404 protein-coding genes, 3 tRNA genes, 1 other RNA gene and 1 pseudogene are annotated in these 379,332 nt (G+C 58.0%); 244 read left to right on the top strand and 165 right to left on the bottom strand.

Annotated features, from left to right (window positions below):
- Window positions 1-61: 61 nt before the first annotated feature.
- Together HGT1_RS15340 and mddA are read right to left on the bottom strand one after the other, a co-directional pair.
- Window positions 62-685, bottom strand: coding sequence for an OsmC family protein (locus HGT1_RS15340; protein ID WP_176250817.1), 624 nt, complete (start codon window positions 683-685; stop codon window positions 62-64).
- A gap of 1 nt (window position 686) precedes the next feature.
- Window positions 687-1,424: a methanethiol S-methyltransferase gene (mddA, locus tag HGT1_RS15335; protein WP_176250816.1), complete on the bottom strand. Its 738-nt coding sequence runs from the start codon at window positions 1,422-1,424 to the stop codon at window positions 687-689.
- A 151-nt stretch (window positions 1,425-1,575) separates the two neighbouring features.
- Here mddA and HGT1_RS15330 point away from each other — a divergent pair, with 151 nt between their 5' ends.
- Window positions 1,576-2,280, top strand: coding sequence for a helix-turn-helix domain-containing protein (locus tag HGT1_RS15330; RefSeq protein WP_176250815.1), 705 nt, complete (start codon window positions 1,576-1,578; stop codon window positions 2,278-2,280).
- 94 nt (window positions 2,281-2,374) lie between these two features.
- Here HGT1_RS15330 and ccoS read toward each other — a convergent pair whose 3' ends face one another.
- The 10 genes from ccoS to fnrL all read right to left on the bottom strand — a co-directional run bounded on the left by ccoS (window position 2,375) and on the right by fnrL (window position 11,583).
- Window positions 2,375-2,530, bottom strand: a complete 156-nt coding sequence (ccoS, locus tag HGT1_RS15325; RefSeq protein ID WP_176250814.1) for a cbb3-type cytochrome oxidase assembly protein CcoS — start codon at window positions 2,528-2,530, stop codon at window positions 2,375-2,377.
- Window positions 2,527-4,677 carry a heavy metal translocating P-type ATPase gene (locus HGT1_RS15320; RefSeq protein ID WP_176250813.1) on the bottom strand — a complete coding sequence of 717 codons (2,151 nt, stop codon included), beginning with the start codon at window positions 4,675-4,677 and terminating at the stop codon, window positions 2,527-2,529. The genes ccoS and HGT1_RS15320 overlap by 4 nt, the downstream gene beginning before the upstream one ends.
- The gene (locus tag HGT1_RS15315; RefSeq protein WP_176250812.1) at window positions 4,674-5,126 is read right to left on the bottom strand and encodes a FixH family protein; all 453 of its coding nucleotides are present in this window, start codon (window positions 5,124-5,126) and stop codon (window positions 4,674-4,676) included. Before HGT1_RS15315 ends, HGT1_RS15320 begins: the two co-directional genes overlap by 4 nt.
- Complete coding sequence (gene ccoG, locus HGT1_RS15310) at window positions 5,127-6,674, bottom strand: cytochrome c oxidase accessory protein CcoG (protein WP_176250811.1); 1,548 nt, start codon at window positions 6,672-6,674, stop codon at window positions 5,127-5,129.
- A gap of 150 nt (window positions 6,675-6,824) precedes the next feature.
- Complete coding sequence (gene ccoP / locus HGT1_RS15305; RefSeq protein WP_255200218.1) at window positions 6,825-7,688, bottom strand: cytochrome-c oxidase, cbb3-type subunit III; 864 nt, start codon at window positions 7,686-7,688, stop codon at window positions 6,825-6,827.
- Window positions 7,681-7,875: a cbb3-type cytochrome c oxidase subunit 3 gene (locus tag HGT1_RS15300; RefSeq protein ID WP_176250809.1), complete on the bottom strand. Its 195-nt coding sequence runs from the start codon at window positions 7,873-7,875 to the stop codon at window positions 7,681-7,683. Before HGT1_RS15300 ends, ccoP begins: the two co-directional genes overlap by 8 nt.
- A gap of 11 nt (window positions 7,876-7,886) precedes the next feature.
- On the bottom strand, window positions 7,887-8,612 hold the full coding sequence (ccoO, locus tag HGT1_RS15295) for a cytochrome-c oxidase, cbb3-type subunit II (RefSeq protein WP_176250808.1): 726 nt from the start codon (window positions 8,610-8,612) through the stop codon (window positions 7,887-7,889).
- A gap of 12 nt (window positions 8,613-8,624) precedes the next feature.
- Window positions 8,625-10,226, bottom strand: a complete 1,602-nt coding sequence (gene ccoN, locus HGT1_RS15290; RefSeq protein ID WP_373029788.1) for a cytochrome-c oxidase, cbb3-type subunit I — start codon at window positions 10,224-10,226, stop codon at window positions 8,625-8,627.
- 118 nt (window positions 10,227-10,344) lie between these two features.
- On the bottom strand, window positions 10,345-10,752 hold the full coding sequence (locus HGT1_RS15285; RefSeq protein WP_176250807.1) for a universal stress protein: 408 nt from the start codon (window positions 10,750-10,752) through the stop codon (window positions 10,345-10,347).
- A 96-nt stretch (window positions 10,753-10,848) separates the two neighbouring features.
- A complete protein-coding gene (fnrL, locus tag HGT1_RS15280; protein WP_176250806.1) occupies window positions 10,849-11,583 on the bottom strand; it encodes a transcriptional regulator FnrL in 735 nt (244 codons plus the stop codon).
- Window positions 11,584-11,632: 49 nt separating this feature from the next.
- Between fnrL and hemN the strand changes: the two genes are divergently transcribed.
- Window positions 11,633-12,988, top strand: a complete 1,356-nt coding sequence (gene hemN / locus HGT1_RS15275; protein ID WP_176250805.1) for an oxygen-independent coproporphyrinogen III oxidase — start codon at window positions 11,633-11,635, stop codon at window positions 12,986-12,988.
- 2 nt (window positions 12,989-12,990) lie between these two features.
- Here hemN and HGT1_RS15270 read toward each other — a convergent pair whose 3' ends face one another.
- Together HGT1_RS15270 and HGT1_RS15265 are read right to left on the bottom strand one after the other, a co-directional pair.
- Complete coding sequence (locus HGT1_RS15270; RefSeq protein ID WP_176250804.1) at window positions 12,991-13,947, bottom strand: acetamidase/formamidase family protein; 957 nt, start codon at window positions 13,945-13,947, stop codon at window positions 12,991-12,993.
- Between the two features lie 155 nt (window positions 13,948-14,102).
- On the bottom strand, window positions 14,103-14,717 hold the full coding sequence (locus HGT1_RS15265; protein WP_176250803.1) for a response regulator transcription factor: 615 nt from the start codon (window positions 14,715-14,717) through the stop codon (window positions 14,103-14,105).
- Between the two features lie 445 nt (window positions 14,718-15,162).
- Between HGT1_RS15265 and HGT1_RS15260 the strand changes: the two genes are divergently transcribed.
- The 6 genes from HGT1_RS15260 to HGT1_RS15235 all read left to right on the top strand — a co-directional run bounded on the left by HGT1_RS15260 (window position 15,163) and on the right by HGT1_RS15235 (window position 22,282).
- Window positions 15,163-15,669: an oxidoreductase gene (locus HGT1_RS15260; protein ID WP_176250802.1), complete on the top strand. Its 507-nt coding sequence runs from the start codon at window positions 15,163-15,165 to the stop codon at window positions 15,667-15,669.
- A 54-nt stretch (window positions 15,670-15,723) separates the two neighbouring features.
- Entirely contained in the window at window positions 15,724-18,294 is a 2,571-nt protein-coding gene (locus HGT1_RS15255) for a PAS domain-containing hybrid sensor histidine kinase/response regulator (protein ID WP_176250801.1), read from the top strand.
- Window positions 18,295-18,571: 277 nt separating this feature from the next.
- Window positions 18,572-18,952 carry a hypothetical protein gene (locus tag HGT1_RS15250; protein ID WP_176250800.1) on the top strand — a complete coding sequence of 127 codons (381 nt, stop codon included), beginning with the start codon at window positions 18,572-18,574 and terminating at the stop codon, window positions 18,950-18,952.
- 179 nt (window positions 18,953-19,131) lie between these two features.
- Window positions 19,132-20,121: a glycosyltransferase gene (locus tag HGT1_RS15245; RefSeq protein ID WP_176250799.1), complete on the top strand. Its 990-nt coding sequence runs from the start codon at window positions 19,132-19,134 to the stop codon at window positions 20,119-20,121.
- Window positions 20,122-20,189: 68 nt separating this feature from the next.
- Complete coding sequence (locus tag HGT1_RS15240; RefSeq protein ID WP_176250798.1) at window positions 20,190-21,659, top strand: cobyric acid synthase; 1,470 nt, start codon at window positions 20,190-20,192, stop codon at window positions 21,657-21,659.
- A gap of 77 nt (window positions 21,660-21,736) precedes the next feature.
- Window positions 21,737-22,282, top strand: coding sequence for a biotin transporter BioY (locus tag HGT1_RS15235; protein ID WP_176250797.1), 546 nt, complete (start codon window positions 21,737-21,739; stop codon window positions 22,280-22,282).
- A 21-nt stretch (window positions 22,283-22,303) separates the two neighbouring features.
- On the opposite strand, the gene HGT1_RS15230 is transcribed toward HGT1_RS15235, so the two are convergent.
- The 7 genes from HGT1_RS15230 to HGT1_RS15200 form a co-directional block, all read right to left on the bottom strand.
- Window positions 22,304-23,701 (bottom strand): M20 family metallopeptidase, encoded by a 1,398-nt coding sequence (locus HGT1_RS15230; RefSeq protein WP_176250796.1) that lies wholly within the window; start codon window positions 23,699-23,701, stop codon window positions 22,304-22,306.
- Window positions 23,688-25,109, bottom strand: coding sequence for a mannose-1-phosphate guanylyltransferase/mannose-6-phosphate isomerase (locus HGT1_RS15225; protein ID WP_176250795.1), 1,422 nt, complete (start codon window positions 25,107-25,109; stop codon window positions 23,688-23,690). Before HGT1_RS15225 ends, HGT1_RS15230 begins: the two co-directional genes overlap by 14 nt.
- A 112-nt stretch (window positions 25,110-25,221) precedes the next feature.
- A complete protein-coding gene (locus HGT1_RS15220; protein ID WP_176250794.1) occupies window positions 25,222-26,394 on the bottom strand; it encodes a DegT/DnrJ/EryC1/StrS aminotransferase family protein in 1,173 nt (390 codons plus the stop codon).
- Window positions 26,391-27,320 (bottom strand): GDP-L-fucose synthase, encoded by a 930-nt coding sequence (locus HGT1_RS15215; protein ID WP_176250793.1) that lies wholly within the window; start codon window positions 27,318-27,320, stop codon window positions 26,391-26,393. The genes HGT1_RS15220 and HGT1_RS15215 overlap by 4 nt, the downstream gene beginning before the upstream one ends.
- A 3-nt stretch (window positions 27,321-27,323) precedes the next feature.
- Window positions 27,324-28,445, bottom strand: coding sequence for a GDP-mannose 4,6-dehydratase (gmd, locus tag HGT1_RS15210; protein WP_176250792.1), 1,122 nt, complete (start codon window positions 28,443-28,445; stop codon window positions 27,324-27,326).
- 160 nt (window positions 28,446-28,605) lie between these two features.
- Window positions 28,606-29,532 (bottom strand): isoaspartyl peptidase/L-asparaginase family protein, encoded by a 927-nt coding sequence (locus HGT1_RS15205; protein WP_176250791.1) that lies wholly within the window; start codon window positions 29,530-29,532, stop codon window positions 28,606-28,608.
- Between the two features lie 72 nt (window positions 29,533-29,604).
- Complete coding sequence (locus HGT1_RS15200) at window positions 29,605-31,818, bottom strand: NADP-dependent isocitrate dehydrogenase (RefSeq protein ID WP_176250790.1); 2,214 nt, start codon at window positions 31,816-31,818, stop codon at window positions 29,605-29,607.
- A gap of 181 nt (window positions 31,819-31,999) precedes the next feature.
- On the opposite strand from HGT1_RS15200, the gene HGT1_RS15195 reads away from it, so the two are divergent.
- The 3 genes from HGT1_RS15195 (at window position 32,000) to HGT1_RS15185 (ending at window position 34,480) form a co-directional block, all read left to right on the top strand.
- Window positions 32,000-32,827 (top strand): class II aldolase/adducin family protein, encoded by an 828-nt coding sequence (locus HGT1_RS15195; RefSeq protein WP_176250789.1) that lies wholly within the window; start codon window positions 32,000-32,002, stop codon window positions 32,825-32,827.
- A 114-nt stretch (window positions 32,828-32,941) separates the two neighbouring features.
- Window positions 32,942-33,529 carry a histidine phosphatase family protein gene (locus tag HGT1_RS15190; protein ID WP_176250788.1) on the top strand — a complete coding sequence of 196 codons (588 nt, stop codon included), beginning with the start codon at window positions 32,942-32,944 and terminating at the stop codon, window positions 33,527-33,529.
- Between the two features lie 33 nt (window positions 33,530-33,562).
- Window positions 33,563-34,480, top strand: coding sequence for a 3-hydroxyacyl-CoA dehydrogenase NAD-binding domain-containing protein (locus tag HGT1_RS15185; protein WP_176250787.1), 918 nt, complete (start codon window positions 33,563-33,565; stop codon window positions 34,478-34,480).
- Window positions 34,481-34,491: 11 nt separating this feature from the next.
- Here the strand turns inward: HGT1_RS15185 and recR are convergent, their stop codons facing one another.
- The 3 genes from recR to HGT1_RS15170 form a co-directional block, all read right to left on the bottom strand.
- Window positions 34,492-35,085 (bottom strand): recombination mediator RecR, encoded by a 594-nt coding sequence (gene recR / locus HGT1_RS15180; RefSeq protein ID WP_176250786.1) that lies wholly within the window; start codon window positions 35,083-35,085, stop codon window positions 34,492-34,494.
- 73 nt (window positions 35,086-35,158) lie between these two features.
- Window positions 35,159-35,503 carry a YbaB/EbfC family nucleoid-associated protein gene (locus HGT1_RS15175; RefSeq protein ID WP_176250785.1) on the bottom strand — a complete coding sequence of 115 codons (345 nt, stop codon included), beginning with the start codon at window positions 35,501-35,503 and terminating at the stop codon, window positions 35,159-35,161.
- 92 nt (window positions 35,504-35,595) lie between these two features.
- Entirely contained in the window at window positions 35,596-37,353 is a 1,758-nt protein-coding gene (locus tag HGT1_RS15170) for a DNA polymerase III subunit gamma/tau (protein ID WP_176250784.1), read from the bottom strand.
- Window positions 37,354-37,508: 155 nt separating this feature from the next.
- Here HGT1_RS15170 and HGT1_RS15165 point away from each other — a divergent pair, with 155 nt between their 5' ends.
- A complete protein-coding gene (locus tag HGT1_RS15165) occupies window positions 37,509-38,345 on the top strand; it encodes a neutral zinc metallopeptidase (RefSeq protein WP_176250783.1) in 837 nt (278 codons plus the stop codon).
- Between the two features lie 240 nt (window positions 38,346-38,585).
- Here HGT1_RS15165 and ffs read toward each other — a convergent pair.
- Together ffs and HGT1_RS15155 are read right to left on the bottom strand one after the other, a co-directional pair.
- Window positions 38,586-38,683: signal recognition particle sRNA small type (gene ffs, locus HGT1_RS15160), an RNA gene on the bottom strand.
- 37 nt (window positions 38,684-38,720) lie between these two features.
- On the bottom strand, window positions 38,721-40,514 hold the full coding sequence (locus tag HGT1_RS15155; protein WP_176250782.1) for a bifunctional UDP-sugar hydrolase/5'-nucleotidase: 1,794 nt from the start codon (window positions 40,512-40,514) through the stop codon (window positions 38,721-38,723).
- A gap of 211 nt (window positions 40,515-40,725) precedes the next feature.
- Here HGT1_RS15155 and nudC point away from each other — a divergent pair, with 211 nt between their 5' ends.
- Window positions 40,726-41,694, top strand: coding sequence for an NAD(+) diphosphatase (gene nudC, locus HGT1_RS15150; protein WP_176250781.1), 969 nt, complete (start codon window positions 40,726-40,728; stop codon window positions 41,692-41,694).
- Between the two features lie 32 nt (window positions 41,695-41,726).
- Complete coding sequence (locus tag HGT1_RS15145) at window positions 41,727-42,194, top strand: SRPBCC family protein (protein WP_176250780.1); 468 nt, start codon at window positions 41,727-41,729, stop codon at window positions 42,192-42,194.
- 39 nt (window positions 42,195-42,233) lie between these two features.
- Here HGT1_RS15145 and HGT1_RS15140 read toward each other — a convergent pair whose 3' ends face one another.
- Window positions 42,234-43,079 (bottom strand): prephenate dehydratase, encoded by an 846-nt coding sequence (locus tag HGT1_RS15140; protein ID WP_176250779.1) that lies wholly within the window; start codon window positions 43,077-43,079, stop codon window positions 42,234-42,236.
- 132 nt (window positions 43,080-43,211) lie between these two features.
- Here HGT1_RS15140 and HGT1_RS15135 point away from each other — a divergent pair, with 132 nt between their 5' ends.
- The 6 genes from HGT1_RS15135 (at window position 43,212) to HGT1_RS15110 (ending at window position 49,930) form a co-directional block, all read left to right on the top strand.
- Window positions 43,212-43,721, top strand: a complete 510-nt coding sequence (locus HGT1_RS15135; RefSeq protein ID WP_176250778.1) for a cytochrome c family protein — start codon at window positions 43,212-43,214, stop codon at window positions 43,719-43,721.
- 270 nt (window positions 43,722-43,991) lie between these two features.
- Entirely contained in the window at window positions 43,992-45,836 is a 1,845-nt protein-coding gene (locus HGT1_RS15130; protein WP_255200219.1) for an extracellular solute-binding protein, read from the top strand.
- A gap of 9 nt (window positions 45,837-45,845) precedes the next feature.
- The gene (locus tag HGT1_RS15125; protein WP_176250777.1) at window positions 45,846-46,934 is read left to right on the top strand and encodes a microcin C ABC transporter permease YejB; all 1,089 of its coding nucleotides are present in this window, start codon (window positions 45,846-45,848) and stop codon (window positions 46,932-46,934) included.
- Between the two features lie 4 nt (window positions 46,935-46,938).
- Entirely contained in the window at window positions 46,939-48,045 is a 1,107-nt protein-coding gene (locus HGT1_RS15120; protein WP_176250776.1) for an ABC transporter permease, read from the top strand.
- Entirely contained in the window at window positions 48,042-48,341 is a 300-nt protein-coding gene (locus HGT1_RS15115) for a hypothetical protein (RefSeq protein ID WP_176250775.1), read from the top strand. The genes HGT1_RS15120 and HGT1_RS15115 overlap by 4 nt, the downstream gene beginning before the upstream one ends.
- On the top strand, window positions 48,338-49,930 hold the full coding sequence (locus tag HGT1_RS15110; protein WP_176250774.1) for an ABC transporter ATP-binding protein: 1,593 nt from the start codon (window positions 48,338-48,340) through the stop codon (window positions 49,928-49,930). Before HGT1_RS15115 ends, HGT1_RS15110 begins: the two co-directional genes overlap by 4 nt.
- Before the next feature lie 95 nt (window positions 49,931-50,025).
- Here the strand turns inward: HGT1_RS15110 and HGT1_RS15105 are convergent, their stop codons facing one another.
- Window positions 50,026-51,525, bottom strand: a complete 1,500-nt coding sequence (locus HGT1_RS15105; RefSeq protein ID WP_176250773.1) for a D-alanyl-D-alanine carboxypeptidase family protein — start codon at window positions 51,523-51,525, stop codon at window positions 50,026-50,028.
- A 250-nt stretch (window positions 51,526-51,775) separates the two neighbouring features.
- Window positions 51,776-52,468 (bottom strand): HAD family hydrolase, encoded by a 693-nt coding sequence (locus tag HGT1_RS15100; RefSeq protein ID WP_176250772.1) that lies wholly within the window; start codon window positions 52,466-52,468, stop codon window positions 51,776-51,778.
- 89 nt (window positions 52,469-52,557) lie between these two features.
- On the opposite strand from HGT1_RS15100, the gene clpS reads away from it, so the two are divergent.
- From clpS to hemF, 4 genes are read left to right on the top strand one after another with little or no spacing between them, the layout of a single operon-like run.
- Window positions 52,558-52,899 carry an ATP-dependent Clp protease adapter ClpS gene (gene clpS, locus HGT1_RS15095; protein ID WP_176250771.1) on the top strand — a complete coding sequence of 114 codons (342 nt, stop codon included), beginning with the start codon at window positions 52,558-52,560 and terminating at the stop codon, window positions 52,897-52,899.
- Window positions 52,900-52,902: 3 nt separating this feature from the next.
- The gene (locus HGT1_RS15090) at window positions 52,903-53,895 is read left to right on the top strand and encodes a class I SAM-dependent methyltransferase (protein WP_176250770.1); all 993 of its coding nucleotides are present in this window, start codon (window positions 52,903-52,905) and stop codon (window positions 53,893-53,895) included.
- A 31-nt stretch (window positions 53,896-53,926) separates the two neighbouring features.
- Complete coding sequence (locus HGT1_RS15085) at window positions 53,927-54,727, top strand: SDR family NAD(P)-dependent oxidoreductase (RefSeq protein ID WP_176250769.1); 801 nt, start codon at window positions 53,927-53,929, stop codon at window positions 54,725-54,727.
- 56 nt (window positions 54,728-54,783) lie between these two features.
- On the top strand, window positions 54,784-55,677 hold the full coding sequence (gene hemF / locus HGT1_RS15080) for an oxygen-dependent coproporphyrinogen oxidase (RefSeq protein ID WP_176250768.1): 894 nt from the start codon (window positions 54,784-54,786) through the stop codon (window positions 55,675-55,677).
- 140 nt (window positions 55,678-55,817) lie between these two features.
- On the opposite strand, the gene HGT1_RS15075 is transcribed toward hemF, so the two are convergent.
- On the bottom strand, window positions 55,818-56,384 hold the full coding sequence (locus tag HGT1_RS15075) for a fasciclin domain-containing protein (protein ID WP_176250767.1): 567 nt from the start codon (window positions 56,382-56,384) through the stop codon (window positions 55,818-55,820).
- 102 nt (window positions 56,385-56,486) lie between these two features.
- The gene (gene hemC / locus HGT1_RS15070) at window positions 56,487-57,440 is read right to left on the bottom strand and encodes a hydroxymethylbilane synthase (protein WP_176250766.1); all 954 of its coding nucleotides are present in this window, start codon (window positions 57,438-57,440) and stop codon (window positions 56,487-56,489) included.
- Window positions 57,441-57,549: 109 nt separating this feature from the next.
- On the opposite strand from hemC, the gene hemE reads away from it, so the two are divergent.
- From hemE to HGT1_RS14995, 15 genes are all read left to right on the top strand, one after another.
- Window positions 57,550-58,599 (top strand): uroporphyrinogen decarboxylase, encoded by a 1,050-nt coding sequence (hemE, locus tag HGT1_RS15065; protein ID WP_176250765.1) that lies wholly within the window; start codon window positions 57,550-57,552, stop codon window positions 58,597-58,599.
- 62 nt (window positions 58,600-58,661) lie between these two features.
- Window positions 58,662-58,738, top strand: a tRNA-Met gene (locus HGT1_RS15060).
- A gap of 414 nt (window positions 58,739-59,152) precedes the next feature.
- A complete protein-coding gene (locus tag HGT1_RS15055; protein WP_176250764.1) occupies window positions 59,153-60,187 on the top strand; it encodes a TRAP transporter substrate-binding protein in 1,035 nt (344 codons plus the stop codon).
- Between the two features lie 85 nt (window positions 60,188-60,272).
- The gene (locus tag HGT1_RS15050; RefSeq protein ID WP_176250763.1) at window positions 60,273-60,854 is read left to right on the top strand and encodes a TRAP transporter small permease; all 582 of its coding nucleotides are present in this window, start codon (window positions 60,273-60,275) and stop codon (window positions 60,852-60,854) included.
- A 1-nt stretch (window position 60,855) separates the two neighbouring features.
- Window positions 60,856-62,175: a TRAP transporter large permease gene (locus HGT1_RS15045; protein ID WP_176250762.1), complete on the top strand. Its 1,320-nt coding sequence runs from the start codon at window positions 60,856-60,858 to the stop codon at window positions 62,173-62,175.
- 81 nt (window positions 62,176-62,256) lie between these two features.
- On the top strand, window positions 62,257-64,071 hold the full coding sequence (locus HGT1_RS15040; RefSeq protein WP_176250761.1) for a feruloyl-CoA synthase: 1,815 nt from the start codon (window positions 62,257-62,259) through the stop codon (window positions 64,069-64,071).
- Window positions 64,072-64,157: 86 nt separating this feature from the next.
- The gene (locus HGT1_RS15035) at window positions 64,158-65,702 is read left to right on the top strand and encodes a benzoate-CoA ligase family protein (protein ID WP_176250760.1); all 1,545 of its coding nucleotides are present in this window, start codon (window positions 64,158-64,160) and stop codon (window positions 65,700-65,702) included.
- Window positions 65,702-66,526 (top strand): alpha/beta fold hydrolase, encoded by an 825-nt coding sequence (locus tag HGT1_RS15030; protein WP_176250759.1) that lies wholly within the window; start codon window positions 65,702-65,704, stop codon window positions 66,524-66,526. Before HGT1_RS15035 ends, HGT1_RS15030 begins: the two co-directional genes overlap by 1 nt.
- A complete protein-coding gene (locus tag HGT1_RS15025) occupies window positions 66,527-66,955 on the top strand; it encodes a DUF309 domain-containing protein (protein WP_176250758.1) in 429 nt (142 codons plus the stop codon).
- A 145-nt stretch (window positions 66,956-67,100) separates the two neighbouring features.
- Complete coding sequence (gene boxC, locus HGT1_RS15020; protein WP_176250757.1) at window positions 67,101-68,759, top strand: 2,3-epoxybenzoyl-CoA dihydrolase; 1,659 nt, start codon at window positions 67,101-67,103, stop codon at window positions 68,757-68,759.
- Window positions 68,760-68,829: 70 nt separating this feature from the next.
- On the top strand, window positions 68,830-70,281 hold the full coding sequence (boxB, locus tag HGT1_RS15015) for a benzoyl-CoA 2,3-epoxidase subunit BoxB (RefSeq protein ID WP_176250756.1): 1,452 nt from the start codon (window positions 68,830-68,832) through the stop codon (window positions 70,279-70,281).
- A gap of 94 nt (window positions 70,282-70,375) precedes the next feature.
- Window positions 70,376-71,548 (top strand): benzoyl-CoA 2,3-epoxidase subunit BoxA, encoded by a 1,173-nt coding sequence (boxA, locus tag HGT1_RS15010; RefSeq protein ID WP_176250755.1) that lies wholly within the window; start codon window positions 70,376-70,378, stop codon window positions 71,546-71,548.
- Complete coding sequence (locus tag HGT1_RS15005) at window positions 71,549-71,974, top strand: thioesterase family protein (protein ID WP_176250754.1); 426 nt, start codon at window positions 71,549-71,551, stop codon at window positions 71,972-71,974.
- Window positions 71,975-72,051: 77 nt separating this feature from the next.
- Complete coding sequence (locus HGT1_RS15000) at window positions 72,052-72,942, top strand: helix-turn-helix transcriptional regulator (RefSeq protein WP_176250753.1); 891 nt, start codon at window positions 72,052-72,054, stop codon at window positions 72,940-72,942.
- Entirely contained in the window at window positions 72,939-73,982 is a 1,044-nt protein-coding gene (locus HGT1_RS14995) for a 3-hydroxyacyl-CoA dehydrogenase family protein (protein WP_176250752.1), read from the top strand. The genes HGT1_RS15000 and HGT1_RS14995 overlap by 4 nt, the downstream gene beginning before the upstream one ends.
- Window positions 73,983-74,049: 67 nt before the next feature.
- On the opposite strand, the gene HGT1_RS14990 is transcribed toward HGT1_RS14995, so the two are convergent.
- From HGT1_RS14990 to hmgA, 6 genes are all read right to left on the bottom strand, one after another.
- The gene (locus HGT1_RS14990; RefSeq protein ID WP_176250751.1) at window positions 74,050-75,717 is read right to left on the bottom strand and encodes an ABC transporter substrate-binding protein; all 1,668 of its coding nucleotides are present in this window, start codon (window positions 75,715-75,717) and stop codon (window positions 74,050-74,052) included.
- Window positions 75,718-76,132: 415 nt separating this feature from the next.
- Window positions 76,133-76,327, bottom strand: a complete 195-nt coding sequence (locus tag HGT1_RS14985) for a DUF2783 domain-containing protein (RefSeq protein ID WP_176250750.1) — start codon at window positions 76,325-76,327, stop codon at window positions 76,133-76,135.
- Window positions 76,324-77,928, bottom strand: a complete 1,605-nt coding sequence (locus HGT1_RS14980; protein ID WP_176250749.1) for an FAD-dependent oxidoreductase — start codon at window positions 77,926-77,928, stop codon at window positions 76,324-76,326. Before HGT1_RS14980 ends, HGT1_RS14985 begins: the two co-directional genes overlap by 4 nt.
- A gap of 12 nt (window positions 77,929-77,940) precedes the next feature.
- Window positions 77,941-78,891, bottom strand: coding sequence for an MBL fold metallo-hydrolase (locus HGT1_RS14975; protein ID WP_176250748.1), 951 nt, complete (start codon window positions 78,889-78,891; stop codon window positions 77,941-77,943).
- 81 nt (window positions 78,892-78,972) lie between these two features.
- Window positions 78,973-80,226, bottom strand: a complete 1,254-nt coding sequence (fahA, locus tag HGT1_RS14970) for a fumarylacetoacetase (RefSeq protein WP_176250747.1) — start codon at window positions 80,224-80,226, stop codon at window positions 78,973-78,975.
- A gap of 46 nt (window positions 80,227-80,272) precedes the next feature.
- On the bottom strand, window positions 80,273-81,586 hold the full coding sequence (hmgA, locus tag HGT1_RS14965) for a homogentisate 1,2-dioxygenase (protein WP_217902988.1): 1,314 nt from the start codon (window positions 81,584-81,586) through the stop codon (window positions 80,273-80,275).
- Between the two features lie 118 nt (window positions 81,587-81,704).
- Here hmgA and HGT1_RS14960 point away from each other — a divergent pair, with 118 nt between their 5' ends.
- Both HGT1_RS14960 and HGT1_RS14955 read left to right on the top strand, forming a co-directional pair.
- Entirely contained in the window at window positions 81,705-82,154 is a 450-nt protein-coding gene (locus HGT1_RS14960; RefSeq protein WP_176250745.1) for a MarR family winged helix-turn-helix transcriptional regulator, read from the top strand.
- Between the two features lie 26 nt (window positions 82,155-82,180).
- Window positions 82,181-83,050, top strand: coding sequence for a DMT family transporter (locus tag HGT1_RS14955; protein ID WP_176250744.1), 870 nt, complete (start codon window positions 82,181-82,183; stop codon window positions 83,048-83,050).
- On the opposite strand, the gene HGT1_RS14950 is transcribed toward HGT1_RS14955, so the two are convergent.
- The 13 genes from HGT1_RS14950 to HGT1_RS14890 form a co-directional block, all read right to left on the bottom strand.
- Window positions 83,040-83,849, bottom strand: coding sequence for a division plane positioning ATPase MipZ (locus HGT1_RS14950; protein WP_176250743.1), 810 nt, complete (start codon window positions 83,847-83,849; stop codon window positions 83,040-83,042). The two genes, HGT1_RS14955 and HGT1_RS14950, sit on opposite strands and share 11 nt — an antisense overlap.
- A 205-nt stretch (window positions 83,850-84,054) precedes the next feature.
- Window positions 84,055-84,336, bottom strand: coding sequence for a hypothetical protein (locus HGT1_RS14945; protein WP_176250742.1), 282 nt, complete (start codon window positions 84,334-84,336; stop codon window positions 84,055-84,057).
- Window positions 84,337-84,569: 233 nt separating this feature from the next.
- Window positions 84,570-84,791 (bottom strand): 50S ribosomal protein L31, encoded by a 222-nt coding sequence (rpmE, locus tag HGT1_RS14940; RefSeq protein WP_093731702.1) that lies wholly within the window; start codon window positions 84,789-84,791, stop codon window positions 84,570-84,572.
- An 11-nt stretch (window positions 84,792-84,802) separates the two neighbouring features.
- On the bottom strand, window positions 84,803-85,186 hold the full coding sequence (gene rplS, locus HGT1_RS14935) for a 50S ribosomal protein L19 (protein WP_176250741.1): 384 nt from the start codon (window positions 85,184-85,186) through the stop codon (window positions 84,803-84,805).
- 236 nt (window positions 85,187-85,422) lie between these two features.
- The gene (locus HGT1_RS14930) at window positions 85,423-86,382 is read right to left on the bottom strand and encodes a phosphoribosylaminoimidazolesuccinocarboxamide synthase (RefSeq protein WP_176250740.1); all 960 of its coding nucleotides are present in this window, start codon (window positions 86,380-86,382) and stop codon (window positions 85,423-85,425) included.
- Window positions 86,379-87,218, bottom strand: coding sequence for a tRNA (guanosine(37)-N1)-methyltransferase TrmD (gene trmD, locus HGT1_RS14925; RefSeq protein WP_176250739.1), 840 nt, complete (start codon window positions 87,216-87,218; stop codon window positions 86,379-86,381). Before trmD ends, HGT1_RS14930 begins: the two co-directional genes overlap by 4 nt.
- Window positions 87,215-88,003, bottom strand: coding sequence for a hypothetical protein (locus HGT1_RS14920; protein ID WP_176250738.1), 789 nt, complete (start codon window positions 88,001-88,003; stop codon window positions 87,215-87,217). Before HGT1_RS14920 ends, trmD begins: the two co-directional genes overlap by 4 nt.
- Window positions 88,003-88,812 carry a hypothetical protein gene (locus tag HGT1_RS14915; protein ID WP_176250737.1) on the bottom strand — a complete coding sequence of 270 codons (810 nt, stop codon included), beginning with the start codon at window positions 88,810-88,812 and terminating at the stop codon, window positions 88,003-88,005. Before HGT1_RS14915 ends, HGT1_RS14920 begins: the two co-directional genes overlap by 1 nt.
- Before the next feature lie 9 nt (window positions 88,813-88,821).
- A complete protein-coding gene (gene rimM, locus HGT1_RS14910) occupies window positions 88,822-89,343 on the bottom strand; it encodes a ribosome maturation factor RimM (protein ID WP_176250736.1) in 522 nt (173 codons plus the stop codon).
- A gap of 301 nt (window positions 89,344-89,644) precedes the next feature.
- Window positions 89,645-90,046: a 30S ribosomal protein S16 gene (rpsP, locus tag HGT1_RS14905; RefSeq protein ID WP_176250735.1), complete on the bottom strand. Its 402-nt coding sequence runs from the start codon at window positions 90,044-90,046 to the stop codon at window positions 89,645-89,647.
- Between the two features lie 44 nt (window positions 90,047-90,090).
- Window positions 90,091-90,387 (bottom strand): chorismate mutase, encoded by a 297-nt coding sequence (locus tag HGT1_RS14900; protein WP_176250734.1) that lies wholly within the window; start codon window positions 90,385-90,387, stop codon window positions 90,091-90,093.
- Between the two features lie 151 nt (window positions 90,388-90,538).
- On the bottom strand, window positions 90,539-92,038 hold the full coding sequence (ffh, locus tag HGT1_RS14895; RefSeq protein ID WP_176250733.1) for a signal recognition particle protein: 1,500 nt from the start codon (window positions 92,036-92,038) through the stop codon (window positions 90,539-90,541).
- 204 nt (window positions 92,039-92,242) lie between these two features.
- Window positions 92,243-92,836, bottom strand: coding sequence for an FMN-dependent NADH-azoreductase (locus tag HGT1_RS14890; RefSeq protein ID WP_176250732.1), 594 nt, complete (start codon window positions 92,834-92,836; stop codon window positions 92,243-92,245).
- Window positions 92,837-92,967: 131 nt separating this feature from the next.
- Here HGT1_RS14890 and HGT1_RS14885 point away from each other — a divergent pair, with 131 nt between their 5' ends.
- Together HGT1_RS14885 and HGT1_RS14880 are read left to right on the top strand one after the other, a co-directional pair.
- A complete protein-coding gene (locus HGT1_RS14885; protein ID WP_176250731.1) occupies window positions 92,968-93,843 on the top strand; it encodes a LysR family transcriptional regulator in 876 nt (291 codons plus the stop codon).
- Window positions 93,843-94,742: a DMT family transporter gene (locus tag HGT1_RS14880; RefSeq protein ID WP_176250730.1), complete on the top strand. Its 900-nt coding sequence runs from the start codon at window positions 93,843-93,845 to the stop codon at window positions 94,740-94,742. Before HGT1_RS14885 ends, HGT1_RS14880 begins: the two co-directional genes overlap by 1 nt.
- A 217-nt stretch (window positions 94,743-94,959) precedes the next feature.
- On the opposite strand, the gene HGT1_RS14875 is transcribed toward HGT1_RS14880, so the two are convergent.
- The gene (locus tag HGT1_RS14875) at window positions 94,960-95,316 is read right to left on the bottom strand and encodes a helix-turn-helix transcriptional regulator (RefSeq protein ID WP_176250729.1); all 357 of its coding nucleotides are present in this window, start codon (window positions 95,314-95,316) and stop codon (window positions 94,960-94,962) included.
- A gap of 251 nt (window positions 95,317-95,567) precedes the next feature.
- Here HGT1_RS14875 and HGT1_RS14870 point away from each other — a divergent pair, with 251 nt between their 5' ends.
- The 5 genes from HGT1_RS14870 to HGT1_RS14850 all read left to right on the top strand — a co-directional run bounded on the left by HGT1_RS14870 (window position 95,568) and on the right by HGT1_RS14850 (window position 98,163).
- On the top strand, window positions 95,568-95,897 hold the full coding sequence (locus HGT1_RS14870) for an AtpZ/AtpI family protein (protein WP_176250728.1): 330 nt from the start codon (window positions 95,568-95,570) through the stop codon (window positions 95,895-95,897).
- Window position 95,898: 1 nt separating this feature from the next.
- Window positions 95,899-96,657, top strand: coding sequence for a F0F1 ATP synthase subunit A (locus tag HGT1_RS14865; protein ID WP_176250727.1), 759 nt, complete (start codon window positions 95,899-95,901; stop codon window positions 96,655-96,657).
- A gap of 67 nt (window positions 96,658-96,724) precedes the next feature.
- Window positions 96,725-96,961 (top strand): F0F1 ATP synthase subunit C, encoded by a 237-nt coding sequence (locus HGT1_RS14860; RefSeq protein ID WP_008227326.1) that lies wholly within the window; start codon window positions 96,725-96,727, stop codon window positions 96,959-96,961.
- A gap of 86 nt (window positions 96,962-97,047) precedes the next feature.
- Window positions 97,048-97,599 (top strand): F0F1 ATP synthase subunit B', encoded by a 552-nt coding sequence (locus HGT1_RS14855; protein ID WP_176250726.1) that lies wholly within the window; start codon window positions 97,048-97,050, stop codon window positions 97,597-97,599.
- Window positions 97,600-97,602: 3 nt separating this feature from the next.
- Entirely contained in the window at window positions 97,603-98,163 is a 561-nt protein-coding gene (locus HGT1_RS14850) for a F0F1 ATP synthase subunit B (RefSeq protein WP_176250725.1), read from the top strand.
- Window positions 98,164-98,237: 74 nt separating this feature from the next.
- On the opposite strand, the gene HGT1_RS14845 is transcribed toward HGT1_RS14850, so the two are convergent.
- A complete protein-coding gene (locus HGT1_RS14845; protein ID WP_176250724.1) occupies window positions 98,238-99,008 on the bottom strand; it encodes an FCD domain-containing protein in 771 nt (256 codons plus the stop codon).
- Window positions 99,009-99,113: 105 nt separating this feature from the next.
- Here HGT1_RS14845 and HGT1_RS14840 point away from each other — a divergent pair, with 105 nt between their 5' ends.
- The 3 genes from HGT1_RS14840 to HGT1_RS14830 all read left to right on the top strand — a co-directional run bounded on the left by HGT1_RS14840 (window position 99,114) and on the right by HGT1_RS14830 (window position 103,481).
- The gene (locus HGT1_RS14840) at window positions 99,114-99,521 is read left to right on the top strand and encodes a hypothetical protein (protein ID WP_255200217.1); all 408 of its coding nucleotides are present in this window, start codon (window positions 99,114-99,116) and stop codon (window positions 99,519-99,521) included.
- Between the two features lie 118 nt (window positions 99,522-99,639).
- On the top strand, window positions 99,640-103,095 hold the full coding sequence (smc, locus tag HGT1_RS14835; protein WP_176250723.1) for a chromosome segregation protein SMC: 3,456 nt from the start codon (window positions 99,640-99,642) through the stop codon (window positions 103,093-103,095).
- A 32-nt stretch (window positions 103,096-103,127) separates the two neighbouring features.
- Window positions 103,128-103,481 (top strand): hypothetical protein, encoded by a 354-nt coding sequence (locus HGT1_RS14830; RefSeq protein WP_176250722.1) that lies wholly within the window; start codon window positions 103,128-103,130, stop codon window positions 103,479-103,481.
- 4 nt (window positions 103,482-103,485) lie between these two features.
- Here HGT1_RS14830 and HGT1_RS14825 read toward each other — a convergent pair whose 3' ends face one another.
- Both HGT1_RS14825 and HGT1_RS14820 read right to left on the bottom strand, forming a co-directional pair.
- Entirely contained in the window at window positions 103,486-104,658 is a 1,173-nt protein-coding gene (locus HGT1_RS14825) for a lytic murein transglycosylase (protein WP_176250721.1), read from the bottom strand.
- Between the two features lie 168 nt (window positions 104,659-104,826).
- Window positions 104,827-105,801 carry a glutathione S-transferase family protein gene (locus tag HGT1_RS14820; RefSeq protein ID WP_176250720.1) on the bottom strand — a complete coding sequence of 325 codons (975 nt, stop codon included), beginning with the start codon at window positions 105,799-105,801 and terminating at the stop codon, window positions 104,827-104,829.
- A 164-nt stretch (window positions 105,802-105,965) separates the two neighbouring features.
- Here HGT1_RS14820 and HGT1_RS14815 point away from each other — a divergent pair, with 164 nt between their 5' ends.
- Window positions 105,966-106,325, top strand: coding sequence for a hypothetical protein (locus tag HGT1_RS14815; RefSeq protein ID WP_176250719.1), 360 nt, complete (start codon window positions 105,966-105,968; stop codon window positions 106,323-106,325).
- 1 nt (window position 106,326) lies between these two features.
- Here HGT1_RS14815 and HGT1_RS14810 read toward each other — a convergent pair whose 3' ends face one another.
- Window positions 106,327-107,496 (bottom strand): MalY/PatB family protein, encoded by a 1,170-nt coding sequence (locus HGT1_RS14810; protein ID WP_176250718.1) that lies wholly within the window; start codon window positions 107,494-107,496, stop codon window positions 106,327-106,329.
- Between the two features lie 99 nt (window positions 107,497-107,595).
- Here HGT1_RS14810 and def (HGT1_RS14805) point away from each other — a divergent pair, with 99 nt between their 5' ends.
- Genes def (HGT1_RS14805) through HGT1_RS14785 form a run of 5 tightly spaced genes read left to right on the top strand, consistent with a single transcriptional unit; the run spans window position 107,596 to window position 110,235 of the window.
- Window positions 107,596-108,114, top strand: coding sequence for a peptide deformylase (gene def / locus HGT1_RS14805; protein WP_176250717.1), 519 nt, complete (start codon window positions 107,596-107,598; stop codon window positions 108,112-108,114).
- On the top strand, window positions 108,111-108,578 hold the full coding sequence (gene def, locus HGT1_RS14800; RefSeq protein WP_176250716.1) for a peptide deformylase: 468 nt from the start codon (window positions 108,111-108,113) through the stop codon (window positions 108,576-108,578). The genes def (HGT1_RS14805) and def (HGT1_RS14800) overlap by 4 nt, the downstream gene beginning before the upstream one ends.
- Window positions 108,575-109,072, top strand: a complete 498-nt coding sequence (def, locus tag HGT1_RS14795; RefSeq protein WP_176250715.1) for a peptide deformylase — start codon at window positions 108,575-108,577, stop codon at window positions 109,070-109,072. The genes def (HGT1_RS14800) and def (HGT1_RS14795) overlap by 4 nt, the downstream gene beginning before the upstream one ends.
- 4 nt (window positions 109,073-109,076) lie before the next feature.
- Window positions 109,077-109,991, top strand: a complete 915-nt coding sequence (gene fmt / locus HGT1_RS14790) for a methionyl-tRNA formyltransferase (protein WP_176250714.1) — start codon at window positions 109,077-109,079, stop codon at window positions 109,989-109,991.
- Between the two features lie 4 nt (window positions 109,992-109,995).
- A complete protein-coding gene (locus HGT1_RS14785; protein ID WP_176250713.1) occupies window positions 109,996-110,235 on the top strand; it encodes a hypothetical protein in 240 nt (79 codons plus the stop codon).
- 2 nt (window positions 110,236-110,237) lie between these two features.
- On the opposite strand, the gene HGT1_RS14780 is transcribed toward HGT1_RS14785, so the two are convergent.
- The 6 genes from HGT1_RS14780 to HGT1_RS14755 all read right to left on the bottom strand — a co-directional run bounded on the left by HGT1_RS14780 (window position 110,238) and on the right by HGT1_RS14755 (window position 114,136).
- Entirely contained in the window at window positions 110,238-110,861 is a 624-nt protein-coding gene (locus HGT1_RS14780) for a trimeric intracellular cation channel family protein (RefSeq protein ID WP_176250712.1), read from the bottom strand.
- Window positions 110,858-111,313 carry a ribonuclease HI gene (gene rnhA / locus HGT1_RS14775; protein WP_176250835.1) on the bottom strand — a complete coding sequence of 152 codons (456 nt, stop codon included), beginning with the start codon at window positions 111,311-111,313 and terminating at the stop codon, window positions 110,858-110,860. Before rnhA ends, HGT1_RS14780 begins: the two co-directional genes overlap by 4 nt.
- Window positions 111,301-111,894, bottom strand: a complete 594-nt coding sequence (locus tag HGT1_RS14770; RefSeq protein WP_176250711.1) for a bifunctional 2-polyprenyl-6-hydroxyphenol methylase/3-demethylubiquinol 3-O-methyltransferase UbiG — start codon at window positions 111,892-111,894, stop codon at window positions 111,301-111,303. The genes rnhA and HGT1_RS14770 overlap by 13 nt, the downstream gene beginning before the upstream one ends.
- Window positions 111,891-112,343, bottom strand: coding sequence for a DUF3429 domain-containing protein (locus tag HGT1_RS14765; protein ID WP_176250710.1), 453 nt, complete (start codon window positions 112,341-112,343; stop codon window positions 111,891-111,893). Before HGT1_RS14765 ends, HGT1_RS14770 begins: the two co-directional genes overlap by 4 nt.
- On the bottom strand, window positions 112,340-113,290 hold the full coding sequence (ispH, locus tag HGT1_RS14760) for a 4-hydroxy-3-methylbut-2-enyl diphosphate reductase (protein WP_176250709.1): 951 nt from the start codon (window positions 113,288-113,290) through the stop codon (window positions 112,340-112,342). Before ispH ends, HGT1_RS14765 begins: the two co-directional genes overlap by 4 nt.
- A gap of 300 nt (window positions 113,291-113,590) precedes the next feature.
- A complete protein-coding gene (locus HGT1_RS14755; protein WP_176250708.1) occupies window positions 113,591-114,136 on the bottom strand; it encodes an NYN domain-containing protein in 546 nt (181 codons plus the stop codon).
- 126 nt (window positions 114,137-114,262) lie between these two features.
- On the opposite strand from HGT1_RS14755, the gene folK reads away from it, so the two are divergent.
- The 11 genes from folK (at window position 114,263) to recO (ending at window position 123,007) form a co-directional block, all read left to right on the top strand.
- Window positions 114,263-114,865, top strand: a complete 603-nt coding sequence (gene folK, locus HGT1_RS14750; RefSeq protein WP_255200216.1) for a 2-amino-4-hydroxy-6-hydroxymethyldihydropteridine diphosphokinase — start codon at window positions 114,263-114,265, stop codon at window positions 114,863-114,865.
- A gap of 69 nt (window positions 114,866-114,934) precedes the next feature.
- Window positions 114,935-115,288, top strand: a complete 354-nt coding sequence (gene rpoZ, locus HGT1_RS14745; protein WP_093731733.1) for a DNA-directed RNA polymerase subunit omega — start codon at window positions 114,935-114,937, stop codon at window positions 115,286-115,288.
- Between the two features lie 36 nt (window positions 115,289-115,324).
- On the top strand, window positions 115,325-117,475 hold the full coding sequence (locus HGT1_RS14740) for a bifunctional (p)ppGpp synthetase/guanosine-3',5'-bis(diphosphate) 3'-pyrophosphohydrolase (RefSeq protein WP_176250707.1): 2,151 nt from the start codon (window positions 115,325-115,327) through the stop codon (window positions 117,473-117,475).
- A 34-nt stretch (window positions 117,476-117,509) separates the two neighbouring features.
- The gene (locus HGT1_RS14735; protein WP_176250706.1) at window positions 117,510-118,205 is read left to right on the top strand and encodes a DUF2062 domain-containing protein; all 696 of its coding nucleotides are present in this window, start codon (window positions 117,510-117,512) and stop codon (window positions 118,203-118,205) included.
- Window positions 118,189-118,941, top strand: a complete 753-nt coding sequence (locus HGT1_RS14730; protein ID WP_176250705.1) for a pyridoxine 5'-phosphate synthase — start codon at window positions 118,189-118,191, stop codon at window positions 118,939-118,941. The genes HGT1_RS14735 and HGT1_RS14730 overlap by 17 nt, the downstream gene beginning before the upstream one ends.
- Window positions 118,942-118,950: 9 nt before the next feature.
- Window positions 118,951-119,364 (top strand): holo-ACP synthase, encoded by a 414-nt coding sequence (gene acpS, locus HGT1_RS14725; protein ID WP_176250704.1) that lies wholly within the window; start codon window positions 118,951-118,953, stop codon window positions 119,362-119,364.
- A gap of 103 nt (window positions 119,365-119,467) precedes the next feature.
- Window positions 119,468-120,304 (top strand): signal peptidase I, encoded by an 837-nt coding sequence (gene lepB, locus HGT1_RS14720; RefSeq protein ID WP_176250703.1) that lies wholly within the window; start codon window positions 119,468-119,470, stop codon window positions 120,302-120,304.
- Window positions 120,301-120,987 carry a ribonuclease III gene (gene rnc / locus HGT1_RS14715; protein WP_176250702.1) on the top strand — a complete coding sequence of 229 codons (687 nt, stop codon included), beginning with the start codon at window positions 120,301-120,303 and terminating at the stop codon, window positions 120,985-120,987. The genes lepB and rnc overlap by 4 nt, the downstream gene beginning before the upstream one ends.
- On the top strand, window positions 120,984-121,892 hold the full coding sequence (era, locus tag HGT1_RS14710) for a GTPase Era (RefSeq protein WP_176250701.1): 909 nt from the start codon (window positions 120,984-120,986) through the stop codon (window positions 121,890-121,892). Before rnc ends, era begins: the two co-directional genes overlap by 4 nt.
- A 60-nt stretch (window positions 121,893-121,952) precedes the next feature.
- Window positions 121,953-122,282 (top strand): DUF1491 family protein, encoded by a 330-nt coding sequence (locus HGT1_RS14705; RefSeq protein ID WP_176250700.1) that lies wholly within the window; start codon window positions 121,953-121,955, stop codon window positions 122,280-122,282.
- The gene (gene recO, locus HGT1_RS14700; protein ID WP_176250699.1) at window positions 122,282-123,007 is read left to right on the top strand and encodes a DNA repair protein RecO; all 726 of its coding nucleotides are present in this window, start codon (window positions 122,282-122,284) and stop codon (window positions 123,005-123,007) included. The genes HGT1_RS14705 and recO overlap by 1 nt, the downstream gene beginning before the upstream one ends.
- Here the strand turns inward: recO and HGT1_RS14695 are convergent.
- Together HGT1_RS14695 and HGT1_RS14690 are read right to left on the bottom strand one after the other, a co-directional pair.
- Window positions 122,991-123,386 carry an META domain-containing protein gene (locus HGT1_RS14695; protein WP_176250698.1) on the bottom strand — a complete coding sequence of 132 codons (396 nt, stop codon included), beginning with the start codon at window positions 123,384-123,386 and terminating at the stop codon, window positions 122,991-122,993. The two genes, recO and HGT1_RS14695, sit on opposite strands and share 17 nt — an antisense overlap.
- A gap of 55 nt (window positions 123,387-123,441) precedes the next feature.
- Window positions 123,442-125,127 (bottom strand): acyl-CoA dehydrogenase family protein, encoded by a 1,686-nt coding sequence (locus tag HGT1_RS14690; protein WP_176250697.1) that lies wholly within the window; start codon window positions 125,125-125,127, stop codon window positions 123,442-123,444.
- A gap of 146 nt (window positions 125,128-125,273) precedes the next feature.
- Here HGT1_RS14690 and HGT1_RS14685 point away from each other — a divergent pair, with 146 nt between their 5' ends.
- Window positions 125,274-126,041 carry a sulfite exporter TauE/SafE family protein gene (locus HGT1_RS14685; RefSeq protein ID WP_176250696.1) on the top strand — a complete coding sequence of 256 codons (768 nt, stop codon included), beginning with the start codon at window positions 125,274-125,276 and terminating at the stop codon, window positions 126,039-126,041.
- Window positions 126,042-126,045: 4 nt separating this feature from the next.
- Here HGT1_RS14685 and HGT1_RS14680 read toward each other — a convergent pair whose 3' ends face one another.
- Window positions 126,046-126,405 (bottom strand): helix-turn-helix domain-containing protein, encoded by a 360-nt coding sequence (locus HGT1_RS14680; RefSeq protein WP_176250695.1) that lies wholly within the window; start codon window positions 126,403-126,405, stop codon window positions 126,046-126,048.
- Between the two features lie 153 nt (window positions 126,406-126,558).
- Here HGT1_RS14680 and HGT1_RS14675 point away from each other — a divergent pair, with 153 nt between their 5' ends.
- The gene (locus HGT1_RS14675; RefSeq protein WP_255200215.1) at window positions 126,559-127,488 is read left to right on the top strand and encodes a LysR family transcriptional regulator; all 930 of its coding nucleotides are present in this window, start codon (window positions 126,559-126,561) and stop codon (window positions 127,486-127,488) included.
- Window positions 127,489-127,533: 45 nt separating this feature from the next.
- Entirely contained in the window at window positions 127,534-128,250 is a 717-nt protein-coding gene (locus tag HGT1_RS14670) for a hypothetical protein (protein WP_176250694.1), read from the top strand.
- A gap of 59 nt (window positions 128,251-128,309) precedes the next feature.
- Here the strand turns inward: HGT1_RS14670 and HGT1_RS14665 are convergent, their stop codons facing one another.
- Window positions 128,310-129,908: a phosphoenolpyruvate carboxykinase gene (locus HGT1_RS14665; RefSeq protein WP_176250693.1), complete on the bottom strand. Its 1,599-nt coding sequence runs from the start codon at window positions 129,906-129,908 to the stop codon at window positions 128,310-128,312.
- A 357-nt stretch (window positions 129,909-130,265) separates the two neighbouring features.
- On the opposite strand from HGT1_RS14665, the gene HGT1_RS14660 reads away from it, so the two are divergent.
- Genes HGT1_RS14660 through HGT1_RS14630 form a run of 7 tightly spaced genes read left to right on the top strand, consistent with a single transcriptional unit; the run spans window position 130,266 to window position 135,632 of the window.
- Entirely contained in the window at window positions 130,266-130,967 is a 702-nt protein-coding gene (locus HGT1_RS14660) for a response regulator transcription factor (protein ID WP_176250692.1), read from the top strand.
- Between the two features lie 8 nt (window positions 130,968-130,975).
- Window positions 130,976-132,688 carry a sensor histidine kinase gene (locus HGT1_RS14655; protein WP_176250691.1) on the top strand — a complete coding sequence of 571 codons (1,713 nt, stop codon included), beginning with the start codon at window positions 130,976-130,978 and terminating at the stop codon, window positions 132,686-132,688.
- Between the two features lie 3 nt (window positions 132,689-132,691).
- Window positions 132,692-133,135 (top strand): HPr kinase/phosphorylase, encoded by a 444-nt coding sequence (locus tag HGT1_RS14650; RefSeq protein WP_255200214.1) that lies wholly within the window; start codon window positions 132,692-132,694, stop codon window positions 133,133-133,135.
- Window positions 133,128-134,021, top strand: coding sequence for an RNase adapter RapZ (gene rapZ, locus HGT1_RS14645; protein WP_176250690.1), 894 nt, complete (start codon window positions 133,128-133,130; stop codon window positions 134,019-134,021). The genes HGT1_RS14650 and rapZ overlap by 8 nt, the downstream gene beginning before the upstream one ends.
- Window positions 134,018-134,410 carry a PTS sugar transporter subunit IIA gene (locus HGT1_RS14640; RefSeq protein WP_176250689.1) on the top strand — a complete coding sequence of 131 codons (393 nt, stop codon included), beginning with the start codon at window positions 134,018-134,020 and terminating at the stop codon, window positions 134,408-134,410. Before rapZ ends, HGT1_RS14640 begins: the two co-directional genes overlap by 4 nt.
- Window positions 134,411-134,422: 12 nt before the next feature.
- Window positions 134,423-134,692, top strand: coding sequence for an HPr family phosphocarrier protein (locus HGT1_RS14635; RefSeq protein WP_176250688.1), 270 nt, complete (start codon window positions 134,423-134,425; stop codon window positions 134,690-134,692).
- Between the two features lie 49 nt (window positions 134,693-134,741).
- The gene (locus HGT1_RS14630; RefSeq protein ID WP_375708110.1) at window positions 134,742-135,632 is read left to right on the top strand and encodes a lysophospholipid acyltransferase family protein; all 891 of its coding nucleotides are present in this window, start codon (window positions 134,742-134,744) and stop codon (window positions 135,630-135,632) included.
- A gap of 65 nt (window positions 135,633-135,697) precedes the next feature.
- Here HGT1_RS14630 and HGT1_RS14625 read toward each other — a convergent pair whose 3' ends face one another.
- Window positions 135,698-136,573 (bottom strand): 3-hydroxybutyryl-CoA dehydrogenase, encoded by an 876-nt coding sequence (locus HGT1_RS14625; RefSeq protein WP_176250687.1) that lies wholly within the window; start codon window positions 136,571-136,573, stop codon window positions 135,698-135,700.
- Window positions 136,574-136,730: 157 nt separating this feature from the next.
- On the opposite strand from HGT1_RS14625, the gene HGT1_RS14620 reads away from it, so the two are divergent.
- A complete protein-coding gene (locus HGT1_RS14620) occupies window positions 136,731-137,561 on the top strand; it encodes a DUF6473 family protein (RefSeq protein WP_176250686.1) in 831 nt (276 codons plus the stop codon).
- Between the two features lie 64 nt (window positions 137,562-137,625).
- On the opposite strand, the gene HGT1_RS14615 is transcribed toward HGT1_RS14620, so the two are convergent.
- From HGT1_RS14615 to HGT1_RS14590, 6 genes are all read right to left on the bottom strand, one after another.
- On the bottom strand, window positions 137,626-138,552 hold the full coding sequence (locus HGT1_RS14615) for an electron transfer flavoprotein subunit alpha/FixB family protein (protein ID WP_176250685.1): 927 nt from the start codon (window positions 138,550-138,552) through the stop codon (window positions 137,626-137,628).
- Complete coding sequence (locus HGT1_RS14610) at window positions 138,552-139,310, bottom strand: electron transfer flavoprotein subunit beta/FixA family protein (RefSeq protein ID WP_176250684.1); 759 nt, start codon at window positions 139,308-139,310, stop codon at window positions 138,552-138,554. Before HGT1_RS14610 ends, HGT1_RS14615 begins: the two co-directional genes overlap by 1 nt.
- 145 nt (window positions 139,311-139,455) lie before the next feature.
- Window positions 139,456-140,028, bottom strand: coding sequence for a cob(I)yrinic acid a,c-diamide adenosyltransferase (locus HGT1_RS14605; protein ID WP_176250683.1), 573 nt, complete (start codon window positions 140,026-140,028; stop codon window positions 139,456-139,458).
- Window positions 140,028-140,234: a twin transmembrane helix small protein gene (locus HGT1_RS14600; RefSeq protein ID WP_176250682.1), complete on the bottom strand. Its 207-nt coding sequence runs from the start codon at window positions 140,232-140,234 to the stop codon at window positions 140,028-140,030. The genes HGT1_RS14605 and HGT1_RS14600 overlap by 1 nt, the downstream gene beginning before the upstream one ends.
- A 59-nt stretch (window positions 140,235-140,293) precedes the next feature.
- The gene (locus HGT1_RS14595) at window positions 140,294-141,121 is read right to left on the bottom strand and encodes an SDR family NAD(P)-dependent oxidoreductase (RefSeq protein ID WP_176250681.1); all 828 of its coding nucleotides are present in this window, start codon (window positions 141,119-141,121) and stop codon (window positions 140,294-140,296) included.
- Window positions 141,122-141,182: 61 nt separating this feature from the next.
- Complete coding sequence (locus HGT1_RS14590; RefSeq protein ID WP_176250680.1) at window positions 141,183-141,842, bottom strand: SH3 domain-containing protein; 660 nt, start codon at window positions 141,840-141,842, stop codon at window positions 141,183-141,185.
- Window positions 141,843-142,049: 207 nt separating this feature from the next.
- Here HGT1_RS14590 and parC point away from each other — a divergent pair, with 207 nt between their 5' ends.
- The 3 genes from parC to HGT1_RS14575 are packed head-to-tail and all read left to right on the top strand — an operon-like array spanning window position 142,050 to window position 146,785.
- Window positions 142,050-144,371, top strand: a complete 2,322-nt coding sequence (gene parC, locus HGT1_RS14585) for a DNA topoisomerase IV subunit A (RefSeq protein WP_176250679.1) — start codon at window positions 142,050-142,052, stop codon at window positions 144,369-144,371.
- Window positions 144,372-144,383: 12 nt separating this feature from the next.
- Window positions 144,384-145,694 carry a YjgN family protein gene (locus tag HGT1_RS14580; RefSeq protein WP_176250678.1) on the top strand — a complete coding sequence of 437 codons (1,311 nt, stop codon included), beginning with the start codon at window positions 144,384-144,386 and terminating at the stop codon, window positions 145,692-145,694.
- Window positions 145,691-146,785, top strand: coding sequence for a M48 family metallopeptidase (locus HGT1_RS14575; protein WP_176250677.1), 1,095 nt, complete (start codon window positions 145,691-145,693; stop codon window positions 146,783-146,785). Before HGT1_RS14580 ends, HGT1_RS14575 begins: the two co-directional genes overlap by 4 nt.
- Here HGT1_RS14575 and HGT1_RS14570 read toward each other — a convergent pair.
- Complete coding sequence (locus HGT1_RS14570; protein WP_176250676.1) at window positions 146,782-148,134, bottom strand: cytochrome P450; 1,353 nt, start codon at window positions 148,132-148,134, stop codon at window positions 146,782-146,784. The genes HGT1_RS14575 and HGT1_RS14570 overlap by 4 nt on opposite strands.
- 128 nt (window positions 148,135-148,262) lie before the next feature.
- On the opposite strand from HGT1_RS14570, the gene HGT1_RS14565 reads away from it, so the two are divergent.
- From HGT1_RS14565 to HGT1_RS14495, 15 genes are all read left to right on the top strand, one after another.
- Complete coding sequence (locus tag HGT1_RS14565) at window positions 148,263-148,862, top strand: hypothetical protein (protein WP_255200213.1); 600 nt, start codon at window positions 148,263-148,265, stop codon at window positions 148,860-148,862.
- Between the two features lie 132 nt (window positions 148,863-148,994).
- Window positions 148,995-150,170, top strand: a complete 1,176-nt coding sequence (gene tuf, locus HGT1_RS14560; RefSeq protein ID WP_176250675.1) for an elongation factor Tu — start codon at window positions 148,995-148,997, stop codon at window positions 150,168-150,170.
- A gap of 121 nt (window positions 150,171-150,291) precedes the next feature.
- Window positions 150,292-150,783 (top strand): N-acetyltransferase, encoded by a 492-nt coding sequence (locus tag HGT1_RS14555; protein WP_176250674.1) that lies wholly within the window; start codon window positions 150,292-150,294, stop codon window positions 150,781-150,783.
- 73 nt (window positions 150,784-150,856) lie between these two features.
- Window positions 150,857-150,932 (top strand) — tRNA-Trp (locus tag HGT1_RS14550).
- A 118-nt stretch (window positions 150,933-151,050) separates the two neighbouring features.
- The gene (locus HGT1_RS14545) at window positions 151,051-151,698 is read left to right on the top strand and encodes a hypothetical protein (RefSeq protein WP_176250673.1); all 648 of its coding nucleotides are present in this window, start codon (window positions 151,051-151,053) and stop codon (window positions 151,696-151,698) included.
- An 86-nt stretch (window positions 151,699-151,784) separates the two neighbouring features.
- A complete protein-coding gene (secE, locus tag HGT1_RS14540; RefSeq protein ID WP_176250672.1) occupies window positions 151,785-151,982 on the top strand; it encodes a preprotein translocase subunit SecE in 198 nt (65 codons plus the stop codon).
- 207 nt (window positions 151,983-152,189) lie between these two features.
- Complete coding sequence (nusG, locus tag HGT1_RS14535; protein ID WP_176250671.1) at window positions 152,190-152,723, top strand: transcription termination/antitermination protein NusG; 534 nt, start codon at window positions 152,190-152,192, stop codon at window positions 152,721-152,723.
- Window positions 152,724-152,882: 159 nt separating this feature from the next.
- The gene (gene rplK, locus HGT1_RS14530) at window positions 152,883-153,308 is read left to right on the top strand and encodes a 50S ribosomal protein L11 (RefSeq protein ID WP_176250670.1); all 426 of its coding nucleotides are present in this window, start codon (window positions 152,883-152,885) and stop codon (window positions 153,306-153,308) included.
- A gap of 1 nt (window position 153,309) precedes the next feature.
- On the top strand, window positions 153,310-154,008 hold the full coding sequence (gene rplA / locus HGT1_RS14525; RefSeq protein ID WP_176250669.1) for a 50S ribosomal protein L1: 699 nt from the start codon (window positions 153,310-153,312) through the stop codon (window positions 154,006-154,008).
- 183 nt (window positions 154,009-154,191) lie between these two features.
- Window positions 154,192-154,926, top strand: coding sequence for a CatB-related O-acetyltransferase (locus HGT1_RS14520; protein WP_176250668.1), 735 nt, complete (start codon window positions 154,192-154,194; stop codon window positions 154,924-154,926).
- 402 nt (window positions 154,927-155,328) lie between these two features.
- A complete protein-coding gene (gene rplJ / locus HGT1_RS14515) occupies window positions 155,329-155,844 on the top strand; it encodes a 50S ribosomal protein L10 (RefSeq protein WP_176250667.1) in 516 nt (171 codons plus the stop codon).
- A gap of 75 nt (window positions 155,845-155,919) precedes the next feature.
- On the top strand, window positions 155,920-156,291 hold the full coding sequence (rplL, locus tag HGT1_RS14510) for a 50S ribosomal protein L7/L12 (RefSeq protein WP_176250666.1): 372 nt from the start codon (window positions 155,920-155,922) through the stop codon (window positions 156,289-156,291).
- A 289-nt stretch (window positions 156,292-156,580) separates the two neighbouring features.
- Window positions 156,581-160,720, top strand: coding sequence for a DNA-directed RNA polymerase subunit beta (rpoB, locus tag HGT1_RS14505; RefSeq protein ID WP_176250665.1), 4,140 nt, complete (start codon window positions 156,581-156,583; stop codon window positions 160,718-160,720).
- A 94-nt stretch (window positions 160,721-160,814) separates the two neighbouring features.
- On the top strand, window positions 160,815-165,062 hold the full coding sequence (gene rpoC / locus HGT1_RS14500; protein ID WP_176250664.1) for a DNA-directed RNA polymerase subunit beta': 4,248 nt from the start codon (window positions 160,815-160,817) through the stop codon (window positions 165,060-165,062).
- A gap of 184 nt (window positions 165,063-165,246) precedes the next feature.
- Window positions 165,247-166,113, top strand: a complete 867-nt coding sequence (locus tag HGT1_RS14495) for a DMT family transporter (RefSeq protein WP_176250663.1) — start codon at window positions 165,247-165,249, stop codon at window positions 166,111-166,113.
- Here HGT1_RS14495 and HGT1_RS14490 read toward each other — a convergent pair.
- Together HGT1_RS14490 and HGT1_RS14485 are read right to left on the bottom strand one after the other, a co-directional pair.
- The gene (locus HGT1_RS14490; protein WP_176250662.1) at window positions 166,102-166,911 is read right to left on the bottom strand and encodes a putative rhamnosyl transferase; all 810 of its coding nucleotides are present in this window, start codon (window positions 166,909-166,911) and stop codon (window positions 166,102-166,104) included. The two genes, HGT1_RS14495 and HGT1_RS14490, sit on opposite strands and share 12 nt — an antisense overlap.
- Window positions 166,908-167,720, bottom strand: a complete 813-nt coding sequence (locus tag HGT1_RS14485; protein WP_176250661.1) for a putative rhamnosyl transferase — start codon at window positions 167,718-167,720, stop codon at window positions 166,908-166,910. Before HGT1_RS14485 ends, HGT1_RS14490 begins: the two co-directional genes overlap by 4 nt.
- A gap of 407 nt (window positions 167,721-168,127) precedes the next feature.
- On the opposite strand from HGT1_RS14485, the gene rpsL reads away from it, so the two are divergent.
- The 11 genes from rpsL (at window position 168,128) to HGT1_RS14430 (ending at window position 176,713) form a co-directional block, all read left to right on the top strand.
- Window positions 168,128-168,499 carry a 30S ribosomal protein S12 gene (rpsL, locus tag HGT1_RS14480; protein ID WP_005849863.1) on the top strand — a complete coding sequence of 124 codons (372 nt, stop codon included), beginning with the start codon at window positions 168,128-168,130 and terminating at the stop codon, window positions 168,497-168,499.
- A gap of 160 nt (window positions 168,500-168,659) precedes the next feature.
- Window positions 168,660-169,130, top strand: coding sequence for a 30S ribosomal protein S7 (rpsG, locus tag HGT1_RS14475; protein ID WP_176250660.1), 471 nt, complete (start codon window positions 168,660-168,662; stop codon window positions 169,128-169,130).
- 83 nt (window positions 169,131-169,213) lie between these two features.
- On the top strand, window positions 169,214-171,340 hold the full coding sequence (gene fusA / locus HGT1_RS14470; protein ID WP_176250659.1) for an elongation factor G: 2,127 nt from the start codon (window positions 169,214-169,216) through the stop codon (window positions 171,338-171,340).
- Window positions 171,341-171,444: 104 nt separating this feature from the next.
- Window positions 171,445-172,620 carry an elongation factor Tu gene (gene tuf / locus HGT1_RS14465; protein ID WP_176250658.1) on the top strand — a complete coding sequence of 392 codons (1,176 nt, stop codon included), beginning with the start codon at window positions 171,445-171,447 and terminating at the stop codon, window positions 172,618-172,620.
- 191 nt (window positions 172,621-172,811) lie between these two features.
- Window positions 172,812-173,354, top strand: coding sequence for a hypothetical protein (locus tag HGT1_RS14460; protein ID WP_255200212.1), 543 nt, complete (start codon window positions 172,812-172,814; stop codon window positions 173,352-173,354).
- A 58-nt stretch (window positions 173,355-173,412) separates the two neighbouring features.
- Window positions 173,413-173,934: a hypothetical protein gene (locus HGT1_RS14455; protein ID WP_176250657.1), complete on the top strand. Its 522-nt coding sequence runs from the start codon at window positions 173,413-173,415 to the stop codon at window positions 173,932-173,934.
- A gap of 224 nt (window positions 173,935-174,158) precedes the next feature.
- Window positions 174,159-174,476: a 30S ribosomal protein S10 gene (rpsJ, locus tag HGT1_RS14450; RefSeq protein ID WP_005849850.1), complete on the top strand. Its 318-nt coding sequence runs from the start codon at window positions 174,159-174,161 to the stop codon at window positions 174,474-174,476.
- A gap of 18 nt (window positions 174,477-174,494) precedes the next feature.
- Complete coding sequence (gene rplC / locus HGT1_RS14445) at window positions 174,495-175,337, top strand: 50S ribosomal protein L3 (RefSeq protein ID WP_176250656.1); 843 nt, start codon at window positions 174,495-174,497, stop codon at window positions 175,335-175,337.
- Window positions 175,334-175,951, top strand: coding sequence for a 50S ribosomal protein L4 (rplD, locus tag HGT1_RS14440; RefSeq protein WP_176250655.1), 618 nt, complete (start codon window positions 175,334-175,336; stop codon window positions 175,949-175,951). Before rplC ends, rplD begins: the two co-directional genes overlap by 4 nt.
- Complete coding sequence (locus tag HGT1_RS14435) at window positions 175,948-176,244, top strand: 50S ribosomal protein L23 (RefSeq protein WP_176250654.1); 297 nt, start codon at window positions 175,948-175,950, stop codon at window positions 176,242-176,244. The genes rplD and HGT1_RS14435 overlap by 4 nt, the downstream gene beginning before the upstream one ends.
- A gap of 262 nt (window positions 176,245-176,506) precedes the next feature.
- Complete coding sequence (locus HGT1_RS14430) at window positions 176,507-176,713, top strand: cold-shock protein (protein WP_176250653.1); 207 nt, start codon at window positions 176,507-176,509, stop codon at window positions 176,711-176,713.
- Between the two features lie 156 nt (window positions 176,714-176,869).
- Here HGT1_RS14430 and HGT1_RS14425 read toward each other — a convergent pair whose 3' ends face one another.
- On the bottom strand, window positions 176,870-177,313 hold the full coding sequence (locus HGT1_RS14425) for a PepSY domain-containing protein (protein ID WP_176250652.1): 444 nt from the start codon (window positions 177,311-177,313) through the stop codon (window positions 176,870-176,872).
- Between the two features lie 505 nt (window positions 177,314-177,818).
- On the opposite strand from HGT1_RS14425, the gene rplB reads away from it, so the two are divergent.
- From rplB to HGT1_RS14395, 6 genes are all read left to right on the top strand, one after another.
- Window positions 177,819-178,661, top strand: coding sequence for a 50S ribosomal protein L2 (gene rplB / locus HGT1_RS14420; protein WP_176250651.1), 843 nt, complete (start codon window positions 177,819-177,821; stop codon window positions 178,659-178,661).
- 3 nt (window positions 178,662-178,664) lie between these two features.
- Window positions 178,665-178,943, top strand: coding sequence for a 30S ribosomal protein S19 (gene rpsS / locus HGT1_RS14415; protein WP_005849833.1), 279 nt, complete (start codon window positions 178,665-178,667; stop codon window positions 178,941-178,943).
- Window positions 178,944-178,946: 3 nt separating this feature from the next.
- Complete coding sequence (rplV, locus tag HGT1_RS14410) at window positions 178,947-179,327, top strand: 50S ribosomal protein L22 (RefSeq protein WP_008228597.1); 381 nt, start codon at window positions 178,947-178,949, stop codon at window positions 179,325-179,327.
- The gene (rpsC, locus tag HGT1_RS14405; RefSeq protein WP_176250650.1) at window positions 179,327-180,034 is read left to right on the top strand and encodes a 30S ribosomal protein S3; all 708 of its coding nucleotides are present in this window, start codon (window positions 179,327-179,329) and stop codon (window positions 180,032-180,034) included. The genes rplV and rpsC overlap by 1 nt, the downstream gene beginning before the upstream one ends.
- A 13-nt stretch (window positions 180,035-180,047) precedes the next feature.
- Window positions 180,048-180,461 carry a 50S ribosomal protein L16 gene (gene rplP / locus HGT1_RS14400; RefSeq protein WP_008226768.1) on the top strand — a complete coding sequence of 138 codons (414 nt, stop codon included), beginning with the start codon at window positions 180,048-180,050 and terminating at the stop codon, window positions 180,459-180,461.
- 248 nt (window positions 180,462-180,709) lie between these two features.
- A complete protein-coding gene (locus HGT1_RS14395; protein ID WP_176250649.1) occupies window positions 180,710-180,907 on the top strand; it encodes a hypothetical protein in 198 nt (65 codons plus the stop codon).
- 60 nt (window positions 180,908-180,967) lie between these two features.
- Here HGT1_RS14395 and HGT1_RS14390 read toward each other — a convergent pair whose 3' ends face one another.
- Window positions 180,968-181,588: a TIGR02466 family protein gene (locus tag HGT1_RS14390; protein WP_176250648.1), complete on the bottom strand. Its 621-nt coding sequence runs from the start codon at window positions 181,586-181,588 to the stop codon at window positions 180,968-180,970.
- Between the two features lie 161 nt (window positions 181,589-181,749).
- Between HGT1_RS14390 and rpmC the strand changes: the two genes are divergently transcribed.
- The 28 genes from rpmC (at window position 181,750) to HGT1_RS14250 (ending at window position 202,379) form a co-directional block, all read left to right on the top strand.
- Window positions 181,750-181,956 (top strand): 50S ribosomal protein L29, encoded by a 207-nt coding sequence (gene rpmC, locus HGT1_RS14385; protein ID WP_093917642.1) that lies wholly within the window; start codon window positions 181,750-181,752, stop codon window positions 181,954-181,956.
- Window positions 181,957-181,971: 15 nt separating this feature from the next.
- Window positions 181,972-182,211 carry a 30S ribosomal protein S17 gene (gene rpsQ / locus HGT1_RS14380; RefSeq protein ID WP_176250647.1) on the top strand — a complete coding sequence of 80 codons (240 nt, stop codon included), beginning with the start codon at window positions 181,972-181,974 and terminating at the stop codon, window positions 182,209-182,211.
- Between the two features lie 157 nt (window positions 182,212-182,368).
- The gene (gene rplN, locus HGT1_RS14375) at window positions 182,369-182,737 is read left to right on the top strand and encodes a 50S ribosomal protein L14 (protein ID WP_176250646.1); all 369 of its coding nucleotides are present in this window, start codon (window positions 182,369-182,371) and stop codon (window positions 182,735-182,737) included.
- Complete coding sequence (gene rplX / locus HGT1_RS14370) at window positions 182,737-183,048, top strand: 50S ribosomal protein L24 (RefSeq protein ID WP_093731778.1); 312 nt, start codon at window positions 182,737-182,739, stop codon at window positions 183,046-183,048. Before rplN ends, rplX begins: the two co-directional genes overlap by 1 nt.
- On the top strand, window positions 183,041-183,604 hold the full coding sequence (gene rplE, locus HGT1_RS14365) for a 50S ribosomal protein L5 (RefSeq protein ID WP_176250645.1): 564 nt from the start codon (window positions 183,041-183,043) through the stop codon (window positions 183,602-183,604). Before rplX ends, rplE begins: the two co-directional genes overlap by 8 nt.
- 19 nt (window positions 183,605-183,623) lie before the next feature.
- Window positions 183,624-183,929 (top strand): 30S ribosomal protein S14, encoded by a 306-nt coding sequence (rpsN, locus tag HGT1_RS14360; protein WP_176250644.1) that lies wholly within the window; start codon window positions 183,624-183,626, stop codon window positions 183,927-183,929.
- A 12-nt stretch (window positions 183,930-183,941) separates the two neighbouring features.
- Window positions 183,942-184,334, top strand: coding sequence for a 30S ribosomal protein S8 (gene rpsH, locus HGT1_RS14355; protein ID WP_008225584.1), 393 nt, complete (start codon window positions 183,942-183,944; stop codon window positions 184,332-184,334).
- Between the two features lie 10 nt (window positions 184,335-184,344).
- Complete coding sequence (gene rplF / locus HGT1_RS14350; RefSeq protein WP_176250643.1) at window positions 184,345-184,878, top strand: 50S ribosomal protein L6; 534 nt, start codon at window positions 184,345-184,347, stop codon at window positions 184,876-184,878.
- Window positions 184,879-184,889: 11 nt separating this feature from the next.
- The gene (gene rplR / locus HGT1_RS14345) at window positions 184,890-185,249 is read left to right on the top strand and encodes a 50S ribosomal protein L18 (RefSeq protein ID WP_176250642.1); all 360 of its coding nucleotides are present in this window, start codon (window positions 184,890-184,892) and stop codon (window positions 185,247-185,249) included.
- Between the two features lie 109 nt (window positions 185,250-185,358).
- Complete coding sequence (gene rpsE / locus HGT1_RS14340) at window positions 185,359-185,940, top strand: 30S ribosomal protein S5 (RefSeq protein ID WP_176250641.1); 582 nt, start codon at window positions 185,359-185,361, stop codon at window positions 185,938-185,940.
- Between the two features lie 2 nt (window positions 185,941-185,942).
- Window positions 185,943-186,131, top strand: coding sequence for a 50S ribosomal protein L30 (rpmD, locus tag HGT1_RS14335; protein WP_093917651.1), 189 nt, complete (start codon window positions 185,943-185,945; stop codon window positions 186,129-186,131).
- 564 nt (window positions 186,132-186,695) lie between these two features.
- Window positions 186,696-187,178, top strand: coding sequence for a 50S ribosomal protein L15 (gene rplO / locus HGT1_RS14330; protein ID WP_176250640.1), 483 nt, complete (start codon window positions 186,696-186,698; stop codon window positions 187,176-187,178).
- Window positions 187,179-187,298: 120 nt separating this feature from the next.
- Window positions 187,299-188,663, top strand: coding sequence for a preprotein translocase subunit SecY (gene secY, locus HGT1_RS14325; RefSeq protein WP_176250639.1), 1,365 nt, complete (start codon window positions 187,299-187,301; stop codon window positions 188,661-188,663).
- A complete protein-coding gene (locus HGT1_RS14320) occupies window positions 188,660-189,307 on the top strand; it encodes an adenylate kinase (protein ID WP_176250638.1) in 648 nt (215 codons plus the stop codon). Before secY ends, HGT1_RS14320 begins: the two co-directional genes overlap by 4 nt.
- Before the next feature lie 325 nt (window positions 189,308-189,632).
- Entirely contained in the window at window positions 189,633-190,001 is a 369-nt protein-coding gene (rpsM, locus tag HGT1_RS14315) for a 30S ribosomal protein S13 (protein WP_176250637.1), read from the top strand.
- Window positions 190,002-190,014: 13 nt separating this feature from the next.
- A complete protein-coding gene (rpsK, locus tag HGT1_RS14310; RefSeq protein WP_008226467.1) occupies window positions 190,015-190,404 on the top strand; it encodes a 30S ribosomal protein S11 in 390 nt (129 codons plus the stop codon).
- Window positions 190,405-190,521: 117 nt separating this feature from the next.
- Complete coding sequence (locus HGT1_RS14305) at window positions 190,522-191,538, top strand: DNA-directed RNA polymerase subunit alpha (RefSeq protein ID WP_176250636.1); 1,017 nt, start codon at window positions 190,522-190,524, stop codon at window positions 191,536-191,538.
- Window positions 191,539-191,673: 135 nt separating this feature from the next.
- Window positions 191,674-192,093 (top strand): 50S ribosomal protein L17, encoded by a 420-nt coding sequence (rplQ, locus tag HGT1_RS14300; protein WP_176250635.1) that lies wholly within the window; start codon window positions 191,674-191,676, stop codon window positions 192,091-192,093.
- A 135-nt stretch (window positions 192,094-192,228) separates the two neighbouring features.
- Complete coding sequence (locus tag HGT1_RS14295) at window positions 192,229-193,599, top strand: trypsin-like peptidase domain-containing protein (protein ID WP_176250828.1); 1,371 nt, start codon at window positions 192,229-192,231, stop codon at window positions 193,597-193,599.
- Between the two features lie 3 nt (window positions 193,600-193,602).
- A complete protein-coding gene (locus tag HGT1_RS14290) occupies window positions 193,603-194,910 on the top strand; it encodes a replication-associated recombination protein A (RefSeq protein ID WP_176250634.1) in 1,308 nt (435 codons plus the stop codon).
- A gap of 31 nt (window positions 194,911-194,941) precedes the next feature.
- Window positions 194,942-195,322 carry a fluoride efflux transporter CrcB gene (crcB, locus tag HGT1_RS14285; RefSeq protein WP_176250633.1) on the top strand — a complete coding sequence of 127 codons (381 nt, stop codon included), beginning with the start codon at window positions 194,942-194,944 and terminating at the stop codon, window positions 195,320-195,322.
- Window positions 195,319-196,368, top strand: coding sequence for an RluA family pseudouridine synthase (locus HGT1_RS14280; RefSeq protein ID WP_176250632.1), 1,050 nt, complete (start codon window positions 195,319-195,321; stop codon window positions 196,366-196,368). The genes crcB and HGT1_RS14280 overlap by 4 nt, the downstream gene beginning before the upstream one ends.
- On the top strand, window positions 196,365-197,042 hold the full coding sequence (locus HGT1_RS14275; protein WP_176250631.1) for an HAD-IA family hydrolase: 678 nt from the start codon (window positions 196,365-196,367) through the stop codon (window positions 197,040-197,042). The genes HGT1_RS14280 and HGT1_RS14275 overlap by 4 nt, the downstream gene beginning before the upstream one ends.
- A 2-nt stretch (window positions 197,043-197,044) precedes the next feature.
- Window positions 197,045-197,770: an ATP12 family chaperone protein gene (locus HGT1_RS14270; protein WP_176250630.1), complete on the top strand. Its 726-nt coding sequence runs from the start codon at window positions 197,045-197,047 to the stop codon at window positions 197,768-197,770.
- 170 nt (window positions 197,771-197,940) lie between these two features.
- A complete protein-coding gene (locus tag HGT1_RS14265) occupies window positions 197,941-198,957 on the top strand; it encodes an amino acid ABC transporter substrate-binding protein (RefSeq protein ID WP_176250629.1) in 1,017 nt (338 codons plus the stop codon).
- Window positions 198,958-199,081: 124 nt separating this feature from the next.
- Window positions 199,082-200,296: an amino acid ABC transporter permease gene (locus tag HGT1_RS14260; RefSeq protein WP_176250628.1), complete on the top strand. Its 1,215-nt coding sequence runs from the start codon at window positions 199,082-199,084 to the stop codon at window positions 200,294-200,296.
- Between the two features lies 1 nt (window position 200,297).
- Window positions 200,298-201,593 carry an amino acid ABC transporter permease gene (locus HGT1_RS14255; RefSeq protein ID WP_176250627.1) on the top strand — a complete coding sequence of 432 codons (1,296 nt, stop codon included), beginning with the start codon at window positions 200,298-200,300 and terminating at the stop codon, window positions 201,591-201,593.
- Between the two features lie 15 nt (window positions 201,594-201,608).
- The gene (locus HGT1_RS14250) at window positions 201,609-202,379 is read left to right on the top strand and encodes an amino acid ABC transporter ATP-binding protein (RefSeq protein ID WP_176250626.1); all 771 of its coding nucleotides are present in this window, start codon (window positions 201,609-201,611) and stop codon (window positions 202,377-202,379) included.
- A gap of 35 nt (window positions 202,380-202,414) precedes the next feature.
- Here the strand turns inward: HGT1_RS14250 and HGT1_RS14245 are convergent, their stop codons facing one another.
- The 10 genes from HGT1_RS14245 to rpmH all read right to left on the bottom strand — a co-directional run bounded on the left by HGT1_RS14245 (window position 202,415) and on the right by rpmH (window position 210,632).
- Window positions 202,415-202,918: a histidine phosphatase family protein gene (locus HGT1_RS14245; protein WP_176250625.1), complete on the bottom strand. Its 504-nt coding sequence runs from the start codon at window positions 202,916-202,918 to the stop codon at window positions 202,415-202,417.
- A gap of 1 nt (window position 202,919) precedes the next feature.
- Window positions 202,920-203,783: an acetylglutamate kinase gene (argB, locus tag HGT1_RS14240; RefSeq protein WP_176250624.1), complete on the bottom strand. Its 864-nt coding sequence runs from the start codon at window positions 203,781-203,783 to the stop codon at window positions 202,920-202,922.
- 29 nt (window positions 203,784-203,812) lie between these two features.
- Window positions 203,813-204,463 (bottom strand): ribosome biogenesis GTP-binding protein YihA/YsxC, encoded by a 651-nt coding sequence (gene yihA, locus HGT1_RS14235; RefSeq protein WP_176250623.1) that lies wholly within the window; start codon window positions 204,461-204,463, stop codon window positions 203,813-203,815.
- Window positions 204,463-205,215, bottom strand: a complete 753-nt coding sequence (locus HGT1_RS14230) for an MOSC domain-containing protein (RefSeq protein WP_176250622.1) — start codon at window positions 205,213-205,215, stop codon at window positions 204,463-204,465. The genes yihA and HGT1_RS14230 overlap by 1 nt, the downstream gene beginning before the upstream one ends.
- Window positions 205,215-207,068: a membrane protein insertase YidC gene (gene yidC / locus HGT1_RS14225; protein WP_176250621.1), complete on the bottom strand. Its 1,854-nt coding sequence runs from the start codon at window positions 207,066-207,068 to the stop codon at window positions 205,215-205,217. The genes HGT1_RS14230 and yidC overlap by 1 nt, the downstream gene beginning before the upstream one ends.
- Window positions 207,069-207,183: 115 nt before the next feature.
- Complete coding sequence (locus HGT1_RS14220) at window positions 207,184-208,731, bottom strand: bifunctional diguanylate cyclase/phosphodiesterase (protein WP_176250620.1); 1,548 nt, start codon at window positions 208,729-208,731, stop codon at window positions 207,184-207,186.
- A 125-nt stretch (window positions 208,732-208,856) separates the two neighbouring features.
- Window positions 208,857-209,684, bottom strand: a complete 828-nt coding sequence (gene ttcA, locus HGT1_RS14215; protein WP_176250619.1) for a tRNA 2-thiocytidine(32) synthetase TtcA — start codon at window positions 209,682-209,684, stop codon at window positions 208,857-208,859.
- Window positions 209,685-209,837: 153 nt separating this feature from the next.
- Window positions 209,838-210,059 carry a membrane protein insertion efficiency factor YidD gene (gene yidD, locus HGT1_RS14210; protein WP_176250618.1) on the bottom strand — a complete coding sequence of 74 codons (222 nt, stop codon included), beginning with the start codon at window positions 210,057-210,059 and terminating at the stop codon, window positions 209,838-209,840.
- Window positions 210,056-210,451 (bottom strand): ribonuclease P protein component, encoded by a 396-nt coding sequence (gene rnpA / locus HGT1_RS14205; protein ID WP_176250617.1) that lies wholly within the window; start codon window positions 210,449-210,451, stop codon window positions 210,056-210,058. The genes yidD and rnpA overlap by 4 nt, the downstream gene beginning before the upstream one ends.
- A 46-nt stretch (window positions 210,452-210,497) precedes the next feature.
- A complete protein-coding gene (gene rpmH / locus HGT1_RS14200) occupies window positions 210,498-210,632 on the bottom strand; it encodes a 50S ribosomal protein L34 (RefSeq protein WP_008228036.1) in 135 nt (44 codons plus the stop codon).
- 314 nt (window positions 210,633-210,946) lie between these two features.
- Between rpmH and HGT1_RS14195 the strand changes: the two genes are divergently transcribed.
- From HGT1_RS14195 to HGT1_RS14180, 4 genes are all read left to right on the top strand, one after another.
- Window positions 210,947-211,681, top strand: coding sequence for a TVP38/TMEM64 family protein (locus HGT1_RS14195; RefSeq protein WP_176250616.1), 735 nt, complete (start codon window positions 210,947-210,949; stop codon window positions 211,679-211,681).
- On the top strand, window positions 211,678-213,096 hold the full coding sequence (locus tag HGT1_RS14190; RefSeq protein WP_176250615.1) for an NAD(P)/FAD-dependent oxidoreductase: 1,419 nt from the start codon (window positions 211,678-211,680) through the stop codon (window positions 213,094-213,096). The genes HGT1_RS14195 and HGT1_RS14190 overlap by 4 nt, the downstream gene beginning before the upstream one ends.
- A gap of 12 nt (window positions 213,097-213,108) precedes the next feature.
- Window positions 213,109-214,494: a HAMP domain-containing sensor histidine kinase gene (locus HGT1_RS14185; protein ID WP_176250614.1), complete on the top strand. Its 1,386-nt coding sequence runs from the start codon at window positions 213,109-213,111 to the stop codon at window positions 214,492-214,494.
- A 78-nt stretch (window positions 214,495-214,572) separates the two neighbouring features.
- Window positions 214,573-214,649 (top strand) — tRNA-Arg (locus HGT1_RS14180).
- Window positions 214,650-214,708: 59 nt separating this feature from the next.
- Here HGT1_RS14180 and HGT1_RS14175 read toward each other — a convergent pair.
- Window positions 214,709-215,641, bottom strand: coding sequence for a hydrogen peroxide-inducible genes activator (locus tag HGT1_RS14175; protein WP_176250613.1), 933 nt, complete (start codon window positions 215,639-215,641; stop codon window positions 214,709-214,711).
- A gap of 97 nt (window positions 215,642-215,738) precedes the next feature.
- Here HGT1_RS14175 and HGT1_RS14170 point away from each other — a divergent pair, with 97 nt between their 5' ends.
- Window positions 215,739-216,704, top strand: a complete 966-nt coding sequence (locus tag HGT1_RS14170) for a sodium-dependent bicarbonate transport family permease (RefSeq protein ID WP_176250612.1) — start codon at window positions 215,739-215,741, stop codon at window positions 216,702-216,704.
- 41 nt (window positions 216,705-216,745) lie between these two features.
- On the opposite strand, the gene HGT1_RS14165 is transcribed toward HGT1_RS14170, so the two are convergent.
- Window positions 216,746-217,612, bottom strand: a complete 867-nt coding sequence (locus HGT1_RS14165) for a MurR/RpiR family transcriptional regulator (RefSeq protein ID WP_176250611.1) — start codon at window positions 217,610-217,612, stop codon at window positions 216,746-216,748.
- Between the two features lie 114 nt (window positions 217,613-217,726).
- Between HGT1_RS14165 and HGT1_RS14160 the strand changes: the two genes are divergently transcribed.
- From HGT1_RS14160 to HGT1_RS14130, 7 genes are all read left to right on the top strand, one after another.
- Entirely contained in the window at window positions 217,727-218,476 is a 750-nt protein-coding gene (locus tag HGT1_RS14160; RefSeq protein WP_255200211.1) for an N-formylglutamate amidohydrolase, read from the top strand.
- Window positions 218,473-218,994 (top strand): TRAP transporter small permease subunit, encoded by a 522-nt coding sequence (locus tag HGT1_RS14155; RefSeq protein ID WP_176250610.1) that lies wholly within the window; start codon window positions 218,473-218,475, stop codon window positions 218,992-218,994. Before HGT1_RS14160 ends, HGT1_RS14155 begins: the two co-directional genes overlap by 4 nt.
- Window positions 218,984-220,309: a TRAP transporter large permease subunit gene (locus tag HGT1_RS14150; protein WP_176250609.1), complete on the top strand. Its 1,326-nt coding sequence runs from the start codon at window positions 218,984-218,986 to the stop codon at window positions 220,307-220,309. Before HGT1_RS14155 ends, HGT1_RS14150 begins: the two co-directional genes overlap by 11 nt.
- A gap of 69 nt (window positions 220,310-220,378) precedes the next feature.
- Window positions 220,379-221,416, top strand: coding sequence for a TRAP transporter substrate-binding protein (locus tag HGT1_RS14145; RefSeq protein WP_176250608.1), 1,038 nt, complete (start codon window positions 220,379-220,381; stop codon window positions 221,414-221,416).
- A 74-nt stretch (window positions 221,417-221,490) separates the two neighbouring features.
- Window positions 221,491-222,852 (top strand): glutamine synthetase family protein, encoded by a 1,362-nt coding sequence (locus HGT1_RS14140; RefSeq protein WP_176250607.1) that lies wholly within the window; start codon window positions 221,491-221,493, stop codon window positions 222,850-222,852.
- A gap of 3 nt (window positions 222,853-222,855) precedes the next feature.
- Window positions 222,856-224,232 carry an aldehyde dehydrogenase family protein gene (locus HGT1_RS14135; protein ID WP_176250606.1) on the top strand — a complete coding sequence of 459 codons (1,377 nt, stop codon included), beginning with the start codon at window positions 222,856-222,858 and terminating at the stop codon, window positions 224,230-224,232.
- Window positions 224,233-224,236: 4 nt separating this feature from the next.
- Window positions 224,237-225,382 (top strand): iron-containing alcohol dehydrogenase, encoded by a 1,146-nt coding sequence (locus HGT1_RS14130; RefSeq protein ID WP_176250605.1) that lies wholly within the window; start codon window positions 224,237-224,239, stop codon window positions 225,380-225,382.
- A 104-nt stretch (window positions 225,383-225,486) separates the two neighbouring features.
- On the opposite strand, the gene HGT1_RS14125 is transcribed toward HGT1_RS14130, so the two are convergent.
- A complete protein-coding gene (locus HGT1_RS14125) occupies window positions 225,487-226,605 on the bottom strand; it encodes a Do family serine endopeptidase (protein WP_176250604.1) in 1,119 nt (372 codons plus the stop codon).
- A gap of 157 nt (window positions 226,606-226,762) precedes the next feature.
- Between HGT1_RS14125 and HGT1_RS14120 the strand changes: the two genes are divergently transcribed.
- The 5 genes and pseudogenes from HGT1_RS14120 to HGT1_RS14100 all read left to right on the top strand — a co-directional run bounded on the left by HGT1_RS14120 (window position 226,763) and on the right by HGT1_RS14100 (window position 230,205).
- Window positions 226,763-227,434: a response regulator transcription factor gene (locus tag HGT1_RS14120; RefSeq protein ID WP_176250603.1), complete on the top strand. Its 672-nt coding sequence runs from the start codon at window positions 226,763-226,765 to the stop codon at window positions 227,432-227,434.
- Entirely contained in the window at window positions 227,431-228,798 is a 1,368-nt protein-coding gene (locus HGT1_RS14115) for a HAMP domain-containing sensor histidine kinase (RefSeq protein ID WP_176250602.1), read from the top strand. Before HGT1_RS14120 ends, HGT1_RS14115 begins: the two co-directional genes overlap by 4 nt.
- A 30-nt stretch (window positions 228,799-228,828) precedes the next feature.
- Window positions 228,829-229,040 (top strand): annotated as a pseudogene (locus HGT1_RS14110) (cytochrome ubiquinol oxidase subunit I); the annotation flags it as partial.
- Between the two features lie 22 nt (window positions 229,041-229,062).
- A complete protein-coding gene (locus HGT1_RS18470) occupies window positions 229,063-229,125 on the top strand; it encodes a hypothetical protein (RefSeq protein WP_375708111.1) in 63 nt (20 codons plus the stop codon).
- 114 nt (window positions 229,126-229,239) lie between these two features.
- Window positions 229,240-230,205, top strand: coding sequence for an NADPH:quinone oxidoreductase family protein (locus tag HGT1_RS14100; RefSeq protein ID WP_176250601.1), 966 nt, complete (start codon window positions 229,240-229,242; stop codon window positions 230,203-230,205).
- On the opposite strand, the gene HGT1_RS14095 is transcribed toward HGT1_RS14100, so the two are convergent.
- On the bottom strand, window positions 230,202-231,182 hold the full coding sequence (locus HGT1_RS14095; protein ID WP_176250600.1) for a DMT family transporter: 981 nt from the start codon (window positions 231,180-231,182) through the stop codon (window positions 230,202-230,204). The genes HGT1_RS14100 and HGT1_RS14095 overlap by 4 nt on opposite strands.
- Before the next feature lie 111 nt (window positions 231,183-231,293).
- On the opposite strand from HGT1_RS14095, the gene HGT1_RS14090 reads away from it, so the two are divergent.
- The 10 genes from HGT1_RS14090 (at window position 231,294) to HGT1_RS14045 (ending at window position 239,961) form a co-directional block, all read left to right on the top strand.
- On the top strand, window positions 231,294-231,818 hold the full coding sequence (locus HGT1_RS14090; protein WP_176250599.1) for a CoxG family protein: 525 nt from the start codon (window positions 231,294-231,296) through the stop codon (window positions 231,816-231,818).
- A gap of 64 nt (window positions 231,819-231,882) precedes the next feature.
- Complete coding sequence (locus tag HGT1_RS14085) at window positions 231,883-232,812, top strand: ABC transporter ATP-binding protein (RefSeq protein ID WP_176250598.1); 930 nt, start codon at window positions 231,883-231,885, stop codon at window positions 232,810-232,812.
- The gene (locus HGT1_RS14080; protein WP_176250597.1) at window positions 232,809-233,570 is read left to right on the top strand and encodes an ABC transporter permease; all 762 of its coding nucleotides are present in this window, start codon (window positions 232,809-232,811) and stop codon (window positions 233,568-233,570) included. Before HGT1_RS14085 ends, HGT1_RS14080 begins: the two co-directional genes overlap by 4 nt.
- Window positions 233,571-233,622: 52 nt before the next feature.
- Window positions 233,623-234,420, top strand: a complete 798-nt coding sequence (locus HGT1_RS14075) for a S49 family peptidase (protein ID WP_176250825.1) — start codon at window positions 233,623-233,625, stop codon at window positions 234,418-234,420.
- Window positions 234,421-234,592: 172 nt separating this feature from the next.
- Window positions 234,593-235,546, top strand: a complete 954-nt coding sequence (locus HGT1_RS14070) for a calcium/sodium antiporter (protein ID WP_176250596.1) — start codon at window positions 234,593-234,595, stop codon at window positions 235,544-235,546.
- 13 nt (window positions 235,547-235,559) lie between these two features.
- Window positions 235,560-236,339 carry an SDR family oxidoreductase gene (locus HGT1_RS14065; RefSeq protein ID WP_176250595.1) on the top strand — a complete coding sequence of 260 codons (780 nt, stop codon included), beginning with the start codon at window positions 235,560-235,562 and terminating at the stop codon, window positions 236,337-236,339.
- A 286-nt stretch (window positions 236,340-236,625) separates the two neighbouring features.
- Window positions 236,626-238,491 carry an excinuclease ABC subunit UvrC gene (gene uvrC / locus HGT1_RS14060; protein WP_176250594.1) on the top strand — a complete coding sequence of 622 codons (1,866 nt, stop codon included), beginning with the start codon at window positions 236,626-236,628 and terminating at the stop codon, window positions 238,489-238,491.
- 120 nt (window positions 238,492-238,611) lie between these two features.
- Window positions 238,612-239,271 (top strand): CDP-diacylglycerol--glycerol-3-phosphate 3-phosphatidyltransferase, encoded by a 660-nt coding sequence (gene pgsA, locus HGT1_RS14055; protein WP_176250593.1) that lies wholly within the window; start codon window positions 238,612-238,614, stop codon window positions 239,269-239,271.
- Window positions 239,271-239,516 carry a molybdopterin converting factor subunit 1 gene (moaD, locus tag HGT1_RS14050; RefSeq protein ID WP_176250592.1) on the top strand — a complete coding sequence of 82 codons (246 nt, stop codon included), beginning with the start codon at window positions 239,271-239,273 and terminating at the stop codon, window positions 239,514-239,516. The genes pgsA and moaD overlap by 1 nt, the downstream gene beginning before the upstream one ends.
- 1 nt (window position 239,517) lies before the next feature.
- Complete coding sequence (locus HGT1_RS14045; RefSeq protein WP_176250591.1) at window positions 239,518-239,961, top strand: molybdenum cofactor biosynthesis protein MoaE; 444 nt, start codon at window positions 239,518-239,520, stop codon at window positions 239,959-239,961.
- Here HGT1_RS14045 and HGT1_RS14040 read toward each other — a convergent pair whose 3' ends face one another.
- From HGT1_RS14040 to ubiA, 3 genes are all read right to left on the bottom strand, one after another.
- The gene (locus tag HGT1_RS14040) at window positions 239,962-240,288 is read right to left on the bottom strand and encodes a hypothetical protein (RefSeq protein WP_176250590.1); all 327 of its coding nucleotides are present in this window, start codon (window positions 240,286-240,288) and stop codon (window positions 239,962-239,964) included.
- A gap of 3 nt (window positions 240,289-240,291) precedes the next feature.
- On the bottom strand, window positions 240,292-242,181 hold the full coding sequence (locus HGT1_RS14035) for an OmpA family protein (protein ID WP_176250589.1): 1,890 nt from the start codon (window positions 242,179-242,181) through the stop codon (window positions 240,292-240,294).
- Window positions 242,182-242,244: 63 nt separating this feature from the next.
- Complete coding sequence (gene ubiA, locus HGT1_RS14030) at window positions 242,245-243,219, bottom strand: 4-hydroxybenzoate octaprenyltransferase (RefSeq protein WP_176250588.1); 975 nt, start codon at window positions 243,217-243,219, stop codon at window positions 242,245-242,247.
- Window positions 243,220-243,231: 12 nt separating this feature from the next.
- On the opposite strand from ubiA, the gene HGT1_RS14025 reads away from it, so the two are divergent.
- The 3 genes from HGT1_RS14025 (at window position 243,232) to HGT1_RS14015 (ending at window position 246,035) form a co-directional block, all read left to right on the top strand.
- Entirely contained in the window at window positions 243,232-243,954 is a 723-nt protein-coding gene (locus tag HGT1_RS14025; protein ID WP_176250824.1) for a 16S rRNA (uracil(1498)-N(3))-methyltransferase, read from the top strand.
- A 94-nt stretch (window positions 243,955-244,048) separates the two neighbouring features.
- Window positions 244,049-244,576 carry a hypothetical protein gene (locus HGT1_RS14020; protein WP_176250587.1) on the top strand — a complete coding sequence of 176 codons (528 nt, stop codon included), beginning with the start codon at window positions 244,049-244,051 and terminating at the stop codon, window positions 244,574-244,576.
- An 88-nt stretch (window positions 244,577-244,664) separates the two neighbouring features.
- The gene (locus HGT1_RS14015) at window positions 244,665-246,035 is read left to right on the top strand and encodes a glutamate--cysteine ligase (RefSeq protein ID WP_176250586.1); all 1,371 of its coding nucleotides are present in this window, start codon (window positions 244,665-244,667) and stop codon (window positions 246,033-246,035) included.
- 3 nt (window positions 246,036-246,038) lie between these two features.
- Here the strand turns inward: HGT1_RS14015 and HGT1_RS14010 are convergent, their stop codons facing one another.
- From HGT1_RS14010 to HGT1_RS13980, 7 genes are all read right to left on the bottom strand, one after another.
- The gene (locus HGT1_RS14010; protein ID WP_176250585.1) at window positions 246,039-246,296 is read right to left on the bottom strand and encodes a hypothetical protein; all 258 of its coding nucleotides are present in this window, start codon (window positions 246,294-246,296) and stop codon (window positions 246,039-246,041) included.
- 6 nt (window positions 246,297-246,302) lie between these two features.
- Window positions 246,303-246,914: a glycerol-3-phosphate 1-O-acyltransferase PlsY gene (gene plsY / locus HGT1_RS14005; RefSeq protein WP_176250584.1), complete on the bottom strand. Its 612-nt coding sequence runs from the start codon at window positions 246,912-246,914 to the stop codon at window positions 246,303-246,305.
- A gap of 2 nt (window positions 246,915-246,916) precedes the next feature.
- On the bottom strand, window positions 246,917-248,194 hold the full coding sequence (pyrC, locus tag HGT1_RS14000) for a dihydroorotase (RefSeq protein WP_176250583.1): 1,278 nt from the start codon (window positions 248,192-248,194) through the stop codon (window positions 246,917-246,919).
- Between the two features lie 126 nt (window positions 248,195-248,320).
- Entirely contained in the window at window positions 248,321-248,857 is a 537-nt protein-coding gene (locus HGT1_RS13995; protein WP_176250582.1) for a hypothetical protein, read from the bottom strand.
- Window positions 248,854-249,369, bottom strand: a complete 516-nt coding sequence (locus HGT1_RS13990) for a hypothetical protein (RefSeq protein ID WP_176250581.1) — start codon at window positions 249,367-249,369, stop codon at window positions 248,854-248,856. Before HGT1_RS13990 ends, HGT1_RS13995 begins: the two co-directional genes overlap by 4 nt.
- The gene (locus HGT1_RS13985; protein ID WP_176250580.1) at window positions 249,366-249,806 is read right to left on the bottom strand and encodes a hypothetical protein; all 441 of its coding nucleotides are present in this window, start codon (window positions 249,804-249,806) and stop codon (window positions 249,366-249,368) included. Before HGT1_RS13985 ends, HGT1_RS13990 begins: the two co-directional genes overlap by 4 nt.
- The gene (locus tag HGT1_RS13980; protein ID WP_176250579.1) at window positions 249,803-250,750 is read right to left on the bottom strand and encodes an aspartate carbamoyltransferase catalytic subunit; all 948 of its coding nucleotides are present in this window, start codon (window positions 250,748-250,750) and stop codon (window positions 249,803-249,805) included. Before HGT1_RS13980 ends, HGT1_RS13985 begins: the two co-directional genes overlap by 4 nt.
- Window positions 250,751-250,938: 188 nt before the next feature.
- On the opposite strand from HGT1_RS13980, the gene HGT1_RS13975 reads away from it, so the two are divergent.
- The 5 genes from HGT1_RS13975 (at window position 250,939) to HGT1_RS13955 (ending at window position 257,827) form a co-directional block, all read left to right on the top strand.
- Window positions 250,939-251,712 carry a uracil-DNA glycosylase family protein gene (locus tag HGT1_RS13975; RefSeq protein WP_176250578.1) on the top strand — a complete coding sequence of 258 codons (774 nt, stop codon included), beginning with the start codon at window positions 250,939-250,941 and terminating at the stop codon, window positions 251,710-251,712.
- Window positions 251,705-252,310, top strand: a complete 606-nt coding sequence (locus HGT1_RS13970; protein WP_176250577.1) for a LysE family translocator — start codon at window positions 251,705-251,707, stop codon at window positions 252,308-252,310. The genes HGT1_RS13975 and HGT1_RS13970 overlap by 8 nt, the downstream gene beginning before the upstream one ends.
- Window positions 252,307-252,849: a molybdenum cofactor biosynthesis protein B gene (gene moaB, locus HGT1_RS13965; RefSeq protein WP_176250576.1), complete on the top strand. Its 543-nt coding sequence runs from the start codon at window positions 252,307-252,309 to the stop codon at window positions 252,847-252,849. The genes HGT1_RS13970 and moaB overlap by 4 nt, the downstream gene beginning before the upstream one ends.
- 124 nt (window positions 252,850-252,973) lie before the next feature.
- Complete coding sequence (locus HGT1_RS13960) at window positions 252,974-254,422, top strand: efflux RND transporter periplasmic adaptor subunit (protein ID WP_176250575.1); 1,449 nt, start codon at window positions 252,974-252,976, stop codon at window positions 254,420-254,422.
- Window positions 254,423-254,425: 3 nt separating this feature from the next.
- The gene (locus HGT1_RS13955; RefSeq protein ID WP_176250574.1) at window positions 254,426-257,827 is read left to right on the top strand and encodes an efflux RND transporter permease subunit; all 3,402 of its coding nucleotides are present in this window, start codon (window positions 254,426-254,428) and stop codon (window positions 257,825-257,827) included.
- Here the strand turns inward: HGT1_RS13955 and HGT1_RS13950 are convergent, their stop codons facing one another.
- Window positions 257,828-258,625: a protein-disulfide reductase DsbD domain-containing protein gene (locus tag HGT1_RS13950; protein ID WP_255200210.1), complete on the bottom strand. Its 798-nt coding sequence runs from the start codon at window positions 258,623-258,625 to the stop codon at window positions 257,828-257,830.
- A gap of 138 nt (window positions 258,626-258,763) precedes the next feature.
- Between HGT1_RS13950 and HGT1_RS13945 the strand changes: the two genes are divergently transcribed.
- The gene (locus tag HGT1_RS13945) at window positions 258,764-259,318 is read left to right on the top strand and encodes a YqgE/AlgH family protein (RefSeq protein WP_176250572.1); all 555 of its coding nucleotides are present in this window, start codon (window positions 258,764-258,766) and stop codon (window positions 259,316-259,318) included.
- Here the strand turns inward: HGT1_RS13945 and HGT1_RS13940 are convergent, their stop codons facing one another.
- Window positions 259,319-260,251: an L-threonylcarbamoyladenylate synthase gene (locus HGT1_RS13940; protein ID WP_176250571.1), complete on the bottom strand. Its 933-nt coding sequence runs from the start codon at window positions 260,249-260,251 to the stop codon at window positions 259,319-259,321.
- Between the two features lie 155 nt (window positions 260,252-260,406).
- Between HGT1_RS13940 and HGT1_RS13935 the strand changes: the two genes are divergently transcribed.
- The 5 genes from HGT1_RS13935 to HGT1_RS13915 all read left to right on the top strand — a co-directional run bounded on the left by HGT1_RS13935 (window position 260,407) and on the right by HGT1_RS13915 (window position 264,600).
- Window positions 260,407-262,122: an acyl-CoA dehydrogenase gene (locus HGT1_RS13935; protein WP_176250570.1), complete on the top strand. Its 1,716-nt coding sequence runs from the start codon at window positions 260,407-260,409 to the stop codon at window positions 262,120-262,122.
- On the top strand, window positions 262,122-263,183 hold the full coding sequence (locus tag HGT1_RS13930; RefSeq protein ID WP_176250569.1) for an MBL fold metallo-hydrolase: 1,062 nt from the start codon (window positions 262,122-262,124) through the stop codon (window positions 263,181-263,183). Before HGT1_RS13935 ends, HGT1_RS13930 begins: the two co-directional genes overlap by 1 nt.
- A complete protein-coding gene (locus HGT1_RS13925; RefSeq protein WP_176250568.1) occupies window positions 263,176-263,661 on the top strand; it encodes a DUF6173 family protein in 486 nt (161 codons plus the stop codon). Before HGT1_RS13930 ends, HGT1_RS13925 begins: the two co-directional genes overlap by 8 nt.
- Before the next feature lie 91 nt (window positions 263,662-263,752).
- Complete coding sequence (locus tag HGT1_RS13920; protein ID WP_176250567.1) at window positions 263,753-263,887, top strand: aa3-type cytochrome c oxidase subunit IV; 135 nt, start codon at window positions 263,753-263,755, stop codon at window positions 263,885-263,887.
- A 32-nt stretch (window positions 263,888-263,919) separates the two neighbouring features.
- The gene (locus HGT1_RS13915) at window positions 263,920-264,600 is read left to right on the top strand and encodes a hypothetical protein (protein ID WP_255200209.1); all 681 of its coding nucleotides are present in this window, start codon (window positions 263,920-263,922) and stop codon (window positions 264,598-264,600) included.
- Here the strand turns inward: HGT1_RS13915 and HGT1_RS13910 are convergent.
- Both HGT1_RS13910 and HGT1_RS13905 read right to left on the bottom strand, forming a co-directional pair.
- Complete coding sequence (locus tag HGT1_RS13910) at window positions 264,511-264,837, bottom strand: AzlD domain-containing protein (RefSeq protein WP_176250566.1); 327 nt, start codon at window positions 264,835-264,837, stop codon at window positions 264,511-264,513. The two genes, HGT1_RS13915 and HGT1_RS13910, sit on opposite strands and share 90 nt — an antisense overlap.
- Window positions 264,834-265,556, bottom strand: coding sequence for an AzlC family ABC transporter permease (locus HGT1_RS13905; RefSeq protein WP_176250565.1), 723 nt, complete (start codon window positions 265,554-265,556; stop codon window positions 264,834-264,836). The genes HGT1_RS13910 and HGT1_RS13905 overlap by 4 nt, the downstream gene beginning before the upstream one ends.
- A gap of 48 nt (window positions 265,557-265,604) precedes the next feature.
- Between HGT1_RS13905 and HGT1_RS13900 the strand changes: the two genes are divergently transcribed.
- From HGT1_RS13900 to glp, 4 genes are read left to right on the top strand one after another with little or no spacing between them, the layout of a single operon-like run.
- Window positions 265,605-266,492: a formate dehydrogenase accessory sulfurtransferase FdhD gene (locus HGT1_RS13900; protein ID WP_176250564.1), complete on the top strand. Its 888-nt coding sequence runs from the start codon at window positions 265,605-265,607 to the stop codon at window positions 266,490-266,492.
- The gene (gene mobA, locus HGT1_RS13895) at window positions 266,489-267,091 is read left to right on the top strand and encodes a molybdenum cofactor guanylyltransferase MobA (protein ID WP_176250563.1); all 603 of its coding nucleotides are present in this window, start codon (window positions 266,489-266,491) and stop codon (window positions 267,089-267,091) included. The genes HGT1_RS13900 and mobA overlap by 4 nt, the downstream gene beginning before the upstream one ends.
- Complete coding sequence (mobB, locus tag HGT1_RS13890; protein WP_176250562.1) at window positions 267,088-267,579, top strand: molybdopterin-guanine dinucleotide biosynthesis protein B; 492 nt, start codon at window positions 267,088-267,090, stop codon at window positions 267,577-267,579. Before mobA ends, mobB begins: the two co-directional genes overlap by 4 nt.
- A 20-nt stretch (window positions 267,580-267,599) precedes the next feature.
- Window positions 267,600-269,648, top strand: coding sequence for a gephyrin-like molybdotransferase Glp (glp, locus tag HGT1_RS13885; RefSeq protein ID WP_176250823.1), 2,049 nt, complete (start codon window positions 267,600-267,602; stop codon window positions 269,646-269,648).
- Between the two features lie 20 nt (window positions 269,649-269,668).
- Here the strand turns inward: glp and HGT1_RS13880 are convergent, their stop codons facing one another.
- Together HGT1_RS13880 and greA are read right to left on the bottom strand one after the other, a co-directional pair.
- Window positions 269,669-270,718: a hypothetical protein gene (locus tag HGT1_RS13880; RefSeq protein WP_176250561.1), complete on the bottom strand. Its 1,050-nt coding sequence runs from the start codon at window positions 270,716-270,718 to the stop codon at window positions 269,669-269,671.
- Window positions 270,719-270,733: 15 nt separating this feature from the next.
- Window positions 270,734-271,204, bottom strand: a complete 471-nt coding sequence (gene greA, locus HGT1_RS13875; protein ID WP_176250560.1) for a transcription elongation factor GreA — start codon at window positions 271,202-271,204, stop codon at window positions 270,734-270,736.
- A gap of 331 nt (window positions 271,205-271,535) precedes the next feature.
- On the opposite strand from greA, the gene HGT1_RS13870 reads away from it, so the two are divergent.
- The 3 genes from HGT1_RS13870 to HGT1_RS13860 all read left to right on the top strand — a co-directional run bounded on the left by HGT1_RS13870 (window position 271,536) and on the right by HGT1_RS13860 (window position 275,920).
- Window positions 271,536-273,185 (top strand): electron transfer flavoprotein-ubiquinone oxidoreductase, encoded by a 1,650-nt coding sequence (locus HGT1_RS13870; RefSeq protein ID WP_176250559.1) that lies wholly within the window; start codon window positions 271,536-271,538, stop codon window positions 273,183-273,185.
- 162 nt (window positions 273,186-273,347) lie between these two features.
- A complete protein-coding gene (locus HGT1_RS13865) occupies window positions 273,348-275,063 on the top strand; it encodes a tetratricopeptide repeat protein (RefSeq protein WP_176250558.1) in 1,716 nt (571 codons plus the stop codon).
- Window positions 275,063-275,920 (top strand): 4-(cytidine 5'-diphospho)-2-C-methyl-D-erythritol kinase, encoded by an 858-nt coding sequence (locus HGT1_RS13860; protein ID WP_176250557.1) that lies wholly within the window; start codon window positions 275,063-275,065, stop codon window positions 275,918-275,920. The genes HGT1_RS13865 and HGT1_RS13860 overlap by 1 nt, the downstream gene beginning before the upstream one ends.
- Here the strand turns inward: HGT1_RS13860 and HGT1_RS13855 are convergent.
- Window positions 275,913-276,911, bottom strand: coding sequence for a polyprenyl synthetase family protein (locus tag HGT1_RS13855; protein WP_176250556.1), 999 nt, complete (start codon window positions 276,909-276,911; stop codon window positions 275,913-275,915). The genes HGT1_RS13860 and HGT1_RS13855 overlap by 8 nt on opposite strands.
- A gap of 59 nt (window positions 276,912-276,970) precedes the next feature.
- Between HGT1_RS13855 and HGT1_RS13850 the strand changes: the two genes are divergently transcribed.
- The 3 genes from HGT1_RS13850 to HGT1_RS13840 all read left to right on the top strand — a co-directional run bounded on the left by HGT1_RS13850 (window position 276,971) and on the right by HGT1_RS13840 (window position 278,224).
- Window positions 276,971-277,192 carry a DUF2007 domain-containing protein gene (locus tag HGT1_RS13850; protein ID WP_093916049.1) on the top strand — a complete coding sequence of 74 codons (222 nt, stop codon included), beginning with the start codon at window positions 276,971-276,973 and terminating at the stop codon, window positions 277,190-277,192.
- A gap of 4 nt (window positions 277,193-277,196) precedes the next feature.
- Window positions 277,197-277,946 (top strand): tRNA1(Val) (adenine(37)-N6)-methyltransferase, encoded by a 750-nt coding sequence (locus HGT1_RS13845; RefSeq protein ID WP_176250822.1) that lies wholly within the window; start codon window positions 277,197-277,199, stop codon window positions 277,944-277,946.
- Between the two features lie 113 nt (window positions 277,947-278,059).
- Window positions 278,060-278,224, top strand: a complete 165-nt coding sequence (locus HGT1_RS13840) for a YdcH family protein (protein WP_176250555.1) — start codon at window positions 278,060-278,062, stop codon at window positions 278,222-278,224.
- A gap of 4 nt (window positions 278,225-278,228) precedes the next feature.
- Here the strand turns inward: HGT1_RS13840 and HGT1_RS13835 are convergent, their stop codons facing one another.
- Both HGT1_RS13835 and HGT1_RS13830 read right to left on the bottom strand, forming a co-directional pair.
- The gene (locus tag HGT1_RS13835; RefSeq protein WP_176250554.1) at window positions 278,229-279,098 is read right to left on the bottom strand and encodes a DMT family transporter; all 870 of its coding nucleotides are present in this window, start codon (window positions 279,096-279,098) and stop codon (window positions 278,229-278,231) included.
- Window positions 279,095-280,033 carry a transcriptional regulator GcvA gene (locus tag HGT1_RS13830; RefSeq protein ID WP_176250553.1) on the bottom strand — a complete coding sequence of 313 codons (939 nt, stop codon included), beginning with the start codon at window positions 280,031-280,033 and terminating at the stop codon, window positions 279,095-279,097. Before HGT1_RS13830 ends, HGT1_RS13835 begins: the two co-directional genes overlap by 4 nt.
- A 109-nt stretch (window positions 280,034-280,142) precedes the next feature.
- Between HGT1_RS13830 and HGT1_RS18350 the strand changes: the two genes are divergently transcribed.
- Window positions 280,143-280,277, top strand: a complete 135-nt coding sequence (locus HGT1_RS18350; RefSeq protein ID WP_255200208.1) for a hypothetical protein — start codon at window positions 280,143-280,145, stop codon at window positions 280,275-280,277.
- A 58-nt stretch (window positions 280,278-280,335) separates the two neighbouring features.
- Here the strand turns inward: HGT1_RS18350 and phbB are convergent, their stop codons facing one another.
- From phbB to HGT1_RS13815, 3 genes are all read right to left on the bottom strand, one after another.
- Entirely contained in the window at window positions 280,336-281,058 is a 723-nt protein-coding gene (phbB, locus tag HGT1_RS13825) for an acetoacetyl-CoA reductase (protein ID WP_176250552.1), read from the bottom strand.
- 179 nt (window positions 281,059-281,237) lie between these two features.
- Window positions 281,238-282,413 (bottom strand): acetyl-CoA C-acetyltransferase, encoded by a 1,176-nt coding sequence (locus HGT1_RS13820; RefSeq protein ID WP_176250551.1) that lies wholly within the window; start codon window positions 282,411-282,413, stop codon window positions 281,238-281,240.
- Window positions 282,414-282,532: 119 nt separating this feature from the next.
- Window positions 282,533-283,375, bottom strand: coding sequence for an EAL domain-containing protein (locus tag HGT1_RS13815; RefSeq protein ID WP_255200207.1), 843 nt, complete (start codon window positions 283,373-283,375; stop codon window positions 282,533-282,535).
- A gap of 135 nt (window positions 283,376-283,510) precedes the next feature.
- Between HGT1_RS13815 and HGT1_RS13810 the strand changes: the two genes are divergently transcribed.
- The gene (locus HGT1_RS13810) at window positions 283,511-284,083 is read left to right on the top strand and encodes a DNA-3-methyladenine glycosylase I (protein ID WP_176250550.1); all 573 of its coding nucleotides are present in this window, start codon (window positions 283,511-283,513) and stop codon (window positions 284,081-284,083) included.
- A gap of 18 nt (window positions 284,084-284,101) precedes the next feature.
- Here HGT1_RS13810 and HGT1_RS13805 read toward each other — a convergent pair whose 3' ends face one another.
- Complete coding sequence (locus tag HGT1_RS13805) at window positions 284,102-285,133, bottom strand: fatty acid desaturase (RefSeq protein WP_176250549.1); 1,032 nt, start codon at window positions 285,131-285,133, stop codon at window positions 284,102-284,104.
- A 514-nt stretch (window positions 285,134-285,647) separates the two neighbouring features.
- On the opposite strand from HGT1_RS13805, the gene rpsD reads away from it, so the two are divergent.
- The 3 genes from rpsD to HGT1_RS13790 all read left to right on the top strand — a co-directional run bounded on the left by rpsD (window position 285,648) and on the right by HGT1_RS13790 (window position 288,445).
- On the top strand, window positions 285,648-286,268 hold the full coding sequence (gene rpsD / locus HGT1_RS13800; RefSeq protein ID WP_176250548.1) for a 30S ribosomal protein S4: 621 nt from the start codon (window positions 285,648-285,650) through the stop codon (window positions 286,266-286,268).
- 172 nt (window positions 286,269-286,440) lie between these two features.
- Complete coding sequence (hisC, locus tag HGT1_RS13795) at window positions 286,441-287,523, top strand: histidinol-phosphate transaminase (RefSeq protein ID WP_176250547.1); 1,083 nt, start codon at window positions 286,441-286,443, stop codon at window positions 287,521-287,523.
- A 1-nt stretch (window position 287,524) separates the two neighbouring features.
- Window positions 287,525-288,445 (top strand): prephenate/arogenate dehydrogenase family protein, encoded by a 921-nt coding sequence (locus tag HGT1_RS13790; RefSeq protein WP_176250546.1) that lies wholly within the window; start codon window positions 287,525-287,527, stop codon window positions 288,443-288,445.
- 56 nt (window positions 288,446-288,501) lie between these two features.
- On the opposite strand, the gene HGT1_RS13785 is transcribed toward HGT1_RS13790, so the two are convergent.
- Entirely contained in the window at window positions 288,502-289,506 is a 1,005-nt protein-coding gene (locus tag HGT1_RS13785; protein ID WP_176250545.1) for a DUF2125 domain-containing protein, read from the bottom strand.
- Window positions 289,507-289,576: 70 nt separating this feature from the next.
- Here HGT1_RS13785 and HGT1_RS13780 point away from each other — a divergent pair, with 70 nt between their 5' ends.
- From HGT1_RS13780 to HGT1_RS13770, 3 genes are all read left to right on the top strand, one after another.
- Window positions 289,577-290,107, top strand: a complete 531-nt coding sequence (locus HGT1_RS13780) for a gamma-glutamylcyclotransferase (protein ID WP_176250544.1) — start codon at window positions 289,577-289,579, stop codon at window positions 290,105-290,107.
- 74 nt (window positions 290,108-290,181) lie between these two features.
- The gene (locus HGT1_RS13775; RefSeq protein WP_176250543.1) at window positions 290,182-291,384 is read left to right on the top strand and encodes a biopolymer transporter ExbB; all 1,203 of its coding nucleotides are present in this window, start codon (window positions 290,182-290,184) and stop codon (window positions 291,382-291,384) included.
- A gap of 2 nt (window positions 291,385-291,386) precedes the next feature.
- Window positions 291,387-293,147, top strand: a complete 1,761-nt coding sequence (locus tag HGT1_RS13770; protein ID WP_176250542.1) for a peptidoglycan -binding protein — start codon at window positions 291,387-291,389, stop codon at window positions 293,145-293,147.
- Window positions 293,148-293,149: 2 nt separating this feature from the next.
- Here the strand turns inward: HGT1_RS13770 and HGT1_RS13765 are convergent, their stop codons facing one another.
- The 3 genes from HGT1_RS13765 to gloB form a co-directional block, all read right to left on the bottom strand.
- On the bottom strand, window positions 293,150-294,121 hold the full coding sequence (locus HGT1_RS13765) for a M23 family metallopeptidase (RefSeq protein WP_176250541.1): 972 nt from the start codon (window positions 294,119-294,121) through the stop codon (window positions 293,150-293,152).
- Entirely contained in the window at window positions 294,118-296,439 is a 2,322-nt protein-coding gene (gene clpA / locus HGT1_RS13760; protein WP_176250540.1) for an ATP-dependent Clp protease ATP-binding subunit ClpA, read from the bottom strand. The genes HGT1_RS13765 and clpA overlap by 4 nt, the downstream gene beginning before the upstream one ends.
- A 175-nt stretch (window positions 296,440-296,614) precedes the next feature.
- Window positions 296,615-297,382, bottom strand: coding sequence for a hydroxyacylglutathione hydrolase (gloB, locus tag HGT1_RS13755; protein ID WP_176250539.1), 768 nt, complete (start codon window positions 297,380-297,382; stop codon window positions 296,615-296,617).
- A 187-nt stretch (window positions 297,383-297,569) separates the two neighbouring features.
- On the opposite strand from gloB, the gene HGT1_RS13750 reads away from it, so the two are divergent.
- The 7 genes from HGT1_RS13750 (at window position 297,570) to HGT1_RS13720 (ending at window position 303,948) form a co-directional block, all read left to right on the top strand.
- Entirely contained in the window at window positions 297,570-298,316 is a 747-nt protein-coding gene (locus tag HGT1_RS13750) for a hypothetical protein (protein ID WP_176250538.1), read from the top strand.
- Between the two features lie 276 nt (window positions 298,317-298,592).
- The gene (locus HGT1_RS13745) at window positions 298,593-299,153 is read left to right on the top strand and encodes a F0F1 ATP synthase subunit delta (protein ID WP_176250537.1); all 561 of its coding nucleotides are present in this window, start codon (window positions 298,593-298,595) and stop codon (window positions 299,151-299,153) included.
- The gene (gene atpA / locus HGT1_RS13740) at window positions 299,154-300,692 is read left to right on the top strand and encodes a F0F1 ATP synthase subunit alpha (RefSeq protein ID WP_176250536.1); all 1,539 of its coding nucleotides are present in this window, start codon (window positions 299,154-299,156) and stop codon (window positions 300,690-300,692) included. It begins immediately after the preceding gene.
- Between the two features lie 14 nt (window positions 300,693-300,706).
- Window positions 300,707-301,585, top strand: coding sequence for a F0F1 ATP synthase subunit gamma (locus HGT1_RS13735; RefSeq protein ID WP_176250535.1), 879 nt, complete (start codon window positions 300,707-300,709; stop codon window positions 301,583-301,585).
- A 19-nt stretch (window positions 301,586-301,604) separates the two neighbouring features.
- Entirely contained in the window at window positions 301,605-303,029 is a 1,425-nt protein-coding gene (gene atpD, locus HGT1_RS13730) for a F0F1 ATP synthase subunit beta (RefSeq protein WP_176250534.1), read from the top strand.
- A 12-nt stretch (window positions 303,030-303,041) separates the two neighbouring features.
- Entirely contained in the window at window positions 303,042-303,479 is a 438-nt protein-coding gene (locus HGT1_RS13725) for a F0F1 ATP synthase subunit epsilon (protein ID WP_176250533.1), read from the top strand.
- Window positions 303,480-303,606: 127 nt separating this feature from the next.
- Window positions 303,607-303,948: an H-type lectin domain-containing protein gene (locus HGT1_RS13720; protein ID WP_176250820.1), complete on the top strand. Its 342-nt coding sequence runs from the start codon at window positions 303,607-303,609 to the stop codon at window positions 303,946-303,948.
- 18 nt (window positions 303,949-303,966) lie between these two features.
- On the opposite strand, the gene HGT1_RS13715 is transcribed toward HGT1_RS13720, so the two are convergent.
- Window positions 303,967-304,986, bottom strand: a complete 1,020-nt coding sequence (locus tag HGT1_RS13715) for a ribose-phosphate pyrophosphokinase (RefSeq protein ID WP_176250532.1) — start codon at window positions 304,984-304,986, stop codon at window positions 303,967-303,969.
- 109 nt (window positions 304,987-305,095) lie between these two features.
- Between HGT1_RS13715 and HGT1_RS13710 the strand changes: the two genes are divergently transcribed.
- Both HGT1_RS13710 and HGT1_RS13705 read left to right on the top strand, forming a co-directional pair.
- Window positions 305,096-305,692: a 2-hydroxychromene-2-carboxylate isomerase gene (locus HGT1_RS13710; protein WP_176250531.1), complete on the top strand. Its 597-nt coding sequence runs from the start codon at window positions 305,096-305,098 to the stop codon at window positions 305,690-305,692.
- Window positions 305,689-306,471, top strand: a complete 783-nt coding sequence (locus tag HGT1_RS13705) for an alpha/beta fold hydrolase (RefSeq protein WP_176250530.1) — start codon at window positions 305,689-305,691, stop codon at window positions 306,469-306,471. Before HGT1_RS13710 ends, HGT1_RS13705 begins: the two co-directional genes overlap by 4 nt.
- 9 nt (window positions 306,472-306,480) lie before the next feature.
- On the opposite strand, the gene HGT1_RS13700 is transcribed toward HGT1_RS13705, so the two are convergent.
- The 6 genes from HGT1_RS13700 to HGT1_RS13675 form a co-directional block, all read right to left on the bottom strand.
- Window positions 306,481-307,518: a low specificity L-threonine aldolase gene (locus HGT1_RS13700; RefSeq protein ID WP_176250529.1), complete on the bottom strand. Its 1,038-nt coding sequence runs from the start codon at window positions 307,516-307,518 to the stop codon at window positions 306,481-306,483.
- The gene (locus HGT1_RS13695) at window positions 307,518-307,988 is read right to left on the bottom strand and encodes a YcgN family cysteine cluster protein (RefSeq protein WP_176250528.1); all 471 of its coding nucleotides are present in this window, start codon (window positions 307,986-307,988) and stop codon (window positions 307,518-307,520) included. Before HGT1_RS13695 ends, HGT1_RS13700 begins: the two co-directional genes overlap by 1 nt.
- The gene (locus HGT1_RS13690; RefSeq protein WP_176250527.1) at window positions 307,985-308,917 is read right to left on the bottom strand and encodes a bifunctional riboflavin kinase/FAD synthetase; all 933 of its coding nucleotides are present in this window, start codon (window positions 308,915-308,917) and stop codon (window positions 307,985-307,987) included. The genes HGT1_RS13695 and HGT1_RS13690 overlap by 4 nt, the downstream gene beginning before the upstream one ends.
- Window positions 308,918-309,032: 115 nt before the next feature.
- A complete protein-coding gene (locus HGT1_RS13685; RefSeq protein ID WP_176250526.1) occupies window positions 309,033-309,476 on the bottom strand; it encodes a MaoC family dehydratase in 444 nt (147 codons plus the stop codon).
- A 91-nt stretch (window positions 309,477-309,567) separates the two neighbouring features.
- The gene (locus tag HGT1_RS13680) at window positions 309,568-310,440 is read right to left on the bottom strand and encodes a TIGR01459 family HAD-type hydrolase (protein ID WP_176250525.1); all 873 of its coding nucleotides are present in this window, start codon (window positions 310,438-310,440) and stop codon (window positions 309,568-309,570) included.
- Between the two features lie 84 nt (window positions 310,441-310,524).
- Window positions 310,525-311,097: a TetR/AcrR family transcriptional regulator gene (locus HGT1_RS13675; protein WP_176250524.1), complete on the bottom strand. Its 573-nt coding sequence runs from the start codon at window positions 311,095-311,097 to the stop codon at window positions 310,525-310,527.
- 99 nt (window positions 311,098-311,196) lie between these two features.
- On the opposite strand from HGT1_RS13675, the gene HGT1_RS13670 reads away from it, so the two are divergent.
- Window positions 311,197-311,763 carry a carboxymuconolactone decarboxylase family protein gene (locus tag HGT1_RS13670; protein WP_176250523.1) on the top strand — a complete coding sequence of 189 codons (567 nt, stop codon included), beginning with the start codon at window positions 311,197-311,199 and terminating at the stop codon, window positions 311,761-311,763.
- 94 nt (window positions 311,764-311,857) lie between these two features.
- On the opposite strand, the gene HGT1_RS13665 is transcribed toward HGT1_RS13670, so the two are convergent.
- Window positions 311,858-312,778 carry a manganese-dependent inorganic pyrophosphatase gene (locus HGT1_RS13665; protein WP_176250522.1) on the bottom strand — a complete coding sequence of 307 codons (921 nt, stop codon included), beginning with the start codon at window positions 312,776-312,778 and terminating at the stop codon, window positions 311,858-311,860.
- 133 nt (window positions 312,779-312,911) lie between these two features.
- On the opposite strand from HGT1_RS13665, the gene HGT1_RS13660 reads away from it, so the two are divergent.
- From HGT1_RS13660 to HGT1_RS13645, 4 genes are all read left to right on the top strand, one after another.
- Window positions 312,912-313,592, top strand: coding sequence for a DUF2161 domain-containing phosphodiesterase (locus HGT1_RS13660; protein ID WP_176250521.1), 681 nt, complete (start codon window positions 312,912-312,914; stop codon window positions 313,590-313,592).
- 175 nt (window positions 313,593-313,767) lie between these two features.
- A complete protein-coding gene (locus HGT1_RS13655; RefSeq protein WP_093915555.1) occupies window positions 313,768-314,055 on the top strand; it encodes a co-chaperone GroES in 288 nt (95 codons plus the stop codon).
- A gap of 75 nt (window positions 314,056-314,130) precedes the next feature.
- Window positions 314,131-315,774 carry a chaperonin GroEL gene (gene groL / locus HGT1_RS13650; RefSeq protein WP_176250520.1) on the top strand — a complete coding sequence of 548 codons (1,644 nt, stop codon included), beginning with the start codon at window positions 314,131-314,133 and terminating at the stop codon, window positions 315,772-315,774.
- Window positions 315,775-315,883: 109 nt separating this feature from the next.
- Entirely contained in the window at window positions 315,884-316,732 is an 849-nt protein-coding gene (locus HGT1_RS13645; protein WP_176250519.1) for a DMT family transporter, read from the top strand.
- Here HGT1_RS13645 and HGT1_RS13640 read toward each other — a convergent pair.
- Complete coding sequence (locus HGT1_RS13640) at window positions 316,698-317,150, bottom strand: NUDIX domain-containing protein (RefSeq protein ID WP_176250518.1); 453 nt, start codon at window positions 317,148-317,150, stop codon at window positions 316,698-316,700. The two genes, HGT1_RS13645 and HGT1_RS13640, sit on opposite strands and share 35 nt — an antisense overlap.
- A gap of 71 nt (window positions 317,151-317,221) precedes the next feature.
- Between HGT1_RS13640 and HGT1_RS13635 the strand changes: the two genes are divergently transcribed.
- Both HGT1_RS13635 and HGT1_RS13630 read left to right on the top strand, forming a co-directional pair.
- Window positions 317,222-318,031, top strand: a complete 810-nt coding sequence (locus tag HGT1_RS13635) for a triacylglycerol lipase (RefSeq protein WP_176250819.1) — start codon at window positions 317,222-317,224, stop codon at window positions 318,029-318,031.
- Window positions 318,018-319,160, top strand: coding sequence for an alpha-D-ribose 1-methylphosphonate 5-triphosphate diphosphatase (locus HGT1_RS13630; RefSeq protein WP_176250517.1), 1,143 nt, complete (start codon window positions 318,018-318,020; stop codon window positions 319,158-319,160). Before HGT1_RS13635 ends, HGT1_RS13630 begins: the two co-directional genes overlap by 14 nt.
- Here the strand turns inward: HGT1_RS13630 and HGT1_RS13625 are convergent.
- The 3 genes from HGT1_RS13625 to HGT1_RS13615 all read right to left on the bottom strand — a co-directional run bounded on the left by HGT1_RS13625 (window position 319,150) and on the right by HGT1_RS13615 (window position 320,994).
- A complete protein-coding gene (locus HGT1_RS13625; RefSeq protein WP_176250516.1) occupies window positions 319,150-320,217 on the bottom strand; it encodes a 5-(carboxyamino)imidazole ribonucleotide synthase in 1,068 nt (355 codons plus the stop codon). The two genes, HGT1_RS13630 and HGT1_RS13625, sit on opposite strands and share 11 nt — an antisense overlap.
- On the bottom strand, window positions 320,210-320,698 hold the full coding sequence (purE, locus tag HGT1_RS13620) for a 5-(carboxyamino)imidazole ribonucleotide mutase (protein ID WP_176250515.1): 489 nt from the start codon (window positions 320,696-320,698) through the stop codon (window positions 320,210-320,212). Before purE ends, HGT1_RS13625 begins: the two co-directional genes overlap by 8 nt.
- Before the next feature lie 71 nt (window positions 320,699-320,769).
- Window positions 320,770-320,994 (bottom strand): YdcH family protein, encoded by a 225-nt coding sequence (locus HGT1_RS13615; protein ID WP_176250514.1) that lies wholly within the window; start codon window positions 320,992-320,994, stop codon window positions 320,770-320,772.
- A gap of 162 nt (window positions 320,995-321,156) precedes the next feature.
- Here HGT1_RS13615 and HGT1_RS13610 point away from each other — a divergent pair, with 162 nt between their 5' ends.
- The 3 genes from HGT1_RS13610 (at window position 321,157) to HGT1_RS13600 (ending at window position 322,759) form a co-directional block, all read left to right on the top strand.
- Complete coding sequence (locus HGT1_RS13610) at window positions 321,157-321,573, top strand: Hsp20 family protein (RefSeq protein WP_176250513.1); 417 nt, start codon at window positions 321,157-321,159, stop codon at window positions 321,571-321,573.
- A gap of 1 nt (window position 321,574) precedes the next feature.
- Complete coding sequence (locus HGT1_RS13605) at window positions 321,575-321,793, top strand: DUF1150 family protein (protein WP_176250512.1); 219 nt, start codon at window positions 321,575-321,577, stop codon at window positions 321,791-321,793.
- Between the two features lie 105 nt (window positions 321,794-321,898).
- Window positions 321,899-322,759 (top strand): glycosyltransferase family 10 domain-containing protein, encoded by an 861-nt coding sequence (locus HGT1_RS13600; protein ID WP_176250511.1) that lies wholly within the window; start codon window positions 321,899-321,901, stop codon window positions 322,757-322,759.
- A gap of 41 nt (window positions 322,760-322,800) precedes the next feature.
- Here HGT1_RS13600 and HGT1_RS13595 read toward each other — a convergent pair whose 3' ends face one another.
- Window positions 322,801-324,513, bottom strand: a complete 1,713-nt coding sequence (locus HGT1_RS13595; protein ID WP_176250510.1) for a bifunctional sulfate adenylyltransferase/adenylylsulfate kinase — start codon at window positions 324,511-324,513, stop codon at window positions 322,801-322,803.
- A 168-nt stretch (window positions 324,514-324,681) separates the two neighbouring features.
- Entirely contained in the window at window positions 324,682-325,686 is a 1,005-nt protein-coding gene (gene trxB / locus HGT1_RS13590) for a thioredoxin-disulfide reductase (RefSeq protein ID WP_176250509.1), read from the bottom strand.
- A 222-nt stretch (window positions 325,687-325,908) separates the two neighbouring features.
- Here trxB and HGT1_RS13585 point away from each other — a divergent pair, with 222 nt between their 5' ends.
- Window positions 325,909-326,409 (top strand): Lrp/AsnC family transcriptional regulator, encoded by a 501-nt coding sequence (locus HGT1_RS13585; protein WP_176250508.1) that lies wholly within the window; start codon window positions 325,909-325,911, stop codon window positions 326,407-326,409.
- A 13-nt stretch (window positions 326,410-326,422) separates the two neighbouring features.
- Here the strand turns inward: HGT1_RS13585 and HGT1_RS13580 are convergent, their stop codons facing one another.
- The 5 genes from HGT1_RS13580 to lgt form a co-directional block, all read right to left on the bottom strand.
- Window positions 326,423-327,106, bottom strand: a complete 684-nt coding sequence (locus HGT1_RS13580; RefSeq protein WP_176250507.1) for a Hint domain-containing protein — start codon at window positions 327,104-327,106, stop codon at window positions 326,423-326,425.
- Between the two features lie 329 nt (window positions 327,107-327,435).
- Window positions 327,436-327,579, bottom strand: coding sequence for a hypothetical protein (locus tag HGT1_RS13575; RefSeq protein ID WP_176250506.1), 144 nt, complete (start codon window positions 327,577-327,579; stop codon window positions 327,436-327,438).
- Between the two features lie 304 nt (window positions 327,580-327,883).
- On the bottom strand, window positions 327,884-328,639 hold the full coding sequence (gene pgeF, locus HGT1_RS13570; RefSeq protein ID WP_176250505.1) for a peptidoglycan editing factor PgeF: 756 nt from the start codon (window positions 328,637-328,639) through the stop codon (window positions 327,884-327,886).
- Window positions 328,636-329,727, bottom strand: a complete 1,092-nt coding sequence (locus tag HGT1_RS13565; protein ID WP_176250504.1) for a class I SAM-dependent methyltransferase — start codon at window positions 329,725-329,727, stop codon at window positions 328,636-328,638. Before HGT1_RS13565 ends, pgeF begins: the two co-directional genes overlap by 4 nt.
- Window positions 329,724-330,608: a prolipoprotein diacylglyceryl transferase gene (gene lgt, locus HGT1_RS13560; RefSeq protein WP_176250503.1), complete on the bottom strand. Its 885-nt coding sequence runs from the start codon at window positions 330,606-330,608 to the stop codon at window positions 329,724-329,726. Before lgt ends, HGT1_RS13565 begins: the two co-directional genes overlap by 4 nt.
- A 97-nt stretch (window positions 330,609-330,705) precedes the next feature.
- On the opposite strand from lgt, the gene HGT1_RS13555 reads away from it, so the two are divergent.
- The 5 genes from HGT1_RS13555 (at window position 330,706) to HGT1_RS13535 (ending at window position 333,917) form a co-directional block, all read left to right on the top strand.
- Window positions 330,706-330,948 (top strand): accessory factor UbiK family protein, encoded by a 243-nt coding sequence (locus tag HGT1_RS13555; protein WP_176250502.1) that lies wholly within the window; start codon window positions 330,706-330,708, stop codon window positions 330,946-330,948.
- Window positions 330,949-331,285: 337 nt separating this feature from the next.
- Complete coding sequence (locus HGT1_RS13550) at window positions 331,286-331,786, top strand: YbjN domain-containing protein (RefSeq protein WP_176250501.1); 501 nt, start codon at window positions 331,286-331,288, stop codon at window positions 331,784-331,786.
- Between the two features lie 37 nt (window positions 331,787-331,823).
- On the top strand, window positions 331,824-332,639 hold the full coding sequence (proC, locus tag HGT1_RS13545; RefSeq protein ID WP_176250500.1) for a pyrroline-5-carboxylate reductase: 816 nt from the start codon (window positions 331,824-331,826) through the stop codon (window positions 332,637-332,639).
- The gene (locus HGT1_RS13540; RefSeq protein WP_176250499.1) at window positions 332,632-332,970 is read left to right on the top strand and encodes a tRNA-binding protein; all 339 of its coding nucleotides are present in this window, start codon (window positions 332,632-332,634) and stop codon (window positions 332,968-332,970) included. The genes proC and HGT1_RS13540 overlap by 8 nt, the downstream gene beginning before the upstream one ends.
- A complete protein-coding gene (locus tag HGT1_RS13535; protein WP_176250498.1) occupies window positions 332,967-333,917 on the top strand; it encodes a D-glycerate dehydrogenase in 951 nt (316 codons plus the stop codon). Before HGT1_RS13540 ends, HGT1_RS13535 begins: the two co-directional genes overlap by 4 nt.
- An 8-nt stretch (window positions 333,918-333,925) precedes the next feature.
- Here the strand turns inward: HGT1_RS13535 and HGT1_RS13530 are convergent, their stop codons facing one another.
- Together HGT1_RS13530 and HGT1_RS13525 are read right to left on the bottom strand one after the other, a co-directional pair.
- Window positions 333,926-334,504 (bottom strand): thymidine kinase, encoded by a 579-nt coding sequence (locus HGT1_RS13530; protein ID WP_176250497.1) that lies wholly within the window; start codon window positions 334,502-334,504, stop codon window positions 333,926-333,928.
- Window positions 334,505-334,626: 122 nt separating this feature from the next.
- Window positions 334,627-335,751 (bottom strand): beta-ketoacyl-ACP synthase III, encoded by a 1,125-nt coding sequence (locus HGT1_RS13525; RefSeq protein ID WP_176250496.1) that lies wholly within the window; start codon window positions 335,749-335,751, stop codon window positions 334,627-334,629.
- Window positions 335,752-335,920: 169 nt separating this feature from the next.
- On the opposite strand from HGT1_RS13525, the gene HGT1_RS13520 reads away from it, so the two are divergent.
- On the top strand, window positions 335,921-336,634 hold the full coding sequence (locus HGT1_RS13520; protein ID WP_176250495.1) for a hypothetical protein: 714 nt from the start codon (window positions 335,921-335,923) through the stop codon (window positions 336,632-336,634).
- Between the two features lie 76 nt (window positions 336,635-336,710).
- On the opposite strand, the gene carB is transcribed toward HGT1_RS13520, so the two are convergent.
- From carB to HGT1_RS13505, 3 genes are all read right to left on the bottom strand, one after another.
- Complete coding sequence (gene carB / locus HGT1_RS13515; RefSeq protein ID WP_176250494.1) at window positions 336,711-340,043, bottom strand: carbamoyl-phosphate synthase large subunit; 3,333 nt, start codon at window positions 340,041-340,043, stop codon at window positions 336,711-336,713.
- Between the two features lie 139 nt (window positions 340,044-340,182).
- Window positions 340,183-341,415, bottom strand: a complete 1,233-nt coding sequence (locus tag HGT1_RS13510; protein ID WP_176250493.1) for a cyclopropane-fatty-acyl-phospholipid synthase family protein — start codon at window positions 341,413-341,415, stop codon at window positions 340,183-340,185.
- A gap of 18 nt (window positions 341,416-341,433) precedes the next feature.
- On the bottom strand, window positions 341,434-342,198 hold the full coding sequence (locus tag HGT1_RS13505; RefSeq protein WP_176250492.1) for an alpha/beta fold hydrolase: 765 nt from the start codon (window positions 342,196-342,198) through the stop codon (window positions 341,434-341,436).
- A gap of 54 nt (window positions 342,199-342,252) precedes the next feature.
- Here HGT1_RS13505 and HGT1_RS13500 point away from each other — a divergent pair, with 54 nt between their 5' ends.
- Window positions 342,253-342,627: a hypothetical protein gene (locus HGT1_RS13500; RefSeq protein ID WP_176250491.1), complete on the top strand. Its 375-nt coding sequence runs from the start codon at window positions 342,253-342,255 to the stop codon at window positions 342,625-342,627.
- On the opposite strand, the gene HGT1_RS13495 is transcribed toward HGT1_RS13500, so the two are convergent.
- Window positions 342,618-343,019 carry a cupin domain-containing protein gene (locus HGT1_RS13495; protein ID WP_176250490.1) on the bottom strand — a complete coding sequence of 134 codons (402 nt, stop codon included), beginning with the start codon at window positions 343,017-343,019 and terminating at the stop codon, window positions 342,618-342,620. The two genes, HGT1_RS13500 and HGT1_RS13495, sit on opposite strands and share 10 nt — an antisense overlap.
- 283 nt (window positions 343,020-343,302) lie before the next feature.
- Window positions 343,303-344,580, bottom strand: a complete 1,278-nt coding sequence (glyA, locus tag HGT1_RS13490) for a serine hydroxymethyltransferase (protein ID WP_176250489.1) — start codon at window positions 344,578-344,580, stop codon at window positions 343,303-343,305.
- A gap of 169 nt (window positions 344,581-344,749) precedes the next feature.
- Here glyA and HGT1_RS13485 point away from each other — a divergent pair, with 169 nt between their 5' ends.
- A complete protein-coding gene (locus tag HGT1_RS13485) occupies window positions 344,750-345,505 on the top strand; it encodes an NAD kinase (RefSeq protein WP_176250818.1) in 756 nt (251 codons plus the stop codon).
- A gap of 104 nt (window positions 345,506-345,609) precedes the next feature.
- Window positions 345,610-345,810 (top strand): CsbD family protein, encoded by a 201-nt coding sequence (locus HGT1_RS13480; RefSeq protein WP_176250488.1) that lies wholly within the window; start codon window positions 345,610-345,612, stop codon window positions 345,808-345,810.
- Window positions 345,811-345,874: 64 nt separating this feature from the next.
- On the opposite strand, the gene HGT1_RS13475 is transcribed toward HGT1_RS13480, so the two are convergent.
- A complete protein-coding gene (locus tag HGT1_RS13475; RefSeq protein ID WP_176250487.1) occupies window positions 345,875-346,120 on the bottom strand; it encodes a peptidase in 246 nt (81 codons plus the stop codon).
- A 172-nt stretch (window positions 346,121-346,292) separates the two neighbouring features.
- Entirely contained in the window at window positions 346,293-348,188 is a 1,896-nt protein-coding gene (locus HGT1_RS13470; protein ID WP_176250486.1) for a propionyl-CoA synthetase, read from the bottom strand.
- A 274-nt stretch (window positions 348,189-348,462) separates the two neighbouring features.
- Here HGT1_RS13470 and HGT1_RS13465 point away from each other — a divergent pair, with 274 nt between their 5' ends.
- On the top strand, window positions 348,463-348,591 hold the full coding sequence (locus HGT1_RS13465; RefSeq protein WP_176250485.1) for a malic enzyme: 129 nt from the start codon (window positions 348,463-348,465) through the stop codon (window positions 348,589-348,591).
- A gap of 87 nt (window positions 348,592-348,678) precedes the next feature.
- Here HGT1_RS13465 and HGT1_RS13460 read toward each other — a convergent pair whose 3' ends face one another.
- On the bottom strand, window positions 348,679-350,952 hold the full coding sequence (locus tag HGT1_RS13460) for an NADP-dependent malic enzyme (RefSeq protein WP_176250484.1): 2,274 nt from the start codon (window positions 350,950-350,952) through the stop codon (window positions 348,679-348,681).
- Between the two features lie 228 nt (window positions 350,953-351,180).
- Between HGT1_RS13460 and HGT1_RS13455 the strand changes: the two genes are divergently transcribed.
- From HGT1_RS13455 to HGT1_RS13435, 5 genes are all read left to right on the top strand, one after another.
- Window positions 351,181-351,576 carry a cytidine deaminase gene (locus HGT1_RS13455; RefSeq protein ID WP_176250483.1) on the top strand — a complete coding sequence of 132 codons (396 nt, stop codon included), beginning with the start codon at window positions 351,181-351,183 and terminating at the stop codon, window positions 351,574-351,576.
- Between the two features lie 3 nt (window positions 351,577-351,579).
- On the top strand, window positions 351,580-352,884 hold the full coding sequence (locus HGT1_RS13450; RefSeq protein WP_176250482.1) for a thymidine phosphorylase: 1,305 nt from the start codon (window positions 351,580-351,582) through the stop codon (window positions 352,882-352,884).
- Window positions 352,884-354,077, top strand: a complete 1,194-nt coding sequence (locus HGT1_RS13445; RefSeq protein ID WP_176250481.1) for a phosphopentomutase — start codon at window positions 352,884-352,886, stop codon at window positions 354,075-354,077. Before HGT1_RS13450 ends, HGT1_RS13445 begins: the two co-directional genes overlap by 1 nt.
- A gap of 146 nt (window positions 354,078-354,223) precedes the next feature.
- Window positions 354,224-354,865, top strand: a complete 642-nt coding sequence (upp, locus tag HGT1_RS13440) for a uracil phosphoribosyltransferase (protein ID WP_255200206.1) — start codon at window positions 354,224-354,226, stop codon at window positions 354,863-354,865.
- A gap of 92 nt (window positions 354,866-354,957) precedes the next feature.
- The gene (locus HGT1_RS13435) at window positions 354,958-356,256 is read left to right on the top strand and encodes an SPOR domain-containing protein (protein WP_176250479.1); all 1,299 of its coding nucleotides are present in this window, start codon (window positions 354,958-354,960) and stop codon (window positions 356,254-356,256) included.
- A 3-nt stretch (window positions 356,257-356,259) separates the two neighbouring features.
- Here the strand turns inward: HGT1_RS13435 and HGT1_RS13430 are convergent, their stop codons facing one another.
- Entirely contained in the window at window positions 356,260-356,982 is a 723-nt protein-coding gene (locus tag HGT1_RS13430; protein WP_176250478.1) for an SGNH/GDSL hydrolase family protein, read from the bottom strand.
- Between the two features lie 9 nt (window positions 356,983-356,991).
- Complete coding sequence (locus HGT1_RS13425) at window positions 356,992-358,005, bottom strand: hypothetical protein (RefSeq protein WP_176250477.1); 1,014 nt, start codon at window positions 358,003-358,005, stop codon at window positions 356,992-356,994.
- Between the two features lie 110 nt (window positions 358,006-358,115).
- Between HGT1_RS13425 and HGT1_RS13420 the strand changes: the two genes are divergently transcribed.
- Window positions 358,116-358,580 carry a GNAT family N-acetyltransferase gene (locus HGT1_RS13420; protein ID WP_176250476.1) on the top strand — a complete coding sequence of 155 codons (465 nt, stop codon included), beginning with the start codon at window positions 358,116-358,118 and terminating at the stop codon, window positions 358,578-358,580.
- 60 nt (window positions 358,581-358,640) lie between these two features.
- Here the strand turns inward: HGT1_RS13420 and HGT1_RS13415 are convergent, their stop codons facing one another.
- Window positions 358,641-360,263, bottom strand: a complete 1,623-nt coding sequence (locus HGT1_RS13415) for an AMP-binding protein (protein ID WP_176250475.1) — start codon at window positions 360,261-360,263, stop codon at window positions 358,641-358,643.
- 182 nt (window positions 360,264-360,445) lie between these two features.
- Between HGT1_RS13415 and HGT1_RS13410 the strand changes: the two genes are divergently transcribed.
- Both HGT1_RS13410 and HGT1_RS13405 read left to right on the top strand, forming a co-directional pair.
- Window positions 360,446-361,102 (top strand): sulfotransferase family 2 domain-containing protein, encoded by a 657-nt coding sequence (locus tag HGT1_RS13410; RefSeq protein WP_176250474.1) that lies wholly within the window; start codon window positions 360,446-360,448, stop codon window positions 361,100-361,102.
- A 237-nt stretch (window positions 361,103-361,339) separates the two neighbouring features.
- Window positions 361,340-361,981 (top strand): Hint domain-containing protein, encoded by a 642-nt coding sequence (locus HGT1_RS13405; RefSeq protein WP_176250473.1) that lies wholly within the window; start codon window positions 361,340-361,342, stop codon window positions 361,979-361,981.
- 224 nt (window positions 361,982-362,205) lie between these two features.
- Here HGT1_RS13405 and HGT1_RS13400 read toward each other — a convergent pair whose 3' ends face one another.
- The 9 genes from HGT1_RS13400 to HGT1_RS13360 form a co-directional block, all read right to left on the bottom strand.
- On the bottom strand, window positions 362,206-364,407 hold the full coding sequence (locus HGT1_RS13400) for a 3-hydroxyacyl-CoA dehydrogenase NAD-binding domain-containing protein (protein ID WP_176250472.1): 2,202 nt from the start codon (window positions 364,405-364,407) through the stop codon (window positions 362,206-362,208).
- Window positions 364,408-364,432: 25 nt separating this feature from the next.
- On the bottom strand, window positions 364,433-364,732 hold the full coding sequence (locus tag HGT1_RS13395; RefSeq protein ID WP_176250471.1) for an acetyl-CoA acetyltransferase: 300 nt from the start codon (window positions 364,730-364,732) through the stop codon (window positions 364,433-364,435).
- Window positions 364,732-365,943 (bottom strand): acetyl-CoA C-acetyltransferase, encoded by a 1,212-nt coding sequence (locus HGT1_RS13390; RefSeq protein ID WP_176250470.1) that lies wholly within the window; start codon window positions 365,941-365,943, stop codon window positions 364,732-364,734. The genes HGT1_RS13395 and HGT1_RS13390 overlap by 1 nt, the downstream gene beginning before the upstream one ends.
- 2 nt (window positions 365,944-365,945) lie before the next feature.
- The gene (locus tag HGT1_RS13385; RefSeq protein ID WP_176250469.1) at window positions 365,946-366,140 is read right to left on the bottom strand and encodes a hypothetical protein; all 195 of its coding nucleotides are present in this window, start codon (window positions 366,138-366,140) and stop codon (window positions 365,946-365,948) included.
- An 18-nt stretch (window positions 366,141-366,158) separates the two neighbouring features.
- The gene (locus tag HGT1_RS13380; RefSeq protein WP_176250468.1) at window positions 366,159-366,797 is read right to left on the bottom strand and encodes a glutathione S-transferase family protein; all 639 of its coding nucleotides are present in this window, start codon (window positions 366,795-366,797) and stop codon (window positions 366,159-366,161) included.
- Window positions 366,798-367,091: 294 nt separating this feature from the next.
- The gene (locus tag HGT1_RS13375; RefSeq protein WP_176250467.1) at window positions 367,092-367,304 is read right to left on the bottom strand and encodes a hypothetical protein; all 213 of its coding nucleotides are present in this window, start codon (window positions 367,302-367,304) and stop codon (window positions 367,092-367,094) included.
- Window positions 367,305-367,354: 50 nt separating this feature from the next.
- A complete protein-coding gene (locus HGT1_RS13370) occupies window positions 367,355-369,136 on the bottom strand; it encodes an acyl-CoA dehydrogenase C-terminal domain-containing protein (RefSeq protein WP_176250466.1) in 1,782 nt (593 codons plus the stop codon).
- A 49-nt stretch (window positions 369,137-369,185) separates the two neighbouring features.
- The gene (locus HGT1_RS13365; protein ID WP_176250465.1) at window positions 369,186-369,587 is read right to left on the bottom strand and encodes a MerR family DNA-binding transcriptional regulator; all 402 of its coding nucleotides are present in this window, start codon (window positions 369,585-369,587) and stop codon (window positions 369,186-369,188) included.
- 291 nt (window positions 369,588-369,878) lie between these two features.
- The gene (locus HGT1_RS13360) at window positions 369,879-370,253 is read right to left on the bottom strand and encodes a MerR family DNA-binding transcriptional regulator (RefSeq protein WP_176250464.1); all 375 of its coding nucleotides are present in this window, start codon (window positions 370,251-370,253) and stop codon (window positions 369,879-369,881) included.
- Window positions 370,254-370,371: 118 nt separating this feature from the next.
- Here HGT1_RS13360 and HGT1_RS13355 point away from each other — a divergent pair, with 118 nt between their 5' ends.
- Genes HGT1_RS13355 through HGT1_RS13345 form a run of 3 tightly spaced genes read left to right on the top strand, consistent with a single transcriptional unit; the run spans window position 370,372 to window position 372,660 of the window.
- Window positions 370,372-370,794, top strand: a complete 423-nt coding sequence (locus tag HGT1_RS13355) for a PaaI family thioesterase (protein WP_176250463.1) — start codon at window positions 370,372-370,374, stop codon at window positions 370,792-370,794.
- Window positions 370,791-371,303: a PaaI family thioesterase gene (locus tag HGT1_RS13350; RefSeq protein ID WP_176250462.1), complete on the top strand. Its 513-nt coding sequence runs from the start codon at window positions 370,791-370,793 to the stop codon at window positions 371,301-371,303. The genes HGT1_RS13355 and HGT1_RS13350 overlap by 4 nt, the downstream gene beginning before the upstream one ends.
- The gene (locus HGT1_RS13345) at window positions 371,296-372,660 is read left to right on the top strand and encodes an MATE family efflux transporter (RefSeq protein WP_176250461.1); all 1,365 of its coding nucleotides are present in this window, start codon (window positions 371,296-371,298) and stop codon (window positions 372,658-372,660) included. The genes HGT1_RS13350 and HGT1_RS13345 overlap by 8 nt, the downstream gene beginning before the upstream one ends.
- 48 nt (window positions 372,661-372,708) lie before the next feature.
- Here the strand turns inward: HGT1_RS13345 and arsC are convergent, their stop codons facing one another.
- Genes arsC through HGT1_RS13325 form a run of 4 tightly spaced genes read right to left on the bottom strand, consistent with a single transcriptional unit; the run spans window position 372,709 to window position 374,865 of the window.
- Complete coding sequence (gene arsC, locus HGT1_RS13340; protein ID WP_176250460.1) at window positions 372,709-373,056, bottom strand: arsenate reductase (glutaredoxin); 348 nt, start codon at window positions 373,054-373,056, stop codon at window positions 372,709-372,711.
- On the bottom strand, window positions 373,053-374,096 hold the full coding sequence (locus HGT1_RS13335) for a quinone-dependent dihydroorotate dehydrogenase (protein WP_176250459.1): 1,044 nt from the start codon (window positions 374,094-374,096) through the stop codon (window positions 373,053-373,055). Before HGT1_RS13335 ends, arsC begins: the two co-directional genes overlap by 4 nt.
- Complete coding sequence (locus HGT1_RS13330; protein ID WP_176250458.1) at window positions 374,093-374,524, bottom strand: DUF1330 domain-containing protein; 432 nt, start codon at window positions 374,522-374,524, stop codon at window positions 374,093-374,095. Before HGT1_RS13330 ends, HGT1_RS13335 begins: the two co-directional genes overlap by 4 nt.
- A complete protein-coding gene (locus HGT1_RS13325) occupies window positions 374,521-374,865 on the bottom strand; it encodes a DUF952 domain-containing protein (RefSeq protein ID WP_176250457.1) in 345 nt (114 codons plus the stop codon). Before HGT1_RS13325 ends, HGT1_RS13330 begins: the two co-directional genes overlap by 4 nt.
- A gap of 166 nt (window positions 374,866-375,031) precedes the next feature.
- On the opposite strand from HGT1_RS13325, the gene HGT1_RS13320 reads away from it, so the two are divergent.
- Window positions 375,032-376,588: a bifunctional UDP-sugar hydrolase/5'-nucleotidase gene (locus HGT1_RS13320; RefSeq protein ID WP_176250456.1), complete on the top strand. Its 1,557-nt coding sequence runs from the start codon at window positions 375,032-375,034 to the stop codon at window positions 376,586-376,588.
- A 98-nt stretch (window positions 376,589-376,686) separates the two neighbouring features.
- Here HGT1_RS13320 and HGT1_RS13315 read toward each other — a convergent pair whose 3' ends face one another.
- Window positions 376,687-377,937: an MFS transporter gene (locus tag HGT1_RS13315; RefSeq protein ID WP_176250455.1), complete on the bottom strand. Its 1,251-nt coding sequence runs from the start codon at window positions 377,935-377,937 to the stop codon at window positions 376,687-376,689.
- A gap of 126 nt (window positions 377,938-378,063) precedes the next feature.
- On the opposite strand from HGT1_RS13315, the gene HGT1_RS13310 reads away from it, so the two are divergent.
- Window positions 378,064-378,729, top strand: coding sequence for an SOS response-associated peptidase (locus tag HGT1_RS13310; protein ID WP_176250454.1), 666 nt, complete (start codon window positions 378,064-378,066; stop codon window positions 378,727-378,729).
- 37 nt (window positions 378,730-378,766) lie between these two features.
- Here HGT1_RS13310 and HGT1_RS13305 read toward each other — a convergent pair whose 3' ends face one another.
- Entirely contained in the window at window positions 378,767-379,147 is a 381-nt protein-coding gene (locus HGT1_RS13305; protein WP_176250453.1) for a hypothetical protein, read from the bottom strand.
- Window positions 379,148-379,332: the final 185 nt, after the last annotated feature.

Raw genomic sequence — 379,332 nt, 5'->3', positions numbered from 1 at the left:
GGCCGGCAGAGCGGACTAAGCTAGCTTTCGCCGAATGAATCTGAAGGCCCGCTTTGGGAAATTACAAACCACGGCTCTGACCGGTTCCTAGCTGAACGGAATCACTCAGACACCGCTCAATGTTCACGTTTGGCGGCGCGCGTAGCGTTTGCAGAATGACGCAACTCCGTTCTGCGGCGTCGATCAGCGCGTTCAGATGAGGCTCTGACAAATCACATTCCGTCCTCAGATCGACCCTCATGTGCGCATTCTGAAACCCAACAGGCACACTGTCACCTGTCATGAGCGCCCCACGGACGTCTGCACCAAGACTGACCTGCACTTCAAGGTGGTTCAGCTTTATCTCCTTGAGGTTGGCAATCATGCGGATCGCCGTATCGAGGCAACCAGCCAAAGCAGCGGCGAGGAGTTCGCCGGGACACGGAAAATCGCTTTCGCCTCCGACCGCTTTGTGGACGGAAACGGGGATATCCAACGGTATTCCTTCGCCGCAAACGACATGGCCATGGATCGGGTGATTGGCGGGAACCTGAGTATCAACCGACTTTGCATGATCATATACCCACGCGGAATCCGGCGTGACATGATATTGCTCGCGCAATGGCAATTGCCGGTCGAAAATGTTGGTCGGCTTTCCTTCTGCGAAAGCATGAATGTGGTTCAGGTGATTGGGGTCCAGTGTCATTTTACCGCCCCCTTCCAAGTCCGGGAACAAACGCAGGCACCTCACGCTGATATGCGCGGTAGTCCTCGCCAATCTCGGCGATCAGGTCCTTTTCTTCAAGATGAAGCACAGCGATGACAATGTATCCCGTGGTCACCAATGTGAACAAAAGATGCCCGACTGACATGGTTGGTGCCGCCCAAAAGGCAATCAGAAACCCGGTCATAATGGGATGACGCACCAATCGATACAGACCAACTTTGATGAACCCCGGTTGTGCTGCGTCACGATCTTTCAGGTTCGCATAGATCTGCTTCAGGCCGAGCAGATCAAAGTGATCGATCATGAAAGTCGAGGTCAGAACGACCAGCCAGCCAACCCAGAACAGCGCGGTCAATGCCGTGCCGGCAATCGTATTGCTGACGTCCCATATTGGTGTCGTTAGCGGTTGCCAGAACATAAAGATCAGGATCAGGGCAACGCATGTCATCAAGATGTAGGTGCTGCGTTCAGCGGCTTTGGGTATGATTCTTGTCCAGATACGTTTGAAAGCGGGACGCGCCATGATGCTATGCTGAAGCGCGAAGACGGAAAGCAGCGCCAGATTGATCATGAGTGAATTTGCGACCGGCCCCTGTGTGCCGGAATCAATGGATTTTGGCACTAGAATGTTGCCAACAAAACCAATAGAATACAGGAACGTTACCAGAAAAATGGCGTAGGCAGCGACGCCATAGATGAATGTAATTGAACGGCCCATGGAAAACTCCTTTCAGTGCGAAACCACCCGTGAAATCGGGCTTGCCTCAATGATGCGCGCTTAAATAGGTGGGAGATACTTCGCATTCTGTATCAAACCACTACATGATCCGTAGTAGCCAAGTCGCCCATGAGCACTGTACGCTTCGTAGATGGATGAAAAATCGAAGAACATATCTGGCAGCCTATGCCCGGCAATGGCATCCGCAGACATCTTGGGGGACAAATGGACCCTATTATTGCTCCGCGAGATGTTCCTAGGAACGACGCGGTTCGGACGATTTCAAAAGGCCATCCCTAGGATGTCACCTTCGATCTTGAGCAAGCGGCTCAAGACGCTTGAAGCCGCTGATATTATCATTCGAAAGGCTGCGCCATCTGGTCAGGCGACTGAATATAAACTAACGCGCTCTGGCAGAGAACTTGGGCCCATTGTCGAAAACATGGCCGTCTGGGGAATGCGGTGGCGCAAACGCAGTATCGCGGCGCAAGATTGTGATGTTGGCGGGTTCATGTGGGATTTCCACCGAACGCTGAATACCGCAGGCTTGCCCGACGGGGAAACCGTGATCCTCGTGCAAATTTCCGACCGCACTGATCTCAATTCATGGTGGGTGATTGCAAATGGCGATGCGACCGACCTTTGCGTCGACGACCCGGGGCATGAGGTTGATGTCTATTTGACGGCGACGCTCGCAAATCTGATAGCGCTTTGGTTGGGGGATGTGGATCTGCAATCGGCAGTGGGTGACAAAACCATCTATTTGGACGGGCCAAGGCATCTAATAAGTACAGCGCAGGATTGGATGGCACAGTCTCCACTTGTTGGGGTCAGGCCTGCTTCTTTGGCTCGATAATTTTTCTTGGCCAGCTTTATTCCCCAACCGTTGGTCGAAAACCGACATTCGCTGGGAAGCGGAAAATTGGTGGATCGTATCAAAAAAACTGCTGTTATTCGTCGCACGGCTCTTCGTCGTCCAGCAACAGGCGTGCTGCGCTTCCTGCGGCGTCGTCGTATTGACCGCTGCGCAGGGTCCACAAGAAGCCGCAAAGGCCCAAGCCGCCCAGAATGATCGAAACAGGGATCAGGATAATAAGAACATTCATTTGATGAACCTAACCCGCATTGCATTGGCGATCACGGTGATGGAGGAGGCTGACATCGCGATTGCGGCGAGCAGGGGGGTGGCATAGCCCAGAAGCGCGACGGGAATTGCGATGGCATTGTAACCGGCGGCAATCGCAAAGTTCTGTTTTGACAATTGCGACGTGCTGCGGGCGATCCGGATCAGCAGCGGGAAGCCGTCAAGGCTTTCGCGCAGCATCACCACATCCGCCGCGTTGCGCGATGCGTCCAGCGCGGATGACGGGGCGACGGACGCATGGGCGGCGGCCAGCGCTGCGGTGTCATTCAACCCGTCCCCGACCATCACGACATGGTGGCCCTCGTGCTGGAGCTTGCTGAGGTAGGCGTGCTTGTCCGTTGCACTGATCTCGGCCTGGATGTCTTTCACGCCAAGCTGAAGCGCCAAGGCACTGACCGCGTCCTGCTTGTCACCGCTCAAAATCTGGGAGGGAACCCCGAGGTCACGAAGGCCGTTCAACGCGGCCTCGACGCCTTCGCGCGGGGTTTCCCGCAGGGGCAGGGCGATGGCAGGGTCATCCCCGACTTTGAGGCCAAGACCGTTGAAGGAAGCGCCGATCCAATCGCCACGGCCAAGCTGGACGGTTTGCCCTTTATACAACGCCTGCATCCCGCTTCCGCCGACCTCTGCAATGTCGGTCAGCGGTGCGGCAACGGCAGTTGGCAGGGCAGCGACCAAAGCGCGAGAAACCGGATGGTCGGAGGCCTGTGCCAAGCCCTTAACGATGGCGGCTTGCTGGGAGGTCAGGCTGTCAAGCCGGGCATTGGCCCCCGCCAGTGTCAGCGTTCCGGTTTTGTCAAAGATCGCAATGTCGACTTCGGCCAGGCGTTCAAGCGCGGTGCCGGATTTCACCAGAAAACCCATTGAATACAGCCGCCCGATCGCCGCTGTGGCGACCGCAGGGACGGCCAGCCCGAGGGCGCAGGGGCAGGTGATGATCAGCACGGCCACCGCAATATTCAGGGCATGGCGGACATCGCCGTTGATCCAGACCCATGCCAGAAATGATATGAAGGCCAGCAGATGCACGGCGGGCGCATAGATGCGTGCCGCACGGTCGGCCAGGTTGGTATAGCTGTTGCGGCTGTTTTCGGCCATCTCGACCAATGTGGCCACGCGCCGCAGGGTGGTATCATCCCCAACGGCTGTGGCTGTCATTTCGAACGGGGCACCCAGATTGATTTCCCCGGCCTGAACCTGTTGGCCTTGGGCAAGGGTGATGGCGGCGGATTCACCGGTCAGAAACGAGCGGTCCGATATGGCTTGGGTACTGTCGAGTGTTCCATCAACAGGAACGCGCACGCCCGACGGAATAAGCAGCCGATCCCCGACGGCAAGCTCCGATACCGGGGTCTTGACCGCTTCGCCGTTTTCGATCCGTTGTGCTGTGCGCACTTCCAGCGCCGCCAGTTCTTTGGCGGCAGAACGCACGGAACTGCGGGTGTGATGATCCAGATAGCGACCGATCAGCAAGAAGAAGGTCAGCGACAGGGCCGCGTCGAAATAGGCATGGGCCCCGCCGTTCATGACTTCGAACAGTGACATCCCAGTGGCCAGCAGAATAGCGAGCGAGATCGGTACATCCATATTCAGCCCGCGCACCCGCAATGCAGACCATGCGCTGGCAAAGAACGGTTGCCCGCAATACAGCACCGCCGGTAGCGAGATCGTGGCCGATATCAGATGGAATAATTCGCGGGTGGTATCAGATGCACCGGACCAGATCGCGACAGAGAAAAGCATCACGTTCATCATGGCAAAGCCGGCAACGGCCAGCCGCACCATAAGGTTGCGCCCGACAGTATCCTGACGGGTCTCCAGCAGCGTGGCATCAAGCGGATAGGCCTCGTATCCAATCGATTTCAGTTGGGCGACGATGGTGTCGGCATCAACATCCGCGCCATGCACCGACAGCTGTTTAAGCGACAGGTTGACCCGCGCGGTGTCAACTTGGGGCAGGGCATTCAGCTTGCGTTCGACCTTGCCGATACAGGCGGCGCAATGGATCGTCGGCAGTGACAAGACCAGCGCAGGTGCAGCATGGTTTTCGGCGTGTTTCAACGCCATCGGGGCCGCTGCACAGCCCGGACATGCCGCGACCATTGTCATTTTTGCACCTTAACAATCACCCGCTGCTGAAACAGCGTCCCGTCAATCGCCCTCATTTTCAGGCGCAGATTCCAGTTTCCCGCACCGGCTTTGACATCGGCGACAAAAGCCTGGCCGTTGAACCTGAAATCGGGGGTCTGGTCTGCGGCGACACTGGTCGCACGGCCAAAGATGGCTTCTTCGATCACGGGGGAAACCGGGGCATCGCCCTTGAGGATGGTCAGCACCAGATGATCGCCGTTCAGGGTTGCCGCGACATCCCAGTCCAGCGCCAGCTGTGTTGCGCGGTCAACATCAAAGCTTTGCGAGGCAACATAGGAGTTTTTGACCTCGAGGCCCGGGAAGGTCCGTACGGCGTTGAAAGCCAATGTCAGGTTGACGGCGATGATCACACCAAAGGCCATCGCGAAGCCGGTGAAAACATGCCATCCTTTAAGTTCGCGCTGCATTTAATTCCCCTGTCCGTTGAAAGTTGTCGCCTTTGAGGCGCGTGTCTGTGCCGAGGTGTCTTCCACCCAAAGCCGCAGGTCGGTTGCCGCAGACTTGGCTGCCGGATCTTCCGGGCGGGCCGTGACATAGACACGCTGCAAAACGGTTGTATCTGCGGGGATGCTCAAAGTCAGGTCCTCTGTCCCCTCAAGTTCTATCCGCAAGATTTCGTCGCTGGTTAGTTTTAGCCTGAAATCGCGGGCCTCGCCGGATTTATTGCGCAGACGTACATCATAGATGTTGCGGATCGTGCCATCTGAAAGGGTCACATAGGTCGGGTTGCGCACAGGGCTGACCGTCAGTTCGATTTCGGATCTGATGAACAACGCATAGACAAGCCCAAGGCCGATCAGCAGCCAGACGACTGTGTACAGGATCGTGCGGGGCCGCAGGATATGCCTCCACAACGGTTTTACGGGTTCGCCAGCACGTTCGGCAGTTTCGTCTGACAGGGCCAGATAGTCGATCAAACCGCGCGGCTTGCCGATCTTGTCCATGACATCGTCACAGGCATCAATGCACAGCGCACAGGTGATACACTCCATCTGCTGGCCGTTGCGGATGTCGATGCCCATGGGGCACACGTTGACGCAGGCCATGCAATCGATGCAGTCGCCGGTTTCGGCAACAGGTTGAATGACGGGGGCTGCCGGTTTTGCCGCCTGACGATACGGCGTGCCGGGATAGCGCGCCTCGCCGGGGCCAGCTGCTTGTGCATCCGCCTCGATCTGGATGGCTTCGGCTTTGCTGCGGCGGCGGTTGTTGCTTTTGCCGCGGGGTTCGCCGCGCCAGTCGCGATAGGCGACGGTAATGGTATCAGGGTCCATCATCGCGGCCTGAATGCGCGGCCACGGGCACATGTAAATGCAGACCTGTTCCCGCAGGAACCCGCCAAAGATAAAGGTCGTCGCGGTCAGAATTGCGATGGTGATATAGGCCGCCGGATGTGCGGTCAGGCGAACCAGATCAACGGCCAGTGTCGGCGCATCGGTGAAATAGAACACCCAAGCCCCGCCTGTCGCAACAGAAATGGCCAGCCAAACTGCCCATTTGGTCAGGCGCAGCCGCCATTTGCGCAGGTTCCAGCTGGCTTTGTGAAGCCGGACACGGGCGTTGCGGTCGCCTTCGATCCAGCGTTCGACAAGAATGAAAAGATCGGTCCAGACGGTTTGGGGGCAGGTATATCCGCACCACACGCGCCCAAGCGCCGATGTGAACAGAAACAGGCCAAGCCCCGCCATGATCAAAAGGCCCGCCACGAAATAGAATTCATGGGGCCAGATTTCGATCCAGAAGAAATAGAAACGGCGGCTGGCAAGATCAACCAGAACGGCCTGATCCGGCAGGCTGGGGCCACGGTCCCAGCGAATCCACGGGGTGATATAGTAAATGCCAAGGGTGACGATCAATATCGCCCATTTGAAACGGCGAAAAAATCCGGTGACACGCCGTGGGAAGATCGGTTCGCGCGCTGCGTATAAAGAGGGTGGAGTCGTTTGATCAGTCATATGTTTATTCCTGTTTGCCCTCCCGACCTAGCTGTCCTCAGAACGATAAACCTTGATCTTGATCAACAACATCCCCGAAGCGACGCATTTTGCGAACAGGCGCGCTTTCGGGGATGTGAGCCAGTTATCAGGTAACTGGTTGCTTTCGCGTTACTCTCCGCCTCCCAAAGAGTGCACGTAGGCGGAAACGGCGCGAACATCGGCCTCGGTCAGGCGTGGACCCCAGGCGGGCATCACACCAAAGCGGGCGTTTTTCACGGTTTCGGTCAGGGCATTGCGGTCGCCACCATAAAGCCAGATCGCATCCGCCAGATTGGGGGCCCCTTGTGCGCGGTCCCCGAGACCGGTTTCACCATGACATGCCGAACAATTGTCAGCAAAAACAGTGGCCCCGGCTTCAGCAAGCGTGGCGTCAAATTCGGCGTTAGACAAGGACACGACATGTTCGACCACGGCGGTGATTTCGTCCTTTTCAAGGAGTTCGCCAAAGGCTGGCATCTGCGAATACCGCGCGTCAGCGTCCTGTTCGTTACGGATGCCGTGGCGCACGGTGTATTCGATGTCTGCCATCGCACCGCCCCAAAGCCATTCATCATCCAGCAGGTTGGGATAGCCTTTGGCCCCTGCCGCACCCGACCCGTGACATTGCGAACAATTGGCGCGGAACACCGCACCGCCACGTGCAACAGCATAGCGGTTCAGATCGGCACTGGCTGGCAAAACATCCATATCTGTCGCCAAAAGCGCGGTCGCCAGATCGGCGTTCTTGCTTTCGTGCGCGGTAATTTCAGCCGCCACATTTGCACGGGTCGACCAGCCCAAAACGCCCTTGGTCGCACCGGACACCATCGGCCAGGCGGGATAGGCGATGGTATAGATGATGCCCCAAATGATGCAGAGGTACAGTGTCCATAGCCACCAGCGGGGCAGCGGTGTGTTCAACTCTTCGATGCCGTCCCAGCTGTGGCCGGTGGTCTCGGTGCCTGTGACGTCGTCAGTTTTGCCCTTAGACATTGTCATCCCCTTTTTGTTTCGCGTGTTTGGGTTGGGTGTCGTCGCCCAAGGGTATCTTGGCCACATCGGTGTATATTTCTTCGCTGCCGGGGCGGAAGGCCCAGACGATGACGCCGGCAAAGAACAGGAACATCACCAACAGGATCCAACTGTCGGCAAGTTCGCGGAGGAAAGAATAGGTTTGCATTTCAGGCCTCCTTAACGGCTGGCATCTGGGGTGAAGGTCGAGAAATCAACCATGGTGCCAAGAATCTGCAGATACGCGATCAGCGCGTCCATCTCGGTCAGTTCCGGTTGGCCATCAAAGTTGGCCACCGCCGCACCGGGATAGCGTTCCAGCATGCCGTCATAATCAGCTTCGGGGTCGGCCTGGGCACGGAAATCCGCGCGGGCTTCTTCGATCTGTTCATCCGAATACGGAACACCGACAAAGCGATGGGTCTTTAGCAGCGCCTCGATATGGGTCGGTTCGATCGGGGTTTCCTTGAGGAACGCATATTTCGGCATGATCGATTCCGGCACCACGGATTGCGGATCGCTTAGGTGATCCACATGCCAGGCGTCGGAATAGCGCCCGCCCACACGTGCCACATCGGGGCCGGTCCGTTTGGACCCCCATTGGAACGGATGGTCGTACATCGATTCAGCCGCCAGCGAATAGTGGCCATAGCGTTCCACCTCGTCGCGCATGGGGCGGATCATCTGGCTGTGGCAGACATAGCAGCCTTCGCGCACATAGATGTCGCGCCCGGTCAGTTCGAGCGGCGAATAGGGCCGCACGCCTTCGACTTCCTCGATGGTGTTTTCCAGCCAGAACAGGGGGGCAATTTCCACGATGCCCCCCACGGTAACGACCAGCAGCGATGCAACCAGCAGCAAGGTAGGGCTTTTCTCAAGGATGGCATGTTTGTCGATAAAGGCCATTGTTTCAGCTCCTTATTCTGCAGGGGTTGCGTTTGAGGGCAGGGCTGTGGTGACCGGTTTCGCACCGCGAATGGTCATCCACATGTTCCACACCATGATCAGTCCGCCAGAGAGGTAGAGAACCCCACCCAAACCGCGCACCACATACATCGGGAACTTGGCGGCAACAGTGTCGGCAAAGGAGTTGACCAAGAAACCCTGATCATCGACTTCGCGCCACATCAGACCTTCCATGATGCCGGTGACCCACATCGACGAGGCGTACAAAACGATACCGATCGTGGCCAACCAGAAATGCCAGTTGATCGCAGACATCGAATACATCTTGTCACGTCCCCACAGTTTCGGCGTCAGGAAGTACAGCGCGCCAAAGGTGATCATGCCGTTCCAGCCAAGCGCACCGGAATGCACGTGCCCGATGGTCCAGTCGGTGTAATGCGACAAGGAGTTGACCGCGCGGATCGACATCATCGGACCCTCGAAGGTGGACATGCCGTAGAAGCCGAGCGAGATCACGAACATCCGCAAGATCGGGTCGGTGCGTAGTTTGTCCCATGCCCCTTGCAGGGTCATCAGGCCGTTGATCATGCCACCCCAGCTGGGCATCCACAGAACGATCGAGAACACCATGCCAAGGGTCGCAGCCCAATCGGGCAGGGCGGTATAATGCAGGTGGTGTGGACCGGCCCAGATGTACAAAAAGATCAGGGACCAGAAGTGGATGATGCTGAGTTTATAGGAATAGACGGGACGGTTGGCCTGTTTCGGAACGAAGTAATACATCATTCCCAGGAAGCCGGCGGTCAGGAAGAAGCCCACGGCGTTATGGCCGTACCACCACTGCGTCATGGCGTCTTGGACACCCGAGAACACCTGAACGGATTTTGAACCCCAGAAGCTGACCGGGATCGACAGGTTGTTGACGATATGCAGCATCGCAACGGTGATGATAAAGCTGAGGTAGAACCAGTTGGCCACATAGATGTGACGTTCGCGGCGTTTGAAGATCGTGCCAAGGAACACCACCAGATAGGCGACCCAGACAATGGTCAGCCAGATGTCGACGTACCATTCGGGTTCTGCGTATTCTTTCGACTGGGTTGAACCCAGCAGATATCCGGTTGCGGCCAGAACGATGAACAGCTGGTACCCCCAGAACACGAACCACGACAGGTTGCCGCCGAACAGACGCACAGAACTGGTGCGTTGCACGACATAAAACGATGTACAGATCAGCGCGTTGCCCCCAAAGGCAAAGATCACCGCAGAGGTGTGCAGCGGGCGCAACCGGCCAAAGTTGGTAAAGGGCTGGCCCCAGTCAAAGTTCAGTTCGGGAAAAGCCAGCTGAAAGGCGATGAAGGTGCCGACCAGAAACCCTGTGACGCCCCAAAAGGCGGTCGCGATGACACCGGCGCGGATCACGCCATCGGCGTATCCCGTTTCGGCGGCAGGCACGGGTTCGTCAATGCCCCGCAGGACCCAGACAAACATGCCAGCGGCCACAGCCATGATCACAAAAGCGTGGAATTGATAGGCCAGATCATGGCCCCAGTTCATGCCCATAGCGGCAAATACGGCGATGAGCCCTAATATAATGAGTTTAACGTAATTCATAATGCACCTTCTTATTGGCGCAGCCCTGTCCGGGTTGCGCACACCTGTTCGCAATCATCGGGTAGCCGCTGGTCAGACGGCCTTCCTTGATCTGTATCAAGTTTGTCGAATCAACAAATCAGCGTATCACGTGTACCGCACATTTCGCATGGCGCACGACATGATGCGCGACTGACCCCAACAAAATGTCGGAGAACACCGGTTGATGGGATGCGATAACGATGCAATCGGAATTGTTTTTTTCGGCCCAGCTCAGAATTTCCGATCCGGGACGGCCTTCGGTGGTGGCCGCGTGACAATTGGGAAGCGTTTTGGCCAGATCTTTCAGCTTGGTTTTGACGGTATCGCGGGCCTCGGTCATGAAATCCGTAGGGATGTAGTCGGAGACATAGACCGGGATCGATTCGATCACGTGCAGCAAGGTGAAATGCGCCCCTTCATCAGCAAGCGTGCGGGCGGCCTCAAATGCGATGTCAGTTTTCTCGGGGTTATTCAGAATAACGGGAATCAGGATATTGGAATACATCAGATTATCTCCTCTTGGGTTCAGAGGAGATAATCACTTTGATGTACCTATAGCTTTGATGCAGATCAAGTCGGCCAATGTCAGGCAATGTGCCCGCTAGACCAGCATACCGCCGTCTGAATCGTCGCCCGTTGCCAGATGCAGCGCGGGGAAATCGACGACCTCGAAACGGCGCCGGTCCGAAAACTGCAAAATGCCTTCTTTTTTCATCGCGCCCAGTTGCCGGCTGACAGTTTCCAGCGTCAGGCCAAGGTAATTGGCGATCTGTTCCTGTGTCAGGGGCAAAACCAATGCCTGTTGGGCAATCTCTGCGCCGCCCAGATGCTGGCGTTGCACAAGCATATGAATAAACGTCGCAATTTTTTCGCGGGCGGTTTTGCGGCCCAGCAACAGCATCCATTCGCGGGCGACATCCAGTTCGTCCAATGCCATTTCAACAAGACGTTGGGCGACATGCGGGGTCGACGCAATCAGCGCCTCAAAGGGTTTGCGCTGGAAACAGCACAGCGTCACATCGGTGACGGCAACCACGTCAAAATCAATCTGGGACCGGCCGGGGCGACCGATAAAGTCGGATGGCAACAGCAAGCCGACCATTTGTGTGCGGCCGTCTTCCATCGTTTTGCCCAAAGTCGCCACACCTTGAACCAGCGACGCGACAAAGGTCAGCGTATCGCCACGCCACAAAATGGGATCGCCCGCCTTAAAGGTCTTATAGCTTTTCAACTGCTCCAGAACATCCAGCTCGTCGCCGCTGCAATGGGCACAAACCGCGCGATGCCGGATCGGGCATTCGCTGCATTTCGTGCGCGAGAGTAAATCGATTGTCATAGTTGATCTAAATCAAGGAATATTGTCTGCATCTTTGCAAGTTACCCGTATGACACAACTTAAGCAACTCCGCCGCTACGGCATCTTTGATGCAAAAGTGCCACGCTATACCAGTTACCCTCCCGCCAATCATTTTGGCGCTCAGGTCGGGCAAGACGACCAGTCCGAATGGCTGCGCGCGGTGCCCGATGGTGCCAGTGTATCGCTGTACGTTCACGTCCCGTTTTGCAAACGCCTGTGCTGGTTCTGCGCCTGCCGGACCCAAGGCACGACAACGCTCCGCCCGGTCGAGGCATATGTCGGAACGCTTTTGCAGGAAATTGATCTGGTGCGGGCGCGTCTGCCCGGTCGGGTATCATTGTCACGTCTGCACCTCGGGGGCGGCACGCCAACGATTTTAACCCCCGATCTGATGGCGCGGTTGCTGGATAAGATATTCGAACATTTCGACTTCGGTGATGGTTCTGAATTCTCGGTCGAGATTGACCCGACCGAAGCATCCCCCGCGTTGCTGGACACCTTGCTGGAATATGGCATGAACCGTGCCAGCATCGGCGTGCAGGATTTTGACCCGCGCGTGCAAAAGGCAATCGGCCGGTTGCAGTCGTTTCAGCAAACGTCAGATGTGGTCCACCACCTCAAGTCGGGCAATCTGGACAGCCTGAACATGGACCTGCTTTATGGTCTGCCCTTCCAAACCCACGAAAGCCTTAGCATGTCGCTGCAAGAAGTGATGTCTTTGCAGCCGGATCGTCTGGCGCTTTACGGGTATGCGCATGTGCCATGGATGTCGAAACGGCAGGTTTTGATTGATGAATCCGCCTTGCCTGATCCCGAAACACGATTTGAACTCTCTGAACTGGCGCGGGTCTTGCTGACCTCGGACGGCTTTGAGCAGATCGGTTTCGATCACTTTGCCCGCCCCGGCGACGGGCTTTCCATTGCCAAAGAAAACGGTCATCTGCGGCGGAATTTCCAGGGTTACACCGATGATACTGCCGAGGTCCTGATCGGGCTTGGTGCATCGGCGATTTCCAAATTCCCCCAAGGCTACAGCCAGAACCAACCCGCAACGGCAAAATATGTCGCCGCAATAGAGGCGCAAACCCTTGCTGGGGCACGCGGTCATGCCCTGTCTGACGCGGACCGCTGGATTGCCTTGGCCATCGAACAGATGATGTGCGGATTTCAGGTTGATATCGCAAAATTGCAGGCTGATTTCCCAGCCTATGCGCCCGTGATCTCGACGACATTCGCGCAGCTTGCGACCACCTTTCCGTTGGGTGTTGATCTGGATGGCCAGCAGATGAAGGTAAGGCCGGGGTTCGAACCTTTGGTGCGTATTCTGGCGGGGCAACTGGATGCGTTCCAATCCCCCCAAGTGGCCCATAGCAGCGCGATCTGATCTTAGGGAAATTGCAGCAGCGACTTGCGCAGGCGTCCGTGTACGCCCTTTTCCTGGTTCACCGACTGGGTCACGGCAAAATCCGCAGCCAGTGAACACAGCTGATAGGCTTGTGTTTCGCTGATGCGGGTGCGTTCGCAGATCATCGCGATCATTTCACGCAAGGCAATTTGCAGCGCCGTATCCAGACTGGCGTGAAACCCCATCGAGATAATCTCCTCCGCGGTTTCCGCCCGTGGCAGGGTCATCTGCGCACCGGCCCCTTTCATCACCTCAAAGCGGAATGTGCCGGTCAAAGCAGTCTCTAATGCGGTAATACATACCTCTCCGTCGCCCTGGCAGCCATGGCCGTCGCCGCACGAAAACAACGCGCCTTTGGCGTGGACGGGCAAATAGAGCGTGGCCCCTTCGGTCAGCAGTTTCAAATCCATATTACCGCCATGCAGACGTGGCTGGATCGACGTGACCTCGCCCCATTCGGGGGGTGGTGCCACGCCCATCACGCCAAAGAACGGGTTCAGCGGCAAGACCGCCCCCCAAGGCAGGCGTGCTGTTTTGTTGGCCCGATCAATCGGAATATGCGTGATCGTTTCGGTCGAGACCGGAAATTCGCCGGGCAGGGTGCCCGCCGTGGGGCGCACAACATTAAAACCCCAATCGGCCCCAAGTGCTATCTTTTCGATGGTGATTTTCAACACGTCACCGGGCAGGGCCCCGTCAATCGCGACAGGGCCGGTCAGCAAATGCGCCTGCCCTTGGATATCTGCCGCCAGTATCGCGCGATGTTCCGGTGCAACCGTCATGCCGGACCCTTCGGGCGGCAAAACGACAGCGCGCCCCGAAAACGTCTGAATGGTGACCCGGTCCCCGTCTTCGATGGTCAGAATCGGCGGATGATCTGACCAGAACCGCCCCCAATGGACGGTGTCAGGGGTGGCAGGCAGGGAATGATCGTTCATTATCGGGGCCTTTTGTTGCGCGTGTGAACCTGACTGTCACGCCTGAGCCGGCTGCGGTAAAGGGTTTTCCGGCGCTGTCTGATCCTCGGCCACTTCGCGCAGGGGGGGCGCTATGGATATTTGGACGGCGACCCTATCCGTTCGGATAGGCTGTCTCAGAACAAACCCGATTCGCGTGCGATCAATGCGGCCTGGGTGCGGTTGGCGGCACCGACCTTGCGGTACAGCGTCTTCATATGCAGCTTGACGGTGGGCTCTGTAATATCAAGATCGCGGGCGATTTCCTTGTTCGATTTCGCCTCCGTCAGCCCTTTTAGCACCTGCAACTCGCGCGGCGACAGTTTTTCAGCCAGCGGGTGGTCTGGGGTATCTTCGATTGCGGTCATGAAATCGATCGGCGCGTATTGTTCCCCCATGGCCATAAACTTGACCGCATTGATCATGGATTTGGCAGGAAGCGTCTTGGGCACAAATCCGGCGGCTCCTGCTTCTAGCGCTTGTTCAGCGATTTCACGAGTGGCTTCGCCAGATAACAGGGCGACCCGCTGGCCACCGTTCATGGCAATTGTGGTGCGCAGACCGTCCAGACCGTTCATGCCTGGCATATTCAAATCCAGCAAAATCAGATCATATGGGTCCTGTGTCTCGATAAGCTGGTGCGCCTCGCTCAGATTAGCGGCCTGACTGACGACGATGTCCCCTTTCGCTTCAAGAAACATCGCCAATGTATCTCGAAGCAGGTCATGGTCGTCAGCGATAAGTACGCGCATTCCGGTCTCCTTGGTTAATAATACACGTAAACGGTGATTGCGACTGTTGCACGCTAAAACTAGGGCGCATTCGTGGCAGGCCCAACACCTCTTTCGGATAGGTCTGTCGTCCTTCGGGTTGAACCCAGCCCCCTAGTGGGGTTCTGTTAACCAAAGCGTCATCGTGCTGTGCCGCCGCTCAGTTGAGCGTATGAGAGCGATCCATCGGGCTGAGGACAACTGAGCCCCTCAGGGATTTCCCTGATGACACGCGCCAACTTTCACACTGGACCGCCCGGAGTTGGAAGCAGAGCGGATCGAATTCCTGCGCAACTGCACCGCGCCCCTGCGTCAGGTTGCCTGAAGGACGAACCTATCCGAAAGGATAGGTTCGTATCCCTCTGCCCATTCGCGCGGGTGGTGAAGCCGTGCGATAACGCGCATGGTCAGGAAGAGGATCCTTTTAATGCTGCCGTCGTTCTTGAAAGCCCTGTTTTTTATAACGATTTTCAATGTGCCGGTATGGGCAGACGATCTTGGCGCAGCGCAGGGTGAAGTCTTGTTGACTGTGTCGGGTGCCATCGAAGTGACAAATGCTGACGGCGTGGCCCAGTTTGATCTGGCTATGCTGGAGGCGCTTGGCAATACAGTGATCGATACGTCGACCATCTGGACCGATGGCACCCAATCTTTTCAGGGCGTTCCGCTGAATGTCCTGATCGACCACTTGGGCATCAAGGGTGAAAACCTGCGGGCCGCCGCGATCAATGACTATGCCGTTGAAATACCTACCTCTGATGCGGTCGAGGGTGGCCCGATTATTGCCTACAGACTGAATGGTGATCTTATGTCCGTCCGCGACAAAGGCCCGCTTTGGATTGTGTACCCTTACGATCTGGATCAGGAATATCGCAGCGAAGTGATCTATTCGCGCAGCATCTGGCAGCTCGACCGTATCGAAGCGTTGGACTAAGGATATAGGAGAGAGCACCTCGGTATGGTGCAACCGATGCCGGGAGCCTCGCCAATGTCACGCTTTGCGAAGATTTCTTTGCGGTTTAAAGTAGCGTTTTTCGTGCTGCTGGGACTGATCGGCGTTGCATCGGTTGTCTATCTTTCCACAAATGTCACGCGCGACCTGAAGCTTTTGAGCTCTGACAGTTCGGACAATGTCCAGTGGACGTTGGCACAAGCCGAGGTGGAGTTCATTGAATTCAAGCTGCATCTGGCGACGATCAATTTGGAAGACGCCGCTGACATCAGAACGCTTCGACGTGAATACGACATCTTTTACAGCCGCATCCGAACCCTCAAGCAGTCGTCGATCTACGCCAACCTGCGCAAGCAATTCGATTTCTCGAACAATCTGTCCCTTGTTCAGCGTTTTCTGGATCAAACGGTCGAGATCATCGACGCAGATGACGCGGAACTGGTCGCGCGCCTGCCGGAACTAAGCGAACGCGCCACTGGCATCAGGCAGAGCGTCCGCCGGCTGTCGAATTCGGCCTTGGATTTCTTTGCGCGCGATTCAGACGAGCGGCGCAGGAGTGTCGCGGTCACCCTAAGCCAGATGGCCTTTGGTGTTACGGCTCTGCTGGTCGCTTTGCTGCTTTTGTCGCTGTATCTGAATTTCCTGAACCGCGTCAATATTCGCCGCCGGGCCGAGGCGATCGAGGCAAGCGAGCGTATGAATGTCGTAACCAGCACTGCGCTGGACGCCGTGATTGTGGTGGACACCCAAGGCAAAATTCTCGATTTCAACGCAGCCGCCGAACAGATTTTCGGGTATCCCGCAACAGAAGCGATCGGTCAGGGACTGGGCCCATTGATTGTTCCAGATCATCTTCGCGAAGCGCATGAACTGGGTATGAAACGCATGCGCAAGTACGGTGAGAAACGCGTTGTCGGCCAGGGCCGTGTCCAGCTCGAAGCCAAACGCTCGTCGGGCGATGTGTTCCCCGTTGAACTGGCAATCCAGTCGGCGACGACCAAAGAGGGCGAGATATTCATCGCCTTCTTGCGCGATATCTCGACTCAGGTGGAGGCCGAGCGCGAACTGGTCAGGGCGCGTGACATGGCGATGGCCGGTGAAAAAGCCAAGACCGATTTTCTGGCCACGATGAGCCATGAAATCCGCACGCCCTTGAACGGGTTGATGGGCAATCTGACCTTGCTGAGCGACACCAAGCTCAGCGCGAAACAGGCCCGCTATATCAAGAATATGAACACCTCCGGCAAACTTCTGATGAGCCATATTTCGGATGTTCTGGACATTACGAAATATGACGCGGGCAAGCTGCGATTGCGCCCTGTGGCGATGAACATCAGCATGTTGTTACAAGATATCGTGGATAATCAAAGCGGTGCTGCCTTGGCGAATGGCACCACATTGGAATGGGACTGGGTGGGGGCACCCGCAAATTGGATTTGCGCAGATCGCGACCGCATCCAGCTTATCTTGATGAATGTGATCGGCAACGCAGTCAAATTCACCCGCGACGGGCGGGTCGTTATCCACGCCGAAGTGATTGGCAACTTGAACAACACGCCGGAATTGCAGATCGTTGTGTCAGACACGGGCATCGGCATGACCGAAGAGCTGCAGGCCGAAATATTCAATGACTTTACGACCGGCGACAGCTCTTATGATCGCGATGTGGGGGGCACGGGGCTGGGTCTGGGGATCGCGCAGCGGTTTGTTCAGGCGTTGGGCGGCGATATCGACGTGGCGAGCACCTTTGGTGAAGGCAGTTCTTTCAGTATCCGCTTTCCCATCGTTCCGATCGAAGCCACTGATGACCACGCCAAAAAACGCCGCGATTTGCAGATGGCCAATGGCCGCAAGATTTTGCTGGTGGAAGATAACGAGATTAACCGCCTTGTCGCGCGTGAACTGTTGGCAGCCGCAGGCCACGATGTGACCGAGGCGCATAATGGTCAGGAAGCTTTTGAAGCGGCTCAGGACACGCGCTTTGATCTGATCTTGATGGATATCAGTATGCCGGTCCTGGACGGGCGCGGTGCGACCCGTGCAATCAGGAGCGGGGGCGGCGTGAATGCCAAGACCGCCATTGTGGCACTGACCGCAAACGCCATGGCCGAAGAACAAGAGGCATTCCTGTCCGACGGGATGAACGATATCCTTACCAAACCTCTGGTCCGCGAACACCTGTTGCATCTGGTCACCCGTCATTTCCAAGGTGACGACATAAAACCCCAGTCAGTCGAGGCCGCAACGTCGGCTGTCGCGACGCAGAATCTGGCTGATTTGCGCGAGACACTGGGCCTTGAACGGATGGCGTCCGTGCTTGACCGTTATGAAACCGAGATCGCAGATGCGATTGCTGCTTTGTCGGGTCCAATGGTCGGGACCCTCGATGAGACAGCGCAGCTGGCGCACCGCTTGGCCGGATCCTCGGCGGCTTTGGGCGCGGTGGAAATGCGGGCGGCGCTCGTCGAGATCGAAAACGCTGCGAAAGCAAACGATCCGGCGCGTCTGCGCAAAATGATCGCGCGGCTTGCAGCTGTCTGGGCCAATACCCAACCCATGCTGCGCGCTGACCGGCGCGACACGCCCAGGGATGTGGCGGGGCGCTAATTTTTACAGTGCAATTTTCCCGAACATGCGACCAGCTTTGCCATGCGTGAAAGGGGCTTTAGGTGTCTGACAACATTGCAAAACCGTCCTGAGCGATAGGGTTTAACGCCGGATCGGTGAGCCAATTTTTGACGGTCCAACCTACCTATGTATCAGTCCCCCTATCCCAACGGATAGAACGCTAGTCGATTGTGTTGGCGACCTGTCCTGTGGCGTCCGTTAAATGCGTCAGGGCGTTGGTTAAAACGGGTCTAACAGATTTGATTGGACCCTACACATGTTGGCAGAAGCACACACAGCTTCAAGGATTGCGCAAAACCTTTTCGCCCCTGGCGTCTTAAAGGTTACAGCCAAGGCATCGCGCCTGCTGGTGCAACCGCTGTGCGCCATGTCGAACATGCCCATCCGCAATACGGCGTTTGTTGCGCCTGGCGGCTGTGACCGTGGTCTGGTCCGCTACGAAAATTTTGATTGGTTGATCCGTGTCGTCGTCAAAGGCACACGGTTGACCGGTTTGGCGTCCCTCCAGACGTGGCATCGCACCAACATCGGTACTCTCTCGACCGATCTTGGTGCGATCCTGTCTGGCCGCACCCAGGCGATTAGAACCTCCGCCCACTTGGGCATCCGGTTCGCGGCCCTGCGCCAATTCTCTTAATCCTGATCTGCCTGAAAGGTTTCTCCGATGATACGTGCTTCGACTGCTGTTCCTGCTTTCAATGTTTCAGCATTGCTCGGTCAGGCCGCGCGTGGGCACGTCTGCGTGCTGCGTCAGGCGAACTGCGGTCTTGCTGGTCCACGCAACATCGATATTTCGGTGGCGCGGGGGGCGATTCTGTGAAGCAAACCAAGATCGTCCATCTTATCGACGACACGACAGCCGGTGGCGTGATGCGCGTACTGGCGCACATCAAATCCGCACCTGCACTGTCCCGGAATGCGACCCATGAACTGCGCTGCGTGTCACGTGACAGTCGGTGGATCGGCCAGATCAAGGCCGATATCATCGTGTCGCATCTGGCGATCAGCTGGCGCGCGCTGCCGATGTTGACGGCTTTGCGGTTAAGCCATCCAATCACAGCTCTGGTTCATGTTGAACACAGCTATACTTGCGGTTTTGGCAAGCATAACGTCAACCACCCGCGGCGGTTTTCGGCATTGTTGCGGGTCTCGTACCAGTTGTTCAACAAGCTTGTTGTCGTCAGTCACGCGCAAGGTGCATGGTTGGTCCACACCAGAGCAGTGCCCAAGCGCAAGTTGGTTGTGATCCAGTCTTGTGTCGATCTGTCGGCGTTTCGCAAGATTTCTCCACCGCGCAACCGGGTGCGGGTCATTGGTGTGATCGGACGGCTGGACCGTCAAAAGGGGTTCGACACCTTTATCCGTGCGTTTCGCCAGACGATTAACCCCGGCTTGAGCCTGTATATCTATGGCGAAGGGCCGGAAGAACCCGCCCTGCGTGAACTTGCAGGGACGGATGAGCGGATCAAATTCATGGGATGGGCGAAAAATCCGGTACACGCCATCGCATCGGTCGATGCGGTTGTCATGCCCTCCCTCTGGGAATCCTACGGACTCGTTGCAATCGAAGCATTGGCAGCGGGGCGGCAATTGGTGGTCAGCGGGATCGACGGACTGTCCGATCACGTCGCATACGGGGCGCATATCGCTGAAACCCCCACGGTAGAAGGCTGGCAGATGGAAATACAGACATTGACCCGGCTTGATCTGGCGACACTGCCCAAGCCCGCGTCGTCTTGCGATCACCTTGAATCCGTTTTCAATGCACGGTGGCAGTCATTGATCGCCGAACTGGCCCCGCAATAACCCGCAGGCTTGACGCCGGGGCTGGCGGCTGACACGACATCGACGCAGCCATATGTCAAGGACCCGTCATGCCCACACGCGCCATCATGATACAGGGCACAGGCTCTAACGTGGGTAAATCAATGCTGGTCGCGGGGCTGTGTCGCGCGGCTTTCCGGCGCGGCATATCGGTGGCCCCATTCAAGCCGCAAAACATGTCGAACAACGCCGCCGTCACTGCTGATGGCGGGGAAATTGGCCGCGCCCAGGCTTTGCAGGCCATGGCGTCGGGGCGCGAGCTGTCGGTGCATATGAACCCGGTCTTGCTCAAGCCGGAAACCGACACCGGATCGCAAGTGGTCATTCAGGGCCGTGCCCAAAGCCGGCTTGAGGCGCGCGATTTCGGCGGTGCCCGTGGCGTGTTGCTGAAACCGGTGATGGAAAGCTTTGGCATCCTTGCGAAAACCGCTGACCTGATCATCGTCGAAGGGGCGGGCAGCCCGGCCGAGACAAACCTGCGCAAGGGCGACATCGCGAATATGGGCTTTGCCCGTGCGGCCAATGTGCCGGTGATCCTGGCGGGCGACATTGATCGGGGCGGAGTGATCGCCCAGATCGTTGGCACCAAATCGGTGATAGACCCCGATGACGCCGCCATGATCGCGGGCTTCCTGATCAACAAATTCCGCGGCGACGTGCGCCTGTTCGATGACGGATACGACGATATCATCCAGCGCACCGGCTGGGCCGGCTTTGGTGTGCTGCCGTGGTTTTACGGGGCGCATCTGCTGCCCGCAGAAGATGCCGTCGATCTGGCCCGCGCGCGGTCGGATGGGGCGTTTCACATCGTCTGCCCGATGCTGTCGCGCATCTCCAACTTTGATGATCTCGACCCCTTGGCGGCAGAGCCGTCGGTGCGGTTGACCATGATCCCGCCGGGCACCCCGCTGCCCGCTGATGCCGATCTGGTGATCTTGCCGGGCACCAAATCCACCCGAGGCGATCTGGCATTTTTGCGGTCGCAAGGCTGGGATATCGACCTGCTGGCCCATGTCAGGCGCGGCGGGCATGTCTTGGGGATTTGCGGCGGGTATCAGATGCTCGGCAAGGTTGTGGATGATCCGGCCGGGCTGGAAGGGCCGGCGGGGCAAGACGCGGGGCTGGGTCTGCTCGATGTCGAAACCCGCATGGCAGCGGATAAAACCCTGACCCGTGTTGCCGCGCTGCATTGCGCCACGGCGGCGCAGATCGACGGCTATGAAATCCATATCGGTCAAACAACAGGGCCCGACTGCCAGCGCCCGTTCAGCCGGATCGGCACGGCACAGGACGGGGTGCCGGATGGGGCCGTTTCACGAGATGGCAAAATCGCGGGCACCTATCTGCACGGGTTGTTTTCCAACGACGGGTTCAGGGCGGCGTGGCTGGCGCAGTTCGGGCTGGTCGCGGCCCCGGTATCCTATAGCCAAACGGTCGAGGATACGCTGGACCAGCTTGCCGAACATATGGAGCAACATCTGGATGTTGCAGCGCTTTTGGATTGTGCCGGATTGGTCTGAAAACCGGACCAATAGAATGCTTGCATCTTGGTTTATTCGAGGGAATACACCTGCAACTGAAACTGGAGACTAAATAATTGGAACGTAATCTGACCCTCGTTGCCTTGTTTGCCGCGCTTATCGCTGCACTTGCGCTGATCCCTCAATTCACCCTGGCCTTTGGTGTGCCGATCACGGCGCAAAGCCTTGGTATCATGCTGTGCGGAACCGTTCTGGGGTCCAAACGCGGTGCCCTTGCGGTTTTGTTGTTCATGCTGCTTGTCGCGATGGGCCTGCCCTTGCTGGCCGGTGGTCGTGGCGGTCTTGGCTCGTTCATGCTGCCCTCGTCGGGCTTTTTGATCGGCTTTCCTTTTGCTGCCTTCGTAACCGGCCTGATCGTTGAAAAATGGCAGGGCCCGTCGCTGGCGATCGTTGCTGGTGTTGCATCGGTTATTGGCGGCATCGTTGTGCTGTATATCTTTGGTATTGCCGGGCTTGCCATCGCGCTGGACAAATCCGTGCTGGAAGCCGCTGCACTGGTCACGGTCTTTATCCCCGGTGACATCATCAAGGCGGTATTGGCCGGTCTGATCACCGCCGCCCTGTTCAAGGCACGCCCTGCAAGCGTGTTGTCGCGCGCCTGAAACACTGTGAAAGCGCCCTGATTACGGGGCGCTTTCGCCTATGTCCCAGAACAGCCCTGTCATGATTTGCAGCCCGCTTTGACAGACGGATTGCAGCGCATGTTCGTTCGGGGCGTGCTGGTTGCAGCCTAGATAGCTGTGGGGAATCCAGACCGTGGGCAGCCCCAGAATATCCGCAAAACATTCATTCGGCAGTGAACCGGCAAGGTTTGGCAGCACATGCGGTGCCATGCCGGTCGTCTGCGTGATCGACGTTTTGACATAGGTGACCCAAGGATGGGTCGGGTCCAACCGCGTGGCGGGAAAAATCTCGGCGTGGGGGACGATCTGCACCTTTTGCAAACCCTGTGCATCCAGATGGTCGCGCAGGGCAGGCAGCAACGCTTCGGGGTCGGTACCCACCACATAGCGCAGCTGGCAGGTCGCCCGCGCCTTGCCCGAAATGGCATTCACCGGCGCATCCGGCACGCCGCTGGTCATGGCCAGCACTGCAAAGGAATTCCAGCCATAGGCCCGCTCTGCCGGGGTCAGGGTTTCCTCGCCCCAATCCTCGTCAACGGGGGGAAAGCTGCCTTCGACAATGGGCAAGCCGTCCAGCGCATCGCGGATGGTCTGGGTCAGGCTGTCGGGCCGCCACTGCGGAATGCGCAACTGCCCGCGTGCATCGGTGATCGACGCGATAGCATGACACAACAAGATCGCCGGATCGGCCAGCAAGCCACCCCAATTGCCAGAATGATGCGCGCCTTCGCGCAGGTCTACGACCAGATCAAAACTTGCACCGCCGCGTGCGCCCATGAACATCGTCGCCCGATCCGGCCGCAAACGCGGCCCGTCCGAGGCAATCAACACATCCGCCGCCAGCAGGTCTTTGTTGGCGCTGATAAAGCCCGCCAACCCCGGTGATCCGATTTCTTCGCTCATCTCGAAGATGACTTTGACGTTGAACCCAAGGCTGCCGCGCGCGGCCAATACGGTTTCCAGCGCCTTGAAGTTGATCAGATGCTGAACCTTGTTATCCGCCGCACCACGGCCATACAGACGGTCGCCGTCCTCGGTCAGCTCGAACGGGGTTAACCCTTCGCGCCATTGGTCGGTTTGCGCGCGGGTCACGTCGCCATGGCCATAGGTCAAAACAGTGGGCAGGGATGGGTCTTCGATCCGCAAGCCCACCAAAAGCGGCCCGCCGGACGGGTCGGGGTTGTCATGGATCTGGCAGGCAAAGCCCATCGCGCCCAGCCGCGGTTCAATCGCCTCGTGCAGATACCGCGCCAGTTGCGGCTTTTGGTCGGGCGTCTGGCTTTCCGTCTGAAACGCAACAAGCGCAGCGAGGTCTGATTTCAGCCGCCCGCTGTCAAAATATGCCTGTGCATCTGCACGCGCACCGTCGCGGGGCGTGCCTTGGTCAACTGCGGGCATAGACATCCTCATAGCGGATAATATCGTCTTCCCCCAGATAGCTGCCGGTCTGGACTTCGATCAACACCATCGGCACCTTGCCGGGGTTTTCCATGCGGTGAACGGCCCCCAGCGGGATATAAACCGACTGGTTTTCGCTGATCAGCTTTACGCTGTCATCAACGGTGACCCGTGCCGTGCCTTCCACGACGATCCAGTGTTCGGACCGGTGGTGATGGCTTTGCAGGCTCAGCGATGCACCGGGGTTCACCACGATGCGTTTCACCTGAAAGCGGCCCCCGATCACAAGGCTCTCGTACCAGCCCCAAGGCCGGTAATCGCGGGGCAGTTGCACGGCCTGACCCGACCCCTTGGCCTTGAGCGCATCAACGGCTTCTTTCACCCGCTGCGCTTTGGATTTGTCAGCGACCAGCACCGCATCCCCCATGGCAATGGCGACGATATTGTCCAGCCCGATGCCGACCAGTTGCAAGCCGTCGGTCTCAGACCGCAGCAGCGTATCGGTACAATCAATCGCGGTGGCATTGGCGGAACAGACGTTGCCCTGGGCATCGGGGCCGGATTCCATCCAGACGGCATCCCAGCCCCCCAGATCGGACCATCCCGCCCCAAAGGGCATGACCGCCAGATTATCGGCCTTTTCCATGATCGCATAATCGATCGAGATATCGTCGGCCTTGGCCCATTCGTTAGGGTCCAGACGGGTAAAGCCAAGATCGGGATCGGCCTGTGTCAAGGCATGGGTGACAGCGGTCAGCAAGGCGGGCGCGTGTGTTTCATAGGCGGCGATGATGGCATCGGCGGTGAATAGGAAAATACCGGCATTCCACAGGAAATTGCCTGCCGCCAGCATTCTGGTCGCGCGGTCTGCATCCGGTTTTTCAACAAAGCGCGCCAACGTCTGCGGTATGTCTGCCCCGGCATCCGCACCCGCCGCCAGCTCAAGATAGCCGTATCCGGTTTCGGGGCGTGTGGGCGTGATGCCAAAGGTCACCAGATCGCCCGACTGCGCCCGCGGCACGGCAGCCTGAACCGTGGCGGCAAAGGCGGCGGTGTCGGGAATGACGTGATCCGAGGGGGCCACCAGCATCAGCGCGGCGGGGTCGGTCTTGGCGATCCACAGCGCAGCGGCAAGGATCGCAGGCGCTGTATTGCGGCCATCGGGTTCGATCAAGATACCCATCGCAGCCTGTTCGACCTGCGCCAGTTGCTCGGTCACGATAAAGCGGAACGGGTCACCGGTGACAATCACCGGGGCTGCATATTCCGGGCCGGACAGACGCCGGGCCGAGGCCTGAAACAGGCTTTCGTCCCCCATCAGCTTTGCGAACTGCTTGGGGTATGATTTGCGCGACAGCGGCCACAGGCGCGTACCAGAACCGCCACAAAGAAGGATAGGATGGATCATGATGCAAACCTTAACAGCGATTAATCTAACGAGACATTAATAAAAATAGATCCGGTCGCCCCTGCGGCATCCCGCCCGCCGCATCGGCAGGGGCGGGATACGGTTGAGAGCATCAGACCCGCAGATCGGCCAGCGCGTCGACGGCTTCGGGGATCGGATAATGATGGTTGCCGACAAACAGCCCGTTCACGTCAATATACTGCGCATTCGGCAGGGTCCCGTGGATCACATGGGGGATATGCTCCATCACCGGGTTCTTGGTGAAATTGCCGGCCACGATGGGGCGACATTCAAACCCAAGGCTGCCCAGCTTGGTCACCAGCTCACTGCGCGTGATGCCGACATCAGGGCGCAACAACAGCGAAAACCCGAACCAGCTGCTTTCCCCGATTTCTTCTTGCAGGGTAAACAGCGGATGGTTCGACAGCCCCTTGACGAACAGCTTGGCATTGTCGCGCCGTCCCTTGATCAGGTCGGGCAATTTCTTCAACTGCTCTTGGCCCAAGGCACCCGACATTTCCAGCGGACGCAGGTTGTAGCCGGGCAGCACAAAGTTGAAGCTTTCCTCGAAGGGATCATCGCTTTTGGTGCCTGTCACGCGGTTTTCTTTGGGCAGGTGCCGCGTCCAGCCATGTGACCGCATCGACAGCATGATGTGGTACAGTTCTTCGTCGTCGGTGGTGACAAGCCCACCTTCCATCGTGGAAATATGATGCGAGAAAAAGCTGGAGAAACTGCCCACATGGGCGAATGTTCCGGTCTGCTTGCCGCCGAAAGTCGCCCCCATAGATTCGCAATTGTCTTCGAGCAGCACGATTTTGCGGTCGCCGATGATTGCCTTGATCCGGTCGAAATCATTGGGGTTGCCCAGCAGGTTCACAATCATGATCGCGCGGGTTTTGTCGGTCACCGCCTCTGCCAGTGCATCCAGATCATAGTTCAACGTGCCGCGGTCGATATCGACGAATTTCTGCACCAGACCGTATTGGGCCAGCGGATAATATGTGGTCGACCAGCTTACCGCAGGGACGATGATCTCGTCTCCGGCTTTCAGGCGCAAATCCTCGTTCTTGGAATAGAATAACGCGCCCGTCATCAGCAGGTTCGCAGAGGAACCGGAGTTCACCATAACAGCGTATTTCGCCCCGAAAAACGCGGCGAACTGTTCCTCAAAGCTGCGGACCTCGGGGCCCATTGAATACATGTCTGACTTGATCACCCGTTGCAGGGCATCTTGCTCGGCCTGATCCCAAGACGAGGTGGCAAGAGGAAAGCGCGGGCTCATGATTTTGATGTCTCCAGATAGTATTGATAGGTCTTGGTAATGCCATCCTCGAGCGAGGTTTGCGGCTGCCATCCCCATGCGGTTTGGCGCGATGTATCGGATAGCTTGCGGGCCATGCCTGTGGGTTTGCTCAGATCATGGGAAAAGCTGCCCTGCCATCCGATCACCCGCGCCACGGTCGCGTAAAAGTCGTTGATGCTGTGGTCATGGCCGACGCCGATGTTCATCAGATCGGGGATGTTTTCGATGTCATCCGCCGCCCGGAACACCGCATCGGCCAGATCGGCAGAATACATGAATTCGCGCCGCGCCATCCCGTCGCCCCAGATTTCGACCGTCGGATCGCCCGCCAGTTTGGCATCATGCACCTTTTGAATGATCGCCGGCAGCAAATGCGACACTTCGGGGTCAAACTTGTCATAGGGCCCGAACAGATTGCAGGGGATCAACGTCTTGTATTGAAATGTCGGATCTTCGCGGCGGATATACTGGCACAACCGCAGCGCAAAAATCTTGGCAATGGCATAGCCCTCGTTGGTGGGCTCAAGCTCTCCGGTCAGCAGCAAATCCTCGCTTAGGGGATTGGCGGCGGCACGCGGATAAATGCAGGTGGAGCCCAGATTGATCAGCTGTTTCACGCCAGCCTCATAGGCCCCCATGATCACATTGCGGCCAATGGTGATGTTACGATCCAGAAAGGCGACAGGTTGTGCCATATTGGCACTGATGCCACCGACCTTGCCGGCGGAATGCACAATCAGATCGGGCTGCTCTGCCTTGATGAAATCCGCCACAGCGGCGCTGTTCATCAGATCAAGCGCGCTGCTGGACGGGGCAATGATCTGCCAGTTTGCGGCGGCTGCGTGATCCTGAACATTCCGGCCCACCATACCGGCCCCGCCGGTAAGGAAAAGTTTTCCTGCCATGGATTAATCCTCGCGCGCGATGAACGCATCAAAACCGTGATCGACCAGCAGGCGCGCACGTTTGGCAATTTTCAGATCGCTTTTCACCATCTCGGCACACATTTCCTGCGTGGTGATCTGCGGCTCCCACCCCAGTTTGGCCTTGGCTTTGGCGGGCGAGCCGAGCAGCGTTTCCACCTCGGCGGGGCGGAAATATTTCGGGTCGATTTTCAGCACCACATCACCGGGTTTCACGCCGGGGGCATCGTCGCCCTTGATGCTGTCCACGATGGCGCGTTCATTGATGCCGGTCCCCTCAAAGCGCAGGGTGATCCCCAGCTCGGCGGCGGACCATGTGATGAACTGGCGCACCGAATATTGCACACCGGTCGCGATCACGAAATCTTCGGGTGCGTCCTGCTGCAACATCATCCATTGCATGCGCACGTAATCCTTGGCGTGGCCCCAATCGCGCAACGCGTCGATGTTGCCCATGTACAGGCACTGCTCCAACCCTTGCGCGATATTGGCCATGCCACGGGTGATCTTGCGGGTCACGAACGTCTCGCCACGGCGCGGGGATTCGTGGTTAAAGAGGATCCCATTGCAGGCATACATGCCATAGGCCTCGCGGTAGTTCACCGTGATCCAATAGGCATACATCTTGGCCACCGCATAAGGGCTGCGCGGATGGAAAGGCGTGGTTTCTGTCTGCGGGGTTTCCTGCACCAAACCGTAAAGTTCGGAGGTTGACGCTTGGTAAAAGCGCGTCTTTTTCTCCAGCCCCAGAAACCGGATCGCCTCCAGCAGACGCAAGGCACCGGTGGCATCCACATCTGCGGTATATTCGGGCGACTCAAAACTGACTGCCACATGGCTTTGCGCGCCAAGGTTATAGACCTCGTCGGGCTGCACTTCGCTGATGATCCGCGTCAGGTTAGAACTGTCGGTCAGATCGCCGTAATGCAGGTGCAGCTTGGGGTTTTCCTCGTGCGGGTCTTGGAAAATATGGTCGATCCGCTGGGTGTTCAACGATGACGCCCGGCGCTTGATCCCGTGCACCTCATATCCCTTTTCCAGCAAAAATTCCGCCAGATAGGACCCGTCCTGTCCTGTAATTCCGGTGATAAGTGCGCGTTTGGTCATGGAGGCTCCGGTGCAGTCAATTACATTTCGTTCAACCCGACATTGGCCGAACAGTAGGTTGTTTTAAACAGGATACCGCTGTGGTGGCAAACCTATGGTGTGGATTCGCGCAATCTATTTGGCAAACCGGACGACCCTGCACCTGCGCACAGATACCGTGTCACCGGTATATAAGCGTCTCGAAACGATTTTCATGGGTGACCGACCCGCGATACATGCCCTCGCAATTGAACGGCATCGCGATATTGCCCTGTGCATCAACGGCAATCACGCCGCCCGACCCGTCGTTTTGTGCCAGATCGTCGTTCACCACATGGTCCGCCGCATCGGCCAGCGACTGGCCGGCGTGGCGCATTCTGGCGGCAATCTCGGAGGCGGCGGTAAAGCGGATGAACACCTCGCCATGGCCGGTGCCAGATACCGCGCAGGTGGCATTGTCGGCGAAAGTACCCGCGCCGATCAGCGGCGTATCGCCCACGCGACCGGGGGCCTTGGCAGTCATCCCGCCCGTGGATGTGGCGGCGGCCAGCGTGCCATGCACATCGCAGGCGACAGCGCCAACCGTGCCGTGACGGCGGGCAGGGTCGTCATCAAGCGTGCCGTCGCTGCGCATCTTGAGCGTGGCTTGCAGCGCGTCCCAGCGGGGCTGGGTAAAGAAATAGGGGGCGTCCTCGAACGGCAGGCCCGCGTCGCGGGCTGTTTTCAGCGCGTTCGGCCCGATCAGCAGCACATGGTCGGTCCGTTCCATCACCGCACGGGCCGCGCGGATCGGGTTGCGCGGGCCGAAAATGCCGGCAACGGCACCGGCCCGGCGAAATTCACCTTCCATAATGGCGGCGTCCATTTCTTGTTGGCCGTCACTGGTGAATACCGCCCCGCGCCCGGAATTGAACAACGGTTCGTCCTCAAGCGCGCAAACGGCGGCGGTAACTGCATCCAGCGCGCTGCCTTGATCGGCCAGCACAGCATGGCCCGCATCCAGCGCGCGGCGCAGACCGGCGTGATAAGCGGCCTCAAGCTCTGGCGTCATGGAGGATTTCAGGATCGTGCCAGCACCACCATGCACGGCAAGGGAAAAGCGGGTCATGGGCAAGCCTTTGCTCTGGGGGGCATTAAAGAAAAACCCCGCCCCCTAAGCTAAGGGGCGGGGCTGGACCGTTTAGCCGATGATGGCGTTCAGCGTGGCCGAGGGGCGCATGACCGCTTCGGTTTTGGCCGGGTCCGAATGGAAGTACCCCCCCAGATCAACGGCTTTGCCTTGGACCTCGGCCAGTTCGGCCATGATCTTGTCTTCGTTCGCGGCCAGCTTTTCCGCGATAGGGGCGAAATGCTTGGCCAGATCGGCATCACCGGTCTGTGCGGCCAAGGCCTGCGCCCAATACATCGCGAAATAATAGTGGCTGGCGCGGTTGTCGGGCTGGCCGACTTTCCGCGACGGCGATTTGTTGTTGTCGAGGATGCCTTGCGTGGCATCATCAACCGCCTTGCCCAAAATCCGTGCCTTTTCGTTGTTCTTTTGATCGGCCAGGAACTTGAGGCTTTCACCCAAGGCGCAGAATTCACCCAAGGAATCCCAACGCAGGTGGTTTTCGTCGACCAACTGCTGAACGTGCTTGGGGGCAGACCCGCCAGCACCGGTTTCAAACAAACCACCGCCCTGCATCAGCTTCACGATCGACAGCATCTTGGCCGAGGTGCCCAGTTCGAGGATCGGGAACAAATCGGTCAGATAGTCGCGCAGCACGTTGCCGGTGATCGCGATGGAGTTCGCACCCGTGCGGATCGTTTCCAGCGTTTGACGCGTGGCCTTGGCGGGCGACAGGATCTGGAACTTGTCAGCCACGCCTTTGGCTTCGAGGATCGGCTTTACATAGGCGATCAGTTCGGCGTCATGGGCGCGGTCTGCATCCAGCCAGAAGATGGCTTCGCAGCCTTCGGCCTTTTGACGGTCGATGGCCAGTTGCACCCAATCTTCGATCGGTGCCTTGCGGGCCGATGCGGCGCGCCAGATGTCGCCCGCTTCAACGCTGTGTTCGGAGATCACATCGCCATTGGCCGCGATCATCTTGACCGTACCATCGGCAGGAATTTCAAACGTGGTGGGGTGGGAGCCGTATTCCTCGGCCTTTTGGGCCATCAAACCGACGTTCTGCACAGTGCCCGAAGTTGTCGGGTCCAGCGCGCCGGTTTCTTTGAAATACTTGATGCTTTCGTCATAGACGGGGGCATAGGAATTGTCAGGGATCACGCAGTTGGTGTCGTGTTCCTTGTTGTCCGGGCCCCAGCCCTTGCCACCGGCGCGGATCAGCGCGGGCATCGACGCGTCGATAATCACGTCAGACGGCACGTGCAGGTTGGTGATGCCCTTGTCCGAGTTGACCATATACATTGGCGGCTGCGCGGCCATGGCGGCTTCGACTGCAGCAACAATCTCGGCGTTGCCCTCAATACGGGCCATCATGTCGCCGATACCGGCGTTGGGGTTCACGCCCGCGGCTTTCAACTCATCACCGTATTTGTCGAAAACGGGCTTGAGGAATTCACGCACAGCATGGCCGAAAATGATCGGGTCCGACACCTTCATCATCGTCGCTTTCATGTGGAGCGAGAACAATGTGCCGTCTTTTTTGGTTTCTTCGATCTGCTCGGCCAGAAACTTGTCCAGTGCCTTGGCGGACATGAATGTCGTGTCAACAACAGTGCCGGCTGGGAAGGTCACGCCGTCTTTCAGCACGGTCTCGGACCCGTCAGCGGCCACGTGCACGATTTTGGCAGCGCCTGCTTGGGCGTCCGTCAGCGTCAGGGATTTCTCGTTCGAGAAGAAATCACCGCCCGACATCGCGGAAACCTTGGTTTTGCTGTCCTTGGACCATGTGCCCATCGAATGCGGGTTTGCCATCGCGTATTTTTTGACCGCAATCGCCGCACGGCGGTCAGAGTTGCCTTCGCGCAGAACCGGGTTCACAGCCGACCCTTTGATCGCGTCATAGGCAGCGCGGGCTTTTTTCTCGGCGTCGGTGCTGGGGGCCTCGGGGTAATCGGGCAGGGCGTAGCCTTGGGATTGCAGTTCCTTAACGGCGGCCACCAATTGCGGCACCGATGCGGAAATGTTCGGCAGCTTGATCACGTTGGCATCAGGTGTTTTTACCAGTTCGCCCAGAAAAGCCAGATCGTCCGACTGTCTTTGATCGGCTGTCAGCGCGTCGGGGAAGGCGGCCAGAATACGACCTGCCAGCGAAATGTCGCGTGTGCCAACGGACACGCCCGCCGCATCGGCAAAGCTGCGAATGATCGGCAGCAAGGAATAGGTCGCCAGTTCTGGTGCCTCGTCGACCTTGGTATAAATGATGTCAGGTGTGTTCGTATCAGCCATGGTTTCAAGCCTTTCAGGAAGTTTGGTATGCGATAGTACACTAAAGCAGAAATATCCACCTCAACTGCGCAAGATATACCGTTAATTTAGGGAGGCGACAGCTGGATTTCCGGGAATGGCGCTTGCTTACTGCACCCTACGGCGCGCTATAGTTGCCCCAACTTTAAGGGAGGAGTGAGCGATGAATGATCAATCAGCGATGCAAAGGGGGACGGGTTTCGACATCCCCGATCCGGCTGATCTGCCCAGCTTGAAGGGCAAAGTATCTGAGACTGAATGGAAATTGCGCTGCGAACTGGCCGCGACCTACCGGCTTTGCGCGATGCACGGCTGGACCGATCTGGTCTTCACCCATATCTCGGCGCGGCTGCCGGACGAAGACGGGCAGGAACGGTTCCTGATCAATCCCTACGGCCTGATGTTCGACGAAATGACTGCCTCATCGCTGGTGAAAATCGATCTTGATGGCAATATCTGTCAGGAAACGCCGTATTTCATCAATCCGGCGGGGTTCACCATCCACTCTGCCATCCATGCCGCGCGTCATGATGCGGGCTGTGTGATCCACGTGCACACACCTTACGGTGTGGCCGTGTCGGTGCAAAAAGGCGGGCTGCGGCGCTATACGCAATTCTCGATGATCGTGAATAATGATCTGGCCTATCACGACTACGAAGGCATCGCGCTGAACCTTGATGAACGCGACCGCATCGTGAACGACATGGGCGACAAAAGCCTGCTGATGCTGCGCAATCACGGCACGCTGACCGTGGGGCCGAACTGTGCGCTGGCTTTCTTGCGGATGTATTTCCTTGAAAACGCCTGCAAAACCCAGATTTTCGCCCAAGCGGCGGGGGGTGAGGAACACCTGCACGAAGAAACCCAAGGCATGGCCGATCTGGTGGCGAGCCAAGCGGCAGGTGCCTTTACACCCGGATCAGGCGATAATCTGGTCTGGCCGGGTTTGATGCGCAAACTCAAGCGGACCAATCCGGGCTACGACAGCTAAGAACCCCGCGCCGCTGCGCCGCCAACGGGTGGCGCGGCGCAATCACCGGCTTGGCCTTTGCGCGGCCATGGGTCAGACTGCGCGTGAATAGCAGTTTCAAAAAGGCACGTGACGATGAAATCCTATCCCAAAGTCTGGTTCTTGCGTCACGGTGAGACCGAATGGAACGCCGAAGGGCGTGTGCAGGGCCAAACCGAATCGGTGCTGTCGCCACGCGGGGTCCAGCACGCCCATCAGCAAGCGCGACTGATGGCCCCCATCCTCGCGCACAATCCGCCCTGCATCGTGTCGCCGCTCAAACGCACGCGCCAGACAGCTGATATCGCGCTGGGCGGGCGTGATTATGACATGGATGACCGCCTCAAGGAGGTCTTTGCTGGCGATTGGGAAGGCCATTTGCGCGCCGATATCTTCAAGAACCTGCCCGAGGGCATCACGCCCCAAAGCCCCCATATCGAATTCTACGCAGCCGCCCCCGGTGGCGAAGGGTTTGATACATTCCAAGCCCGTGTGCGGGATTTCGTGGCGACGCTGACGCAGCCCACCGTGATTGTTGCCCATGGCCTAAGCGGTCAATTGCTGCGCGGCGAATTATGCGGGCTAAGCCGCGCTGAACTGGGACAGCTTACGAACCGTCAGGGCTGCGTCTATGTGCTGGAAAACGGGGTCGAGACCGTGCTCGAGCTGGACGAAGTTGTTTAACGGCGGCGCATTATTTTCGGAAAGAGACCCTTGATGCCTGAAAAAACCACTGTCGCTGTTTTGGGGTGTGGTCTGATCGGGGCCAGTTGGACGGCGTTGTTTTTACGCGCGGGCCATGATGTGCGCGCTTGGGACCCGGACCCGCAGGTGCTTGCCGGATTTCGCGAAAGGGTGTCCGTGCCCTTGGCGCAACTGGATGAAATCGGCGGGGCGACTGGCCCCCAAGGCAGCTTGCACCTTTGCACCGATCTGGACGCAGCGGTTCAGGACGTGCGCCTGATCCAGGAAAACGCCCCCGAAAATGTACCACTCAAACAAGACCTCTATGCCCGGATCGAAGCGCTTGTTGCGCGGGATGTGATTATCGCCTCAAGCACCTCGGCGCATCCGTGGTCGCATCTGTCTGTGGGCATGAAACACCCCGACCGCCTGATCACCGCGCACCCGTTCAACCCGCCGCATCTGGTGCCACTGGTCGAAGTCTTTGGCACCGATGACACCATCGTCGCATGGGCCGAGGCATTTTACACCGGCTTGGGATCGGTGCCGGTCAGGTTGAAAAAAGAAGCCGTCGGTCATATCGCCAACCGCCTTGCATCGGCGTTGTGGCGCGAGGCGGTGCATATCGTTGCCGAAGGGATTGCCGATGTCGAAGCCGTGGACAAAGCGCTGGTAAACGGCCCCGGTCTGCGCTGGTCCGTGCTGGGCGCGCATATGGCCTATCATCTGGGCGGCGGTGCGGGGGGCATGGCAGGCTATCTGGACCACCTCGGGGCCAGTCAGGAAAAACGCTGGGCAAGTTTGGGCACCCCCAGCCTGACCCCTGAAGTGCGCGATAAACTGGTGCAGGGCGTTACGGCCGAGGCCGCAGGGCGCAGCATTGCCGAACTGGAAGCAGAACGGGACGCGGCACTGATAGCCTTGGCAAAGCTGCGTCAGAAACCGGATTGATCTGATCTGATCTAGATTGCTTTGCGCGCGCGCATCGCTGCGGTGATCGTGCCGTCATCCAGATAATCCAGTTCGCCACCAATCGGCACACCTTGGGCCAGCGATGTCAGACGTACCTGCCCGTCAAGCTGGTCGGCGATGTAATGGGCGGTGGTCTGCCCGTCGATTGTGGCGTTCAGGGCAAGAATGACCTCGGTGATGTTTTCCGTCGCCACGCGGTCGATCAGACGGGGAATGCGCAGTTCCTGCGGGCCGATGGCATCAAGCGCCGACAAGGTGCCGCCCAACACGTGATAGCGCCCCTTGAACACGCCCGACCGTTCCATCGCCCAAAGATCGGCCACGTCTTCGACGACGCAAAGTTCGCCATTTGCACGTTTTTCAGAGGTGCAGATATCGCAGACATCGCTGGTGCCGACATTGCCGCAATTCAGACATTCACGTGCCGTCACGGCGACGGTCTGCATCATATCGGCCAGCGGGGTCAGCAGCAGGGCGCGTTTTCGGATCAGATGCAGCACCGCGCGCCGCGCCGATCTGGGGCCGAGGCCCGGAAGCCTCGACATCAGATCAATAAGGGCGTCGATATCGCGTGTGCTGCTCAAGGGGGTGGGCCTCGCGTGGGTTTCAAAAAGAGATTTTATGCCTTCGGCGAGGATTTAGAACCATTTGGAAGGATCAGAAGGGCAGCTTCATGTCGGCGGGCAGGCCCATCCCTTGGGTGAGTTTGCTCATCTCTGACTGGGCGCGATCGGTGGCTTTGGCTTGCGCATCCTTGATGGCGGCAAGGATCAGGTCTTCGACGACTTCTTTTTCGTCGCCGTTAAAGATCGACGGATCAATGTCGAGCGATTTCAATTCGCCCTTGGCGGTGCAGGTCGCTTTGACAAGGCCGGCACCGGATTCACCTTCGACGATGATATTGTGCATGTCTTCTTGCATCTGCGCCATTTTGCCCTGCATTTCCTGCGCGGCTTTCATCATCTTGGCCATGTCACCCATGGCACCCAAACCTTTTAACATTGTGACGTCTCCTGAATTTCGTGTCTTAGCTTATATGCGAATTGCGGGGGCGTGGGACAAGGGGCGGCTTGTCTGCCCCTTTGGTGTCGGGCCTAATCGTCCTCGAAAGGATCCCATTCGTCTTCGACCTCGGGCAAGGCTTCGGACACGGCGGCGGCTGCGATGTCTTCGGGGGTGCGGATCGACAGGATTTTCGCCCCTGGAAAGGTCGCCATCACGGCCTGCATCAAGGGATGGTTTTCAGCCTGCGATTTCAGCGCGTTTTCCTTGGCATCGCGGATCTCCGCGATGGTTTTCGCATCACTGTTGCCGACGATGATGACCGCCCAGCGGTTGCCCGTCCATTGTTGCAGGCGCGTGCCCAGACGTTGCGCCAGATCTCGTGGGGCATCATCGGTGGGTGCAAATTCGATGCGGCCGGGTTGGTAGGCGGCCAGTCGCACGGTGTTTTCGACTTCGACCAGCAGTTTCACATCACGGTAGGTGCGGATCAGTTCGACCACATGTTCAAAGCTGGGAAACCGCGCGAGCGCCTGATCGATCGCCGGGGCGGTTGCGGTCATGGTGACGCCGGTGGACCCGCCGGATTGCACATGCTGCCCGGCCATCGCCGACGCGGTCCCACCGCCGCCGCCGCCACCAGCACCGCCACCGTTTGGCGCGGGTGCGTGCGGGGCCGCGGGGGGCGGTGTTGCATTGCCAAGCTTGCGCACCAGTTCTTCGGGGCTTGGCAGGTCGGCCACATGGGTCAGGCGGATCACCGCCATTTCAGCCGCCATCATTGCGTTGGGCGCGCTTGCGACCTCGTCCAGCGCCTTGAGCAGCATCTGCCACAGCCGCGTGAGCACGCGCATCGGCAGGGTGTCGGCCATGGTCAGGCCACGGTTGCGTTCTTCGGGCGACACGGTCGGGTCTTCGGCGGCGTCGGGGGTGATTTTCACGACTGACACCCAATGGGTGATCTCGGCCAGATCGCGCAGCACCGCCATCGGGTCGGCCCCGTCCGAATACTGGCTGCTGAGTTCGTTCAACGCGCCCGCCGCATCGCCGCGCAGGATCATGTCAAACAGGTCCAGGACCCGGCCACGGTCGGCCAGCCCCAGCATCGCGCGCACCTGAACGGCGGTGGTTTCGCCTGCGCCGTGGCTGATCGCCTGATCGAGCAGGGAGGTCGCATCGCGGGCCGATCCTTCGGCGGCGCGGGTGATCAGCGCCAGCGCGTCATCGGCAATTTCCGCGCCTTCGGAGGTTGCGATTTTTCGCATCAGGGCGATCATCACCTCGGGTTCGATCCGGCGCAAATCAAAGCGCTGGCAGCGCGATAGCACCGTGACCGGCACCTTGCGGATTTCCGTGGTCGCAAAGATGAACTTCACATGTTCGGGCGGTTCCTCAAGCGTCTTCAGCAGGGCGTTGAACGCACCTGTCGACAGCATGTGCACCTCATCGATGATGTAGACTTTGTACCGGGCCGAGGCCGCACGGTAATGCACGGAATCGATAATCTCGCGGATATTGCCGACACCGGTGTTTGATGCGGCGTCCATCTCCATCACGTCGACATGGCGGCCTTCCATGATGGCCACGCAATGTTCGCATTCCCCGCAGGGTTCGGTGGTCGGGCCGCCCTGACCATCCGGCCCGATACAGTTCATTCCCTTGGCGATGATCCGCGCGGTGGTGGTTTTGCCGGTGCCCCTGATTCCGGTCATGATAAACGCCTGCGCAATGCGGTCTGCGGCAAAAGCATTTTTCAGGGTCCGCACCATGGCATCCTGTCCGACAAGATCGGTAAAGGTCTCAGGCCGGTATTTGCGGGCAAGAACGCGGTAGGCAGAGGGTGCTGACATGAGGATCCTTCGGGGATTCGGTTTGTGGCCCAAGATAGGGCGCGGGCAGGGCAGCGTCCACCGCTGTTGGGCATGGCAGTGTTAGGCGTTGAACGGGGGGGCTGCTAAAGGTTAAACATACCTCAACTGAATGGATATTAGACCGGGGGCACGCGATGCGACTGCGAGGGATACGGCGAAGCAAGAATGTTGAACTGCGCGGCGGTCGAGGTGGCGGCGGCGGTGGCAAGGGTGGTCTGGGGCTGGTCGGCGTGCTGGCGGTTCTGGCGATCGGGTATTTCACCGGCATTGACGTGTCGCCCTTGCTCAATGGCGGCGGACAGACCCAGCAGGGAACACAGGTCACTGAGGCAGATGCGCAGGCGACGCAGTTTTCGGCGCAGGTTCTGGCAACCACCGAAGACGTCTGGGGCAATATCTTTCCCGATCAGCTGGGGCGCGACTATGTGCCGCCGAAGCTGGTGGTCTTCTCGAACGTAACGCAAAGCGCGTGTGGGGGTGCGTCGGGCGCGTCGGGGCCGTTTTACTGCCCTGCCGATGAAAAAGCGTATCTGGACACGCAGTTTTTCAACATGCTGGCGCAGCGCATGGGGGCGGGCGGCGATTTCGCTGCGGCTTATGTGATTGCCCATGAAGTGGCACATCACGTGCAAAACCAGTTGGGTATCCTGCCGCAAGTCGATGCGCTGCGTCGGCAATCCTCAACATCTGAGGCGAATGCCCTGACCGTCCGGTTGGAGCTGATGGCCGATTGTCTTTCGGGCATCTGGGCGAAAAACGTCAAAGGCTTGATGGAGCGTGGCGATCTGGACGAGGCCTTGAATGCGGCGCGCAAGATCGGCGATGATTACCTGCAAAAGCAGGCCGGGCGCGCACCGCAGCCGCATACCTTTACCCATGGCACATCGGCGCAAAGATCGTCGTGGTTCCAGCGCGGGTTTGACAGCGGTCAGGTCGGGCAATGCGACACCTTTGCGGCTGAACGGCTGTGAGCGCGCCCTTGTGGTCTTTGCTGTAAGGTAAGAGTTGCGTTTATAAATGGATGGTTAAGTTGTCTTTGGGTAACTTAACCGGCGTCTGTACGCTCGTGAAATTGCGGATGGCCGAAAAGGGCGAAAGCATCGCATTAGCATCACGGGGGCCGTGGAATTTTTGGGGCTATTGCCCCTCTCGTGCCATCCTTTGGATGACCCTGCCGGGGCGACGCGCATCTTGCTTTGCAAAATACGCTAAGGTGAGAGGCTGATAACGACCCAAGTGGGGCTCGTTACGGCTGCTTCCTTCCGGATCTGACCGGGTTGGCGAGGCACCTGCCCGCACCAACCTCTCGAGGTCCATATAGTACGGTGTTTTTCAAAGTGCAAGGTTCACAAGGTGATCTGGACGCGGTCGAATCCGGTTTCGGTGTGGCCCAGTATTTCGGGGGAAAGCGTGCGGATCTGATCAAAATAGCGCAGGGCAAGCGGGCTGCATTCGAACACGGCCTTGCACCGGCCCGAACAGTTCAGTCGCCACGGGGCGGTGTGCGTCCATTCGGCCAGATCATCGCTCTGCAACGCCTGCACGAATCCCTGAACCGGGGATAGGTCACTTTGAAACAGCGGCGCGGACAGGTTCAGGTCGCTATATCCGCCACCGCCTGCGGCCCTGAAATGGTTCGTCGCAAGAACAAAGCGTTGGTCCGGCGTGACCGCTTTGCTGTCGTGATGCAGGGTCGTGATCCGCTGCCCGACCGGGCGTGACGGGTCGATCCGGTAGTCCAGCCCATAGATCGTATCGAAAATGAAGCTGGGGTTGGTGTGATCCAGCAAGGGTTGTTCTGGCGCGTCGGTTGATATCTGGCGGTACACAGATGCGGAGTGCTCCAGCCAGTTTCGAAGGGTGTCGCCGGTCACCAGCATGGCGCAGGTCCGGTTGGTGGAGGGGGCGAAATTGGCCAGATGTCTGCGCAACACCGGGCCTTTGGGGATGTGAATGTAATTCGTCGGCCCGTTTGGTCCTCCGGCGGCACGGGCGGTCGCTGTGGCCAGCAGGGGAAGCTGCCCAAACGGGGTGGTCGCCAACGCCTGTCTGACCTCGATCGCTTTGGCGCGCGCCGAAAGGGCATGGGCGTCGCTGGGGCAGACCATGCCGAAATAGCTGTGCAGGTCATGGGAAATCTCCGCGATGGTTTCGGACAGATAATCCCGTGTTGCGTGGTGGGCCGGGGCGCTGATCTTGGTGATGGTACGATCTGCCGCGACCGTATTCGTGTTCGGCCAGAGGGCAGTTCTCTGTTGCGCGATCCGCCATTTGCCATCGGCACCGCGTTCCAGATCAAGGTCGATAACCCCCAGATCGGCCCCTGCATATCCGGGCATGACGATCGGGCAGGCGGTGCTGATGACCGTTTCGCCCGCATCACCCTGCGGATGGCGCTGATGGGTGTGGCCCGCGATGACCACGTCGATATCTGGCAATTGCGCCAAGACCGCCGCGCCCGAGTTTCCGCAGGTGTTAGCGGTTTTCGACGGGCCGATCCCCATATGTGCAAGGGCAATGACCAGATCCGCCCCGCGCGCGCGCAACAGCGCGGCGGCATCGGCGATGGAGTCTAACGGATCCTGGATGGTGGCGTCATCGGGCAGTTCAAGCTTGTTCCAGATCGCCGTCTCGATCGGCAGTGCCGACACAACGCCAATGTTCAAGGTTGCGGTGCCTTCGGATGTGCCTTGGGTTGTACGGACCTGCCGCGCGATCATGATGTGTTTTCTGACGCCGGCAAGCGCGCCGCACGCGAGGTTCGTTGAAATTGCCGGGGAATCCAGACCCTTGATCGCAGTGGCCAGATAGGTGGTGCCGTAATCCAGATCATGGTTGCCCAGGCCGACTGCGTCATATTGCATGGCGTTAAAAGCGCGAATAATCGGGTGGTCCTTTGTTGGCGGGCGCGTGCTGTGCCAGTCGGCCAGCGCGGTGCCTTGCAGAAAATCGCCATTGTCCAGCAGAACAACAGCCCGCCCACCTGCTTGGGCCATCGCGCGGGCCTTGGCGACAAGCGTGCTGATCCCCGCAATGCCGTTGGTAAGGGCTTGGCTGTCAGTGGCATAATCGAATCCGAGCAGGTTCATATGCAGATCCGTTGTCGCAAGAAGGCGCAGTTTTGCAGTGATGCGCATCATGAATGGTGCCCACTGCCAAACTGGGCACAACGATCCGTTCCAAACGTCTGATGTCCGCTAGGTACCAAGGTGCCTCCGAGATTCGTTAGGGTAGAGTAGCCAGATATCATTCCAGCGCTAATTGAAATTTTAACCCTGATGTATTTTGCCTAGGCTTGGCTTTGACTCTGATGCTGACTACTCAGTGGGTAAACAGGGAATGGGAAACGACATGAAGCACGCGGAAACGGTTACATTTGGGGGTTCATCGCTGGACCGCGCAGGCGAGGTGCGGGGCGACAAAGACGCAGTTGCGGCGCTGAAGGCGGATGATGCTGCACGTGCGATCCTGTTTTGGCGGGGCAAGGTCATGATTGATCCGACGCGCCCGGCGTCGCTTGTGCGTTTGCCGCTGGATCACCCCGCGCTTGAGGACGCAAGCGGGACGCCGATCCTGCTGGGTCGGGAAGACGGCGCGGCGCGGTTCGCCTATGATCTTTCGCAATGGATGCCCGACGACGTTGATCCGCGACAGCTGGGCCAGTTTATGGACCCAAGCGAGCAACACCATCCAATGTTACCGCAAGACTATGTTTTTGTCGAATTGCGGCGGGTGATGACGTGGTTGGCCCCCCGCGATGCGGAGCTGGCCGCGACGGGCAAGGCGATCCTATCCTGGCATGACAGCCACGGGTTTTGCGCCCGCTGCGGGTTTGAAACCGTGATCAATGATGCGGGCTGGCAGCGCAATTGCCCGGCATGTCGCGGGGCGCATTTCCCGCGCACCGATCCGGTGGTGATCATGCTGATTACCCATGGCAATTCTGTCCTGATGGGGCGGTCGCCGGGCTGGCCCGCGGGGATGTATTCGCTGTTGGCCGGTTTTGTCGAACCGGGTGAGACGTTGGAAGCGGCTGTGCGCCGTGAGGTGTTCGAAGAATCCGGTGTGACTGTCGGCGAAGTCACCTATTTGGCGAGCCAGCCCTGGCCGTTTCCCGCATCGCTTATGTTTGGCTGTGCCGGTGATGCAACAAGTCGGGAAATTAAAATTGATCCGAAAGAAATCGAAGACGCGCTTTGGGTCAGCAGAGAAGAGATGATGGACATATTTGCAGGGCGACACAGGACGATCTTGCCCTTACGGAAAGGGGCGATTGCCCACTTCTTGGTGGAAAACTGGCTTGCAGATACGCTGGATTGAGGCGATGATTCACAAAATGATCGGGCGGTAGCATGAAGTTTTCGACAAAAGAGGATATTGAGGCACCCATTGATGCCGTGTTCGGCATGTTGTGCGAGTTCGACACGTTCGAACGCGCGGCCATGCGGCGCGGTGCCGAGGTGCATCGTGTGGACAAAATGACCGCCCCCGGAAACGGGATGAAGTGGGAAGCGGCTTTTGACATGCGCGGCAAACGGCGCGAAATCGAGGTCGAGATGGTGACCTTCGAGCAGCCTACCCAAATGCGTCTTGAATCAAAGTCGCCCGGATTGCTGGGCGACATGTATTTCGAATTGCTGGCCCTGTCGCGAAGCCGGACGCGCATTGTGTCGACGCTCGAGATCAAGCCGAAAACCCTGTCTGCGCGCCTGCTGGTGCAATCCTTGAAGCTGGCCAAGACGTCTTTGACCAAGAAGTACAAAGAGCGGGTCAATGAATATGCCAAGGATATGGAAGAACGCTATCAGCAGGCCAGATAAGGCCCGCTGATACTGCCGTTCGCTAGCTCTGCCGGGTCGTTAGCTCTGTCTGTCGGGATCGGCAGGATAGACGCCCAGAATTTCCAGCATGTTGGTGAAATAGCCCAATTCTTCCAAAGCGCGCTGTACGGCCGGATCCTCGGGATGCCCTTCGATGTCGGAATAAAACTGCGTCGCGGTAAAAGATCCACCGACCATATAGCTTTCCAGCTTGGTCATGTTCACACCGTTTGTCGCAAACCCGCCCATGGCCTTGTACAAGGCCGCAGGAATGTTGCGGACCTCGAAGACGAATGTCGTCAGCATTTTCTCGGCGCGGCGTGTGGTGTCGATTTCAGGGGCCATCAACAAGAACCGGGTGGTGTTATGGTCCAGATCTTCGATGTCGCGGGCCAGAACAGTGAGGCCGTGAATATCTGCGGCGACTTCGCTGGCCAGCACGCCGACGTCACGTTCGCCTGACGCGGCCAGTTCCTGGGCGGCCCCTGCGCTGTCAGTTGCAGATTCCGATCCGATACCATGGGCATCCAGCCAGCGGCGGGCCTGCGGGATCAAGACCATATGCGCGCGCACATGTTTGATGTCTTCGAGCGCGACACCGGGCCGTGCCATCAGACTGATGCGAACCCGTACAAAAGCCTCATCGATGATGTGCAGGCCGCTTTTGGGCAGCAAGCGGTGAATATCGGCCACCCGCCCGTAGGTCGTGTTTTCGACAGGCAACATGGCCAAATCGGCCCGACCGTCGCGCACGGCGTGAAAAACATCTTCGAATGTCAGGCAGGGCACGGGAATCATGTCAGGGCGCGATTGAAGGCATGCCTCGTGGCTGTAAGCGCCCAAAGCGCCCTGAAAAGCGATGCGAGGTGCATTTTTTTGGCTCATTTTGCGCGTCCTTTATAAGACCTTTACCAATGTGGGCGTTTCGTCGCGCTAACTACACCTTGCCCCGAGGGAGGGAAAGCAATAGATACGCGGACAACGCAATGCCCGAATACCAACGATGGACCTACACGCATGTTCGATACAATGACGATCACTAAAGTAGCTGCCGGCCTTTTTGGCGCTTGGCTTGTTCTTTTGCTTGGCAAGTTTGCCAGCGAAGAGGTTTACCACAACGAAGTACACGGTGAGGCTGGATACGTTGTTGAAGTTGCCTCGGATGGCGGCGATGCCCCGGCCGACGATGCCGTTGATTTCTCGGCGGTGCTGGCCTCTGCCGATGTTGGCGCGGGTGAAAAAGTTTTCCGCAAATGTGGCGCATGTCACAAAGTGGGCAAAGGCGAAAACGCCGTGGGCCCCTACCTGTACGATGTTGTTGGCCGCGCGGTCGATAGCGCCGAAGGATTTTCAGCCTATTCCGGCAACCTTGAAAAAGCGGCCGATGTCTGGACCCCAGAGAACCTGAACGCGTTCCTGACAAAGCCGGCGGCATTTGCGCCCGGTACAACAATGGGCTTTGCCGGTCTGAACAAGATCGAAGACCGCGCGAACGTGATTGCGTATCTGGACAGCCTGGACAACTAAGCCGTCTCACAGATTTCACAAAGGCCGCCCCTTGTTGGGCGGCCTTTTGCGTTTGGGGGTCAGATTTCAACCAGATAACATATTCGCAACTTGTATTCGGGCGTTCTGGGCCGTTAGCTTGGAAAAAGGGTCTAAACCGCCCACCCCGAGAATTTTGCAAAGGAAAATCTGATGCCCCGGACAATTGCCCGCGCCCGCATGATCGCGTCTGCCCGCGCCCGCAAGACATATTCGCAAGCCTTTTGGGTGGCATTTCTGGCTTTGGGGGCGATGCTGGTCAGCGTTTCAGCCTATGCCCAAGAGGGCAAGATGATCCGCAGTCACGGCTATTCGTTTTACGGCGATCTGAAATATCCGGCGGATTATCCGCATTTCGATTATGTGAACCCCGATGCCCCCAAGGGTGGCGAGATTTCGATTTCCACATTGGGCACGTTTGATTCGATGAACCCCTATTCCCGCAAGGGCCGTGGCGGCGCGTTAAGCACCATCATGTTTGAAAGCCTGCTGGGCGAGGGGACGGGCAACGAGGCCGCACCTGCGGATGTCTATGGAGAGGCCTATTGCCTGCTGTGTGAAAGCCTCGAATATCCCGACACCAAGGATTGGGTGATTTTCCACATGCGCAAGGATGCCAAGTTTTCGACTGGCGACCCTGTGACGGCGCATGACATCGCATTCAGCCACAACCTGTTGCTGGATCAGGGGCTGAAATCCTATGCGGATGCTGTGCGCCAGCGAATTCCCAAGGTCGAGGTGATCGACGACCATACCGTTAAATTCTATTTCACCCCCGGCATTTCGCGCCGCAGCCTGATTGATCAGGTGGGCGGCGTGCCTGCGTGGTCCAAGAAATGGTACGAGGAATCCGGCGCGCGGCTGGACGAATCCCGTTTGATGACATCGCCGGGGTCCGGCCCTTATGTGATCGACACGGTCGATGTGAACCGGCGCATCGTCTACAAGCGCAACCCCGACTATTGGGGGGCCGATCTGCCGTTCAACGTGGGCCGCAATAACTTTGATACGATTCGCGTTGAGTATTTCGGCGATGAAAACTCTGCCTTCGAGGCGTTTAAAGCCGGTGAATACACGTTCCGCACCGAAGGAAATTCCAAACAATGGGCGTCTGCCTATGATTTCCCCAAGGTCGATGCGGGATATGTGGTCAAGGAAGACATCCCCGACGGGTCGCCCCCGACGCCTTCGGGGATCATTTTCAACCTTGGCCGCGAGGTGTTGAAAGACAAGCGTATCCGCGAGGCCGTTGCATTGGGCTTCAACTTTGAATGGACCAACGAATCCCTGCAATACGGGTTGTTCAAGCCACGCGCGTCATTCACCCAGGACACGCCCTTGATGGCCACCGGCAAACCCCAAGGCATGGAACTGGCGCTGCTAGAGCGGCTTGGCGATGTGATCGCGCCTGAAATGCTGACCCAAGACGCGGTTGTGCCGCATGTGTCGGACCCGTCCCGCCTGCTCGACCGCCGCAATCTGCGCCGCGCGATGAAGCTGCTGGACGAGGCCGGTTGGGCCGTGGGCACCGATGGCAAACGCTATGACGCAACCGGCAAGCCGCTGCGCCTGACGTTTTTGCTGAATTCGTCGGGGTCGGCCACGCTGTCTGCGGTTATCGAAAACTTTATGTCGAACCTGACGAATATGGGCATCGACGCGGTTCTGGAGAAAGTCGACAGTTCGCAATATACGGCCCGCGAACGCGATCGCGACTATGATCTTGTGTTCGATGGCTACCGTCCGTTCCTGGGCACGGGCACCGGATTGGCGCAGCTTTACGGGTCAGAGGCAGCCAGCTATTCCCTGTTTAACCCCGCCGGTCTGGCCAGCCCGATGGTTGACGCGATCATCGAAGCGTCATTGGCCGCACAAACCAAGGAAGAGGAAGACGCCAGCATGATGGCGTTGGACCGCGCCTTGCGGCACGAATTCATCATGATCCCGACCTGGTACAACGACAGCTTCTGGACCGCCTATTACAACCAGTATGAACACCCCGAAACCCAGCCCGCCTATGGCTTGGGATACCTCGATTTCTGGTGGTACAATGCCGACAAAGCGGCGGCCTTGCGTGCCGCCGGTGCGCTGAGGTAAACGCCACATATGGGCGCTTATATTCTTCGACGGCTTTTGCTGATTATACCGACGTTGATCGGGATCATGTTGATCAACTTTGCGCTGGTGCAGTTCGTGCCCGGCGGCCCGGTTGAACAAGCGATCGCGCGTATTCAAGGCGGCGGTGACGTGTTCGAAGGGTTTTCGGGCAGTGGCAATGATGCGGGCAATGCCGATGCGGCCACAGCCAATGAAAACTATGTCGGGGCGCGTGGTCTGCCGCCCGAATTCATCGCAGAGCTTGAGAAAGAATTCGGTTTCGACAAGCCCCCGGTCGAGCGGTTCCTGAACATGATGTGGAACTACATGCGCTTTGATTTCGGAGAGAGCTATTTCCGGTCGATCAGTGTGATCGAGTTGATCAAGGAAAAGCTGCCGGTGTCGATCACGCTGGGGCTTTGGTCGACGGTGATCGCCTATCTGGTGTCGATCCCGCTGGGCATCCGCAAAGCGGTCAAGGACGGCACGGCCTTTGATACATGGACATCCGGCGCGATTATCGCGGCTTATGCGATCCCCGGATTTCTGTTCGCGATTTTGCTGCTGGTGTTGTTTGCGGGTGGTTCTTACTGGCAGGTCTTTCCGCTGCGCGGACTGACGTCGGATAATTTCGATCAGCTTAGCCCGTTGGCCAAGGTTGGCGATTACTTCTGGCACATTGCCTTGCCTGTTCTGGCCTCGACCATCAGTGCTTTTGCGACGCTGACCCTGCTGACCAAAAACAGCTTTCTCGACGAGATCAAAAAACAATATGTGATGACGGCGCGGGCCAAGGGGTTGTCGGAACGCAAGGTGCTCTACGGCCATGTTTTCCGCAACGCGATGCTGATTGTGATCGCCGGTTTTCCGGCGGTGTTCATCGGTGTGTTCTTTGGCGGATCACTGATTATCGAGACGATATTCAGCCTTGATGGGCTGGGGCGACTGGGGTTCGAGGCCGCCGTGGCGCGCGATTATCCGATCGTGTTTGGCACGCTGTTCATCTTTGGCCTGATCGGTCTGGTTGTCGGCATTCTGTCGGATTTGATGTATGTACTGGTCGATCCGCGTATCGACTTTGAACGGCGCGAGGGTTGATCTGATGGCCTTGTCCCCCCTGAACCAACGCCGTTGGCACAACTTTACCCGCAACCGCCGCGCGTACTGGAGCCTTTGGATTTTTGCGATCCTGTTCGGCATCTCGCTGTTTGCGGAATTTGTGGCGAATGACAAACCGATCCTGGTGAACTATCGCGGCGAATATTTCATGCCGATTTTCAAGTTCTATCCCGAAACGGCCTTTGGCGGGGATTTCCAGACCGAGGCCGTGTACCGCGACCCCGAGGTGAAATGCCTGATCGCCACAGGCGGTATGGACGCCTGTTTCGACGATCCGGAACTCATGATCGAGGACGCGCAAGACGGTCAGATTGACGGTGCCGCGATTGAAAAAGGCTGGTCGGTTTGGCCGCTGATTCCCTATTCGTTCAACACTGCCGTTGACCGCCCCGGTGCGGCACCCTTGCCCCCCAACCGGCAAAACCTGCTGGGCACCGACGGGACGAAACGTGACGTTCTGGCACGGGTGATCCACGGTTTCCGGCTGTCGATCATCTTTACCCTGATCGTGACCGGCGCTGCATCGCTGATCGGCATTATGGCCGGCGCGGTTCAGGGGTTTTTCGGGGGCTGGACGGATCTGATCTTTCAGCGCGTCATTGAAATCTGGTCCTCAACCCCGTCGCTTTATGTGATTATCATCATGTTCGCCATTCTGGGGCGCAGTTTCTGGCTGCTGGTGTTTCTGCTGGTGCTGTTCAGTTGGACATCACTGGTGGGCGTGGTGCGTGCCGAATTCCTGCGCGCGCGCAACCTTGAATATGTGCGGGCCGCCCGTGCGCTTGGGGTGGGGAACGTGACGATCATGTTCCGCCATATGCTGCCCAACGCAATGGTGGCCCTACTGACAATGCTGCCGTTTATCATCACGGGCACCATCAGCACGCTGGCGATCCTCGATTTTCTGGGCTTTGGGTTGCCGTCCTCGGCCCCGTCACTGGGCGAGCTGACCCTTCAGGCCAAACAGAACCTGCAAGCGCCCTGGCTGGCTTTTACGGCGTTCTTTACCTTTGCTATCATGTTGTCATTGCTGATCTTCATCTTCGAAGGAATCCGCGATGCGTTTGACCCAAGAAAGACGTTTTCATGAGTGCCGAAACGCACCGCTCTGCGCCCGATATCCTTGCCACGATCATCTACGCGATTTCGGTGATTGTCGCCGTTGGCGTTACCCTGTGGTTAAGCCGCGCGATTTTTATGGCACCGGGGGACACGGTGGGTTTCTTGTTCAGGGTTCTTGAAACACAGTTCTTTCCCAGTACCCTTGTTCTTCTTCTTGGATGTTGGAGCGTTGCCTTGATGAAATTGCCACCAGTCTGGCTTCGGCTGATCTGTGCCCCGATGGCGGCGTGGGGTGTCTATGCCGTGACACAGTTTGTGCCATGAACCAGCCAACCTCCGCCTTGCTTGAAGTCAAAGACCTGAATGTATCCTTCCGTCAGGAGGGGGCGTTAACCCATGCGGTCAGGGGTGTGAATTTCACGCTGAACCGTGGTGAAACCGTTGCCTTGGTGGGGGAATCCGGGTCCGGTAAATCGGTATCAGCGCTGAGCACCGTGTCCTTGCTGGGCGACAGCGCGGAGGTGTCCGGCTCCGTTCTGTATGACGGGCAGCAGATGATCGGGGCAGGGGACAAGCTGTTGCGCAAGGTGCGCGGCAACGACATCAGCTTTATTTTCCAGGAACCGATGACATCGCTGAACCCGCTGCATACGATTGAAAAGCAGTTGGGTGAATCACTGGCGCTGCATCAGGGGGTTGTTGGTGCTGCCGCGCGGGGGCGTATCCTCGAGCTGTTGGCAAAGGTTGGGATCAACGACGCCGAAAGCCGTTTGGGGGCCTATCCGCACGAGCTGTCAGGCGGGCAACGCCAGCGCGTGATGATCGCCATGGCGCTGGCAAACAAACCTGACGTGCTGATCGCGGATGAACCTACGACGGCGTTGGATGTGACCATTCAGGCGCAAATTCTGGACCTGCTGAAAGAGCTGAAAGACAGCGAAGGCATGGGCCTTTTGTTCATTACCCACGATCTGGGTATTGTGCGCCGGATCGCCGACCGCGTTTGCGTGATGCAAAAAGGCGAGATCGTAGAGCAGGGCCCGACGGCTGAAATCTTCGACAATCCCCAGCATCCCTATACCCAAACACTCCTGGGCGCAGAGCCATCGGGCCGTCCTGACCCTGTGGCCGAGGATGCCGAGGTCATTGCAAGCACGGATCATCTGAAGGTCTGGTTCCCGATCAAGCAGGGATTTCTGCGCAAGACGGTCGATTATGTAAAGGCCGTGAATGACGCAAGCCTGACGGTTCGTGCTGGAGAAACCATTGGGATCGTTGGTGAATCCGGGTCTGGAAAAACGACAATGGCCCTGGGTATCATGCGGCTGATCGCGTCAGAGGGTGGGATCACCTATATGGGGCAAAACGTGCGCGACTGGTCGACCCAGGAATTGCGGCGGTTGCGCAAGGACATGCAAATCGTGTTTCAGGACCCGTTTGGCAGCCTGTCCCCGCGCATGACCTGTATGCAGATTATTGCAGAAGGCCTGACCGTTCATAACGTGGACCCCGACCGCAACCAGCGCGAACTGGTGCGCGATGTGATGGTCGAGGTGGGGTTGGACCCTGCAACGATGGACCGCTATCCCCATGAATTTTCCGGCGGGCAACGCCAGCGGATCGCGATTGCGCGCGCCATGGTGCTGCGCCCGCGTTTGTTGGTGTTGGACGAACCGACCTCGGCGTTGGATATGACGGTGCAGGTGCAAATCGTCGACCTGCTGCGCAATCTTCAGCGCAAATACGGGCTGGCCTATTTGTTCATCAGCCACGACCTGAAAGTCGTGCGTGCAATGTCACATAAGGTGCTGGTCATGAAACGTGGTGACGTTGTGGAATACGGCGATGTCGATGTGCTGTACGATAACCCGACATCGCCATACACACGCGAATTGTTGCAGGCCGCGACCTAAGCTTTGGTCTGCCTTGAAAACGTCTGGAAACAGGGTGTTAGGCTTGATTATCAGGGGGTATGCGCGCCGTTTGTGGCGGCGCGCGAGAAGGCGGTTCAGCCGGGCCCGATCATAAAGCAGCTGACGTTTCGGGCGGCCAGTCTGCGGCAGGCAAGGTCAGCAGTTTCGCGTGTCATGCCCAGAAAATTCGCATCAAAGCCTTGGGGCCGCTGGACGACCTTGCGCAAGGTGCCATCAAGCGTGGAAATCTCGGAAAGGGCGGTTTTCACCAAGACTGTTTCGGCGGCATAGCGGCTTGGGAAACGACCGACGTTGACCCCCCAGTGACGCCCGCCCGATGTGGAAACGCGGCTAACCACTTCTTGTTGTTGCGGTCTTTTCAAGGTTTTGGCGGGATTGATCGATGCAATCAGGCCTTTGGGCCGCGATGCGGGTCGGGGCGATACCGTCGCGAGGCTTGCAGTTTGCACGACTTCTGCTGATTGAACGACCTCTGCCGTTTGTACAGGCGCGGTGGCAACCGCTTGTTTGATCGCGGCGTTGATGTCTTGGGCAAGCAGGGGTGATGTCGCCTCTGGGGCTTGGGCGGTGGCCACGACCACGGCACTTTCGGTGGTTGGGCGCAAATGTGGGCGTTTTGATGTGGTGACTGCGCCAACCAGACGGATGGTCTTGCCTGCGCCGCCCGGTGTGCTGGCGGAATTATGGGCGACAGGTGTGTCTTCGACATCGGCAAAGACAGGTTTCGTGGGCTTGATCAGCGGCGCTTTCGACGGGGCGCGGCGGAAGCCCATATCCATCAGTTCCGCGACCTTGGCATTGCGCGCTGTGGTCGAGGTGCCGCCGAAAACAGTCACGATCACCCGTTCGCTTCCACGTTCTGCCGAGGCGGTCAGGTTAAAGCCCGCGGCGCGTGTATATCCGGTTTTGATCCCGTCGGCACCTTTGTAGGAGGCCAGAAAACGGCGGTTGGTGTGGCTGACCTTGCGCACACCGGCATCTGCGGTGATGCGGGAAAACAGGTTATAATATTCGGGGAAGTCATAAAGCAGATGACGGCCCATGGTGGTCATGTCGCGGGCGGTCGACATATGCCCCGATTCAGTCAGGCCGTGGGCGTTCTTGAAAGTGGTATTGGTCATGCCAAGCGCTTTGGCGGTGCGGTTCATCCGGCGGGCGAATTTCGCCTCTGATCCGGAAATCGCTTCGCCGATGGCGGTGGCGGCGTCGTTGGCCGATTTTACCGCAGCGCCGCGGATCAGATAGCGCAGGGCGATGGTTTGCCCCGGCCGCATGCCAAGTTTGCTGGGCGGTTCCGATGCAGCGTGCTGGCTGATCTTAACTTGTGTATCGAGCGAAATTTCACCGCGTTTGATGGCGTCGAAAGCGATGTAAAGTGTCATCATTTTTGTCAGCGAGGCAGGGTGCAGTCGGGTGTCGGCGTTGCGAGCGTGTAGAACCTCGCCCGTCCGTGCATCGATGACATAGGCGGCATAGGGGGCTGCCATGGCGCTGAGCGGAAGCACCACCAGAATCCAAATAGCCGCAAGAATGAATAGCCCATACCGGGCCGGCTGCACGCGCCGCGCTCTCATGATAACTGCCTTTGCTCTGCCTCGGACCGCCGATTTTTCGACTGGCCACTAATTATTAAGGTAAGCATACCACATGTCGTTTTTTCGATAAACCCTTTGGAAACAAGGATTGCATCAAAAGGTGAATTTTGTGTGAGGCATATTTAGCGGCGGGGCAGCGCGACACCACTACTGGGGCGATTGTGGCGGGAATGTGGCAGGAATTGGGCGGAAATAATGCGAATCTTACGCCGGTCGGGCTGCGCAAATTTTAGGCTAAAACTTGTTCCAATTTTGACAGATCCGCGATTTGGCGAAAGCGCGGAGAATCATCGGGTGTTTCGGCATGCTCAAGCGCCCAGGTTTGACCATGCGGGACATGCACGCCCCATCCGCCGGCATCGACCATCGGAACAACGTCGGATTTCACCGAATTGCCAACCATCATGCCCCGCGTCGCCCCGTCACCGTATTGGTTGAAAATACGCGTATATGTCGCGGGATTTTTGTCGGACACGATCTCTATCCCGTCGAACATGCCGCGCAAACCCGAGAGCGCGAGTTTGCGTTCCTGATCCAGCAAGTCGCCCTTGGTAATGAGCACCAGTTTATAGCGCCCCTGAAGTGCCTCGAGGGTTTCCCAGGCGTAGGGCAGCAGGTCAACGGGGTGGGACAGCATTTCGCGCCCGGCATTCAGGATTTCGGCGATGACGGGGGCGGGGACCTTGCCGTTGGTGACCTCGATCGCGGTTTCAATCATCGACAAGGTGAAACCCTTGATGCCAACGCCGTAGTGCGGAATGTTTCGCCGTTCCGCAACAAGAAGCCGGTCCATCAACGTGGATGGGTCGGTGTGGTCGTGGAGCAGGTCGGCGAAATGATCCTGGGTCAGGACAAAATAATGCTCGTTGTGCCAAAGAGTGTCGTCGGCATCGAACCCGATCATGGTTACCCGTTCGGCCATCTTCTCAAGACCCTCTTTTCTAATTACCGTTACAGTCTATATAGACCCACACACGACTCACTTGAACCTCCCTTGTAACAGGAGCAGCAATGCGCCTTGATGACATATTGATGGCTGGCAAGGATCGCGACGACGAAGACGTCGATCTGTTGACCAAAGTCAAACCCAAGACGAAACGGCCGCCGCTTTACAAGGTGATGCTGCTGAACGACGATTTCACGCCGATGGAATTTGTTGTGCACGTTCTTGAACGTTTCTTTGGCCTGAACCATGCCCAAGCCTTCGAGATCATGCTAACGGTTCATAAAAAAGGGTTGGCTGTTGTTGGCGTATTCAGCCACGAAATCGCGGAAACCAAAGTGGCCCAGGTCATGGATTTCGCCCGGCGGCATCAGCATCCGCTGCAATGCACCATGGAAAAAGAAGAGTAGCGCTTGATTGATGCACGTTTGGAGCTGGCGCTTGACGGCGGCGGCCTTGATTTACCGGCCGAGGGGACGATTGCCGTCTTCCAGCCGCCCCGAGACAGCGATCTGCCCGGTTTGGCCAAAGATCGCGTTCAGATTATCCAGGATTTTAAACCCGATTACGACGCATGGGTCGCTCGTGGCTATGATGTGGTGCACAGCATCGCGGGCCGTTATGCGGCCTGTATCGTCTGTCTGCCCCGCGCCAAGGCCGAAGCGCGCAAGATGATCGCTGACGCCTGCGAGGCGTGCGACGGTATTGTCGTTGTTGACGGTCAAAAGACCGACGGTGCTGACAGTATCCTGCGCGAGATGCGCGCCCGCGTCACGATCCAGGGTCCGATCTCGAAGGCCCACGGCAAGATGTTCTGGATCAGCGAGCCCGCCGCCGATTTTTTTGTGGATTGGAAGCAAGGGCCCGAAATGACCGAGGGCGGGTTCTGGACCGCGCCGGGTGTTTTCTCAGCGGATGGCGTCGATCTGGCTTCGGCGCTTTTGGTGGATGCACTACCGGAAAAACTGGGGGCCGAGGTCGCCGATCTGGGGGCTGGCTGGGGTTTTCTTTCTGCCCATCTGCTGACCCGCGAAAGCATCAAAAAGCTGTACGTGGTCGAAGCCGGACATATGGCGTTGGAATGCGCCCGCCGGAATGTCAGTGACGACCGCGCCGAATTCCTGTGGGAAGACGCGACCACCTGGAAGCCGCCACACCAGCTGGACGCTGTTGTGATGAACCCGCCGTTTCACACCGGACGCGCCGCCGAACCCCAGATCGGGCAGGCATTTGTTGCAGCCGCAGCGCGTATGCTGTCAGGTCAGGGCAAGCTGTGGATGGTCGCGAACCGTCACCTGCCCTATGAGGCCGAGCTGAAAACCCGCTTTGCCCATGTCGAGGAAATCGGCGGGGATGCGCGGTTCAAGCTGTTTCACGCCGCGCGCCCTTTGCGTAAACGTCGCTAAGCGCCGGTTGGCGTCATAAGGAACGAGTTTCATGTCATTTTCGATAAAAGGCAAAAACGTCATCGTGACAGGCGCGGCAAACGGGATTGGCCTCGCTATTGCGCGGCAGTTTGCTGACAAGGGTGCCAATGTGATGTGCGCCGACACCGATGAAAAGGCGTTGGCCGAAGAGCTGGGCGATGCAAAGGACGAGGGCAACATCCGTTTCTTTGCCGGCGATCTGCGCCAGCGCCTGACCATTGCCAATCTGGTTTCAGCGACAATCGACGCCTTTGACGAGGTGGATGTGCTGGTCAACGCATCGCGGCAGTTCTTGCCGACCGAGGCGTTGAACGGCGAGGACACCAGCGTTGAAACGCTGTGGCAGGAAAACGTGATGACCGCGCTGCAACTGACGCAGCAAGTGTCGAAACGGATGATCAAGCAATCCGAAGACCGCCCGGATGGCCCGGTGGGCAGCATTATCAACCTCAGCTCGATCGCGTCGCGGCACACGCGGCCGGAATTGATGGCCTATTCAATGGCCGCCGCCGCGCTTGAACAGATGACACGGTCGATGGCGTTGGCATTGGCCCCGCACCGTATCCGCGTGAATGCCGTGGCTTTCGGGTCGGTGATGAGCGGATCACTAAAGGCATCGGTGGCAGAAAACCGTGAATGGCGCGATGATATCCGCAGCCATACGCCACTAGGTCGCATTGCATCGCCGTCAGAACTGACCGACACCATTCAATATCTGGCGGCGGACAGCTCGAGCTTTATGACGGGCGGAGTGATCGTGGTGGACGGGGGCCGTTCGCTTCTGGATGCGGCGGATGCGCCTGCGCATTAGCGGTTCGTTCCCTTTCGCAGGCATTGCGCAGCGTGAGCACAGATAAGGTACGAGATATGACAGACAGTTTCGACACAGAGAAATCACGCGCGGCGGCCTGGTTTCACGAATTGCGCAACCAGATTGTGGATGCGTTTGAAGGGCTGGAAAACAGCCATGATGCTGGGCCTTTGGCCGATGCGGCCCCCGGCAGGTTCGAGGTCACCCAGACGACCCGCAGCAGTGAAGACGGGTCGGATGCTGGCGGCGGGTTGATGAGCGTCATGCGGGGCGGCCGCGTGTTCGAAAAGGTCGGGGTCAATATATCGACGGTCTATGGCACTTTGGGCGAACGCGCGCAGAATGCGATGGCGGCGCGCAAGGGCATTCCGGGGATGAAGGACGACCCGCGGTTCTGGGCATCCGGCATCAGTCTGGTCGCGCATATGCAAAACCCCCATGCGCCTGCGGTTCACATGAACACCCGCATGTTCTGGACGCCCCATGCGTGGTGGTTCGGGGGCGGATCGGATTTGAACCCTTGCATCGAATATGCCGAAGACACTGCGCATTTTCATGAGCAGCAAAGGGTGCATCTGGATCCGCATGGCGCGGAGCTGTACCCCAAGCTGAAGGCATGGGCGGATGAATATTTCTATATCCCGCACCGCAACCGCGCCCGGGGTGTGGGCGGTATCTTTATGGATGATCATTGCACGGGCGATTGGGGCGCGGATTTCAAGCTGACCCAGGACATCGGCCGCGCCTTCCTGCCCGCCTATCTGCCCTTGGTGGAAAAGCGGCGCGTGCAGGATTGGACCGAGGCTGACAAGGATGCGCAGCTTGTGCATCGCGGGCTCTATGCGGAATATAATCTGGTCTATGACCGCGGGACGAAATTCGGGCTTGAGACGGGGCATGATGCCAATGCCGTGTTGATGAGCCTGCCGCCTTTGGCGAAATGGGTGTGACCTGCCGCTAGGGTCGATGGGGGCCAGCCCCCGTCCTTGCGGACTCCCCCGGGATTTTTGACCATTTGGAAGATGTAGAAAGGGCCTCCCGCGTTTGTGTAACGGGGAGGCCCTTGGACGTTTAATAGAGCCGTTGCGCTTTATTGTTTGGGCAGCATCACGCCGTCGATGACATGGATCACGCCGTTGGATTGTTTTACATCCGCGATTGTGACGAAGGCAGCGTTGCCGTTTTCATCGACCAGTTTCATTTTGTCGTCGGCATAGGAGGCTTGCAATACGCAGCCGCCCAGTGTCGGAACGGGGTGTTCGCCGCCGTCATCATTGATCATGCCTTGCAGGGCTTCGGCCATCACGGCTTTGCCGACCACGTGGCAGGTCAGAATTTTTGCCAGGGTGTCTTTGTTTTCCGGCTTGAGCAGCATTTCGACTGTGCCTGCTTCAAGGCGGTCAAAGGCGGCGTTGGTTGGGGCGAACACGGTGAACGGGCCTTCGCCGGACAGAGTTTCGACCAAGCCGGCAGCCTGGACCGCTGCGACCAATGTGGTGTGGTCTGCGGAGTTAACAGCGTTTTCAACGATGTTTTTTTCAACGGACATTTCTGCGCCGCCGACCATCGGGTTCATGGCATGTGCATCTGCGAATGCAGCGCCGGCGGTGAGGGCCAAAGCTGCTGTGGCGGTCATCATTTTTTTCGTGAAAGTCATGGTATGCTCCTGAGTTTCTATGTGCCGACCGTTGATCGGTCATGTCCTATTCACGGGCAGGGCAGACAGAGAGTTTCAGGAGATTGATAATATTTTGAAAAATTATTTTGGCCCATGCCAGTCAAAGAAATGTGGGCCTGCCTGGGACAGCAGTTCCTGGGCCAGATCGACGCCCATTTGCCCGCCGTCGGATATGGGGCCGCTGCGGCTGCCTGCGATCACTTCGGAGCCATCGGGGCGCAGCACCTCGCCGCGCAGGTACAGTGTGTCACCGTCGAGCGTGGCCAGCCCGGCGATAGGCGTTTCGCAAGACCCGTCAAGCGTCAGCAGGAAGGCGCGTTCGGCGATCAGGCGCTGGCCTGTGGGCGCGTCATGGATCGCGGCAAGCAAGGCTTGGGTGTCCACGTCACCTGCGCGGCGTTCGATGCCGATGGCCCCCTGGGCGACGGCGGGCAGCATGTCGGTGTCGTCGATCGGGGTGGCGGGGACGTTTTCCATGCCCAGACGGTTCAGGCCCGCCATGGCAAGGAAGGTGCATTCGGCCACACCGTCAGCCAGCTTGCGCAGACGGGTTTGAACGTTGCCGCGGAATTCGACGACCCGCAAATCTGGGCGTTTGTGCAGCAATTGCGCCCGGCGGCGCAGGCTTGAGGTGCCGACGACCGCGCCGTCGGCCAGTTGATCCAGCGCAGAGAGCAGCGGGGCGACAAAGGCGTCGCGCGGGTCTTCGCGCGGCAGGAACGTATCCAGCAGCAGGCCGCCGGGCTGGATCGTCGGCATGTCTTTCATCGAATGGACGGCGATGTCGATCTTGCCGGCCAGCAGGTCTTCTTCGATCTCGCGGGTGAACAGGCCCTTGCCGCCGATTTCCTTGAGGGGGCGATCCTGAATAAGGTCGCCGGTGACCTTGATCACCACAATCTCGAACGCGGTCAGCGGCAGGTCGAAGGCGGTGGACAGGCGCGCGCGGGTTTCGACCGCTTGAGCCATCGCAAGAGGGGAGCCACGGGTGCCGATGCGCAGGGGGTTCTGAGGGGTGGGCAGGGTCAAGGTCATGAAGTTCTCTTTGGGCAAGTCAATTTTGTGCGACAATGGGGCACCCGCGCCTTGACTTCCAGCCCTCACATCTTGACCAAAGGCAAAAGTTTTCCTGAGGAGCCGACACATGGCGCAGACAACAGCCCCAACCAAAACCATTTTGCGCGCCTTGGCGGGTGAAACGCTGCCGACACCACCGATCTGGATGATGCGTCAGGCGGGCCGCTATTTGCCCGAGTACAAAGCCACGCGCGCCCAGGCAGGGGATTTCCTGTCGCTGTGCTATAATCCCGACCTTGCGACCGAGGTGACCTTGCAACCGATCCGGCGGTACGGATTTGATGCGGCGATCCTGTTTGCCGATATTTTGCTGGTGCCCCAAGCCTTGGGCGCTGATCTGTGGTTTGTCACGGGCGAAGGGCCGCGGTTGTCGACGGTTACAACCCAGGCCGATTTCGACAAGCTGAAACCTGTCGATGTGATTCACGAGACGCTGAACCCCATCTATCAGACCGTGCGCAACCTTGCGGGGGCCTTGCCGCCGGAAACCACGTTGATCGGCTTTGCGGGCGCGCCATGGACTGTGGCGACCTATATGATCGCGGGGCAGGGCACCAAGGACCAAGGGCCGGCGCATCAGTTGCGGATCAATGACAACCCGTTGTTCGAATCGCTGCTGAACCTGATCACCAAGGCGACGATCGAATATATGTCGGCCCAGATCGAGGCCGGTGCCGAAGTCATGAAGATTTTCGACAGCTGGGCGGGGTCGCTGTCGGGCGAGGCCTTCCAGAAATATGCGTTGGAGCCAGCCCGCGAGATCACGCAGGAGCTGAAGAAACGTCACCCCGGTATTCCGATCATCGGTTTCCCGCGCGAGGCGGGCGACCAGTACATCGGTTTCCACAAAGCCACCGGTGTGGATTGTGTGGCCTTGGATAACTCCGTCTCTGCTGAATGGGCTGCTGCGAATGTGCAGGTTGACGGCTGTGTGCAGGGTAACCTTGCGTCACGCCATATGGTCACCGGCGGGCAGGATCTGATCGACGAGACACGGGCGATTGTGAAGGCGTTTTCCAAGGGCCCGCATATCTTTAATCTAGGTCATGGCATCACGCCGGACGCCGATCCGGACAACGTTCAGTTGATGATTGATACGGTTCGCGAAGCAGGTTGATGACATTAGATTGGTTTTGGCCCTTGACGGGGGCCAAGGCCCGTCATATTCGAAGCGCCGATGGCGTTATAGCTCAGTTGGTTAGAGCGAACGACTCATAATCGTTAGGTCCCTGGTTCAAATCCAGGTAACGCCACCATCACCCCCTCCGCTCAGATTTGCCTTTGTGACTGTGTCACCGCAAAATATGTGAATTATTCTGCATTTTTGCGTCATTTCGTTTGACGGTTACAAAATCCCGGCAGTTAATTTGCATGAAAGTGCAGAATTGCACTTTTCAAGAAACGTTGGAGACGCAGAGCGCAAAAAGTAGCATCGAAAAGATAATGACAAAGATTGTTAGATGGCCTAACAATATTGCGAAAGAAACGCTAGGTCACCTGATCCAATTCAGGGACATGCTGTTCAGGGGAGGTTGAGCTGATGGATTCTCGTACAGTGCTTATGTGCGATGGTTGTGCATCTGATCTTTTTCCCCCAACTAATGCGATCCAATCGGAAAGCCCGCCGTCGAGCGGGAACCGTAACGACCAACAATAACGGGAGAGATCAAATGATGATGAGAAGAACTATGATGGGTGTCGCAGCAGCCGCGCTTGCCGTCGGGATGAGCGCAACAGGTGCTTTCGCGCAAGACGTCACTTTGCGCCTGCACCAGTTCCTGCCGCCACAAGCCAATGTGCCAAAGCAGGTTCTGGACGTGTGGGCCGACAAGGTTCAGGCAGACAGCGGCGACCGCATCAAGATCGAGCGTTACCCCTCCATGCAGCTTGGCGGTAAGCCACCGGAGTTGATGGACCAGGCGATTGATGGCGTGGCCGATATCGTATGGACCGTTGTCGGGTATACACCGGGCCGTTATCCGTCGACCGAAGTGTTTGAACTGCCCTTCATGGTGGGCGACGCGCGCGCTGCCAGCTCTGCTTATTGGCAGATGTTTGAAAAGCACATGAAAGACACCGAATTCAAAGACGTGCACATCTTGGGCACATGGGTTCACGGCCCCGGCTTGCTGCACACCAACAAGGAAGTGCGTACACCTGCCGATATGCAGGGCATGAAGATCCGTGGCGGTTCGCGTCTGGTGAACCAGCTTTTGGAAACCACCGGTGCAACGCCTGTTGGTATGCCCGTTCCGGCGATTCCCGAAGGCCTGTCCAAAGGTGTGATCGACGGGACAACCATCCCGTGGGAAGTCACCACAGCCCTGAAAGTGCCAGAGCTGGTCAAGAACCACACCGAATTCGCGGGGTCTGCCTTGTACACGCTGACATTCGTGCTGGCGATGAACAAAGACAAGTATGACAGCCTGCCAGACGATCTGAAAAAAGTCGTTGATGACAATTCGGGGCTGGAATTCTCGGTCTTTGCTGGTGGTACGCAAGCGGATGCCGATGGCCCCGCGCGTCAGATCGCCGTTGATCTGGGCAACAACATCGTGACCTTGTCCGATGAGGAAACCCAGGTTTGGCGCGAAACAGCGCAGCCGATCTATGACAGCTGGGTTGCCGACATGAACAGCAAAGGCATCGACGGCCAGGCGCTGATCGACGAGGCCAAGTCACTGATGGACGCTTACGGCAAATAAGCTGCCGACGATAAAAACAGACCTGTGGCGCGACAAACGCCGCAGGTCTTTCGCCTTAAAGATTTCCAAACATAAGAGATGTCACATGCATCGGCTGATCCAGTTTCTTGCCCGGTTTACCGCTGTTATCGGGGGGATCGTTCTGACGGCGTTGATCCTGATGACAACGTTTTCGATCATTGGGCGCGCAATCAACAAAGTGCTGCACAATGAATTCTTTCAAACCCAACTCAGTGGTCTGTCGCAAGCCTTGCTTGATCTGGGCGTCGGCGAAATCAACGGCAATTACGAACTGCTCGAGGCCGGCATCGCCTTTGCGATCTTCTCGTTCCTGCCGATTTGCCAGTTTAACGGATCCCATGCGAGCGTGGATGTTTTCACCTCGTTCCTGTCACGCAAGGTGAACCGTTGGATTGCGGCCTTTTGGGAAGTCGTTATGGCCGTGGTGATCATCCTGATCATCTGGCGCCTGTTCGAGGGGATGCAACGCTACATCGGCAATGGCGAGACGACGTTGTTTCTGCAATTCCCTGTCTGGTGGGCCTATGCCGCCAGCTTTGTTGCCGGGATTATCTCGTGCATCGTGGCGGTCTATTGTGCTGTGATCCGGGTGATCGAAGCTCTCAGAGACGAAAATTTTCTTCCTAGCGAACAAGGGGCACACTGACGTGACCAATCTAGAAATGGGCTTTTGGTCCTTCCCTGTGCTGTTGTTGATGATCTTTTTGCGCGCGCCGATCGGCCTTGCCATGCTGCTGTGCGGCTTTGGCGGCTGGTTTTTCGCGATGGGCGGTAATCCGACCCCGCTGTTGGCCAAGCTGAAATCAGAGACATACACGACATTCTCGAGCTATTCCTTGTCGATCATTCCGATGTTCCTGCTGATGGGGCAATTCGCGACCCTGTCCGGCATGTCCACCGCCTTGTTCAAAGCGGCAGAAAGCTTCCTTGGGCATCGTCGCGGCGGCGTTGCGATGGCCGCTGTGGGGGCCTGTGCGGGCTTTGGTGCCATCTGTGGCAGTTCGCTGGCGACAGCGGCAACCATGTCCAAGGTCGCCCTGCCGGAACTGCGCCGCTATGGGTATTCGGGTGGGTTTTCCACCGCGACACTGGCAGCGGGCGGCACCTTGGGCATCTTGATCCCGCCATCGGTGATCCTGGTGATTTACGCGATCCTGACCGAACAGAACATTGCCAAGCTTTTCCTGGCGGCGTTCATCCCCGGTATTCTGGCGGCCCTTGGCTATATCGTCACGATCTCCATCTATGTGCGGCTGAACCCGAACTCTGCCGGTACGCGCCCTGCGGTGCCGATGGCAGAGCGGTTCAAGGCCTTGGCAAACACATGGCCGGTTCTGGTGATCTTTTTCATCGTTGTCGGTGGTATCTATCTGGGGTGGTTCACCCCGACCGAAGGCTCTGCCATCGGTGCGGCGGGTACGGGTCTGGCGGCGTTGCTGGCGGGCAGCCTGAACTGGTCGGTGCTGCGCGAAAGCCTGCTGGGCACGGCGAAAACCACCGGCATGATCTTCTTTATCGTGCTGGGGGCGGGGTTCTATAACGGGTTCCTTGCGCTTTCGGGTGTGCCGCAGTTCATGGCCGACTGGGTTGTCAATCAGGGCTATAGCCCGTGGTTCGTGCTGACGATCATTCTGGTGTTCTACCTGATCTTCGGCTGCCTGATGGACAGCTTGTCGATGATCCTGCTGACGGTTCCGATCTTCTTTCCCGTCATCTCGGCGATGGATTTCGGGATGAGCACAGAACATCTGGCGATCTGGTTCGGTATTCTGGTGCTGATTGTGGTCGAGGTGGGGCTTATCACGCCGCCGGTGGGGATGAACCTGTTCATCATCAACTCGATGGACCGCGAAACCCCGATGACCGAAACCTACAAGGCGGTGATGTATTTCGTCGGGTCCGACATCGTGCGCGTGATCATTCTGGTGATGTTCCCCGCGATCACATTGTTCCTGTTACCCGGCTAGATCTGGCCCTTTCCCCGCGCTTCGGCGCGGGGCGCTAACGTTTATCAGGTCCGCCTTGTCCGGCGCGGCCAAGGAGGATTCATGACCAATAGTTCCAATCTTATACCGCATAAGGTCATTCGAACCGATCGGCCTGACGGGTCCATTTTGTTGGAGTCAGGTTACGATCTGGGCCCCGTTGCCCGCTGCACAGGCGACTGGTTGCATGAATGGGCGGCATCGGCCCCCGACAGGGTGTTCCTGGCAGAGCGGTCGGGCAGTGGCTGGCGCACGGTCAGCTATTCTCAGGCGCTTGAAATGGTGCGCAGCATTGCGGGGCATCTGTTGTCGCGCGATCTGGGGCCGGAAAAGCCCATTCTGATTGTGTCGGGCAACAGCATTGATCACGGGCTGCTGTCGCTGGCGGCGCAATATGTCGGCGTGCCGACCGTCCCCGTGGCCGAGCAATATTCGTTGATCCCCGCCGCCCTGCCGCGTCTGGATTATGTGGCCAAGCTGGTAAAGCCCGGCATGGTCTATGCCTCTGATGCCACCCAATACGCAGGTGCCTTCGGGCTGGAGAGCCTGAGCAGTGCTGAAAAGCTGTCGTCCTTGCCCGGTGCCACGGGGGCGACTGATTTCACCAGCCTGCTGACCCCAAGCGACGCGGATGTGGATGCGGCCTTTGCCAAGATCACACCGGACACCTTGGCGAAAATCCTGATGACCTCGGGGTCCACGTCGGACCCAAAGGGGGTTTTGACCAGCCAAAAGATGATGACCACGAACCAGGCGCAACTGGCGCAGGCCTTGCCTTTTGTGACGGCACGGCCCCCGCAACTGGTGGACTGGCTGCCGTGGAACCACGTGTTTGGCGGGTCGCATAACTTTAACCTGATGCTGGCAAACGGTGGCAGCCTGTATATCGACGAGGGCAAGCCCGCGCCGGGGATGTTTGACAAGACCCTTGCCAATCTGCGCGAGATTTCCGGCACGATCAGCTTCAACGTGCCGGTTGGATTTGCCCAGCTTGTCAGCGCGCTGAACGACGACAAACAATTGCGCGACCGCTATTTCGCCGAGCTGGATATGATTTTTTACGCCGGTGCGTCCCTACCGCAGGCGACATGGGCCGAACTGGAACGGCTTGCCATGGAAACCCGCGGGAAGTTGCCGCTGATCAATTCGTCTTGGGGGTTGACCGAAACCGCGCCTGCCGCGCTTTTGCAGCATGAACCCGCAAAAGGCGCTGGTATCGTGGGCGTGCCGTTGCCCGGTGTGAAGGTGAAACTGATCCCCGATGCCGACGGGCGCTGCGATGTGCGCGTGGCGGGGCCGACAATCACCAAGGGCTACCACGACAACCCCGCAAAAACAGCCGAGGCATTTGACGAAGAAGGGTTCTTTGTCACCGGCGACGCGATGCGGTTGATTGATCCGACCGACCCTGCGCGGGGGCTGATGTTTGACGGGCGCATGTCCGAAGACTTCAAACTGATGACCGGCACCTGGGTGCGCGCGGCGCAGTTGCGGCTGGATCTGCTGGCCGCCTTGGCCCCTTATGTGTCTGATCTGGTGCTGACGGGGCAGGGCCGCGAGGAAGTGGGCATGTTGCTGATCCCCAACCGCGCGACGATTGCCGCGCAAGGCTGGGATGTGTCCGACGATGGCGGGGCACTGGTTTGCGCGCCGCTGATGGACAAGATCGGTGCCGTGATGAAAGAGCTGGCGGCAAAGACAACCGGCAGCGCGGCGCGGGTGACGGGGGCCGTGATTATGGCCGATATTCCGTCCATGGGCGACGGCGAAGTGACCGCCAAAGGCAACCTGAATTTCCCGAAAATCCTGATGCGCCGCGCCGATCTGGTTAACCGTATCTATGACAGGGCTGATCCCGCGCGGATATCGGCGGTTTGATGCAATAAAATGCCCAATGTCGCAGGTTTGCTTGCGACATTTTGTCATAAGTGCACAATAAAGCATCTACGTTTGGGAGGACTAAGATGACCGTCGTCACCGCGCATGCGAATGCTGTTACCTATTTTGTCGACCGCCACCCCGAAGAAGGGCGCGGGGACAAGATTGCCTTTCGCGAAATTGGCAGCGGCAGGGCGCTGACCTACGGCGATATGGCTGTGGGTGCGGGGCAGATTGCTGGTGCCTTGGCACGCGCTGATATCCGCCCCGAAGAACGCGCCGCGATGCTGGTGCTGGATCAGATCGAATTTCCGCAAATCTTTTGGGGCGCGATAAAAGGTGGCGTTATTCCGGTGCCGTTGAACACGCTGCTGGCGACGTCGGTCTATGACACGATCCTGCGCGATTCTCGCGCTGCTATTCTATTTGTCTCGGCTGAACTGTGGGATGTCGCCAAGGGCGCGGTCGCGGGCAACCCCTATCTGCGTCATGTGGTCGTGATCGGGGATGCCCCTGCCGGCACAACCAGTTTTGAGGATTTCAAGGCAGGGGCTGAGGCCCGCGAAACCATGGCTGTCAGTCCCGACGAGGTGGCATTCTGGCTCTACTCCTCGGGGTCTACGGGGCAGCCGAAAGGCGTGGCGCATGTGCATTCGGCCTTGCGCGCGACATCGGACACTTACGGCAAACAGGTGCTCGAGATTGCCGAAGATGATGTGGTTTTTTCGGTCGCCAAGCTCTTTTTCGCCTACGGGCTGGGCAACGCGATGACCTTCCCGCTGTCGGTCGGTGCCACGGCCCTGTTGCTGGCGGGGCGTCCGACACCGGATGGTGTGGTCGCCTTGTTGAACGCTGAAAATCCGACGGTGTTTTGCGGTGTGCCAACGCTTTATGCGGCGATGGTTGCGCATATGGATAAATCAGGTGGCCTGACGGCACCGTTGCGCACCTGTATCTCGGCTGGCGAAGCGTTGCCCGAAGAGGTCGGCCTGCGGTGGGAAAAACATGTCGGCACCAGCATCCTTGACGGCGTTGGATCGACCGAAATGCTGCACATCTTTCTGAGCAACAGGAAGGATGATCTGGTCTATGGCACCTCGGGTGTTGCGGTGCCGGGATATGCGCTGCGTCTGGTGGATGAAACGGGCGAGGAAGTGCTGCCCGGTGGGGTCGGCGAATTGCTGGTCAACGGGGCCTCGTCTGCCAATTCATATTGGAACCAGCGCGAAAAATCCCGCAGCACATTCGAAGGTGTCTGGACCCGCACGGGCGACAAATACGAGTTGGGCGAAGACGGCAGGCTGACCTATTGCGGGCGCACGGACGACATGTTCAAGGTGTCCGGCATCTGGCTGTCACCCTTCGAAGTGGAGGGTGCGCTGGTCAGTCATCCGCGTATCCTTGAGGCCGCCGTGGTGGCCGTCGAAGACGCCGATGGTCTGGAAAAACCCAAGGCATTCGTGGTGTTGAAAGACGGCGAGGCGGACGAGGCCTTACTGCTTGAGCTGAAAAATCACGTCAAAGACAAGATCGGTAAATGGAAATATCCGCGCTGGATCGAGGTGGTGCAAGACCTGCCCAAAACGGCGACGGGCAAAATTCAGCGGTTCAAACTGCGGGAGGAGAAGTGATGGGTGTGACTTGGTCAAACGAGGCGGGCTTGCATCTGACGGCGGGCGGAAAATCACTGGAATATGCGGCATGGGGCCCCAAGCCCGCTGACGCACCAACATTGGTTTTGCTGCACGAAGGCTTGGGCAGTGTGGCGCTGTGGCGTGATTTCCCGCAGGCTTTGGTTGATGCCACGGGGTTTGGCGTGCTGGCCTATTCAAGGGCCGGCTATGGCGCGTCCGATCCCGTCGATCTGCCACGCCCGTTGGATTATATGACCCAAGAGGCCCTGCATTCGGTTGGCGACGTGCTGGACGCCGCAGGGATCGAACACGCGGTTCTGTTGGGTCATTCCGACGGCGCAACAATCGCCACGATCTATGGCGGTTCGGTGTCTGACATGCGTGTTCGGTCGCTGATCCTGATGGCCCCGCATTACTTTACCGAACCGATGGGTTTGGCCGCGATCAAGGCGGCGGGCGATGCCTATGCCAGTGACGGGCTAAAGGAAAAGCTGGCCAAATATCACACAAATGTCGATGTCGCATTCAACGGGTGGCATGGCGCGTGGACCGACCCCAAGTTCGAGGCGTGGAATGTCGGCGACAGCATTGACCATCTGCGCATTCCGGTTCTGGCCATTCAGGGGCGCGATGACCCCTATGGCACACTTGCCCAGATCAACGAGATCGAAACGCGGATTTACTCACCCGTCGAGACATCGATTTTGGACAACTGCGGCCATGCTCCGCATCTGGATCAACCACATGCGACACTGGATGCAATCCGCGAATTCTGCGCCCGCCTTGACCGGATCGAGCGTGAAGTCGTGCAGATCGCCTAGATGTTTCGCGCCGTGGTCCCCTCGCACGCCTATGTGCCGGGTCAAACCGCGCGGCATCCGGACGATTGGTTCGATGTGATAAAGGCCAGCGTGTCCAGCGGTGTTTCGGTGGACACGCTGGACCAGACGGAGGCGTGGAAGGCCGGGCTCTATTATTTCCACGCCGGGTATTTCTGGGAATGTCACGAGGTGCTTGAGGCCGTCTGGATGCGCACAGGCGATCCGTCGCCCGAAAGAGCCATGACACAGGCGGTCATTCAACTGGCCAACGCGCGGCTGAAGTTGCGGATGGACCGACCGAATGCAACGCAAAGGTTGTGCGGCATTGTCGATGATCTGCTGGCGCAATGCGCAGGGGCCAAGACGATTCTGGGGATTGAGGTCAGGGATGTGGCAAGCTGGATGGCTGAGACACGCAAAATGATTTAGATGCGATATGATGCATAAAACTGTGGAGATATCGACCAGTTTGCAGATTTTTGTGGCAATATGATGCCATAATTGGGATTGATCTAGAAATTGGCCGGGCCTGATATGCGATGTATCGGGTGGGGCCCGCTTAGGGAGACTGCACTTGACCAAGATTATTGATTTCCAAACCGACCCCTCGAAATACCGCCATTGGAAGATCGAATATGACGGTCCGATCGCGAATCTTTACATGGATGTCGATGAAAAAGGCGGGCTGTTCGAAGGCTATGAGCTGAAGCTGAATTCCTACGATCTGGGCGTTGATATCGAGCTGGCCGATATCGTGCAGCGGATGCGGTTCGAACACCCCGAAGTCAAAGTCGTGGTCATGCAGTCGGCCAAGGACAAAGTGTTTTGCGCCGGTGCAAACATCCGGATGTTGGGCGGTGCCGCGCATAGCCACAAGGTTAACTTTTGTAAGTTCACCAACGAGACCCGCAACACATTCGAGGCAGCGCTTGCCGACAGTGGCCAGAACTACATCTGCGCTGTCAAAGGGGCTTGCGCGGGTGGTGGTTATGAACTGGCGCTGGCGTGCAACTATATCATGCTGACCGATGACAGCACATCGTCGGTGTCCCTGCCCGAGGTACCTTTGTTGGCGGTTCTGCCGGGCACAGGCGGTCTGACCCGCGTCACAGATAAACGCATGGTGCGCCGTGACCGTGCCGATGTGTTCTGCTCGATCGAGGAAGGCATCAAGGGCAAGCGCGCCAAGGATTGGCGTCTGGTGGATGAAGTTATCCCGAATTCCAAGTTCAACGAAACCGTGGTCGAGCGGGCCAAGGAAATGGCTGCAAAGTCCACAAAGGCCGATGTGGCGCAGGGGATTGAACTGACACCGATCACGCGGACATTCGCGGCAGATGGCATCAGCTATTCCACTGTCGAAGTCGTTCTGAACCGCGATGCGAAACGTGCGACGGTGACGATCAAAGGCCCAGATGCGGCAGCCCCTGCGGATATGGATGCGCTGGCAGCACAAGGTGCGAATGCATGGATTTTGCGCTGCGCCCGAGAGCTGGACGATGCCATCCTGCACCTGCGCAACAATGAAAAAGAACTGGGCCTGATCGAATTCCAGACCCAAGGCGACCCTGAACTGCTGGTCGCGCATGAGGCGCTGTTGCTGGCCAACAAGGACCACTGGCTGGCCAATGAAATCCTGCAATACTGGAAGCGCCTGCTGAAACGTGTCGACATGACGTCGCGCAGCTTGGTCGCGATTGTCGAACACGGATCGTGCTTTGCCGGGCCTCTGGCCGAACTGCTCTGGTCAGTCGATCGCAGCTATATGATGCTTGAGGAGTTTGACGGCGATAACCGCCCCTTGGCGACAGTGACCCTGACCGACGGCAACTTTGGCACCTATAAAATGGGCAATGACCTGACCCGTCTTGAAACACGTTTCCTGGGTACGCCCGAAGACATCGCCAAGCTGGAAGCGCTGAAAGGTGAACCACTTGAGGCCGAGTCCGCCGACGAGGCCGGTTTGGTCACTTATGTCTATGACGACATCGATTGGGAGGACGAGGTGCGCCTGTTCATGGAAGAGCGCGCCAGCTTTAGCCCCGATGCAATGACGGGAATGGAAGCGAACCTGCGCTTTGCCGGCCCTGAAACGATGGAGACCCGCATTTTCGGCCGCCTGACCGCTTGGCAGAACTGGATTTTCCAGCGCCCGAACGCGGTAGGGCCAAATGGTGCGCTGCAACGCTACGGCACAGGCGTGCGTGGCGAATATAATATGGAACGTGTGTAACGGGCCCGGATTTTTCAAAAAATCCGTCCCAAAATCTTTGAAAGATTTTGCCCCACCGAGGAGAAAACGAATGCTCGACCTGATCAACGTAAGCTACGACACCCAGATCCCCAATAACGTGAACCTGAGCCAGGACAAGAAGGTGCTGAAGGCCCTTGAGAAATGGCACCCCGGATACATCAACTGGTGGAACGACCTGATCCCGCAGAACTTTCAGGAATCGATGGTGTATCTGCGCACAGCCGTGTCGGTAGACCCCAAAGGCTGGGCGAAATTCGACTATGTGAAGATGCCCGAATACCGTTGGGGTGTTCTGCTGGCCCCCGCCGTCGAAGATCGCAAGATCCCGATGGGTGAACATTACGGCGAACCCGCATGGCAGGAAGTGCCGGGCGAATACCGCAACATGCTCAAGCGCTTGATCGTCATTCAGGGCGATACCGAGCCGGGGTCTGTTGAGCAGCAACGCTTCCTTGGTCTGACCGCGCCGTCGCTTTATGACATGCGCAACCTGTTTCAGGTCAACGTCGAGGAAGGCCGCCACCTGTGGGCGATGGTCTATCTGCTGCAAAAGTATTTCGGTCGCGATGGCCGCGAAGAAGCGAATGATCTGCTGGTCCGGTCCTCGGGGTCCGAAGACAGCCCCCGCATGTTGGGTGCCTTTAACGAAGAGACGCCGGATTGGTTGTCCTTCTTCATGTTTACCTATTTCACCGACCGCGACGGCAAGATGCAGCTGGAATCTCTGGCGCAGTCCGGTTTCGATCCGTTGTCCCGCACCTGCCGTTTCATGCTGACCGAAGAAGCACACCACATGTTTGTCGGTGAAACCGGTGTGGGCCGCACCATTCAGGCAACGCTCGAGGCGATGAACAAGGCGGGCATCACCGACCCCTATGACATCAACAAGATCCGCGATCTGGGCGTCATTGACCTACCCACGATCCAGAAAAAGCTGAACCTGCACTATACCTTGTCGCTGGACCTGTTCGGCCAAGAGGTGTCCACCAACGCAGCGAACGCCTTCAACTACGGGATCAAGGGTCGCTATATGGAGCAGCGGATCGACGACGATCACAAGCTGCAAAACGACACCTATTCGGTGACCTCGGTCAAGGATGGCAAGATCATCACCGAAGACGTGCCTGCGCTGACCGCGATCAACATGCGTCTGCGTGACGACTATGTGCGTGATGCCGCCGGTGGTGTTGGCCGCTGGAACAAGCAGATCGCCAAGGCCGGCGTTGATTTCGAATTCAAGATGCCGCACGAAGGGTTCCACCGTCAGATCGGCGTGTTCAGCGCCGTGGCTGTTGACCCCGATGGCAACATCATGTCGTCTGACGAATGGCACAAGCGCAAGGACGAGTGGCTGCCGACCAAGGCGGATGGCGACTTTATCCAGTCGTTGATGGTACCGTGCTACGAGCAGGGCAAATACGCCAGCTGGATTGCGCCACCCAAGGTCGGGATCGACAACAAGCCCGGCGACTTTGAGTATGTAAAGTTGCACATGGCCTAAAGGGCGCGGTGGGGTACACCCACCCTACGAAGACAACACAGGTGGGTGGGCTTTGGTCCGCCCATCCGCACATAAAGCCGCAGGAGCCGTCGCCATGAACCAGCCCGTCAAACAGCACCTCATTGATCCCGAAATTTGCATCCGGTGCTATACCTGCGAGATGACATGTCCCGTGGGGGCCATCGAACATGACGACAACAATGTCGTGGTCAATTTCGATACCTGCAATTTCTGCATGGATTGCATTCCGGTCTGCCCCACGGGGTCGATTGATGAATGGCGCGTGGTTGATGTGCCCTATTCTCTGGAACAGCAGTACGAGATGGACGAGCTGCCCGATCAGGAAGACATTCAGGTCGCGACCCCGTCGGGCGACGAGGCTGACCCCATTGCGGCGCTGCTGGCCGAGGCGCATAAAGGGGCTGGCGGCAAGGCCAAGGCCCCCGCAACCGCCAGCAAGCCTGCCGTGAACATGTACAACCTTGGCAAGCCCGCCAAGATGAAGGTGCAGGGCAATTATCGTCTGACCGACGATCCGGACCATGACGTGCGCCACATCATCCTTGATCCCGGTGCGTTGCCGTTTCCGGTGCTCGAAGGGCAATCCGTCGGCATCATTCCCCCCGGCACCGATGCCGAGGGCAAGGCGCATCTGCCACGGCTATATTCCATATCCAGCCCGCGTGACGGCGAACGCCCCGGCTATCACAACATTTCACTGACCGTGAAACGCGAGGCCAAGGGGCTTGCGTCGAATTTCCTGTGCGACCTTGAAACCGGTGCCGAGGTCGAGGTGACAGGCCCCTTTGGTGCGACCTTCCTGATGCCCAGCGATCCGCAAGCGCATCTGTTGTTGATCTGTACCGGCACCGGGTCTGCGCCCATGCGTGCCTTTACCATGCAGCGTCAACGCAGCGGCGCGACAGGCGGCATGACCATGTTCTTTGGCGCGCGCACGCCCAAAAGCCTGCCCTATTTCGGCCCGCTCAAGAAGGTGCCCGAAAGCTTGATGAAGCAGCATCTGGTGTTCAGCCGCGAGGCTGGCAAGGACAAGGAATACGTTCAGGATCGCATCATTTCCGAACAGGATGCCGTGGCCGAACTTTTGGCGGATGACCGGACCTATATCTATATCTGCGGGTTGCGGGGCATGGAAGAAGGTGTTGAAAAGGCGATGACTTCAATCGCCGAAAGCATGGGGCAGCAATGGACCGCATTGCGCGATGCCATGCGTGAAGACGGCCGCTACCATGTGGAAACCTACTGAATGACCGATACCCCCTTTGTGCATGAAATCCGCGTAACCTGGGGCGATTGCGACCCTGCGCAAATCGCCTATACCGCGCGTTTGCCGTGGTTCGCGCTGGATGCCATCAATGCGTGGTGGGAGGAACATTTCGACGGTGAAGGTTGGTTCCAGATGGAAATCGACCGCAACATGGGCACGCCCTTCGTGAACCTGTCGATGGATTTCCGCAGCCCCGTCACCCCGCGCCACCGTTTGATGTGCGAGACCTATCCGACGCGGCTGGGCGAAAAGTCGATCACCTTCGGGATGAAAGCCTATCAAAACGAGGTGCTGTGTTTCACGGGCAGTTTCACCTGCGTGTTCACCCAAGCAGATGTGTTTAAAAGCATGCCCGCCCCCGACCGTATTCGCAAAGTGGTTGAGCCGTTGATCCGCGACGCCTGATGCACTTTTTTGCAGATTTTGGTTGATCCGTTGGGTTGACGGTCTAATCTTGCATTATTGTTCATTAAGGGATGCCTATGTCCGACACGGTTCTTCCGGCAAACCCCGGTGACGCATTAATTCAGCGGCTTGCGGCGCGGGTGCGTGATGCGCGTAAATCCAGAGGATTGCCAAGGCGCGTTCTGTCCGAGATGTCAGGCGTGTCGCCGCGCTATCTTGCCCAGCTTGAGGCGGGCGAAGGCAATATATCCGTCATTCTGTTGCAGCGGGTTGCAGCGGCGCTGGACCTCAAGGTCGAGACATTGCTGGCCGAGACTGTTCCGCTTGATCGTGACGTCGAGCGGGTCGCGCAATTGTTCAGCAAAGCCAGCGCCGATGTGCAGCAACAGGTCCGTGCGCTGCTGTCGACCCAAAGCCCCGCCGCCTTGCGGGCAGGGCGGATTTGTCTGATCGGTCTGCGTGGCGCTGGAAAATCAACGCTTGGAAAGCAGGCAGGCGAGGCGCTTGGCCTGCCGTTCGTCGAGTTGAACAAGGAAATCGAATCCGCGTCCGACATGCCCATCGCCGAAGTGATGGCGCTGTACGGGCAGGAAGGATATCGCGAGCTGGAAGCCGAGGCGCTGGACCGCGTGGGTGCCAAGCATGACCGGATGATTCTTGCGGTCGCAGGCGGGATCGTCGCCGAAAGCGCGACCTATGCCCGGCTTTTGCAGCGGTTTCATACCATCTGGGTCCACACCAGCCCTGCGGAATATATGCAGCGGGTGCGTGCCCAGGGGGATGTGCGCCCGATGGAGGGCAACCCGATCGCGATGACCCAGCTCAAGAACCTGTTGGACACGCGCACCCCGCTGTACGAGCGCGCGGATGCGCAGATCAATACATCCAACCGTCCGGTCAAAACCTCGTTGAAAGACCTGCTGCGTATCATCGAAAAGCGCCATTTTCTGGACGTGCACGACGGGTGACGGCATCGTCTGAAAGCCATGTGGTTTTGTACGGCCTTGGCAGCGCCAGCGCGGATTTGATTCAGGCGTTGTGCAAGGCGGGGGTCAAGACAACGGTGGTTGAACAAGACCCCGACGATGCGACCCGTGTGCGCGAGATTTTGGGCCGGCGGCTTGCTGACGCGACAGTTCCCGTAGCCACCATCGTGGGCCCGGCATGCAGCGTGTTTTTGTGCCGGTCGGTTGATGCATCCAAAGCGCCAAAGGGGGCGTTGGTTGTGGTGCTTGACGGGCCCCATGAATTGGCTGCCGTTCCAGATCAAACCCGTAGCGTTGCGATGGACCTATTTGACCCGCGACTGGTCGAAATCGATTTGGGAAGCGCCTCTGCCGACCGGCAAGCCGAAGCTGTTGCCTTTGCCAAGCTGCTGGGTGTTCCAGTCCTGCAAAGCACCGGGCATGCCTTCGCCGGAACGGTGTTGCAGGACGCCGCACTTGCTTTGGTGGATCGGCTGTTGCTTGTCGGGGTAACCCCGTGGGAGCTGGACGAAGCGTTGGAGGACGCGGGCTTTACCGAGGGGCTTTTAAAGGCGCAGGATCATATCGGCCTTGAAGTCGCCTTTGCCCGTCGCAGGATGGCAGGCACCGATCTGTTGGTGGCCGACCGCATGGTCCGCGAGGGCCGCTTGGGGCGGTCGATCGGCGTGGGGTGGTATCGCTACCCGGGCGGGGGCGGGGCCGTAATCGACCCGCTGATGGAAGACATGATCGTCGAGGAAGCCCGCTTTGCCCGGATCGCGGAGCTTGATATTTCCCCTCAAGACGCCGCCGGGGCGCTGATACTCGGCGTTATCAATGCGGCAAGTTCATTGCTACAGGAAGGCGTGTCGCTGGAAGAACTGGACCAGTTGGCGTTTTACAAACTGGGCCTGCCGCAGATCACGGCGCGCGCGCGCGCGATTGGATACACCGCGCTTGTGCAAAGGCTAAAGGCGCTGGAGCGTATCGACATAGGCCTATGGGGCGCGTCCCCTTGTCTGCCCCGGATTTTCGCGGCCTGACAGGAAGCCCGACACCAAAAAAGGGCCACGAAATCGCGGCCCCTTTCCCAAAATTATGTCGGTCGGTTTACATGGTCCACGCCATACGTGCCGGGTGGTATTCAAACCCGATGTGGTGACCTGCGCCAACCAGACCGTCTTTGGTGTGGTTGTACAGCGAACGCCAATACGGCTGGATCGTCACGCCTTCGCTCTGGATCATCGCTTCGCCTTCGGCCATCAGCTTGCGGCGTTCTTCGACGTCGGCCACGGACAAAGCTTTGGTCAGCAAGGCGTCGAATTCGGGGTTGGACCAACCGAATTCATTCCATGCTTCACCCGAACGATAGGCCAGCGCCCAGATTTGCACACCCAAGGGCCGCGCATTCCAGTTGGTCGAGGAGAACGGGTATTTCGTCCAGTCGTTCCAGAAGGTGGAACCGGGCAAGATCGTCCGCTTTACCTTGATCCCTGCATCGCGCAGCTGTGCGGCAACCGCATCGGTGGTGTCCTTGCGCCACGCATCGTCGATCGAAAACAGCTCGTGTTCGAAATCGGCCATGCCTGCCTCGTCCATCAACGCCTTGGCGGCGGCAGGATCGACCTTGCGCGGAGGAAGTTCTGCGTATTCAGGGTGCATGGGGCCGACATGGTGGTTTTCCGCAACCAGACCGCGCCCGGCATAGCCAAGTTCGAGCAGGACAGCGTTATCAACGGCCATCGCAATCGCCTGACGCACACGTTTGTCGGCATAAGGCATTTTGCCGTCAACTTCGGCCAGCTGGTTGGGACGCACGACGATGGTCGCAGCCGTGGCGATTTCGTTTTCGTTCCAGCCGTCCAGCGTGCTGAACACGTCGATGAATTCACCCTCGATCGAATAGGTCGCGTCGATCTCGTCGGCCTCGGCCGCCGCAACAAAGGCGGAAGGGTCTGTGCCGTAATCGACGTATTCCAACCGGTCGATGTAGGGGCCGCCATAGACTTCGGTGCCCCACCATGTGTGGTCGGCGTTCTTGACCAAGACACTTTTGACCCCGACCTCGAGGGATTCAGGCAGGTAGGCACCTGTGCCAACCGGATTATCCAGCATCGTTTCCGCGTCGAACCCTTCGGGGACGATTGCGGCAGGATAGTCGGCCATACCCGGGATCAAGGTGATGTCGGGACGTGGCAGCATCAGCTTGACCGTGTGATCGTCCACCGCAACGATCGCACCTTCGATCGCTTTGCCTGTGGCCTCGTCTACCAGTGTCGCAAACCGGCCGGCCATCGAGTTGCCTTCGACGGATTTGTCACACCATCCTTCGATGTTGCGCACAACGTCGGCAGACGTAAAGGCGGTGCCATTGTTCCACATCACACCCTTGCGGACATGCAGTGTATATTCAGTGGCATCATCGTTGATTTCCCAGCTTTCCAGCAGGGCGGGGGTGAATGTACCGTCGTTTTCCCAGATGGCGAGATATTCCAGCCAGCCGCGCGAGAAGTTCGCGATCTGGGACCAGTCATAGGTGCGGGGGTCTTTGAGGGCGCGCACTTCCATTTGCATCCGCACGGTACCACCTTCCTTGTGGGCGGCAGCGCTTGCCGGTGTGGGCAGGCCAATCATCGCATAGGCGGTGGCAGTGGTTGCTCCAAACGCGCTTGCCAGCGCCAGAAATTCGCGGCGGTTTACCGGGTCTGTCTTGGCTGCCTCGGCAGAGTTCAGAATGGCTTGTGGCAGGGGTTTACCAGTACGGGTCAAAAAACTCATGATCTTCCTCTCTGTTGATGTGGCCACGTCTTTTGCCGTTCGCCACTTTCGATACCCAAAAGGTCGAAGCCCAAAGGATGGTGATGCAGTTGATCTGCGCTCGTTGCTTGATAGAAACTAAGCTTGGCCGGTCGAGTGTCAACTTTGAGGTTCCATGCGTCAAGGCTGGAGCGGGCCCAAAACCGGGCGAACCTTTGGAAATAGGGGGAGAGGCCGTGGTAATTTCGGTTGACGTTACGGAAAGCGGGCGTGGATGACCCGAAATCAGCACCGCGATGGGCAAAGCCGGGGTTTCGGGGGTTTCATCGGTGACGTTGTGGGGAAGCCTAAGGAAGCGCTGGCGCGCTGCACGATATTTTGCATCTGCCAGAGGCAGATGCGTGCCTCCGGCGGGGATATTTGAGAGCCAGAGAAGTCAGGATGTCGTGTTTTGCCGTGCTGTGGTCAACAGGGTTTTGAGCCTGTCCAGATCACCGATTTCATTCGCGAAAATCAGCACCAGTCGCGCGTTCAGCGCGTGGCTTTCGGTTTCATCGAGGCCTTCATGGGCATCCATGAGCGCGTTGTAGAAGGCGTCTGCATCGCGGCCGAGCTTGTCATCGAGGATCATAATGTTGCTCCCAGAGCGCGGTCGCGGGCCGCGATGATTGCGGTTGGGTCTGGGGTGTCGAACACCGCGCAGACATGGCCGTCGGGGCGCAGAAGGTAGATTTTAACTGTGCCATAGCGGGTTTCGACATGCCCGTCTTCGGAGCGGTAGCAGGGGTAGTCGTTGGATTGGTTGATGCCGATCCGTGCGATGCCTGCAATATCGGGAAGATATGCCGGGCCAGCGGTCAAAAGGGTGAAGCTGCCCTGTGCTTTGGACAACAGCCAGGCCGGGCCCTGCGCGTCCAGGATCGGGGCGTCGAGCAGCGGTGTGCCGGGTGGAACCGGGGCATCCCCCGGGGTTTGCAGCGGGGATTCGGCAAGGGTACAGGGTTGGGACAGCCTGCCGGAGTTGATCAGTTTGCGGGCAAAGGGGTGATCGGCGGCGAGGTCGAGCACCTGATCGCGAAAGAGGGCTTCGATCGGGGATTTGGGGGTCATGAAATTCGTCGCGCGCGACGAGTTCAGGATGTTTTCGGCAGAGCCGTGCACCCGTTCGGTGTTATAGGTCTCGAGCAGCGATTGCGCGGCCTTGCCTTGCAATACAGCGGCGAGTTTCCAGCCCAGATTGTCCAGATCCTGAATGCCACCGTTGCCGCCACGCGCGCCAAAGGGGCTGACCACATGGGCGCTGTCGCCGACAAAGATCACGCGGTTATGCACGAAGCGGTCCAGTTTGGCGCAGCGGAATTTATAGACGCTCATCCAGTCGAGGCGGAAGGGGGTGTCGCCAACGATGGCCTTGATGCGGGGGATGACTTTGGCTTCGGTCGCTTCTATCTGCGGGTCGGTGTCGGGGCCGAGTTGCAGGTCGATGCGGTAGATATTGTCGGGCTGTTTGTGCAACAGCGCGGATTGGCCGTTGTGGAAAGGCGGATTGAACCAGAACCACCGTTCGGGCGTGTCGTGGTTGCCGAAGGGCGAGGTTTCCATTTCCACGTCAACGATCAGGAAATGTTCCTCGAAGGTTTGGCCCTTGAACGGCAGGTCCATGCGGGTGCGTGTTGCCGATCCTGCGCCGTCGCAGGCGAGGTAGTAGTCAGCCTCGAGCGTGTAGTTGCCGTCGGGGGTGGTGATGTCGAGGGTGACGTGGTCGCCGTGATCGGCGTGGTCTGTGACCTTGTTGAGGAAACGCAGGTCGATCAGGTCGGGGAAGTCTTGCGCGCGTTCGGCGAGGTATTGTTCGACATAATATTGCTGCAAGTTGATGAAGGCGGGGTATTTATGGCCCGGTTCGGGCAGCAGATCAAAGGCGTAGACTTGTTCGTTGTGGTGGAAATTGCGGCCCACTTTCCATGTCACGCCTTTGGCCAGCATCCGTTCGCCAACGCCAAGACGGTCAAAGATTTCGAGCGTCCGTTTCGCCCAGCAGATCGCGCGCGACCCCACCGACACCACATTGTTATCGTCCAGCACAACGGAGGCGATTCCCTGTTGTGCCAGATCGATCGCCATGGCCAGCCCAATGGGGCCTGCGCCCACGATGACGACGCGGTGCCGTGGTTCGGGCTGTGTCAGGCCGGGGGGTGGCGTGTAGGGGAAAGGGGCGTAGTCGTAGGCCATTGTCTGTTCCGATCAGCTTTGCAGTTGTTCCCACATTTCGATGTCGCGCTTGTCGGTCCAGATGCGGGGGTGGCTGATGCCGCGGGCTTCGTCATAGGCGCGGGCGACGTTGAAGGGCAGGCAATGTTCGTAGATCGCGTAATCGGCGAATTTCGGGTCACATTCGGCGCGTACGGCATCCCATGCGTCTTTTAGCGTGCCGTTGCGCGCTGCGACGCGGGCGGCGGGGCGGTAGGTGCTTTCGACAAAGTCGCGGGTGTTTTCGATGGCGGCGTTGACCATGTCGGCACCGACCAGCGCGTCACCACGACCCGGCGCGATGGCCGAGACATCATAGGCTTTGATCGCGTCCAGCGTATTGCCCCAATCGGCGAAATAGCCGTCGCCGCAGTAGCAGGCAGAGTGATATTCGACGATGTCACCGGTAAACATGACGTTTTCATCGGGGACATGAACCACGATATCGCCAGCGGTGTGGGCGCGACCCAAGTGCATCAGGTCAACGCGGCGGTTGCCAAGGTAGACGGTCATGCGGTCGTTGAAGGTGGTGGTGGGGTAGGTCAGGCCGGGGATGGATTCATGGCCCTCGAACAGGCGGGGGAAGCGTTGGAATTCGCTGTCCCAGTCTTCCTGCCCGCGTTCATTGACCATGCCACGTGCCATTTCGGACATGATGATCTGGTCTGCGTTGAAAGCCGAGGCCCCGAGGACGCGCACGGCGTGGTAGTGGGTCAGCACGACATGGCTGATGGGCTTGTCGGTGACTTCGCGGACTTTTTCGATGACCTTGTTGGCAAGGCGTGGGGTAGCTTGGGCCTCGATGATCATGACGCTGTCATCGCCGATGATCACGCCGGAGTTCGGGTCGCCTTCGGCGGTGAAGGCCCAGAGGTCTTGGCCCACTTCGGTGAAGGAGATTTTCTTTTCGGTCATATCCCCTTGGGAGGCGAATTTCTTGGACATTGGTGTTCCTTTTTGAACGTCGGTGCGCGGGGCGATCTGGGATGCCTCCGGCGGGAGTTTATCTGGCAAAATGAAGCGGGGTCAGGAGAGGGTTTTCGCGGGGAGGATCGTGCCGGAGCAGGCCCCGAACCCGATGCGGTAGCCGTCACCCTGGGCGTGGCCGGTGAGGATCATGGTGTCGCCGTCCTCGACAAAGCTGCGGGTGGTGCCATCGGACAGGGTGATCGGTTCCTTGCCGCCCCAGCTGAGTTCCAGCAGGCTGCCGCGTTCGTTTTTCTCGGGGCCGGAGATGGTGCCGGAGCCGAGCAGATCGCCCGCGTTCATCGAACAGCCCGAAGATGCGTGGTGGGCCAGTTGCTGGGGAGCAGAGTAATACATCGTATTGTAATTGGTCCGCGCGAGGACTTCCTGCGTGCCACCCTGGGGCTGGATCAGCACCGACAGGTCGATGTCATAGAGCATCGGTTTTGGTTCTTGCAGATAGGGGAGGAGTTCCTTTTCCCGCTCGGGCGTCGAGGTGCGGAAGGGTTCAAGCGCTGCGGTTGTCACGATCCAGGGAGAGATGGAGGTGGCAAACGCTTTGGCCTGGAACGGGCCGAGCGGCTGGTATTCCCACGCTTGAATGTCGCGCGCGGACCAATCGTTGAGCAGGACATAGCCAAAGATCATTTCATCGGCTTCCGCGACGCTGATGGTATCGCCCATTTCGGTAGAGGTGCCGACGATGGCCCCCATCTCGAGTTCGATATCAAGGCGCTTGCAGGGACCAAAGCTCGGCGCATCGGCGTCAGGGGCCTTTAGCTGCCCGTTGGGGCGGCGGATATCGGTGCCCGAAACAACCACGGTCGAGGCGCGGCCGTTATAGCCGATGGGAATGTGCAGCCAGTTCGGTGGCAACGCGTTTTCGGCACCGCGAAACATGGTGCCTACATTGGTGGCGTGGTGGCGGCCTGCGTAGAAATCGGTGTATTCCGAGACCACCAGCGGCATGTGCAGGCGGATGTCGGACATCGGCACAAGATGCGGTGCGACTTTGGCCTGATCTGCGCTGCCGGAGGACAGCAGTTCGATCAAGCGCGCGCGCAGGGTCGCCCATGCTTTAGGGCCAAGGTCCATCACGTCGTTCCAGTAGGGGACGTCAAAGACCGGATCGAAATGCAGCAAAACCAGATCTTCGGCCTCGAGGGCTGCCATATCCAGCACCATGTCACCAATGGCCACTCCGCAACGTGGCTCAAGGCTGTCGGTCGAGAACACGCCGTAGGGCAGGTTGTTGAGAGGGAAATCGGTGTCGGCGCTGTTCGCGCTTTCCACCCATGAAGTGAGTAGGGTCATGGTCAGTCCTTGAATTCTTGTGCCTGCGCAGTCTGTGCGTCAGCGATTATTTCTTGCCCGGTGTGCCGTCGAACTTTTTCTCGAGGTTGTCCCAGCAGTCGATGTAGTCATCCTGCAAAGGGGCCTCTTTCGCTGCGAATTCGGTCAGGTGTTGCGGGAACCGCGTTTCGAACATGAAAGACATGGTGTTGTCGAGCTTTTCCGCTTTCAGGTCCGCGTTGGACGCACCTTCGAAGGCATTTTTGTCGGGGCCGTGGGGCAGCATCATGTTGTGCAGGGACAGGCCGCCGGGGATGAACCCTTTGGGTTTGGCATCGTATTGGCCATAGATGTTGCCCATCATTTCGGACATCACGTTTTTATGGTACCATGGGGGGCGGAAAGTGTCTTCGGCGACCATCCAGCGTTCGCGAAACAGGACAAAGTCGATGTTCGCGGTGCCTTCGACGCCGGACGCTGCGGTCAGCACGGTAAAGATCGACGGGTCGGGATGGTCGAACAGCACCGCGCCGACGGGACAATAGGTGCGCAGGTCGTATTTCACGGGTGCGTAATTGCCATGCCACGCGACGACGTCCAAAGGTGAATGGCCGATCTTGGTTTCGTGGAACTGGCCGCACCATTTGATGGTGACGGTTGAGGGTGCGTCGCGGTCTTCGAAAGCGGCGACGGGGGTCTTGAAATCCCGGCGGTTGGCCATGCAATTGGCACCGATGGGGCCGCGACCGGGCAGTTCGAATTTCTGACCGTAGTTTTCGCAGACAAAGCCGCGCGCCGGGCCTTCGATCACTTCGACGCGGTAGACCAGACCGCGCGGGATGATCGCGATTTCCTTTGGTTCAAGGTCGATCACGCCCAGTTCGGTGCAAAAGCGCAAACGGCCTTCCTGCGGGACAATCAGCAATTCACTGTCAGCGGAGTAAAAATACGCGTCGACCATGCTGTCGGTGACCAGATAGATGTGGCTGGCCATGCCGACCTGGGTGTTCACATCACCTGCGGTGGTCATGGTGCGCATGCCGGTCAGCCATGTAAGTTTCTCGGTCGAATGCGGCACCGGATCCCAGCGATACTGGCCAAGGCTGGTCACATCCTGCGGGATATGCGGCGCGGATTTCCAATAGGGTAGGTCGATTTTTTCGTAACGGTGTGAATGCTTTACCGAAGGCCGGATGCGGTAGCACCATGTGCGTTCGTTCTGGTGGCTGGGGGCGGTGAACGCGGTGCCTGACAGTTGTTCGCCATACAGACCGTAATTGCATTTTTGCGGGCTGTTCATGCCTTGGGGCAGGGCACCGGGCAGGGCTTCGGTCTCAAAATCATTACCGAAACCGGGCATGTAGCCGATGGTTGTTCCCATCGGGCTGGTGGCGGATGTCAGGTCTGATGGGGTTACTTGGCGGTTCACGAAAGCCTCCCTTGCAAAATATGTTGCGTTTGTAATAGTTGTTTTTGTAACTAACAAGCGGTCCGTTTACATGCCTGACGACAATTTCCAGTTAAATCAGTTCCTGCCCTATCTGTTGAACCAGGCAGCCGAGGCAAGCAGTCTGGAGTTCCAGCAAATCTATAAAGACCGCTACGGGATGCTGAGGACTGAATGGCGGGTGCTGTTCCATCTGGGGTTGTACGGGCGCATGACCGCAAGCGAGATCGGCGCGCGTGCCAATATGCACAAGACCAAGATCAGCCGCGCGGTGCAAAAACTGACCGAGCGCCGGTTTGTGACGCGCGCGCGCGATGATGCCGACCGCAGGGTCGAACATCTGGCCCTGACGGCACAGGGGCAGGCGGCTTATGACGATCTGCATCAGGTTGCCCAGCGGTATGACTGGGATTTGACCGCAGATTTGAACGAGGCGGAACGGGCAGCGCTGAAAAAGATGTTGGTGAAACTGTCGGGCAAACGTCCTGCGGGCTTTACTTGAGCCGTGCTTGGCGTCACCGATAGCGGATGAATGATCAAGCCCGCGGCCTTTTGATTACCCTGATCGGCATCCTGTGTGTGGTGCCGGATTCGCTGTTTGTGCGGCTGATCGATGCGGCCCCGTTGACGATCGCCTTTTGGCGGCTGGCACTGGCGGGCGGTTTGATTTGCTGTTGGATTTTGCTGACCAAAGGAACGGGGCCGTTTCGGGCGGTGCTGAAAACTGGCCGTTACGGTTTGGTATATATGGTCGGCACCGGGGCAAGCGGGGTCTTGTTTGTGCTGGCGGTCAGTCTGACGTCGGTTGCCAATGTGGTGTTTATTCTTGCGTCGTTACCTATCTTCGCCACGGTCTATAGCCGGATATTTCTGGCCGAACCGATCAGCCGGCGCATGTTGATCACCATTGCTGTTGTCATGGTCGGCATCGCGATCATTGCCTACGGATCGGGGGAAACGGCCCATGCGAGCCTTGTCGGGGATTTGCTTGCGCTGGCGGTGTCCGCCTTGTTTGCGGCGGGTCTGACAGCGGCGCGCCACGCAAAGGCCATTTCGATGGTGCCGGGGGTGGGGTTGGCCTATCTGATCGGTGCCGCGTTGATCGCGCCTTTTGCGCATCCACTGGCTATGCCGGTTGATCAGGCACCGCTGGTGCTAACCCACGGTGTGTTCATCATGTTCAGCTCGATGTTTCTTGCGCTTGGTCCGCGCTACATCACCTCGGCCGAGGTCGGGTTGCTGGTGTTGCTGGAATCGGTGCTTGCACCGCTGCTGGTCTGGGCTGTGGTGGGCGAAGACCCGGGCCGCTATGCGCTGGTCGGCGGGTCAGTGGTCATTGCGGCGCTATTCGCGTCGAACATGATCGCCCTGACCCGCCGGAAACGGATCAGAAGTTGATTTCAACGCCCGGCAATTTCAGCGCCTTCATCAGGTCGCGCAGTTCCTGACGGGCTGCCACGTTCGAGATGTTCAACTGTTTGACGCCAATGTCCTTGAGGTCCAGCAGGGTCAGCCCGCGCGGGAACAATTCACGGAAAATCACACGCTCGTTAAAGCCGGGCGCGATGCGGAATCCGATGCGTTTGCTCAGGTTGAGGATGGCGCGTTCCATCTTGTCTTTGTTGACCATGCGCTGCGCGCCCATGCGGTTGCGCACGACGATCCAGTCAATCGGGTCAAGCCCGGCTTGGGCACGCAGTTGCCGCGCGTTCCAGACCATTTCGGAATAGACCGACGGGCCGGTGATCTTGTCGCCGCTGGCGTCGGTATGGGCCAGCAGGTCAAAGTCGATAAAGCTGTCGTTCAGCGGCGTGATCAGCGTATCGGCCAGCGAATGTGCAACCTGGCTCAGCCGTGTGTGCGAGCCGGGGCAGTCGATCAGGATGAAATCGCTCACTGGTTCAAGTTCGGCAATCGCGGCGCTCAGGCGGTGATCGTAAATGTTTTCACCGGGCTTGAGGGCGTCTGCTTCGACTTCGGGCAGCTCGTGCATGACGGGGGAAGGCAGATCAAGTTCAGCCGACGCAAGAAAGGATTTGCGGTTATCAACGAAGCGCCCGAAGGTGCGCTGGCGCAGGTCCAGGTCCAAGACGCTGGTCTTGTGGCCCATCCGCGCAAGGGCGGTCGCGACATGCATTGAAACGGTCGATTTGCCCGCTCCGCCTTTTTCATTTCCGACGACGATAATATGCGCCATTGCAAGCTGTCCCTTTTACTCCCCGACTTTGCCGGGGCCACATTGCCGTAAACCATATGGTAGATATGGCGCATTTGGAAGCACTTGCGCGTCCAGATTGTGGTTATTGTATCAGGGTGTTGCACGCATTTTTTCCACGTGTTGCGATTTGCAATCCGACTGCTGGCGTTCCCGCCTGTTTCCCTTTGGCACGATGCGAGAGCCGTCAGTCCTGTAGTTCAAGTTGGCTGCGGCAGGCCGAGATCACATCGCAGAGTTCATTCCTGTCGCCATGAAGCCGTTGCAAGGCCCCGGCCAGAACCAGCGCTTGCGCGTATTGGCGTTGGTTCAGCAGGTTTCGGGCCGCTGTCAGGTCTTGCGACCACAGGCTGTTTTGATCCGCATCGGGCCGGTTCAATTCCCCAGACGGGCCGCGCGGGGTTTGGGCGTGTCGCGGGGCCGGGGTGCCCACCGGATCAGCGCGAAGGGAGAGGCAAGACGTGGTCATCAGGGAACCTTTCTGAGGAAGACAAAAGCAAAGGTGACGCGAATGTCTTTCCAAAACCTAAACAGATATCGAATGGTTCCTGAAATATTTGAGCGTTGCGGGGGCGGGCGGAATTTACCGCCTTGGGCGGTGTCGCTGACCGGAAAATGACATCTTAAAATAGGGGCGGAGAAATGAAAAATGGCGCGCCCGAAAAGGACACGCCATCATTTGTTCGACAAAAGCAGAAGGGTTTAGAAGCCCAGACCTGCATATTTGTTCTTGAACTTGGACACGCGGCCGCCGGTGTCCATCAAACGGGATGTGCCGCCGTTCCATGCAGGGTGCACGGAGGGGTCAATATCCAACGAAAGCTGGTCGCCTTCTTTGCCGTAGGTCGATTTCATTTCCAAGATCGTACCGTCGGTCATTTTGACGTTGATCGTGTGGTATTCGGGGTGTGTATCGGCTTTCATGACAGCTCTCCTTACGCGTTCGCGCCAGATTTTGGCTTGTAATGGGCGTTCTCGACGATCCGTGCCGATTTACCACGACGGCTGCGCAAGTAGTACAGCTTGGCGCGACGAACGCGACCACGACGGACGACTTCGATGCTGTCGATGTTGGTGGAGTGCAGCGGGAATACGCGCTCTACGCCTTCACCAAAGGAAATCTTGCGCACGGTGAACGAACCGGCAATGCCGTGGCCGTTGTTGCGTGCAATGCAGACGCCTTCGTAGTTCTGAACGCGGGTACGTGTACCTTCGGTCACTTTAAAGCCCACGCGGATGGTGTCTCCGGCGCGGAAATCTGGGATCACTTTACCCAGTTCGGCGATTTGTTCCGCCTCGATCTGTGCAATCAGGTTCATCTGATCGTCTCCTATGAATGCTCGCGGTTAGTCCACGAAGTTTTGCGCGATCCCATAGCTTCGGTCTGTCTGGCGGGCCTGCCGTGGCAGCCCATCGAAGATAGCATCGTCTTTGCTTTGGATTTCTGCGAAAGCAGAAAAGGCTGGAGCCGCGAAAGCGATTCCAGACTTAGGCGTCGTATAGGTCGGATGCCCCGCTGGATCAAGAGGGTATCACCGCCTAACGTCGTCGCCTTTCAGGTGGTGAAATACGGGGCCAGATTGCTGCGTACGCGGTCCAATACGGTGTCGCCATCCATGTTGGGCACAAACTTCTGGCCGGTGATCGCCTCATAGGCGTCGATATAAACCTGAGACGTCGCCGCGATCAGTTCTGCCGGAATTTCGGGAATGTCATCCTTGTAGGGATCGCAGCGGGCATCGACCCAGGACCGGATCACGTCCTTGTCAAAAGACGGGGGGCGGGTGCCGTTTTCCAGTGCCGCCTGATAGCCGTCCGCCAACCAGAACCGCGAGCTGTCGGGGGTGTGAATCTCATCGGCCAGCAGGATATTCCCGTCTGCATCGGTGCCGAATTCATATTTGGTATCGACCAGGATCAGACCATTCTTGGCTGCCATTTCCTGACCGCGGGCAAACAGGCGCAGCGCGATATCGCTGATCTGGTCCCATTGCGCCTGGGTCAGCAGGCCCTGTTCAACGATTTCGGTCTCGGTCAGCGGGGCGTCATGGCCGCCGTCGAATTCTTTGGAGGTGGGGGTGATGATCGGGTGGGGCAGCGCCTGGTTGTCGCGCAGACCATCGGGGAAGCTGTGGCCGTACATCTGGCGTTCGCCCTTTTTGTAGAGCGTCAGAACGGATGTGCCGGTGGAACCCGCAAGATAGCCACGCACGACAATTTCGACCGGCAGGATGGTCAGGCGTTTGCCGATCACCACGTTGGGGTCGGGATATTCCAACACATGGTTGGGGCAGATGTCGGCGGTGCGATCAAACCAGAACCGTGCGGTTTGGGTCAGAACCTGACCCTTGAACGGGATCGCCGTCAGGATGCGGTCGAATGCCGATATCCGGTCGGAGGAAATCAGGATGCGGCGACCGTCTGGCAGATCATAGCAATCACGCACCTTGCCGAAATAGGGGTTCGGAAGTTCGTCAATGCGGGCGTGGTCAAGGGTGCGGGTCAGGTCTGTCATGATTTGCCTTTTGGTTTTGGCGTGTATTTTGCCCACATATCAGGGCGGCGCTGCTGTGTCAGCAGCTCGCCTTGGGCAAGCCGCCATTTGGCGATTTCGCCGTGGTTGCCCGACATCAGGACGGGCGGTATCTCGCGGCCCTTCCATTCGGCGGGGCGGGTGTATTGCGGGTGTTCCAGCAGGCCGGAGGAGTGGCTTTCCTCGACCGTGCTATCGGCATTTCCCAGCACGCCGGGCAGCAGGCGCACGGTGGCGTCGATCATCGCCTGCGCGGCGAGTTCACCACCGGTCATCACAAAATCACCCAAGGACACTTCGGTAATGCCGTAATGTTCGATCACACGTTCGTCGACGCCCTCGAACCGGCCGCACAGCATGGTCACGCCTGAACAGGTGGCAAGATCGGCGGCCATCGCCTGATCAAAACGCCGTCCGCGCGGCGACATGTACAGGATCGGCCAACGCCCTGCGGCCCCGGCCATCGCCGCTTCGATTGCGGGGCCAACCACATCGGCGCGCATGACCATGCCGGCACCGCCGCCTGCGGGCGTATCATCGACATTGCGGTGTTTGCCGATGCCATAGTCGCGCAGATCGTGGGTGCGCAGCTGCCATTTGCCTTCTTGCAGGGCGCGGCCCGTCAGGCTGGCCCCCAGCACACCGGGAAAGAGTTCGGGAAACAAGGTCACGATTTCAGCCCGCCAGACGCCGGCATAGTCGGGCGTGTCCTGCATCAATTCGCGTGGTTTCAGTGTCGGGCGTACCGATTGGCGACCGTGGGAACGGGCCTGCCTGGGGCGATCGGGGTCGGTCGTCTTGTCCGGCGGTGTTGTCATGTCACATTGGCCTTTTCCAGAATGGCCTTTTTGGTGGCCATGCGGTTTTCGGGGTCTTTGACAGTTCTGTTGACGTCGAGCAAGGCCAACAAGGTTTCCATGTCGGGCCGGATATTCTGGGCAGGCGCGGGCTGCAGGCTGTCGCGCAGGTCTTGGGGGATGTCGCACAGATCAAGCAGCGGGTCGGCGGGGCCAAGCGGACGGTGCTTGCTGTCTTCGATGGCGCAGTGATGGGTCGGGCAGGGGACGCGGCTGGCGATTTCATTAACCATGAAGTCCAGATCGCCGGCAGCGTGGTACTTTTCAACAAACGCCTCAAGGTCCAGCGTCATGGAGGATGATTTCACATGCTGCCAATAGGCCGAGACCAGCCAGTCTGCGGGCTTGCGGGTGGACAGGTAAATCTGGATGTCCGCTGCGGGAAACTTGGCTTTTGCGATGGTCCAGAAACTGTACAGGATGATCGGCATGGCACTGTAATCCATCAGATCGCCACGGCCGGGCAGGTGGCCGCCCAGTTCTTCGGACGTAATGATCAAGCTGCGGCGGGGCATTGCGGGTAAATCCTCCAGCAAGGCGTGAAACCGGGTTTCGGCCTTGATCAGGGTCAGCGGGTCGCGCCATGTCGAATAACCGCGCGTGGCGCTGATCAGCTCGCGCATTTGAGGGGGCAGGCGCAGGGCAACATGCCGCTTGAGCGCCGCACGGTTGGCGCGCAAGGTTGAGGTCAGGCTGGTCGTGCCGGTTTTGTGAAATCCGGTGTGCAGGATAATCCGGCGCGGCATCAGACGATTTCCCTGTTCAGTTTCAGACGTGCGGCGCAGGCGTCCTGATCGCTCAGGCCCGAGCGGTTGATGTCAAGCAACGCCGAAAGTTGCGCGGGCGAGGGTGCCCTGTTTGTGACGGGTGCTGGCGACAAGGCGCTGCGTTTGCTGTCGGGATAGTCTGCCAGATCCAGCAGGCTGTCCAGCATACCCAGTCTGGTTTTTGCGCAGTCCTCAAGCCGGATGCTGGCAAGACACGCCAAAGGCAGCGCGGCAGTGCAGTCCGTGACCACTTGGGTCAGGTTTGAAGAGGGTCTGAACGTTTCGACATAATCCTGTTTGTCCAGCTTCATACGAGAGGCGCGCAGATGTTGGGCATAACAACTTTCCAGCCAATCTTCAGGGCTGCGCGTCGAAAAGAGGAAGGTTAGTTTTGCGTCGGGGCGCGTTTGCGCAAATGCGGTGCAAATTGCTGTCAGCAGATCGGGGGCTGCGCGGTAATCCTGCACGCCATTGCGGCCGGGGATATAGCCACACAGGCTTTCCGAGCTGAGGATGAGTGTGCGGGGGGCCGGATTGATCTGTTCGGCGATCAAGGCGGCCTCGTAGAGGACCAGGCCCAGATCAAGGTCAGTGCGGCTGGCGGAATAGCCCTTGGCGGCACCCGACAGGCCGGGAATATCCTGATCCAGAAAAATCCGGATATCCGGGGCAAGGGTGTCGCGGTTCGCCCTGAGGGAGGCTTGCAAGGTGGAGGTGCCGGTTTTGTGAAACCCCGGATGTACGATGACCTGCGTCACGCGCGATAGGCCCGTATCGGGCAGAAACATGCAGAACGGTTAGTCAGCCTTGGCATCGGGGAGTATCCCGTCGGGGGGATCGGCGATGATCCGACCGGAGGCGAGATCGACCGTCGGCACCGCCGCCTTGGTGAACGGCAGGAACACAGTGGCCGAAGTGCCCGCGAGCTGCGTTTCCAGCAGATCATCCGCGCCGTGGTTCTGGACGGTTTTGACCTTGCCGATCAAGGTGCCGCCGGTGTCGAACACCTCAAGCCCGATCAGATCGGCGTGATAGAATTCATCATCGGGCAACGAGGGCAGCTGGTCGCGGTCCGCATAAAGCACGGTGCCGCGCAGGGCGTCCGCTTCCTCCTTGGAGGTGACATCGGTGATGCGGGCAACAAAGCCGTTCTTGATCGGGCGCACAAGGGCGATTGCAAAGCTGCGTTTGCCGTCTTCGGATGTCAGGGGGCTGTAGTTTTCGATGTCTTCGGGAACCGCGCAATAGCTTTTGATGCGCAATTCGCCGCGTACACCGTAAGATCCGGCAATCGCACCGACTGATACTTTTTCGCTCATTGCAGTAACTCCGAATCCAGACAGATTGTGCCGGTCCATTGGCCTTCGCCGGCCGTGCATTCGCTTTTCATCAACATGCGTTCAAACCAGATGCCAATGGCGATACCTATGCCAAGAACAAGAACGAGACGCAGCAATCGGAACATGATCGGCTTTCGGGTCGGGGACAACGTCAGGACGCGGTCGGTAATGGAATGATGGTAAAGTACATCGGACCGGCAGGATTGGCAAAGGAATGCTGACTGTCAAATATACCTGTTGGATCCCGGCGCAGCGAAAACCGCGCCGGGAAACCGTTTGATTATTCTGCTGCTGCTTCGTCTGCGGCAGGTGCTTCGGCCGGTGCTGCTGCGGCTTCTGCTGCGGCGGCTGCCTTGGCGGCTTTCTCTTCGACGCGCGCTGTGGCTTTCTTGCCCGGTGCACCCTTCTTGGGGTTGCTGCGCTCTGTCTTTGGGGTAACGCCAGCGGCTTCCAACATGCGTGCAACACGGTCTGTTGGCTGTGCGCCCTTGCTCATCCAGTACTGAACGCGCTCGACGTTCATTGTCACGCGATCTTCGCTGTCTTTGGCCAGCAACGGGTTGTATGTGCCCAGCTTTTCAATGAAGCGGCCATCACGTGGCATGCGGCTGTCGGCAGCAACGATGCGGTAGAAAGGGCGCTTTTTGGAACCGCCACGGGCGAGACGAATTTTCATGGACATGATGTGTTTCCTTTAGGGTTAGGCGTGGTGGGGTGAACCCCACCCTACGATTGGTGGCTTTTGTGGTGCTGAATGACTTCAGCGATGATGAAGTTCAGAAACTTCTTGGCAAATTCGGGATCGAGGTCAGCCTCTTTCGCCAAATCTTCGAGCCGGGCAATCTGGTTCGCTTCGCGATCCGGATCGGACGGGGGAAGGTCGTGTTCGGCTTTGAGTTTCCCCACAGCCTGGGTGTGTTTGAACCGCTCGCCCAAGGTATAGACGAGGATGGCATCAAGCCGGTCGATGCTGGCGCGGTGGCCTTTGAGGATTTCCGCAGCGCGGGTCACGGCGTCGGTCATACGGTGGCCTTTTTCGTTAGGATGCGGGCGCGCTGGCGCGCGACGACATTCTTGGCGCAGGGGGCAAGGTGAGCCAGCCCGCGCGGCGGTGTGGGTGTTGCGAGGGCGGGATGCCTCCGGCGGGAGTTTATTTGGCAAAACGAAATCGGGGTCATTTCTTTTTCCCGAAGCCGGACAGCCCGCCGGGCAGGCCCATGCCGCCGCCCATGCCGGGCAGTTTGCCGCCCATTTGTCTGGCTGCGGCTTCGAGGGCTTTTGGGTCCATGCCCTGGGCCATTGCGGCCGGGTCCATGCCGCCCTTGCCGCCCATCATGCCTTTCATGGCCTGTTTGAGCATGCCGCCTTTGCCCATTTTGCCCATCTTTTTCATCATGTCGCCCATCTGGCGCTGCATCTTCATCAGTTTGTTCAGTTCGGAGACTTCGAGGCCGGCACCTTTGGCGATCCGTTTCTTGCGGCTGGCTTGCAGCAGCGCGGGGTTGGCGCGTTCCTTTTTGGTCATCGACTGGATCAGGGCGATCTGGTGTTTGAGGACCTTGTCGTCAAAGCCGGCTTCTTCGACCTGTTTGGCCATTTTACCCATGCCGGGCATCATGCCCATCATGCCTTGCATGCCGCCCATCTTGAGCATCTGTTCGAGCTGCATTTTCAGGTCGTTCATATTGAACTGACCTTTGGCCATGCGGCGCATCATCTTTTCGGCTTGTTCGGCCTCGATGGTTTCCTGCGCCTTTTCGACGAGGGCGACGATGTCACCCATGCCAAGGATGCGGCCCGCGATGCGTTCGGGTTCAAAGGTTTCGAGCGCGTCCATCTTTTCGCCAAGGCCGACGAATTTGATCGGCTTGCCGGTGACCGCGCGCATGGACAGGGCTGCACCGCCGCGACCGTCACCGTCCATACGCGTCAGCACGACGCCGGAAATGCCGATGCGGTCGTTGAAGTTTTCAGCCGTTTGCACGGCGTCCTGACCGGTCAGGCCATCGACCACCAGCAGGGTTTCGCGCGGGTTGGCAACGTCACGGACGGCTTCGACCTGTTGCATCAGTTCTTCGTCGATGGACAAACGGCCAGCGGTGTCGAGCATGTAGACGTCGTAGCCGCCCATTGCGGCTTGGGTCTTGGCGCGTTTGGCGATCTGGACGGGGTTTTCACCCTTGACGATGGGCAGGGTGTCGACGCCGATTTGCACGCCGAGGATCGCAAGCTGTTCCATCGCGGCGGGGCGGTTGACGTCAAGCGATGCCATCAGCACGCGCTTGCCGTCGCGGTCCTTGAGACGTTTCGCCAGTTTCGCGGTCGTGGTGGTTTTACCGGAGCCTTGCAGGCCGACCATCAGGATCGGGGCGGGGGCATTGTCGATTTTCAGCGCACCGGGTTCGCCTTCGCCGCGCAGCACATCGATCAGGGTGTCATGGACGATTTTGACGACCTGCTGGCCGGGGGTGATCGATTTGGTGACCGCCTGACCTGTGGCCTTGTCCTGGACGGCTTTGACGAAATCACGGGCGACGGGCAGGGAAACGTCTGCCTCAAGCAGGGCGACGCGGACTTCGCGCAGGGCGGTTTTGACGTCTTCTTCGGACAGCGCACCTTGTTTGGTGAGGCGGTCAAAGACGCCGGAAAGGCGTTCGGATAGGTTCTCAAACATGGGCCATGGCCCCCTTCGGTCGGTTGCGGATGATCCTAATCTAGGAAGCCCGCGTTAAATACACAAATGCCCCCACGGGCGTAACACGCTGGTGGGGGGCGATCTCTGGCCGCGCCAGAGACCGGAAGGCATAGTGCTTCCGGGATTTGTGGGTCGTTTAAGTGAGGGGCGGGTTTGAGTCAACCCGCCCGTCGTTTTGGCTGGTCAGGCTGCTTTGGCGACCGGAGCCAGCCCGTCGATGGCGTTATTGGCGCGCTCGATCGTGCCTTCGGGGTCTTTGGCCAATGCGTCGGCGGATACGATTGTAACGTCGGTCATCCCCATAAAGCCAAGCACAGCCTTCAGGTAGCCGGTGTTGAAATCCGCCTCGGAGCCGGCGGGAACGCCACCCGATGCCATGGCGATGATCACGCGTTTGCCTTTGACCAGACCTTCGGGGCCGGTTTCGGTGTAGCGGAATGTAACGCCCACACGTGCGACCAGATCAATCCAGGCTTTCAGGGATGCAGGCACGCTGAAGTTATAGAGGGGGGCACCGATGACGATGGTATCTGCGGCCAGCAGTTCGGCCACCAGTTTGTCGGATTCGGCCAGCGCCTCGATCTGTTCGGCGGAGCGGTCGGCCTCGGGGGTGACACGCGCGACCGCCCAGGTCTGGGTGATTTGTGGCAGCGGTTCATGGGCAAGGTCGCGGACGGTCACATCACTATCGCCCAGTTTGGCGACAATACGGTCCGTCAGGGCGCGGGTCACGGAATCGGTGGTGTTGGCAGATGAATCGATACGCAAGATAGACATGGGAGGAGGTCCTTTATTAGGAATTTGATTGACACCTGTTAAATGCGCCTTGCACGGGCGAACACAACTTGCGAAAATGCGGGTGAAGTGTTCGAATTTGCACATAAATCCGGATTGAACGGGGTGGCGTGATGGATAACTGGGACGAGATCAAGACCGCCTATCAGGTGGCGCGCATGGGCACTGTCAGTGGGGCTGCCGAGGTTCTGGGCGTGCATCATGCGACGGTGATCCGTCATATTGATGCGTTGGAATCGCGGCTGGCGGTCAAGTTGTTCCAGCGCCATGCCCGCGGGTACAAAGCGACCGAGGCAGGCGAAGACCTGTTGCGGGTGGCAGAGGCGACCAATGACCAGTTCAGCCAGCTTGCCAGCCGGATCAAAGGGCGGGGCGAGAACGTATCGGGTGAGTTGGTGATCACATCCCTGCTTGAGATTGTGGGTTGGGTGACGCCCTTGCTGGTTGCCTTTCAAAAGAAGAACCCGGATATCTCCATTCGTTTTCTGACCGGCGAACGCTTGTTCCGCCTTGAATACGGCGAGGCCCATGTCGCGATCCGTGCGGGCAATGTGCCAGAGCAGCCGGACAATGTTGTGCAGCCCTTCAAGACGCTAAAGGTCGGGCTGTTTGCCCACCGCAGCTATATCGAGAAATTCGGCAAGCCGTCCGGGGTCGAGGAGTATGGCAACCACCGGTTTGTCAGCCACGATGACATGCAGATGCGGGCACCGTTCTTTAAGTGGATGCAGGCGGTTGTTCCGAAAAGTGCGATGACCTTTCGCTGTCTGGATACCAATGCCCTGACCGAAGCCATTTTGAACGGTGCCGGGATCGGGTTCATGGGCTACGAGGACGGTCTGAAAAACCCTGACCTTGTCGAGATACATCCGCAGTTGTCTGAATGGGATTCGCCGCTTTGGCTGGTGAGCCATGTGGATTTGCACCGAACCCCCAAGGTGCAGGCGATTTTGAAGTTCCTGAAAGACAGTGCGAAGGGTGCCGCTTAATGAGGTCTGATCTTCAGGGGCATTTGGCGATGCTGACGTTTTCGGCCCTTGTTGCGGGGTCGTTTTCATTGGGGTCGATGTCGGCGAACATGATATCGCCTGCTGCGTTGAATGCGGCACGGTTCGTGATTGCGGGGGTTGTGATTGCAGTCGCGGTTGCCGCAACAACGGGGATCACCCGCGAGGCAGGCCGTGCGCCGTGGCGCTATGTGATTTTGGGCGGTTTGTTCGCTGTCTATTTCGTGCTGATGTTCGAGGGGCTAAAGACCGCCCGTCCGGTCAGTGCGGCAGCGGTGTTTACCCTGACGCCGATCATTGCCGCCGGTTTCGGCTGGCTGTTGTTACGGCAAAAGACCACGCTGCGGATGGCTATGGCGCTGGCGATCGGAGCAGTCGGGGCGCTTTGGGTGATCTTTCGCGCCGACCTTGCGGCCCTGCAAGGGTTCGAAGTCGGGCGCGGCGAGGCGGTGTATTTCGTGGGCTGCGTCAGTCACGCGCTTTATACGCCGATGGTGCGCAAGCTGAACAGGGGCGAACCGGCGGTGGTGTTCACGCTGGGCACCTTGATCGGTGGTGGGGCGTTATTGTTCATCTATGGTTGGCGGGACGTGTTGGGAACCGACTGGCTGGCGCTGCCGCTTATCGTCTGGATCACGATCTTTTACGTGGCTGTGGCCGCGTCCTCTGCCACCTTTGTTTTGCTTCAGTTTGCGTCGCTCAGGCTGCCCTCGGCCAAGGTGATGGCCTATACCTATCTGACGCCAAGCTGGGTGATCCTGTGGGAGATCGCATTGGGGAACGGTGCGCCGACACCGATCGTGTTCGGGGGCGTTTCGCTTACCATTCTTGCGCTATATCTTTTGCTGCGAAATGATGAGGTTATCGGCAAAAGTGATTAATAAACGCACAATCGCTGGAACCATTGTGCGCATTCCCGAGTTTGGATCACAGAAAGTTCATAAAGGAATGGTTAAATGCGTAGCATTATTTATCTAGTTGGTTTGGTTGTAGTTGTTCTTGCCATTTTGCGCTTTGCGTTCGGCATCATCTAACTACATCACGCCTGGCTCTTCCGTGTAATACCTCGTCATGGAAGAGCCAGTTAAACTACTTAAACTACTCCGGCTCTTCCCCGCTAGCGTCTGACGATCCCGTTTTGATCTCCGCTGCCAAGAATTTCTCAAAATCATCCAGATTTATCGGGTCAAACTGACCGAACCCCTGCATCCACACCGATGGCAGCTTTAGCGCCGAGGGTTCAAGTTTGCACCACTTCAGACGCCCGCGTTTTTCCTGTGCGATCAGGCCCGCCCGTTCCAGCACGATCAGGTGTTTCGAAATCGCGGCCAACGACATGTCGAATGGTTCGGCTACGTCCGTTACCGCCATGTCGTCCTCAAGAAGCATGGATAGGATCGCCCGACGGGTCGGGTCGGCCAGGGCGGCAAAGATTGCGTCTAACAGGGCGGACATCTGATTTGGGTACTTCTGTTCAGGGGCGGGAATGGTGTTGGCTATCCATAGCGGATCGTATCCTCAACCAAAAGGTTGAATAATAAACGGGCGCGTTTGCAGGGGTTCTGGATACCGTGATTGACGATTTGTCGCAGCTTTCGAAATGCCAAATCGTTCAAAATCAACGGGTTAATTCGATTTGGTAACCTGTTGACTCGGATGGGTAGTGAAAGTAGCTAAGCACCAACACATCCAAAGGGATATTTGGCGTGACCGATCCGGACCAACAGCAGCGACTAGAGCAGCTTGAGGCAAAGATTGCAGCGGCAAAGAAGGCTCAAGAGCCGAAACCCCGAGTAGATGAACATTATTCTCAGGCATCGCTTGCCTGGCGGATGGTGATTGAACTTTGCGCCGGTCTTGGGATCGGTTTTGGCATCGGATACACGTTGGACTGGTTCTTTGGAACGCTCCCGTTGTTTATGGTGCTGTTTGTGATGCTGGGCCTTGCGGCCGGGGTAAAGACGATGCTCCGCTCTGCGCAGGAAATCCAGGAAAAGAAGATGGCCGAAACGGTCGAAGAAGATAAAGGGCCCTGACATGGCGGCAGAAGCACACGGCGAAGAAGCGGGCGGCTTGGTTTTCCACCCGATGGATCAGTTCATCGTTAAGCCGTTCTTCGGCGACGGCGCTGTTTCTTGGTACACAATCACCAACGCAACCGTCTGGATGGCACTGGCCGTTCTTGCAGTGTTTGCCTTGCTGGTTCTGGGCACCTCCAAGCGGTCGGTTGTTCCAACGCGGATGCAGTCGGTAGGCGAACTTGCTTACGGCTTTATCTACAAGATGGTCGAAGACATCTGTGGCAAAGACGGGGTCAAATATTTCCCCTACATCATGACCTTGTTCATGTTCATCGTCTTTTCCAACTTCCTTGGCCTGCTGCCAATGGCCTTCACGCCAACGTCGCATATCGCAGTTACCGCGGTCATGGCCTTTGCAGTATTCTTTGGTGTCACCATCCTTGGTTTCGTCAAGAACGGCGCTTCGTTCCTGAGCCTGTTCTGGGTCTCCAGCGCACCGCTCGCGTTGCGCCCCATTCTGGCACTGATCGAAATCATCTCGTATTTCGTGCGCCCCGTCAGCCACTCCATTCGTTTGGCGGGTAACATGATGGCCGGTCACGCTGTGATCAAGGTTTTCGCCGGCTTTGCCGCGATCGCTGCCATCGCACCGTTTTCCATCGTCGCGATCACCGCGATGTACGGTCTCGAAATCCTGGTGTCCTTTATCCAGGCCTACGTGTTCACCATCTTGACGTGTGTCTATCTGAAAGACGCGCTTCATCCGCATCACTAACAACGGGCGTGGGTCATTCTGACCTGCCCCACTTCATCACCTCAATTCCATCGTAAGGAGAATTCTCATGGAAGGCGATATCGTACAAATGGGCGCATACATTGGCGCGGGTCTGGCATGCATGGGCATGGGCGGCGCGGCAGTCGGTGTGGGCAACGTCGCAGGCAACTACCTTGCCGGCGCACTTCGCAACCCTTCGGCAGCTGCTGGTCAGACTGCAACACTGTTCATCGGCATCGCGTTTGCAGAAGCCCTGGGGATCTTCTCGTTCCTCGTTGCTCTGCTGTTGATGTTCGCCGTTTAAGCGTCAGACTGACACTTCCTTACGCTTCGGGCAGCGCGTTACGGCGCGCTGCCCAAGGGATTTGAACGTTTTGACAGGAGGCCATAATGGCAACTGAACCACTTGATATGGAAGTCGCTGGCACATGCGTTAGCGAATTCGGCGGTGCCATTGGCATGCCCCAACTTTGCGGCGAATGGTTCGGCAACCAGATCTTCTGGCTGGTCGTAGCACTTGTTGCGATTTACTTCATTCTGTCCCGCATTGCTTTGCCACGCATCGGTTCTGTTCTGGCTGAACGCCAGGGCACGATCACCAATGACATCGCTGCTGCCGAAGACCTCAAGGTCAAGGCAACAGAGGCAGAAGCAGCTTATGACAAGGCCCTGATCGATGCCCGCGCAGAAGCGCAGCGTATCATCTCAGCCGCCAAAGCAGACATTCAAGCCGATCTCGACAAAGCGATTGTGACAGCAGACGCAGAGATTGCCGCGAAAGCTGCTGAATCCGAAAAAGCGATCTCCGAAATTCGCGCAGGTGCGATGCAGAACGTCGAAGAGGTGGCGAAAGACACCGCTCAGGCGATTGTTGCAGCCTTGGGTGGTTCCGCAGATGCGAAAACTGTTTCCGCGGCCGTCGAAGCCCGGATGAAAGGATAAGCCATGCGTTTGACTTTCTCAGCTTTGATTGCAGGTTTGGTGGCATCACCGGCTTTTGCAGCGGGCGACGTTTTCTTTTCGCTGAAAAACACAGATTTTATCGTGTTGTTGGCCTTCATCCTGTTCATCGGCGTTTTGTTCTATTTCAAAGTGCCATCCTTGCTGTCGGGCATGCTCGACAAGCGGGCTGACGGGATCAAGTCGGAACTGGAGGAGGCACGTGCCCTTCGCGAAGAAGCGCAGACGCTTCTGGCCAGCTACGAGCGCAAGCAACAAGAAGTAAAAGATCAGGCCGACCGGATCGTGACGGCTGCCAAAGCAGAAGCAACCGAAGCTGCCGCACAAGCCCGCGCTGACCTGGAGAAATCCATCGTACGCCGGTTGGCTGCTGCCGAAGAACAGATCGAATCTGCTCAGGCTGCTGCCGTGAAAGAAGTACGCGACCAAGCCATCGTGATCGCAATCGCCGCTGCCAAGGATGTCATCGCCAAGAAGATGACTGCCGCAGAAGGCAATGCCCTGATCGACAGCGCCATCGCGGATGTAGATGCAAAGCTGCACTAAGCTTTTCACTCCTGACGAAAAGGCCTCGGAGTTTCTCCGGGGCCTTTTTTCGTTTCCGGACGTCTCGTTCTTAATCAGTCTTGCTGCGTTTCGTGCTGCAGGCGTTGGTGTGCGACGACTTCGTTGCGCTCGGCGCGTTGCTGGTCCCGCAGGGCGTTTTCGACATAGTTCAAATGCGCCTCCACGGCCATCCGCGCGCCTGCCGGATCGCGTGCTTGCAGGGCGTCATTGATGCTGCGGTGCTGGTCCAGCAGGGCCGAACGTGTGGTCCGCTGTTTGAACATCACCTGGCGGTTGTAAAATACGCCGCCCTGCAACAGGTCGTACATCGACCGCATCATATGCAGCATCACGACATTATGGCTCGCCTCGATAATCGCCATGTGGAACTGCGCATCCAGTTGCGCCTCGTCCTCGTTCGCCCGCTTGTCTTGGGCCGCCTCCATCTTGCTGAAAATCGTATCTACAACTTTCAGGTCGGTGTCTGATGCCAAACGCGCTGCGCGCTCTGCCGCCAGCCCTTCCATATCGCGGCGGAATGACAGATAGTCGAACACGGCCTCGTCATGACGGGCAAACAGTTCGATCAGGGGCGGTGAAAAGGCCCCGCCCAGCACATCGGCCACATAGACCCCCGCGCCAGGCTTGGCGGTCAAAAGCCCCGACTGTTCAAGCTGCGCAATCGCATCGCGCAACGAGGGGCGCGACACGTCAAGGCGCTTGGCCAATTCGCGTTCGGCAGGCAGGCGTTCCCCCGGGCGCAGGATCCCGCGCAAGATCAGTTGCTCTACCTGCCGGACCACAGCATGTGACAGCTTTTCAGATGATACGGGTTTAAATGGCATTGGGTCCCTCTTGAATTGGTCAAAATATATGACCACGAGCAGGTGGCGGCAATGTCTTTGTCAAAGGTTCACAGATTGTTAAGTACCGTGGGTTAGCCATTTGGCATGAAACCTGCATTTTTGTTCATCGCCATCTTGTTCGGCCTTGCGGCTTGCAACACCCCTGGGCCGCATTTCAGGGGCCTGACTGCCACACGGATCGAAGTGGACGGATCGCTATTCGACGTGCGCATTCGGGGTGAAATGGCCGAAGCGATGCGCGTTAATCCGGAATACGCCCCCCGTTTCGGGCCAATCAGAAACCGTGCGGCGCTGGCGATGTTTGCGGTCAGCGGCTGCGAGGTCAGGGACGTCTTGGGCGATCAGGCATTGGCCACCGGCGTTCTGGATTGTCGCGGGAATGGGCTAAAGTCACGGCAAACGACCCCGCCAACCTGTGTGGAGGGGGCACCACGACTGACCAAAAATCATGACCCGCCGGTCCGAAAACTGTCCTGCATGGCCCCTGCTTAACGCAATATCTTGTGGATAAGCGGCGGTAGACGGCCTTCCCTAGAGTGTTTGGATTGACAGGGCGCGGCGGATCGCGCCAACTGGCGGACATTCTAGGAATCAGCCACACGAGGGACGTTTGCGGTTTTCAAAACTCAGACTGACGGGGTTTAAAAGCTTTGTTGATCCAACCGATCTGATCATCGCCGATGGTCTGACAGGTGTGGTCGGCCCCAACGGCTGTGGAAAATCCAACCTTCTTGAAGCCTTGCGTTGGGTGATGGGTGAAAACCGGCCCACAGCGATGCGGGGCGGCGGGATGGAAGACGTCATCTTTGCCGGTGCTTCGACCCGTCCGGCCCGCAATTTTGCCGAAGTGGCGTTGCATATTGATAACACCGAACGCCTGGCCCCTGCGGGGTTCAACGACACCGACCAGATCGAAATCATCAGGCGGATCACGCGCGATGTCGGCAGCGCCTATAAAGCGGCAGGCAAGGATGTACGGGCCCGCGATGTTCAGATGTTGTTCGCAGATGCTTCGACCGGGGCACATTCCCCCGCTTTGGTACGGCAGGGCCAGATTTCGGAACTGATCAACGCAAAGCCGAAAAACCGCCGCCGCATTCTGGAAGAGGCGGCAGGGATATCCGGCCTTTATGCCCGGCGTCACGAGGCCGAATTGAAACTGAACGGTGCCGAGACAAATCTGGCCCGTGTCGATGATGTGATTGAACAGCTTGCGGCGCAACTGGCGCAACTGGCCCGTCAAGCACGGCAGGCCGCCCGCTATCGTGAAATCGGCAATGACCTGCGGAAATCCGAAGGCATGTTGTTGTACCGCCGCTGGCGCGAAGCCGATGATGCGCGCGCCACTGCGGCGGATGAACTGCGTGCCCGCGTGACAGCGGCGGCGCAGGCTGAAGGCACGGTCCGCCAAGCAGCCAAAGCACGCCAGATCGCCGAAGATGCCTTGCCGCCGTTGCGCGAGGAAGATGCGATTGCCGCAGCGGTGCTTCAGCGGCTCGGGGTGCAGCGTGATACGCTTGCCGATCAGGAAGCCCGTGCGCAGGAAACCATTGACGCGCTGACCAAGCGGATTGCACAGCTTGCCCGCGACATAGAACGCGAAGCAGGGTTGAACCGCGATGCCGGTGAAACAATCGAGCGGCTTGAGTGGGAGGCGCGGGAACTTGCAAAAGCGGGCGCTGGCCATGGCGCTGCGTTGGAAGCCGCCGCCGAAGTTGCAAGCGAGGCGGCGTCGGTTCTGCAAGCGCAAGAAGCGGGATTGTCGGAGATGACCGAGGATGTGGCCCGGCTTGCGGCCCGTCACGGATCTGCGGAACGATTGCTGGGCGATAACCGGAAAACCCTGGCCAAGTCGGAGGCCGAGGCCGAGAAAGCGCGCGACGCTGTGGCACAAAGCAAGGCTGCGCTGGTCAAAGCCGCCGCTGATTTTGATCTTGCCACTCAAGCTGAGGCGGCCGCGACACAGCAGGCGACCGATGCCGAACAGGCGTTGAATGCAGCGGAGGAAGCCCGCGCCCAGACCCAAAGCCGCGAAGCTGACGCGCGCGCGGAGCGATCGGAAGCCGAAGGCGAGATGAACGCCTTGCGGGCGGAAGCGGGTGCGCTGGCCAAGCTGGTGGAACGGGACACGGCAGAGGGCGGCCAAATTCTGGACCGTTTGCAGGTCGAACACGGGTTTGAAAAAGCGCTTGGTGCTGCCTTGGCGGATGATCTGCGCGCCCCCCAAGTCGACGCGGATGGCCCCTCGGGCTGGGCGGTCTTGCCTGCCTATGACGTGGTGCAGCCCTTGCCTGATGGGGTGACAGCATTGACGGCGCATGTGTCATTGCCCGATGTTCTGGCCCGCCGGATGAGCCAGATCGGACTGGTCGAAGCCGATGATGGCCCGCGTTTGCAAGCTGCATTGAAGCCGGGGCAACGGCTGGTATCGCCCGAAGGGGATTTGTGGCGGTGGGACGGGTTCAGGGCCTGGGCCGAGGATGCGCCTTCGGCTGCCGCGCTAAGGTTGCAGCAAATCAACCGCTTGGAAGTATTGAAACAATCGCTGGAGCAAGCAAGCCAACGGGCAGACGGCGCGCGTGATGCCCATGATGCGTTGCAGCGCACCTTGGCCGCGCAAACGCTTGCGGACAAACAGGCCCGTGAGGCGCGGCGCGATGCCGACCGCGCAGTTGCGGATGCAGGCCGCGCCCTGAGCAGGGCTGAAGCCGATCGCAATCTTGCTCAGGGGCGGTTGGAAAGTCTGGGTCTGGCCGTATCGCGCCACGAGGAAGAGGCCATGGCCGGCCGCCAGCAGGTGATGGAGGCAGAGCGCGCGCTGGCCGATCTGGACGATGTGGCAGAGGCCCGCGAAGGCGTCGAGACATTGCGCATGAGCGTTGAGGGGGCACGGATTGCGATGATGTCGCGCCGGTCTGCCCATGACGAGTTGCGCCGCGAAGGCGATGCCCGCCTGAAGCGGTCGCAAGAAGTCACCAAGGAGCTGAGCGGTTGGCGGCATCGCCTTGAGACTGCGGAAAAGCGCAGCGCGGAGCTGGTGGACCGCAAAACCGGGTCCGAGGCCGAGCTGAAAGAAGCGAACGCGGCACCAGCCGAGATTGCCGCCAAGCGGGATGAGTTGACGGAGGCGATCACAATCGCAGATGCCCGCAAGGCTGAAGCCGCAGATCGTTTGTCGGTCGCGGAGGGGACGTTGCGCGAGGCGACGATAGCAGAGCGCGATGCAGAGCGCCTGGCCTCGGAGGCGCGGGAGGCCCGCGCGCGGTCCGAGGCGCGGGCGGATGCGGCCAAGGAAACCGTGGCCTATGCCGCAGAGCGGATTGCCGAAGACCAGCAAATGACGCCGAACCAATTGTTGACATCTCTGGACGTTGATCCTGACCAGATGCCGGCATCTGAGGCTTTGGAAACCGACGTGAACCGGCTCAAGCGTCAGCGGGAGGCATTGGGGGCGGTGAACCTGCGCGCCGAAGAAGACGCCCGTGAGGTTCAGGAAGAGCACGACAATCTTACAAAAGAAAAAGACGACCTGACCGAAGCGATCAAGACGTTGCGCAGTGGCATTTCGAGCCTGAACCGAGAGGGGCGCGAGCGGCTTTTGACGGCCTTCGAGCAGGTGAACAGCAATTTCACGATGTTGTTCCGACACCTGTTCAACGGTGGCGAGGCGAATTTGGTCATGGTCGAATCAGAGGACCCGCTTGAGGCAGGCCTGGAGATCATGTGCCAGCCACCGGGCAAAAAGCTGAGCACCTTGAGCTTGCTGTCTGGCGGAGAGCAAACCCTGACGGCGATGGCGCTGATCTTTGCGGTGTTCCTGGCCAACCCCGCACCGATCTGTGTGCTGGACGAAGTCGACGCCCCGCTGGATGATGCGAACGTAACGCGGTTTTGCGATTTGCTGGATGAAATGTGTCGTCAGACGAATACGCGGTTTTTGATTATCACCCATCACGCGGTCACGATGGCACGGATGGACCGCCTGTTTGGTGTCACCATGGCCGAACAAGGCGTCAGTCAGCTGGTATCGGTTGATTTGAAAAAGGCCGAAAAACTGGTCGCCTAGTTATTTGGCGCTGGCTGCCCTAGGGTGCTGGAATGCGTCTTTTGATCCTTTCGTTTTTCATCGTCTTTTCAACCTCTGCCGTGGCCCAGAATTGGGCGGAACGTCAGGGTGATGTGGTCTTATCTATGGATGAGATTACCGATCTGATATCAGGCAAGGTGCTTGGGTTCTATGATGACGGGCAGTCCAGTTACCGTGCGGATGGCGGGTACAGATATACTTACGCCAATGGCGATACGGCTGAGGGTCGGTTCACGGTCAAAGACGATGGCCGTGTTTGTGTGACATTCGAGAACGGGCGCAGCCGCTGCGACAGGTTCGTATCGAGCGGCGGGCGGATGACGCTTTTGACCGCGCAGGGCGACCGTTTCCCGGTCAAGCCGTGAGGCCCTAAAGCCCCGTCAAAAGCGTGATTGTGGGCCAGCCGTCGGCGGGCATGCCAAGGCGCTTTTGTTCTGCACGCACCGCGCTACGGGTTCCGGCCCCCAATATCCCGTCAATGGCACCAACATCATATCCTTTGGCACGCAGCTGGGTCTGGAGCTGTTTCATCTGATCGCTTGATAAACCCTGATCCGGATTTCCGGCCTCGTAAATCGGGGCACCCTTCAGGCGGTTTGCGAAATAGGCAGCGGTCAGAACGTAGGTAAAGCTTTGGTTCCATTCAAAATAGACGTTGAAATTGGGATAGGCCAAAAAAGTCGGCCCCTTGTGCCCTTGCGGCGAAAGAAGCGACGCTTGCAGGTTTTCCGCCAGCCCACCATCGCGCGCCGTCAGACCCAGTGCAGCCCATTCCGCCCCCGTCAATGTCGTCTCAAGCCCGCTGAGCGACCAGTCGAAACCGGCTGGTACAACGACTTCTTCAAGCCAGGGTTGGCCAGCCGTCCAGCCAAGGCTTTGCAGCATTTTGCCGCCAGACATCAGCGCATCCGCCACTGACGTTTTCAGGGATACCTGGCCATCCCCATCCCCGTCGATCCCGTTTTCAAGGATGTCTTTTGGCAGCATCTGGACCATCCCGATCTCGCCTGCCCAAGCGCCCGTTGTGGTGGCGGGATCAAACGCACCGCGTGCAAAAAGCTTGATTGCGGCAATGACCTGGGGGCGGAAAAGTTCGGGGCGGCGGCAGTCGTGGGCCAAGGTAACAAGCGCATTTGCGGTGTTGTTGTCGCCCTGAAAAGTGCCGTAATCGGTTTCGAACGCCCAAAACGCCAGCAGCACGCCGCGATCGATGCCAAATTCGGTTTCGACGCGGGTGAAAATGGCATCATGTTTTTGCCCGTTTGAAATGCCCCGGTTCAGGCGATCCGTCGAGATAAGCGCGCGGGAAAAGTCGATAAAGGGTTTTTGAAAAACCCCTTGCGCGCCATCCGCCCGCAACACTTCAGGGTCGTGGCGTACGGTTTGGAAAAACGCATCGGCTTGGGCGCTTGAAATCCCTTCGACGACGGCGTCGGCCTTCAGGCCTTGGATAAACGCGTTGAAATCACCGCCGCAGGGTGTTTCTGCTTGGGCTGTTGCCGCAGCGAGGGTCATACAGGCCCCCCAAAGTAATTCGCGCATAACCGTTTCCTTTTCAGCACTTCGCAATCCTGCTGAAAGTAGTATCGAAAACGAAGACGTCAAAACTTTGACCCGTATAGGGGCTAAGCGGGTCAATCGGGGGCCGGGTATGGGCAAAGGTATGCGCAGCACGACAAGCATGCATCGTGCTGGCATGGTGTTTTCGAACTAGCCCCGCCCGTGTGGTGCAGTGAAATCCAGTGCCGGATTGATCGGGATGATCCGGTTGGGGTTAATCGTATCGTGGCTATAGTGATAATGGCGCACGATGTGGTCCATCTTGACGGTGTCAGCGACGCCGGGCGTTTGATACAATTCGCGGGTGTAGGCCCAAAGGTGCGGGTAATCGACGATCCGTCTGCGATTACATTTGAAATGCAGATGGTAGACATTGTCGAAGCGCACCAAGGTGGTGAATAGCCGCCAGTCGGCTTCTGTCAGCGTGTCACCGGCGAGATATTTTTGGGTGGCAAGAATGTCTTCGATCCAGTCGAGGCTTTCGAAAAGAGGATGGACCGCATCGTCATAGGCGTCTTGTGTCGTGGCAAAGCCGCATTTGTAGACGCCGTTGTTCACCGTGTCATACACACGGTCGTTGACCGTCTCGATCCGGCTGCGCAGGTGTTCAGGCCAGAAATCGGCGGTGTTACCGGTGATCCCGTCAAAAGCACTGTTGAGCATACGGATGATTTCGGAGGATTCGTTGGAAACGATGGTTTCGTTGATTTTGTCCCACAAGATCGGAACCGTCACGCGGCCGCTGAACTTGGGGTCCGCGCGGGTATAGATGTCGCGGGCATAGGGCAGGTCATACAAGGCGTCACCTGTGGCACCGGGAAAACCGGTGTCAAAGGTCCAGCCTTCACCCAGCATTTCAGGATGTACGGCAGAAATGGATATATGGTCCTCGAGCCCTTTGAGAGCGCGGAAAATCAGCGCGCGGTGCGCCCAGGGACAGGCATAGCTGACATAAAGATGGTAGCGCCCGCTTTCGGCTTTGAACCCGCTGTCGCCGCTGGGGCCGGCACTGCCGTCCGACGTCACCCAATTGCGAAACTTTGCAGCCGAGCGTTCGAATTTCCCGCCGGTTGCGCTCGTATCGTACCATTGGTCTTTCCAGACGCCATCTACCAAAAGTCCCATTGATCACTCCTTTACCTTGAGAGGCTAAACTAACGGTCACTGGGAATAAGAACACCGGTATGAATGCACATCAGCCCTGCAAAGATGCACCACATTAATCTTTTTGGGCACATCGGTTGATTTCATCCTGTATCACGTCATTCTGTTTAAAAACGGGGGGTAAGATGGAAATTTCACTATCAAAGGATATTCAAGCCGGCCTTGATGCTGCGCGTCTGCAAAGCCTGCGCAAGGCGTCCAGATTGCGAATCGATGTGGATGGAACCCGGCATCAGGTGCTGCGCCATTGGAGCACCGGTTTCTCGATGGACGCCAAAACCGCCCCAAAATTGCGCGGTCTGGTTGATCTCTATGATGGGTCGATCCACTTGCTTCAATGCCTGGTTGTCGCCACCCAAGAGGAAAGCGGCGAGATGCAGTTCGAATTCAAACGCGCCACCAAAGTATCCGAGAAAGCGGCGCTTGATTTTGAACGGGCATCCGACGCGCCCGTGGCTTTGATTGCCATGGACGCACCGGTTTAGGTTACTGAAGGTCGCTGAACGCCTCGCGCAGTCGGGTGCAGGCTTCCTCCACCCGTGCGCGCGGGGTGGCGATGTTGAAGCGCATGAACGTCTCGCCGCCTTTGCCAAAGGTCGGGCCGTGGTTGGCGGCGATTTCGGCGTTTTGTTCGACCCTTTTGGTGAATTCTGACGGGTCCATGCCTGTCCCTTCGAAATCAACCCAAGCCAGATAGGTTGATTCCAGCGGCATCGACTGCAAGCCGGGAATGGAATTGACCGTCGCGTCGAAAATTCTGCGGTTGTCATCCAGATAGGCGACCAGTTCATCGACCCATGCGGCCCCTTCAGGCGAATAGGCCGCAGTCGCCATCACCAGACCGAATGAATTTGGCGACACCCCCATTGCGTTCATACGTGCTGCAAAGGTCGCGCGTAGCGCGGGGTCGGGGATGATCACATTGCCCGAATGGCTGCCCGCGATGTTGAAGGTTTTTGTTGTCGCGGTCATCATCACCAGACGATCCTGCACATCGTCGATCAGTGCCATCGGAGTATGTTTCGTGCCGGGGAAAACCAGATCGTGATGGATTTCGTCTGAAACCAGCACCAGATCGTGACGCTTGGCAAAGGCTGCGACCTGCGCCAGTTCGTCCTTTGTCCAGACGCGGCCACCGGGGTTATGCGGCGAGCAGAACACCAGCATGGTTTCGTTGCCGGTCATTTGCGCGTCATAGGCATCGAAATCCAGCGTGTAGCGGCCTTTGTTGTTGACCAGTTCGCATTCGACAACCTTGCGACCCGCAGCCGAGATAACCCGCGCAAAAGCGTGATAAACCGGCGTGAAAAGCACCACCCCGTCGCCGGGCTTGGTAAAGGCATCGACGCACATGGATGTACCGTTCACCAACCCATGTGTTGTGAAAATCCAGTCTTGATCGACTTTCCAGCCGTGACGGTTTTCCATCCACCACTGGATCGCGGCCAGATATTTGCTGTCATCCCCGAAATAGCCGTAAACACCATGATCCAGCATCCCTTGCAGGGCGTTTTGCACGACCGCAGGCGGGCGGAAATCCATATCAGCGACCCACATGGCAATACCTGTGTCTGCGGGCACGCCATAGATCGGCTCCATCTTGTCCCATTTCGCGCAATGGGTCCCGCGGCGGTCGATGATTTCGTCAAAATCCATGGGTCGCTCCTGATATATTTTGGCGATACGCTAAACGTAATCTGCCTGACCGCAAGCCCTGAGGTTGCAGCGGGCCACGGGTTACCCTAAATCAACTTCATGAAACGCAATATCCTTCTTCACCCCGATCCTCGTCTGAAAAAGCTCTGCGCGCCTGTCACTGATATGACAGACGAATTGCGCAGCTTGGCTGATGATATGCTGGCAACCATGTATGATGCACCGGGCATCGGCCTTGCTGCACCCCAAGTGGGTGTGCTGGACCGCTTGATCGTGATGGATTGCGTCAAGGAAGAAGGCGAGCCCTCACGCCCGTTGATCATGTTCAACCCCGAAGTCATCGCGGCCTCGGATGATCTGAACACCTACGAGGAAGGGTGTTTGTCGATCCCCGATCAATACGCGGATGTGACCCGGCCAGCCGAGGTTGACGTGCGTTGGATCGACCGCGACGGCAAGGAACATACCGAGACATTCAGCAAGCTTTGGGCGACCTGTGTGCAGCACGAGATTGATCACCTGGATGGCAAGCTGTTCATCGATTACCTCAAGCCGTTGAAGCGTCAGATGATCACCCGCAAGATGACCAAGCTCAAACGCGAACTGGCCCGCGGATGAGCGTGCTGGACATCGTCATCTGGCCGGATGCGCGGTTGACGCAGATTTGTCAGCCGGTCGACGCGATCACGCCCGAAATTGAGCGGTTGATGGCTGACATGTTCGACACGATGTATGACGCGCCCGGGCGTGGCTTGGCGGCCCCGCAGGTGGGCCGGACCGAACGTATTTTCGTGTTTGATGCGAACTGGAAAGACGGCACGCCGACGCCGATCGCATGTGTGAACCCTGAAATTATCGCCCTGTCCGAGGATCGTCTGACCGGAGAGGAAGGGTGCCTGTCTATCCCCGGTGTCCCGATGGACATCGCGCGTGCGGCCCAAGTTACCCTGCGGTGGACCGACCTTGAGGGCACCCACGAGCGTAGCTTTACCGGAGCCGAGGCCGTGATCATCCAGCATGAATACGACCATCTGGATGGCATCGTGATCTATGACCGTGTTGAAAAGGATGCCGCCCGATGACGGTTCGCAAGATCGTGCCATGGCCCAATGTCTGCCTGCGCACAGCTGCGGCTGACGTCACCGAGATTACGGATGAAATCCGCAGTCTTTGGGATGATATGATTGATACGATGGATGCCATGCCCGGTGTCGGTCTTGCGGCGACGCAGATCGGGGTGATGTTGCGCGTTGCTGTGGTCGATGCATCGCAGGGGCGCAACAAGCGGATCAGGCTGGCTAACCCCGAGGTGCTGGATGCCTCTGCCATCATGAACGAACATGACGAGGCCAGTCCGAATCTGCCCGGTGTATCGGCCAAGGTGAAACGCCCGCGTGGCGTGACGGTGCGCTATCTTGATGAAAACGGCGTTGTGACACGCCGCGATTTTGTGGGCCTCGAGGCGACCAGCGTGCAGCACCAGATCGACCATCTGGCCGGCAAGATGTATTTCGATAATCTAAGCAAAACCCGCCGGGATATGGTGCTGCGCAAGGCGCGGAAATTCAAAGGATAGCCACATGCGCGTGATCTTTATGGGGACGCCTGAATTTTCAGTGCCGGTTCTGGATGCATTGGTATTGGCGGGTCACGAGGTCGTTTGCGTTTACTGCCAGCCGCCGCGCCCTGCGGGACGTGGCAAGAAAGATCGCCCCAGCCCCGTGCAAAGCCGGGCCGAGGTTTTGGGCCTACCCGTGCGCCATCCCGTTTCGCTGAAAACGCCCGAAGCACAGGCGGAATTTGCTGCGTTGAACGCGGATGTTGCCGTGGTGGTTGCCTATGGGCTGATCCTGCCGCAGGCGATCCTTGATGCGCCGGCGCAGGGCTGTCTGAACATTCATGCCAGCCTTTTGCCGCGCTGGCGGGGGGCGGCACCCATTCACCGTGCGATCATGGCGGGCGATGCCGAAACCGGCGTTTGCATCATGCAGATGGAGGCCGGTCTGGACACAGGCCCCGTCATCTTGCGCGAAGCGACCCCGATCCGGACAACGGAAACAACGATCCAGTTGCATGACCGGCTGAGCGAAATGGGCGCGCGGTTGATCGTGGATGCTTTGGCTCGGCTGCCTGATCTTGCGCCGGAAAAACAGCCCGAAGACGGCGTGACCTATGCCGCCAAGATCGACAAATCAGAGGCGCATATCGACTGGACCAAGCCAGCGATTGAGGTCGACCGGCTGATCCGTGGCTTGTCACCCTTTCCAGGGGCGTGGTTCGATCTGGAGGGCACGCGCATCAAAGTATTGGGGTCGTCGCTTGCCCAGGGCAGCGGTGCCGCGGGCGAGGTACTGGACCGTACCCTGCGGATTGCCTGCGGCGAGGGTGCTGTGCAACTGACACGCTTGCAACGCGCGGGCAAAGCAGCGCAAGATATCGATGTATTCCAGCAAGGTGCGCAAATCGCGCCGGGCACGATTTTGGGCAAAGGATAGCCAGATGTTTCCATCCATGATCGGTACTGTCGTGATCGCCGGGATCGTCGGCTATCTGGCGGAAAAGTCGGGTTTTACCCGCAACGGCATTCTGGCGTCGATCATCATTTGTGTGGGCGGGGCGTTCTTGTTCTACTTTGTGCGCCTGATGTTCGGCTTTGGGTTCAATTCTCCCGGGGTGAATGCGATTGTGTCGTCCATCGGCGCATTGATCATTGTGCCTTTTCACTGGCGTCGCAAATAGGTTTAGACGCGGGGCGGACGGCTTTTGTAGACGGGCAGGTTCCACCCGAAATACAGTGACCCTGCGCGCAAGACCCATGTCACACAGGCCCCTGCAAAAAGCGCTATGGCATCGTCGCCAACAAAGCTGCGAGTGACGACAGCCGTGGCAGACCCTGCAAAGGCTGCCGTGACATAAAGCTCACCTTGGGTCAGAACCAGTGGCACTTCGCCTACCACCACATCACGCATGAGGCCGCCCATGCAGCCGGTGATCATGCCCATCAGCACCACGATCGTTGGCGATTGATCCAGCGACAAAGCCACACCGGCCCCCGCTGCAACGGCGACCGCCAGCGCGAAACTGTCCAGCCAGATCAAGGTGCGATAGCGGCTTTCAAGCAGATGCGCGGTAAAGAAGACGACCATTGAGGCAAAGGCGGCAACCCCCAGATAGGTCGGGTTGTCGATCCAGAAGATCGGGTTGCGGTCCAGCAACAGGTCGCGCAGCGTGCCGCCACCCAAAGCGGTCAGACATGCGATAAACGCAAATCCCACCAGATCAAGCTGGGCGCGGCTGGCGACCAAGGCACCGGTGATCGCAAAGACCAGAACCGACGCGTAATCAAGAAGGCTGATCAGGCTCATTTGCCTTTGAACGGGGCCATGCCCGCCCTTGCCAGTTCATCGGCACGTTCGTTTTCGGGATGGCCCGCGTGGCCCTTGACCCATTCCCACGTCACCTTGTGGCTTGCGTTGGCCGCATCCAGACGTTGCCACAGCTCGGCGTTTTTGACGGGCTTTTTAGCAGCGTTCTTCCAGCCGTTTTTCTTCCAGCCGTAGATCCAGCCGGTGATGCCATTTTTGACATAGTTGCTGTCGGTCACGATGGTGATTTCCGTGGAACGCGCCAGTGCCTCAAGCGCGCTGATCGCGGCCATCAATTCCATCCGGTTGTTGGTGGTGTTGGCTTCGCCGCCCTTAAGCTCGCGTTCCTTGATGATTTTTCCGTCTTCGATTGCGCGCATCAAGACGCCCCAGCCGCCGGGGCCGGGATTACCTGAACAGGCCCCATCGGTGTATGCAATCAGTTTCGCCATGCGCGCAGGCATAGCCAGTCTGCATCGGTGCCGTCCAGCCCCTTATCGCATCCTTTTGCATGGTCTTTCACAATCAGCCCCGCATCGGCGATCAGCCCTGTCAATTCGTCTTGGGTGAAATAGGTGTATAGCCTGCCAAGCGCGTCCCGACCGGACCCGGTGCCGGTTTTCACGGCGATATGAAAAACACCGTTGGGGCGCAGGGCCTTTGCGATGTTTGACAGATGGCGCGGCATCTCGCTGCGCGGTGCATGGAGCAAGCTGAAGTTGGCCCATATCCCGTCATAAAGACCGGTGCCTGTCAGATCATCAAAGCTGGCAACCCTGGCGGTAACGCCGGTCTTTTGTGCCGCAAGTTCGACCATTTCCGGTACCGGATCCGTCGCGGTGACCGTAAGGCCAGCAAGGGCCATTTGTTCTGCTGCAATCCCCGGACCGCAGCCCAGATCCAGAACAGCGCCACCGGGTTTTACGGCGTCAATAAACGCGCGCAGTTGCGGATCGCGGGCAAGATTCCGGGTGACTTCGGCATATTCCAGCGCTTTGGCCGCATAAACGCCAAGGGTCTCAGGATCGCTCACAGAAATACGCCAGTGGCGAGGCAGATCAGGACGATTGCCGTCAGCAACACGCGCAGTTTCATCCACCATTCAGGGGCAAGCCCCCACCGCCAGAATGCGAAATCCAGCACCAGCAATCCCGCGAAGCCGAACATCAGGTTCATGCCCGCGCCCACAGGGCCGCCACCGGTCATGAAAAACGCCCAGAGTGCCGGAATGACGGCAAGGGTGTAACCTGTCGCCGCCTGCGCGCCATCGGCTTTGGTTGCAAAACCCCACAACACGCCAGACATGAAAGACAGGATCACAGCGCCATAGAAAAGCTGGATATAGGGGCCAACAAATCGACCGCCCAGATTATCGGCGGCCCATGTGGCAAGCGGTTCGTTCACCACGGTCAGCGCACCCCAGATGAAGGGGGTCAGCCCGGCAAGGCCCAGGATCAGCGGGGCGCGGGGAATGGTCATCATGCGGGCACCCGAAGCACGCGGGGGACTTTGAATTCGACATTCTCGATCGCGGTCTCAATCAGTTCTTCGGTGACGGCATAGCGCGACTTAAAGGCGTCGATGACCTCGTTGATCAACACTTCGGGGGCCGAAGCACCGGCAGTGATCCCGATGCTTTTGATCCCGTCCAGCGCCCGCCAGTCAATGTCATCGGCCCGTTGCACAAGCTGGGCATAGGAACAGCCGGCGCGCGCGCCGACTTCGACCAAGCGTTTGGAGTTGCTGGAGTTCGGGGCCCCAACCACCAGCATCGCATCGCATTTGGGTGCCATCGCCTTTACCGCTTCCTGGCGGTTGGTCGTGGCATAGCAGATGTCTTCTTTGTGCGGGCCGACGATGGCAGGGAAACGCGCGTTCAGCGCTGCCACGATATCGGCGGTGTCGTCGACGCTCAGGGTTGTCTGTGTGACATAGGCCAGTTTCAGCGGATCGCGGACCTGAACCTTGGCGACGTCTTGCGGGGTTTCGACCAGCAGCACCTCGCCTTCGGGCAACTGGCCCATCGTTCCAACGGTTTCGGGATGCCCCTCGTGACCGATCATGATCATCTGAAGCCCCGCATCCGAATGACGTTGCGCTTCGATGTGGACCTTGCTGACCAAGGGGCAGGTGGCGTCGACAAAGACCATGTTGCGGGCTTGTGCGGCATTGGGGACCGATTTTGGCACGCCGTGCGCCGAAAAGATCACCGGACGGTCGTCGGGGCATTCGGACAGTTCCTCGACGAAAACCGCCCCCTTGTCGCGCAAACCGTCGACGACAAATTTGTTATGAACGATTTCATGGCGGACATAGACAGGCGCGCCCCATTTTTCGATCGCCATCTCAACAATCTTGATGGCGCGGTCCACGCCTGCGCAAAACCCGCGCGGGGCTGCCAGATAAAGGGTCAGCGGTGCTTTTGACATGTCCAGCTCCTTGGTTCGCACGTTAGATAAGTGTTGAGGGCATCTTCGTCCAGACCGCGAGGGGACGGGGCCGCGCCGCAATCGCGGCACTGGTAAAAAACCAACAGTGATCCTGCGCGATAGGCCACTTCGCACAAGCGCGGCTTTGTACGGCAAAGGCATCCCCCAAAAAAGGGGATCAGACGAATCAGAAAATATGGTAAGTTCCATGCGCAGTGTTCATTTTTAGCTGCGTCAAAACATTTCAGAATGGGTGCCCGCGCCGCCTGTTATGCAGGTGTTGCGGGCTTTTTCGACCGATTACTCGTCGTTGGCCTCGCGCGGTGGGCGGCCGATCACGTCACGCAGGTCTTCCAATTCGATAAAGTTGTCCACCTGGCGGCGCAAATCGTCCGAGATCATCGGCGGCTGGCTGCGGATGGTGCTGACAACAGACACGCGCACACCTTGGCGCTGCAAGCTTTCAACCAGTGGACGGAAGTCGCCATCACCCGAGAAGATAACGATGTGGTCCAGATGTGGCGCAAGTTCCATCGCGTCTACAGCCAGTTCGATGTCCATGTTGCCTTTGACTTTGCGGCGGCCCATGCTGTCTGTGTATTCTTTCGCGGGCTTGGTCACCATGGTGAAGCCGTTGTAATTCAGCCAATCGACCAAGGGACGGATCGGGGAATATTCTTCGTTTTCAAGCAAGGCTGTATAATAAAACGCGCGCAACAGCTTGCCGCGGCGCATAAATTCAGTCCGTAGCAGTTTGTAGTCGATATCGAAGCCAAGGCTTTTTGCGGCCGCATAAAGATTTGAACCATCAATGAATAATGCTAGTCGCTCGTCTTTATAAAACATCAGATGTCCTTAGAAATAAACTTGAGAAGAAATATCCTCAAAACAAGATACCATAAACTACGGGTTTTTTGCCTGAAAACAATATTACCCTAAAAGCACCCCTAACAATTTTTGAGGAGGCAGCAAGTGGGAAACAACCATGAAACAAGCCAAAACACCGCGCAGAATCTGAAAACTGCTTTGGTTGCCTTGGGAAGCAATCAATCATCGGTTGAGGGTGGTCCGGCAGAGACGATCTTGAGGGCTATTCAAATTATGGAATGTAAAGGGTTTAAAATCCAGGCAGCAAGCCGGATGTATGTAAACCCTGCTTTTCCGGCCGGATCGGGACCGGAGTATACTAACGCAGTGGTTGCAATTTCCACAAATCTGGCTTGCGACGAAATTCTTGAGATTTTGCATGAGATCGAGGCCGAGTTGGGCCGCGAACGGGATGTCCGGTGGGGGTCACGTACTGTTGATCTGGACCTTCTGGCGGTCGAGGCGCTCGTCTTGCCGGATGTGCAGATGCAGAATCACTGGCGTGCCCTGCCGCTTCCCGATCAGATGCGCCAAGCCCCCGAGCAGTTGATACTTCCGCATCCCCGCCTCCAAGACAGGGCTTTTGTGCTGGTTCCTATGGCCGAAATCACGCCGGACTGGCTGCATCCGACACTAAAAAAGACTGTTTTGCAGATGTTGAATGACCTGCCACAACAAGATAGGGATGAAGTCAGACCGACTGAATAAGCCCTTGTAAATCTCGCAAAGGGCTTCTAAATAGTCGGCTTCTTGCAGCATTCATGATTGGAGCATCCTATGGCCCGCGTCACCGTTGAAGATTGTGTGGACAAAGTTCCAAACCGGTTCGAGCTTGTTATGCTTGCTGCGCACCGTGCCCGTGAAATTGCAGCAGGTTCGCCTGTTACAGTTGACCGTGACAATGATAAAAACCCTGTCGTTTCCTTGCGCGAAATCGCTGATGAAACGCAGTCTGCCGACGATCTGCGCGAGCGTCTGATCGAAAGCAACCAGAACCAGATCGAAGTCGACGAGCCCGAAGAAGACGCAATGGCGTTGTTGATGGGTGCCGAGCAAGACAAGCCGGAAGAAGACAGCATGTCAGAAGAAATGCTGCTGCGGCAGTTGATGGCAGCGCAAGGGCAGGGCTAAGACCCGCGCCCTTCGGGGCAATGAGGCAGAACAGGCATGAACACCGCCGACATTACGGCTGACGATCTTGTTGCGCTTGTCCGCGCCTATAACCCTAAATCCAACGAAAAGCATATTCGTCTCGCCTATGACTATGGCGAGAAGATGCACCAGGGGCAGTTCCGTCATTCAGGCGAGCCCTATTTCACGCATCCCGTGTCTGTTGCCGCCATTTTGACGGAACAGCAGCTGGACGATGCCACGATCATCACCGCATTGCTGCATGACACCATCGAAGACACCAAGGCATCTTATGCCGAGGTGGAAAAAATCTTTGGGCGTGACGTTGCCGAGCTGGTGGATGGCGTTACCAAGCTGACAAACCTGCAGCTTAATTCGACCGAAACCAAGCAGGCCGAGAATTTCCGCAAGCTGTTTATGGCGATGTCCAAAGACCTTCGGGTGATCTTGGTCAAGCTGGCGGACCGTTTGCACAACATGCGCACGATCAAATCGATGCGCCCTGACAAACAGCTTCAAAAGGCCCGCGAAACCATGGATATTTATGCGCCGCTAGCGGGCCGCATGGGTATGCAATGGATGCGCGAAGAGCTGGAGGATCTAGCCTTTCGCGTCTTGAACCCCGAGGGGCGGCAGTCGATCATCCGCCGCTTTATTACGTTGCAGCGCGAAACAGGTGATGTGATCCAGCGGATTACCGGCGACATGCGCCAGGAGCTTGAGAAGGCGGGGATCGAGGCCGAGGTCTTTGGTCGCGCCAAAAAGCCGTATTCGATCTGGCGCAAGATGCAGGAGAAAGACCAGTCGTTTTCGCGGCTGTCCGACATCTATGGGTTTCGCGTGATCACCACATCTGATGATGAATGCTATCGGGCACTTGGTGTCATCCATCGACGCTGGCGGGCGGTGCCGGGCCGGTTCAAGGATTACATCAGCCAGCCCAAAACCAACGGCTACCGGTCGATCCATGCCACGGTTTCCGGGCGTGACGGCAAACGGGTCGAAGTCCAGATCAGAACGCGCCAGATGCATGACGTGGCCGAAACCGGCGTGGCCGCGCATTGGTCGTATCGGGATGGTGTCCGCTCGCGGAACCCCTTTGCCGTTGATCCGGTGAAATGGGTCGCCCAACTGACCGAGCAACTGGATTCCGAGGAAGATCACGAAGATTTCCTCGAGGCGGTCAAGCTTGAGATGTACGCGGATCAGGTGTTCTGTTTCACGCCCAAGGGCGAAGTGGTCAAACTGCCCCGTGGCGCGACGCCGATTGATTTTGCCTATGCGATCCACACGCGGATCGGGTCTGCCTGTGTCGGGGCCAAGATTGACGGGATGCGGGTACCGTTGTGGACGCGGGTGAAAAACGGTCAATCCATTGAAATCATTACGGCCCAAGGTCAAACCCCGCAGGTCACATGGCTGGATATCGCAACCACTGGCAAGGCAAAGACCGCGATCCGCCGGTCCCTGCGCGAGGTAGACCGCGCGCGGTTTGTCAGCCTTGGCGGCGAATTGGCGCGCTCTGCCTTCGAGCAGATTTCCAAACGTGCCACTGACAAGGTGCTGCGCACTGCGGCGCGTAACCTGCGGCTGTCCAGCCCCGAAGAATTGCTGGCCCAGCTGGGGTCGGCGCATTTGACGGGCAGCGAAGTCGTGCAGGCTGTTTACCCGCATTTGCAGCCAAAGCCCGGCGAGCAGGTCGACCAGAAACGTGCGGTTGTGGGTCTGCAACCGGGGCAATCCTATGACCGGGCCTCGTGCTGTCAGCCGCTGCCGGGGGAACGGATCGTCGGCATCACCTATCGTGGCAAAGGTGTCACGATCCACTCGATTGATTGCGAACGTCTGTCGGCTTACGAGGATCAGCCGGAACGCTGGCTGGATCTGCGGTGGCACGAGGGCCCGCACCCTGCGGCCTACGGCGCGACCCTTGATTTGACCATCGGCAATGGCGCAGGCGTTTTGGGGCGGATCTGCACCTTGATCGGTCAGTCGGGGGCCAATATCTCTAATCTAGAATTTTTGGATCGCAAACCTGACTTTTACCGGTTGCTGATCTACGTAGAACTGCGAGACATTGCGCATTTGCATTCGTTGATGCCGACCCTAGAAGCTGAAAGCGAAGTTGCCGAGATCAGCAGGCACAGAAACATGAAAGCTTTGAAGGCTAACGAGAAAGACGCTTGAGCGCACGCAGTTTGCCAGACCCAAGGACGATGAGTTGATTTTTAAACGTCGCGATCCAAAACCCGCATTACGCGCCATGGCTGAGTTCATGTGGCCGCGTGGTGGTTGGACGCGCGCGTTTCATTACGTCAAGCATCGGATGCGGCGGTTGCCCGACACGCCGGAACGTATCGCACGGGGCATTTGGGCGGGTGTTTTTACAACCTTCACGCCGTTTTACGGAATGCATTTCATCGTGGCCGCACTGGTGGCGCGCGTGATGCGGGGCAACATTCTGGCAGCCTTGATGGGGACATTCTTTGGCAACCCGTTGACCTATGTGCCGATTGGGTTGTCGTCATTGTCGATGGGGCACTGGATCTTGGGGTCACCGATGGTCCGGGGGGAGCACCGGTCGTTCGGGGGCAAATTCATTGATGCAGGCCATGATCTATTCGCCAACTTCGTGGCGTTTTTCACCGGTCGCGAGATGGATTGGTCGGGGCTGACGGTGTTCTGGCATCAGGTGTTCTATCCCTACCTGATCGGTGGCATTTTGCCCGGTATCATCTGTGCGACGATTGCGTATTATTTGTCAGTGCCCTTGCTGCGCGCCTATCAAAAACGCCGCAAAGGCGTGATCAAGGCCAAGTTCGAGGCGCTCAAGAAAAAAGCTGCGGCCAAGGCCGAGGCGAAACGAATTGCAGAGCAGACGGCTCAGAAGGGGAAAGATCATGGCAGCGCAAGGTAAGCTGAGACTTGGGGTCAACATCGACCATGTCGCCACGGTAAGAAACGCGCGCGGCGGGGCATATCCCGATCCGTTGCGCGCTGCCCGCGCCGCGCAGGAAGCCGGTGCAGATGGCATTACCGCACATCTGCGCGAAGACCGACGCCACATCACCGACGCCGATATCGAAGGGTTGCTGGATGTTCTGACCGTCCCGCTGAATTTCGAGATGGCCGCCACGGATGAAATGCAGGCAATCGCGCTGCGTCACAAGCCACATGCGGTGTGCATTGTGCCCGAAAAGCGGGAAGAACGCACAACCGAAGGCGGGCTGGAAGTTGCGCGCGAAGAGAACAGGCTGGCGCATTTCATCGCTCCGCTGCGCGAGGCAGGTTGCCGCGTCAGCATCTTTATTGCCGCCGACCAGCGCCAGATCGAAGCCGCAAACCGCATCGGTGCCGAAGTGATCGAACTGCACACCGGGGCCTATTGCGACGCTTTCGCGGAAGGGCATTGGGCCGAGGCGCAAAAGGAACTGCAAAAGCTGGAGGAAATGGCCAAGTTCGGGCATGATCTGGGGCTGGAAATTCATGCCGGACACGGTCTGACCTACGATACCGTGTCACCCGTTGCCGCATTCCCCGAGGTGCAAGAACTGAACATCGGTCACTTCCTGATCGGCGAGGCGATCTTTCTTGGGATTGGTCCGGCCATCGTGGAAATGCGCCGGCTGATGGACGACGCGCGTGACGGGTAAGCCTGAGGCATGATCCTTGGTATCGGCACTGATTTGGCAAACATAGAACGCATCCAAGGGACGCTGGACCGTTTCGGCGACCGGTTTCGCGACCGTGTGTTCACGCCTGTCGAACAGCAAAAGGCAGAGCGGCGGCGCGATGTTGCGGGGACCTATGCCAAGCGTTGGGCGGCAAAGGAAGCCTGTTCAAAGGCGCTTGGTACCGGGTTACGCATGGGGATCGCGTGGAAAGACATGGCCGTCAGTAACCTGCGCACCGGGCAACCGGTGATGGAGGTTACAGGTTGGGCGGCAGAGCGTCTGGCGGAAATGACCCCCGCCGGTCACGAGGCGATCATTCATGTAACTTTAACCGACGATCACCCCTGGGCGCAGGCCTTTGTGGTGATTGAAGCACGTCCGGTCGCGTTAACGGCTGGATAACCTGTATTTACGGGCCGAACAGGGGCTCATGGCGGGTGCCATCGCTTGACTTGGCGCTGTCCTGCCCGCATGTAACCCGAAACGGATCATCAGGAGCGCCAGCATGGCTGCTAAGGAAAATACCGGCAACGCCTTTGTCGAAACCATCAAAACAATCGTCTATGCGCTGCTGATTGCAGGGGTGTTTCGCACGCTGTTTTTCCAGCCTTTCTGGATTCCGTCCGGGTCGATGAAAGAGACGCTTTTGATCGGTGATTTTCTGTTCGTGAACAAGATGGCCTATGGCTATTCCTATGCCTCCTGCCCCAGCATTATCGTGCCCCGTTTCGGCATCCAGGTCGATGCAAAAGACATTTGCGGTGTCTTTGACGGCGACAACACGCGGCTGTTCGCATCCGAGCCGGAGCGGGGCGATGTGGTCGTGTTCCGCCACCCCGTATCCGGGCGCGACTATATCAAACGCTTGATCGGTCTTCCGGGTGAAAAGGTTCAGATTACAAACGGTGTGATCAGCATCAACGGCACCGCGGTCGAGCTGCGCGATGACGGCGGGTTTGAGGAAGTCATGACACGCCAGGGCCCGCAGGGTATGCGGCCGCGTTGTGAAAACGGCGCTGTGGGTGAGGGCGGGATTTGTGTCAAATCGCGTCAGATCGAAACGCTGCCCAACGGTGTGTCCCACCCCATTTTGAATATCGGCAATCAAGCATCCGATAACACAGGCATCTATACCGTCCCCGAAGGGCACTATTTCTTTATGGGTGACAACCGCGACAACTCGGCCGATAGCCGTTTGGCGCAACAAGCGGGCGGTGTTGGTTTTGTCCCGTTCGAAAACCTGATCGGGCGCGCCGACCGGATTATGTTCAGCTCGGGCGGACGGTCCATGCTGTTCTTCTGGACATGGCGCAGCGACCGTTTTTTCAAAGCGATCAAGTGAAGTTAAGTGCGGATCTGAAGGCCTTTGAGGGCCGCATCGGGCATAAGTTCGCCAAGCCCGAGTTGCTGAATCGCGCGGTCACGCATGCGTCTATGTCGTCGGCCAACCGCGATGACAACCAACGGCTCGAGTTTTTGGGCGACCGTGTGCTGGGGCTGGTCATGGCCGAAGCCTTGCTTGAACTGGACCCCGGTGCGACCGAAGGGCAGCTTGCGCCCCGGTTTAACGCATTGGTGCGCAAGGAAACTTGTGCCGATGTTGCGCGCGAAATCGACATGGGGGCGGTGCTCAAGCTGGGGCGGTCCGAAATGCTGTCGGGGGGGCGTCGCAAGCAAGCCTTGCTGGGCGATGCAATTGAGGCGATAATCGCGGCTGTCTATATGGATGGCGGGTTTGAACCGGCGAAAAAGCTGATTCTGCGGTTATGGGGCGATCGGGTCCAGACCGTAAAGCAGGATGCCCGCGATGCGAAAACGGCGTTGCAGGAATGGGCCCAAGCCCGCGGATACCCGCCGCCATCCTATGTGCAGATTGACCGTCAGGGGCCAGATCACGCGCCCGTCTTTACGATATCTGCACAAGTTGAAAATGGGGCCAGCGCACAAGCGACTGCGCCCTCGAAACGTCAGGCTGAACAGGCCGCTGCCAAATTGCTTTTGACGAAACTGGAGAAGAACTCATGACCACCCGCGCTGGCTTTGTCGCCCTGATCGGTGAGCCCAATGCGGGCAAATCAACGCTGCTGAACCGGATGGTTGGCGCGAAAGTGTCAATCGTGACCCATAAGGTGCAGACCACCCGTGCCCGCATCCGGGGTGTTGCGATGGAAGGGGACAGCCAGTTGGTGTTCGTCGACACCCCCGGCCTGTTCCAGCCGCGCCGCCGTTTGGACCGCGCAATGGTCGCAGCCGCCTGGGGCGGTGCCGCGGATGCCGATATCGTTGTGCTGCTGATCGAGGCAAACCGCGGTCTGACCGAAGGCGTCGAGCGCATTCTTGAAGGGCTGGAGGGTATTGCAGAAGGCCGTAAAGTCGCCTTGGCGATCAACAAGATTGACCGAGTCGATGCACCGGTTCTGCTGGGCCTCAGCAAAGAGATGAACGAACGGTTTCCATTTGTTGAAACCTTTATGATTTCGGCTGAGCGCGGTCATGGCATCGATACGCTGCGCGAATGGCTGGCGGGCGAACTGCCCGAGGGGCCATGGCTGTACCCGGAAGACCAGATTGCCGATCTGCCCATGCGGATGATCGCCGCTGAAATGACCCGCGAAAAACTGACGCTGCGTTTGCATCAGGAATTGCCGTATCAGATCACGGTCGAAACCGAGAATTGGGAAGAACGCAAAGACGGTAGCGCGCGGATTGACCAGCTGATCTATGTTGTCCGGGACGGCCACAAAGGCATCGTTCTGGGTGCCAAGGGCGAGACGATCAAATCCGTCAGCAAGGCAGCCCGCGCGGAGCTGGAAGAGTTTCTGGGCCGCAAGGTGCATCTGTTCTTGCAGGTCAAAGTGCGGCCGAACTGGCTGGACGATGCAGAACGCTATACCGAGATGGGGCTGGAGTTTAAGGACGGCAATGTCTGATTGCCGGGCTAAACGGCCCTGCGGGGCGGATTTTTTTCCATTTGGAATTGGGGCTGGCGCATGGCGCGGCTGACGGCGCGTTTCTGGGTCGACGCCTATTTGGCGCGGCTTCGGGTCTATGATATTCCGGCGTTTGTTGTGGCACATGGCGATGACACGGGCGGTGCCGTTTTGGTGAAGCTTGCCACGCTTGATGGCAAGGCTGTGCTGTTTCACAGAAGCTTTGATCTGATGACCGGCGAACGTGCCTGGGTTGAGATGGCCCACGGCGCTGAGGCCGAGGTTGATGCGTCAATTGGAAGGCAGCGCGGTTTTGACCCAGATCTTTGGGTGATTGAAGTTGAGGACCGGCAAGGGCGGCATTTGTTATTTGACGAGGGGCTGAGCTGATGGAGTGGCGCGATCAGGGGATATTGCTGAGCGCGCGGCGACATGGGGAAACCTCGGCGATCATCGAGGTTTTCACCCCGACCCAAGGACGTCATGCAGGGATTGTGCGGGGCGGGACCAGTCGTAAGATTGCACCGATCTTGCAGCCCGGTGCCCAGTTGGATGTCGCCTGGCGCGCGCGGCTAGAAGACCATATCGGTGCATTTACGGTTGAGCCTGTACGCAGCCGCGCGGTGTCGGCCATGCAAGACCGGTTGAGCCTTGCGGGGCTGAACACCGTCACTGCATTGTTGGCATTCTGCCTGCCGGAACGCGAGCCACACCCGCCTTTGTATCACCGCACGCAAGCATTGCTGGATCTGCTGGATCAGGGGGAACTCTGGCCGCTCGCCTATCTGCAATGGGAGTTGAGCCTGCTTGAGGAGCTGGGTTACGGGCTGGATCTGGCGACCTGTGCCGTAACAGGTGCGACCGAGGGGCTGGTGTTTGTGTCGCCCAAGTCGGGCAGGGCCGTGACGCAGGAAGGCGCAGGGGAATGGGCGGATAAGATGTTGCCCCTGCCGCCGGTTTTGCGGGGGGAGGGGGAGGCCACAGACGACGAGATCGCGTTGGGGTTCAAGACGACAGGGTATTTTCTGGAGCATCGTCTTGCCCGCGACCTGGGCGGCAAACCCCTGCCGGAGGCGCGCGGGCGTTTTATCGACGCGTTCAGTCGGCAGCGTTGAAGACCATGGTTAACCCATCAGGGTTTGACAGGATCAGGGTGTTGCCAAGGACTTCGGACAGGGATGCCGCCGACAGGCTGTCAAAGAACAGCGTTTCCTGGTCAAAGGCGGGGCAGGTCATTTTGGTCGAGATCAGTTCCGTGACCTCGAACCAGGGATATGGAACATTCAGGGTCGCGGCGAAATGATTGCAGGGGCCTTGGCCCGCGATTTTGTTTCTGTCGGGAAATGTGAGGGTTGCGGTGTCTGGAAAGGCCGCGCCGTTCAGTTCGACCAACTGCCATGTCTTGTCAGCCGCCCCGTAGCTGCGCAGGGTTTGATCGCCCTCGCAGGCGCTGAGGAGTGCAAAGGGTAGGCCGAGTGCTGCGGTACGAAACATGGCTATTCGCGGTTGGGTGGCTGCCCGATACGACAGTCTATCGGGCAGCCATTGGTTAACCAAGCAGGCGACGCGCGATGACCTGCGCCTGAATTTCTGCAGCACCTTCAAAGATATTCAGGATACGCGCATCACACAGAACGCGGCTGATCTTGTATTCCAGAGCAAAACCGTTGCCGCCATGAATCTGCAAGCCGTTATCGGCTGCGGCCCATGCAACCCGTGCGCCCAGCAGTTTCGCCATGCCGGCTTCTACGTCACAGCGGCGGCCTTCGTCTTTTTCGAATGCCGAGAAATAGGTCAGCTGACGGGCGATCATGATTTCCACCGCCATCATCGCCAGCTTCGACGAAACGCGAGGGAAGTTGATCAGGGATTTGCCAAACTGCTTGCGGTCGATCGCGTATTGCATGGCAATATCCAGCGCAGATTGGGCAACGCCGATCGCACGGGCAGCGGTTTGGATGCGCGCCGATTCAAAGGTTTCCATCAGCTGTTTAAAGCCTTTGCCTTCCTCGCCGCCCAACAGGTTTTCGCCTTTTACCTGAAAGCCGTCGAATGCCAGTTCATATTCTTTCATGCCGCGATAGCCCAAGACTTCGATCTCGCCGCCGGTCATGCCATCGGTAGGGAAGGGGTTGGCATCGTCGCCGGGCGTTTTTTCGGCCAGAAACATCGACAGGCCTTTGTAATCTGTCGTGTCGGGGTCAGTGCGCGCCAGCAGCGTCATCACATGGGTCCGCGCAGCGTGGGTGATCCAGGTCTTGTTTCCGGTGATGGTATAGTTTTCGCCATCTTTAACGGCACGGGTCCGTAGGGAGCCAAGATCCGAGCCGGTGTTGGGTTCGGTGAACACGGCAGTGGGCAGGGTTTCAGCGCTGGAAATCCGTGGCAGCCATTTGGCTTTTTGTTCGTCCGTACCGCCAGCGATGATCAGCTCAGCCGCGATTTCAGAGCGGGTGGCGAGCGATCCGACACCGATATAGCCACGCGAAAGTTCTTCTGACACGACACACATGGATGCTTTGGACAGGCCGAAACCGCCGTATTCTTCGGGAATGGTGAGGCCGAACACGCCCATCTCGGCCAGTTCGTTGATGATTTCGATGGGGATCAGTTCGTCCTTGAGGTGCCATTCATGGGCAAAGGGTTCAACTTTGTCGACGGCATAGCGGCGGAACTGCTCGCGAATCATCTCGAGCTCTTCGTCCAGACCGGAGCGGCCGACCATGATATTCGCCGAGTGTTCCTGCATCAGATCGACCAAGCGGGTGCGGGCGGCTTGGGTGTTGCCGTTTTGCGTGAGTTTCTGGATTGCCGGGTTCATCAGGCCGCGCTGTGCATCCTGGCCCAGGCCCATATCCTGAAGGCGCAGAATCTCGCCCTGGTTCATCTGGATGCCGCCAAAGATCTGCCACAGGTATTCACCGAACGCGATCTGGTGGATCAACTGTTCGGTTTCGCCGAAGTGCCCGTCAGCAGACAGTTTTTTTGCCCAGAGATGCATCTGGTTCAGGGATTGCGCATATGTCGCGAGCCATGCCAGGCCATGCGCAGCGGTCTGGTTCGCCTCGACCAGTGCGTTTGAAACACGTCCATCAACGGATACCATTTTGCGCACGGACGCTTTGGCTTGTTCAAGAATTTCATCAACGGGGGCCAATGCCTGGCCTGTCAGTTCAAGAAGGTCATCGAGTATGATCTGCGAGCCCATCATCAAGTCTTGTCCATCATGCGCCATTTCATAGAGTCCTTTTCCAGCTTGCGAGGGGGATACTCCTTTCGCAGGTGCAGCACAATAAAGATACGTTTCAATGCGTCAATTTGGTTGAAAATTGCGCGATGAATTTTTCGTGCGTTCGCTAATACAGCTGATATGAGAGCATTATGGATATATTTTTTGCATTTCTGACACCGCAGCAGATGGTATTTGCCTTTGGTATCGCGCTTGTGGCGGGGTTTATTAAGGGGGTCGTGGGATTCGCGATGCCTTTGGTCCTGATTTCCGGTCTTACCCTCTTTTTGCCGCCAGAGCTGGCGTTGGCAGGGCTGATATTCCCGACCGTGGCCACAAACCTGTTTCAGGCATTGCGGCAGGGGGTGCAGGCGGCCTGGGCATCTACACGGATGTTTAAGGTGTTCCTGATATCCGGGGGAATAATGCTGGTGTTATCTGCACAAATGGTACGTTTTTTGCCAACGCAGGTGATGGTACTGGTGATCGGGGTGCCGATTACGCTGTTTGCCCTTTGGCAGCTCAGCGGGCGGTCATTCACGCTTGCGCAGCGATCAACCAAGGTTGAGGTGCTTGTCGGCGGTTTTGCCGGTGCTGTGGGCGGTGTGTCGGGTGTATGGGGGCCACCAACGGTCGCATATCTGACGGCGCTTGGCACAGCAAAGCAAGATCAGATGCGGGTTCAGGGGGTTATTTACGGGCTTGGCGCGGTTGCACTGTTGTTTGCGCATTTCGGATCAGGCGTCTTGCGGTCCGAGACCGTCCCGTTTTCAATCGCCATGATCGTGCCTGCACTTGCCGGAATGTGGCTCGGCAGCCAGATCATGGATCGAATCGATCAGGCGTCGTTTCGCAAAGCGACGCTTGTCATTCTTTTAATTGCCGGCGTGAACTTGGTGCGCCGGGGCCTGATGGGCTGACGCGCTAGCCTTGGCGCGCAACGGTGACGCCGGAAACGTCTTCGATGAATGTCACGATACGCGATTTGACGGCGTCATCCTTGATCGATGCCAATGCGCTTACGATTTCAACGCTCGGATCGCTTTTGGGCGCATCATTTGTGTTATCGTGCAGACCTTCGAAAAAGTACGATGGTGCAACGTCTAAAATAAGAGACAGTTCAAAAAGACGGCTGGCAGCAACGCGGTTTGATCCGATTTCATATTTTTGGATTTGCTGGAAAGACAGATTAAGCTGCTTGGCAACATCTGTCTGAGATAGGCGACGTAGGGTGCGGATTTGCTTCAGCTTTTTTCCTACGTGGACATCTACGGGATGGGACATATTCACTAATACCTCTGGTTGTCGTTACTTATTCATCGCTAGAACTCGTATTCCGATCAATTGGGTAGTTTCGTTCAATTTGTGGTTATCAATTCACCCTGTATGTGTTATCTATAAGACATTAACGTATTATTAATTTACCATAGAGCCATCATGAATAAAGAATCAACAATCGCAGCTCCGGAAAGCCAGCGCGTGAAAGCGCCTGCCTTGCTGTACGAAATGATCCGGTCCTTCGTCACCTTGGCTGATACGCTCAACCTCAGTCAGGCGGTTTTACAGCTGGAAAGTACCCGCCAAACAGTCAGGCGGCACATCAGTCTTTTGGAGGAATTGACGGGTCGTCAATTGTTCATTGTCAATGACCGAAGGTACGAAATTACCTCTGAAGGCAATGAAATGCTTGAAGACGCTCGCGATTTGATTGCCAGATCAAGAAACTGGCTGGAGGGAAGCACAACCCAAATCGGCCACCTTCAGCGCGTTTCAAAAAATGTCGGACAAGAATGGTATTTCCACCAGCAGCAAAATCCGCTTAGCGATATTTTCGACTCCAAAGCGCCCCTTCTGCGAGAATCCTTGAGAGGTTGGACCTTAGCAGGCGGGTATCTTGAACACGAAGCAATGGCGCATGTGCGACCATATTTCATCGTGTACCGACCGACGCAAGCGGGCTGGATTTCCGTGGAGTTTGGCGAAGAATCATTCTACGTAAAATGGTTTGGTTTGACCAAGGCGCGGAGCAGCATTGGTCGGTCAATCGGAAAAATGCCCGGAGGGGAGGACTTTGCATCGCTGATAGAGCAGCCTTACACAGAGGTGCTGCATACGCGCAGTGTTCGATTGGACCACATATCAACCGTTGTTCCTAGAGAGGAAGATGGGGAATTAATTCCCATTAGTTATAAACGGCTTATGATGGCAGGTAGATTTCCTGACGGATCATTTGCATTGATCGCTGTCGTTCAGCCCGATCGAAACGTGAATATATCCGGTATCGAAAATATTGATTTGGATGACTTCCCTCAGGAGGTGAATTCGACATTTTCCACAAATTTAGCAAAATACGAGCAGAAGAAATAAAATTGCGCTAACCTTGGCAGAGATGAGTCTGCAAAGGAACCAGCTATGTCGATCCAAATGATGAATGAGGGCGCGCATTTTCTCGCCTCAAGCCAAGACATTTTGCTTCAAAACCGTATTTCTGTATCTGTAGGAACTGATTTTAAGGCCTATTCAAAAATCCTCGAGGAAGAGCGCCCCCAGCAGGTGATTGGCGCACCTTTTGATCCAACTTTGCACAACTTGAACGAGGGCAATGCGTTCTGGCTGGTCGCCCGGGACGATACTGGCACCCTCATGCATACGCAGGCCGCAAAGACATTGAGAATGAAGGGGCGGGCGCTAAGCCAATACATGTTGCAGGGCTTTCGTGAATTTCCACCAGCAATACCCGACCTTGACTTGGATCGGTCGCGTTATCGTGCTGGCCCTGGGGCGCACCGCATTCGTGGTACGGTCGTCTACCATGGTGAAGTCTGGATGGGCGGCGATGCGAATAGATATCGTGGTACGGGCCTCTCTACCGTTTTGGCGCGCTATGGAATGATGGTCGCAATGGATCGCTGGCAGCCGGACTATCTATTTGGCTTCATGGCAAAGGCGGTGGCGTATAAGGGCTTTGCTGAGCGCATGGGCTATATGCATAACGAGCCTGGAAGTTTACGCTGGTATCGTAAAGGAAATGATACCCCGCTTGAAGGATTTCTCAGTTATCTTAGCAACGAAGACATTCGCTTCTTGTTAGAAATGCCGTTGCAGGAAATCGAGGCACTGGCCGCCTGATCCAACAAAAAAGAGCCGCAGAAATCTGCGGCTCTTTTTTGTTTCTCATCGCCTGACGATCAACCGATTGCGGCGGCTTTCACGTCTTCGTCGATGTAAGGCATATATTGTTCAAAGTTCTCCGAGAACATTTTGACCAGCTTCGCGGCCTGGCGATCGTACGACTCAGGGTTGTCCCATGTGCGACGTGGGTCCAGCAAGATGTCGGCAACGCCGTTCACCGATACGGGGACCTGAAAGCCGAAATTCGCGTCTTTGCGGTACTCTACATCTGCCATCGCGCCCTCAAGGGCCGCTGTCAAAAGCGCGCGTGTCGCCTTGATTGGCATACGGCTGCCCGTGCCATAAGCGCCGCCGGTCCAGCCGGTGTTCACCAGCCAGCATGTCGCGCCATGGGTTGCGATTTTTTCGCGCAGCAGGTTGCCATATACCTCGGGGCGGCGGGGCATGAACGGTGCGCCAAAGCAGGTGGAGAATGTTGGCTCGGGCTCGGTTACGCCGCGCTCGGTGCCCGCGACTTTGGAGGTGAACCCGGACAAGAAGTGGTACATCGCCTGTGCAGGTGTCAGCCGTGCGATGGGGGGCAGGACGCCGAATGCATCGCAGGTCAGCATGATGATATTCTTGGGATGACCGCCCGTCGCCTTGGCCGATGCATTGGAGATATAGTGCAGCGGATAGGCGCAGCGCATGTTTGCGGTCAGTGAATCATCGTCAAAGTCGAGCTCTTTGGTCTCTTCGTCAAAGATCATGTTTTCGATCACGGTGGCGAATTTTTCGGTCGTGGCGTAAATCTCGGGCTCTGCTTCACGGCTCAGGTTGATGGTCTTGGCGTAACATCCCCCTTCAAAGTTGAACGTGCCGTTGTTTGACCAGCCGTGTTCGTCGTCGCCGATCAGGGTGCGGCCCGGGTCGGCGGAAAGGGTGGTTTTGCCCGTTCCCGACAAACCAAAGAACACAGCCGTATCGACCGGGTTGCCTGTGGCGTGGTTGGCCGAGCAGTGCATTGGCATGATGCCTTTTTCCGGCAACAGATAGTTCAGCAGGGTAAAGACGGATTTTTTGTTTTCGCCCGCGTATTCAGTGCCGCCGATCAGGATCAGCTTTTTGTCAAAGTTCATCGCGATCACGGTTTCGGACCGGCAGTCATGCTTGGCGGGATCGGCCGAGAAACTGGGGCAGTTGATGACAGTAAAGTCAGCGATGAAGTCGTTCAGCGCCTCCCGCTCGGGGCGGCGCAGCATGTGGCGGATAAACAGGCCGTGCCAGGCCAGCTCGGTTACCATCCGCACGTTGATTGCGTGTTTCGGGTCAGCGCCGCCTACCAGATCCTGCACAAAGTAATCGCGGCCCTGCATGTGGGCCAGCATGTCTTTGTGCAACGCGTCAAACCCTTCGGGTGACATTGCGGCGTTGTTTTCCCACCAGATCGTATCGGCAACGCTGTCGGTTTTTACGACATGTTTATCCTTGGGGGACCGGCCTGTGAACTTTCCGGTTGTGACCAGAAACGCGCCACCTTTGCCCAATGTCCCCTCGTCGCGCTTGAGCGCGGCTTCCACCAGCGCAGGTTCGATCATGTTGTAATAGACATTACCTAGCCCGCTCATGCCTTGGTCTTCGAGGCGGAATTGCGGATTTACGCGGCCTAATGTCATGTGATGTCTCCTGTAGCTGCGTCGGGATTTGACGCCAGTTAGTGCACAAAATGCTTGGTCTGATCGACCGTAGGGGCCTCTTAGCACGTCAATTTACAATATGAACAGGCGGCTTTGACGCAGTTAGCGCCATCATCCCCTTCTTTGTGAGCCGGCCGCCAAAACGAGCGGGTTTACGCAAAGGCATGTTTTGCATTTATGACACATCAAGTGCGGCAATTTAGTCATTCCTAACTAAATTATGGCGGAATTAGGGCCGGAAGCTGGGGTGATTCGCAGTTTGGGATTGATTCGGCGCTGCAAATTGATGATCAGTAAAAGAAAAAATGATAATTGAGCAGTATAAGGAAACAGGCGATGTCCAGAATTGCATTGGTGGATGACGACAGGAATATCCTGACGTCAGTTTCGATGACTCTAGAAGCCGAAGGTTTCGAGGTAGAAACCTATAACGATGGTCAGGCCGCGCTGGACGCTTTCAACAAGAAGCTTCCGGACATGGCGGTACTGGATATCAAGATGCCCCGGATGGATGGCATGGATTTGTTGCAGCGGTTGCGCCAGAAGACGGCAATGCCGGTGATTTTCCTGACATCCAAAGATGACGAGATCGACGAGGTGCTTGGTCTGCGCATGGGGGCCGACGACTATGTCAAAAAACCCTTTAGCCAAAGACTGTTAGTTGAACGCATCCGCGCGCTTCTGCGTCGCCAGGAAGCCGTTGAGACGAATGAAGTCGGCGATACCGAAGAGACCAAGGTTATCGACCGCGGCGATCTGCGGATGGACCCGCTTCGCCATGCGGTCAGCTGGAAGGGTAACGACGTTTCCTTGACGGTTACCGAATTCCTGCTGTTGCAGGCCTTGGCGCAGCGTCCGGGATTTGTGAAATCGCGCGATCAGTTGATGGATGTGGCCTATGACGATCAGGTTTACGTCGACGACCGCACCATCGATAGCCACATCAAACGCCTGCGCAAGAAGATGCGCACCGCCGACGACTCGTTCTCGGCGATTGAGACGCTTTACGGTATCGGCTACAGATATAACGAGGATTGATCTGAAGCATGGCGATTGCCGAGAGGAATTTTGTGCGAGACACGGCCACCAATGTTCGGGACGGCGATGTTGTGCTGGGCGACGATTGGGTCGCCCCGGACAAAACCGCGACCGATGAATTGCGTAGTCACCGTGCACGTCGGGGGCTGTTTTCTTTGCGGGGGTCGCCGCTTACGCGCAAAATCATTACATTTAACCTCATTGCGTTGAATGTTCTGGTTGCGGGTATCTTGTACCTCAACTCCTCTCGCGACAGCCTTGCGGTCCAACGGGGCGCGTCCCTGGTATCCGAAGCGGAACTGATCGCGGATATCTTCGAGGCGCAGTTGCCGGCAGATGGGATTGTCGATCTGGCGACGAATGCCCCCGTTGATACGGCCGCGAGCCTTGAGCGGCTGGACCTGCGCAGTGGCATCGAAGTATTCGTTTATGCCCCTGACGGCAGCCTTTTGGCGCGGTCTGAAGGGCGTTCGCCCAAGGCGGCAGGCGGCCAGCCCAGAAAAACGCTTTTGACGGACGGGCTGAGCTGGCTTTGGTCAAAGGTATCTCATCCGTTTGGTGAGAGCGCACCTGCCGACGTCTTGTTGATTGAGGATCAGTTGAAGGCGATGGTCGCAGGATCGCTTGGCAGCGGAACACAAATTCATAACAATATTGATGCAGTGGGCGGCACTTTGTTTACCGTGACCACGCCAATTTCGCAAAACGGCGTGCCAATTGGCGTCGTTGCTGTCACCTCTGCTGCCGGTGAAATCGACAAGCTTGTCCACGGCGAACGCGAACGCGTGCTGCAAATGTTCGTGATCGCGACTCTCGTTTCTATCGGTCTCAGCCTTGTGTTGGCCTCGACGATCGCCAATCCGCTGGCCGATCTGGCTGCGGCGGCCGAACTGGGTCGTGACAAAGATGCGCGGAAAATGAACCCCGGCCGCATCCGCATTCCCGATCTGACCGCCCGCCCTGATGAAATCGGCAGGCTCTCTGGCGCATTGCGCGGGATGGTATCGGCGCTTTATAACCGAATTGACGGCAACGAACAGTTTGCGGCTGATGTGGCGCATGAAATTAAAAATCCGCTCGCGTCCTTGCGTTCTGCTGTTGGGACGCTGCGATTGATCAAGCGCGAAGACCAGCGCGACAAGCTTCTGGATGTTATCGACCACGATGTGCGGCGGCTTGACCGGTTGGTCAGCGACATTTCAAACGCGTCGCGTTTGGACAGTGAATTGGTCAAAGAAGAGGAAGAACCGTTCGATCTCCTCTCGATGATTGGTAATCTGGCGCAATATCTGGGCGAGGATGCTCGAAAGAAAGGCATCGATTTCATCACGGATCTGCCCAGTGAGCCGATCATCGTCCATGGGCTGGAGGCTCGGCTGGCCCAGGTGTTCGTTAACCTGATTACCAACGCTGCATCCTTTTGCGAGGATGGTGACGCGATCCGTGTTTGGGCGCGCAAGCGTGAAAACCGTGTCCTTGTCGTTGTCGAAGACACAGGTCCCGGTATCCCCGATCAGGCCCTGTCCAAGATCTTCAAACGGTTTTATTCCCAGCGGCCCGACGAACATTTCGGCAATAACTCGGGCCTTGGCCTGGCTATCTCAAAACAGATCGTCGAGGCACATGGCGGTGTTATCTGGGCTGAAAACATTCGTCCAACCGAGGCAGATATCACGTCAGAGCCGCTTGGCGCGCGCTTTGTCGTAGGCTTGCCCATCTAAGACGTGGCTGACCTGCCCACAGATGAACAGACTATTCACGCGACAACGGTGAGCCTTGATGGCCGTGGGCTTATCATTTTGGGGCCTTCCGGTTCCGGGAAATCCGCGCTGGCGTTGCAACTTTTGGCACTGGGCGCTGTCTTGGTCTCTGATGACCAAACAAGGCTGACACTGACGCCGCAAGGTTTGATCGCGAATTGCCCGCCCACGATTGCTGGCATGATTGAAGCAAGGGGTGTGGGAATTCTGACCGTGCCTTTTGACCGTGACGTCCCAATCTGTCTGGCTGTTGATATGGGGCGCAATGAACAAGAGCGGCTCCCCGAGCCTCACCGGATAGAGCTGATCGGGCATAGCTTGCCGTGTTTACACAAAATTGATGGGCCACAGTTCGCAGCGGCCCTTTTACTCTTCCTCAAGAATATGCAACCACAGCGCAATGAGTGATCCCATCAAAAAAATCAGACGCGTTGTTTTGGTGACCGGACCTGCGGGTGCCGGCCGTTCCTCTACCCTTAACGTTCTTGAGGACGCAGGTTTTGAGGTGATTGATAACATTCCTTTGCGGATGTTGTTGGCCTTGCTTGATGCGCCCGACCAGATACGACCAATGGCTTTGGGAATTGATCCCAGAAATCGCGATTTCTCGACCGATACGGTAAACGACGTCATCGCCAAGATGCGTGCGCGCCCAGAGATACAGGTGGAACTGCTGTATCTGGATTGCGCGACACATGTGTTGCTGCAACGCTTTTCGGAAACCCGAAGGCGTCATCCGTTAGCCCTGTCGGATGCACCCTCTGAAGGGATCAGGATTGAAAAAGAGCTCCTTGCGGCGGTACGTGCCCAGGCCGATATCCTGATCAATACAAGCGATCTCAACATTCACCAGCTTCGCGAAGAAGTCGAACATTGGTTCGCGGCTGGCGGGTCCCACCACCTGAGTGTTTCCGTTCAATCCTTTTCTTACAAACGGGGCCTGCCGCGCAGCGTCGATATGGTCTTTGATTGCCGGTTTCTGCGAAACCCCTTTTGGGAGCCGAGACTGAGGGGCTTGAATGGCACGGACGAGGCTGTTCAGGCCTACGTCAAGCAAGACCCGCTGTATCAGACTTTCGCGAAACAGGTCCTCGACCTAAGCCTTTTGATTTTGCCCGCTTGCAAGTCAGAAGGGAAATCCCACATGTCAATCGCGTTTGGGTGTACGGGCGGGCAACATCGTTCGGTGACTTTGGCCGAAGCCCACGCTTTCAGTCTTGCGGAAGCGGGCTGGCAGGTGTCAATTAGGCACCGCGAACTGGATCAGAAAAAGCGGGAAGAGACGGCGCGTTGATAGGGATTGTAATCGTAGCACATGGGGGGCTGGCCAAAGAATACTTGGCCGCGATCGAACATGTCGTTGGGTCCCAAAATGGTGTCCGCGCGATCTCGATTGCCGCAGATCATGACCGGGCAGCGAAAGAGCAGGAAATCTGCGAAGCCGCCAACGCGGTCGACACAGGCGACGGGGTTGTGGTCGTGACGGATCTGTTCGGCGGGTCCCCCTCCAACCTCAGTTTGATGGCCTGTCGCCCGGATGACCGGCGCATTATCTATGGTGCCAATTTGCCGATGCTGATCAAGCTGGCCAAATCACGCGACCTCGATGTTCCCGAAGCGGTGCGCGCAGCGCTTGCTGCGGGTCGAAAATATATTGACAGCCAAAATGTCAGTGCAGGATAGCAAGGCCCCGAGATGACCCAAGTTTCACTGAAGATCGTCAACGAAAAAGGGCTGCATGCCCGCGCGTCTGCCAAGCTGGTCGAGGTCGTCGAAGCGTTCGACGCCCGTGCAGAGGTCAGCAAGGACGGCATGTCCGCCTCCGGGGACAGTATCATGGGATTGCTCATGCTGGCAGCCTCCAAGGGGACAACCATTGATGTGCAGACCTCTGGCCCCGATCAGGATGCACTTGCCGAGGCATTGACAGTCCTGGTGGCCGACAAATTCGGCGAAGGCCACTAGGGTCTCGAGGATATGCGGATGAACAGATTAGCGTCAGGGGCCCTTCGATTTGATCGATGAAACGCACTCCATCCAAGCGCGGCAAGTGGGCGAAAGGGATGTGGATACCGTCTCTTTCACCAAATATGATCGCCGCAGCCTGTCTTATGCGTCGACCTTTGATCATCCGGTCAAGTCACGTGTCATCAGCCTGATCGAGCTTTTCACCGGCAAGTTTGCTATTTTACGTATGATCCGCAAGTTCGAGAAAAACGGCGCACCCGTCGGGCAGGGCTTTTGGCGGGCGGCCCTTGATACGATGGGCATCGATCTGACGACGCCGCAACACCAATTGGACCGGATCCCGAAATCAGGGCCCGTTATCGTGGTCGCGAACCATCCGCACGGCATGGTGGATGGCATGATCTTTGCGGATCTGATTGGCCGCGTACGCCCGGATTACCGGATTTTGACCCGCTCACTGCTCACTTCAATTGACGAAGTCGCTGGCAGTTACATGATCCCCGTCCCGTTCCCACATGATCCCGATGCCCAACGCAAGGGGGTGGAAATGCGCGCAAACGCGATGTCCTTCCTCAAGGAAGGGGGGGTCGTCGCACTCTTCCCGTCCGGTGTTGTTGCCTCATCAGGCACCTATTTCGGGCCGGCAATCGAAGCCGAGTGGAACGTGTTTACAGCGAAAATGATCCGCCGTTCAGGTGCGCAGGTTGTCCCGATGAAATTTCCGGGGTCCAACAGCCGCGCCTATCAGATCGCAAACAAAATTTCGCCCATGCTGCGCCAGGGGCTTTTGCTGCATGAAATCGTTCACGCCTGCAATAAACCTCAGGGCCCGATCGTCGGTGACCCTTTGACCGATGCGCAACTCGATGCGTTCAAAGATGACCCGCGCGGCTTCATGGCCTGGTTGCGCAACCATACACTCAATCTAAAAGACTGATCTCATTCCAAATGGGTCTAAATCCCGGGGGTCTGGGGGCTGGCCCCCAGACGCTTGTGTTTTGATCACCGTGTAGGAACGGGAACTTCCCCGCGGTAGTCATAAAACCCCCGCTGGGTTTTGCGCCCAAGCCAGCCCGCTTCGACGTATTTGGTAAGCAAGGGGCAGGGACGATATTTTGTATCGGCCAATCCATCATGCAGTACGTTCATAATGGCCAGGCAGGTGTCCAGCCCGATAAAATCAGCCAGTTCAAGCGGCCCCATCGGGTGATTCGCACCGAGCTTGAGCGAGCTATCGATGGATTTCACCGATCCGACGCCTTCGTACAGGGTGTAGACGGCTTCGTTGATCATCGGCATCAAGATCCGGTTAACGATGAAGGCAGGAAAGTCTTCGGCTGAAGCGGCGGTTTTGCCCAGCTTGTCGACCACAGCCTGACAGGCGGCGAATGTTTCCTTGTCCGTGGCAATGCCGCGGATCAGCTCGACCAGTTGCATCACAGGCACGGGGTTCATGAAGTGGAACCCCATGAACTTTTCAGGCCGGTCCGTCCTGCTGGCAAGCCGCGTGATGGAGATCGACGATGTGTTGGATGTCAGGATCGTTGTGGGTTTTAGATGCGGGATCAGGTCCTCGAAAATCGCCTGTTTGACCGTTTCGCGTTCTGTTGCTGCTTCGATCACCAAATCGCTTTGACCCAAATCGCTTAGGGTTTGGGTCGTTTTGATACGTGCGAGTGCCGCATCGCGATCGGCCTCGGCGACTTTGCCCCTGCCGACCTGGCGGTCAAGGTTGCCGGTGATGGTGTCAATGGCCGCCTGCAAGGCGTCTGCGCTGACGTCGGTCAACAAGACATCGTACCCTGCAAGTGCCATAACATGCGCAATACCGTTGCCCATTTGGCCCGCTCCAACGATGCCGATTGTCTGGATATCCATGCGCTGTCCTTTGTTGTTTGGGCGCAGCATAGGGCGCACAAGGTAGGGCCTGCAAGGGGCCGAATTCATGACAAGTTCTTGCAAATCCAATCTTTAAGCACTTCGCAAACCTTTGCGGCCATCTTCGCTTCTGGGTGAGTTTATAAAGGTGGGTGTAATGACCTATATTGCGATGGGGCCGGGTGCCCTTGACTATCTGCCGTGCAGATATGGCACGTCAAAATTACTGTTCAGGGGGCCAAGGCGCAAGCTTGACCGCCCGTATATTGCCTTCGTTGGCGGGACCGAAACCTATGGCCGTTTCATCGAAAAGCCGTTTTCCAAGCTGGTAGAGGATGAAACCGGCCAGCGGTGCGTCAACTTTGGCTGCATGAACGCTGGCATCGATGTGTTTTCCCGTGATCCTTACATTCCCATGGCGACGGCCGGGGCGATGATTACGGTGGTTCAGGTGATGGGCGCGCAAAACATGACCAACCGGTTCTATTCGGTTCATCCCCGCCGCAATGACCGGTTCGTGGCCCCGTCTGATTTGCTCAAGACCATTTATCGGGAAATTGATTTCTCGGAATTTCACTTTAACAAGCACATGCTGACGACCCTGAAAAAAGTGTCCCCGGACCGGTTTGAAACGATCCATAAAGAACTGCAATCTGCGTGGGTTGCCCGAATGCGGCTGCTGGTGGGGCAGATGCGAGGCAAGGTCATATTGCTATGGTTTGCCGATCACCCCCCGAGCGAGGGCGTACTTCCCTGTGATGGACTTGGGGAGGACCCGTTGTTTGTGACACGGGCAATGATCGACGAAATATCACCTTACGTGACCAGTGTCGTGGTCGTTGTCCCCTCCAAAGCGGCCCGCGAAGAGGGAACCGAAGGCATGGTTTTCACCCCTCTTGAGGCACATATCGCGCAGGGGCTCCCCAATGTGTGTGCTCACGAGGAAGCGGCCGCTGCAGTGGCGCAGGCCATTGCGGCGCTTGGCTAACCGCGCAAATGCGAAAAGGCCCGCCATTTCTGACGGGCCTTTTGCGAATAGCGTCTAAAGTGGCTTACAGCTTTTCGATCAGCTCAGGCACGGCTTCGAACAGGTCGGCGACCAACCCGAAGTCGGCAACCTGAAAAATCGGCGCTTCTTCGTCTTTGTTGATTGCGACGATGATTTTGCTGTCTTTCATGCCGGCCAGATGCTGGATTGCGCCGGAAATACCGACGGCGACATAAAGCTGTGGCGCAACGACCTTGCCGGTTTGGCCCACTTGCCAATCGTTCGGGGCATAGCCCGAATCGACCGCAGCACGTGACGCGCCAACGGCGGCACCCAGTTTGTCCGCCAGCTTCTCGATCAGGGCAAAGTCTTCCTCTGAGCCGACACCACGGCCACCGGAAACAACCACACCAGCCGACGTCAGTTCGGGGCGGTCGCTGGCTGCGACGTGATCTTCCAACCAGGAGGACAGACCAGGGTCAGCAACTGCCGAAATCGTCTCGATCGAGGCAGAACCACCGGTTCCGGCCGCGTCGAAGGTCGATGTACGGAAGGTGATAACCTTTTTCGCATCAGAGGATTTAACCGTCTGAACAGCGTTGCCGGCATAGATCGGACGCTCGAATGTGTCTGCATCCACGACGCCGGAAGCGTCAGAGATGATCATCACATCCAGCAGCGCCGCAACGCGTGGCATCACGTTTTTTGCGTCGGTCGTGGCGGGGGCAACGATGTGGTCGTAATCGCCGGCCATCGACACGATCAGTGCCGCTGTCGATTCGGCCAGGCGGTGACCCAAAGATGCGTCTTCAGCAACGATAACCTTGGACACGCCATCGATCTTGGCTGCCGCTTCGCCCGCTGCCGCAGCAGAGCTGCCGGCGCACAATACGGTTACGTCGCCGATTTGCTTGGCTGCTGTGACCGCTTTTGCGGTCGCATCCATCGCCAGTTCGCCATCGGTTACTTCTGCAAGGAGTAGAACAGCCATTACACAGCCCCCGCTTCTTTGAGTTTCGCCACAAGCGCATCGACGCTATCAACTTTGATACCGGCGGCACGTTCTGCTGGCTCGACAGTTTTCAGGATTTCCAGACGGTTGCCGACCTCGACGCCGTAATCGGCAGGGGTCTTTTCATCCATCGGCTTTTTCTTGGCCTTCATGATGTTTGGCAAAGACGCATAGCGCGGTTCGTTCAGGCGCAAATCAACAGTCACAACTGTCGGCATCGACACCTTGATCGTTTGCAAACCACCGTCAACTTCACGGGTGACAACGGCGTTGTCGCCTTCGATTTCGACTTTGGAAGCAAAGGTTGCCTGCGACCAGCCCAGAAGGGCAGACAGCATCTGGCCTGTTGCGTTCATGTCGTTGTCGATCGCTTGTTTGCCACACAGAACCAGCCCGGGCTGTTCTTCGTCCACAATCGCCTTGAGAATTTTGGCAACGGCCAGCGGTTCGATGTCATTGTGAACATCGTCGGTTGCGACAACCAGAATTGCCCGGTCAGCGCCCATAGCCAAGGCGGTCCGCAGTGTTTCTTGCGATTGCTTTACGCCGATGGATACAACGACGATTTCATCAACCTGACCGGCCTCTTTCAGGCGGATCGCCTGCTCGACGGAAATCTCGTCGAACGGGTTCATAGACATTTTTACGTTGGCAAGATCAACACCCGTGCCGTCCGCTTTTACGCGCACTTTTACGTTGTAGTCGATCACGCGCTTTACAGGTACCAATACCTTCATGGGCGTTATCTCTCCTCAGTTTACGACTCGGAAGTTTGGCCCAAGTCATTTGAACTCTTCGTGTGTGTAACGAAGCATTTCGGATCAAAACAGCAAAAAAACGGCGTTTCACGTCCTTTGGACGCGGCGTTTCAAGCTGCTTTTGTTATCTATTTGCCCCTGGCACCCACAGGACATCGTCCTTGCCACTGTTATTCGCCATACGGGCGGCCACAAAAAACCAGTCGCTTAGGCGGTTCAGATAGCGCACGACGGCCTCGTTTACGTCTTCTTGTTCCGCCAGCAGAACGGTCAGACGTTCAGCACGCCGCGCCACTGTGCGACAGACATGCAGATGCGCGGCCAGTTCGCTACCGCCGGGCAGGATAAAGCTGCGCAAGGCCTGAAGCTCTTTGTTCATCACGTCGATTTCACGTTCCAGCCGGTCCACCTGTTCGGGGGCGATGCGCAGGGGCTGGTATTCAGCTTTGGCATCGGCGCTCATGTCGGGGCGGCACAAATCTGCGCCAACATCAAACAGATCGTTCTGGATGCGCGACAGCGCAATGTCCGTTTCACCTGTCGCCGCCAGACGCGCCACACCGACAAAACAGTTCAATTCGTCAGCGGTGCCATATGCCTCGACCCGCGCGTTATGTTTGGGAACGCGCGATCCATTGCCAAGGGCCGTGTCGCCTTTGTCGCCGGTACGGGTGTAGATTTTGTTCAAAACGACCATCAGCCAGCATCCTTACGGAAATATACATAAATTAGGATCAAAACGACTGCGATAAACTGGGCGATAATCCGCATGCGCATCAGTTTGTTCGAATTGCGCTTGTTAAAGGCACCGCCGCCAGCAAAACCGCCCAGCCCCATGATCAGGATGATCACAACGGCCAGCACCGCGATGACGACAAGGATGAAAAGAGGATCTGAAGGCATGGGGTTTCCTTTATATTACGCCCAGATGTAGCGGGGCAAACGCGTAGCGCAACCCGAATTTACCGCGCCAGGACCCAGTCGAGCGCCCGCGTGGGCAATATCCGCCGTAAAATGCCCGAAATATAGGTCGGGGTCGTGACATAATATCGCGGGCGGGGCTTGGGAGCCTCTAACGCATGAACCAGCTTTTTCACGACGGCTTCGGGGGGCAGTTCAAATGTGTCCGGCCCGCTGCTTTCGTAGAGGCGTTTTCTGAGCTTGCTTTCATACTGATCCCTGCGCGGGGATGCCTCCCAGTTGATCCAGCGTTCGAAATGCGGGATCGAATTCACGCGGATTTTCGACGTCACAGGGCCCGGTTCGATCAAAACGATGTGGATCGGTGTGTCGCGCATCTCGATTCTGAGCGTATCCGTCAGCCCTTCGAGCGCGAATTTCGTAGAGTTATAAGCCCCGCGCCACGGCATTGTGACAAAACCCAACACCGATGAACATTGCACGATCCGTCCGTGCCCTTGGGCCCGCATGACCGGCAAGACAGCGCGGGTCAGTTCATGCCAGCCGAAAAAATTGCTCTCAAAAATCTCGCGCAGCGCGTCTGTCGGCAGGTCTTCGACGGCACCGGGTGTGCCATGAGCGCCGTTGTTATACAGCGCATCCAGTGTGCCGCCTGTCTCGACCAGCACATGGTTCAATGCCGCGTGGATGCTTGCCGTGTCTGTGTAATCGAGCAACGGGCTGTCAAAGCCTTCGGCGGCAAGCCGGTCACAGTCTGCTTGCTGGCGGCAGGCAGCAAAGACACGCCACCCCCGCGCACGCATGCCATGTGCAGCGGCATATCCGATCCCGGACGAACATCCGGTCATCAAAACGGTTTTCGCGGTCATAAAAAAGGCCCCCATGCTGGAGGCCTTTCATTGCGTGTTGTGGTGTTGATAGCAACGCGCCTTAGCTGTCGGTGAGCAGAAAATCAGCCATCCAGCCCTCGGGGCCACCGTTCAGGGGGCGCATCTGAACCCAGCCGCTTCCGTCATCGCTGATGATTTCGACCGTTTCACCACGCGTCAGGCGAGAGACAATGCCGTATTCCGTGCCCGGCCCGCCGCGCACATTTACACTGTTGCCTGCGACCGACCGCAAATCGCCCGATCCGCTGGCGTTGATGGTCGCAGCGCCCGTGTCATCGGGCGTGATCAGGCTGGGAATGATTGCGGGTGTGTCCTGGCTGGATATCAGGCTGCCTGCATTTACGGGGACAAGGCTCACTTCGTTCACCAACGGGGCCTCGGCCTGTATAACCGCATTTTCCACGGTGGTCAGACTGACCGATACCCGGCTTACCTCTTCCGTTTTGGCGACAGCAATTGTTTCGGCACCCTCAAACCCGGGTGGTGTTGTGTCGGCCGGCACGATTTTGGCAAGTTTCTGTTCAACAGCCTGAGGGGCTAGGGAGGCAACCTTTGGGGTTGGTTCGGCCGTTTCAATGCTTTGCGGAGCAGGCGAAGCTGCAGCGCGTTGGGCACTGGCAGGTTCGAAATCAGCGCCGCCGCTCATTTCATAAAAAGCCCAGCCCAAAAAGCCGAAGGTCAACAGTATAAACCGTTTCATTGTCGCGTTCCCAGTGTAGCAGCGGTCCGGACGCCATGCAGCTGGCATCCTCCAAAATACTCTTTTATCAAGTTTAACACGGATTGCGCCTATCGGTTCCCAGAAACTTGAGAACGTTGCAGGACGGTGACAGTTGGATAGCGTCCAACACCCGTTTCATGCAAACAGCCGCTTGCCGCGTCACGCACGCTTGGCTAAACAGCTTTCATGTCAGATGTTACCGACCCGCCACAGCTTGATCCTCGGAATGTGTCCGAGCCACTGCGCATTGCGCTGGGTGACCGCTATCTGACCTATGCATTGTCGACGATTATGCACCGCGCATTGCCGGATGCCCGCGACGGGTTAAAGCCGGTTCACCGCCGAATCCTTTATGCCATGCGCGAGCTGCGGCTGAGTTCGACAGGCGGCTTCCGCAAATCGGCCAAAATTTCCGGCGACGTGATGGGCAACTATCACCCCCATGGCGATGCGGCGATTTACGATGCGATGGCCCGTTTGGCGCAAGATTTCAACGTGCGCTATCCGCTGGTCGACGGGCAGGGTAACTTTGGCAACATTGACGGCGATAACCCCGCCGCAAGCCGCTATACCGAAGCCCGCATGACCGCCGTCGCCGAGGCGATGCTGGAAGGGCTGAACGAAAACGCCGTTGATTTTCGCGAGAACTATGACGGCACGCTGACCGAACCGGTCGTGTTGCCTGCACAATTCCCGAACCTGCTGGCGAATGGATCGTCCGGTATTGCCGTGGGCATGGCGACCAACATTCCGCCGCATAACATCACGGAACTGGTGGATGCGTGTATTCACCTGATCAAATTTCCGAATGCCGGCGATGACAAGTTGCTTGATTTCGTACCTGGCCCCGATTTCCCCACCGGCGGGATTATCGTCGAGCCGGCGGAAAATATCGCCAACGCCTATCGCACGGGCAAGGGCGGCTTTCGTTTGCGCTGCCGCTACGAGGTCGAAGATCTGGGGCGTGGTGTATGGCAGATTGTCGTCACCGAAATCCCCTATCAGGTCCAGAAATCCAAACTGATCGAAAAGATCGCCGAACTGATCCAGCTCAAGAAAATACCGATCCTTGCGGATGTCCGCGACGAATCGGCCGAAGATATCCGCCTGATCCTTGAGCCGCGCTCGAAAAACGTGGACCCGGAGGTGTTGATGGGGATGCTGTACCGCAGCTCTGACCTTGAGGTGCGGTTTTCGCTGAACATGAACGTGTTGATCGACGGGCTGACGCCGAAAGTCTGCTCGATGAAGGAAGTGCTGCGCGCTTTCCTGGATCACCGCCGCGAAGTATTGCAGCGTCGTTCGGCCCACCGGATGGAAAAGATCGACCACCGGCTTGAGGTGTTGGAAGGCTTTATTGTCGCCTTCCTGAACCTTGACCGTGTTATTGATATCATCCGCTATGACGAGGACCCCAAAGCCGCCTTGATGGCCGAGGATTGGGGTAAGAAACACGTTCGCGCGATGGACGAAGCCGATTACGTGCCGCCTGCGCCGACGACTGAAAATTCCCTGTCCGAGGTTCAGGCCGACGCGATTTTGAACATGCGTCTGCGGTCGCTGCGCCGTCTCGAAGAGATGGAGCTGCTGCGCGAACAATCCGAATTGATGGAAGAACGCGCCGGTCTTGAGGACCTGTTGGACAATGACGCCTTGCAATGGGACAGCATCATTGACCAGCTGCGCGCCACCAAAAAGCAGTTCGGCAAAGACTGGACGCTGGACGGCAAGAATATCGGCAAGCGCCGCACGACCTTTGCCGAAGCGGGCGAAATCGAAGAGGTGCCTCTTGAGGCGATGATCGACCGTGAACCGATCACTGTCGTCTGTTCCGAAATGGGATGGATCCGGGCGATGACCGGCCATATCGACCTGAACCGCGAGCTGAAATTCAAAGACGGCGATGGACCGCGTTTTATCTTTCACGCCGAAACGACCGACCGTTTGTTGGTGTTCGGGTCAAACGGGCGTTTTTATACCTTGTCTGCCGCGACCCTGCCGGGCGGGCGTGGCATGGGTGAACCGCTGCGTTTGATGGTTGATTTGCCCAATGACGTGCAAATTGTTGATATTTTCATTCACAAGGCCGGTCGCAAACTGCTTGTGGCGTCATCCGCTGGCGATGGCTTCGTGGTGCCAGAGGACGAAGTTCTGGCGCAGACCCGCAGTGGTAAACAGGTTCTGAATGTGCGCGGCGATGTCAAAGCAATGATCTGCGCCCCCATCGCAGGCGATACTGTTGCCGTGGTAGGCGAGAACCGCAAAGTGCTTGTGTTCGGTCTGGACGAACTGCCCGAAATGGCGCGCGGCAAAGGTGTGCGGCTGCAAAAATACAAAGACGGCGGCATGTCTGATGCGACGACTTTCATGCGCGCCGACGGGCTAAGCTGGCATGATCCGGCAGGGCGCACACGCACCGAAGCCGACCTGACCGAGTGGACCGGCAAGCGTGCCAGCGCGGGGCGCATGGCCCCTCGTGGTTTCCCGCGGGACAATCGTTTTGGCTAATCGGGTTGCCCGATGACCGACGCCACACTGACATATCCAGCGTCAGGGCCTGAGGGCCTTCCTGTTCAGTTTGTTGGTAAACGCAGTGCCCTGTTCTGGTTGGCGTTGAAAACCGGATTTCTGACAGTCATCACGCTGGGGTTTTACCGCTTCTGGATGAAGACAAGGTTACGGCGCTGGTTCTGGTCCGCGATCCGGCCCGGCGGACATCCGATGGAATATGTGGGCGACCCTTGGGAAAAACTGCTGGGGTTTTTCATCGCGGTAGTGGTCCTGACCTTTTACATCGGCGTCGTTAATCTGATGGTCATGTTCGTCAGCTTTTCTGTTTTTGCCAGCGCATCTGTCGGCTATCTGGCAAGCGCGATCGGGGTGATCCCGATCTGGTTCTATGCAAGGTACCGCGCGCGGCGCTATGTTCTGGCCCGCACCCGTTGGCGCGGTGTGCGGTTTGGCCTTGAAAAGGGCGCTTGGGGCTATGCGTGGCGCGCTTTGATGCATTGGGCGGTGACCATCCTGACGCTTGGCCTGCTGTGGCCGCGCATGACCTTTGCGCTTGAAAAATATGTCACTGACCGCACCTATTTCGGCTCTGCCCGACTGCATCAGGACGGGCGTTGGACAATGCTGTACCGCGCGGCGATTCCGATTTTCGTGTCGCTTCTGATCTTGGCTGCGGGCGCGGGCTGGCTGTTATGGTGGGATCCAGTCGTGGTATCGGCAGACATCACGGCGGAAGGGGTGGCCCGGTCATTCGAGGAAATAATGGATGGCGGCGTACCCGCATTTCCGGTTGTCGGCGCTGAGCGTTTGGCAATTTTTCCATTGGGGATCATGGGGTTGCTTTACGGCGCGATCCATTACCGCTTCGCCTCCAAACGGCTGATGGCGAACCATAAAACCTCCGAAGGGATTAGTTTGCAGTCAAGGCTAAGCGGCCCGCGCGTGGCCAGCATTTATGTTCTGGGCAGCTTTATTGCCTATCTGGCGCTGCTGGTCGGGATCGTCGGGCTGGTGATTTTCGCGTTTGTAACGCTGGGGCCAAGCGCGATGATGGACGGCGCATTTGGCGATTTTGGTGCAGATGTTGATATCCCTTGCGGTATGGCGCTGGCATTGGTCGCGGTGTTTTACCTGTCGGTTTTCCTGATGTGGAACGTGCTTTACAGCACTTTCGTGACCTTTCCCTTAATGCGTCACATGACCAAGACGCTGTCGCTGCCACAGCGCTATGGTTTGCAGGTCATCAGCCAGCGCGACCGTGATGAATTCACCGAGGCCGAAGGCTTTGCCGAAGCGCTGGACCTGGGGGCTGCGATATGAGCGCAGGGTTCAACGGTTTCGGGTCTGCCTATTTCGACGGTGATCGCCCGATCAGCGAAGAAGTCAGCCTGCACATTGCCAACCAGAACCTGCAAATCGGGCTGGACGATGGCAGCACGCTGTTCTGGCCCGTCAAGGACATCCGTGTGCTGCAAGACGGGGCCGACAAAAACAGCTATAGTTTGCGGCTGATCACCGACCCTTTGGCGCGCCTGTTTGTCACCGACAAAACCCTGCTTGGATATTTGCCGAATGCCACGCGGCGTGCCCCGCCCAAGGGGCGTGGTAGACTGGCCGCCTGGGCCGTTGCTGCGGTTGCGGCAGTGGCGCTTCAGGTCACGGTCCTTGTGCCGTTGCTGGCGGATCGCCTTGCCGTTTTCATCCCGCCCGCCGGCGAACGCGCCTTGGGCGAGGCGACGTTTGAACAGATCCGCAACGCGTTGGACGAAACCGGCATGGCACCGTTGGCCATGTGCGAAAACCCCGCAGGCGTCAGGGCACTGGCGCAGATGACCGCCGCATTGAACGCGGGCGAGGGGGCACTGGAGGGCCTGAGCGTCACGGTGCTGGACCACGAAATGATCAATGCCTTTGCGCTGCCGGGCGGGTTCGTCGTGATCTTCAAGGGGCTGATTGATCAGGCGAAAACCCCTGACGAAGTTGCCGCCGTACTGGCCCACGAGATCGGCCATGTGGTCAGCCGTGACCCCACACGGCATGCATTACGGTCGGCCGGGTCAATCGGCATACTGGGCCTGCTGTTCGGGGATTTTGCTGGCGGTGCTGCGGTCTTGTTTCTGACCGAGCGGCTGATCAGTGCGACCTACAGCCAGCAGGCCGAAACCGATGCCGACACCTTCGGCTATGCCAGACTTGAGGCGGCAAATGTCTCGCCTGCAGCCCTTGGGACCATGTTTGAACGGCTGCGCGACGAACATGGCGAGGGCAACGAATTGCTAAACCATTTTCTAAGCCACCCCAGCCTTGGGGACCGCATTGAAAACGCCCGCGCCGCTGCCGACGCAACCCGCGACTACGCCGCCATTCTGGACGATGCCGCTTGGGCCGATCTGCAAGCGATCTGCGATTAGACCGGTTCTGCCGTCAGCCAAACACCGCCATCCGGGCGCAAGGTCAGGATCATCACGGGTTCGGGGTCTTTCCCTTTGACGGCGGTGAATTTGAACCGTGATAGCAGGGTCGCAAGGATGATAACCGCCTCTTGCAGGGCAAAGCTGGCCCCGATGCAGATGCGCGGGCCATCGCCAAAGGGCAGATAGGCATAGCGGTCAATCGATTTGCGGTCCTCGAACCGTTCGGGCTTGAAGGCATCGGGATCATCCCAAAGCTGTTCGTGGCGGCCCAGGGCGTAGATCGGGATGATCACCGTATCGCCCGGTCTGATTTCCCGCCCGCCCAAAGTGTCCGGTTTCTGTGCTGTTCGCGAAATCATCCCCGCAGGGGGGTAAAGGCGCAGCGCCTCGTCGATGATCTGGCGGATATAGGGCAGGTTTTCGACATCATCGCCGGTGGCCGCGCGGCCCTGCAACACCGATTGCGCCTCGGCGCGGGCCTTGTCCTGGGCGTCTTGGTCGAACCCCATCAGATAAAGCGACCATGACAGGGTCAGGGCCGTCGTCTCGTGTCCCGCGACGATAAACGTCAACAGGTTGTCGCGCAGTTCGGCGGTGTTCATCTGCCGTTTGGTCTTGGGATCGACCCCTTCAAGCAGCAGGTCCAGCAGATCGGGCGTGCCGTCATGGCCGCGCTTGGCCCGCGCCTCGATAGCAGTATCTGCAATTTGTTTCATTTCCTTCAGGGCTTTGCCCGACAAAATCCGGTCGGGGCGCGGCACCCAGTCGGGAAGGCCCAGCACGTCGAAAAGGCTGATCTTGCCGGCCTGCGCGATGTAATCGTCGATCGCATGGTGCACCGCGTCGCGGTCAAAAGTATCGCCGCCCGAAAACGTCACATCGGAAATCACGTCAAAGGTGGTCGTGACCATTTCGTCCAGCATGTTGATTGCGCGGGGGCCAGCGGCGGCGATGCGGTCACAAGACCGCTCTGCGGCAGCGGTCATGATGGGGGCCAGGTTCAACATATTGCGGGGGGAAAAGACCGGGGCAGCCGCGCGGCGCTGCCAGCGCCAATGCGCGCCTTCGGCAATGAACAGCGATTCCCCGATGGCGGGTTTCAGCAGGTTCTTGGTCACGAGGGATTTGGGGTAATCATCCAGGCGGTCCAGCAGCATCTCGCGGATGGCGGCGGGGTCCACGACCATATGCCAGCGTTTACCGGTTTTGCCCGACACCATCGGCTGTTTGGTCGCGATGGCGGGGATGATGCTCAGGATATTGCGCCGCGCCATTTGCAGGCTTTTCAGAATGCCCAAAGGTTTGGTCACAAGAGGAACGCGGACAGGAAGGGGCGGTTGGCTCATGATGGGTGCCTTTCAGAGACATATCACAGATAGGATGGCTGGTGCCGGTTACAAACGCGGCAAAAGATTGCACCCAAGAGGGGCTTGCGGTATCGCCTTGAGTAACTTTTCGCCGATGGAGGCTTTGAATGTTTCGTGTTTTTGCCATTTTGATGACCGTTACCTTTTTGGCCGCCTGCAATGGCGCAGCCGATCTGAACAAGCCGCCAGTGCCGCTGGGTGACTTCAACCTGTACCACAATATCGTGGTGGCCCCCAAAGTCCAAAAGCTGCCGATCAGCCGCGTGGTCACCGAAGAAGTCCTGACCACAGCCGTAAAGGATGCGATTGCAGAGCGGTTCGACCGTTATGATGGGGCGCGCAATTATCACTTTGGCGTCAGCGTCGAAGGCTATGTTCTGGCCCCTCCGGGCATTCCGCTGGTTCTGGCCCCAAAATCAATCATGATTATCAACCTGACTGTCTGGGATGATGCCGCTGGCGTCAAACTGACCGACAAGCCGCATCAGATTACAGTTTTCGAATCATTCGATCAGGGCCCTATCATCGGGTCCGGTTATACCAAGACCGCCCAAGAGCAGTTGAAGAACCTGAGCCAGAATGCGGCCAAGTCGATTGAGACCTATCTGGTCAAGCAAAACGCTGCCGAAGGGTGGTTCAATCGGCCCGCTGATGCGGTGATTGTACGGGCCAAGACCACGAATGCCCCCGCCGCCAAGACCGAATAAGCGCAAATTACTTTGCCGATGCCGGTATCAAGCGCGAACAGGCGCTTGATTTTATGCGTCAGACCCAATACATCGCCCGCCAGATAGGTTTGGGTCTGACGTAGGGCCCTCATTAATATAAAGGGCTGCTCCATGGCTAAGGCAAAGTTTGAACGTAATAAACCACACGTTAACATCGGCACGATCGGTCACGTTGACCACGGCAAAACGACGTTGACAGCTGCGATCACCAAGTATTTTGGCGATTTCAAAGCGTATGACCAGATTGACGGCGCGCCCGAAGAAAAAGCACGCGGCATCACCATTTCGACCGCTCACGTTGAGTACGAAACCGAAGCACGTCACTATGCACACGTCGACTGCCCAGGTCACGCTGACTATGTAAAGAACATGATCACCGGTGCGGCACAGATGGACGGCGCGATCCTGGTTGTGAATGCGGCTGACGGCCCAATGCCACAAACCCGCGAGCACATTCTGCTGGGCCGCCAGGTTGGTATCCCGACCATGGTTGTTTACATGAACAAAGTTGACCAGGTTGACGATGCGGAACTGCTGGAATTGGTGGAAATGGAAATCCGCGAATTGCTGTCTTCCTACGACTACCCTGGCGACGACATGCCGGTTGTTCCTGGTTCCGCTCTGGCAGCCATGGAAGGCCGCGACCCAGAGATCGGTGAAAACTCGATCCGCGCGCTGATGAAAGCCGTTGACGAATTCATCCCGACACCTGCACGCGCTGTTGACCAGCCGTTCCTGATGCCAGTGGAAGACGTGTTCTCGATCTCCGGTCGTGGTACCGTTGTGACAGGCCGTATCGAGCGTGGCGTGATCAACGTTGGCGACGAAATCGAAATCGTTGGTATCCGCGACACCAAGAAAACCACCTGTACCGGCGTTGAAATGTTCCGCAAACTGCTGGACCGCGGTGAAGCTGGCGACAACATCGGTGCCCTGCTGCGCGGCGTTGACCGTGAAGGCGTTGAGCGTGGTCAGGTTCTGTGTAAGCCAGGTTCGGTTAAGCCACACACCAAGTTCACAGCCGAAGCGTATATCCTGACCAAGGAAGAGGGTGGCCGTCACACGCCGTTCTTCGCGAACTACCGTCCACAGTTCTACTTCCGGACCACAGACGTCACCGGTACAGTTCAGCTGCCAGAAGGCACTGAAATGGTTATGCCAGGCGACAACCTGCAGTTCGACGTTGAACTGATCGCACCCATCGCGATGGAAGACGGTCTGCGCTTTGCGATCCGCGAAGGCGGCCGCACTGTTGGCGCGGGCGTTGTGTCCAAGATCAACGAGTAAGCTGCTGTCTGGGGGCACGCCCCCACGCACGTCACATCAAACAAGGCCGTCCCACACCGGGGCGGCCTTTTCTTTTGCGGAGGCCGGGGGATAGAATACGCGCAGCGTGAAAGGCCACAGCATGGACATTACCCACGATTTCTTTCCGGGCGCGATCGGGCAAATCATTCAACTGCACGGAACCCACTATGCAAAGCATTGGGGCTTCACCAGCTACTTCGAGGCCAAGGTGGCGCACCAGCTTGCCGAGTTCGCCCATGGCAGGAAGGACCCGGATCTGGTGCTGCTTGCCCGTGATGATCAGGGGGTCGCGGCTTCGTTGATCCTGAACCTTCATGATCCGGAATCGCAGGCGCGTGGCGCGCATCTGAGGTGGTTCATCTGTGCGGACCGCTGTCGGGGCTCGGGGATCGGGCGCAAGCTGTTAAGCATGGCCGTGGCCCATGCCGAGCAGCACAGCCAAGGCAGAATGTGGCTGCACACCTTTGCCGGGCTGGAACCAGCCTTGCATCTTTACCGCAGTTTCGGCTTTGTGTTGCACGCAGAGCAAGAAGGCGATGTCTGGGGAACGGTCGTGAAAGAGCAGGAGTATCGACGCTCGGGCGACAGCTAGAAGGATTTTCCCGCCCTTTGGTGCATATGCTCTTGATCCCCTCGCGATTCCAGACTACCTCACCACTCGGCATAGGGGTTTAGCTCAGTTGGTAGAGCATCGGTCTCCAAAACCGAGGGTCGTGGGTTCGAGTCCCTCAGCCCCTGCCAATTTTCCTGACATTGATCTTTTGCGATATGCCTTTGAGTGGTCATAATATGGCCGCTGAATTGCCGTAGCATGGCGCGACACTTTCCATCTCGTTTTTTAAAAGGTGGATGTCTTTATATGTTGCGCAAAAACAAGCCTGCCGATTTGGACCATTTCACAGGTATGTCCCGTTATGATGATTCAGGTCATCAGAACGCGCCGCATCCAGCCGCGCAGCCGGGCCTTGTGCGCCCCTCCGTCCCCGAGACCCCCGAGGCAGGGGGCATCAAACGCATTGTCGGCAGGATCACGGGCGCGGTGCAAACCAAGCTTGCGCGCGGCGGACAGCCCGCCGAAATGCCGGCCGAGGAAATCGCTGCGCAACAGGCACCTGTATCGCTGCGTGCAACGGCCGCCGGATTTGTCTGCGGGTTTGCGGTGGTCTCAGCCGCGATATTTCATCCGGTCCTGTTCTTGGTTCTGACCCTGTTTCTGGCGGCGGTCGTTTCGGCGCTCTATGTGGCCTATGGCTATGACGGGTTCTGGCAGATGATGCTCAAACCCTTGCGCTGGTATGTTGCACGACACCCTGAAAAAGCAGCGGCAATCCATGCAGAGATAGACCGGGTCGCGATGCGTTGGGATGCGATCCTGGACCGTTTCCCCGAAGGCTGGGTCGCGGCGCTTTATTTGCCTGATGTCAGCGATATTGCCGCTTTTGCGCAGCAGGATTCGGAAAAGTTTGAATTGCGGATGGATGACCTGGCCCATGCGCGGAATGCCTAGGCCGACGGGCTGATACGATTGACGTCTTGAATTCGGTCGCATTGGCGGCTACATCGCAGAAACCTTTGAAAAACAGGAAACGCGTCATGGCCACAGTCAATCCACTCCAGTTCATTCAGCAAGTGCGCTCGGAAGTGTCCAAGGTCGTATGGCCGACCCGCCGCGAGGTGATGCTGACAACCGTGATGGTTTTCATCCTTGCGGCACTGACAGCGGTGTTTTTCGCAATCGTTGATATCTTGATCCGTGGCGGCTTGCAGTACGTGCTTTCCTACTTCGGCTGATCGCGACGGGGATGTGCAAAACCTTGCTCACCCCCTTGAAACATTTGGATATGCGGGCTATCCCGCAATCCTAACCTGACAAAGGGCGTGCGGCGATTCGAGTTGCGCGCCGATTTTTTGTTCAGGAAAGGCAGGCAAGTGCCTGTCGCTTTATTGAGAATTTGATGCTGCAAACATGCGCATCGCAAGACAGGGACCAGAGTTCAGATGGCGAAAAGATGGTATTCGGTCAGTGTTTTGTCGAATTTCGAGAAAAAGATCGCCGAACAGATCCGCACAACGGTCGCCGAGCAAGAGCTTGAGGACCAGATCGACGAAGTGCTGGTTCCCACCGAAGAGGTGATCGAAGTTCGGCGCGGCAAAAAAGTCACGACAGAGCGGCGCTTTATGCCCGGCTATGTGCTGGTGCACATGGAAATGTCCGACCGTGGCTATCACCTGATCAACTCGATCAACCGCGTTACAGGTTTCTTGGGTCCACAAGGGCGCCCGATGCCGATGCGCGATGCAGAAGTGACCGCGATCCTGGGCCGTGTCCAGGAAGGCGAGGAAGCACCACGCACATTGATCCACTTTGAAGTGGGCGAGCGCGTCAAGGTTGCTGATGGTCCGTTCGAAGACTTTGACGGTATGATCGAGGAAGTCGACGAAGAGAACCAGCGCCTCAAGGTGTCTGTGTCGATCTTTGGCCGTGAAACACCGGTCGAATTGGAATTCACTCAGGTCAACAAACAGATCTGAGCGGGTCGGCGGGGCAACCCGCCATGCGGTGGCGACACCGTTCGTTTGTGGGAGGCAAAGCTGCGCGCAGCCACGCCGGACCACGCTAGCAAGCGATCACAACGCGTTGTGGTTGTGTAGGGTGGGTGCAAACCCACCGACATAAAAAGGAGAAGGCCAATGGCCAAGAAGCTCGTCGGTAAGATGAAGTTGCAAGTTAAAGCGGGTCAAGCGAACCCATCCCCACCTGTTGGTCCTGCATTGGGTCAGCGCGGGATTAACATCATGGAATTCTGTAAGGCGTTCAACGCCAAGACAGCGGACCTGGAGCCAGGTGCCCCTTGCCCGACCGTGATCAGCTATTACCAGGACAAGTCCTTTACCATGGACATCAAGACGCCTCCTGCGTCCTATTACCTGAAAAAAGCTGCCAAGATTAACTCTGGTGCGAAAACACCGAGCCGTGAAACTGTTGGTACAGTGACCACCAAGCAACTGCGCGAAATCGCAGAAGCAAAGATGGCCGATCTGAGCGCCGTGGATGTTGAAGCCGCGATGAAGATCATTCTGGGCTCCGCCCGTTCCATGGGCATTGAGGTGAAGTAAGATGGCAAAATTCGGAAAACGCACCCGCGCCGCACGCGAAGCATTCGCCGGCAAAGACAACCTGTCTGTTGAAGAAGCGGTAACGCTGATCAAGGCAAACGCAAACGCGAAGTTTGATGAGACCATCGAAATCGCCATGAACCTTGGTGTTGACCCACGTCACGCTGACCAAATGGTTCGCGGTGTTGTTGGCCTGCCAAACGGCACAGGCAAAACCGTACGTGTTGCGGTATTTGCACGTGGCGCAAAAGCAGACGAAGCCACAGCAGCTGGTGCCGATATCGTTGGCGCAGAAGACCTGATGGAAGCGGTACAAGGCGGCAAGATCGACTTTGACCGTTGCATCGCGACACCTGACATGATGCCAATCGTTGGTCGTCTTGGTAAGGTTCTTGGTCCACGCAACCTGATGCCAAACCCAAAAGTTGGCACAGTTACAATGGACATCAAAGAAGCTGTTGAAGCTGCCAAAGGCGGTCAGGTTCAGTTCAAAGCTGAAAAAGGCGGCGTTGTGCATGCTGGCATCGGCAAACTGTCCTTCGACGAAGCCAAGCTGGTTGAAAACATCCGCTCTTTCGTTGGTGCCGTCTCCAAGGCGAAGCCTACGGGTTCCAAGGGTACCTACATGAAGAAGATCGTCCTCAGCTCCACAATGGGCCCAGGCGTATCTGTTGAAGTGGACAACGCTGTTACCGAGTAACGCGTTTCTTAAATTGACGTTATCTTGATTTGGCCCTCCGTACCCCGTGCGGAGGGCTTTTCCATATGTCGCTTTTGCCCGTGGCCGTTTCGGGATCTCGAAGGGGTTGTCGAAGGCGCAGACAAAGCGCAAACTGGCCCGAACGCAGACCAGGTAGCAGCCCGCATAGAGAGAAGTTTTTTCTTGAGCCTCAATCTCACAAAAGATCAATTGCGGTGGCTTGCCAAGAAAGGCGTACGTATCAACGCGCCAGCTGGTCCCGATCCCCTGCGAATTCCCGAGCCGGCTCATGGTCTTGAGGCGCATTCCACGCATTCGGCAGATGGCGTCATGCCGCTTGGAGCCTACAGCTATTCGCATTCCTTTGCGCGGCATGTCGAATACGTTGGTCGCTACTGTTCGATTGGGGCTGGTCTTCAGACCTTTACCAATACGCATCCTATTGACCGATCCTCGACCAGCCCGGTTTTTTACCAGCGGCGCAAATTTCGTGAATGGGGGGGGGATATGGAACAGAGCGATTTAATGGTCCCGTTCGACGCGCCTTCGGCCAAGGTCCGGATTGGCAATGACGTCTGGATCGGAGAGACTGTGCGCATCAGGGAAGGGGTCAGCATCGGTGACGGTGCAATCATTGCTGTCGATGCTTTGGTCACACAGGACGTGGCTCCTTTTTCAGTTGTTGGCGGCGTGCCGGCACGTGTTATCCGACATCGCTTTGATCCTCATCTATCGTCTGCATTCCTGCAGCTGGAATGGTGGCGGTATGCAGTGTCTGACCTCATTCCCCTTCATCCGGATCAGCCGGCGCGGTTTGCCGTTGCGCTTGAGCGGGCGGTGGCAAGCGGACAGTTGCAGCCCATGGCTGAAGATCGTTTTCTTCTCCGCGACTTGTTACGAACACAGGTATCAGGTTGAGACGGGCACTATCCTGACGCCGTCATCGCTGATGGTTGGTCCATGCTTTCCCAGTATGCGCCCGTTTCATCGCTCCGGTCGTCAGGAAATATGCAGTCGAATATGAACACCTTTGCAACGGCGGCACTGCTGTGGCTGAAATAGCTTTATTGCCCCTTGGCATCCCTGAAAACTCTTTATATAGAGGCCCTCGATTCACCTGAAGTTTCTTCGGGTGAGTCTTCTGTCCGAGACGAAGGGTGGCGATGAGCCTTAATTTCCTTTCCGAGATGGGAGACGTTAGAATTACCAAGCGCGCAAGCGTGAGGGCATTTTGGCTTATTCCCGTAAAATGGACCAAGACTGTTTGCGAAAGCAAACTTAATTGAGCCGGGGGGTAACCCCCAGATTTGGAGTGAAACTGTGGATAGAGCCCAGAAAGAACAGTTGGTCGACGAGCTCGGCCAAATCTTTGAAAGCTCTGGCGTCGTTGTGGTAAGCCACTACGTCGGCCTGACAGTTGCTGAAATGCAGGACCTTCGTGCACGCGCTCGCGCTGCAGGTGGGGCCGTGCGTGTTGCCAAAAACAGGCTCGCCAAAATTGCCCTTGATGGAAAGCCATGCGAAAGCATTGCGGAACTCCTGACGGGTATGACCGTTCTGACCTATTCCGAAGATCCCGTAGCCGCCGCTAAGGTTGCTCAGGACTTCGCCAAAGAGAATCAAAAGTTTGTGATTCTCGGTGGTGCAATGGGCGAGAACGCACTGGACGCCGCCGGTGTTGAAGCCGTGTCCAAGATGCCTTCGCGGGAGGAGCTTATCTCCACCATCGCGGGCATGCTGGGCGCACCTGCTTCCAACATCGCTGGGGCCATTGGCGCACCTGCAAGCAATATCGCATCCATCTTGTCCACGATCGAGGACAAGGCGGCTGCGTAAAGCAATATCGTCAAGCTGGCGCAGGGTTGAACACTCGCGTTGGAACACACATATCGTTAACGGAAAGAGCTGAACATGGCTGATCTGAAAAAACTGGCAGAAGACATCGTTGGTCTGACACTGCTTGAAGCACAAGAACTGAAAACCATCCTCAAAGACGAGTATGGCATCGAGCCCGCCGCTGGTGGCGCTGTGATGATGGCTGGCCCTGCCGATGCAGGTGCTGCTGCTGAAGAGAAAACTGAATTCGACGTCGTTCTGAAGAACGCCGGCGCATCCAAAATCAACGTGATCAAAGAAGTTCGCGGCATCACCGGTCTGGGCCTGAAAGAAGCCAAAGACTTGGTCGAAGCTGGCGGCAAGATCAAAGAAGGCGTCGACAAAGCCGAAGCCGAAGAAGTAATGGCCAAGCTGGTTGCAGCTGGCGCAGAGGTCGAACTGGCGTAAGCCATTTGATCTGGGTGCCGTTTTCTTTCAAAGAAAACGGACCGGAATTTTTGACAAATTCCGGGGCAGCCCGCAAATGACAAGGCTGGATGGGGATATTTCCCTGTCCAGCCTAACCTGTTTTGACAAGTATTTCGCGCGAAATACTTCTCTGGATAGGTCCTAAGGGTCGGAAGAGGTACGGTGGGACGTGCTTCAAGAATTGACCAGGATTTACCGCTCTTATGGGCGCGCATCACGGCCCCGGTGATGGCGTGCTCGGCAAGAGACACGAAAGGTGACATGACACATGGCGCAATCCTTCCTTGGCCAGAAACGTCTACGTAAATACTATGGCAAAATCCGTGAAGTTCTGGAGATGCCGAACCTGATCGAGGTTCAAAAATCCTCTTATGATCTGTTCCTGCGCTCCGGCGATGCGGACACACCGACAGATGGCGACGGCATTCAGGGCGTCTTCCAGTCGGTATTCCCGATCAAAGATTTCAACGAGACTTCGGTGCTTGAGTACGTCAAGTACGAGCTTGAGAAACCCAAATACGATGTTGAGGAATGTCAGCAGCGTGACATGACCTACAGCGCGCCTTTGAAGGTGACGTTGCGTCTGATCGTATTTGATGTGGACGAAGACACCGGCGCGAAGTCGGTAAAAGACATTAAAGAACAAGACGTGTTCATGGGCGATATGCCTTTGATGACCCCGAACGGGACCTTCGTTGTGAACGGCACCGAGCGTGTTATCGTTTCGCAGATGCACCGTTCGCCTGGCGTTTTCTTTGACCACGACAAGGGTAAAACCCACTCTTCGGGCAAGCTGTTGTTTGCCTGCCGGATCATTCCTTACCGCGGGTCCTGGCTGGATTTTGAATTCGACGCAAAAGACATCGTGTTCGCGCGGATCGACCGTCGTCGCAAATTGCCTGTGACAACGTTGCTCTATGCGCTTGGTCTTGACCAAGAAGCGATCATGGACGCTTATTACAACACAGTGAACTTCACGCTGAAAGCCGGTGAAGGCTGGGTTGCGCCGTTCTATCCGGACCGTGTGCGGGGCACACGTCCGACCTATGATCTGGTTGATGCCGCGACAGGTGAAGTCCTGTTTGAAAAAGGCAAGAAGATCACGCCTCGTGCCGTTAAGCAGTTGGTTGACGAAGGTAAAGTAAGCGAGTTGCTTTTGCCGTTCGGTCACATCGAAGGCAAATTTGTTGCACGTGACATCATCAACGAAGAAACCGGCGCGATTTATGTCGAAGCCGGCGACGAGATGACGCTTGAGTACGACAAAGACGGTACGCTTATCGGCGGCACCGCCAAAGAACTTGTTGATGCTGGCATTACCGAGATCCCACTCTTGGACATCGACAACATCAATGTCGGCCCCTACATGCGCAACACCATGGCGAACGACAAGAACATGAACCGCGACACCGCGCTCATGGATATCTATCGCGTCATGCGCCCGGGTGAGCCGCCCACAGTCGAGGCCGCGTCGAACCTGTTCGACACGTTGTTCTTTGACAGCGAACGCTATGACCTGTCTGCTGTTGGTCGCGTAAAGATGAACATGCGTCTGGCGCTCGACAAGGAAGACACTCAGCGCACGCTGGATCGCGATGATATCGTATCGTGCATCAAGGCGCTGGTTGACCTGCGCGATGGCCGTGGCGATATCGACGATATTGACCACCTTGGTAACCGTCGTGTTCGTTCCGTTGGCGAATTGATGGAAAACCAGTATCGCGTTGGTTTGCTGCGTATGGAACGCGCAATCAAAGAGCGTATGTCCTCGGTCGAAATCGACACCGTCATGCCGCAAGACCTGATCAACGCCAAGCCAGCAGCCGCTGCGGTGCGTGAATTCTTCGGCTCTTCGCAGCTGTCGCAGTTTATGGACCAAACCAACCCGCTGTCCGAGGTTACGCACAAGCGTCGCCTTTCAGCGCTTGGACCAGGTGGTCTGACACGCGAACGCGCCGGCTTTGAAGTACGTGACGTTCACCCGACCCACTATGGCCGGATGTGTCCGATTGAAACGCCCGAAGGCCCGAACATTGGTCTGATCAACTCGCTGGCGACATTCGCCCGTGTGAACAAGTACGGCTTTATCGAAACACCTTACCGCAAGGTATCGAACGGTGTTGTTTCCGACGAAGTTCAATACATGTCCGCGACCGAAGAAATGCGTCACACTGTGGCGCAGGCCAACGCGAACCTTGATGAGAACATGAAGTTCGTCAACGATCTGGTTTCGACACGCAAATCGGGTGACTACACGCTGTCGCCTTCCGAAAGTGTTGACCTGATCGACGTTTCGCCAAAGCAGTTGGTGTCCGTTGCGGCATCGCTGATCCCGTTCCTGGAAAACGACGATGCGAACAGGGCCTTGATGGGCTCGAACATGCAACGTCAGGCTGTTCCATTGCTTCAGGCCGAAGCCCCGCTTGTCGGGACCGGTATCGAAGAAGTCGTGGCACGGGACTCCGGTGCGGCCTATATGGCCAAACGTGGCGGTATCATCGACCAGGTCGATGCATCGCGTATCGTTTTGCGTGCGACCGAAGACCTTGAGCTGGGCGATGCAGGGGTAGACATCTACCGCATGCGCAAGTTCCAGCGTTCCAACCAGAACACCTGTATTAACCAGCGTCCGCTGGTGAAAGTGGGCGACACGGTTGTTAAAGGTCAGGTTATCGCTGACGGTCCATCGACCGACATGGGTGAACTGGCCCTTGGTAAAAACGTGATCGTCGCGTTTATGCCTTGGAACGGCTACAACTACGAAGACTCCATCCTGATCTCCGAGCGGGTTTCGCGCGATGACGTGTTCACGTCGATCCACATCGAAGAATTCGAAGTGGCTGCACGCGATACAAAGCTCGGGCCAGAGGAAATCACACGCGATATTCCAAACGTTGGTGAAGAAGCGCTGCGCAACCTCGACGAGGCGGGCATCGTGTACATCGGCGCGGATGTTGAACCGGGTGACATTCTGGTCGGCAAGATCACACCAAAGGGCGAAAGCCCGATGACGCCAGAAGAAAAACTGCTGCGCGCCATCTTTGGTGAAAAAGCGTCTGACGTGCGTGACACATCGTTGCGCGTGAAGCCGGGCGATTTCGGTACAGTTGTCGAAGTCCGCGTCTTTAACCGTCACGGTGTTGAAAAAGACGAACGTGCCTTGCAGATCGAGCGCGAAGAGGTTGAACGCCTTGCTCGCGACCGTGACGATGAGCTTGGTATCCTCGATCGCAACATCTATGCGCGTCTGCGTCAGATGATCCTTGGCAAAGTTGCTGTCAAAGGTCCGAAAGGCGTCAAGTCGAACAGCCAGATCACCGAAGAGCTGCTGGATGATCAATTGTCCCGCGGTCAGTGGTGGCAGTTGGCTTTGGCGGACGAAGACGATGCGAAAATCGTCGAAGCGCTGAACGAACAGTACGAAATCCAGAAGCGTACGTTGAACAACCGCTTTGAGGACAAAGTCGAAAAAGTACGCCGTGGCGATGATTTGCCCCCAGGCGTGATGAAAATGGTCAAAGTATTCGTGGCGGTGAAGCGCAAGCTGCAACCGGGCGATAAAATGGCCGGTCGTCACGGCAACAAGGGTGTTATTTCCAAGGTTGTACCGATGGAAGACATGCCATTCCTTGCGGATGGTACGCCAGTCGACTTCTGTTTGAACCCGTTGGGCGTTCCTTCGCGTATGAACGTCGGTCAGATCCTTGAAACCCACATGGGTTGGGCTGCACGCGGGCTGGGCATCAACATCGACGAAGCATTGCAGGAATATAAGCGCTCCGGCGATTTGACACCTGTACGCGATGCGATGAGCCACGCTTACGGCGCAGACGTTTACGAAGAAGGCATCGCCGACATGGACGAAGCAACGCTCTTGGAGGCGGCGGGCAATGTGACCCGCGGTGTGCCAATCGCGACGCCCGTCTTTGACGGTGCCAAGGAAGCAGACGTGAACGACAGTTTGACACGGGCCGGGTTCGATACCTCGGGTCAGTCGGTGCTGTTTGACGGCCGCACAGGCGAGCAGTTTGCCCGCCCCGTGACCGTTGGCGTCAAATACCTGCTGAAACTGCACCACCTTGTGGATGACAAGATCCACGCGCGTTCCACCGGTCCATACTCGCTGGTCACCCAGCAGCCATTGGGCGGTAAAGCGCAGTTCGGTGGTCAGCGCTTTGGTGAGATGGAGGTCTGGGCTCTGGAAGCTTACGGCGCTGCATACACCCTGCAGGAAATGCTGACTGTGAAATCGGATGACGTTGCAGGCCGCACAAAGGTCTATGAAAGCATCGTCAAAGGCGAGGACAACTTCGAAGCCGGTATTCCGGAATCGTTCAACGTTCTTGTCAAAGAAGTCCGTGGCCTTGGCCTGAATATGGAACTCCTGGATGCGGAGGAAGACGAGTAAGGGCACCGCCGGAATTTTCGAAAATTCCGGCCCGATTTCTTCGAAGAAATCGGGCCCCCTCCTTTCGCTTTCGAGATTAATCTAAGGATTTAAGATGAACCAGGAACTGACAAACAACCCGTTCAACCCCGTCGCACCGATGAAGACGTTCGACGAGATCAAGGTATCTTTGGCATCGCCAGAGCGTATCCTGTCGTGGTCGTTCGGTGAGATCAAGAAACCCGAAACCATTAACTACCGTACGTTCAAGCCAGAGCGTGACGGCCTGTTCTGCGCGCGTATCTTTGGACCGATCAAAGACTACGAATGTCTGTGTGGCAAATACAAGCGCATGAAATATCGCGGCGTTGTCTGCGAAAAATGTGGCGTTGAAGTCACGTTGCAAAAGGTCCGCCGCGAGCGGATGGGCCACATCGAACTGGCGTCTCCTGTTGCGCACATCTGGTTCCTCAAGTCGCTTCCATCGCGGATCGGCCTGATGCTGGACATGACATTGCGCGATCTGGAACGTGTTTTGTATTTCGAAAACTACGTCGTGATCGAACCCGGTCTGACTGAACTCACCTATGGTCAGATGATGACCGAAGAAGAGTTCATGGAAGCGCAAGACATCTATGGCATGGATGCATTCACCGCCAACATCGGTGCCGAAGCGATCCGCGAAATGCTGGCCGCGATCGATCTGGAAGCTGAAGCAGACACGCTGCGTGCGGATCTGAAAGAAGCGACTGGCGAATTGAAGCCAAAGAAGATCATCAAGCGTTTGAAGGTTGTTGAATCCTTCCTCGAGTCTGGCAACCGGCCCGAGTGGATGGTCATGACCGTCATTCCGGTTATCCCGCCAGAACTGCGCCCGCTGGTGCCGTTGGATGGTGGCCGTTTTGCGACGTCTGACCTGAACGACCTGTATCGCCGCGTGATCAACCGGAACAACCGTCTCAAGCGTCTGATCGAACTGCGCGCGCCCGACATCATCGTGCGCAACGAAAAGCGTATGTTGCAGGAATCTGTCGATGCGCTGTTCGATAACGGCCGTCGTGGCCGCGTGATCACGGGTGCCAACAAGCGTCCGTTGAAATCGCTGTCCGACATGCTGAAGGGTAAGCAGGGTCGCTTCCGTCAGAACCTTTTGGGTAAGCGCGTCGACTTCTCGGGTCGTTCGGTTATTGTGACTGGTCCTGAGCTTAAACTGCACCAGTGTGGTTTGCCGAAAAAGATGGCGCTCGAACTGTTCAAGCCGTTCATCTATTCGCGTCTTGAGGCCAAAGGTCTGTCTTCCACTGTGAAGCAAGCCAAGAAGCTGGTCGAAAAAGAGCGTCCCGAGGTTTGGGATATCCTGGATGAAGTCATCCGCGAACACCCCGTCATGCTGAACCGTGCACCTACCTTGCACCGTCTTGGCATTCAGGCGTTCGAACCGGTTCTGATCGAAGGTAAGGCCATCCAGCTGCACCCGCTGGTCTGTTCCGCGTTTAACGCTGACTTTGACGGCGACCAAATGGCTGTTCACGTGCCGCTTTCGCTGGAAGCCCAGTTGGAAGCCCGCGTCTTGATGATGTCCACGAACAACGTTCTGTCGCCTGCAAACGGCGCACCGATCATTGTTCCGTCGCAGGACATGATCTTGGGTCTGTACTATACGACTCTCGAGCGTGAAGGCATGGTCGGTCAGGACATGGTGTTCGGTTCGGTCGAAGAGGTCGAGCACGCTTTGGACGCGGGTGCGATCCACTTGCACTCCAAGGTCAAGGCACGGATCAAACAGATCGATGCCGAAGGCAACGAGATCATGAAGCGTTTTGATACGACCCCTGGCCGTGTCCGTCTGGGGGCGTTGCTGCCGCTGAACGCAAAAGCGCCGTTTGATCTGGTGAACCGTTTGCTGCGCAAGAAAGAAGTGCAGCAGGTCATCGATACGGTCTACCGTTATTGTGGCCAAAAGGAATCCGTCATCTTCTGTGACCAGATCATGACAATGGGCTTCCGCGAAGCTTTCAAGGCAGGCATTTCGTTCGGTAAGGACGATATGTTGATCCCTGACAGCAAATGGCCACTGGTTGAAGAAACCCGCGATCAGGTGAAAGACTTTGAACAGCAGTACATGGACGGCCTGATCACTCAGGGTGAAAAGTACAACAAAGTCGTCGATGCATGGTCAAAGTGTAACGACAAAGTCACCGACGCGATGATGGGTGCGATTTCCGCCACGACCTACGGCGAAAACGGCTCTGAAAACGAACCGAACTCGGTTTACATGATGGCGCACTCCGGTGCGCGTGGTTCGGTTACTCAGATGAAACAGCTGGGCGGGATGCGCGGTCTGATGGCGAAGCCGAACGGCGACATCATCGAGACCCCGATTATCTCGAACTTTAAAGAAGGTCTGACCGTTCTGGAGTACTTCAACTCCACCCACGGTGCCCGTAAGGGTCTGTCGGATACCGCTTTGAAAACAGCGAACTCGGGTTACTTGACCCGTCGTCTGGTGGACGTGGCACAAGATTGTATCGTTCGTTTGCATGACTGTGGCACCGAAACAGCAATCACTGCCGAAGCCGCGGTTAACGACGGTGAAGTTGTGTCGTCGCTGGCAGAGCGTCTGCTGGGTCGCGTTACGGCTGATGATATCCTGCGTCCGGGCACTGACGAAGTGTTGGTCCCTGCGCAGACAATCATTGACGAACGTCTGGCGGATATCGTGGATGAGGCGGCTGTATTGTCCGCACGCATCCGCAGCCCGCTGACCTGTGAGGCCGAAGAGGGCGTCTGCGCCATGTGTTATGGTCGTGACCTTGCACGTGGTACTTTGGTGAACCAAGGTGAAGCTGTCGGCATTATCGCCGCACAGTCGATCGGTGAACCCGGCACCCAGCTGACCATGCGTACATTCCACATTGGTGGTGTTGCACAAGGTGGCCAGCAGTCCTTCCTCGAGGCATCCCAGCCCGGTAAGATCGTGTTCGAAAGCGCCATGACCCTTGAGAACGCCGCTGGCGAGATCATGGTGATGGGCCGGAACATGAAACTGTCGATCGTGGATGAAAACGGCGATGAGCGTGCCAACCACAAGGTCGGTTACGGTACCAAGCTGTTCGTCAAGGAAGGCCAGTCGGTCTTGCGCGGCGACAAGCTGTTTGAATGGGATCCGTACACGCTGCCAATCATCGCCGAGAAATCCGGTATGACCAAGTTCGTCGACCTTGTGTCGGGGATCGCGGTCAAGGATGAAACGGATGATGCGACAGGCATGACCCAGAAAATCGTGATCGACTGGCGCGCTGCCCCCAAAGGCAACGAGTTGAAGCCTGAAGTCATGATCCTGGATGCCGATGGCGAGCCGGTCCGTAACGATGCGGGCAACCCGGTGACCTACCCAATGTCCGTTGATGCCGTTCTGTCCGTTGAGGACCAGACCGAAATCAAGGCCGGTGACATCGTTGCGCGTATCCCGCGCGAAGGTGCCAAGACCAAGGACATTACCGGTGGTCTGCCACGTGTGGCCGAACTCTTTGAGGCACGTCGCCCCAAGGACCACGCCATCATCGCGGAAATCGACGGCTATGTGCGCTACGGCAAAGACTACAAGAACAAGCGTCGTATCTCGATTGAATCGTCCGAGGATCCGGATCACAAAGTTGAATACATGGTGCCTAAGGGTAAGCACATTCCGGTTGCGGAAGGTGACTTTGTCCAAAAGGGCGATTACATCATGGATGGCAACCCGGCACCGCACGACATTCTTGCGATCATGGGTGTAGAGGCCTTGGCCGACTACATGATCGACGAGGTGCAGGATGTTTACCGTCTGCAAGGCGTTAAGATCAACGATAAGCACATCGAAGTTATCGTACGTCAGATGCTTCAGAAGTGGGAAGTTCAGGACAGCGGCGACACCACGCTGCTGAAAGGCGAACACGTCGACAAGCAAGAGTTTGACCAAGCTTGTGAAAAGGCGATTTCCAAGGGTGGCCGTCCGGCAACGGGCGAACCGATCCTTCTGGGTATCACCAAGGCAAGCCTGCAAACCCGCAGCTTTATCTCGGCGGCATCGTTCCAGGAAACCACACGCGTGCTGACCGAAGCATCGGTTCAGGGCAAGCGCGACAAGCTGGTCGGTCTGAAGGAAAACGTCATCGTTGGCCGTCTGATCCCAGCCGGTACCGGTGGTGCGACCCAGCAGATGCGCAAAGTTGCAGTGGATCGTGACAATGTGGTGATCGAAGCCCGTCGCGAAGAAGCTGAAACAGCGGCACGTCTGGCTGCGCCAGCGGCTGCTGCCAATGATGTGGTCGGTGGGGATGTGTTCAACACTGTCCCAAGCGATGACGAAAGCCGCAACTGATCTTTGATCTGAGCTAGAAAATGAAAGGCCCCCGCGGAGACATCAGCGGGGGCCTTTTTCTTTTGAAACATGATTTCCAATAGACTTGCATTGCCAGCCCCTGCCACCTGCCGGGAACGGGCTGGTACTTTCGCGATCTATCGGGCAATGATCGCGACATAGATAGTCAACCGAAAGCCCGCCCATGTCGCCAAATCTGATCGGAGCCCTTTTCATGATGGGCTCAATGGCGGCGTTTACGCTGAACGACACGATGACGAAAACAACCGGCGGCGAAGTCCCGTTGTTTCAACTGTTGTTCTTGCGCGGGCTGATCTCGATCTCGCTTTTGCTGGTCTTGTGGGGGCGTCTTGGCCCGATGCATCTGCGGCTTAGCCGTCGCGACTGGAAGCTAGTGGGCATAAGGTCCGCGTCCGAAGTCGGGGCCAGTTATTTCTTTGTGACCGCGTTGTTCAATATGCCGCTGGCAAACCTGAGCGCGATTTTGCAATCCCTGCCGTTGACGGTGACCCTGGGGGCCGCGCTGTTTTACCGCGAGGCTGTTGGCTGGAAACGGATGTCGGCCATTCTGGTCGGCTTCATGGGGGTGATGCTGATCGTCAAACCCGGTACCGACGGGTTCAACATCTGGTCGGTCTATGCGCTGGTCGCGGTGGTGTTTGTCACGGTGCGCGATCTGAGTACCCGGCGGCTGTCACGGGATGTGCCGTCGATGACCGTCACGCTGGCCGCGGTTCTTTCGGTCACGATATTTTCGGGCTTTGCGCAACTGGCGACACCTTGGGCTGATGTGTCGAATGCCCATTGGACCGCGATCGGGGCCGCTGCTGTTTTCGTCTTGATCGGGTACTATTTCAGCGTTCAGACCATGAGAACGGGCGACGTGTCGTTTATCGCGCCCTTCCGGTACACGGGGCTGATCTGGGCGTTGATCCTGGGGTGGTTTGTCTTTGGTGACTGGCCGCTGCCATCGACCCTTGTTGGGGCCGCGATCGTGGCGGCCACGGGCCTGTTCACCCTGTACCGCGAACGCAAGCTGTCATCGCGCTAGGAAAACGCTGCGCACATGGTCGTCATCAATGCCAAAGGTCTGGCGGATGTGGCGGGCCTGTTCGGGTGACATCACCTGATAATCAAAGACGTTCTTTTTGCCCTTCAGGCGGCTGTCGTTGAAATCATTATGCCCGCGCATCATCATGTCTTCGCCGGTAAAGGTCATGGTCGGCATCGTCTTCCACAGGTTCTGGTGGCCGTGGCTCATGATGGTGTCGTCTGATCCGGCTTGCACCACCATGCCAAGCGCCACGGCGGAATAGGGATAGTGATAGGCCCAAAGCTTTAGCCCCTTGGCCCCGGCCGTATAGATGTACCCCTGATTGAAATCCACCGCGACCGAAGAATGTCGGGCACAGATTGGCGCGATGTCATCCGCCGTCTGCTTGAACTTTTCGACAAAGCTGAGCGCCATGGCGTCGTCGTCATCAAGCCGGAATTGCAGGCAGGGTTCATCCGTCCCGCCGCGCCAGTCCTTGATCGCCTTGCTCATGATGCGGCGATGGGGGCGGGGCAGGTATTGTTTGACCACGCATTGCGGGATGTCTTTGGTCAGGTCCAGCAGCCGTTCAAGATAGGGCGTTGGAAAGCCGGTACCCGTGACGATCAGGAACGTAAAATCGGGGTCTGTCTGGCCTGCGACACTGGGCAGGGTGATCGTCTCGAACAGACGAAAGCGTTCTTCCATCCGGTCCTTGCCGTACAGAAAGGTCTCGAGCGCGGCAAAATCGGGATGCCCCACTTTGAACCCGCCTTCACCGGCATAGGAGAAACGGCAAAGGCCAACGGTTCTCATGTCGGCTGACCTTTGCTGAAAATGGCACGGACGGCGTTCGCATCAATGGCAAAGCGTTTGCGGAACATCTTTTCGCCCTCGGCTGTCAGGGGCACGACATCGGCGGGCGCTTCGCCCTTTTGGCGGCTGTCGTTTGATGCGTTGTGCCCCCGCACGAACATATGTTGGGTGTCGAATGAGACTGACGGCATAAAGCGGTTAATCTTGTTATGCGCGTAGTTCATGATGGTCAGCGGGCACCGTGGCCGGACGTACATGGCCAGTGCGGCTACATCAAAGGGGCGAAACACCTCGGTCGCGGCGATGCCATCGGCACCGTATTCCGCGATCAGCCCGCGATTCCAGTCAAAGGCGACGGTCCTATGCGCCTGCGTCAGGCCGAAACAATCGTCCGACGCGGTGCGCAGCCGATCAATAAAGTCCACAGCGACGGCGTCATCGTCGTCAAAGCGGAACTGCAAACAGGGCAGATCGGGGTTGCGCGCGTTGTTGAGGATCTCTTTCATCACCTCGCGGTGCTTGCGGGGCGGTTCAGCGTGGAGACGGGCCTGCGGCAGATCGGCGGTGATGTCGCGCAGACGGTCCACATGATGCCTGGGCATCATATCACCGATCACGATGATCAGTTCGAAATCGGGGTCGGTCTGCGCTTTCAGGCAGGGCAGGGCGACGGTTTCGAACAGTTGAAACCGCTCTTCAAGCCGCCCCTCGTGGTAAAGATAGGCGATGCGGTCCTCGACCGTGTCGTGCCCGACCTGAAATCCGCCAAGGGCAGGATAGGAAAACCGGCAAAGACCAATGATCTGCATCGAATAGGGGCCCTTGACCAACCACGAGAACGGTTCAAATATGGCGGGGTCAGGCGTGTTATTGCAAGCAGCAATTCGACTTTTACGCGTAACGCGGCCCATCGGCACCGCTGGTGTTGACAGTGGGGGCGACTCTGCATATACGCGCCATATCTCGGATGTGGGGGTCGCCCTGCAGTGCCGAAATCATACCACCTGTGGTCACGATCCGGTCTAATGCTGACCCGATCCTCTGTTACCCCACCGCCTCGTTTTCCTCGGTACGGAAACGCTGCGGTGATTTTGCTTTGCGCCACTTGCGCCTGGTAAAGACAGCTTCGCGGACGCGCGAGGGGACCGAAACTTAAACCGCACTGGGGTCCGCCCCGCTGCACCACATATGTGAGCTAAACGGGGATAAAACCGGAATGCCAACGATCCAGCAGCTGATCCGCAAACCGCGCCAGCCTAAAATCAAACGTTCGAAATCCATGCACCTGCAGGAATGCCCGCAAAAGCGCGGCGTTTGTACACGTGTTTATACAACAACACCTAAAAAGCCGAACTCGGCCATGCGTAAGGTTGCCAAAGTGCGCCTGACAAACGGTTTTGAAGTCATCAGCTATATTCCAGGTGAATCGCACAACCTCCAGGAACACTCTGTTGTTCTGATCCGCGGCGGTCGTGTAAAAGACCTTCCCGGTGTGCGTTACCACATCCTGCGCGGTGTTCTGGATACTCAGGGCGTTAAAGACCGTAAGCAGCGTCGCTCCAAGTATGGTGCAAAGAAGCCAAAATAATTTGGGTGGGTCTTGGGCGTTATCTAATCGCCCAGGACCGTCCAGCATACTTTCCCTTTAGGGGTGAGCTGGGGTTGAGACGCACGCCGAAATCCATGCCGCAGGGCAACGGATACACCGGCCAGATCCAACCTTGGCGCAAGAACATTAGGAGCCTTAAATGTCACGTCGTCACGCCGCTGAAAAACGCGAAGTTCTGCCAGATGCCAAATACGGTGATCTGGTCCTAACAAAATTCATGAACAACCTCATGATCGATGGTAAAAAATCGGTCGCTGAGCGTATTGTTTACAACGCAATGAGCCGCGTTGAAGACAAGATCAAACGCGCCCCCATTGAGGTTTTCCACGAAGCTTTGGACAACATCAAACCATCCGTCGAAGTGCGTTCGCGCCGCGTTGGTGGTGCAACCTATCAGGTGCCTGTCGAGGTACGCCCCGAGCGTCGCGAAGCATTGGCGATCCGTTGGTTGATCAAAGCATCGCGTTCGCGCAACGAGAACACCATGGAAGAGCGCCTTGCAGGCGAGCTGATGGATGCTGTTCAGTCGCGCGGCACTGCTGTTAAGAAACGCGAAGATACGCATAAAATGGCCGATGCGAACAAAGCATTCAGCCACTACCGCTGGTAATTCGGGCGGCATAACCCGCCTTCGTCGCGCCCCACGCTGGGGCGCGATTTATCCGTTTCAGATATATTCGAGGAAGCAGCCCCATGGCACGCGACTATCCGCTCACACGCTACCGTAACTTCGGCATTATGGCCCACATCGATGCAGGTAAAACGACCTGTTCCGAACGTATCCTGTTTTACACCGGCAAATCCCACAACATTGGCGAGGTGCACGATGGTGCAGCGACAATGGACTGGATGGAGCAGGAGCAGGAGCGTGGTATTACTATTACCTCCGCTGCGACCACCACATTCTGGCAGCGCCAGGAAGAGCCGACAGCCGATGCGACATCCGACACAAAGTACCGGATGAACATCATCGACACCCCTGGCCACGTTGACTTCACCATCGAAGTTGAGCGTTCCTTGGCTGTTTTGGATGGCGCGGTTGCCGTTCTTGACGCCAACGCCGGTGTTGAGCCGCAGACTGAAACAGTTTGGCGTCAGGCCGACCGTTACAAGGTCCCGCGCATCGTTTTCGTTAACAAAATGGATAAAATCGGCGCTGACTTCTTCAACTGTGTGAAGATGATCAAAGACCGTACCGGTGCGACACCTGCGCCGATCCAAATTCCAATCGGTGCCGAAACCGAATTGGAAGGCATGATCGATCTGGTCACCATGAAAGAATGGGTCTGGGCCGGCGAAGATCTGGGTGCAAGCTGGGAACAGCGCGAAATCCGCGCCGAGCTTAAAGACCTGGCAGACGAATGGCGTGCACATCTGATCGAGACTGCGGTCGAGATGGATGACGAAGCCATGGAAAACTATCTGATGGACGGCGCAGAGCCTGACGTTGATACGCTGCGCAAGCTGATCCGCAAGGGTACGCTGGCCATCAAGTTTATCCCTGTTCTGTGTGGTTCCGCCTTTAAGAACAAGGGTGTTCAGCCGCTGTTGAACGCTGTTATCGACTATCTTCCATCCCCGATGGACGTTGTTGACTACATGGGCTTTAAGCCAGGCGATGACACAGAAACACGTAACATCCCGCGCCGTGCGGACGATGATATGGCGTTCTCTGGCCTTGCGTTCAAAATCATGAACGACCCTTTTGTTGGTACGCTGACATTTACACGCATCTACTCCGGTAAGTTGAACAAGGGCGACACGCTCTTGAACTCGACCAAAGGCAAGAAAGAGCGCGTTGGTCGTATGATGATGATGCACTCGAACGATCGTGAAGAAATTCAAGAAGCGTTCGCGGGCGACATTATTGCTTTGGCGGGTCTCAAGGACACCACAACAGGCGACACATTGTGTTCTGTTGCCGATCCTGTGGTCCTCGAAACAATGACCTTCCCTGATCCGGTTATCGAAATCGCGGTCGAGCCAAAGACAAAAGCGGACCAGGAAAAAATGTCCGCCGGTCTGGCCCGTCTTGCTGCCGAAGATCCATCCTTCCGTGTTGAAACTGACATCGAATCCGGTCAGACGATCATGAAGGGCATGGGCGAACTTCACCTCGACATCCTGGTTGACCGCCTGAAGCGCGAATTCAAGGTTGAGGCGAACATCGGTGCACCGCAGGTTGCTTACCGTGAAACGATCTCTCGTGAAGCCGAAGTGGTTTATACCCACAAGAAGCAGTCGGGTGGTTCGGGTCAGTTCGCTGAAGTTAAAATGATCTTGATGCCAACAGAGCCAGGCGAGGGTTACTCGTTCGAAAGCCGCGTTGTTGGTGGTTCGGTGCCTAAGGAATACATCCCGGGCGTTGAAAAGGGTATTAAATCGGTCATGGACTCCGGTCCTTTGGCTGGCTTCCCGGTCATCGACTTCAAGGTTGCGCTGATCGAAGGTAAATACCACGACGTTGACTCCAGCGTTCTGGCATTCGAAATCGCTGCCCGTATGGGTATGCGCGAAGGTATGAAGAAAGCTGGCGCGAAACTGCTCGAGCCGATCATGAAAGTCGAAGTTGTCACACCTGAAGATTACACAGGCGGCATCATCGGCGATCTTACATCGCGTCGCGGTCAGGTTCAGGGTCAAGACACACGTGGCAACGCCATCGCGATCGAAGCGCAGGTGCCATTGGCCAACATGTTCGGCTACATCAACACTCTGCGGTCGATGTCTTCGGGTCGTGCGAACTTCAGCATGCAGTTCTCGCACTACGAACCTGTGCCACAGAACATCTCGGACGAGATCCAGGCCAAATTCGCGTAAGCGAGCAATAGCAATAACTGGGATGGCGGGGAAAACCCCGCCCTACCCAAACCGTAGGGTGGGTTTTACCCCCACCATCCAAATTGAAAATCAAGGAGGCCACCATGGCTAAGGCAAAGTTTGAACGTAATAAACCACACGTTAACATCGGCACGATCGGTCACGTTGACCACGGCAAAACGACGTTGACAGCTGCGATCACCAAGTATTTTGGCGATTTCAAAGCGTATGACCAGATTGACGGCGCGCCCGAAGAAAAAGCACGCGGCATCACCATTTCGACCGCTCACGTTGAGTACGAAACCGAAGCACGTCACTATGCACACGTCGACTGCCCAGGCCACGCTGACTATGTAAAGAACATGATCACCGGTGCGGCACAGATGGACGGCGCGATCCTGGTTGTGAACGCGGCTGACGGCCCAATGCCACAAACCCGCGAGCACATCCTGCTGGGCCGCCAGGTTGGTATCCCGACCATGGTTGTTTACATGAACAAAGTTGACCAGGTTGACGACGACGAGCTGCTTGAGCTGGTCGAGATGGAAATCCGCGAATTGCTGTCTTCCTACGACTACCCCGGCGACGACATGCCCGTCATTCCTGGGTCGGCATTGCACGCAATGAACGGCACGCGTCCAGAAATCGGCGAGGAATCCATCCGCGCTTTGATGAAAGCCGTCGACGAGTACATCCCGACACCTGCACGCGCTGTTGACCAGCCGTTCCTGATGCCAGTGGAAGACGTGTTCTCGATCTCCGGTCGTGGTACCGTTGTGACAGGCCGTATCGAGCGTGGCGTGATCAACGTTGGCGACAGCATTGAAATCGTTGGCATTCGTGACACCAAGACCACCACATGTACCGGTGTTGAGATGTTCCGCAAGTTGCTGGATCGTGGGGAGGCTGGCGATAACGTTGGCGTTCTGCTGCGCGGTATCGAGCGTGAGGGCGTTGAGCGTGGTCAGGTTCTGTGTAAGCCAAAGTCGGTGAATCCACACACCAAGTTCACAGCCGAAGCGTATATCCTGACCAAGGAAGAGGGTGGCCGTCACACGCCATTCTTCGCGAACTACCGTCCACAGTTCTACTTCCGGACCACAGACGTCACCGGTACAGTTCAGCTGCCAGAAGGCACTGAAATGGTTATGCCAGGCGACAACCTGCAGTTCGACGTTGAACTGATCGCACCCATCGCGATGGAAGACGGTCTGCGCTTTGCGATCCGCGAAGGCGGCCGCACTGTTGGCGCGGGCGTTGTGTCCAAGATCAACGAGTAAGCTGCTGTCTGGGGGCACGCCCCCACGCACGTCACATCAAACAAGGCCGTCCCACACCGGGGCGGCCTTTTCTTTTGCGGAGGCAGGGGGATAGAATACGCCCAGCGTGAAAGGCCGTTTCGGCAACGTTCCGGAGGTATTTTTTCAGGATCGTTACTGGTCAAGTCTGTGAAATAGGATAACCTTGATCCATGAGAAAATTTTCAATTCCAGTTTCCCGTCTTTTTGCGCTGGTGTTATGCCTGTTGCCTGCATTCGCATTCGCCGGTGATTTCGACCGTTTCGCCGGAACTTTCACGGGTGCGGCAGAATTCTCGTTCGACGGTGAAGTCAGGTACCGGGACATGAGTACCACGATCGAGCCAACCAAGGACGGGTTCGTGCTGACCTGGACATCGGTCAGCCGCAAGGATGATGGGCGCGCCAAGGCCAAGACCTATAAGATCAAGTTCGCGCCAAGTGTCCGGCCCAATATCTACGGCTCTGCCATGCGAACCAATGTGTTTGGCAAGGCAATTCCCCTTGATCCGCTGAAGGGTGACCCCTTTGTGTGGGCACGGCTGATTGGCGATACTTTATCTGTCTTTTCGCTTTTCATTGACGAGACCGGGGAATACGAAATGCAGGAATACCATCGGACCTTGGTCGATCAGGGGCTGGAACTGGAATTCCTTTTGGTCCGTGATGGTAAGCCCCTCAAGACGATCAAAACGCTTTTGAAGCGGGCAAACTGACGGGACTGCCGATTTTTGACGGGTCTGATTGCCCCAATACCCCAGCGGATGTTGTATCATGTCGACTGTTCCCCAACCTGATCTTGCGATGCAGCGTCAGTACCTGTTGGTGTCCCTGGAAGAGGCGCAGGCCACGGTCCGGGCCTATGATACCAAAGCGCAGATCGTGGGAATCGGCTACACCTTCGCCTTGAACATCGTTGCAAATGTGATCGGCGGCTTGCCCGGGGCCGGCGATGAGGGCGCGGTTTTTGTCGTTCTGTTCTGGGCGGTGGTCATGGCCCCGTTGTTCTTTTTCGGCTATGTGCTTTACCCCTCCAGACGATCGGCCCCCAAGGTGAACGATGACAGTGAAAAGGGGGTCGAACGGGCATTGTACATCCAGACTGCCCGACACCGCACCGTCGCCGACCTGCAAGCGGCAGCAGCAAGGGCGGATTGGCACGCCGAACTGGCCTATGAGGTTTTGAAGGTTTCAAAGCTGCGCGAGCAAAAACGCATGAGGTTCATCGCGGCGCTCTATATGACCGTCGCATCCTTTGCCTTGCTGGCGGGCAAACAGCTTTGGTCCGTCATTTAACCGGTTTCGCCCCCGGTTGCGGCAGATTCTTGCGACATCACGACGTGTACAGGTCTGAACGGCCAATTGCCCCTTGCCACAAGATGCGACTCGACCTATAGAGCGCAAGTCTCAGCGGGGTGCGTTTTTACGCGCCCCGTTTGACTTACGACAAAACGCAATGAAGGGCCGTGATGAGGCGTCTCTTCCTCTTCGTTTCACCTCCCAATGAGGGATGATGACATATGGCACAAAGCCAAAACATCCGCATCCGTTTGAAGGCGTTTGATTACCGCGTGTTGGATGCGTCCACACAGGAAATCGTAAACACCGCCAAACGTACCGGTGCATCTGTTCGCGGCCCAATTCCGCTGCCGAACAAGATCGAGAAATTCACAGTTTTGCGTGGCCCCCACGTTGACAAGAAATCCCGTGACCAGTTCGAAATCCGCACGCACAAGCGTTTGCTGGATATCGTTGATCCGACCCCCCAGACCGTGGACGCGCTGATGAAGCTCGACCTGGCCGCTGGTGTGGACGTCGAGATCAAGCTGCAGTCATAAGCGTAGGAGGGTAATATTATGTTGCGCTCAGGCGTTATTGCAAAAAAGATGGGCATGACCCGTTTGTTCATGGAAGATGGTAAGCAGATCCCTGTTACCGTTCTTCAGCTCGACAAACTTCAGGTTGTTGCACAGCGTACCACCGAACGGGACGGCTACACAGCTGTTCAGCTCGGCGCAGGTACAGCCAAGGTTAAACGGACATCGGCACCCATGCGTGGTCACTTTGCTGCGGCAAAGGTTGAACCAAAGCGTAAGGTTGCGGAATTCCGCGTTGATCCAGAAGCTATGTTGAATGTTGGCGAAGAAATCATCGCCGATCATTACTTTGCTGGTCAGTATGTTGACGTTGCAGGCACATCCATCGGTAAAGGTTTTGCCGGTGCGATGAAGCGCCACAACTTTGGCGGTCTGCGTGCGACACACGGTGTTTCCGTGTCTCACCGTTCGCATGGCTCCACCGGTCAGTGTCAAGATCCGGGCAAAGTTTTTAAAGGCAAGAAAATGGCCGGTCACATGGGTTCCGCCCGTGTCACCACTCAGAACCTCGAAGTTGTCAAAACTGACACCGTTCGTGGCCTGATCATGGTCAAAGGCGCTGTTCCCGGCTCCAAAGGTGGTTGGGTGACTGTTAAGGATGCGGTTAAGAAACCATTCCCTGACAACGCCATTCTGCCAGCTGCTCTGCGCTCCGCCGCAGAAGAAGCATCGAAAGCCGCTGAAGAAGCCGCCGCAGCCGCCGCAGCCGAAGCAGAAGCCGCCGCAGCAGAAGCCGCAGCAGCCGAGCAGGCCGCAATGGAAGCCGCAGAAAGCACTGACGCAGCCGCGCCAGATGCAGAACAGAAAGAAGGTGACGCATGAAACTTGATGTCATCAAACTAGACGGCGGTTCTGCCGGATCGATCGACCTGGACGAGGCCCTGTTCGGTCTTGAGCCACGCGCTGACATCCTGCACCGCGTCGTCCGCTGGCAGCGTAACAACGCGCAGCAAGGTACGCACAAGGTCAAGACACGGTCCGAGGTTAGCTATTCGACCAAGAAGATCTATCGTCAGAAAGGCACCGGCGGCGCACGCCACGGCGCACGTTCTGCACCGATCTTCCGTTCGGGTGGTATCTACAAGGGTCCAACCCCTCGTAGCCACGGCCATGAACTGACCAAGAAGTTCCGCAAGCTGGGTCTTCGCCACGCTTTGTCTTCGATGGCAAAGAACGGCAACCTGGTTATCATCGACGATGCCGCATCCGATGGGAAAACCGCAGCACTGGCCAAGCAGGTTAAGAACCTCGGCTGGAAACGCGCGTTGATCATCGATGGCGTGTCTGTGAACGAAAACTTCTTGCAAGCCGCGCGCAACATCGAAGGTCTGGATATCCTGCCAACGATGGGTGCAAACGTCTATGACATCCTCAAGCGTGACACACTCGTGATCACCAAAGCGGGGATCGAAGCACTGGAGGCCCGTTTGAAATGAGCACCAAGCACCAGCACTATGATGTGATCCGCAAGCCGATCATCACCGAGAAAGCAACAATGGCGTCTGAGAACAACGCCGTGGTTTTCGAAGTGGCAATCGGTAGCAACAAGCCAATGATCAAAGAAGCTGTTGAAGCTCTCTTTGGTGTCAAGGTGAAGGCCGTGAACACGACCATCACCAAAGGCAAGTCCAAGCGTTTCCGTGGCCAGATGGGCCGCCGCAAGGACGTCAAAAAGGCTTATGTTACGCTCGAAGAGGGTAACGCCATCGACGTATCCACCGGCCTGTAATCAGCCCGGTTGACGCTAACGAAAGGCCCCTCGCTGCAAGGCGGGGGGCCTTTTGCATGCGCATGTCCCGTTTCGGCGGCATCTATCCGCTTGTTTTGCCCATTCTTGTTTAAACGCTTGTGTTCTGGTCAATAAGGGCAGAGGGGTAGGGGGCAACGTTACGTCTATCGTCATCACTGCTCCTTACGGCTCAGTCTTTCGATCTATTATTGACTTAGCCGCCCTGCCGCATTCCGCGGGCAGATTTATAAGGAATACGATAATGGCTTCTGGCACAGTAAAATGGTTCAACACCACAAAAGGTTTTGGTTTTGTAGCACCCGAGGGTGGCGCAAAGGACGTATTCGTCCACATCTCCGCAGTTGAGCAAGCAGGCCTGACCGGTCTGTCCGATGATCAAAAGATCACTTTCGACATCGAATCCGGCCGTGACGGTCGTGAATCAGCAACAAACATCAAACTGGCGTAAGCCGGTCGGTCCCTGCGGGGGCTGATGTTTGAGAGTTTTGGAAAGGGCGTGGCCGCGAGGCTGCGCCCTTTTTGTTTCAAAGGTGTGTTACAGCCCTAGCTGAAGGCACAGGCAACCGGACACCAAAGCAAGCCAGCGCTTTGGTGTCCGTACCGCTTAATCGTCCTCGCGCGATTCCCGCAGGATTTTGCCGGTCACTGAATCGACATAAAGCTCCATCTTGACGCCTTCCGAATTCGTGGCCTCGACTTCGTAGTGGCCCCCTTCGAAATCGATGTCGCGGATATCGGTATAGCCAAGCGCCTGTACCGTCGCGACGATCTGGCGCAGACCCATGTAATGTGGCCGGTTGAACTTGCCGCCCCAGCCAAATCTGCCATTGGCTGGCCCGGCGGCCTCCATTGCTGTGCGGCATTGCGTCGATACCTCCGAGATATGCTCGCCCAGGCAAAGCTGAACGGCCCCACCGATATGCGATATGCCGGAGCAGTACCGTTCGATGTCATCAGCGCAGGCGGTTCCGATCACGCCGGACTGGGCGTATGCCGCCCCTGACCAGGAGAGTGCGGAGCAAAGTAACAAAGCGGGAATGCGTTTCATGTTGAATGTCCTCTTAGGGGTTATGGATAGGGGGCGTCGCTATGGGGCGGTACCCTATCAGAGCATTCCTAGCAGCGGCGTTGCGGGCCATATTGACCTAAGTCAAAGGTGATCTGGATCGGCTTTTTTGGGCCGCGTGTTGAGCGATGAAGCGAGTGCGTGGGGCAGAAAAGACAAGCGGATCATGATCCGCCTTGCGACCGATCAGGGGGGTGACTTGGGGCGATGCAAGCAGGACGCATGTGATATCCGCGCAGGCTTAATGCGTGGCTCGAACCTTCTCCCTTGACCCTCCTGCCATCCTAACCTAAACGACCCCATCGGCAGCGCCCCGGATTCGTCCGGGGCTGTGTCGTTTTGTGCGTTGGTGGGTTTCACCCACCCTACGCCGGTCCGGCAAAGGGGTTCTTTGCCAGACATTCAAATTGGGGACCTTCGGGGCCCTATAACCATCTCGGCTTCAACTTGTTGAAGTCGGGCACAAGCAAAACGGAAGACAGAAAACATGGCACTAAAGTCGTATAAACCGACGACGCCAGGCCAGCGTGGGCTGGTACTGATCGACCGTTCGGAGCTTTGGAAAGGTCGCCCGGTTAAAGCCCTCACAGAGGGTCTTAGCAAGCACGGCGGACGGAACAACACCGGACGGATCACAATGCGTCGCAAGGGTGGTGGTGCAAAGCGCCTCTACCGCATCGTCGATTTCAAGCGCAACAAGCTGGACATGTCCGCGGTTGTCGCACGTATCGAATATGACCCTAACCGGACCGCATTCATCGCACTGATCCAGTACGAAGATGGCGAACAGGCTTACATCCTGGCACCGCAGCGTCTTGCTGTTGGCGACAAGGTGATTGCATCGGCCAAGGCCGACATCAAGCCTGGTAACTCTATGCCATTCTCGGGCATGCCTATCGGTACGATCATTCACAACATCGAAATGAAGCCAGGCAAGGGCGGTCAGATCGCTCGTGCAGCCGGTACCTACGCCCAGTTCGTAGGCCGTGATGGTGGATATGCTCAGATCCGTTTGTCCTCGGGCGAACTGCGTCTGGTGCGTCAGGAATGTATGGCCACCGTTGGTGCCGTATCGAACCCTGACAACTCCAACCAGAACTACGGTAAAGCGGGCCGCATGCGTCACAAGGGCATCCGCCCATCTGTGCGTGGTGTTGTTATGAACCCGATCGACCACCCACATGGTGGTGGTGAAGGCCGGACATCGGGTGGTCGTCACCCTGTTACGCCTTGGGGCAAGCCAACCAAGGGTGCAAAAACCCGCAACAAGAACAAAGCGTCCAGCAAGCTTATCCTACGCTCGCGTCACGCCAAGAAGAAGGGGCGTTAATAGATGTCTCGTTCAGTATGGAAAGGTCCTTTTGTTGACTCTTATGTCCTCAAAAAGGCCGAAGCCTCCCGCGAAAGCGGTCGCAGCGAAGTGATCAAGATTTGGTCGCGCCGTTCAACGATCCTGCCACAGTTTGTTGGCCTGACGTTCGGTGTGTACAATGGTCACAAGCACATCCCTGTAAACGTCAGCGAAGAGATGATCGGTCAGAAGTTTGGTGAATATTCGCCAACTCGCACCTATTATGGTCACGCAGCCGACAAAAAAGCGAAGCGGAAATAAGCCATGAGCAAGGATAAAAATCCCCGCCGCGTGGCCGACAACGAAGCCCGTGCAAAACTGCGCATGCTTCGCACAAGCCCGCAGAAACTGAACCTCGTCGCCGCAATGATCCGCGGCAAGAAGGTAGACAAGGCCCTTACGGACCTGACCTTCTCCAAAAAGCGGATCGCCGCAGATGTGAAGAAATGTCTTCAGTCTGCAATTGCGAACGGTGAAAACAACCACAACCTTGACGTGGATGAACTGGTCGTTGCCGAAGCATATGTCGGTAAGAACCTGATCATGAAGCGTGGTCGTCCACGTGCACGTGGCCGTTTCGGCAAGATCATCAAGCCGTTTTCGGAAATCACGATTGTCGTGCGTCAAGTTGAGGAGCAAGCATAATGGGTAATAAAGTAAACCCGATCGGCATGCGTCTTCAGGTCAACCGCACCTGGGACAGCCGCTGGTACGCCGACACCAAGGATTACGGTGATCTTCTTCTTGAAGACCTTGCCATCCGCAAGTTCATCAAAAAAGAATGTGCACAGGCCGGTATCGCCCGTGTGATCATTGAGCGCCCACACAAGAAGTGCCGCGTTACGATCCACACAGCACGCCCAGGTGTGATCATCGGTAAAAAAGGTGCGGACATCGAAGGTCTGCGTCAGAAAATCGCCAAGATCACCAAGTCTGACCTGCACCTCAACATCGTTGAAGTTCGCAAGCCAGAGCTGGACGCCGCACTTGTTGGTGAATCCATCGCACAGCAACTGGAACGCCGGGTATCTTTCCGTCGCGCCATGAAGCGTGCCGTACAGAACGCCATGCGTATGGGTGCCCTTGGTATCCGCGTTAACGTTGCTGGTCGTCTGGGTGGTGCAGAAATTGCGCGTACCGAATGGTACCGTGAAGGCCGCGTGCCGCTCCACACACTGCGTGCTGACATCGATTACGCACATGTCGAAGCGATGACTGCCTATGGCATCATCGGGATCAAGACCTGGATCTTCAAAGGCGAGATCATGGAACATGACCCGGCAGCGCGTGACCGTAAGGCACAAGAAATGCAAGACGGCCCAGCACCTCGCGGTGCCGGCGGTCGTCGCTAAGGGGGAATGAAAGATGCTACAACCAAAGCGTACGAAATTCCGCAAGCAGCACAAAGGCAAAATCAAGGGTCTTGCAAAGGGCGGGTCTGACCTGAACTTTGGTACCTTTGGCCTGAAGGCTCTGGAGCCTGAGCGCGTAACAGCGCGTCAGATCGAAGCTGCACGTCGTGCCATGACGCGTCACATGAAGCGTCAAGGCCGTGTCTGGATCCGGATTTTCCCGGATCTGCCAGTCACATCGAAGCCTACCGAAGTCCGTATGGGTAAAGGTAAAGGTTCCGTTGATTACTGGGCATGCCGCGTCAAGCCTGGCCGCGTAATGTTTGAAATCGATGGCGTTAACGAAGACATCGCTCACGAGGCCCTGCGCCTTGCTGCGATGAAGCTGCCGATCAAAACACGCGTTGTGGTCCGCGAGGACTGGTAAAAGACGCTCCGGCGCAAGCCGGAGCTGTCGCGGCGGCGGCAGGGTATTTCCCAGAAATGCCCGTTCCGCCCCGGTGAATTAGAAAAGCCCCCGCTGAGTGATCAGCTGGGGCTTTTTTGTCTGGCTCTCATTTAATGGCGATAGCTAATCAATCGGCACCATCAATCTGGCCCCCGCGTTCACTGGCCAATGCTGCCCCTCGGGGCTAAGGTGGTGAAAAGACCACCCCCAGACAAAGGTCACGCCTCATGAAACAAGTCCCCAAGCCCACCACTGACGAAGACCTCATCAAAGAGTTCCTCAACAAAGGCGGCACGATTAAGAAGGGCAAGACCAAGCCGATGCCGGATGATCTTGGCCTGTCTAACAATCAGTGGGGCAATAAGTTGACCAAGGAAGAGAAAGCCGCGGTCAAGGAGCAGGAAGCGGCGCGCAAGAAGCCGTAGGGTGGGTGAAACCCGCCGCGCCGTTATCTGAATGCCAGCACCCCGTGGGGTGCGGCAACCTTACGCCCAGGCGTAGTTGAACGACACCGAGATGCGGTCTTCTTCGGCCATGTTCATCGGCACTTCGTGGCGCAGCCAGCTTTCCCATAGCAGAACATCACCGACAACCGGCTTGGCATAGACGAACTGGCGCAATTCCTGCGGGGCGTCCTTCAGGCGGCCGGGGGCGGCCATCATCATCGGCAGGCGCGGGTCTTCGAGCTTGAGCGCGCTCGTGCCTTCGGGCATCGCCACATAGGTCGTGCCCGAGATCACCGAATGCGGGTGGATATGCGCGGTATGAATGCCGCCTTCGGGCAGGATGTTGATCCAGAGGTCTTCCAGCTTCAATTTGCGACCGTCCAGATCAAAGGCCAGATCCTTGGCGAAGGCTTTGACGTGTTTATCCAGCGCTTTCTTCACGGTCTTGAAGATCGGAAATCTCCAGGGCAGGTCGGTCAGCGACGCATAGCTGGTGTATCCGGGAAAGTCGTTTTCATCGCACCATTGCTGGCCGGCCTCGTCATCTTCGGCGATGCTCAGGCACGCGGCCTCAAGCTCGGACGGGTCGACGGGTTTGCCGTGCTCGGACAAAGCGGCGCGGTAGAGGCGGGTGACGAAAAGGGATTCTATTTGTGACATGAGGCATCTTCTACATGAGGTGGGGCAGGGTGGCGATAGGTTTTGCGCAAAGGCTGCTTGCCAACTGCGTGTAACGGCTATAGAGGAACCTTTCACATGAACTCCACCAGAATCATGGTCACCCCTCAGGGGCCTACTGGTGATGTCGAAAGGAACAGGCGATGAACGCCAAGGAACTGCACGACAAGACACCCGACCAGCTTCGGGATGAACTTGTTAACCTGAAAAAAGAAGCCTTCAACCTGCGTTTTCAGCAAGCCACTGGCCAGCTGGAAAACCCCGCACGTTTGAAGACCGTCAAGCGTGACGTCGCACGTGTCAAAACCGTTCTCAACCAGAAAGCCGCAACCGCGGCTTCTGCTGAATAATAGGAGCCTGAGAGTATGCCCAAACGTATCCTGACAGGCACCGTGACAAGCGATGCCAACGAGCAAACAGTAACTGTATCGGTAGAGCGTCGCTTTACCCACCCGGTTCTGAAAAAGACCATCCGTAAGTCCAAGAAATACCGGGCTCACGATGAGAACAACACATTCAAAGTGGGCGACAGCGTTCGCATCATCGAATGTGCACCAAGATCGAAAACCAAACGTTGGGAAGTTCTGGAAGCCGCTGAGGCCTAAAGAACGGCTTGTTCGGGTGTGGACCCCTTGTTTCCCTTGACTCTGAGGGAGGCAGGGGTCACACGCACGAGCGAGAAGCCCGTTATGGGCAGACCAATTTAATCGAAACCCTGGGGAACGGGCACGCATCGCCCCCCAGAAGGTCGGGAGAAACCAAATGATCCAGATGCAGACCAACCTGGATGTTGCTGACAACAGCGGCGCTCGCCGTGTTCAGTGCATTAAGGTATTGGGTGGTTCCAAGCGTAAATACGCATCCGTCGGCGACATCATTGTCGTGTCGGTCAAGGAAGCCATCCCTCGCGGTCGTGTGAAAAAGGGTGACGTGCGTAAAGCCGTCGTCGTTCGCACTGCCAAAGAAGTTCGTCGTGACGATGGCACAGCCATCCGTTTCGATCGCAACGCAGCAGTTATCCTGAACAACGCAAACGAGCCCGTAGGTACACGTATCTTTGGACCAGTTGTTCGTGAATTGCGCGCCAAAAACTTCATGAAGATCATCTCGCTTGCGCCGGAGGTGCTGTAATGGCTGCTAAACTTCGCAAAGGTGACAAGGTCATCGTGCTTGCTGGCAAGGACAAGGGCAAGACGGGTTCCATCTCGTCTGTTGACCCAAAGGCCAACAAAGCAATCGTAGACGGTATCAACATGGCAATCCGCGCCACGCGTCAGTCCCAGACGTCGCAAGGCGGCCGTATTCCCAAAGCGATGCCAATCGATCTGAGCAACCTGTCGCTGGTTGATGCCAACGGCAAGGCAACGCGCGTTGGCTTTAAGATCGAAGGCGACAAGAAAGTGCGCTTTGCAAAAACCACGGGGGACGTAATCGATGCTTGATACTGCAACATACACACCCCGCCTGAAGGGCGTCTATAACGACACGATCCGTCCTGCCCTGAAGGAAGAGTTCGGTTACAAGAACGACATGATGATCCCTCGCTTGGATAAAATCGTTCTGAACATCGGCTGTGGCGCTGAAGCTGTCCGTGACAGCAAGAAAGCAAAATCCGCTCAGGAAGATCTGACAACGATTGCCGGCCAAAAAGCGCTGACAACCATTGCCAAGAAATCCATCGCTGGTTTCCGCGTTCGTGAAGACATGCCTTTGGGTGCGAAAGTTACCCTGCGTGGCGAGCGGATGTATGAATTCCTGGATCGTCTGATCACGATCGCAATGCCTCGTATCCGCGACTTCCGCGGCATCAGCGGCAAAAGCTTTGACGGTCGTGGCAACTATGCCATGGGCTTGAAAGAGCACATCGTGTTCCCTGAAATCGACTTTGATAAAGTTGATGAGACCTGGGGAATGGACATCGTGATCGCCACCACGGCGAAAACCGACGCTGAAGCGAAGGCACTGTTGAAAGCGTTCAACATGCCCTTCAACTCATAAGCGCGGGGAGGATTTAGATATGGCTAAGAAATCCATGATCGCACGCGAAATGAAGCGTGAAGCACTGGTCAAGAAGTTCGCTGCAAAGCGCGCTGCCTTGAAAGAGATCGTAAGCGATCAAGAAAAGCCAATGGAAGAGCGTTTCCGCGCGTCCCTGGCTTTGGCGAAACTGCCTCGCAACTCCAGCGCTGTGCGTCTGCACAACCGCTGCCAGCTGACAGGCCGTCCGCACGCTTACTATCGTAAACTGAAAATTTCGCGGATCGCGTTGCGGGATCTTGGCTCAAGCGGCCAAATCCCCGGCATGGTCAAGTCGAGCTGGTAAGGAGCGCATCAGATGAACGATCCTATCGCAGATATGCTGACACGCATCCGTAACTCCTCGATGCGCGGTAAATCCACAGTCATGACCCCAGCTTCCAAGCTGCGTGCATGGGTATTGGACGTACTCGCAGACGAAGGTTACATCCGCGGCTACGAAAAGATGACAGGCGCCGACGGCCACCCTGCCATCGAAATCAGCCTCAAGTATTACGAGGGCGAACCTGTTATTCGCGAATTGAAGCGGGTTTCCAAACCCGGTCGTCGCGTCTACATGGGCGTCAATGACATTCCCGTTGTCCGTCAGGGCCTCGGTGTGTCGATTGTCTCCACCCCCAAGGGTGTGATGTCGGATCAGAATGCACGCAGCCACAATGTTGGCGGCGAAGTGCTCTGCACCGTATTCTAAGGAGAGCAAAATGTCTCGTATTGGTAAAAAACCGGTCGACCTGCCCAACGGTGTTTCTGCATCGGTCAGCGGTCAGACCATCGAAGTCAAAGGCCCAAAGGGTACACGTACCTTTAAAGCAACTGACGACGTTACAATGACTGTCGAAGACAACGTGGTAACAATTACACCACGTGGCAAGTCCAAGCGCGCACGCCAGCAGTGGGGCATGAGCCGCACTATGGTTGGCAACTTGGTTACAGGTGTCACCGAAGGTTTCAAGAAAGAGCTTGAGATCCAAGGTGTTGGTTATCGTGCTGCCATGACTGGCAACTCGTTGAAACTGAACCTGGGCCTGTCGCACGACGTAGACTACATACCGCCAGCCGGTGTGACCGTCACGGTACCGAAACAGACCGAGATTGTGGTAGAAGGCATTGACGAACAGCTTGTTGGTCAAGTCGCCGCGAACATCCGCCAATGGCGCAAACCCGAGCCCTATAAGGGCAAAGGTATCCGCTATAAAGGTGAGTTCGTCTTCCGCAAAGAAGGCAAGAAGAAGTAAGGATAGCTCAGATGGCAAACAGCAAAAGACAACTGTTTCTGAAACGCCGCCTGCGCGTTCGGAACAAACTTCGTCGGGTCAACGCAGGGCGTCTTCGCCTTTCGGTTCACCGTTCGAACAAAAACATCAGCGCCCAGCTGATCGACGACGTAAACGGGGTCACATTGGCTTCCGCTTCGACGCTCGAAAAAGATTTGGGTGTTGTTGGCAAGAACAACATCGAAGCAGCGACAAAGGTCGGGACGGCAATTGCCGACCGCGCCATCAAAGCTGGTGTAACCGAAGCCTATTTTGACCGTGGTGGTTTCCTGTTCCACGGCAAAGTCAAAGCTTTGGCCGATGCAGCCCGCGAAGGCGGTCTGAAAATCTAAGACAGCGCAGGCGGCACGCGATGTGCCGCCTCGATGATCCGGGGGTCGCTCAGACCCACCAGGATTGACCAAGAAAGGCGCTTGCGCCGTACCAAAAGGATGATGCCGCATGGCAAGAGATGACAACCGGGGTGGCAATCGCCGCAACCAGCGCGAAGAGACTCCAGAATTCGCCGACCGCCTAGTGGCGATCAACCGTGTTTCCAAGACCGTTAAGGGTGGTAAGCGTTTTGGCTTCGCCGCACTTGTCGTTGTTGGTGACCAAAAAGGCCGCGTAGGCTTTGGTAAAGGTAAAGCGAAAGAGGTTCCTGAAGCCATTCGCAAAGCCACCGAGCAAGCGAAGCGCCAAATGATCCGCGTTCAGCTGCGCGAAGGCCGTACATTGCACCACGACATGGAAGGCCGTCACGGCGCCGGTAAAGTGGTTATGCGTACAGCACCAGAAGGTACCGGTATCATCGCCGGTGGTCCAATGCGTGCCGTTTTCGAAATGCTGGGCATCAAGGACGTTGTGTCCAAGTCCATCGGTTCGCAGAACCCTTACAACATGATCCGCGCCACGATGGACGGTCTGCGTAAAGAATCTTCGCCTCGCTCTGTTGCACAGCGTCGCGGCAAGAAAGTTGCGGATATTCTGCCCAAGCGTGAGGACCATGTTGAATCGTCCGCACAAGTGGCTGAGGAGGCATAAGCATGGCTAAGACTATTGTAATCAAGCAGGTTGGTTCGCCAATCCGCCGCCCCGCCGACCAGCGCGCTACGTTGATCGGTCTGGGTCTGAACAAAATGCACCGTGTACGCGAACTGGAAGACACACCTTCCGTACGCGGCATGATCCGCAAGATCTCTCACATGGTAGAGATCCTCGAAGAAAAGGGCTGAGTTGGCGGTGGGTTTAGCCCACCTCACCAATTTGCAGTCGGATGGGTGTAACCCATCTTGAATTAAGCGCCTCGCGGGAAACTGCGGGGCGTTTTTACATGGACAATAGTTAGCAAGAGGTTAACGCTTGAGAAGTGCGCTCTCTTTCGACGCACCTATTTGTTCATGGAATTATTATGAAACTTATTCTCAAACCGTTTTCCGTCTTCGTTTTACTCAATGTTATTAGCCTCCCCGTCAGCGCCTCGTCCTTCGTAACCGTCGGTATAAGCCAGACGGTTATCGAACATGGTGGTGGCTGCAGAAAGTCGTCTCCTCCGGGTCAGTGCTGTCATGGCGGGTCCAAGCCGGTGCATTGCCACTAGAAGAGCGCGCTTGGAGCCTGACATCGGGGGGGCCGTGCCAAAATGGCCAAGACGGCGATAGTCGACAGTCGTGACTTGATAACTCTGCTGGGGGTGGCTATACGCCCCCAGTGGCCACCAATCCGCCACAAGAATCATGAAACGCCGCGTTTGGCCGCTCCCGTCGCTGGGGGCCACATCCGGCAAAAGGAGAAGCGACATGAAACTGCATGAACTTTCAGACAACCCAGGTGCAACGAAACCACGCAAGCGCGTTGGCCGTGGTCCTGGTTCCGGCACCGGTAAAATGGGTGGCCGTGGTATCAAAGGTCAGAAATCCCGTTCGGGTGTAGCGATCAACGGGTACGAAGGCGGTCAGATGCCATTGTACCAGCGTCTGCCAAAGCGCGGCTTTACCAAGCCGAACCGCAAATCCTACGCTGTTGTGAACCTTGGTCTGATCCAGAAATTCATCGACGCGAAAAAGATCGACGGCGCTGCTGCGATCACCGAAGACGCGCTGATTTCTTCGGGTCTGGTACGTCGCAAGCTGGACGGTATCCGCGTTCTGGCAAAGGGCGACTTGACTACCAAAGTTGACCTTCAAGTCACTGGTGCGTCCAAGTCCGCAATCGAAGCAGTAGAGAAAGCGGGCGGCAAATTGACCGTCACAGCACCTGCCGCGGCGAACGCAGACGCGTAACCAAACCCTTTTGCCTTGTGAGCGGGCTGCGTCCCGCTTACATAGACAATCGAGTTTTCCCAAATGCCGCCCGCCGGAAAACGGCTCGGGCGGCGTTTTTGCAAAGAAAGAGCCCTAATCATGGTATCAGCCGTCGAAAGCATGGCCGCCAACACCAGTTGGTCCGCGTTGGGCAAGGCGACAGACCTTCGCAACCGGATTCTATTCACCCTCGGTTTGCTGATCGTTTATCGCCTTGGCACGTTTATTCCGGTTCCCGGCATTGACGGCAGCGCCCTGCGCCAGTTCATGGAAAGCGCAGGTCAAGGCATTGGCGGTATGGTTTCGATGTTCACCGGTGGTGCGCTTGGCCGTATGGGCATTTTCGCCCTCGGTATCATGCCTTACATCTCGGCATCGATCATCGTTCAGTTGATGACCTCGATGGTTCCCGCGCTTGAGCAGCTCAAGAAAGAGGGCGAGCAGGGGCGCAAGAAGATCAACCAATATACACGGTTCGGTACTGTGGCTTTGGCGACCTTGCAGGCCTACGGGCTGGCTGTGTCGCTTGAGGCAGGCGACATTGCCGCCGATCCGGGCATGTATTTCCGTCTCGCTTGTATGATTACGTTGGTGGGCGGCACCATGTTCCTGATGTGGCTGGGCGAGCAAATCACCGCACGCGGCATCGGTAACGGCATTTCGCTGATCATCTTTGTGGGCATCATCGCCGAAGTTCCTGCAGCCATTGCTCAGTTCTTCTCGTCGGGTCGTTCCGGCGCGATCAGCCCTGCGGTGATCGTTGCGGTGTTGGTGATGGTCATTGTGACGATCATGTTCGTGGTCTTCATGGAGCGCGCCCTGCGCAAGATCCATATCCAGTACCCGCGCCGCCAAGTTGGCCAAAAGATGTATGACGGCGGGTCCTCGCACCTGCCAGTTAAGGTTAACCCAGCTGGTGTTATCCCTGCGATCTTCGCCAGCTCGCTTTTGTTGCTGCCGGTGACGATCAGCACGTTCTCGGGGAATTCCACAGGGCCGATCATGTCGGTCTTGCTGGCAAACTTCGGGCCAGGGCAGCCGCTTTACCTGCTGTTCTTTGTCGCGATGATCGTGTTCTTTGCGTATTTCTATACCTTCAACGTCAGCTTCAAGCCTGACGAAGTTGCCGATAACCTGAAAAATCAGAACGGTTTTGTCCCGGGTATCCGTCCAGGCAAGAAAACAGCCGAATATCTTGAGTACGTTGTAAACCGTATTCTGGTGCTCGGGGCTGCGTATTTGGCAGCGGTCTGTATTCTTCCTGAAATTCTTCGGGGTCAGTTCGCCATTCCTTTCTACTTTGGTGGTACTTCGGTTTTGATTGTTGTGTCGGTGACCATGGATACAATTCAACAAGTGCAAAGCCACCTGCTTGCACATCAATACGAGGGGTTGCTTGAGCGCTCGCAGTTGCGTGGCAAAACAGGCAAATCCCGCAAAAAACGGAGCCCGGCACGTAAATGAACATTATTCTGCTTGGACCGCCCGGAGCGGGCAAAGGAACACAGGCGCGTCACTTGGTTGAGACCCGCAATATGGTGCAACTTTCCACCGGCGACATGCTGCGTGAAGCGAAAGACAGCGGCACCGAGATGGGCAAGATGGTTGCCGAGGTTATGGCGCGCGGCGATCTGGTCACCGACGAGATCGTGATCGGTCTGATCCGGGAAAAGCTGGAAGACACGTCCGAACACGGCGGCTTTATCTTTGACGGTTTCCCACGGACGCTGGCCCAGGCCACCGCATTGGGCGAGCTGTTGAAAGCAACGGGCAAGCCGCTTGATCATGTGATCGAATTGCGGGTGAACGACGAGGCGCTGGTCAAACGTATTTCCGGCCGGTCGACCTGCGGTAATTGCGGCGAAGTCTATCACGACGAGACAAAGCCACAGCCTGCTGACGGCAAATGCGTCAAATGCGGTTCAACTGATTTCAAACGCCGGGCTGACGATAACGAAGAAAGCCTGCGCAACCGTTTGATGGAATACTACAAAAAGACATCGCCGCTGTTGGGCTATTACTACGCCCATGATCTGCTCAAGCGGGTCGATGGTCTGGCCGATATCAACGTGGTTCAGGCCAGCATCGCGGCCATTCTGGACGCCTGATCGGCACGTTCTACCAGCATTCGGAAAACGGCACCCCTGCATCGCACGGGTGCCGTTTTCTATTTGTTTAACAACATTTTTCAGGCGCGATTGACGAACAACCGCTTCAATGCGGGTCACATGTCCAATCGTGGGTTGACGCTTGTTGGAAATGGCAATAACCAGCCGTATCTCGTATGAGAATCGAATTGCAAAAGGGCACCGATCACGCTCTGCGCAAGAACACCTGATCAGCTGCAGCCCGATGGCAAGAAACGCCTCGGGCTTCACGTTGTGAAAAAAGGGTCTGGTATCACGGACCCGCAACGAAAAAGGAATAGCACACGTGGCACGTATTGCCGGCGTAAACATCCCGACTGCAAAGCGGGTTCCAATCGCCCTCACATATATCACTGGTATCGGTAACTCTTCGGCTGCGCAAATCTGCGAAGCTGTTGGCATCGACATCACCCGTCGTATCAACGAACTTTCGGATGCAGAAATCCTGAAGATCCGTGAATACATCGACGAAAACTTCTCTGTTGAAGGCGACCTGCGTCGCGAGACACAGATGAACATCAAGCGTCTGATGGACCTTGGTTGCTACCGTGGCCTGCGTCACCGTCGTAACCTGCCGGTTCGTGGTCAACGCACCCACACCAACGCTCGCACTCGCAAAGGCCCTGCAAAGGCCATTGCTGGTAAGAAGAAATAAGGGGGTCTGATCAATGGCACGCGAAAAGACAAAAACAAAGCGTAAGGTCAGCAAGAACATCGCCGCAGGTGTGGCGCATGTTAACAGCTCCTTCAACAACACAAAAATTCTGATCTCTGACGTTCAGGGCAATGCGATTGCATGGTCTTCGGCAGGCACAATGGGTTTCAAAGGGTCGCGTAAATCGACACCTTACGCAGCCCAGATGGCAGCAGAAGATGTGGGCAAGAAAGCCCAGGATCACGGCGTGAAAACGCTGGAAGTCGAAGTGCAAGGCCCGGGTTCGGGTCGCGAAAGCGCATTGCGTGCTTTGGCCGCTGCGGGTTTCAACATCACATCGATCCGTGACGTGACGCCAATGGCGCACAACGGCTGCCGCCCACCAAAGCGTCGCCGCGTCTAACGACATATATTATTTATGGGGTCGTGCCGTTGGGTGCGGCCCCGTACTGCTTTTCTGAAACCTCGGGAGTTTCTTCGCCGTTTGGACATGGGGCAAGAGACAAGAATGGAGGGACGTATGATCCACAAAAATTGGGCTGAATTGATTAAACCACAGCAGCTGGACGTGAAGGTGGGCAATGACCCGGCACGTCAGGCGACTGTGATCGCAGAACCGCTTGAGCGTGGTTTTGGTTTGACGATGGGCAACGCGCTGCGCCGCGTTCTGATGTCTTCGCTGCAAGGCGCTGCCATCACATCCGTACAGATTGACAACGTTTTGCACGAATTCTCCAGCGTTGCTGGTGTACGTGAAGACGTGACCGACATCGTTCTGAACCTCAAGGGTGTTTCCTTGCGTATGGAAGTCGAAGGGCCAAAGCGCCTGTCGATTTCTGCAAAAGGCCCTGGCGTTGTGACAGCTGGTGACATCTCTGAGAGCGCCGGGATCGAGATCCTGAACCGCGATCACGTGATCTGCCACCTGGATGACGGTGCCGATGTCTACATGGAACTGACCGTAAACACGGGCAAGGGCTATGTTGCAGCGGACAAAAACAGACCGGAAGACGCGCCAATCGGGTTGATCCCGATCGATGCGATCTATTCGCCAGTGAAAAAAGTGTCTTATGACGTGCAGCCGACCCGCGAAGGTCAGGTGCTGGATTATGACAAGCTGACGATGAAAGTCGAAACCGACGGTTCGATCACGCCAGACGATGCAGTCGCATTTGCTGCGCGCATTCTGCAAGATCAGCTGGGCATCTTCGTCAACTTCGACGAGCCTGAATCTGCGTCGCGTCAGGATGATGATGACGGCCTGGAATTCAACCCGCTGCTGCTCAAGAAAGTAGACGAGTTGGAACTGTCCGTGCGTTCCGCAAACTGCCTGAAGAACGACAATATCGTGTATATTGGCGATCTGATCCAGAAGACCGAAGCCGAAATGCTGCGCACGCCGAACTTTGGCCGCAAGTCCTTGAACGAGATCAAGGAAGTGCTGTCGGGTATGGGTCTGCACCTTGGTATGGACGTCGAGGACTGGCCACCGGACAACATCGAAGACCTCGCCAAGAAGTTCGAGGATTCGTTCTAAGAATTCATGCGGTGGGGAGCGATCCCCACCACATGCAAGACTGGGCCACGAGGGCCCCAAGGAGAGTTGGCGCTACGCACGTCAGCCGGACAAAGCAAAACCGCCCGTAGAGGGCATATCGTTGGAGACTAGAAAATGCGTCACGCACGTGGTTACCGCCGCCTGAACCGTACTCATGAACACCGCAAGGCGTTGTTCTCGAACATGGCAGGCTCGCTCATCGAACATGAGCAAATCAAAACAACCTTGCCAAAAGCAAAAGAATTGAAGCCGATCATTGAAAAAATGATCACGCTTGCCAAGCGCGGCGATCTGCACGCGCGCCGTCAGGCAGCAAGCAAGCTGAAGCAGGACCAGTATGTCGCGAAATTGTTCGACATCCTTGGACCCCGCTACAAAGACCGTCAGGGCGGCTATGTGCGCGTGCTGAAAGCGGGCTTCCGTTATGGCGACATGGCACCGATGGCGATCATCGAATTCGTAGACCGCGACCGCGACGCGAAAGGCGCAGGCGACAAAGCCCGCGTTGCAGCATACGAAGTTGCCGAAGACTAAAGCCATCTGCCTTGCAGATGATTATAAAGCCCCTGCCTGCGCAGGGGCTTTTTGCTTTTATGCCTTCGGCGAGGATTTTGGACCATTTGGAATATGGGTGTTGCGAAAGCACCTATGGCTGCGCATATCTGGTGTATGAAATATATCCTGATCCTGCTCGCCCTGATTTCCTTGCCCGTCCATGCGCAGACTGTTCCAAGCTCTGCGGTGCAAATGCAGCTTAGCTTTGCGCCCTTGGTGAAAGAGGCCACGCCAGCCGTCGTGAACATCTATGCGCGCACGATTGTGCAAAGCAGTCGCACGCCGCTGCAATCCGACCCGTTTTTTGAACGCTTTTTCCAAAGCCCTGACGCGGGTCGCCCACGGGTGCAAAATTCGCTCGGGTCGGGGGTGATCTTGTCAGAGGACGGGATTGTCGTGTCGAATTATCACGTGGTGGGGATGGCGACGGACATTCGTATTGTCCTTGCTGACCGGCGCGAATTTTCCGCCCGCGTGATGTTGAGCGATGCCGATAGCGACCTTGCCATCCTCAAGATTGACGATGTGGCCGACCTGCCGTTTCTGTCCTTACGCGACAGTGACGGGGTCGAGGTCGGCGAACTGGCTTTGGCCATCGGGAACCCGTTCGGCGTGGGGCAGACTGTCAGCAGCGGCATCGTATCTGGCCTTGCGCGGTCCGGGGGCATGAACGGCGGTGGGCAGGGGTATTTCATCCAGACCGACGCGCCGATCAATCCGGGTAATTCAGGCGGGGCATTGATTGATATGCAGGGGGACCTGATCGGCATCAACACGTCAATCCTGACCAGTTCCGGCGGGTCCAACGGCATCGGTTTTGCCATTCCGGCCAATCTGGTTGCAGAGTTTATGGGGCAGGCGCGCAGCGGTGCGACGCGTTTTGCACGCCCTTGGGCGGGGCTGAGCGGGCAGGCCGTTGATGCGGATATGGCTGCCCCCTTGGGGTTGGACCGGCCGGGCGGCATTATTCTGTCGGGGTTACATCCGGTCAGCCCGTTTCTGGCCGCAGGGTTTCGGGTGGGCGATGTGATTATCGCGGTCGACGGTGAGGATGTGCATTCCCCCGCCGAGATGATCTACCGGATGAGCGTGGCGGGGCTGGGCAAGCAGGCTGTGATCACGCGCCTGCGTGATGGGGCGCAGACCGATCTGGTGGTGTCCCTGATCGAAGCGCCGGAAGAGCCTTCGCGCGACACACTTGTTTTGGGCGATCGCGAACTGCTGCCAGGGCTGGAACTGGCGCGGATCAATCCTGCGGTACTGGCCGAGCTGAATTTGTCACTGGAAATATCCGGGGTCGCGGTAATGGGCGTGGGGCCCTTTGGCATGCGGGTCGGTTTGCGCCCCGGCGATGTTATTCTGGGTGTGAATGGTCAAGAGGTCGAATCCCCCGATCAGGTGCGCGAGGCATTCAAGGGGCGGCGGCAGGCCGAACTGGTTGTGCAGCGCGGCGGGCAGCGGTTGTCGCTGCGGTTTCGGATCTGATCCTTGAGCGATTTATTTGGCAGCATTGAGACGGTAACCGAGGGGGGGCATCGCCCGCTTGCGGACCGGTTGCGCCCGAAAACATTGGCCGAAGTGATCGGGCAAGGTCAGGTCCTTGGGCCAGAGGCACCGTTGACTGTGATGCTGGAGTCGGGGTCCTTGGGATCGTTGATCTTTTGGGGGCCGCCGGGCGTTGGCAAGACGACGATTGCGCGGCTGTTGGCCGATGAGACCGATCTGCATTTTGTCCAGATCAGCGCCATTTTCAGCGGCGTGCCCGAATTGCGCAAAGTATTCGAGGCGGCCAAGATCAGGCGGCAGAACGGTCAGGGGACATTGCTGTTCGTCGACGAGATCCACCGTTTCAACAAGGCGCAGCAAGACGGGTTTTTGCCGCATATGGAAGACGGCACCATTCTGTTGGTGGGCGCGACCACGGAGAACCCGTCTTTCGAGCTGAACGCCGCGGTGTTGAGCCGCTCTCAGGTGTTGGTGCTTGAACGCTTGCCGCTTGCCGATCTGGAGAGTTTGGCCCGGCGGGCCGAGGCGGAATTGGGCCGTGGTTTGCCGCTGGACAGTGCTGCACGCGAAAACCTGCTTGAGATGGCGGATGGTGACGGGCGCGCCTTGCTGAACCTGATCGAACAGGTTGCGGCGTGGAAGGTTGATGGCGTGCTGGATGGCAAGGCGTTGTCGGGCCGTTTGATGCGCCGTGCCGCCCAGTACGACAAGGGGGGCGACGCGCATTACAACCTTATCTCTGCGTTGCATAAATCGGTGCGCGGGTCTGATCCCGATGCGTCGCTGTATTGGCTGGCGCGGATGCTAGAGGGCGGCGAAGACCCGCGTTATCTGATGCGGCGGATCACGCGCATGGCTGTCGAAGACATCGGGCTGGCCGATCCTCAGGCGCAGGCAATCTGCCTGCAATCATGGGAAACCTATGAACGGTTGGGATCGCCCGAGGGCGAATTGGCGCTGGCGCAGGCTGTGACCTATCTGGCCCTGGCCCCGAAATCGAACGCCGCTTATGTGGCCTATAAATCCGCGCGCCGTGCTGCAAAACAGACAGGGTCGGCCCCGCCACCCAAACATATCATGAATGCGCCAACCAGCATGATGAAAGACCAGGGCTATGGCGCGGGTTATGCCTATGATCATGATGCAGAGGACGGGTTCTCGGGGCAGAACTATTTTCCCGACGGGATGGACCGGCCGCAACTCTATCAACCGGTGGAACGCGGGTTCGAGCGCGACTTGAAAAAGCGGCTCGATTACTTTGAAAAGCTGCGCAGCGCGCGCAAAACTTGACAATCCGCGCACAAAGCGTGAGAGACCGCAGATGATTTCATCCCTGTTCCTTGTGGCTATTGGTGGCGCTATCGGTGCGTCCTTGCGATTTTTGTCGGGCGTCGCTGTGTTGCGCGCTTTCGGCCCGCAGGATTTCCCCGTTGCGGTGCTGGGCGTGAACATTCTGGGGTCGTTCCTGATGGGGCTGTTCGTCGTCGTTGCAGCGCAAAAGGGGCTGACACAGTACAGCCCGTTTGTGATGACGGGCGTTCTTGGCGGGTTTACGACGTTTTCGGCGTTCTCGCTGGAAACGGTAACATTGATCGAGCGCGGCCAGATCGCATCGGCGGGGATATATGTGGCACTGTCAGTCGGACTGTCGGTGCTAGGATTAATGCTGGGCCTGTATGTGGCCAGAGGAGTATTTGCATGAGCCGGGTTCAAAACCTGATCATTGAGCAGGGTGACGGGGATCAGCGGTTGGACCGCTGGTTCAAACGTATGTTCCCGCTGATCAGTCAGGGGCGCATCGAAAAGATGTGCCGCAAGGGTGACATTCGCGTTAATGGCGGGCGTGTCAAAGCGTCAACACGGCTGGAGGTGGGGCAGGAAATTCGCATTCCGCCGCTCCCCGATACCGAAGCCCCGCCGCCGCCAAAGCGCACGCGGATTTCGGACGCGGATGCCAAGTTCATCCGGTCGTGTGTGATTTACCGCGACGATTATATCATCGCGCTGAACAAGCCTCCGGGGTTGCCCGTTCAAGGCGGGTCGGGCCAGTCGGATCGCCATGTCGATGCCTTGGCTGATGCGCTGATGTTCGATCTGGATGAAAAGCCGCGGCTTGTGCACCGTCTTGATAAAGATACCTCCGGTGTCTTGATCATGGCGCGCACGCGGTCGATTGCGGCTGATCTGACGTCGTCGTTCCGGCACCGCCAGACCCGCAAGATCTACTGGGCAGCCGTCGCAGGCGTGCCGCATCCCAAGAACGGGACGATCAAGTTCGGCTTGGTCAAGGCGTTCGGTCACGGGGCGCGGGGCGAGGGCGAAAAGATGTACTGTGTCCACCCCAAGGATATGGACACCACCGAAGGGGCCAAACGTGCCACGACCGACTATGCGACACTGGCGCAAGCCGGCACGCGCACCTGTTGGGTCGCGCTGATCCCGGTGACGGGCCGCACGCACCAGCTGCGCGCCCACATGGCCGAGATCGGGCACCCCATTGTCGGTGACGGCAAATACGGTGGCTCCGGTCAGGAAAACATGGGCGACGGTTGGGGCGCACAACTGGGCGGCGACATCTCGAAAAAGCTGCACCTGCATGCGCGGTCCCTGACGCTTGAACACCCCGTGACCAAGGCTACGCTGAACCTGATCGCGCCAATGCCGGATCACATGGCGCGGACATGGGATACGTTCCAGTGGTCGCCCTCCGATGTGCCTGCCGACCCGTTCGAGGAGGACTGGGCGTGAGCTCAGACCTGCGGCTGGTGATCTTTGATGTCGACGGGACGCTCGTTGACAGTCAATCGGATATACTGGCCGCTTTTGCGCAGGCGTTTGCCCATGCGGGGCGGACCTTGCCTGCGCCGGCGCAGATCATGTCGATCGTCGGGCTGTCGCTGGATGTTGCGATCGCGCGGCTTGTGCCGGACATCTGCGATGCGGACGGCGCTGCGATGGTCGAGGCCTATAAAGACGCCTATGTCACCTTGCGCGCATCGACACCCGCGCAGCAGTCATCGCCCTTTTACCCCGGCGTGCACGAAGGGCTGACCCTTTTGAAGGCCATTCCCGAAATGCTGTTGGGGGTGGCGACCGGCAAGTCGAAACGCGGCCTGGACAAGCTGATCGAAGCGCATGGCCTTGAGGGCATGTTCGTGACCCGACAGGTGGCGGATTTTCACCCGTCCAAACCGCATCCGTCGATGATCTTGCAGGCCATGGCTGACACGGGCGTCGGGCCGTCGCAAACTGTGATGGTCGGGGATACCAGCTATGACATGGATATGGCCGCAGCAGCGGGTGTGGCGGGCATTGGCGTCAGCTGGGGCTATCATACCCGCGATGCGCTGACTGCGGCGCGGCACATCATTGACCGTTTCGATGAGCTACCTGCGGTCTTGAGAAAAATTTGGAGCGTTTGAGAATGAGTGATTGGAAAGCGAAACGGTTTTGGAAAGACGCGCAGGTTGTCGAAGCTGATCGGGGTTACACGGTTGAACTTGACGGTCGCCCGATAAAAACGCCGGCCAAGCAATTGCTGGTGTTGCCGACAGCCAAGATGGCCGAAGCGATTGCCGCAGAATGGCAGGCGCAGGACGGCGTGATCAATCCGCAGACCATGCCCTGCACCAAAACTGCCAATGCCGCGATTGACAAGGTCGCTGTCCAACATGCCGAGGTCGCCGACATGCTGGCGGCGTATGGCGATTGTGATCTGCTGTGCTACCGCGCGGACAGCCCGCAGGAACTGGTTGACCGGCAGGCTGCTATCTGGGATCCGATGCTGGACTGGGCAGACCAAATGCTGGGCGTCCGGTTGCAGACCCGCGTTGGCATTATGCATGTCCCCCAAGACCCTGATGTGGTCGCCGATCTGACCCGCCGCACCCATGCACTGGACCCCTTTGAACTGGCTGCGTTTCACGATCTGGTCAGCCTGTCAGGATCGCTTATTTTGGGGTTTGCCGCCGCGATGTCAGCCCGCGATATGGATTCGCTTTGGGACATGTCGCGCCTGGATGAGATCTGGCAGGCCGAATTATGGGGCAAAGACGATGATGCCGAGGCATTGGCAGCAGTCAAAAAGGACAGTTTCTTGCATGCCAAGTGGGCGTTTGACCTGAGTAATGGAAGATTATTGCAAATGTAGGCTCGGGCAGGGGGCTCAGTCTGTTTTTTGGGGTTAAAGCCTTGACGTTCTGGCGCTAAATCGCCCAAACTTCGTCGCACTAATGGGATCAATCCATTAAGATAACCTCCGACCCAAAAGGTGTCGGTTTAACCGCCCATTAACGTGGCGGAAATCAGGAAGAGGTAACTATGAATAAATCCGTATTTTTTGGTGCGATGACAGTGGCTGGCCTTATCGCCGGTGCGTCTGCTGCAGCAACACTTGACGACGTAAAAGCGCGCGGCAAGCTGAACTGTGGTGTGACAACCGGTCTGGCCGGCTTTGCTGCACCAAACGCCAGCGGCGAATGGGAAGGCTTTGACGTCGCGGTATGCCGCGCTGTTGCTGCCGCCGTTCTTGGCGATCCGGCTGCCGTTGAATTCATCCCGACAACCGGCAAGACACGCTTTACCGCGCTTGCTTCGGGCGAAATCGACTTTCTTGCACGCAACACCACATGGACATTCTCCCGTGATGTTGACCTGAAGTTCGACTTCATCGGTGTGAACTACTACGATGGCCAAGGCTTTATGGTTCCAAAATCCCTGGGCGTTTCTTCCGCCAAGGATCTGGACGGCGCGACTGTCTGCATTCAGACCGGTACAACAACCGAACTGAACCTCGCTGACTTCTTCCGCTCCAACAACATCTCGTACGAGCCCGTGCCAATCGAGACAAACGCCGAAGGCCAGCAGCAGTACCTTGCCGGTGCATGCGACACATACACAACTGACGCATCCGGTCTGGCCGCGACACGTGCCACATTCGAGGCTCCTGGCGATCACATCATTCTGCCAGAAATCATCTCGAAAGAGCCTTTGGGCCCACTCGTACGCCACGGCGACAACGAATGGGGCGATATCACGCGCTGGACGCTGTACGCTCTGATCGCTGCTGAAGAGCTGGGTGTGACATCCGCAAACGTCGAAGAGATGGCTGCAAGCACAACAAACCCTGAAGTTGCCCGCCTGTTGGGTACCGAAGGTACGTTGGGTGAAATGCTGGGTCTGGACGCCGCATGGGCCAAGAACGCAATCGCGTCTCAGGGCAACTACGGTGAAATCTTTGCCAAGAACATCGGCGAAGAAACTCCAATCGGTCTGGCTCGTGGCCTGAACGCTCAGTGGACAGACGGCGGCCTGATGTACGCGCCTCCTTTCCGCTAAGAACCTTGCCAAAGGGCGTGGAGTTTTCTCCGCGCCCTTTGCGCTTTTCAAGACCAACTAACAAACCCGGCCAGAGACATCGAATGATGCGCAAGAAATGGGTCCGGAACACAGGGATAATCTGATGACGACAATGTCCGACCCTCAACGGGGCTCGTTCCGGCTGTCGATGTTGCTAAACGACACCCGCTATAGATCCTACACCTTCCAATTTATCGCTTTGCTGCTTTTGATTGCGCTGATGGCCTTTTTGGGCATCAACCTTGTGCGCAACCTAGCCGAAGCCGGTCTGAACATATCGTATGATTTCCTGGGGGTTCCCGCAGGTTACGATATCAACCAGACGCTTATTGATTACAACAGCCAGTCGTCGAACCTGCGCGCTGCTGTGGTGGGGATCATCAACACCCTGCTTGTTGCGTTCCTTGCCTGTCTGACTGCCACAGTGATCGGTGTCATCGCCGGTGTTGCGCGCCTGTCCAAGAACTGGCTCGTGTCCAAGCTGATGTCTGTCTATGTCGAGATCTTCCGCAACATTCCTGTGCTGATCTGGATCTTGATGATCTACACGTTGATGACTGCGGTGCTGCCGGCACCAAACGCATTCCGCGGTGATAATGCCACGTCCAGCATGGTGTTTGACGCCTTCGCCTTTACCAACCGTGGCGTTTATATCCCTGCGCCTGTTTGGGGTCCGGGGTCGATGTTGGTCGTCGCGACCTTCATCCTGTCGATTGCCGCAATTTTCTTTTATCGCCGCTATGCCGTCAAACTGCTGTTTGAAACGGGCAGGCTGCTGCCGACAGGCTGGCCGACCTTGGCGATCCTGATCGTACCGACCCTGTTGATGTTCTTTATCATGGGCAGCCCCATCGGATTGGAGATGCCCGAGCTCAAAGGCTTTAACTTTAAGGGCGGTATCCAGATCGGTGCGCCGTTGATCGCGCTGTGGCTGGCCTTGTCGGTCTATACCGGCGCTTTCATCGCTGAAAACGTGCGCGCGGGTATCCAGGCGATTTCCAAAGGCCAGACCGAGGCCGCGTCGTCGCTGGGTCTGCGTCCCAAGCGCGTTATGAACCTTGTCGTGTTGCCGCAAGCGCTGCGCGTCATCATTCCGCCGCTGATCTCGCAATACCTGAACATCACCAAAAACTCGTCCCTCGCGATCGCAGTTGGCTATGCCGACATCACGGCGACGCTGGGCGGGATCACCTTGAACCAGACGGGCCGCGCGATTGAATGCGTGCTGTTGCTGATGCTGTTCTATCTCACGATCTCGTTGTCGATTTCTGCGATCATGAACGTCTACAACAACAACGTCAGCCTGAAGGAGCGGTAATATGTCAGATACACATGCCCACACCGTTACCTATGTCCGCGAGACGATGCTGCCCCAGTCGGCACCGCCATCCACGGCACAGGGCCCGGTCAAATGGCTTCGCGAAAGCCTGTTTTCGTCGATCCCATACACGATCCTGACACTTGCATCGCTCTACGTGATCTACGTCGTTTTGGCGGGCTTCCTGCCCTGGTTGCTGGGGGGTGTTTGGAACACGTCGAACATCCGCGAATGCCGCGAAGTGCTGGATGGCGCTGCGGGGGGCTGTTTCTCGGTCCTCTCCGAGCGCTGGAACCAGTTGTTGTTCGGTATCGCATATCCGCAAGACGGGTACTGGCGCCCGACACTGGCCTTTGTGCTGTTGTTTGTCGCAATCGCGCCGGTCTTGTTCTCGTCGGCACCACGCAAGCTGCTGGTCGTTACTGCGGTCTATCCGTTTGTTGCCTTCTGGCTGATCTGGGGCGGGTCCCTGCTTGTGCCTTTGGCCGCGCTTGTCAGCGTCGGCGTTGGCTATACCGTCTATAGCAAGCTTGTGAAAACCAGCTTTGCTGCGGGTCTGGCCGGTGGCATCGTTGCCGCTGCGGTGATCTGGACCATCTTAGGGTTCATTACACCCAGCCTGTCAGGTGTCCTCGCGCTCGAGGAAGTGGTGTCGCGGAACATGGGTGGCTTCATGCTGAACATGATCCTCGGGGTGATCTGCGTCTCGTTGTCCTTGCCGTTGGGTATTTTGTTGGCCCTTGGCCGTCAGTCCCGCCTGCCCATCATCAAGATGATCTGCGTGGTCTTCATCGAATTCATTCGTGGCGTCCCGTTGATCACCCTGCTGTTTGTTGCAAACGTGGTTCTGGCGTACTTCCTGCCACCGGGTACCAACTTTGACCTTATCCTGCGCGTGATTATCATGATCACCATGTTCGCCTCGGCCTATATCGCCGAAGTGATCCGGGGCGGGTTGGCCGCATTGCCGCGTGGCCAATACGAAGGGGCCGAAAGCCTTGGCCTTGATTATGCGCAGTCCATGCGTCTGATCATCCTGCCGCAAGCGCTGAAAATCTCGATCCCGGGTATCGTTAACGTTGCTGTGGGCCTGTTCAAGGATACCACACTGGTCTCGATCATCTCGATGTTCGATCTGGTTGGGATGATCCGTGGACCGATCCTCGCTTCGACCGATTGGAACGGCGTTTATTGGGAACTCTGGGGCTTTGCCGCCTTGTTGTTCTTCGTCGTCTGCTACGGCATCTCGCAATATTCACAATGGCTGGAACGTCAACTCCAGACCGACCACCATTAAGGAAAGGCTGTAATCATGGCTGAACAAGCAAAAGCATTGAAGGTCTCTGACGAGGTCGCAATCAGCATCGAGAAGATGAACAAATGGTATGGCACTTTCCACGTGCTGCGCGATATTGATCTGACCGTATATCGTGGTGAACGTATCGTTATCGCGGGCCCGTCCGGTTCGGGTAAATCGACGCTGATCCGTTGCATCAACGCATTGGAAGAGCACCAGAAAGGCCGCATCGAAGTGGACGGTACGGTGTTGTCGTCGGATGTGAAAAACATCGACAAGATCCGGTCAGAGGTTGGCATGTGCTTTCAGCACTTTAACCTATTCCCGCATCTGACCATCCTCGAGAACTGCACGCTGGCACCGATCTGGGTTCGCAAGACACCCAAGAAAGAAGCCGAAGAAATCGCGATGCATTTCCTTGAAAAGGTTAAGATCCCCGATCAGGCTGACAAGTATCCCGGTCAGTTGTCCGGTGGTCAGCAGCAGCGTGTGGCCATCGCGCGCAGCCTGTGCATGCGTCCGCGCATCATGCTGTTCGATGAACCCACATCCGCGCTTGACCCTGAAATGATCAAGGAAGTTCTGGATACCATGGTCGAACTTGCCGAAGAAGGCATGACCATGCTCTGCGTGACCCACGAGATGGGCTTTGCCCGTCAGGTCGCCAACCGCGTGATCTTTATGGATGAAGGTCAGATCGTTGAGCAGAACGAACCGGAAGAGTTCTTTAACAACCCGCAAAGCCCACGGACCAAGCTGTTCCTGAGCCAGATTTTGGGTCACTAAATCATGAAGTAGGGCGGGGGTGACCCCGCCTTATTTTATTCCGGCGCAGATAAATCACGCGGAACGACGATCTGGCTCATCTTGCCCATGCGCCAATCAATGTCAGACCAATCATCCACATCAAAAGTGACAGCAAGGGTTGCGCCCGTCGGGTAATGGCTGATGCCATCCCTGTTTGGCGGCGTCTTGACGATCATTTCAGCCATGGCTGCGATGCCGGGGTTATGCCCGATCAGCAGAACCGTTTCACCAGTGGCCTGCTGCACCTGCGCCATGATCTGTTCCGGGGCAGCAAGGTACAGATCGCGGATGAATTTCACATCAACGGTGCTATCAAGCCCAAGGTTCTTCAGCGTTTCCACGGCTCTGGTCGCCGTGGAACACAAGACCGTATCGGGACGAAGCCCCTTTTCCTTGAGCCACACCCCCAGCAAAATCGCATTTTGGTGCCCACGGGCATTTAGGGGGCGGTCATGGTCGGATGACAGTCCTGCGGACCAATCCGATTTCGCATGGCGCATGAGGATGAGACGTTTCATCTTAACCCTGGCGGATAATACTGCCGGCACCATGTTCGGTAAACAATTCCAGCAAGCAGGCATTGGGCGCACGACCGTCAAGGATGACCGCAGCGCGAACGCCGCCTTCAATCGCTTGAAGCGCGGTTTCGGTTTTCGGGATCATACCGCCCGCAATCGTGCCGTCCGCGATCATCTCGCGGATTTGCGCGGCGGTCAGTTCGGTCACAACCTCGCCGGCCGCGTTTTTCACACCAGCGACATCGGTCAGCAGCAACAAGCGATCCGCCTTGAGCGCGGCCGCAATCGCGCCGGCTGCGGTGTCGCCGTTAATGTTAAACGTCTCGCCGTTGCGGCCCATACCAAGGGGCGCAATCACCGGAATGATGCCCTTGTCCGCCAGGTCACGCAAAAGACGCGGGTTAACCTCTGTAGGGGCCCCTACAAGGCCCAATTCGGGGTCTTCCTGGTCGCAGATGATCAGGCCGCTGTCCTTGCCAGAGACGCCCACACAGCGCCCGCCTTGGGCTGTGATGGCTTGCACGATGCGCGCATTCACAAGCCCGGACAAAACCATTTCGACCACTTCCATGGTCGCGGCATCTGTAACACGCTTGCCGTTAATAAACTCTGACTTGATATTCAGCCGCTTGAGCATGTCGTTGATCATCGGGCCACCGCCATGGATGATCACAGGGTTGACCCCGACCTGACGCATCAAGGCGACATCGCGCGCGAATTCTTCCATCGCTTCGTCGCTGCCCATGGCGTGGCCGCCCAGCTTGATGACGACTGTCGCGTCTGCATAACGTTGAAGATAGGGCAAAGCCTGGCTTAGGGTTTGCGCCGTGGCGATCCAATCGCGGTTCATGTCTTGTTTTCTCATTCTATACCTAAGGCTTCCACCAACGCACATTATTCCAATGTGCTAATGATCGCACGCAATGTAGGAATTCCCCAACCCTTTTCCGAGGACGTAACGACGATCTCGGGGTAGGCGGCGGGGTGTTTTGCCAGGGCCGCGCGCACTTGGTCCAGTATCTTGGCGCGCTCCGCCTCTTTTACCTTATCTGCTTTGGTCAAAACGCATTGAAACGTGACAGCAGAGCTATCAAGCAACGACATGATTTCGTCGTCGACCTTTTTGACGCCGTGGCGGGCATCGATCAGAACAAAGGCACGGCGCAGGGTCTGCCGACCCGACAAATACTGCTTGAGCAGGCGTTGCCATTTCTCAACCACGGGCAGCGGGGCGTTGGCATAGCCATAGCCGGGCAAATCGACCAGATAATGGTCTTCACCCGCCGTGAAATAGTTGATTTCCTGGGTGCGCCCGGGGGTGTTGGACGCACGCGCCAGTGCTTTCATGCCGGTCAGCGCATTGATCAGGCTCGATTTGCCAACATTCGACCGCCCGGCAAAGCAGACTTCCATCCGGTCAGCCGGCGGCAAGCCGTCCATGGCAACAACGCCTTTTACGAACAGGGTCTCGCCTGCGAACAGCATGCGACCCTTTTCAGCGGTAAACGCGTCCGGCTCATCCGCGATTTTGAATTGAATTTGCATCAGATTACCTCTGCTTTGTCACCAAGCGCGATGTCGCCTGATTGAATGATCTCAGCATATACGCCAAAATCCTGATGGCCAAATGCGCTGTTCAGGATATCAAGAGTTGCCGTGTCGCGCTGGCCGGTGATCGGGTTGGTATTGGTGACGGCGCACCGCTCGATAGGTTCGCGAATCCGCAAAACAGCCGATCCCAGCTTGATGTCGCGCCCGATCCAGCCAAATTCGGCCCAGGCAGCGGCATCATCCAGCCAGATATTCCCGCGCCAGCGTTCTTTGGTGATCTTAACGCCCAATGCATCGGCGACCGCACGATGCGACGCTGCATTCATGATGGATACCGACGGGTAGGGGCTGTCGGTCATGCCACGATCCGGGGCCGCGACAATCGCCGTAGGTGCAGCCCGATCTGCGGGGCAAAGCGGGGCGACCCAGTCAAGAAAGCGCGCGGCATCCGTCGCGTCATCGGGGGCGAAAGTCAGCGGTTCAAGATCTTGGTGGGTCAAGGTTACACGGCGGTTGACCGTATCCAGCTTGGCCCAGATGCCGACAAGACCGGGCGTGCGGGACCCGATCATGAAGTTATGGCAGCTCGCCCATTCGGGGTTGTCCGCGTCAAACTTTGCGGCCTCGTGGGTCACTGCCCACACCCGATCCCAGGGCATCGTTTGCCCTTGGATCAGGTGCACCAGTTCAATTGCCTCGCGCCCGTGGCTTTTTATTGGATGCCGGTAAAGGGCGCAGACTTGCATTACTTTTTGCCTTTGGACGGTGCCTTGGTATCGTTGGCAGCCGTCTTTTTTTTGCGTTTCAGCCCGCCGGTGATGTTGCCCAGAATGTCTGGTTTATATCCCTGACTGCGCATGATCAGATATTGCTGGGTAAAGGTGATCGTGTTGTTCGCAATCCAGTAGACGACCAGACCCGATGCAAAACCACCAAGCATGAACATGAACACCCAAGGCATCCAGGCAAAGATCATCTGCTGGGTTGGATCGGTGGGGGCAGGGTTCAGCTTTTGCTGCAAGAACATCGAGATGCCCAAGAGCAATGGCAAGATACCGATGAACACCAACGCCATGACCGAACCCGCATCGGGGGATGCCCAAGGCAGCAGGCCATAGAAGTTGAAGATCGACGTGGGATCAGGCGCGCTGAGATCCTGGAAGGGACCAAAGAAAGGCGCATGGCGCAGTTCGAGCGTGACAAAGATCACCTTGTACAGCGAGAAGAAAATCGGGATTTGCATGACAATCGGCAAGCAGCCCGCAGCGGGGTTCACTTTTTCCCGCTTGTACAGTTCCATCATGTTTTGCTGAAGCTTCTGACGGTCGTCGCCGGCATCTTTCTTCAGTTTTTCCATCTGCGGCTGAAGCTCTTTCATCTTTGCCATCGAAACATAGGATTTATAGGCAAGCGGGAACAACAAGGCTTTGATCAACAAGGTCAGGCCGATAATCGCGATGCCCATGTTGCCGATCAGAAGGTTCAGGTGATGCAATACCCAGAAAATCGGTTTTGTCAGGAAAAAGAACCAGCCCCAATCAATGGAGTCGATGAATTTATAGACGCCTTTTGCCTCGTACTCGCGCAGGATTTCCCATTCTTTCGCCCCGGCAAACAGCTGTGTCGTTACCGTCGCAGTGGCACCTGATGCAATCGTTTGTGTCGGCAGGACCGCTTCGGTCTGGAAAATATCTGTATTGGGCAGGTATTTTACGGTCAGACGGGAGGCCTGTGCAGGATCGGGAATAAGGTTGGTCATGAAGTAGTGACCGGTAAAGCCGATCCAGCCGTTCGTGACACCGTCAATACGCTCGGAAGGGACGCCATTCACGGGATCAAGATCGGGGATATCCTCCCAACCTGTCTCCAGAAGTTCGCCATTGTTCATGGCGACCATACCTTCGTGCAGGATAAAGAAGTTCTGTGCGTCCGTCGGAATGCCGTGCCGCGCGATGATCCCGTAAGGGGCCATCGTGACAGAATTTTCTGCCGTGTTTTCAACGGATTGTTCGATGTTGAACATATAGTTTTCATCGATCGAGATCACGCGCGAGAAGACCTGTCCGGCACCGTTGTCCCAGGCCATTGTCACAGGGCTGCCGACGGCCAGAGTTTCACCCTCGACCAAAGACCAAAGGGTGTTCGGGCCTGGAACCTGCTCGGGGGCGATACCGGCACCCGCCGCCCAACCGTAAAGCGCATAATAGGCATCTTCGGTCCCGGCGGGCGACAAAAGCGTCACGATGGGCGCATCGTCGTCGATCGTTGTCTTATAGTCCTTGAGCATCAGGTCATCGACCCGGCCGCCCAAAAGCGAAATCGAACCGGTCAAACGGGCCGTTTCAACGGGAATGCGTGGTGCCTGTTCAAGCGCGTCTGCGCGGGTTTCGGTAGAAGTGCCGACGGTCGCCGTGTCGGTCCCGATGGGAACAGTCGCCGTGGGCGCAGTCGCGCCCGTCGGAGTTTGCGCCGCTGTTTCGGTTGTGACCCCGTCGACGGGGGTGCCTGTTTCAGGAGGCGGAAACAACACAAACCACCCAAGGATCACTATGAAACTTAGGACCGTCGCTAGGATGAGATTCTTGTTCTGATCGTCCATATGACCGCCACCTGATGTCAATAATATCAGCGTGGGTTCAACAGAGTGCAGCACCAAAGGTCAAGCGGATTCGGCCTTTCTTCTGTTGTAATGATCCCGGTTCGCGGCTTTAACGTTAGGCTTTCCCGCTCATGATCCTCGGGACATCGCGCAGTTTGGCATTGTGGGATTTGATCCAATCAACCGTTTGATCGGCGGGCATCGGATGTGCGATGCCGTATCCCTGAACATGATCGCAGCCAAGTTGGGCAAGGATTACATGTTCTCCGACGGTTTCGACACCCTCGGCCAATGTTTCGACCCCAAGGCGTTCAGCCATCGTAAGAATGGCGCTGATCATGCGTTGCTGTTCTGGATCCCGGTCGGCTTTGATCACAAAGGAGCGGTCGATCTTGATGCGATTAACGCCAAAGCGCCGGATAGAGGTGATAGAGGCATGGCCTGTGCCAAAATCGTCCAGATCAATGCGGCAGCCCAATTCGCCAAGCGCATTTATGTTGCGAGTGATCATATCGTCAGGTGCGCTTGCCACGACTGTCTCCAGAACCTCGATCGCCAGTCTGGCAGGGGTCAGGTCAAAACGATCCAGTTCCCAGCAGATTTTCTTGATCAGCAGTGGATTGCTCAGTTCGGAACCGGCGAAGTTCACGCCGATTTGGGGTACGTGCAGCCCTGCATCATCCCAAGACTGAACGGCTGAAAATGCGTGAAACATCATAACGTCCGCCAGCCGTTCAAGGAGGTCGGCCTGTTCCAGCGCGGGCAGGAAATCCGATGGCAGCAGCGTGCCGCGGGTCGGGTGGGACCATCTCGCCAAGGCTTCGAAACCACTGATCTGGCCGGTCTCCGTCGATATTTGGGGTTGGAACCACGGCATGATCTGGCCGTTTTCCAATGCGCTTGCGACCTCATCAATCAATGCTGCAAAATCGGCAGTTGGGGTCACCATTCGGTCAGTAAAGGCGCGAATGCCCGATGGTCCGTGGCGCGTCGCTTCTTTCAATGCCGTGGCGGCGGCAGCAAGCCAGCCTTCGCCGCTTGGTGCAGGTGAACGTGTATGTTGGCAAAATCCGACGGAAACAGAGGCGTAGATGACTGTTCCATCAATCGAAATTGGTTCTTCAGAGACCCGCTGCAACCGGGCGGCCATCTGGATGCACAGTTCGAGGTCAAGGTGCCGTACGGGGTCAAGGCAGACACCAAAGGTCACGTCATCGATTTTCCCCACGCTGTCCTTGTCCCGCAGGGCCGCGATCAGCCGTTCTGAAATTTCCGTTTGAACCTGATCGGCCGCAGATTTTCCAAAGCGGTCCTGCAATTCTGCAAAATCCTCAATCTCGAATAGAAAGACCGCTGATTTCCAGCCGAATTCGGACGTTTTCTGAAGTACCTGGGTTGCCAAGTCGTTGAAAGCATTGGTCTGCAACAGGCCAGTCACCCCTTCGCGGGCGAGCAAAAGCTGGTTCGTTGTGCCGTAAAATCCGCCCAGGCAAAGATACGCGATGGGAATGGCGATCGCGCAAATCAGTAAGGCCCCTTCGCCGCCGAACCAATAGGTAGAGAGGCAAAGCGCGGGCACAAACGCCAAGGCGGGCGGGCCAGTCATGACGTTTGAAATATTGCGCCCCAAGTGAAGAAGCTTTGTCTGCAAACTGCGCGCCATCGTCTAACCCCCATCTGACGCAGAATCCGCGCCTTTGGGGATATGCCTAAGGGCTTTGACGTATCAAACAGGTTAATGTTCCTGTTTTCTTCCGGCCTATTTAAAGAAGATTAGCAGAAATTCCGCTATTTGTTTCTTGTCAAAGCGGCGAAATCGAACAGCTTCGGGTCCAGCAGATGCGAGGGGCGTGCGTTCATAAGCGCCCTGAACATGACTTGCCGACGGCCAGGGCTGTTTGCCTCCCAACCGTCAAGAATCGCCTTGACCTGTTGGCGCTGCAACCCGTCTTGCGACCCGCAAAGATCGCAAGGAATAATGGGGTAATTCATCGCGTTGGAGAATTTTTCGCAGTCGGCTTCGGCGACATGCGCGAGGGGGCGATACACAAATACATCACCTTCTTCGTTCAGCAGCTTTGGCGGCATTGTTGCAAGGCGACCGCCGTGAAACAAATTCATGAAAAATGTCTCTAGAATGTCATCACGGTGATGGCCCAACACGACTGCGCTGCACCCTTCTTCGCGTGCGATGCGGTACAAGTGACCACGGCGCAACCGGCTGCACAGCGCGCAAAATGTCCGGCCGGCAGGGATTTTATCCATCACAACCGAATAGGTGTCTTGGTATTCAATCCGATGTTCGACGCCCATTTTCTCTAGAAATGCGGGCAAAACGGTTGCCGGAAAATTTGGCTGACCCTGATCCAGATTGCAGGCAAGCAGTTCGACAGGCAGCAATCCGCGCCATTTTAGCTCGTGCAGAATCGCAAGCAAGGTATAGCTGTCCTTGCCGCCTGACATGCAAACCAGCCATTTGGCCCCCGGTTCAATCATGCCATATTGTTCAATGGCCTCGCGGGTATACCGCACAAGCCGCTTGCGCAGTTTGCGAAACTCGGTGCTTTGGGGCGCACCGTAAAAAAGCGGGTGAATATCGTCAGGTTGATCCAGCATGGCTTTGGCTTAGTTCAACTGAATGCGCCGATCAAGCGGCGGTTTCACCAGCGGGGATGCCTTATTGAATTTTAGCGTAATTTCCGGCTTTGTGGCGCGCCGATCCGCCCTGCGGGTGTGGCGGGGCCGATTGGCAGGGGGGGCACGAGCCGTTTAATCCGGAACGTTGTCGATGCCGCTGCTGCCCCAGGGATGGCAGCGCGCAATGCGGCGGATCGCCAGCCAGCCGCCTTTGATGCCGCCATGTTTGTTCAATGCCTCGAGCGCATAGGCGCTGCATGTCGGCTGAAACCGGCAGTTCTGACCCAGCCACGGGCTGAAAATCAAACGGTATGCCCGTACCGGAACAGCAAGAATGCGTGCGAGAACAGTCATTTCGTTTTGCCGTGCAGGATGTTCAGGGCTTTGGTCAGGTCGGCCTGTAATTGGGAAAAGGGCAGGGTGGCTGTGGCCCCTTGCCGCCCGACCAAGACATAATCCATGCCGTCGCGCCCCTGTTCGGGCAAGATCAGACGCGCGATTTCGCGCAGGCGGCGCTTGGCGCGGTTGCGGGCAACGGCGTTTCCGACCTTTTTAGAGCAGGTAAAGCCAACGCGTATTCCTTCGGCCTCGCCCTCGGGGCGTTTGCGCATCTGAAGGATGAAGCCAGGCATCGCCACGCGCGGCGATCTGGTGGCCCGCTGGAAATCCGGTCTGTTTTTAAGCGTAGTCAAACGCAAAGAAACCGCCGGATGCGTTTCCCTTGGGGTGGCTTCTGTGCCATCCATGGGTGCCTCCGACGGTGTCATATCTTGCAAGAACCGAAAGCGCGAATTACGCGCTCAGTTTGGCCCGGCCTTGTGCGCGGCGCGAGTTGATGATCTTACGGCCCGCTTTTGTTGCCATACGTGCACGAAAACCGTGGCGCCGCTTGCGCACAAGGTTTGAAGGTTGAAAGGTGCGTTTCATCGCTCCGACTCCACTTTAATACATAGGGTTGCACCAGATTCGGCGCATCACTGTCAATTCAAGCCCTGCCTCTAAAGCTGCTAGGCTCGCAAGTCAAACCCTTGAGGCCGCTAATTTGGCTATGCTGCAATAAAAACAGTAAATATCGCGGCCGAGTGTTTCAATTCAGTGCCATATCCCTGGTTTTCTGCAACATACAGGGGGGCTGCGATCAAGCACCCGTGATGCCCCTATCTGCCCGCGGCACAATGGCCCATCTATAAGAGAGCAAGGGCCACCGGACTATCGCCCGAATATGGAAAGCATAAAGATTAATGGCAGATCAGAACCAAAACAGGCCTGTATGGCTCAGATATCTGCCTATGATCGCCATCGTGCTGGTAGCGGTTGCGGGGTTTTTCACATTGCGCGATTATCTGAGCTTTGAAACCCTGCGCGACAACCGTGAGGCGCTGATCGCGTTTCGGGATGCGAATTATCTGCTGACTGTGATTGGATTTATTGCCGCTTATATCTTGATCGTGGGGTTTTCGCTGCCCGGCGCGGGGATCGCGACCATCACCGGTGGGTTCTTGTTTGGCACCCTGTTCGGGGTGATCTTTAGTGTGACAGGGGCCACAATCGGTGCTGTGATGATCTTTCTGGCGGCGCGGCTGGGATTTGGGGAAAACCTCAAGGCGCGGATGGAGGCGTCGGATGGGATGGTGCGCAAGATCAAAGAGGGAATCGACAATAACCAATGGTCGATGTTGTTCTTTATCCGTCTGGTGCCTGCGGTGCCGTTTTTCGTGGCCAACCTGATTCCTGCGTTTCTGGGCGTGATGCTGTACCGTTTTGTGATCTCTACCTTTTTGGGGATCATCCCCGGATCGCTGGTCTATACGTCAGTCGGCGCAGGGCTGGGGACAGTGTTTGCTCGTGGTGAGACGCCGAATTTCGGAATCATCTTCGAACCCTATATATTGTTCCCCCTCCTTGGCCTGTGCGCCTTGTCGCTTCTTCCCGTCATGATCAAAGCCGTTACCGGCAAAAAGGGACTGCTGAAATGAACCGCATCAAAACCGACCTGTTGATCATTGGCGCTGGCTCTGGCGGGCTGTCTGTCGCTGCGGGGGCATCGCAAATGGGGGCGGATGTCGTGCTGCTTGAGGGGCATAAAATGGGCGGTGACTGCCTTAACTATGGCTGTGTCCCGTCCAAGGCGCTGATTGCAACCGGAAAAGCGGCTTATGGCCAGCGCCACTCGGCGCAATTCGGTGTGGCCGACGCCGCCGGAGAGGTGGATTACGCCGCTGCCAAAGACCACGTGGCCGATGTGATCGCGCAGATTGCGCCCGTCGACAGCCAGGAACGGTTCGAAGGCTTCGGGATCAAGGTGATCCGCGAATTCGGGCGCTTTATCTCGGAGGACGAGGTTCAGGCGGGCGATACGATCATCAAGGCGCGGCGTATCGTGATCGCGACGGGGTCATCGCCCCTGGTGCCGCCCATTCCGGGGCTGGACACAACCCCGCATGAAACGAATGAAACGCTGTTTGATCTGCGCGAAAAGCCCGCGCATCTGTTGATCATCGGGGGCGGTCCCATCGGTATGGAGATGGCGCAGGCGCATATTCGCATGGGCTGCAAGGTGACGGTCATCGAAGGGGACAAGGCGCTGGCCAAGGACGACCCCGAGATGGCCGCGGTCGTGTTGCAATCGCTCAAGGACGAAGGCGTGGAGATCGCGGAAGGCGCATTGGCCGCCGAGATTCGCGGCGATGTCGGTGCGATCGAGGTTGAGGCCAAGGACGGGCGCATCTTCAAAGGGTCGCATCTGCTGGTCGCGGTGGGACGCAAGGCCAATACCGAAAGGCTGGACCTTGAAAAGGCAGGCATTGAACCGATCAGGAACGGCGTCAAGGTCGACGCATCCCTGCGCACGACCAACCGCAAGGTCTATGCCATCGGGGATGTGGCGGGCGGGCTGCAATTTACCCATGTTGCCGGTTATCACGCCGGTGTGGTGATCAGATCGCTGATGTTTGCGATTCCGTCCAAGGCCAAGACGGCGCATATTCCCTGGGCAACCTATACGGACCCTGAATTGTCGCAGGTCGGCCTGACCGAGGCGCAAGCCAAGGACGCACATGGCGACAAGGTCGAGGTCGTGCGTTTTCACTATAATCACAACGACCGTGCCATCGCTGAACGCAAAACCAAGGGGCTGATCAAGGTCATGGTCGTCAAGGGCCGTCCCGTGGGTGTCAGCATTGTCGGCTATCAGGCGGGCGAGCTGATCAATCTATGGGCATTGGCGCTGGCAAATAACATGAAAATGAGCCAGATTGCCGGCATGGTTGCACCGTATCCCACGATTGGCGAAGTCAACAAACGCGCAGCGGGTGCCTATTTCTCGCCGCGCTTGTTTGAAAGCGATATGGTCAAGACTGTTGTGCGCTTTGTGCAGCGTTTCATTCCCTAGAGCACGTCCAGAATGTTGAAATCCTTTTCAGGCCGGCTGCTTATCCTGACCACCATCTTTGTGATGCTGGCCGAAGTTCTGATTTTTGTGCCGACCATCGCGCGGTTTCGCGAAGAATATCTGATGAACCGTCTTGAACGGGCGCAGATCGCATCGTTGACCTTGCTGGCGAATGACATGATCGATCCCGCGCTCGAGGCTGAATTGCTTAGAACGGCCGAGGTTTTCAACGTGGTGTTGCGGCGGGACGAGGTGCGGCAACTGGTGCTGTCCTCCCCCATGCCGCAATCCATTCTCAAGACCTATGATCTGCGTGACGCCTCTGCGCTGACGCTGATCAAGGATGCGTTCATGCAGCTGGCCGACACGCAAGACGGGGTGATCCGCGTGATTGGCGCGCCGGTTCAGGATGCCGGGTCACTGATCGAAATTACCATGCAAACGGTGCCCCTGCGCGATGCCATGGTCGATTACGGCTTTCGGATCTTGCTGCTGTCTGCCGTGATTTCGATCATCACCGCGACTTTGCTGTTCATCGCGTTGCGGGATTTGTTGCTGAAACCGATCAAAAGCGTGGTGGGCCATATGCAGAACTATGCGCTGGCCCCCGAAGACGCGCGGCGCATTATTGCGCCATCGGCCGATGTGACCGAAGTCCGCGAGGCCGAAGAGGCGTTGATGAAGCTTGAGACAGAGCTGACCCAAGCCTTGCGTCAAAAGGAACGGCTGGCGCAACTGGGGCAGGCGGTCAGCAAGATCAGCCATGATTTGCGTAATATCCTGACCACCGCGCAACTGTTCACTGACCGGATAGAGATGTCGGAGGACCCGAGCGTAAAGCGGATGGCCCCCAAGCTGGTCAGTTCGATCACGCGGGCCGTGCATCTATGCGAATCGACGCTGGCCTTTGGCAAAGCCGAGGAGCCCAGCCCGACATTGACGGTCGTGGCACTGGATCACATCGTCCAAGACGTCGTGGACAGCGAAAGCCTTGCCGTGGACGGGGCGGGGATCGAATTTGTGCTGAATGTCCCCAAAGACCTGCAAATACGGGCCGACCCCGAACAAATGTTCCGCGTGCTGGCCAATCTGGTTCGCAATGCACGCCAAGCCATTGTTGCCACAGGGCATGGCGGAGAGATCCGCGTGATGGCCAGCGACCACCCCAAAAGCTGGGTGATCGAGGTGCAGGATAACGGACCCGGCCTGCCTGCCAAGGCGCAAGAGCATCTGTTCACCGCATTCCGGGGCGGGGCGCGCAAGGGCGGCTCCGGTCTTGGACTTGCGATTGCCGCCGAATTGGTGCGCGGCCACGGTGGGACGCTAGAGTTGACGGAAACCGGTGCCACGGGGACGGTTTTCCGGATATGTCTGCCCAAAGGCGACGGTACTTTTTGAGCCAAATACAGGAAATTTCATTTCTTGCCAAACAAGGGGTTGCAAAGCTCTGCGCCCAGAACTAAACCGCGCCGTAGTGCACCCGTAGCTCAGCTGGATAGAGTACCTGACTACGAATCAGGGGGTCAGAGGTTCGAATCCTCTCGGGTGCACCATACTCCTCCCAGCGTGAATTTTGTCTTATCCAGCACGGCATATTGCCGTTTCGCGCGCGTTATGCGGCCGGGGTGTCTTGTTTGTCATAGCCGCGCAGGTCCAGCCGTTTGGCAGCAGACCTAAGCGCCGCAGCAAGCAGCGCTGGCCCGACACCTGTTTTCTGGCCTGCACGAAACAGCAGCGCGATGTCACGGTTGGCAAAGGGCAGATCTAGCGGCTTGATCACCACCTCTTCGCGGTAGATTGCCTGGCGGCGGGCGAAAAGTTCGGGGATCACCGCCACACCGGTGCCTGTGGCCGCCATCAGCAAAATCGAATCAAGGCTGGTCCCTTCGTAGTCATCGGAAACCACACCGCCGATATCTGCCGCCAGCGCATAGACGATGCGCGACAATCTGTGACTGTTGTCCAAAGTCAGCAGCAACCGTCCTGCAAGGGTCTCGGCTGTTGCGGCGTCCTGGCTGGCCAGCGGATCATCGACCGCCACAGCGACCCAAAGGCTTTCGTTGAACAGGCGCTCCTGATGGGTGTTGGGGTGATCTTCGGGGGTGGAGATGATTGCATCAAACCGGCCGCTGCGCAGGCCTTGTTCCAGATCGCGGGTGTTTTCTTCGCGCACGACAATGCGCAGGTCGGGTTGCTGGTGGTGAATTTCCTTGACCACTTGCGGTAATAGATAGGGGCCGATGGACGGCAAGACGCCAAGGCGCAAACGCCCCGAAAACGGCGCGTCGCTTGTCATAGCCTGACGCAGGTCCTGAACCTCGGCCAGAATCTTTTGGGCGCGTGCGACAAATTCCTCGCCCTTGCTGGTGATCTGCACACCGCCACGGCTGCGCTCAAACAGACGGATGCCCAATTCGTCCTCGACCGCCGCGATCTGGGCCGACAGGCTGGGCTGGCTGACATTCAAAAGATCAGCGGCCAGCCCGAACCTGCCCAGACGTTGGACCGTCACAATATATTCAAGCTGGCGAAGTGTTGGGCGCATAACATAGCTTGATACTATGAAATACTTTGTTAGCAAGTATTTTTATTATCTATCGCTGTCTGCGAAAGCCCCATGACATTCTGATTGGAGCAGACACATGCACAGCATCTTCGATACACTCTTGGGCAACCTTTTGGTCCCGACCATCCTGTTTTTCGTTCTGGGTCTGATTGCAGCCTTTGCACGAAGCGATCTGTCAATTCCGGCAGGTGCGGCCAAATTCATGTCGCTGTATCTGCTTTTGGCGATTGGGTTCAAAGGCGGGAGCAGTCTGGCCACCTACGGGCTGCATGCAGATATGTTTGTGACCATCGGGATCGGGGTCGCGCTGTCATTCGTGATACCTTTCATCGCCTTTGGCCTGCTGCGCTCAATGACGCGGCTGGATACGATGAATGCAGCAGCGGTTGCGGGGCATTACGGGTCGATCTCGATCGTGACCTTTGTGGCGGCAAGTAGTTTGCTAGAGCTGACGGGCGTGGCATTCGATGGCTACATGATCGCCGTGGCCGCCGCGATGGAGGTGCCGGCCATCTTGTCCGCACTCTGGATCGCCAACAAGTTCTCGGGCGAGGGCAAGGCGGGCCCCGGTCTTTACCGCGAGCTGTTGGCGAACGGGTCAATCGTGCTGCTGGTCGGTGCCTTTGCCATCGGTGCGCTGACCGGCGATCAGGGGATGACGATGATCGCCCCCTTTGTGGTCACACCGTTCACCGGCATCTTGTGTCTGTTTCTGCTGGATATGGGTCTGAATGCCGGGCGCAGTGTGATCGCCAACCGGCATCTTCTGACCACGGGCCTGTTCGCTTTTGGCATGCTGATGCCGCTGATCGGTGCCATCCTCGCTTGGGCGCTGGGCGCGGCGGTTGGTTTGCAACAAGGCAGCTTGTTCCTGCTTATGGTGCTGTCGGCATCGGCATCCTATATCGCGGTGCCTGCTGCCATGCGGATCGCCCTGCCCAAGGCAGAGGCGGGGATTTACCTGACCCTGTCGCTGGGCGTGACCTTTCCGTTCAACATCACCATCGGGTTGCCCGTCTATCTATGGCTGGCGCAGCTTTGAAACTGACAGGTGGGGGTGGGGCATCCAAAGCCTGCCCCACCCTAATTGCTGCGAAAGATCTTTGATTCGCCGATCATTTGCTCAAGCGCGGCGATACGTTCGGCGCTTTGATCGGAACTGCGCGATTGCACCTCGGCAACCAAGGCTTCGATCAGGAAATTGATCGCAAGGGTCGAATCCCAGCTTGAGGGGACCTCGACCATCGCGCGGAAACAGAACCGCGCGTATTTTTCGATCGGCGACCCCCATGCGTCTGTGAAAAGGACAATGCTGGCCCCCTGTTTGACGGCAAGATTGGCCAGCTTTTCCAGCTCTTTCTCGTAGCGGCGAATGTCAAAGATCACCAAGACCGCACCTGCATCCATATCCAGCAAGGACTGCGGCCAGACGCTTGGCGACGAATCCAGCAATGTCACTTGGGGGCGGATGATTTGCAGGTGGTTGAAAAAGTAATGCGCGTTGGACCGCGTGATGCGCCCGCCCAACAAATACAGGCGATGCGCAGGGTCGGACAGCAGTTCGGCCACCTGGTCGAATTCGGTCAGGTCCAGACGGTCAAGGGTGCGGTTGATGTTGTCGGACACCGCTTCGATAAAACGCGACACGATATGATCGCGGCTGTCGGACGGGGGGGCTGCGTCAAGCTTGGCAAGCGGTTGCTTCATCCGCGCGCCGATTTCCTCGCGGATGGCGTCTTGCATATCCGAGAACCCGTCAAAGCCCAGCTTGCGCGCCAATCGGATAATCGTTGGCGACGACACCTCGGCGCATTCGGCCAAACGGTTGATGGATTGCAGCCCGGTCAGCAATGAATCGTCAAGCAGAACGGCCGACAGCTTCCGCTCCGCAGCGGTTAACTCTGTCTGCTTTTCTTTGAGCAAATCGCGGACCAGTGCTTTTTTGTGCAAAGGCTGTTCCTTTCGGTACAGAGTTTCAGTTTGTGAAGCAAAGGTTACAGAAAAATTCTTGACTTGCTAGAAAAATCTGTAGTGATGGTGGCAAGCCAAGGGGGTATTTTCGGTTTGAACAGCGATTGGACGGCAGTGCAGGTGACAAACGGCAGCGGGCGGGGGCCTGTATTGCTGATCTGCGAACATGCGTCCGATTTCATCCCCCAAGACTTTGATCTGGGGCTTAGCCCGGCTGCGCAGGCCTCCCATGCGGCGTGGGATATCGGAGCGCTTGATGTGGCGGTTGCGCTGTCGGGGATGCTGGACGCTCCATTGGTGGCAGGCGGAATTTCGCGGTTGGTCTATGATTGCAACCGACCTTTGACCGCGCCCGATTGCATTCCGGCCCGCAGCGAAGTTTTTGACATTCCGGGGAACGCAAACCTGTCGGATCAGGAAAAGCAAAGCCGCTTTGACCGCGTGCACACGCCGTTTCACGATGCGGTGGACGAATTGCGCAGACAGGCAGCGCCGCAGTTGGTCGTGACCATTCACAGCTTTACCCCGATTTACAACGGGACCAAGCGTGACGTTGAATTGGGTTTCCTGTTTCACAGCGACCCGACCACAGCACAAGCATTGCTGGCCCAAGAGCAGCTCAACGGCACCTACCGGGCCGCGTTGAACGAACCTTATGCCGCCACGGATGGCGTGACCTATTCGCTCCAGAAACATGGCGAAGCGCATGGGATACCTGCGGTGATGATCGAAATTCGAAACGACCTGATCGACACGGGCGATACGGCCCATGCCATGGCGCAACATCTGAATGAAGTGTTGCGCGCCGCGTTTCCCACCCTTTTTCAAGAGGCATCCGAATGAAGGCGATGCGTAAATATATCTCGCTGGTGGATGGCTTTAACTATGGGTTGGGCCGGATCGCGATGTACGGCATTTTCGTCCTGATGGGCATTTTGCTGTGGTCCTCCTACAATAAAACCTTTGCATCACCGCAACTGTGGACGCTGGAAATGGCGCAGTTTGTGATGGTGGGCTATTACATTCTGGGTGGTCCCTATGCGCTGCAAATGGGGTCGAATGTGCGGATGGATCTGTTCTATGCCGAACTTACCCCGCGCAAGAAAGCCTGGACGGACAGCATTACCGTTATGTTTTTGCTGATCTATCTGGTGATCCTGCTGTGGGGCGGCATCGAATCCACGCTGTATTCCTTTAAATATGGGGGTGAACGCAGCCCGACGGCGTGGCGTCCCTATATGTGGCCGGTCAAGGTGACCATGTGCATCGGTATTTTCCTGATGCTGCTCCAAGCTGTCTCTGAATTGTTCAAAGACATCCTTTTCCTCAAATCCGGTGAGGACACACGTGATGCCCTATGAACTGATCGCCATATTGATGTTTTCGACGATGATGCTGATGCTGCTGACGGGGCAGCGGGTGTTCGGTGCCATCGGCTTTGTCGCGGTGATGGCTGCGCTGTTTTTGTGGGGCGACCGGGGTGGCTATGACATCGGGTTTTCCGCCGCGATCAAGCTGATGCGCTGGTATCCGTTGCTGACGCTGCCGATGTTTATCTTCATGGGCTATGTGCTGTCCGAATCCAAAATCGCGGATGATCTGTACAAGATGTTCCACGTCTGGATGGGTGGCCTGCGCGGTGGTCTGGCGATCGGGACGATCGGCCTGATGGTGCTGATTTCCGCGATGAACGGTCTGTCTGTTGCAGGCATGGCGATCGGGGCCACGATTGCGCTGCCCGAATTGCTGAAACGGAATTATGACAAGCTGATGGTGACCGGTGTCATTCAGGCCGGGTCCAGTTTGGGCATCCTTGTGCCGCCGTCGGTGGTGCTGGTGCTTTACGCAATGATCGCGCGGCAACCGGTCGGGCAGTTGTGGCTGGCCGGTGCCATTCCGGGCCTGATGATGGCGACGATGTTCATCATCTACATCGCCATCCGCTGCCGGTTGAACCCTGAGCTTGGGCCTGCCTTGTCCGCAGAAGAACGCGATGTCGGCTGGCCGGAAAAGCTGCGCCTGTTGCGTGCCGGGCTGCTGCCTGTGGTGATCTTTGCCGTGATGATGGTGCCGTTCGTGAACGGCTGGACCTCGCTGGTGGAAAGTTCGGCCATCGGGGCAATCGCGGCGTTTCTGGCGGCTGTGCTGAAAGGCCGGATGACACGTCAGGTGTTCGAGACATCCGTGCGACAGACCCTTGCGATCACCTGCATGTTCATGTGGATCATCCTTGCGGCGCTGGCCTTTGGTGCCGTGTTTGACGGGCTGGGCGCGGTCAAGGCGATCGAGAGCCTGTTCACCGAACAATGGGGCCTGAACCCTTGGGTGATCCTGATCCTGATGCAACTGTCCTTCTTGGTCATGGGCACGTTTCTGGATGATACGGCGATGCTGGTTATCGTGGCCCCGCTTTATGTGCCGCTGGTCGGTGCGTTGGGGTTCGATCTGGTGTGGTATGGTGTGCTTTATACGATCACCTGCCAGATCGCCTATATGACCCCGCCGTTCGGCTATAACCTGTTCTTGATGCGCGCGATGGCCCCGCCCGAGATCACGATCACGGATATCTACCGGTCGATCATTCCATTCGTGGGCGTGATGGTGCTGGCCTTGGCTGTTGTGATGCTGTTCCCGCAGATCGCACTTTGGCTGCCCAACTATGTCTACGGCAATTAACCGAAATAACCACCACGTGGCCGGATGAACCGGCCCTTCAAACCCGAAACCCAACAAGGAGTATGTCAGATGACAACCAGACGTAAGTTTCTCAAGGGGGCCGCAATCGCTGGTCCCGCAGCCCTTGCCACCCCGTCGATCCTGCACGCGCAGGAAACGATCCGCTGGCGCTTTCAGACCTATGCCGGTGCGGCCCTTGGTGAAGAAGTAACAAAACCCGCCATCGATGCGATCAACGCGGCCTGCCAGGGCCAACTTGAGATCGAACTGTTCTATGCCGACCAGATCGTTCCAACGGGCGAATTGTTCCAGGCGCTTCAGCGCGGCACCATCGACGGTGTGCATTCGGACGACGATTCGATGGCCTCCCCGACACCTGTGCGGTCCTTTGGCGGGTATTTCCCGTTGGCGACCAAACACGCGTTGGATGTGCCTGTGCTGTTCAACCAATACGGTCTGGCTGACATCTGGCGCGAAGAATACGCCAAGGTCGGCGTGCATTGGCTGTCTGCTGCGGGTCAGGATCCGTGCAACTTCAACACGGTCAAGCCGATCAGATCGCTGGCCGATATGGACGGGCTGAAACTCTATACCTTCCCGACGGCGGGTCGGTTCCTGTCTCAGTTTGGCGTTGTTCCGGTGAACATCCCCTACGAGGACGCCGAAGTTGCCGTTCAAACAGGCGAACTGGACGGTATGGCGTGGTCGGGCATCACCGAAGACTACACCGTGGGTTGGGCCGATGTGACCAACTATTTCTGCACCAACAACATTTCGGGTGCATGGATCGGGTCGTTCTTTGTGAACGCCGAAAAATGGGCAGAACTGCCGGATCACCTGAAACAGATCGTGTCTTCGGCGATCGAGGCAAGCCACACCTACCGCAACCAGTGGTATTGGGGCGGCGAAGCGCGTCTGCGCGCGTCTGGCGAAAAGCTGGAACTGACATCCGTTCCGCAGGAAGAATGGAAAACCGTTGAAGAAGCGGCGGTTAAGTTCTGGGACGAGATGGCTGAAGAAGGCGAAACAGCTGCGAAAATCGTTCAGATTTTCCGTGACTATAATAATGTGACGTCGAAAGCGGGTCCGCCCTATACCTTCGGCTGATCGCTGGTCCGACACAGATCAAAAGGGGCGGCGCGTTTGTGCCGCCCTCACACATGCAAAAGGAACGTCTGCACATGGGCAACTTAACATTCGATACGCTCAGGGAAATGGCCGATAACGGCGAGGTCGACACCGTCTTGGTGGCCCTTGTCGATATGCAGGGCCGCCTGATGGGCAAGCGTTTTCACGTGACCAATTTCATCGACCATTCCCACACGGAAACCCATTGCTGCAACTATTTGCTGGCCACCGATCTGGTGATGTCCACGCCCGAAGGCTTTGCATCTACCAGTTGGCAAACCGGCTATGGCGACTATGTCTTGCGCCCCGATATGTCGACGATGCGCCAGGTGCCGTGGCTGGATAAAACCGTTCTGGTGCTGGGCGATGTACTTGATCACCACACCCACGAACCTGTGCCCCATTCCCCGCGTTCGATGCTGAAAAAGCAGATTGCGCGGCTTGATGCCTTGGGCTTTGACGCGATGATGGCGACCGAGCTTGAATTCTTTTTGTTCGAGGGCGATTACCGCACCCTCCAGAAAGAAAAATACGCAAACCTTGTGCCGTTGAATGGTCATAACGAAGATTACTGCCTGTTCCAGACCACCAAGGAAGAAGCTTTCCTGCAACCCTTGCGCAACCATCTGGTGGCTGCGGGCGTGCCGATTGAATGCACCAAAGGCGAGGCCGAAACCGGCCAGCAAGAGTTGAACATCCGCTATGCCGATGCCCTTGATTGCGCCGATAACCACACGATTTCGAAACAGGCGATCAAGGAAATCGCCTTTCAGCAGGGCTTTTCGGCGTCGTTCCTACCGAAATGGGCGGCGGATAAGGTCGGGTCCTCCAGCCACGTGCATATGTCACTGTGGAAAGACGGCACACCTGCGTTTTTCGACAAGGACGCCAAGCTGGGCATGTCCGGGCTGATGGGGCATTTCATGGCTGGGCTGATCAAATACGCGCCCGACATCACCTATTTTCTGGCCCCCTATATCAACAGCTACAAACGCTTTGCCAAAGGCACATTTGCGCCCACGAAAACGGTTTGGTCCGTTGATAACCGCACCGCCGGTTTCCGGCTGTGTGGCGATGGCACCAAGGGCATTCGCGTTGAATGTCGCATCGGCGGATCCGACCTGAACCCCTATCTGGCGCAGGCGGTTTTGCTGGCGGCGGGCCTGAAGGGGATCGAGGAAAAGCTGCCCCTGCAAGAGCCCACAATGGGGGATGCCTATGAAGACGCAAGCGTGACCGAAATTCCGCGCACCTTGCGGGCTGCAACCGAAACCTTGCGCAACTCTGCCATGCTGCGCGAGGCCCTTGGCGACGATGTGGTTGACCATTACACCCGCGCAGCCGAATGGGAGCAGGAGGAATACGACAAGGTCGTAACCGACTGGGAAATCAACCGCGGATTTGAGCGAGCATAAGCAATGACAAAGACCCTGAAATGTATCTCACCGATTGACGGATCGGTTTATCTGGAACGCCCTGTCCTGTCGCTGGAGGCTGCCCGTGACGTATGTGCACAGGCGAAATCGGCGCAGACCTTGTGGGCGGCACGCCCGCTGGCTGAACGCGTTGATCTGGTGCGCGCCGCCGTCGCCGAAGTGGGCAAAACGACCGACCGCATGGCGGTTGAACTGGCCCATCAGATGGGCCGTCCCGTGCGCTATGGCGGGGAATTCGGCGGGTTCAACGAACGCGCCAGCTATATGGCCGACATCGCGGAACAGGCGCTGGCTCCGATGATCATCGAAGACAGCGAAAAAGCCACCCGCAAGATCACCCGTGAGCCGCGCGGCGTTGTGCTGGTCGTGGCCCCGTGGAACTATCCTTACATGACGGCGATCAACACCGTTGCCCCTGCCTTGATCGCGGGCAATACGGTTGTGCTGAAACACGCCACGCAAACCTTGCAGGTGGGCGAACGTCTGGCCGAAGCGTTTCATGCGGCGGGCATTCCGGAGGATGTATTCCAGAACGTGTTTCTGGATCACGACACCACATCGGCGCTGATCGCTGAACGCCAGTTCGGTTTCGTCAACTTCACCGGCTCGGTCGGGGGCGGCAAGGCGATGGAAATTGCAGCAGCCGGCACATTCACACCCGTCGCGACCGAACTGGGCGGCAAAGACCCCGGTTACGTGCGTGCCGATGCCAATGTGGATGCGGCGGTTGACGGGTTGATGGACGGCGCGATGTTCAACGCGGGGCAATGCTGCTGCGGGATTGAACGGATTTATGTACACGAAAGCCTGTATGATGCCTTTGTCGAAAAAGCTGTGGCTTGGGTGAATGCCCTGAAGCTTGGCAACCCGCTGGAACAGGAAACCACCATCGGGCCGATGGCCAACGTGCGCTTTGCCGCCGAAGTGCGCGCCCAGATCGCCGAAGCTGTGGCCGATGGCGCAACTGCACTGATCGAACCCTTTGCCGAAGATGACGGTGCCGCCTATCTGACGCCGCAAATCCTGACGAACGTAAACCACAACATGCGCGTCATGCGCGACGAAAGTTTCGGTCCCGTGGTTGGCATCATGCCGGTCAAGGATGACGCCGAGGCGATTGCGTTGATGAACGATTGCCAGTTCGGTCTGACGGCTGCGATTTTCACCAAGGATGCAGATGCCGCTGACGCCATCGGTGCGCAGTTGGAAACCGGCACGGTCTTCATGAACCGCTGCGATTACCTTGATCCGGCGCTGTGCTGGACGGGCTGCAAAGACACCGGCCAGGGCACAGGATTGTCCGTGCTGGGCTTTCAGGCGCTGACGCGTCCCAAATCTTACCACCTTAAAAAGGCTTGATCCTATGGAGCTGAAAAACAACTGGTCCTACCCCACCGCGATGCGTTTTGGTGCGGGCCGTATTTCCGAGATCGGCAAGGCCTGCGAGGCCGCCGGCATCAAGAAACCGCTGCTTGTCACCGACAAGGGGCTGGCATCGATGGCCATCACCACCAAGACGCTCGATCTGCTCGAGGCTGCTGGCTTTGGCCGGGCCATGTTCTCCGAAGTGGATGCGAACCCGACCGAAATCAACCTTGCTGCGGGGCTTCAGGTGTACCGTGACGGCGGTCATGACGGCGTAATCGCCTTTGGCGGCGGGTCGGGCCTTGATCTGGGCAAGATGGTTGCATTCATGGCGGGCCAGACACGCCCCGTTTGGGATTACGAGGATGTCGGCGACTGGTGGACCCGCGCCGATGCAGATGCCATCGCGCCGATCATCGCCGTGCCGACCACGGCTGGCACCGGATCGGAAGTCGGCCGCGCATCGGTGCTGACCAATTCTGAAACCCATGTGAAAAAGATCATCTTCCACCCCAAGGTTCTGCCAACGGTCGTGATCTGCGACCCCGAACTGACGGTCGGGATGCCCAAACACATCACCGCAGGCACAGGTCTTGATGCCTTTGCCCATTGTGTCGAGGCATTTAGCAGCCCGTTTTACCACCCGATGAGCCAGGGTATCGCGCTAGAAGGCATGCGTCTGGTCATTGACTATCTGCCCCGCGCCTATGCGGATGGCACCGATATCGAGGCGCGCGCGCAGATGATGTCAGCCGCCGCGATGGGGGCAACGGCATTTCAAAAGGGTCTCGGCGCGATCCATGCGATGAGCCATCCCGTCGGCGCGGTCTTCAACACCCACCACGGGACCACCAACGCGGTGTGCATGCCTGCGGTGCTGGACCTGAACGAACCGATGATCCGCGAACGGTTCGACCGTGCGGCTGGATACCTGCGTATTGACGGCGGCTATGACGGGTTCCGCAGCTTTGTTCAGGATTTCAACGACAGCTTTGCCATTCCGCGCAAACTGTCTGAAATGGGCGTGACCGCTGATCGCATGGATGATCTGGTCGCCATGGCACTGGAAGACCCGTCTTGCGGCGGCAACCCCGTCACCTTGACCACGGAAAACCTGCGCAAGCTGTTCGAGGCGACCATCTAAGCGGGTCTGAAACCACACATGCCCCGATAGATGTCTCTATCGGGGCATGTGGGCCGGAGTGTCATTGCCAGCCCTGGACGAGGTAAGCCCGCTGGCAGATGTGCTTAGGCGTCTTTGGCCGCCAAAGTGCCGATCTTGACGGCGCGGGTTACTTCCTTGCCTTTGTGCAAGATCACCACATCCGCCGTTTGATCGGGGTCCGTGTCCGCCACGGCGCGGGTCAGATCGCGCAATTCGTCGATCGCGGTGCCGTTGAAGGACAAGATGATATCCCCCTTTTCAAGGCCGGCTTTCTTGGCCGGGCTTTCGTCGCTCACCGCTTCGATCACCGCACCTTTGGGAACGTCATAGCCCAAGACCTGTGCGACTTCTTGTGTCATCGGGCGGATTTGCACCCCGAGCCAGCCGCGTGTGATGGTGCCGTCATCGGCCAGATCGGCGACGATGTTTTGCACCAGATCGGAGGGCACGGAAAATCCGATGCCAACCGACCCGCCACCCGGCGACAGGATCGCGGTGTTCACGCCAATCACTTCGCCAGCGTTGTTGAACAGCGGCCCCCCCGAATTGCCACGGTTGATCGCCGCGTCGGTCTGGATGAAATCATCATAGGGGCCCGCGTTGATATTGCGCGATTTGGCCGACACGATGCCGGTGGTCACAGTGCCCCCCAGACCAAAGGGGTTGCCCATCGCCACGACTTCATCGCCCACGCGCATGTTTTCAGACGATCCGAATTTGACGGCAGGCAGGTCAACATCGGCTTCGATTTTCAGCAGGGCAATGTCGGTCATCGGATCGCTGCCGACGACTTTTGCCTCAAAGCTGCGCCCGTCCGACAGTTTTACGGTGACCTTGTCCGCACCTTCGACCACGTGGTTATTTGTCACGATCTGCCCGTCGGTCGAAATGATAAAGCCCGAGCCAAGACCCTGAACAGGCTGCGCCTCGGCACCTTGGCCGGGCATCATCTGTTCAAACCGCTTGCGCAATTCTTCGGGCATACCTTGGGGCATTTCCATCTGGACGGGGGATTTCGCGGTTGTGCCAGAGACTTCGATAAACACCACCGAAGGGGATATCGTTTCAACCAGATCGGCATAGCCACCCGCCGGAACGGCCAGTGCAGATGTCGGGGCAATCGCCACCAAAGAGGTCGACGCCAAGGCAGCGGCCAATACAAATGGCATCGCGCGGCGGGGGGATTTCATAATAGATGTCATGTTTGCTTCCTTGCATCATCGGTATGACACCCAAATGGCAGCCCGTTGTTACAGGGCGTTTTTGCCCCATATACAAATCTGTAAGATTGCTGTGCAGGGCTGCCAGACGCCTGATTTTAGGCTATCGCCGTGTCATGGTTCATACGGAACGGATGAAATGAAACTGCTTGTAGTAGAAGACGATGCCACCACCGGCACCTATATCGCCCGCGGCCTGCGCGAAGAGGGGCACAGTGTTGATCTGGTGACGGACGGGCGCGAAGGCCTGTTTCAGGCGACATCGGGCAGCTATGACGTGCTCATCATCGACCGGATGCTGCCAGAGGTGGACGGGCTGACGCTTGTCAAGACCTTGCGCGGCGCGGGCAATACCACGCCGGTGTTGTTTTTGACGGCGATGGGCAACGTCGATGACCGGATCAGCGGGTTAAATGCGGGCGGCGATGATTATCTGGTCAAGCCCTTTGCCTTTGGCGAATTATCTGCGCGGGTCGCGGCGCTGGCGCGTCGGCCCCAAGCGATCGAACAGGAAACCGTTCTGCGGGCTGGGGACCTTGAAATGCATCTGATCACCCGCAAGGTCACGCGGGGCGGTCAGGAAATTGATCTGCTGCCGCGCGAATTTGCCCTGCTGGAACACCTGCTGCGCCGCAAGGGCAGGGTCCAGACCCGCACCATGCTGCTTGAGGCCGTCTGGGACATCAGTTTCGATCCCATGACCAATGTGGTCGAAACCCACATCAGCCGGCTGCGGGCCAAGGTGGATAAACCCTTTGACCGCGAACTGATCCAGACCGTGCGCGGCGCGGGCTACAGGATGGATGCATGAGGGGGCGCATCCGGCAGCTTTGGCGGTCGATGCCGGTTCGGTTGGCACTGTTACTGGTGCTGCTGTTTTCCACCGTGAGCCTGATCAGTCTTCTGGCCAGCTATGCGGTGACCCGCAATTCGTTTGAAACCGCGATCCGCGCCGATCTGGAACAAGACATCGCAGGGTTTCGGGCCGCGCCCAATTCGCGGGCTGTGGCCTTGTTGGTGGATGCTGAATCGCGCGGCACCGATCCGGGCCGCGTGATCCTGAGCTATATCACCCCGAACGGGCAGATCTTTGGCAACGGGGCCATCGCGCGGGACGACGAAGGTTATCATATCGTGTCGCTCGCCAAGAGCCGGACAGAATATGACGGCGATTATCTGTCCCTGACAATCCGGCTTTATGGCGGGCAGTTGACCGTTGCACGCAGCCTTGCCCAGATCGAGGCCTTGCGGGTCGTGTTCTTTAACATCCTGTTGCTGAGCCTGTTGCCGACGATCCTGATCGCCTTGTCGGGTGGGCTGTATCTGGCGCGGCGCAGCAAACGCCACGTCGAGGTGATTGGCGGCACATTGGATGATCTGACCAACGGCGATCTGACTGCACGGGTGACCATGGGGCCCCGCTGGGCGGATGATCTGGTGCGGATTGGCGACAAGGTAAACCAGATGGCCGGTGCCCAAGAGGCACAGACCCAGATGTTGCGGCAGGTGTCGTCGGATATTGCCCACGATCTGAAAACGCCGATCCAGCGGGTTGCCGTGTATCTGGATGATATGGCCCGCACCGTTCCCTCTGCATCGGACGAAGGCGCGTTGCTGGGCAAAGCACAGGACGAGGTCGCGGGGATTGCATCGGTGTTTCAATCGTTGTTGCAGATTGCATCGGTCGAATCCGGTTCACCCAAGGCGCATTTCAAACCCGTCAATCTGAACCAGCTTTGCGAGACGATGACCGAGGTCTATGAACCCGCCGCCGCCGCCAAGGGGCAGTCGCTTGTCTGTGCGGTGCCTGATAAGATGGTACAGGTGGTGGGCGACAAGAACCTTCTTGGGCAAGTGCTGGCAAATCTGGTTGAAAACGCCATGCGCCATACCCCCGAAGGCAGCAAGATTACCGTAACGCTTGCGCAAAACGCGGGCCGCGCGATTCTGGAAATCGCCGATAACGGCCCCGGCATCCCGGCAGCAGAGCGCGAAAAGGTGGTGCGCCGGCTTTACCGTCTGGACCGCAGCAGAAATACCCCCGGCAATGGCCTAGGGCTTAGTCTGGTGGAAGGGGTGGTGAAACTGCACGGCGGTCATCTGTCATTGCTCGACAACGCGCCGGGGCTCAGGGTCAGGATCGAATTCCAAACAGATAGATCTGAGGCAATTTGATGCTGTGACACGACCCATATTTCGCTGCGGGGCCAGTTTATCCGGCTGGATTGGTGGAAGATCGTCTTTACCTCGTCCTTCGCCACCCGTTTGCTGCACATGGTGCTTGCGGCCTATCTGACCACAGGGCTTGTGGTGGGGGCCGTGGGGGCATCAACATCCTTGAACACCAGCCCGCAAAAGTCACGGCAATGGAAAGCCACTTTGACAGCCCCCCGCTGATCCTGTTCGGCATCCCGAACCGGGTGGCTCTTTGCGATCTGTGTGCTGAGCGTTCTGGCGCTTGGCATTGCCGCCTATGCGATCCGGCCGGAGATTGTGCCGTAACGCAAGGTAACGGCGCTGAACCGAAATGGGCCAGATGTGGGGGTTGCAAAACCGCAAAACCTCTGGCCCTTTTGCGGTCAAACCTGTCGTTCGACCCAGCCAAGGAATACCCCCATGCGCGCCATGCAAGTCACCGCCTATGACCAGCCGCTTCAATTGCAAGAACTGGAGATACCGGTGCCCGGCCCCGGCGAGGTCTTGGTCAAGGTTGAAACCTGCGGTCTGAACTTTGGGGATCTGTTGCTGATCAAGGGGACCTATCAGGAAAAGCCGGCTTTGCCCTTTACCCTCGGGATGGAACTGGCGGGTACTGTGACTGCCTTGGGCGCGGGCGTCGATGGGTTGGAAACCGGGCAGCGCATCGCGGCGTACAGCGGGTTTCACGGGCTGGCGGACTATGCCGTGGTGCCTGCCGATATCTGCGTTGCCATTCCAGACGAGATGAACGCGGTTGATGCCGCTGCCTTTCTGATTGCCTATGGCACCAGCCATGTGGCGTTGGACTATAAGGCGCGTTTGCAACCCGGCGAACGGCTGCTGGTGCTGGGCGCATCGGGTGGGGTGGGTCTGACGGCGGTCGAGCTGGGCAAGCTGATGGGAGCCGAGGTGATCGCCTGTGCCCGTGGCCAGGCCAAGCTGGATATCTGCCGCGCGGCAGGGGCCGACCACCTGATCGATTCCGAGGTCGATGATATCCGCGAGATCGTCAAAGCGCTGGGCGGGGCCGATGTGGTGTATGACCCGATTGGCGGCGACCAGTTCAAAGCTGCGATGCGTGCATGCAACCCTGAAGCGCGGTTGCTGCCGTTGGGGTTTGCATCAGGCGAGGTGCCGCAGATCCCTGCCAATATCGTGATGGTCAAGAACCTGAATGTCTTGGGGCTGTTCTGGGGCGGCTACAAAAAGTTCAAACCCAAAGTGCTGACCGACAGCTTTCGGGCGCTGATCGACTGGTATGTTGCGGGCAAGCTGAAACCCCATGTCAGTCATGTCCTGCCGCTAGAGCAGGCGAACGAGGCGTTGGAACTGCTGCGCAGCCGCAAGGCAACCGGCAAGGTCGTGGTGCGCGTTTCGGATTAACCGCCGCGCATCGGTTGGTTGCGCAGGGATGCGCGGGCCTTTTGACGCTCGCGCAGGAACACGAACAGGCCCGACCCCAGGATCAATCCGATGCCGACCCAGACCTCCCAGACCGGCAGGTCACCAAAGATCACCAGCCCCCAGAACACGGCCAGCGGCAGGCCGATATATTCAAACGGCGCGACTGTGGCCGCATCTGCGATGCGGTAGGCCTGGCTTAGGCAATAGCCGATAACGGCAGCATTCAGGCCAAGGCCCAGAAACACCCAGATGTCCCCCCTTGCTGGCCAAACCCAAGCCCGCAGCAGAAACTGCATCGATGGCGCGCTGGCGTCATTTGTAAAACGGCCATCGCCTGCGATCAGGAAAAACCCGATCGACACGATCAGGAACGTGCCTTGGATGTAAATCGCCAAGGCCGATGCCTTGCTGCGCACACCCAGCTTGCGGGTCATCAACTGGTTCAGCGCATAGGTGAGCGCCGACACGACGGGCAGCAACAGCACAAGCCGCGAGGCTTGCAGGCTTTCTACCGATGCCCAAGGGCGCTGCATGATCACCACACCGGCAAAGCCGACGGCCACAGCCCCCAAGCGCATGATGCCGACCTTTTCCCCCAGAATCGGGATCGACAGCAGCGTGATGAACAGCGGGGCGACAAAGAACAGGGCGGTCGCGTCCGCCAGGGGCAGGGCGGCCAGCGCCAGAAAAAACGTCATATTGGCGATCACCACCAGCAACCCGCGCAGCAAATGCCAATGCCACTGCGAGGTTTTTAGAATGCGCCATCCCCCTTCGAGCTGGACCAGGCCGAGGCCGAAAAGAATACCGATAAAGGCGCGCGCAAAGACGATCTCGTGCAGGGGATAGCCGCCCGACAATTGCTTGATCAGCATGTCGTTGATCGAAATCGCAAACACGCCTGCAAAGATAAAGGCGATGGCTGCGCCGGATTTGTTATGTGCATTTGCATTCATATTGCATGACCTATCAGCTATCCGCATCCTGTCCAGCGTGTTTCCACCTTGGCGCGGGCATATTACCTGCGTTAGGCTTGCAGAAATATCGCCCCTCAGGAGGACACCCCGATGCAAATGTCAGACACCCGCCAGATCGCTGCCACCCCCGAAGAGGTTTACGCAGCCCTGCTAGACCCCGACATGCTGATCAAATGTGTGCCGGGTGCCACCGAAGTCACCGGATCACCCGAAGCCGGCTATGAGGCGACGGTGGTGCAAAAGGTCGGGCCGGTGAAGGCCACATTCAAAGGGCAGGTGACCATGTCGGACATGGTGCCGGGGCAATCCATCAAGATCAGCGGCGAAGGCAAGGGCGGTGCTGCGGGCTTTGCCAAGGGCGGGGCGGATGTCAGGCTGGTGGCCAAGGATGGCGGCACCGAACTGAGCTATGACGTCGAGGCCAAGATCGGTGGAAAACTGGCGCAGCTTGGCAGCCGCATCATCGACGGCTTTGCCAAGAAAATGGCGGATCAGTTTTTCAACAACCTGCAAGAAACCCTTGAGGGGCCAGCCGATGCCGAGGCCGCGACGGGTGACGAAGCTGCCGCCGATGCGCCCAAAAAGAAGGGCTGGTTCGGGCGGGAAAAGTCCTGAACCGACCCCCTGTTAACTTGGCCTCATTCAGTCTAGTTTCCGGCAAAATAAACCGGAGGCCTTGATGCCAGATATTGTTGAAATCCAAGACCTGCGCAAAGCATATGGCGACGGGTTCGAGGCCCTCAAAGGGGTCAGTCTGAACATCAGGCAGGGCGAGATTCTGGCCCTGCTTGGCCCCAATGGCGCTGGCAAAACCACATTGATCTCAACCGTTTGCGGTATCACCACTGCGACCGGCGGGTCGGTCAAAGTGGGCGGGCATGACACGATTACCGATTACCGCGCTGCACGGTCGATGATCGGTCTGGTTCCCCAGGAAATCAACCTTGAACCGTTCGAGACCGTGATGAACACCGTCCGCTTTTCGCGCGGCCTGTTTGGCAAACCCAAAAATAACGCTGCGTTGGAAAAGATCCTCAGGCAGCTGTCGCTTTGGGATAAGAAAGACACCCAGATACGGGCCTTGTCCGGGGGGATGAAACGGCGCGTTCTGATCGCCAAGGCGCTGTCTCATGAACCGCGGGTGCTGTTTCTGGACGAGCCGACCGCCGGCGTTGACGTCGAATTGCGCCGCGACATGTGGGAGATCGTGGCAAATCTCAAGGCGGATGGGGTGACCATTATCCTGACCACCCACTACATCGAAGAGGCCGAAGCGATTGCAGACCGGATCGGTGTGATTGCCAAGGGTGAATTGCTGCTGGTCGAAGACAAAGACAAGCTGATGGCGCGCATGGGCAAGAAGCAACTTACCGTGCAACTGTCCAAGCCGATTGACGCGTTGCCCGCCAGCCTGACATCCGATGCGCTGGTTCTGTCGCCGGACGGGGACAGTCTGATCTATACCTATGACACGCGGGCCGAACGGACGGGCATCACCAAACTGCTGTCCGATGTGGCCGCTGCGGGTCTGGTCCTGACCGATATCGAGACATCGCAAAGCAGTCTGGAAGACATTTTCGTGGATCTGGTAAAGGAGGATGCAGCATGAACTGGATCGCTGTTTCATCCATCTATAAATTCGAGATGGCCCGCTTTTTCCGCACGATCACGCAAAGCTTTGTGTCGCCGGTATTGTCGACCTCGTTGTATTTCGTCGTCTTTGGCGCGGCCATCGGCAGCCGCATCCAAGAGGTCGAGGGGATCAGCTATGGCGCGTTCATCGTGCCGGGCCTGATCATGCTGAGCGTCATCACCCAGTCGATTTCGAACGCGTCCTTTGGCATCTATTTCCCCAAATTCATCGGCACGGTTTTCGAACTGCTCTCCGCGCCGGTGAACTTTATCGAGATCGTGCTGGGCTATGTCGGTGCTGCCGCGACCAAGGCGCTGTTTATCGGGGTCATCATCCTGGCCACCGCGTTCTTTTTCGTTGATATCACCATTCAGCATCCGGTCTGGATGGTGCTGTTTCTGGTGCTGACCTGTATCAGCTTTTCCCTGTTCGGCTTCATCATCGGGATTTGGGCAGGCAGTTTCGAACAGCTGCAACTGGTGCCGCTGTTGATCATCACCCCCCTCGTTTTCCTTGGCGGGTCGTTTTATTCGATCTCGATGTTGCCGCCCGTGTGGCAGGTGATTTCGCACTTTAACCCTGTGGTTTACCTGATCTCGGGGTTCCGGTGGTCGTTTTTTGGCGCTGCCGATGTGCCGATTTTGACCAGCCTTTTCGCGATTGCAGGGTTCACTGCGCTATGTTTGGCCGTGATCTGGTGGATTTTCCGGACCGGCTGGCGCATTCGGCAATAAGTATCTTGGCAACTGCCTTGTTTGAGAACGATGGGCGCTCTACATGCAAACTATGAGAAAATACATTCCTTTCCTGTCGTCGCATCCGATCGTTGCGGTTGTTCGTTTGTCTGGTGTGATCGGCGGCCGCGGCCGTGTCGGTCTTAGTGACGAAACCATCGGGCCAGTCATTGAAAAAGCGTTCCGGCGGGGCAAACCTGCTGCTGTCGCGCTCGAGATCAGCTCCCCCGGGGGGAGCCCGGTGCAGTCGTCGCTGATCGGCGCGCGGATCAGACGCTTGGCGCAGGAAAAGAACATACCCGTCATCGCCTTCGTCGAAGATGTGGCGGCCTCGGGTGGGTATTGGCTGGCAGCGGCAGCCGATGAAATCTATGCCGACCCCAATTCGGTTGTCGGGTCTATCGGGGTGATTTCATCATCCTTCGGGGTGAACGAACTGATCAACCGCTATGGCATCGAACGGCGCGTCTATACGGCGGGCCAGTCGAAATCCATGCTGGACCCTTTCCGCCCGGAAAAGGCCGAAGACGTTGCGCGGCTGAAGACATTGCTGGGCGATATTCACACCAATTTCATCGAGCACGTCAAAGACCGGCGCGGCGACAAGCTGAACACTGAAACCGATCTGTTCACGGGCGAAATCTGGCTGGCAAAGCGCGCAGCCGAATTGGGGTTGATTGACGGCATCGGCCATCTGACCCCGATGCTGAAGGAGCGGTTCGGTGACAAGGTCATCTTCGCACGTTACGGCAGCAAAAAGCCGTTTTTGTCGCGCTTCGGGGCCCAGATTTTCGGTGACGCCGTTGATGGCATCGAAGAACGCGCGGCCTATGCAAAGTTTGGCCTCTAGGCATGGTTCTTAAGGTCGTCTTGTTATTCCTTGTCGCCATGGGCGTCCTTGCGTGGTTCGGCAAGATGCATTGGCTGGGCGGCAAACGTTTCAGTCAGGCAAAGTGCAGGTCCTGCGGCCGCTATCGCATAGGCAAAGGCCCCTGTGGCTGTGGGGGGAAACGCGGATGATCATGCCATGGCTTTACAGTTTCTTGGGGCTGGTTATCCTGCTTTTGGCAGGGGATGCGCTGGTTAAGGGGGCGGTAAACCTGTCCTTGCGTCTTGGCGTGCCGGCGTTGATTGTCAGCTTGACGATTGTGGCCTTTGGCACCTCGGCCCCGGAATTGCTGATTTCGATCAAGGCGGTGCTGGATAATGCATCGGGGATTGCGCTTGGCAATGTCGTCGGGTCGAACACGGCGAATATACTGTTGGTTCTGGGGGTGCCCGCCTTGATGGCGACGATGCACACCTCTGAATGCTCCACCCGCAAGACATTCAACATGATGATCGCGGCTTCGGTGATCTTTATCCTTTTGGCATTGCGCGGTGTGTACGATCTTTGGGCCGGTGGCGTCTTGCTGGTCTGTCTGGCCTTCGTGCTATTCGATGCCTTTCGCGACACCCAAAAACACCGGCAGGAATGCAAGGGCCTTGCCCCCGACGAGATGGAAGAACCCGAAGGGGCGGACCCCGATATGCCGGGCTGGCGCATTGCGGTTTTCCTGATCCTGGGGCTGATTGGTTTGCCTTTGGGCGCAAGCCTGCTGGTCGATAATGCGTCCATCATCGCGCGGGCCTATGGCATCAGCGATACGGTGATCGGGCTGACCCTTGTTGCGATTGGTACGTCTTTGCCGGAACTGGCGACAACAGTGATGGCGGCGTTGCGCCGTCAGGCCGATGTGGCATTGGGCAACGTCATCGGGTCGAACATGTTCAACCTGCTGGGCATCATTGGCGTGGCAAGCCTGGTTGGCCCGATCGAGGTTGATCCGCAATTCATGCGCTTTGACTTCTGGGTGATGTTGGGGGCGTCTTTGCTGCTGATCCCCTTTGTCTATTTGCGTCAGGATATCACGCGGGTCTGGGGTATCGTCCTTTGCGGACTATATGCACTGTACCTGCTTGTTATTTTGATCTGAGAAAGGCCGTATCATGAAGACTGCATTGGTAACGGGGGCCGGTGCGCGGCTGGGCCGTGCGATGGCACTGTATCTTGGGGCCCGTGGCTATGATGTGGCCGTTCATTACAATACATCCTCCAAGGGTGCCGATGACGTCGTGGCCGCGCTTAACGCCGCCGGTCAGCGTGGCGTTGCCGTTCAGGCCGACCTGCTGAACGAGGACGAGACGCAAAGCCTGTTTTCCCGCGCGGCAGAGGCATTGGGCGGGCCGATCACATGCCTAATCAACAACGCATCCATCTTTGAATATGACACGATCACCACGGCCACCGCCGAAAGCTGGGACCGCCATATCGGCAGCAATCTGCGTGCGCCGTTCATCTTGACCCAAGCGATGGCAAGGCAGGGGCTCAAGCCCGTTGCCGACCATAACGGCGAATCGATGGCCGCTGGCCTTGTGGTGAATATGCTCGATCAACGGATGCGCAAACTGACCCCCGAGTTCATGACCTATACCATCGCCAAGATGGGGCTGTGGGCGATGACGCAGACCACTGCGCAGGCTTTGGCTCCGGCGATCCGTGTGAATGCGATTGGCCCCGGCCCGACCTTGCAAGGGGCCAAGCAAACCGCCGAGCATTTTGAAAAACAGCGTGCGCGGGTGATTCTGGAACGTGGCGCGAATCCCGACGATATCACGGCAGCGCTCGGCTATTTTCTGGACGCGCCATCGGTCACGGGGCAGTTGCTATGCACGGATGGCGGGCAACATCTGGGATGGAAAACGCCGGATGTGCTGGGGCTCGAGTAAACATCAACCAAAAAGTTTTGCACTTTTCCTGATAAGTTAACAAATCCGTTACAAATTACGTCATGTTTTCAGGGGTTTGTAGGAGGTTGATAAAAATATCTTTTGTATTCAGTAAGTTAAGAAATTGCCTAAAAAATGAGCATTTGGCGGAAGTCTGCTGAAAACAAGGGAAAATGAAACCTCGGAGAAAGTTATATGCAGGGTTATCCACAGGAGTCGGGGGTATGTTTGCTCTTGTTCTTGAGAGCCAACCATTGCAGCAAATCACCCAGAGAACCGCGAATCAATGACTGACACATCAGACACACCAAAGACCGGCTATGAGGTCATCCAAGGATACCTGAAGACCATCGACGGGTCGCCGGGGGTGTACCGTATGCTCGATTCCGAAAGCCGGGTTTTGTATGTCGGCAAGGCCCGTAATCTGCGCGCGCGCGTAAGCAATTATGCGCGGCCATCGGGGCATTCGGGGCGCATTGCGCGGATGATTTCCAACACAACCTCGATGATGTTCCTGACGACCAAGACCGAAACCGAGGCGCTGCTGCTTGAACAGAACCTGATCAAGCAGCTCAAGCCCAAGTTCAACGTGCTGCTGCGCGACGACAAAAGCTTTCCCAATATTCTGGTGACTGCCGATCAGGACTATCCCCAGATCAAAAAACACCGTGGCGCGAAAAAGGAAAAGGGCAACTATTATGGCCCCTTTGCCAGTGCAGGTGCGGTGAACCGGACCTTGAACCAGTTGCAGCGGGTATTCCTGCTGCGCGACTGTTCGAATGCGATGTTCGAAAGCCGGACCCGCCCGTGCCTGCAACACCAGATCAAACGCTGCTCGGCCCCTTGCGTGGGTAAAATCAGCCCGGAAGAATATCAAAGGACCGTTCAGGATGCGCAGAAGTTCCTGAACGGCAAATCAACGGACATCCAGGGCCGGTTGGCGGCCGAAATGGCCCAAGCCTCCGAGGATATGGAGTTCGAGCGCGCCGCGGCCCTGCGGGATCGGATCAAGGCGCTGACGCAGGTGCAGACGGCGCAAGGGATCAACCCGCAAGGCGTCTCGGAGGCGGATATCATTGCGCTGCACATGGCGCAGGGACAGGCCTGCGTTCAGGTGTTCTTTATCCGGGCGAACCAGAACTGGGGGAACCGCGACTATTACCCCCGCGTTGGCCCCGATGTGGACGCCGCCGAGGTTCTTGAGGCCTTTATCGGCCAGTTCTATGACACCCGCGAACCGCCGCGCCAGTTGATCCTGTCAAACGAGATCGAGAACATGGATCTGATGGCGGATGCGCTGTCGGGCAAGCTGGGGCGCAAGGTTGAACTGCTGGTGCCGCAACGGGGCGAAAAGGCCGAGCTGGTGGATGGTGCCCTGCGCAATGCGCGCGAATCCCTTGCGCGCAAGATGGCCGAAACCGCCACACAGTCGAACCTGCTGCGGGGGCTGGCCGATGCCTTTGAACTGGACGCGCCACCGCAGCGCATCGAGGTCTATGACAACTCGCATATCCAGGGGACCAATGCGGTGGGCGGCATGATTGTTGCGGGCCCTGACGGGATGATGAAAAACCAGTACCGCAAATTCAATATCCGCGGCGAAGACCTGACGCCGGGCGACGACTTTGGCATGATGAAAGAGGTGCTGACCCGGCGGTTCAAACGGCTGCTGAAAGAAGACCCCGATCGCAAGCTGGGGATGTGGCCCGAGCTGCTGCTGATTGATGGCGGGGCAGGGCAGGTCAGTGCGGTTGCGTCGATCATGCGCGAATACGGGGTCGAGGACATCCCCATGGTTGGCGTTGCCAAGGGCATCGACCGCGATGCGGGCAAGGAAGAATTCCACCGTGTCGGCAAGCGCCCGATGGCCCTGCGTCACAATGATCCGGTGCTGTATTTCATCCAGCGTTTGCGCGACGAGGCGCACCGCTTTGCCATCGGGACGCACCGGGCGAAACGCGCCAAGGCCGTGGGGGCCACGCCGCTGGACGAGGTGCCGGGCGTCGGGGCCGCGCGCAAACGGGCCTTGCTGGCGCATTTCGGATCGGCCAAGGCCGTGGGGCGCGCGAACCTGAGCGATTTGCTGGCGGTCGAGGGCGTATCACGTGCATTGGCTGAACGGATTTACGGTTTTTTTCACGAGCGCGGCTGATTGAACGCAAGGCGCTGTTTTCGGTATCGGGGGCGGACGCTCCGCGGGGAGTTTATTTTGCAAAATGAAGACGATATGTTGGTGCTTTCCCCTTGCCGGATCACGCTGTAGAGTGTCGAAATGAAGTGGAATATTCCGAATACGCTGACGCTGATCCGTCTGATTGCGGCCCCTGGTATCGCGATGCTGTTTTTGTTTCTGTCGCGGCCTTATGCCGACGGATTTGCAATGCTTTTATTCATTGCGGCGGCGGTGACGGACTGGTTTGACGGCTATCTGGCGCGGGCGTGGAAACAGGAAACCAAGCTTGGTGCGATGTTGGACCCGATTGCCGACAAGGCGATGGTTGTGATCGCCCTGATGGTGATTGTCGCGTTTTCCAGCTGGTCGCCGTGGCTTGTTTTGCCAGCCACCGTGATCTTGTTCCGCGAGGTTTTCGTATCGGGCCTGCGTGAGTATCTGGGGGATGTGTCGGGGACGCTGAAGGTCACAAACCTTGCCAAGTGGAAGACCACGGCGCAGATGGTCGCGATTGCGGTGCTGTTCAGCCAGGGCGTGTTCGAACATTATTTCGGGATATCCGTTGTGGGTGTGGATGTGGTCACGGGCGAGGTGACAGGCATCGGGCTTGAGCATGAGCTGACCGGCGTCGATATGGATCTGGAAATCTGGGCCGGTTTTGTGGGGCTTGTCTTGTTGTGGATCGCCGCCGCTTTGACCGCCATTACCGGCGCGGATTATCTGCGCAAGGCCTTGCCGCATTTGACGGAGCCGAATTGATGGACATTCTTTATTTTGCCTGGGTCCGCGAACGCATTGGCGTGCCGCGTGAACAGATCGACACAGCCGCGGCGACAGTGGCGGATTTGGTCGCAGAATTGCGCGCCCGCGAGGAACGCTATGATATCGCGTTTTCCGATCTTTCCAGTCTTCGGGTGGCGGTGGACCAAGAGCTTGTCGATTTTGATGCGCCCCTGGCCGGTGTGCGCGAGGTTGCGTTTTTTCCGCCGATGACGGGAGGCTGACATGCATATCTCGGTGCAGCAGGAGGCGTTTGATCTGGGCGCTGTGTCAGCGGATTTCGCAGGCGGGCACAAGGATATGGGCGCGATTGTCACCTTTACCGGCGTTGTGCGGGATCTGCCGGATGATCCGCTGGAGGCGATGGAGATCGAGCATTATCCCGGCATGACGGAAAAGGCGTTGCGCGGTATGGCCGAGCAGGCGATGGCGCGGTTTTCCTTGGGGGATGCGCTGGTTATTCACCGCTATGGCCGATTGGTACCGGGCGAAATGATCATGATGGTCGCGACTGCGGCCCGTCACCGCAAGGATGCGTTTCAAGCGGCAGAGTTTCTGATGGATTATCTGAAATCCCGTGCGCCGTTCTGGAAACGTGAAATCACAAAGACCGGCGCAGGGTGGGTTGAATCAAAGGATGAGGACGAGGACGCGTTGGCCCGCTGGTAATTACCCGGCCTGTTGGCGTTCGATATAGGCGCGCATTTCTTCGGCTTCGTGGCGTGCATCGCGCAACCCGTCCATCGCCGCGCGCAATTCCGCTTCGGTTTGGCTCAGCTGGTTGGTCAGCTCTGCCTCGCGTTGTTGCAGATAGGTGATCGCCTGATCTCGGGTTTCTTCGGCTTCGTGCAGTTCCTGGCTCATCCGGTCCAGCTGGGCCACATCATCGGCTGCGACGCGCGTAAAGCGGTGCAAAAGCCAATTGGCAAACCAGCCCATGCAAAAGGCGACGAACAGGATAATCGCAGTAGCGATAATAAACTCGGTTCTGCTCATGTGTTAGTTGCCTTCCTGCGTGGTCGTAGATGCGCCAGCTTCTGTATCGCCTGTATCTTCGGTGTTTTCCAGCGCTGTTTCGTCCGTTTCCGGCCGGATTAGCCGGAACTCGATCCGGCGGTTGGCTTCGCGACCTTCTTCGGTATCGTTCGAGGCGACAGGCTCTGCTTCGCCAAAGCCTTTTGCGACAAAGGACGCGGTCAGCACACGACGGGCACGCAGTTCGTTCAAGACCGATTGGGCACGCGATTGGCTGAGGGCAAGGTTCATTTCCTCGCGGCCCTGACTGTCGGTATAGCCCTGAACCTCGAGCGCGATATCGCCGCAGTCTTTCAAAATCTCGGCGATCTTGTCCATCGTGCCAAGGGCAGACGAATCGATGGTGGCGCTGCCCGGCTCAAAGTTGATCTTGCCTTCGGCTACGACAGCGCCGATCTGTTTTTCGCATTCTTCGGGGGTCGGAAGACCCAGCACCGGATCAAGCTGCTTTTGATAGACCACCTTGACGTCGTAGTCTTGGCCTTCGCCCAGCTTGCCGGCCAGCAAGGTCGCGATTTCCGATCCGGCATCAGGGTTGCCGGTGTTGCCGGTGACGCTGATCGTGTCGGGGCTGACAATCACCGTGCCATTCGAAAGCTTTGACAGGGCGTCCAGACCGGACAGCACGCGGGTTGGCCAGTCACTGGGCAGATCATCAACGATGCGGGCCGCAGTATAGACCTTGTCCGAGCCGAAGCTGGCCTTGGCATAGCTGTCGGCCAGTTCACGTAAATCGTCGTTGCTGAGCCGGCCGCGCAGTTGCACATCGCCTTGGGGGGACAGGGTCGCGACGAATTCCGGCGGGCCGGCATTCGGGTCCGATGTCACGGGCAGTTTCGCTGACAGGGCAAAGACATCCGGCAATGCGTTTTCAAGTTCCCCGATCACACGGTCGAACAGGGCCTGATCGGTGCCTTCCTTTGCTGTCAGATGAATGTCGGCATCCACAAAACTGACGGATCCACCGCCGATTTTGTCCAGCGCGGCGATTGCTGTTTGAACGGCATCGGCCCAACGGGGGGTTGGCACACCCATCCCGATGGTACAGCGCTGGCCTTCGGATGCGCCGGCCTTGACCGCAGCCTTGAGGATCTGATCACGGGCCGCTTCGGTATCGGCGCTGCACCCGTCAAAATCCGTTGCCTCGTCGCTGATCTGGAAGCGCAGGGTAAAGGGGGTGATCACGGGGCGCGGGGCGGAAATATCCATGGTGACGATCAAGCCCGGAGGCGTCGCGCGGCGCAGTTGGGCTTCGAGGCGGGCTTTGGCCTCTGAGCTGTCAGAGATCGCGGTAATGGTGACGCGCCCTGCGGCAACGGAAACTTTGGCGCGGGGCAGTTTTTCCATCGCTGCAATGGCAAAGCCGAACGCGTCTTCCCACCCGTCGGGGGACGGATAGTTTGCGGATTCCAGAAAATCCGCGACGTTTTCCTGACCTGCCATCGCATAAAAGCGATCCATGGCGGCGTCCCGGTCTGTCGTTGTCGGGATCAACCCGCTGATGGACACGCCGGAATCATTGCGCAATATCTCGGCCGAAAACCGAGGGGCCGCGATCGCCGCTTGCGATTCGACCGCCATCAGATCAATCACACGGGCCGCATCGACGACGGAGCCTGCTGTGCTGAGCGCATTAAAGCGGATCACCTCGTTCGGGGCGGTTCCCGAGAGGGCAACCTGAAGGCCGTCTGCTTCGACTTCTGCCCATGTCATGCCTTTTTCATCCAACGCATCGCGCACGCCGATTTCAGAGTTTTCCTCGATCAGCTTGACCGAGAAATTTGCAGCAACGAGGGATAACATTGCCGCCGCTGAAAAGGTCAGCGCGATGATCAGAAGGGCAGACAGACGCATAAGCTCATTTCTGGGATCGTTAACGATAAACTAGTTGATACGCGTCGGGGCAGGGCTGTGCAATCAGGCCAGCAGTGCCGCTGCGAAAAATAACAGCGGAATTATGCCGGTATCGCGGTTAACGCGAAACAGTTGCAACAGCTTGTCGTTATTGTTGATGTCCAGACCGCGCAATTGCCACGCCATGTGCCACCCCATCGCCCAAGGCCCGCCGATGGCCAGGACCATCGCCAGAAAGGATGCATTCTCGCGCAGGGCGAAAATGACGGCCAGCCCCATCAGCCCGACCGTCGCCATCAGAAAACGGCGCAACCATTGCGAGGTGTTGTCGCCAAACAGGCGGGCCGTGGATTTGACCCCGATCAAGGCGTCGTCTTCGGTGTCCTGGTGGGCATAAATCGTGTCGTAAAACAACGTCCAGGCGATGCCCGCCAGATACAAGACCACCGCAGGCGCGCCCAGTGATCCGGTATGGGCTGTCCATGCCAGTAGGGCCCCCCAGTTGAACGCGATGCCCAAAAACACCTGTGGCCACCATGTAATCCGCTTGGCAAAGGGGTAGATCGCAACCGGCAGCAAGGCCAGAATGCCCAGCGAAATGGCGGCGTAGTTGAAGCTGAGCAAGATGCAGAATGCGATCAGGGCCTGTGCGACCATCCACGCAACGGCACCTTTCACACTGACCTGACCCGAAGGGATCGGACGCGACCGTGTGCGGGCAACCTGCGCATCGAAATCGCGATCGGTGATGTCGTTCCAGGTGCATCCCGCACCGCGCATCAGCCATGCCCCCAGGCCGCAGCCGATGAAGATCCACAGATCGAACAGGCGCGGTTGCTGGTCAGACAGCATCGCAAGCGCCAACCCCCACCAGCATGGCAGCAATAAAAGCCAGGTGCCAATCGGGCGGTCTGCCCGGCTCAGACGCAGATAGGGGCGCGTAAAGGCAGGGGCAAAACGGTCAACCCAATTGTCAGATGCCGCATCCGCCACGCGATCATTGTCAGTGCCATCTGGTACAGGGGAGCCGTCTTGCATATATCATTGCCTATGAACGCGAAAATCAGACTTTATGTAGAGCATCCCTTGGGGCCGGGGCAATCCGTTCCTTTGGACAAAGCGCAAGCGCATTACCTTTTCGGGGTGATGCGGCAAACCGAGGGCGCGCATGTGTTGCTGTTCAACGGCAGCGATGGCGAATGGCTGGCGCAGGTTGCCCAAGCGGGCAAACGTGGCGGCATCCTAAGCTGTGTGGAGGCGACGAAGCCTGTGCAGATGCCGCCCGACCTGTGGCTGATCTTTGCGCCGATCAAAAAGGCGCGGACAGATTTCATCGTCGAAAAAGCCACCGAGATGGGCGCGCGGCGCATCGTGCCGGTGCAGACCGATTTTACCAATTCGGGGCGGGTCCAGCGCGACCGCCTGCAAGCCCATGCCGTCGAAGCGGCAGAGCAATGCGGCGGGACATTCGTGCCCGAAGTGGCCGAGATGGTAAAACTGGACCGGCTGTTGGACCAGTGGGAGCCTGATCGGTCCTTGATGTTTTGCGACGAGGCGCTGGTGGGGGGAGAGGCCGGGCCGGGGCTGACGAAAGCCGGACCCTGGGGCATTCTGATCGGGCCTGAGGGCGGCTTTTCAGAGCGCGAGCGGGCGCGGTTGCGCGGGTTGGATTTTTCGCAGGCGGTTCCCTTGGGGCCGCGGATCCTGAGGGCGGATACTGCTGCTGTTGCGGCGATGACGGTTTGGCAGCAGGCGTTGGGGGATTGGTCTTGAGCGCCGAGCTGTTGGTTTTGGGCGTGCAGGCGGGGGTTTCACACCCCCACACCCCCGTGGAGTTTATCTGGCAAAATGAAAACGGGGTTGGGGTATGAGTTTTTTACGGCCTGAGGCGAAAGCCGAGTTGTGGCGTTGGCGCGAGGTTTTGGGCGGCGCGGCGGTTGCCTTGTTCGGGCTGTGGCTGGTCATGGGGCCGGGTCTGTTGTTGGCTGTGCCGGGATATGCGCTGATCGCCGCGGGTATTGCCTTTGTCTGGTTGGGTGTGCAGCGCGGGCGGTTTCGCAAATCCGGGCTTGGCGCGGGGGCCGTTCAGGTGGACGAGGGACAGATCGCCTATTTCGGTCCGCTGACGGGCGGGGTTGTGGCTCTGCGCGAGATGGAGCGGCTGAGTTTGGAGCGCGGGGCCTATCCTGCTCATTGGAAGCTGGAACAGCCCGGACAAAATGCCGTGATGATACCGGTGGATGCGGCCGGATCTGACGCGTTGTTTGATGCCTTTGCAGCGCTTCCGGGGTTGAAAACCGAGCGCATGCTGGCGGAGCTTGCCGATGACAAGACGCTTTCGGTTGTGATCTGGGAGCGGCAATCCATGCGCCCTGCGCGTGCCCTGTTGCATTGACACCCCCACGAATTCGCACCATCCCTACTAATTGAGCGAAATCATTTTCGCACCGACATTTAGTGAAACAATCCCGGAGCCTCCCCTTATGTCTATCCCTCAATCCGGCGGTGGCCCGATCGAAAATCACGCGCAGTTGGCAGAATATCTGGCTGACGGCTGCAAGCCCAAAGAAGACTGGCGCATCGGGACCGAGCACGAGAAGTTCGGCTATAACAAGGAAACGCTGTTGCCGCTGCCCTATGAGGGCGACTGTTCTATCCTGGCGATGCTTGAAGGCTTGCGCGATGGCCATGGCTGGGCCCCCGTCGAGGAAGGCGGCAAGCTGATTGGTCTGGTCAAGGACGGTGCCAATGTGTCGCTTGAGCCGGGCGGGCAGCTTGAGCTGTCGGGCGCACCGGTCGAGACCATCCACGAGACATGCGACGAGGTGAACGCGCATTTGCGCGAAGTGCGCGATGTGGCAGACCGGATCGGCGCGGGTTTTATCGGGCTGGGTGCAGCACCGGTATGGACCCACGAGCAGATGGATCTGATGCCCAAGGGGCGTTACAAGTTGATGAACGAATATATGACCAAGGTCGGCACGATGGGCCGGGTCATGATGCGCCGGACCTGCACCGTTCAGGTGAACCTTGATTTCGGATCAGAGGCGGACATGGTGCAAAAGCTGCGGGTCGCACTGGCGTTGCAGCCGGTTGCCACCGCATTATTCGCAAATTCCCCGTTCTTTGAGGGCAAGCCGAACGGCCATAAAAGCTGGCGCAGCCGGGTGTGGCGGGATCTGGACCCTGCACGCACCGGCATGTTGCCTTGGGCCTTCGAAGACGGCATGGGGTTCGAGCGTTGGGTTGAATATGCGTTGGATGTGCCGATGTATTTTGTCTACCGCGACGGGCAGTATATTGACGCGCTTGGCCAGTCTTTCCGTGATTTCCTGAAGGGCAAGCTGCCTGCATTGCCCGGCGAAAAGCCGACGTTAAGCGATTGGGCGGATCATCTGACAACCGCATTCCCCGAGGCGCGGATCAAAAAGTTCATCGAAATGCGCGGCGCGGATGGCGGCCCTTGGCGGCGTCTATGTGCCTTGCCCGCGTTTTGGGTCGGGCTGATGTATGACCAGACCGCACTGGATGGCGCGTGGGATCTGGTCAAGGGCTGGGATGCCGAGACGCGCGAAGGGTTGCGGGTCGCGGCCTCGGTTGACGGGCTTCAGGCGGAGTTCAACGGCGTAAAAATGCATGATCTGGCGCGCGAAGCCGTGGCACTGTCCGAGCATGGTTTGAAAGCGCGTGCGCGGACGGGGGCCGGTGGCATGGTCCCTGACGAGACGCATTTCCTGAATGCGCTGAAGGAAAGCATCGAGACCGGCAAGGTTCCGGCCGATGAGTTGCTTGAGGATTACAACGGCAAGTGGCACGGCGATCTAAGCCGCATCTACGCCGACTATTCTTACTAACGATCAGCCGACCTGTTTCAGCCCGCAGACGAAGTTTACCACTTTTTCTGCGGGCATTTCGCACGGGTACAGGCGCGGGCCGCTGGCCAGATCATAAAGGTTCAAGCTGATATAATCGGTGCCGCCCAGTTCCTCGGCGACCAGTTTCCAGCTTTTGCCATGTGCGAAGCTGCTTTTGGAAAAGACATAAAGCCTGCCCTGAAACGACCCTTTATGTGTGCCCGGGGGCAGCGCATGAAAGGCCGTTAAAAACTGCTGCATTGCGGCTTAGGCCTTTTTTGCGCCGATCTTGGGTTCTGTTCCGGCTTTGATCCGTTTGATGTTCTCGCGGTGGCGCCAAAAGATAATCAGGGTCAAAAAGATGCCAAGGAAAAACGCGTTGCCGTAGCCCAGAACGACCAGAAAGAAGGTCGAGGTGGACGCGGCGGCAATGGCACCCATGGAAGAAATGCGGGTGGCAAACGCACCAATCAGCCAGGCCAGGCAGCAGGCCAGCCCGGCGGGCCATGCCAGCGCCAAAAGCACGCCAAGAAATGTTGCCACGCCCTTGCCGCCTTTGAATTTCAGCCATACCGGATAGCAATGCCCCAACATCGCAGCAAGCGCGGCAATCTGTGCCGCGTCTTCGCCGGCAAAACCACGGGCCAGCAGAACGGCAACCGCCCCTTTGGCCCCGTCCAGCAGCAAGGTCAGCGCGGCGGCGGTTTTGTTGCCGGTGCGCAAGACATTCGTCGCCCCGATATTGCCCGACCCGATCGACCGCAAATCGCCAAGGTTCATGGCGCGCGCCAGCAGCAATCCAAAGGCGATTGATCCGATAAGATAGCCAATTACGGCCCAAAGGGCGAGCACGTTGAGCGAACTGTCAAAGATGGGCATGATTAAGAGGCCTTATAAATACACTGTCCGGAAACATAGGTTTCCAGGACCTTACCTTGCATGCGCATCCCGTCAAAGGGGGTGTTGCGCGATTTCGACCGCAACGTTTCGCGGTCCATGACAAAGGGGGCTCCATCGTCGAACAACACCAGATCAGCGGGGGCACCTGCGGTCAGCCGGCCACCGGGCAGGCCAAGACGTTGGGCAGGATTAAAGGACAGCGCACGCCACAGGGTGGCGATGTCCATCATTTCGGAATGCACCAAGCGCAAGGCGGCAGGCAGCAAAGTCTCAAGGCCGACGGCACCGGATGCGGCTTCCTCGAAGGGCAGGCGTTTGGATTCCTCGTCTTGCGGGGTGTGCATGGAACAGATGATGTCAATCAGGCCCGATGCCACGGCTTCGACCACGGCGATGCGGTCGTCTTCGTCGCGCAGCGGGGGCTTGAGCTTGAAGAACGTCCGGTAGTCGGCCACATCAAGCGCGTTCAAAGTCAGGTGGTGGATGCCCACACCTGCGGTAATATCCAGCCCGTTCTTTTTCGCACGCTCTAGCGCGGGCAGGGCGCGGGCGGTGGTGATCTGGTCGGCGTGATAGCGGGCACCGGTCATTTCAACCAAGGCGATGTCGCGGTCCAGCCCCATGCGTTCGGCCATGGGCGATACCGCGGGCAGTCCGCGCAGGGATGCAAATTTTCCGGAAGTTGCGGCGGCACCCTTGCTCAGGATCGGTTCCTGGGGGTGGGCGATGACCAGCGCGCCCAGACTGCGCGCATAGGTCAGCGCGCGCGAGAATACTTTGGTGTCGCTGATCACGCGGTCGCAATCGGTAAAGGCGATTGCCCCTGCATCCATGAGAAAGCCTATCTCGGTCATCTCGCGGCCTTCGCGGCCCTTGGTCAGGGCGGCCATGGGCACAACATTGACCGGCGCTGCCTCGTTTGCGCGGCGGGTGACAAATTCCAGCACTTCGGGGCTGTCGATGGTCGGATTGGTGTCGGGGCGGGTGACCATCGTGGTGACACCGCCTGCCGCGGCCGCCAACCCGGCGGAGCGAAAGCTTTCCTTGTGACGTTCGCCCGGCTCGCAAACCTTGACGCCCAGATCGACGATGCCGGGGGCCAGATATTTGCCGCGACAATCGACAATCGCACTGTCTGCGGGAATGGGCGCATCATCGGGCAGGATCGCCGTGATCTGGCTGCCTTCGACCCGCAAGGTGCCACGGGTCACGGTCCCTGCTTCGGGGTCAATCAGTTTCGCGTTCACAAAATGCAGCATGACGTTGTTATCTTTCACAAAAGGCTTAACCGCCGATCCATACCATCATTGCCACGACACCAAAGGCGACGAGCAGGGCGACGGTGGCGACGCGACCGGACATTTTCGGATCAGGTTTGGGTTCTTTCACAGCAGCCACCATAGGATAAGGCCAACAGCCACGATCAAGGCAAGGGCGATCATCGCCCCGCCCGCGCGGCCGCTTGGCGGGTTTCTGGGCGTCGTATTGGGCACGCCAGTATAGGGTTGTGCAGCCTCAGCCGTCAGGGGCGGTGCGGCCATTGCCGGTTGTTCTTCGCCATAGGTGCCGATCAACGTCAGGTCAGGGCCGATATCAAGCGTGGTTTCAGCCCCATCAAAGGCGGAGGAAAACAGCATCAGAACATAGCCGTCCAAGGCCTCAAGCCGGGCGCGGTCGGCGCTGATCTGCGCCTGCGTCACGGTGTACCCGTCCGACAAATAGCGCGGCAGCCCGACGCCGGTCAGATCGGATACCGCAAACAATTCGGCAGACCCGTCCGGCACGTCAAAGCCCACAAGATCACGGATCACCGCCGCTTTGCCGTCGCTTTGTACGGCGGCACCCATGGCATCAACCGGGCGGTTGACGGCAAATACCCTGATCTGTCCGTATTCGCCTTTGGGGATGGTAAGCGTGGTCATTGTTTCGCCCCTTTATATGCGGTGGCCATCAGAGTGCATAAACTGTCGCTACCCTCGATATATTCAAACCCAAGATGTCCCGCGATGGCAGGATTGTCACCGCGTTCCTGACGGATGAAAAACACTGAAGGCGGGCTGGTCGGTTTGACATCGGGTTTGGTTTCGGCGCTGCGCGAAAACGCTTTGACGCGGGTCTCGCCCTTTTGCAGACGAAAGAACAACGCGCGATGGGTGGTCAGCGCATAGCGCGTGCGTGTCAATTCGGCCCAGCGGTTCAGCCCTTTGACCAGCGACAGGACAACCAGCGCGATCACAACGGCCAGCACCACGGATTGCGACACCGGCAGGCTGTTATAGGTCAGCAACAGCCCCCCCGCGATCACGGTCCCCGCTGCCCCGACAAACGGGCCCAGCAATTGGAAGTTCCGGATTGAAATGCGCGGCTTGGGGCGGCCTGTCCATAACAGTTCTTCGCCGTCCTCAAGCAGGTTTTGCCAAAAATCCTCGGTCATAATGCGGCCTCGCGTGCGGCGGCGATCCGCGCTTTGGTGGCGCGTATGTTTGGCACCAGCGGTAGGGTGATGCTTTGCCGGTTGGGTAAACGCAAGGTGATCGACCACACCGACAGCTTGCCAATTGCGGCGATGTCCGTCAGCGCCAGTTCCAGCGGTTCGATCGTGTCGGGTTCATTGATATAAAGCGCGCGGTTTGTCAGACGCCAAACGGTCTTGCGGTTGCTGTACCAGATCTGGAATTCTTCGAATATCCACATGTAAAACAACGCGGTCAGGGCCGATGCTAATGTCCATGTCAGAACATTGAAATAGGGCAGGATCGGAGAGCAGACGAGCATCGTCAGCAGCATCAACACAAACGTCCGCGCAAGAAATGCCCGCCGTGAAATACGCCAGCTTAGCAGGTCGCGTTCTTCGGAGGGCGGGACCGTCATGCGGTGGCCTTGCGGCTGTTGGCAAGGTTTTGCGCCAGAAGGTCCATCGCGGCCATGCGCACGGCCACACCCATTTCGACCTGATCCTGAATAACGCTGCGGTTGATGTCGTCGGCAAGGGTGCCGTCGATCTCTACGCCGCGATTCATCGGACCGGGGTGCATGACAATCGCGTCCGGCTTGGCATGGGACAGTTTTTCGGCATCCAGACCAAATCTGTGATAATACTCGCGTTCGCTGGGGATAAATCCGCCATCCATGCGTTCTTTTTGCAAGCGGAGCATCATCACCACGTCGACGTCTTTCAGGCCTTCTTCCATATCATCGAAGACTTCGACGCCAAATTCACCGATCTGGGCGGGCATCAGCGTTGGCGGGCCGATCAGGCGGATACGGTTCTCCATCTTGCCAAGCAGCATGATGTTGGACCGCGCGACGCGGCTGTGGGCGATGTCACCGCAAATGGCGATGGACAGGCGGTGCAGGCGGCCCTTGGCACGGCGGATCGTCAGGGCATCCAGCAAGGCCTGTGTCGGGTGTTCATGCCGCCCGTCGCCTGCATTCAACACGGCGCAATTTACCTTTTGGGCCAGCAGATCAACGGCACCGGATTGCGGATGGCGCACCACCAGCAAATCGGGGTGCATCGCGTTCAGCGTCATCGCCGTGTCGATCAGGGTTTCACCCTTTTTGATCGAGGACGCCTGCATCGCCATGTTCATCACATCGGCACCAAGACGCTTGCCCGCGATCTCGAAGCTCGCCTGTGTGCGGGTCGAGTTCTCAAAGAACATGTTGATCTGCGTCAGGCCCTTGAGCGCATCACTGTGCTTGTGGGGCTGTCGGTTCAGATCGGCATAGGTATCGGCCAGATCCAGCAAGGTTGTAATGTCTTCTTGCGACAGCGGTTCGATGCCAAGAAGATGTCGGTGTGCGAAACTCATAAGGCGACCCCACGCTATTTGTGGCGTTATAGGCGGCGGGGCGGGGCTGGGCAAGTCACTGGGAAAGCCACTGGGCAAGTCGGGGGGAAACCCGCAGGCCGGGGCATCCGGTCGTGAGGGCGGATTGGATTTAAGGCCATTTGGAAGTTGGGATTTTTATTGCGGGCGGCAGCGCGTAAGTTGGGATCATGGAATCAGTCGAATATCATCAGGCGCTGGCACTTTTGCATTGGCAGATCGAACTTGGCGCGACCGAGGCGATCTGTGATGCGCCGGTCAACCGCTACGAGGTCCCCGCCGCCGTCGAAAAGCCCAAGGCCCCCAAACCGGGCGCGCCGCGCATTGTGCCGATGGTCGCAGGTGTTGATGCGGTGTCCGAAGCCGAACGTGCCGCCGCCGGGGCCGGAACGCTGGAAGAATTGCGCGCTGCGATGGAGGCCTTCGAGCATTGCGAGCTCAAGCGGGGTGCGCGCAATATGGTGTTCAGCGATGGCACGCCGGGCGCGCGGGTGATGATTGTGGGCGAGGCACCGGGCCGTGACGAGGACCGCGAAGGCAAGCCCTTTGTCGGGCGCGCGGGGCAGTTGCTGGACAAGATGCTGGCGGCAATCGACATGGGGCGCACCCATGAGACAGCGCCAGTTTACATCACCAACGTCTTGCCGTGGCGCCCGCCGCAGAACCGCGACCCCAAGCCCGACGAAATCGCGATGATGAAGCCGTTTCTGGCGCGGCATATTGCATTGGCCAAGCCCGAGGTCTTGGTGATTGTGGGCAATTGGTCGGCGCAGGCGCTGCTGGGCAAACGCGGCATAACTCGGTTGCGCGGGCAGTGGACGCAAGCCCAAGGTTTGCCCGCCTTGCCGATGTTCCACCCCGCCTATCTGCTGCGCAGCCCTGCGTTCAAACGCGAGGCATGGGCGGATTTGCTGGCGCTGAAGGCAAAGTTGAACGATGGTTGACCCGCTCACGCTCTTGGCTTTTGTACCGGCGGCTTTGGCGCTGAACCTGACGCCGGGGGCCGATATGATGTTTTGTCTGGGGCAGGGCATGCGCTTTGGCCCCAAGGCATCGGTGGCGGCAAGTGCAGGGATTTCGCTGGGCGGCATGGTGCATGTCACGCTTGCGGGTCTGGGTTTGGGGGCGCTGGTGGCTGCCGTGCCCTGGGCCTTTGATGTGATCCGCTGGGTTGGTGTTGCCTATTTGCTGTGGCTGGCCGCGCAGACCTTTCGGGGCGGCACAAAACAACAAACCGGCGCGGTGCCGCCATCGGCGTTTCGCGGGGCGCTGATCGTGAGCCTGACCAACCCCAAGGTGATCTTGTTCGTGCTGGCCTTTGTGCCGCAGTTTGTGGTGCCCGAGGCTGGCCCGGTTTTGACACAGTTCCTGATCTTTGGCGCGGTTTTGTCCTTGGGTGGTTTCGTCATCAACGCCTTGGTTGGCATTTTTGCCGGTGGGTTGGGGCGTAAACTGGCCGGGGGCGGTCAGGCCTTGCGCTGGATCAGCAGTGGAATTTTCGTGGCCCTTGCGGCGCGACTTGCAGTATTGGAGCGGGCATGAGCCGTATTGACGAGACCAAAGAATTTATCCCCGTGCGCATCGCCGTGCTGACGGTTTCGGACACCCGCGCCCTGGCGGATGACCGGTCGGGCGATGTGTTGGTGGCGCGGATTGCCGAAGCCGGGCATCATCTGGCGCATCGTGTAATCATCCGTGACGAGCGCGCCCAGATCGCGGACCAGCTGCGTGCATGGTGTGCGGACGATGCCGTTGATGTGATCATCAGCACCGGCGGCACAGGATTAACGGGCCGCGATGTCACGGTTGAGGCGCACCGCGATGTCTATGAAAAGGAAATCGACGCCTTCGGGACGGTCTTTACCATTGTGTCGATGCAAAAGATCGGCACCTCGGCTGTGCAAAGTCGCGCGACGGCCGGTGTGGCCCAAGGTACCTATCTTTTTGCGCTGCCCGGATCGCCCGGTGCATGCAAGGATGCGTGGGATGAAATCCTGCTCAAACAGTTGGATTACCGCCACAAGCCCTGCAATTTCGTCGAAATCATGCCGCGTCTGGATGAACATCTGCGGCGCAAATAGCGAAATATGCGTTTTTCCGACAATATTGCGACGGAAAGGCGTAGTGCGTGCGTATCATAACTGTGATTTGGTTTTTCCAAAGGCCGGGTTACCTTTGGCCCAAACGGTTTAAGATCGGACAAAGATGCGTTTTCTAAGACAAAGTATGATTGGGCTGTTTCTGGCAGCCACGGCCTTGGGTCTTTTGGTATTTGCGGCTGATATGATCGGCGGTGCCGTGCAAAAGCGGATGGCTGATGCGCCGCCCCCGCAGGCCCCGCGCGAGCGGATTTTTTCTGTCAACGTCGTCGAGGCCAGCCCAGGCACCGAAACACCGGTTTTGGAAAGCTTCGGGGCGATCCAAAGTCGGCGGACGCTTGAATTGCGTGCGGCGGTTGGCGGGCGCGTGGTCGAATTGGCCCCGGGCTTCGAGGATGGCGGCGCGGTTGAGGCGGGGCAGGTCTTGGTCCGGCTGGACCGCGCGGATGCATTGGCCGAAGTGGCGCGCGCCAAAAGCGCGGTTCTGGATGCCGAGGCAGAGGGGCGCGATGCCGCCCGCGCATTGGTTCTGGCCCGCGACGAACAATCGGCTGCCGAGGAACAGGCGGCCTTGCGAACCCGTGCTTTTCAACGTCAAAGCGATCTGGCCGACCGCGGTGTCGGGACGGCGACAGCGACGGAAACGGCAGAGCTTGCGGCGTCAAGTGCGCGGCAGGCCGTGTTGGCACGCCGTCAGGTGGTCACGCAGACCGAGGCGCGGATAGATCAGGCCGCCAGCCTATTGTCGCGCAGCCAGATTGCGCTGGAGGATGCACAGCGGCGGCTGGATGAAACAACGATTGCCGCGCCGTTTTCGGGCACGTTAAGCAGCGTTTCGGTTGTTGAGGGGCGGTTGGTGTCGGCCAATGAACGTCTGGCAGAGCTGATCGACCCCAACGATCTTGAGGTGTCGTTTCGCGTGTCGACGGCGCAATATGTCCGTCTGATTGATGCTGAAGGGCAACTGATCAAGGCGGATGTCACGGCGACGTTGGATGTGGCGGGCCTAGACCTTGAGGCGACGGGCAAGATCACCCGCGCCAGTGCGGCAGCGGGCGAAGGTGCGAGCGGGCGGTTGATCTTTGCATCCTTGACGCAGGCACCGGGGTTCAAGCCGGGGGATTTTGTGACCGTGCGTATCCGTGAGCCTGAACTGCAAAACGTCATCCGCTTGCCCAGTTCGGCCCTGGATGCGCAGGCGCGCGTCTTGGTGCTGGACGGCGAGAACCGGCTTGAGGCCGTGAACGTCGAGGTCATGCGCCGTGTCGGCGACGAAGTTCTGGTGCGCGGTGAAATCGCAGGCCGCGAGGTTGTCGAAGCCCGTTCGCCCTTGCTGGGGGCTGGCATTGCCGTGAAACCCTTGCGCCCCGGCGCGGCCCCCGAAGAACCCGCGATGATCGAGCTGACCGAAGAACGCCGCGCCAAGCTGGTGGCCTTTGTCGAGGCCAATACACGTATGCCCGAGGCCGCCAAGGCACGGGTGCTGGCGCAACTGGCAGAACCGCAAGTGCCCGCGCAAATGATCGAGCGTCTTGAAAGCCGGATAGGGGGATAGACGATGGCCCGCAGCGTGTCGCGTACCACCGGGGGCATCCTGTCCTATTTCGTTCGTCACAAAACCGCAGCCAATCTTTTGCTGGTTGTGCTTTTGGTGTGCGGTGCCGTTGCCGCGCCGAACATGCGGGCGCAGTTCTTTCCCGATGTGATCATCGACAATGTCACCGTGTCCACCGTCTGGAGCGGGGCAGGTGCCGAAGATGTGGACAGTGCCATCGTTCAGGTGCTGGAACCCGCGCTGCTGACGGTCGAAGGGGTCGAAAGCTCTGCTGCGGCGTCGCGCGAGGGGGGCGGGACGATCACGCTGGATTTCGAACCCGGTTGGGACATGGCGCGCGCCGCCGCCGATGTGCAGACGGCTGTTGATGCGATCACGACCTTGCCCGAAGACGCCGAAGACCCCGTTGTGCGCCGTGGCATCTGGCGGGACCGGGTGACCGATGTTGTGATCACCGGCCCGATCAGCCCCGAACAACTGGGGCGTTTCGCCGATGAATTTGTCACACGCCTGTTCGCGGCGGGGGTGACGCGCAGCACGATCCAGGGTGTGGCATCGCCGCAAACCCTGATTGAGGTGCCGTCGAACAAGTTGATCAGCTATGACATCTCAATGGCGGAAATCGCCAGCGTTATCGCGGCCGAGGTTGATGCCGACCCTGCGGGGGATGTGACGGGCGCGAATGCGCGGGTTCGCACCGGCACCGCCAAACGCACAGCCGAGGCGATTTCCGGTGTCGTGTTGCGCACAAACGCGGACGGGTCTTCGCTGACCGTGGGCGATGTGGCCCGCGTGATCGAAAAGGGATCAGACCGCGAGGTCGGGTATTTCGTGGGGCAGGACCCGGCGATTTCGGTTCGGGTGGACCGGTCTGACGGGGGCGACGCCATTGGCATTCAGCACAGCGTTGAAAAGGTCGCAGCCGAGATGGCTGTCATGCTGCCTCAGGGGGTCACAATCGAGCTGATCCGCACCCGTGCCGAAGCGATCACCGGGCGGCTTGATCTGTTGATCGACAACGGGTTGATGGGTTTGGTTCTGGTGGTCAGTCTGCTGTTTTTATTCCTCAACGCCCGCACGGCGTTCTGGGTTGCGGCTGGTATCCCTGCGTCGATGGCTGCGGCAATTGCGCTGATGTATGTGGGCGGGATCACGATCAACATGATCTCGCTGTTCGGGTTGATCATTACCTTGGGCATTGTCGTTGATGACGCGATTGTTGTGGGTGAACACGCCGATTACCGTCACAAGGAACTGGGCGAAAGCCCCATGGTCGCTGCTGAAAACGCTGCCCGCCGCATGGCGATGCCGGTGTTTGCCGCCACGTTGACAACGATCATCGCGTTTTTCGGGCTGCTGGCTGTCGGGGGGCGGTTTGGCAGTCTGATTGGCGACATCCCCCTGACGGTGATTGCCGTGCTGGCCGCATCGCTGGTGGAATGCTTTTTGATCCTGCCGAACCACATGGCCCATGCAATGGCAGCGGGGGCCAAAGAGCATTGGTATGACCTGCCCAGCCGTGTGGTGAACAAAGGGTTCTTATGGGCCCGCGAAAAGCTGTTTCGCCCCTTTATCGCAGGCGTGATCATCGGCCGTTATGTCGTGTTGGCGGGGGTTGTTGCGGTGCTGGCCTCGCAGGTGGCGCTGTTCATTCAGGGTGATGTGCAGTGGCGGTTCTTTAACGCGCCCGAGCGCGGCTCCGTCACCGGCAACTTTGCCATGGCCGAAGGGGCCACCCGTGAAGATACGCTGGACATGATGCGCGAAATGCAGCGCGCGACCGAGGCCTTGGGGGCCGAATACGCCGAGCGCCATGGCACCAATCCGATTGATTATGTCATCGCGCAAGTCGGTGGCAACGCAGGGCGCGGGCTTGATGGTGCCGATAGCAAAGACGCCGATCTGTTGGGGGGCATTTCGATCGAACTGATCGACGCCGATCTGCGGCCCTATTCCAGCTTTGCCTTTGTGGCCGACCTGCAAGATGCGGTTGTAAATCATCCGTTGGTGGAAACCGTCAGCTTTCGCGGCTGGCGCTCTGGCCCCGGTGGTGATGCATTGGATGTGCAGTTTTACGGTGCCGACACCGATGTCTTGAAAGCCGCATCCGAAGATTTGCAAAACGCCCTGCGCCGCTATCCCGAAGTCAGCGCCGTGCAGGATAATCTGGCCTATGACAAAGAAGAGCTGATCCTTGATCTGACGCCGCAGGGGCAATCGCTGGGCTTTACCATCGACACGCTTGGCCGCGCGCTGCGCAACCGCCTTGGCGGGATCGAGGCCGCGACCTATCCCGACGGGCCGCGGTCTGCCACGATCCGGGTTGAACTGCCCGAGGGCGAGCTGACGGCGGATTTTCTGGACCGCACCCAGATGCGCACGCCTGATGGCCACTATGTGCCGCTTGCCGATATTGTCAGTGTCGAGCGGCGCACGGGCTTTAGCACGGTACGTCGTGAAAACGGGATCAGGCTGATTTCGGTGACGGGCGATATCTCTGAAGACGATCCCGCCCGCGCGACCGAAATCACTACAGCGCTGCAAGAAGAGATCCTGCCCACCATCGCATCAGAGCGGCAGGTGGAATTCCGCATCAGCGGGTTAAGCGAGCAGGAAAACACCTTCCTGTCAGAGGCGCTGACAGGTCTGATCTTGGTGCTCACGGGCATTTATCTGGTGTTGTGTTGGGTCTTTGGCAGCTGGACACGGCCTTTGGTGGTCATGTCGGTGATCCCGTTCGGGTTGGTCGGCACCATCTATGGCCACGCGGTCTGGGATGTTCCGCTCAGTATGTTCACGGTGGTCGGCCTGTTAGGGATGACGGGGATTATCATCAACGATTCCATCGTCCTGATCGGCACGATTGACGAATACGGCGAAACGCGCGGGGTGATCCCTTCGATCATTGATGGCGCGTCCGACCGGCTGCGGCCCGTGATGCTGACCACACTGACCACCGTTCTGGGTATGGCCCCACTGCTTTACGAGCAAAGCCAACAGGCGCAGTTTTTGAAGCCGACGGTCATCACATTGGTCTACGGTCTGGGCTTTGGCATGTTTCTGGTGCTGCTTGTGGTGCCTGCATTGGTCGCCGCACAGCATGACATATCGCGGCAGGTGCGCGCCATGCGCCGTGGCCTTGGGGCGCGGGCAAACGGCTTGCGTTTCGGGCTGATGGCGCTTTGGGTACTTGTGATCGGGTGGGCCGCGCTGACGCTGGGCTGGGCTGGTTGGCACGGCGCGTTGCACCCTGTGGTGCTGGCGCTTTTCCCCGGATTGTCGGCGATGTCACCACTTACGGCGGCCCTGCTTTTGTTTGTCGCAGGGGCGGCTGTGTTGTCGCTGGCAGGTTATGTCATCGGTGCTGTGGTGTTCACGCGGGCGCAGCGCAAACCTGCTGCGTAATCAATCGGGCGTGCAGCCCAGAATATCGACCGCATGTTTGTCGCCCAGAACCGTCATGCGGATTTGTGACCGGTTCAGGGCAATCAGCCCGCCTGTGGAATGAGCCACATCCACCTTGGAGGTCAGGGTTTTGCCTTTGCGCAACGTATCGGCTTCGCTTACCCATAAATCAGGTTGTCCGGTTTCGATCACGACCAGTTCCTGACCGCCCGCATCGGGCAGGGTGATCACCGTCTCAAGCTCAAGATCGCCATTGTTAAAGCTGATCATGCAGGTGGCTTTGGAAACGCCGCCTTCCTTCGCGGAATAGGGGCGCTGGGCAAGCGAGGCCGCAATCGCAGGCACCGCGCGGGTCGCATCGGTGTCGATGATACCGTCCAGATGCAGTTGCGCGGGCACGCAAATGTCGCTGCACACGCCCATATCGATGGTGGTTTTCAGATGAACGGCCGCGCCCTTTTTCGGGACGCTGATGACCAGGGGGAGAACCACCTGATCTTTGTAGCCGATCGTTGTCAGGTTCTTTTCGCGAAACACGGTGGGGGCCGGCCATTCGACCGCGACCCCCGACAGGTTTTGTGACCCGTTCCAGTCAAACTGCGGCGGGATGCCCATATCGCCGGGGGCGCGCCAATAGGTCTTCCACCCCGGGGCCATCGTCATACGGATCGCGGCAACGCGGTTGCCATCGGGCAGCACCCAACCTTGCAGGATTTCGCCCTTGATCACATCCATTGCGGATGCGGGCAGGGGGGCAAGCAGAGCTGCGACAATCAACGGAACAAGTTTACTTTTCATGGGTCTTTCATGGGCCAAAGGCGGAAGCCTGCCAAGTCACTATTGTATTATGAAACGTTACAGAACGGTGGGGTTGAAACGAAAGGGCCGGCGCGTCATGCTGATCTGACATGGTATTGAGGACGAAAGAGGATGGAAATGGATCTTACAGGTCAACTGCTTGTGGCGATGCCCGGCATGGGGGACCCGCGGTTTGACCATTCCGTTATTTTTATCTGCACCCATTCCGCCGAGGGCGCGATGGGGTTGATTGTCAACAAACCCGCCGTCGACCTAAAGCTTACGGATGTTCTGGATAAGCTTGGCGATGTGGATTTCAGCGATACATCGGGGCTGGGTGTGCATTTTGGCGGGCCGGTCGAAACATCGCGCGGGTTTGTTTTGCACAGTGCTGAATACCGGTCTGTGCTGCACACGCTTGATGTTGCTGACGGGTTCGCGATGACGGCCACCCTTGATATTCTGGAAGACATCGCCCGCGGCAAGGGCCCCAAACAGGCGTTGCTGATGTTGGGCTATGCCGGTTGGGGCGCAAACCAGCTTGAGACCGAGATCGGCCAAAACGGCTGGCTGACCTGTGATCCGACGCCCCAGATCGTGTTTGATCTGCCCGATGCCGAAAAATGGGCTGCGGCGCTGGCATCGCTTGGAATTGATCCGCTGGGGCTCAGCGGGACAGCAGGGCACGCGTGATCAGCGCGGGGCTGCCGCCCGGCGCAAACGGTCGTTGATTGCCCTGCCAAGCCCGTGATCGGGAATCGGGGCAACGGCGATCGGTTTGGCCAGTGCATCCAAGGCATGTAGACAATCAAACAGGTTGGCGGCGGCTTCGCTCAGATCACCGGAGGGGGACAGGTTAAGGTCGCCGTCCACCGCTCCGAACCCCAGCATGACTTCACCGTCCAGCGCGGTTTTTGCATCCAGACGAACCTGGGCGGCGGGGGCGTAATGTGACGCCATTTGCCCCGGCGCGATGATTTCCGCCCCGTCAGCCACGTCGATCTGCATGCCAAGGGCCGCCTCGATCGCCTCGACGGGCAGGCCCCCTGCGCGCAGCAATGTGGGGGTCGCGTGGTTCAGCCCGATGATGGTGCTTTCCACGCCGACGGCGCAAGGTCCATCATCCACAACCGCGTCGATGCGCCCGTCCAGCCCGGCCAGCACATGGGCGGCCGTCGTGGCGCTGATACGGCCGGACGGATTGGCAGAAGGTGCCGCAATGGGGCCGTCAAACGCCTGCAAGATCGCCCGTGCGGTGGGGTGGGCGGGCACGCGCAGGGCGACGCTGTCCAGCCCCGCCGTCACAAGCGATGACAGGCCGTGATTATCCGCCAAGGGCAAAACCAGCGTAAGCGGGCCGGGCCAGAATGCAGCAGCAAGGATTTCGGCATTGTCAGACCAGACGCCATAGCGCCGCGCGTGTTCGGCATCGGCCAGATGCACAATCAGCGGATTGAAACTTGGCCGGCCCTTGGCCTCGTAAATGCGGGCCACAGCGGTGCCATTGCGGGCGTCTGCGGCCAGCCCGTACACCGTTTCGGTGGGCAGTGCGACCAATCCGCCTGCGGTCAAAACGGCGGCGGCGCGGGCGATGCCCCGGGCGTCAGGCTGCAAGATCTCGGTCATAGGGTCGGTCAAAGCCTTTGTGACGCTGTGTTTCGGGTTGCGGTGGCGGGCCAGTCGCAGCATCCTTGGAAAACTGCCCCCGTTTCATGTTTATGGGCTTATCAGGTCGTTGCTCTGTTTGCCAAGCAGACGCGCAGGCCCAAGGAGGAATTACGATGCCATACCGCGCCCCCGTTGAGGATTATAATTTTCTGTTCAACCATATTGTCGGGTTTGATGACGTGCGTGCCACGGACAAGTTCGCAGATGCCACAGATGATGTGAGCCGGGCGATTCTGGAAGAAGCGGGCAAATTGTGCAACGATATCATGGCCCCCTTGCAGCGCCCCGGTGACCTTCAGCCGGCCAGACTGGAAAACGGTGTTGTGCGCACGTCGCCCGGTTATGCTGACGGGTTCAAAGCCATCGCAGAGGGCGGTTGGATCGGGATCAGTGCGGACCCGGAATATGGCGGGATGGGCCTGCCCCTGACCATGGCCAGCGCCGTGAACGAAATGATGAGCGGCGCGTGTCTATCGCTGCAACTGGCCCCGTTGATGAGCCAGGGCCAGATCGAGGCGCTGGAACACCATGCCAGCGACGCGATCAAGGAACTGTATCTGCCCAAGCTGATCAGCGGCGAATGGACCGGCACGATGAACCTGACCGAACCGCAGGCCGGGTCGGACGTGGGCGCGCTTTCCTCAAAGGCCGAAGACAACGGCGACGGGACGTTCAGCATCTCGGGTCAGAAAATCTATATCAGCTGGGGCGACAATGATTTCGCCGACAACGTCTGCCATCTGGTGCTTGCGCGTCTGCCCGGTGCGCCTGCGGGCACAAAAGGGATCAGCCTGTTTCTGGTGCCCAAGTTCCTGCCAAACGAAGATGGCAGTCTGGGGGCCAGAAACACGCTGCAGGTTGTCAGCCTCGAGCATAAGATGGGCCTGCACGGATCGCCAACATGTGTGATGCAATATGACAAGGCTATCGGTTGGCTGGTTGGCCCCGAACAAGGCGGTATGGCTGCGATGTTCACCATGATGAACAACGCGCGACTTGGGGTTGGCGAGCAAGGTATCGGTGTTGCCGAGGCGGCCTATCAACATGCGCTGTCCTATGCGCTGGACCGCAAGCAGGGCAAGAATATCAAACCCGACGGGTCTGGCACCATCGTTGACCACGCCGATGTGCGCCGGATGCTGATGACGATGAAGGCCGAAACCTTTGCGGCGCGGGCCATCGCGGCCAGCTGTGCCGTGGCCATCGACATGACCAATGCCACCGGAGAGGCCGAGTGGAAATCGCGCGCGGCCTTCCTGACCCCGATCACCAAGGCGTTCGGCACCGATGTCGGGATCGAGGTGTCGCAAATGGGGGTGCAGGTGCATGGCGGCATGGGCGTGATCGAAGAAACCGGCGCTGCGCAATTCTGCCGCGATGTCCGCGTGACGGCGATTTACGAGGGCACGAACGGCATTCAGGCGATGGACCTTGTGGCGCGCAAGATGATGGATGGCGGCGAGGCGGCAAACCGTCTCATGGACGAAATCGAAGCCCATGCCGAAGCCGCGCGCGAGGCGTTCCCGAACATGGCTGACGCGGTCTGGCAGGCGACAGAAACCCTGCGCGAGGCCACCGAATGGCTGGTTGCCCAAGACAACATGGACACGCGTTTTGCCGGTGCCGTGCCGTATCTGCGGGCTTTTGCACGGGTCTTGGGCGGGCATTTGCACCTCAAGGCGGCGCTGGCCGACAAGGGTGGTGCGCGTGAAAAACTGGCGCGGTTCTATATTCTGCGGTTGTTGCCCGAACATGCGGGGCTGTTGGTGCATGCGCAGTCGGGCGCAGATGACCTCTTTGCGCTGTCCATTGACGAACTGACCGCTTGATGACCGTTAAAAAGCACGTGGGCCTGCGTTATCCTTGGGATATGCCGCCTGCCGGTAACGAGGCGGTCGAGGTCGCCCCCGGTGTTCTGTGGATGCGCTTGCCGTTGCCGATGAAGCTGGACCATGTGAACGTCTATGCCTTTGACGAAGGCGACAGCTGGACGATCATCGACACCGGATTTTCGTCCAAGAAGGCCAAGGCAACTTGGTCCGATCTGATGGCAGGCCCGCTTGGCGGCAAGCCGGTTTCGCGGGTGATCGTGACACATCACCACCCCGATCACATCGGGCTGGCGGGCTGGTTCCAGACCGAACACGGGGCCGAACTGGTTACAACGCGCACGGCCTGGCTGACGGCGCGCATGTTGACGCTGGATGCCCAAAAGACCCCGGCTGCGGAAACACTGGCGTTTTACAAGATGTCGGGCATGGACCCTGACCTGTACGCAAAACGCGCGACGGAGCGGCCCTTCAACTTTGCCGATATCGTCGATCCGCTGCCTTTGGGGTTCACCCGTATCAAGCAGGATGATCAGATCACCATTGGCGGTCGGGTGTTTGACGTGCACATGGGCAATGGTCACGCCCCCGAACACGCAACATTCTGGAGCAGGGATGACAATTTGGTCATTGCGGGCGATCAGATTTTGCCGTCGATCAGCCCCAATGTCGGTGTCTATGCGACCGAACCCATGGCCGACCCGATTGGCGAATGGCTTGAGGCTTGCGAACGGCTGGCCCCGATGGGCCGCGAGGATCATCTGGTGCTGGGCGGGCATAAACTGCCCTTCACGGGGTTGCCCACGCGGATGCGCCAGTTGATCGACAACCACCACGGCGCGCTGAAGCGGTTGGTCAAATATATCGATACGCCGAAATCCGCATCCGAATGCTTTCCGACCTTGTTCAAACGCAAAATCGGCGAAGAGGAATACGGGCTGGCGTTGGTCGAGTCTGTCGCACATCTAAGTCATCTGTACCAAACCGGGCTTGCCACACGTGACTTGCGGGCCGAAGATGGCGCATGGGTATATCAGGCAACGGACCAAGCGCATGGATGATATGATCAGAACCGCAGCAGAGGCTGCGGAAGCCGATGTTTTGCCCCGCCTGCACGAGGTTCACACCGACCCCGCGCAGCGCAATGCAAGCGAACAAGCGGTGCCAAGCGGCATGACCGATACGCCCGCAGCGCGGAAATCTCCGGCGCAATGGGCCTATGAACGGGTTGTGCTGTACCTCAAGAATTTTGAGGAACAGCTGGATGGGGATCACGAGGTCGCCATGGGGTTTGCGGGGGGTGACGCCGGTGTTTTGCGCATCGAAGGCATGGGATATTTCGACCCCGACATCGTTACCTTTTACGGTCAGGACGGGGGCGGGGGACGAATGCAACTGGTGCAACATGTCAGCCAGCTGAACGTCGCCCTGCGTGCCTTGCCCAAGACCGAAAGCGAAAAGCCCGCGAATCGCATCGGATTCCGGCTGATCGCGGATATCGAGGCTGATGCAGCCAAGACGCAGACAAAAAACTCATAAGATCGTGCGCGTTGACATCGTGACATGGCTGTCCGAATGCAGTAACCACGTTTTCAAATTGGAACGAACACCAAGTCAAAGGATTACGAATATGGCCAAGCATGAACACGGCTCCATGGATACCACGTCGCAGGAAAAGACCTTTGACAGCTTCATGAACTGGGTCAAATGGTCCTCCATCGTGATCATCGGTATTCTTGTCTTTATGGCGATCTTCGCCCGCTAAGACGTATCGACCCTATTTTGCAGGACATTCACATGCGCATTTGGATGGCATTGGCCTGCGTAGCCACGCTTTCGGCTTGTGCCAACGATACCGGCACCGACAATTCCCTGGCCGAGGTCGCATCTGCGGCCTACTCCGCGCCGGGGCCCAAATCCCTGACCCTGATGACCATGGTGAACAACCGGTCTGGCAACGGCGGGCATACGGCGTTGGTTGTCAACGGATCCCAGCAGGTGATCTTTGATCCGGCAGGGTCCTTCCGCGACCCCCGCGTGGTCGAGCGGGGCGATGTTTTATACGGGATGTCTCCGAAATGGATACAAGCCTATAAATCAGCCCATGCCCGCAGCACATTCCACGTGATCAGCCAGACTGTTCCAGTCTCCGACGCCCAAGCCGAACAGGTGCTAAAGCTGGTGATGGCGAATGGTCAGGTGCCCGGTGCCTATTGCGCCAATTCAACCTCGGCATTGCTGTCTCAGATTCCCGGTTTCGAGGGGATCAGCAAGACATTCTATCCGGTCAGCCTGTCCGAGCAATTTGGCAGTCTGCCAAATGTCAGCACCGACAAATATTACGAAAACGACGATGGTGATGTGATTGATGCGGTGCGCGCTGGCCAGTTATCCCAGCAGCCACAAGAGACTGTACAAGGTCCCGGCCCCGCTAATAATCGCCAGCAAAACGTTCTTGGTAAGAACGCCAACGGCTAGGGCAACAGCCGCTGCTGCGAAACGCGCGGGGTCAAATTGGCCCCCCGTCGCAGCAGGGGCAATGACCTGCGGGGCCACCAATGCGGGCAGGATGGCAACGGCGGTATAGCGCAGATGGCGCAGCAGCCATGCGGGCATCTCGCGGTCGCCCACCAATCCGGTAAAAACAAAGCGCAAGCCAAAGCTGCCGATGCCAAGGCAGATGATCACGATCCATAATGTGGTTTTGTCGATCATCCTGCGGTCCTCTCTGCGCGGCGAACCAGCCAGACTTCGGTCTGGGCCCCCGCGATCATGCCTGCCATCCCCGCCAGAATCAGGCCCAGCGAATAGGGCACGCTTGCGGTTGCAAGGGCTGCAATCGATGCAACGAGCGCTGCAACCACATGTGCAGGCGTGCGAAACATCGGTGCGATCATTGCCAGAAACGTGATGGGCAGGGCAAAGTCCAACGCCCAGCTGTCGGGGATTTGTGTGCCCAGCAATGCGCCGACCAGCGTGAACAGATACCAAAGCGGCACGATCGGCGTCACGCAGCCAAAGAAATACGACATCCGCTGCGGGATCGTCATGTCCGGCTCTTTCTCATATTGCGCCATCGAGCAGACATAGGATTGGTCAACCGTCAGATAGGCCGCCAGCGCGCGCTGCCAAAGCGGGGCGGCACCGATATAGGGGGTCAGGGACGCCGAATACATCGCCATGCGCAGGTTCACCGCAAGGGCCGACGCCAGCACAATCGCTGTCGGTGCGTGTTCCTGCATCAGCTGTAGGGCGGTGAATTGAGCGGCACCTGCGATCACGACAACGGAAAACGCCAGCGTTTCAAACACGCTCAGCCCTGCTTCGGTGGCAAGAATGCCGAACAGGGACGAGAAAGGGATGATGACCAGGACAAAGGGTGCCGCATCGGCCAGCCCCTTGCGGAAGGCCGATTTCGTGGTGGTGATGGCCATGGTTTACCCCTAGATTACCTTCATATCCTTAGCCGCCGTCCGAGGGGGATGCAATTGTCTGCAGACACTGACACCGACGCCTATCTGATCGCTCCGCAACCGGGGGCCGCGCGCCTGACCCGTGCTGTAAAGGGGCGCGATCACACGGGCGCTGAATTGACCATCAATGTGGTTGAAGAACGGCCCCTGACGATTTTTCTGAATTCACAGGAAATCGTGACGGCCATGACCATCGGGGACTATCCCGAATACCTCGCGCTTGGGTTTTTGCGCAATCAGGGCATGTTGCGCGACAATGACGAAATCACCCGCGTAGACTATGACGAAGACCTTGAGGTCGTTGTGGTGCGCACCGCCCGGAAAACCGATTACGAAGACAAGATGCGCAAGAAAACCCGCACCAGTGGCTGCGCTGTCGGCACGGTGTTCGGTGACATGATGGAAGGGCTCGAGGGCGTCAGCCTGCCCGCAACGCCCGTGCATACCTCGTGGCTCTACCGTCTGAGCGCGCAGATCAACCGCACACCCAGCCTGTATCTTGAGGCAGGTGCAATTCACGGCACCATCCTGTGCCAAGGCGACAAGCCGTTGGTTTATATGGAAGATGTCGGGCGTCACAACGCCGTCGATAAAATCGCAGGCTGGATGCTTTCTGAAAAAGTGCGCGCCGATGACAAGATTCTTTATACCACGGGGCGTCTGACCTCGGAGATGGTGATCAAGACCGCGATGATGGGCATACCTGTGCTGGCGTCCCGCTCCGGGTTCACCGCATGGGGTGTCGAAATCGCCAATCAGGTCGGGTTGACCTTGATTGGCCGGATGAAAGGCAAACGCTTTGTCTGCCTTGCTGGCGAGGACCGTCTTGTGCGCGACGCCGACCCCGATTTGATCGTGGATGAACCGAAACGCGCAGGCCGAAAGGGGTCGGAATGAAACAACCACTTGGGGTTATTCTGGCTGGCGGTCAGGCGACGCGCATGGGGGGCGGCGACAAGGGGTTGCTGACCCTTGGTGGCAAGACATTGCTGTCCCATGTCATCGAACGCCTGTCGCCGCAGGTCGCTGAGCTGGCCTTGAATGCCAATGGCGATGCGGCGCGGTTTGACGGCCTGAATTTGCCGGTTCTGCCTGACAGTATCGACGGTTTCGTTGGGCCCTTGGCAGGGGTGCTTGCCGGGATGGATTGGGCCGCCGCGCGCGGGGCGGATACGATTGTGACTGCCGCTGCGGACACACCGTTTTTTCCCGGCGATCTGGTGCCCCGTCTGCTGCTTGCCAGCGAAGGCATGACCCATCCGCTGGTTCTGGCCGCAACGCCTGATGCGACCCGCGGCACTGCGCGCCACCCGACATTCGGGCTGTGGCCCGTTGCCTTGCGCGATGATCTGCGTGCCGCCTTGCAGGGGGGCTTGCGCAAGGTGGTCATGTGGACCCAGCAGCATCAGGGCCGCGAAGCACTGTTCCCTCACGAGGCCGCGTTTTTCAATGTGAACACGCCGGAAGATCTGGAAATTGCAAAGGGCATGCTATGAGGATTTACGGCGTCACTGGGTGGAAGAACGCGGGCAAGACCGGCTTGATGGAACGGCTGGTGGCCGAGATCACGGGCCGTGGCTTTAGCGTGTCCACGGTCAAACATGCCCACCACACGTTCGAGGTCGATCATCCGGGCAAGGACAGCCACCGCCACCGCATCGCCGGTGCCCGCGAAGTTCTGCTGGCCTCGCGCAATCGGGTCGCCTTGATGCATGAATTGCGCGACGAGGACGAACCCACGCTCGAGACATTGCTGACACGGCTAAGCCCGGTCGATCTGGTGTTGATCGAAGGCTACAAGCGCGACGTCCACCCCAAGGTAGAGGCCTATCGGACCGAGCCGGGAAACCCGCTGATCGCGCCGGATGATCCGACCATTCGGGCCGTCGCAAGCGACACGCCTCTGACGCTGGACCGCCCCGTGTTCGATCTGGATGACACCGCTGCGATTGCCGATTTCATTCTGGCCGAGGTCGGGCTTTGACGGGTTTCGATACAATTGTGATGATCGACTGGTCGGGCGGCAATGATACCGGCGCGCGCCCGCGTAAGGATGCGATCTGGGCGGGGATCAGTCGTGGGGGGCAACCCCAAGACCCGGTTTATCTGCGCAACCGGATCGCGGCAGAGGCGTGGATCGCTGATCTGATAGAAACCGAATTGGGCACCGATCGCCGCGTCATGATCGGTTTTGATTTCCCCTTTGGCTATCCCGCCGGTTTTGCCGAGGCTTTGACCGGCGCGCCCGACCCGCTGGCACTTTGGGACTGGTTCGAGGCACGGATCAAGGACACGGGCGATGCGAACAACCGTTTTGATCTGGCCGGAGAGTTGAACCTTGCGCTTGGCGACGGGCGCGGCCCGTTCTGGGCCAACGGCCTGCCCAAGCGTGACATTCCCGGCTTGCCGCGCACAAAGGCCGATTATTCGAACCCTTTCGCGGACAAGCGCCAGTCGGAAGCCCAAGCCAAGGGCGCGTTCACCTGTTGGCAAATGGCCGGTGCGGGGGCGGTCGGATCGCAGGTTTTCATGGGCTTGCCGGTTCTGTCGCGGTTGCGCAGCAGGTTTCGCGAAAAGGTCAGCGTTTGGCCCTTTGAGCCCCTGACGTCGCAGGTGGCGTTTGTTGAAATCTGGCCCTCGCTTACGGTGGGTGCCGCCCCGCAGGGGGTGATCAAGGACGCGTGGCAGGTGCAGGAAGCCGCGCGCCAGATCAGCGGCCAGTCGGGCACTGCATTGGCAGAAATGCTTGACGTCTCGGCCCCCGAAGAAGGCTGGATTTTCGGGCTTGGTTTCGAGGACCGTCTGCGGTCTGCCGCACCGTTGCGCAATGATTGCTTTGCCCTGCCACCGGGCGTGCATTGGACGCCGGTAGACGAAGCGCTGAAGCTGTTGCGCGCAAGATTGTCGCGGGTCGTTGCGGTCGAAACGGTCGGGCTGGGCGATGCCTTGGGGCGTGTCGTGGCACGGGACGTGATTGCAAAACGCGCAAACCCGCCGCTGCCGAATACTGCTGTTGACGGCTATGGTTTTGCAGGCGGGCGGGGCGCGGGGCCGCATCGGTTGCCTTTGGCCGCTGGCCGCGCTGCTGCGGGTGATGCGCCGGGGGTTGTGCCTGATGGGCAGGCAATCCGTATCCTCACCGGGGCGGCATTGCCCCAAGGGGTTGATACGGTGGTGTTGCAGGAAGACGTCCGCATTGATGCGGGTGCCGTGCATTTCAACGGCCCGATCAAGGCGGGGTCAAACACCCGCAAGGCGGGCGAGGACATAACGCAAGGCGAGGTGACCACAGGTGCGGGGCGTCGCGTGACGGCTGCCGATCTGGCGCTGATGGCCGCCACCGGAAATGCCGCGCTGGACGTGTACCGGCCCTTGCGGGTTGGCGTGATTTCGACCGGGGACGAGATCGTGCAACCGGGCGATACCGCCGCGGATGGCCAGATTTACGACGCGAACCGGCCGATGCTTTTGGCGCTGATCGCCCAGTTCGGCTATCACGCCGTTGATCTGGGCCATGTGGGCGATGACCGCGCGGCTTTGCGTGCGCGGCTGGACGGTGCCACGGGCCGCGTGGATGCGATCTTGACCAGTGGCGGCGCGTCGGCGGGGGACGAAGATCACGTGTCGGCGCTGCTGGAGGAAGCCGGTGCCTTGTCGCTTTGGCGGATCGCGGTCAAGCCGGGACGGCCTTTGGCTTTGGGGATGTGGCAGGGGATGCCGGTTTTTGGTCTGCCGGGCAATCCTGTCGCGGCAATGGTGTGCACCTTGATTTTTGCGCGCCCCGCTTTGGCCGTGATGGCCGGGCAGGAATGGACCACACCGCAAGGGTTCAACGTGCCGGCGGCATTTGAGAAACGCAAAAAACCGGGACGTCGCGAATATCTGCGCGCCCGCATGCGCGACGGTCAGGTCGAGGTGTTCGCCTCCGAAGGATCGGGCCGGATCAGCGGGCTAAGCTGGGCGGAGGGTCTGGTGGAACTGCCGGACGGCGCGGTCCATGTGCGCCCCGGCGATCCGGTGCGGTTCATCCCCTACGGATCCTTCGGGATTTAGGGCCTCAAGGCACCCGCGCCCTAGTCGAAGGTGCCCGCCACACGGCCCAGCAACATGAACGCCCGCGCGGTGCGTGTTTCAGCCAGAGCCGAGATTTCAGCATCCGATGCCTGCGCCTCAAAGCTGGCGAAAACACGGTCAAAGCGCCGCAGGAAATGATGTGCTGCATCCCGAAAAATCGGGTCCTGCTTCATGCGTGCATTGGTTAACGCAAGCGATGACCGGTCCCGCACACCGCCAAGGGCCGCAATCGTCCGGCCACGGGCCCCTTGTGCAAATTCGCGCCAGACTTCGGGGCGGGCACGGTCAGGGCGCAGGTCATCCATGTAGATGCCATCATGGCTCAGCAGGGTCAGCACGTCTTGGGATGCCTGCACCAATTGGGATGCGTTGCGGTCTTTCAGGGCTTTGCGCAGGGCGTTAAAGCCTTCGGTGTCGTCCGCCGTTTCGGGGAAGTTCAGCGCCCGAATGAAATCGTCATGCGACAGCGCGGGGGCCATATCGCTGGCTTGGGTGCCAAGGGCCAATGTGGGCTGATCGTCAGACAGCGCAACGACAGGCACGGGGACTGCGGCGCGGGGTGCCGCATCACGGCGGGTTTGAAACGTCGCCAGCGCGGTTTCGGTTTTGCGGGCGGCGGCGGCGATTTCGTCAAGTTTACGATTGACCGAGGCATCGCCATCAAAGGGTTTGCCTTGCTGCTGCGCGATATAGGCCTGCCGGATGGCGTCGATTGCAGATTGCAAACGCTGGCTTTCCTCGCGCATCACGCGGCTGGCCCGTGCTGCCGTGGCGGCAACCCAGATCATCGCGACGGGCATGAAAATCGCCAGCATCGTCATCAAGAACCGAAGGCCGCTATCCCCGGCGTCGGGGTTGGGGTTGGCAGGTTGCACCAGAAAAAAGATGGCAGAGCCCAGCAGCCAAAGCACGCTTAGTGCAATGGCGATAATTTCGATATTGGAAATGCTTTTGTCATTCGGGCGTGAATAGACGCCGAACGGCGTAGAGCGCGCCGACTGGCGCGGCGGGTTCGGCCTTGACGGTTTGGCAGGCACATTTTCGGTCATGCTGAAAACCCCAGATCAAGCGTAAATGATCTTGAGAACCTCATACGATTTTTCACCCCCCGGAGTTCGCACTGCAACGCTATCGCCTTCTTCTTTGCCGATCAACGCACGTGCAATGGGGGATTTGATGTTCAAAAGCCCTTTTTCAATGTTGGCCTCGTATTCACCAACAATCTGATAGGTTTTTTCTTCGTCGGTGTCTTCGTCCACCAAGGTGACCTTGGCACCAAACTTGATGGAGCCGGACATTTTGGACGGGTCAATCACGTCGGCCAGCGAAATCGCGCCTTCCAGCTCTTTCACGCGGCCTTCGATAAAGGACTGTTTTTCCTTGGCGGAATGGTATTCGGCGTTTTCGGACAGGTCACCATGCTCGCGCGCTTCGGCAATCGCCTTGATGATTGCAGGACGTTCTACCGTCTTGAGGTGCTTTAGTTCGGTTTCCAAAGCAGTATGACCGGCGCGGGTCATCGGGATTTTTTCCATTGTGGTCGTCCACGCAATGAGGGTCACAGCCCCAAGCCAAGCCTGAGGGTGCAACCGATTTGAATTGGTCCTTACCTGACCCAAAGTAGCGGATGATTGCAAGAGCGGAGTGTTGCGGCCCTGCCAAACTTCGCCTGCGGGGATTTGATTAAATTTGTTGCACCGCGTCGGGCCAGATTATCTCGCATGGCGAAACATAATGACGGGACGGGCGTTAAATAGGTACGAAACTGTCGCGGGCCTGCATTTTAACGTTGTGTTCCGATTGCAAAGCAAGCCCTGCTGGTTTAGCCAAATCCAAACCCATTTTCTGCCCGAAGAGGAGCCCCAAATGGCCGAAGTTGAACGCGAAACAATGGAATATGACGTCGTTATTGTTGGCGCTGGTCCTGCGGGCCTGTCTGCCGCGATCCGTCTGAAACAGCTTGATGCCGACTGCAACGTCGTCGTGCTGGAAAAAGGGTCCGAAGTGGGCGCGCATATCCTGTCGGGTGCCGTGCTGGACCCGATCGGTCTGGACGCGTTGATGCCTGATTGGAAAGAAAAAGGCGCGCCGATAAAGACCAAGGTGATCGAAGACAACTTTTACATGCTGGGCGAGGCGGGCAAGCTGCGCGTGCCCAACTTCCCCATGCCACCGCTGATGAACAACCACGGCAACTATATCGTGTCGATGGCGAATGTCTGTCGCTGGATGGCCGAGCAAGCCGAAGAGCTGGGTGTCGAGATTTTCCCCGGCATGTCCTGTTCGGAACTGGTGTACGGCGAAAATGGCGAGATCAAAGGCGTGGTTGCCGGTGAATTCGGGATCAACCCGGATGGCACCAAGGGTGACAACTATGAGCCCGGCATGGAACTGCACGGCAAATACGTGTTCCTGTCCGAGGGCGTGCGCGGCAGCCTGTCAAAGCAGGTGATCGCGAAATATGATCTGGATGCTGGCAAGGAACCGCAGAAATACGGGCTTGGCATGAAAGAGATCTGGGAAATCGACCCCGCCAAGCACAAAGAAGGCACCGTGACCCACACGATGGGCTGGCCTCTGAACAGCAATGCCGGTGGCGGATCGTTCATCTACCACATTGAAAACAATCAGGTATATGTCGGTTTTGTTGTGCATTTGGGCTATAAAAACCCGCATGTGTTCCCCTACATGGAATTCCAGCGCTTTAAACATCACCCGATGGTCGCCGAGCTGCTGAAAGGCGGCAAGCGCGTCGCCTATGGTGCGCGTGCCATCACCGAAGGTGGCTATCAGTCGATGCCCAAGATGGTTGCACCCGGTGTGGCGCTGCTGGGCTGTTCGGTGGGCATGGTCAACGTGCCGCGCATCAAGGGCAATCACAACGCCATGCTGTCGGGCAAAGCCGCCGCCGAAGCCGCATTTGATGCGATCCAGGCTGGCCGTTCCGGTGACGAGCTGACCGCCTATGAGCAAGACGTGCGCGGCGGCGAGATCGGTAAAGACCTGAAAAAAGTGCGCAACGTCAAACCGTTGTGGAGCAAATACGGTCTGATGACATCGCTTGCCGTGGGTGGGTTCGACATGTGGACCAACACCTTGGGCTTTTCGCTTCTGGGTACGCTTGGCCACGGGAAATCCGATGCCGAGGCGACGGAAAAAGCCAGCAAGCACAAAAAGATCGACTATCCCAAGCCCGATGGAAAGCTGAGCTTTGACCGTCTGACCAACGTCGCGTTTTCCTTTACAAACCACGATGAAAACCAGCCTGCGCATCTGACGTTGAAAGACCCGTCCGTGCCGGTAAATGTGAACCTCAAGGAATACGCGGGCCCGTCGGCGCGCTATTGCCCCGCCGGTGTGTACGAATTCGTTGAGGAAGAGGGCAAAGACCCGCGTTTTGTCATCAACTTCCAGAACTGCGTGCATTGCAAAACCTGCGACATCAAAGACCCGTCGCAGAACATCGTCTGGACAACGCCGCAGGGCGGGGACGGCCCGAACTATCCGAACATGTAATAGGGTCGCTTGCGAAACCATCAAAAGGCGTGCTGCGGCGCGCCTTTTTTCGTATTAGACGGGCAAATTACTGCTCACGACTGCGTGCTTGGGCGGCGGGGTGCCATTGCGCTTGGGGGTGAACCTGATAGCGTTGATCGAAACAAGATAAGGCCTGCACATATGATCCGTAACCTGTTGTTTTCTGCCAGTGTCATGGCCTTGGCTGTGACCGGGGCACTGCCCGTTTCAGCGCAGTCCGTATCGGGTGCCTATCTTGCCGGACGACACGCTGCCGCGCGCAGTGATTTTGCAGAAGCCGCTGATTACTATGCACAGGCCCTGGCGCGCGACAGCATGAATAGCGAACTGTTGGAAAGCACGATCCTTGCCTATCTGTCCTTGGGCGATATCGCAAAGGCCGCGCCCCTGGCCAAGGTTCTGGCCGCGAAAAACCAAAGCTCACAGGTTGCCTATCTGGTCTCCACCGCCGATTTGACACAAAAGGGCGACTTTGACGGGCTGCTGGCGCAAAAAGGCGACGAGGCGGGCATCGGCCCTTGGGTCGACGGGTTGGTCAAGGCGTGGTCCTATGTCGGCAAGGGCGACATGACGCAGGCAATCACCGAGTTTGACAAGCTGAGCCAGGAAGCCGGGATGCAGGGGTTTGTGATGTATCACAAGGCGCTGGCGCTGGCATCTGTGGGCGATTTCGAAGGGGCGGAGGACATCTTTGCCTCCAACAAGGCGGGTGCGGCAGGACAGACCCGGCGTGGTGTGATTGCGCGGGCCGAAATTCTGGGCCAACTGGATCGCAAGGATCAGGCGCTTGCCCTGCTCAAGGCCAGTTTCGGTGACAGTACCGACCCCGAACTCGAAGCGCTTGTTCTGGCGCTGACCAACGACGAGCCGATCAAATTCACCCAGATCGCCGATGCCAAAGCCGGAATTGCCGAGGTGTTTTTCACCTTTGCGGCTGTGTTGCGGAGTGAATCTGCGGGCGATTATTATGTGCTGCTGTATTCGCGGATCGCGCGGTATCTGAACCCGAACCACATTGACGCGCTGCTGCTTACGGCTGATCTGCTTGAGGGCCTTGCGCAATATGATCTTGCGATTACCGAGCTGGCAAATGTTCCTGCCAATGATCCGGCCTATCATGCTGCCGAATTGGGCCGCGCTGCGGCTTTGCGCAGGTCTGGCCGACCCGAACAGGCGATCGAGGTTTTGCAGCAATTGACGCGCAGCCATGGTGAATTGCCATCAGTGCATTCCGCGCTTGGCGATGCGCTGCGGGCAGAAGACAAATTCAAGGCGGCCATTGACTCCTATGACCGTGCGATCGAACTGACGGCCGAAACCAACCCGCAACGCTGGGTGCTTTTCTATGCCCGTGGCATTTCCGAAGAACGCGGCGGCGATCTGGACAAGGCCGAGGCCGATTTTCGCGCAGCGCTGGCGATCAATCCCGACCAGCCACAGGTGTTGAATTATCTGGGATATTCGCTGGTCGAACAGGGGCGCAATCTGGACGAAGCGTTGAACATGATCGAACGCGCTGTCGCGGCAAGCCCCGGATCGGGCTATATCGTCGATTCCCTCGGTTGGGTGCTCTACCGTCTTGGCCGCTACGAAGAAGCGGTGTCACAGATGGAACGCGCGGTGGAACTGGTTGCTGTTGATCCGGTGGTGAATGATCATCTGGGTGACGTGTATTGGGCGGTTGGCCGAAAGCGTGAGGCCGAATTCCAGTGGCGGCGGGCCTTGTCTTTTGTTGACCCCGAAGATGCCGACAGCGAAGCCGAACCGGACCGGATGCGCCGCAAGCTGGAAGTCGGTCTGGATGTCGTCCTCGAGGAAGAAGGGGCCGATCCGCTGACCAAGGTAATGGCGGATTGATGCGCACGAACCGCGCGGCCCTTGGCCTCGAGTATTCAGAGCCGGCATGGGCCAAGATTAACCTGACATTGCACGTCACGGGGCAACGCGCCGACGGCTATCACCTGCTGGACAGTCTGGTGGTGCGCGCGGCGGTTGGCGATCTGCTGAGCGTTACGCCGTCAGCCGAGTTGGAGCTTTTCATTGACGGCCCCTATGCGGATGCCGCGCCGCTGGATGACCGTAACCTTGTTATCCGGGCAGCGCGGCTGCTGGATGCCGAAGGCACACGCGGGGCGCGGTTGCTTTTGACCAAGGTGCTGCCTGCCGCCGCCGGGATCGGTGGTGGATCGGCTGATGCCGCAACGGCGCTCAAGCTGTTGAGCGGTCATTGGGGGGTGCCTATGCCCGAGGATGTGGCGCGCCTGGGCGCTGACGTGCCCGTTTGCATGCACAATGGCCCGCAACGGATGCGGGGCGTCGGCGAAGACCTGTCGCCAGCCGGGCCCTTGCCGCCCTGCTGGCTGGTGCTGGTAAACCCCAACAAGTCGGTTTCAACGCCAGAGGTGTTCAACCGGTTGGCATCGAAACAGAACGCGCCGATGCCACAGGCCATACCGGATTTCAAAACGCTGCAGGATTTTGTGGCGTGGCTGGCGGTGCAGCGCAATGACCTTGAGGCACCGGCGCTGCAAGTCGTTCCCGAAATCGCGGATTGTCTTGGGGCGCTGGACGATGCGCTGCTGGCGCGCATGTCGGGGTCGGGGGCCACGTGCTTTGGCTTGTATGACAGCGAAGAGGCCGCGAACCATGCCGCGGCACGGATTGACCACGCCCATCCCGGCTGGTGGGTCACCGCCGCAGAGGTTCTTAGCTGATCCGTGCCACCACGTAATCGGCAAGGTTGTGCAGCATTTCACGCAACTCGTGATCGGGCAGGGCATGCAAGGCGGCTTTTGCCTGACCGGCCCATTCCAAGGCATCGGACCTTGTCGCATTCAGCGTGTCATGCTTGTTCAAAAGGGTCAGGGCATGGTCCAGATCGCCGTCTTCCTGACGCCCCTTTTCGATGGTCCGTTTCCAAAAGCCGTGTTCTTCGGCATCTGCTTTTGCGATGGCTTTAATCACCGGCAGCGTTAGTTTTCTTTCGCGGAAATCGTCACCGATGTTTTTGCCCGTGGCGCTTGTATCCCCCTGATAGTCCAGCAGATCATCGACGATCTGGAACGCAATGCCCAAGGCATCCCCATAGTCATAAAGCGCCTTGATCTGTTCGGCAGGGGCACCGGCGATCACGCCGCCAACTTCGGTCGCGGCTGAAAACAAGGCAGCCGTCTTGCCGCGCACGACCTTGAGATAGACAGATTCGTCAGTGGCAAGGTTCTGCGCTGCGGTCAGCTGCAAAACTTCGCCCTCGGCAATGGTTGCCGATGCGTTGGACAGGATCGCCAGCACGCGCATGTTGTTGGTTTCGGTCATCAACTGGAAACTGCGCGCGAACAGATAGTCGCCCACCAGCACCGATGATTTATTGTCCCACAGCAGGTTCGCCGTGGGGCGCCCGCGCCGCTGGCCGCTTTCGTCAGCAACATCATCATGCAGCAAAGTGGCGGTGTGAATAAATTCGACCGTCGCGGCAAGGTGGATGTGATAGGGGCCGTCGTAGCCACAAATATGGGCGGCAGCCAGGGTCAGCATCGGGCGCAAACGCTTGCCGCCTGCCTCGACCAGATGGGCGGTCACCTCGGGGATGCGGGGGGCGTGTTCGGATGCCATGCGGTCACGGATCAGGTCATTCACTGCCGTCATGTCAGCGGCCAGATATCTGGCCATACGGTCATGTGGTTTTTGACTTACGTCCATCTTCATCTGCATGACCCCATCTGAAAGGCTCGACAATCTGGTCCGATTGCACTTACATCTCTGTTATGAAGGAACTTTTGCGCACGACTGACCCGACGATCATCGCTTTTGCCAGCGCCCTTCTTCAGGGCGAGGATATAGACTGCTTTCCATTGGACGTAAATATGAGCGTGCTCGAAGGTGGGATCGGTATTTTCCCCCGTCGGTTGATGGTGCACGAAGACAAGCACAGCGCCGCCCTGCGGGTGTTACGCGACAATGACATTCCAACCGGACTGCCAGACTGACCCCGTGAACAGCTTTGCTCCAGATGACCTGACCCATGACGCCTTTCTGGGGGGCAAGCTGCATTTGTGGCAGCCGCGCAAGGGGTATCGGGCGGGTGTTGACCCTGTTTTATTGGCCGCGTCCGTGCCTGCGCAGGCGGGGCAGCGGGTGTTGGAACTGGGTTGCGGCGTTGGGGCTGCATCCTTGTGTCTGGGCGCGCGGGTGCCCGGATTGACCCTGACCGGAGTAGAGCTTCAGCCCGCCTATGCCGAGCTGGCCCGGCGCAACCATTGCGGGTTCGAGGTTGTCGAGGCCGACCTTGCAGAGATGCCAGTGACGCTACGTCAACGTCAATTTGACCATGTGCTGGCCAACCCCCCGTATTTTGACCGTGGCGCTTCGGTTGCCTCGCTGGATAATGCCCGCGAAACGGCCTTGGGGGAACAGACCCCATTGGCGAAATGGGTCGAAATCGCTGCCAAACGTCTGGCCCCGAAAGGGCAGGCGCATTTCATCCACCGTGCAGAACGGCTGCCGGATCTGATCCGCGCCTTGCCCCATGATATGGGCAGCATCGAGGTCTTGCCGATTGCCCCCCGCACGGGCCGCATGGCAGAGTTGATCATCTTGCGGGCGCGCAAAAGCGGGCGTGGGGCGTTTCGCCTTTGTGCGCCGATGATCATGCACGAAGGCGATGCGCATGTGACGGATGGCGACAGTTATGTGGCCGCGATCCGTGCGGTGTTGCGTGACGGTGCCGCGCTTCCGTTTTAGGCATCAACCAGCCGATTGTTCAACTTGTCTGAAGTTTTGCTGCGATGCCGCGTGACAGGTTGAATCTTTCGTGCTTCACTCAAGCTACGCAACATTCAAAATAGGAGAGTTAAGTGGCATTTGACGCGCATCTTGAAGCTTTGAAACGGAAACATATGGCGGTGAGCGATGCTGTAGAAGAGGCACAGCGAGCCCCGGGTATCGACGATCTGAAAGTTGCAACGATGAAGAAGGAAAAGCTTCGACTGAAGGAAGAGATTACCAGACTGTCGGATTAACCATTTAACCAGACTTAACGTAACTGGCGCGCGCTGCACATAAAGCGCCGCCAGTGATCAACGCAGCCGCCCAAAACAGAATGGGTTCGGCGGGCGTGACACCGGAAACCACCAGAATAAGCGTCGACAGCAAGGGGGCCAGATAAGAACTGGTACCAAGCAATTGGATGTCTCCGCGTTTCACCCCGATATCCCAGACATAGAATGCCAAACCGACAGGGCCAAGGCCCAAGCCCACAATGCTGGCCCATCCCAAGCCTGTCGTGGGCAGGACGGTCTCTTCGAACAGCAGATGCAAGGGCAGGGACAAGGCCGCTGTGCCAAGGCAGAAGACAACAACGCTGGCCGTTGGGGCTGTGCCGATGCGCCGCGACAGCAGCGAATAGGCCGACCAGGTCAGGGCGCAACAGATGGCCAGCAGATAGCCCGGCAGATACTGCGCCTGAAAGCTGCCTGATCCGTTCGAGATGATCAACGCCGCCCCGGCGAATCCTAATACGGCGCCAAAAACATGCCCCTTGCGCAAAATCTCTCCGGGCAGGAGGCCGGAAAATACAACGATCAGCAAAGGCCATAAATACGCGATCAACCCGGCCTCTGCGGCGGGGGCCAGTCGCAGGGCGGAAAAATACAGCGCGTGATACCCGAAAAGCCCTGCAATGCCGAACAGATACACCCGCAGCGGCACGGTCTTCAACGTGCCAAGGGTACCAGTGGCCAAGCACCAGATCAGCCCCAGCACGCCCCCGATCGAAAAACACAGTGTGTTCAGCAAAAGCGGCGGGGTCGGTGCGGTGCCGACGGTGAAAAGCGCCAGCAGCGACCACAGCAAAACCGCAGTAAAACCGATCAGCGTTGCTTGGGGCCGCGTCATGCCGTGGGCCTTGGGATGATCTGGATGGCGTCGGCAAGGGCCGAAGTCTTGTTGATCTCGCGCATGATCCATTCCCTGAAAGCTATGATTTGCGGCCGGTCCTGCGCCGTCTTCGGGCAGAGAAACCAGAATCGCGCCCCTGTGGCAAGTGCGGCATTATAAGGTGCAACCAGCCGCCCTTCGGCCAGATCCTTGATCACCAATGCGCGTCTGCCAAGGACAACACCCACACCCGCCAATGCCGCGTCTGTGGCGTGGTCTGCCTGGGAAAAGCGGGGCCCCTGAACCGCTAGGGCAGGCAGGCCCATAGCGGCAAACCAACTGTTCCAATCCATCGGCGGGTCCAAAAACGCGATTGATTCGTCGATGATCAGCGGCGCGTGTTGCAGGCTGGCGGGCGTGGGGTATCGGGCGGCCAGTTCAGGCGTCATGACCGGCGTCACCCATTCCTCCGCAAGGGGGAGCGCATAAAGGCCGGGATCCACAGATGATCCGAACCGGATCGCGACATCAATATTGTCGCGCGCAAAATCCATCTTTCGCAATGAAGCCGAAAACCGAAGTTCAATTTCCGGGTGCGCTTGGGCGAATTCGAACAGCCTTGGTGCCAGCCACTTGGCTGTAAAAGCGGGCCCCGCTGTCACGGTCAAAGAGTGGTGATCCTGTGTGCGCTGTGCACTGCGCCAGGCGCTGGCCAGTGTCTGAAACCCGTCTGTTGCACCGGGGGCAAGGGCGATGCCTGCCTCGGTCAATTCGACGGCACGGTTCAGGCGGCGGAAAAGTGGCGCACCGAAATGGGCCTCTAGCGACTTGATCTGAAAGCTTAGGGCTGCTGGCGTCACGTTGAGCTCGGCTGCGGCTGCTGCGAAAGACAGGTGCCGTGCCGCGGCTTCGAAGGCGCGCAATGCAGTGAGTGGTGGCAGGCGATCTGTCATATCAGTTAAGTATTTCTTATGTGAAGCGCAGAAAGTCTCGTTTGTTAAGCGGATACCTTTGGGCAATCTTAAGCACAGAACAGAATTGCTTGATAGATTGGATTTGAAGATGATTGAAGCAACAACAAACCGCGCCGCACGAAACGCGATGGAGCAGGCGCATCGGGAGCGGGCCCGGGTAACCTTGGCATTTTGGGGCTGGCTGTTCGGGGTGTCGGATAAGAACCATTCACGCGCGCGGTAATGTCAAAAGGCCAGCGCATCCCTGCGCTGGCCTTTCAAAGCTCAAACTGTGCGTGACGTCAGACGAGGTGCTGAGCGCCGTTCGCCGTAATCGTGGACCCGTTGATAAATCCTGCGTCATCCGCGACCAGAAACAGAACCGCGCGGGCGATTTCTTCTGGTTCGCCCAACCGACCGGCCGGGATCTGCGCAATAATCGACTCGCGTACTTTTTCAGGGACGGCCATGACCATGTCAGTGGCGATATAGCCCGGACAGATTGCGTTGGCTGTTATGTTTGCGCGCGCGCCTTCTTGGGCGAGGGATTTTATGATGCCCAGATCACCGGCCTTGGTCGCGGCATAGTTCACCTGCGCGAATTGCCCCTTTTGACCATTGATCGAGCTGATCACTACAATCCGGCCAAATTTGCGTTCACGCATGCCTGGCCAAATCGGGTGGATGGTGTTGAACACGCCGGTCAGGTTGGTGTTGACCACCTCATGCCATTGATCTGGCGTCATTTTATGAAAAGGTGCGTCACGCGTGATGCCTGCGTTGGCGACGATAACTTCTACAGGGCCAAGATCGGCTTCGACTTTTGCGATGCCCGCTTTGGAGTCGTCGTAATCGGCGACATTCCATTTATATGTCTTGATGCCGGTGCTTTCGGTAAATTTTGCTGCGGCTTCGTCGTTGCCAGCATAGGTGGCGGCGACGGTGTAACCGGCGTCCTTGAGTGCTGTTGAAATGGCGGCACCGATTCCGCGGCTACCTCCGGTCACAAGTGCGACACGTGACATGGTGATCCTCTCCCCTAACGGCAACGTTATTTCATTTTTGATAACGGCTGCGCAATTTTATTACGTCAAAGATTGATAAAACATCATGTGCAGGCTTTGCAACCGTTTTGGCCAAGCTTTTTGCAAATGTTTTCTAAGAGAAGTGCACGGCGCATCAATCTGCGCCGTGCGGGGTCGAGTTAGGGGCGCTCAAGGCACATTGCGACGCCCATGCCGCCGCCGATGCACAAGGTCGCAAGACCCTTTTTCGCGCCACGGCGCTGCATTTCGAACAGAAGGGTGTTCAGGATTCGCGCGCCCGAGGCACCGATCGGGTGACCGATAGCGATCGCACCGCCATTGACGTTCACGATTTCCGGGTCCCAGCCCATCTCTTTGTTAACGGCGCAAGCCTGTGCCGCAAATGCTTCGTTGGCCTCTACAAGGTCGAGGTCTTCGGGCTTCCAGCCGGCTTTTTCCAACGCCTTGCGGGAGGCGTAGATTGGCCCGGCACCCATGATGGTCGGGTCAAGGCCAACTGTTGCGTAGGATGCGATACGTGCCAGTGGCGTGATGCCGCGTTTCTCGGCGTTGTCCGCCGACATCAGCAATGCGCCAGCCGCACCGTCGTTCAGGCCCGAAGCATTCGCTGCAGTGACTGAGCCGTCTTTTGTAAAGGCAGGGCGCAGCTTTTGCATCGCTTCCATGGACGCGCCATGGCGAATGTACTCGTCACTGTCGACGACAGTCTCGCCTTTGCGGGTCTTGATTGTGTAGGCAACAATCTCGTCGGCGAACTTGCCCGCTTTTTGCGCGGCCTCAGCCTTGTTCTGGGAGCGCACCGCGAATTCATCTTGCGCGTCGCGGCTAATCTGCCACTTTTCCGCAACGTTTTCAGCTGTTTGACCCATGTGGTAGCCGTTGAATGCATCCCAAAGACCGTCTTTGATCATTGTGTCAATGAACTGAAGGTCGCCCATTTTCTGGCCGGGGCGCAGGTTTTGTGCGTGGGGGCTCAACGACATGTTTTCCTGGCCGCCTGCAGCCACAATATCGGCATCGCCCAGTTGGATGTGCTGTGCGGCCAGTGCGACGGCGCGCAAGCCGGATCCGCAAACTTGGTTGATCGACCAGGCCGCGGATTCAATCGGCAATCCAGCATTTACATGGGCCTGACGTGCGGGGTTTTGTCCCTGTGCAGCTGTCAAAACTTGACCAAGAATGGTTTCAGAAACCTCTGATGCATCAATCCCTGCGCGCGCGACAATCTCTTTCAGGACAGCGGCACCCAAATCGTGGGCAGGTGTATTTGCAAAAGATCCGTTAAAGCTACCCACGGCTGTGCGTGCTGCGGATGCGATGACAACATTCGTCATGTGTATTTCCTCAGGTTATTGACCGATGGGGTTCCCATCGCAACTTCCTTGCGATCCCCTAGCCTTCTGAAAGCCGGATATACCGCATTGCAGCAGACGCGGCAATCTCGACGTAAGGCTTATCCTGTTTTGCGGTTTTCGGGCTTGATGGCCCAATAGGGCCGGGTGGTTGGCGCACTGAATAGATACCCTTGCTGGCAGTCGACGCCCAGCTGGGCCAGAACTGCACAATCATCCATGTTTTCAACCTGTTCCGCGACCGTCACCATGTCGAAGTTTTCGGCAATAGATACCATGACAGTGACAAGCGCGCGGTTTTCAGAGTTCTGTGCAATGTCACGTGTGAACTGCCCGTCAATTTTCAGAATATCGAAGTAGAGGTCCTTGAAAAATCGGATGGCGGCATAGCCAGACCCGAAATTATCCAGTGCAAAACAAACCCCTTTGTCTTGCATGCGCTTCATGAAATCTGACACCAGTTCGGGCATCAGCATGGCCGATTGTTCACTGATTTCGAGGATCAAACGCTCCCCGATCGTTGGTTCCCGTGACAGCCACCTGTTCAACATGGTTGTCCACGCCCTGAAGCCGATTGATCTGGCGGACATGTTGATCGAAATCCGCAATTCCGGGTGGGCCTGCAAGGTGATCATGCCTGCGTCCAAGGATAGCACGTCAATCTGGCGGCCCAGTTGGGTGTTTTCAACGACGGGCATAAAATCCCGCGCAGGTATCACTCGGCCAGTTGGATCCAAAACACGAATAAGCCCCTCATGAAAGGCGATCTTATGGCTGGCCACATCACGCAAAATTGGTTGATATGCCATTAATGTTTGTTTGTGATCGACGGCGTCTTGGACCATTGCAATGGTCGATTGGTCACGCTGTGTCACGGCATAGTCGAGAGGACTGCCACCCCCGTCGGGAAGGTCGGCGAAACAATGTTTGGACCGCTGATGCACGTGGCAGATTCCTTTTTTCCCGGACTATGCTGCGTTCATGCATGGTGTTTTGATAAGGGCAGGTTAAATGTCGAATGAATATAGATTTGTCATTATAAACGGCATGTTCATTGTAACGGGAATAAAGGAGTGACGATGCAACGTTGTGATTGGGCAGGCCCGGAACAAATTTACCTTGATTATCATGATACTGACTGGGGTGTGCCGGAATACGATAGCCGGGCGTTGTGGGAAAAGCTGGTGCTCGACGGGTTTCAGGCGGGGCTAAGCTGGATCACGATCCTTAAAAAGCGAGAGAACTTTCGCGAGGCCTTTGCGGGGTTTGACCCCGACGTGATCGCCGATTGGGGGGCTGCCGATGTTGAAAAACTGCTGCAAAACCCTGGTATCATCCGCCACCGCGGCAAAATTGAAGCGACGATTACCAACGCGCGTGTCTGGCAAAAAATCGAGGCGCGTGAAGGGTTTGACGCGTATTTGTGGAACTATGTCGGCGGGGCACCCTTGCAGAACCGCTTTGCCAGCCAAGCTCAGGTGCCGCCTTCGACCGCGTTATCAACGCAAATATCCAAAGACCTGAAGAAAGAGGGCTTCAAATTTTGTGGGCCCACCATCGTTTATGCATTTATGGAGGCGGTCGGCATGGTTAACGACCACCTTGTCACCTGCCACCGACACGATGTTGTCGCATCGATGACCAAAGGGTAACAAATGAGTAAAAGCGCGTTACTTCGCCTTTGTGGCCTGTGCAAATGACAAGAGTTTTTTGCTGCTCTCGTCCCACAGGTGAAGGCGCGCGTTTGCAAAGCTTTCCCGAATGGTGAGGGTGTTGATCTGTGCCAAAGCGGTATGATCACGCAAGACTTCGGGAAGACGGTAAAACGGAATGCGGCTGTACAAATGATGCACGTGATGGATTCCGATATTTGCGCTAAGCCATTGTAAAGGTGCAGGAAGTTTATAGTGCGAGCTGCCGTTCAGGGCTGCCTCGTGAATGTCCCAAGTGGGGTCCACGTCCCAAAGGGTCGTTTCAAACTGGTGTTGAACATAGAACAACCACACCCCGGCGGTTGCGGCCAAAAGTGTTGTGGGTAGGAAAATCAGCAGGATCGGCTTGAGCCCGCCAAAGTAAAATACAACGGACAGCGCGATCAGGATTGCGGCATTCGTGCACATGGCACTGACCCAATAGCGGGCTTGTTTGGTTAACCCCATGGGAACCCGCTGCTGGATAAAGAACAAGTAAAGCGGTGCCAGACCGAACAGAACAAGCGGATGCCGATAAAGGCGGTACAGCAGGCGTTTTTTGGGGGTCAGGGCGCGGTATTCGGCCACTGTCAGGGTGTCGATATCGCCTATGCCGCGGCGCGACAAATTGCCCGATGTGCTATGGTGCATCGCATGTGACCGCTTCCAGACATCATAAGGGGTCAATGTCAGGACGCCAAGCACCCGGCCGATCCAGTCACTCAGCGCGCGGTTGGAATAGAACGCATAGTGTCCACAGTCATGCTGAATGGCAAACAAACGCAGCAAAAATGCGGCGTTACAGACCGAAATTACAAGGGTGAGCCAAGGATTGATGGACAATGAAGCCCATGCAAGCGACCACAACGCAATGAACGGCACCACCGTAACGGCGAGCTCAAACGTGCTTCGCAATGCATTGGGATCGCGGTAATTTGACAGCACTTTAATCCAGTCGCGCGCTGGTATTGAGCCCGTAGTTGGCCCAAAGACCTTGGAAGTATCGTTCATGTGCCTGCTTTTCTAGTTTTTACCCGTGGCCTTGATAAACGAATGCGCCGTTTAAACAACGCAAAAAAAATTAACCAGGCAATGATTGCATCCTCTGTTTTTTGCCCAAGTGAGAAAACCGTTCAGCCGGAAGTAGTTAACAGGAACCTGACCGATTTATGACGGTTACTGTGATGACAAAATAGCTACAATAAAATTAACAAGGCCAAAATATCTGCGCACTCCCTCCATTTTCTGCCCATTTTTCTTGTTTTGGTGCAATGGCTGACGTTGGCGCGGCGGCGGCGGCCCGAAGTTGAACACATACCCTCTAAACCGCCAACCAAGCTTTAAATTGCACCGCGGTTGGTTCTTCACCTGATATTAGGACTTCTCGCATTGACTCCGCGGTGAACCCTCGTATAAGCGCGGCTTCATTGGTGTTGGTGGACCCTGCAAAGGGATCCCTGTCGGGCTTTATGCCAGAGGACAACGCCCTTTACCGCCCGCAAGGGCCATATGAAGGAGAACAGCCGTGACCAAACGCACCGCTGCCAAGCACAAAATTGACCGCCGCATGGGCGAAAACATCTGGGGCCGTCCAAAATCCCCGGTAAACCGTCGCGAATATGGCCCCGGCCAGCACGGTCAGCGCCGCAAGGGCAAAATTTCCGACTTCGGTATCCAGCTGCGCGCCAAGCAGAAGCTCAAGGGCTACTACGGCGACCTGACCGAAAAGCAGTTCCGCCGCATTTACGGTGAAGCCGAGCGTGTAAAAGGCGACACAGGTGAAAACCTGATCGGTCTGCTCGAGCGTCGCTTGGACGCGGTTGTGTACCGTGCCAAATTCGTTGCGACCGTTTTCGCTGCGCGCCAGTTCGTGAACCACGGCCATGTCAAAGTGAACGGCAAGAAGGTTAACATTCCTTCCTACCGCGTAAAAGAAGGCGACGTGATCGAAGTACGTGACCGTTCCAAGCAGATGGTTGCATTGCTGGAAGCCACTCAACTGGCCGAGCGTGACGTTCCTGACTACATGGAAGTCGATCACTCCAAAATGACAGCGACATTCGTGCGCACCCCAACATTGGGTGACGTGCCATACCCTGTCGTTATGGAACCGAACCTCGTGGTCGAATTCTACGCGAAGAACTAAGGTTCCTCGCATATCTATTGCCAAGGGGCCGCGCTGGAGAATACCGGCGCGGCCCTTTTCCGTTTGATCAGGGGTCTTGCGTGGGGCATATGCCAAGTGACGCAGGGCCAAGATCACAGGTGGCGCTGATTACGGCACGGGTCTATGGTCCGCCCGACAGGAGATTTTATTGATGACTACCGCAATTCGCCCGCAACCCGGCATCATGGATATCGACCTTTACCAAGGTGGGGCATCCCATGTTGAGGGGCTTGAGAATGTGATCAAGCTTAGCTCGAACGAGAATCCGTTGGGGCCGTCCGACGCTGCAATCAAGGCGTTTCGCGATGCGTCTTACGATTTGCACCGTTACCCGTCATCCGATCACGGCAAGCTGCGCCATGCCATCGCAGATGTGCACGGGCTGGATGCGGATCGCATTATCTGCGGTGCCGGGTCGGACGAGATTATCGCGTTTTTGTGCCAGGCCTATTCGGGCGAGGGCACAGAGGTGCTGCACACCGAACACGGCTTTGGCATGTACCGCATCTCCGCATTGGCAAACGGTGCCACACCGGTTGAGGTCAAGGAAAACGAACGTGTCACCGATGTTGACGCGCTGCTGGCCGGCTGCACCGACAAGACGCGGCTGGTTTTCATTGCCAACCCCAACAACCCGACCGGCACCATGATCGGCCTAAGCGAGATCGAGCGGCTGGCGAATGGGATTCCCAAGGAGGCCATTCTGGTTCTTGACGGGGCCTATGCCGAGTATGTCGAAGGGTATGATGGTGGTGCCGCATTGGTTGATGCGCATGACAACATCATCATGACGCGGACGTTTTCCAAGCTATATGGCTTGGGCGGCTTGCGGGTCGGCTGGGGCTATGGGCCTGCCCATATTATCGAGGTTCTTAACCGCGTGCGGGGGCCATTCAACCTGTCGCAGGCAGGGCTGAACGCCGCCGAAGCTGCCATTAAAGATGTCGCCTATGCCGAACATTGCCGTGTTGAAAACGCGCGTTGGAGAAGCTGGATGGCGGATGCCCTGGCTGAAATCGGGGTGCCGTCTGACGTGTCTTGTGCGAATTTTATTCTGGCGCGCTTCAAGTCACAGACCGAGGCCGAGGCCTGCGATGAATACCTGAAAACCCAAGGGCTGATTGTGCGTCGCGTGGCAGGGTACAAGCTGCCTGCATGTTTGCGGATTACCGTTGGCGACGAAAGCGCGTGCCGCCGTGTGGTTCACGCCATCCGTCAATTTAAGGGCGATTGATATGCCGGTCATTTACGAGAAAGTCGCCCTGATCGGGCTGGGTCTGATCGCGTCGTCGATGTTTTGGGGGATGAAACGCGCGGGGCTCGCCGGGACGGTATCGGGCTTTGCGCGCAGTGCCGAAACCCGCGATACCGCGCGCGAAATCGGCCTGTGTGACGAGGTTTGCGATTCCATTGCCAAGGCTGTCAAAGACGCAGATCTGGTGGTGCTTTGTGTGCCGGTGGGGGTCATGGGGTCGGTCGCGGCGGAGATGGCAGGTTTTCTGAAACCGGGCTGCACGGTCACGGATGTGGGGTCCGTCAAGGCCGATGTGATCGCCCAAGTCGGTCCGCTATTGCCCGACAACGTGCATTTCATTCCGGCCCATCCCCTTGCCGGGACAGAACATTCCGGCCCGCGTAGCGGCTTTGCCGAACTTTTTGACAACCGCTGGTGCCTGCTGGTTCCGGTCCCCGACACGAACGTAAATGCAATCGCCCGCTTGCGAAATCTGTGGGAAGGGCTGGGCGCAAATGTCGAGGAAATGGACGCAGAGCATCATGACCTTGTTCTCGCCGTGACCAGCCATGCGCCGCATTTGATTGCATATACCATGGTGGGCGTTGCCGACGATTTGCGCCGTGTGACGGATAGCGAAGTCATCAAATATTCGGCCGCCGGATTTCGGGATTTCACGCGGATTGCCGCGTCGGACCCGACCATGTGGCGCGATGTGTTCCTGACCAACAAGGACGCGACGCTCGAGATTTTGGGCCGCTTCACCGAAGAGCTGTTTGCCCTTCAACGCGCCATTCGCACGGGGGACGGTGACCATCTACATGCGTATTTCACGCGGACCCGCGCGATCCGGCGCAGCATTATTCAGGCCGGTCAGGATACGGATGCCCCGAACTTTGGGCGTCAACCAGCCAAGAAGTAATCCGGCCCGAACGCGCGTGGTTTTCACCAAAACCGTTTGCATTTTGACGCTGCGCGTTACCGCAAGATGATGCGGGGCGCGCGGCCCAGGGGCAAAAACCCCATCGACATACGGCCGGCCTGAAGGGTGATTGTCAGGTCCAGCCCCGTCGTCTGGCCGTTCATTTGCGCCAACCCTTTTAGCATCTGTTCCGCCTGAGGACGCATGTTCGCGGGCAAATATCCCGCATTTCCAACCATATCCAAGATGGTAGGCCAGTTTTCAGCCTTCACCGTCACGGTCCCGCTGGCCAGTCCTTCTTCGTCTACGGTCAGATTGCCGGTGCCCCGCAACTCAATCTCGCCCCAGATGAATTGCGCAAGCTTGATGTCGATGACCCGGGGTTGGGGACGGCTGCGTTCTAACGCGCGGCGATCCCAGAGGCGGTCAAATGTCACCGTCATATCGGCGGTGAACGTATCGAATGCCACGGGCCAGTCGTCGGAAAGCCCCAGAAAACTGCGGGGCAGCTGACCGGGTACCAGATCGACGGCGTTCACTCTCATGTCATAAACGGGAATGTCCGCGGCCTGCTGCGCCATGTTCAGGTCGATCCCGTTAGCCCCGACAAGGCTGCCGGCTGCCGTATCCACGGACCAGTCCCCGCCCTTTAGGCCAAGGCTTTGCAGCTGCAATGATCTGCCCGGGCGCAGGCGCAAGTCAGCAACGGCGGCGGTCGCGGTCACGCTGGCGCGCAGATTGGGGCTGGCCAGGGTGATCGGTGTTTGGGGCAGTGCGACGGTCACATAACCGGGCCAATAGGTCGGCACCGAAATATCCATCTGATCCATGCCGACAGCAACGCCGGTGGTCGGGTCCGCAACTGCGATATCCTTCATCCGGGTGTGCAAACGCATTGGAAAGCCCATTTTTTCCATGCTGCTCACATCGGCCTGCCAGCCCAGATTGCGGCGGACATCAAGCCAGCGTGCAATCCCGCGCTGCATGCCGGTTGACGCCACGGCCCACCATCCACACCAGATAATGGCAAAAAAAACGACAATTCCGATCAGCTTGCCCATGGCGACAAAAACCTTATTAACATGACAGACAGGCCCGCTTTAACGCTGCGGGAGACAAAGGACCAGAGTGATGGAAATGTGGGTATTCGGCTATGGCAGTTTGCTGTGGAAACCGGGATTTGACGTGGCGGAAAGCGTCGTTGGGCGCTTGCCGGGCTATGCCCGTTCGTTTTGTATGCGGTCGATCCATCATCGCGGGACGGTCGACCAGCCGGGGCTGGTGCTGGCGCTGGATGCGGTGACCGGGACAGCCTGTGACGGAATGGCCTTGCGTGTGGTGCCTGGCCAAGAAGAACAGACCCTTGAATATCTGCGCGAGCGCGAACTGATTTCCTCGGCTTATGTGGAGCGAAATCTGGACGTTCAACTGACAGACGGGCGCGTGATCACGGCGTTGGTCTATGTGATTGATGCGGATCATGATCAGTATTGCGGTGGCCTGGCGCTGGAAGAGCAGGCGCAAATTATTGCAAATGCTGTCGGTGGTATGGGGCCGAATACTGAATATCTGTTTAACACCGCCAGCCATCTGACCCAAATCGGGCTGCATGACCCTGCGCTTGAATGGCTGCACGACCGGGTAAAGATGCTTTGCGCATAAATCCTTGGCATAAATGCGGGACTTGAGTGTAAGGTGCCACGATAGAAGCACAAAAGTGTCAGGATCGACGAGGCATGGCGCAGTCAGACCGCTCATCTAAACCCCAGTTTTCCCAGCCGGTACGGCAGATTACCTTGATGCTGATCGCCCTTGGGCTGACCGGTATTGGTGCCTTTTTGGCGCTGCCCAGCGTTTTGCCGATTTTTGCGGCGAACCCCTATCTGAACGGTGTGATCATCGCCGTTTTCTTTATCGGTGTGATCGCCTGTTTCTATCAGGTGCTGCAATTGATCGGGTCGGTGCGCTGGATCGAAAACTTTGCGTCAGATGCGCCTGATCCCGAAACCGTTGCCCCGCAATTACTGGCCCCGCTGGCATCACTGCTGCGGACACGCGGCGCGCGGATGCAGGTGAATGCGTCATCAACCCGGTCCATTCTGGATTCGGTCGCCACACGCATCGACGAGGCGCGGGAAATTACGCGATATATCGTTAACATGCTGATCTTCCTTGGACTTTTGGGGACGTTCTATGGGTTGGCGACAACCGTACCCGCGGTGGTCGAAACCATTCGCAGCCTTGCCCCACAAGAAGGCGACGGCAGCACCGACATGTTTGCACGGCTGATGACGGGCCTTGAATCCCAGCTTGGCGGGATGGGCGTGGCGTTTGGATCATCCTTGCTTGGCCTGGCCGGATCGCTGGTCGTGGGCCTGTTGGAACTTTTCGCGGGCCATGGTCAAAACCGCTTTTACCAGGAACTCGAAGACTGGCTGAGTTCGATCACCCGCATCGGATTTTCCGCCGGAGAAGAAGGCACACCGGATCACAGTGCCGTGGCGGGCGTGCTGGATCACATCACCGAACAAATGGACAGCTTCAGGCAGTTGATCGGCGACTCCACGGAAAGCCAGACCGCCTTGAATACGCGGCTTGGAACGCTGGCTACTGCGATCGAGGCTTTGACCGAACGCAGCGCACAGGCGGATGCGTCAAACGACAGTCTGGACCGGATCGCAAAAGGCCAGGAACGCATGATCGCGGTGCTTGAAGGCCAGGAAACCGACGACCACATCGATGCCGAAAGCCGGATGCGTCTGCGGTCCATTGATGTGCAGATGCTGCGGATTTTGGAAGAAATCTCGGCGGGCCGCCAAGAGACCATGGCCGAATTGCGCAAGGATATTTCATTGTTGGCCAAGGCATTATCGGCACCGCGTTCATCAGAGCCACGACGGATGCGCAGCCCTGACAAGCCAGAGCCCGAGGGCCACTAGTCATGGCGCTTTCCCGACGCTCAGGATCACGGTTTCAATCTTCCATCTGGCCCGGTTTTGTCGATGCGATGACCGGGCTTTTGTTGGTGCTGATGTTTGTTTTGACCATTTTTATGGTCCTGCAAGCTGTCCAAACCCAGCAAATCAGCGGGCAGGAAGACGAACTGAATTCCCTGTCGGGCGAGGTCGCGGCCTTGGCGCAAGCCCTTGGGATGGAACGGCAAACCAGCGCTGAACTTGAGGCGCAGGTCGGGGCATTGAATGTATCTCTCACCTCGGCGCGCGATCAGGCGGCGGAGCAAGCGGCGCTCATTGCATCGCTCACTTCGGTAAGCGCAGCGCAGGCCGAGCAACTTGAGAACGCGAAGGCAACGATCACGGATTTCGAAGCGCAAGTCGCGACCTTGTTGTCGCAGCGCGAAGCCGCCCAAGCGCGGATCACGTCGCTTGAGGGGGAGCAGGCCGATTTGCTGACGGCGCAGGAGGCGCTAAATCTGGCCTTGGCGCAGGCCAGATCAGAGACGGATGCACAGGCCGAAGCGGCACGGCTTGCGGCCGCGCGGCGGGATGCCTTGGATGCGCTGGTCGCCGATCTACGCGCACGAAACGCCGATGCACAGTCCCAACTGACCGCCGCACAGCTTGCCGCTGAAACAGCGCGATCCCAAGCCGAAGCGGACCGTCTGGCGAATGAAGCGACGTTATCGCAGGTCGAAGCGGACCGGTTGGCCAAGGCTGCCGCGCTGACACAGGCCGAGGCAGACCGTCTTGCCGAAGCCGCAGCAGCCGAATTGCTGCGCGCAAGGTTGCAGGATGCCGATGCGGAACTGACCGCAATGACCCTCGCGCTTGAGGCGCAGCGCAAAGATGCCGAAGACACATTAACCCTGTTGGCCGCCGCGCGCGCAGCCCAAGCAGAGCTGGACGCCAAACTGGGTGCATCCGAAGCGGCGCGGTTAGCCGCGTTGGCGCAGGCAGACAAACAGATGACCGATGCGGAAAAGCAGGCAGCGCTTTTGGCGATGGCGCAATCTGCCTTGGCCGGAGAAGAGAAAATCAGCGCCGAAGCACAACGCCAGACCGAGTTGCTGAACCAGCAAGTCGCATCCCTGCGCGGGCAATTGGGCGAATTGCAGTCATTGCTGGACGACGCTGTAGCGCGCGATGCCGCGACGCAAGTGCAATTGCAATCGCTCGGGTCTGATCTGAACACGGCGCTGGCCCGCGTCGCTGCCGAGGAACGCCGCCGCGCCGAGTTGGAAGCGGCAGAGCGCAAACGTCTTGAGGCTGAAACGAAAAATCTTGAGCAATACCGGTCTGAGTTCTTTGGCCGGTTGCGCGATTTGTTAGGCAATCAGCCGGGCGTCAGGATCGAAGGTGACCGTTTCGTCTTTTCGTCCGAGGTCTTGTTCCCCCCCGGTGCCGCGACTTTATCGGAAGACGGGCGTGGCGAAATTGCCAAGGTTGCCAGCATCTTGCGTAACGTTGCCACTGAAATACCGCCGGAAATCGACTGGGTTATCCGGGTGGACGGGCATACGGATAACCAGCCTTTGTCGGGCCAAGGGCAGTTCGAGGATAACTGGGAGCTGAGCCAGGCACGCGCCTTGTCGGTGGTCAAATATATGATCAATTTTCTGGGAATCGCGCCTGACCGTCTGGCCGCAAACGGCTTTGGCCAATACCAGCCCGTGGCCAGCGGAAATAGCGAAGAAGCGCGTGCCCAGAACCGCCGGATCGAATTGAAATTTACGGAAAAATAACCCTAGCGGATGTCGATTTCGACGGTTTTCTGGCTCAGGATTTGCGGCCCCCGGATCAGGGTGACCGTGCCGGTATAAGTGCCCGTCGCCCAGCCCTTGCCCCGACGTTTTTTGCCGATGGCACGAAAGGACTGCGCCTGCGCCTTGGTTAATGTGACATCATCGGCAATCACCATGCCGTCAGGGCCGGTAATGGACAGGTTTACAACATCGTCCGGCTGGCTGCCAAACAGATACCCCCAAATCACCAACGCGGGCGCGTCCGGCGAAAGGGTTTTGGCATCGGCTGTGCCCGCTTTGATCGCGTCGAAATCAGGGACGCCTTGGGAAAATCCCGCGCCGATCAGGCCGCCCGCGCGATAGGCGGGGCGGGTTTGCCACAGGCTGCTATCGCCGGGGGTGGCGCAGGTTGTCGTGCCATCGGGGTCAAAGGGGTCAACGGTTTTGCCGTCTTTGCGCACGGACAGGTGAACATGGGGAAAAGCCGCTTTGCCTGACTGCCCGACAAAGCCAAGTTCCTGACCCTGCCAGACGTCTTGGCCGGGCTTGACCACGACCGAGCCGTTTTTCAGGTGGCAATATTGGGTTTCCCAACCGTCGCCGTGATCAATGACAACCCCGTTGCCGCATTCACGGCCCGCGACTTTATCAGCGGTTTCATCCGAATAACTGACGTCTGCCATCCCGTCACGCACGCCTTTGACCCGACCGGCAGCGCTGGCCAGAACACGGACATTGCGGGCGATTTCACTGCGGTTGGGCAGGGCGAAATCGGTGCCTTTGTGACCATCATAGCTGAGGGTGGAGCAGGTGAAATCCGATGCTGCGGGCGACGGGTTGCTGTCGACATATTGCTGGATGTAGCAATCGGATGTCAGATCGCAGTCGATGGGGGAGGAAAGTAAAAAACCCTCTGCCAGCGCGGGGCTGGCAAAGGGCAGGGCGAGGATGAATACCGCGCCGTTTAGCTTCATTCGGCCGTCAAAAGCGGTGGTTTGTTCCCGGTCAGCTTGGGGTTCTCGGCCCCCAGAACTGTCAGGTCCAATTCGCCTTTCTTGACGCCAACCTTGACGACACCGCCTTTGGCCAGCTTGCCGAACAGCAATTCTTCGGCCAACGGCTTTTTGATGTATTCCTGGATCACGCGGCCCAAAGGCCGTGCGCCCATTTTTGCATCATAGCCCTTGTCGGCAAGCCATTCAGCGGCTTTGGTGGACAGTTCAATCGTGACATTGCGGTCCATCAATTGCGCTTCAAGCTGAAGAACAAACTTTTCGACCACACGCATGATAACTTCTTTGGGCAGCGGCGCAAAGCTGATCACGGCGTCCAGACGGTTGCGGAACTCGGGCGTGAACGTGCGTTCAATCGCTGCGGTGTCCTCTCCGGTGCGGCGATCACGGCCAAAGCCGATCGCCTCTTTGGCCTGCTCGGACGCACCTGCGTTCGAGGTCATGATCAGCACGACATTGCGGAAATCCACTGTCCGGCCATTGTGGTCGGTCAGCTTGCCGTGATCCATCACCTGCAACAGAATGTTGTAGACGTCCGGATGGGCCTTTTCCATCTCGTCCAGCAGCAGCACACAATGCGGATGCTGGTCAACGCCATCAGTCAACATGCCACCCTGATCAAACCCGACATAACCGGGAGGGGCACCAATCAACCGTGAAACGGCGTGTTTTTCCATGTATTCAGACATGTCGAAACGCAGCAGTTCCACACCAAGCGTGTCGGCCAGTTGTTTGGCGACCTCGGTTTTACCCACACCGGTCGGACCTGCGAACAGGTAGTTCCCGATGGGCTTTTCCGGTTCGCGCAGACCTGCACGGGCCAGCTTGATCGCGGATGCCAGCGCATCAATCGCCTTGTCCTGACCAAACACAACACGCTTCAGTGATGCCTCAAGATCCTTGAGCACAACGACATCGTCCTTCGACACGTTCTTTGGCGGAATGCGCGCGATTTTGGCAACCACGGCTTCGACCTCTTTTGTGCCAATGGTCTTGCGCCGCTTTGACGCCGCGACCAGATGCTGGGCGGCCCCTGCTTCGTCGATCACGTCGATGGCAGAGTCCGGCAGTTTACGGTCGTTGATATAGCGGTGCGCCAGTTCAACAGAGGTGCGGATCGCATCGGCCGTATATTTGACCGAGTGGTGATCCTCGAAGTAAGGCTTGAGCCCCCGCAGAATTTTCACGGCATCTTCGACAGACGGCTCGTTCACGTCGATCTTTTGGAAACGACGGGCCAAAGCACGGTCTTTTTCAAAGTGCTGACGGAATTCCTTGTAGGTGGTGGACCCCATGGTGCGCAGCTTTCCGCCTGCCAGGGCAGGTTTCAGCAGATTGGACGCATCCATCGCGCCGCCGGATGTCGCACCGGCACCGATCACGGTGTGAATTTCGTCGATGAAAAGAACGGCGTCTTTATGCGCTTCCAATTCGGTCACGACGGCTTTCAGGCGTTCCTCGAAATCACCGCGATAGCGTGTACCGGCCAGCAATGCGCCCATGTCGAGCGAATAAATGGTGGTGTCGGCAAGCACCTCTGGTGTTTCGCCTGCAACGATCTTGCGGGCCAGACCTTCGGCGATGGCTGTTTTACCCACGCCGGGATCGCCCACCAAAAGCGGGTTGTTCTTGCGGCGGCGGCACAGCACCTGAATGCAGCGTTCCACTTCGGCATCGCGACCGATCAGCGGGTCGATGTCGCCCTCGCGGGATTTGGCGTTCAGATCAACGCAGTATTTCTCGAGCGCGGTTTCCTTTTTGTCACCGTCGGTGACGCCTTGGGTTTCTTCCTCGTGCTCGGGCGCGCCGGAGACGGACCGCGGTTCACCGAATGCTGGGTCTTTGGCAACGCCATGCGCAATGAAATTCACCGCATCATAGCGCGTCATGTCCTGTTCTTGCAGGAAATAGGCGGCGTTGCTTTCGCGTTCGGCAAAGATCGCGACAAGCACGTTCGCACCGGTCACTTCGGTGCGACCGGACGATTGCACGTGAATGGCGGCGCGTTGGATCACGCGCTGGAAAGCGGCCGTTGGCACGGCTTCGGATCCATCAACATCGGTGACCAGATTGTTCAGGTCCTCGTCGATGAATTCAACGAGGGTTTCGCGCAATTCGGTCATGTTGACCGAACAGGCTTGCATCACCTGAACCGCATCGGGTTCATCGATCAGGGCCAGCAGCAAATGTTCAAGCGTTGCAAACTCGTGCTTGCGCGCGTTTGCGAGCGCCAAAGCAGAGTGAATGGCTTGTTCTAAAGTAGACGAGAATGAAGGCACGGGCGTGCTCCTTTTCGATCTGTGTCGGTTCGGTGACCCGGGATGGGGCGCGCCTCAGCCGAACATGGCCTCATAGTATTAGAGTTTGGTTGATCATGGCAAAGCTTCAAGGCTTTTTTGCAATTATATCGTCACATTTATCGTGAACGACATTTTTCGACCATGAGTGCGGCGTTCAGAAGCGATCTTTGCGCGCGCGGATTTCGGCAAACACATCTGTGTCGGTGGCGTTTTCCATTCCCAGCTGCGCGCGGATGCCAGGATCGGCGGGGCGCAGAAACGGGTTGGTTTGAAGTTCCGTCGATAGCGTCGAGGGCACCGTCGGCACGCCATCCTTGCGCGCCTGATCGATTTCTCTTGAACGAGATATAAGAGCCGGATTTTCAGGATCAACCGTCAGGGCGAATTTTGCATTGGATTGGGTGTATTCATGGCCCGAACAAACTGTCGTGTCCTGGGGCAGCTTCATCAGCTTTTGCATGCTGGCCCACATCTGCGCAGGCGTGCCCTCAAACAGGCGACCACAGCCAAGCGCCATCAGGCTGTCGGCGGTAAAGACACATTTCGCATCCGCCACATAGAGCGCGATATGGCCCACGGTATGTCCCGATACATCCATCACCTGCACATCGTGGCCCGCAAATTGAAAGGTCTCGCCATCGGTCAGGGCGTGATCCAGCGCGGGCAGGCGGTGGGCGTCGGCCTTGGCCCCCAGAATGCGTGCGGGATGTTCGGCGGTCAGATCGGGCACCCCTTGGATGTGGTCGGGGTGGTGATGGGTCAGCCAGATCTCAGACAGCGTCCAGCCGAGTTCTTTTAACTTGGCCGAGATGGGGGCCGCTTCGGGCACGTCGATCAGGGCGACGGCACCGCTTTGCTGATCGCGCAGCAAAAAGGCATAGTTGTCCGACAGGCAGGGAATGGTGACTAGATCGAATGGCATGGTGGGGCTCCTGTCGTGGTGTTTGGATAGATAGTAATGGCCACACACCGGGGGGCAAGGCCATAACACCCGATCGACCGGCAAGATTGCGCCCGACGCTAAAACAGGCAGGGGTCTGCATGTGGCTTTTGCAAATGATCGGTTCGCGCTAAGGTCGAGGCATCCGTTCCGAGAAAAGGCCGATCTCATGCATCTTGACGTACAAGATTTGCGCAACTTCTATTATCGCAGTGCGCTTGGCCGGGCGGCGCAATTTTCGCTGCGCAGCCGTATGCTTGAGCTGTGGCCAGAAGCGAAAGGCCAGACCGTTGTCGGCTTTGGCTTTGCCGCGCCGTTGCTGCGGCCCTATCTGGCGGATGCACGCAGGGTGATGACCCTGATGCCCGGCCCGCAGGGGGTAATGCCCTGGCCTGCCGGTATGGCAAACACATCGGTGCTGACCGAAGAAACGCTGTGGCCGATTGAAACCGGGCATGTGGACAAGCTGGTCTTGCTGCACGGGCTCGAGACGTCGGACAGGCAGGGGGATCTGCTTGAGGAATGCTGGCGCGTGTTGGGGCCGGGGGGCAGGGCGTTGTTTATCGTGCCCAACCGGGCGGGGCTGTGGGCGCGGCGCGACATCACGCCCTTTGGCTATGGGCGGCCCTATTCGCTGAGCCAGCTTGAGGCGCAATTGCGCAAGCACCAGTTTTTGCCCGAACGGCAACTGGGCGCGCTGTACCAGATGCCGTCCACGCGCCGGGTCTGGATGCGGTCTGGAAAGCTGTTCGAGAAAGTCGGCCGTCATGTTCCCACCATGATGGCCGGCGGCGCATTCATGGTCGAAGTGACAAAACTGGTCTATCCGCCCAAGGGCAAGGTGGAGCGCAAAGGCGTGCGCCGGTCGATCCGGATGCTGGAAGGGGTGGGGGCACCAACGGTGAAGCCCGTTTGATGCCTTAAAGGGTTGGGAAGAATCGTTACTAAGTGGTAAACGACAGTACACGCCCTGTGATCTGCCGGATAAAACGGGTCAAAGCGTCGCAGTTTAAAGGGGCAATAAGAATAAGGGGCGGTTTCAGGTCAGAACCTCACTATACTGTGTTGCGGGACGCAAACCTGTCTGCTACATCGGCCCTGATTTAGACGTCTTGGGTTAATTCAAGCCGCGCCAACACCCCGGTGACGCGAGTTATTCGCATATCCGGCACTGACGTACGAGAGGATGGACGTGTCCGAAACAGCATCAATCTCTACAGGTATCGCAAATCGTTATGCGACTGCCGTGTATGAACTGGCCTCTGAGGCCAAAACCCTTCCACAGATTGAAACCGATCTTGATGCGCTGCAAGCCTCTTTGGCTGACAGCGAAGATTTCCGGGACCTGATCCATTCGCCGATCTACACGCGCGAACAGCAGGCTTCCTCTATCAGCGCCATCGCCAAAAAGATGGGTCTGTCTGATACAATGTCTAAAACGCTGGAATTGATGGCAAACAAGCGTCGCTTGTTTGTTCTGCCCCAGCTGATCCAGAACCTGCGCGAAATCATCGCGGTGGAAAAGGGTGAAGTCACAGCTGATGTGGTTTCGGCCAAGGCGCTTACCAAGGCGCAATCTGATAAATTGTCCAAGTCGCTTGCTGCGACAACCGGCAAAAAAGTAACGTTGAATGCGACCGTTGATGAATCCCTCATCGGTGGTCTTATCGTCAAAGTGGGCTCCAAGATGATCGACACGTCGATCCGCGCAAAGCTCAATTCCCTCCAGAATGTAATGAAAGAGGTCGGATAAATGGGTATCCAAGCTGCAGAAATTTCTGCGATCCTTAAGGACCAGATCAAGAACTTTGGTCAAGAAGCAGAAGTAGCCGAAGTTGGCCGGGTTCTGTCCGTCGGCGATGGTATCGCTCGTGTATACGGTCTGGACAACGTCCAAGCCGGCGAGATGGTCGAATTCCCCGGTGGCATCATGGGCATGGCCCTGAACCTTGAAACCGACAACGTCGGTGTTGTTATCTTTGGTTCCGACCGGGACATCAAAGAAGGCGACACAGTCAAGCGCACCAACTCCATCGTGGACGTGCCAATCGGCAACGGCCTGCTGGGTCGTGTTGTTGACGGTCTGGGTAACCCCATTGACGGCAAAGGCCCCATCGCATCCACAGAGCGTGGCCTTGCAGATGTTAAAGCCCCCGGCATTATCCCACGTAAATCGGTTCACGAACCAATGGCGACGGGCCTCAAGTCCGTTGACGCGATGATCCCCGTTGGCCGTGGCCAGCGCGAATTGATCATTGGTGACCGTCAGACTGGTAAAACAGCTGTCGCACTTGACGCGATCCTGAACCAACAGCAAGTCAACGCCGCCGCTGGCGACGACGAGAGCAAGAAAATGTACTGCGTGTACGTTGCGATCGGTCAAAAGCGTTCGACAGTTGCCCAGCTTGTTAAAAAGCTCGAAGAAACCGGCGCGATTGAATATTCCATCGTTGTTGCCGCAACAGCGTCCGAGCCTGCACCAATGCAGTACCTCGCGCCTTACTCTGCGACAGCCATGGCGGAATTCTTCCGCGACAACGGCCGCCACGCTTTGATCATCTATGATGACTTGTCCAAGCAGGCTGTTTCTTACCGTCAGATGTCCCTGTTGCTGCGTCGTCCACCCGGCCGCGAAGCTTACCCAGGTGACGTTTTCTATCTTCACTCCCGGTTGCTTGAGCGTTCCGCCAAGCTGGGCGATGCGGCTGGTAACGGCTCGTTGACTGCTCTGCCGATCATCGAAACCCAAGGCGGCGACGTTTCGGCGTTTATTCCGACAAACGTGATTTCGATCACCGACGGTCAGATCTTCCTTGAAACCGAACTGTTCTACCAAGGCATCCGCCCTGCTGTGAACACCGGTCTGTCGGTTTCGCGCGTTGGCTCCTCGGCTCAAACCAAAGCAATGTCTTCTGTTGCTGGTCCGGTTAAGCTGTCCTTGGCTCAGTACCGCGAAATGGCGGCCTTTGCTCAGTTCGGTTCCGACCTTGATGCGTCCACACAGCAGTTGCTGGCCCGTGGTGCACGTCTGACAGAACTGATGAAGCAGCCACAGTACTCCCCACTGACCAACGCAGAAATCGTCTGCGTCATCTATGCGGGTACAAAAGGCTTCCTTGACAAGATCGACGTCAAGCAAGTCGGTCGCTTTGAAGCTGGCCTGCTGGCGCACCTGCGCAGCAAGCACGCTGATCTGATGAAAGACATCACCGAAAACGATCGCAAGGTGAAGGATGAGTTGGAAGACAAGATCAAAGCCGCCATCGAATCTTTCGCCGCTGACTTCGCTTAAGGGAGGGAAGGCAGATGCCAAACCTCAAGGACCTAAAAAACCGGATCGCGTCGGTGAAAAACACCCGCAAGATCACGAAAGCCATGCAAATGGTTGCCGCGGCGAAACTTCGCCGCGCGCAGGACGCTGCCGAGCAGTCACGCCCCTACACAGAGCGTTTTAACGCTGTGATGTCGCGGCTGGCCGCGTCGGTAGGTGGATCGGATTCCGCGCCCAAACTGCTAAGCGGTACAGGCGAGAATAAGGTACACCTGCTGGTGGTCATGACCGCGGAACGCGGTTTGTGCGGTGGTTTCAACGCCAACATCGCAAAGCTTGCCAAAATCCACGCCCGCCGCCTGATCGGCGAGGGCAAGGAAGTCAAAATCTTGACTGTTGGTAAAAAAGGCCGCGACAGCATTCGTCGCGAGTTTGCCAAGAACATCGTGGGTCATGTTGACCTGACCGAAGTCAAGCGCGTGGGCTATGCCGACGCGCAAGGCATCGCGAAAGATGTGCTTGGTCGCTTTGACGCGGGTGAATTTGATGTCGCAACGATCTTTTACGCAAAGTTCGTGAACGTCGTCAGCCAGACCCCAACGGCACAGCAGATCATCCCTGCCTCCTTCGAAACCGAAGAAGGCGCGGGCGAGGCGACAACATTGTTCGATTACGAGCCCAGCGAAGAGGCCATCCTGGCTGACCTGCTGCCGCGCGGCGTCGCAACAGCGATCTTCTCGGCTCTGCTGGAAAACGCGGCTTCTGAACAGGGCGCGCGGATGTCTGCAATGGACAACGCGACACGTAACGCCGGTGAGATGATCGAAGATCTGACCATCGAATATAACCGTTCCCGTCAGGCCGTCATCACCAACGAGCTGATCGAAATCATTTCCGGCGCGGAAGCGCTGTAAGGTATTGGAGAAAAACGACATGGCACAAGCAGTCGGTAAAATTACACAAGTCATCGGCGCCGTCGTCGATGTGCAGTTCGAGGATCACCTGCCAGAGATCCTTAACGCTGTAGTAACAGACAACCACGGCAGAAAGCTGATCCTCGAAGTGGCTCAGCACCTTGGCGAAAACACAGTGCGCACCATCGCGATGGACGCGACCGAAGGCCTTGTTCGTGGCCAGAAGGTTGAAGACACAGGCGCGCCGATCTCGATCCCCGTGGGTAACGCCACATTGGGTCGCATCATGAACGTTGTGGGCGAGCCCATCGACGAAAAAGGCGAAATCGCATCGACCGAGCGTCGCTCGATCCACGCGGACGCGCCCGAGTTCTCCGAGCAGTCCACAACATCCGAAGTTCTGGAAACAGGCATCAAGGTTATCGACCTTTTGGCACCCTACGCCAAAGGTGGTAAAATTGGTCTGTTCGGTGGTGCCGGCGTTGGCAAAACCGTTCTGATTATGGAACTGATCAACAACATCGCCAAAGTGCACTCCGGCTACTCCGTTTTCGCGGGTGTGGGCGAGCGTACACGTGAAGGTAACGACCTTTACCACGAGATGATCGAATCCAACGTTATCAACCCTGATGATCTGGAAAAATCGCAAGTGGCGCTGGTGTACGGCCAGATGAACGAGCCTCCAGGTGCGCGTATGCGTGTTGCTTTGACAGGTCTGACATTGGCCGAACAGTTCCGCGACCAGTCCGGTACAGACGTTCTGTTCTTCGTCGACAACATCTTCCGCTTTACCCAAGCGGGCTCCGAAGTTTCGGCTCTGCTCGGCCGTATTCCTTCGGCGGTTGGCTACCAGCCAACACTGGCGACCGACATGGGTGCGATGCAAGAGCGTATTACATCGACCAAATCCGGTTCGATTACATCGGTGCAAGCCGTTTACGTTCCTGCGGATGACCTTACCGACCCTGCGCCTGCGACATCGTTTGCGCACCTTGACGCGACAACCGTTCTGGACCGTTCGATCTCGGAAAAGGGTATCTACCCTGCCGTTGATCCGCTTGGTTCGACTTCGCGCTTGATGGACCCGTCCATCGTTGGCGAAGAGCACTATAACGTTGCCCGTGACGTTCAGGGTGTTTTGCAGCGCTACAAGTCGCTTCAGGATATCATCGCGATCCTCGGCATGGACGAATTGTCAGAAGACGACAAACTGGCCGTGGCCCGTGCACGCAAGATCGAACGTTTCCTCAGCCAGCCTTTCGACGTTGCCAAGGTATTTACCGGCGCCGACGGCAAGCAGGTTCCTTTGGAAGAAACAATCCAGTCGTTCAAGGCTGTTGTTGCGGGTGAATACGACCACCTGCCCGAAGGTGCCTTCTACATGGTTGGTGGCATCGAAGAAGTGAAGGCGAAAGCCGAGAAAATGGCGGCTGACGCCGCTTAAGGAGCGCTGACAATGGCAGACACAATGCAATTCGACCTCGTTTCGCCAGAGCGGCGGCTGGCCTCGATGCAGGTGACGGCCGTTCAGATTCCAGGGTCTGATGGGGACATGACAGCTATGGCTGATCATGCCCCCACGATCACCACGTTGCGCCCCGGTGTGCTGCGTGTTGAAGGCCCGGAAGGTGCTACGGAATACGTTGTTACAGGCGGCTTTGCCGAAATCTCAGCCAATGGTGTGTCGGTTCTTGCCGAACGTGCCGTGCCCAAGGGTGACATGACCCAAGCGCATCTGGACGAGATGATGGAAGAAGCCAAAACAATGTACGCGACGGCCAAAGACAACTTTGTCAACGAGCCGGGCCCCGTAGATGACGCAGCCAAGCTGCTGTCTGATATGGTTGCTCTTGGGGATCACATCGGTTTGACCAGTAAACAAGCAAACCTTTGACCACCAAGTCGATATAGTGATTAAAAGGCCTCGCACTGCGGGGCCTTTTCTGTTTTGGATACCGTCACTAAGATCATTAAATCTGCACGAATAACGAGTTACGGAAAAGTGTCGCTCAATGAACCGGATGAATGGAAATACCGTAGGCGTTGAAAGCGGGGAAACCGTGCTTTTCTCGGACTTTGAAGATGGCGGCGAAATGTGGACTGGCAAAGGTCAGCGCGAACGCCGTCAGCATATTATCTTTTCCACCCCGTTCAAGGATATCCCGACGGTTCAGGCCTCCTTGGCGCTGTGGGACGTGGATAATGCCACGGTGATGCGGGCCGATCTGCGGTCCGAGAATATTGCCGAAGACGGTTTTGATCTGGTGTTCAGAACATGGGGCGACACGCGTGTGGCACGTGTCAGGATCGCGTGGTTCGCGATTGGCCCGCTTCCCCAAGAGGAAGACTGGGACGTCTATTAGACGCCCCTGAAACTTAGCTTAGCTTGGATTGTACATGCCGTCATAGATCGGCTCCAGGGATTCTGCGTCAAACAGGGAGGACACGGATGTGCCGTTCCAGATGTTCAAAATCGCCTGTGCAAAGATCGGCGCGGTTGGCACGATTCGGATGTTTTCAGCCTGCTTGACCGCTTCGGTCGGCTGGATGCTGTCGGTGATGACCAGTGACTTCATCACCGAATCCTTGATGCGCTGAACCGCTGGGCCAGACATGACGCCGTGGCTGATGTAGGAATGCACTTCCTTGGCACCGGCTTCCAACAGAACCTCTGCCGCCTTGCACAGCGTACCAGCCGTATCGCAGATGTCGTCCACGATCAGGCAGACTTTGCCAGTCACATCACCGATCACGGTCATTTCAGATACTTCGCCCGCTTTTTCGCGGCGCTTGTCCACGATCGCAAGGGGGGAGTTGATGCGCTTGGCCAGTTCGCGGGCCCGTGCAACACCGCCAACATCAGGCGAAATCACCATCAGCTCGTCCATGCGGTCCTTGAACTCGTTCTTGATATCAAGCGCGAAAACAGGCGACGCATAAAGGTTGTCGACCGGAATATCGAAAAAGCCCTGAATCTGCGCGGCGTGCAAATCCATTGTCAGAATACGCTCAATGCCTGTGCCGACCATCATATTGGCGACCAGCTTGGCTGTGATGGGGGTACGCGCCTTGGTGCGGCGGTCCTGGCGGGCATAGCCGAAATAGGGCAACACGGCTGTGACACGCGCAGCGGATGACCGGCGCAGCGCATCGGCCATGACCAGCAGTTCCATCAGGTTATCGTTTGCGGGGTTAGATGTTGGCTGGATGATGAACATATCCTCGCCGCGCACGTTCTCGAACACTTCGACAAAAATCTCGCTGTCGTTGAAACGTTCCACCCGTGCATTGACCAGTCCGACGTTGACACCGCGGTGCAGCGACATGCGCCGTGCAATCGCTTTTGCCAGTGGCATGTTTGCATTACCCGAGATCAGTTTCGGTTCAGATGTTTGAGCCATGTGCAAAGGGTCCCCGGTTGCATAACATGTTACAGAATCGTGACGTTGACACCGCTTAACATGACCTTACCGTCTGGCAAAGCTGCACAGGACGGGATCGGAGACCTTAATGCCCCATATCGACTATTTTTTTGCAACACTTTCGCCATATGCCTACTTAGCGGGTAATCGGCTTGAGGAAATCGCGTCAAAGCATAATGCGACGATCACCTATAAACCCTTCGATCTGATTACGGCATTTGGCCGCACCGGGGGCCAGCCGCCAAAAGACCGCCATCCCAGTCGGCAGGCATATCGCGCGATGGAATTGCCGCGCCAGGCCAAGAAACTGGGGATGCCCTTCAAGCTGCAACCGGCGTTCTGGCCCACCAACGGCGCACCGTCATCCTATGCGATCATTGCAGCCCAGGACGAAGGCGGCGATGTCGGCAAGCTGTGCCAGCTGATCATGCATGCCGTCTGGGTCGAGGACCGCGATATCGCCCAAGACGATGTGGTCCGCGATTGTCTTGCCAAGGCCGGATTTGACCCCGCCATCGCTGACAAAGGGTTGCTGAAAGGGGCGGATACCTATGCCCGCAATCTGGAGGAAGCGGTCGAAAAAGGCGTGTTCGGTGCGCCGTTCTATATCCTTGAAGATGGCCAGAAGTTCTGGGGCCAGGACCGTCTCGAAGACCTTGAAATGCATCTGGACGGTCGTCTGTGACCCTCGACACCTTTACGCGCAGCTTTGGTCGTGGTCCGCGCAAGGCCTTGGCCATTCACTGTACCCTGGCCCATTCGGTCGCATGGCGCGGCGTGGCCGAGGCCTTGTCCGATGATATGACCCTGCTGGCCTATGACCTGCCTTCCCACGGGAAATCCGGTGACTGGGACGGGCAGGGCAACGTGCATGACGTGGCCACCGATATGGCGCGGGCGTTGTTGACCGAACCGATGGATATCATCGGCCATTCCTTTGGTGCGACCGTGGGCCTGCGTCTGGCAATCGAAAGCCCTGAACTGGTGCGCAGCCTGACCATGTTCGAACCGGTCTATTTCGCCGCCGCCGTGGTGGATGACCCTGACCGCGTTGCCGCCGCTGACCGCAACAGCGCCGCCTTCAACGCGGCCTATCAAAGCGGTGACATGATGAAGGCCGCCCGCGTGTTCAACACCGGCTGGGGCGATGGCAGCGGATGGGAACAGACGCCCGAAAAGCTGCGCCAGTATATGGCTGACCGCATCCACTATGTACCAGCCAGCCAGCCGTTTTTGCGTGATGACAGCGCCGGACTGCTGAAGCCGGGAATGTTCGAACGGGCGACAATGCCGGTGCTGCTGATGGATGGCGCGACGTCGGGCGATATGGCCTTTGCGATCAACGAATCCCTGGCCAGACGGCTGCCAAATGTCACCTGCCGAACGGTTGCGGGGGCAGGGCACATGGCACCGCTAACCCACCCCGCAGCCGTCGCGGATGAAATTAGGTCGTTTCTGGCATAAACCTAACGCCTAGAAATGTGAAAGAAACTGGTCGATTGCAGGCTTGCCGATCGACCAGTCGCACACCAGCCGCGCGCCGATGAATTCCTCGGGATCGTCGCCGTCAAGCGACCCGTTCCAGATGTAATATTTGGCACCCGCGTCATGCAGCTTTTGGTGAATGCGGCGCGGCCAGCTGGCGAAAACCATGTTGGCATCGGGCTGGTGCAGAAACGTAGCCCCCGCCGCGCGCAACCCGTCAACAAGATGCGCGGCATTGTCATTGGCCTGCTGTGCCATCGTCATCCACAGGTCGTCCTGCATGTATCCCGCCATTTGCGCGGACAGGAAACGATGCTTTGAAAATAGATGCGCCCCACGCTTGCGGCGCAATTCGAACTCCCAGGCTTTGGCGGGGTCAAAGAACACCACGGCCTCGACCCCCATGCAGCCATTCTTGGTGCCGCCAAAACTGACCACATCAACGCCGGCTTTCCATGTCATTTCCGCCGGCGTACAGCCCAACGCCACCATCGCATTGGCAAAGCGCGCACCATCCAGATGCACGGGCAGGTCATAGTCCTTGGCCACAGCCGTCAGGGCGCGGATCTCGTCCAGCGTATGCACCGACCCGCGCTCGGTCACTTGGGTGATCGACACCGGCCCGCGCTGCGCTGCATGCACATTGCCGTCAGGGTGCTTTTCAATGGCGCGGCGCAAGGCATCCGGCGTCATCTTGTCGTCGGTCTCGATCACCGTCAGCTTGGCCGCACCGGCATAGAACTCGGGCGCATTGCATTCGTCTTCATTGATGTGGGATGTCGTCGAACAGAAGATCGTCTGCCACGGCTGGGTATAGCAGGCCAGTGCCAGGGCATTGGCCGCCGTGCCCGTCGCCACCAGATAAACCGCCGCCTCAGGGGCCTCGAACGCCGCGCGGATCGCATCGCGCACCTCGTCCATGATCGCATCCTTGCCATAGGGCATCGCGTGCCCCTCGTTGGCCTGTACCAGCCGCGTCATGATCTGCGGATGAACTGGGCCTGCATTGTCAGAGGCAAAAAACATCAGGTCGGCTCCTCAATAATGTGATCTTCCCATTCCTCGAACGGGGTGTCGAACTCGGATACGGTATTGTATTGCACAGAAATCCCGGCAGTGTGCACAGTGTCGGGGTCACCGGAGATCAGCGGATGCCAGTCATGCAAGGGCTTGCCCTCCCACAGCAGCCGGTAGGCGCAGGTCAGCGGCATCCAATAGGCATGTGTATCCAGATTTTCCGGCTTGAGCACGATGCAATCAGGGACAAACTGATGCCGGTTTTCGTAATGGGTGCAGCGACAGGTCGAATCATCCAGCAACCGGCAAGCCACGCGGGTCAAGGCGACCTCCTGCGTGTCCTCATCCTCAAGCTTGTTCAGGCAGCATTTGCCACAGCCATCACACAGCGCTTCCCACTCGGCGGGGGACATCTGGGCAAGCGGCTTTTTCTCCCAGAACCGTTTCGCCAATCCCTTTGGTGCAATCGGATCGGTCATAGCGCGGCCAGAAGTGCACGCGCCTGCGCACTGTCGGCATCCATCTGCGCAATCAACGCATCCAACCCGTCAAATTTTTCCTCGCCGCGCAGATAGTCAACCAGTGCGACCGAAAGATGCTTGCCATAAAGATCGCCTTTGAAATCAAAGATAAACGTCTCAAGGTTGGCTTTGTTCTCACCAAACATCGGTCGGACCCCAAGGCTGGCCACCCCGTGATAGCGCCCGGCCTGGGGGCCTTCCAGCACATCGACCAGCACGGCATAGACCCCGAAAGCGGGCGGATGCAGGCCGTCAATCGACATATTCGCCGTGGGATACCCCAATTCGCGGCCGCGTTTCTCACCGTGCAGGATCGGCCCCTCGACACGGTGCCAATGGCCCAGCATCCCGGCGGCGTCGCGCGGTTTTCCTTGCGATAGCGCGGCGCGGATCGCCGTCGACGACACGGTGCTTTCGCCCTTGGCCATCAAGGGGGCGATGGTGACGCCAAACCCCATTTCAGCCCCGAAACCGGCCAACATCTCAGCCGTGCCGGCCCGCTTTTTGCCAAAGCAGAAATCGGCACCAATCACCACGTGACGCAGGCCCAATCCGTCAACCAACACGTCTTTGGCAAACCCGCGCGGGCTCAGGCCCGACAGCGCGGCATCAAACTGCAATTCGTATAATTTCTGAACGCCCAGCTTTTCCAGCTGATGCGCCCGTGCTTCGGCCCCCATCAGCCGAAAAGGCGGTGCGGTGGGCGCAAAAAACTCGCGCGGATGCGGCTCAAAGGTAACAATACCCAAAGGCGCGTCCGGCTGGGCACTGCGCGCCAGATCGATAACCGACCGATGCCCCAAATGCACCCCGTCAAAGTTTCCGATGGCAACCGAGGCCCCGCGATCGGACGCATTTACAAACTGATAATCTCGAATGATGTCCATGGGCTAGGTCGTAGCCCCGTCTGACCCGACTGACAAGCAGCGCCCCACCTTCTCTGGCTCAAAAATATCCCGGGGGCGTGGGGGCTGGCCCCCACTTGGCGCTTATGTGGGGGATTCAGTCGAACTTGCGCGAAGGTGCCAGAACCGTGGCTTCACCGATCAGCACTTTCTTACCCTCGACAGCGCAATGGCATTCCAGCCGCACGCGGCGCTTTGCAAAATCAATGTCGATCACCTTGACCTCGGCATAGACCATGTCGCCGGGGCGCACGGGGGCCAGAAACTTGAGCGACTGGCCCATATAGACCGTGCCATGACCGGGCAGCTGCTCTCCGATCACGGCCGAGATCAGGCCGGCGGTCAGCATGCCATGGGCGATGCGCCCTTCGAAAATCGTGTCGCGGGCATAGTCGTCATCCAGATGTACCGGATTCCGGTCGGTTGAAATCTGTGCGAACATTTCGATGTCTTCGTCTGTCACGACCTTTTGCAGATAGCGGGACATGCCCATTTCGATATCTTCGATACAGATCGTTCCGCGCGGAAGGTTATCCAACATGCTACACCCTTCAAGTAATAAAGTGACGCGCCCGAAGGCGTTTGAGACACTTAATTACTTTGCAGGCGCAGAAAAGCAAGCGAAAAATGGGTCAGCGCAGGTGTCCTATGGTATAGGTTGGCGACGACATTTCCTGTTCGAGGTAATGATTTAGCGCTTCAGGCTCGGGCTGTGTCGTTGTTTTGGTCTCGTCCGCGGCCAGCCCGCCCGAGATAAAGAGCGAATCGATATCCTCGCCCATCGCGCCCTTGACGTCGGTTTGGGCTCCGTCGCCGATGGCCAGAATATCGCTGTCGGCGATGTCACCGGCCACAGCAAAAAGCCGCCGCCGCGCCAGATCATAGATGGGGGGATGCGGTTTGCCGAAATACAGGCTTTCGCCACCCATTTCCGTATAAAGTGCCGCAACCGCCCCCGCGCACCATTCACGCACGCCGCCCCGATCGACCACGATATCGGGGTTCGCGCACAGCAGTTTCAGGCCTTTTTGCTTGGCCAGCAGCAGCTGCGGGCGCAACACGCTTGGGTCGTCCATCGGATCAAACGGTCCGGTGCAAACGATCCCTTCTGCATCGTTCAGATCGACCTTGGTAATTTCAATCGGGTCTTCGATGATGGCGATGGGGTCAAAGAAATTTTTGTCGCTGGGCGGGCCAAGATGCCAGACATTGCTGCCCACTGTGCCGCGATACATCGCCGACCGCGCAGAATCGCCCGAGGTCGCGATGTCGTCCCATGCGTCTTCCGGCACGCCGAAATGGGTCAGCTGCTTTTTCACGCCCGCGCGGGGGCGGGGGGAGTTGGTGACCAGGATCACCTTGCCGCCGGTCTTGCGATAGGCTTGCAGGGCAGTGACCGCATCGGGCAGGGCCTTGACCCCGTCATGGACGCAGCCCCAAAGATCGACAAACAACGCTTCATACCGGTCCGAGATTTCGAAAAGGTTGTTGATAATTTGGGTCATGGGCGGCGGTCCGATCTGCAATGGGTTTCCCCCGCAGAAAGCATACATCCCAAGGCGGGGCAACAACCTGCGCGGGGTCAGCGGCTAGAGCTTGGCCAGATTTTCAGCGATCTCAACCGCGATGGCATCGGCATCCACGCCTTCGCGTTCGGCCGACACGCGCAGCCCCAGCACATCGGATTGATACCTGCGGGCCAGGCTGTGCGGATCGTGCGCCGCGCCGATGTCACCTGCGGCCTGTGCTTGCGCGAACAGCTCCGCAAAAAGCTGCTCCATCTTCAAAAGATGTTCGTTGGCCTTTTGCGCCAAGGGGTGCCTGTGCGCCTGAAGTTCAAGCAGGGTTTTCGATAGCATACATGCTTTGGCGGGGGCATTATCATTGCCGATGGCCATTTTCGGAAAGCGTTGCAGCGCGTTCAGGGGGCCGAACTCGCTGGCCAGCGCCCTCAAGCGTTCGGCCCCGTCTGTAGCGTATCGTTCAAGGGCCAGTTCGAACAACGCGTCTTTCGACCCGAAGGCGGCATAGAAACTGCCGGGTTTCATTTTCAGGGACGCCTCAAGATCCTTTAGCGACGTGCCCGCCCACCCGCGCTGCCAAAACAGATCGCGGGCGCGGTCGATCAGGTCGTTGCGGTCATAGTTGGGTTTGCGGGGCATTGGATCACCTGATCTTGAACGGTCACTCAATTATATACTTGAGCGATCGCTCAATAAAGCCTAAACCGAGGGTACAGACATAAATTAAAGGATGCCCAGATGACTTTCCCGTCCCACGATCTTGATTCCGCGCCCGAAGCGTCCAAGCCGCTGCTGGAAAAATCGCAAAAGGCGTTTGGCCGTTTGCCCGGTTTGCACAAGGTTCTGGCCGAAAGCCCGCAGGCCTATGAGGGCTATCAGGTGCTGCACAAGCTGTTCACCGAGACGGATTTCGACGCCGAGGAACTGACCGTGGTCTGGCAGGCGATTAACGTCGAAAACGAATGTCACTATTGCGTTCCTGCCCACACCGGCATCGCGAAAATGATGAAAGTATCCGAGGAAATCTCCGAGGCGTTGCGCAATGAAACCCCGCTGCCCACGCCTAAGCTGGAAGCGCTGCGCTGCTTTACCGTGCAGATGGTCCGCGACCGCGGCAACGTGACTGACGCACAAATGCAGGCGTTCTTTGGTGCAGGTTACGGCCACAGCGCTGTGCTGGATGTGATCTTGGGGATGGCTCAGAAAACCATGTCCAACTACGTGAACCACGTCGCACAAACACCCGTCGACGAGGTGTTCAAACCCCTTGCCTGGGACCGCAGCGATACACCGTTGAAGGTCTGAGCGCAGCACCCTTGCAGTGCGTCGAAATGAAAAAAGGCCCCCTTTATCGAAAGGGGGCCTTTTGCGTTTCCTACCATGCCGAAGCTTGGCTGGATCAGACTTTCAGGTTTGGAATGATCTGCTTTTTGCGGCTCATGATGCCGGGCAGCACGACCGTGTCGCCGGTAACTGTCGCGCCAAAGCTTTTCTCGGCCACGGATTTTGTCAGATCGTTGGGGATCAGCATTGTGGCTTCTTCGTTCAGGATATCGACCACGAACAGCAGCACCTGATCGGCACCGTCCTCGGTTGCCACGCCGGGCATGGCGGCCATCAGCGCGTCTTTGCGGTCCAGCACGGTCTTGGGCGATGTGGTTTCCAGAACCGAAACGCGGAATTGCTTGCCGCCGACTTCGTATTCCTTGCTGTCCATGCGCAGCAGTTCCGCTTCGGAGAACGACGACACGTCGGATTTTGCAGCGAACATTTGTGCGGCGTAATCGGCAATGTCGATGCCCAGATCTTTGGCCAGTGCATGGGCGATTGCGGTGTCTTCTGGGGTTGTGGTCGGGCTGCGGAATTCCAGCGTGTCGGACAGGATACAGGTCAGCATCGCGCCTTTGATGTTGGTGGGCATCTGCGCCATGTCATCGCCGATCAGTTTGTACATGATCGTGGCGGTACAGGCCAACGGCTCCATCACGATGTGGATCGGGCCTTTGGTTTCCAGGCCGCCGACCAGTTTGTGGTGGTCGATGATCGCCTTGATGTCCGCGTCATTGATGTTGTCGGGCAGTTCGGCAGGGTTGTTGGTGTCGACGATCACGACGGGCTGGTCGGCTTCGACGCTCGAAATGATCTGCGGTTTGTCCAGCTTCCAGTGGTCTAGCATGAACAGCGCTTCGGTGTTGGGTTCACCCAGCAGGGCGGGGGCGGCATCGACACCTGCGATCTGGTTCAGGTACCAGGCCCAGATGATCGGGCTGCCGGTGCTGTCGGTGTCGGGGGATTTATGGCCAAAAACAAGCGTTGTCATATGCGGTTTCCTGCAAAGGGGAGGGTTGGATTTTCGCGCCTTATAGGGGGCAGTGCGGCACTTGTCACCACCTTGAACATCGCGGGTGTCTTGGGGGTTCTCAGGACGGGGGCATTGCTGTTAGCTAATGGCTATGAACAGCCCACGCGAAACCGATCTGTACCCGCCTGTGAAATCCTTTCTCGAGGATCAGGGATATGTGGTGAAAGCCGAAGTCGGGGCCGCGGATGTGGTGGCGATCCGCGGCGAAGAACCGCCGGTGGTGGTGGAACTGAAGCTGGGGTTTTCGCTGGCGTTGTTTCATCAATGTGTTGAACGGTTGAAGGTCAGCGATGACGTCTATCTGGCCGTGGTGCATAAGCCGGGCAAGCCGTTTTACAAAGCGGTCAAGGCGAACACCGTGCTGGCGCGGCGGTTGGGGCTGGGGCTGATGACGGTGCGGCTTTCGGACGGGCTGGTGTCGGTGCATTGCGATCCGGGGCCCTATGCGCCGCGCAAGAACGTGAAACGCAAGGCGTCTTTGTTGCGTGAATTCGCGCGCCGTCAGGGCGACCCCAACGATGGCGGGCAAACGCGGGCGGGGTTGATCACAACCTATCGCCAGGACGCGCTGAAGCTGGCGGTTTACCTGTTCGAGGCCGGTGCCAGCAAAGGCGCGGATGTGGCCCGCGAGACCGAAGTGGTGCGCGCAACCGCAATGATGCGCGACAATCACTATGGCTGGTTCGAAAAAATCGAAAAAGGCATATATGGCATCACGGCCGAAGGGGCCCAGGCCGTGGAAACCAGCGCACGGGTCCTGGGGACCGGCTGATTTTGGCCTGTGGTTCTGACTGTTTAAATTTTTCGCGATACAATGGTTGACTAGGGCAGGGGACATCCTTAGCTAAACGTCGTTAGCACTCGAGGGTACTGAGTGCTAATGGCCGCTTCCCCGCACGGGGGAACGTGGCTTGGGAGAATAACTTTGAGCCTTAAGGAGCTGAAAGATGGCATTAAAACCGCTTCACGACCGCGTGTTGGTGCGTCGCACCGAAAGCGAAGAAAAAACCAAGGGTGGCTTGATCATCCCTGATTCCGCAAAAGAAAAGCCAGCTGAAGGCGAAATCGTTGCTTGTGGCGAAGGCGCACGCAAAGACAGCGGTGAGCTGATCGAGATGGCTGTAAAAGCCGGTGACAAAGTTCTGTTCGGCAAATGGTCCGGCACCGAAGTCACGCTCGACGGCGAAGAGCTTCTGATGATGAAAGAAAGCGACATCATGGGGATCCTGTCCTGATTTCAGGACAGCCGGGGGCCTAGCGCCCCACCCAAGATACGCTGACATCAAAACAAGAATTTAGGAGAAGACACTATGTCTGCTAAAGACGTAAAATTCGGGACCGACGCCCGTAACCGTATGCTCAAGGGTGTAAACATCCTTGCCGACGCGGTCAAAGTCACGCTGGGCCCAAAAGGCCGTAACGTGGTTCTGGACAAATCCTTTGGCGCACCGCGCATCACCAAAGACGGTGTATCCGTAGCCAAAGAAATCGAACTGGAAGACAAGTTCGAAAACATGGGCGCACAGATGGTCAAGGAAGTTGCTTCCCGGACCAATGACGAAGCAGGCGACGGTACAACAACCGCGACTGTTCTGGCCCAAGCCATCGTTAAAGAAGGCATGAAATCGGTTGCCGCTGGCATGAACCCGATGGACCTGAAGCGCGGCATCGACATGGCAACAGCACGTGTTGTCGAAGCTATCCGCGCAGCGGCACGCCCCGTATCCGACAGCGACGAAGTTGCTCAAGTCGGTACGATCTCTGCCAACGGCGAAGCTGAAATCGGTCGTCAAATTGCTGACGCGATGCAGAAAGTCGGCAACGAAGGCGTTATCACTGTTGAAGAGAACAAAGGTCTGGAAACAGAAACCGATGTTGTTGAAGGCATGCAGTTCGACCGCGGCTACCTGTCGCCATATTTTGTCACCAACTCCGACAAAATGACTGTTGAACTGGAAGACGTGATCATCCTGTTGCACGAAAAGAAACTTTCGTCGCTGCAGCCAATGGTTCCTCTGCTCGAGCAGGTCATCCAGTCGCAAAAGCCACTGTTGATCATCTCGGAAGATGTTGAAGGCGAAGCGCTTGCAACTCTGGTTGTGAACAAACTGCGCGGCGGTCTGAAAATCGCAGCGGTCAAAGCACCTGGTTTCGGCGATCGCCGCAAAGCCATGTTGCAAGACCTTGCAATCCTGACCGGTGGTCAAGTGATCTCCGAAGATCTGGGCATGAAGCTTGAGTCCGTTACAATGGACATGCTGGGTTCCGCCAAGAAAGTAACCATCACCAAAGACGAAACAACAATCGTTGATGGCGCTGGCGAAAAGGCCGAGATCGAAGCACGTGTTGCCCAGATCCGTAACCAGATCGAAGAAACCACTTCCGATTACGACCGTGAAAAGCTGCAAGAGCGCGTTGCCAAACTGGCCGGCGGTGTTGCTGTGATCCGCGTTGGCGGCATGACAGAGATCGAAGTAAAAGAGCGCAAAGACCGCGTTGACGATGCATTGAACGCGACACGTGCCGCTGTTCAAGAAGGTATCGTTGTTGGCGGTGGTGTTGCACTGGTTCAAGCCGGCAAGAAACTTGAAGGTTTGACAGGCGACAACAACGATCAAAACGTTGGTATTTCCATCGTGCGCAAAGCACTGGAAGCACCGCTGCGTCAGATCGCTGAAAACGCTGGTGTTGACGGTTCCGTTGTTGCGGGCAAAATCCGCGAAAGCGACGACCTGAAGTTCGGCTTCAACGCTCAAACCGAAGAATATGGCGACATGTTCAAATTCGGCGTGATCGACCCTGCGAAAGTTGTTCGTACTGCTCTGCAGGACGCGGCATCCATCGCCGGTCTGCTGATCACCACTGAAGCCATGGTTGCTGATCGTCCGTCGAAAGACGGCGGCGGCGGCATGCCCGATATGGGTGGCATGGGCGGCATGGGCGGCATGATGTAAATCACGCCGTAGGGTTCTAGAACCCTTCGCTGACAGAATTAAGGGGTGCATCTTTTGGTGTGCCCCTTTTTCGTTGGCACGCCCCACGCGGCTGGCCTAAGCAGTCGACATGCGTATTTTCCTTTTGACCGCCCTTGTGATGATCGCCTTTGCTGCGAATTCCGTTTTGACCCGCTTTGCCATTGCGGGCGGGCATATCGACCCCACCGGATTCGCCGTGGTGCGGGTCGTGTCGGGTGCTGCGATGCTGTGTCTGTTCTTGTGGCTGCGCGGCAGGTGTTTGCAGGTTTTCAGCCGGGAACGTGCCTTTGGCGCGCTGACGCTGGCGGTTTATATCATCGGGTTTTCACTGGCCTATCTGACGCTGGATGCGGGGCTGGGGGCCTTGATCCTGTTTGGTGTGGTGCAGATTGCGATGTTTGCCCACGGGGCCGCGTTCGGGGTCACGCCGACACCGCGCAAGATGATCGGCGCGGCCGTGGCCTTTGGCGGGTTGGTGCTGGTGTTGTGGCCCGGTGCCGGGGTACAGGTTGATCCCATCGGTGCGGCGCTGATGATTGCTGCCGGTCTGGGCTGGGCCGCCTATACGATTATCGGCAAAGGGTCGGATGATCCGCTGGCCAATACCGCTGGCAACTTCTTGATCTGCGCGCCCGTTGTTGCGTTGTTGATGCTTGTGCAGCCGTCGTTTTACACCCCCACGGGGCTGATGGTCGGCATGCTGTGCGGTGCTGTGACATCGGGGCTGGGATATGCGTTATGGTACGCGGTCTTGCCGAAGCTGATGCAATCCACCGCGGCTGTCGTGCAACTGTCTGTGCCCGTGATCGCGATTGTGGCGGGGGCTGCTGTTCTGGCCGAACCGCTGGGCCTCAAGGTCATCTTGGCGACCGTTCTTGTCCTTGGGGGCATCGGGTTGGCGGTCAGCGCACGATCAGCTCAAGCGGGTCATAGCTGATCGGGGCTTCGTCGAACGCAATCTTGATCAAGCTGTCGGGTTTGACCCGCAGCTGCGCCATCTGGTCTTGGGTCACCCACCGCCGGTCTGTCACGATATTCTCAACATCCTGCCACTCGGGGGCAAGCTCGGCTGACCCGATAACCGTGCAGCGGAAATAGAAATCGACCTGATGAAAGCCGGCTGCCGGATCGTGAAATTCATTCACCAGACAGGGCGCGCCCACATCAATCCGCAGGCCCGTTTCCTCAAATACCTCGCGGGCCAGATTGTCGGGAAGGGATGCCCCGACTTCGACCCCGCCGCCGGGGGCGCACATCAGATCGCTTTTGCCGTCGGGATATGCGTTAACCAGCAACAGCCTGCCTTGGTGAAGCAAGACAGCGCGTACCGCCAGTCGCGGGCTATTTTTCGCCATTTGATGCTCTTTCAATGATCGGTGCTGTCAAAGCATTTCACATGCTGGAATTTCAGTCTATCTGGTCACACATGAAAATCATCACCGCGCCGTTTATTTTATTTTTCGCCCTGAGCAGCGCAGCCGTCGCCCAGTCGGATCTGGCGCAGGCCGGTGTTGGCCGCTGCGTGGTGCTTTTGCACGGTCTGGCGCGCACAGAAACATCCTTTGCCGTCATGGAAGCCGCGCTGGAGACCGAAGGCTACAAGATCGTCCGCCCCGGATATCCCTCGACCGAGGCCCCGGTCGAAGAACTGACACGGCGCACGTTGCCCGATGCGGTTGCGGCCTGTGGCACGGAAAAAGTCGATTTCGTCACCCATTCGATGGGCGGTATTTTGTTGCGGCAATGGGTGTCTGAAGTCGGCGACGAACGGGTGGGCCGCGTGGTGATGCTGGCCCCGCCCAACCACGGCAGCGAGGTCGTCGATGCCTTGGGCGATATCGCCGCGTTTGACTGGATGAACGGGCCTGCGGGCGCACAGATGGGGACCGGTGAAAATTCATTGCCTCTGCGATTGCCGCCGGTGACCTTCGATCTGGGGGTGATTGCAGGAACACAATCGCTGAACCCCTATTTTTCGTCGCTTTTGCCGGGGCGTGATGACGGCAAGGTATCGGTGAAATCCACCAGAGTAGACGGCATGAGGGATTTTCTGATGCTGCCGGTGACCCACACCTTTATCATGATGAACCCCACGGTGATCGCGCAGACGATGGCCTATCTGAACACCGGAAAATTCGACCGCTCGCTCAGCTTTGTTGATGCGGTCCTTGATTCCATTGGTTGCCCCGAAGGGGATTGCCTGCCCTGCGCGGAGGATGAAAATGCTAAACCTTGATCTGACAGGCGGGCAAATTCTGGGCGAGGGCGGGCTGGACCAGCGCGTTCTGTCGATTGCAGGCGGGCTGGTTGTTGACGCGCCGCAAGCGCGGTCGATCGACCTGAGCGGCTATATGGTTTTGCCCGGCATCGTCGATGTGCATGGCGACGGCTTCGAGCGTCACCTTGCCCCGCGACGGGGCGCGATGAAGACGCTCTCGGAAGGATTGGTCGCTGCCGAGGCCGAGTTGGCCGCGAACGGGATCACCACTGCCGTGCTGGCGCAATTCGTCAGCTGGGAAGGCGGGCTGCGCGGCCCTGAATTCGCCGAACAGGTGTTTGAAGCGATGCGCAGCACCGCGCCCGGATTGGTCACGGACCTGCGCGGACAGTTGCGCTTCGAGACGCATATGCTTGATCTATATGATGAAATCCCCCAGCGGATGGCCGATTGGGGATTGTCCTATATCGTGTTCAACGACCATCTGCCGCATGACCGTCTTTCCCAGGACCGCGTGCCAAAACGTATGGTTGCCCAAGCGCTCAAGGCGGGGCGGAACCCGGACGCGCATCTGAAACTGATGCAGGAATTACATGCAAACCGCGATGCGGTGCCTGCTGCGCTGGACGATCTTTGCCGAACGCTTGCTGCTCAAGGCATTCAAATGGGCAGCCATGATGACACCACGGCGCAGGGCCGTGCCGCGTGGCGCAAGCGTGGTGTTCAGGTGGCCGAGTTCCCCGAAACGCTGGAGGCCGCCGAGGCCGCCGCCGCTGCCGGGGATCTGGTGGTGCTGGGGTCGCCCAATGTGGTGCGCGGCGGGTCGCATAATGGCAATGTGTCGGCGGTCGATCTGATTATGATGGGCGTCGGTGCGGCATTGGCGTCGGACTATCACTATCCCTCGCCACGCCGTGCGGCGTTCATGTTGGCCGACAGCGGCGTCATGCCGTTGCACGATGCGTGGCGGCTGGTATCGGCGGGGCCAGCAGGTGTTTTGGGGCTCACAGATCGTGGCGATCTGAGCCTTGGCAAACGTGCCGATCTGGTGGTGCTTGACGCGAAAACCCGCCGCGTCGCGATGACGATGGCGGGCGGGCGCGTCAGCTATATGTCGGGCGATATCGCGATGCGTTTTACCGCTTGATCGTGTTGACGTGGCCCATTTTGCGGCCCGCTTTGACATCCGTTTTGCCATAAAGGTGCAAGGCCGTGTCGCGCTGTTTTGCCAGCTCCGGCACGCGGTTCATGTCGTCACCAATCAGGTTTTCCATCACCACATCCGCATATCGGCTGCCGTCGCCCAGGGGCCAGCCCGCAATGGCGCGAATGTGCTGTTCGAACTGGTCAATGGTGCAGCCATTTTGCGTCCAATGGCCTGAATTATGCACGCGCGGGGCGATTTCATTGACGATAAACCCGTGGGGCGTCACGAAAAGCTCGACCCCCAGAACACCGACATAATCCAGCGCGTTCAGTATCTTGGCGGCCATCAACACGGCATCCATTCGCAGCGAGGCCGAGATATTTGCAGGTACGGTCGTCGTGTGCAGGATGCCATCGCGGTGGACATTTTCGCCGGGATCGAAACAGGAAACCTCGCCCGAGGGGCTGCGCGCCGCGATCACGGATACTTCGGAGGTGAAGCTCACGAAGCCTTCCAGAACAGCGGGGCTGCCGGCCATATCATCCAGTGCTGTCTGCGCGTCATCGGCGCTGCGCAAGCGCGACTGACCCTTGCCGTCATAGCCAAAGCGGCGCGTTTTCAGGATCGACGGGGTTCCGATGGTTTCAAGGGCCGCGTCAAGATCTGCGGCGCTGGCGATGTCGGCAAAGGGGGCGACACGCAGGCCCAGTCCCTCAAGGAATGTCTTTTCGGTCAGGCGATCCTGACTGGTGCGCAAGGCCTCGCGGTTTGGGTGGATCGTGCGGATGGTCTCGATCACGTCCAGCGCTTCGGTCGGAATATTTTCGAATTCATAGGTGACGATATCAACGGCATTGGCAAAGGCCCTGAGCGCGTCAACATCATCATAGCCAGCCGTGGTCACGCGGTGGGCGACATCGGCGGCCGGCGGGTTCGCACCGGGTTCAAAGATATGCGTGCGAAACCCAAGCCGTGCGGCAGCAACAGACAACATACGGCCCAGCTGGCCGCCGCCCAAAATGCCGATGGTGGCACCGGTTGGCAATGGATCAGTCATCGACAGGCTCCTGTGGGATAGAGGCGCTGAGCGCCGTGCGCCAGTCATCAAGCCGTTTGGCAAGGGCATCATCTTGAAGCGCCAGAATGCCAGCGGCCATCAACGCCGCATTGGCGGCACCCGCAGCCCCGATCGCCATGGTGGCAACGGGGAAACCACGTGGCATTTGCAAAATGGAGTAGAGTGAATCGACACCCGACAATGCCTTGGTCTGCACCGGCACGCCGATCACCGGCACGCGGGTTTTTGACGCCATCATACCGGGCAGATGTGCCGCACCGCCCGCACCGGCGATGATCACCTGCAATCCACGGTCAACCGCAGTTTTGCCATAATCCCACAAACGGTCTGGGGTACGGTGGGCCGAGACGATCTTGGCCTCATAGGCGATGCCCAATTCATCCAGCAGGGTGGCTGCTTCGCGCATCGTGCTCCAATCAGATTGAGAGCCCATGATGATACCGACGGGGGGATTTTTCATGCAGGATACGCCTTTATAAGATCGCCTAAGAAGCGCGTACTATAGCCATCAAAAAAGGGGTGGCAATCGGGTCAGGCCGTAATATCGGGGGTTAGCCGGTCTTCGATCTGGGCGATCAGGTCTTTCAGGCGCAGCTTGCGCTTTTTCAGCCGTTGCAGCGTCAGCGGATCTGCGGTGCCCTTTTCAACAAGCGCGTGGATTGCATCGTCAAGATCGCGGTGTTCTCGGCGGAAAACAGCAAGTTCGACGCGCAAGACGTCGTCGTTTTTCATCGACAGGTCAGTTGGGGCATTCATAAGGCTGGGTGATTCTTCTTTTGCTTAGATCTTATAACATAAGCGTTAGCCAATCATTGGCATAGCCCTTGCTTATGCCACATCACCTCCCCATATTTACCACGTAGGTCGCCGATACAGGGGCCGAACGACTGACTGTCGCTTAGTTAAAGGACGTGTCTTATGACGAAATTAACGCTGGCTTCTTACCCGCACATGCTGGGTTTTGAGCAACTGGAACGTGTGTTGGAGCGAACTGCCAAGGCAGGGAACGAGGGCTATCCGCCTTTCAACATCGAACAGACATCAGATTATAGTTACCGCATCACCCTTGCCGTTGCAGGGTTTGCAGAGGAAGATTTGGCGATCACCGTCGAAGACCGGCAATTGGTGATCCGCGGGCGTCAGGCCGACGGCCCCGATAACCGGATATTCCTGCATCGCGGTATCGCGGCGCGGCAATTCCAGCGGTCGTTTGTTTTGGCCGACGGGGTCGAAATCGGCGAGGCACTGATGGAAAACGGTCTGCTTCATGTGGATCTAAGCCGTTCCAAGCCGGAAAAAGTCGTTCAGACGATCAAAATCAGAAAAGGGGAGTAACATGCACAATACAGAAACGCATCTTAAGGACCGGACCGTATACGTGAAAACGATTGCCGTCTCGGACCTGCCCCTTGAAGTGCGCGAGCAGGCCGAAGGGCTAAAGCAGCTTTATGCGGTTCATGATGCAAAAGGTCAGCAACTGGCGCTGGTGGGGGACCGCAAACTGGCCTTCAGCCTGGCACGGGATCACGATTACGCGCCGGTGATGGTACATTAACGACGGGTGATTTTCACCAAGGGACAAGGCCGCACATCGTTGCGGCCTTTTCTATTTGTGCTGTGACCGATAAACCCTTCATGAAATATTAGAAGGTTCCTGCGCATGTCTGATCCGGCAATTGCCGTTCTTCCCTATGGCAACAAGCTGGGGCGGCGTTTGGCAGCGGTAAAGCTGGACGATCTGAACTGGCCCTTGGGCCGCCCGGCGCGGTTGCGTTCGGGGACGGTCGCTGATCTGACCCCGGCGGATCATCTGATCATTTATCCGAAAACCAACATGCATTTTCTTCCAAACCTTGGCACACAGGCCAATGTGACGGTGATGGTGGTCGAACCTGCGGTCATTCACGGCAGGCATTTGCGTTGGCTGCGCGTGACGCACCGGCGGTTCTTCCGGGTTATGACCTATCACCAGACCTTGCTGGATGGCATTGTGAACGGGTTGTTTCTGCCATTCGGAACGACCTGGGTGCCGGAGTATAAAGACCTTGATCTGACCAAGACCGGACATATGTCGCTGATCGCCTCGGGCAAGCGCGACCATGCCGGCCATCTGCTGCGGCACCGATTGGTCGAACATGTGCAAAAAACAGGCTTGGATGTCACGGTATTGGGGCGCGGCTATGCCCCGTTCGAGCGCAAAAGCGACGGGCTGGCCCCGTATCGGTATTCTGTCGTGATCGAAAACGTCCGGGAAAAGAACTATTTTACCGAGAAACTGGTAGACGCGGTGCTGTGCGAGTCTGTGCCGATCTATTGGGGCTGCCCGAATATCGCAGATTTTATGGATACATCGGGTATGATCATTTGCGAGACCGAAGACGATGTGAAGCGCGCCATGCTTGACGCATCGGATGCGCAATATGATGGGCTCGCGATTGGTTTGCGCAAGGCGAAAGAGCAGGCCGCTGCCTTTGCCAACCTCGAATTACGTGCCGCTGAAACGTTAAAAGCCAGCCTGTAACGGCTGGCTTTCCAGGTTTTCGCAGAAGGGGAACGAGGGTGTTACCCCTTGATCAACCCCATGCTCTCCAGCTTTAGCAGCACTTGATGTGCGCAGTTGTCCACGTCGACATTTTCAGTCTCAACGCTAAGCTCCGGGTTCTCAGGCACATCGTAAGGGTCTGAAATACCTGTGAATTCTTTGATCTTTCCTTCGCGGGCCAGCTTGTACAGGCCTTTGCGGTCACGGCGTTCGCATTCCTCGATCGATGTGGCGACGTGGATTTCAACGAAGGCACCGAATTCTTCGACGTCTTCGCGGACCGCGCGGCGGGTGGTGGCATAGGGTGCGATGGGCGCACAGATCGCGATGCCGCCGTTTTTGGTGATCTCGCTTGCGACATAGCCGATGCGGCGGATGTTCAGATCGCGGTGTTCCTTGCTAAAGCCCAGTTCCGACGACAGGTTTTTGCGCACGATGTCACCATCCAGCAGCGTTACCGGACGTCCGCCCATTTCCATCAGCTTGACCATCAAAGCATTGGCGATGGTGGATTTGCCCGAGCCCGAGAAACCGGTGAAAAACACGGTAAAGCCCTGCTTGTTCCGTGGCGGACGGGTGCGGCGCAGTTCGGTCACCACTTCGGGGAAGGAGAACCATTCGGGGATCTCGAGACCCTCTTGCAGGCGGCGGCGCAGTTCGGTGCCGGAAATGTTCAGGATCGTGACGTCGTCTTTGTCTTTGATTTCGTCGATTGCCTCGTATTGGGCGCGCTCGGCGACCCATACCATGTGTTTGAAATCGACCATTTCGATGCCCATTTCTTCCTGATGCGCGCGGAACAGGTCCTGCGCGTCATAGGGGCCATAGAAATCTTCGCCTTGGGAGTTGTTGCCGGGGCCGGCGTGATCGCGGCCAACGATGAAATGCGTACAGCCGTGGTTTTTGCGGATCAGACCGTGCCAGACTGCCTCGCGCGGGCCGGCCATACGCATGGCAAGGTTCAGCAGGCTCATCGACGTGGTCGCGGCGGGGTATTTGTTCAACACCGCCTCGTAGCAGCGCACGCGGGTAAAGTGATCAACGTCGCCCGGTTTGGTCAGGCCAACAACGGGGTGGATCAACAGGTTTGCCTGCGCTTCGCGGGCGGCGCGGAAGGTCAGTTCCTGATGTGCGCGGTGCAGCGGGTTGCGGGTTTGAAACGCGACAACTTTGCGCCAGCCCATCTTGCGGAAATAGGCGCGCAATTCGTTTGGCGTGTCGCGACGTGCCTTGAAATCATAGTGCACAGGCTGCTGGATGCCTGTCACCGGACCGCCCAGATAGACGTTGCCAGCTGTGTTATGCAGATAGTTCACGGCAGGGTGGGCGGTGTCATCGGCACCGAATACTTTTTCCGCCTCGACCGATTTGTTGGGGGTCCAGCGGTCGGTGACGGTCATGATCGCAAGGATCACGCCTTCCTGGTCACGCAGGGCGATATCCTGACCGATTTCGAGCCCTTCGGCGAATTTTTCGGACACATCCAGGTTGATCGGCATCGGCCACAGTGACCCATCTGCCAGACGCATGTTTTCGACAACGCCGTTATAGTCTTCTTCGGTCAAGAAACCCTTAAGCGGGTTGAACCCGCCGTTCATCAGCAGTTCAAGGTCGCAAATCTGGCGCGGGGTCAGATCGTGGCTGATCAATTCGCCGGCCTCGATTTTCAGCTTTTGCGCCGAATCGTATGAAACATAAAGTTCGGGGATCGGGGCTAGATTCGGCGTTTGCATGGGTTTCTCGCACTTAATTAGGGTCAACGAACGGTTGAGGCGGGTCATAAACCCGCCCGCCGTCGCTAATCAAGCCTTGCGGCCTGTTTACGGCAATTTACGGACAAAGGCGTGAATTTTGTCCGAATTCGGCAACGCTATCCCAGCAAAAGCGGTCTAGCCCGAATGTTATGCGTCTGCCTTGACTTCGGCCCCGTGGCCCAAGGGCAAAGACGTGTCTTTGCCATCGTCATCGCCAACTTCGGCCAAGAACCGTTCTGCCTCGAGGGCGGCCATACAGCCCATGCCTGCACTGGTCACAGCCTGTCGGTATTTGTGGTCGGTCAGATCGCCCGCCGCAAACACACCCGGAATGGATGTTTCGGTGCTGTCGGGTTTGGTGACAACATAGCCGCCCATATGGGTTTCCAGCACGTCCTTGACCAGTTCATTCGCGGGCGCGTGGCCGATTGCAACAAACACGCCCTTGGCCGGAATATCGGTGATTTCGCCGGTCTTGACGTTTTTAACCTTAACACCCTCAACCCCAAGCGGGGCATCGGTGCCGTATACTTCGTCAAGTTCGTGAAACCACATGGGGACGATTTTGGGGTTCTTCTCAAGGCGGTCAATCAGGATCTTTTCGGCGCGCAATTCGTCGCGGCGGTGGATCAGCGTTACTTTTGAAGCAAAGTTCGTCAGGAACAACGCCTCTTCAACGGCAGTGTTGCCGCCGCCGATGACCACAATCTCTTGATTGCGATAAAAGAAACCGTCGCAGGTGGCGCAGGCCGATACGCCGAAGCCCTTGAATTTTTCCTCGGTCTCGAGGCCCAGCCATTTGGCGCGTGCCCCCGTCGCAAGGATCACGGCATCGGCGATATAGGTCGTGCCACTGTCGCCTGTTGCACGAAAGGGCCGGCTGGACAGATCAAGGTCGTTGATAATGTCGCCGATGATTTCGGTGCCCATTGCGGCGGCGTGTTCTTGCATGCGGATCATCAGATCGGGGCCTTGGACCTCGCTGTCGCCGGGCCAGTTTTCGACCTCGGTTGTGGTGGTCAGCTGGCCACCGGGCTCGATCCCCTGAACAAGGATCGGATTCAGCATTGCGCGGCTGCCATAGATACCGGCGGTATAACCCGCAGGGCCTGAGCCAATGATCAAAAGCTTGGTTTTGCGTGTATCGGCCATGATAAGCCCCTCGGATGAAGTGAAAATTTCTTAGCCCAATATAGCCATGGCACAGGGCACCTTAAACCCATGAATTAATAACGGGTGGTAACTGTTTGCCATTTCTGATCGAAGGCGACAAAAGCACCAACCATCGTAGATTTAGAATATTGCGCGGCGGCGAAAGAATATTGCGTCTGACTGCGCGGGTGCTATAACAATCGGAAATAAACTGGGGGTTTTATGGCGGGAACGCGGCTTGATCCGATTGATCGGAAAATTTTAGCCGAATTGCAGGCTGACGGCCGCATGACGAATGTCGAGCTTGCAAAACGTGTCGGTATTTCTGCGCCTCCTTGTTTGCGTCGCGTGCGCACGCTCGAAGAAAGCGGCTATATCCGGGGGTATCATGCGGACGTGAATGCGCGTGACCTGGGGTTCGAGGTACAGGTATTCGCAATGGTCGGGCTGGCCAGCCAGGCCGAATCAGACCTGACCGCATTCGAGGGAAAGTGCCGCAGCTGGCCGCTGGTACGCGAGTGCCACATGCTGAACGGCGAAGTGGACTTTATCCTGAAATGTGTCGCGCCTGATTTGTCGAGCTTTCAAAGCTTTCTGACAGGGCAGTTGCTGACCACGCCCAATGTCGCGAGCGTCAAAACCAGCCTCGTTATCCGCCCTGCCAAGGATGAACCCGGCGTGCCGTTTGATGTGTTGGAAGATAGATTAAGCACCAGCGCCTGATCGGGCGACTGCCCTAAAGCAGCATGTCCGAAGTTCCTGCCACGCGGAGATGGCACAGCGGGCCAAAATCCTTGTCGCTTTGAATATGTGGAAACATACCCAAAAACTGGTCACGGTGCCGGATCGATAGAGTCCGCAAGACATCAGGCCCCGGGTGGAATGTCTCGACTGGTAGCCCGCCAACGGTGATCGTTGCATGGCGCGCGAGGCACAGATGGTACAAACGCACAGGGGTCGGCGGTGAAATCTCGATGATATTCACCCCGTCGACCAGATCGCGCAGCAACGTCAGAAATTCCCTTTGCGTTCCGTCCCCGCGCAGGTGCAGCGGGGTGTGCAACATGCGCGCGGATGGCCCGAACGTCAGAAATCCGGAGGGGCGTCCGGCACCAAGACTGTCTGCCATAATGCGAACCAACGGGGTCCGCTTGCCGGAATCGGCGGGTATGAATAAGCTAGATCCGACCCACAATAGAGGGGCGGCCTTGCCATCCCCTTTTATGATCATGTCACCGGGATGCAGGTCTTCGACGGCCACATCACCATGATCTGTCAACACGGGCGAGCCGTGGGCAAACGCTGAAAAAGCATCTTCAAAAACCGGAAGGGCGGGCGCGCGGTTCTGACCGATAAACACGGATCCGTCGGCGCGTTTTGCGACGATCTCATAGCTTCGGGTCGGTTGTTCAGCTTGCATTTTGGGCCCTCGCGAAAGCGATGCGCCATAAAGTCTGTGCGCTTTGGGGGCATTAGAGGGGTAAATGCGTTTGGATTCAATCGAAGGGACAACATTCGATGTCATGGTGTTGCTTTCAGAATTGCATCACATAGCCCAAGCCCCCACTTAGCCGCATGATGAGACATGTGCATGAAGTGATGCAAACGTCTTGGGGTACGTTATTGGCGATCTACTTTGCGCCGTTTCCTGATTTCCATTTTACGTCGCTGTGAGGTCGGGACACAGCAACGTGCAATCCTGCGCCGCGCACTCATTAATCGTCTTTTGCGTGCCGCAGGGTATGGTGCTTAAGCGGACTTGCGAACCGACTGAGATGTCGAGCGCTTTGCGATGAACGCTGCGCGACGCGCGCCACGTGCCCATGGCATTACGGTGTCATCCTTGGCTGCGGTTTCAACAATGGATTTGATGAAGCGTGTTTTGATTTTCATGATCGTGACCCTTTGTTATTTTTCGTGTCTGCTCTTTCGTTAAGGATCAATATGCAGAGCCTTTTGGGCGACGATAGGGCGATGGGACTGTTCTTTTCAGGAAAGTGAAAATTTTACGGACGGATTTATGACGGTTTCGCCCCAATCACCATATTTCCTATGTTTTATTGATGTTTATGGCCTAAATCCCCGCCGATTACGGGCTAAATTCCGTGATCATGTGAAAGGGGAGGATACAGTTTTTGGCAAGAAGATGGCAAAGGCCGGACGCATTTTTGCCCAACTTCGCCCCGATCTGATCACCTCAAAGCGTGATCGCTGCAATCAGGCGACCGTAATCCGCTTCTTTGGCGTGGGTCGTACGCCGATAGGAATAGAAGCGGTTCGGATCACTATAGGTGCAGTGATGGGTCCATTCGGCATGTCCGACCCCGGTCGCGCGCAAACGGTTCAACCCAAAGCCGGGCAGATCGAATTGCATCCGGTCGTCCTTGCCATTGGCAAAATAGCGGGCGTAATCGGGGTCTTCCGCAAGAAAGCTGTCGATGAATTCCGGCCCGACCTCATAGGCGCGCTGGCTGATGCAGGGGCCAATGACGGCGCGTATGTTGGCCCGCTGCGCGCCCAGGGCCTCCATTGCCTCGACTGTGGACAGCAACACGCCATCCAGCGCACCGCGCCAGCCCGCATGGGCCGCACCAATCACGCCAGCGTTCAGATCGGCAAACAGTACCGGCTGGCAATCGGCCGTGAGCACGGACAGCGCCAGACCGGGTGTCGCGGTGACCAGCGCATCGGCGCGGGGTTTGTCGGCAAGCGGGCCATCGACAGTGACGGCGGTCGCGGAATGGATCTGATGCACCCCGACCAGATGCGAGCCGGGCACCCCCATGGCATCGGCGACACGCCCGCGGTTTATCTCGACGATTTCGCGTTGATCGGAACTGCCGCTGCCGCAATTCAGCCCCGTAAATACACCAGACGATGCCCCGCCACGGCGCGTGAAAAAGCCGTGCCGCACGGCACCCAGACTGTCGGATGTCAAAATCTCAAGCGTCATGGTTCCAATCCCGGCGGTGGGGGTTGCATCGGTGGATAAAGCCCCATCACCTTGAACAGGTTTCCCATATCTGACGGGTGCGTCAAGCGCCGATGTGCGGCGATATGCGTCTCAAGGGCCGGGCCGGTCAGTGTCTTGGCCAAAACTTGCGCACGCTGCGTAATGCCCAGCCGCTCAAGGAACACACCTTGGGGCGTGATGCGGGTGTATTGTGCAGGTGCTGCGGCAATGGCCAGTTGTTCAAAATCGACATGGGCTGTCAGGTCACAGGCTCCCGGCGCTGTCAGCGGATCGGTCTTTTCATGGGCCCGCAGCGCCTGAAACGTGTCGCCCAAAGTGCGCCAGTCGCCATAGTCGATGATCAACGCCGCCCCGCCATGTGTCGCAATGGGCGTTGACACGGCCTGCAACGTCGGCGCGATCTGCGCACAATCTTCGATCAGATCGCCTTCGGACGTATCCTCAAGGCGATGCGCCAAGGCCGGTTGCGGTGATACGGGGCCCAAGCCAAAGCACAGCGCGCCGTTTGTGTCGTTTGTGTCGTTTGTGTCGTCTGCCAGACCGATTTGCCGTTCTCTCCAGCCATCGCCCGTGCGGATGAACTGCCGGATCGGCAGGGCGTCAAAGAACTCATTCGCCACCAGATACAGCGGCTGATCGGGCAGGGTGTCTGCGGTGTCAAACCATGTGACCTTGTGACCCGCCAGTGCCGCCGCCTGCACATCGCGCAGCTTGGGCGATGCTTCGACCAGCGCGATTTCGGCTGCGGCGACAAAACCGGGCACGTTGCGGGTGGCGCGCAAGATGTCAGCCATCAACGTGCCGCGCCCCGGTCCCAGCTCCGCCAAGGTAAACCGGGCAGGCGATCCTTGCGACAGCCACGTCTGGGCAAGGCACAGCCCGATAAGTTCCCCGAACATCTGGCTGATTTCCGGCGCGGTAACAAAATCACCCTGTGCGCCCAAAGGATCGCGGGTGGTGTAATAGCCAAGCGTCGGGTGCAGCAGGCAGGTCGCCATGTATTCGTCGATGCGCATGGGGCCATTGGCGCTGATCTGCGCCTTGATATGGTCCAACAGGTCGGTCATGCGATGCGTCTGGACCGGATGATGAAATAGCACCCGATGGCGATCATTGGCAGGCACAGGATTTGCCCCATCGTCAGACCATAGCCACCCATTTGCCACGCAAGGCCCAGCGGATTGCCGGGGGTGATGAATTGCGCATCAGGCTGGCGGACAAATTCCACCATGAAACGCGCGATGCCGTACCCTGCCAAAAACGTGCCGCCGACCAGCCCTTCGGATTTCAACGCGCCGCGCCGCCACGCCATGTACAGCAGCAGCGCGCCCAGAATCAGCCCTTCAAGCGCTGCTTCGTACAGTTGCGATGGGTGACGGGCGCAGATGCCGACGACATCGGGGCAATTTTGCGCGGCCAGCGTGGGAAAGGGCACGCCCCAAGGCAAATCGGTCGGGCGCCCCCAAAGCTCGGCGTTGATGAAATTTGCGAGCCGGCCAAGAAACAAACCCGGCGCAAGACCAAGGGCCACCATATCGCCTGTCGAAATCTTGCTGAAGCCGTGGCGCACCGTGAAGAACAGGAACGCCAGAACGACGCCGATTGCACCACCATGAAATGACATCCCGCCTTCCCAGATACGCAGGATCTGGAAGGGATTTTCAAGGTAATAGGCAGGCTGGTAGAACAGCACATAGCCAAGCCGCCCGCCAAGGATCACACCCAGAATGACCCAGAACAACAGGTCCTCGACCCGCTCTTTGGTCATGACCGGTTTTCCACCACTCCAGTAGTCGGGGTGGTTGACCGTGCGCACAACAATACGCCATCCGATGACGATGCCTGCAATATAGGCCAGCGCGTACCAGCGCAGCGCAAAGGTCATGCCAAACAAGGTAATCGAGAAAATCTCGGGGGACATATCGGGAAAGGGGAGCATTGCTATCATAGGGCGTGATTGAGCCTGCCCGCGCGGCGAAGTCAACCTTGCGAGAAGATGAATTGAACACCATATAGAGAGCAACCGTCGTACAGGAGTGACCGCAATGCAGACCCGCAACAAGATATTTGATGACATCTCGCAGATGATGACCAACGCCATGGGCGTGGCCCAAGGTGCCAAAACCGAGGCCGAGACGGCCATGAAGGGCATGATGGACCGTTGGTTGGCCGACCGCGATTTTGTGACCCGTGACGAATTTGATGCCGTCCGCGCGATGGCCCAGAAAGCCCGCGAAGAGAACGAGGCGCTCAAGGCCCGTCTGGACGCGATCGAAGCAAAGGGCTGATCGCCGATTTCCCTTCCGATTTTTAACGTTTGATACGCACCCGGATTTACATTCGGGTGCGTTGTTTTCTTTAGGGCCGGCGATTGCATTTAGCGATTTGCCAGTTTCGGATGCAGCGCGATTTCCCAAATTTGGTGTATTGGATGGCTTTATCCACAATATACTGAGGTTATCCCCCATCTTTTGTAGCTATCCCCAGAAAAAGGCTTGCCACGCGGACGTCATATGCGCACCATATCTTGTATGGGGATAGCGATGAGCAGCGTCCCATAGTGAACACACCCAAGTATTGAGGTGCCCCGGCATCGCGATACCCAAGAAAATACGAGGTGGTAACATGGCCCTGAGCGAGCAGTATTTTGACGACGAGATCCATCCCATCGATATCGTCGAAAACCTGGCAGCGTTTAACGAGTGGGATTTCGACAGAATATCGGATGAACAAATCGCAATGGCCGTCGAGGGCCAGTGGCGGACCTATTCGATCACGCTGGCATGGTCGGCCTATGACGAGACCTTGCGCCTGATCTGTTCATTTGAAATGGACCCGCCAGCCGAAAAGCTGCCTGCGTTGTACCATTTGCTCAATGACGTGAACGACCAGTGCTGGGCGGGTGCCTTTACCTATTGGGCCGAGCAAAAGACGATGATCTATCGCTATGGCTTGGTGCTGGCTGGCGGTCAGGATGCGACGGCTGAACAGATCGACACGATGATCGGTGCCGCGGTCCTGAGCGCTGAACGCTATTACCCTGCCGTTCAACTTGTTGTGTGGGGCGATCAAACGCCCAAGCAGGCGCTTCAGGTTGCCATTGCAGAGGCCTACGGCCACGCGTAAGTGTTGCCCCCAATGATGAAAATTGGGGGAAATCGCGATGAAAGATACACGTATTGCAAAAGACGGCCTTGTTCTGCTGGGCTGCGGCAAGATGGGATCTGCGATGTTGGCCGGTTGGCTGGCACGTGGTTTGCCGAAATCATCCGTCTGGGTCATTGACCCGCATCCATCCGACTGGCTCAAAGCGCAGGGTATCCAGTTGAATGTCGATTTGCCTGCCGCCCCTGCCATCGTTCTGGTCGCTGTAAAGCCGCAGATGATGGGCGATGCCTTGCCGACCTTGCAGGCGATGGGCAATGGCAAGACTGTATTTGTCAGCGTTGCTGCGGGTACCACAATCGCCACTTTCGAAAAGACACTCGGGGCAAAGACGCCGATCGTGCGCGCCATGCCCAACACGCCTGCGGCCATCAGCCAGGGCATTGCGGCAATTGTCGGCAATGACAACGTCGGTGCCCAAGGCATGGACGAGGCCGAAGAACTGCTCAGCGCCGTTGGCGATGTGGTGCGTCTGGACGAAGAAGCGCAGATTGATGCGGTGACCGGCGTCAGCGGCTCCGGTCCGGCCTATGTCTTCCACATGATCGAAACCATGGCCGCAGGCGGCGTTGCCCAAGGGCTGAGCCCCGAACTGGCGCTGCAACTGGCCACAGCAACCGTGGCAGGGGCAGGGGCCTTGGCCAAAGCATCGGACGAAGACCCGACACAGCTGCGCAAGAACGTCACCAGCCCGAACGGGACCACGCAGGCCGCGCTGGATGTGTTGATGGACGCGGAAAACGGCTTTCCGGCCTTGCTCAAACGCGCCGTTGCCGCTGCTGCGGACCGTTCCCGAGAGCTGTCCCGTGACTGAGATCGGCTTTGACGATTTTCTGGCGGTAGATATCCGGGTTGGCACGATCACACGCGCCGAGCCGTTTCCGGAAGCCCGCAAACCGGCAATCAAGATGTGGATCGATTTCGGACCCGAGATCGGTGAACGCAAGACATCTGCCCAGATCACCGTGCATTACACGCCCGAGGATCTGGTCGGCACCCAGGTGATGGGTGTCGTGAATTTCCCACCGCGCCAGATCGGGCCGTTCATGTCCGAAGTTCTGGTGCTGGGGGTGCCTGATGAAAACGGGGCAATCGTGCTGACGCGGCCCGCGCAGCCTGTCCCTAACGGAGGACGCATGAATTGACCAAACTTCTGATTTCCCGCCCCGCACCGGCGGAAGTCCACGCCGCACTTGACGGTTTCGACGTGACCTACCGGGATATTGATACGCCGCTGACGGCGGATGAGATGATGGCCGCGTTGCGCGATTATGACGGGGTGCTGCCGACCTTGGGCGATGCGTTTTCCGCAGATGTCTTCGCGCAGGTGGAAAACCCGCGCTGCAAGATCCTTGCCAATTTCGGGGTCGGCTATAACCATATTGATGCGGCCGCAGCGCGCGCCAGTGGCGTTGAGGTGTCGAACACGCCGGGCGCTGTGACAGACGCCACCGCCGACATTGGCATGACGCTGATGCTGATGACCGCACGCCGCGCGGGCGAAGGCGAACGGCTGGTCCGGTCGGGCGCATGGACGGGTTGGCACCCGTCGCAGCTGTTGGGCATGCATCTGACGGGCAAGACAGTCGGCATCGTTGGCATGGGCCGGATCGGCCAAGCCGTGGCGCAGCGCTGCCACTACGGGTTCTCGATGCCGGTGAAATACTTTAACCGTAGCGCCAAGGATCTGCCCTATGAGGCGGAACATTTCAGCGATCTGAAGGCCTTGGTCGCCGCAGTTGATGTTGTTGTGATCGCGGTTCCGGGCGGGGATGAAACGCATCATCTGATCAATGCCGATGTGCTGGCCGCGATGCAGCCGCATGGATTACTGATCAATATCGCCCGCGGCAACGTGGTGCAGGAAAGCGCGCTGATCGACGCGTTGCAATCCGGTTCAATTGGCGGTGCGGGGCTGGATGTGTACGAATTCGAACCCAAGGTGCCAGAAGCGCTGCGGGCTCTGGATAACGTGGTGCTATTGCCGCATTTAGGTACGTCGTCCCACGAGGTTCGTGTGGATATGTGGATGATGGCGGTTGAGAATTTGAAAGCCGGTGTCGCAGGTAAAACGCCTCCGAACGCAGTGTAACGGCTGGTTTAGCGGCCCACAGCCTCGCGCCAGTGACGGCGGCAGAGCGAGACATAGGTCTCGTTCCCGCCGATCTGGACCTGCGCGCCTTCTTTGATGGCCTGGCCCCCGGCATCGCGACGGACCACCATCGTGGCCTTCTTGCCGCAATGGCAGATGGTGCGGACTTCGCGCATTTCATCTGCCAGCGCCAGCAGGGTCGCCGACCCCGGAAACAACATTCCCTGGAAATCAACACGCAATCCGTAGCACATTATCGGCACGCCCAGATCATCCACCGCGCGGGCCAGTTGCCAGACCTGATCGCTGCTTAGAAACTGCGCCTCGTCGATGAAGATACAGGCGCAGGGGCCTGCAACCAGACGGTTTTTTATCTTTTCGAACAGGTCTTCGCCGGTACCGAAGGTGTCGGCCTCCTGGCCGATGCCGATGCGCGACGCGATGCGCCCGTTGCCCGCGCGATTGTCGAATTGCGCGGTCATCAGATAAGGCACCATGCCGCGTTCCACATAGTTATGGGCCGCCTGCAGCAGCACCGTGGATTTGCCCGCGTTCATGGTCGAATAATGAAAATAAAGCTTTGCCATGGGTCTCTTTACAAGCAGTCGGGGCAGGCGTTCAAGATCAGGATGCTGATTGCGGGCAGGCGAGGGCAGGGGCGAGGTTTTGGGCACCGCTCCCGCCAATAATGCACCCGCGACCGCGCCGCTTAGTCGTGGCGCTGAACCAGAACAGACCCCACAGAATACCCCGCCCCAAAGGAACAGATCAGCCCGATATCACCGTCTTTCAAGTCTTTGGAATACTTGGAAAACGTGATGATCGACCCCGCCGACGAGGTGTTCGCATAGTCTTGCAGAATATTGGGCTGTTCGCCCGGTTCCGGCACGCGCCCCAACACCTTGCGGCCGATGAAATCATTCATCGACTTGTTGGCCTGATGCAGCCAAAGCCGTTTCAGATCAGCGGCTTCGACGCCCGCATCAGCCATATGGCCGGCGATATGGTCGGCGACCAGCGGCAAGACTTCCTTAAAGACCTTGCGGCCATTCTGCATGAATTGCATGTCGCGACGATCGGCGACGCCATCCGGGCGCGAGCGGCGCAGGAAACCGTTGTTGTTGCGAATGTTGTTTGAAAACTGCGTGGCGCAGCGGGTGGATTTGATTTCGAAATAGGGGCCGGTTGCATTCTCGGCCCGCTCAATCAACACGGCCGTTGCCACGTCGCCAAAGATGAAATGGCAATCGCGGTCGCGCCATTCGATATGGGCCGAACATATCTCGGGGTTGACGACCAGCGCCGACCGGATCGAACCGGACCGCACCATATCTGCCGCCGCCTGAATACCAAAGGTGGCCGACGAACAGGCAACATTCATGTCAAAGGCAAAGCCGTTGATTCCCAACAGATCCTGTATCTCGATCGCCACGGCGGGATAGGCGCGTTCAATGTTTGATGCCGCACAAATCACCGCATCCACATCGGCCGCCGTCTTGCCCGCATCTGCCAGCGCCTTTTGCGCGGCGTCCAGCGCCATTTCGGCCATCAGGCTGGGTTCATCATCCGACCGCTGACGCAACAGCGGATGCATGATGTGCGGGTTCAGGGGGCCGGTCTTGTCGATCACATAGCGCTGCTCGATCCCCGACGCCTTGACGATGAACTCTTCCGAGGAATGTTCCTTGGCGGCCACTGTGCCTGCTGCGATCTCGTCGGCATGTTCGGCGTTATAAAGATCGGCATAAGCGTTAAAGGCGACGACCAGTTCGGCGTTGGTGATGACCTGATCCGGCGTAAAAATGCCGCTACCGGTAATGGCGGGTGTGAACATTTGAAACCCTTTCTTTCAGTCAGACGATAAAGTCAAAGAAGCGCGATAAGGTCAAGTTATAGCAGGTGCTATCGGCGGAGGCGCAGCGATAATCGGTTGTAATGACGGGGATGTTTATAGCACTGTGTGTCAGATTCTGCCCCGCCCGGGCACCCAGACCGGAGACGTTATGACCCTGCCATCCCTGCTGCCACGCGGCGAACTTGATAAACTGGCCCATGACATGGGCACCGACAAATCCTCGCGGACGCATGACTATATGCGGCTCTACGAATTCCTGTTCAAACCGTTCAAGGACGAGGAGTTCTGTTTTATGGAGCTGGGCGTGGGTCTGCCCCGCATCAACGCCGCATCATTGCGGTCGTGGCGGAAGTTTTTCACCAAAGCGCGGATCGTCGGCGTGGACAATGACAAGCGGGTTGAGAAGTTTTCAGGCGATGAGTTCAAAATCCGCATTGGCGACGCGTCTGACCCTGCATTCCTGACCGAGCTGTCAGAGACCTACCAGCCGTCAATCGTGCTGGATGACGCCAGCCACAAATGGTCGCATCAGATCACCGCGTTCAAAACCATGTTCCCGCTGCTGCCTCCCGGTGGCCTTTATGTGATCGAGGATATCTTCACGTCCTTCCCGATGCCGATCAAATACGACGTCTACGCCGATCATCCTGAATCCTGCTGGACCTTCATCTCGCGGCTTCAGGCGGCCTTGGCCGGTTGCCAAACCGAATGGCCCGCCTTGAGTGTGGAGGAATCCGAGCTGGTATCCTGGATCGACGCCGTGTTCCTGACGCGCCGCACGGTGATCTTCGTGAAACGCGAAGCACAGCGCCCCGAGGAGATCGAACGGGTGGCGGAGTTGAGAAGGCGGCAGGGCGGCTGAGGGCAATAGCCTAGCCCGAGATCACGCCTCAGACACCGGAGTATCGCCTTCCCGCAGGAAGGCGATGCCCCTCGGATTACCCCTGCAACGACTTCACGCCAATCTCGTCTTCGGCTTGTGCCTTGATCGCCAATGCGGCGGCATAGGACCCCGCAGCGGTCGTGAAATACGGGATCTTGTCATACAGCGCGATGGAGCGGATGGATTTGCTGTCTTCGACTGCTTGCGCGCCTTCGGTGGTGTTCATCACCAGATGGATCGCTTCGTCCTTCATCATGTCGGTGATGTCGGGGCGGCCTTCGTAGACCTTGTTGACGATCTGGCAGGCGATGTCGTGCGAGGTCAACCATTCCGCCGTGCCACGGGTGGCCACGATGGTGAAGTCCTGCTCGAGCAGGATACGTGCGGCGGTCAGCATGTCGTCGGTTTTGTCCATGTCCTTGATCGACAGGAAGGCGCAGCCGTTGCGGGGCAGCGGGTTGCCGGCACCCATCTGCGCCTTGAGGAAGGCACGCGGGAAGTCGCGGTCCCAGCCCATGACTTCGCCGGTTGATCGCATTTCCGGCCCCAGCAGCGTATCGACACCGGGGAAGCGGGCGAAGGGCAGCACGGCTTCCTTGACCGAGAACCACGGCATGTTCGGATCGGCCAGCGTCATCGGATCACCCAGCGGCAGCACGTCGTCATAGGCGGCATCGGCATCGTAGGGCGCACGCAGCGGGAAGTTCGACAGCGGTTCGCCCGCCATTATCCGCGCCGCGATGGAGGCGATAGCTGAATCGGTTGCTTTCGCCACGAAAGGCACGGTGCGCGAGGCACGCGGGTTGACTTCGATCAGATAGATTTCGCCATCTTTGATCGCGAACTGGATGTTCATCAGGCCGACGACATTCAGCGCAAGGGCCAGCGCCTTGGTCTGTTTTTCGACTTCGGCAATGATCTCGCGCGACAGCGAATAGGGCGGCAGCGAACAGGCGCTGTCGCCCGAGTGGACGCCGGCCTCTTCGATGTGCTGCATGATGCCCGCGACATGGACATTCTTGCCGTCACACAGCGCATCGACGTCAAGCTCGACCGCGCCGGAGAGGTAGTTATCCAGCAACACGGGGCTCTTGCCCGATACGACAACCGCTTCGCGGATATAGCGTTCAAGGCTGGCTTGATCGCGCACGATTTCCATCGCGCGGCCACCCAGAACGTAAGACGGGCGGATCACCAGCGGGAAGCCGATGTCGGCGGCAATTTCCAGCGCCTCGGCGTCGGAATGGGCGATGCCGTTATGGGGCTGTTTCAGGCCCAGCTTCTTGACCAGATCGGCGAAACGTTCGCGGTCTTCGGCAAGGTCGATCATGTCGGGCGTGGTGCCCAGAATCGGGATGCCCGCGTCTTGCAGGGCTTGCGCGATTTTCAGCGGGGTCTGGCCGCCGAACTGGACGATCACACCGTGAAGCGTGCCGTTTTCCTGCTCGACGCGCATGATTTCCATAACGTGTTCAAAGGTCAGCGGCTCGAAATACAAACGGTCCGAGGTGTCATAGTCGGTGGACACGGTTTCGGGGTTACAGTTGACCATGATAGTCTCGTAACCCGCGTCGGTCAGCGCATAGCAGGCGTGACAACAGCAATAGTCGAATTCGATGCCCTGGCCGATGCGGTTCGGGCCACCGCCCAGAATAACGACCTTCTTGCGGTCGGACGGGCGCGCCTCGCATTCGACTTCGCCAAATGCAGGAGATTCGTAGGTCGAATACATATAGGGGGTTTGCGCTTCGAACTCTGCGGCGCAGGTGTCGATGCGTTTGAACACGGCCTTGACGCCAAGGTTCAGACGGGCGCGGCGCACATTGTCTTCGTCGCGGCCGGTCAGGATGCCAAGGCGGGCATCGGCAAAGCCCATCATCTTGAGCTGGCGCATGCCGGCTTCGGTCAGCGGCAGACCGTCCTTGCGCACGACTTCTTCGGCTTCGACGATCTCGCGGATGCGGGCAAGGAACCACGGGTCGAACATGGTCACGCTGTGGATGTCCGCGTCGGACATGCCATGGCGCATGGCCTGGGCGATGGTGCGCATGCGGTCAGGGGTTTGCTTGCTGATCGCCTTGACCAGGGCTGCCTGTTCGGGGGCACCGGGGATGTCGATTTCGTCAAAGCCGGTCAGGCCGGATTCCATCGACGCCAGCGCCTTTTGCAGGGATTCGTGGATCGTGCGGCCAATCGCCATCGCCTCGCCCACGGATTTCATCGCGGTGGTCAGGTAGGGTTCGGAGCCGGGGAATTTCTCGAAGGCGAATTTCGGGATCTTGGTGACGACATAGTCGATTGTCGGCTCGAAGGACGCAGGGGTCACACCGGTGATGTCATTGTCGAGCTCGTCCAGCGTGAAGCCAACGGCCAGTTTCGCGGCGATCTTGGCAATCGGGAAGCCGGTCGCCTTGGAGGCCAGCGCCGAGGAGCGCGACACGCGGGGGTTCATTTCGATCACGACCATCCGGCCGTCGGCAGGGTTCACGGCCCATTGCACGTTCGACCCGCCGGTCTCCACGCCGATTTCGCGCAAAACCGCGATCGAGTGGTTGCGCATGATCTGGTATTCTTTGTCCGTGAGCGTCAGCGCCGGTGCGACGGTGATCGAATCGCCCGTGTGTACTCCCATCGGATCGATGTTTTCGATGGAACAGACGATGATGGCGTTGTCGGCGGTGTCGCGCACGACCTCCATCTCGAATTCTTTCCAGCCCAGCAGGGATTCGTCGATCAGGATCTGACCCATCGGGGATGCGTCCATACCAGAGCGGCAGAAGAATTCGTAATCGTCGCGGTTATAAGCCACACCGCCACCGGTGCCGCCCATGGTAAAGGCAGGGCGGATGATCGCGGGCAGGCCGACATAATCAAGCGCTTCAAGCGCGATGGCCACGCCTGCGGCGAGGTCTTTTTTGCCGGCAGCATTCTTGGGGGCGGTGACGATTGTGGCTTTGGGGTTTTCAATCCCGAGGCGATCCATCGCTTCGCGGAAAAGCTGGCGATCTTCTGCCATTTCAATGGCTTCGCGCTTGGCACCGATCATCTCGACGCCGTATTTTTCCAAGACACCCATTTCTTCGAGCGCGAGGGACGTGTTCAATCCGGTCTGGCCGCCCATGGTGGGCAGCAGCGCGTCGGGGCGTTCTTTTTCGATAATCTTGGCGACGATTTCCGGGGTGATCGGTTCGATATAGGTGGCATCGGCCAGCCCCGGGTCGGTCATGATCGTGGCCGGGTTGGAGTTGACGAGGATGACGCGGTAGCCTTCCTCTTTCAGGGCTTTGCAGGCCTGTGCGCCGGAATAATCGAATTCGCAGGCCTGACCGATGACGATGGGCCCCGCACCAATGATCATAATTGATTTGATGTCGGTTCTTTTTGGCATGGTTCAGGCCCCCGGATATTTGCAAATTCTCCGCGTTATAGGCTTTGGGGGGAGAGGTGCAAGGGGGGATGGTCGCTATCTGGTCGGGTTTTGATTTCGGGGATGGCGGATTGGGGCGCTGCCCCAAACCCCGGGATATTTAAGAGCCAGAGAACGAGGGGCCCTGGGGGTGGGAATTCGGGTAGAGATAGTCGCGGGTCAGCGGGACGCTGCTGCGGTTTTTCGCGAGCTGGAATTGGTACACGCCTTGCATCCGGTCTTCGAATGCGATGAGGCAAATGGTGAAGTAGAATTCGAACATGCGGATAAAGCGGTCATCGTGCATTGCACGGATCTGGTCACGGGCGGCGTTGAAGCGTTCAAGCCAGTGTCTCACGGTTTTGGCATAGTGCAGGCGCCAGATTTCGATGTCGGTCTGCCACAGCCCTGCGTATTCCATGGCACCGGCAAGTTCGGAGAGCGACGGGACATAGCCGCCCGGAAAGATGTATTTGTTCAGAAACGGATCATGGCGCGCAGGCGGGGCGGAGCGCCCGATGCTGTGGATCAGCGCCACGCCATCGGGGGCCAGCAGATCGCTGATGCGCTGGAAATATGTGCCGTAATTCGGCACGCCCACATGTTCGAGCATGCCGATGCTGACGATCCTGTCAAAGCTGCCCGATGTCTTGCGGTAATCTTCGAGGCGGAAGGAGATTTTATCCGACAGGCCCGCCTGCGCCGCGCGGGTGCGGGCGGTTTGCAGCTGGTTTTCGGACAGGGTGATGCCTGTGACACGGACGCCGTGATCGCGCGCAAGGGTCAGTGCCATGCCGCCCCAGCCGCACCCGATGTCGAGCACATGATCGCCCGGCCGCAGGCAGAGTTTGCGGATGATATGCGCCTTTTTCGCGTCTTGTGCCGCCTCGAGCGTCATGTCGGGATCGGGGAAATACGCGCATGAATATTGCATGTCGGCGTCCAGAAACAGCGCATAGAAGGCGTCGGATATGTCGTAGTGATGGGCGACGTTTGCGCGGGCGCGGTCAGGCCGGTTGCGTTGAATGAAACGCCGCATGTGATAGCGCGCAAGGTTCAGCGCGCGCAGCCACGCGGGAAACCCTGTGGTGCTGCGGTTGCCTTGCAGCAGTTTCAAGGTGTCGAGCAGCCCGAGGTCGGGAAAACCGATGCGTTCATCCATGTAGCCTTCGCCCAAGGCAAGCACGGGGTTCAGGCATAGGCCACGCAATATGGCATCGTCTTTGATGTGCAGGGTCGCGGTTTGCCCTGTGTCGGGGCCATAGTGGGCCGTGCTGCCATCGGCGAAGCGCACGATCAGGCGGTCGCGTGTCATAAGACCTTTCAGGAAATGGTCAAATGCACTGCGCCACATGGGGGTGGTCCTTTCTTGTCAGGCGGTGTCCAGAAACGCGCGTACCGATGCTTCGAAGGCGCGGGGGTTTTCAGCGTGCAGCCAATGTCCGGCACCCGGAATTTTGGCGAAATAGGCGTTCGGGAAAAGCGCCTTGATCTTGGGGCGGTGGGCGGCTTGCACATAATGCGACGTGCCGCCGGACAGAAAGAAGGTCGGGCCGTCAAAGGGGCCTGTCACGTCTTCGGGCCATCCCACGATATTGGGCATTTCGGCCTCGAGCACGTCGAGGTTCAGTTTCCACGTCTTGTTTGCAACGTCCAATGACTGCGTGAAAAAGCTTTGCAATGCGGGTTCGACCCCGGCGGCGGCCAGTTGTTCCTGCGCCTCGGAGCGGCGGGTAATTGTTTTCAGGTCAACGCTGCGCATGGCGTCGATGAACTCTTGCTGGCTGTGGTCATAGGCGACGGGGGCGATGTCGGCGACGATCAGGCGGCGGACCAGTTCGGGGTGTTGAAGGGCCAGCACCATGGATGTCTTGCCGCCCATCGAATGCCCGCAAACATCCATGGGCGCGCCGAATTGGCGAATGATCTGCGCCAGGTCGTCGGCCATTTCGGGGTAGGTTTGCGTGTCGCTGCGCGGGCTGTCGCCGTGGTTGCGCATATCAACGGTGATCACGCGGCGGGTGTCGGACAGGCGTTTGGCAATCACGCCCCAGTTGCGGCCGGAGCCGAACAAGCCGTGGACAATCAAAAGGGCGGGGGCATCTGTTGCGGTGCCATATTCTGAGAAACTAAGCATGGTTCCAGATTTAGGCCCATTGCGGCAAATGCACCAGAGTGTTTAGGATGCAATATGCTGGATCAGAAAGACGTTCACAAAAAAGCGCAGAGGGTGCGCCGCGAAATGCAGGCAAAGCTGGGTGTGCAGGGGCGCGATCTGGATCATGCGCTGCGCAAGGCCGGGCGCAGGTTGCCGGGTGATGTGCGCAAACAGGGAAACGCTTTGGCCAGGGCCGAGTTCTTCGCGCAAAATCCCAAGATGGCGCGGCGGTTGGATGCGCAATCGGTGGAAACGGCCTTTGACAGGGTGATGGCGCATCTTGAGAGTATTGACGCGGTCGAGGACCGCAGGGACCGCCTTTTGGGGGTTGCGGGGGCCGTTGCGTTTAACCTGCTGTTTGTGGTCGTGGGCTTTGTCGTTTTTCTGTGGTGGCGCGGTTACGTCTGACTGCCGTATTGTGCGTCAGTCACATGTTCGAGCCAGTCCACGGCCTTGCCGTCCAGCGCTTCTTGGATGGCAAGATGGGTCATGGCGCAATCGGGGGCGGCCCCGTGCCAGTGCTTTTCCCCCGGTGCGAACCAGACAGTATCCCCGGGGCGCAGGGGTTTGACCGGGCCGCCCTGGGTCTGGGCCAGACCTGCGCCTGACAGGACCACAAGCGTTTGCCCCAGAGGGTGCGTGTGCCATGCGGTGCGCGCGCCGGGTTCAAATGTGACGGTCGCCGCACGCATGCGGGCGGGATCGGGGGCTGACATGACGGGATCAAGGCGCACGGTGCCGGTGAAATAGTCGGGCGATCCAACCTCGGAGGGGCGGGAGCCTGTGGGTTTGATGTCCATCTGGGTGTCCTGATTTTTGAAAGGCTTGCTGGCAGGATCACGTGGGGCGGTGGCGATTGCAAGGGATCATCGGCTTTGGCGCAGATCAGCCGAAGGATTTTGAGGGTGATCCGGAGGAGGGACGTCAGAGAGATCACAGAGCGTCTTGGCGAGATGTGCAAAAAGGCCCCGCAGCGGATGCTGGCGGGGCCTTTTGTTTTTTGGTGGTGGAGGGGGCGCTGCCCCCGCCCTGCGGGCCCCCCCGGGATTTATTTCCATTTGGAAGCGGGGGGCAGGTCAGGGATTACAGGTTCGGGTAGATCGGGAAGCGGGCGCAGAGCGCTTCGACTTCGGCTTTTACCTTGGTTTCGACGGCAGAGTTGCCATCGGCACCATTTGCGGCAAGGCCGTCGACGACTTCGATGATCCAGTCTGCGATCTGGCGGAACTCGGCCTCGCCAAAGCCGCGGGTTGTGGCAGCGGGGGAGCCCAGGCGGATGCCGGAGGTCACGGTCGGTTTTTCTGGGTCGAACGGCACGCCGTTTTTGTTGCAGGTGATATGGGCGCGGCCCAGTGCTTTTTCGGTATCGTTGCCTTTGACCCCTTTGGGGCGCAGGTCGACCAGCAGCAGATGTGTGTCGGTGCCGTGGGTCACGGTGTCGAGCCCGCCTTTGATCAGCTGGTCGCTGAGGGCCTGGGCGTTTTTGACGACCTGTTTGATGTAGGTTTTGAATTCAGGCTGGAGCGCTTCGCCAAAGGCGACGGCTTTGGCTGCGATGACATGCATCAGCGGGCCGCCCTGGATGCCGGGGAAGATGGCGGAGTTGAACTTTTTCGCCAGCGCCTCGTCATTGGTGAGGATCATGCCGCCGCGCGGGCCGCGCAGGGTTTTATGGGTTGTTGTGGTCGCAACATGCGCGTGGGGGAAGGGCGAGGGGTGTTCGCCAGCCGCCACCAGACCCGCAAAGTGGGCCATGTCGACATGCAGGTAGGCACCGACCATGTCGGCGATTTCGCGCATACGCTTGAAGTCGATCTGGCGGGGAATGGCGGAGCCACCGGCGATGATCATCTTGGGCTGGTGTTCTTTGGCGAGCGCTTCGACCTGGTCATAGTCCAGCAGGTTGTCTTCCTTGCGCACGCCGTATTGGATGGCGTTGAACCATTTGCCCGACTGGTTCGGTTTCGCGCCATGGGTCAGGTGGCCGCCTGCGTCCAGCGACATGCCAAGGATCGTGTCGCCGGGTTGCAGCAAGGCTGTGAACACGCCCTGGTTCGCCTGAGAGCCGGAGTTCGGCTGGACGTTGGCAAAGCCGCAACCGAACAATTCGCAGGCGCGTTCAATGGCCAGATTTTCCGCCACATCAACGAATTCGCAACCACCGTAATAGCGCCGGCCCGGATAGCCTTCGGCGTATTTATTGGTCATCACCGAGCCTTGCGCCTCCATCACGGCGGCGGAAACGATGTTTTCGGAGGCGATCAATTCGATCTCGTTGCGCTGGCGGCCCAGCTCGTCTGTGATGGACTTGAAAATCGCAGGATCTGCTTGTGACAGGGATTTGGTGAAGAAACCGGACATAGGGTGTTCCTTTGAACAGAGGTATCAGTTGCGGGCTATCTAGCGGAAACCTTCCGCGGGGTGAAGGTCGTATTCCGCCGCAGCAGGCAACATAAACGGCAAAGCTGGTAGAGCGGTGGATAATGTGGTTCTTTCAGAGCTGAATATTCCCGATTGGAAACTTGTGCCCATGAAGATCGCCTTTACCGCCAGTCGCGCCGATGTCGCACAGGCCGCCCTGGATGCGCTGAGCAAGCGGTATGGCAATGTGCCGGCCACCGAGGCGCAGGTGATTGTGGCCCTGGGGGGCGACGGTTTCATGCTGCAAACCCTGCATGACACGCAGGCGTTGAACGTGCCGGTTTACGGGATGAACCGGGGCACCATCGGGTTCTTGATGAACGAATACGCCGAGGACGATCTGACCGAGCGGCTGGATGCGGCGGAGGAGGCGGTGATCAACCCTTTGGTCATGGTCGCGACCCATGCGGATGGCAGCACGTCCAAGGGGCTGGCGCTGAACGAGGTGGCATTGCTGCGCGAGGGGCCGCAAGCCGCCAAGCTGCGGATCAGTGTCGACGGGCGGGTGCGCATGGAAGAACTGGTGTGTGACGGCGCGCTTTTGGCGACGCCTGCGGGATCAACCGCGTATAATTATTCGGCGCACGGGCCGATCCTGCCGATCGGAGCGGATGTGCTGGCGCTGACGGCGGTTGCTGCATTCAGGCCCAGACGCTGGCGCGGGGCGCTTTTGCCGAAAACGGCGACCGTTCGCTTTGATGTGCTGGAGCCCGAAAAGCGGCCTGTGATGGCCGATGCCGATGGCATTTCCCACCGCCATGTGGTGTCGGTCGAGATCACATCGGACCCGACCATATCGCATCGTATCCTGTTTGATCCGGGCCACGGACTGGAAGAGCGGTTGATCAGCGAGCAATTCACCTGAGGATAATTTTTCGGAACCAAATCGGCGGTGCCACGTTTGTTTAACGAGACGCACAGAGACCTAGACGGTCTTTGACGCGCAGTGAAACAAGAAGGAGAACCGATATGAATTGGGATACAATCAAAGGTAACTGGAAACAGATGACCGGCAAGGTCAAAGAAGAATGGGGCGATCTGACGGATGATGATCTGACCGAGGCCGCAGGCGAACGCGATCAGCTGGTTGGCAAGATTCAGGCCAAATATGGCATCGCCAAAGAAGAAGCGGAAAAGCAAGTCGACAAATTCGTGTCAAAGCACAGCTGATCTGACTTGATCTAACGAAAGGGGCGGCTCCATCAGGGGCCGCCCTTTTTTATTGTACCGTCGCCTATTGCACAAGAAAATACCGCGCAATCCCATAGACATACAGCGCAGAGAACATGATGTTCAGGTATTTCAGCTGTGGTTCTGTGCGCAGCCAGGCGCAATAGACCCATATCAGGCAAAACGGCAGGCTCAGCATCATCGCCGCCAATTGCCACCCCTGCACCAGACTGATTGTGCTGGAAATACCCAAACCGACAGCAGTCCATTTCAACTGCTGCTCAAAAGCTGCAAGCCGTAAAAGTATCATTCGAAGAAAAGCTTTCTGGAAACCAGCGCCGTGGACCCGGCGATCTGGTTTTCAATCTCTAGCCCAAGAGATGGCACCCCACAACAATTCTATGGTGCGCAGGCAGCGGGGGTGGGCGGCGAAGGGGCGACTGGCCTGGGGGCGACTGGCCTGTCGCTCCTTCGCGGTCGGATTATTTATCCTGCGCATATCCGATGGTTTGCAGTGCGACTTTGATCTCGTCCAGAATGGCGGGATCGTCGATGGTGGCGGGCAGTTTGAACGGCTCGGAATCCGCCAGTTTGACCATGGTCGCACGCAGGATTTTACCTGACCGCGTTTTGGGCAGGCGGTCGACCACCAACGTCAGTTTATAGGCGGCCACGGGGCCGATCTGGTCACGCACCATCTGAACGCATTCGGCGGTGATTTCCGCATGGGGGCGGTTCACGCCCTTGGACAGACAGACGAAACCCATCGGTGCCTGACCCTTCAGCGCGTCGCTGACCCCGATCACGGCGCATTCGGCGACATCGGGGTGGGCGGCAAGGACTTCCTCCATCGCGCCGGTGGACAGGCGGTGACCGGCGACGTTGATCACGTCATCGGTGCGCGCCATGATGTATAGATAGCCGTCTTCGTCGATCATGCCCGCATCGCCGGTCTCGTAAAAACCGGGATAGGTGGTCAGATAGCTTTTGCGGAAACGGTCTTCGGCATTCCACAGGGTGGGCAGGGTGCCGGGAGGCAGGGGCAGCTTGATCGCGATGGACCCGAGCGTGCCTGCGGGTTGCGCATGGCCTGCTTCGTCCAGAATTTGTACGTCATAGCCCGGCATCGGCACGGTGGGTGACCCGACCTTGACCGGCAATGCCTCAAGCCCCGCGGGGTTGCCCGCGATGGTGAAACCGGTTTCGGTTTGCCACCAGTGGTCATAGACCGGCACGCCCAGCTTTTCCTGCGCCCAGACGACCGTGTCCGGGTCGGCGCGTTCACCGGCCAGATAGAGTGCCCGCAAGCACGAGATGTCGTATTTGCCGATTTCCTCGCCCTTGGGGTCTTCGCGTTTGACGGCGCGGATGGCGGTGGGGGCGGTAAAGAAACTGCGCACGTTATGTTCTTGGATCACGCGCCAGAACGTGCCCGCATCTGGGGTGCCGACAGGCTTGCCCTCAAACACGATCGTCGTGTTGCCGTGGATCAACGGACCGTAACAGATATAGCTGTGGCCCACGACCCAGCCCACATCGGACGCGGCCCAGAACACATCGCCCGGATCGACGTCATAGATGTTTTTCATTGTCCAGTTCAGGGCGACCAAATGGCCGGCCGTGTGCCGGACCACGCCCTTGGGCGCGCCGGTGGTGCCCGAGGTGTAGAGGATATACGCAGGGTGGTTGCCGTCGACGGGAACGCATTCGGCAGGTGTGACGCCTTGTTGGGCGGCGTTCCAGTCCAGATCGCGCCCTTGGATCAGATCGCAGGGGGACTGGTCGCGTTGCAGGATCATGCAGAAATCGGGCTTGTGTTCGGCCAGTTCGATGGCGCTGTCCAGCAGGGGTTTGTATTTGACGATGCGGTTGGGTTCCAACCCGCAAGAGGCAGCGAGGATCGCCTTGGGGGTGCAGTCATTGATCCGCACGGCCAGTTCGTTCGCGGCAAAGCCACCAAACACCACGGAATGCACGGCACCGATGCGGGCACAGGCCAGCATCGCCTCAAGCGCCTCGGGGACCATGGGCATATAGATGATGACGCGGTCGCCTTTGGTCACGCCATTGGCTTTCAGCGCCCCGGCAACAGAGGCCACACGGGTCTGCAATTCGGCGAATGTGATCTTGGTCTGGGTGCCGGTGATCGGGCTGTCGTGGATGATCGCCACCTGATCGGCGCGGCCGTTTTTCACATGGCGGTCCACCGCGTTATAGCAGCCGTTTACCTTGGCATCGGCAAACCATTCATACAGGTCATTGCCTTTGTCGAACATCGCTTGGGTCGGTGCCTGAACCCAGTCAATCGCCTTTGACTGTTCCAGCCAATAGGCTTCCGGATTGTCCTGCCAGTTTTTATACGTGTCGTGATAACCCATGTGCGGCTCCCTCCCGTGATCGCTTGGCTGAAGTGTTAGGGCACAGACGCGGGGCAGAGCAAGGTTCTTGCGGGGGCTAGGCTGCCATTCTGAAAGAAAGTTTACAGGTTTTGACAGGGCGGGGTTGAATGTATTTACAAAATTCTTCGGGCGGTGATGTCGAAAATGGACGTCTTTGTCGAATATCTGCCAGCACCGTTCCAGCGTTTGGCTAGAGTTGGAAACAGGGGCCGTATTCCACTGGCCTCTCGTCTTTAATCAAAGGTTTAGGACAATGGGTGACAAGATCGCCAACAAGAAGAAAAAGGCCAAAGCAGACGCGCGGCCAGCAAAGCAGCCAATGAGTGCAACGGCTGATATCAAGCCGGTTTTCGCAGCCAAGGGCGGTAAATCCGCGCGGTAATGCTGCTTTGCAAATCCGCACCGCCGTGCAGAGGACGGGATGATAGATACGCCGCCCCGAAAAAGGGCGGCGTTTGTTGTTTCAGGCTTAGCCGTATGTGGTGACCGGGGTGCCGGCAATCGCGCCCACGTTCAGCAAGCCGCGTGCGGTGATCGACGACGATACGATATGGGCGCGGTTGCCCATCCCCATCAGGATCGGTCCGACTTCAAGACCGCCGCCCTTTATTTTCAGAATGTTACGCACGCCGGACGCTGCATCGGCATGGGCAAAGACCAGCACGTTGGCGGCACCTTCCATCCGGTTGGAGGGCAGCAAGCGATTGCGCAGTTCTGCATCAAGCGCGGTGTCGATGTTCATCTCGCCCTCATAGCAGAAATCATGGTTGCCCTCGTCCAGCATGCGGATCGCGGCGCGCAGACGTTTGCCGCTGCCTTCGCCCTGGTTGCCGAACTGGCTTTGGGAACAGAAGGCGATTTTCGGCTCGATCCCGAAACGGCGGACGTGACGGGCCGCACCAATGGCGATTTCGGCGATTTGTTCGGGGGTCGGATGCAGATGCACCTGCGTGTCGGCGATAAACAATGGCCCGTCTTCGAGGATCATCAAGGACAAAGCACCATGCGGGCGTCTGCCATCGCGGCCCAACACCTGATCGATATAGTTCAGGTGCCAGCGGAATTCGCCGAAGGTACCACAGATCAGACTGTCCGCTTCCTCGCGGTAGACCATCACGGCACCGATTGCGGTGGTGTTGGTGCGCATGATCGCGCGGGCGATGTCCGGCGACACGCCACGACGGGCCATCAGGTTGTGATAGGTTTCCCAGTAATCGCGGTAGCGGGGGTCGTTTTCGGGGTTCACCAGATCAACGGTTTCGCCAAGCTTGATGGTCAGACCGGCCTTTTCAATGCGCCGCTCGATCACCTCGGGACGGCCGATCAGGATCGGGCGTTCGCTGGTTTCCTCGACCATGGCCTGGGCGGCACGCAACACGCGCTCGTCCTCGCCTTCGGCAAAGACAATACGGCGCGGGGCGGCGCGGGCGGCCTCGAACACGGGGCGCATCAGCAGGGCGGATTTGAACACCGAACTGTCCAGCTTGCGACGATAAGCGTCCATATCCTCGATCGGGCGCGTCGCCACGCCGGTTTCCATCGCGGCCTTGGCCACAGCCGAAGACACGACACCGATCAGGCGCGGGTCGAACGGTTTCGGGATCAGGTAATCCGCGCCGAATGTCAGCTGTTCGCCCTGATAGGCGGCGGCGGCTTCGGCGGATGTGGTGGCGCGGGCCAGGGCCGCGATACCGTCGATACAGGCGATCTTCATCTCGTCGTTGATGGTGGTCGCACCGACATCCAACGCCCCGCGAAAGATGAAGGGGAAGCACAGCACGTTATTGACCTGATTGGGGAAATCCGACCGGCCCGTTGCAATGATCGCATCGGGTGCCACGGAACGCACAAGGTCGGGCATGATTTCAGGCGTCGGGTTCGCGAGGGCAAAAACAATCGGTCGGGGGGTCATTTTCTGAACCATTTCAGGGGTCAGGACACCGGGGCCGGACAGACCTAGGAACAGATCGGCACCGTCAATCACATCTTCGAGATTACGCAGATCGGATTTTTGCGCATATTCGGTCTTGATCGGGTTCATGTCGACCTCGCGGCCTTCGTAAACCAGACCGTGAATATCGCACAGCCAGACGTTTTCGCGTTTGACGCCCAGTTTCAGCAGCATGTTCAGACAGGCAATGCCCGCCGCCCCGCCACCGGTCGAGACGATCTTGATGTCTTCGAAGTTCTTTTTCGCCACGAAAAGCGCGTTCTTGACGGCGGCACCCACAACAATGGCGGTGCCGTGCTGGTCGTCATGGAAGACGGGGATGTTCATCCGCTCGCGGCAAATTCTTTCGACAGTAAAACAGTCGGGGGCCTTGATGTCCTCAAGGTTGATCGCGCCAAAGGTCGGTTCCATTGCGCAGACGAGATCAGCCAGCTTTTCAGGATCGTTTTCGTTCAATTCGATATCAAAGCAGTCGATATTGGCGAATTTCTTGAACAGGACGGCCTTGCCCTCCATCACCGGTTTGGAGGCCAGCGCACCGATATTGCCCAGCCCCAAAACGGCCGTGCCATTGGTGACCACGCCCACCAGATTGGCGCGGGTGGTGTAGAGCGCTGCCGTGGAGGGATCGGATTTGATCTCGAGGCAGGCTTCGGCGACGCCGGGGGAGTAGGCGCGGGCCAGATCGCGACCGTTGGCCAAAGGTTTTGTCGCACGAATTTCCAGCTTTCCGGGTTTCGGAAAGGCATGATAATCAAGCGCGGCTTGGCGCAGGTTGGGCGCATCGGTCATAATTTGGTGTCCTTTTGGCGAATGGTTTAGCGTTAAACTAAATTTCCAGCCGCGCCAACATCACATTTGACGTAGCGTCGAAAGGCCAGCCGGGTTGGGGGCCAGCCCCCTGCGCGGCAAGCCGCACATCCCCCGGAGTTTTCTGGCAAAATGAAGGCAAAGGTTTTTTATTCTTTTGCCATCGCAACTTTGAGTAAAGCTTTTTATAGTTTCGTGAACGGAGGCCCCATGACACAAGATTTACGAGAAAAAGCCAGTGCAGTTCAGGCCAATGCCTATGCACCCTATTCGAATTTTCAGGTCGGTGCGGCGCTGCGCGGGGTGTCGGGCGCGATTTATGTCGGCTGCAATGTCGAAAACGTTGCCTATCCCGAAGGGACCTGTGCCGAGGCCGGTGCCATTGCCGCTATGGTTGCCGCGGGCGAGACGGAATTTACCGAAGCCTATGTGATTGCAGGAAGTCCGATACCGGTCAGCCCTTGTGGGGGGTGTCGGCAGAAGCTTGCGGAATTCGGCAAGGGGGATGTGCGCGTCACCATGGGGACCCTTTCAGGTGTGGAAGACGCCATGACTTTGACCGAGCTTTTGCCGGGGGCGTTTGACCGTGCCCATATGGAAACCTGACCTGTGAACGCACGTACCATTCTGGCCAAGCTACGGCACCGGCAGTCGCCCAACCGCGACGAGCTGGTCTGGTTTGCGCAAGCGCTGGCCGACGGGCGCGTGAGCGACGCGCAGGCCGGTGCGTTTGCCATGGGGGTGTGTCTGGTCGGTCTGAGCGATGTGGGCCGGGTGGCGCTGACCCTTGCGATGCGCGACAGCGGTCAGGTTTTGTCATGGGATTTGCCCGGGCCGGTTCTGGACAAGCATTCCACCGGCGGGGTGGGCGATTGCGTCAGCCTGATCCTTGCCCCTGCTTTGGCGGCCTGCGGGGCCTATGTTCCGATGATTTCCGGGCGCGGTCTGGGCCATACGGGGGGCACCTTGGACAAGATGGAGGCGATCCCGGGCGTATCAACGCAAATGGACGAGGCGCAGTTGCGGCGTATTGTCGGCAAGGTCGGATGTGCCATTGTTGGGGCCACGGGGGACATCGCGCCCGCGGACAAGCGGCTTTATGCGGTGCGTGACGTTTCATCGACCGTGGATAGCATGGATTTGATCACCGCCTCGATCCTGTCGAAAAAGCTGGCTGCTGGGCTGCAAGGGCTGGTGCTGGACGTCAAGGTCGGCAGTGGTGCCTTTATGAAGGACCTTGAGCAGGCGCAGGCATTGGCCACGGCCTTGACCAAGACGGCCAATGCCAGCGGCTGCCGGACGACGGCGATCATCAGCGACATGAGCCAGCCTTTGGTGCCCAGCCTTGGCAATGCCTTGGAGGTGGCCGAGGTCATGCGGGTGCTGACGGGGCAGACAAAGGGGCCGGTTGTTTCGGTTTGCGCCGCTTTGGGCGGGGTGTTGCTGGCCAATGCGGGGTTGGCCGGTGATGTGCAGACAGGGGCCGATGCCATTGTCAAAGCCATCCGCAGCGGACGCGCGGCAGAGCGGTTTGGGATGATGATTGCTGCGATGGGTGGGCCAGTAGGATTCATTGAGAACTGGAACCGGTTTTTGCCGGAAGCGACAATTATTGGCGAAGTGCCCGCAGCCGAGACCGGATATATCACGGCCATTGATGGCGAGGCTTTGGGCATGGCGGTTGTCGCCCTTGGCGGCGGGCGTGTGCTGGAGACGGACGGGATCAACACCTCGGTGGGGTTGTCGGATGTTGTGCGGCTGGGGGCCAAGGTCTCAAAGGGCGGTCCCTTGGCGGTTATTCATGCGGTGCGCACGGGGGACGCGGAAAAGGCGGCGCAGGCGGTGCGTGCTGCGATCACGATTTCGCCGAAACCCGCAAAAGTACCGGACCTTATTCTGGAGCGGGTGGGCTGATGGCGCGGGCGTTTTTGGTTGTTATGGATTCAACCGGCATCGGGGGGGCACCTGACGCCGACGGGTTTTTCAACGGGGCCGTGCCCGACACCGGATCGAATACCATCGGGCATATCGCGCAGGCCTGCGCCGAGGGGCGGGCCGAAGAGGGGCGTTCGGGGCCGTTGCGCCTGCCCAATCTGGTGGAGATGGGACTGGGGGCTGCGACCGCGCTTGCCAGCGGGTTGCGGGCGGACAGCCTGTCGGGGGAGGTGCGCGGAACCTGGGGGGCGGCCACCGAGGTGTCGCGCGGCAAGGACACGCCGTCGGGCCATTGGGAACTGGCCGGGCTGGTAGTGCCTTGGGAGTGGCATTATTTCAAAAATGTGACGAATTCCTTTCCGCCGCAGTTGGTCGCGCAATTGGCGGAGTTTGCCGGTGTTGACGGGATCTTGGGTAATTGCCATGCGCCCGGCACGGCCATCATCGAGCAATTCGGGTCCGCGCATATCAAAACCGGCTTTCCGATTTGTTATACATCAGCAGACAGCGTGTTGCAGATCGCGGCGCATGAGGTGCATTTCGGGCTGGACCGGTTGATGGCGCTTTGTGCCAAGATCGCGCCGATTGCCCATGAGATGAAGGTGGGTCGCGTCATTGCACGGCCCTTTGTCGGGGATGCGGAAACCGGGTTTGTGCGCACCGGAAACCGCCGTGATTTCGCGATTGAATTGCCCAAACCGGTGCTGAGCAACTGGGTGCAGGACGCAGGCCGGCGTGTCTATGCGGTGGGCAAGATCGGCGATATTTTTTCGATGTCGGGGTTTGACGAAGTGCGCAAAGGGTCTGACGAGAGCTTGATGCGGCATCTGGCTGATCTGGTGGAAGACGCGGAAGACGGCAGCCTGATATTTGCGAATTTTGTCGAGTTTGACAGCCTGTTTGGCCACAGGCGGGATGTGTCTGGCTATGCGCGCGCGCTGGAATGGTTTGATGGCGAGATCGGCAAGATCAGATCAATGCTGCGCGAGGGCGACATTCTGGTGCTGACGGCGGACCACGGGAATGATCCGACATGGATCGGGACCGACCACACCCGCGAGCGGGTTCCGGTGTTGGTCGATGGTCTGGGCAAAGGCAGCTTGGGATTGATCGGTTTTACAGATGTGGCCGCTTTGGTGGCGCATCATCTGGGGGTGGCTGTTCCGGGCTAGCGGTGAATGGGGGCCAGCCCCCATCGTGGCAAGCCACGATTCCCCCGGAGTTTATTTTGCAAAATGAAACGGGATTGCTGTGGCGTGGTTGCGGGGCATGGCGTTTCAAGGCAAGACTCGGATCAAGCAAAATGGAGAGTGCCGCTATGTCCTATACATCTGAAAACCTTACGGTCGTTGATCACCCGTTGGTACAGCACAAGCTGACCATCATGCGCGACAAGGAAACCCCCACGGCGGTGTTCCGGCAGTTGTTGCGCGAAATCAGCCAGTTGTTGGCCTATGAGGTGACCCGTGGCATGCCGATGACCACAAAGAGTGTCGAGACACCGATGCAGTCGATGGAGGCTCCGACCCTGGCTGGAAAGAAGCTTGCCTTGATATCGATCCTTCGGGCGGGCAACGGGCTGTTGGACGGCGTGCTTGAGTTGATCCCGTCGGCGCGGGTCGGCTTTGTGGGCCTGTACCGTGATGAAAAGACGCTCAAGCCGGTCAAATACTATTTTAAAGTGCCCGAAGGATTGGATGACCGTTTGGTGATTGTTGTGGATCCGATGCTGGCAACCGGCAATTCTTCGGTCGCGGCCATCGACATGCTGAAAGAGACCGGCGCGAATAATATCAGGTTCTTGTGCCTGCTGGCGGCACCCGAAGGGATCAAGCGCATGCAAGAAGCCCATCCTGATGTGCCGATCGTCACTGCGGCGGTGGACGAAAAGCTGAACGAATCGGGATATATCGTGCCCGGGTTGGGCGATGCGGGCGACCGGATGTATGGGACAAAATAATGGCTGAAAAGTGGCGGGAATGTGTCAGGGGCGCTTTACTCTGAACGGGTGATGACGCATTGTTTGAGCGATATTTCGTGCTGGGGGCGCAGATGAAGTTTACAAGAATTGTCGCGATTGCTGTTATCTTGGGGTCTGTGGGCATCGGTGCCTTGCAGGCCCAGTCCTTCCGGGACCAGCCCAAAGAATACCCGCCCGCGTCTTATAAGGGCAAGCAATACGTCGACAGCAGCGGGTGTGTGTTCATCCGTGCAGGCATTGACGGCAACGTCACATGGGTGCCGCGGGTGTCGCGCAAGCGCGATGGCGTCTGCGGCTTCATACCCACCAATGTCGGCACTGCGGCGGCATCCCCTGCATCGCAAGGGCCGGCACCTGTTCAGATCACGCTGGATAACGCGTCCACACAATCAACACGTCGCGTTGCGGCTGTGCAGCCGCGCCCTGTCCCCCAGACACGGCGGGTCCAGCCGGTCGCACCTCAGGTTGTGCGGCAAACGGCCCCGCGCCCTGTGGCCGTGGCACCTGCAATCGTGGCAACGGTCCCTGCCGCAGCGCCCCTTGCCGGTGGCAACTGCCCCGGACGATCGGCGCTGAGCCAGCGCTATTCGGGGGGATCGGGTCTGCCTGTACGCTGCGGACCACAAGCCCACCGCATCGTGGGCGCGCAAGCCACCACAACGCGTGGCGGTGCCGTGCAATACCCGTCGGCGGCAGGGACGGTCGCTGTTTCCCCGACAACCCGCATTGTGCCCAAGCATGTCGCAATCAACCGCATCAATACATATAATAACGTGCAGGTTCCCAACGGGTACAAATCCGTCTGGGAAGATGACCGGCTGAACCCCAAACGGGCCGAACAGAACCTGGCTGGCCGGACCCAGATGCTGTTGATCTGGACCAACACCGTCCCGCGTCGTCTGATCAATCAGACCACAGGTCAGGATGTGACGGCTAAAATGCCGTTGATCTATCCTTATACGTCGATTGATCAACAGCGCCGCGAAATGGGCGAGGTCACCTTGCTTGCGCGCAACGGGCAACTGGTCAAGCGGATCGTGCGTAAACCCGGTGGTGCGCCGGTTCTGCGTGAGCCGACCTATTCCAGCCGTTCCGCCGCCAAGCCGGTTGCAGCGGCACCTGAGAAACGCGCGCAGGTCCAGAACGGGGGCAACACCTATGTGCAGGTCGGGACATTCCTGAATGCGGCCAATGCACAGCAGACCGCACAGCGTATCGCCCGCATGGGCATGGGCGCGCGGATCGGCAAATCGACCCGCGGCGGCAAGACATATCTGTCCGTTCAGGCGGGCCCGTTTCCAACGTCGTCTGCGCCCCATGCGCTGGGCAAATTGCGCGGCGTCGGATACCGGGATGCCTATATCCGCTAAACCCTAGCGATGGTGTGACATATCTGGCCAGTCGGTGATGATCCGGCTGGCCATTTCTTTTGCCCATTGCGCATAAATCTGCGGGCCGGGGTGAAAGCCGTCGATTGCCATCTGCGCAGGGTCCAAGGGCAGATCAAAGGGGATATGGTGGCGATGGGTTTCGCCGTGCAAGGATTTGGCCAAGGCCTGATCAAACCGCGCGGCTTGCCGGCCCAATGTCCAGCGCAAGGGCTGTGGCAGGACGGGAAACAGACCCAAAGGCGGCACGCCGGACATATACAAAAGCCGCGGCGCAAACAGCTGGTCGATCCGCTTGCGCAACACCTGCTGCTGGCTTTGCCAACGGCCAAAAGGGACAGCATGGGTCACGTCATTTACGCCCAAGGCCGTGACCACAACATCGACCGGCGCATGGGCCTGATCCTTTAGGGCCTTCAGCGTGCTGGCGGTCGTGGCACCGGTCTTTGCAACAAGCTGCCATTTCACGGTGAAATCCTGCGACAGCTGCGCGGCCAGTTGCCCTGCCAACGCCTGATCCTGATGGTCGACACCGACACCCGCCGCAGATGAATCGCCCAGGATAAGCAGCGACAGTTCAGGGCCGGACCCGATGGTCCCTTCGCGGGGGCCTGCGGCCTCGGGCAGTTGCAAGGCGCGGGCACGCACCCCGATGGCTTGGGTCAAAAGGACGGGCGACAGGGCAAGGCGCAGGGTGAAATCCAGCATCAGCGGCGATTACCCGCCGCAGATGTTTTGCAACCGCAGCCAGTCGGCGTCATTGATCAGCGGGGCCGTGTCCTTGCCTGCCATCGGGTCGCCTTCGATCAGCGCCAATGTGGTTTCCCCCGTGATATCAAGGGCTTCGGCATAGGGGGTGCTGTGCAGCTTTTCCGCGCCAAAGCGGGCCAGCAAGGCCTCGACCGGTGCGGGGGTGGGTCGGGCGGCCATCAGGTTCTCGGCATAGCTTTCGAGCGCGGCATCCGACACTTCGCCGGTGGTCAGCAAACGGAAGTTCTCGCGGATGCCCACATCGGCCAGCATGTCGCGCAGGGGGTCGCTTTGCGCCCGTTTGACCACCTCTGACAGGATGAAGCCGGCGGCGACATCGGGGGATTCATAATCCTCGAAGACGGTTTTGTTCAGCACGATCAACCCGCCGGGCAGGTGGATGCTGTCGCGGGTCATGGCGGGCAGCACCGCAAGCGGGCCCGCCGACAAACGCGTGCCAAGCTTGGTCAGGGCGGCACGGCCGCGCGGGTTGGTACAGGTGTTGCCGGATACCCGTTCGATCTGGCGCAGCAACGCCGCCCCGATCGAGGCGCGTTTAACCATGGGGACCACTTTGAGCGTGTGATCCTGCATGGCACCCGGCAGCCAGAACAGCGCCAGCGCGATCACTGCAAGAAGCGACCCCAACACGCCGATCAGGCGCAAACGGCCGGGGCGGGGGCGGTTGCGTTCTACGGCGCGGCGCAGGGTTTCGATGGCATCAATCATCGTGTCTTCGGTTTCGGCGATCTCGAGCGTTTCCGACGGGTCGCCGTCGGGATGGAACACGGCGGGGCGGGTGCCCGGATTGGCACGCGCAACCGCTGCCAGCGACCAATGCGCGATGGCCTGATCCTTCATATCGGAAATCACCAGCGTCGCATCCCCGATGGACACGATCACCTCGCGGCGTTGATCCTCGGGCTTGGCACGCCAAAGGCCCGTCGCTTCGATCCGCGCGTATTTCGATAGGGCCGTCATGAGCTGGGATATACTGCCTAGTTGTTTCGCGGTACTTTAGCATCTGTTAAGACTTGAGCAATGGGGCGGCTCGGGGCAGCATGGTGCAAACCCGCAGGAGATTTCACTTTATGGACGTAAAACCCGCTATCGCTGCCGATATTCCCGAAATTGCAGCGCTGTGGCACGAAGGATGGATTCAAGGACACGCTGCGATTGCACCTGCGGCCCTTGCCGCGCTGCGCACATCCCAGGAGTTTTCGACCCGCGCGAAGGCGCATCTGAAGCACACGCAGGTGGCTTGGGTGGATGGAAAGATGGCGGGGTTCTTTTTGATCGACCGGGACGAGATATACCAGTTCTACGTCGCCAAAGAGTTTCAGGGGACCGGTCTTGCAACTGAACTGTTGAACAAAGCCGAAGCATCGTTGGGCCACGGGTTGAAATGGCTGGCCTGTTCCGTCGGCAATGACCGCGCAGCCCGCTTTTACGAGAAATGCGGCTGGGAGCAAGCGGGCACGATCCCCTATGAGGTCGAGACCGAAGAAGGCCCGATGATGGTCGAGGTCTGGCGCTACGAAAAGCGCTTGGGCTGAGAGCGCCGTCTGACCGCGCTGTCGGGGCCTGATGTTGCGATGGGAAGGGGGCAAACGCCCCTAAAGGGTCGCTGCCAGTTTCCTGAGTTCAAATTTCTGGATTTTGCCCGTCGATGTCTTTGGCAGGTCTTGGAAAACGATCTTTTTGGGGGCTTTGAACCCTGCCAGTGTTTCGCGGGCAAAGGCGATCATCGCGGCCTCGTCCCCGGTCACGCCGGGCTTGAGTTCGACAAAGGCGCACGGGACTTCGCCCCATTTTTCATCGGGTTTGGCGACAACGGCGGCAAGGTTCACATCCGGATGGCCCATCAGCACGCCTTCGACCTCGACCGACGAGATGTTTTCACCGCCCGAGATGATGATGTCTTTGGCGCGGTCGGCGATCTGCATATAGCCGTTTGAATGCTGGACCGCCAAATCGCCCGAATGGAAATAGCCGCCTGCGAATGCTTCCTTGGTGGCTTGCGGGTTCTTGTAATACCCCTTCATCACCGAATTGCCACGGATCATGATCTCGCCTTGGGTGGCCCCGTCTTTGGTGACCTGGCGCATGTCGGTGTCCAGCACGGTGATGTCCTCCATCATCGGCATGGCGACACCCTGACGGGCCTTCATGGCGGCACGATCAGCGCCTTGAAGCGCGTCCCATTCCGGGGTCCACAAACATTCGGTTACATGGCCATAGGTTTCGGTCAGGCCATAAACCTGCGTCACGTTAAAGCCCAAGGCTTCGATCTTGGACAGGGTTGCAGGGGCGGGGGGCGCGCCTGCGGTGAAGACCTCGACCTGATGGTCAAAGGCGCGGCGTTCGGCGTCGGATGCATTGACCATCATGTTCAACACAATCGGCGCGCCGCCGAAATGGGTGACGCCTTCGTCAGCGATGGCGTTGTAAATGGCACTGGCCGTGATATCGCGGCAGCACACCAAGGTGCCGCCCAGCAGGGGCATCATCCACGAATGGTTCCAGCCGTTGCAATGAAACAGCGGCACGATCTGCATAAACACCGGACGCATGACCATGCGCCAGCTGACCACCGTGCCCATGGTCATCAGATATGCGCCACGGTGGTGATAGACCACGCCCTTGGGCCGGCCGGTGGTGCCCGAAGTATAGTTCAGCGCAAGGCTTTCCCATTCATCCTGCGGCAAGACCCATTCAAAGGCCGGATCGCCTTTGGCAAGCAGTTCATCATAGGTCATGTGCCGCCCGGTCGCTGGGAAACCGGCGCTTTCATCGGGAACCTCGATCAGGGTGGGGGGCGTGTCTAGCGTGGCGCAGGCCGCTTCGGCCAGATCCATGAACTGGGTGTCGACCAGTGCGACCTTGGCTTCGCCGTGGTCCAGGATATAGGCGACGGTATCGACATCCAGCCGCGTGTTGATGGTGTTCAAAACGGCACCACAGGCGGGCACGCCAAAATGCGCTTCGGCTTGGGCGGGGATGTTGGGCAAGAGCGTCGATACGACCTGACCCGGTGCCACTCCCATGCCTGCCAGCGCAGATGCCAAACGGGTGCAGCGTGCGTGATATTGGGCATAGCTCACACGGTGCGCCCCATATGACACCGCCAAGACATCAGGGAAAACATGCGACGCGCGTTGCAAGTGCGACAGCGGGCTAAGCGGCACATAATTGGCGCGGCATTTGTCGAGCCCGTCTTCGTTTGTCATCCAACCCATGGCGCACCCTCCCGATTGCGAAACTTTTCTGCTTGAGTATTGCGCCAGTAGCGTAAAGTTAAAAGGTGGAAACTCTGCCATCCAAAGGAAGAATATGTGCCCCTGACCCCGTTGCAAGATCGCAGACCAGCCCTGACCCTATTGACCGGGTGCGTTCGGGCAAGCGCAAGCGAGGTCGGGCAATGATCATCAGCCGTGGCCGCAACTATATCTTTGTGCACATCCCCAAGACCGGAGGCACCTCAATGGCGCTGGCGCTTGAAGCGCGGGCGATGAAGGACGACATCATGCTGGGCGACACGCCCAAGGCAGTTAAACGCCGCAAACGCATGAAAAACGTCCCGGCAGCTGGGCGGCTTTGGAAACATTCGACCCTGGCCGATATCGAAGGGGTGGTGACCCGCGACGAGATTGCCCAAATGTTCTGTTTCGCGCTGGTGCGGAACCCCTGGGACCGGGTGGTCAGCTATTATCATTGGCTGCGCGACCAGTCCTTTGATCATCCGATGGTCCGGCTGGCACAGCAAACCGGTTTCGCGGATTTCCTTGTGACACCCGCGTTGCAAGACAGCCTGACGAACGCGCCTTATGGCAGCTATCTGCAAGACGGTGCGAGGGTAGATCGGGCCAATCTTTTTATCCGCCTTGAGCATTTCGCCCAAGACGCTGAACCGCTGTTTGACCATCTGGGATTCCGGGTGGAACTGCCCGTGGAAAACGCATCCGATCGTGCCGCATCCTATGAGGAATATTACACCGACGACCTTGCGCAGATCGTCGCGCGAATCTGTTCGGACGATATTTCACGGTTCGGGTACGGATTCGGTCGCGCGTCATAAAAACCGCAAAGTTCCTAACCACAAGTTGCCTGATTGCCCGCCATCCGAGGCTTAATCCGGCACCAAGGTCGGCACTGCTGCGAAATGAGCATCAATGCCCCTAAATGGCCCCTTTGTTGGCCATCTCTCGACATGGCTGACGCGCCATATGCATTCATATAAATATATGCCGAAAATAAAGGCATCGCGCCATGGGGATGGAAAGCAATGTTTGGTTGGAAGATCAAAGACCCACGAATGAACTACCGCACCTCTGAAATGTCAGGTGCGTATAATGGCGGCCTTGAGGTCGCGACACATGGATTGGTTGCAGGCACAAGGGTTGCATCGGCGATGGGCTGGCGTGGCGTTGAATCGCTGGCCAAGGGCGATATGGTCCTGACCTTTGACAACGGCTTGCAGCCAATCACAGATATCCGCCGCGTCACAATCTGCCTCGATGCGATGGAAACGGAAAAGGCGTTGTGGCCTGTTCTGATCCCGCCCAACGCGTTGGGTAACAAAGAGAAACTGACGCTTTTGCCAGATCAGGGCGTGATGCTGGAATGCGAAGCTGCCGCTGATATCCATGGCGATCCGTTTGCACTGGTTAACGCCCATGCGCTGGTCGGGGAACGCGGTATCTACCGCGCGCCGCCAAACACCCGGATCGAACTGATCGCGATATCCTTTGCCGAGGATCAGGTGATCTATGCCGAGGGTGGCGCGTTGATCTTGTGCCTGTCCTATACCACGACCTTGGACCGTCTTTTGGATGGCAGCCAGTCAACCTACGAAGTGTTGAGCCAAACAGAGGCCTCGCGTCTGGTTGAATGTTTCGTGATGGAACTGGAAGACCGGGGCGACCACGGCTTTCCGCAGATGCAACACGGGCTGTGATCCCGCGCCTGTAATCCCGCGTCTATCGGAACATGACAGAACGCGAAAGATTTCGACGGCCGGAATGAAAATGGGACTGCCCGGTGCAGCCCCTTTTTTGCGTTTGAAGAACCCGCTGCCGCCAAAGCGACCTGTGCAGGTCCGGCATGTCATTCAACGGGTCAAACAGAAATCGGCCAGCAGTTTCCTGCTGGCCGTTTGCGTGTGCAAGATGTGACGCCTGATCAGGCGGCTTTGGCATCCGGCCCGAAGCGGCCATAGAACGTCTGTCCCTTGTCGGCCATTTCACGCAACAGGGCAGGGCATTCGAAACGATCGCCGAACTTTGCTTGCAACTGGTCGCAGCGTTCAGCGGCATAGGGTGCGCCGATGATATCAAGCCAGCTGAACGGGCCACCGGACCAAGGCGCAAAGCCCCACCCCAGGATCGCGCCCACATCGCCTTCGCGGATGTCTTCCAGCACGCCTTCTTCCAATGCACGCACAGCTTCAAGCACCTGCGAGAACATCAGACGGTCCTGCACATCGCGCAGGTCGGGCTGGGTTTCGGCCAGCGGGAACTTGTCGTGCATCCCCTTCCAATAGCCCAGACGTTTGCCTTTTTCGTCATAGTCAAAGAAACCGGCATTGGCCTTGCGGCCCAGACGACCCAGATCCTCCATCCAGAAAATCAGATCGTCCGCTTGCGACGCAGGATAGGCATTGCCCATCGCGGCCTTGGTCGCGCGGGCGATCTTGGCCCCCAGATCAATGGATGTCTCGTCGGTCAGTTGCACAGGCCCAACGGGGAAACCCAGCAATTGTGCGGCGTGATCGACCAGTTGCGGGGCCACGCCTTCGGTGATCATCCGCGCGCCTTCGTTGGCATAAGGGATGATGCAGCGGTTGGCATAGAAGAACCGCGCGTCGTTGACCACGATCGGCGTCTTGCGGATCTGGCGCACGTAATCCAGCGATTTCGCAACCGCACGGTCGCCGGTTTCCTTGCCCTTGATGATCTCGACCAACAGCATTTTTTCGACGGGCGAAAAGAAGTGGATGCCGATGAACTGATCGGGGCGCGACGATGCCTTGGCCAAGCCCGTGATCGGCAGGGTCGAGGTGTTGGAGGCAAAGATGCAATCCGCAGGGATCACCGCTTCGACCTTCTTGGTCATCTCGGCCTTGACGGCGGGGTCTTCGAACACCGCTTCGATGATCAGATCGCAGTCTTTCAGCGCGTCCAGATCGGTGGTCGCGGTGATCAGGTTCAACGCGGCCTGCTTTTTCTCTTCGGTGGATTTGCGACGTGCAATGCCCTTGTCAAAGAAGGTCGCGGAATAGGCTTTGCCCTTGTCCGCAGCTTCTTGCGTCTGGTCGATCAGCACGACTTCGATACCGGCCTGAACCGACACCAGCGTGATGCCCGCGCCCATCATGCCCGCGCCCAGAACGCCCAGCTTTTTGACGCGCTGGTCTGGCACGCCTTCGGGACGCACGGCACCTTTTTCCAGCGCTTCCTTGTTCAGGAACAGTGACTGGATCATGGCAGATGACGACGGGTTCATCAGGATGTTGGTGAACCAGCGCGCCTCGATCTTGAGGGCGGTATCGAAAGGCACCAACGCCCCTTCATACACGGCACTTAGCAAGGCCTTGGCGGCAGGGAAGGCCCCTTGGGTCTTGCCGTTGACCATCGCATTGGCCCCGACAAAGGTCATGAAACCGGCAGGGTGGTAAGGCGTGCCGCCGGGCATCTTGTACCCTTTGGCATCCCAAGGCTTCAAAATATCCGCATCCTTGGCGTTTAGTACCCAGTCTTTCGCGGCAGCGACCGGATCGGCGACAACCTCGTCAATCAGGCCCGCAGATTTCGCGGCCGCCGGGGCAACCATCTTGCCCTCAAGCAGGAAAGGCGACGCCCCCATCGCGCCCAGCTTGCGCGTCAGACGGGTCGTACCGCCAGCGCCGGGGAAAATCCCGACCAGAATTTCGGGCAGGCCGATACGCGCCTTGGGGTTGTCGGCAACGAAAATGCGGTGCGTGGCCAGTGGCAGTTCCAGCCCGATACCAGCCGCCGTGCCGGGCAGGGCAGCGGCAATCGGCTTGCCGCCCTTGTTGGTCTTGGCATCCATGCCGGCGCGTTCGATCTTGCGCAGCAAGGCGTGCATTTGCATCGTGCCCTCGAACAGACCCTTGGCAGGATCGTCACCCGCATCTTCGCGCATTTTGGCCAGCAGGTTCAGGTCCATCCCGCCCGCGAACGACCCGTCCTTACCGGATGTGATCACCGCACCCTTGATGCTGTCGTCGGACAAAACGGTGTCGATGATGGCGTCCAGTTCGGACAACCCTTCAATCGACATGACGTTCATGGATTTACCGGGGACGTCCCAGATGATGATGGCGACGCCGTCGGCGTCTGTCTTCATTGTGAAATCGGTCATTTATCTCTCCCTGAATTGGAGTGTGTTAGGAGCGCTGAGGTGTGTAATCAGCGAATTTCTCAAGCAGCGACCGGATCAATTCGATCGTGGCTTTCGGGCCATCCTGGCAATCTTCCTCGCTCAGCAGGATCCGCTTGAAGTTATTGAAACTCTCGCGGTCGAAACTGTCGCTTGGATCATTGCGGTGCTTGAAGAACAATGGCGGCTCATCTTGGTACAAGCGCACATATGCACCGCCCCGTTCGACTTTGACCTTCAGATCCTTCAAGCCCTTTTTCGGGGCCAGTTCGGCGATGGCAAGAAAGGGATGTGGTTGATCGCTCATTATACACGCTCGATTATTGTGGCGGCACCCATGCCGGATGCAATGCAAAGCGTGGCCATGCCGACTTCCTTGTCGGAGCGCTCAAGCTCGTCCAGCAGCGTGCCGATGATCATGGCACCTGTCGCACCCAAAGGGTGACCCATCGCGATGGACCCGCCGTTGACGTTGACCTTGCTGTCGTCGACATCAAACGCCTGCATGAAACGCATGACCACGGCGGCAAAAGCTTCGTTGACTTCGAACAGGTCGATGTCGCCGATCTTCATGCCGTTGTCGGCCAGAATTTTCTCGGTCACGGGCACAGGGCCGGTCAGCATGATCGTCGGATCGGTACCGATCTTGGCTGTGGCACGGATACGGGCGCGGGGTTTCAGGCCGTATTTCTCGCCGAATTCCTTGTTGCCAATCAGCACAGCCGCCGCACCGTCGACGATACCGGATGAATTGCCCGCGTGGTGGATGTGGTTGATTTTCTCAAGATGCGGGTACTTCATCAACGCGACCTTGTCGAAACCGGGCATGACTTCGCCCATCTGCTGGAACGCCGGGTTCAGTGACCCAAGCGATTGCATGTCGGTCTGGGGGCGCATGTATTCGTCATGGCTCAGGATCGACAAACCGTTCTGGTCCTTGATGTCGATGACGGATTTGGCAAAGCGGCCCTCGTCCCAAGCCATTTTCGCGCGCTGCTGGGATTTGACGGCCAGCTGGTCGGCCTCTTCACGGGTAAAACCGTATTCGGTGGCAATGATGTCCGCCGAAATACCCTGCGGGACAAAGTATTTTTCCATCGCCAGTGTCGGATCAACGGCAATCGCGGCCCCATCGCTGCCCATGGGCACGCGGCCCATCATCTCGACACCACCCGCGATATAGGCCATGCCCGCACCGCCTTTGACCTGGTTGGCGGCCAGATTGACGGCCTCCATCCCCGAGGCACAGAAACGGTTGATCGCAAGGCCCGGAATGCGTTCATCCAGATCGGACGCCAACACGGCAGAGCGCGCAAGGCAGCCGCCCTGTTCCATAACCTGAGTCACGTTGCCCCAGATCACATCCTCGACCGCGTGGCCCTCAAGGTTGTTGCGTTCCTTGAGCGCGTTCAGCGTGAGCGCGGACAGGCGCAACGATGTCAATTCGTGCAGCGCGCCGTCTTTGCGGCCCTTGCCGCGCGGGGTGCGCAAGGCATCGTAGATATATGCTTCGGTCATGCTTAGTCTCCGTTCGAAGTGTAGAACAAACCTTTAATACAGGCGGTTCGGATGCTGAGTTGTGGTTCCGGGGCGAGCGCTGCTATTTCCAACGCTGCTGCCTCGCATTCTGCTTTCTGAAAGAAGATCAAGTCTTCCACGCCATGAAGCTCGGATGTGGGCATGCCTGTGACAACGAAAATGATCAGCTTCCACATTGTGCCGCTCCCTTACAGTCAAATACGGTCAGCTGGGCTGCCGGGCATCAGGTCATAGGGGGCTTTCCAGCCCGGTGTTTCGCTCAGACGCGTGAGCCACGCATCGATATGGGGCCAGTCCTTGCGGTTAAAACCGAAGGGCTCGGGGTAATACAGATAGCCGCAACAGCTCAGATCGGCGTTGGTGATCCCGTCGCCCACGATCCAGTCGCGGCCGTTCAGGTGATCATTCAACACCGCATAAGCCGCCGCAAGACGCCCCTGCATAAAGCCGATGACTTCCTTTGGCTGCTTGTCCTCGGGCAGAAAATTCATCAAAAATCGCGTCATCCCGGCGTTGGAGCTGAGCTTGTGGTTGTCCCACAAAACCCACCGCAAAATCTCGCGACGTTCCGTTGAATCCTTGCCGCCGAACTTGCCGGATTTTTCAGATATGTAATCCTGGATCACGCCGGATTGCGTCAGCGTAACATCGCCGTCGATCATGACCGGGGCCTCGCCCATCACGTTTGTGGTGCTGCGAAAATCCGCTGTGCGCGTTTCGCCGCCAAAGAAGTCTACTTTGACGGGCTCCCAGGCAAGGCCCGATAATTCCAGCGCGAGGGCTGCTTTATAGGCGTTTCCGCTTTCGCCGAAGCAATGCAATTTGATGGTCATGTGATGAACCTCCCTAAGGTCACTATTCTTTTTCTCTCGTCGACGTGGGGGTTTCACACCCCCACACCCCCGTGGAGTTTATCTGGCAAAATGAAATCAAAATGTTTCATTTTTAAGGTCTTGTTAGTGTCTCTCTTTTATCAAACTGATGCGCAGCAGGCTGGAGAGCTGAGCGGCGTGCAAAGTGAAACCCTGTCTCTTTCGTGGTTTGGCCAAGGGGGAGGCAGGGCCTTGCCGCCCGTTTCATTTTGCCAAATAAACTCTCCCCGAAGGGCCGCTTTCATCCTTACCCGGTTATTTTTTGCGATCATCGATTTCGGCATTGAAAAGCCGCAGGCGCGCTGTCAGGTTTTCTTCGTTCATCACGCTGTTGAAGTTTTCGAATAGAAAAGACAGCGCTTCCCCTTCGTCCAAACCAGCCTCGGCTGAAAATTTCTTGAGCCGTCTGTAGCCGTCTTCGGTCATGGCAACGGGGAAGCGGCGGGTGAGGCGGAAGCGTTTGGGCATCGGAAACCTTTCGAGAAGCGTGAGGTGGGGGGCTCCCCACCTCTGCCAGCTTAGAAGTTTGCGGCGTCCAGCGCCATCACCGTATCCGCGCCGGTCTGGATGCGGGTCAGGTGCAGCGCGGTGGCGGGCAATTGACGTGCCATGTAATAGCGTCCGGTCGCCAGTTTGGTCTCGTAGAATGCCGTATCGCCTGTGCCTTCTGCAATTGCTTTCTTTGCGGCCAGACCCATTTTCGCCCACATATAGCCCAGGCAAACATGGCCGAACATGTGCATGAAGTCGGTCGACCCAGCCAGGGCGTTGTTGGGGTTTTTCATGCCGTTTTGCATGAAATACATGCCCGCCGCTTGCAGATCCTTGCTGGCGGCCTTGAGGGGCTCGAGGTAGGTGGCGTCGAATTCGGCATCCTGGCCGGCGTTTTCCTTGATGAAGGTCTTGAGCAGGTCAAAGAACGCCATCACGTGTTTGCCGCCGTCTTGCGCCAGTTTGCGCCCCACGAGGTCAAGCGCTTGCACGCCGTTGGCCCCTTCATAGATCATCGCAATGCGGGCATCGCGGGTGAACTGGGACATGCCCCATTCTTCGATATAGCCGTGGCCGCCGTAAACCTGTTGTGCCTTGACGGTCATGTCATAGCCCACATCGGTCAGGAAGCCTTTGATCACGGGCGTCATCAGCGACACAAGGCCGTCGGCGTCTTTGTCATTTGAGCGGTGCGCGGCGTCGATCAGGTTTGCACCCCAAAGGATGAATGCGCGCGCGCCTTCGATAAAGGATTTCTGGTCCATCAGGCTGCGGCGGATATCGGGGTGTACGATCAGCGGATCGGCCGGGCCATTGGGGTTTTCGGTACCTGTCACGGCGCGCCCTTGCAGGCGGTCCTTGGCGTAGATCAGCGCGTTTTGATAGGCCACATCGGCTTGGGCCAGACCCTGCATGCCAACGCCAACGCGGGCTTCGTTCATCATGGTGAACATGGCGCGCATGCCTTTATGTGCGTCGCCCAGCAGATAGCCAACGGCACCGTCATAGTTCATCACGCAGGTGGAGTTGCCGTGGATGCCCATTTTCTCTTCGATGGAGCCGACCGAGAGGCTGTTGCGCGCGCCAAGGGAGCCGTCTTCGTTGACCATGACCTTGGGCACGATGAACAGCGACACACCTTTGATGCCTTCGGGGCCGCCTTCGATTTTGGCCAGAACAAGGTGGATGATGTTGTCGGCCATGTCGTGGTCGCCCGACGAGATAAAGATTTTCTGACCGGTGATCTTATAGCTGCCGTCTGCTTGCGGGGCCGCTTTGGTGCGCATCAGGCCCAGATCGGTACCGCAATGGGGTTCGGTCAGGTTCATGGTGCCGGTCCATTCGCAAGAGACCATGTTGGGCAGGTAGGTGTCTTTTTGTGCATCCGACCCGTGGGCCAAAATCGCAGAGGCAGCACCGTGGGTCAGGCCCTGATACATTGTGAACGCCTGGTTGGAGGCCGAGAACATCTCGCCCACGGCGGTGCCGATGACATAGGGCATGTTCTGGCCGCCATATTGTTCGGGCATGTCCAGGCCGGGCCAGCCGCCTTCTTTGACCTTGCCGAAGGCGTCCTTGAAACCGGTTGGCGTATAGATAACGCCATTTTCCAGACGGCAGCCTTCCTTGTCGCCAACAGCGTTCAGCGGGGCCAGAACTTCGGAGGTCAGCTTGCCTGCTTCCTCGAGAATGGCGGAGGTGAAATCGGGCTCGAGTTCGTCATAGCCGGGGATGGTGGACCCGGTCACATTCAGCACATTGTGCAGAACGAATTGCATGTCTTTGATGGGGGCTGTGTAGCTCGGCATGGTGATGTCTCCCTTGGGCGGATGGTCGCGTATCTGTTGAAAAAGGTGTTTATTCTGCTGCTTTGCGCGGGTTGTTCATGGAGGCGATCATCTTTTCCCCCCATTTCAGCTGGTTGCGCAAATCGTCGATCGCCTGGTCCATTTCCTCGCGTTGCGCTTCCAGATCGGCAAGGCGGTCGCGGGCGATTTCATAGGTACGAGCAAGCTGTGTCTGTTGCTGGTCGCCCATGTGATACAGGTCCAGCAACTGGCGGATTTCTTCGAGACTGAAGCCAAAGCGTTTCCCGCGGATGATCAGTTTCAACCGCGCGCGGTCGCGCTTGGTGAACAGGCGTTTCTGGCCCTGACGTTCCGGGAACAGCAGTTCTTTTGCTTCGTAAAAGCGCAGGGTCCGCGGGGTCACATCAAATGTGTCGCACATCTCGCGGATGGTCATTGTGGTGGTGTTCATCTCTTGGGTCCACTCTTGCATCAGAAGGTATTTGAGATCGAGTTGGGGGCTTTCGCGCCGCTTTACAACAGATGATTGTGTTGACGTAGTGAGACGTCACGTCACTTTTAGCTTTACGTACGGTAAATCTAGGTAAACTTGTGTGTAAGACGTGAAAACGGGGAACCGCATGCGGAAAAACGGCGGAATGGCGCTGTTCATGGGGCAGGGATCAGGCGCCTTGGGCACGGGTTTTAGATGCCGCAGGCACTGTTGCCGTGGCATCCATCGACTGGCACGCGGCCTTGTCGATTACATGTTTTTCAATGCATCAGCCGTATCGTCGCGCAGGCGTTGAAGCTCGTCCATCGCATCGTTCAACTGGGCACGCTGTTCCGCCAGTTCCAGCAACTGGCGATCCGCGCTGATGACCCAGGCACGCATTTGCGCTTCGGTGCCCTCTTTTTCATAGATCAGCAACCACTGGCGGATCCCTTCGAGGGAATAGCCGAACTTGCGCCCCCGCATGATCAATTTCATGCGCGCGATTTCGCGGGCCCCATAGCTGCGGGAGCGGCCATTGCGCTCTGGATTCAACAATTCGATATATTCGTAATACCGCAAGGTGCGCGGTGTTACATCAAACTCGGCGCACATTTCCTTAAAGCTCAGGCGTTTATCGGGCATCGCTATCTCCTCAGATCGGGAAACTAAGCGCAAGATTGTCCAAGCGCAACAGGCGGGGTTGCTCTTGGCGACGTGGATGGTTGATATGTGGGGAAGGTTTATGAAAAGGGGCTGACAAATGTCAGACAAACTGCGGATCGCGCGCCAGTTCATCTCGGCTTTGCCGTTCAGCGAGGCACTGAACATGTCGCTGGAGGATCTGGATGGTGGTGTTGCGGTTATCTCGATGCCGTATGATTCCAAACTTGTGGGCGACCCGCGCACCGGTGTGATCCATGGTGGCGCGGTGTCGGCCTTGATGGACACATGTTGCGGTGCGGCCGTGATGAGCCACCCCAGCAACCCCGGTGGCACCGCCACGATCGACCTGCGCATTGAATATTTGCGGGCTGCCAAACCGGGCCAGACCATTACGGCGCGGGCGGAATGTTATCACGTCACGCGGTCGGTCGCATTTGTGCGCGCCACCGCCCGGGACGAAGAAGACGGCAGCCCGGTGGCAACAGCCACAGGCAGTTTTGTAGTGGAGGGTAAAAGATGAGCGGTCGCCAGAAGCCGGAGGCCGTTCAGGTCATCAAGAAACGGCGCGACGGTGCGCTGAACGCATTGGTCGGCGGCGTGCCCTATATCAAGTTTCTGGGGATCGAATTCGAACGCCGCGGCGACGAACTGACGGCGATCCTGCCGTTTTCCGAGAAATTGATCGGCAATCCGCTTATCAAGGCAATCCATGGTGGGGTCACCGCGTCTTTTCTTGAGGTGACGTCGATTATTACCCTGAGCTGGACCTCTCTGTGGGAAGATATGGAATCGGGCGTGCTGGACGTGGAAAAGATGGATGGCGAACACATGCCCCGCTTGCCCAAGACGATTGATTTTACGGTCGATTACCTGCGTTCGGGCCTGCCCCGCGATGCCTATGCACGGGCCACGATCAACCGGTCGGGGCGGCGCTATGCCTCGGTGCATGTCGAGGCGTGGCAAGACAACCGCGCCAAGCTGTTTGCGCAGGCCACCGGGCATTTCCTGATGCCGCAAAGCCGTGACTGACCCGATCCCGCAGGGCGAAGTGCGTGCAGTGGCCCAAGGCCGGCTGTCCGCCCGCGAGGTGGTGACCCACCGCCGCGTCCTGAACATTGCCATCCCGATTGTGATTTCCAACGCAACGGTCCCGATCCTGGGGGCCGTGGATACCGGTGTTGTGGGGCAGATGGGCCTTGCCGCCCCGATCGGGGCTGTTGGCATCGGCGCGATCATCCTGTCGGCGGTCTACTGGATTTTCGGTTTCTTGCGGATGGGCACGGTTGGTCTGACCGCGCAAGCCGCCGGCAACGGCGACGACGCCGAGGTGGCAGCACTGCTGACACGCGGTCTGCTGATCGGCGGGTTGGCGGGGCTGGTTATCGTGCTGCTGCAAATTCCGCTGTTCTGGGGGGCCTTTCAGGTGTCACCCGCCAGCGCCGAAGTTGAAGGGCTGGCGCGGTCCTATATGCAAATCCGCGTCTGGTCGGCCCCCGCCGCGATTGCGATTTATGCGATCACCGGCTGGCTGATCGCACAGGAACGCACCCGCGCCGTGCTGGTCATTCAGGTGTGGATGAACGGGCTGAACATCCTGCTGGATCTGTGGTTCGTGCTGGGGCTGGGATGGGGCGTCGAAGGCGTGGCCTTTGCGACGTTTCTGGCGGAATGGACGGGGGCCGCCTTGGGGCTGTGGTTCTGCCGCGCGGCCTTTGGGGTGCCGGCATGGCGCGACTGGCCACAGGTGTTTGATGGCCCACGCTGGGTCAATATGATGAAGGTGAACGGGGATATCCTGATCCGGTCCCTGCTGCTGCAGGCGATCTTTGTCTCGTTTCTGTTTCTTGGATCAGGGCTTGGCGATGTCAAACTGGCGGCCAATCAGGTGTTGCTGCAATTCCTGATGATCACGGCCTATGCGCTGGACGGCTTTGCCTTTGCCGCCGAGGCGCTGGTCGGGCGGGCGATGGGCGGCAAGCAACGCGATATCCTGCGGCGCGGGGCGCTGCTGACCAGCGGATGGGGGTTGCTGGCCTGTGCGCTGATGACTGTGGGCTTTGCACTGGGCGGTGGCGCGACTATCGACCTGATGACAACGGCCCCGTTGGTGCGCGAAGAGGCGCGGGTGTTCTTGCCCTATATGATCGCCGCCCCGCTGATCGGATGCGCGTCATGGATGCTGGACGGTATTTTTATCGGGGCAACGCGGTCGCGGGACATGCGCAACATGATGGCGGTGTCTTTTGTAATCTATTGCGCCTGCGCGTGGGTTTTGGTCCCGATGCTTGGCAATCATGGTTTGTGGATTTCGCTGCTGGTCAGCTTTATCGCCCGCGGCATTACCCTTGGCCTGCGCTATCCGGCGCTCGAGCGGGCCGCGGGCTAGCCCGTTTTCTTTCAAAGAAAACGGTTCGGAATTTTGGAAAATTCCGGCTCACCTGGCCAGCAAACTGTGTACCGCTTCGGGTGGACGCCCGATGATCGCTCGGTCGCCTCTAAACACCATGGGGCGTTCGATCAGGATCGGGTTTGCCGCCATCGCCTGCATCAATGTCGTCTCATCGCTGTCCTTGCTCAGCCCAAGTTCCTTGAAGCGGCCCTCGCTGCTGCGCATCATCTCGATCGGGCGCAGGCCAAGCGCGGCCTGTGCCGCTTCAAGCTCTGCCAGAGTGGGCGGGTTCTCAAGATAGCGCCGAATGGATACCTCTGCACCAGAGGCTTCGATCAGGGCCAAGGTCTGGCGTGATTTCGAACAGCGCGGATTGTGCCAGATCGTGATCACAGCCAGTCCTCGCGTTTGGTGCCCACCGCATCGGCCACGGATGCAAAGCCGTCGCGTGCCAGCAGTTCATCCAGCCCCCGCGCGATATCACCGGCAAGCGACAGCCCGCCATAGACCAGCGCCGTGTACAGTTGAACCGCCGACGCCCCGGCGCAAATCTTGGCATAGGCATCCTGGGCCGAACCGATGCCGCCGACACCCACCAGCGGGATATCGGTCAGGGTGGACAGCCGCGCCAGCACGCGGGTCGATTTCTCAAACAGCGGTGCGCCTGACAGGCCGCCCATTTCATCACGGTGCTTGCTGTGCAGGCCCGCACGATCCAACGTGGTGTTGGTCGCGATGATCGCCGCCACGCCCGCTTGATTGGCCACATCTGCCACATCGGCAATTTCGGCTTCGGTCAGGTCGGGGGCGATTTTCAGGAACACGGGGGTTGACCCGCGCACATCCATCACACCGGCCAAAAGCGCTGCCAACGCCGCCTTGCCCTGCAAATCGCGCAGTTTTTCGGTGTTGGGCGAAGATACATTGACCGTGGCGAAATCCACGTGATCGCGGGCCGCCTCCATCACGCGCGCGAAATCGGCGGCGCGGTCTGTGCTGGTTTTATTGGCCCCAAGGTTCAGACCAACCGGAATGCCGGGCGCACGGTCACGCAGCCTTGCGCAAATCGCGTCCATGCCTTCGTTGTTAAAGCCGAAACGGTTGATCGCGGCGCGGTCTTCGGTCAAGCGAAACAGGCGGGGTTTGTCATTGCCGGGTTGGGGCAGGGGCGTGGCGGCACCGACCTCGATAAAGCCGAAACCGGCCTTGGACAGCGGCGCGATTGCCGTTGCGTTTTTGTCAAATCCGGCGGCAAGGCCAACGGGGTTGGGCAGGTCCAGCCCCGCCAAGGTGGTCTTCAGACGCGGCGAGGTCACAGGGCCCGGCATCGGTGCCAGCCCCATCCGCAAGGCCGCGATGGCCAGCCCATGCGCTGCCTCGGGGTCGATTTTGCGCAAGGCGCGCAGGCCGATTTGTTCAGCGAAACGTTTCATGCAAATTCATCCGTTAGGGGCAGGGTGCCGGTGCGGATCAGCCGCGATGTGGTGACAGCAGCCTGACGGTGCACAACCGCCAGCTTGTAGCGGGGGTCAGATATCATCTGCAAAAACGCATGGGCATTGGGGTAGTGGGCGATGAACATGATATCCCATGCCTCATGGGCGGGGCCGATCAATGTCGTCTCGAACTGCCCGCGCCACGCGATGGAGCCGCCAACATCGGCCAGCACCGGTCCGCTTTCGACGCCGTAATTCTTATAGGCCGCGGCACCGGTCAACCCGGCTGACGCAAGCGCGTGACCGGCGGGATAGGCCGCAACATCGCGCAGCCGCACAAGGTTGAGCATATGCAAAGGCGTATCGCGGTCCAACCCCTTGAAGGCGTCAAACTGCGCGCGGTCCGGATCGACGTACTGGGTCATTCGTTTTCAAACCCGGCGGGGAATTGATGCGCCCCGTTTTCAATCGGCAAAGGTTGGGCCCAGGTGACGTCGTCCAGCTTGAGATCGCGGTAAAGATGTGGAAATTCGGCACCGCCGCGCGAGACTTCCCATTTGATGTCATCGCCCAGCCTGTCGGTTTCGACGGCAAGCAGAAACAAACCGGTTTCGCCGGCGAAATGTTTCGCGGCGGTTTCGGCAGCTTGGGTCGCGGTTGAAAAATGGACATAGCCATCGGCCACATCAATGGGCGCACCTCGGGTTGTCCCCGCGTTGCGCAACGCTTGCCATTCGTCGGCGCGAAATATTTTGTATATCAACATGGATGCCGTGATGCCTTGGCGGCGGCAAACGGTCAAGACCTGTGCAACCGCGCGGGCGTTTTGGCATGTGACCCTGCGGCAGGGGGAAATCGGTGCAGATGGTCTTTGACAGATTGAAAAGCCAAGGCCACGATACAGCAGAATTTCAACCCTGGGGGATACCACCATGAAACGATTCCTGACGGCCACCGCAGCGCTGGCCCTGACGGCAGGCATGGCGCAGGCCGAGTACAACCTGACCATTCTGCACACCAATGATTTCCACGCCCGTTTTGAGCCGATCAGCAAATATGACGGCCCTTGTTCTGCCGAGGATAACACCGAAGGTAAATGTTTTGGCGGCACCGCCCGTCTGGTCAACGCGATCAAGGATGCCAAGGCGCGGACCAACAACCATATTCTGGTGGATGGCGGCGACCAATTCCAAGGGTCGTTGTTCTATACATATTACAAGGGCCAGATGGCCGCCGAAATGATGAACATGCTGGGCTATGACGGCATGACCGTGGGCAACCACGAATTCGACGACGGCCCCGAAGTGCTTGCCGGTTTCATGGCCGCGCTCGAATTCCCGATCCTGATGTCGAATGCCGATATCTCGGCTGAACCGTTGCTGGCGGGCAAGCTGGCGAAATCGGCGGTGATCGAACGGGGCGGCGAAAAGATCGGCCTGATCGGTCTGACAGCCGAAGACACCGACGAACTGGCCAGCCCCGGTGAAAATGTGATCTTTACTGATTCCGTCACCGCCGTGCAGGGCGAGGTCGATCTGCTGACCGCGCAGGGCGTGAACAAGATCATCGTGCTCAGCCACTCCGGCTATAAGGTTGACCAGATGGTCGCCGAAAACACGACGGGCGTAGATGTGATCGTAGGCGGACATTCGAACACCTTGCTCAGCAACACCAACGAACGCGCCGAAGGGGCGTACCCGACGATGATCAAGGACACCGCCATCGTTCAGGCCTATGCTTATGGTAAATATCTGGGCGAACTGAACGTGACCTTCGATGACGAAGGCAATGTGACCGAAGCCTCGGGCGAGCCGGTGTTGATCGACGCGGCGGTTGTCGAAGACGAAGGCACCTTGGCGCGCATCGCCGAGCTGGCCCAACCGCTGGACGAAATCCGCAACAAGGTGGTGGCCGAAACATCTGCGATGATCGACGGCGACCGTGCGGTTTGTCGCGTGATGGAATGTGCGATGGGCAACCTGATTGCCGACGCCATGCTGGCCCGCGTGGCTGATCAGGGTGTGCAAATCGCGATCCAGAACAGTGGTGGTATCCGGTCGTCGATCGACGCGGGCGATGTCACCATGGGCGAGGTTCTGTCGGTGCTGCCGTTCCAGAATACGCTTTCGACCTTTCAGGTCTCAGGGGCCACGGTCATCGAGGCACTTGAAAACGGTGTCAGCCAGATCGAGGAAGTCGCAGGCCGTTTCCCGCAGGTCGCGGGCATGACCTATGCGGTTGATGCAAAAGCCGACGTGGGCAGCCGCGTCAGCGACGTTATGGTTGCGGGCGAACCGATTGATCCGGCCAAGATGTACGGCGTCGTGTCCAACAACTATGTGCGCAATGGCGGTGACGGCTACGCGATGTTCAAGACCGCTGAAAACGCCTATGATTACGGTCCGGATGTGGCTGACGTCACGGCTGAATACATAGCGGCAAACGGCGCATATACGCCCTACCTTGATGGCCGTATCACGCTGAAATAAGCCGGCTTAAACAATATGAAGGCGCGTCATTTCAGGATGGCGCGCCTTTTCTTATGGGGTGGTTTTTTGGGGGCCGGCCCTTTACGGGCCAACTTTATTTACGGCGTTGCGTCGATCTGGTTGTCGGCATCGGCAAAGACGGCGGTTTGCGGCGTGCTTGCCCGCCCGCCCACGGCCATCTGAAACTCTTTCTTGTCCTCGACCGCGACTGCCTCGCTTTGGAGAATACGCCAGAGCGTGTAGAAAATGACAACCACATGACTGCCCGCCGTGACCATAAACAGCGCGCGGTCTGCAAGCCCGGCCATGGCCCAGCCAGCCAAAAGCGGCCCGATGATGCCGCCAACCCCGTACAGCAGCAGCAAGCCGCCTGAAATCTGGATCGCGGTGCCGGGGGCGGCGTGGTCATTGGCATGGGCGACGATCACCGGATACATCGCAAAGATCGACCCGCCCAGAATTCCCGCCAGCACCAGGTTCAAAACGCGGCTTTCGGGGGCCAGCACCAAAAACGCCGTGTCAGCGGCCAGTGCCAGAACCGTCAGGCCAACCAGCACCTTGCGGCGGTCCATCTTGTCCGACAGCCAGCCCACAGGGATTTGCGCCAATGCGCCCACCAGAATGGGGATCGACGTGAACAGCGCGATGGTGGCCAGCACCAGCCCGACACGGTCGGCATAAACCGCCGCCAAAGTGCCAAAGGCCGAATTCGACACCCCGACAAACAGGACCCCGATCACCGCAACGGGCGAATTGCGCCACAGCGCCTTGAGGTCAAGTTTTACATGCACCAGCGGGGCAGGGGTGCTGGTCGAACTGATGGCCGTCGGCACCAAGGCAAGGCAATAGAATATCGCGGCGATGGCGAAAAAGGTGAACCCGTTCGGATCGCCCGTGGTCAACATCAACTGGCCCGCCGTCGTGGCCCCGAGGTTGACCATCGTATAGACGCCAAAGACTTTGCCCCGGCTGGTCGGGTTGGTTTGTTCGGTCAGCCAGCTTTCCACAATCATCGCGGCCCCGGCAAAGCAAAACCCGCAAAGCGCCCGCAGAATGATCCAGGCGGCTGGCGAAATCAGCAATGCGCTGGCCAGGATCGAGACTGCGGCAATGGCGGCCATCGCCCCGAAGGCGCGAATATGCCCCACACTGGCAACCAGCCGCGCGGTGAAAATGCACCCCGACACATAGCCGATCGCCCAGCCCGTCCCGAGCAGGCCAAGCGATACGGCGGAAAACCCTTCGGCTTGCCCCCGCACCGGCAGGATCAGCCCGTTGATGCCACCGGCAAATAGCAAAAACGCGGACCCCAGCAACAAAACTGCAATCGGAAGGATATGGCGGTGCATGGTGGTCCTTTCGGCAATCTTCGGTCACGGCGCAGATAGACTTGGCCAACACCTGACCCTAAGTTTAGGGGGAAACCAACCCCGATGTCGGGGATGGGGTGCTTTGTTTGGCCTGAGGGGGGATTTATGTGCGGACGCATGGCAGTGACGCTTCCTTTGGATGCGATGGCGCAACTTTTTGCGGCCTCGCCTGCCAACGACCTGCCCGAAGTGCCGAACTATAACGTCTGCCCGACCAACGCCGTGCATATCGTCACCAGTGACCCCCAGACAGGCCGCAAGCTTGGCGCGATGCGATGGGGATTTATTCCGACGTGGTACAAGAAACCGACGGACGGCCCTTTGCTGATCAACGCGCGGGCCGAAACAATCACGGACAAGCCCGCTTTTCGCGATGCCGTGCGCAGGCGGCGCGGGCTGGTTGTGGCGAACGGGTTTTACGAATGGACCAAAGACCCCCAAGACGGTCGCGACCCGTGGTATATCACCCGACAGGATCACGCGCCGCTGGCACTGGCAGCCATCTGGCAGGATTGGACCAGCCCCGAAGGCGACCGCCTGTCCACCTGTGCCGTGCTGACAACGCAGGCAAACAAGGCGATGACCGCAATCCACCACCGTATGCCGGTCTTGATCGAGGCCCCGGATTGGCCGTTATGGCTGGGTGAAAACGGCAAAGGGGCCGCAACGCTCATGAACGCTGCGGCCGAAGATACATTGACGTGGCATCGGGTGTCGCGAAAGGTGAACTCCAACAAAGCGTCGGGGGCCGGGCTGGTCGAACCGATCTAGGCACGCGATCGCGCCCCCGAGATTGTGGCAAACAGGCCTATTCGCTCAGAGGTGGCTCATCAAAGCTGATCGTGCCCTCGTATGTGACAGGCCCTGTGGGCTCTTCGCCTTCCACTGGCGCAGCTTCACCCGTGCTGGAGAAAGCCAGCGGAGACGCGGTATCAACCACATAGGTAAAGGAACTGCCGGGGCTCAACGCCTCGGATTCCCAGGTGCCGTCGGTCGCTTTCACCGTCCGCGCGTGGTCGGAACTGTTGGTGAAATTCAAAACGTCACCCGGCACGACGTAGATCACGGCGGGAAAAAACGCCTGATCAAGGATCATCACGTTTTGGGTTTGTGCCAAAGCGGAATTGCCGCAAATGGCGAAAGTGAACGCAACAAGGGACATGGCCCCCTTGTGAAAAGAAATAGGCATAGAAATGCTCCTGACAACGGCCCCACCCGGTTACAGTTCTACGTTCCTTAACGAAGCATTGCGGCGGAAATAGGGCGAAACGGTTGTTCCGGTGCCTCTTAGAGGCTGATCGGAAATGAGTTGAGTGAATTCAGCAGGTTGTGATTCTATCTGGTTGCGAAACTTGACGGAGATCACGATGGCCT

The organism is Sulfitobacter sp. HGT1, from assembly GCF_013282155.1.
Taxonomy (GTDB): Bacteria; Pseudomonadota; Alphaproteobacteria; order Rhodobacterales; family Rhodobacteraceae; genus Sulfitobacter.
The sequence above is the reverse complement of the archived record's forward strand: the minus strand, read 5'-3'. Positions and strand labels throughout refer to the sequence as shown.

Excerpts from the sequence above, each read along its gene's own strand:
- HGT1_RS15340 (WP_176250817.1), bottom strand. The coding sequence starts at position 685 with ATGACACTGGACCCCAATCACCTGAACCACATTCATGCTTTCGCAGAA.
- mddA (WP_176250816.1), bottom strand. The coding sequence starts at position 1,424 with ATGGGCCGTTCAATTACATTCATCTATGGCGTCGCTGCCTACGCCATT.
- HGT1_RS15330 (WP_176250815.1), top strand. The coding sequence starts at position 1,576 with ATGGATGAAAAATCGAAGAACATATCTGGCAGCCTATGCCCGGCAATG.
- ccoS (WP_176250814.1), bottom strand. The coding sequence starts at position 2,530 with ATGAATGTTCTTATTATCCTGATCCCTGTTTCGATCATTCTGGGCGGC.
- HGT1_RS15320 (WP_176250813.1), bottom strand. The coding sequence starts at position 4,677 with ATGACAATGGTCGCGGCATGTCCGGGCTGTGCAGCGGCCCCGATGGCG.
- HGT1_RS15315 (WP_176250812.1), bottom strand. The coding sequence starts at position 5,126 with ATGCAGCGCGAACTTAAAGGATGGCATGTTTTCACCGGCTTCGCGATG.
- ccoG (WP_176250811.1), bottom strand. The coding sequence starts at position 6,674 with ATGACTGATCAAACGACTCCACCCTCTTTATACGCAGCGCGCGAACCG.
- ccoP (WP_255200218.1), bottom strand. The coding sequence starts at position 7,688 with ATGTCTAAGGGCAAAACTGACGACGTCACAGGCACCGAGACCACCGGC.
- HGT1_RS15300 (WP_176250809.1), bottom strand. The coding sequence starts at position 7,875 with ATGCAAACCTATTCTTTCCTCCGCGAACTTGCCGACAGTTGGATCCTG.
- ccoO (WP_176250808.1), bottom strand. The coding sequence starts at position 8,612 with ATGGCCTTTATCGACAAACATGCCATCCTTGAGAAAAGCCCTACCTTG.
- ccoN (WP_373029788.1), bottom strand. The coding sequence starts at position 10,226 with ATGAATTACGTTAAACTCATTATATTAGGGCTCATCGCCGTATTTGCC.
- HGT1_RS15285 (WP_176250807.1), bottom strand. The coding sequence starts at position 10,752 with ATGTATTCCAATATCCTGATTCCCGTTATTCTGAATAACCCCGAGAAA.
- fnrL (WP_176250806.1), bottom strand. The coding sequence starts at position 11,583 with ATGACAATCGATTTACTCTCGCGCACGAAATGCAGCGAATGCCCGATC.
- hemN (WP_176250805.1), top strand. The coding sequence starts at position 11,633 with ATGACACAACTTAAGCAACTCCGCCGCTACGGCATCTTTGATGCAAAA.
- HGT1_RS15270 (WP_176250804.1), bottom strand. The coding sequence starts at position 13,947 with ATGAACGATCATTCCCTGCCTGCCACCCCTGACACCGTCCATTGGGGG.
- HGT1_RS15265 (WP_176250803.1), bottom strand. The coding sequence starts at position 14,717 with ATGCGCGTACTTATCGCTGACGACCATGACCTGCTTCGAGATACATTG.
- HGT1_RS15260 (WP_176250802.1), top strand. The coding sequence starts at position 15,163 with ATGCTGCCGTCGTTCTTGAAAGCCCTGTTTTTTATAACGATTTTCAAT.
- HGT1_RS15255 (WP_176250801.1), top strand. The coding sequence starts at position 15,724 with ATGTCACGCTTTGCGAAGATTTCTTTGCGGTTTAAAGTAGCGTTTTTC.
- HGT1_RS15250 (WP_176250800.1), top strand. The coding sequence starts at position 18,572 with ATGTTGGCAGAAGCACACACAGCTTCAAGGATTGCGCAAAACCTTTTC.
- HGT1_RS15240 (WP_176250798.1), top strand. The coding sequence starts at position 20,190 with ATGCCCACACGCGCCATCATGATACAGGGCACAGGCTCTAACGTGGGT.
- HGT1_RS15230 (WP_176250796.1), bottom strand. The coding sequence starts at position 23,701 with ATGCCCGCAGTTGACCAAGGCACGCCCCGCGACGGTGCGCGTGCAGAT.
- HGT1_RS15225 (WP_176250795.1), bottom strand. The coding sequence starts at position 25,109 with ATGATCCATCCTATCCTTCTTTGTGGCGGTTCTGGTACGCGCCTGTGG.
- HGT1_RS15220 (WP_176250794.1), bottom strand. The coding sequence starts at position 26,394 with ATGAGCCCGCGCTTTCCTCTTGCCACCTCGTCTTGGGATCAGGCCGAG.
- HGT1_RS15215 (WP_176250793.1), bottom strand. The coding sequence starts at position 27,320 with ATGGCAGGAAAACTTTTCCTTACCGGCGGGGCCGGTATGGTGGGCCGG.
- gmd (WP_176250792.1), bottom strand. The coding sequence starts at position 28,445 with ATGACCAAACGCGCACTTATCACCGGAATTACAGGACAGGACGGGTCC.
- HGT1_RS15205 (WP_176250791.1), bottom strand. The coding sequence starts at position 29,532 with ATGACCCGCTTTTCCCTTGCCGTGCATGGTGGTGCTGGCACGATCCTG.
- HGT1_RS15200 (WP_176250790.1), bottom strand. The coding sequence starts at position 31,818 with ATGGCTGATACGAACACACCTGACATCATTTATACCAAGGTCGACGAG.
- HGT1_RS15195 (WP_176250789.1), top strand. The coding sequence starts at position 32,000 with ATGAATGATCAATCAGCGATGCAAAGGGGGACGGGTTTCGACATCCCC.
- HGT1_RS15190 (WP_176250788.1), top strand. The coding sequence starts at position 32,942 with ATGAAATCCTATCCCAAAGTCTGGTTCTTGCGTCACGGTGAGACCGAA.
- HGT1_RS15185 (WP_176250787.1), top strand. The coding sequence starts at position 33,563 with ATGCCTGAAAAAACCACTGTCGCTGTTTTGGGGTGTGGTCTGATCGGG.
- HGT1_RS15175 (WP_176250785.1), bottom strand. The coding sequence starts at position 35,503 with ATGTTAAAAGGTTTGGGTGCCATGGGTGACATGGCCAAGATGATGAAA.
- HGT1_RS15170 (WP_176250784.1), bottom strand. The coding sequence starts at position 37,353 with ATGTCAGCACCCTCTGCCTACCGCGTTCTTGCCCGCAAATACCGGCCT.
- HGT1_RS15165 (WP_176250783.1), top strand. The coding sequence starts at position 37,509 with ATGCGACTGCGAGGGATACGGCGAAGCAAGAATGTTGAACTGCGCGGC.
- HGT1_RS15155 (WP_176250782.1), bottom strand. The coding sequence starts at position 40,514 with ATGATGCGCATCACTGCAAAACTGCGCCTTCTTGCGACAACGGATCTG.
- nudC (WP_176250781.1), top strand. The coding sequence starts at position 40,726 with ATGAAGCACGCGGAAACGGTTACATTTGGGGGTTCATCGCTGGACCGC.
- HGT1_RS15145 (WP_176250780.1), top strand. The coding sequence starts at position 41,727 with ATGAAGTTTTCGACAAAAGAGGATATTGAGGCACCCATTGATGCCGTG.
- HGT1_RS15140 (WP_176250779.1), bottom strand. The coding sequence starts at position 43,079 with ATGAGCCAAAAAAATGCACCTCGCATCGCTTTTCAGGGCGCTTTGGGC.
- HGT1_RS15135 (WP_176250778.1), top strand. The coding sequence starts at position 43,212 with ATGTTCGATACAATGACGATCACTAAAGTAGCTGCCGGCCTTTTTGGC.
- HGT1_RS15130 (WP_255200219.1), top strand. The coding sequence starts at position 43,992 with ATGCTGGTCAGCGTTTCAGCCTATGCCCAAGAGGGCAAGATGATCCGC.
- HGT1_RS15125 (WP_176250777.1), top strand. The coding sequence starts at position 45,846 with ATGGGCGCTTATATTCTTCGACGGCTTTTGCTGATTATACCGACGTTG.
- HGT1_RS15120 (WP_176250776.1), top strand. The coding sequence starts at position 46,939 with ATGGCCTTGTCCCCCCTGAACCAACGCCGTTGGCACAACTTTACCCGC.
- HGT1_RS15115 (WP_176250775.1), top strand. The coding sequence starts at position 48,042 with ATGAGTGCCGAAACGCACCGCTCTGCGCCCGATATCCTTGCCACGATC.
- HGT1_RS15110 (WP_176250774.1), top strand. The coding sequence starts at position 48,338 with ATGAACCAGCCAACCTCCGCCTTGCTTGAAGTCAAAGACCTGAATGTA.
- HGT1_RS15105 (WP_176250773.1), bottom strand. The coding sequence starts at position 51,525 with ATGAGAGCGCGGCGCGTGCAGCCGGCCCGGTATGGGCTATTCATTCTT.
- HGT1_RS15100 (WP_176250772.1), bottom strand. The coding sequence starts at position 52,468 with ATGGCCGAACGGGTAACCATGATCGGGTTCGATGCCGACGACACTCTT.
- clpS (WP_176250771.1), top strand. The coding sequence starts at position 52,558 with ATGCGCCTTGATGACATATTGATGGCTGGCAAGGATCGCGACGACGAA.
- HGT1_RS15085 (WP_176250769.1), top strand. The coding sequence starts at position 53,927 with ATGTCATTTTCGATAAAAGGCAAAAACGTCATCGTGACAGGCGCGGCA.
- hemF (WP_176250768.1), top strand. The coding sequence starts at position 54,784 with ATGACAGACAGTTTCGACACAGAGAAATCACGCGCGGCGGCCTGGTTT.
- HGT1_RS15075 (WP_176250767.1), bottom strand. The coding sequence starts at position 56,384 with ATGACTTTCACGAAAAAAATGATGACCGCCACAGCAGCTTTGGCCCTC.
- hemC (WP_176250766.1), bottom strand. The coding sequence starts at position 57,440 with ATGACCTTGACCCTGCCCACCCCTCAGAACCCCCTGCGCATCGGCACC.
- hemE (WP_176250765.1), top strand. The coding sequence starts at position 57,550 with ATGGCGCAGACAACAGCCCCAACCAAAACCATTTTGCGCGCCTTGGCG.
- HGT1_RS15055 (WP_176250764.1), top strand. The coding sequence starts at position 59,153 with ATGATGATGAGAAGAACTATGATGGGTGTCGCAGCAGCCGCGCTTGCC.
- HGT1_RS15050 (WP_176250763.1), top strand. The coding sequence starts at position 60,273 with ATGCATCGGCTGATCCAGTTTCTTGCCCGGTTTACCGCTGTTATCGGG.
- HGT1_RS15040 (WP_176250761.1), top strand. The coding sequence starts at position 62,257 with ATGACCAATAGTTCCAATCTTATACCGCATAAGGTCATTCGAACCGAT.
- HGT1_RS15035 (WP_176250760.1), top strand. The coding sequence starts at position 64,158 with ATGACCGTCGTCACCGCGCATGCGAATGCTGTTACCTATTTTGTCGAC.
- HGT1_RS15030 (WP_176250759.1), top strand. The coding sequence starts at position 65,702 with ATGGGTGTGACTTGGTCAAACGAGGCGGGCTTGCATCTGACGGCGGGC.
- HGT1_RS15025 (WP_176250758.1), top strand. The coding sequence starts at position 66,527 with ATGTTTCGCGCCGTGGTCCCCTCGCACGCCTATGTGCCGGGTCAAACC.
- boxB (WP_176250756.1), top strand. The coding sequence starts at position 68,830 with ATGCTCGACCTGATCAACGTAAGCTACGACACCCAGATCCCCAATAAC.
- boxA (WP_176250755.1), top strand. The coding sequence starts at position 70,376 with ATGAACCAGCCCGTCAAACAGCACCTCATTGATCCCGAAATTTGCATC.
- HGT1_RS15005 (WP_176250754.1), top strand. The coding sequence starts at position 71,549 with ATGACCGATACCCCCTTTGTGCATGAAATCCGCGTAACCTGGGGCGAT.
- HGT1_RS15000 (WP_176250753.1), top strand. The coding sequence starts at position 72,052 with ATGTCCGACACGGTTCTTCCGGCAAACCCCGGTGACGCATTAATTCAG.
- HGT1_RS14990 (WP_176250751.1), bottom strand. The coding sequence starts at position 75,717 with ATGAGTTTTTTGACCCGTACTGGTAAACCCCTGCCACAAGCCATTCTG.
- HGT1_RS14985 (WP_176250750.1), bottom strand. The coding sequence starts at position 76,327 with ATGATCCTCGATGACAAGCTCGGCCGCGATGCAGACGCCTTCTACAAC.
- HGT1_RS14980 (WP_176250749.1), bottom strand. The coding sequence starts at position 77,928 with ATGGCCTACGACTACGCCCCTTTCCCCTACACGCCACCCCCCGGCCTG.
- HGT1_RS14975 (WP_176250748.1), bottom strand. The coding sequence starts at position 78,891 with ATGTCCAAGAAATTCGCCTCCCAAGGGGATATGACCGAAAAGAAAATC.
- fahA (WP_176250747.1), bottom strand. The coding sequence starts at position 80,226 with ATGACCCTACTCACTTCATGGGTGGAAAGCGCGAACAGCGCCGACACC.
- hmgA (WP_217902988.1), bottom strand. The coding sequence starts at position 81,586 with ATGGGAACAACCATCGGCTACATGCCCGGTTTCGGTAATGATTTTGAG.
- HGT1_RS14960 (WP_176250745.1), top strand. The coding sequence starts at position 81,705 with ATGCCTGACGACAATTTCCAGTTAAATCAGTTCCTGCCCTATCTGTTG.
- HGT1_RS14955 (WP_176250744.1), top strand. The coding sequence starts at position 82,181 with ATGAATGATCAAGCCCGCGGCCTTTTGATTACCCTGATCGGCATCCTG.
- HGT1_RS14950 (WP_176250743.1), bottom strand. The coding sequence starts at position 83,849 with ATGGCGCATATTATCGTCGTCGGAAATGAAAAAGGCGGAGCGGGCAAA.
- HGT1_RS14945 (WP_176250742.1), bottom strand. The coding sequence starts at position 84,336 with ATGACCACGTCTTGCCTCTCCCTTCGCGCTGATCCGGTGGGCACCCCG.
- rpmE (WP_093731702.1), bottom strand. The coding sequence starts at position 84,791 with ATGAAAGCCGATACACACCCCGAATACCACACGATCAACGTCAAAATG.
- rplS (WP_176250741.1), bottom strand. The coding sequence starts at position 85,186 with ATGAACCTGATTGCACAGATCGAGGCGGAACAAATCGCCGAACTGGGT.
- HGT1_RS14930 (WP_176250740.1), bottom strand. The coding sequence starts at position 86,382 with ATGACAGACCTGACCCGCACCCTTGACCACGCCCGCATTGACGAACTT.
- trmD (WP_176250739.1), bottom strand. The coding sequence starts at position 87,218 with ATGACAACACCGCCGGACAAGACGACCGACCCCGATCGCCCCAGGCAG.
- HGT1_RS14920 (WP_176250738.1), bottom strand. The coding sequence starts at position 88,003 with ATGCCGCGCCGGATTATCCTGCACACCGGATTTCACAAAACCGGCACG.
- HGT1_RS14915 (WP_176250737.1), bottom strand. The coding sequence starts at position 88,812 with ATGTTTCTGCCCGATACGGGCCTATCGCGCGTGACGCAGGTCATCGTA.
- rimM (WP_176250736.1), bottom strand. The coding sequence starts at position 89,343 with ATGAGCGAAAAAGTATCAGTCGGTGCGATTGCCGGATCTTACGGTGTA.
- rpsP (WP_176250735.1), bottom strand. The coding sequence starts at position 90,046 with ATGTCCATGAAAATTCGTCTCGCCCGTGGCGGTTCCAAAAAGCGCCCT.
- HGT1_RS14900 (WP_176250734.1), bottom strand. The coding sequence starts at position 90,387 with ATGACCGACGCCGTGACCCGCGCTGCGGAAATCCTCAAAGGCCACCGC.
- ffh (WP_176250733.1), bottom strand. The coding sequence starts at position 92,038 with ATGTTTGAGAACCTATCCGAACGCCTTTCCGGCGTCTTTGACCGCCTC.
- HGT1_RS14890 (WP_176250732.1), bottom strand. The coding sequence starts at position 92,836 with ATGTCTATCTTGCGTATCGATTCATCTGCCAACACCACCGATTCCGTG.
- HGT1_RS14885 (WP_176250731.1), top strand. The coding sequence starts at position 92,968 with ATGGATAACTGGGACGAGATCAAGACCGCCTATCAGGTGGCGCGCATG.
- HGT1_RS14880 (WP_176250730.1), top strand. The coding sequence starts at position 93,843 with ATGAGGTCTGATCTTCAGGGGCATTTGGCGATGCTGACGTTTTCGGCC.
- HGT1_RS14875 (WP_176250729.1), bottom strand. The coding sequence starts at position 95,316 with ATGTCCGCCCTGTTAGACGCAATCTTTGCCGCCCTGGCCGACCCGACC.
- HGT1_RS14865 (WP_176250727.1), top strand. The coding sequence starts at position 95,899 with ATGGCGGCAGAAGCACACGGCGAAGAAGCGGGCGGCTTGGTTTTCCAC.
- HGT1_RS14860 (WP_008227326.1), top strand. The coding sequence starts at position 96,725 with ATGGAAGGCGATATCGTACAAATGGGCGCATACATTGGCGCGGGTCTG.
- HGT1_RS14855 (WP_176250726.1), top strand. The coding sequence starts at position 97,048 with ATGGCAACTGAACCACTTGATATGGAAGTCGCTGGCACATGCGTTAGC.
- HGT1_RS14850 (WP_176250725.1), top strand. The coding sequence starts at position 97,603 with ATGCGTTTGACTTTCTCAGCTTTGATTGCAGGTTTGGTGGCATCACCG.
- HGT1_RS14845 (WP_176250724.1), bottom strand. The coding sequence starts at position 99,008 with ATGCCATTTAAACCCGTATCATCTGAAAAGCTGTCACATGCTGTGGTC.
- HGT1_RS14840 (WP_255200217.1), top strand. The coding sequence starts at position 99,114 with ATGAAACCTGCATTTTTGTTCATCGCCATCTTGTTCGGCCTTGCGGCT.
- HGT1_RS14830 (WP_176250722.1), top strand. The coding sequence starts at position 103,128 with ATGCGTCTTTTGATCCTTTCGTTTTTCATCGTCTTTTCAACCTCTGCC.
- HGT1_RS14825 (WP_176250721.1), bottom strand. The coding sequence starts at position 104,658 with ATGCGCGAATTACTTTGGGGGGCCTGTATGACCCTCGCTGCGGCAACA.
- HGT1_RS14820 (WP_176250720.1), bottom strand. The coding sequence starts at position 105,801 with ATGGGACTTTTGGTAGATGGCGTCTGGAAAGACCAATGGTACGATACG.
- HGT1_RS14815 (WP_176250719.1), top strand. The coding sequence starts at position 105,966 with ATGGAAATTTCACTATCAAAGGATATTCAAGCCGGCCTTGATGCTGCG.
- HGT1_RS14810 (WP_176250718.1), bottom strand. The coding sequence starts at position 107,496 with ATGGATTTTGACGAAATCATCGACCGCCGCGGGACCCATTGCGCGAAA.
- def (WP_176250717.1), top strand. The coding sequence starts at position 107,596 with ATGAAACGCAATATCCTTCTTCACCCCGATCCTCGTCTGAAAAAGCTC.
- def (WP_176250716.1), top strand. The coding sequence starts at position 108,111 with ATGAGCGTGCTGGACATCGTCATCTGGCCGGATGCGCGGTTGACGCAG.
- def (WP_176250715.1), top strand. The coding sequence starts at position 108,575 with ATGACGGTTCGCAAGATCGTGCCATGGCCCAATGTCTGCCTGCGCACA.
- fmt (WP_176250714.1), top strand. The coding sequence starts at position 109,077 with ATGCGCGTGATCTTTATGGGGACGCCTGAATTTTCAGTGCCGGTTCTG.
- HGT1_RS14785 (WP_176250713.1), top strand. The coding sequence starts at position 109,996 with ATGTTTCCATCCATGATCGGTACTGTCGTGATCGCCGGGATCGTCGGC.
- HGT1_RS14780 (WP_176250712.1), bottom strand. The coding sequence starts at position 110,861 with ATGAGCCTGATCAGCCTTCTTGATTACGCGTCGGTTCTGGTCTTTGCG.
- rnhA (WP_176250835.1), bottom strand. The coding sequence starts at position 111,313 with ATGGCGAAACTGATTGCATACACCGATGGGGCCTGTTCAGGTAATCCC.
- HGT1_RS14765 (WP_176250710.1), bottom strand. The coding sequence starts at position 112,343 with ATGATGACCATTCCCCGCGCCCCGCTGATCCTGGGCCTTGCCGGGCTG.
- ispH (WP_176250709.1), bottom strand. The coding sequence starts at position 113,290 with ATGTCAAAAGCACCGCTGACCCTTTATCTGGCAGCCCCGCGCGGGTTT.
- HGT1_RS14755 (WP_176250708.1), bottom strand. The coding sequence starts at position 114,136 with ATGTTTTATAAAGACGAGCGACTAGCATTATTCATTGATGGTTCAAAT.
- rpoZ (WP_093731733.1), top strand. The coding sequence starts at position 114,935 with ATGGCCCGCGTCACCGTTGAAGATTGTGTGGACAAAGTTCCAAACCGG.
- HGT1_RS14740 (WP_176250707.1), top strand. The coding sequence starts at position 115,325 with ATGAACACCGCCGACATTACGGCTGACGATCTTGTTGCGCTTGTCCGC.
- HGT1_RS14730 (WP_176250705.1), top strand. The coding sequence starts at position 118,189 with ATGGCAGCGCAAGGTAAGCTGAGACTTGGGGTCAACATCGACCATGTC.
- acpS (WP_176250704.1), top strand. The coding sequence starts at position 118,951 with ATGATCCTTGGTATCGGCACTGATTTGGCAAACATAGAACGCATCCAA.
- lepB (WP_176250703.1), top strand. The coding sequence starts at position 119,468 with ATGGCTGCTAAGGAAAATACCGGCAACGCCTTTGTCGAAACCATCAAA.
- era (WP_176250701.1), top strand. The coding sequence starts at position 120,984 with ATGACCACCCGCGCTGGCTTTGTCGCCCTGATCGGTGAGCCCAATGCG.
- HGT1_RS14705 (WP_176250700.1), top strand. The coding sequence starts at position 121,953 with ATGGCGCGGCTGACGGCGCGTTTCTGGGTCGACGCCTATTTGGCGCGG.
- recO (WP_176250699.1), top strand. The coding sequence starts at position 122,282 with ATGGAGTGGCGCGATCAGGGGATATTGCTGAGCGCGCGGCGACATGGG.
- HGT1_RS14695 (WP_176250698.1), bottom strand. The coding sequence starts at position 123,386 with ATGTTTCGTACCGCAGCACTCGGCCTACCCTTTGCACTCCTCAGCGCC.
- HGT1_RS14690 (WP_176250697.1), bottom strand. The coding sequence starts at position 125,127 with ATGGCGCATGATGGACAAGACTTGATGATGGGCTCGCAGATCATACTC.
- HGT1_RS14685 (WP_176250696.1), top strand. The coding sequence starts at position 125,274 with ATGGATATATTTTTTGCATTTCTGACACCGCAGCAGATGGTATTTGCC.
- HGT1_RS14680 (WP_176250695.1), bottom strand. The coding sequence starts at position 126,405 with ATGTCCCATCCCGTAGATGTCCACGTAGGAAAAAAGCTGAAGCAAATC.
- HGT1_RS14675 (WP_255200215.1), top strand. The coding sequence starts at position 126,559 with ATGAATAAAGAATCAACAATCGCAGCTCCGGAAAGCCAGCGCGTGAAA.
- HGT1_RS14670 (WP_176250694.1), top strand. The coding sequence starts at position 127,534 with ATGTCGATCCAAATGATGAATGAGGGCGCGCATTTTCTCGCCTCAAGC.
- HGT1_RS14665 (WP_176250693.1), bottom strand. The coding sequence starts at position 129,908 with ATGACATTAGGCCGCGTAAATCCGCAATTCCGCCTCGAAGACCAAGGC.
- HGT1_RS14660 (WP_176250692.1), top strand. The coding sequence starts at position 130,266 with ATGTCCAGAATTGCATTGGTGGATGACGACAGGAATATCCTGACGTCA.
- HGT1_RS14655 (WP_176250691.1), top strand. The coding sequence starts at position 130,976 with ATGGCGATTGCCGAGAGGAATTTTGTGCGAGACACGGCCACCAATGTT.
- rapZ (WP_176250690.1), top strand. The coding sequence starts at position 133,128 with ATGAGTGATCCCATCAAAAAAATCAGACGCGTTGTTTTGGTGACCGGA.
- HGT1_RS14635 (WP_176250688.1), top strand. The coding sequence starts at position 134,423 with ATGACCCAAGTTTCACTGAAGATCGTCAACGAAAAAGGGCTGCATGCC.
- HGT1_RS14625 (WP_176250687.1), bottom strand. The coding sequence starts at position 136,573 with ATGGATATCCAGACAATCGGCATCGTTGGAGCGGGCCAAATGGGCAAC.
- HGT1_RS14620 (WP_176250686.1), top strand. The coding sequence starts at position 136,731 with ATGACCTATATTGCGATGGGGCCGGGTGCCCTTGACTATCTGCCGTGC.
- HGT1_RS14615 (WP_176250685.1), bottom strand. The coding sequence starts at position 138,552 with ATGGCTGTTCTACTCCTTGCAGAAGTAACCGATGGCGAACTGGCGATG.
- HGT1_RS14610 (WP_176250684.1), bottom strand. The coding sequence starts at position 139,310 with ATGAAGGTATTGGTACCTGTAAAGCGCGTGATCGACTACAACGTAAAA.
- HGT1_RS14605 (WP_176250683.1), bottom strand. The coding sequence starts at position 140,028 with ATGGTCGTTTTGAACAAAATCTACACCCGTACCGGCGACAAAGGCGAC.
- HGT1_RS14600 (WP_176250682.1), bottom strand. The coding sequence starts at position 140,234 with ATGCCTTCAGATCCTCTTTTCATCCTTGTCGTCATCGCGGTGCTGGCC.
- HGT1_RS14595 (WP_176250681.1), bottom strand. The coding sequence starts at position 141,121 with ATGACCGCGAAAACCGTTTTGATGACCGGATGTTCGTCCGGGATCGGA.
- HGT1_RS14590 (WP_176250680.1), bottom strand. The coding sequence starts at position 141,842 with ATGAAACGGTTTATACTGTTGACCTTCGGCTTTTTGGGCTGGGCTTTT.
- parC (WP_176250679.1), top strand. The coding sequence starts at position 142,050 with ATGTCAGATGTTACCGACCCGCCACAGCTTGATCCTCGGAATGTGTCC.
- HGT1_RS14580 (WP_176250678.1), top strand. The coding sequence starts at position 144,384 with ATGACCGACGCCACACTGACATATCCAGCGTCAGGGCCTGAGGGCCTT.
- HGT1_RS14575 (WP_176250677.1), top strand. The coding sequence starts at position 145,691 with ATGAGCGCAGGGTTCAACGGTTTCGGGTCTGCCTATTTCGACGGTGAT.
- HGT1_RS14570 (WP_176250676.1), bottom strand. The coding sequence starts at position 148,134 with ATGAGCCAACCGCCCCTTCCTGTCCGCGTTCCTCTTGTGACCAAACCT.
- HGT1_RS14565 (WP_255200213.1), top strand. The coding sequence starts at position 148,263 with ATGTTTCGTGTTTTTGCCATTTTGATGACCGTTACCTTTTTGGCCGCC.
- tuf (WP_176250675.1), top strand. The coding sequence starts at position 148,995 with ATGGCTAAGGCAAAGTTTGAACGTAATAAACCACACGTTAACATCGGC.
- HGT1_RS14555 (WP_176250674.1), top strand. The coding sequence starts at position 150,292 with ATGGACATTACCCACGATTTCTTTCCGGGCGCGATCGGGCAAATCATT.
- HGT1_RS14545 (WP_176250673.1), top strand. The coding sequence starts at position 151,051 with ATGTTGCGCAAAAACAAGCCTGCCGATTTGGACCATTTCACAGGTATG.
- secE (WP_176250672.1), top strand. The coding sequence starts at position 151,785 with ATGGCCACAGTCAATCCACTCCAGTTCATTCAGCAAGTGCGCTCGGAA.
- nusG (WP_176250671.1), top strand. The coding sequence starts at position 152,190 with ATGGCGAAAAGATGGTATTCGGTCAGTGTTTTGTCGAATTTCGAGAAA.
- rplK (WP_176250670.1), top strand. The coding sequence starts at position 152,883 with ATGGCCAAGAAGCTCGTCGGTAAGATGAAGTTGCAAGTTAAAGCGGGT.
- rplA (WP_176250669.1), top strand. The coding sequence starts at position 153,310 with ATGGCAAAATTCGGAAAACGCACCCGCGCCGCACGCGAAGCATTCGCC.
- rplL (WP_176250666.1), top strand. The coding sequence starts at position 155,920 with ATGGCTGATCTGAAAAAACTGGCAGAAGACATCGTTGGTCTGACACTG.
- rpoB (WP_176250665.1), top strand. The coding sequence starts at position 156,581 with ATGGCGCAATCCTTCCTTGGCCAGAAACGTCTACGTAAATACTATGGC.
- rpoC (WP_176250664.1), top strand. The coding sequence starts at position 160,815 with ATGAACCAGGAACTGACAAACAACCCGTTCAACCCCGTCGCACCGATG.
- HGT1_RS14495 (WP_176250663.1), top strand. The coding sequence starts at position 165,247 with ATGTCGCCAAATCTGATCGGAGCCCTTTTCATGATGGGCTCAATGGCG.
- HGT1_RS14490 (WP_176250662.1), bottom strand. The coding sequence starts at position 166,911 with ATGAGAACCGTTGGCCTTTGCCGTTTCTCCTATGCCGGTGAAGGCGGG.
- HGT1_RS14485 (WP_176250661.1), bottom strand. The coding sequence starts at position 167,720 with ATGCAGATCATTGGTCTTTGCCGGTTTTCCTATCCTGCCCTTGGCGGA.
- rpsL (WP_005849863.1), top strand. The coding sequence starts at position 168,128 with ATGCCAACGATCCAGCAGCTGATCCGCAAACCGCGCCAGCCTAAAATC.
- rpsG (WP_176250660.1), top strand. The coding sequence starts at position 168,660 with ATGTCACGTCGTCACGCCGCTGAAAAACGCGAAGTTCTGCCAGATGCC.
- fusA (WP_176250659.1), top strand. The coding sequence starts at position 169,214 with ATGGCACGCGACTATCCGCTCACACGCTACCGTAACTTCGGCATTATG.
- tuf (WP_176250658.1), top strand. The coding sequence starts at position 171,445 with ATGGCTAAGGCAAAGTTTGAACGTAATAAACCACACGTTAACATCGGC.
- HGT1_RS14460 (WP_255200212.1), top strand. The coding sequence starts at position 172,812 with ATGAGAAAATTTTCAATTCCAGTTTCCCGTCTTTTTGCGCTGGTGTTA.
- HGT1_RS14455 (WP_176250657.1), top strand. The coding sequence starts at position 173,413 with ATGTCGACTGTTCCCCAACCTGATCTTGCGATGCAGCGTCAGTACCTG.
- rpsJ (WP_005849850.1), top strand. The coding sequence starts at position 174,159 with ATGGCACAAAGCCAAAACATCCGCATCCGTTTGAAGGCGTTTGATTAC.
- rplC (WP_176250656.1), top strand. The coding sequence starts at position 174,495 with ATGTTGCGCTCAGGCGTTATTGCAAAAAAGATGGGCATGACCCGTTTG.
- rplD (WP_176250655.1), top strand. The coding sequence starts at position 175,334 with ATGAAACTTGATGTCATCAAACTAGACGGCGGTTCTGCCGGATCGATC.
- HGT1_RS14435 (WP_176250654.1), top strand. The coding sequence starts at position 175,948 with ATGAGCACCAAGCACCAGCACTATGATGTGATCCGCAAGCCGATCATC.
- HGT1_RS14430 (WP_176250653.1), top strand. The coding sequence starts at position 176,507 with ATGGCTTCTGGCACAGTAAAATGGTTCAACACCACAAAAGGTTTTGGT.
- HGT1_RS14425 (WP_176250652.1), bottom strand. The coding sequence starts at position 177,313 with ATGAAACGCATTCCCGCTTTGTTACTTTGCTCCGCACTCTCCTGGTCA.
- rplB (WP_176250651.1), top strand. The coding sequence starts at position 177,819 with ATGGCACTAAAGTCGTATAAACCGACGACGCCAGGCCAGCGTGGGCTG.
- rpsS (WP_005849833.1), top strand. The coding sequence starts at position 178,665 with ATGTCTCGTTCAGTATGGAAAGGTCCTTTTGTTGACTCTTATGTCCTC.
- rplV (WP_008228597.1), top strand. The coding sequence starts at position 178,947 with ATGAGCAAGGATAAAAATCCCCGCCGCGTGGCCGACAACGAAGCCCGT.
- rpsC (WP_176250650.1), top strand. The coding sequence starts at position 179,327 with ATGGGTAATAAAGTAAACCCGATCGGCATGCGTCTTCAGGTCAACCGC.
- rplP (WP_008226768.1), top strand. The coding sequence starts at position 180,048 with ATGCTACAACCAAAGCGTACGAAATTCCGCAAGCAGCACAAAGGCAAA.
- HGT1_RS14395 (WP_176250649.1), top strand. The coding sequence starts at position 180,710 with ATGAAACAAGTCCCCAAGCCCACCACTGACGAAGACCTCATCAAAGAG.
- HGT1_RS14390 (WP_176250648.1), bottom strand. The coding sequence starts at position 181,588 with ATGTCACAAATAGAATCCCTTTTCGTCACCCGCCTCTACCGCGCCGCT.
- rpmC (WP_093917642.1), top strand. The coding sequence starts at position 181,750 with ATGAACGCCAAGGAACTGCACGACAAGACACCCGACCAGCTTCGGGAT.
- rpsQ (WP_176250647.1), top strand. The coding sequence starts at position 181,972 with ATGCCCAAACGTATCCTGACAGGCACCGTGACAAGCGATGCCAACGAG.
- rplN (WP_176250646.1), top strand. The coding sequence starts at position 182,369 with ATGATCCAGATGCAGACCAACCTGGATGTTGCTGACAACAGCGGCGCT.
- rplX (WP_093731778.1), top strand. The coding sequence starts at position 182,737 with ATGGCTGCTAAACTTCGCAAAGGTGACAAGGTCATCGTGCTTGCTGGC.
- rplE (WP_176250645.1), top strand. The coding sequence starts at position 183,041 with ATGCTTGATACTGCAACATACACACCCCGCCTGAAGGGCGTCTATAAC.
- rpsN (WP_176250644.1), top strand. The coding sequence starts at position 183,624 with ATGGCTAAGAAATCCATGATCGCACGCGAAATGAAGCGTGAAGCACTG.
- rpsH (WP_008225584.1), top strand. The coding sequence starts at position 183,942 with ATGAACGATCCTATCGCAGATATGCTGACACGCATCCGTAACTCCTCG.
- rplF (WP_176250643.1), top strand. The coding sequence starts at position 184,345 with ATGTCTCGTATTGGTAAAAAACCGGTCGACCTGCCCAACGGTGTTTCT.
- rplR (WP_176250642.1), top strand. The coding sequence starts at position 184,890 with ATGGCAAACAGCAAAAGACAACTGTTTCTGAAACGCCGCCTGCGCGTT.
- rpsE (WP_176250641.1), top strand. The coding sequence starts at position 185,359 with ATGGCAAGAGATGACAACCGGGGTGGCAATCGCCGCAACCAGCGCGAA.
- rpmD (WP_093917651.1), top strand. The coding sequence starts at position 185,943 with ATGGCTAAGACTATTGTAATCAAGCAGGTTGGTTCGCCAATCCGCCGC.
- rplO (WP_176250640.1), top strand. The coding sequence starts at position 186,696 with ATGAAACTGCATGAACTTTCAGACAACCCAGGTGCAACGAAACCACGC.
- secY (WP_176250639.1), top strand. The coding sequence starts at position 187,299 with ATGGTATCAGCCGTCGAAAGCATGGCCGCCAACACCAGTTGGTCCGCG.
- HGT1_RS14320 (WP_176250638.1), top strand. The coding sequence starts at position 188,660 with ATGAACATTATTCTGCTTGGACCGCCCGGAGCGGGCAAAGGAACACAG.
- rpsK (WP_008226467.1), top strand. The coding sequence starts at position 190,015 with ATGGCACGCGAAAAGACAAAAACAAAGCGTAAGGTCAGCAAGAACATC.
- HGT1_RS14305 (WP_176250636.1), top strand. The coding sequence starts at position 190,522 with ATGATCCACAAAAATTGGGCTGAATTGATTAAACCACAGCAGCTGGAC.
- rplQ (WP_176250635.1), top strand. The coding sequence starts at position 191,674 with ATGCGTCACGCACGTGGTTACCGCCGCCTGAACCGTACTCATGAACAC.
- HGT1_RS14295 (WP_176250828.1), top strand. The coding sequence starts at position 192,229 with ATGAAATATATCCTGATCCTGCTCGCCCTGATTTCCTTGCCCGTCCAT.
- crcB (WP_176250633.1), top strand. The coding sequence starts at position 194,942 with ATGATTTCATCCCTGTTCCTTGTGGCTATTGGTGGCGCTATCGGTGCG.
- HGT1_RS14280 (WP_176250632.1), top strand. The coding sequence starts at position 195,319 with ATGAGCCGGGTTCAAAACCTGATCATTGAGCAGGGTGACGGGGATCAG.
- HGT1_RS14270 (WP_176250630.1), top strand. The coding sequence starts at position 197,045 with ATGAGTGATTGGAAAGCGAAACGGTTTTGGAAAGACGCGCAGGTTGTC.
- HGT1_RS14265 (WP_176250629.1), top strand. The coding sequence starts at position 197,941 with ATGAATAAATCCGTATTTTTTGGTGCGATGACAGTGGCTGGCCTTATC.
- HGT1_RS14260 (WP_176250628.1), top strand. The coding sequence starts at position 199,082 with ATGACGACAATGTCCGACCCTCAACGGGGCTCGTTCCGGCTGTCGATG.
- HGT1_RS14255 (WP_176250627.1), top strand. The coding sequence starts at position 200,298 with ATGTCAGATACACATGCCCACACCGTTACCTATGTCCGCGAGACGATG.
- HGT1_RS14250 (WP_176250626.1), top strand. The coding sequence starts at position 201,609 with ATGGCTGAACAAGCAAAAGCATTGAAGGTCTCTGACGAGGTCGCAATC.
- HGT1_RS14245 (WP_176250625.1), bottom strand. The coding sequence starts at position 202,918 with ATGAAACGTCTCATCCTCATGCGCCATGCGAAATCGGATTGGTCCGCA.
- argB (WP_176250624.1), bottom strand. The coding sequence starts at position 203,783 with ATGAGAAAACAAGACATGAACCGCGATTGGATCGCCACGGCGCAAACC.
- yihA (WP_176250623.1), bottom strand. The coding sequence starts at position 204,463 with ATGCAAATTCAATTCAAAATCGCGGATGAGCCGGACGCGTTTACCGCT.
- HGT1_RS14230 (WP_176250622.1), bottom strand. The coding sequence starts at position 205,215 with ATGCAAGTCTGCGCCCTTTACCGGCATCCAATAAAAAGCCACGGGCGC.
- yidC (WP_176250621.1), bottom strand. The coding sequence starts at position 207,068 with ATGGACGATCAGAACAAGAATCTCATCCTAGCGACGGTCCTAAGTTTC.
- HGT1_RS14220 (WP_176250620.1), bottom strand. The coding sequence starts at position 208,731 with ATGGCGCGCAGTTTGCAGACAAAGCTTCTTCACTTGGGGCGCAATATT.
- ttcA (WP_176250619.1), bottom strand. The coding sequence starts at position 209,684 with ATGCTGGATCAACCTGACGATATTCACCCGCTTTTTTACGGTGCGCCC.
- yidD (WP_176250618.1), bottom strand. The coding sequence starts at position 210,059 with ATGACTGTTCTCGCACGCATTCTTGCTGTTCCGGTACGGGCATACCGT.
- rnpA (WP_176250617.1), bottom strand. The coding sequence starts at position 210,451 with ATGGATGGCACAGAAGCCACCCCAAGGGAAACGCATCCGGCGGTTTCT.
- rpmH (WP_008228036.1), bottom strand. The coding sequence starts at position 210,632 with ATGAAACGCACCTTTCAACCTTCAAACCTTGTGCGCAAGCGGCGCCAC.
- HGT1_RS14195 (WP_176250616.1), top strand. The coding sequence starts at position 210,947 with ATGGCAGATCAGAACCAAAACAGGCCTGTATGGCTCAGATATCTGCCT.
- HGT1_RS14190 (WP_176250615.1), top strand. The coding sequence starts at position 211,678 with ATGAACCGCATCAAAACCGACCTGTTGATCATTGGCGCTGGCTCTGGC.
- HGT1_RS14185 (WP_176250614.1), top strand. The coding sequence starts at position 213,109 with ATGTTGAAATCCTTTTCAGGCCGGCTGCTTATCCTGACCACCATCTTT.
- HGT1_RS14175 (WP_176250613.1), bottom strand. The coding sequence starts at position 215,641 with ATGCGCCCAACACTTCGCCAGCTTGAATATATTGTGACGGTCCAACGT.
- HGT1_RS14170 (WP_176250612.1), top strand. The coding sequence starts at position 215,739 with ATGCACAGCATCTTCGATACACTCTTGGGCAACCTTTTGGTCCCGACC.
- HGT1_RS14155 (WP_176250610.1), top strand. The coding sequence starts at position 218,473 with ATGAAGGCGATGCGTAAATATATCTCGCTGGTGGATGGCTTTAACTAT.
- HGT1_RS14150 (WP_176250609.1), top strand. The coding sequence starts at position 218,984 with ATGCCCTATGAACTGATCGCCATATTGATGTTTTCGACGATGATGCTG.
- HGT1_RS14145 (WP_176250608.1), top strand. The coding sequence starts at position 220,379 with ATGACAACCAGACGTAAGTTTCTCAAGGGGGCCGCAATCGCTGGTCCC.
- HGT1_RS14140 (WP_176250607.1), top strand. The coding sequence starts at position 221,491 with ATGGGCAACTTAACATTCGATACGCTCAGGGAAATGGCCGATAACGGC.
- HGT1_RS14135 (WP_176250606.1), top strand. The coding sequence starts at position 222,856 with ATGACAAAGACCCTGAAATGTATCTCACCGATTGACGGATCGGTTTAT.
- HGT1_RS14130 (WP_176250605.1), top strand. The coding sequence starts at position 224,237 with ATGGAGCTGAAAAACAACTGGTCCTACCCCACCGCGATGCGTTTTGGT.
- HGT1_RS14125 (WP_176250604.1), bottom strand. The coding sequence starts at position 226,605 with ATGACATCTATTATGAAATCCCCCCGCCGCGCGATGCCATTTGTATTG.
- HGT1_RS14120 (WP_176250603.1), top strand. The coding sequence starts at position 226,763 with ATGAAACTGCTTGTAGTAGAAGACGATGCCACCACCGGCACCTATATC.
- HGT1_RS14115 (WP_176250602.1), top strand. The coding sequence starts at position 227,431 with ATGAGGGGGCGCATCCGGCAGCTTTGGCGGTCGATGCCGGTTCGGTTG.
- HGT1_RS14100 (WP_176250601.1), top strand. The coding sequence starts at position 229,240 with ATGCGCGCCATGCAAGTCACCGCCTATGACCAGCCGCTTCAATTGCAA.
- HGT1_RS14095 (WP_176250600.1), bottom strand. The coding sequence starts at position 231,182 with ATGAATGCAAATGCACATAACAAATCCGGCGCAGCCATCGCCTTTATC.
- HGT1_RS14090 (WP_176250599.1), top strand. The coding sequence starts at position 231,294 with ATGCAAATGTCAGACACCCGCCAGATCGCTGCCACCCCCGAAGAGGTT.
- HGT1_RS14085 (WP_176250598.1), top strand. The coding sequence starts at position 231,883 with ATGCCAGATATTGTTGAAATCCAAGACCTGCGCAAAGCATATGGCGAC.
- HGT1_RS14080 (WP_176250597.1), top strand. The coding sequence starts at position 232,809 with ATGAACTGGATCGCTGTTTCATCCATCTATAAATTCGAGATGGCCCGC.
- HGT1_RS14075 (WP_176250825.1), top strand. The coding sequence starts at position 233,623 with ATGAGAAAATACATTCCTTTCCTGTCGTCGCATCCGATCGTTGCGGTT.
- HGT1_RS14070 (WP_176250596.1), top strand. The coding sequence starts at position 234,593 with ATGCCATGGCTTTACAGTTTCTTGGGGCTGGTTATCCTGCTTTTGGCA.
- HGT1_RS14065 (WP_176250595.1), top strand. The coding sequence starts at position 235,560 with ATGAAGACTGCATTGGTAACGGGGGCCGGTGCGCGGCTGGGCCGTGCG.
- uvrC (WP_176250594.1), top strand. The coding sequence starts at position 236,626 with ATGACTGACACATCAGACACACCAAAGACCGGCTATGAGGTCATCCAA.
- pgsA (WP_176250593.1), top strand. The coding sequence starts at position 238,612 with ATGAAGTGGAATATTCCGAATACGCTGACGCTGATCCGTCTGATTGCG.
- moaD (WP_176250592.1), top strand. The coding sequence starts at position 239,271 with ATGGACATTCTTTATTTTGCCTGGGTCCGCGAACGCATTGGCGTGCCG.
- HGT1_RS14045 (WP_176250591.1), top strand. The coding sequence starts at position 239,518 with ATGCATATCTCGGTGCAGCAGGAGGCGTTTGATCTGGGCGCTGTGTCA.
- HGT1_RS14040 (WP_176250590.1), bottom strand. The coding sequence starts at position 240,288 with ATGAGCAGAACCGAGTTTATTATCGCTACTGCGATTATCCTGTTCGTC.
- HGT1_RS14035 (WP_176250589.1), bottom strand. The coding sequence starts at position 242,181 with ATGCGTCTGTCTGCCCTTCTGATCATCGCGCTGACCTTTTCAGCGGCG.
- ubiA (WP_176250588.1), bottom strand. The coding sequence starts at position 243,219 with ATGCAAGACGGCTCCCCTGTACCAGATGGCACTGACAATGATCGCGTG.
- HGT1_RS14025 (WP_176250824.1), top strand. The coding sequence starts at position 243,232 with ATGAACGCGAAAATCAGACTTTATGTAGAGCATCCCTTGGGGCCGGGG.
- HGT1_RS14020 (WP_176250587.1), top strand. The coding sequence starts at position 244,049 with ATGAGTTTTTTACGGCCTGAGGCGAAAGCCGAGTTGTGGCGTTGGCGC.
- HGT1_RS14015 (WP_176250586.1), top strand. The coding sequence starts at position 244,665 with ATGTCTATCCCTCAATCCGGCGGTGGCCCGATCGAAAATCACGCGCAG.
- HGT1_RS14010 (WP_176250585.1), bottom strand. The coding sequence starts at position 246,296 with ATGCAGCAGTTTTTAACGGCCTTTCATGCGCTGCCCCCGGGCACACAT.
- plsY (WP_176250584.1), bottom strand. The coding sequence starts at position 246,914 with ATGCCCATCTTTGACAGTTCGCTCAACGTGCTCGCCCTTTGGGCCGTA.
- pyrC (WP_176250583.1), bottom strand. The coding sequence starts at position 248,194 with ATGCTGCATTTTGTGAACGCGAAACTGATTGACCCCGAAGCAGGGACC.
- HGT1_RS13995 (WP_176250582.1), bottom strand. The coding sequence starts at position 248,857 with ATGACCACGCTTACCATCCCCAAAGGCGAATACGGACAGATCAGGGTA.
- HGT1_RS13990 (WP_176250581.1), bottom strand. The coding sequence starts at position 249,369 with ATGACCGAGGATTTTTGGCAAAACCTGCTTGAGGACGGCGAAGAACTG.
- HGT1_RS13985 (WP_176250580.1), bottom strand. The coding sequence starts at position 249,806 with ATGACGGTCCCGCCCTCCGAAGAACGCGACCTGCTAAGCTGGCGTATT.
- HGT1_RS13980 (WP_176250579.1), bottom strand. The coding sequence starts at position 250,750 with ATGAGTTTCGCACACCGACATCTTCTTGGCATCGAACCGCTGTCGCAA.
- HGT1_RS13975 (WP_176250578.1), top strand. The coding sequence starts at position 250,939 with ATGGAATCAGTCGAATATCATCAGGCGCTGGCACTTTTGCATTGGCAG.
- HGT1_RS13970 (WP_176250577.1), top strand. The coding sequence starts at position 251,705 with ATGGTTGACCCGCTCACGCTCTTGGCTTTTGTACCGGCGGCTTTGGCG.
- moaB (WP_176250576.1), top strand. The coding sequence starts at position 252,307 with ATGAGCCGTATTGACGAGACCAAAGAATTTATCCCCGTGCGCATCGCC.
- HGT1_RS13960 (WP_176250575.1), top strand. The coding sequence starts at position 252,974 with ATGCGTTTTCTAAGACAAAGTATGATTGGGCTGTTTCTGGCAGCCACG.
- HGT1_RS13955 (WP_176250574.1), top strand. The coding sequence starts at position 254,426 with ATGGCCCGCAGCGTGTCGCGTACCACCGGGGGCATCCTGTCCTATTTC.
- HGT1_RS13950 (WP_255200210.1), bottom strand. The coding sequence starts at position 258,625 with ATGAAAAGTAAACTTGTTCCGTTGATTGTCGCAGCTCTGCTTGCCCCC.
- HGT1_RS13945 (WP_176250572.1), top strand. The coding sequence starts at position 258,764 with ATGGATCTTACAGGTCAACTGCTTGTGGCGATGCCCGGCATGGGGGAC.
- HGT1_RS13940 (WP_176250571.1), bottom strand. The coding sequence starts at position 260,251 with ATGACCGAGATCTTGCAGCCTGACGCCCGGGGCATCGCCCGCGCCGCC.
- HGT1_RS13935 (WP_176250570.1), top strand. The coding sequence starts at position 260,407 with ATGCCATACCGCGCCCCCGTTGAGGATTATAATTTTCTGTTCAACCAT.
- HGT1_RS13930 (WP_176250569.1), top strand. The coding sequence starts at position 262,122 with ATGACCGTTAAAAAGCACGTGGGCCTGCGTTATCCTTGGGATATGCCG.
- HGT1_RS13925 (WP_176250568.1), top strand. The coding sequence starts at position 263,176 with ATGGATGATATGATCAGAACCGCAGCAGAGGCTGCGGAAGCCGATGTT.
- HGT1_RS13920 (WP_176250567.1), top strand. The coding sequence starts at position 263,753 with ATGGCCAAGCATGAACACGGCTCCATGGATACCACGTCGCAGGAAAAG.
- HGT1_RS13915 (WP_255200209.1), top strand. The coding sequence starts at position 263,920 with ATGCGCATTTGGATGGCATTGGCCTGCGTAGCCACGCTTTCGGCTTGT.
- HGT1_RS13910 (WP_176250566.1), bottom strand. The coding sequence starts at position 264,837 with ATGATCGACAAAACCACATTATGGATCGTGATCATCTGCCTTGGCATC.
- HGT1_RS13905 (WP_176250565.1), bottom strand. The coding sequence starts at position 265,556 with ATGGCCATCACCACCACGAAATCGGCCTTCCGCAAGGGGCTGGCCGAT.
- HGT1_RS13900 (WP_176250564.1), top strand. The coding sequence starts at position 265,605 with ATGCAATTGTCTGCAGACACTGACACCGACGCCTATCTGATCGCTCCG.
- mobA (WP_176250563.1), top strand. The coding sequence starts at position 266,489 with ATGAAACAACCACTTGGGGTTATTCTGGCTGGCGGTCAGGCGACGCGC.
- mobB (WP_176250562.1), top strand. The coding sequence starts at position 267,088 with ATGAGGATTTACGGCGTCACTGGGTGGAAGAACGCGGGCAAGACCGGC.
- glp (WP_176250823.1), top strand. The coding sequence starts at position 267,600 with ATGATCGACTGGTCGGGCGGCAATGATACCGGCGCGCGCCCGCGTAAG.
- HGT1_RS13880 (WP_176250561.1), bottom strand. The coding sequence starts at position 270,718 with ATGACCGAAAATGTGCCTGCCAAACCGTCAAGGCCGAACCCGCCGCGC.
- greA (WP_176250560.1), bottom strand. The coding sequence starts at position 271,204 with ATGGAAAAAATCCCGATGACCCGCGCCGGTCATACTGCTTTGGAAACC.
- HGT1_RS13870 (WP_176250559.1), top strand. The coding sequence starts at position 271,536 with ATGGCCGAAGTTGAACGCGAAACAATGGAATATGACGTCGTTATTGTT.
- HGT1_RS13865 (WP_176250558.1), top strand. The coding sequence starts at position 273,348 with ATGATCCGTAACCTGTTGTTTTCTGCCAGTGTCATGGCCTTGGCTGTG.
- HGT1_RS13860 (WP_176250557.1), top strand. The coding sequence starts at position 275,063 with ATGCGCACGAACCGCGCGGCCCTTGGCCTCGAGTATTCAGAGCCGGCA.
- HGT1_RS13855 (WP_176250556.1), bottom strand. The coding sequence starts at position 276,911 with ATGAAGATGGACGTAAGTCAAAAACCACATGACCGTATGGCCAGATAT.
- HGT1_RS13850 (WP_093916049.1), top strand. The coding sequence starts at position 276,971 with ATGAAGGAACTTTTGCGCACGACTGACCCGACGATCATCGCTTTTGCC.
- HGT1_RS13835 (WP_176250554.1), bottom strand. The coding sequence starts at position 279,098 with ATGACGCGGCCCCAAGCAACGCTGATCGGTTTTACTGCGGTTTTGCTG.
- HGT1_RS13830 (WP_176250553.1), bottom strand. The coding sequence starts at position 280,033 with ATGACAGATCGCCTGCCACCACTCACTGCATTGCGCGCCTTCGAAGCC.
- HGT1_RS18350 (WP_255200208.1), top strand. The coding sequence starts at position 280,143 with ATGATTGAAGCAACAACAAACCGCGCCGCACGAAACGCGATGGAGCAG.
- phbB (WP_176250552.1), bottom strand. The coding sequence starts at position 281,058 with ATGTCACGTGTCGCACTTGTGACCGGAGGTAGCCGCGGAATCGGTGCC.
- HGT1_RS13820 (WP_176250551.1), bottom strand. The coding sequence starts at position 282,413 with ATGACGAATGTTGTCATCGCATCCGCAGCACGCACAGCCGTGGGTAGC.
- HGT1_RS13810 (WP_176250550.1), top strand. The coding sequence starts at position 283,511 with ATGCAACGTTGTGATTGGGCAGGCCCGGAACAAATTTACCTTGATTAT.
- HGT1_RS13805 (WP_176250549.1), bottom strand. The coding sequence starts at position 285,133 with ATGAACGATACTTCCAAGGTCTTTGGGCCAACTACGGGCTCAATACCA.
- hisC (WP_176250547.1), top strand. The coding sequence starts at position 286,441 with ATGACTACCGCAATTCGCCCGCAACCCGGCATCATGGATATCGACCTT.
- HGT1_RS13790 (WP_176250546.1), top strand. The coding sequence starts at position 287,525 with ATGCCGGTCATTTACGAGAAAGTCGCCCTGATCGGGCTGGGTCTGATC.
- HGT1_RS13785 (WP_176250545.1), bottom strand. The coding sequence starts at position 289,506 with ATGGGCAAGCTGATCGGAATTGTCGTTTTTTTTGCCATTATCTGGTGT.
- HGT1_RS13780 (WP_176250544.1), top strand. The coding sequence starts at position 289,577 with ATGGAAATGTGGGTATTCGGCTATGGCAGTTTGCTGTGGAAACCGGGA.
- HGT1_RS13775 (WP_176250543.1), top strand. The coding sequence starts at position 290,182 with ATGGCGCAGTCAGACCGCTCATCTAAACCCCAGTTTTCCCAGCCGGTA.
- HGT1_RS13770 (WP_176250542.1), top strand. The coding sequence starts at position 291,387 with ATGGCGCTTTCCCGACGCTCAGGATCACGGTTTCAATCTTCCATCTGG.
- HGT1_RS13765 (WP_176250541.1), bottom strand. The coding sequence starts at position 294,121 with ATGAAGCTAAACGGCGCGGTATTCATCCTCGCCCTGCCCTTTGCCAGC.
- gloB (WP_176250539.1), bottom strand. The coding sequence starts at position 297,382 with ATGCCATTCGATCTAGTCACCATTCCCTGCCTGTCGGACAACTATGCC.
- HGT1_RS13750 (WP_176250538.1), top strand. The coding sequence starts at position 297,570 with ATGCATCTTGACGTACAAGATTTGCGCAACTTCTATTATCGCAGTGCG.
- atpA (WP_176250536.1), top strand. The coding sequence starts at position 299,154 with ATGGGTATCCAAGCTGCAGAAATTTCTGCGATCCTTAAGGACCAGATC.
- HGT1_RS13735 (WP_176250535.1), top strand. The coding sequence starts at position 300,707 with ATGCCAAACCTCAAGGACCTAAAAAACCGGATCGCGTCGGTGAAAAAC.
- atpD (WP_176250534.1), top strand. The coding sequence starts at position 301,605 with ATGGCACAAGCAGTCGGTAAAATTACACAAGTCATCGGCGCCGTCGTC.
- HGT1_RS13725 (WP_176250533.1), top strand. The coding sequence starts at position 303,042 with ATGGCAGACACAATGCAATTCGACCTCGTTTCGCCAGAGCGGCGGCTG.
- HGT1_RS13720 (WP_176250820.1), top strand. The coding sequence starts at position 303,607 with ATGAATGGAAATACCGTAGGCGTTGAAAGCGGGGAAACCGTGCTTTTC.
- HGT1_RS13715 (WP_176250532.1), bottom strand. The coding sequence starts at position 304,986 with ATGGCTCAAACATCTGAACCGAAACTGATCTCGGGTAATGCAAACATG.
- HGT1_RS13710 (WP_176250531.1), top strand. The coding sequence starts at position 305,096 with ATGCCCCATATCGACTATTTTTTTGCAACACTTTCGCCATATGCCTAC.
- HGT1_RS13700 (WP_176250529.1), bottom strand. The coding sequence starts at position 307,518 with ATGTTTTTTGCCTCTGACAATGCAGGCCCAGTTCATCCGCAGATCATG.
- HGT1_RS13695 (WP_176250528.1), bottom strand. The coding sequence starts at position 307,988 with ATGACCGATCCGATTGCACCAAAGGGATTGGCGAAACGGTTCTGGGAG.
- HGT1_RS13690 (WP_176250527.1), bottom strand. The coding sequence starts at position 308,917 with ATGGACATCATTCGAGATTATCAGTTTGTAAATGCGTCCGATCGCGGG.
- HGT1_RS13685 (WP_176250526.1), bottom strand. The coding sequence starts at position 309,476 with ATGTTGGATAACCTTCCGCGCGGAACGATCTGTATCGAAGATATCGAA.
- HGT1_RS13680 (WP_176250525.1), bottom strand. The coding sequence starts at position 310,440 with ATGACCCAAATTATCAACAACCTTTTCGAAATCTCGGACCGGTATGAA.
- HGT1_RS13675 (WP_176250524.1), bottom strand. The coding sequence starts at position 311,097 with ATGCCCCGCAAACCCAACTATGACCGCAACGACCTGATCGACCGCGCC.
- HGT1_RS13670 (WP_176250523.1), top strand. The coding sequence starts at position 311,197 with ATGACTTTCCCGTCCCACGATCTTGATTCCGCGCCCGAAGCGTCCAAG.
- HGT1_RS13665 (WP_176250522.1), bottom strand. The coding sequence starts at position 312,778 with ATGACAACGCTTGTTTTTGGCCATAAATCCCCCGACACCGACAGCACC.
- HGT1_RS13660 (WP_176250521.1), top strand. The coding sequence starts at position 312,912 with ATGAACAGCCCACGCGAAACCGATCTGTACCCGCCTGTGAAATCCTTT.
- HGT1_RS13655 (WP_093915555.1), top strand. The coding sequence starts at position 313,768 with ATGGCATTAAAACCGCTTCACGACCGCGTGTTGGTGCGTCGCACCGAA.
- groL (WP_176250520.1), top strand. The coding sequence starts at position 314,131 with ATGTCTGCTAAAGACGTAAAATTCGGGACCGACGCCCGTAACCGTATG.
- HGT1_RS13645 (WP_176250519.1), top strand. The coding sequence starts at position 315,884 with ATGCGTATTTTCCTTTTGACCGCCCTTGTGATGATCGCCTTTGCTGCG.
- HGT1_RS13640 (WP_176250518.1), bottom strand. The coding sequence starts at position 317,150 with ATGGCGAAAAATAGCCCGCGACTGGCGGTACGCGCTGTCTTGCTTCAC.
- HGT1_RS13635 (WP_176250819.1), top strand. The coding sequence starts at position 317,222 with ATGAAAATCATCACCGCGCCGTTTATTTTATTTTTCGCCCTGAGCAGC.
- HGT1_RS13630 (WP_176250517.1), top strand. The coding sequence starts at position 318,018 with ATGCTAAACCTTGATCTGACAGGCGGGCAAATTCTGGGCGAGGGCGGG.
- HGT1_RS13625 (WP_176250516.1), bottom strand. The coding sequence starts at position 320,217 with ATGACTGATCCATTGCCAACCGGTGCCACCATCGGCATTTTGGGCGGC.
- purE (WP_176250515.1), bottom strand. The coding sequence starts at position 320,698 with ATGAAAAATCCCCCCGTCGGTATCATCATGGGCTCTCAATCTGATTGG.
- HGT1_RS13615 (WP_176250514.1), bottom strand. The coding sequence starts at position 320,994 with ATGAATGCCCCAACTGACCTGTCGATGAAAAACGACGACGTCTTGCGC.
- HGT1_RS13610 (WP_176250513.1), top strand. The coding sequence starts at position 321,157 with ATGACGAAATTAACGCTGGCTTCTTACCCGCACATGCTGGGTTTTGAG.
- HGT1_RS13605 (WP_176250512.1), top strand. The coding sequence starts at position 321,575 with ATGCACAATACAGAAACGCATCTTAAGGACCGGACCGTATACGTGAAA.
- HGT1_RS13600 (WP_176250511.1), top strand. The coding sequence starts at position 321,899 with ATGTCTGATCCGGCAATTGCCGTTCTTCCCTATGGCAACAAGCTGGGG.
- HGT1_RS13595 (WP_176250510.1), bottom strand. The coding sequence starts at position 324,513 with ATGCAAACGCCGAATCTAGCCCCGATCCCCGAACTTTATGTTTCATAC.
- trxB (WP_176250509.1), bottom strand. The coding sequence starts at position 325,686 with ATGGCCGATACACGCAAAACCAAGCTTTTGATCATTGGCTCAGGCCCT.
- HGT1_RS13585 (WP_176250508.1), top strand. The coding sequence starts at position 325,909 with ATGGCGGGAACGCGGCTTGATCCGATTGATCGGAAAATTTTAGCCGAA.
- HGT1_RS13580 (WP_176250507.1), bottom strand. The coding sequence starts at position 327,106 with ATGCAAGCTGAACAACCGACCCGAAGCTATGAGATCGTCGCAAAACGC.
- HGT1_RS13575 (WP_176250506.1), bottom strand. The coding sequence starts at position 327,579 with ATGAAAATCAAAACACGCTTCATCAAATCCATTGTTGAAACCGCAGCC.
- pgeF (WP_176250505.1), bottom strand. The coding sequence starts at position 328,639 with ATGACGCTTGAGATTTTGACATCCGACAGTCTGGGTGCCGTGCGGCAC.
- HGT1_RS13565 (WP_176250504.1), bottom strand. The coding sequence starts at position 329,727 with ATGACCGACCTGTTGGACCATATCAAGGCGCAGATCAGCGCCAATGGC.
- lgt (WP_176250503.1), bottom strand. The coding sequence starts at position 330,608 with ATGATAGCAATGCTCCCCTTTCCCGATATGTCCCCCGAGATTTTCTCG.
- HGT1_RS13555 (WP_176250502.1), top strand. The coding sequence starts at position 330,706 with ATGCAGACCCGCAACAAGATATTTGATGACATCTCGCAGATGATGACC.
- HGT1_RS13550 (WP_176250501.1), top strand. The coding sequence starts at position 331,286 with ATGGCCCTGAGCGAGCAGTATTTTGACGACGAGATCCATCCCATCGAT.
- proC (WP_176250500.1), top strand. The coding sequence starts at position 331,824 with ATGAAAGATACACGTATTGCAAAAGACGGCCTTGTTCTGCTGGGCTGC.
- HGT1_RS13530 (WP_176250497.1), bottom strand. The coding sequence starts at position 334,504 with ATGGCAAAGCTTTATTTTCATTATTCGACCATGAACGCGGGCAAATCC.
- HGT1_RS13525 (WP_176250496.1), bottom strand. The coding sequence starts at position 335,751 with ATGTTCACACCCGCCATTACCGGTAGCGGCATTTTTACGCCGGATCAG.
- HGT1_RS13520 (WP_176250495.1), top strand. The coding sequence starts at position 335,921 with ATGACCCTGCCATCCCTGCTGCCACGCGGCGAACTTGATAAACTGGCC.
- carB (WP_176250494.1), bottom strand. The coding sequence starts at position 340,043 with ATGCCAAAAAGAACCGACATCAAATCAATTATGATCATTGGTGCGGGG.
- HGT1_RS13510 (WP_176250493.1), bottom strand. The coding sequence starts at position 341,415 with ATGTGGCGCAGTGCATTTGACCATTTCCTGAAAGGTCTTATGACACGC.
- HGT1_RS13505 (WP_176250492.1), bottom strand. The coding sequence starts at position 342,198 with ATGCTTAGTTTCTCAGAATATGGCACCGCAACAGATGCCCCCGCCCTT.
- HGT1_RS13500 (WP_176250491.1), top strand. The coding sequence starts at position 342,253 with ATGCTGGATCAGAAAGACGTTCACAAAAAAGCGCAGAGGGTGCGCCGC.
- HGT1_RS13495 (WP_176250490.1), bottom strand. The coding sequence starts at position 343,019 with ATGGACATCAAACCCACAGGCTCCCGCCCCTCCGAGGTTGGATCGCCC.
- glyA (WP_176250489.1), bottom strand. The coding sequence starts at position 344,580 with ATGTCCGGTTTCTTCACCAAATCCCTGTCACAAGCAGATCCTGCGATT.
- HGT1_RS13485 (WP_176250818.1), top strand. The coding sequence starts at position 344,750 with ATGAAGATCGCCTTTACCGCCAGTCGCGCCGATGTCGCACAGGCCGCC.
- HGT1_RS13480 (WP_176250488.1), top strand. The coding sequence starts at position 345,610 with ATGAATTGGGATACAATCAAAGGTAACTGGAAACAGATGACCGGCAAG.
- HGT1_RS13475 (WP_176250487.1), bottom strand. The coding sequence starts at position 346,120 with ATGATACTTTTACGGCTTGCAGCTTTTGAGCAGCAGTTGAAATGGACT.
- HGT1_RS13470 (WP_176250486.1), bottom strand. The coding sequence starts at position 348,188 with ATGGGTTATCACGACACGTATAAAAACTGGCAGGACAATCCGGAAGCC.
- HGT1_RS13465 (WP_176250485.1), top strand. The coding sequence starts at position 348,463 with ATGGGTGACAAGATCGCCAACAAGAAGAAAAAGGCCAAAGCAGACGCG.
- HGT1_RS13460 (WP_176250484.1), bottom strand. The coding sequence starts at position 350,952 with ATGACCGATGCGCCCAACCTGCGCCAAGCCGCGCTTGATTATCATGCC.
- HGT1_RS13455 (WP_176250483.1), top strand. The coding sequence starts at position 351,181 with ATGACACAAGATTTACGAGAAAAAGCCAGTGCAGTTCAGGCCAATGCC.
- HGT1_RS13445 (WP_176250481.1), top strand. The coding sequence starts at position 352,884 with ATGGCGCGGGCGTTTTTGGTTGTTATGGATTCAACCGGCATCGGGGGG.
- upp (WP_255200206.1), top strand. The coding sequence starts at position 354,224 with ATGTCCTATACATCTGAAAACCTTACGGTCGTTGATCACCCGTTGGTA.
- HGT1_RS13435 (WP_176250479.1), top strand. The coding sequence starts at position 354,958 with ATGAAGTTTACAAGAATTGTCGCGATTGCTGTTATCTTGGGGTCTGTG.
- HGT1_RS13430 (WP_176250478.1), bottom strand. The coding sequence starts at position 356,982 with ATGCTGGATTTCACCCTGCGCCTTGCCCTGTCGCCCGTCCTTTTGACC.
- HGT1_RS13425 (WP_176250477.1), bottom strand. The coding sequence starts at position 358,005 with ATGACGGCCCTATCGAAATACGCGCGGATCGAAGCGACGGGCCTTTGG.
- HGT1_RS13420 (WP_176250476.1), top strand. The coding sequence starts at position 358,116 with ATGGACGTAAAACCCGCTATCGCTGCCGATATTCCCGAAATTGCAGCG.
- HGT1_RS13415 (WP_176250475.1), bottom strand. The coding sequence starts at position 360,263 with ATGGGTTGGATGACAAACGAAGACGGGCTCGACAAATGCCGCGCCAAT.
- HGT1_RS13410 (WP_176250474.1), top strand. The coding sequence starts at position 360,446 with ATGATCATCAGCCGTGGCCGCAACTATATCTTTGTGCACATCCCCAAG.
- HGT1_RS13405 (WP_176250473.1), top strand. The coding sequence starts at position 361,340 with ATGAACTACCGCACCTCTGAAATGTCAGGTGCGTATAATGGCGGCCTT.
- HGT1_RS13400 (WP_176250472.1), bottom strand. The coding sequence starts at position 364,407 with ATGACCGATTTCACAATGAAGACAGACGCCGACGGCGTCGCCATCATC.
- HGT1_RS13395 (WP_176250471.1), bottom strand. The coding sequence starts at position 364,732 with ATGAGCGATCAACCACATCCCTTTCTTGCCATCGCCGAACTGGCCCCG.
- HGT1_RS13390 (WP_176250470.1), bottom strand. The coding sequence starts at position 365,943 with ATGACCGAAGCATATATCTACGATGCCTTGCGCACCCCGCGCGGCAAG.
- HGT1_RS13385 (WP_176250469.1), bottom strand. The coding sequence starts at position 366,140 with ATGTGGAAGCTGATCATTTTCGTTGTCACAGGCATGCCCACATCCGAG.
- HGT1_RS13380 (WP_176250468.1), bottom strand. The coding sequence starts at position 366,797 with ATGACCATCAAATTGCATTGCTTCGGCGAAAGCGGAAACGCCTATAAA.
- HGT1_RS13375 (WP_176250467.1), bottom strand. The coding sequence starts at position 367,304 with ATGCCCAAACGCTTCCGCCTCACCCGCCGCTTCCCCGTTGCCATGACC.
- HGT1_RS13370 (WP_176250466.1), bottom strand. The coding sequence starts at position 369,136 with ATGCCGAGCTACACAGCCCCCATCAAAGACATGCAATTCGTTCTGCAC.
- HGT1_RS13365 (WP_176250465.1), bottom strand. The coding sequence starts at position 369,587 with ATGAACACCACCACAATGACCATCCGCGAGATGTGCGACACATTTGAT.
- HGT1_RS13360 (WP_176250464.1), bottom strand. The coding sequence starts at position 370,253 with ATGCCCGATAAACGCCTGAGCTTTAAGGAAATGTGCGCCGAGTTTGAT.
- HGT1_RS13355 (WP_176250463.1), top strand. The coding sequence starts at position 370,372 with ATGTCAGACAAACTGCGGATCGCGCGCCAGTTCATCTCGGCTTTGCCG.
- HGT1_RS13350 (WP_176250462.1), top strand. The coding sequence starts at position 370,791 with ATGAGCGGTCGCCAGAAGCCGGAGGCCGTTCAGGTCATCAAGAAACGG.
- HGT1_RS13335 (WP_176250459.1), bottom strand. The coding sequence starts at position 374,096 with ATGAAACGTTTCGCTGAACAAATCGGCCTGCGCGCCTTGCGCAAAATC.
- HGT1_RS13330 (WP_176250458.1), bottom strand. The coding sequence starts at position 374,524 with ATGACCCAGTACGTCGATCCGGACCGCGCGCAGTTTGACGCCTTCAAG.
- HGT1_RS13325 (WP_176250457.1), bottom strand. The coding sequence starts at position 374,865 with ATGTTGATATACAAAATATTTCGCGCCGACGAATGGCAAGCGTTGCGC.
- HGT1_RS13320 (WP_176250456.1), top strand. The coding sequence starts at position 375,032 with ATGAAACGATTCCTGACGGCCACCGCAGCGCTGGCCCTGACGGCAGGC.
- HGT1_RS13315 (WP_176250455.1), bottom strand. The coding sequence starts at position 377,937 with ATGCACCGCCATATCCTTCCGATTGCAGTTTTGTTGCTGGGGTCCGCG.
- HGT1_RS13310 (WP_176250454.1), top strand. The coding sequence starts at position 378,064 with ATGTGCGGACGCATGGCAGTGACGCTTCCTTTGGATGCGATGGCGCAA.
- HGT1_RS13305 (WP_176250453.1), bottom strand. The coding sequence starts at position 379,147 with ATGCCTATTTCTTTTCACAAGGGGGCCATGTCCCTTGTTGCGTTCACT.